This is a genomic window from Enterobacter sp. 2VL, from assembly GCF_005503595.1.
Taxonomy (GTDB): Bacteria; Pseudomonadota; Gammaproteobacteria; order Enterobacterales; family Enterobacteriaceae; genus Enterobacter; species Enterobacter cancerogenus.
Genome location: NZ_SCNE01000003.1, coordinates 1 through 461373, shown reverse-complemented (window position 1 = coordinate 461373; position 461373 = coordinate 1). Strand labels below are relative to the sequence as shown.

General features: G+C 56.0%; 406 protein-coding genes, 12 tRNA genes, 1 pseudogene, 1 riboswitch and 1 other annotated feature (1 of these 421 only partly in view). Of the genes and pseudogenes, 247 read left to right on the top strand and 172 right to left on the bottom strand.

What is annotated here, in order from left to right; all coding sequences use genetic code 11:
• The 3 genes from ppk1 to purM all read right to left on the bottom strand — a co-directional run.
• Positions 1-1041 carry the 5' portion of a polyphosphate kinase 1 gene (ppk1, locus tag FFS28_RS10375; RefSeq protein WP_102890388.1) on the bottom strand. 1020 nt of this gene lie to the left of the window's left edge, so the window shows 1041 of its 2061 coding nt (coding positions 1-1041); the start codon lies at positions 1039-1041; the stop codon falls past the left edge of the window.
• A 204-nt stretch (positions 1042-1245) separates the two neighbouring features.
• Positions 1246-1887, bottom strand: coding sequence for a phosphoribosylglycinamide formyltransferase (gene purN / locus FFS28_RS10370; RefSeq protein ID WP_137849487.1), 642 nt, complete (start codon positions 1885-1887; stop codon positions 1246-1248).
• Positions 1884-2921, bottom strand: coding sequence for a phosphoribosylformylglycinamidine cyclo-ligase (purM, locus tag FFS28_RS10365; RefSeq protein ID WP_006176646.1), 1038 nt, complete (start codon positions 2919-2921; stop codon positions 1884-1886). Before purM ends, purN begins: the two co-directional genes overlap by 4 nt.
• A 266-nt stretch (positions 2922-3187) precedes the next feature.
• On the opposite strand from purM, the gene FFS28_RS10360 reads away from it, so the two are divergent.
• The 4 genes from FFS28_RS10360 (at position 3188) to FFS28_RS10345 (ending at position 7632) form a co-directional block, all read left to right on the top strand.
• Entirely contained in the window at positions 3188-4618 is a 1431-nt protein-coding gene (locus FFS28_RS10360) for a 6-phospho-beta-glucosidase (RefSeq protein WP_042320399.1), read from the top strand.
• 216 nt (positions 4619-4834) lie between these two features.
• Complete coding sequence (upp, locus tag FFS28_RS10355) at positions 4835-5461, top strand: uracil phosphoribosyltransferase (RefSeq protein ID WP_006176643.1); 627 nt, start codon at positions 4835-4837, stop codon at positions 5459-5461.
• Positions 5462-5545: 84 nt separating this feature from the next.
• On the top strand, positions 5546-6835 hold the full coding sequence (gene uraA / locus FFS28_RS10350) for a uracil permease (protein ID WP_006176642.1): 1290 nt from the start codon (positions 5546-5548) through the stop codon (positions 6833-6835).
• Positions 6836-6930: 95 nt separating this feature from the next.
• Complete coding sequence (locus tag FFS28_RS10345; protein WP_212743972.1) at positions 6931-7632, top strand: DnaA inactivator Hda; 702 nt, start codon at positions 6931-6933, stop codon at positions 7630-7632.
• Between the two features lie 37 nt (positions 7633-7669).
• On the opposite strand, the gene FFS28_RS10340 is transcribed toward FFS28_RS10345, so the two are convergent.
• Genes FFS28_RS10340 through celB form a run of 3 tightly spaced genes read right to left on the bottom strand, consistent with a single transcriptional unit; the run spans position 7670 to position 11370 of the window.
• Positions 7670-9091 carry a leucyl aminopeptidase family protein gene (locus tag FFS28_RS10340; protein ID WP_137849486.1) on the bottom strand — a complete coding sequence of 474 codons (1422 nt, stop codon included), beginning with the start codon at positions 9089-9091 and terminating at the stop codon, positions 7670-7672.
• 2 nt (positions 9092-9093) lie between these two features.
• A complete protein-coding gene (locus FFS28_RS10335) occupies positions 9094-10047 on the bottom strand; it encodes a glycosylasparaginase (protein WP_137849485.1) in 954 nt (317 codons plus the stop codon).
• A gap of 3 nt (positions 10048-10050) precedes the next feature.
• Positions 10051-11370 carry a PTS cellobiose transporter subunit IIC gene (gene celB, locus FFS28_RS10330; protein WP_137849484.1) on the bottom strand — a complete coding sequence of 440 codons (1320 nt, stop codon included), beginning with the start codon at positions 11368-11370 and terminating at the stop codon, positions 10051-10053.
• Positions 11371-11517: 147 nt separating this feature from the next.
• Between celB and FFS28_RS10325 the strand changes: the two genes are divergently transcribed.
• Entirely contained in the window at positions 11518-12336 is an 819-nt protein-coding gene (locus FFS28_RS10325) for a helix-turn-helix domain-containing protein (RefSeq protein ID WP_137849483.1), read from the top strand.
• On the opposite strand, the gene arsC is transcribed toward FFS28_RS10325, so the two are convergent.
• A complete protein-coding gene (gene arsC, locus FFS28_RS10320) occupies positions 12333-12689 on the bottom strand; it encodes an arsenate reductase (glutaredoxin) (protein ID WP_137849482.1) in 357 nt (118 codons plus the stop codon). The two genes, FFS28_RS10325 and arsC, sit on opposite strands and share 4 nt — an antisense overlap.
• Positions 12690-12707: 18 nt before the next feature.
• A complete protein-coding gene (bepA, locus tag FFS28_RS10315; protein ID WP_137849481.1) occupies positions 12708-14171 on the bottom strand; it encodes a beta-barrel assembly-enhancing protease in 1464 nt (487 codons plus the stop codon).
• A 220-nt stretch (positions 14172-14391) separates the two neighbouring features.
• On the opposite strand from bepA, the gene FFS28_RS10310 reads away from it, so the two are divergent.
• Complete coding sequence (locus FFS28_RS10310; RefSeq protein WP_006176634.1) at positions 14392-15456, top strand: AI-2E family transporter; 1065 nt, start codon at positions 14392-14394, stop codon at positions 15454-15456.
• Positions 15457-15540: 84 nt separating this feature from the next.
• Here the strand turns inward: FFS28_RS10310 and bcp are convergent, their stop codons facing one another.
• Both bcp and FFS28_RS10300 read right to left on the bottom strand, forming a co-directional pair.
• A complete protein-coding gene (gene bcp, locus FFS28_RS10305; protein ID WP_101737180.1) occupies positions 15541-16011 on the bottom strand; it encodes a thioredoxin-dependent thiol peroxidase in 471 nt (156 codons plus the stop codon).
• On the bottom strand, positions 16011-16580 hold the full coding sequence (locus FFS28_RS10300) for a glycine cleavage system transcriptional repressor (RefSeq protein WP_042320389.1): 570 nt from the start codon (positions 16578-16580) through the stop codon (positions 16011-16013). Before FFS28_RS10300 ends, bcp begins: the two co-directional genes overlap by 1 nt.
• 145 nt (positions 16581-16725) lie before the next feature.
• Here FFS28_RS10300 and dapA point away from each other — a divergent pair, with 145 nt between their 5' ends.
• The 6 genes from dapA (at position 16726) to ypfH (ending at position 23211) form a co-directional block, all read left to right on the top strand.
• Positions 16726-17604 (top strand): 4-hydroxy-tetrahydrodipicolinate synthase, encoded by an 879-nt coding sequence (gene dapA / locus FFS28_RS10295; RefSeq protein ID WP_058610283.1) that lies wholly within the window; start codon positions 16726-16728, stop codon positions 17602-17604.
• Between the two features lie 16 nt (positions 17605-17620).
• The gene (gene bamC, locus FFS28_RS10290) at positions 17621-18655 is read left to right on the top strand and encodes an outer membrane protein assembly factor BamC (RefSeq protein WP_137849480.1); all 1035 of its coding nucleotides are present in this window, start codon (positions 17621-17623) and stop codon (positions 18653-18655) included.
• Between the two features lie 109 nt (positions 18656-18764).
• Entirely contained in the window at positions 18765-19478 is a 714-nt protein-coding gene (gene purC, locus FFS28_RS10285; protein WP_042320387.1) for a phosphoribosylaminoimidazolesuccinocarboxamide synthase, read from the top strand.
• A gap of 121 nt (positions 19479-19599) precedes the next feature.
• Positions 19600-20469, top strand: coding sequence for a KPN_02809 family neutral zinc metallopeptidase (ypfJ, locus tag FFS28_RS10280; protein ID WP_042320385.1), 870 nt, complete (start codon positions 19600-19602; stop codon positions 20467-20469).
• Entirely contained in the window at positions 20469-22442 is a 1974-nt protein-coding gene (locus FFS28_RS10275) for a tRNA(Met) cytidine acetyltransferase TmcA (protein ID WP_137849479.1), read from the top strand. Before ypfJ ends, FFS28_RS10275 begins: the two co-directional genes overlap by 1 nt.
• Positions 22443-22515: 73 nt before the next feature.
• The gene (gene ypfH, locus FFS28_RS10270; protein ID WP_137849478.1) at positions 22516-23211 is read left to right on the top strand and encodes an esterase; all 696 of its coding nucleotides are present in this window, start codon (positions 22516-22518) and stop codon (positions 23209-23211) included.
• Between the two features lie 39 nt (positions 23212-23250).
• Here the strand turns inward: ypfH and FFS28_RS10265 are convergent, their stop codons facing one another.
• The 3 genes from FFS28_RS10265 to FFS28_RS10255 are packed head-to-tail and all read right to left on the bottom strand — an operon-like array spanning position 23251 to position 24961.
• Positions 23251-23448, bottom strand: a complete 198-nt coding sequence (locus tag FFS28_RS10265; RefSeq protein WP_000383991.1) for a YpfN family protein — start codon at positions 23446-23448, stop codon at positions 23251-23253.
• A 25-nt stretch (positions 23449-23473) separates the two neighbouring features.
• Positions 23474-24601: a succinyl-diaminopimelate desuccinylase gene (dapE, locus tag FFS28_RS10260; protein WP_042320379.1), complete on the bottom strand. Its 1128-nt coding sequence runs from the start codon at positions 24599-24601 to the stop codon at positions 23474-23476.
• A gap of 3 nt (positions 24602-24604) precedes the next feature.
• Complete coding sequence (locus tag FFS28_RS10255; protein WP_102890396.1) at positions 24605-24961, bottom strand: ArsC family reductase; 357 nt, start codon at positions 24959-24961, stop codon at positions 24605-24607.
• Positions 24962-25348: 387 nt separating this feature from the next.
• Here FFS28_RS10255 and ypfM point away from each other — a divergent pair, with 387 nt between their 5' ends.
• Complete coding sequence (ypfM, locus tag FFS28_RS10250) at positions 25349-25408, top strand: protein YpfM (protein WP_100780840.1); 60 nt, start codon at positions 25349-25351, stop codon at positions 25406-25408.
• Between the two features lie 119 nt (positions 25409-25527).
• On the opposite strand, the gene acrD is transcribed toward ypfM, so the two are convergent.
• Positions 25528-28641 (bottom strand): multidrug efflux RND transporter permease AcrD, encoded by a 3114-nt coding sequence (gene acrD / locus FFS28_RS10245; protein ID WP_137849477.1) that lies wholly within the window; start codon positions 28639-28641, stop codon positions 25528-25530.
• Between the two features lie 201 nt (positions 28642-28842).
• Positions 28843-30528 (bottom strand): nitrate/nitrite two-component system sensor histidine kinase NarQ, encoded by a 1686-nt coding sequence (gene narQ / locus FFS28_RS10240; protein WP_137849476.1) that lies wholly within the window; start codon positions 30526-30528, stop codon positions 28843-28845.
• A gap of 280 nt (positions 30529-30808) precedes the next feature.
• Here narQ and nudK point away from each other — a divergent pair, with 280 nt between their 5' ends.
• Positions 30809-31405: a GDP-mannose pyrophosphatase NudK gene (gene nudK, locus FFS28_RS10235; RefSeq protein WP_137849475.1), complete on the top strand. Its 597-nt coding sequence runs from the start codon at positions 30809-30811 to the stop codon at positions 31403-31405.
• 103 nt (positions 31406-31508) lie between these two features.
• Entirely contained in the window at positions 31509-32546 is a 1038-nt protein-coding gene (locus FFS28_RS10230) for a DUF1176 domain-containing protein (RefSeq protein WP_137849474.1), read from the top strand.
• A 97-nt stretch (positions 32547-32643) separates the two neighbouring features.
• Here the strand turns inward: FFS28_RS10230 and tkt are convergent, their stop codons facing one another.
• Positions 32644-34632, bottom strand: a complete 1989-nt coding sequence (gene tkt, locus FFS28_RS10225; RefSeq protein WP_137849473.1) for a transketolase — start codon at positions 34630-34632, stop codon at positions 32644-32646.
• 19 nt (positions 34633-34651) lie between these two features.
• Positions 34652-35602: a transaldolase gene (gene tal, locus FFS28_RS10220; protein ID WP_006176617.1), complete on the bottom strand. Its 951-nt coding sequence runs from the start codon at positions 35600-35602 to the stop codon at positions 34652-34654.
• Between the two features lie 290 nt (positions 35603-35892).
• Between tal and maeB the strand changes: the two genes are divergently transcribed.
• Entirely contained in the window at positions 35893-38172 is a 2280-nt protein-coding gene (gene maeB, locus FFS28_RS10215; RefSeq protein WP_006176616.1) for an NADP-dependent oxaloacetate-decarboxylating malate dehydrogenase, read from the top strand.
• A gap of 69 nt (positions 38173-38241) precedes the next feature.
• Here maeB and hemF read toward each other — a convergent pair whose 3' ends face one another.
• Both hemF and amiA read right to left on the bottom strand, forming a co-directional pair.
• Positions 38242-39141: an oxygen-dependent coproporphyrinogen oxidase gene (gene hemF / locus FFS28_RS10210; protein ID WP_137849472.1), complete on the bottom strand. Its 900-nt coding sequence runs from the start codon at positions 39139-39141 to the stop codon at positions 38242-38244.
• Positions 39141-40016 carry an N-acetylmuramoyl-L-alanine amidase AmiA gene (amiA, locus tag FFS28_RS10205; RefSeq protein ID WP_137849471.1) on the bottom strand — a complete coding sequence of 292 codons (876 nt, stop codon included), beginning with the start codon at positions 40014-40016 and terminating at the stop codon, positions 39141-39143. Before amiA ends, hemF begins: the two co-directional genes overlap by 1 nt.
• A 212-nt stretch (positions 40017-40228) precedes the next feature.
• Between amiA and FFS28_RS10200 the strand changes: the two genes are divergently transcribed.
• The 10 genes from FFS28_RS10200 (at position 40229) to pdxK (ending at position 48568) form a co-directional block, all read left to right on the top strand.
• Positions 40229-40654, top strand: coding sequence for a GNAT family acetyltransferase (locus FFS28_RS10200; protein WP_006176613.1), 426 nt, complete (start codon positions 40229-40231; stop codon positions 40652-40654).
• Positions 40641-41090: a DUF2919 domain-containing protein gene (locus FFS28_RS10195; RefSeq protein WP_006176612.1), complete on the top strand. Its 450-nt coding sequence runs from the start codon at positions 40641-40643 to the stop codon at positions 41088-41090. The genes FFS28_RS10200 and FFS28_RS10195 overlap by 14 nt, the downstream gene beginning before the upstream one ends.
• A 62-nt stretch (positions 41091-41152) precedes the next feature.
• The gene (locus tag FFS28_RS10190) at positions 41153-41728 is read left to right on the top strand and encodes an RpoE-regulated lipoprotein (protein WP_137849470.1); all 576 of its coding nucleotides are present in this window, start codon (positions 41153-41155) and stop codon (positions 41726-41728) included.
• 92 nt (positions 41729-41820) lie between these two features.
• Complete coding sequence (locus tag FFS28_RS10185) at positions 41821-42720, top strand: Dyp-type peroxidase (protein WP_137849469.1); 900 nt, start codon at positions 41821-41823, stop codon at positions 42718-42720.
• Between the two features lie 175 nt (positions 42721-42895).
• Entirely contained in the window at positions 42896-43909 is a 1014-nt protein-coding gene (locus FFS28_RS10180) for a sulfate ABC transporter substrate-binding protein (protein WP_137849468.1), read from the top strand.
• Positions 43909-44742 carry a sulfate/thiosulfate ABC transporter permease CysT gene (cysT, locus tag FFS28_RS10175; RefSeq protein WP_006176608.1) on the top strand — a complete coding sequence of 278 codons (834 nt, stop codon included), beginning with the start codon at positions 43909-43911 and terminating at the stop codon, positions 44740-44742. Before FFS28_RS10180 ends, cysT begins: the two co-directional genes overlap by 1 nt.
• Positions 44742-45617 (top strand): sulfate/thiosulfate ABC transporter permease CysW, encoded by an 876-nt coding sequence (cysW, locus tag FFS28_RS10170; RefSeq protein WP_006176607.1) that lies wholly within the window; start codon positions 44742-44744, stop codon positions 45615-45617. The genes cysT and cysW overlap by 1 nt, the downstream gene beginning before the upstream one ends.
• Positions 45607-46701 carry a sulfate/thiosulfate ABC transporter ATP-binding protein CysA gene (cysA, locus tag FFS28_RS10165; RefSeq protein WP_088207973.1) on the top strand — a complete coding sequence of 365 codons (1095 nt, stop codon included), beginning with the start codon at positions 45607-45609 and terminating at the stop codon, positions 46699-46701. The genes cysW and cysA overlap by 11 nt, the downstream gene beginning before the upstream one ends.
• Positions 46702-46814: 113 nt before the next feature.
• Entirely contained in the window at positions 46815-47726 is a 912-nt protein-coding gene (cysM, locus tag FFS28_RS10160; RefSeq protein WP_006176605.1) for a cysteine synthase CysM, read from the top strand.
• 5 nt (positions 47727-47731) lie between these two features.
• Positions 47732-48568 carry a pyridoxine/pyridoxal/pyridoxamine kinase gene (gene pdxK / locus FFS28_RS10155; RefSeq protein ID WP_137849467.1) on the top strand — a complete coding sequence of 279 codons (837 nt, stop codon included), beginning with the start codon at positions 47732-47734 and terminating at the stop codon, positions 48566-48568.
• A gap of 44 nt (positions 48569-48612) precedes the next feature.
• On the opposite strand, the gene crr is transcribed toward pdxK, so the two are convergent.
• From crr to cysZ, 5 genes are all read right to left on the bottom strand, one after another.
• On the bottom strand, positions 48613-49122 hold the full coding sequence (gene crr / locus FFS28_RS10150) for a PTS glucose transporter subunit IIA (RefSeq protein ID WP_003861316.1): 510 nt from the start codon (positions 49120-49122) through the stop codon (positions 48613-48615).
• Positions 49123-49161: 39 nt separating this feature from the next.
• Entirely contained in the window at positions 49162-50889 is a 1728-nt protein-coding gene (gene ptsI, locus FFS28_RS10145; RefSeq protein WP_006176603.1) for a phosphoenolpyruvate-protein phosphotransferase PtsI, read from the bottom strand.
• Positions 50890-50933: 44 nt separating this feature from the next.
• Positions 50934-51191 carry a phosphocarrier protein Hpr gene (gene ptsH / locus FFS28_RS10140; RefSeq protein WP_000487600.1) on the bottom strand — a complete coding sequence of 86 codons (258 nt, stop codon included), beginning with the start codon at positions 51189-51191 and terminating at the stop codon, positions 50934-50936.
• Between the two features lie 317 nt (positions 51192-51508).
• The gene (cysK, locus tag FFS28_RS10135; RefSeq protein ID WP_006176601.1) at positions 51509-52480 is read right to left on the bottom strand and encodes a cysteine synthase A; all 972 of its coding nucleotides are present in this window, start codon (positions 52478-52480) and stop codon (positions 51509-51511) included.
• A 163-nt stretch (positions 52481-52643) separates the two neighbouring features.
• The gene (gene cysZ, locus FFS28_RS10130; protein ID WP_042320621.1) at positions 52644-53405 is read right to left on the bottom strand and encodes a sulfate transporter CysZ; all 762 of its coding nucleotides are present in this window, start codon (positions 53403-53405) and stop codon (positions 52644-52646) included.
• Positions 53406-53635: 230 nt separating this feature from the next.
• On the opposite strand from cysZ, the gene zipA reads away from it, so the two are divergent.
• The 3 genes from zipA to FFS28_RS10115 all read left to right on the top strand — a co-directional run bounded on the left by zipA (position 53636) and on the right by FFS28_RS10115 (position 56933).
• Positions 53636-54631: a cell division protein ZipA gene (gene zipA, locus FFS28_RS10125; protein WP_137849466.1), complete on the top strand. Its 996-nt coding sequence runs from the start codon at positions 53636-53638 to the stop codon at positions 54629-54631.
• Positions 54632-54700: 69 nt separating this feature from the next.
• Positions 54701-56716 carry an NAD-dependent DNA ligase LigA gene (gene ligA / locus FFS28_RS10120; protein ID WP_137849465.1) on the top strand — a complete coding sequence of 672 codons (2016 nt, stop codon included), beginning with the start codon at positions 54701-54703 and terminating at the stop codon, positions 56714-56716.
• Position 56717: 1 nt separating this feature from the next.
• The gene (locus FFS28_RS10115; protein ID WP_137849464.1) at positions 56718-56933 is read left to right on the top strand and encodes a DUF3820 family protein; all 216 of its coding nucleotides are present in this window, start codon (positions 56718-56720) and stop codon (positions 56931-56933) included.
• Here the strand turns inward: FFS28_RS10115 and FFS28_RS10110 are convergent.
• Positions 56930-57925, bottom strand: a complete 996-nt coding sequence (locus FFS28_RS10110; protein WP_137849463.1) for a bile acid:sodium symporter family protein — start codon at positions 57923-57925, stop codon at positions 56930-56932. The genes FFS28_RS10115 and FFS28_RS10110 overlap by 4 nt on opposite strands.
• Positions 57926-58014: 89 nt before the next feature.
• Here FFS28_RS10110 and FFS28_RS10105 point away from each other — a divergent pair, with 89 nt between their 5' ends.
• Complete coding sequence (locus tag FFS28_RS10105; RefSeq protein WP_137849462.1) at positions 58015-58956, top strand: LysR family transcriptional regulator; 942 nt, start codon at positions 58015-58017, stop codon at positions 58954-58956.
• Here FFS28_RS10105 and FFS28_RS10100 read toward each other — a convergent pair.
• The 5 genes from FFS28_RS10100 to FFS28_RS10080 all read right to left on the bottom strand — a co-directional run bounded on the left by FFS28_RS10100 (position 58947) and on the right by FFS28_RS10080 (position 59855).
• The gene (locus FFS28_RS10100; RefSeq protein ID WP_137849461.1) at positions 58947-59291 is read right to left on the bottom strand and encodes a FlxA-like family protein; all 345 of its coding nucleotides are present in this window, start codon (positions 59289-59291) and stop codon (positions 58947-58949) included. The genes FFS28_RS10105 and FFS28_RS10100 overlap by 10 nt on opposite strands.
• Before the next feature lie 186 nt (positions 59292-59477).
• Positions 59478-59553, bottom strand: a tRNA-Lys gene (locus FFS28_RS10095).
• A gap of 4 nt (positions 59554-59557) precedes the next feature.
• Positions 59558-59633, bottom strand: a tRNA-Val gene (locus tag FFS28_RS10090).
• A gap of 29 nt (positions 59634-59662) precedes the next feature.
• Positions 59663-59738: transfer RNA gene (locus FFS28_RS10085), tRNA-Val, on the bottom strand.
• A 41-nt stretch (positions 59739-59779) separates the two neighbouring features.
• Positions 59780-59855 (bottom strand) — tRNA-Val (locus FFS28_RS10080).
• Positions 59856-60114: 259 nt separating this feature from the next.
• Here FFS28_RS10080 and gltX point away from each other — a divergent pair.
• Positions 60115-61530, top strand: coding sequence for a glutamate--tRNA ligase (gltX, locus tag FFS28_RS10075; RefSeq protein WP_137849460.1), 1416 nt, complete (start codon positions 60115-60117; stop codon positions 61528-61530).
• Positions 61531-61581: 51 nt separating this feature from the next.
• Here gltX and FFS28_RS10070 read toward each other — a convergent pair whose 3' ends face one another.
• Together FFS28_RS10070 and FFS28_RS10065 are read right to left on the bottom strand one after the other, a co-directional pair.
• Positions 61582-61968 carry a YfeC-like transcriptional regulator gene (locus FFS28_RS10070; protein ID WP_006176591.1) on the bottom strand — a complete coding sequence of 129 codons (387 nt, stop codon included), beginning with the start codon at positions 61966-61968 and terminating at the stop codon, positions 61582-61584.
• 1 nt (position 61969) lies between these two features.
• Complete coding sequence (locus tag FFS28_RS10065) at positions 61970-62332, bottom strand: YfeC-like transcriptional regulator (RefSeq protein ID WP_006176590.1); 363 nt, start codon at positions 62330-62332, stop codon at positions 61970-61972.
• Between the two features lie 217 nt (positions 62333-62549).
• On the opposite strand from FFS28_RS10065, the gene FFS28_RS10060 reads away from it, so the two are divergent.
• From FFS28_RS10060 to FFS28_RS10050, 3 genes are all read left to right on the top strand, one after another.
• A tRNA-Ala gene (locus tag FFS28_RS10060) sits at positions 62550-62625 on the top strand.
• A 41-nt stretch (positions 62626-62666) separates the two neighbouring features.
• Positions 62667-62742, top strand: a tRNA-Ala gene (locus FFS28_RS10055).
• 212 nt (positions 62743-62954) lie between these two features.
• A complete protein-coding gene (locus FFS28_RS10050) occupies positions 62955-65144 on the top strand; it encodes a sensor domain-containing phosphodiesterase (protein ID WP_137849459.1) in 2190 nt (729 codons plus the stop codon).
• Between the two features lie 47 nt (positions 65145-65191).
• Here the strand turns inward: FFS28_RS10050 and FFS28_RS10045 are convergent, their stop codons facing one another.
• Positions 65192-66379: a NupC/NupG family nucleoside CNT transporter gene (locus FFS28_RS10045; RefSeq protein WP_137849458.1), complete on the bottom strand. Its 1188-nt coding sequence runs from the start codon at positions 66377-66379 to the stop codon at positions 65192-65194.
• Between the two features lie 345 nt (positions 66380-66724).
• Here FFS28_RS10045 and FFS28_RS10040 point away from each other — a divergent pair, with 345 nt between their 5' ends.
• Positions 66725-67963, top strand: coding sequence for an Nramp family divalent metal transporter (locus FFS28_RS10040; RefSeq protein ID WP_006176587.1), 1239 nt, complete (start codon positions 66725-66727; stop codon positions 67961-67963).
• Positions 67964-68010: 47 nt separating this feature from the next.
• Here FFS28_RS10040 and ypeC read toward each other — a convergent pair whose 3' ends face one another.
• The gene (gene ypeC / locus FFS28_RS10035) at positions 68011-68352 is read right to left on the bottom strand and encodes a DUF2502 domain-containing protein YpeC (RefSeq protein WP_006176586.1); all 342 of its coding nucleotides are present in this window, start codon (positions 68350-68352) and stop codon (positions 68011-68013) included.
• Between the two features lie 125 nt (positions 68353-68477).
• Positions 68478-69476, bottom strand: coding sequence for an L-glyceraldehyde 3-phosphate reductase (gene mgrA / locus FFS28_RS10025; protein WP_137849457.1), 999 nt, complete (start codon positions 69474-69476; stop codon positions 68478-68480).
• A 183-nt stretch (positions 69477-69659) separates the two neighbouring features.
• On the opposite strand from mgrA, the gene ipdC reads away from it, so the two are divergent.
• A complete protein-coding gene (gene ipdC, locus FFS28_RS10020) occupies positions 69660-71318 on the top strand; it encodes an indolepyruvate decarboxylase (RefSeq protein WP_137849456.1) in 1659 nt (552 codons plus the stop codon).
• Here ipdC and FFS28_RS10015 read toward each other — a convergent pair whose 3' ends face one another.
• Positions 71319-72554, bottom strand: coding sequence for an ion channel protein (locus FFS28_RS10015; protein ID WP_042320362.1), 1236 nt, complete (start codon positions 72552-72554; stop codon positions 71319-71321).
• Between the two features lie 205 nt (positions 72555-72759).
• On the opposite strand from FFS28_RS10015, the gene glk reads away from it, so the two are divergent.
• Entirely contained in the window at positions 72760-73725 is a 966-nt protein-coding gene (glk, locus tag FFS28_RS10010) for a glucokinase (RefSeq protein ID WP_137849455.1), read from the top strand.
• Positions 73726-73762: 37 nt separating this feature from the next.
• Here the strand turns inward: glk and FFS28_RS10005 are convergent, their stop codons facing one another.
• A complete protein-coding gene (locus FFS28_RS10005; protein ID WP_058610263.1) occupies positions 73763-74497 on the bottom strand; it encodes a LytR/AlgR family response regulator transcription factor in 735 nt (244 codons plus the stop codon).
• Positions 74498-74510: 13 nt separating this feature from the next.
• Positions 74511-76208 (bottom strand): sensor histidine kinase, encoded by a 1698-nt coding sequence (locus tag FFS28_RS10000; protein WP_137849454.1) that lies wholly within the window; start codon positions 76206-76208, stop codon positions 74511-74513.
• A 384-nt stretch (positions 76209-76592) separates the two neighbouring features.
• Here FFS28_RS10000 and alaC point away from each other — a divergent pair, with 384 nt between their 5' ends.
• Positions 76593-77816: an alanine transaminase gene (gene alaC, locus FFS28_RS09995; RefSeq protein WP_006176577.1), complete on the top strand. Its 1224-nt coding sequence runs from the start codon at positions 76593-76595 to the stop codon at positions 77814-77816.
• 56 nt (positions 77817-77872) lie between these two features.
• On the opposite strand, the gene ypdK is transcribed toward alaC, so the two are convergent.
• Positions 77873-77944 (bottom strand): membrane protein YpdK, encoded by a 72-nt coding sequence (gene ypdK / locus FFS28_RS09990; protein ID WP_099458937.1) that lies wholly within the window; start codon positions 77942-77944, stop codon positions 77873-77875.
• Positions 77945-78301: 357 nt separating this feature from the next.
• A complete protein-coding gene (lpxP, locus tag FFS28_RS09985) occupies positions 78302-79219 on the bottom strand; it encodes a kdo(2)-lipid IV(A) palmitoleoyltransferase (protein WP_042320354.1) in 918 nt (305 codons plus the stop codon).
• Positions 79220-79594: 375 nt separating this feature from the next.
• Between lpxP and FFS28_RS09980 the strand changes: the two genes are divergently transcribed.
• Positions 79595-80278: an ECs1377 family protein gene (locus FFS28_RS09980; RefSeq protein ID WP_137849534.1), complete on the top strand. Its 684-nt coding sequence runs from the start codon at positions 79595-79597 to the stop codon at positions 80276-80278.
• Here the strand turns inward: FFS28_RS09980 and FFS28_RS09975 are convergent.
• Positions 80241-80312, bottom strand: a tRNA-Arg gene (locus FFS28_RS09975). The two genes, FFS28_RS09980 and FFS28_RS09975, sit on opposite strands and share 38 nt — an antisense overlap.
• A gap of 75 nt (positions 80313-80387) precedes the next feature.
• Complete coding sequence (locus FFS28_RS09970) at positions 80388-81317, bottom strand: formate/nitrite transporter family protein (protein ID WP_137849453.1); 930 nt, start codon at positions 81315-81317, stop codon at positions 80388-80390.
• A 316-nt stretch (positions 81318-81633) separates the two neighbouring features.
• Between FFS28_RS09970 and mlaA the strand changes: the two genes are divergently transcribed.
• Positions 81634-82386, top strand: coding sequence for a phospholipid-binding lipoprotein MlaA (gene mlaA, locus FFS28_RS09965; protein ID WP_137849452.1), 753 nt, complete (start codon positions 81634-81636; stop codon positions 82384-82386).
• 45 nt (positions 82387-82431) lie between these two features.
• Here the strand turns inward: mlaA and fadL are convergent, their stop codons facing one another.
• Positions 82432-83766 (bottom strand): long-chain fatty acid transporter FadL, encoded by a 1335-nt coding sequence (fadL, locus tag FFS28_RS09960; protein WP_006176572.1) that lies wholly within the window; start codon positions 83764-83766, stop codon positions 82432-82434.
• Positions 83767-84132: 366 nt separating this feature from the next.
• Here fadL and FFS28_RS09955 point away from each other — a divergent pair, with 366 nt between their 5' ends.
• The 4 genes from FFS28_RS09955 (at position 84133) to sixA (ending at position 88776) form a co-directional block, all read left to right on the top strand.
• Positions 84133-84417, top strand: a complete 285-nt coding sequence (locus FFS28_RS09955) for a YfcZ/YiiS family protein (protein ID WP_137849451.1) — start codon at positions 84133-84135, stop codon at positions 84415-84417.
• A gap of 206 nt (positions 84418-84623) precedes the next feature.
• Positions 84624-85934 carry an acetyl-CoA C-acyltransferase FadI gene (gene fadI / locus FFS28_RS09950; protein WP_006176569.1) on the top strand — a complete coding sequence of 437 codons (1311 nt, stop codon included), beginning with the start codon at positions 84624-84626 and terminating at the stop codon, positions 85932-85934.
• Positions 85934-88081: a fatty acid oxidation complex subunit alpha FadJ gene (gene fadJ / locus FFS28_RS09945; protein WP_137849450.1), complete on the top strand. Its 2148-nt coding sequence runs from the start codon at positions 85934-85936 to the stop codon at positions 88079-88081. Before fadI ends, fadJ begins: the two co-directional genes overlap by 1 nt.
• Before the next feature lie 209 nt (positions 88082-88290).
• A complete protein-coding gene (sixA, locus tag FFS28_RS09940) occupies positions 88291-88776 on the top strand; it encodes a phosphohistidine phosphatase SixA (protein WP_006176567.1) in 486 nt (161 codons plus the stop codon).
• A 48-nt stretch (positions 88777-88824) separates the two neighbouring features.
• On the opposite strand, the gene smrB is transcribed toward sixA, so the two are convergent.
• On the bottom strand, positions 88825-89376 hold the full coding sequence (smrB, locus tag FFS28_RS09935; RefSeq protein WP_006176566.1) for an endonuclease SmrB: 552 nt from the start codon (positions 89374-89376) through the stop codon (positions 88825-88827).
• 145 nt (positions 89377-89521) lie between these two features.
• Between smrB and prmB the strand changes: the two genes are divergently transcribed.
• Genes prmB through FFS28_RS09905 form a run of 6 tightly spaced genes read left to right on the top strand, consistent with a single transcriptional unit; the run spans position 89522 to position 94076 of the window.
• Positions 89522-90454, top strand: coding sequence for a 50S ribosomal protein L3 N(5)-glutamine methyltransferase (prmB, locus tag FFS28_RS09930; protein ID WP_006176565.1), 933 nt, complete (start codon positions 89522-89524; stop codon positions 90452-90454).
• 60 nt (positions 90455-90514) lie between these two features.
• Entirely contained in the window at positions 90515-91600 is a 1086-nt protein-coding gene (aroC, locus tag FFS28_RS09925) for a chorismate synthase (RefSeq protein ID WP_058609895.1), read from the top strand.
• Between the two features lie 2 nt (positions 91601-91602).
• The gene (gene mepA / locus FFS28_RS09920) at positions 91603-92427 is read left to right on the top strand and encodes a penicillin-insensitive murein endopeptidase (RefSeq protein WP_088207988.1); all 825 of its coding nucleotides are present in this window, start codon (positions 91603-91605) and stop codon (positions 92425-92427) included.
• Positions 92427-93236 (top strand): sulfite exporter TauE/SafE family protein, encoded by an 810-nt coding sequence (locus FFS28_RS09915; protein WP_137849449.1) that lies wholly within the window; start codon positions 92427-92429, stop codon positions 93234-93236. Before mepA ends, FFS28_RS09915 begins: the two co-directional genes overlap by 1 nt.
• Positions 93236-93781, top strand: coding sequence for an elongation factor P hydroxylase (locus FFS28_RS09910; RefSeq protein ID WP_088207989.1), 546 nt, complete (start codon positions 93236-93238; stop codon positions 93779-93781). Before FFS28_RS09915 ends, FFS28_RS09910 begins: the two co-directional genes overlap by 1 nt.
• A 13-nt stretch (positions 93782-93794) precedes the next feature.
• A complete protein-coding gene (locus FFS28_RS09905; protein WP_006176560.1) occupies positions 93795-94076 on the top strand; it encodes a YfcL family protein in 282 nt (93 codons plus the stop codon).
• A gap of 97 nt (positions 94077-94173) precedes the next feature.
• Here FFS28_RS09905 and mnmC read toward each other — a convergent pair whose 3' ends face one another.
• Positions 94174-96174 (bottom strand): bifunctional tRNA (5-methylaminomethyl-2-thiouridine)(34)-methyltransferase MnmC2/FAD-dependent 5-carboxymethylaminomethyl-2-thiouridine(34) oxidoreductase MnmC1, encoded by a 2001-nt coding sequence (mnmC, locus tag FFS28_RS09900; RefSeq protein ID WP_137849448.1) that lies wholly within the window; start codon positions 96172-96174, stop codon positions 94174-94176.
• Positions 96175-96332: 158 nt separating this feature from the next.
• On the opposite strand from mnmC, the gene fabB reads away from it, so the two are divergent.
• Complete coding sequence (gene fabB / locus FFS28_RS09895) at positions 96333-97550, top strand: beta-ketoacyl-ACP synthase I (protein WP_137849447.1); 1218 nt, start codon at positions 96333-96335, stop codon at positions 97548-97550.
• 205 nt (positions 97551-97755) lie between these two features.
• Positions 97756-98934 carry an MFS transporter gene (locus tag FFS28_RS09890; RefSeq protein WP_137849446.1) on the top strand — a complete coding sequence of 393 codons (1179 nt, stop codon included), beginning with the start codon at positions 97756-97758 and terminating at the stop codon, positions 98932-98934.
• Positions 98935-99019: 85 nt separating this feature from the next.
• Here the strand turns inward: FFS28_RS09890 and flk are convergent, their stop codons facing one another.
• Positions 99020-100024: a flagella biosynthesis regulator Flk gene (gene flk, locus FFS28_RS09885; protein WP_137849445.1), complete on the bottom strand. Its 1005-nt coding sequence runs from the start codon at positions 100022-100024 to the stop codon at positions 99020-99022.
• 112 nt (positions 100025-100136) lie between these two features.
• On the opposite strand from flk, the gene pdxB reads away from it, so the two are divergent.
• The 15 genes from pdxB to hisP all read left to right on the top strand — a co-directional run bounded on the left by pdxB (position 100137) and on the right by hisP (position 114245).
• Positions 100137-101273, top strand: a complete 1137-nt coding sequence (pdxB, locus tag FFS28_RS09880; RefSeq protein ID WP_088207992.1) for a 4-phosphoerythronate dehydrogenase PdxB — start codon at positions 100137-100139, stop codon at positions 101271-101273.
• A gap of 67 nt (positions 101274-101340) precedes the next feature.
• Complete coding sequence (locus FFS28_RS09875; RefSeq protein ID WP_137849444.1) at positions 101341-102354, top strand: aspartate-semialdehyde dehydrogenase; 1014 nt, start codon at positions 101341-101343, stop codon at positions 102352-102354.
• Positions 102354-103166 carry a tRNA pseudouridine(38-40) synthase TruA gene (truA, locus tag FFS28_RS09870; protein ID WP_137849443.1) on the top strand — a complete coding sequence of 271 codons (813 nt, stop codon included), beginning with the start codon at positions 102354-102356 and terminating at the stop codon, positions 103164-103166. Before FFS28_RS09875 ends, truA begins: the two co-directional genes overlap by 1 nt.
• Before the next feature lie 28 nt (positions 103167-103194).
• On the top strand, positions 103195-103854 hold the full coding sequence (locus FFS28_RS09865) for a DedA family protein (RefSeq protein WP_006176551.1): 660 nt from the start codon (positions 103195-103197) through the stop codon (positions 103852-103854).
• 154 nt (positions 103855-104008) lie between these two features.
• Positions 104009-104914, top strand: a complete 906-nt coding sequence (accD, locus tag FFS28_RS09860; RefSeq protein ID WP_006176550.1) for an acetyl-CoA carboxylase, carboxyltransferase subunit beta — start codon at positions 104009-104011, stop codon at positions 104912-104914.
• Between the two features lie 70 nt (positions 104915-104984).
• Positions 104985-106253 (top strand): bifunctional tetrahydrofolate synthase/dihydrofolate synthase, encoded by a 1269-nt coding sequence (gene folC, locus FFS28_RS09855; protein ID WP_137849442.1) that lies wholly within the window; start codon positions 104985-104987, stop codon positions 106251-106253.
• Positions 106243-106938, top strand: coding sequence for a cell division protein DedD (gene dedD / locus FFS28_RS09850; protein ID WP_137849441.1), 696 nt, complete (start codon positions 106243-106245; stop codon positions 106936-106938). The genes folC and dedD overlap by 11 nt, the downstream gene beginning before the upstream one ends.
• Positions 106939-107191: 253 nt before the next feature.
• The gene (gene cvpA, locus FFS28_RS09845; protein ID WP_000262116.1) at positions 107192-107680 is read left to right on the top strand and encodes a colicin V production protein; all 489 of its coding nucleotides are present in this window, start codon (positions 107192-107194) and stop codon (positions 107678-107680) included.
• Positions 107681-107716: 36 nt separating this feature from the next.
• Positions 107717-109234, top strand: a complete 1518-nt coding sequence (gene purF / locus FFS28_RS09840) for an amidophosphoribosyltransferase (RefSeq protein ID WP_137849440.1) — start codon at positions 107717-107719, stop codon at positions 109232-109234.
• 89 nt (positions 109235-109323) lie between these two features.
• Positions 109324-109893: a UbiX family flavin prenyltransferase gene (locus tag FFS28_RS09835; protein ID WP_058609885.1), complete on the top strand. Its 570-nt coding sequence runs from the start codon at positions 109324-109326 to the stop codon at positions 109891-109893.
• Between the two features lie 290 nt (positions 109894-110183).
• On the top strand, positions 110184-110966 hold the full coding sequence (gene argT, locus FFS28_RS09830) for a lysine/arginine/ornithine ABC transporter substrate-binding protein ArgT (RefSeq protein WP_006176545.1): 783 nt from the start codon (positions 110184-110186) through the stop codon (positions 110964-110966).
• A 226-nt stretch (positions 110967-111192) separates the two neighbouring features.
• Positions 111193-111975 carry a histidine ABC transporter substrate-binding protein HisJ gene (hisJ, locus tag FFS28_RS09825; protein ID WP_006176544.1) on the top strand — a complete coding sequence of 261 codons (783 nt, stop codon included), beginning with the start codon at positions 111193-111195 and terminating at the stop codon, positions 111973-111975.
• 88 nt (positions 111976-112063) lie between these two features.
• The gene (locus FFS28_RS09820) at positions 112064-112750 is read left to right on the top strand and encodes a histidine ABC transporter permease HisQ (protein ID WP_006176543.1); all 687 of its coding nucleotides are present in this window, start codon (positions 112064-112066) and stop codon (positions 112748-112750) included.
• Positions 112747-113463, top strand: coding sequence for an ABC transporter permease (locus FFS28_RS09815; protein WP_006176542.1), 717 nt, complete (start codon positions 112747-112749; stop codon positions 113461-113463). The genes FFS28_RS09820 and FFS28_RS09815 overlap by 4 nt, the downstream gene beginning before the upstream one ends.
• A gap of 8 nt (positions 113464-113471) precedes the next feature.
• Positions 113472-114245, top strand: coding sequence for a histidine ABC transporter ATP-binding protein HisP (hisP, locus tag FFS28_RS09810; RefSeq protein ID WP_042320620.1), 774 nt, complete (start codon positions 113472-113474; stop codon positions 114243-114245).
• A gap of 107 nt (positions 114246-114352) precedes the next feature.
• Here the strand turns inward: hisP and FFS28_RS09805 are convergent, their stop codons facing one another.
• The 4 genes from FFS28_RS09805 to yfcG all read right to left on the bottom strand — a co-directional run bounded on the left by FFS28_RS09805 (position 114353) and on the right by yfcG (position 116886).
• Complete coding sequence (locus tag FFS28_RS09805; RefSeq protein WP_137849439.1) at positions 114353-114862, bottom strand: GNAT family N-acetyltransferase; 510 nt, start codon at positions 114860-114862, stop codon at positions 114353-114355.
• Positions 114863-114905: 43 nt separating this feature from the next.
• The gene (locus tag FFS28_RS09800; protein WP_137849438.1) at positions 114906-115799 is read right to left on the bottom strand and encodes a TIGR01777 family oxidoreductase; all 894 of its coding nucleotides are present in this window, start codon (positions 115797-115799) and stop codon (positions 114906-114908) included.
• Positions 115800-115812: 13 nt separating this feature from the next.
• A complete protein-coding gene (folX, locus tag FFS28_RS09795) occupies positions 115813-116181 on the bottom strand; it encodes a dihydroneopterin triphosphate 2'-epimerase (RefSeq protein ID WP_006176538.1) in 369 nt (122 codons plus the stop codon).
• Positions 116182-116256: 75 nt separating this feature from the next.
• Positions 116257-116886, bottom strand: a complete 630-nt coding sequence (gene yfcG / locus FFS28_RS09790) for a GSH-dependent disulfide bond oxidoreductase (protein ID WP_137849437.1) — start codon at positions 116884-116886, stop codon at positions 116257-116259.
• 138 nt (positions 116887-117024) lie between these two features.
• On the opposite strand from yfcG, the gene yfcF reads away from it, so the two are divergent.
• Genes yfcF through yfcD form a run of 3 tightly spaced genes read left to right on the top strand, consistent with a single transcriptional unit; the run spans position 117025 to position 118888 of the window.
• Positions 117025-117669, top strand: a complete 645-nt coding sequence (gene yfcF / locus FFS28_RS09785; protein WP_042320328.1) for a glutathione transferase — start codon at positions 117025-117027, stop codon at positions 117667-117669.
• 57 nt (positions 117670-117726) lie between these two features.
• Complete coding sequence (gene yfcE, locus FFS28_RS09780) at positions 117727-118278, top strand: phosphodiesterase (RefSeq protein ID WP_137849436.1); 552 nt, start codon at positions 117727-117729, stop codon at positions 118276-118278.
• 55 nt (positions 118279-118333) lie between these two features.
• Entirely contained in the window at positions 118334-118888 is a 555-nt protein-coding gene (gene yfcD, locus FFS28_RS09775; RefSeq protein ID WP_006176534.1) for an NUDIX hydrolase YfcD, read from the top strand.
• A gap of 3 nt (positions 118889-118891) precedes the next feature.
• Here yfcD and FFS28_RS09770 read toward each other — a convergent pair whose 3' ends face one another.
• Entirely contained in the window at positions 118892-119911 is a 1020-nt protein-coding gene (locus FFS28_RS09770) for a LacI family DNA-binding transcriptional regulator (RefSeq protein ID WP_042320326.1), read from the bottom strand.
• 237 nt (positions 119912-120148) lie between these two features.
• Here FFS28_RS09770 and FFS28_RS09765 point away from each other — a divergent pair, with 237 nt between their 5' ends.
• The 5 genes from FFS28_RS09765 (at position 120149) to FFS28_RS09745 (ending at position 124131) form a co-directional block, all read left to right on the top strand.
• On the top strand, positions 120149-120592 hold the full coding sequence (locus FFS28_RS09765) for a PTS sugar transporter subunit IIA (protein ID WP_137849435.1): 444 nt from the start codon (positions 120149-120151) through the stop codon (positions 120590-120592).
• An 80-nt stretch (positions 120593-120672) separates the two neighbouring features.
• The gene (locus tag FFS28_RS09760) at positions 120673-120945 is read left to right on the top strand and encodes a PTS sugar transporter subunit IIB (protein ID WP_006176530.1); all 273 of its coding nucleotides are present in this window, start codon (positions 120673-120675) and stop codon (positions 120943-120945) included.
• Positions 120946-120966: 21 nt separating this feature from the next.
• A complete protein-coding gene (locus tag FFS28_RS09755; RefSeq protein ID WP_006176529.1) occupies positions 120967-122358 on the top strand; it encodes a PTS ascorbate transporter subunit IIC in 1392 nt (463 codons plus the stop codon).
• Positions 122355-123185, top strand: a complete 831-nt coding sequence (locus FFS28_RS09750; protein WP_137849434.1) for a transketolase — start codon at positions 122355-122357, stop codon at positions 123183-123185. Before FFS28_RS09755 ends, FFS28_RS09750 begins: the two co-directional genes overlap by 4 nt.
• On the top strand, positions 123178-124131 hold the full coding sequence (locus tag FFS28_RS09745) for a transketolase family protein (protein WP_137849433.1): 954 nt from the start codon (positions 123178-123180) through the stop codon (positions 124129-124131). The genes FFS28_RS09750 and FFS28_RS09745 overlap by 8 nt, the downstream gene beginning before the upstream one ends.
• Positions 124132-124245: 114 nt before the next feature.
• Here FFS28_RS09745 and pta read toward each other — a convergent pair whose 3' ends face one another.
• Positions 124246-126390, bottom strand: a complete 2145-nt coding sequence (gene pta / locus FFS28_RS09740) for a phosphate acetyltransferase (RefSeq protein WP_137849432.1) — start codon at positions 126388-126390, stop codon at positions 124246-124248.
• 76 nt (positions 126391-126466) lie between these two features.
• On the bottom strand, positions 126467-127669 hold the full coding sequence (ackA, locus tag FFS28_RS09735) for an acetate kinase (protein WP_006176525.1): 1203 nt from the start codon (positions 127667-127669) through the stop codon (positions 126467-126469).
• A 337-nt stretch (positions 127670-128006) separates the two neighbouring features.
• On the opposite strand from ackA, the gene yfbV reads away from it, so the two are divergent.
• The 4 genes from yfbV to FFS28_RS09715 all read left to right on the top strand — a co-directional run bounded on the left by yfbV (position 128007) and on the right by FFS28_RS09715 (position 131629).
• Complete coding sequence (gene yfbV, locus FFS28_RS09730) at positions 128007-128462, top strand: terminus macrodomain insulation protein YfbV (protein WP_006176523.1); 456 nt, start codon at positions 128007-128009, stop codon at positions 128460-128462.
• Positions 128463-128553: 91 nt separating this feature from the next.
• The gene (locus FFS28_RS09725) at positions 128554-129048 is read left to right on the top strand and encodes a YfbU family protein (protein ID WP_006176522.1); all 495 of its coding nucleotides are present in this window, start codon (positions 128554-128556) and stop codon (positions 129046-129048) included.
• A gap of 11 nt (positions 129049-129059) precedes the next feature.
• Positions 129060-129719 (top strand): sugar phosphatase, encoded by a 660-nt coding sequence (locus FFS28_RS09720; protein ID WP_102890421.1) that lies wholly within the window; start codon positions 129060-129062, stop codon positions 129717-129719.
• Positions 129720-129796: 77 nt separating this feature from the next.
• Entirely contained in the window at positions 129797-131629 is a 1833-nt protein-coding gene (locus FFS28_RS09715) for an SLC13 family permease (protein WP_088208006.1), read from the top strand.
• Positions 131630-131694: 65 nt separating this feature from the next.
• Here the strand turns inward: FFS28_RS09715 and yfbR are convergent, their stop codons facing one another.
• A complete protein-coding gene (gene yfbR, locus FFS28_RS09710; protein WP_137849431.1) occupies positions 131695-132294 on the bottom strand; it encodes a 5'-deoxynucleotidase in 600 nt (199 codons plus the stop codon).
• Positions 132295-132411: 117 nt separating this feature from the next.
• Positions 132412-133626 (bottom strand): alanine transaminase AlaA, encoded by a 1215-nt coding sequence (alaA, locus tag FFS28_RS09705; RefSeq protein WP_006176518.1) that lies wholly within the window; start codon positions 133624-133626, stop codon positions 132412-132414.
• A gap of 946 nt (positions 133627-134572) precedes the next feature.
• Between alaA and lrhA the strand changes: the two genes are divergently transcribed.
• From lrhA to nuoN, 14 genes are all read left to right on the top strand, one after another.
• On the top strand, positions 134573-135511 hold the full coding sequence (lrhA, locus tag FFS28_RS09700) for a transcriptional regulator LrhA (protein WP_042320321.1): 939 nt from the start codon (positions 134573-134575) through the stop codon (positions 135509-135511).
• A gap of 631 nt (positions 135512-136142) precedes the next feature.
• Entirely contained in the window at positions 136143-136583 is a 441-nt protein-coding gene (nuoA, locus tag FFS28_RS09695) for an NADH-quinone oxidoreductase subunit NuoA (protein ID WP_006176516.1), read from the top strand.
• A 15-nt stretch (positions 136584-136598) separates the two neighbouring features.
• Positions 136599-137273, top strand: coding sequence for an NADH-quinone oxidoreductase subunit NuoB (gene nuoB / locus FFS28_RS09690; protein ID WP_006176515.1), 675 nt, complete (start codon positions 136599-136601; stop codon positions 137271-137273).
• A gap of 89 nt (positions 137274-137362) precedes the next feature.
• Positions 137363-139165 carry an NADH-quinone oxidoreductase subunit C/D gene (gene nuoC / locus FFS28_RS09685; protein ID WP_137849430.1) on the top strand — a complete coding sequence of 601 codons (1803 nt, stop codon included), beginning with the start codon at positions 137363-137365 and terminating at the stop codon, positions 139163-139165.
• 2 nt (positions 139166-139167) lie between these two features.
• Positions 139168-139668, top strand: a complete 501-nt coding sequence (nuoE, locus tag FFS28_RS09680) for an NADH-quinone oxidoreductase subunit NuoE (protein WP_006176513.1) — start codon at positions 139168-139170, stop codon at positions 139666-139668.
• On the top strand, positions 139668-141005 hold the full coding sequence (gene nuoF / locus FFS28_RS09675) for an NADH-quinone oxidoreductase subunit NuoF (protein ID WP_006176512.1): 1338 nt from the start codon (positions 139668-139670) through the stop codon (positions 141003-141005). Before nuoE ends, nuoF begins: the two co-directional genes overlap by 1 nt.
• A gap of 54 nt (positions 141006-141059) precedes the next feature.
• Positions 141060-143783, top strand: a complete 2724-nt coding sequence (gene nuoG / locus FFS28_RS09670) for an NADH-quinone oxidoreductase subunit NuoG (protein WP_137272295.1) — start codon at positions 141060-141062, stop codon at positions 143781-143783.
• Positions 143780-144757, top strand: a complete 978-nt coding sequence (gene nuoH / locus FFS28_RS09665; protein ID WP_006176509.1) for an NADH-quinone oxidoreductase subunit NuoH — start codon at positions 143780-143782, stop codon at positions 144755-144757. Before nuoG ends, nuoH begins: the two co-directional genes overlap by 4 nt.
• A 13-nt stretch (positions 144758-144770) precedes the next feature.
• A complete protein-coding gene (gene nuoI / locus FFS28_RS09660; protein WP_003861491.1) occupies positions 144771-145313 on the top strand; it encodes an NADH-quinone oxidoreductase subunit NuoI in 543 nt (180 codons plus the stop codon).
• A gap of 10 nt (positions 145314-145323) precedes the next feature.
• The gene (gene nuoJ, locus FFS28_RS09655) at positions 145324-145878 is read left to right on the top strand and encodes an NADH-quinone oxidoreductase subunit J (protein ID WP_006176507.1); all 555 of its coding nucleotides are present in this window, start codon (positions 145324-145326) and stop codon (positions 145876-145878) included.
• On the top strand, positions 145875-146177 hold the full coding sequence (gene nuoK / locus FFS28_RS09650; protein ID WP_006176506.1) for an NADH-quinone oxidoreductase subunit NuoK: 303 nt from the start codon (positions 145875-145877) through the stop codon (positions 146175-146177). Before nuoJ ends, nuoK begins: the two co-directional genes overlap by 4 nt.
• Positions 146174-148015, top strand: a complete 1842-nt coding sequence (gene nuoL / locus FFS28_RS09645) for an NADH-quinone oxidoreductase subunit L (RefSeq protein ID WP_006176505.1) — start codon at positions 146174-146176, stop codon at positions 148013-148015. Before nuoK ends, nuoL begins: the two co-directional genes overlap by 4 nt.
• A gap of 176 nt (positions 148016-148191) precedes the next feature.
• On the top strand, positions 148192-149721 hold the full coding sequence (gene nuoM, locus FFS28_RS09640; RefSeq protein WP_006176504.1) for an NADH-quinone oxidoreductase subunit M: 1530 nt from the start codon (positions 148192-148194) through the stop codon (positions 149719-149721).
• A 6-nt stretch (positions 149722-149727) separates the two neighbouring features.
• On the top strand, positions 149728-151185 hold the full coding sequence (nuoN, locus tag FFS28_RS09635) for an NADH-quinone oxidoreductase subunit NuoN (RefSeq protein ID WP_088208009.1): 1458 nt from the start codon (positions 149728-149730) through the stop codon (positions 151183-151185).
• A gap of 99 nt (positions 151186-151284) precedes the next feature.
• Here the strand turns inward: nuoN and FFS28_RS09630 are convergent, their stop codons facing one another.
• Together FFS28_RS09630 and rbn are read right to left on the bottom strand one after the other, a co-directional pair.
• The gene (locus tag FFS28_RS09630; protein ID WP_006176501.1) at positions 151285-152289 is read right to left on the bottom strand and encodes a chemotaxis protein; all 1005 of its coding nucleotides are present in this window, start codon (positions 152287-152289) and stop codon (positions 151285-151287) included.
• 64 nt (positions 152290-152353) lie between these two features.
• On the bottom strand, positions 152354-153271 hold the full coding sequence (gene rbn, locus FFS28_RS09625) for a ribonuclease BN (protein WP_137849429.1): 918 nt from the start codon (positions 153269-153271) through the stop codon (positions 152354-152356).
• A 72-nt stretch (positions 153272-153343) separates the two neighbouring features.
• Between rbn and FFS28_RS09620 the strand changes: the two genes are divergently transcribed.
• The 8 genes from FFS28_RS09620 to menE all read left to right on the top strand — a co-directional run bounded on the left by FFS28_RS09620 (position 153344) and on the right by menE (position 161256).
• Positions 153344-153805, top strand: coding sequence for a GNAT family N-acetyltransferase (locus FFS28_RS09620; RefSeq protein ID WP_137849428.1), 462 nt, complete (start codon positions 153344-153346; stop codon positions 153803-153805).
• Positions 153806-153858: 53 nt separating this feature from the next.
• Positions 153859-154164 carry a stress response protein ElaB gene (elaB, locus tag FFS28_RS09615; RefSeq protein WP_042320308.1) on the top strand — a complete coding sequence of 102 codons (306 nt, stop codon included), beginning with the start codon at positions 153859-153861 and terminating at the stop codon, positions 154162-154164.
• 96 nt (positions 154165-154260) lie between these two features.
• Positions 154261-155547, top strand: coding sequence for an isochorismate synthase MenF (gene menF / locus FFS28_RS09610; protein ID WP_502704967.1), 1287 nt, complete (start codon positions 154261-154263; stop codon positions 155545-155547).
• A gap of 88 nt (positions 155548-155635) precedes the next feature.
• Positions 155636-157306 carry a 2-succinyl-5-enolpyruvyl-6-hydroxy-3-cyclohexene-1-carboxylic-acid synthase gene (gene menD / locus FFS28_RS09605; protein ID WP_137849426.1) on the top strand — a complete coding sequence of 557 codons (1671 nt, stop codon included), beginning with the start codon at positions 155636-155638 and terminating at the stop codon, positions 157304-157306.
• Positions 157303-158079, top strand: a complete 777-nt coding sequence (gene menH, locus FFS28_RS09600; RefSeq protein ID WP_137849425.1) for a 2-succinyl-6-hydroxy-2,4-cyclohexadiene-1-carboxylate synthase — start codon at positions 157303-157305, stop codon at positions 158077-158079. Before menD ends, menH begins: the two co-directional genes overlap by 4 nt.
• Entirely contained in the window at positions 158076-158933 is an 858-nt protein-coding gene (gene menB / locus FFS28_RS09595) for a 1,4-dihydroxy-2-naphthoyl-CoA synthase (RefSeq protein ID WP_006176492.1), read from the top strand. The genes menH and menB overlap by 4 nt, the downstream gene beginning before the upstream one ends.
• The gene (gene menC / locus FFS28_RS09590; protein ID WP_137849424.1) at positions 158933-159898 is read left to right on the top strand and encodes an o-succinylbenzoate synthase; all 966 of its coding nucleotides are present in this window, start codon (positions 158933-158935) and stop codon (positions 159896-159898) included. Before menB ends, menC begins: the two co-directional genes overlap by 1 nt.
• Complete coding sequence (menE, locus tag FFS28_RS09585; RefSeq protein WP_137849423.1) at positions 159895-161256, top strand: o-succinylbenzoate--CoA ligase; 1362 nt, start codon at positions 159895-159897, stop codon at positions 161254-161256. The genes menC and menE overlap by 4 nt, the downstream gene beginning before the upstream one ends.
• Here the strand turns inward: menE and FFS28_RS09580 are convergent, their stop codons facing one another.
• From FFS28_RS09580 to FFS28_RS09570, 3 genes are read right to left on the bottom strand one after another with little or no spacing between them, the layout of a single operon-like run.
• Positions 161257-162771: a tripartite tricarboxylate transporter permease gene (locus FFS28_RS09580; protein WP_137849422.1), complete on the bottom strand. Its 1515-nt coding sequence runs from the start codon at positions 162769-162771 to the stop codon at positions 161257-161259.
• 11 nt (positions 162772-162782) lie between these two features.
• A complete protein-coding gene (locus FFS28_RS09575) occupies positions 162783-163214 on the bottom strand; it encodes a tripartite tricarboxylate transporter TctB family protein (protein WP_137849421.1) in 432 nt (143 codons plus the stop codon).
• Positions 163215-163225: 11 nt separating this feature from the next.
• The gene (locus FFS28_RS09570; protein ID WP_137849420.1) at positions 163226-164206 is read right to left on the bottom strand and encodes a Bug family tripartite tricarboxylate transporter substrate binding protein; all 981 of its coding nucleotides are present in this window, start codon (positions 164204-164206) and stop codon (positions 163226-163228) included.
• A gap of 152 nt (positions 164207-164358) precedes the next feature.
• Here FFS28_RS09570 and tctD point away from each other — a divergent pair, with 152 nt between their 5' ends.
• From tctD to FFS28_RS09550, 4 genes are all read left to right on the top strand, one after another.
• Positions 164359-165033, top strand: coding sequence for a transcriptional regulator TctD (gene tctD, locus FFS28_RS09565; RefSeq protein ID WP_101737233.1), 675 nt, complete (start codon positions 164359-164361; stop codon positions 165031-165033).
• Positions 165020-166429, top strand: a complete 1410-nt coding sequence (locus tag FFS28_RS09560) for a sensor histidine kinase (protein WP_137849419.1) — start codon at positions 165020-165022, stop codon at positions 166427-166429. The genes tctD and FFS28_RS09560 overlap by 14 nt, the downstream gene beginning before the upstream one ends.
• Positions 166430-166556: 127 nt before the next feature.
• Complete coding sequence (locus FFS28_RS09555; protein WP_042320303.1) at positions 166557-167096, top strand: YfaZ family outer membrane protein; 540 nt, start codon at positions 166557-166559, stop codon at positions 167094-167096.
• Positions 167097-167190: 94 nt separating this feature from the next.
• Positions 167191-168390 (top strand): nicotinamide mononucleotide deamidase-related protein YfaY, encoded by a 1200-nt coding sequence (locus FFS28_RS09550; protein WP_137849418.1) that lies wholly within the window; start codon positions 167191-167193, stop codon positions 168388-168390.
• 33 nt (positions 168391-168423) lie between these two features.
• Here the strand turns inward: FFS28_RS09550 and glpC are convergent, their stop codons facing one another.
• Genes glpC through glpA form a run of 3 tightly spaced genes read right to left on the bottom strand, consistent with a single transcriptional unit; the run spans position 168424 to position 172446 of the window.
• Positions 168424-169614 carry an anaerobic glycerol-3-phosphate dehydrogenase subunit GlpC gene (gene glpC / locus FFS28_RS09545; protein WP_137849417.1) on the bottom strand — a complete coding sequence of 397 codons (1191 nt, stop codon included), beginning with the start codon at positions 169612-169614 and terminating at the stop codon, positions 168424-168426.
• Positions 169611-170828, bottom strand: coding sequence for a glycerol-3-phosphate dehydrogenase subunit GlpB (gene glpB, locus FFS28_RS09540; RefSeq protein ID WP_137849416.1), 1218 nt, complete (start codon positions 170826-170828; stop codon positions 169611-169613). Before glpB ends, glpC begins: the two co-directional genes overlap by 4 nt.
• Positions 170818-172446 (bottom strand): anaerobic glycerol-3-phosphate dehydrogenase subunit A, encoded by a 1629-nt coding sequence (glpA, locus tag FFS28_RS09535; protein ID WP_137849415.1) that lies wholly within the window; start codon positions 172444-172446, stop codon positions 170818-170820. Before glpA ends, glpB begins: the two co-directional genes overlap by 11 nt.
• A 251-nt stretch (positions 172447-172697) precedes the next feature.
• On the opposite strand from glpA, the gene glpT reads away from it, so the two are divergent.
• From glpT to FFS28_RS09515, 4 genes are all read left to right on the top strand, one after another.
• Positions 172698-174050, top strand: coding sequence for a glycerol-3-phosphate transporter (glpT, locus tag FFS28_RS09530; RefSeq protein ID WP_137849414.1), 1353 nt, complete (start codon positions 172698-172700; stop codon positions 174048-174050).
• 11 nt (positions 174051-174061) lie between these two features.
• Positions 174062-175123, top strand: coding sequence for a glycerophosphodiester phosphodiesterase (gene glpQ / locus FFS28_RS09525; protein WP_006176477.1), 1062 nt, complete (start codon positions 174062-174064; stop codon positions 175121-175123).
• A 165-nt stretch (positions 175124-175288) separates the two neighbouring features.
• The gene (locus FFS28_RS09520; RefSeq protein WP_137849413.1) at positions 175289-176830 is read left to right on the top strand and encodes a GMC family oxidoreductase; all 1542 of its coding nucleotides are present in this window, start codon (positions 175289-175291) and stop codon (positions 176828-176830) included.
• Between the two features lie 29 nt (positions 176831-176859).
• Entirely contained in the window at positions 176860-177786 is a 927-nt protein-coding gene (locus FFS28_RS09515) for a LysR family transcriptional regulator (RefSeq protein ID WP_101737240.1), read from the top strand.
• A gap of 33 nt (positions 177787-177819) precedes the next feature.
• On the opposite strand, the gene yfaE is transcribed toward FFS28_RS09515, so the two are convergent.
• The 4 genes from yfaE to ubiG form a co-directional block, all read right to left on the bottom strand.
• Positions 177820-178074 carry a class I ribonucleotide reductase maintenance protein YfaE gene (yfaE, locus tag FFS28_RS09510; protein ID WP_042320298.1) on the bottom strand — a complete coding sequence of 85 codons (255 nt, stop codon included), beginning with the start codon at positions 178072-178074 and terminating at the stop codon, positions 177820-177822.
• Positions 178074-179204 carry a class Ia ribonucleoside-diphosphate reductase subunit beta gene (nrdB, locus tag FFS28_RS09505; protein ID WP_137849412.1) on the bottom strand — a complete coding sequence of 377 codons (1131 nt, stop codon included), beginning with the start codon at positions 179202-179204 and terminating at the stop codon, positions 178074-178076. The genes yfaE and nrdB overlap by 1 nt, the downstream gene beginning before the upstream one ends.
• A gap of 100 nt (positions 179205-179304) precedes the next feature.
• On the bottom strand, positions 179305-181590 hold the full coding sequence (nrdA, locus tag FFS28_RS09500) for a class 1a ribonucleoside-diphosphate reductase subunit alpha (RefSeq protein WP_006176472.1): 2286 nt from the start codon (positions 181588-181590) through the stop codon (positions 179305-179307).
• 332 nt (positions 181591-181922) lie between these two features.
• Positions 181923-182651: a bifunctional 2-polyprenyl-6-hydroxyphenol methylase/3-demethylubiquinol 3-O-methyltransferase UbiG gene (ubiG, locus tag FFS28_RS09495; protein ID WP_006176471.1), complete on the bottom strand. Its 729-nt coding sequence runs from the start codon at positions 182649-182651 to the stop codon at positions 181923-181925.
• A 146-nt stretch (positions 182652-182797) separates the two neighbouring features.
• Here ubiG and gyrA point away from each other — a divergent pair, with 146 nt between their 5' ends.
• Positions 182798-185434, top strand: coding sequence for a DNA topoisomerase (ATP-hydrolyzing) subunit A (gene gyrA / locus FFS28_RS09490; RefSeq protein ID WP_088208022.1), 2637 nt, complete (start codon positions 182798-182800; stop codon positions 185432-185434).
• 140 nt (positions 185435-185574) lie between these two features.
• Positions 185575-188421, top strand: a complete 2847-nt coding sequence (rcsC, locus tag FFS28_RS09485; protein ID WP_006176469.1) for a two-component system sensor histidine kinase RcsC — start codon at positions 185575-185577, stop codon at positions 188419-188421.
• A gap of 111 nt (positions 188422-188532) precedes the next feature.
• On the opposite strand, the gene rcsB is transcribed toward rcsC, so the two are convergent.
• The gene (gene rcsB / locus FFS28_RS09480; protein ID WP_006176468.1) at positions 188533-189183 is read right to left on the bottom strand and encodes a response regulator transcription factor RcsB; all 651 of its coding nucleotides are present in this window, start codon (positions 189181-189183) and stop codon (positions 188533-188535) included.
• Positions 189184-189199: 16 nt separating this feature from the next.
• Positions 189200-191875 carry a phosphotransferase RcsD gene (rcsD, locus tag FFS28_RS09475; protein WP_137849411.1) on the bottom strand — a complete coding sequence of 892 codons (2676 nt, stop codon included), beginning with the start codon at positions 191873-191875 and terminating at the stop codon, positions 189200-189202.
• Positions 191876-192617: 742 nt separating this feature from the next.
• Between rcsD and FFS28_RS09470 the strand changes: the two genes are divergently transcribed.
• The 6 genes from FFS28_RS09470 (at position 192618) to mgtE (ending at position 200016) form a co-directional block, all read left to right on the top strand.
• Complete coding sequence (locus tag FFS28_RS09470; protein ID WP_058609847.1) at positions 192618-193724, top strand: porin OmpC; 1107 nt, start codon at positions 192618-192620, stop codon at positions 193722-193724.
• 115 nt (positions 193725-193839) lie between these two features.
• Positions 193840-194895, top strand: a complete 1056-nt coding sequence (gene apbE / locus FFS28_RS09465; protein ID WP_137849410.1) for an FAD:protein FMN transferase ApbE — start codon at positions 193840-193842, stop codon at positions 194893-194895.
• A gap of 72 nt (positions 194896-194967) precedes the next feature.
• A complete protein-coding gene (ada, locus tag FFS28_RS09460; protein WP_137849409.1) occupies positions 194968-196023 on the top strand; it encodes a bifunctional DNA-binding transcriptional regulator/O6-methylguanine-DNA methyltransferase Ada in 1056 nt (351 codons plus the stop codon).
• Positions 196023-196673: a DNA oxidative demethylase AlkB gene (alkB, locus tag FFS28_RS09455; RefSeq protein WP_137849408.1), complete on the top strand. Its 651-nt coding sequence runs from the start codon at positions 196023-196025 to the stop codon at positions 196671-196673. Before ada ends, alkB begins: the two co-directional genes overlap by 1 nt.
• A 76-nt stretch (positions 196674-196749) precedes the next feature.
• Positions 196750-198393 carry a multidrug ABC transporter permease/ATP-binding protein gene (locus FFS28_RS09450; protein WP_006176461.1) on the top strand — a complete coding sequence of 548 codons (1644 nt, stop codon included), beginning with the start codon at positions 196750-196752 and terminating at the stop codon, positions 198391-198393.
• Positions 198394-198579: 186 nt separating this feature from the next.
• Positions 198580-200016, top strand: coding sequence for a magnesium transporter (gene mgtE / locus FFS28_RS09445; RefSeq protein WP_006176459.1), 1437 nt, complete (start codon positions 198580-198582; stop codon positions 200014-200016).
• Here the strand turns inward: mgtE and FFS28_RS09440 are convergent.
• Entirely contained in the window at positions 199979-201265 is a 1287-nt protein-coding gene (locus FFS28_RS09440) for a SulP family inorganic anion transporter (RefSeq protein WP_137849533.1), read from the bottom strand. The genes mgtE and FFS28_RS09440 overlap by 38 nt on opposite strands.
• Before the next feature lie 186 nt (positions 201266-201451).
• Between FFS28_RS09440 and mqo the strand changes: the two genes are divergently transcribed.
• Positions 201452-203101 carry a malate dehydrogenase (quinone) gene (gene mqo, locus FFS28_RS09435; protein ID WP_101737247.1) on the top strand — a complete coding sequence of 550 codons (1650 nt, stop codon included), beginning with the start codon at positions 201452-201454 and terminating at the stop codon, positions 203099-203101.
• Positions 203102-203193: 92 nt separating this feature from the next.
• On the opposite strand, the gene eco is transcribed toward mqo, so the two are convergent.
• Complete coding sequence (eco, locus tag FFS28_RS09430) at positions 203194-203697, bottom strand: serine protease inhibitor ecotin (RefSeq protein WP_006176455.1); 504 nt, start codon at positions 203695-203697, stop codon at positions 203194-203196.
• A gap of 215 nt (positions 203698-203912) precedes the next feature.
• On the opposite strand from eco, the gene FFS28_RS09425 reads away from it, so the two are divergent.
• Entirely contained in the window at positions 203913-204173 is a 261-nt protein-coding gene (locus FFS28_RS09425) for a DUF2534 family protein (protein ID WP_042320288.1), read from the top strand.
• A 55-nt stretch (positions 204174-204228) separates the two neighbouring features.
• Here the strand turns inward: FFS28_RS09425 and FFS28_RS09420 are convergent.
• From FFS28_RS09420 to FFS28_RS09410, 3 genes are all read right to left on the bottom strand, one after another.
• Positions 204229-204305 (bottom strand) — tRNA-Pro (locus FFS28_RS09420).
• A 72-nt stretch (positions 204306-204377) separates the two neighbouring features.
• Positions 204378-206138, bottom strand: coding sequence for an LPS biosynthesis-modulating metalloenzyme YejM (gene yejM / locus FFS28_RS09415; RefSeq protein WP_137849407.1), 1761 nt, complete (start codon positions 206136-206138; stop codon positions 204378-204380).
• Positions 206139-206157: 19 nt separating this feature from the next.
• The gene (locus FFS28_RS09410; RefSeq protein ID WP_001135586.1) at positions 206158-206385 is read right to left on the bottom strand and encodes a YejL family protein; all 228 of its coding nucleotides are present in this window, start codon (positions 206383-206385) and stop codon (positions 206158-206160) included.
• 157 nt (positions 206386-206542) lie between these two features.
• Here FFS28_RS09410 and yejK point away from each other — a divergent pair, with 157 nt between their 5' ends.
• On the top strand, positions 206543-207550 hold the full coding sequence (gene yejK, locus FFS28_RS09405; protein ID WP_137849406.1) for a nucleoid-associated protein YejK: 1008 nt from the start codon (positions 206543-206545) through the stop codon (positions 207548-207550).
• 51 nt (positions 207551-207601) lie between these two features.
• Here yejK and rplY read toward each other — a convergent pair whose 3' ends face one another.
• Positions 207602-207886: a 50S ribosomal protein L25 gene (gene rplY, locus FFS28_RS09400; protein WP_006176451.1), complete on the bottom strand. Its 285-nt coding sequence runs from the start codon at positions 207884-207886 to the stop codon at positions 207602-207604.
• A 125-nt stretch (positions 207887-208011) separates the two neighbouring features.
• Positions 208012-209772, bottom strand: coding sequence for a DNA repair helicase RadD (gene radD, locus FFS28_RS09395; protein ID WP_137849405.1), 1761 nt, complete (start codon positions 209770-209772; stop codon positions 208012-208014).
• 151 nt (positions 209773-209923) lie between these two features.
• On the opposite strand from radD, the gene rsuA reads away from it, so the two are divergent.
• The 3 genes from rsuA to FFS28_RS09380 all read left to right on the top strand — a co-directional run bounded on the left by rsuA (position 209924) and on the right by FFS28_RS09380 (position 212467).
• Positions 209924-210631 (top strand): 16S rRNA pseudouridine(516) synthase RsuA, encoded by a 708-nt coding sequence (gene rsuA, locus FFS28_RS09390; protein WP_137849404.1) that lies wholly within the window; start codon positions 209924-209926, stop codon positions 210629-210631.
• Positions 210632-210646: 15 nt separating this feature from the next.
• A complete protein-coding gene (locus FFS28_RS09385) occupies positions 210647-211843 on the top strand; it encodes a Bcr/CflA family multidrug efflux MFS transporter (protein WP_137849403.1) in 1197 nt (398 codons plus the stop codon).
• Between the two features lie 279 nt (positions 211844-212122).
• Positions 212123-212467 (top strand): YejG family protein, encoded by a 345-nt coding sequence (locus FFS28_RS09380; RefSeq protein WP_042320285.1) that lies wholly within the window; start codon positions 212123-212125, stop codon positions 212465-212467.
• A 3-nt stretch (positions 212468-212470) separates the two neighbouring features.
• Here the strand turns inward: FFS28_RS09380 and yejF are convergent, their stop codons facing one another.
• The 9 genes from yejF to FFS28_RS09335 all read right to left on the bottom strand — a co-directional run bounded on the left by yejF (position 212471) and on the right by FFS28_RS09335 (position 224061).
• Positions 212471-214060 carry a microcin C ABC transporter ATP-binding protein YejF gene (yejF, locus tag FFS28_RS09375; RefSeq protein WP_137849402.1) on the bottom strand — a complete coding sequence of 530 codons (1590 nt, stop codon included), beginning with the start codon at positions 214058-214060 and terminating at the stop codon, positions 212471-212473.
• 1 nt (position 214061) lies between these two features.
• Entirely contained in the window at positions 214062-215087 is a 1026-nt protein-coding gene (locus FFS28_RS09370; protein WP_006176445.1) for an ABC transporter permease, read from the bottom strand.
• A complete protein-coding gene (locus FFS28_RS09365; RefSeq protein ID WP_006176444.1) occupies positions 215087-216181 on the bottom strand; it encodes a microcin C ABC transporter permease YejB in 1095 nt (364 codons plus the stop codon). The genes FFS28_RS09370 and FFS28_RS09365 overlap by 1 nt, the downstream gene beginning before the upstream one ends.
• A gap of 9 nt (positions 216182-216190) precedes the next feature.
• Positions 216191-217996: an extracellular solute-binding protein gene (locus FFS28_RS09360; protein WP_137849401.1), complete on the bottom strand. Its 1806-nt coding sequence runs from the start codon at positions 217994-217996 to the stop codon at positions 216191-216193.
• A 73-nt stretch (positions 217997-218069) separates the two neighbouring features.
• Positions 218070-219626, bottom strand: coding sequence for a cyclic di-3',5'-guanosine monophosphate phosphodiesterase PdeN (pdeN, locus tag FFS28_RS09355; RefSeq protein WP_137849400.1), 1557 nt, complete (start codon positions 219624-219626; stop codon positions 218070-218072).
• A gap of 127 nt (positions 219627-219753) precedes the next feature.
• Positions 219754-220323 carry a bifunctional murein DD-endopeptidase/murein LD-carboxypeptidase gene (mepS, locus tag FFS28_RS09350; protein ID WP_006176441.1) on the bottom strand — a complete coding sequence of 190 codons (570 nt, stop codon included), beginning with the start codon at positions 220321-220323 and terminating at the stop codon, positions 219754-219756.
• A gap of 411 nt (positions 220324-220734) precedes the next feature.
• On the bottom strand, positions 220735-221451 hold the full coding sequence (locus tag FFS28_RS09345) for a phosphatase PAP2 family protein (RefSeq protein ID WP_137849399.1): 717 nt from the start codon (positions 221449-221451) through the stop codon (positions 220735-220737).
• A gap of 33 nt (positions 221452-221484) precedes the next feature.
• Positions 221485-222471, bottom strand: coding sequence for a CobW family GTP-binding protein (locus tag FFS28_RS09340; RefSeq protein ID WP_006176438.1), 987 nt, complete (start codon positions 222469-222471; stop codon positions 221485-221487).
• Positions 222472-222594: 123 nt separating this feature from the next.
• Positions 222595-224061, bottom strand: a complete 1467-nt coding sequence (locus FFS28_RS09335; RefSeq protein WP_137849398.1) for a mannitol dehydrogenase family protein — start codon at positions 224059-224061, stop codon at positions 222595-222597.
• A 206-nt stretch (positions 224062-224267) separates the two neighbouring features.
• On the opposite strand from FFS28_RS09335, the gene uxuA reads away from it, so the two are divergent.
• Positions 224268-225458, top strand: coding sequence for a mannonate dehydratase (gene uxuA / locus FFS28_RS09330; RefSeq protein ID WP_137849397.1), 1191 nt, complete (start codon positions 224268-224270; stop codon positions 225456-225458).
• Positions 225459-225575: 117 nt separating this feature from the next.
• On the opposite strand, the gene yeiP is transcribed toward uxuA, so the two are convergent.
• Entirely contained in the window at positions 225576-226148 is a 573-nt protein-coding gene (yeiP, locus tag FFS28_RS09325) for an elongation factor P-like protein YeiP (protein WP_006176435.1), read from the bottom strand.
• Positions 226149-226311: 163 nt separating this feature from the next.
• On the opposite strand from yeiP, the gene FFS28_RS09320 reads away from it, so the two are divergent.
• Complete coding sequence (locus tag FFS28_RS09320; RefSeq protein WP_042320278.1) at positions 226312-226566, top strand: YkgJ family cysteine cluster protein; 255 nt, start codon at positions 226312-226314, stop codon at positions 226564-226566.
• Here FFS28_RS09320 and setB read toward each other — a convergent pair.
• Positions 226563-227744, bottom strand: coding sequence for a sugar efflux transporter SetB (gene setB / locus FFS28_RS09315; RefSeq protein ID WP_006176433.1), 1182 nt, complete (start codon positions 227742-227744; stop codon positions 226563-226565). The two genes, FFS28_RS09320 and setB, sit on opposite strands and share 4 nt — an antisense overlap.
• Positions 227745-228097: 353 nt before the next feature.
• Here setB and fruB point away from each other — a divergent pair, with 353 nt between their 5' ends.
• From fruB to fruA, 3 genes are read left to right on the top strand one after another with little or no spacing between them, the layout of a single operon-like run.
• A complete protein-coding gene (gene fruB, locus FFS28_RS09305) occupies positions 228098-229228 on the top strand; it encodes a fused PTS fructose transporter subunit IIA/HPr protein (protein WP_137849396.1) in 1131 nt (376 codons plus the stop codon).
• Positions 229228-230166, top strand: coding sequence for a 1-phosphofructokinase (fruK, locus tag FFS28_RS09300; RefSeq protein WP_006176431.1), 939 nt, complete (start codon positions 229228-229230; stop codon positions 230164-230166). Before fruB ends, fruK begins: the two co-directional genes overlap by 1 nt.
• A gap of 16 nt (positions 230167-230182) precedes the next feature.
• Positions 230183-231868: a PTS fructose transporter subunit IIBC gene (fruA, locus tag FFS28_RS09295; protein ID WP_137849395.1), complete on the top strand. Its 1686-nt coding sequence runs from the start codon at positions 230183-230185 to the stop codon at positions 231866-231868.
• 46 nt (positions 231869-231914) lie between these two features.
• On the opposite strand, the gene nfo is transcribed toward fruA, so the two are convergent.
• Both nfo and FFS28_RS09285 read right to left on the bottom strand, forming a co-directional pair.
• Positions 231915-232772 (bottom strand): deoxyribonuclease IV, encoded by an 858-nt coding sequence (gene nfo, locus FFS28_RS09290; protein ID WP_088208082.1) that lies wholly within the window; start codon positions 232770-232772, stop codon positions 231915-231917.
• Positions 232773-232836: 64 nt separating this feature from the next.
• Positions 232837-233883 (bottom strand): YeiH family protein, encoded by a 1047-nt coding sequence (locus FFS28_RS09285; RefSeq protein ID WP_137849394.1) that lies wholly within the window; start codon positions 233881-233883, stop codon positions 232837-232839.
• Positions 233884-233980: 97 nt separating this feature from the next.
• Between FFS28_RS09285 and yieE the strand changes: the two genes are divergently transcribed.
• From yieE to cirA, 3 genes are all read left to right on the top strand, one after another.
• Complete coding sequence (gene yieE, locus FFS28_RS09280; protein WP_006176427.1) at positions 233981-234847, top strand: DNA-binding transcriptional regulator YeiE; 867 nt, start codon at positions 233981-233983, stop codon at positions 234845-234847.
• Positions 234848-235027: 180 nt separating this feature from the next.
• The gene (locus FFS28_RS09275) at positions 235028-236497 is read left to right on the top strand and encodes an amino acid permease (RefSeq protein WP_137849393.1); all 1470 of its coding nucleotides are present in this window, start codon (positions 235028-235030) and stop codon (positions 236495-236497) included.
• A 227-nt stretch (positions 236498-236724) separates the two neighbouring features.
• Positions 236725-238695, top strand: a complete 1971-nt coding sequence (gene cirA, locus FFS28_RS09270; protein WP_137849392.1) for a catecholate siderophore receptor CirA — start codon at positions 236725-236727, stop codon at positions 238693-238695.
• Between the two features lie 101 nt (positions 238696-238796).
• Here cirA and fghA read toward each other — a convergent pair whose 3' ends face one another.
• Positions 238797-239624, bottom strand: a complete 828-nt coding sequence (gene fghA, locus FFS28_RS09260; protein ID WP_137849391.1) for an S-formylglutathione hydrolase — start codon at positions 239622-239624, stop codon at positions 238797-238799.
• A 137-nt stretch (positions 239625-239761) separates the two neighbouring features.
• Between fghA and FFS28_RS09255 the strand changes: the two genes are divergently transcribed.
• From FFS28_RS09255 to mglC, 7 genes are all read left to right on the top strand, one after another.
• Positions 239762-240910, top strand: coding sequence for a YbfB/YjiJ family MFS transporter (locus tag FFS28_RS09255; RefSeq protein WP_102890471.1), 1149 nt, complete (start codon positions 239762-239764; stop codon positions 240908-240910).
• 103 nt (positions 240911-241013) lie between these two features.
• Positions 241014-241682, top strand: coding sequence for a GTP cyclohydrolase I FolE (gene folE, locus FFS28_RS09250; RefSeq protein ID WP_042320272.1), 669 nt, complete (start codon positions 241014-241016; stop codon positions 241680-241682).
• Between the two features lie 18 nt (positions 241683-241700).
• Complete coding sequence (yeiB, locus tag FFS28_RS09245; protein ID WP_006176421.1) at positions 241701-242858, top strand: DUF418 domain-containing protein YeiB; 1158 nt, start codon at positions 241701-241703, stop codon at positions 242856-242858.
• Positions 242859-243013: 155 nt separating this feature from the next.
• The gene (gene galS / locus FFS28_RS09240; protein WP_137849390.1) at positions 243014-244036 is read left to right on the top strand and encodes an HTH-type transcriptional regulator GalS; all 1023 of its coding nucleotides are present in this window, start codon (positions 243014-243016) and stop codon (positions 244034-244036) included.
• Positions 244037-244331: 295 nt separating this feature from the next.
• A complete protein-coding gene (gene mglB, locus FFS28_RS09235) occupies positions 244332-245330 on the top strand; it encodes a galactose/glucose ABC transporter substrate-binding protein MglB (RefSeq protein ID WP_137849389.1) in 999 nt (332 codons plus the stop codon).
• Positions 245331-245409: 79 nt separating this feature from the next.
• Positions 245410-246930, top strand: coding sequence for a galactose/methyl galactoside ABC transporter ATP-binding protein MglA (mglA, locus tag FFS28_RS09230; RefSeq protein ID WP_042320270.1), 1521 nt, complete (start codon positions 245410-245412; stop codon positions 246928-246930).
• Between the two features lie 15 nt (positions 246931-246945).
• Entirely contained in the window at positions 246946-247956 is a 1011-nt protein-coding gene (mglC, locus tag FFS28_RS09225; RefSeq protein ID WP_006176417.1) for a galactose/methyl galactoside ABC transporter permease MglC, read from the top strand.
• Positions 247957-248061: 105 nt separating this feature from the next.
• Here the strand turns inward: mglC and sanA are convergent, their stop codons facing one another.
• The 4 genes from sanA to FFS28_RS09205 all read right to left on the bottom strand — a co-directional run bounded on the left by sanA (position 248062) and on the right by FFS28_RS09205 (position 251007).
• The gene (gene sanA, locus FFS28_RS09220) at positions 248062-248775 is read right to left on the bottom strand and encodes an outer membrane permeability protein SanA (RefSeq protein ID WP_006176416.1); all 714 of its coding nucleotides are present in this window, start codon (positions 248773-248775) and stop codon (positions 248062-248064) included.
• A 127-nt stretch (positions 248776-248902) separates the two neighbouring features.
• Entirely contained in the window at positions 248903-249787 is an 885-nt protein-coding gene (gene cdd, locus FFS28_RS09215) for a cytidine deaminase (protein ID WP_102890473.1), read from the bottom strand.
• Between the two features lie 129 nt (positions 249788-249916).
• Positions 249917-250612, bottom strand: a complete 696-nt coding sequence (locus tag FFS28_RS09210; protein WP_058609826.1) for a CidB/LrgB family autolysis modulator — start codon at positions 250610-250612, stop codon at positions 249917-249919.
• Entirely contained in the window at positions 250609-251007 is a 399-nt protein-coding gene (locus FFS28_RS09205; protein ID WP_006176413.1) for a CidA/LrgA family protein, read from the bottom strand. Before FFS28_RS09205 ends, FFS28_RS09210 begins: the two co-directional genes overlap by 4 nt.
• A 201-nt stretch (positions 251008-251208) precedes the next feature.
• Here FFS28_RS09205 and map point away from each other — a divergent pair, with 201 nt between their 5' ends.
• The 6 genes from map to FFS28_RS09175 all read left to right on the top strand — a co-directional run bounded on the left by map (position 251209) and on the right by FFS28_RS09175 (position 259038).
• Positions 251209-251988 (top strand): type I methionyl aminopeptidase, encoded by a 780-nt coding sequence (gene map / locus FFS28_RS09200; RefSeq protein ID WP_006176412.1) that lies wholly within the window; start codon positions 251209-251211, stop codon positions 251986-251988.
• A gap of 66 nt (positions 251989-252054) precedes the next feature.
• Positions 252055-252987 carry a tRNA dihydrouridine(16) synthase DusC gene (gene dusC, locus FFS28_RS09195; protein WP_088208092.1) on the top strand — a complete coding sequence of 311 codons (933 nt, stop codon included), beginning with the start codon at positions 252055-252057 and terminating at the stop codon, positions 252985-252987.
• Positions 252988-253353: 366 nt separating this feature from the next.
• Complete coding sequence (locus FFS28_RS09190; protein WP_249357433.1) at positions 253354-254643, top strand: carbohydrate porin; 1290 nt, start codon at positions 253354-253356, stop codon at positions 254641-254643.
• Between the two features lie 165 nt (positions 254644-254808).
• Complete coding sequence (licT, locus tag FFS28_RS09185; RefSeq protein WP_006176409.1) at positions 254809-255642, top strand: BglG family transcription antiterminator LicT; 834 nt, start codon at positions 254809-254811, stop codon at positions 255640-255642.
• A gap of 135 nt (positions 255643-255777) precedes the next feature.
• Positions 255778-257631: a PTS beta-glucoside transporter subunit IIABC gene (gene bglF / locus FFS28_RS09180; RefSeq protein WP_137849387.1), complete on the top strand. Its 1854-nt coding sequence runs from the start codon at positions 255778-255780 to the stop codon at positions 257629-257631.
• A 12-nt stretch (positions 257632-257643) separates the two neighbouring features.
• Positions 257644-259038, top strand: a complete 1395-nt coding sequence (locus FFS28_RS09175; RefSeq protein ID WP_137849386.1) for a glycoside hydrolase family 1 protein — start codon at positions 257644-257646, stop codon at positions 259036-259038.
• 40 nt (positions 259039-259078) lie between these two features.
• Here the strand turns inward: FFS28_RS09175 and yohP are convergent, their stop codons facing one another.
• Entirely contained in the window at positions 259079-259162 is an 84-nt protein-coding gene (yohP, locus tag FFS28_RS21965; protein WP_015572324.1) for a small membrane protein YohP, read from the bottom strand.
• Positions 259163-259369: 207 nt separating this feature from the next.
• Between yohP and mdtQ the strand changes: the two genes are divergently transcribed.
• Both mdtQ and FFS28_RS09160 read left to right on the top strand, forming a co-directional pair.
• Positions 259370-260788: a multidrug resistance outer membrane protein MdtQ gene (mdtQ, locus tag FFS28_RS09165; protein ID WP_137849385.1), complete on the top strand. Its 1419-nt coding sequence runs from the start codon at positions 259370-259372 to the stop codon at positions 260786-260788.
• 50 nt (positions 260789-260838) lie between these two features.
• Entirely contained in the window at positions 260839-261603 is a 765-nt protein-coding gene (locus tag FFS28_RS09160) for an SDR family oxidoreductase (protein WP_137849384.1), read from the top strand.
• A gap of 81 nt (positions 261604-261684) precedes the next feature.
• On the opposite strand, the gene FFS28_RS09155 is transcribed toward FFS28_RS09160, so the two are convergent.
• The gene (locus tag FFS28_RS09155) at positions 261685-262254 is read right to left on the bottom strand and encodes a DedA family protein (RefSeq protein WP_006176403.1); all 570 of its coding nucleotides are present in this window, start codon (positions 262252-262254) and stop codon (positions 261685-261687) included.
• 157 nt (positions 262255-262411) lie between these two features.
• Between FFS28_RS09155 and FFS28_RS09150 the strand changes: the two genes are divergently transcribed.
• Positions 262412-262999, top strand: a complete 588-nt coding sequence (locus tag FFS28_RS09150; RefSeq protein WP_006176402.1) for a Yip1 family protein — start codon at positions 262412-262414, stop codon at positions 262997-262999.
• A 167-nt stretch (positions 263000-263166) separates the two neighbouring features.
• Complete coding sequence (pbpG, locus tag FFS28_RS09145; RefSeq protein ID WP_006176400.1) at positions 263167-264087, top strand: D-alanyl-D-alanine endopeptidase; 921 nt, start codon at positions 263167-263169, stop codon at positions 264085-264087.
• 97 nt (positions 264088-264184) lie between these two features.
• Here the strand turns inward: pbpG and FFS28_RS09140 are convergent, their stop codons facing one another.
• Positions 264185-264739 (bottom strand): GNAT family N-acetyltransferase, encoded by a 555-nt coding sequence (locus FFS28_RS09140; protein WP_042320259.1) that lies wholly within the window; start codon positions 264737-264739, stop codon positions 264185-264187.
• A gap of 112 nt (positions 264740-264851) precedes the next feature.
• Entirely contained in the window at positions 264852-266600 is a 1749-nt protein-coding gene (gene dld, locus FFS28_RS09135) for a D-lactate dehydrogenase (protein WP_137849383.1), read from the bottom strand.
• A gap of 189 nt (positions 266601-266789) precedes the next feature.
• Between dld and bglX the strand changes: the two genes are divergently transcribed.
• The 5 genes from bglX to FFS28_RS09110 all read left to right on the top strand — a co-directional run bounded on the left by bglX (position 266790) and on the right by FFS28_RS09110 (position 272986).
• On the top strand, positions 266790-269087 hold the full coding sequence (gene bglX / locus FFS28_RS09130; protein ID WP_088208101.1) for a beta-glucosidase BglX: 2298 nt from the start codon (positions 266790-266792) through the stop codon (positions 269085-269087).
• Between the two features lie 147 nt (positions 269088-269234).
• Positions 269235-270152, top strand: coding sequence for a glycine betaine ABC transporter substrate-binding protein OsmF (gene osmF / locus FFS28_RS09125; RefSeq protein WP_058609815.1), 918 nt, complete (start codon positions 269235-269237; stop codon positions 270150-270152).
• 12 nt (positions 270153-270164) lie between these two features.
• Positions 270165-271322 carry an ABC transporter permease gene (locus FFS28_RS09120; RefSeq protein ID WP_137849382.1) on the top strand — a complete coding sequence of 386 codons (1158 nt, stop codon included), beginning with the start codon at positions 270165-270167 and terminating at the stop codon, positions 271320-271322.
• Positions 271315-272265, top strand: a complete 951-nt coding sequence (locus FFS28_RS09115; protein WP_137849381.1) for an ABC transporter ATP-binding protein — start codon at positions 271315-271317, stop codon at positions 272263-272265. Before FFS28_RS09120 ends, FFS28_RS09115 begins: the two co-directional genes overlap by 8 nt.
• Positions 272249-272986 carry an ABC transporter permease gene (locus tag FFS28_RS09110; RefSeq protein WP_137849380.1) on the top strand — a complete coding sequence of 246 codons (738 nt, stop codon included), beginning with the start codon at positions 272249-272251 and terminating at the stop codon, positions 272984-272986. Before FFS28_RS09115 ends, FFS28_RS09110 begins: the two co-directional genes overlap by 17 nt.
• Here the strand turns inward: FFS28_RS09110 and FFS28_RS09105 are convergent.
• Together FFS28_RS09105 and mlrA are read right to left on the bottom strand one after the other, a co-directional pair.
• Positions 272961-273074: a protein YohO gene (locus FFS28_RS09105; RefSeq protein WP_071599713.1), complete on the bottom strand. Its 114-nt coding sequence runs from the start codon at positions 273072-273074 to the stop codon at positions 272961-272963. The genes FFS28_RS09110 and FFS28_RS09105 overlap by 26 nt on opposite strands.
• A 69-nt stretch (positions 273075-273143) precedes the next feature.
• Positions 273144-273884 carry an HTH-type transcriptional regulator MlrA gene (gene mlrA / locus FFS28_RS09100; protein WP_006176391.1) on the bottom strand — a complete coding sequence of 247 codons (741 nt, stop codon included), beginning with the start codon at positions 273882-273884 and terminating at the stop codon, positions 273144-273146.
• 217 nt (positions 273885-274101) lie between these two features.
• On the opposite strand from mlrA, the gene FFS28_RS09095 reads away from it, so the two are divergent.
• The 3 genes from FFS28_RS09095 to FFS28_RS09085 are packed head-to-tail and all read left to right on the top strand — an operon-like array spanning position 274102 to position 277018.
• Positions 274102-275787, top strand: coding sequence for a sensor histidine kinase (locus tag FFS28_RS09095; RefSeq protein WP_137849379.1), 1686 nt, complete (start codon positions 274102-274104; stop codon positions 275785-275787).
• A complete protein-coding gene (btsR, locus tag FFS28_RS09090; RefSeq protein WP_006176389.1) occupies positions 275781-276500 on the top strand; it encodes a two-component system response regulator BtsR in 720 nt (239 codons plus the stop codon). The genes FFS28_RS09095 and btsR overlap by 7 nt, the downstream gene beginning before the upstream one ends.
• Before the next feature lie 47 nt (positions 276501-276547).
• On the top strand, positions 276548-277018 hold the full coding sequence (locus tag FFS28_RS09085; protein WP_006176388.1) for a YehS family protein: 471 nt from the start codon (positions 276548-276550) through the stop codon (positions 277016-277018).
• Positions 277019-277117: 99 nt separating this feature from the next.
• On the opposite strand, the gene metG is transcribed toward FFS28_RS09085, so the two are convergent.
• The gene (metG, locus tag FFS28_RS09080; RefSeq protein WP_137849378.1) at positions 277118-279151 is read right to left on the bottom strand and encodes a methionine--tRNA ligase; all 2034 of its coding nucleotides are present in this window, start codon (positions 279149-279151) and stop codon (positions 277118-277120) included.
• Between the two features lie 136 nt (positions 279152-279287).
• On the opposite strand from metG, the gene apbC reads away from it, so the two are divergent.
• Entirely contained in the window at positions 279288-280397 is a 1110-nt protein-coding gene (gene apbC / locus FFS28_RS09075; protein WP_137849377.1) for an iron-sulfur cluster carrier protein ApbC, read from the top strand.
• A 91-nt stretch (positions 280398-280488) separates the two neighbouring features.
• Here the strand turns inward: apbC and FFS28_RS09070 are convergent, their stop codons facing one another.
• Together FFS28_RS09070 and FFS28_RS09065 are read right to left on the bottom strand one after the other, a co-directional pair.
• Positions 280489-280968, bottom strand: coding sequence for a GNAT family N-acetyltransferase (locus FFS28_RS09070; protein WP_137849376.1), 480 nt, complete (start codon positions 280966-280968; stop codon positions 280489-280491).
• Positions 280919-281251: an RcnB family protein gene (locus FFS28_RS09065; protein WP_006176384.1), complete on the bottom strand. Its 333-nt coding sequence runs from the start codon at positions 281249-281251 to the stop codon at positions 280919-280921. Before FFS28_RS09065 ends, FFS28_RS09070 begins: the two co-directional genes overlap by 50 nt.
• A gap of 467 nt (positions 281252-281718) precedes the next feature.
• On the opposite strand from FFS28_RS09065, the gene FFS28_RS09060 reads away from it, so the two are divergent.
• Genes FFS28_RS09060 through FFS28_RS09050 form a run of 3 tightly spaced genes read left to right on the top strand, consistent with a single transcriptional unit; the run spans position 281719 to position 285502 of the window.
• Positions 281719-282855, top strand: coding sequence for a polysaccharide export protein (locus FFS28_RS09060; protein WP_137849375.1), 1137 nt, complete (start codon positions 281719-281721; stop codon positions 282853-282855).
• The gene (locus FFS28_RS09055) at positions 282855-283304 is read left to right on the top strand and encodes an arsenate reductase/protein-tyrosine-phosphatase family protein (protein ID WP_137849374.1); all 450 of its coding nucleotides are present in this window, start codon (positions 282855-282857) and stop codon (positions 283302-283304) included. Before FFS28_RS09060 ends, FFS28_RS09055 begins: the two co-directional genes overlap by 1 nt.
• The gene (locus tag FFS28_RS09050) at positions 283304-285502 is read left to right on the top strand and encodes a polysaccharide biosynthesis tyrosine autokinase (protein WP_137849373.1); all 2199 of its coding nucleotides are present in this window, start codon (positions 283304-283306) and stop codon (positions 285500-285502) included. The genes FFS28_RS09055 and FFS28_RS09050 overlap by 1 nt, the downstream gene beginning before the upstream one ends.
• On the opposite strand, the gene FFS28_RS09045 is transcribed toward FFS28_RS09050, so the two are convergent.
• Both FFS28_RS09045 and FFS28_RS09040 read right to left on the bottom strand, forming a co-directional pair.
• Positions 285499-286842, bottom strand: a complete 1344-nt coding sequence (locus tag FFS28_RS09045) for an NCS2 family permease (protein WP_137849372.1) — start codon at positions 286840-286842, stop codon at positions 285499-285501. The two genes, FFS28_RS09050 and FFS28_RS09045, sit on opposite strands and share 4 nt — an antisense overlap.
• A 20-nt stretch (positions 286843-286862) precedes the next feature.
• Positions 286863-288641 (bottom strand): adenine deaminase, encoded by a 1779-nt coding sequence (locus tag FFS28_RS09040; protein ID WP_137849371.1) that lies wholly within the window; start codon positions 288639-288641, stop codon positions 286863-286865.
• A gap of 123 nt (positions 288642-288764) precedes the next feature.
• Between FFS28_RS09040 and FFS28_RS09035 the strand changes: the two genes are divergently transcribed.
• On the top strand, positions 288765-289685 hold the full coding sequence (locus tag FFS28_RS09035; protein ID WP_171007398.1) for a LysR family transcriptional regulator: 921 nt from the start codon (positions 288765-288767) through the stop codon (positions 289683-289685).
• A gap of 76 nt (positions 289686-289761) precedes the next feature.
• On the top strand, positions 289762-290277 hold the full coding sequence (locus FFS28_RS09030; RefSeq protein ID WP_058609808.1) for a protein disulfide oxidoreductase: 516 nt from the start codon (positions 289762-289764) through the stop codon (positions 290275-290277).
• Positions 290278-290313: 36 nt separating this feature from the next.
• Here FFS28_RS09030 and FFS28_RS09025 read toward each other — a convergent pair whose 3' ends face one another.
• The 3 genes from FFS28_RS09025 to FFS28_RS09015 all read right to left on the bottom strand — a co-directional run bounded on the left by FFS28_RS09025 (position 290314) and on the right by FFS28_RS09015 (position 293926).
• Complete coding sequence (locus tag FFS28_RS09025) at positions 290314-291780, bottom strand: pyridoxal phosphate-dependent decarboxylase family protein (RefSeq protein WP_137849370.1); 1467 nt, start codon at positions 291778-291780, stop codon at positions 290314-290316.
• Between the two features lie 18 nt (positions 291781-291798).
• On the bottom strand, positions 291799-293175 hold the full coding sequence (locus FFS28_RS09020) for a diaminobutyrate--2-oxoglutarate transaminase (protein WP_006176373.1): 1377 nt from the start codon (positions 293173-293175) through the stop codon (positions 291799-291801).
• 313 nt (positions 293176-293488) lie between these two features.
• Positions 293489-293926 (bottom strand): hypothetical protein, encoded by a 438-nt coding sequence (locus FFS28_RS09015; protein WP_137849369.1) that lies wholly within the window; start codon positions 293924-293926, stop codon positions 293489-293491.
• 767 nt (positions 293927-294693) lie between these two features.
• Positions 294694-294790: riboswitch (TPP riboswitch) on the top strand.
• A 35-nt stretch (positions 294791-294825) separates the two neighbouring features.
• Here FFS28_RS09015 and thiM point away from each other — a divergent pair.
• Genes thiM through FFS28_RS08995 form a run of 3 tightly spaced genes read left to right on the top strand, consistent with a single transcriptional unit; the run spans position 294826 to position 297182 of the window.
• Positions 294826-295596, top strand: coding sequence for a hydroxyethylthiazole kinase (gene thiM, locus FFS28_RS09005; RefSeq protein WP_137849367.1), 771 nt, complete (start codon positions 294826-294828; stop codon positions 295594-295596).
• Positions 295593-296393, top strand: coding sequence for a bifunctional hydroxymethylpyrimidine kinase/phosphomethylpyrimidine kinase (gene thiD / locus FFS28_RS09000; protein ID WP_137849366.1), 801 nt, complete (start codon positions 295593-295595; stop codon positions 296391-296393). The genes thiM and thiD overlap by 4 nt, the downstream gene beginning before the upstream one ends.
• Positions 296394-296435: 42 nt before the next feature.
• Complete coding sequence (locus FFS28_RS08995) at positions 296436-297182, top strand: GntR family transcriptional regulator (RefSeq protein ID WP_137849365.1); 747 nt, start codon at positions 296436-296438, stop codon at positions 297180-297182.
• On the opposite strand, the gene FFS28_RS08990 is transcribed toward FFS28_RS08995, so the two are convergent.
• Genes FFS28_RS08990 through FFS28_RS08980 form a run of 3 tightly spaced genes read right to left on the bottom strand, consistent with a single transcriptional unit; the run spans position 297156 to position 300384 of the window.
• Positions 297156-298109, bottom strand: coding sequence for a PfkB family carbohydrate kinase (locus FFS28_RS08990; protein WP_137849364.1), 954 nt, complete (start codon positions 298107-298109; stop codon positions 297156-297158). The genes FFS28_RS08995 and FFS28_RS08990 overlap by 27 nt on opposite strands.
• Complete coding sequence (locus FFS28_RS08985; RefSeq protein ID WP_137849363.1) at positions 298106-299110, bottom strand: ADP-ribosylglycohydrolase family protein; 1005 nt, start codon at positions 299108-299110, stop codon at positions 298106-298108. Before FFS28_RS08985 ends, FFS28_RS08990 begins: the two co-directional genes overlap by 4 nt.
• Complete coding sequence (locus FFS28_RS08980; RefSeq protein WP_006176350.1) at positions 299107-300384, bottom strand: nucleoside permease; 1278 nt, start codon at positions 300382-300384, stop codon at positions 299107-299109. Before FFS28_RS08980 ends, FFS28_RS08985 begins: the two co-directional genes overlap by 4 nt.
• Positions 300385-300635: 251 nt before the next feature.
• On the opposite strand from FFS28_RS08980, the gene fbaB reads away from it, so the two are divergent.
• The 7 genes from fbaB to FFS28_RS08945 all read left to right on the top strand — a co-directional run bounded on the left by fbaB (position 300636) and on the right by FFS28_RS08945 (position 308347).
• Positions 300636-301688, top strand: coding sequence for a class I fructose-bisphosphate aldolase (fbaB, locus tag FFS28_RS08975; RefSeq protein ID WP_006176348.1), 1053 nt, complete (start codon positions 300636-300638; stop codon positions 301686-301688).
• 303 nt (positions 301689-301991) lie between these two features.
• On the top strand, positions 301992-303146 hold the full coding sequence (locus FFS28_RS08970; RefSeq protein ID WP_137849362.1) for a mandelate racemase family protein: 1155 nt from the start codon (positions 301992-301994) through the stop codon (positions 303144-303146).
• A 33-nt stretch (positions 303147-303179) separates the two neighbouring features.
• Entirely contained in the window at positions 303180-304796 is a 1617-nt protein-coding gene (locus tag FFS28_RS08965; RefSeq protein WP_137849361.1) for an ABC transporter substrate-binding protein, read from the top strand.
• Complete coding sequence (locus tag FFS28_RS08960; protein ID WP_137849360.1) at positions 304793-305830, top strand: ABC transporter permease; 1038 nt, start codon at positions 304793-304795, stop codon at positions 305828-305830. The genes FFS28_RS08965 and FFS28_RS08960 overlap by 4 nt, the downstream gene beginning before the upstream one ends.
• Entirely contained in the window at positions 305827-306732 is a 906-nt protein-coding gene (locus FFS28_RS08955) for an ABC transporter permease (RefSeq protein WP_137849359.1), read from the top strand. Before FFS28_RS08960 ends, FFS28_RS08955 begins: the two co-directional genes overlap by 4 nt.
• Complete coding sequence (locus tag FFS28_RS08950) at positions 306704-307564, top strand: ABC transporter ATP-binding protein (protein WP_137849358.1); 861 nt, start codon at positions 306704-306706, stop codon at positions 307562-307564. Before FFS28_RS08955 ends, FFS28_RS08950 begins: the two co-directional genes overlap by 29 nt.
• A gap of 9 nt (positions 307565-307573) precedes the next feature.
• A complete protein-coding gene (locus FFS28_RS08945) occupies positions 307574-308347 on the top strand; it encodes an ABC transporter ATP-binding protein (protein ID WP_137849357.1) in 774 nt (257 codons plus the stop codon).
• A gap of 95 nt (positions 308348-308442) precedes the next feature.
• Here FFS28_RS08945 and yegS read toward each other — a convergent pair whose 3' ends face one another.
• A complete protein-coding gene (gene yegS / locus FFS28_RS08940) occupies positions 308443-309342 on the bottom strand; it encodes a lipid kinase YegS (protein ID WP_137849356.1) in 900 nt (299 codons plus the stop codon).
• Positions 309343-309766: 424 nt separating this feature from the next.
• Here yegS and FFS28_RS08935 point away from each other — a divergent pair, with 424 nt between their 5' ends.
• Together FFS28_RS08935 and FFS28_RS08930 are read left to right on the top strand one after the other, a co-directional pair.
• The gene (locus tag FFS28_RS08935) at positions 309767-310579 is read left to right on the top strand and encodes an RNase A-like domain-containing protein (protein WP_137849355.1); all 813 of its coding nucleotides are present in this window, start codon (positions 309767-309769) and stop codon (positions 310577-310579) included.
• A 7-nt stretch (positions 310580-310586) separates the two neighbouring features.
• Positions 310587-310925, top strand: a complete 339-nt coding sequence (locus FFS28_RS08930; RefSeq protein WP_137849354.1) for a contact-dependent growth inhibition system immunity protein — start codon at positions 310587-310589, stop codon at positions 310923-310925.
• 256 nt (positions 310926-311181) lie between these two features.
• Here the strand turns inward: FFS28_RS08930 and trhP are convergent, their stop codons facing one another.
• From trhP to yegD, 8 genes are all read right to left on the bottom strand, one after another.
• A complete protein-coding gene (gene trhP, locus FFS28_RS08925; protein ID WP_137849353.1) occupies positions 311182-312543 on the bottom strand; it encodes a prephenate-dependent tRNA uridine(34) hydroxylase TrhP in 1362 nt (453 codons plus the stop codon).
• A gap of 207 nt (positions 312544-312750) precedes the next feature.
• The gene (baeR, locus tag FFS28_RS08920) at positions 312751-313473 is read right to left on the bottom strand and encodes an envelope stress response regulator BaeR (protein ID WP_137849352.1); all 723 of its coding nucleotides are present in this window, start codon (positions 313471-313473) and stop codon (positions 312751-312753) included.
• Positions 313470-314873 (bottom strand): envelope stress sensor histidine kinase BaeS, encoded by a 1404-nt coding sequence (gene baeS / locus FFS28_RS08915; RefSeq protein WP_006176338.1) that lies wholly within the window; start codon positions 314871-314873, stop codon positions 313470-313472. Before baeS ends, baeR begins: the two co-directional genes overlap by 4 nt.
• Positions 314870-316285, bottom strand: a complete 1416-nt coding sequence (locus FFS28_RS08910) for an MFS transporter (RefSeq protein ID WP_137849351.1) — start codon at positions 316283-316285, stop codon at positions 314870-314872. Before FFS28_RS08910 ends, baeS begins: the two co-directional genes overlap by 4 nt.
• A complete protein-coding gene (gene mdtC, locus FFS28_RS08905; RefSeq protein ID WP_137849350.1) occupies positions 316286-319363 on the bottom strand; it encodes a multidrug efflux RND transporter permease subunit MdtC in 3078 nt (1025 codons plus the stop codon). It abuts the gene before it with no gap.
• Positions 319364-322486, bottom strand: a complete 3123-nt coding sequence (locus FFS28_RS08900; protein WP_058609795.1) for an MdtB/MuxB family multidrug efflux RND transporter permease subunit — start codon at positions 322484-322486, stop codon at positions 319364-319366. It lies immediately after the preceding gene.
• Positions 322486-323730, bottom strand: a complete 1245-nt coding sequence (locus FFS28_RS08895; protein ID WP_137849349.1) for an MdtA/MuxA family multidrug efflux RND transporter periplasmic adaptor subunit — start codon at positions 323728-323730, stop codon at positions 322486-322488. The genes FFS28_RS08900 and FFS28_RS08895 overlap by 1 nt, the downstream gene beginning before the upstream one ends.
• 187 nt (positions 323731-323917) lie before the next feature.
• Positions 323918-325270 (bottom strand): molecular chaperone, encoded by a 1353-nt coding sequence (yegD, locus tag FFS28_RS08890; RefSeq protein ID WP_137849348.1) that lies wholly within the window; start codon positions 325268-325270, stop codon positions 323918-323920.
• Between the two features lie 131 nt (positions 325271-325401).
• On the opposite strand from yegD, the gene alkA reads away from it, so the two are divergent.
• Positions 325402-326274 (top strand): DNA-3-methyladenine glycosylase 2, encoded by an 873-nt coding sequence (gene alkA, locus FFS28_RS08885; protein ID WP_137849347.1) that lies wholly within the window; start codon positions 325402-325404, stop codon positions 326272-326274.
• Here the strand turns inward: alkA and FFS28_RS08880 are convergent.
• A complete protein-coding gene (locus FFS28_RS08880; protein WP_137849346.1) occupies positions 326239-329568 on the bottom strand; it encodes a diguanylate cyclase in 3330 nt (1109 codons plus the stop codon). The genes alkA and FFS28_RS08880 overlap by 36 nt on opposite strands.
• A 342-nt stretch (positions 329569-329910) precedes the next feature.
• On the opposite strand from FFS28_RS08880, the gene udk reads away from it, so the two are divergent.
• The 3 genes from udk (at position 329911) to asmA (ending at position 333097) form a co-directional block, all read left to right on the top strand.
• Positions 329911-330552: a uridine kinase gene (gene udk / locus FFS28_RS08875; protein ID WP_006176324.1), complete on the top strand. Its 642-nt coding sequence runs from the start codon at positions 329911-329913 to the stop codon at positions 330550-330552.
• Between the two features lie 90 nt (positions 330553-330642).
• Positions 330643-331224: a dCTP deaminase gene (dcd, locus tag FFS28_RS08870; protein ID WP_006176323.1), complete on the top strand. Its 582-nt coding sequence runs from the start codon at positions 330643-330645 to the stop codon at positions 331222-331224.
• A 22-nt stretch (positions 331225-331246) separates the two neighbouring features.
• Positions 331247-333097 carry an outer membrane assembly protein AsmA gene (asmA, locus tag FFS28_RS08865; protein WP_137849345.1) on the top strand — a complete coding sequence of 617 codons (1851 nt, stop codon included), beginning with the start codon at positions 331247-331249 and terminating at the stop codon, positions 333095-333097.
• A gap of 90 nt (positions 333098-333187) precedes the next feature.
• Here asmA and FFS28_RS08860 read toward each other — a convergent pair whose 3' ends face one another.
• Positions 333188-334771, bottom strand: a complete 1584-nt coding sequence (locus FFS28_RS08860; protein WP_006176320.1) for a TerC family protein — start codon at positions 334769-334771, stop codon at positions 333188-333190.
• A 694-nt stretch (positions 334772-335465) separates the two neighbouring features.
• Here FFS28_RS08860 and FFS28_RS08855 point away from each other — a divergent pair.
• The 38 genes from FFS28_RS08855 to ugd all read left to right on the top strand — a co-directional run bounded on the left by FFS28_RS08855 (position 335466) and on the right by ugd (position 378548).
• Positions 335466-336605 (top strand): polysaccharide export protein, encoded by a 1140-nt coding sequence (locus tag FFS28_RS08855; RefSeq protein WP_006176318.1) that lies wholly within the window; start codon positions 335466-335468, stop codon positions 336603-336605.
• A gap of 6 nt (positions 336606-336611) precedes the next feature.
• Complete coding sequence (wzb, locus tag FFS28_RS08850) at positions 336612-337055, top strand: low molecular weight protein-tyrosine-phosphatase Wzb (RefSeq protein WP_006176317.1); 444 nt, start codon at positions 336612-336614, stop codon at positions 337053-337055.
• A gap of 2 nt (positions 337056-337057) precedes the next feature.
• Positions 337058-339220 (top strand): tyrosine-protein kinase Wzc, encoded by a 2163-nt coding sequence (wzc, locus tag FFS28_RS08845; protein ID WP_006176316.1) that lies wholly within the window; start codon positions 337058-337060, stop codon positions 339218-339220.
• Between the two features lie 106 nt (positions 339221-339326).
• Positions 339327-340169, top strand: coding sequence for a colanic acid biosynthesis glycosyltransferase WcaA (wcaA, locus tag FFS28_RS08840; protein ID WP_006176315.1), 843 nt, complete (start codon positions 339327-339329; stop codon positions 340167-340169).
• Positions 340169-340660, top strand: a complete 492-nt coding sequence (gene wcaB / locus FFS28_RS08835; protein WP_042320603.1) for a colanic acid biosynthesis acetyltransferase WcaB — start codon at positions 340169-340171, stop codon at positions 340658-340660. The genes wcaA and wcaB overlap by 1 nt, the downstream gene beginning before the upstream one ends.
• Entirely contained in the window at positions 340657-341874 is a 1218-nt protein-coding gene (gene wcaC / locus FFS28_RS08830) for a colanic acid biosynthesis glycosyltransferase WcaC (protein ID WP_137849344.1), read from the top strand. Before wcaB ends, wcaC begins: the two co-directional genes overlap by 4 nt.
• On the top strand, positions 341849-343069 hold the full coding sequence (gene wcaD, locus FFS28_RS08825; protein WP_088208129.1) for a colanic acid polymerase WcaD: 1221 nt from the start codon (positions 341849-341851) through the stop codon (positions 343067-343069). Before wcaC ends, wcaD begins: the two co-directional genes overlap by 26 nt.
• A 16-nt stretch (positions 343070-343085) precedes the next feature.
• Positions 343086-343832: a colanic acid biosynthesis glycosyltransferase WcaE gene (gene wcaE / locus FFS28_RS08820; RefSeq protein WP_137849343.1), complete on the top strand. Its 747-nt coding sequence runs from the start codon at positions 343086-343088 to the stop codon at positions 343830-343832.
• Between the two features lie 16 nt (positions 343833-343848).
• The gene (gene wcaF, locus FFS28_RS08815) at positions 343849-344403 is read left to right on the top strand and encodes a colanic acid biosynthesis acetyltransferase WcaF (protein ID WP_137849342.1); all 555 of its coding nucleotides are present in this window, start codon (positions 343849-343851) and stop codon (positions 344401-344403) included.
• Positions 344404-344424: 21 nt separating this feature from the next.
• Entirely contained in the window at positions 344425-345546 is a 1122-nt protein-coding gene (gene gmd, locus FFS28_RS08810; protein ID WP_088208132.1) for a GDP-mannose 4,6-dehydratase, read from the top strand.
• Positions 345547-345548: 2 nt separating this feature from the next.
• Positions 345549-346514, top strand: a complete 966-nt coding sequence (gene fcl / locus FFS28_RS08805) for a GDP-L-fucose synthase (protein ID WP_137849341.1) — start codon at positions 345549-345551, stop codon at positions 346512-346514.
• A 2-nt stretch (positions 346515-346516) separates the two neighbouring features.
• The gene (locus tag FFS28_RS08800) at positions 346517-346996 is read left to right on the top strand and encodes a GDP-mannose mannosyl hydrolase (RefSeq protein WP_137849340.1); all 480 of its coding nucleotides are present in this window, start codon (positions 346517-346519) and stop codon (positions 346994-346996) included.
• On the top strand, positions 346993-348216 hold the full coding sequence (wcaI, locus tag FFS28_RS08795; RefSeq protein WP_058609782.1) for a colanic acid biosynthesis fucosyltransferase WcaI: 1224 nt from the start codon (positions 346993-346995) through the stop codon (positions 348214-348216). The genes FFS28_RS08800 and wcaI overlap by 4 nt, the downstream gene beginning before the upstream one ends.
• A gap of 3 nt (positions 348217-348219) precedes the next feature.
• The gene (gene cpsB, locus FFS28_RS08790) at positions 348220-349656 is read left to right on the top strand and encodes a mannose-1-phosphate guanyltransferase (protein WP_137849339.1); all 1437 of its coding nucleotides are present in this window, start codon (positions 348220-348222) and stop codon (positions 349654-349656) included.
• A 110-nt stretch (positions 349657-349766) separates the two neighbouring features.
• Positions 349767-351137 carry a colanic acid biosynthesis phosphomannomutase CpsG gene (cpsG, locus tag FFS28_RS08785; RefSeq protein WP_088208133.1) on the top strand — a complete coding sequence of 457 codons (1371 nt, stop codon included), beginning with the start codon at positions 349767-349769 and terminating at the stop codon, positions 351135-351137.
• An 82-nt stretch (positions 351138-351219) separates the two neighbouring features.
• Complete coding sequence (gene wcaJ, locus FFS28_RS08780; protein WP_137849338.1) at positions 351220-352614, top strand: undecaprenyl-phosphate glucose phosphotransferase; 1395 nt, start codon at positions 351220-351222, stop codon at positions 352612-352614.
• Position 352615: 1 nt separating this feature from the next.
• Entirely contained in the window at positions 352616-354094 is a 1479-nt protein-coding gene (wzxC, locus tag FFS28_RS08775) for a colanic acid undecaprenyl disphosphate flippase WzxC (RefSeq protein WP_137849337.1), read from the top strand.
• A gap of 15 nt (positions 354095-354109) precedes the next feature.
• Complete coding sequence (gene wcaK / locus FFS28_RS08770; protein WP_137849336.1) at positions 354110-355390, top strand: colanic acid biosynthesis pyruvyl transferase WcaK; 1281 nt, start codon at positions 354110-354112, stop codon at positions 355388-355390.
• Positions 355387-356607, top strand: a complete 1221-nt coding sequence (gene wcaL / locus FFS28_RS08765; RefSeq protein WP_102890509.1) for a colanic acid biosynthesis glycosyltransferase WcaL — start codon at positions 355387-355389, stop codon at positions 356605-356607. Before wcaK ends, wcaL begins: the two co-directional genes overlap by 4 nt.
• 12 nt (positions 356608-356619) lie before the next feature.
• Positions 356620-358011: a colanic acid biosynthesis protein WcaM gene (gene wcaM / locus FFS28_RS08760; RefSeq protein WP_137849335.1), complete on the top strand. Its 1392-nt coding sequence runs from the start codon at positions 356620-356622 to the stop codon at positions 358009-358011.
• 175 nt (positions 358012-358186) lie between these two features.
• Complete coding sequence (gene galF, locus FFS28_RS08755; RefSeq protein ID WP_137849334.1) at positions 358187-359083, top strand: GalU regulator GalF; 897 nt, start codon at positions 358187-358189, stop codon at positions 359081-359083.
• Between the two features lie 351 nt (positions 359084-359434).
• Positions 359435-360520 (top strand): dTDP-glucose 4,6-dehydratase, encoded by a 1086-nt coding sequence (rfbB, locus tag FFS28_RS08750; RefSeq protein ID WP_137849333.1) that lies wholly within the window; start codon positions 359435-359437, stop codon positions 360518-360520.
• Positions 360520-361419 carry a dTDP-4-dehydrorhamnose reductase gene (gene rfbD / locus FFS28_RS08745; RefSeq protein ID WP_137849332.1) on the top strand — a complete coding sequence of 300 codons (900 nt, stop codon included), beginning with the start codon at positions 360520-360522 and terminating at the stop codon, positions 361417-361419. Before rfbB ends, rfbD begins: the two co-directional genes overlap by 1 nt.
• 51 nt (positions 361420-361470) lie before the next feature.
• On the top strand, positions 361471-362349 hold the full coding sequence (gene rfbA / locus FFS28_RS08740) for a glucose-1-phosphate thymidylyltransferase RfbA (RefSeq protein WP_137849331.1): 879 nt from the start codon (positions 361471-361473) through the stop codon (positions 362347-362349).
• Between the two features lie 2 nt (positions 362350-362351).
• The gene (rfbC, locus tag FFS28_RS08735; RefSeq protein ID WP_137849330.1) at positions 362352-362900 is read left to right on the top strand and encodes a dTDP-4-dehydrorhamnose 3,5-epimerase; all 549 of its coding nucleotides are present in this window, start codon (positions 362352-362354) and stop codon (positions 362898-362900) included.
• Positions 362901-362947: 47 nt separating this feature from the next.
• Complete coding sequence (pseB, locus tag FFS28_RS08730; RefSeq protein WP_137849329.1) at positions 362948-363946, top strand: UDP-N-acetylglucosamine 4,6-dehydratase (inverting); 999 nt, start codon at positions 362948-362950, stop codon at positions 363944-363946.
• Positions 363946-365097: a UDP-4-amino-4,6-dideoxy-N-acetyl-beta-L-altrosamine transaminase gene (pseC, locus tag FFS28_RS08725; protein WP_137849328.1), complete on the top strand. Its 1152-nt coding sequence runs from the start codon at positions 363946-363948 to the stop codon at positions 365095-365097. The genes pseB and pseC overlap by 1 nt, the downstream gene beginning before the upstream one ends.
• Entirely contained in the window at positions 365098-365808 is a 711-nt protein-coding gene (pseF, locus tag FFS28_RS08720) for a pseudaminic acid cytidylyltransferase (protein ID WP_137849327.1), read from the top strand.
• Positions 365786-367318 (top strand): UDP-2,4-diacetamido-2,4,6-trideoxy-beta-L-altropyranose hydrolase, encoded by a 1533-nt coding sequence (gene pseG / locus FFS28_RS08715; protein WP_137849326.1) that lies wholly within the window; start codon positions 365786-365788, stop codon positions 367316-367318. Before pseF ends, pseG begins: the two co-directional genes overlap by 23 nt.
• Complete coding sequence (gene pseI / locus FFS28_RS08710; RefSeq protein ID WP_137849325.1) at positions 367318-368367, top strand: pseudaminic acid synthase; 1050 nt, start codon at positions 367318-367320, stop codon at positions 368365-368367. Before pseG ends, pseI begins: the two co-directional genes overlap by 1 nt.
• Before the next feature lie 19 nt (positions 368368-368386).
• Positions 368387-369544, top strand: coding sequence for a hypothetical protein (locus FFS28_RS08705; protein ID WP_137849324.1), 1158 nt, complete (start codon positions 368387-368389; stop codon positions 369542-369544).
• Complete coding sequence (locus tag FFS28_RS08700) at positions 369541-370947, top strand: DUF6418 domain-containing protein (protein WP_137849323.1); 1407 nt, start codon at positions 369541-369543, stop codon at positions 370945-370947. The genes FFS28_RS08705 and FFS28_RS08700 overlap by 4 nt, the downstream gene beginning before the upstream one ends.
• Positions 370892-372004 carry a glycosyltransferase WbsX family protein gene (locus FFS28_RS08695; protein WP_137849322.1) on the top strand — a complete coding sequence of 371 codons (1113 nt, stop codon included), beginning with the start codon at positions 370892-370894 and terminating at the stop codon, positions 372002-372004. Before FFS28_RS08700 ends, FFS28_RS08695 begins: the two co-directional genes overlap by 56 nt.
• A gap of 2 nt (positions 372005-372006) precedes the next feature.
• Positions 372007-373230, top strand: coding sequence for a lipopolysaccharide biosynthesis protein (locus tag FFS28_RS08690; RefSeq protein ID WP_137849321.1), 1224 nt, complete (start codon positions 372007-372009; stop codon positions 373228-373230).
• Entirely contained in the window at positions 373223-374164 is a 942-nt protein-coding gene (locus FFS28_RS08685) for a glycosyltransferase family 2 protein (protein ID WP_137849320.1), read from the top strand. Before FFS28_RS08690 ends, FFS28_RS08685 begins: the two co-directional genes overlap by 8 nt.
• Positions 374165-374217: 53 nt before the next feature.
• Positions 374218-375597 carry an undecaprenyl-phosphate galactose phosphotransferase WbaP gene (gene wbaP / locus FFS28_RS08680; protein ID WP_502704966.1) on the top strand — a complete coding sequence of 460 codons (1380 nt, stop codon included), beginning with the start codon at positions 374218-374220 and terminating at the stop codon, positions 375595-375597.
• A gap of 150 nt (positions 375598-375747) precedes the next feature.
• Positions 375748-377154: an NADP-dependent phosphogluconate dehydrogenase gene (gnd, locus tag FFS28_RS08675; protein WP_137849319.1), complete on the top strand. Its 1407-nt coding sequence runs from the start codon at positions 375748-375750 to the stop codon at positions 377152-377154.
• 227 nt (positions 377155-377381) lie between these two features.
• Positions 377382-378548, top strand: coding sequence for a UDP-glucose 6-dehydrogenase (ugd, locus tag FFS28_RS08670; protein WP_137849318.1), 1167 nt, complete (start codon positions 377382-377384; stop codon positions 378546-378548).
• 52 nt (positions 378549-378600) lie between these two features.
• On the opposite strand, the gene FFS28_RS08665 is transcribed toward ugd, so the two are convergent.
• On the bottom strand, positions 378601-379605 hold the full coding sequence (locus FFS28_RS08665; RefSeq protein WP_137849317.1) for an NAD-dependent epimerase: 1005 nt from the start codon (positions 379603-379605) through the stop codon (positions 378601-378603).
• A gap of 190 nt (positions 379606-379795) precedes the next feature.
• On the opposite strand from FFS28_RS08665, the gene wzzB reads away from it, so the two are divergent.
• Entirely contained in the window at positions 379796-380776 is a 981-nt protein-coding gene (gene wzzB, locus FFS28_RS08660) for an LPS O-antigen chain length determinant protein WzzB (RefSeq protein WP_137849316.1), read from the top strand.
• A gap of 39 nt (positions 380777-380815) precedes the next feature.
• Here wzzB and hisIE read toward each other — a convergent pair whose 3' ends face one another.
• The 9 genes from hisIE to hisL all read right to left on the bottom strand — a co-directional run bounded on the left by hisIE (position 380816) and on the right by hisL (position 388019).
• On the bottom strand, positions 380816-381427 hold the full coding sequence (hisIE, locus tag FFS28_RS08655) for a bifunctional phosphoribosyl-AMP cyclohydrolase/phosphoribosyl-ATP diphosphatase HisIE (RefSeq protein ID WP_137849315.1): 612 nt from the start codon (positions 381425-381427) through the stop codon (positions 380816-380818).
• On the bottom strand, positions 381421-382197 hold the full coding sequence (hisF, locus tag FFS28_RS08650; protein ID WP_058610111.1) for an imidazole glycerol phosphate synthase subunit HisF: 777 nt from the start codon (positions 382195-382197) through the stop codon (positions 381421-381423). Before hisF ends, hisIE begins: the two co-directional genes overlap by 7 nt.
• Positions 382179-382916: a 1-(5-phosphoribosyl)-5-[(5-phosphoribosylamino)methylideneamino]imidazole-4-carboxamide isomerase gene (hisA, locus tag FFS28_RS08645; protein WP_137849314.1), complete on the bottom strand. Its 738-nt coding sequence runs from the start codon at positions 382914-382916 to the stop codon at positions 382179-382181. The genes hisF and hisA overlap by 19 nt, the downstream gene beginning before the upstream one ends.
• Complete coding sequence (hisH, locus tag FFS28_RS08640; RefSeq protein WP_088208157.1) at positions 382916-383506, bottom strand: imidazole glycerol phosphate synthase subunit HisH; 591 nt, start codon at positions 383504-383506, stop codon at positions 382916-382918. Before hisH ends, hisA begins: the two co-directional genes overlap by 1 nt.
• The gene (gene hisB, locus FFS28_RS08635; RefSeq protein WP_137849313.1) at positions 383506-384573 is read right to left on the bottom strand and encodes a bifunctional histidinol-phosphatase/imidazoleglycerol-phosphate dehydratase HisB; all 1068 of its coding nucleotides are present in this window, start codon (positions 384571-384573) and stop codon (positions 383506-383508) included. The genes hisH and hisB overlap by 1 nt, the downstream gene beginning before the upstream one ends.
• Positions 384570-385631, bottom strand: a complete 1062-nt coding sequence (gene hisC / locus FFS28_RS08630; protein ID WP_137849312.1) for a histidinol-phosphate transaminase — start codon at positions 385629-385631, stop codon at positions 384570-384572. Before hisC ends, hisB begins: the two co-directional genes overlap by 4 nt.
• Complete coding sequence (hisD, locus tag FFS28_RS08625; protein ID WP_137849311.1) at positions 385628-386932, bottom strand: histidinol dehydrogenase; 1305 nt, start codon at positions 386930-386932, stop codon at positions 385628-385630. The genes hisC and hisD overlap by 4 nt, the downstream gene beginning before the upstream one ends.
• A gap of 5 nt (positions 386933-386937) precedes the next feature.
• Positions 386938-387837: an ATP phosphoribosyltransferase gene (hisG, locus tag FFS28_RS08620; protein ID WP_006176273.1), complete on the bottom strand. Its 900-nt coding sequence runs from the start codon at positions 387835-387837 to the stop codon at positions 386938-386940.
• 35 nt (positions 387838-387872) lie between these two features.
• Positions 387873-387996, bottom strand: a sequence feature (His leader region).
• Positions 387972-388019: a his operon leader peptide gene (gene hisL, locus FFS28_RS08615; RefSeq protein ID WP_001375657.1), complete on the bottom strand. Its 48-nt coding sequence runs from the start codon at positions 388017-388019 to the stop codon at positions 387972-387974. (Overlaps the previous feature by 25 nt.)
• Positions 388020-388194: 175 nt before the next feature.
• Between hisL and FFS28_RS08610 the strand changes: the two genes are divergently transcribed.
• The 4 genes from FFS28_RS08610 (at position 388195) to plaP (ending at position 391621) form a co-directional block, all read left to right on the top strand.
• Entirely contained in the window at positions 388195-389019 is an 825-nt protein-coding gene (locus FFS28_RS08610; RefSeq protein WP_137849310.1) for an SDR family oxidoreductase, read from the top strand.
• Between the two features lie 41 nt (positions 389020-389060).
• Positions 389061-389972 carry a LysR family transcriptional regulator gene (locus tag FFS28_RS08605; protein ID WP_058610118.1) on the top strand — a complete coding sequence of 304 codons (912 nt, stop codon included), beginning with the start codon at positions 389061-389063 and terminating at the stop codon, positions 389970-389972.
• 238 nt (positions 389973-390210) lie between these two features.
• Positions 390211-390273: a membrane protein YoeI gene (yoeI, locus tag FFS28_RS21960; protein ID WP_127463541.1), complete on the top strand. Its 63-nt coding sequence runs from the start codon at positions 390211-390213 to the stop codon at positions 390271-390273.
• Complete coding sequence (plaP, locus tag FFS28_RS08595) at positions 390263-391621, top strand: putrescine/proton symporter PlaP (protein ID WP_137849309.1); 1359 nt, start codon at positions 390263-390265, stop codon at positions 391619-391621. Before yoeI ends, plaP begins: the two co-directional genes overlap by 11 nt.
• Before the next feature lie 61 nt (positions 391622-391682).
• On the opposite strand, the gene sbcB is transcribed toward plaP, so the two are convergent.
• Entirely contained in the window at positions 391683-393119 is a 1437-nt protein-coding gene (sbcB, locus tag FFS28_RS08590) for an exodeoxyribonuclease I (protein WP_502704965.1), read from the bottom strand.
• 197 nt (positions 393120-393316) lie between these two features.
• Here sbcB and dacD point away from each other — a divergent pair, with 197 nt between their 5' ends.
• The 4 genes from dacD (at position 393317) to FFS28_RS08570 (ending at position 396730) form a co-directional block, all read left to right on the top strand.
• Entirely contained in the window at positions 393317-394483 is a 1167-nt protein-coding gene (gene dacD / locus FFS28_RS08585) for a serine-type D-Ala-D-Ala carboxypeptidase DacD (protein ID WP_137849307.1), read from the top strand.
• Positions 394484-394613: 130 nt separating this feature from the next.
• Complete coding sequence (gene sbmC / locus FFS28_RS08580; protein ID WP_137849306.1) at positions 394614-395087, top strand: DNA gyrase inhibitor SbmC; 474 nt, start codon at positions 394614-394616, stop codon at positions 395085-395087.
• Positions 395088-395178: 91 nt separating this feature from the next.
• The gene (locus FFS28_RS08575) at positions 395179-396237 is read left to right on the top strand and encodes an FUSC family protein (protein ID WP_137849305.1); all 1059 of its coding nucleotides are present in this window, start codon (positions 395179-395181) and stop codon (positions 396235-396237) included.
• Positions 396238-396394: 157 nt separating this feature from the next.
• Entirely contained in the window at positions 396395-396730 is a 336-nt protein-coding gene (locus tag FFS28_RS08570) for a DUF496 family protein (protein ID WP_006176265.1), read from the top strand.
• Positions 396731-396885: 155 nt separating this feature from the next.
• Here the strand turns inward: FFS28_RS08570 and FFS28_RS08565 are convergent.
• Positions 396886-396961 (bottom strand) — tRNA-Asn (locus FFS28_RS08565).
• A 162-nt stretch (positions 396962-397123) separates the two neighbouring features.
• On the opposite strand from FFS28_RS08565, the pseudogene emmdR reads away from it, so the two are divergent.
• Positions 397124-398631 (top strand): annotated as a pseudogene (gene emmdR, locus FFS28_RS08560) (multidrug efflux MATE transporter EmmdR).
• A gap of 80 nt (positions 398632-398711) precedes the next feature.
• Positions 398712-398787, top strand: a tRNA-Asn gene (locus tag FFS28_RS08555).
• A 94-nt stretch (positions 398788-398881) separates the two neighbouring features.
• Here the strand turns inward: FFS28_RS08555 and FFS28_RS08550 are convergent.
• The 3 genes from FFS28_RS08550 to shiA all read right to left on the bottom strand — a co-directional run bounded on the left by FFS28_RS08550 (position 398882) and on the right by shiA (position 403544).
• A complete protein-coding gene (locus tag FFS28_RS08550) occupies positions 398882-400654 on the bottom strand; it encodes an aminopeptidase P family protein (RefSeq protein WP_137849304.1) in 1773 nt (590 codons plus the stop codon).
• Positions 400655-400672: 18 nt separating this feature from the next.
• Positions 400673-402127 carry an AMP nucleosidase gene (locus FFS28_RS08545; RefSeq protein ID WP_137849303.1) on the bottom strand — a complete coding sequence of 485 codons (1455 nt, stop codon included), beginning with the start codon at positions 402125-402127 and terminating at the stop codon, positions 400673-400675.
• 100 nt (positions 402128-402227) lie between these two features.
• Positions 402228-403544, bottom strand: coding sequence for a shikimate transporter (gene shiA, locus FFS28_RS08540; protein WP_101737364.1), 1317 nt, complete (start codon positions 403542-403544; stop codon positions 402228-402230).
• Between the two features lie 253 nt (positions 403545-403797).
• Between shiA and pagP the strand changes: the two genes are divergently transcribed.
• Positions 403798-404373, top strand: coding sequence for a lipid IV(A) palmitoyltransferase PagP (gene pagP, locus FFS28_RS08535; protein WP_137849302.1), 576 nt, complete (start codon positions 403798-403800; stop codon positions 404371-404373).
• Here the strand turns inward: pagP and FFS28_RS08530 are convergent.
• From FFS28_RS08530 to FFS28_RS08520, 3 genes are read right to left on the bottom strand one after another with little or no spacing between them, the layout of a single operon-like run.
• Complete coding sequence (locus FFS28_RS08530; RefSeq protein ID WP_171007400.1) at positions 404370-405293, bottom strand: acyltransferase; 924 nt, start codon at positions 405291-405293, stop codon at positions 404370-404372. The genes pagP and FFS28_RS08530 overlap by 4 nt on opposite strands.
• A gap of 41 nt (positions 405294-405334) precedes the next feature.
• Positions 405335-408394: an efflux RND transporter permease subunit gene (locus FFS28_RS08525; protein WP_137849300.1), complete on the bottom strand. Its 3060-nt coding sequence runs from the start codon at positions 408392-408394 to the stop codon at positions 405335-405337.
• Complete coding sequence (locus FFS28_RS08520) at positions 408394-409479, bottom strand: efflux RND transporter periplasmic adaptor subunit (protein ID WP_171007397.1); 1086 nt, start codon at positions 409477-409479, stop codon at positions 408394-408396. Before FFS28_RS08520 ends, FFS28_RS08525 begins: the two co-directional genes overlap by 1 nt.
• 561 nt (positions 409480-410040) lie before the next feature.
• On the opposite strand from FFS28_RS08520, the gene FFS28_RS08515 reads away from it, so the two are divergent.
• Positions 410041-412728 carry a cation-transporting P-type ATPase gene (locus tag FFS28_RS08515; protein WP_137849299.1) on the top strand — a complete coding sequence of 896 codons (2688 nt, stop codon included), beginning with the start codon at positions 410041-410043 and terminating at the stop codon, positions 412726-412728.
• Positions 412729-412830: 102 nt separating this feature from the next.
• A complete protein-coding gene (gene ldtA, locus FFS28_RS08510) occupies positions 412831-413745 on the top strand; it encodes a L,D-transpeptidase (RefSeq protein WP_137849298.1) in 915 nt (304 codons plus the stop codon).
• Positions 413746-413856: 111 nt separating this feature from the next.
• Here the strand turns inward: ldtA and FFS28_RS08505 are convergent.
• Positions 413857-413932, bottom strand: a tRNA-Asn gene (locus tag FFS28_RS08505).
• Positions 413933-414253: 321 nt separating this feature from the next.
• On the opposite strand from FFS28_RS08505, the gene nac reads away from it, so the two are divergent.
• Both nac and cbl read left to right on the top strand, forming a co-directional pair.
• Positions 414254-415171 (top strand): nitrogen assimilation transcriptional regulator NAC, encoded by a 918-nt coding sequence (nac, locus tag FFS28_RS08500; protein ID WP_058610132.1) that lies wholly within the window; start codon positions 414254-414256, stop codon positions 415169-415171.
• A 96-nt stretch (positions 415172-415267) separates the two neighbouring features.
• Complete coding sequence (gene cbl / locus FFS28_RS08495) at positions 415268-416218, top strand: HTH-type transcriptional regulator Cbl (RefSeq protein WP_088208172.1); 951 nt, start codon at positions 415268-415270, stop codon at positions 416216-416218.
• 53 nt (positions 416219-416271) lie between these two features.
• Here cbl and FFS28_RS08490 read toward each other — a convergent pair.
• Positions 416272-416347 (bottom strand) — tRNA-Asn (locus tag FFS28_RS08490).
• A gap of 100 nt (positions 416348-416447) precedes the next feature.
• Complete coding sequence (mtfA, locus tag FFS28_RS08485) at positions 416448-417245, bottom strand: DgsA anti-repressor MtfA (protein WP_006176245.1); 798 nt, start codon at positions 417243-417245, stop codon at positions 416448-416450.
• A 309-nt stretch (positions 417246-417554) separates the two neighbouring features.
• On the opposite strand from mtfA, the gene psrA reads away from it, so the two are divergent.
• Entirely contained in the window at positions 417555-418454 is a 900-nt protein-coding gene (psrA, locus tag FFS28_RS08480; RefSeq protein ID WP_137849297.1) for an L-proline-binding transcription factor PsrA, read from the top strand.
• Here the strand turns inward: psrA and FFS28_RS08475 are convergent.
• From FFS28_RS08475 to FFS28_RS08465, 3 genes are all read right to left on the bottom strand, one after another.
• Positions 418429-419217 (bottom strand): substrate-binding domain-containing protein, encoded by a 789-nt coding sequence (locus FFS28_RS08475; protein WP_137849296.1) that lies wholly within the window; start codon positions 419215-419217, stop codon positions 418429-418431. The genes psrA and FFS28_RS08475 overlap by 26 nt on opposite strands.
• Positions 419214-420527 (bottom strand): MFS transporter, encoded by a 1314-nt coding sequence (locus FFS28_RS08470; protein WP_137849295.1) that lies wholly within the window; start codon positions 420525-420527, stop codon positions 419214-419216. Before FFS28_RS08470 ends, FFS28_RS08475 begins: the two co-directional genes overlap by 4 nt.
• A 285-nt stretch (positions 420528-420812) precedes the next feature.
• Entirely contained in the window at positions 420813-422111 is a 1299-nt protein-coding gene (locus tag FFS28_RS08465) for a serine hydrolase domain-containing protein (RefSeq protein WP_006176240.1), read from the bottom strand.
• Positions 422112-422217: 106 nt separating this feature from the next.
• Between FFS28_RS08465 and FFS28_RS08460 the strand changes: the two genes are divergently transcribed.
• The gene (locus FFS28_RS08460; protein WP_137849294.1) at positions 422218-423120 is read left to right on the top strand and encodes a LysR family transcriptional regulator; all 903 of its coding nucleotides are present in this window, start codon (positions 422218-422220) and stop codon (positions 423118-423120) included.
• Between the two features lie 24 nt (positions 423121-423144).
• Here the strand turns inward: FFS28_RS08460 and fumA are convergent, their stop codons facing one another.
• Positions 423145-424794 carry a class I fumarate hydratase FumA gene (fumA, locus tag FFS28_RS08455; protein ID WP_137849293.1) on the bottom strand — a complete coding sequence of 550 codons (1650 nt, stop codon included), beginning with the start codon at positions 424792-424794 and terminating at the stop codon, positions 423145-423147.
• Positions 424795-424907: 113 nt separating this feature from the next.
• A complete protein-coding gene (locus tag FFS28_RS08450; RefSeq protein WP_072208862.1) occupies positions 424908-426416 on the bottom strand; it encodes an anion permease in 1509 nt (502 codons plus the stop codon).
• Positions 426417-427023: 607 nt separating this feature from the next.
• On the opposite strand from FFS28_RS08450, the gene FFS28_RS08445 reads away from it, so the two are divergent.
• Together FFS28_RS08445 and FFS28_RS08440 are read left to right on the top strand one after the other, a co-directional pair.
• Positions 427024-429804: a flavocytochrome c gene (locus tag FFS28_RS08445; protein ID WP_137849292.1), complete on the top strand. Its 2781-nt coding sequence runs from the start codon at positions 427024-427026 to the stop codon at positions 429802-429804.
• A gap of 93 nt (positions 429805-429897) precedes the next feature.
• Positions 429898-430860 carry an FAD:protein FMN transferase gene (locus FFS28_RS08440; RefSeq protein WP_137849291.1) on the top strand — a complete coding sequence of 321 codons (963 nt, stop codon included), beginning with the start codon at positions 429898-429900 and terminating at the stop codon, positions 430858-430860.
• On the opposite strand, the gene dcuR is transcribed toward FFS28_RS08440, so the two are convergent.
• Positions 430841-431560, bottom strand: a complete 720-nt coding sequence (gene dcuR, locus FFS28_RS08435; RefSeq protein WP_102890543.1) for a two-component system response regulator DcuR — start codon at positions 431558-431560, stop codon at positions 430841-430843. The two genes, FFS28_RS08440 and dcuR, sit on opposite strands and share 20 nt — an antisense overlap.
• Positions 431557-433173, bottom strand: coding sequence for a sensor histidine kinase (locus tag FFS28_RS08430; protein WP_137849290.1), 1617 nt, complete (start codon positions 433171-433173; stop codon positions 431557-431559). The genes dcuR and FFS28_RS08430 overlap by 4 nt, the downstream gene beginning before the upstream one ends.
• Before the next feature lie 163 nt (positions 433174-433336).
• On the opposite strand from FFS28_RS08430, the gene FFS28_RS08425 reads away from it, so the two are divergent.
• Complete coding sequence (locus FFS28_RS08425) at positions 433337-434200, top strand: N-acetylmuramic acid 6-phosphate etherase (RefSeq protein WP_137849289.1); 864 nt, start codon at positions 433337-433339, stop codon at positions 434198-434200.
• A 41-nt stretch (positions 434201-434241) separates the two neighbouring features.
• Here FFS28_RS08425 and ompC read toward each other — a convergent pair whose 3' ends face one another.
• Positions 434242-435381 carry a porin OmpC gene (gene ompC, locus FFS28_RS08420; protein ID WP_137849288.1) on the bottom strand — a complete coding sequence of 380 codons (1140 nt, stop codon included), beginning with the start codon at positions 435379-435381 and terminating at the stop codon, positions 434242-434244.
• Positions 435382-435747: 366 nt separating this feature from the next.
• Here ompC and FFS28_RS08415 point away from each other — a divergent pair, with 366 nt between their 5' ends.
• Genes FFS28_RS08415 through FFS28_RS08405 form a run of 3 tightly spaced genes read left to right on the top strand, consistent with a single transcriptional unit; the run spans position 435748 to position 438410 of the window.
• Entirely contained in the window at positions 435748-436443 is a 696-nt protein-coding gene (locus tag FFS28_RS08415) for a phosphohydrolase (protein ID WP_137849287.1), read from the top strand.
• A gap of 49 nt (positions 436444-436492) precedes the next feature.
• Complete coding sequence (locus FFS28_RS08410; protein ID WP_006176229.1) at positions 436493-437926, top strand: DNA cytosine methyltransferase; 1434 nt, start codon at positions 436493-436495, stop codon at positions 437924-437926.
• Entirely contained in the window at positions 437907-438410 is a 504-nt protein-coding gene (locus FFS28_RS08405) for a very short patch repair endonuclease (protein WP_137849286.1), read from the top strand. The genes FFS28_RS08410 and FFS28_RS08405 overlap by 20 nt, the downstream gene beginning before the upstream one ends.
• Here the strand turns inward: FFS28_RS08405 and yedA are convergent.
• Entirely contained in the window at positions 438370-439284 is a 915-nt protein-coding gene (gene yedA / locus FFS28_RS08400) for a drug/metabolite exporter YedA (RefSeq protein WP_137849285.1), read from the bottom strand. The genes FFS28_RS08405 and yedA overlap by 41 nt on opposite strands.
• Before the next feature lie 178 nt (positions 439285-439462).
• On the opposite strand from yedA, the gene FFS28_RS08395 reads away from it, so the two are divergent.
• From FFS28_RS08395 to dgcQ, 3 genes are all read left to right on the top strand, one after another.
• Complete coding sequence (locus FFS28_RS08395; protein ID WP_137849284.1) at positions 439463-440374, top strand: DUF808 domain-containing protein; 912 nt, start codon at positions 439463-439465, stop codon at positions 440372-440374.
• A 77-nt stretch (positions 440375-440451) separates the two neighbouring features.
• Positions 440452-440634: a YodC family protein gene (locus tag FFS28_RS08390; RefSeq protein WP_042320149.1), complete on the top strand. Its 183-nt coding sequence runs from the start codon at positions 440452-440454 to the stop codon at positions 440632-440634.
• A 78-nt stretch (positions 440635-440712) separates the two neighbouring features.
• A complete protein-coding gene (gene dgcQ / locus FFS28_RS08385; protein ID WP_137849283.1) occupies positions 440713-442413 on the top strand; it encodes a cellulose biosynthesis regulator diguanylate cyclase DgcQ in 1701 nt (566 codons plus the stop codon).
• Here dgcQ and FFS28_RS08380 read toward each other — a convergent pair.
• Entirely contained in the window at positions 442398-443198 is an 801-nt protein-coding gene (locus FFS28_RS08380; protein WP_137849282.1) for a mannosyl-3-phosphoglycerate phosphatase-related protein, read from the bottom strand. The two genes, dgcQ and FFS28_RS08380, sit on opposite strands and share 16 nt — an antisense overlap.
• 300 nt (positions 443199-443498) lie before the next feature.
• Complete coding sequence (gene yodD, locus FFS28_RS08375) at positions 443499-443726, bottom strand: YodD family peroxide/acid resistance protein (RefSeq protein ID WP_042320145.1); 228 nt, start codon at positions 443724-443726, stop codon at positions 443499-443501.
• 129 nt (positions 443727-443855) lie between these two features.
• Between yodD and dsrB the strand changes: the two genes are divergently transcribed.
• Complete coding sequence (gene dsrB / locus FFS28_RS21695; RefSeq protein ID WP_003859583.1) at positions 443856-444044, top strand: protein DsrB; 189 nt, start codon at positions 443856-443858, stop codon at positions 444042-444044.
• A gap of 99 nt (positions 444045-444143) precedes the next feature.
• Here the strand turns inward: dsrB and rcsA are convergent, their stop codons facing one another.
• The 14 genes from rcsA to fliF form a co-directional block, all read right to left on the bottom strand.
• Positions 444144-444767 carry a transcriptional regulator RcsA gene (gene rcsA / locus FFS28_RS08365; RefSeq protein ID WP_006176221.1) on the bottom strand — a complete coding sequence of 208 codons (624 nt, stop codon included), beginning with the start codon at positions 444765-444767 and terminating at the stop codon, positions 444144-444146.
• Positions 444768-445063: 296 nt separating this feature from the next.
• Positions 445064-445849 carry a flagellar biosynthetic protein FliR gene (gene fliR / locus FFS28_RS08360; RefSeq protein ID WP_006176220.1) on the bottom strand — a complete coding sequence of 262 codons (786 nt, stop codon included), beginning with the start codon at positions 445847-445849 and terminating at the stop codon, positions 445064-445066.
• A 7-nt stretch (positions 445850-445856) separates the two neighbouring features.
• A complete protein-coding gene (gene fliQ, locus FFS28_RS08355) occupies positions 445857-446126 on the bottom strand; it encodes a flagellar biosynthesis protein FliQ (RefSeq protein WP_006176219.1) in 270 nt (89 codons plus the stop codon).
• Between the two features lie 10 nt (positions 446127-446136).
• The gene (gene fliP, locus FFS28_RS08350) at positions 446137-446874 is read right to left on the bottom strand and encodes a flagellar type III secretion system pore protein FliP (RefSeq protein WP_137849281.1); all 738 of its coding nucleotides are present in this window, start codon (positions 446872-446874) and stop codon (positions 446137-446139) included.
• The gene (gene fliO / locus FFS28_RS08345) at positions 446874-447248 is read right to left on the bottom strand and encodes a flagellar biosynthetic protein FliO (RefSeq protein WP_137849280.1); all 375 of its coding nucleotides are present in this window, start codon (positions 447246-447248) and stop codon (positions 446874-446876) included. The genes fliP and fliO overlap by 1 nt, the downstream gene beginning before the upstream one ends.
• Positions 447249-447250: 2 nt before the next feature.
• Positions 447251-447664, bottom strand: coding sequence for a flagellar motor switch protein FliN (gene fliN / locus FFS28_RS08340; RefSeq protein WP_006176216.1), 414 nt, complete (start codon positions 447662-447664; stop codon positions 447251-447253).
• Positions 447661-448665 carry a flagellar motor switch protein FliM gene (fliM, locus tag FFS28_RS08335; protein WP_006176215.1) on the bottom strand — a complete coding sequence of 335 codons (1005 nt, stop codon included), beginning with the start codon at positions 448663-448665 and terminating at the stop codon, positions 447661-447663. The genes fliN and fliM overlap by 4 nt, the downstream gene beginning before the upstream one ends.
• Before the next feature lie 4 nt (positions 448666-448669).
• Entirely contained in the window at positions 448670-449140 is a 471-nt protein-coding gene (gene fliL / locus FFS28_RS08330; RefSeq protein ID WP_006176214.1) for a flagellar basal body-associated protein FliL, read from the bottom strand.
• A 106-nt stretch (positions 449141-449246) separates the two neighbouring features.
• Positions 449247-450473 carry a flagellar hook length control protein FliK gene (gene fliK / locus FFS28_RS08325; RefSeq protein WP_137849279.1) on the bottom strand — a complete coding sequence of 409 codons (1227 nt, stop codon included), beginning with the start codon at positions 450471-450473 and terminating at the stop codon, positions 449247-449249.
• Positions 450470-450913 carry a flagellar export protein FliJ gene (gene fliJ / locus FFS28_RS08320; protein ID WP_006176212.1) on the bottom strand — a complete coding sequence of 148 codons (444 nt, stop codon included), beginning with the start codon at positions 450911-450913 and terminating at the stop codon, positions 450470-450472. The genes fliK and fliJ overlap by 4 nt, the downstream gene beginning before the upstream one ends.
• Positions 450914-450934: 21 nt before the next feature.
• Entirely contained in the window at positions 450935-452305 is a 1371-nt protein-coding gene (fliI, locus tag FFS28_RS08315) for a flagellar protein export ATPase FliI (RefSeq protein WP_006176211.1), read from the bottom strand.
• Positions 452305-453012: a flagellar assembly protein FliH gene (gene fliH / locus FFS28_RS08310; RefSeq protein WP_058610153.1), complete on the bottom strand. Its 708-nt coding sequence runs from the start codon at positions 453010-453012 to the stop codon at positions 452305-452307. The genes fliI and fliH overlap by 1 nt, the downstream gene beginning before the upstream one ends.
• Complete coding sequence (gene fliG / locus FFS28_RS08305) at positions 453005-454003, bottom strand: flagellar motor switch protein FliG (protein ID WP_006176209.1); 999 nt, start codon at positions 454001-454003, stop codon at positions 453005-453007. The genes fliH and fliG overlap by 8 nt, the downstream gene beginning before the upstream one ends.
• Entirely contained in the window at positions 453996-455675 is a 1680-nt protein-coding gene (gene fliF / locus FFS28_RS08300; protein WP_058610154.1) for a flagellar basal-body MS-ring/collar protein FliF, read from the bottom strand. The genes fliG and fliF overlap by 8 nt, the downstream gene beginning before the upstream one ends.
• 228 nt (positions 455676-455903) lie before the next feature.
• Between fliF and fliE the strand changes: the two genes are divergently transcribed.
• Together fliE and yedD are read left to right on the top strand one after the other, a co-directional pair.
• Positions 455904-456218: a flagellar hook-basal body complex protein FliE gene (fliE, locus tag FFS28_RS08295; RefSeq protein ID WP_006176207.1), complete on the top strand. Its 315-nt coding sequence runs from the start codon at positions 455904-455906 to the stop codon at positions 456216-456218.
• A 75-nt stretch (positions 456219-456293) separates the two neighbouring features.
• The gene (gene yedD / locus FFS28_RS08290; RefSeq protein WP_137849278.1) at positions 456294-456707 is read left to right on the top strand and encodes a lipoprotein YedD; all 414 of its coding nucleotides are present in this window, start codon (positions 456294-456296) and stop codon (positions 456705-456707) included.
• A gap of 82 nt (positions 456708-456789) precedes the next feature.
• Here the strand turns inward: yedD and amyA are convergent, their stop codons facing one another.
• The 4 genes from amyA to fliD all read right to left on the bottom strand — a co-directional run bounded on the left by amyA (position 456790) and on the right by fliD (position 460575).
• The gene (amyA, locus tag FFS28_RS08285; protein WP_137849277.1) at positions 456790-458277 is read right to left on the bottom strand and encodes an alpha-amylase; all 1488 of its coding nucleotides are present in this window, start codon (positions 458275-458277) and stop codon (positions 456790-456792) included.
• Positions 458278-458380: 103 nt separating this feature from the next.
• A complete protein-coding gene (gene fliT / locus FFS28_RS08280; protein WP_137849276.1) occupies positions 458381-458740 on the bottom strand; it encodes a flagella biosynthesis regulatory protein FliT in 360 nt (119 codons plus the stop codon).
• Complete coding sequence (gene fliS, locus FFS28_RS08275; protein ID WP_137849275.1) at positions 458740-459150, bottom strand: flagellar export chaperone FliS; 411 nt, start codon at positions 459148-459150, stop codon at positions 458740-458742. The genes fliT and fliS overlap by 1 nt, the downstream gene beginning before the upstream one ends.
• Positions 459151-459174: 24 nt before the next feature.
• Complete coding sequence (gene fliD / locus FFS28_RS08270; RefSeq protein ID WP_137849274.1) at positions 459175-460575, bottom strand: flagellar filament capping protein FliD; 1401 nt, start codon at positions 460573-460575, stop codon at positions 459175-459177.
• A 238-nt stretch (positions 460576-460813) separates the two neighbouring features.
• Between fliD and FFS28_RS08265 the strand changes: the two genes are divergently transcribed.
• Positions 460814-461373: flagellin N-terminal helical domain-containing protein (locus FFS28_RS08265; RefSeq protein WP_502704964.1), on the top strand; the 560-nt coding region annotated here is incomplete at its 3' end.

The window sequence follows — 461373 nt, the reverse complement described above, 5'->3', positions numbered from 1 at the left end:
GGTGTGGTACGGATAGTACAGCAGCACGTCGCGCTCGCGAATGGCGTCAAACCCGTTGCGGAACTTATCGAACCAGATGTGGCGCAGGCGGGGCAGCGGTTTATTCACCAGATTGGCCTTGCCGACGTTCGGGAAGCCAATAAAGTCTTTAAAGTTGTGATAACGCCCGCCGGGGATAATGGAGTCGTAGCGGGAGATGGTCAGCTTATCGCGCAGCATTTCGACCATCGCGTCCGGCATATCGCGCTGATAGACAAAGCGCACCGGCTCGGCCGTCAGACGCTGCTTCAGGCTTGAAGACATCAGCTCCATCAGGCTGGCTTCCATCTCGTGCACCAGGTCATATTCGGCGTCACGGGTCATCTTCATCGAGTAGGCGTTTAACGCATCGTAATCGAAGAAGCCTTTGAAGATATCATCCAGACAGTAGCGCAGGATGTTGTCCAGCAGGATCATTGGCTTGCGGCGGCGCGGGGTTTCCGGCGGCAGGTTGACAAAGCGCGGCACTTTGTCGGACGGAATTTCCAGCAGCGCGTAGCTGATGTTGTCGCCACGAATGATCTCCACCGCCAGATAGGTGTAATCGTCTTTCAGGAACTGCACCAGATCCGTTTCGCGGTTGATCAGGATCGGGGTGATGTGCTGGCGTAGATAATGTTTGAAATAGTGACGAAGCCAGCTCTGCTGGTTGACGGAAAGCTGGCGTTCGTTGATCAGGAAAATTTGATTGCGGGCCATTTCCAGCAGCAGCTCGTTGTAAAGGCCATCAAATTCCTGATCGGCTTTCATCACGCGAGACTGTATTTTGCCAAGCAGATGGCGCGAGTGCGAGTTTAAACCCTGTTCTTCACTGATGATGATGCGGCGTTTAAGCTCGGCAAAGCGGACTTTATAAAATTCATCCAGGTTATTGGAATAAATACCCAGGAAACGCATACGCTCAATCAGTGGGTTACTTTTATCCGCCGCTTCCTGAAGCACGCGCTCGTTGAAGGCTAACCAACTCAGCTCTTTCTCAATGTATAACTTTTCCTGACCCATTACAGCTCACACTCCAGTTCATTCACAGGACGTGGTAAATCCGTCTCGTCCTTATTATGGCGAGCATTTCCACGATATGTCCAACAGTGCCAGAAAAGTATGACAGTTATTTTTTTTGTTGGGGATTTTAGAGGGTTGGAGAAGGGAGTATCGGGTAATGCACTCTGTAGGTCGGGTAAGCGTAGCGCCACCCGACATAACAAACTACTCTTCTGCCGCATAGCCCTGCGGGGGCAACTTCACGCCGTCCAGCCAGGCGGCGCCGTCGCGCATCACCAGACGCCCGTCGACAAACCAGCTTCCCACCAGCGGGTAGATGGCGTGCTCCTGCGTCTGCACGCGTTCGGTCACATCATCTTCGTTATCGCCCTCAAAGACCGGGACCTTCGCCTGCAGGATCACCGGGCCGCCGTCCAGCTCGTCGGTGACGAAGTGCACGGACGTGCCATGCTCCTCATCGCCGTTCTCCAGCACCTGACGGTGGGTGTGTAAACCGGGATATTTCGGCAGCAGGGAAGGGTGAATATTGAGCAGACGCCCGGCGTAGTGCGAAACAAACGCCGGGCTCAGAATGCGCATGTAACCAGCCAGCACCACGACATCTGGCGCGTAGGCGTCAATTTCCTGCACCAGTTCGCGGTCGAAGGCTTCCCGCCCGGAAAACTGGCTGGCTTCCAGCGCATGCGCGGGAATATTCGCTTCCCGCGCCCGCTCAAGGCCGAATGCGTCGGCCTTGTTGCTGAATACTGCCCGAATGGTGCCATTGATTTTCTTCTGTTTGCAGGCATCAATTATCGCCTGCAAATTGCTTCCGTTACCGGAAATGAGCACCACAATGTTTTTCATTCAATGACCACACGCTGTTCGGAATCGGATGCTTTGATAATACCGATTTTCCACGCGTTTTCACCTTTCTCATTCAGCAGCTTAACCGCGTTATCCGCTTCGCTTGCAGGCAGGGCGATAACCATCCCCACGCCACAGTTAAAGGTGCGGTACATTTCATGAGAACTGACGTTGCCTGCGGTCTGTAGCCAGTTAAACACGGACGGCCACTGCCAGGAGGATTCGTCGATCACCGCCTGGGTATTATCCGGCAATACGCGCGGAATGTTTTCCCAGAAACCGCCGCCGGTCAGGTGGGCGATGGCGTGAACGTCTACGTTCTCAATAAGTTCCAGCACGTTTTTCACGTAGATGCGGGTCGGAGCCAGCAGGTGATCGGCCAGCGGTTTGCCGTCAACCTCGGTGGTCAGCGGGTCACAACCGCTCACTTCGAGGATTTTACGCACCAGGGAGTAGCCGTTAGAGTGCGGGCCGCTGGAGGCCAGCGCTACCAGCACATCGCCGTCAGCCACTTTGCTGCCGTCGATAATTTCTGATTTTTCTACCACGCCGACGCAGAAGCCTGCGACGTCATAATCTTCGCCGTGATACATCCCTGGCATTTCGGCGGTTTCGCCACCCACCAGCGCGCAGCCTGACTGCAGGCAGCCTTCGGCAATCCCGTTAATTACGCTGGCTGCGGTGTCCACGTCCAGCTTGCCGGTGGCATAGTAGTCGAGGAAGAACAGCGGCTCTGCGCCCTGTACCACCAGGTCGTTAACGCACATCGCCACCAGATCGATACCGATCGTGTCGTGACGCTTAAGATCCATCGCCAGGCGCAGTTTTGTGCCCACGCCATCCGTACCCGAGACCAGAACAGGTTCACGATATTTTTGCGGCAGCGCGCACAGTGCGCCGAATCCACCCAGTCCACCCATCACTTCAGGGCGGCGGGTTTTTTTCACCACACCTTTGATTCGGTCAACCAGCGCATTACCTGCGTCAATATCAACACCGGCATCTTTGTAGCTGAGAGAAGTTTTGTTGGTCACGGCTCAAGTCCCCACGCGATTGCATAGCTAGTAAGAAAAATCGGCGCAATTCTAACAGTCCAGGCAAACGTTTGCGAGCCTATTCTCGGCGCGAGGATCTTTTTTTCCCTGCGGCCCGCCAGCAGCGTCAAACTTGACTCTGTTCACGAAAATGAAACCGGTTTCGGTTAACTGCTTGCAACCCGTTACCCCTTTGCACATCATCAGAGTGAAACCGGTTTCTGTAATTGTTTTTGCAGAAGATAACGCAGAATGAGGGAAAGAGAATGCCAGGATTTAAAGAAGGTTTTCTGTGGGGTGGTGCCGTGGCGGCACACCAGCTTGAGGGCGGCTGGAAAGAGGGCGGTAAAGGGGTCAGCGTCGCTGACGTCATGACCGCAGGCGCGCACGGTGTCCCGCGTGAAATCACCAACGGCGTCCTGCAGGGGAAGAACTACCCTAACCATGAAGCCATCGATTTCTACCATCGCTATAAAGAAGACATCAAACTCTTTGCCGAGATGGGATTTAAATGCTTCCGTACCTCTATCGCCTGGACGCGCATCTTCCCGAAAGGGGACGAGCTGGAGCCAAACGAGGCGGGCCTGAAATTCTACGACGACCTGTTCGACGAGTGCCTGAAGTACGGCATCGAACCGGTTATCACCCTTTCTCACTTCGAGATGCCTTTCCACCTGGTCACCGAATACGGCGGCTGGCGCAACCGTAAGCTAATCGACTTCTTTGTCCGCTTCGCGAAGGTCGTTTTCGAGCGTTATCAGCATAAAGTGAAGTACTGGATGACCTTTAACGAGATCAACAACCAGGCAAACTTCCACGAGGATTTTGCGCCGTTTACCAACTCCGGGCTGAAGTATGAGCCGGGCGAAGACCGCGAGCCGGTCATGTTCCAGGCCGCCCACTACGAGCTGGTGGCGAGTGCCCTGGCGGTGAAAGCCGGACGCGAGATTAACCCGTCGCTGCACATCGGCTGCATGATTGCGATGTGCCCGATCTATCCGCTGACCTGCGCGCCGGACGATATGATGATGGCGATGAACGCCATGCATCGTCGTTACTGGTTCACCGATGTGCATGTGCGCGGCGCGTACCCGCAGCACCTGCTCAACTATTTTGCACGTCGTGGCTTCGCGCTGGATATCACTGAGGAAGACAACATCGCGCTCAAACAGGGCTGCGTGGATTACATCGGTTTCAGCTATTACATGTCCTTCGCGACCAAGGCGACGGCAGACAACCCACAGCTGGATTACGACGAGAGCAAAAGCCTGGTCTCCAACCCGTACGTGCAGAAATCTGACTGGGGCTGGCAAATTGACCCGGTGGGCCTGCGCTACTCCCTGAACTGGTTCTGGGATCACTATCAGCTGCCGCTGTTTATTGTTGAGAACGGCTTTGGCGCAATCGACGTGCAGGAGAGCGACGGCACGGTAAACGACCAGTACCGCATCGATTATCTGGCCGCGCACATCAGCGAGATGAAAAAAGCGGTGGTGGAAGATGGCGTTGATCTGATGGGCTATACCCCATGGGGCTGTATCGACCTGGTTTCTGCCGGTACCGGCGAGATGAAAAAACGCTACGGCTTTATCTTTGTTGATAAAGATAATGAAGGGAACGGCACGCTGAACCGCAGCAAGAAAAAATCGTTCGACTGGTATAAGCAGGTGATTGCCAGCAACGGCGATAACCTGTAACAGCCGGGTGGCGCTAACGCTTACCCGACCTACACTACACGTAGGCCCGCGTAAGCGTAGCGCCACCGGGCAGCACCTCGCACTAAAGCCGGAGCTTGCCTCCGGCTTTTTTGTTTTTGATTGATATATGTCAAGCAAGATGGGTATGGCACAATCCGAAAAAAGCGGTATAATCCCGCGATTTTTTTGCGGATGCCGCCTCAGAGGAGAAAGAGAATGAAGATTGTGGAAGTGAAACACCCGCTCGTTAAACACAAGTTGGGCCTGATGCGTGAGCATGACATCAGCACGAAGCGTTTTCGCGAACTGGCTTCTGAAGTGGGCAGCCTGCTGACCTACGAAGCGACCTCTGACCTGGAAACGGAAAAAGTGACCATCGAAGGCTGGAACGGTCCGGTACAGGTTGAGCAAATCAAAGGCAAAAAAATTACCGTTGTGCCGATCCTGCGTGCCGGTCTGGGCATGATGGAAGGTGTGCTGGAGCACGTCCCAAGCGCGCGTATCAGCGTAGTGGGTGTCTACCGCGATGAAGAGACGCTGGAGCCGGTTCCGTACTTCCAGAAGCTGGTCTCTAACATTGACGAGCGTATGGCGCTGGTGGTTGACCCTATGCTGGCGACCGGCGGTTCTATGATCGCCACCATCGACCTGCTGAAAAAAGCAGGCTGCAGCAGCATTAAGGTGCTGGTACTGGTTGCCGCGCCGGAAGGTATCGCGGCGCTGGAAAAAGCGCACCCGGATGTTGAGCTGTACACCGCCTCAATCGACCAGGGGCTTAACGAGCACGGGTACATCATCCCGGGGCTTGGTGATGCCGGCGACAAAATCTTTGGTACCAAATAATCGAATAACGATAAAAAAGCCGACTTTGATAGTCGGCTTTTTTTTGAATAAAAACACCCACAACACTGTTCAGAGGAAAACACTATGACGCGCCGTACTATCGGGGTGAGTGAAAGACCGCCGCTTTTACAGACTATCCCGCTTAGTTTGCAGCATCTGTTCGCCATGTTTGGCGCAACCGTGCTGGTGCCTATGATTTTTCATATTAACCCGGCCACCGTGCTGCTTTTCAACGGCGTGGGAACGCTGCTGTATCTCTTCATCTGTAAGGGGAAGATCCCGGCGTATCTGGGGTCGAGCTTTGCCTTTATCTCCCCGGTGCTGCTGCTGTTGCCGTTGGGCTATGAGGTGGCGCTCGGCGGTTTTATCATGTGCGGCGTGCTGTTCTGTCTGGTCTCTTTCATCGTCAAGAAAGCCGGTACGGGCTGGCTGGATGTGATGTTCCCGCCTGCGGCGATGGGCGCAATCGTTGCCGTCATCGGCCTTGAGCTGGCGCGAGTGGCGGCAAACATGGCGGGGCTGCTGCCTGCCGACGGCCAGTCACCGAACTCGAAAGCCATTATCATCTCGCTGGTGACGCTGGGCGTTACGGTGTTTGGCTCCGTGTTGTTCCGCGGTTTTCTGGCGATTATCCCGATCCTGATTGGCGTGCTGGCAGGCTACGCGCTCTCCTTCGCCATGGGTATCGTCAATACCGACCTGATTGCTAACGCGCACTGGTTCGCACTGCCTACCTTCTATACCCCACGCTTCGAATGGTTTGCGATTTTGACGATTCTGCCAGCCGCGCTGGTGGTTATTGCGGAACACGTAGGTCACCTGGTGGTCACGGCGAACATCGTGAAGCGCGACCTGATCCGCGACCCGGGTCTGCACCGGTCGATGTTTGCCAACGGTCTCTCGACCATTATCTCCGGCTTCTTCGGCTCAACGCCGAACACCACCTACGGCGAGAATATCGGCGTAATGGCCATCACGCGCGTCTACAGTACGTGGGTTATTGGCGGTGCCGCAATCATTGCGATTCTGCTCTCCTGCGTGGGCAAACTGGCGGCGTCGATTCAGGCCATCCCGGAGCCGGTGATGGGCGGCGTTTCTCTGCTGCTGTACGGGGTGATCGGTGCGTCCGGTATTCGCGTGCTGATTGAATCCAAAGTGGACTACAACAAAGCGCAAAACCTGATCCTCACCTCCGTGATCCTGATTATTGGCGTGAGCGGCGCGACGGTACACATTGGTGCGGCAGAGCTGAAAGGCATGGCGCTGGCGACCATCGTCGGGATTGCCCTGAGCCTGATCTTCAAGCTGATCTCCATCGTTCGTCCGGAAGAAGAGGTCCTGGATGCGGATGAGGGCGAGAAAACCTCTCATTGATCGTTAAACCGGGTGGGCGATCCGCCCGGTTCTCTCCTTGCGGGTTCCGTGATAAACTCGTTGCCGATTTTATGTGATATCTGGTTGAGGTATTTCTGAACGGACCGGCACAGCTCTCTCTGCCACTCTATCTCCCTGACGACGAAACTTTCGCGAGTTTCTGGCCGGGTGATAACCCCTCTTTACTGGCTGCACTGCAAAATGTGCTGCGTCAGGATCACAGCGGATACATCTATATCTGGTCACGCGAAGGCGCGGGGCGCAGCCATCTGTTGCACGCCGCCTGTGCGGAGCTTTCTGCGCGAGGTGATGCAGTAGGCTATGTGCCGCTGGATAAACGCACCTGGTTTGTGCCTGAAGTGCTGGAGGGAATGGAACATCTCTCGTTAGTCTGCATCGATAATATCGAGTGCGTGGCGGGGGATGAGCCGTGGGAAATGGCGATCTTCAATCTTTATAACCGCATACTCGAGTCGGGCAAAACCCGGCTGCTGATCACCGGCGACAGGCCGCCGCGCCAGCTTAACCTGGGGCTGCCGGATCTGGCATCCCGCCTGGACTGGGGGCAAATCTACAAGCTGCAGCCGCTGTCTGATGAAGATAAACTTCAGGCGCTACAGCTCCGTTCACGGCTGCGCGGCTTTGAGCTGCCGGAAGATGTCGGTCGCTTCCTCCTGAAGCGACTCGATCGTGAGATGCGCACTCTTTTCGATACCCTGGATCAGCTTGATCGCGCCTCTATTACCGCCCAGCGTAAGCTGACCATTCCGTTTGTGAAAGATATTCTCAAGCTTTGAGTTTTTTGCCGGCCCGGTAAGCGCAGCGCCACCGGGCTTAAAGATCCTCCATCAGGTGCTCTACCAGCAGCGGAATCGGTCTTCCCGACGCCACGCTCCGTCCGCCCTCACGCCATAACGCCGTTCCGCTGATATCCAGATGTGCCCACGGAATGGTCGGCGGGCAGAAGTGGTGCAGCAGCCAGGCCGCCGAGGCGCTGATCGCCGCGTTGTTGGTCGGCGTATTGCAGAGATCGGCTATCGCGCTGTCGGTCTGCTTTTTCAGCCTCGCGTCCAGCGGCAGCGACCAGACTTCGTCTGCGCACCGTTTTCCCGCCTGAGTCAGTGCTTCGCGCAGCGGTTCATCCTGGGTCATCAGCCCGCTCAGTTCATAGCCGAGCGCCTTCACCACCGCGCCCGTTAAGGTCGCCATATCGATGATGTAGCGCGTCTGCGGATGACGCTGGCTTGCCCAGGCAATGGCGTCCGCCAGTACCAGCCGGCCTTCGGCATCGGTGTTGTTGATTTCAACCGTCATGCCGTTACAGGCGCGGGCCACGCTGCCTGGCTGCATAGCGTTCGGCCCGATGGCGTTTTCTGCCAGCGCCAGCACGCCCATCATGCGTACGGGCAGCGCCAGTTCGGCGGCGGTGAGCATCAGGCCGAGCACGTTTGCCGCCCCGCACATGTCATACTTCATGGTGTACATGCCCGCGCCTTCCTTCAGCCACAGGCCACCCGTATCGAATGTAACGCCTTTGCCCACATAGCAGCGCACCGGGCCTTCCGACGCGCCCTCATAGTGGATGGCAAGCAGGCGCGGCGGGCAGGTCGCGCCTTTGCCGACGGCATGCAGCAGCCCCAGACCCTGCTCAACGATCGCGTTTTCATCAAGCACTTCACAGCGCAGCGCGGGGAAGGCGGCGCACAGCCGCTGCGCCTCTTCGACGACAAATTGCGGTGTACAACGATCGGCTGGCATATCCGCCAGCCGCCGGGCGGCGACCATACCGCGGGCAATCGCCTGCTGCTCGCGGAAAATCACCTCCAGCTTTTCCTGCTGTTGCGCCAGACACAGCGCGGTAATGTGGCGAACCCGCACCGCCGTGTCGTCCGTTTTCTTCAGGTGCAGGTCGGCAAGCGTGTGCGCCTGGTTAAAGAGAAAACGCAGCACCTGGGCCAGGACAACCTCGTCGATATCCGTGACGTCCAGCACCACATCGGCGCTGGCGGGCGAGGCCAGCAGCGGCCTGAGCGCGGTCAGCAAGCCTTCGGTCAGGCTGTCGTGCCAGAGCGCGTCCGGTAAAAGGGTGATGCGGGCAAACGGGGCGCAGCCAAATCGCGTATCCGCAACAGTCTTTTGCGCCTGCATATCGGCTATCAGCGCGGTATCCGGTAGCCACGTGCTGGCGCTTCGGGCAATCAGATGGCTGCGCGATGTCGCGCTTTCAGGTGTGGTAATAAGACCCCAGGTTATCATCGTTAGTCCTCAATCGGCGCGCGAATGCGCTCGGCGTAGGCCTGCATCCACGCCTCGTCTACGGCCTGATAATGCGTTTTTTCGCGCAGGCGTTCGGTGCGAAATACGGTCAGCGGCTGATGGGCGGTGGCGACCACAAACGAGAAGGTTTTGATGTTGGTCGCCGCGCCGAATTCCCCTTTGTTGTTCATACACACCACCGAAAGATCTCCCACACGGCCAAAGCGCGACATCAGCTTGTCTTCCAGTTCAAACACCACCGAGTCTGCCGCCTGCTGCGGCGTCATGCCCTGCGCCATGCGGCGAACAATTTCGTAGCTGGTGCAGCCTTTCATCAGGTCTTCGCCCACGCCCGTGGCGGTGGCGGCACCGGTTTCGCTGTCGCAGTAAAAACCCGAGCCGATAATGGGGGAGTCGCCCAGGCGGCCGCGCTTTTTCATAAACAGGCCGCTGGTGGAGGTGGCCACGCTCATCGATCCCTGCTTATCGAGGCCGATAATCCCGACGGTGTCGTGCCCGTCGTACGGGCTGAGACCTTTATCCAGCGTTTCACGGCAGCGCTTGCGGTAATGCTGCATTGCGCGGTCCGTGAGCATGGTTTTGTCGCTAAAGCCCTGGCTCAGCGCCCACTCGCGCGCGCCCTGGCCGACCAGCAGGCTGTTATAGCGCTGGCGGCTAAGCGCATGGGCCACGCGCACCGGGTTGGCAATATCCACCAGATTGCCCACGGCACCGAAAGCCAGCGTGTCGCCATCCATGTAGGCCGCGTCGAGTTCCACCTCGCCGTTTTCGGTTGGCAGGCCCCCGTAACCCACGGATTTATAAAACGGGAAGTCCTCGACATTGGCGACGGCATCTACCACTGCGTCGGCGACCGGTTTTCCCGCAGCCAGCGCAGATGCAGACTCCGTTACGCCCTCAAGCGCCATGCGCCAGGTTGCAATAATTCCCCACATGCTTTACTCCTGTTTTGCAAGGGTGGTGTCGGTTTGCGTAGCCGTGGTCAGTTCCGCTGCGCGGTACTGTTTGTCCACGATTCGCATGAAAGGCAGGTACAGCATGGCGCCAATCAGCAGGTTGATGAGCTGCATCACGCTGCCGCTCAGATGGCCGGTAACGATAAAACCGCTGATGACCGGGGGGAGGGTCCAGGGGATAAACACCCCAGTGGTGACGGCCACCGCGCCAATTTTCATCGCGACATACTGCACGGTGACCAGCACCAGCGGCACCAGGTTGAACGGGATGAGCATGATCGGGTTCATGATTACCGGCAGGCCAAACAGGATCGGTTCGTTGATGTTGAACACCGATGCCCCCGCGCCTAAGCGCGCTACTTCACGCATGTTTTTACTGCGGGCGAAAATCAGCATCGCAATCACCAGCGATAGCGTGGCACCCGCGCCGCCCATCCAGATCATGTCAAAAAACTGTTCGGTGATAATGTGCGGCGGCGTTGCCCCGGCCTGAATGGCGGCGATATTGTCGGTCTGGTTCTCCATCCATAGCGGGCGGATAATGCCGTTGATCATCGAACCGGAGTTAATCCCCACCGACCACAGGATCGTGATGCTGAATACCGTCATCAGCGCGCCGAAATAGGAGGTGCCGTAGTGGCGAACCGGCGTGGCAACCACCTCATAGATGAACTGGTGAATGGTGTTGTAGTGGGTGTTTTCGAAGATGATGCGGATAACCAGCACCAGGATCATCACCAGCAGGGCAGGGATCAGCGCGGCGAAAGACTCCTGCACCGCAGGCGGCACGCCGTCCGGCATTTTGATGACCAGCTTTTTGCGCTTCAGCCAGCAGAACAGCTCCGTCCACAGCAGCGAGCCAATCATCGCCACGAACAGCCCTTTACTGCCAATCCACTCCACTGGCATAACGGTGATCCCGCCGTTTTCCGCCACCTTGATAAACGGCGTGAGGATCAGAAATGCCACCAGCGCCAGAATCCCGCAGGAGATGCGATCTTCGCCGTAATGTTCCGCCAGGCGAAACGCCACGAGGAAGCTGATAAACAGCGACATGGTCGAAAACACCGCGTTAAACGGGATCTCGATAATGGCGCTCCAGCTTTCGCCGAAGGCCCGGGACATAAAGTGTTGATAGGCCTGATTCGGAAAGGATGAGATAACCAGCAGGATGGAGCCGACGATGATAAACGGCATAAACGAAACGTAGGCCCCGCGTATGGCACCGAGATGACGCTGCTGTGCCGTTTTGGCTGCCAGCGGCATCAGTTTTGCTTCAAGAAATCCCAGAACATTGTTCATTGTGAACTCCGTACAAGATTGAGTGGCGTTGTTTATGTTATGTCTGGTGATTATCAGTGAATCGCGGCGATCGAAAGGTGAAATCGGTCACAAAGCATTCGCTGACATACTATAAATCTCACAAGATTGGTTTAATGGAATGTTGCGATGGAAATTAAACTGCACGCCAATGCCACGACCACCCCACGGGTTCGCCGCTACCTCCAGCAGTCGACGAAAAGCGACAGAGAGTTGGCGCAGGAGCTGGGGATTTCGGTTACCACCGTCAGGCGCTGGCGCAATCGCGAGCAGGTTGCCGATAACCATACAACGCCAAAAGTGGTACACAAAGCATTGAGACAGGAGCAGGTTGCGCTGGTGAATGTGCTGCGCGATGCCACCGGTGCTCCGCTCGATGAGCTACTGCTGCTGGTGAATGAGGGGCTGGGGATTGCCGTTTCGCGGGCGACGTTAAACCGCTATCTCGGGTCTGCCAGACAAAAGGGCGCGGCGCTGCAGGGCAAAAAGGCCCTGAAGGCAGGCATCATGCCGGATAAGCTTATGCTTCATCATCAGCCGCTGTCGCTGCATATGGACGATGGCGGTGAGCAGCATCTGCTGTGGGCGCGCGAACCGGTGAGCGGCTGGTGTCATGCCCGGCTCTATGCGGGACTTTCGCCCCAACTGCTCGCTCACTGGACGCAGGCGCTGCTGGCGGCATGCCCGGCCGATATCCAATGTGTTGAGACTTTTGGTTTTGACGTGTCGCTGCCCGGGCAGGAGGTTACCGTAAAAGCGCATGCGCAAACACGCAGTGCCTTTCAGGTTACGGTGCCGTTACGTGAGATTATTCCACGCGTGAGCGTCGAGCCAGCCGGAGAGTTACTCATTCAGCTGTGCGCGTTTTACAACCAGAGGAAAGCGCAGAAAAGGTTGGGGGACTGCACGCCGCAGGCGTTTCTTGAAGCGCTGCGGCGTAAGGATTAGAGGATCTCAAGCACCTGTTCCGGCGGGCGTCCGATACGCGCCTTGCCGTTTGCCACGACGAGGGGGCGTTCGATCAGCTTCGGATTGTCCACCATCGCCTGGACAAGCTCATCTTCAGAGAGACGGGTGTTATCCAGACCGAGTGATTTATACAGATCGTCTTTCTGACGCATCAGTTCGCGCGCGCTGCCCATATCCAGCATGCGCAGCAGCTGGCGGATCGTCTGCGCGTCCGGCGGTGTATCCAGATACAATACGATCTCCGGGTCAACGCCGTTAGACTTCAGCAGGCTGAGAGTATCGCGGCTCTTGGAGCAGCGGGGATTGTGGTAGATTTTTACCGCGTCTGTCATAACGTGCATTCTCCTTTGTTACATCTTTTCGTACGGCTTGAAGCGCTGCTGCAATCCGCGCAGCTGATCGATACGCGCATCGTAGCGCGCCTGCTGCAGGCTGCCGAGCTTAACCTGCGAACTGGCGCTGCTGAGCATTGAAATGGCCTGATCGAGACGGCCCACCAGCGCAAAGCCTTCGGCGCGTGCCGCCAGCTCCTGATCGCGGTTGCCGAGCTGCGCTTCCGCTTGCGCCAGCAGATCCCAGCCGTTTTGATCGTCTTTGTTATTAAAGGTGTAGCGGTTCAGGATCGCCGCCGCCTCGCGGGCCTGCCCACCCTGTAAGTAAGCGTTCGCCAGGTTAAGCTGCAGTACCGGGTTGGTCCCCACCTCTTTCGCCCCTTTCAGACGGTTAATGGCATCGGTCGCTTTTTTCTGTCCCAGATCGATATCGGTCGCAAGGTCGAGGTACCACGGGTTATTGGGGTCGGCGGCCAGCAGTGGCTGGAGGGCTTTACGCGCCTCATCGTACTTGCTGGCTTCCATCGCCTGCAGCGCCTGACCGTACCGGGCCGCATTTTTCTCGCGCACATTGCCTTTTGCCAGGGCATCCAGCAGGTCGCTGGTGAGCTGGTTACGCCCGGAGTTGTACATCCCCAGGGTTCTGACCTTCGCCATGTAGAAATCCTGCGAAGACTGCACAACCACCGGGCGCATCTGGTTGGCGCGGTTGCGCGCATCCGACAGGCGGCTTTCCGGCAGCGGGTGCGTCAGCAAAATTTCGGGTGGACGCGACGAGTAGCGCGCCTGGTCGAGCAGTTTCTCCAGGAAGCTCGGCATCGCCTGCGGGTCAAAGCCCGCGCGCTGCAGCACCTGAATACCGATGCGGTCCGCTTCCTGTTCGTTTTGCTGGGTAAAGCTGATCATGCCCTGACGCGTGCCCGCCAGGGTGCCGGTCAGGGCGGCCATCCCCGCCTGCGGGCTGGCCATCGCCAGCAGGATGGAGCCGAGCGCGCCCACCCAGGTGAGCGGGGCGTTGCGCTTCTGGTCTTCCATCGCGCGGGCCAGGTGGCGCTGGGTGACGTGCGAAATTTCGTGCGCCATGACCGAAGCCAGCTGGCTTTCGTTATCTGAGTAGCGGAATAACGCCGAATGCAGCACCACGTTGCCCCCGAAGAAGGCAAAGGCGTTGATTTCGTCGTTATTGATCAAATAGAAGTGGAAGGGGGTCTTCACCGAGTTGGCGTGCGCGACGAGGCGCATCCCCAGGCCGTTAATGTATTGCACCAGCAGCGGATCGTTGATCAACGGCGCGCTGCCGCGCAGCTGGCGGACATAGTAATCACCCATTTGCATCTCCTGACCGATGGAGAGCGTGCTTCCTGCGGTGGTGCCCATATCCGGCAAGGTATCGGCCGAGTCAGCGAAAGCAGGCGCTGCCTGAACCACCGTCAGCGCGGCGATAAGTGTCGCAACCAGTGTTTTTCTCAACTGCCTGAACATAACCACTGTCCTGTATGTTGGATGTGCTAATTTGACCGATGAAGCGGTATATCGTTCATCTCCACTGCCATGCGAGTGTAGCCGTGTTAAGGCATGAAGAAAATCCCATTCCTCAGGCTTTTGCGAATGATTACAGTGATACAAAAAGGAAAGTCTTTTTTGTGACAGTTAGATACAATTCACCGTCTCAGTCCCGCCATCCGATTCAGGGAAGGGTTGTATGCTCGAAATGTTAATGCAGTGGTACCGGCGTCGGTTCAGTGACCCGGAGGCCATCGCTTTGCTGGTTATTCTGGTTGCGGGATTCGGCATCCTGTTCTTCTTTAGCGGCCTGCTGGCGCCTTTGCTGGTGGCGATAGTTCTGGCGTATCTGCTGGAGTGGCCGACGGCCCGTCTGGAAAATATCGGTTGTTCCCGCCGCTGGGCGACCAGCATCGTGCTGGTGCTGTTCGTTGGCATTCTGCTGTTAATGGCGTTTGTGGTGATGCCGGTTGCCTGGCAGCAGGGGATCTATCTTATCCGCGATATGCCCGGCATGCTCAACAAGCTCTCTGATTTTGCCGCTACGCTGCCGCGCCGCTATCCCGCGCTGATGGACGCCGGGATTATCGACGCGATGGCAGAAAACATGCGCGCCCGCATCATGACGATGGGCGATTCGGTAGTGAAATACTCTCTGGCTTCGCTGGTGGGGCTGCTGACGCTGGCGGTCTATCTGGTGCTGGTGCCGCTGATGGTCTTCTTCCTGGTGAAAGATAAAGAGCAGATGCTGAACGCCGTGCGCCGGGTTCTGCCGCGCAACCGCGGTCTGGCCGGGCAGGTCTGGGAGGAGATGAACCAGCAGATCACCAACTATATTCGCGGCAAAGTACTGGAGATGATTGTGGTCGGCGTCGCGACCTGGATTGGCTTCGTGATTTTTGGCCTCAATTATTCATTGCTGCTGGCGGTGCTGGTGGGCTTCTCGGTGCTCATTCCCTATATCGGTGCCTTTGTCGTGACAATCCCGGTGGTGGGCGTGGCGCTGTTCCAGTTTGGTCTGGGGACCGAGTTCTGGAGCTGTTTCGCGGTGTATCTGATTATTCAGGGGCTGGACGGCAACCTGCTGGTGCCGGTGCTGTTCTCTGAAGCGGTGAATCTGCACCCGCTGGTCATCATTCTTTCGGTGGTGATCTTCGGTGGGCTGTGGGGATTCTGGGGCGTGTTCTTTGCGATTCCGCTGGCGACGCTGATTAAAGCAGTGGTTCACGCATGGCCGGATGTACCGGCGGTGGAAGAGAAGTAGATTTTGCCGGGTGGCGGCTTCACCTTACCCGACCTGCACGCGAATGTAGGCCGGGTAGGCGCAGTGCCACCCGGCACAAAAGTATCACGCGCTCGCTTTCAGCCAGTTCAACACCACGTCATGGTGGTTGCTGGTTTTGAAATCATCGAACACATGCTCAACTTTCCCGTCAGCATCAATCAGGAAGCTGATGCGGTGAATACCGTCGTAGGTTTTGCCCATAAAAGACTTCTCGCCCCAGACGCCAAACTGTTCGCAGACCTGGTGGTCCTCGTCGGAAAGCAGCGTAAAGTTCAGCAGCTCTTTTTCCGCAAACCGTGACAGCTTTTCGGGCTTATCGGTGCTGATACCCAGCACTTCTACACCGGCTTTTTTCAGGTCATCCATGTTGTCGCGCAAACCACAGGCCTGTACGGTACAGCCCGGGGTCATGGCTTTCGGGTAGAAATAGACCAGAACACGCTGTCCCTGGAAGTCGGTTAAATTTACTTGCTCGCCGTCTTGATCCGGCAAGCTAAATTTCGGTGCGATATCACCGGCTTTCAGTGGGTTCATTACTCGACTCCGTCTTGTTCATGCTGAGAATAATTAACGACGCTTATACTGCCCTGCGCGCGTAATTCTGTACAGAGGGCTTTGAAGGCTTGCTCAATATTTGAGGCATCCTGCGAGGCAGGACTGTGCGCCGTGATTTGAATAAACAGTGTGGGGGTCTCGCTATTGTCTCCCGGCTGTATGCGGGAAACCAGCTCGGCAATATTCATCTGATGGCTGTCAAACAGCGCGGTGAAACGCTCAATCAAATGCGGAGAATCAGGAACTTCAACCTGTACCCAGACGGTGGAAGGCAGCGCCGGGCGTGGGCGCGCGGTGGTACGCTTCATGACGATCAGCAGATCCAGCTCCGCGCCTTTCAGGGGCAGGGTGGATTCAATAAGCGTAATGGCGTTCCATGTCCCGGACAGCAGCATAATAAACGTGAACTCTTCGCCAAGCATAGCCAGGCGGCTGTCTTCGATATTACAGCCGCAGCTGCTTACGTGGCGGGTGATGGTGTTCACAATACCCGGCCTGTCAGCACCCAGCGCAGTGATAACCAGGTAATGTTGTGATGAGGTTGTCAAACCTGTTCTTCCTTTGCTTGGTTAAGTCTTCCTAAGGAAAGCATAAAAAAAACATGCATACAACCGCCTGAGAGCCTCAGGTCGCTTGCTTTTATTACAGTTCCAAACGTAACATTGAGGCTCTTGTTCGCACAGAGGATGGCCCATGTTCACGGGAAGTATTGTCGCGCTTGTTACACCGATGGATGAAAAAGGTAATGTCTGCCGGTCAAGCATGAAGAAGCTGATTGATTACCATGTCGCCAACGGAACCTCGGCGATCGTTTCGGTAGGGACTACCGGTGAATCTGCCACGTTGAGCCACGAAGAGCACGGCGATGTGGTGATGCTGACCCTTGAGCTGGCTGACGGACGCATTCCCGTCATCGCGGGAACGGGTGCGAATGCCACCGCAGAAGCTATCAGCCTGACTCAACGTTTCAACGACAGCGGCATTGTCGGCTGTCTGACGGTTACCCCTTACTACAACCGTCCTACCCAGGAAGGTTTGTTCCAGCATTTCAAAGCCATCGCTGAACATACTGACTTGCCACAAATTCTGTATAATGTGCCGTCCCGCACCGGTTGCGATATGCTGCCGGAAACCGTTGGTCGCCTCTCGAAAGTAAAAAATATTATCGGGATTAAAGAGGCAACGGGGAACTTAAGCCGCGTTCATCAGATCAAAGAGCTGGTTTCAGACGACTTTATCCTGTTGAGTGGTGATGACGCGAGCGCGCTGGACTTTATGCAGCTCGGAGGCCATGGCGTGATTTCCGTAACGGCAAACGTTGCGGCGCGCGATATGGCGGAAATGTGCAAGCTGGCGGCGGCCGGTCATTTTGATGACGCTCGCGTGATTAATCAGCGTCTGATGCCGTTGCACAATAAATTATTTGTCGAACCCAATCCGATCCCAGTGAAATGGGCCTGTAAGGAGTTGGGACTTGTAGCAACCGACACGCTGCGTCTGCCAATGACACCGATTACCGACCACGGTCGCGATATCGTTGCTGGCGCGCTCAAGCATGCTGGTTTGCTGTAAAGTTTAGGGAGATTTGATGGCTTATTCAGTACAGAAGTCGCGCCTGGCGAAGGTTGCGAGTGTTTCGCTTGTGATGCTGCTCGCTGCCTGTAGTTCAGACTCGCGCTACAAGCGCCAGGTGAGCGGTGATGAATCCTATCTGGATGCGACACCGCTTGCTGAACTTCACGCACCTGCTGGCATGATCCTGCCGATTCAAAACGGTGATTACAATATTCCCGTGACCAACGGTAGCGGTCAGGTAGGTAAAGCGCTTGATATTCGTCCACCGGCACAGCCTCTGGCGCTGGTGAGCGGCGCGCGTACCCAGTTTACCGGTGATACCGCATCGCTGTTGGTTGAAAGCGGTCGCAACAGCACCCTGTGGCCGCAGGTGGTGAGCGTGATTCAGGCGAAGAATTACACCATCGACAAACGTGACGACGCCAGCCAGACGTTAACCACCGACTGGATTAACTGGAACCGTCTGGATGAAGATCAGCAGTACCGTGGTCGTTATCAAGTCTCCGTTAAGCCTCAGGGTTATCAGCAGGCGGTCACCGTTAAGCTGCTGAACCTGGAGCAGGCGGGTAAAGCGGTGGCCGATCCGGCTTCCATGCAGCGCTACAGCACCGAAATGCTGAACGTGATTGCCGCCGGGCTGGATAAAAACGCGACGGATGCGGCTAACGCAGCGCGGAGCAGTAACGGGATCACCTTCGACGTGCAGAGCGCCGCTGATGAGACCGGTCTGCCAATGCTGGTCGTTCGTGCGCCATTTAACCAGACCTGGCAGCGTCTGCCAGCGACGCTGGAAAAAATGGGCATGAAGGTTTCTGACAGCACGCGTTCAACGGGTAGTATGACGGCAACCTACAAACCGCTGTCCGATAGCGCATGGCAGGAGCTGGGCGCACGCGATCCACAGCTGGCCTCCGGCGATTATAAAATTCAGGTCGGTGACCTCGATAACCGTAGTAGCCTGCAGTTTATCGATCCGAAAGGCCACACGCTGACCCAGTCGCAGAACGATGCGCTGGTCGCGGTCTTCCAGGCTGCATTCAGCAAATAAAAATGAGGGCTGGTTAATCCAGCCCTTTTTATTTTCGTGCTACGCAAACGTGTGCGTGGCATAATATTCCCAGTTTTGAACTCAAATTATCACACCAGGAGTAATGAAGATGCAGAAGCAAGCTGAGTTGTATCGTGGCAAAGCGAAGACCGTATACAGCACGGAAAACCCCGATCTGTTGGTGCTCGAGTTCCGCAATGATACGTCAGCAGGGGATGGCGCGCGCATTGAGCAGTTCGATCGTAAAGGCATGGTGAACAACAAGTTCAACCACTTCATTATGACCAAACTGGCCGAAGCGGGTATTCCGACCCAGATGGAAGCGTTGTTGTCCGATACGGAATGTCTGGTGAAGAAACTCGATATGGTCCCGGTGGAATGCGTGGTGCGTAACCGCGCCGCTGGCTCTCTGGTGAAGCGTCTTGGCATTGAAGAAGGTATCGAGCTGAATCCTCCGCTGTTCGATCTGTTCCTGAAAAACGATGCCATGCACGATCCGATGGTTAACGAATCCTACTGCGAAACCTTTGGCTGGGTCAGTAAAGAGAACCTGGCGCGTATGCAGGAGCTGACCTACAAAGCCAACGACGTGCTGAAAAAGCTGTTCGACGACGCGGGCCTGATCCTCGTTGATTTCAAGCTGGAGTTCGGTCTGTTCAAAGGCGAAGTGGTGCTGGGCGATGAGTTCTCCCCGGACGGCAGCCGCCTGTGGGACAAAGAGACGCTGGATAAAATGGATAAAGACCGTTTCCGTCAGAGCCTGGGTGGCCTGATTGAAGCCTACGAAGCGGTTGCTCACCGTTTAGGCGTTAAGCTCGACTGATCCCCACTGTTGCCAAAGGATGTTTGCATCCTTTGGCGTCTTACCTTTGTTTCCTATGGTAATCTTGCCATTAACCGCCTACGATCATAGCTATGAATAATAGGATATTTTCGAGGTGTTTATGCGCTGGCAAGGGCGTCGTGAAAGTGACAATGTAGAAGACAGGCGCAGCAGTAGCGGCGGCGGCCCGTCTATGGGCGGTCCTGGCTTCCGGTTACCCAGTGGAAAGGGCGGGATTATTCTGCTGATTGTGGTGCTGGTTGCGGGCTATTACGGTGTCGATTTAACCGGGATGTTAACCGGAGAACCTCTTCAGCAGCAGCAACAATCGTCGCGCTCCATCAGCCCGAATGAAGATGAGGCGGCGAAATTTACCTCCGTGATCCTCGCCACGACCGAAGACACCTGGAGTCAGCAGTTCGAGAAGATGGGGAAAACCTATCAGCCGCCGAAACTGGTGATGTACCGCGGTGCGACGCGTACCGGCTGCGGTACCGGGCAGTCGGTGATGGGCCCGTTCTACTGTCCGGCTGACAGTACCGTCTATATCGATCTCTCTTTTTACGACGACATGAAACGCAAGCTCGGCGCTGACGGCGATTTTGCCCAGGGCTACGTAATTGCGCATGAAGTCGGACACCACGTACAGAAGCTGCTCGGTATCGAACCTAAAGTGCGCCAGATGCAGCAGAATGCCTCTCAGACGGAAGTGAATCACCTTTCGGTGCGCATGGAGCTGCAGGCAGACTGCTTTGCCGGCGTGTGGGGCAACAGCATGCAGAAGCAGGGCGTGCTCGAAGCGGGGGACCTGGAAGAGGCGCTGAACGCGGCTGAAGCCATTGGCGACGATCGTCTGCAGCAGCAGAGCCAGGGCCGCGTGGTGCCGGACAGCTTTACGCATGGAACCTCTGAACAGCGTTACACCTGGTTCAAGCGGGGTTTCGACAGTGGCGACCCGGCGCAGTGTGATACCTTCGGTAAAGCCATGTAATGCTGGCGTTTGAAAATCTGATAACCCTGCTCGGGCGCAAAGGCCATCGTCGGCTGGTGGTGCTCAGCGGGGAGCCGCAGTGGGCGCTTGCGCAGGCAGTCGCCCTGCGCGATACCCTGCCCGGCGACTGGCCGTGGCTTGATGAACATCCCTCAAAGGCCATGAGTGGGCTGCTGGGGCGCGAATTTCTGCATGCCGTCTTTGATGCCCGCGTTGGGTTTGACGTCTCTGCTTTTGCCGCGCTTGCCGGAACGCTGCGCGCCGGAAGCCTGCTGGTGCTGCTGGTTCCGCCCCTGTCCCGGTGGGCTGATACGCCGGACGCGGATTCCGTACGCTGGAGTGACCGACCCGACCCGATCGCCACCCCGCACTTCGTTCACCATTTTTGCCGGATAATCGCCGCCGATCCCGACGCGATTATCTGGCAGCAAGAAAAGGCGTTATCCCTTCCATCCTTCCCTGACGTGCCTGACTGGCAGCCCGCTTGTGGCGAGCCGCAGCGCGAGCAGGCCGCTATTATGGCAGCGCTGCTGGCGATGGAACCTGGCGTTGCGGCCATCACCGCCCCGCGCGGGCGCGGGAAATCGGCCCTCGCGGGGATGTTGCTTACGCGTGTGGCGGGCTGCGCTATCGTCACCGCGCCGGCAAAAGGCGCGACCGACGTGATCGCGCGCTTCGCCGGAGAGCGCTTTCACTTCATGGCTCCGGACGCCATCCTGGCAAGCGACGTGCAGGCGGACTGGCTGATCGTTGACGAGGCGGCTGCCATCCCCGGCCCGCTGCTTGAACAGCTGGTCAACCGTTTCCCACGGGTTGTGCTAACCACGACGGTGCAGGGCTATGAAGGCACCGGCAGGGGCTTTTTGCTTAAATTCTGCGCACGGTTTAGCGCGTTGCAGCGTTACACGCTTTCCAGCCCGATCCGCTGGGCGGCCGGGTGTCCGCTTGAGCGGGTTGTTGATAGCGCCCTGTTGTTTGACGATGCGCTTATCGACCAGCGTCCCGCAGGCGACGTGGCCTTAGGCTCGCTTGAACCGCAGGACTGGGAGCGTCATCCGGCGCGCGTGGCGGGCATTTACGAGCTGCTGTGTGCCGCACACTACCGTACGTCGCCGCTCGATTTACGCCGAATGATGGATGCCCCTGGCCAGCATTTTGCCATCGCGCAAGCGGGCAGCGCTATTGTCGGGGCGCTCTGGCTGGTGGAGGAGGGCGGGTTATCCCCTGAATTGAGCCGCGCGGTGTGGGCGGGATATCGCCGTCCACGCGGAAATCTTGTGGCCCAGTCTCTGGCGGCGCACGGCGGGTCGCCGCTAGCCGCAACGCTTAACGGGCGACGCGTGACCCGCATAGCCGTGCATCCCCATCGTCAGCGGGAGGGGATCGGCCAGGCGCTGATCCGCACTGCCGGGGGGCAGGATTACCTCTCCGTCAGTTTTGGCTATACCGACGAGCTGTGGCGCTTCTGGCGGCAGTGCGGCTTTATGCTGGTGCGCATGGGTAGCCACCGGGAGGCCAGCAGCGGCTGCTACACGGCGATGGCGATGCGACCGCTAACTGAGCCAGGGCACCGGCTGTGCGAACAGGAACACCAACGACTGTGCCGCGATGCGCGCGTTCTTTCGGCGTGGAATGAAGAAAAGATCCCCGTGCCCGATCGCTGGGAGGCTACCCTTAACAGTGATGACTGGCTGGAGCTGGCAGGGTTTGCCTTTGCTCATCGCCCGTTTTCGACCTCGGTGGCGGCCTTAACGCGTCTGCTGCTCGCGGTGGATGCGCCGCTGGCGGCGCTGCGCGGAAAAATTGAGGCACGAAAAGAGGAGGCCGCACTCAGCGCCGAACTCTCTCTTTCCGGGCGTAAAGCATTGCTGGCGCGCCTGCGTAGTGACGCCGCCCTGGCGCTGGAAACGCTCGATCGCGCGCGCTGTCAGCAACTGAGAGAGCGCGTTTTGCAATGGCAATTTTTTCAATGACTTCTTCAGTAAAGTGGCATGGTCATTACCCCCGAGAGGCGTAAAATCCTGCTTATCAATTAAGGAGCTCGCCATGAAACATGACCATTTTGTTGTTCAAAGCCCGGACAAACCGGCTAAACAGTTACTGCTGCTGTTTCATGGCGTTGGCGATAATGCCGTCAACATGGGGCAGATTGGCAACTGGTTCGCACCGATATTCCCGGACGCGCTGATTATCAGCATTGGTGGCGTGGAGCCATGCGGCCCGGATGGCCGGCAGTGGTTCTCCGTGCAGGGCGTGACCGAAGAGAACCGTCAGGCGCGCATTGATGCCGTGATGCCTGCTTTTATCGAAATCGTGCGCTACTGGCAGCAGCAGAGCGGCGTGGGGGCTAACGCCACCGCGCTGATAGGCTTCTCACAGGGGTCGATTATGTCGCTTGAGAGCGTGAAGGCGCAGCCGGGTCTGGTTTCGCGCGTCATTGCTTTTAACGGACGCTTTGCGACGTTGCCGCAGCGGGCCACTACGCACACTACCATTCACCTGATCCACGGTGGTGAAGACAGGGTAATCGATCTGGCTCACGCGGTGGCTGCCCAGGAGGCGCTCATTCGTGAAGGCGGGGATGTCACGCTGGATATCGTCGAGGATCTGGGGCATGCGATTGACGATCGTAGCATGCAGTTTGCGCTCGACCATTTGCGTTACACCGTGCCGAAGCACTACTTCGACGAAGCGCTCAGCGGCGCTAAGCCGAATGATGATGATATTGTCGAGTTTATGTAATTATTTCCCCTCTCCCTTACAGGGTGAGGGGAATGACAATTACTTCTTCTGGTCTTTCTTCGGCCAGTCGTCTTCATCGTCCCACTTGTCGTTAAAGTCACGATGCGGCGGGAGATCCGGTTTGTTGGCGAGGAATTTTTTGTGATCAACGCGCTTCAGATCTTTAATCACGTTAAGCAGCACGCCCACTAAAAACACCAGCACCAGGATCCACCAGTACTTTGAAAGCCAATCCATTCGCTATTCCTTCTCAGAGCAACCGTCAGGCGACGAGTTGCTCCATAATACGTTGATACATACGGGCCAGCAGTTGTAAATCTGCCGCGTTGACGCACTCATTGATTTTATGAATGGTCGCGTTAACTGGACCCAGTTCGACTACCTGCGCCCCCATGCGGGCAATAAAGCGTCCGTCGGAGGTGCCGCCCGTTGTCAGCAGCTGTGGCTTAATTTCATTATAGTGCGCGATGGCATTCACCACCGCATCCACCAGTTTACCGCGCTGCGTCAGGAACGGCTGGCCGGACAGCCACCAGTCCACGGTATAGCGCAATTCATACTTCTCCAGCAGCGCCATCACGCGCGCTTTGATCATTTCGTCGGTCAGTTCAGTGCTGAAGCGGAAGTTGAACTGCACGAAACAATCGCCCGGGATGACGTTGTTACTGCCCGTCCCGGCCTTGATGTTTGCTATCTGCATACTGGTCGGTGGGAAGTATTCGTTGCCTTTGTCCCACTCAATACCCACCAGCTCATTGAGCATCGGGGCCGCACGGTGAACCGGGTTATCGGCGAGATGCGGATAGGCCACGTGCCCCTGCACGCCGTGGATCGTCAGGTTACAGGTCAGCGACCCGCGACGCCCGTTTTTTACCACATCGCCGACGACCTCGGTACTGGACGGTTCGCCCACCAGGCAGTAGTCCAGGCGTTCGTTGCGCGCCATCAGCGCCTCAACCACTTTAACCGTGCCATTGTGCGCGCTGGCTTCTTCATCGGAGGTGATCAGAAACGCGAGACGGTTTTTATGGTCTGGATGCTGCGCCACGAAGCGCTCGGCCGCCACGACCATGGCCGCCAGCGAACCTTTCATGTCCGCCGCACCGCGGCCAAATAGCATGCCGTCGCGGATAGTCGGCTCGAACGGCGGGTTGATCCAGCGGTCTGCGTCGCCCGCAGGAACCACATCGGTATGCCCGGCAAACGCCAGCGTTTCGCCTTCGCCGCGCCATGCCCAGAAGTTCTGCGTGTCGCCGAAGTCCATCGTTTCAACGGTAAACCCGATGGCCCGCAGGCGTTCAATCATTAATGCCTGACAACCTGCATCGTCCGGGCTTAGGGAAGGACGGCGAATAAGCTGCTGAGTCAGCTCAATGACCGGGCATGACATAGACTACACCTCAACAAAAAAGTCTGAATATAAGGTTTCACTGAAACCCAGCAGCATAGGCTGACCTGGCTTGCAGAGCAATGGGCGTTTGATAATTGCTGGCATTTCAAGCATCAGACTGGCCGCGCTGTCGGCGTCGGTGATGCTGGCTCGCAGTGATTCATCAAGTTTTCGCCAGGTGGTACCGCGGGTGTTCAGCAGCGCTTCCCACCCCAGCTCGTTGATGGCGGTATGCAGAAATTCTGCATCAAGGCCATCGGCGCGGTAGTCATGGAAGCGGTACTCAATGTTCCTGGCTTCCAGCCAGCGGCGGGCTTTTTTGATGGTGTCGCAGTTTTTAATGCCGTACATCACAACCATGTTGAATCCTTTTGCTCTAATGATGATGAAATGTTCAATTATTTCGAAGATATATCCTTAAGTGAAATATAGCACGCTTAGTAAATCGCTTAATTCGTTATTCTTCATAATTCAACGTACATCTGTATGCTGAATATTATTTCATCATTTAAGCATAGTTGTCCATTCACTCGAAATAGTGAACGGCGTGACTACATTAATAAAAATTCACCGGTTCGCTGAGTTATTTCTAAATATTGCTGCACGTCACATAAAATTTACTCGCCCCGGCGCATAGTTACCCTGAACACCGGGTATGCGCGGGATGCTATCGCAGTGATTGGCTAAATTATCTTCACAATGATGATGGTTTTTCGTAGAATACGCATAATAATAAGAGAGGTTGTTATGATTGAACGTGAACTGGGGAACTGGAAAGACTTTATCGAAGACATGCTTCGTAAATGATATTCAGTAAGAATTGCAAGAGCACTTAAATAAGTAAAATAACCATAGTGTGAATCTATCACACAGTAAAAAGGCGGCTAACCAAGCCGCCTTTTTTATACCCGTCACGCGTTGCCCGCTTATTCAGGGCGTTCCTTCAGCGGGAAACGGCGACGGACCAGCACAAAGAACAGCGGGACGAAATAGATAGCCAGGATCGTCGCCGAAATCATACCGCCCATGACGCCAGTCCCTACCGCGTGCTGGCTGCTGGAGCCAGCCCCTGAACTGGTCGCCATTGGCAGCACGCCAAAGACAAACGCCAGAGAGGTCATCAGGATCGGTCGCAGACGCTGGCGGCAGGCGTGGAGCGTGGCGGCCATCAGGTCGTGCCCCTTAGCGTTCATCTCGTTGGCAAACTCGACGATCAGAATGGCGTTTTTCGCCGACAGGCCAATCACGGTGAGCAGCCCGACCTGGAAGTAAACGTCATTCTCCAGGCCGCGCATCCAGGTGGCGAGCAGGGCGCCAATCACCCCTAGCGGCACCACCAGCATGACCGAGAACGGCACCGACCAGCTTTCATACAGGGCGGCAAGACAGAGGAACACCACCAGCAGCGACAGCGCGTACAGGGCAGGTGCCTGCGCACCGGAGAGGCGCTCCTGGTAAGACATGGCCGTCCACTCAAGGCCAAAACCGGCCGGCAGCTGCTGCACCAGTTTTTCCATAACGTCCATCGCCGTACCGGTACTCACCCCCGGCGCCGCTTCGCCGACAATTTCCAGAGCCGAGTAGCCGTTGTAACGTTCCAGACGAGGCGAACCGGTTTCCCAGCGGGAGGTAGCAAACGCCGAGAACGGCACCATACCGCCCGCGTTATTCCGCACGTACCAGCGGTTGATATCATCTGGCAGCATGCGGTATTTGGCGGCTGACTGGACGTAGACCTTTTTCACACGGCCGCGATCCATAAAGTCGTTCACATAGCTCGAGCCCCAGGCGGTTTGCAGCGTATCGTTGATATCGTCGATAGAGACGCCAAGCGCCTGCGCTTTACGCTGATCGATATCCACCTGCAGCTGCGGGCTGTCATCCAGGCCATTGTGACGAACGCGCGTGAGCTGCGGATCTTTGCCAGCCAGATCCAGAAGCTTATCGCGGGCAGCCATGAGCGCGTCGTGCCCGGCGCCGGCGTGATCCTGCAGCTCCATATCAAACCCTGCCGAGCTACCCATTCCGCTGATGGCGGGAGGGCTGCTGGCGAAGACGCGCGCCTCTTTGATGTGGCTAAACGCCTTCGTGGCCCGCTCAATAATGGCAAAGGAGGAGCCGGTTTTGCTGTCGCGCTGTTCCCAGTCTTTCAGACGTATGAACATACGCGCCACGTTCTGCCCGTTACCGCCTGGGCCGGAACCCACGGTGGAGAAGACGGAAACCACGTTATCCTTCTCCTGGGTGTGGAAGTAATTCTCCACCTTTTGCACCACTTTCAGCGTCTGCTGCTGGGTCGAGCCGCTCGGGAGCTGGACCGAGGTGATAAACATCCCTCTGTCTTCCAGCGGCAGGAAGGAGGTGGGCAAACGCAGGAACAGGAAAACCATGCCGCCCAGCAGCAGGACATACACCACCATCCAGCGCACGCTGCGGTGGAGGACCTTCCCCACGCCCGCTTCATAGCGCGCTGCGTTGCGGTTAAACATGCGGTTAAACCAGCCGAAAAAGCCTTTCTGGCCGTGTTGTTCACCTTTATGCAGCGGCTTAAGAAGGGTACAGCAGAGGGCAGGGGTGAGGATCATCGCCACCAGCACCGACAGCACCATGGCAGAGACGATGGTGATAGAGAACTGGCGGTAAATCGCGCCGGTGGTGCCGCCAAAGAAGGCCATCGGGATAAACACCGCCGACAGCACCATCGCGATGCCTACCAGCGCGCCCTGAATCTGCCCCATCGATTTGCGCGTTGCCTGGCGCGGCGAAAGCCCTTCCTCGCTCATGATGCGCTCAACGTTCTCCACCACCACGATGGCATCATCCACCAGCAGGCCGATGGCCAGCACCATGGCGAACATGGTCAGCGTGTTGATACTGTATCCGAAGGCGTAGAGCACCGCGAAGGTGCCGAGCAGGACCACTGGCACGGCAATGGTGGGGATAAGCGTGGCGCGGAAGTTCTGTAAGAACAGGTACATCACCAGGAACACCAGCGCGATGGCTTCGAGGAGGGTTTTCACCACGTCCTCAATGGACGCCTTCACAAATGAGGTGGTCTCGTAGGCGACTTTGTACTCCAGGCCGTGCGGGAAGAAGTGCGACAGTTCGTCCAGGCGGTTGAGTACGAGTTCAGCGGTCGCCATCTCGTTAGCGCCTGAAGCCAGTTTTACCCCCAGACCTGACGCCTGATTACCGTTAAAGCGGCTCAGGTAATCATATTTCTCCGCCCCCATTTCAACCGTGGCAACATCGCCCAGGCGCACTTCAGAACCGTCCTGATTGACCCGCAGGGTGATATTGCGGAACTGCTCCGGCGTTTGCAGCAGCGACTGCGAGTTAATGGTGGCATTCAGCGCCTGGTTATCCACCGACGGCGTGCCGCCGAGCTGGCCCACCGCGATTTGCGCATTCTGGGATTCGATGGCGTCGGTGACATCTTTAGCGGTCATCTGGACGCTGGTTAACTTATTCGGGTCAAGCCAGATGCGCATCGAGTACTGCGAACCGTAGGCGTCGATATCCCCCACGCCGTTAATACGGCTCAGCGGATCCTGAATATTACTGGCGACGTAGTCGGCAATATCCTGCTTATCCATCGAGCCGTCGGTGGAGACAAAGGCTATGGTCAAAATGTTGGTGTCACCGGTTTTACGCACGGTCACGCCCTGGTTCTGCACGGCCTGAGGCAGCTTGCGCAGGGCCGACTGGAGTTGGTTTTGCACCTGCTGCACCGCTTCGTCCGGGTCGGTACCCGCCGTAAAGCTGAGCGTCACGGTTGCCTGACCGGTGGCGCTACTCTGGGAAGACATATACATCAGGTTGTCGAGGCCGGTCATGTTCTGCTCGATAACCTGCGTCACGGTATTCTCAAGCGTCTGCGCCGAGGCACCGGGATAGTTAGCCGTGATGCGCACGTTAGGCGGTGCCAGTTCGGGATATTGCTCAACGGGAAGCGACGTAATCGCCAGGACACCTGTCAGACACAACAGGATGGCAAGTACCCAGGCAAAAATGGGGCGATCGATGAAAAAATTCGCCATGAAAAAGTGACCTCGTTTTGCTGCACGTCATTATTGTAAATTGCCCGCATCACTGTAGCGGCAAGAGCAGAGCCAAACGTGGAGAAATAAAGGAGATATTGTAAATTATCATGCGCGTTTACGCCGCGCCCCCACGCGGGCGCGACGGAAAGTATCATGCATCTTCAGGACGAGGCGTTGGCATAACGCATGACTTTACCGTTATTTACCCGCAGGTGTACTGAACCTTACGCTGACCTGCGTCCCGCCATTTGGCGGCTGAGAGAAGCTCAGCGTGCCCCCAAGCCGCCCTGCGCGTTCGCGCATGATATTCAGGCCGTAGTGCCCCGGTGGTTCGCTGGCCTCCCCAATACCGATGCCGTTGTCGCGGATCGTCACCGTGTGGGTGCCATCCGCAGCGGTAATGCAGCTTACGGTGATCTCGCTCGCTTCGGCGTGCTTGATGGCATTCAGCACCGCCTCGCGCACAATTTGCAGCAGGTGAACCTGCTTCTGGGCATCCAGCGCCAGCGAAGAGAGGCGGCAGTCGAGCGTCAGCTTCGCCTGGGTCTGGCTTTGTAGGCCGTCGAGCGACTCCTGCAGCGCGGCGGGGAGGTTGGCATGGTTCAGCGTCAGGCGGAAGGTGGTGAGCAGCTCACGCAGCTGCTGCCAGGCGTTGTTGAGCTCGCGGGAAAAGTCGGCAATGATGGTCTGCGCGGGCGCGTTTTCCTCCGGCACAGCATGTTTGAGCAGCGTAAGCTGGATCCGCAGGTAAGAAAGCACCTGCGCCAGCGAGTCATGCAGTTCGCGGGCGATGGTCGCGCGCTCTTCCATCAGCAGCAGCTGCTGAAAGTGCTTTTGCCCCTGATTGAAGTAAAGCCCACGCCCCAGCATCGTTGCGACGCTTTTCATCAGGGGCAGGGACACGTTCGCGGTGTCGCTCTGCCAGCGGAGTTCGCCATACAGCGTGTCCTGCATCAGCACCGGCAGGCTCTGCATCTGGACGGTGTCGGACTCGGTGCCCTCCGCCAGCCGCCAGTCGTCGCTGGTGCGAAGCTCCAGATAATTCATCTGCGTGTAGTCATGCACAATCTGCAAAATATGCCTGAAGCAGTGGCTGTCTATTTGCCCGGTGTTGAGCGCCTGAGAGCAGGTGAAGAGCATTTCCAGCTGCTGATGCGCTTCGTTCAGGTGCCGGGTCTTTTCGGCGACGGAGTGCTCAAGCGAGCGATACAGCGTGTGCAGTTCGCCTGACATATGGTTGAAGGCGCGGGAGAGCTGGCCCAGCTCGTTGGGCAGATGGGTGTCGGGAGCCGGGGTATCAAACGCGCGTTGCTCGATGCGCTCGCTTGCCGCCACCAGGTTTTTGAGCGGCAGAACGACCTGACGCCGGATCCGCCGCAGGGTCGTCATCGCCAGCAGCAAAATGCCGAGGCCGCCTGCCAGTGACATCAGGATAACCAGCTGAATTTTATGCTCGGTATAGTGCTGAAGCGCCAGCACAAAGGCATCAATACGGCCCACAAAATCTTCAATGTGGCTCTGGTACCACGCGGTGTCCCCGCTGGCGATGCGTTTGTCCATCTCCTGCCAGGCGAGATGTAACTGCTGATAACGCTGCTTCACGTCGTCCGGCACGTACCAGCGGCTGAGTTTTTGCAGCGCGGGCGCGCTGAGGGTCTGTTGCCACACCGCCCGGTGTTCCGCCAGCGAAGGGCTGGTGCGCTGCATCTCGTAGCCCAGCCGGTAGCTCTGCATGCGTAGCGACCCGGCGATATTGATCGCCTCGGCGTCGCGCTGGCTGCTGGCAAGCGTCAGCAGCGCAATGGCGCTGGTGAGCACGGACAGCATAATAATCGAAAAGAAAGCCCGAGCCAGGCTTCGGGAGACGGGGCGTTTAACGGTCACAAAACGGCTTCCTGAAAAAATTAATCTGCCACAGGGGCACTGGACATCGCCCGGCTTCCGGGGATGTGAACCCTGTCCGGAAGCCCCGCTGTGGGTAGAACGATTTTTTATATAAAGAGTAGGGGTATTGTTTACACGAAATTAGCGGCTGCGTCTGCTCGCCGACGCGGTGATTTTGCAACGGCGCGGCGTAAAACGCTCAAAACACACGCGTGTCGACGGGCGACAAAGCGGATTTCGCGGCGTAGTATACCCACACTCATTTAGCCGTGGAGCCTGTATGACCCTGAAAATAGACGTTATCAAAGACAAAATCCTCTCTGAAAATTACTTTGTCCTGCGTAACATCACCTACGATTTAACGCGTAAAAACGGCAAGGTGATCCGCCATAAACGCGAGGTCTACGATCGTGGCAACGGCGCAACTATTCTGCTCTATAACCGCGAAAAACAGAGCGTGGTGCTGATCCGCCAGTTTCGCGTCGCGACGTGGGTGAACGGCAACCCGGACGGGCGGCTGATTGAAACCTGTGCAGGCCTGCTGGACGACGATGAGCCGGAAGTCTGTATTCGCAAAGAGGCGATTGAAGAGACAGGCTTCGAGGTGGGCGAGGTTAAAAAGGTCTTTGAGCTGTTTATGTCGCCGGGCGGCGTGACGGAGATCGTTCATTTCTTTATCGCCGAATACCACGACGCGCAGCGGGTCAACCCGGGCGGCGGCGTGGAAGATGAAGATATCGACGTGCTGGAGCTCCCCTTTACAGAAGCCCTTAACATGGTGAAAAACGGTGAGATCAGGGACGGTAAGGCGGTGATATTGTTACAATATTTACAAACATCCGGCCTCATGACCCCCTCTTTCGAACGTCAGGAGTGAGGCTTTCGGATAAATCTATCCGATAAATCTGATTGAGCAAGCCCGGTTGTGCCACGAAGATACCGCCCAGTTTTGCGTTTTCGTTTCCGGGGTTGTGCCATTCATGCGCCTTTTCTTTCTGTTCCTTCTTTGCGTATTGTCCGCGCCGCTGGTGTGGGCTGCGCCTGCTCAGCAGTCCTTCTCCGACTGGCAGGTCACCTGCAATAACCAGAATTTTTGCGTGGCGCGCAATACCGGCGAGCATCATGGACTGGTCATGACGCTGAGCCGCAGCGCCGGGGCCAAAACCGATGCCACGCTGCGCATCGATCTCGGCGGGTTTTCCTCGCCTTCGGTGAAAGAGCCAGACATCGCGCCGCGATTACTGCTCGACAACGCGCCGGTGAAGCTTGACCCGCAGCGCTGGCAGCTTACGCCCTGGCACCTGAAAACCGACGATGCGGCGACCATCTCTGCCTTTTTAAAGCATATACAGGAAGGGCATACGCTGACGCTGCGCGGCGGCAGGCAGATTGCCTCACTGGACGGCCTTAAAGCCGCGCTGCTGTTTATCGACGCTCAGCAAAAGCGTGTCGGCAGCGAAACCGCCTGGATTAAAAAAGGGGACGATCCGCCTCTGAGCGTTCCTCCTGCGCCAGCCCTCAAAAAGGTGGCGACAGTCAATCCGACGCCCACGCCGCTTACTCACGCTGAACTAAACGATCTGCTGGACTATGGCACCTGGCGGATGAATAACAGCCAGTGCTCGCTGGATCCCAGCCGTCGCGAGGTCCGCGTCACGGCGTTAACGGATGACAAAGCGCTGCTGATCGTCAGCTGTGAAGCGGGGGCGTACAACACCGTCGATCTGGCATGGCTGGTGTCACGCAAAAAGCCGTTCGCGGCCCGTACCGTCAGGCTGCGGCTGCCGTTTACCCCGTCAAGCGAGAGCAGTGAGATGGAGCTGATGAATGCCAGCTTCGATGAGAAAAACCGGGAGTTAACGACCCTCGCATTAGGACGCGGTATCGGGGATTGCGGCATCCAGACGCGCTGGCGTTTTGACGGCCAGCGCTTTCGCCTGGTGCGCTATGCGGAAGAGCCAAGCTGCGATGGCTGGAATGGGCCAGATGCCTGGCCCACGCTGTGGATCACGCGGTAGTTTTTTGGCCGTATGGCGCTGTCGCTTACCCGGCCTGCAAAGCCACCACATCGTAGGCCGGGTAAGGCGTAGCCGCCACCCGGCAACGAAAACCGCACTACAGCACGCTTAGCGCCTTCTCGACCACGTTCTCGACGGTAAAGCCGAAATACGGGAACAGCTTGTCGGCCGGGGCCGATTCGCCGTAGCCGCGCATCCCGACAATCGCGCCTTTCAGCCCGACATACTTGTACCAGTAGTCGGCGATCCCCGCTTCCACCGCCACGCGTGCCGCAACGTTTGAAGGCAGGACCGATTCACGGTAAGCCTCATCCTGTGCGTTGAAAATATCGGTAGAGGGCAGGGAGACCACGCGCACCGCGTGACCTTCGGCGGTCAGCTTCTCCGCTGCCTTAACGGTGATTTCAATCTCAGAACCGGTAGCAATCAAAATCACGTCCGGCTTGCCGCCGCTGTCTTTCAGAATGTAGCCGCCGCGAGCGATATTTTTCACCTGCTCCGGCGTACGCTCAATCTGCGCCAGATTCTGACGCGACAGGATCAGCGCCGTCGGCCCGTTGTGGCGTTCAACCGCCAGCTTCCAGCCGACCGCGGCCTCTACCTGATCGCACGGACGCCAGGTGCTGAAGTTTGGCGTCAGGCGCAGGCTCGCCAGCTGTTCAACTGCCTGGTGCGTCGGCCCGTCTTCCCCCAGACCGATGGAGTCGTGGGTATAGACCATGATCTGCCGCGCCTTCATCAGCGCCGCCATACGCGCCGCGTTGCGGGCATATTCAACAAACATCAGGAAGGTGGCGGTATAAGGCACAAAGCCGCCGTGATGGGCGATACCGTTGGCAATGGCCGTCATCCCGAATTCACGCACGCCGTAGTGAATGTAGTTCCCGGCCACGTCCTCCTTCAGGGATTTAGAGCCAGACCAGATGGTCAGGTTACTTGGTGCCAGGTCCGCCGAGCCGCCGAGCAGTTCCGGCAGGATTGGGCCGATGGCATTGAGAGTGTTTTGCGATGCCTTACGGGTGGCAATTTTCGCCGGATTGGACTGCAACTCTTCAATCAGCGCCTGGGTTTTCGCTTCCCAGTCCTCCGGCAGACCCCCGCTCATGCGGCGGGAAAACTCGGCGGCCAGCGCCGGGTACGCCTTTTTGTAGGCGGCGAACTTCTCGTTCCAGGCGTGCTGCGCGTGTTCACCCGCTTCACGCGCGTCCCAGGCTTTGTAGATCTCTTTTGGGATCTCGAACGCCGGGTATTTCCAGCCCAGTTTCTGACGGGTCAGCGCCACCTCTTCTTCGCCCAGCGCCGCGCCGTGCGACTCTTCCTTGCCCGCTTTGTTCGGTGAGCCGAAGCCGATGGTGGTCCGGCAGATAATCAGGGACGGTTTGTCCTTCACGCTCTGCGCTTCCTGAATCGCTTTTTTCACCGCCTCAGGATCGTGACCGTCGATTTCGTGCACCACGTGCCAGTGGTAGGCCTCGAAGCGTTTGGCCGTGTCGTCGGTAAACCAGCCTTCGGTTTCCCCGTCAATCGAGATACCGTTGTGATCGTAGAAGCCAATCAGCTTACCCAGCCCCAGCGTGCCCGCCAGCGAGCAGACCTCGTGTGAAATCCCCTCCATCAGACAGCCATCGCCCATAAACACATAGGTGTAGTGGTCAACGATGTCATGGCCTGGCTGGTTAAACTGCGCGCCCAGCGTGCGCTCGGCAATCGCCAGACCGACGGCGTTCGCCAGACCCTGACCGAGCGGCCCGGTGGTGGTCTCAACGCCCGGCGTATAACCAATCTCCGGGTGGCCCGGCGTTTTCGAATGCAGCTGGCGGAAGTTTTTGATCTCCTCAAGCGGCAGATCGTAGCCGGAGAGGTGCAGCAGGCTATAGAGCAGCATGGAGGCATGGCCGTTTGAGAGAATAAAACGGTCACGATCGTACCAGGTGGGATCGGTCGGGTTGTGCTTCAGGAAGTCGTTCCACAGCACTTCGGCAATATCTGCCATGCCCATCGGGGCGCCAGGGTGGCCGGAATTGGCTTTCTGCACGGCATCCATGCTGAGGGCGCGAATGGCATTGGCGAGCTCTTTACGGGACATAGTTCACTCCATGGCAAGGTTAAAGTTTGGCGGCAAGAAGATCTTCAAGTTTGCGCTGGTCGACGGCGAACAGGCGAATGCCTTCCGCCAGTTTATCGACGGCCATTGCGTCCTGGTTGTGCTCCCAGCGGAACTCCGCCTCCGTCATCGCTTTCGGTTTTGGCAGCACGGTTGAGGTCGGCACCAGTTTACGGATCACCGTCTCGTCGCTCTGCTGCAGTTTTTTCAGCAGGTCAGGAGAGATAGTCAGGCGGTCACAGCCTGCCAGGGCGAGGATCTGCTCGGTGCGGCGGAAGCTGGCCCCCATCACGATGGTCTCGTAGCGGTGCTGTTTGTAATAGTCATAGATATTGCGGACCGACTTCACGCCGGGGTCTTCTTCCACCACATACGGGTCCATCGGCTGTTTTGCCTGATACCAGTCGTAGATACGCCCGACGAACGGTGAGACAAGGAACACGCCCGCCTCGGCGCAGGCACGTGCCTGAGCAAAGGAGAACAGCAGCGTCAGGTTGCAGTGGATCCCCTCTTTTTCCAGCACCTCGGCGGCGCGAATGCCTTCCCAGGTTGAAGCGAGCTTGATCAGAATGCGCGATTTATCAATTCCCTGCTCCTGATAAAGCTCTACCAGGCGGCGGGCTTTGTTGATGCTTTTTTCCTGGTCGAAGGAAAGGCGGGCGTCCACTTCGGTCGACACGCGTCCCGGTATGCTTTTCAGAATTTCCGCACCGATATTGACCGCCAGCTTGTCGCTGGCTTCGGCGACCTGCTGCTCCTGGGTTTTCCCGCGCTGTTTGCCATAGGCGATGGCGTCATCAATCAGATGACTGAAATGTTCAAGCCCTGCCGCTTTGAGCAGCAGCGAGGGGTTGGTGGTCGCATCTTCCGGCTGATAGCTGCGGATAGACTCGATATCGCCGCTGTCCGCGACTACGGTGGTGAATTGTTTGATGCCGTCTAGCTGGTTCATAAATAATTACTCCTTGGAAATAAAAGAGTTAGTCGAGTGTGTTTGTTCACACTTCTGCGAAAATCATGATCGACTTAACAAAAAAGCATAGCAGACGGGGGAGGCATTGCTTTCTGAGACGGGTAACATCACTGTTATAAATTGATAACAATTTTTGCTCTGCAATGGTGAGAGTTTGGCAGCCTTCAAAGTTTAGTCGGCCACCTGCGGCGATACTATGCGGCACTCCAGGGTGTGCATCAGGATCGTAAACATCACCCTTTTTGATCGATACGTGAAGGAATAACAAGATGGATGATCAGTTAAAACAAAGTGCTCTCGATTTTCATGAATTCCCGGTTCCGGGCAAAATCCAGGTTTCCCCTACCAAGCCGCTGGCGACCCAGCGCGATCTGGCGCTGGCCTACTCGCCGGGCGTTGCCGCGCCGTGTCTTGAAATTGAAAAAGACCCGCTGGCAGCCTACAAATACACCGCGCGCGGTAATCTGGTGGCGGTAATCTCCAACGGCACGGCGGTACTGGGATTAGGCAATATCGGTGCGCTGGCGGGTAAGCCGGTGATGGAAGGGAAGGGCGTACTGTTCAAGAAATTTGCCGGTATCGACGTGTTTGATATCGAAGTGGACGAGCTGGACCCGGACAAATTCATCAACGTGGTGGCAGCCCTGGAGCCCACATTCGGCGGCATCAACCTGGAAGATATCAAAGCGCCGGAATGTTTCTATATCGAGCAAAAGCTGCGCGAGCGCATGAACATTCCCGTGTTCCACGATGACCAGCACGGCACGGCGATTATCAGCACCGCGGCCATTCTGAACGGCCTGCGGGTGGTGGAAAAAAATCTGTCTGACGTGCGCATGGTGGTCTCGGGGGCGGGCGCGGCGGCGATTGCCTGTATGAACCTGCTGGTGGCGCTTGGGATGCAGAAACACAACATTGTGGTCTGCGACTCCAAAGGCGTGATCTATAAAGACCGCGAGCCAAATATGGCGGAAACCAAAGCGGCGTACGCGGTGGACGATGACGGAAAACGGACCCTGGACGACGTGATCGACGGCGCGGATATCTTCCTTGGCTGCTCCGGACCGAAAGTCCTGACTCAGGAGATGGTACAGAAGATGGCGCGCGCGCCGATGATCCTGGCGCTGGCGAACCCGGAGCCGGAAATCCTGCCGCCGCTGGCGAAAGCGGTGCGTGAAGACGCCATTATCTGTACCGGTCGCTCGGACTACCCAAACCAGGTGAACAACGTGCTGTGCTTCCCGTTCATCTTCCGCGGCGCGCTGGACGTGGGTGCGACGGCAATCAACGAAGAGATGAAGCTGGCCGCTGTTCACGCCATCGCCGAGCTGGCCCACGCCGAGCAGAGCGAAGTGGTTGCCTCAGCCTATGGCGATCAGGATCTGAGCTTTGGCCCGGACTACATCATTCCTAAACCGTTCGACCCGCGTTTGATTGTCAAAATCGCGCCAGCGGTAGCCAAAGCGGCGATGGACTCCGGCGTGGCGACGCGTCCGATTCAGGATTTCGATGCCTACGTCGATAAGCTCACCGAGTTTGTTTACAAAACCAACCTGTTCATGAAGCCGATCTTCTCCCAGGCGCGCGCCGACGCGAAGCGCGTGGTGCTGGCGGAAGGGGAGGAGGCGCGCGTGCTGCACGCGACGCAGGAGCTGATCACCTTAGGGCTGGCGAAACCGATCCTGATTGGCCGTCCGAGCGTAATCGAGATGCGTATCCAGAAGCTGGGGCTACAGATTAAGCCGGGCGTGGACTTTGAGATCGTTAACAACGAATCCGATCCGCGTTTCAAAGAGTACTGGAACGAATACTACGCGATCATGAAACGTCGCGGGATCACCCAGGAGCAGGCGCAGAAAGCCGTGATCAGCAACACCACGGTGATCGGCGCGATCATGGTTCAGCGTGGCGAAGCGGATGCGCTGATCTGCGGCACCGTAGGTGATTACCACGAGCATTTCAGCGTGGTGCAGGAGATCTTCGGCTATCGCGACGGGGTGCATACCGCCGGGGCAATGAACGCGCTGCTGCTGCCAAGCGGGAACACCTTTATTGCGGATACCTACGTCAACGACGATCCGACGCCGGAGCAGCTGGCGGAAATCACCGTGATGGCGGCGGAAACCGTGCGCCGGTTTGGTATCGAGCCGAAAGTTGCGCTGCTCTCTCATTCGAACTTTGGTTCCTCGAAATCTGCGGCGGCCTGCAAAATGCGCGAGACGCTGGAGCGGGTGCGCGAGCGTGCGCCGGAGCTGATGATCGACGGTGAGATGCACGGCGATGCCGCGCTGGTGGAGAGCATTCGCAACGAACGGATGCCGGACAGCCCGCTGAAAGGCTCGGCTAACGTGCTGATCATGCCGAACGTCGAAGCGGCGCGGATCAGCTACAACCTGCTGCGCGTGTCCAGCTCTGAAGGGGTCACCGTAGGACCGGTGCTGATGGGCATCTCGAAGCCGGTGCATGTGTTAACACCGATTGCCTCTGTGCGTCGGATTGTGAACATGGTGGCGCTGGCGGTGGTTGAAGCGCAGACGCAGCCGCTGTAAGGGCGTGGTGTCGGGTGGCGCATTCGCCTACCCGACCTACGGATTATGCAGGCCGGGCAAGCGCCGGCATTAAACCCAGTCCCGAACCCGAATAAACGCTTTCAGGGCAGCCTCAGGGCTGCCTTCTTTCGGATCAAAGTTGTACTCCCAGCGCACCAGCGGCGGCATCGACATCAGGATCGACTCCGTGCGCCCGCCGGTTTGCAGGCCAAACAGCGTACCGCGATCCCACACCAGGTTGAACTCCACGTAGCGCCCGCGTCGATAGAGCTGGAACTCCCGTTCGCGCACGCCGTAATCGGTGTTTTTGCGCCGCTCGACGATGGGCAGGTAGGCGTCGGTAAAGCCCTGGCCTACCGCCTGCATAAAGCGAAACGCGGTGTCAAAATCCGGCGTGTTGAGATCGTCAAAGAACAGCCCGCCAATGCCGCGCTGCTCATCGCGGTGCTTGAGATAGAAATAGTCGTCGCACCACTTTTTGTAGTTCGGGTAAACGTCTTCGCCAAACGGCAGGCACAGGTCGCGCGCGGTGGTGTGCCAGTGCACGGCGTCCTCTTCAAAGCCGTAGTAGGGCGTAAGATCGAACCCGCCGCCAAACCACCAGACCGGATCGGCCCCCGGTTTTTCCGCAATGAAAAAACGCACGTTGGCGTGGCTGGTCGGCACAAAGGGATTATGCGGATGCACCACCAGCGATACGCCCATCGCCTCGAAGCTACGGCCCGCCAGCTCCGGGCGGTGCGCGGTTGCGGAGGCGGGCATGGCATCGCCATGAACGTGGGAAAAGTTTACGCCGGCCTGCTCAAAGACGCCGCCGTTACGCAGCACGCGGCTTCGGCCACCGCCGCCCGCGTCGCGCTGCCAGCTATCTTCCTGGAATTCACCGCCGTCTTCGGCGGCCAGTTTCTGGCAAATCTCATCCTGCAGCTGCATCAGGAAGGATTTCACCCGCTGTGCATTGGGTTTCATTAACGTTTCCTGGAGTGCGCTTTTTGATTATCAAACCAGTTGAAATAACTGATGATCCCGGAGGCAATGGCATTGGCGATCTTCTGGCGAAACGCCGTAGTACCGAGCAGTCGCTCCTCTTCCGGGTTGGTGATAAACGAGGTTTCAACCAGCACCGAGGGGATCGACGGCGATTTCAGCACCACAAACGCCGCCTGCTCGGTGCCTTTACTGTGCAACCGATGCACGGGCTTAATCTTTTTCAGGATATGCGAGCCGAGCGTCAGGCTGTTTTTAATGGTGTCCGTCTGAACAAGGTCAAACAGCACCTGCTGGAGCAGGTGATCTTTGTCGGTCGCTTTCTTCCCGGCCACTTCGTCCGCCCGGTTTTCACGGTCGGAGAGGTATTTAGCCATTGCGCTACTGGCCCCACGGTTAGAGAGGGCAAACACCGATGCGCCCGCCGCGGATGGGTTGGTAAAGCCGTCGGCGTGAATCGACATAAACAGATCGGCGCCGTGCTGATGGGCGATTTCAACGCGGTCGTACAGGGGAATAAAGGTGTCGCCGGTGCGCGTCAGACGCGCGTCAATGCCGTTGTTGCGTAAAATCGATCGCACATTTTTTGCAATCGCCAGCACGACGTGTTTTTCTTTCGAACCGTTTCTTCCAATGGCGCCGGTATCAATGCCCCCATGACCCGGATCCAGCATAACCAGGCGTCGTGCGCCCGCTTTTTTAGCTTTTGGCTTGCTGTGCCCGTTGTGGGTTTTTAGCGTGCTCTCGTCTTTTGCCTGAGCCTGCTTTGCGATGCCCGTTAACGTTAAGGCCGCCAGCCCCGCTTTGAGAACCTGACGACGCGATGTGAGTGCTTTTAATGGTTTGAATGTGCTCATGCGGCCTGAATAGTAAAAATTGGGGTCCTGGTGTTATATCGTATCGCGTTTGGCGTTACGACAGTCCTTATTGAGAATTGTTTTACTTTTCATTTCAATACGTGACAAAGTGACATTATGCCAAATTTTGGCGAGATTTTCCCCGCATATTGGCTAAACGGGGCGTTCGGGCGATAATTACTGTTTTTAAACCCAAAAAGGCGGTTAATACCATGGAGATACGCGTTTTTCGCCAGGAAGATTTCGAAGAGGTGATTACCCTTTGGGAGCGCTGCGATTTGCTGCGTCCGTGGAACGATCCGGAAATGGATATCGAACGTAAGGTCAATCACGATGTCAGCCTGTTCCTGATTGCGGAAGTGAACGGCGAGGTGGTCGGTACGGTGATGGGCGGTTACGACGGACATCGCGGCTCGGCCTATTATCTGGGCGTTCATCCGGAATACCGCGCGCGCGGCATTGCTAACGCGCTGCTTAATCGTCTGGAAAAGAAACTGATTGCCCGCGGCTGTCCGAAGATCCAGATCATGGTGCGGGAAGACAACGACGTGGTGCTGGGCATGTATGAGCGTCTGGGCTATGAGCATGCCGACGTGCTGAGTTTAGGTAAGCGTTTGATCGAAGATGAAGAGTATTGAGTTTCACCCTGCCGATTACGACACCCAGGGTCGTCTTCGTTTGCCCTTCCTGTTCTGGTGCGTGCTGCTGTTACAGGCACGCACCTGGGTACTGTTTGTGATGGCCGGCGCGTCGCGCGGGCAGGGCGACACGCTGCTGAATCTGTTCTACCCCGACCACGACGCGTTCTGGCTCGGACTGCTGCCTGGTGTGCCTGCGGTGCTGGCGTTTCTGTGCAGCGGACGGCGGCAGGTTATCCCGCGCGTCTGGAGCGCGCTGCGCGGGCTGTTGATCCTTGCGCAGGTGGTGCTGCTGGGCTGGCAGCCGTGGCTCTGGCTTAACGGCGAGCCGCTGTCGGGCATCGGGGTTGCGCTGGTGGTGGCGGACATCGTCGCGCTGCTGTGGCTGCTGACCAACCCGCGTCTGCGCGCCTGTTTTACCCCCGAGAAAGATTAAGCGGCACTTTTTGCCGATGCCGCACTCCAACAAGCGTTGATTGACTAAGAAAGGACGTTTTAATGAAATCGCTGCGTTTACTTTTATGCGCTCTGCCGCTGGCGTTAACCGGCTGCTCAACGCTCTCCTCCGTTAACTGGTCTGCAGCCTATCCGTGGAACTGGTTTGGCTCTTCAACGGAAGTCACCGAGCAGGGCGTGGGTAACATCACCGCCGCCACCGCGCTGAACCAGGACGCCATTCAGGACGCGCTGGGCAGCGACTACCGCCTGCGCAGCGGTATGAAAACCGAAAACGGCACCATCGTGCGTTATTTTGAAGCCCTGAAGGATGACAAACTGGCGCTGGTGATCAACGGCGATAACGGCACCGTTAATCGCGTGGCGGTGATGGACGAGGACATTCCGACGGCGAGCGGCGTCAAGGTCGGCACGCCGTTTGGCGATCTTTATCAAAAAGCCTTTGGCCACTGCACCAGCGTGCCGTCGGACGACCGCGTCGCGGTAGAGTGTAAGGCGGAGGGCAGCCTGCACATCAGCTATCTCTTCACCGGCGAGTGGAGCGGCCCGGAAGGGTTAATGCCGTCTGACGACACGCTGAAAACCTGGAAAGTGAGCAAGATTATCTGGAAGCAGTAATTTGCGCCTGAACAAACCGCCTCGCTGAAATCCAGGTATAATAGCCGCCATCAATGCCACGCTACCGTGGCATCTTTTTTTCAGGAGGAGCGATGTCTCAGGTTCAGAGTGGCATTTTGCCAGAACATTGCCGCGCGGCGATTTGGATTGAAGCCAACGTCAACGGGGATGTGGATGCCCTGCGTGCGGCCAGCAAGATTTTTATCGATAAACTGGCGACGTTTCAGGCGACATTCCCGGATGCCCACCTTGGCGCGGTTGTCGCGTTTGGCAATAACGTCTGGCGCCAGCTGAGCGGCGGCGAAGGGGCGCAAGAGCTGAAAGATTTCATCCCTTACGGCAAAGGCCTGGCCCCGGCAACCCAGTACGACGTGCTGATCCATATCCTTTCCCTGCGTCATGACCTGAACTTTTCCGTGGCCCAGGCGGCGCTGGAGGCCTTTGGCGACAGCATCAAGGTGCAGGAAGAGGTGCACGGTTTCCGCTGGGTGGAAGAGCGCGATTTGAGCGGCTTCGTTGACGGAACCGAAAACCCGGCGGGTGAAGAGACGCGTCGCGAAGTGGCGGTGATCAAAGACGGCGTGGACGCGGGCGGCAGCTACGTGTTCGTCCAGCGCTGGGAACATAACCTCAAGCAGCTTAACCGCATGAGCGTGCACGATCAGGAGATGATGATCGGCCGCACCAGGGACGCCAACGAAGAGATCGACGGCGACGTCCGGCCTGTGACCTCGCACCTGACCCGCGTTGACCTCAAGGAAGACGGCAAAGGGCTGAAGATTGTGCGCCAGAGCCTGCCGTACGGCACCGCCAGCGGCACGCACGGCCTTTACTTCTGCGCCTACTGCGCGCGCCTGTATAACATTGAACAGCAACTGCTGAGCATGTTCGGCGACACCGACGGCAAGCGCGACGCCATGCTGCGCTTCACCAAACCGGTGACCGGCGGCTACTACTTTGCGCCGTCCGTAGAGCGACTGCTCGCGCTGTAAACTGCTCCCCATACCCAGGCCGGGTAAGCGTTAGTGCCACCCGGCAATTTTCCCCGCAGCCTTATTCTCTTTTCTGCTTCTAAATCACCAAACGGTATATAAAACCGTTACTCCTTTCGTCCTCGTTATAAATATTATGACCATAAGATAGTCATCTCATTTATAAGGGTGCGCAATGGCCGCTTCTGTACTGAAAAAAGGTTCCCTGGCGCTGGCAGGTTTACTGCTGGTGGCACAGGCGCAGGCAACCGAGTTGCTGAACAGCTCGTATGATGTCTCCCGCGAGCTGTTTGCCGCCCTTAACCCGCCGTTTGAGCAGCAGTGGGCCAAAGACAACAACGGCGACAAGCTGACCATTAAGCAGTCTCATGCCGGTTCGTCCAAGCAGGCGCTGGCGATCCTGCAGGGGCTGAAAGCGGACGTGGTGACGTATAACCAGGTAACGGATGTGCAGATCCTGCACGACAAGGGCAAGCTGATCCCGGCGGACTGGCAGAGCCGCCTGCCGAACAACAGTTCGCCGTTCTACTCCACCATGGGCTTCCTGGTGCGCAAGGGCAACCCGAAAAATATCCACGACTGGAACGATCTCGTGCGCTCCGACGTGAAGCTTGTCTTCCCGAACCCAAAAACCTCCGGTAACGCGCGCTACACCTATCTGGCCGCGTGGGGCGCGGCGGACAAGGCGGACGGCAACGACAAAGCCAAAACCGAGCAGTTCATGACCCAGTTCCTGAAAAACGTCGAAGTGTTTGATACCGGCGGACGCGGAGCCACCACCACCTTCGCCGAGCGCGGCCTGGGTGACGTGCTGATCAGCTTCGAATCGGAAGTGAACAACATCCGCAAACAGTACGAGGCGCAGGGCTTCGAGGTGGTCATCCCGAAAACCAACATCCTGGCCGAGTTCCCGGTGGCGTGGGTGGATAAAAACGTGAAGGCCAACGGCACCGAGAAGGCGGCGAAGGCTTACCTGAACTATCTGTACAGCCCGCAGGCGCAGACCATCATTACTGATTATTACTACCGCGTGAATAACCCGGACGTGATGAACACGCTGAAGGATAAATTCCCGCAGACCGAGTTGTTCCGCGTGGAAGATCATTTTGGCACGTGGCCTGAGGTGATGAAGACGCACTTTGTCAGTGGCGGAGAGTTAGACAAACTGCTGGCGGCGGGGCGTAAGTAATGTTTGCAGGATCAACAAGACGCGTGCTGCCGGGCTTTACCCTGAGCCTCGGGACCAGCCTGCTGTTCGTCTGCCTGATTTTGCTGTTGCCGCTCAGCGCGCTGGTCATGCAGCTCGCCCAGATGAGCTGGGCGCAGTACTGGGAGGTCATTACCAACCCGCAGGTGGTGGCGGCCTATAAAGTCACGCTGCTGTCGGCGTTTGTGGCCTCCATTTTTAACGGCGTGTTCGGCCTGCTGATGGCGTGGATCTTAACCCGCTACCGTTTCCCGGGCCGTACGCTGCTGGATGCGCTGATGGACCTGCCGTTTGCGCTTCCGACCGCGGTTGCAGGCTTAACGCTGGCGTCGCTGTTCTCCGTCAACGGGTTTTACGGCGAGTGGCTGGCGAAGTTTGATATCAAAGTGACCTATACCTGGCTTGGTATCGCAGTGGCGATGGCCTTTACCAGCATCCCGTTCGTGGTGCGTACCGTTCAGCCGGTGCTGGAAGAGTTAGGCCCGGAGTATGAAGAGGCGGCAGAAACGTTGGGTGCCACGCGCTGGCAGAGTTTTCGCAAGGTGGTGCTGCCGGAGCTGTCTCCGGCGCTGCTGGCGGGCGTGGCGCTGTCGTTTACCCGCAGCCTCGGCGAGTTCGGCGCGGTGATTTTCATCGCCGGGAATATCGCGTGGAAAACGGAAGTGACCTCGCTGATGATTTTTGTGCGTTTGCAGGAGTTTGATTATCCGGCGGCCAGTGCGATTGCCTCGGTGATCCTCGCCGCGTCGCTGCTGCTGCTGTTCTCGATTAACACTCTGCAAAGTCGCTTTGGTCGACGCGTGGTAGGTCACTGATGGCGGAAGTTACTCAATTGAAGCGCTATGACGCGCCCCGTATCAACTGGGGTAAATGGTTTCTGATTGGCACGGGCGTGCTGGTGTCGGCGTTTATTCTCGTCGTGCCGATGGTCTACATCTTTGTACAGGCGTTCAGCAAAGGGCTGATGCCTGCGCTGGAAAACCTGGCGAACCCGGATATGCTCCACGCCATCTGGCTGACCGTGCTGATTGCGCTGATCACCGTGCCGGTGAACCTGGTGTTCGGCACGCTGCTGGCCTGGCTGGTGACGCGCTTTAACTTCCCAGGCCGTCAGCTTTTGCTGACCCTGCTGGATATCCCCTTTGCGGTTTCGCCGGTGGTGGCGGGCCTGGTTTACCTGCTGTTCTACGGTTCCAACGGCCCGCTGGGCGGCTGGCTGGACGAGCATAACCTGCAAATCATGTTCGCCTGGCCGGGCATGGTGCTGGTGACGGTTTTTGTCACCTGTCCGTTTGTGGTGCGCGAGCTGGTTCCGGTGATGTTAAGTCAGGGCAGCCATGAAGACGAAGCGGCGGTGCTGCTGGGCGCCTCCGGCTGGCAGATGTTCCGTCGCGTCACGCTGCCGAATATCCGCTGGGCACTGCTCTATGGCGTGGTGCTGACCAACGCCCGCGCGATTGGTGAATTTGGTGCGGTGTCGGTGGTGTCCGGCTCGATCCGCGGCGAAACCCTGTCGCTGCCGTTACAGATTGAATTACTGGAACAGGACTACAACACCGTCGGTTCCTTTACTGCCGCAGCGTTGCTGACGCTGATGGCGATTTTGACCCTGTTTTTGAAGAGTGTGGTGCAGTGGCGTTTAGAGAATCAGGAAAAACGTCAGCATCAGGAGGGAAATCATGAGCATTGAGATTGCCAATATTAAGAAGTCTTTTGGTCGCACCCAGGTGCTGAATGATATCTCGCTGGATATCCCTTCCGGACAAATGGTCGCGCTGCTGGGGCCGTCTGGCTCCGGTAAAACCACGCTGCTGCGTATCATCGCCGGGCTTGAGCACCAGACCAGCGGACACATCCGCTTCCACGGTACCGACGTGAGCCGCCTGCATGCCCGCGACCGTAAGGTGGGCTTTGTGTTCCAGCACTACGCGCTGTTCCGCCACATGACCGTATTCGACAACATCGCCTTTGGCCTGACCGTGCTGCCGCGTCGCGAGCGTCCCAGTGCGGCAGCCATCAAAGCGAAAGTGACCAAACTGCTGGAGATGGTGCAGCTCGCTCATCTGGCGGACCGTTTTCCCGCCCAGCTTTCCGGCGGTCAGAAACAGCGTGTCGCCCTGGCGCGCGCGCTGGCCGTTGAGCCGCAGATCCTGCTGCTGGACGAACCGTTCGGCGCGCTGGACGCGCAGGTGCGAAAAGAGCTACGCCGCTGGCTGCGTCAGCTGCACGAAGAGCTTAAGTTTACCAGCGTCTTCGTGACCCACGATCAGGAAGAGGCGATGGAAGTCGCGGACCGCGTGGTGGTGATGAGCCAGGGGAACATTGAGCAGGTAGACGAGCCGGAACAACTCTGGCGCGAGCCGTCCACCCGCTTCGTGCTCGAATTCATGGGGGAAGTGAACCGCCTGCAGGGCACCATTCGCGGCGGCCAGTTCCACGTCGGCGCGCACCGCTGGCCGCTGGGCTACACCTCCGCCCATCAGGGGCCGGTGGATCTGTTCCTGCGTCCGTGGGAAGTGGACGTCAGCCGTCGTACCAGCCTGGATTCACCGCTGCCGGTGCAGGTTCTTGAGGCTAGCCCTAAAGGGCACTACACCCAACTGGTGGTACAACCGCTGGGCTGGTACACCGAGCCGCTGACCGTGGTGATGCGTGATGACGTGCCGCCGCACCGGGGTGAACGCCTGTTTGTGGGCCTGCAGCATGCCCGTATTTATCATGGCAACGAGCGTATTGAGACGCGCGAGGATATTGCTCTGGCGGAGTCGGCCTGATAGGTTAGGATTACGTAGTTTTGCCGGGTGGCGCTGCGCTTACCCGGTCTACAATATGACGTCTGTAGGCCCGGATCGCTGCACGCCACCGGGCTTTTTATTGGACAGCGATCATGAATACATTAGAACACACCATCGGCAATACCCCTCTGGTCAAACTACAGCGCCTGGGGCCTGACAATGGCAGCGAAATCTGGGTCAAACTTGAAGGCAATAACCCCGCTGGGTCGGTAAAAGATCGGGCGGCGCTGTCGATGATAGTCGAGGCCGAAAAACGCGGTGAAATTAAGCCCGGCGACGTATTGATTGAGGCAACCAGCGGCAACACGGGCATTGCGCTGGCGATGATTGCCGCGCTCAAAGGCTACCGGATGAAGCTTTTAATGCCGGACAACATGAGCCAGGAGCGCCGTGCGGCAATGCGTGCCTACGGCGCAGAGCTGATTCTGGTCACCAAAGAGCAGGGGATGGAAGGGGCGCGCGACCTGGCGTTAGAGATGGCCGGGCGCGGCGAAGGCAAGCTGCTCGACCAGTTCAACAATCCCGATAACCCGTACGCTCACTACACCACCACCGGGCCAGAAATCTGGCAACAAACCGGAGGGCGCATCAGCCACTTTGTCTCCAGCATGGGCACAACCGGCACCATTACCGGCGTGTCGCGTTTTCTGCGCGAGCAGGAAAAAGCGGTCACCATCGTCGGCCTGCAGCCGGAAGAGGGAAGCAGCATCCCCGGCATTCGCCGCTGGCCTGCAGAGTACATGCCGGGCATTTTTAATGCGCAGCTGGTGGACCTGGTGCTGGATATTCACCAGCGTGAGGCGGAGAATACCATGCGTGAGCTGGCCGTGCGTGAAGGTATCTTCTGCGGCGTCAGTTCGGGTGGCGCGGTAGCCGGTGCGATCCGGGTAGCGCAGGACAATCCGGGCGCGGTGGTGGTGGCAATAATCTGCGATCGCGGGGATCGTTATCTTTCTACCGGCGTCTTTGGTGAAGAGAGTTATTCGCAGGGGGCGGGGATTTAAGCGTCATGGAGATGATTTTATTCCGGGATAAAACCCGGGCGCAGCAAACCGACATTGTTGCCGTGCAGTCGCAGGTGGTTTACGGCAGCGTGGGTAACAGCATTGCGGTGCCGAATATCAGGACCCATCAACTGAACGTTACGGCGGTGCCAACGGTGCTGTTCAGCAATACACCCCATTACGATACGTTTTACGGCGGGGTGATCCCGGACGAGTGGTTTAGCGGCTATCTGAAGGCGCTGGAAGAGCGCGAGATTTTGCGCGAGCTTAAAGCCGTGACCACGGGCTATATGGGTAGCGCCAGCCAGATTGCGCTGCTGTCTCACTGGCTGAAAGCGATTAAGGTTCAGCATCCCGACCTGCTGGTGCTGGTTGACCCGGTTATCGGGGACATCGACAGCGGCATGTACGTGAAGCCCGATATCCCGGAAGCCTACCGTCAGCACCTGCTGCCGCTGGCGCAGGGGATTACGCCTAACGTCTTTGAACTCGAGGTGCTCAGCGGCAAACCGTGCCGCACACCTGAAAGCGCCATCGCGGCGGCTCAGGAGTTGCTCTCAGACACGCTGAAATGGGTAGCCATCACCAGCGCGCCCGTTGCTGACGCCCCGGAAAACATCCATGTGGTGCTGGTCACCCGGGAAGGCGTTACCGTGAGCGCGCACCCGCGCGTGAAGACGGACCTGAAAGGCACCGGCGATCTTTTCTGCTCTGAGCTGGTGAGCGGTATCGTTGAAGGAAAGAGCGTTGCAGAGGCGATTCGCACGGCGGGGGACCGCGTCACCGAGGTGATGATGTTCACGCATGAAAAAGGCTATGACGAGCTTATTCTTCCTGCATAAACAAAAATGGCGCCCGAAGGCGCCATTTTTCTGTGCGGCAAGAATTACTTCTTGATGCGGATAACCGGGGTTTCACCCACGGTCACGCTGCCAGACAGTTTGATCAGTTCTTTGATTTCATCCATGTTGGAGATAACAACCGGCGTCAGGGTAGACTTGGCTTTTTCTTCCAGCAGTGGCAGATCGAATTCAATCACCGGGTCGCCAACTTTAACGCGCTGGCCTTCTTCTGCGATACGTTTGAAGCCTTCGCCTTTCAGTTCAACGGTGTCGATACCGAAGTGAACGAACAGTTCGATACCGCTATCAGATTCGATAGAGAACGCATGGTTGGTTTCAAAAATTTTACCGATGGTGCCGTCAACTGGAGCAACCATTTTGTTGCCAGTTGGTTTGATAGCAATGCCATCACCAACGATTTTCTCAGCAAACACTACATCCGGCACGTCTTCGATGTTGACGATCTCGCCGGAGAGCGGAGCAACAATCTCAATAGTTCCGGAGTCTTTCTTGTCATCAGAAACCAGAGATTTCAGTTTATCGAACAAACCCATGATCTTCTCCTAAGCAGTAATTGGGCCGCATCTCGTGGATTAGCAGATTGTTTTTTCTTCAATGAACTTGTTAACCAGCGTCATTAACTCGTCCGTTGTCGGTTGAGCAAGAGCCTGCTCTGCTAATACCTTCGCATCTTCGAAGTTCGTGTTACGGATAATCTTCTTAATGCGAGGGATGGAAATGGCGCTCATAGAGAATTCGTCCAGACCCATACCCAGCAACAGAAGTGTAGCACGTTCGTCGCCTGCAAGCTCACCGCACATGCCAGTCCATTTACCTTCTGCATGAGAAGCATCAATAACTTGCTTAATAAGCGTCAGTACGGACGGTGACATTGGCTGGTAGAGATGTGAAATCATATCATTACCACGGTCAACTGCCAGGGTGTACTGCGTTAAATCATTGGTACCGATACTAAAGAAATCAACTTCTTTGGCTAAATGACGCGCAATGGTCGCCGCCGCTGGTGTTTCTACCATCACGCCGATCTCGATTGACTCGTCAAAGGCTTTGCCTTCGTCGCGCAGCTCCTGTTTGTAGATTTCGATCTCTTTTTTCAGTGCACGCACTTCTTCAACAGAGATGATCATCGGGAACATAATGCGCAGCTTACCGAACGCAGAGGCACGCAGGATAGCGCGAACCTGGTCACGCAGGATCTCTTTACGATCCATGGCGATACGAACCGCACGCCAGCCCAGGAACGGGTTCTCTTCTTTCGGGAAGTTCATGTACGGCAGCTCTTTGTCGCCACCGATGTCCATGGTACGTACGATAACCGCCTGAGAGCCACAGGCTTCAGCCACCGCTTTGTAAGCAGCGAACTGCTCTTCTTCGGTTGGCAGTGCGTCGCGGTCCATGAACAGGAATTCAGTACGATACAGACCGACACCTTCCGCGCCGTTGCGCTCAGCGCCGTCGACGTCGCGGACGGTACCGATGTTAGCGCACACTTCAACCTGATGACCGTCCAGCGTAATGGCTGGCAGATCTTTCAGCTTAGCGAGTTCCGCTTTCTCGGTAGCAACCTGCTCCTGAACGGTGCGCAGCTGCTCGATCACGTCGTTAGTTGGGTTGACGTAAACCACATTGTTTACGGCATCCAGAATCAGATAGTCGTCGTTTTTCACCTGAGAGGTGACGCTACCGGTACCCACGATGGCAGGCAGTTCCAGAGAACGCGCCATGATAGAGGTGTGGGAGGTACGTCCACCCGCATCGGTGATGAAACCCAGCACCTTGTTCAGGTTCAGCTGTGCGGTTTCAGACGGGGTCAGATCGGCGGCAACCAGGATAACTTCGTCCTGAATCGCGCTCAGATCGATAATGGCCAGACCCAGGATGTTGCGCAGCAGGCGCTTACCGATGTCACGTACGTCCGCCGCACGCTCTTTCAGGTATTCATCATCCAGTTCTTCCAGGGCAGTTGCCTGACCTTCGATAACTTCATGCGCAGCTGCATCAGCCGTCATGCCTTTATCTTTAATCAGGGCTATGATTTCCTGCTCCAGCTCCTCATCTTCGAGCAGCATGATGTGCCCTTCGAAGATAGCTTCTTTTTCTTCACCGAAAGTTTCACCAGCTTTAGTTTTGATCGCTTCCAGTTGCGCAGATGCCTTGGCACGACCGCTCAGAAAACGTTCAACTTCCTGATCAACCTTGTCGGCAGAAATTTTTTTCCGGTCGATGACGATCTCGTCTTCTTTCAGCAGCAGTGCTTTGCCGAAAGCGATACCCGGGGATGCTAAAATGCCTGAAATCATAACCCTACCTTACTTGTGACTGATATATAAAAGAACCCGTAAACTTACTCGAGCTCAGCCATCAGTTTTACCAGATGCTCAACTGCTTTCTGCTCATCTTCGCCTTCTGCGGAGATGGTCACAACGGTACCCTGAGTCAGGCCCAGAGTTTGCAGTTTGAACAGGCTTTTTGCGCTGGCGCTTTTGCCGTTGGAAGTCACAGTGATTTCAGAAGTGAAGCCTTTCGCTTCTTTAACAAACTGAGCAGCAGGGCGGGTATGCAGACCGTTCGGAGCGGTAATGGTAACTTCTTGCTGGAACATTGTATTTCCCCAACTTATAGGTTTAGTGTTGTGGAACTAAAGTCTAGCCTGGCGACTTAACTTTAGCCTGTATTGTTAGCGCTGACGTTTCTACCGTCATTAAACATTATGCAGTGAAAGCAAGACTTGAACCAAATCATAAAATCGATTCAGCAAGGCGATTTCGTTGAATGATTAATTTCGCGCTTCAAAATAATTGCTGGTTTAAATACCAGACCAGACGGGGTGAATCAATGCCAGGAGGGGTAAAACTTTGAAGCAGACCACAAAAAAGCACCCGAAAAGGTGCTTTTTTACGCGTTTTTAACATGCTGGCATTACTGTTGCAGCTCTTTTTCAGTAAAGAGATCGGCGAACAGGGCAGTACTTAAGTAACGCTCACCCGAGGAAGGCAGGATAACCACAATATTCTTATTGGTAAAGGTTTCATCTTCCTGAAGCTTGAGCGCCGCCGCGACGGCCGCACCTGAAGAGATACCGGCCAGAATGCCTTCTTCGTCCATCAGACGACGCGCGGTGGAGATCGCCTCTTCGTTAGTAATAGCGACAACCTTGTCGATCAGCTTCAGATCCAGGTTACCCGGAATGAAGCCCGCGCCAATGCCCTGGATTTTATGCGGGCCTGGTTTCAGCTCTTCACCCGCCAGCGCCTGAGCAATCACCGGGGAGTCGGTTGGCTCCACGGCCACGGTGATCAGATCTTTTTTGCCTTTGGTGCCTTTAATATAGCGCGATACGCCCGTCAGGGTGCCGCCGGTACCCACGCCGGAGATGAATACATCAACCTGGCCGTCGGTATCTTCCCAGATTTCCGGGCCGGTGGTTTTCTCGTGAATTTCCGGGTTTGCCGGATTGCTGAACTGCTGCAGCAGCAGGTATTTGGCCGGGTCGCTCGCCACAATCTCTTCGGCTTTCTGGATGGCCCCTTTCATGCCTTTTGCGCCTTCGGTCAGCACCAGGTTTGCACCCAGCGCTTTCAGCAGCTTGCGACGTTCAATACTCATGGTTTCAGGCATGGTCAGCGTCAGCTTATAGCCGCGCGCGGCAGCCACGTAGGCCAGAGCAATACCGGTGTTGCCGCTGGTAGGCTCAACCAGCTCAACGCCAGGCTTCAGCACGCCACGTTTTTCGGCATCCCAAATCATGTTTGCACCGATACGGCATTTCACGCTGAAGCTCGGGTTACGAGATTCGACCTTCGCCAGGATGCGTCCATTACCGATACGGTTCAGTCGAACCAGGGGCGTATGACCGATAGTCAGCGAGTTGTCTTCATAAATCTTACTCATGGCCTGTCCTTAACTGTATGAAATTGGGATACCGACCCAGCATACCTGTAGTACAGGTAGGGGGAAGTAAGGAATTCGCATATCTATATGCTGCAAGGAAATAATGGGGATCAGTATGGAATAAGGGAGAGCATGAGCTACTCCCTCTTTACACATTTTTGCATTATTTCCATAACGCGTGCTTAGCACGGTAGCAGTCCACCCACATTGCGGTGGCACCGCACACAGCGACCGGCATGATGAACAGATTCAGGAACGGGATCATGGTGAACAGGCTGGTCAACGCGCCGAACTGCATGTTGGCCACCTTCTGCGTTCGCAGGGCGGTGCGCATCTCTTTGAACGGCACCTTATGGTTATCGAAGGGGTAGTCGCAGTACTGGATGGCGAGCATCCACGCGCTGAACAGGAACCACAGCACCGGGGCCACCGTCTGCCCGATGCCCGGCACGAAATAGAGAATGAGCAGGACAATCGCGCGCGGCAGGTACCATGCAAACTTTTGCCACTCGCGCTTCATGATGCGCGGCACATCTTTCATGATGCCCAGTACGCCCGTGTCCGGCGGTGTCGCACCGGTCAGTCGCGCTTCCAGCTGTTCCGCCAGCAGGCCGTTAAACGGCGCGGCGATCCAGTTGGCAATCGTTGAGAAGAAATAGCCAAACACCAGCAGCACGGACACAACCGCAACCGGCCACAGCAGGTAGTTCAGCCACTGTAGCCAGTCCGGCACGTAGCTCATCAGCGAGGGGATCCAGCTTTCCAGCTTCGTGAACAGCCACCAGAACGCGCCGCCCATCAGCAGGATGTTGATCAGCAGTGGCAGAATAACAAAGCGGCGAATACCCGGCAGGGAGACCAGTTTCCAGCCCTGAGAGAAATACCACACGCCGCTGCGGGGCGTAGAAGACGATGTTGAAACCATAACCAGGCTGTACTCCTTTTTACACAACCAGTGAAATTGCCCGCCTATATTATCCAGTTGCGGGCCAATGACCAGTTCGGAAATGTTCGAAAAAACAGCAAAAAGCACGTTTTAGCGCATCTTTATGCTGTGAATGCTCTGCATACACTTGCACTTGACGTAAACGGCAAATACTCTTAGTGAGTAAATGTTTGCCGTGGTGGCAAGGTGTTAGAACAACAGAGAATATAATGATGCAGGATTTGCGTCTGATATTAATCATTGTTGGCGCGATCGCCATAATCGCTTTACTGGTCCATGGTTTCTGGACCAGCCGTAAAGAGCGCTCTTCTATGTTTCGCGATCGCCCACTGAAGCGCATGAAGTCCAGTCGTGAAGACGATGACGGTGAAGACGACATCGTAGGAAGCGACGACGACGGCGTGGGTGAAGTTCGTGTTCATCGGGTCAATACTGCGCCCGGCGTAGCGCATGGGGAGCATGACGCCCCTCGTCCTGCGCAGCACCAGTATCAACCGCCGTATGCCCCTGCCCAGCCGCGCCAGCCCGCGCAGCCGCCTGTTCAGGAGCCGGTGCGTCAACCGCAACAGCCTGTTCAGCAGCAGCCTGCCGCGCCACAACCGGTGCAGCAGCAACCTGTTCACCAGCCTGTGCAGCAACCGGTACAACAACCGGTACAACAACCGCAGCCGCAGCCGATGCAACAGCCGCAACCGCAGCCTGAACCCGTGCAGCCCGCTCCGGCACCGCTCGTTGAGCCAGAGCCGGTTGTTGAGCCAGAGCCGGTCGTTGAAAAACCGCAGCGCAAGGAAACGGTCATCATCATGAACGTGGCCGCGCATCACGGTAGCCACCTCAACGGTGACGTGTTGCTCAACAGCATTCAACAGGCAGGCTTCAAGTTTGGCGATATGAACATCTTCCATCGCCACCTAAGCCCGGACGGCAGCGGCCCGGCGCTGTTTAGCCTCGCCAATATGGTGAATCCTGGCACCTTTGATCCTGAAATGACTGGGGATTTCGTGACGCCGGGGATCACCATCTTTATGCAGGTGCCTTCCTACGGTGACGAGCTGCAAAACTTTAAGCTGATGCTGCAGTCTGCCCAGCACATTGCCGACGAAGTGGGCGGTGTGGTGCTTGACGATCAGCGTCGGATGATGACGCCGCAAAAACTGCGCGAGTATCAGGACCGCATCCGCGACGTTAAGGAAGCGAACGCATAATACACGCGCTCACTTCACCACCTCCTCAACCCCCGCATGTCGGGGGTTTTTTCTCATTGATGGTGCGATATGGACTCAATCGAACAACAACTCACTGAACTGCGAACCACGCTTCGCCATCATGAATATCTCTATCACGTTATGGACGCGCCGGAAGTGCCGGATGCGGAGTATGACCGCCTGATGCGTGAGCTGCGTGAATTAGAAGCGCAGCATCCCGAGCTCATTACCCCGGACTCCCCAACGCAGCGCGTCGGTGCAGAGCCGCTGGGTGCATTCAGTCAGGTGCGTCATGAAGTGCCTATGCTGTCGCTGGATAACGTCTTTGATGAAGAGAGTTTTCTGGCATTCAACAAGCGCGTGCAGGATCGGCTTAAAAGCAGCGATGCGCTGAGCTGGTGCTGCGAGCTAAAGCTGGACGGCCTGGCCGTCAGCATTCTGTATGAAAACGGCATACTGGTGCGCGCGGCGACCCGCGGCGACGGCACCACGGGTGAGGATATCACCACGAACGTTCGTACTATTCGCGCCATCCCGCTGAAGCTGCACGGCGATAACATTCCTGCGCGTCTTGAAGTGCGCGGGGAAGTGTTCCTGCCACAGGCGGGCTTTGAAAAGATTAACGAAGAGGCGCGTCGGACCGGCGGCAAAGTGTTTGCTAACCCGCGTAATGCGGCGGCGGGCTCCTTACGCCAGCTTGATCCGCGTATCACCGCGAAGCGACCGCTGACGTTCTTCTGCTACGGTGTGGGCATTCTGGAGGGCGGTGAACTGCCTGATACGCATCTGGGCCGTTTGCTGCAGTTCAAGGCCTGGGGGCTGCCGGTAAGCAACCGCGTGCAGCTCTGTGATTCCCCTGAGGCCGTGCTGGCGTTCTACCACAAGGTGGAAGAAGATCGTCCGACCCTGGGCTTTGACATCGACGGCGTGGTGATTAAGGTCAATTCGCTGGCGTTACAGGAGCAGTTAGGCTTTGTCGCACGCGCGCCGCGTTGGGCGGTGGCCTTTAAATTCCCGGCGCAGGAGCAGATGACCTTTGTTCGCGACGTGGAGTTTCAGGTCGGGCGCACCGGGGCGATCACGCCGGTGGCGCGTCTTGAGCCGGTGCAGGTGGCTGGCGTGCTCGTCAGCAATGCGACGCTGCACAATGCCGATGAAATTGCGCGCCTGGGGCTGCGCATTGGCGACAAGGTGGTGATTCGCCGTGCGGGTGATGTGATCCCGCAGGTGGTGAACGTCGTGGAGTCAGAGCGCCCGGACGAGACCCGTGCAATTGAGTTCCCTTCACATTGTCCGGTATGCGGTTCGGACGTTGAACGCGTTGAAGGTGAGGCCGTAACGCGCTGCACCGGCGGCTTGATCTGCGGGGCCCAGCGCAAAGAGTCGCTGAAGCACTTCGTTTCACGCCGCGCCATGGACGTCGACGGCATGGGCGACAAAATCATCGATCAGTTGGTGGAAAAAGAGTACGTCCATACGCCAGCCGATCTGTTTAAGCTGACGGCGGGTAAACTGACCGGTCTTGATCGCATGGGGCCGAAGTCGGCGCAAAATGTGGTGAACGCCCTCGAAACCGCCAAAAAGACGACCTTTGCCCGTTTCCTTTATGCGCTGGGTATTCGTGAAGTGGGCGAAGCTACGGCCGCTGGTCTGGCCGCGTATTTCGGTACCCTGGAGGCGCTGGAGAAAGCCAGTATCGACGAACTGCAAAAAGTCCCGGACGTTGGAATTGTGGTCGCGACGCATGTCTTTAACTTCTTTGCTGAAGAGAGCAACCGCGAGGTTATCGGCAAGCTGCTGGCCGAAGGGATCAGCTGGCCTGCGCCGGTTGTGGTGAATGCCGAGGAAATAGACAGCCCGTTCGCCGGTAAAACGGTGGTCCTGACAGGGAGCCTGAGCCAGCTTTCACGTGATGATGCGAAAGCGCGTCTGGTGGCGTTGGGCGCAAAAGTGGCGGGCAGCGTATCGAAGAAAACCGACATGGTGATCGCCGGGGAAGCCGCCGGTTCGAAGCTTGCTAAAGCGCAGGAGCTGGGCATTGAGGTAATCGACGAGGCGGAAATGCTGCGCCTGTTGGGAGAATAACGTGGAGAAAGAGCAGCTTATCGACATCGCCAACACGGAGATGCCGTTCGGCAAGTATAAAGGCCGCAGGCTAATTGATTTGCCGGAAGAGTATTTGCTGTGGTTTGCCCGTGAGGACGAGTTTCCCGCCGGACGGCTGGGCGAACTTATGGCTATTACGTTACTGGTTAAAACCGAGGGGCTGACACAGCTGGTTCAGCCCCTGAAACGCCCTTAAGCTTTCGCGGCGCGGGTCTCTTCCTGCGCCTGCTTTTCTGTCTGACGCTTGTAGCGACGCGCCAGCACCGCGCAGACCATCAGCTGGATCTGATGGAAAATCATCAGTGGCAGCACCATCATCCCTATCATCGAAGTTGGAAAAAGAATGTTGGCCATCGGGATACCGTTCGCCAGGCTCTTTTTCGATCCGCAGAAGACAATGGTAATTTCATCGGCTTTGTTGAAGCCGCATTTGCGTGCCACAAACACGTTCACTGCAATGACTATCGCCAGCAGAACAATGCTTACCACCACGATGAAGAGCAGCGAGCCAGCACCGACTTTATGCCAGATGCCATTGACCACGGCTTCACTGAAGGCGGAGTAGACCACCAGCAGGATTGACGTCTGATCGGTTTTTGAAATCCACTTTTTGTGCTTCGTAACGAAGTTCGCCGTCCACGGACGGGATAGGTGCCCAAGCACAAACGGCAGGAGCAGCTGCAGACAGATCTTCCCGACCTGCTCCAGGTTACCTTCCGCGCCATGCATGTTCATCAGCAGCCCGACCAGCAGCGGCGAGACAAAAATGCCCAACAGGCTGGAGGCGGAAGCCGAACACACCGCCGCCGCAACGTTACCACCTGCCAGCGACGTAAACGCAATTGCGGACTGCACGGTAGCGGGCAAAATGCACAGATACAGGAAGCCGGTATAGAGCGCCGGGTCGACGTTAACCGGTGCCCACCAGGCAAAAAGGACGCCGAGAACGGGGAAGAGAATGAAGGTGCTGCACATCACCCACAGGTGCAATCGCCAGTGGCTGCCGCCTGCGATGATCGCTTCACGCGACAGTTTTGCACCGTGCATAAAGAACAGCAGGGCGATGGCCGCCGTGGTCAGCCCTTCAAAAAAGGGAACGAATCCGCCGCGTGCCGGAAAGAACGAGGCCAGCAGAACGGTGACGATGAGGGTAAGCGTAAAAGGATCAAGGATACGAAAGAGTTTCATAATGACTCCTGAATGCAGATATGGCTATTGTGCTTTTTTCGATTTGAGAAATAAAATTGATTTATTGCATCCATATATGAATAAAACAGATGAATTACTCACTCCGCCAGCTACGCATTTTTGTCACCGTTGCCCATGCCCGAAGTTTTAGCCGGGCAGGGGAGATGATTGGGTTGAGCCAGTCCGCCGTTAGCCACAGCGTTAAAGAGCTGGAAAACCAGACCGGCGTGAAGCTGCTCGACCGCACCACGCGCGAAGTCGTGCTTACCGAGGCCGGGCTACAGCTGGCGACGCGGCTGGAACGGCTACTGGATGAATTGAACAGCACATTGCGGGATGTGGGGCGGCTCGGACAGCAGCTTTCGGGTACCGTGCGGGTGGCGGCGAGCCAGACCATCTCTGCTCACCTCATTCCGCAATGTATTGCCGAGAGCAACCGCCGCTACCCGGACATAGATTTTGTTCTTCACGACCGTCCACAGCAGTGGGTGCTTGAGAGCATACGTCAGGGGGAGGTGGATTTCGGTATCGTTATCGATCCGGGGCAGGTGAGCGATCTGGAGACGGAGATTGTGCTTTCAGAGCCTTTCCTGCTGCTGTGCCGCGACGACGATCCGCTGGCTCTGCTGCCGCACGTTGACTGGATGGCGCTGCAGGGCGCGAACCTGGTTTTGCAGGATTACGCCTCGGGAAGCCGTCCGCTGATTGATGCTGCGCTTATTGCGCAGGGCGTGCAGGCGGAGATTGTGCAGGAGATTGGGCACCCTGCCACGCTGTTTCCGATGGTGGAGGCGGGAATTGGCATCAGCGTGCTACCGGCGCTGGCCTTGCCCCTGCCGCAGGGTAGCCGTCTGACGGTGAAGCGACTGGTTCCCTGTATTGAACGTCAACTGATGCTGGTGCGTCGTAAAAACCGCTCGTTGTCGGGCGCGGCACAGGCTGTCTGGGAAGGGGTGCGCATTCAGGCCCGGAAGCTAACCGAGGCTCGCACGCGCGACCCGCTGTTCCACGCGCCGGAACGTCAGATATAGATGTCAATCTGACGATCGTCTGAAGGAATATTTACCCCTTCAACGCGGGCCTGCTTCTGCTCATGTTTTTGCTGCGCCTCTTCGGCCTGCTGACGCTGAAGTTGCGCCAGCTGTGTCTGCAAAAGCTTAATCTGCGACTGAATGATATCCTGCTGTTTTTTCTTATCTTCTACACTGCCGCTGCCGTTAGGGATATCTTTTAACTGCTGCGTCAGTTTGACGATTTTTGCTGTGATACGGCTAATCTGAGCTGCGATATCGTTACTGCTTGAGTTGCCGCTTCCGCCGCTGCTGCTGGTTTGCAGAGAGGGAGTTGATGTCTGAATGGTTGTCATGCTTTTTCCTCGCGCCATAAAACAGAGATATCGGCAAAAAAAGGATTAGCTTGAGGGAAATTGCTATACGGCGTAGAGGGTTAGGGGAGCGCTGATTGCCTCACTGCGTTCGGCTTAACCTGCTGCAGGTTCGAATCATTAAAATCGCAGATAGCAAAAAGGCGCCTTTAGGGCGCCTTTTTACATTGGTGGGTCGTGCAGGATTCGAACCTGCGACCAATTGATTAAAAGTCAACTGCTCTACCAACTGAGCTAACGACCCGAAATGGTGGGCGATGACGGGCTCGAACCGCCGACCCCCTCCGTGTAAAGGAGATGCTCTACCAACTGAGCTAATCGCCCATTTCGGAACTGCTGCGATAAGGTGAGAATGGTGGGCGATGACGGGCTCGAACCGCCGACCCCCTCCGTGTAAAGGAGATGCTCTACCAACTGAGCTAATCGCCCAATCTCAATTCTTATCTACACTGCGAGCCTACCGAAGTAGATGGTGGGTGATGACGGGCTCGAACCGCCGACCCCCTCCGTGTAAAGGAGATGCTCTACCAACTGAGCTAATCACCCCCGCTGTGTGGAGTCGCATTATAGGGAGAGTTGAAAATGAGTCAACGCCTTTTCTAAAGTTTTTATTCGTTCGTCGTAAATTTAAACAAAGCGATCGCAAAATGGGCTGTGGAGCTTGAATTCTAAACAAAAACAGTAAACTCGAGCCTGATGCAGGGATCGACATTGAGGAATCGCCCTACAGTGATAGAATATTGCCCATTGTTTTTTCCCCCGGGATTCGCCGGATGCCGGCACCTTTATAACGTAAGGCCAATTCATGAAAATCAAAACCCGCTTCGCGCCAAGCCCGACAGGCTATCTGCACGTCGGTGGCGCACGTACCGCGCTCTATTCCTGGCTTTTTGCACGCCATAACAAGGGCGAGTTCGTACTGCGTATTGAAGACACCGATCTCGAACGCTCCACGCCGGAAGCAATTGAAGCCATTATGGATGGGATGAACTGGCTGAATCTGGAGTGGGATGAAGGCCCGTATTTCCAGACCAAACGTTTTGACCGTTATAACGCGGTCATCGACGAGATGCTCGTGGCGGGCACGGCCTATAAATGCTACTGCTCCAAAGAACGTCTGGATGCGCTGCGCGAAGAGCAGATGGCCAATGGCGAAAAACCACGTTATGACGGCCGCTGCCGTCACGACCATAGCGAACACGCTGCCGACGAGCCGTGCGTGGTGCGTTTTGCTAACCCGCAGGACGGCTCTGTTATCTTTGATGACCAGATCCGCGGGCCGATTGAATTCAGCAACCAGGAGCTGGACGACCTGATCATCCGCCGTACGGATGGCTCCCCGACCTATAACTTCTGCGTTGTGGTTGACGACTGGGATATGGAAATCACCCATGTTATTCGTGGTGAAGACCATATCAACAACACTCCACGCCAGATCAACATCCTCAAAGCGCTGAATGCCCCTGTGCCTGTGTATGCGCACGTCTCCATGATTAACGGTGATGACGGTAAAAAGCTCTCCAAACGCCATGGCGCGGTGAGCGTTATGCAGTACCGCGATGATGGCTATCTGCCAGAAGCGCTGCTGAACTATCTGGTGCGTCTGGGCTGGGCAAGTGGTGACCAGGAGATCTTCAGCCGTGAAGAGATGATCGAGCTGTTCTCGCTTAACTCCGTGAGCAAGTCTGCCAGCGCGTTCAACACGGACAAACTGCTGTGGCTGAACCATCACTACATCAACACCATGCCGCCAGAATATGTGGCAACGTACCTGCAGTGGCATATTGAGCAGGCGAACATCGATACCCGTACCGGCCCTGAGCTGGCGGATCTGGTCAAGCTGCTGGGCGAGCGCTGCAAAACCCTCAAAGAGATCGCGGAAAGCTGCCGCTATTTCTATGAAGAGTTTGACGAGTTCGATGCCGACGCGGCGAAGAAACACCTGCGCCCGGTCGCTCGTCAGCCGCTGGAAGTGGTACGTGACAAACTGGCTGCCATCACCGACTGGACGGCTGAGAATATCCATCACGCAATTCAGGCAACCGCCGATGAGCTGGAAGTCGGCATGGGTAAAGTCGGTATGCCACTGCGCGTTGCGGTAACCGGTGCGGGCCAGTCTCCTGCGCTGGATGTCACCGTCCACGCTATCGGTAAATCACGCAGCGTCGCGCGTATTAACAAAGCGCTGGGCTTTATTGCAGAGCGTGAAAGCCAGCAGTAATTGAGCTTTGGCTAAAAAAACGGCAGTTTACACTGCCGTTTTTTATGCCTGCTATTCAGCGATGCCCAGTCGCGCAAGAAAACCATGAATGCCTTCGCGAGCCAGCAAAACGTGCAAACGTTCCTGCTCGTCCTGCGTCATATTTTCCAGCGAATCGATTATTTGCGGGAGCAGGCCCGACGTGGGCGGTTGACCGTATAACGTGGGCGCTTCTGCCAGCTGGTACATCGTCTGACGGTTACGCACGGCGGGAAGGCTCATGATATGCCCCTTCACGCGACCATCAATATGTATAAGCCGCGCTCTGCCGCCTTTCACGCCGTTGATACCTTCCGTTTTCCAGCCTTTCTGGCGTATCCAGCGGTTCACGGTTTGTCTTGCGACCCCCAGGCTATCAGCCAGCTCTTCCGTGGTCATTTTACTGCGTATTCTTTTCATATCAGTTCTGGTCGCGTATCCCTAAACGTTGCAACAATCCGGTAATCCCTTCCCGCAGTAACAGAGATGTCATCTGCTTTTGCTCATCCGGCGTCATTTCATTCGCCAGCGTCAGAAGTAAAGTGCGAAGCGCGCCGTCCTGGCCGCCGCTTTCCGGCATTTCAGCGGTGTCTGGAGCCTTACGTGCGCTGCGGATAAATTCCCGCACTCTCTCATTCACATGTACCAGACGCGCCTTACCGCCCTGAACTCCTGGTTTTGGCGATGTAATCCAACCCTCTTTACGAACCCATTTATTGATGGTCTGTCGGCTATAGCCAGTGAGCAAGGCCAATTCTTCTGGCGTCATTCGTTCCTTGATCATGCAATTTCCTGAGTATTCGTGTGGTTACTTAGTGGTTCATCTTATAGCACCGTTTTACGTGAAAACGTGACAGGCTTAACTACTGGCTGCGAGCAGGCTCGCAAAACGGTTCATTTGACTGATTTTTCGGCGGTTGAAAGTTAAAGGCTTATTTTGCCGTTGACACTCAGCAGCGGAATTCATATTATGCCGCCCGTCAACATGACAGCTTTACGACGGGGCTATAGCTCAGCTGGGAGAGCGCCTGCATGGCATGCAGGAGGTCAGCGGTTCGATCCCGCTTAGCTCCACCAAACTCTGAACCCAACAGAGTGCGGTAGGTAAAGTAACATGTGGGGCTATAGCTCAGCTGGGAGAGCGCTTGCATGGCATGCAAGAGGTCAGCGGTTCGATCCCGCTTAGCTCCACCAAAATTTGAACCCTCGTCGAAAGACGGGGGTTTTTTTATGCGTCTGTAACAGCTTTACGATCCTTTTGTTGCCATCCACGCGGCTTTCTATACACCAGCTAAATCTAAATCAATAAAGTTAACGGTTTATAGCGTTCAACTTGATTCGTACAATTAATAAACCTATTATCCGAATGGTCAATACGAAGAAATGTAAATAGATAGCCAAAATTAATGAAAAGAAAAACTGACAATAATGTAAAGATAGCAATGCTTGCCCTGGCATTGTGTCTGATTACCGTCCCTTTTTCCCGCTATATTTCTCCTCGGGCGGTTGTTAACGGCTACGAGGTTTATTTGGCCTGGTTGCCGTTGAGCGTAATGCTGGCCGCCGTTTTATTATTTGGCCGACGGGCGGTTATTCCGGTTCTGATAAGCATTATTGTAACAAATATTTATAATCTTCACTTAAACGCGCTTCAGCACGTTATCTTATTATTTTGTCAGACTTTTCCCGTGTTTGCGGCGTGCGGTCTGCTACGTCTGGCGATCGGGCGCCGCTGGCGGCACAGCGTGCCAAATAAATATATTGGCATGCGTATTTTTTGGCTCGGCTTTATGGTACCAGTCGGGATTAAACTCCTGATGTATCTTGCAGGCTATTTATTTGATTTCCCTGTAGCGGTCTCCACTTTCTTCGGAGAAGGCTCCGCTATTTATAACATCATTGATATTCAAAGCCTGATTTGTGCAGCGCTGATATTTACCATGATGTTCTATTACCCATTAAGAATGATAATGAATCCCGGCTACGCCAGGGTGTTCTGGCGTCGAAGCGTAAAGCCGTTTCTTTTCAGTAAAAAGCCGTTATTTATCATCGTCTGGTTAACGCTGTTAGTTCTCTTTATCGCAATTTTATGTGCGCCCTTTGAGTCGCCGATTATTGCTGGCTACCTGATGCCGATCGTCTTTATCCTCTTCACGCTGGGGATACGCCGTCTGAGCTATGCGCTGATCTCCTTGCTATGGGCTGTATCAGCCCTGATGCTGCTGACCTACAATTACAACTTTTTGAATGGCGTAGAAACGGGCTACTCGCTCTCCTTTATCTTGTCGGTGCTGATCTCATTTGCTATCTGCCTGCTCTATATGTCGAAGATCTACCGTCGCAGTGAGTGGATGAAGCAGGGCTGGCAGGAAAGGGCGCTCACCGATCCGTTGACCGGGTTACCAAACATCCGCGCGCTGGAAGACTACCTGCAGGACCACCCCGACGCCAAAGTCTGTTGTCTGCGGATGGACAACCTGGAGTTCCTCAGCCGCCATTACGGCATACTGATGCGGGTACATTGCAAACGATCGGTCACCGCCACCCTTCAGCCTTATTTGCAACATGAGGAAAAGCTCTTTCAGCTACCCGGTAGCGAGCTGGTTGTAGTGTTGCTTGGGCCGGAACCGTCCGAGCGGCTCCAGTACATGGTGGATCACCTGAACAGCCGGAAGATTATCTGGAACAAAACGGCGCTGGAAATCGAGTTCGGTGCAGCGTGGGGCGAAGTGGAAGGCGGTGAGCATTTGCACCCTATGCTGGGCCAGCTGAGCTGGCTTGCAGAACAATCCTGCGCAACCCACCGCGTTCTGGGGCTGACCAACAGCCTGGAGACCGTCTCGGGCCAGACAACGGATCGGGTGTTGATGCTGGGCCGTATTAAGCGGGCGCTCGAAGAGGGTGGCCTTCGTCTGTACGCGCAGCCCATCCAGAACGCGCAGGGGAAGGGGTATTACGAGATTTTGACCCGTATAGAGAGCGAGGGCGAAATCATCACACCTGACCGCTTTATCCCGCTTGTTGCCCAGTTTAACCTGAGCCATCGGTTTGATATGAGCGTGGTTGAAAGCCTTCTGGAATGGCTTAAGAACCACCCGGAACCACACGCCGAAACGCGTTTCTCCGTCAACCTGATGCCGCTGACGCTGATGCAAAAAGAGGCGGCGAGCGAGATTATTCAGCTCTTTGAGCGCTATTTTGTCAGCCCAAATGCAGTGGTCATCGAAATAACCGAAGAGCAGGCCTTCTCTAATTCCGGCGCGAGCATTAAAAATATCCAGACGCTTCGGGAGTATGGCTTCCGCATAGCAATCGATGATTTTGGCACGGGATACGCCAACTACGAGCGCCTCAAACGCCTGCAGGCTGACATCATTAAGATTGATGGCTGCTTCGTCAAAGATATCTGTAGTGACAGCATGGACGCGATGATCGTCCAGTCAATATGCAATCTGGCGAAGACGAAATCGCTCTGCGTGGTGGCTGAATATGTAGAGACACCGGAGCAGCGAGAGATGCTGCTGCGCTTCGGGGTGGATTATCTGCAGGGGTATCTTATCGGCAAACCCGCGCCGCTAAGCGAACTGCAGGCATAAAAAAACCGGGAGCCACAAGGCTCCCGGTTTTTATTTCACGGTATGGGTTACAGGACCAGCGCCGCGATAGAGGCGGAGAGCACGCTGACCAGCGTCGAACCGTACACCAGCTTCAGACCAAAGCGAGAAACCACGTTGCCCTGTTCTTCGTTCAGACCTTTAATCGCACCGGCGATAATACCGATGGATGAGAAGTTGGCGAAAGAAACCAGGAACACAGAGAGGATGCCTTCTGCGCGCGGCGAGAGCGTGCTGGCAATTTTCTGCAGATCCATCATTGCAACAAATTCGTTAGACACCAGCTTGGTGGCCATGATACTGCCGACCTGCAGCGCTTCGTGAGCCGGAACACCCATTACCCAGGCAACAGGGTAGAAGATATAGCCCAGAATGCCCTGGAAGGAGATACCGAGCACCGCCGCGAACAGGGCGTTCAGGGCAGAAATCAAGGCGATAAAGCCGATCAGCATTGCCGCAACGATAATCGCAACCTTAAAGCCCGCCAGAATGTATTCACCCAGCATTTCGAAGAAGCTCTGACCTTCATGCAGATTTGCCATCTGCAGGTTCTCTTCGCCCTCTTCAACACGGTATGGGTTGATCAGAGACAGAACGATAAAGGTGCTGAACATGTTCAGAACCAGTGCCGCAACAACGTATTTTGGCTCCAGCATGGTCATGTATGCGCCAACAATCGACATGGAAACGGTAGACATCGCCGTTGCAGCCATGGTGTACATACGATTGCGGGACATTTTGCCGAGGATGTCTTTATACGCGATAAAGTTCTCAGACTGACCGAGGATCAGGGAGCTTACGGCGTTGAAAGATTCCAGTTTGCCCATACCGTTCACTTTTGACAGCACGGTACCGATAGCGCGGATAACAACAGGCAACACGCGGATGTGCTGCAAAATACCAATCAGCGCAGAGATAAAGACGATAGGGCACAGCACTTTCAGGAAGAAGAACGCCAGGCCTTGATCGTTCATATTACCGAAGACGAAATTGGTCCCTTCGTTGGCAAACCCGAGCAGTTTTTCAAACATTTCGGAAAAGCCTTTGACGAAGCCGAGTCCCACGTTGGAGTTCAGGAAGAACCACGCGAGTAAAACTTCAATAACCAGAAGCTGAACAACAAAGCGGATGCGGATTTCTTTGCGGTCATGGCTGACCAGCAACGCAAGCGCAGTAACGACAACGAGTGCCAGGACAAAATGAAGGACGCGGTCCATATTTGCTCCAAATATGAGGCAGGTTTAATTTCCGTGCACATTCTATGTAACAAGCGCAAAGAAAACGAGATCAAGGCCACACTATAGTTACATCCTGTGACGAGTCTCAAAAATAGTGATCAACAATACATTTTTGTTATGTTAGGTAAATGAGTGAAAAGTTAAGTTTGTGTGCTACGCTTCACAAATGACTGCGCATTTTCACAATCTGTGATGTCGCACCACCTGCCCACCTATTGTTCTTAGCTATCAATGAAATCATTTTTAACCACCTAAATGGTCTTGATAATCATTCTCATTTTGATAGCATAAAACATAGCAAAGGCTATATTTCCAGAGGCAGACATGACAAACAGTCGCGTAGAGGGTAGCAGTGGCAGAGCAGCACGCAAGTTGCGGTTCGCGTTAATGGGACCTGCGTTCATTGCTGCTATTGGCTATATCGATCCGGGTAATTTTGCGACCAACATTCAGGCCGGGGCCAGCTTCGGCTATAAACTGCTGTGGGTGGTAGTCTGGGCCAACTTCATGGCGATGCTGATCCAGATGCTTTCGGCAAAGCTGGGTATTGCCACAGGTAAAAACCTGGCGGAGCAGATCCGCGACCACTATCCGCGTCCGGCGGTGTGGCTGTACTGGATCCAGGCGGAAATTATCGCCATGGCGACCGATCTCGCCGAATTTATCGGGGCGGCTATCGGCTTCAAGCTGATTTTAGGCGTGTCGCTGCTGCAGGGTGCCGTGCTGACCGGGATTGCGACGTTCCTGATTTTGATGCTGCAGCGTCGCGGGCAAAAACCGCTCGAAAAGGTGATTGGTGGTCTGCTGCTGTTTGTGGCTGCAGCCTATATTGTTGAGCTGGTATTTTCTCAGCCGAATCTGGTGCAGCTCGGTAAAGGGATGGCGATCCCGAGCCTGCCTAATACCGAAGCCGTATTCCTGGCGGCAGGGGTGCTGGGCGCAACCATCATGCCGCACGTTATCTATCTCCACTCTTCATTAACCCAGGATTTGCACGGCGGAACGCGTAAAGACCGCTACTCCGCCACTAAATGGGACGTGGCGATCGCCATGACCATTGCCGGATTTGTGAACCTGGCGATGATGGCAACCGCAGCTGCCGCTTTCCATTTTAATGGGCATACGGGCGTCGCCGATCTTGATCAGGCCTATCTGACCCTCGAACCCTTACTTAGCCACGCCGCGGCGACCATCTTCGGGCTTAGCCTGGTGGCTGCCGGCCTCTCCTCAACCGTGGTGGGTACGCTGGCCGGGCAGGTGGTAATGCAGGGCTTTGTGCGCTTTCATATTCCGCTCTGGGTACGTCGCGCGGTCACAATGCTGCCATCCTTCATCGTCATTCTGATGGGGCTGGATCCCACCCGTATTCTGGTGATGAGTCAGGTCTTACTGAGCTTTGGTATCGCGCTGGCGCTGGTGCCGCTGCTGATATTTACCAGTGACAAATCGCTGATGGGGGAGTTAGTGAACACCACGCTGGTGAAAAGAGCGGGGTGGGCCATCGTCGTGGTGGTGGTGGCGCTCAACCTGTGGCTGCTGGCAGGAACGGCATTAGGGTTATAAATAAAAAAAAGCAAAAAGAAAAAGGAGCCGCGAGGCTCCTTTGTTCATTAATGATGATGGCCGTGACCATGGCCTCTGCCGTGACCTCTGCCACCGCGATGGTCGTCGCGATCGCGCCAGCCTTCACGGTAGCCGCGTTCATAGGCTTTGCGCTTGTCCCAGCCGCGGTGATAGCCATTGTCGTGTCTCCACCAGCGGTTTTTACGCCATTCATAATGGTGGTGCCAGTAATCGCGGTCGCGCCAGCCACCGCCGTCCCAGTAGTTACCGTAATTATCACGATCGCCAATTTGTAATTTTACGGATGGCAACAGGGTGATTTCGCCCGCGTTAGCAACCAGCGGTGCAGCAGCCAGTAAAACGGCAGCCAGAATCAGTGACCTGAACATACTTTTCTCCTTCACGATCGGGGCCTTGTGTGGCCTGTTAACGCAATATTACGAGTTGGTAAAGACTCGTATCATCGCCTCAACTCCGAATTCGTCAACGAGAGCACGAAATGCTAAAAACGGGTTTATTCTGACCCGCTAAGGATCGCGTCAATTTTCGCCAGTTCCTCTGTCGAGAAATGCCGATTCTCGAGCATGCTTGCTGCGTCATCAATTTGCGCCGTTTTACTGGCACCAATCAGCACAGACGTCACGGCATCGTGGCGCAGGATCCAGGCCAGTGCCATCTGCGACAGCTTCTGGTTCCGGCTTTCGGCCAATGCATTCAGCTTGCGGACTTTAACCAGCTTTTCCTCGGTCAACTGATCGGGGTTGAGGAACTTGCTGCCGCTGGCGGCTCGCGAGTCTTCAGGAATGCCGTTCAAATAGCGATTGGTCAGTTGGCCGCCCGCCAGCGGGGAGAAAGGAATACATCCCACGCCTTTCTCGTTCAGTACGTCCAGCAAACCCGCCTCAGGCGCGCGCTCGAACATGGAGTATTTCGGCTGGTGGATGAGACAGGGTGTGCCGAGATCCTCCAGGATCGTTATCGCCTGACGCGCCAGTTCGGCAGGGTAGTTGGATAATCCGACGTACAGCGCTTTGCCCTGACGCACGAGATGGTAGAGCGCTTTCATCGTCTCTGTTAACGGCGTTTCAGGATCCGGACGGTGGTGATAAAAGATGTCGACATACTCCAGCCCCATACGCTTCAGGCTTTGGTCCAGGCTCGAAATCAGGTATTTGCGTGAACCCCAGTCGCCGTAAGGGCCGTCCCACATGGTGTAGCCCGCTTTTGTAGAGATGATCAGTTCATCGCGCCACGGCAGGAAATCCTCCTGCAAAATGCGCCCGAAGTTGCGTTCTGCAGAGCCTGGTGGTGGGCCGTAGTTATTGGCAAGGTCAAAATGCGTAATGCCCAGATCGAAGGCGCGCTGTAAAAGTTGACGGCTGGTTTCGAGTAGCGTGGCGTCACCGAAGTTATGCCAGAGGCCCAGGGAGATAGCGGGCAGCTTGAGACCACTGCGTCCACAACGGCGATACTGCATTGACTGATAACGATTTTTGTCCGGCTGATAACCCATTTCATCACCTCAGGCGTTGAAAAGAAAAATGTGTGTATACGTTTACACTAACTCAACGGAAAGGGAAAGAACGCCGTATTTTTTGTAAAGCAATCTTTCCATGGCCTACTTATTGGCGTTTCTGGACAGTCATCGCGCTTCTCTAATACTCAGAGGGAGGTCAACGTCAGAAGGACACCTGTTATGACAACCCCATACTGCGTCGCTGATTACCTGCTGGACCGTCTTACAGATTGCGGTGCCGATCATCTGTTTGGCGTGCCGGGCGACTACAACCTGCAGTTTCTCGATCACGTAATAGACAGCCCGGACATCTGCTGGGTGGGCTGTGCCAATGAACTGAATGCCTCTTACGCCGCCGACGGCTATGCCCGCTGCAAAGGCTTTGCCGCACTGCTGACGACATTTGGCGTGGGGGAATTAAGCGCCATGAACGGCATCGCGGGCAGCTTTGCCGAACATGTGCCGGTATTGCATATCGTAGGGGCGCCGGGCATGGCGTCACAGCAGCGCGGTGAGTTATTGCACCACACGCTGGGCGACGGGGAGTTTCGCCATTTCTATCACATGAGCGAACCGATCACTGTGGCGCAGGCGATCCTGACCGAACAAAATGCCTGCTATGAAATTGACCGCGTCCTCACGACGATGCTTCGCGAGCGCCGTCCGGGCTATCTGATGTTGCCCGCCGATGTGGCCAAAAAAGCCGCGACGCCACCTGTAAACGCTCTCACGCTGCGCGCTACCGAGGGAGATGATGCGTGCCTGCAGGCGTTTCGCGACGCCGCGCAACAGCGCCTGGCCGCCACCAGGCGCACCGCGCTGCTGGCCGATTTTTTAGTGCTTCGCCACGGGCTAAAACAGGCGCTGCAAAAATGGGTAAACGAGGTGCCGATGGCGCACGCCACCATGCTGATGGGCAAAGGCATTTTCGATGAGCGCCAGGCCGGTTTTTACGGTACTTACAGCGGTTCGGCGAGTGCTGCAGCGGTGAAAGAGGCGATTGAGGGGGCGGATACGGTGTTGTGCATCGGGACCCGGTTTACCGACACCCTGACCGCCGGGTTTACCCATCAGCTCACGCCGGCGCAGACGATAGAAGTGCAGCCACATGCTTCACGGGTGGGCGACGTCTGGTATACCGGCATTACCATGCAGCAGGCGATTGAAACCCTGACGCAACTGTGCAAACAGCATGTGCATCACGCCCGGATCTCCGTTGACGCGCACCGTGATGCCCATTCCGTGCAGACAGGCTCGCTCACCCAGGAGAACTTCTGGAGCACGCTGCAAACCTTTATCCGCCCTGGCGATATTATACTTGCCGACCAGGGTACGTCGGCCTTCGGTGCCATCGATCTCCGGCTGCCGGCGGACGTGAACTTTATCGTCCAGCCGCTGTGGGGGTCTATTGGTTATACGCTGGCGGCGGCCTTCGGGGCGCAAACGGCGTGCCCGAACCGCCGGGTGATCGTGCTGACCGGGGACGGCGCAGCGCAGCTGACTATTCAGGAGCTGGGGTCAATGCTGCGTGATAAACAGCATCCCATCGTGCTGGTGCTCAATAACGAAGGATACACAGTGGAGAGGGCGATCCACGGGCCAGAGCAACGCTATAACGATATCGCGCTATGGAACTGGACGCAGATCCCGCAGGCGCTCAGCCTGGATCCCCAGGCGGAGTGCTGGCGCGTCAGTGAGGCGGAACAGCTGGCGGAGGTGCTGGACAAAGTGGCGCACCACGAGCGCCTGGCCCTGATTGAGGTGATGCTCCCCAAAGCCGATATCCCGCCGCTGCTGGCCGCTCTTACCAAAGCGCTGGAGGCGCGAAACAGCGCCTGATCACTTATCGTTACGCCAGGCCATTAACATCGGTTTGCCCGCCAGCAGGAGCCAGGCGGGCAACATCACGATGCAGAGCAGCGGGAGTAAGGTGGTGTCCGGCACGACCACGGCGGCCATAAACAGGCTTAGCCAGGCATCACGTGTGACCACCAGCACCAGCCCCAGAATAGAGCAGGAGACGGTAATGGCTGCCGGTACGGCATCCACGTGCTCATGCAACATCAGCCCCAGCGCCACCCCGACAAACACCGCCGGGAAAATACGGCCTCCGCGAAAACCGCATGCTGCCGCCACCACCAGCGCTGCCAGCTTAATCAGCGCGAAAAGCAGATAATCCGAGACGCTAAACACCTGACTAAACGCCAGTTGCTGCATCTCGTCCAGCCCTTTAAACAGGGTTACCGGCCCGCCTATCGCCCCTAAAACCCCCAGAATGAGACCGCCGACGCCCAGAATCAAAACCGGATGCTTAAGTTTGTGCATCAGACGATGCAGGCGCGGCAGACACCACACCGCGACCATGCCCAGCGCAATGGCGATAGCAACCACGATTGCGCCGCTGAAGATATCGGCAAGCTGCATTTGGCCATAGTGAGGCAGCGAAAGGGAAAAATGGGGATGGAAAAACAGGCTGGTGGTGAGAGCGCCCGCTGCGGCGGCCATCAGCGGTGCAAACAGCTTATCCCACAGCGGAACATCGTTATTGCTGCTGAGCGTCTGAGAGAAGATCAGCGCGGCGGCAACGGGGGTGCCAAACAGCGCGCCAATGGTGCCTGCGGAGGCCAGGATCGTCCAGTCCAGGGCATCAACGCGCGGAAAAATACGCGACCCGAGAAACACCGCCAGAGCGATATTCACCGCCATGATCGGGTGTTCCGGGCCGAGGCTCACGCCTCCCGCCAGGCCCAGGATCAGCGCGATGATGAGCCCCGGCAGGGCCGACGGGTTAACCGGTGCCCCGATCAGCGGTTCCAGCGCCGGATCCGGCCCGGCGTGGCCTGGGCTAAAGCGGATCACCAGCCCCACGGCAATACCGGTAAGCGTCAGCATGGCGATAATCCACGCAGGGGAATCAATGTTCATCCCCAGGCTGGTCGGCAACGCTGTCCACAGCATCGTCTGCAGTACCGCGGCGACTTTCATGACGACGATAAGCACCAGGCTTGACGCTATGCCAATAATCAGCGCCGGGATGGCCAATAACAGCATGGTTCTGGCTCGCGGGTGGAGCATGATAATTTCCTTGTACAAAACGGCCTAACGTGACTTTGCGTATTCAGCATTGTGGCAATAGTGTAAAAGGTGCTGAAACGGTAAAGTTATTCTGTGACGAAGATCGATTATCCTGGGGCATTCATCTTCTGGTCGTTGTTGTTATGACGCCTTGAATTTACAGTGTCCCAAAGATTTATTCTGACTTTAGCGGAGCAGTAGAAGAATGACAAAGTATGCTTTAGTGGGTGATGTGGGCGGCACCAACGCACGGCTGGCATTGTGCGATATCAATACCGGTGAAATAACGCAAGCGAAAACCTATTCAGGGCTGGATTATCCAAGCCTGGAAGCCGTTGTGCGCGTCTACCTGGACGAGCATAACGTTCAGGTTAAAGATGGCTGCATTGCCATTGCCTGCCCGATTACCGGTGACTGGGTGGCGATGACCAACCACACGTGGGCATTCTCTATTGCCGAAATGCAAAAAAACCTCGGTTTTGCACATCTGGAAATCATCAATGACTTCACCGCCGTGTCCATGGCGATCCCGATGCTGAAGCCAGACCACCTGATACAGTTTGGCGGCACCGCGCCCGTTGAAGGCAAACCAATCGCCGTTTACGGGGCGGGCACCGGGCTGGGGGTGGCTCACCTGGTGCATGTGGATAAACGTTGGGTCAGCCTGCCGGGCGAAGGCGGTCACGTGGATTTCGCGCCTAACAGTGAAGAAGAGGGAATTATCCTTGAAGAGCTGCGGGCGGAAATTGGGCACGTCTCAGCAGAGCGCGTGCTCTCCGGGCCAGGCCTCGTGAATTTGTACCGTGCGATTGTGAAATCCGACGGTCGGCTGCCGGAAAACCTTAAACCGAAAGATGTCACTGAACGCGCGTTAGCAGACAGCTGCACCGACTGTCGTCGCGCGCTGTCGCTGTTCTGCGTGATCATGGGACGGTTCGGCGGAAACCTGGCGCTGAATCTCAACACCTTCGGCGGCGTTTATATCGCGGGCGGGATCGTCCCGCGCTTCCTCGACTTCTTTAAAGCGTCCGGTTTCCGTGGCGGGTTTGAAGATAAAGGACGTTTCAGAAGCTACATTCAGGACATTCCGGTTTACCTGATTGTGCACGATAACCCGGGTCTGCTCGGCTCTGGCGCGCATTTGCGTCAGGTACTCGGTCAGATCCTCTGACATGTTAAGCCCTCTTCACCCGAAGAGGGCTTTTTCGTTACAGATGCATTAACTGGCGAAACTCTTTTACCCTGCTGCGGCTTACCGGCACCTGAAAATCCAGATCCTTCAGGCGCAAAATATAGGTGTTGTTGAACCAAGGTTCGATCTCGCGGATCTTACTTAAATTCACGCAAAACGACCGGTGGCAGCGGAAGAAGTGCGACGCAGGCAGTTTGCTGCAAAACTCGGTGATATTCATCGCCATCACGTACGATTCGCGCCGCGTATAAACAAACGTCATTTTCTCATGCGCTTCGGCGTAATAAATATCATTGATGGGGGTTACGATGATCCGCTCATCCTTGACCAGGTTAATGGTGTCATTTTCGCGCGCGGCAGGGCTGGCGCTGACCGGCGCGGCCTGCTGCTGTTGCCAGGCCGATTCCAGCTTTTGCAGCATGCTCACAATCCGTGATTCCTGATACGGCTTAAGGATGTAATCAAAAGCCTCAAGTTCAAAGGCTTCAACCGCATGCTCTTTCCACGCGGTGACAAACACGATAAACGGCTTATGGGCGAACTGATTGATATTTTGCGCCAGCAGTACGCCGTCCAGGGAGGGAATGTTGATATCAAGAAACAGGGCGTCGACGCGGTTGTGCTGCAGGAATTTCAGCACGTCCAGGCCATCGTCAAACGTTCCCACGATCTCCATCTGGCTGTGGGTTTTAATCAGCCAGCTCAGCTCCTGCTGAGCCAGAATTTCATCTTCCACGATGATGACTTTCATGTATTACTCCGGCCTATGGCAGCAGTGAAGAGGGCGCATGAACGGCCGAGCGTTCATTCGGGACGTAAAAGGCGATTTCAGTGCCTGGCTCCAGGCGGCGGATATGCAAGCCATCGCCATACAGCAGCTTGACGCGGTGATGCACGTTCAGTAACCCGATTTTGTTCCCCGGCATTTCATTGGACTCCACGCGCTCAATCACCTGCGCATCAATGCCGTGGCCGGTATCACGCACCGCAATGCGTACCCGATTGCCGCTTTCCGTCACGCTGATGGTCACTACCCCTTTGCCTTTACAGGGCTGAATACCGTGAACGATCGCGTTTTCGACCAGCGGCTGGATCAGCAGGCTCGGGATCACGCAGTTCACCTCTTCATCAATATCGTAAATGACCGTGAGTTTGTCACCAAAGCGCGCCTGCTCGATCGTGATATAGTCTTTAATCTGATACAGCTCTTTTTTGATGTCGATCTGCTCGTCGTCTTTCAGCTCAATGTTGTAGCGAAGATAGCGCGACAGATTGAAGATCAACTGACGCGCGGTGTCCGGATTAAGCCGAATGGAAGAGGAGATGGCATTCAGGGCGTTAAACAGGAAATGGGGATTTATTTTACTTTGCAGCGCGCGAAGCTCTGCCTTATTTGCCATCTCACGAAGCTGCTCCGCGCGGGAAACTTCGAGCTGCGTGGAGATAATCTGCGACAGCCCGATAGCCATCTCCTGGAGGTAGGAGGTTATCTGGTGGGCGTGGCAGTAATAAATTTTCAGCGTACCGGTGACCACCCCTTTTTCCCAAAGCGGGATCACAAGCATGGAGTGAATTTCGGGCGTTCTGTGAGCCTCATCATTGTTTTTAATGATGATTTTCCCGTAGTTGATCGCTTTTCTCGTGGTCGGGCTAATGGTGTCGTCATTGTCATGATAGTTATCTTCACCCACGCCAACGTAGGCCAACACGCGGTCGATGTTGGTGATGGCGACGGCATCGGCGTGTATATCACGCCGAATGATATCGCATACCTGGCGTAACGATTCGGCGTTTACATGGCGGAACAGCGGCAGCGTTTTGTTGGCAATATCCAGCGCAAGCTTGGCCTGACGGGCCGCGAGCGCCTCTTTTTCCCCTTCGACACTTTGTACCAGCAGCACGATAAAGCCGATGCAGACGCTACCGAGGATCATCGGAATACCGATTTTTGACACAATATCAAGACCCAGCGCCACGGTCGGTGCCCAGGCGACAACCAGGATCATCGTCAGGGTTTCGCACACCATGCCCGCGATGATCCCAACGCGCCAGTGCTGTTTTTTCGGCACGCGTCGGTTAATCAGGCCTGACAGTATCCCGGCAATAATGCTGGTAATAAAGCAGGGAACGGCCGTCACGCCACCGATATCAATCAGGTAGCGGTGCGTGCCTGCAATGATGCCGGTAATCACGCCTACCCATGGGCCGAACAGGATCCCGCCCGACATCACGGCGATGATTCGCACGTTGACCAATGATCCCTCTACCGGGACGCCGGACCAGGTGCTGAACAGGGCGAACATCGAGAAAATAGCCGTAACGCCCAGCAGCTCCTTAGGCGAGTGTGCAGACTTGTGCAAAAGCTCGCGAAAAAGGCGAATGCGAATGAGAAAGAACAGGCAGATCAGCATTAATGCCGCGCGGTCAAAAACCGCCAGGAGCATGTTGAATATTTCGTGCACGGGTTAACCACGGAAAGGGGAAAGCGCTATGATAAAAAACCTGCGACTCAATGACCAGCTATCCGTCCGGTTTATCAAATGAGGAAAAACCATAATTTACAAAGGGGATTGTTGTCAGGTGCCTGAAAAATCCTGCGCTCTCAGGTGGCGACAGGTATAACGTAAATTTATTGATATCATGATGTTAAACGAAAGATATCACGCAATGTTTTCCGCAGTCTGGCTTCCGCTTTTCGCAAATCCCTACTTCCGGTTTTAAATCAGAACGTATTTTTTATTTTCCCTCTCGACAGCCGCTTTTTATTCAGGTTATTTTCTAAGCTCGCCACATCGGTGGCAGCGTCGCTCGGACGGTCTGGGCGCTCACGTTAATCTGAGGAATATATGGCTGACTCCAGTCCTGAACGCCGTTTCACGCGTATCGATCGTCTTCCCCCTTATGTCTTTAATATCACTGCTGAACTGAAAATGGCTGCGCGTCGGCGCGGCGAAGACATTATCGATTTCAGCATGGGTAACCCTGATGGCCCAACGCCTGCGCACATCGTCGAGAAACTCTGTACGGTCGCCCAGCGTCCCGACACGCATGGCTACTCGACTTCGCGTGGTATTCCCCGACTGCGCCGCGCGATCTCGCGCTGGTATCAGGAACGCTACAGCGTCGAGATCGACCCTGAGAGCGAAGCGATTGTCACCATTGGTTCAAAAGAGGGGCTGGCGCATTTGATGCTGGCCACGCTGGATCACGGCGACACCGTCCTGGTGCCGAATCCCAGCTACCCCATTCATATCTATGGTGCCGTTATTGCTGGCGCGCAGGTGCGCTCTGTGCCGCTGGTGGAAGGGGTGGATTTCTTTAACGAGCTGGAACGCGCCATTCGGGAAAGCTACCCGAAACCGAAGATGATGATTCTGGGCTTCCCGTCTAACCCGACGGCGCAGTGCGTTGAGCTGGAGTTCTTCGAGAAAGTGGTCGCCCTGGCAAAACGTTACGATGTGCTGGTGGTTCACGACTTAGCCTATGCCGATATCGTCTATGACGGCTGGAAAGCGCCTTCCATTATGCAGGTGCCAGGCGCGCGTGATGTCGCGGTGGAGTTCTTTACGCTGTCGAAAAGCTACAACATGGCCGGCTGGCGCATTGGCTTTATGGTGGGCAATAAAACGCTGGTGAGTGCGCTGGCGCGGATTAAGAGCTATCACGACTACGGCACGTTCACACCGTTGCAGGTAGCCGCGATTGCGGCGCTGGAAGGCGACCAGCAGTGTGTCCAGGATATTGCTGCGCAGTATAAGCGCCGTCGCGACGTGCTGGTCAAAGGGTTGCACGAGGCGGGCTGGATGGTCGAGATGCCTAAAGCCTCAATGTACGTCTGGGCTAAAATCCCTGAACCTTACGCGGCGATGGGCTCGCTGGAGTTTGCTAAGAAGCTTCTGCAGGATGCGAAGGTCTGCGTCTCACCGGGGATTGGCTTCGGTGATTATGGCGATACCCATGTGCGCTTTGCCCTGATTGAAAACAGCGACCGTATTCGCCAGGCGGTGAGGGGCATCAAGAGTATGTTCCGGGCGGACGGGCTACTCGTGTCGAGAAACACAGCCGAGTAACCAGGCTGAAAAGTAAAAAAGGCGCCCTGGGCGCCTTTTTTTATGCATGTGCTCGACTAGATCATCAGGGCAAAGGTTCCGGCCCAAACCAATACAATCACCGAAATGCCCATAAAGAAATATTTCACGTTTCATCGCTCCGCGTATCTTTTGGTACGCATTAACAAACAGAGTCCACTTGAGTATAGAGAGTGGAAATCGCACTTAAACGGAAATAAGAATTATCCCGTTACGCCGCCGACTTCCGCTCAGAATTCTGTACATTCCCATCAACAGACGGCGCTAATGTACGCCTAAATATGGGGGGTGACAAGTGAGATTTTTTTAAATACTTTCCGTGACTTACAAGTGTCGTGGAACGGCGACAGTATGATTTCGGTGAGAAATAAATTCGTATTGAGCGACGCACACTAAACCGATAACGCATCGTCATTACAGGGAATTAACAGGTTAATTTCTCTACAAAACTAACCTGTTAACCGGACTCAGATATAGAGTGAGCTTTCACCGAGCGGGCGCGTTTTGAAACGACGGTGCATCCACAGGTATTGCTCAGGCGCACGCATGATCTCTGTCTCGATGATTTTGTTGATGAACGCAGCGGCTTCGCACTCGTTTTCAGGGTAGTTCGCCATTTCCGGAGAGATATGCAGGCGATAGCCTGACTTATCCGCTTTTCTCACCATCGTTACCGTCAACATGGCGGCGCTGGAGAGGCGTGAAATCACAAAGGTGCCGTTGGTCGTCGCGACGTCTTTAACCGCGAAGAAAGGTGCAAAGCTACTGCCTTTACGCCCGTAATCCTGATCGGGCGCGAACCAGACGGCTTCCCCTTTTTTCAGCGCGCTGACCATGCCACGCAGGTTGTTGCGGCTGATCATCGCCTTATTGGAACGCATACGCCCCCGCGTCTGCACCCATTCCATCAGGGCGCTGTTGTGCGGACGATAGGTTGCCATCATCGGCTGACAAAGACCCATGACGCGGCCACCCAGCTCAAGCGACATAAAATGAACGCCAACGACCATAACGCCACGGTTTTGCAACTGCGCGCGTTTCAGGTTTTCAAGACCCTCAACGTCAAACCATTTACGGACGCGTTCATCAGGCCAGAACCAGGCCATGCCGGTTTCAAGCAATGCCATGCCGATGGATTTGAAGTTTTCAGCAATCAGCTTTTCATGCTCTTGTGCATTGTATTGCGGAAAGCAAAGCTCGAGGTTTTTACGAGCAATGGATTCACGGCGTTTAAGGAAATGGCGCGATGCGCTTCCGAGCTTTGAGCCCAGGAAACGAATGACGGGATAAGGGAGCTGAACCAGCAGCCAAAGAACGCCAAGGCCAAACCATGTAAACCAGTAACGCGGGTGCAAAAACGCGCGTTTGAAATTGGATTGAGACAAAATAGTGGAACCTATGTAAAGCCTGTGAAAGTAGCGCCAATTCGCGATACCACGTGCCAATTAGACCGTAGAACTTGGGCAGGGTTGCAGGCTTTACCGAACTTTACGGCGTTGCCTGGCCAGTGCTGACGTTGGGTGGGCGGCATAATGTAGCACCGTTATACGCTATGTGCTATGAAACGTTTTTGATTAAAAAAGCGGCGCTTCGTGAGCCGATTGATTTCGCTGGCTTTTAATCACAAACGGAAACCATTTTACCGCGTTATTTCAGAATGCTGCATCTCATTTTTAACTTTCGCCAGCATCTTCCGATCGTTAACCACTGCTGATAAAGTCAGAATTATCCGCAACATATTTTACCAGCAGAGGCGAAAGGTGAGCGCGCGCATCGACTATCAAATCGAAAAATACCGTTTTTCAGAAGCGAATGAACCGCCTCGCCTGAAACAGCAATGGTCAGATGTCCTTAACGAGTGTCAGGCGAACAGGCTGGGCGCAGAAGAACGCTTACGTTTTGCGCTCCTGAATGTCGATTATGTCACCAGCTTTGAGCTTCCTTTTCGCCTGCTGCTGATCCGCACGCCGCAACTAATAGCCGCCGTGCGAAATGAACTGCAGGTCAATCAGAAGAACGTCACCTTCAACGGCAAACGATTCGGCTGCGTCTGGAGCATCAAAAGCGATATCGCCACCCTACCCGATGAATTTCAGTATCACCTGACCACCCGCATCCGACGAATCGACGCAACGGGCAGCACGGAGGCGGCCTACCGGCATATTGCTCAGCAGGTCAAACTGCCGCGTGAACGGCTTAAGCTGGCGCTGGAGAGCGGGCTTGAAGTCACCGCTCTGGACGGACTTTTCTGGTTCGGCATTCAGCGGATTGCCGCTGACATTCAGAGACTAAGGAAAGCAGGGATGAGGATAGTCACATCAGAAAGGGACGTTTTCGATACGCTCACCGACACAACGCGACGCATTCCTGTGTACCAGGCGGTGATGAGCGGAGGCGAATCTGAAGTGTCCCCTGCAGGAATCGAACCTGCAACTAGCCCTTAGGAGGGGCTCGTTATATCCATTTAACTAAGGGGACGAGGCGGCACGAGTATAACGTTATTTACACTTTGCGTTAAGCGCATTGCCGCCTGACTGCTTAAAGAGTCGCCACTCAGGCCGGTTTTTTTGCCGATTTGTCCTTATTTTCCTTCGCCTTGCGCTCAGCCTTGCGTTTGTTGGACATGTCGTTACGGATCTGCGCATGGCTCAGCAGGGCAAAGATAAAGGTGCCGCCACAGATGTTTCCGGCAAGGGTAGGGAGCGCAAACGGCCAGAAGAAATCGGTCCAGTGCAGGGTGCCATTGAACACCAGATAAAGGATTTCCACAGTACCGACCACGATATGCGTGGTGTCCGCCAGCGCGATAAGCCATGTCATCAGAATGATTACCACAATTTTAGCGCTGCCTGCCGACGGGAACATCCAGACCATGGTCGCCACGATCCACCCGGAAATGATGGCATTCGAGAACATCTCTAACGGCGTGTTTTTCATGACGTCCATGCCGATTTTGACGAAGGCGTCGCGCGTGGGTTCATCGAAAATAGGCATATATTCGAATGCCCAGGCGGCGATGCCGGTGCCGATGATATTACCCAGCAACACCACGCTCCACAGGCGCATCAGTAAGCCGAAATTACTCAGGGTAGGGTTTTGCATCACCGGTAAAACGGCGGTGACGGTGTTCTCGGTAAACAGCTGCTGACGCGCCATAATCACGATGACAAAACCGAAGGTATAACCGAGGTTTTCGACTAAAAATCCGCCGGGCACGCCCTCGAGCTGAACGTGGAAAATCCCTTTAGCCAGCAGAGAAGCCCCCATCGACAGACCGGCGGCGATGGCTGACCAGAGCAGCGCCATGGCGTCGCGCTCCATCTCTTTTTCGCCGTCCTGACGAATATGCTCGTGGATCGCCATCGCGCGCGAGGGAAGGCGATCCTCGTCAATCTCTATCTCCTCACCGCGATCTTTTTCCTCACTTTCAATCTCATGCTCCTCATGACTTTCGCCTATTTTTTCTTCACCAATGTCTTTCATAACCGCTCCTTGAGGAAAACCTTTTCTTTTAAGCGTAGCGGCATTTAACAAAAACCCCGTGGGGATGCTCTTAAATTGCCGGAAATGACAACAAAGGTGATACTCCTCCTGTAAAGACAGGATAAAATTGCCAGCGAAACGAATTGTGAAAGACAGGCTATGCTGAGATCAGAGTCACGCTAACGCCTGCCCGTACGTGTGCTCGTAGACATCGGGAAACGTGCTGTTACAATCATTTGCACGTTTTCATGCGGAGCGCCACCTGCTCCGTTACGGATGGCAATCAACGATAGCCATATTGAACAGGGAGATATTTATGAAACTTCGGCTGTCGGCGCTTGCGCTGGGCGCAACGATGCTTGTGGGCTGCGCCAGCTCTGGCGAGCAAACGGGACGCTCCGATCCTTTCGAAGGATTTAACCGCTCAATGTATAACTTCAACTACAACGTGCTGGACCCGTACGTGGTTCGCCCTGTAGCGGTAGCATGGCGCGATTATGTTCCCCAACCTGCGCGTAACGGGCTCAGTAACTTCACCAGCAACCTGGAAGAACCCGCGGTGATGGCGAACTACTTCCTGCAAGGGGATCCGTATCAGGGGATGGTGCATTTCACCCGTTTCTTCCTGAACACCCTGCTGGGGATGGGCGGCTTCATTGATGTGGCAGGCATGGCTAACCAGAAGCTGCAGCGTGAACAGCCGCACCGCTTCGGTAGCACGCTGGGGCACTATGGCGTAGGGTACGGCCCGTATGTCCATCTGCCGTTCTATGGCAGTTTCACCGTGCGTGATGATGGCGGCGATATGGTGGATACGCTCTATCCGGTGCTGTCATGGCTGACCTGGCCGCTGTCGATTGGTAAATGGACGGTTGAAGGCGTCGAAACGCGTGCGCAGCTGCTGGATTCAGACGGATTGCTCCGTCAGTCCTCTGACCCGTACATCATGGTGCGTGAGGCCTACTTCCAGAATCACGACTTTATTGCCAATGGCGGCAAGCTGAAGCCGGAAGACAATCCAAACGCGAAAGCCATCGAGAACGAGCTAAAAGATATCGACTCGGAATAAATAAAAAAGGTGAGCAATGCTCACCTTTTTTTGATCTGCGCGCGATTAGAACGCGTAGTTGAAGTTCATGCCGTACAGCCAGGCTTTACCTTCAGAAGAGAACTCATACGGGCCTTCCTGGAACGACACTTTCTGACCGTGCATATAAGAGACGCCCGCATCGATAGAGGCATCTTTGTTAAAGGCATAGGTCGCACCGGCGCTCAGCCAGAAGCGGTCCTGGTCCGGGATGGAGATAGAGCGCTTATCCGCTGGTACCGGGCTGTCATCGAAGGCAATACCGGTACGGAATGTCCAGTTGTCATCCATATAGTAGGTGGTCCCCAGCGCGATACGGTACGCGTCACGGAAGCTTTCATCTTTATAGAAGAGGGTATCGCCGTTGCTGTTGGTGGCCTTAAGTTCCTGGAACTGGCTCCAGCTGGTGTAGGTCAGGCTATAGTGAACGGCCCACTGCGGTGCCACTTTGTTATAACCCGACAGTTCCCACATTTCAGGTAAATGCAGGCTCAGAGAACCGCCCGTGGTGCGGCCATCGGTGCCCATTGGCAGACCGAAGCTGCCGAGGATCTGGTTATAAGCGGAAGGCAGGCTGCTCTTGTAGTCGCCATCAAAGTCAATTTTCACTTCAGAGCGGTAGGTAAAGCCGTAACGGTTATCCTTGTCGATTTCGTACAGGATACCGGCGTTCCAGCCAAAGCCCCACTCATCACCCTTCAGGTGCGCAATCTGGGTATCTGCAGGCAGTCCCGCAACCTGCTGTGCAAGGCCAGGGATGGGCGGCAGAACGCCTGAGCCTGCCACGATCTGACCGAGGTCACCCGCGTAACGTTCGATTTTCGCTCTGGCGTATACCGCATCAAAGCCAACGCCGAAGCTCCAGTGGTTGTTCAGACGGTATGCACCGCTCAGGTTCAGGTTGAGCGTTTCGAGGTCGGTTTTACCACCGTAAGCACCGGCCGCGTAGTTGTTATTAAACTCGGTCGCTAAACCGTAGTTTGAGGTAACGGATGCACCCCAGCCGAATTGATCGTTGATAGGCGCGACGAAGTGCAGGTTAGGTACCCATGCGGTAGGCGCGATGTTATCAGAGTTCAGGCTGGCACCCGTAGGCGAGGTCCCGGTGATATCCACACCCGGATCGACAAAAATAGCGCCTGCGGAGAACATTGGGCGATCAAACATCATGATCAGCGCCGGGTTGCGGCTGGCATTGCCTGCGTCATCGGCAATTGCACCTTCCCCGGAATACGCACGGCCAAGGCCAGAGGAAGAAAATTCGTTTAACTGGAAGCCCGCTGACCAGGCGGACGTTGAGACGATTGCCACTGCAACTGCTAACGCAGTCTTTTTAAACAGGGTTTTCTGGCTCATGACCATAACCTCATTGAGTTATTTTTATTCAATATTTGTTACATACCGTAACAGGAGCGCGAAGTGTAGGGTCTGAGGTACCGCAGACAAATCAGACCAGTGGCGAGAGTATAGGTCTGACCAGCTAGAGTGTTGCAAGTATGTTTATTAATATTTTCAAACATGTTTCTAGAAACGAGATCTGGTTGGCAAAAATGTGACCATAGGGCGTCGTCCGAAAAGGTGATTTTTGTTTTAGATCATTTTTTAGTGTGATATCGGTCACTTATCTCATTTTGCCTCATTAACGGCTGGAGAGAGGCTGCGCCGGGGCGTAAAATATCCTCAACGTGTTTATCTCGCGTCTTACGCGAATACAGAGGAAATTGAGCTATGAGTAAATGCAGTGCTGATGAAACCCCGGTTTGCTGCTGTATGGATGTTGGAACCATCATGGACAACACCGATTGCACCGCGTCTTACAGTCGTGTGTTCAGCAACCGTGCCGAAGCGGAAGAAACCCTGGCCGCGCTGAGCCAGCGTGCGCGCGAGGTGGAATCCGATCCGTGCGAAATTAAGTCCACCTTTACTGAAGTGGATGGCGGCGTGCAGCTGGACATCGATTTTGTTTTCGCCTGCGAAGCCGAAACCCTGATTTTCCAGCTGGGTCTGCGTTAATTCCACCAGTCTGCGGCCTTCTTTTACCTGAGAGGGCAAAAACCGCAACAATGCCTCTGCTCAACAGGGGCATTTTCTTTTTCTTCTCTGTGTATTAGCTCGCACTTTTTCGTTTCCCCGATTGGCTCAATGTAAAAAAATGGTTAAGACTGTTATCAGGTCAGACCACTTTGCGCGTCAGCATAAAAATTTTACAGGGGAGTGTTATGAGTCAGGCATTACCGCTTATCACCCGACACGGTGACCGCATCGCCATTGTCAGCGGGTTACGCACGCCGTTTGCGCGCCAGGCAACCGCATTTCACGGAGTACCGGCAGTCGATCTGGGGAAAATGGTAGTGGGTGAAATGCTGGCTCGCAGCGAAATACCCCCCGAGGTCATTGAACAGTTGGTTTTCGGCCAGGTCGTTCAGATGCCGGAAGCGCCCAATATCGCGCGCGAAATCGTTCTTGGAACGGGCATGAACGTGCATACCGATGCCTACAGCGTCAGCCGCGCCTGTGCGACCAGCTTCCAGGCGGTCGCCAACGTCGCGGAAAGCCTGATGGCGGGCACCATTCGAGCCGGGATTGCCGGCGGCGCGGATTCATCTTCAGTCCTGCCGATTGGCGTGAGTAAAAAGCTGGCGCGGATCCTGGTAGATGCCAACAAGGCGCGCACTGCCGGACAGAAACTCAAACTTTTCTCGCGTTTACGGTTACGTGATCTCATGCCGGTTCCCCCCGCCGTAGCGGAGTATTCCACCGGGCTGCGCATGGGCGACACCGCCGAACAGATGGCGAAAACCTACGGCATCACGCGTGAGCAACAGGATGCGCTGGCGCACCGCTCGCACCAGCTCGCCGCAAAAGCCTGGGCAGAAGGCAAGCTGGCCGATGAGGTCATGGCGGCCTATACGCCACCTTACCGCGAGCCGCTGGTGGAAGATAACAACATCCGTGGGGCCTCGACGTTGGCGGATTACGCAAAATTACGCCCGGCGTTTGATCGCAAGCACGGCACCGTCACGGCCGCCAACAGTACGCCCCTAACTGACGGTGCTGCGGCGGTGATTCTGATGACGGAGTCCCGCGCCAAAGAGCTGGGACTTACCCCGTTGGGATATTTACGCAGCTATGCGTTCACGGCCATCGATGTCTGGCAGGACATGCTGCTAGGCCCCGCCTGGTCAACGCCGCTGGCGCTGGAACGCGCCGGGCTGTCGCTCTCTGATTTAACCCTGATCGATATGCACGAAGCCTTTGCAGCCCAAACCCTGGCAAATCTCCAGTTGCTGGCAAGCGAACGTTTTGCCCGCGATGTGCTTGGCCGCACGCATGCGACCGGCGAGGTGGATCAGAGCAAGTTTAACGTTCTCGGCGGCTCCATCGCCTACGGCCATCCGTTTGCGGCGACGGGCGCGCGAATGATCACGCAAACGTTACATGAGCTACGCCGCCGTGGCGGTGGGTTTGGTCTGGTGACCGCCTGCGCGGCGGGCGGTCTGGGTGCGGCAATGGTTCTGGAGGCGGAATAATGGACACGACATCTGCATTTAATCTGGTTGTACGCCTCGATAACGTCGCTGTCATCACCATCGATGTGCCTGATGAAAAGATGAATACCCTGAAGGCAGAGTTTGGCGTTCAGGTGCGCGAGATGCTAAAGCACGTTCGCGAGAACAAAGCCCTGCGCGGCCTGGTTTTTATCTCGGCCAAGCCGGATAATTTTATCGCCGGAGCGGATATCAACATGATTGCCCGCGCGCAAAGCGCTCAGGAAGCCGAAGCTCTGGCGCGTCAGGGGCAGCAGGTGATGGCAGAAATTCATGCGCTGCCGATCCCCGTCATTGCGGCGATCCACGGCGCGTGCCTGGGCGGCGGGCTGGAGCTGGCGTTAGCCTGTCATAGCCGCATTTGTACCGACGATGCGAAAACCGTGCTGGGCCTGCCTGAAGTGCAACTTGGGCTGCTGCCAGGCTCCGGCGGAACGCAGCGCCTGCCGCGTCTGGTGGGGGTAAGCACCGCGCTGGAGATGATCCTCACCGGGAAACAGCTTCGCGCCCGCCAGGCGCTGAAAGCCGGCCTGGTGGATGAGGTGGTCCCGCAGGCAATCTTGCTCGAGGCCGCCGTTGAACGCGCGCTAAAAGGACGACAGGCAAAACGTCCCCTGCCGGTGCGCGAGCGCATTCTGGCCGGGCCGCTGGGGCGTGCGGTGCTGTTCAAACTGGCAGGCAAGAAAACCGAGCAAAAAACACGAGGTAATTATCCGGCGGCGAAGCGGATCCTGGAGGTGATTGAAACCGGGTTATCGCAAGGTGCCAGCAGCGGTTATGCCGTCGAAGCAAAAGCCTTTGGCGAGCTGGCGATGACGCCGCAATCTCAGGCGCTGCGCAATATTTTCTTTGCCAGCACGGAGGTAAAAAAAGATCCCGGTAGCGATGCGGCACCCGCGCCGCTGCAGGCGGTTGGCGTGCTGGGGGGCGGGCTGATGGGGGGCGGCATTGCGTTTGTCACCGCCAGTAAAGGCAAATTGCCCGTACGTATCAAAGACATCAATGCGAAGGGGATAAACCACGCGCTGCAGTACAGCTGGCAGAACCTTGATCGCAAGGTCAAACGCCGCCATATCAAGGCGAGCGAGCGGGATAAAACCCTGGCGATGATTACGGGCACCACGGACTACAGCGGCTTCAGGCATCGCGATCTGGTGATTGAGGCCGTGTTTGAAGACCTGGCGCTCAAACAGCAAATGGTTGCGGATGTCGAGGCGCACTGTGCGCCGCACACCATTTTTGCGTCGAACACCTCATCCATCCCGATTGGGGAGATTGCGGCCAACGCCGCACGTCCTGAGCAGGTGATTGGGCTGCACTTCTTTAGCCCTGTCGAAAAAATGCCGCTGGTGGAAGTCATCCCGCACACCAACACCAGCCCGCAAACGGTCGCTACGGTGGTGAAGCTGGCGAAAAAGCAGGGTAAAACGCCCATTGTGGTAGCGGATAAAGCGGGCTTCTACGTCAACCGTATCCTGGCACCGTATATCAATGAAGCGATGCGGCTGCTGACGGAGGGTGAAAAGATCGAACACGTCGACGAGGCGCTGGTTACCTTTGGCTTCCCCGTTGGTCCAATCCAACTTTTGGATGAGGTAGGAATCGACACCGGCACTAAAATTATACCTGTACTGGAAGCCGCTTACGGCGATCGGTTTAGCCCGCCTGCAAACATTGTTTCTGCAATTTTGAAGGACGATCGCAAAGGCAGAAAAAATGAACGCGGTTTCTATCTTTACGCTGCAAAAGGGCGTAAAAGCAAGAAACAGGTCGACCCTTCAGTTTATGGGCTCATTACGACCACAGGGCAGGGAAGACTGTCGGCGGCTCAGTGTGCTGAACGCTGCGTCATGATGATGCTTAACGAGGCGGCGCGCTGCTTCGGTGAGCAGGTTGTCAAAAGCGCACGCGATGGCGACATCGGTGCCGTATTTGGTATAGGTTTCCCGCCCTTCCTTGGCGGCCCGTTCCGGTACATGGATACCCTCGGTGCGGGTGAAGTAGTTGCAATTCTGCAACGTCTTGCCTCGCAGTATGGTCCGCGCTTTACACCGTGTGACGAATTATTGCAGATGGCGGAGCGGGGCCAGACATTTTGGCCTGCAAGAGAAACTGTCCTCGTAAGTTGAGGTCAAAGAAGGGTAAATCCTGTGGTGAATGAACCTGTTCTGGCGAAGTTGTAAACAGAGATTGACTATACTTACGCCAATGAGGTAAAAAACGGCGTTTCATTCACCGAATGGATCAGGCACAATGCCCGGCCATCGGGTTTTCTACCTCAAAGATGTTAGCGCAGGTAGTTAACGCTGGTGATCCTGGTTAACAAAAGCGGTGCAATATGCAAGTTTTTATCATGCGTCACGGCGACGCGGCACTCGATGCCGCCAGTGACTCAGTACGTCCTTTGACTCTCTGTGGCTGCGACGAATCTCGTCAGATGGCTACCTGGCTTAAAGGTCAAAAAGTGGATATCGAACGCGTTCTGGTAAGTCCGTTCCTGCGCGCAGAACAGACGCTGGGGGTGGTGGGGGAGTGTATGAACCTGCCGTCTGAGGTGGATGTGTTGCCCGAGCTTACCCCGTGCGGCGATGTTGGGCTGGTCAGTGCCTACCTTCAGGCGCTGTGCAACGAAGGTGTCGCGTCCGCGCTGGTGATCTCCCACCTGCCGCTGGTCGGCTACCTGGTCTCTGAGTTGTGCCCGGGCGAAACGCCGCCAATGTTCACGACCTCCGCTATTGCCAACGTCACTCTCGACGAAACGGGCAAAGGGGTGTTTAACTGGCAAATGAGTCCATGCAATCTGAAGATGGCAAAAGCTATCTGATGTGACGTGCGATGAGGCGGGGCGCAGCATGCGACGCCCGCCTGACCGTCAGGGCAGCTCCGGTGGCTGCCACTCCTCTACTTCAATCAACACCAGTAATGCTGCATCTCCGCCATACTCTTTCGGTGCCTGGTGAAAAGCCATTACGTGTGGATGTTGAGCCAGCCAAAGCGGCGTTTGTTGCTTCAGGATATGTTTCCCGTGTCCATGCATCACGCATGCGCAGAAAACGTGTTCCCGGCGGCAGGCGGCGATCAACGCCCCGAGTTCCTGCTTCGCCTGCATCTGCGTTAAGCCATGTAAATCCAGAAACAGCTCCGGCGAATAATCCCCGCGACGTAACTTTTTCAGCTCAAAGTGGCTGACGTCTTCACGCACGTACTTCACCGCGCCCTGTGTGTTCAGTAGCGGCTGAAATTCGTCTGAAAAATAGTGGCTGTTATCCGCCTGCTCCTGGAGAAGACGTTTGACCGGAACTTCAGTGACTTTTTTGCGCAGAGGGCGATGGACAATGGTGTCCTGTCTGATTTGACGCGTCCCGGTCATAAGCTGCCGGAAGAGCGTCTGATCCTCCTCGCTGAGCGATGTTTTCTTTTTCATTGGTCCGTCTCATCTCTGATTTCCCACAGTGTACCTGACTAAACGCATTTTTTAACCTCAAGCGGTACGCGTCATTGCTGATTTATCGCCGTCTTCATGGCAAACTAGCCGCCGAAAATTATGCGAGCATGCCCTGGAGGAAAGAGTGGATAAAATTTTTGTCGATGAAGCAGTAAACGAGCTGCATACCATACAGGACATGTTGCGCTGGTCGGTTAGCCGCTTCAGCGCCGCCAATATCTGGTACGGTCACGGCACCGATAACCCGTGGGATGAGGCGGTTCAGCTGGTGCTGCCGTCTCTCTACCTGCCGCTGGATATTCCTGAAGACATGCGTACCGCACGCCTGACCTCCAGCGAAAAGCACCGCATCGTTGAACGCGTGATCCGCCGCGTGAACGAGCGTATTCCGGTAGCCTATCTGACCAACAAAGCCTGGTTCTGTGGTCACGAGTTCTTTGTCGATGAGCGCGTGCTGGTGCCGCGCTCCCCCATTGGCGAGCTGATCAACAACCACTTTGAAGGGCTGATCCAACACCAGCCGCAGCACATTCTGGATATGTGTACCGGCAGCGGCTGCATCGCAATCGCCTGCGCCTATGCCTTCCCGGAGGCGGAAGTAGACGCTGTCGATATCTCCACCGACGCGCTGGCCGTGACCGAGCACAACATTGAAGAGCACGGTCTGATCCATCACGTCACGCCAATCCGCTCTGACCTGTTCCGCGACCTGCCAACCCTGCAGTACGATCTTATCGTCACCAATCCCCCTTACGTGGATGCGGAAGACATGTCCGATCTGCCAAACGAATATCGCCACGAGCCGGAACTCGGCCTGGCGTCAGGTTCTGACGGCCTGAAACTGACGCGTCGCATTCTGGCCTGCGCGCCGGATTACCTGACCGACGACGGCGTTCTGATTTGTGAAGTGGGCAACAGCATGGTACATCTGATAGAGCAGTACCCGGATGTGCCGTTCACCTGGCTTGAGTTCGATAACGGCGGTGACGGCGTCTTTATGCTGACCAAAGCGCAGCTTCTCGACGCGCGCGAATACTTCAGCATTTACAAAGATTAATCCAGCGGGCTTCGGCCCGTTTCACAACGCTCACACACAAATAACGACATCGGAGCCGTGATGGCAGGAAACAGTATTGGACAATTATTCCGCGTGACGACCTTTGGTGAGTCACACGGGCTGGCACTTGGCTGCATTGTTGACGGCGTTCCGCCCGGCATTGAGCTGACCGAAGCCGATTTACAGCACGACCTTGACCGCCGTCGTCCGGGAACCTCTCGCTACACCACGCAGCGTCGCGAGCCTGATAGCGTCAAAATCCTCTCCGGCGTTTTCGAAGGCCGCACCACCGGCACCAGCATTGGCCTGCTGATTGAAAATACCGATCAGCGCTCCCAGGATTACGGCGCCATCAAGGACGTCTTCCGTCCGGGTCACGCTGACTACACCTACGAGCAAAAATATGGCTTTCGCGACTATCGCGGCGGCGGACGCTCTTCAGCACGTGAAACCGCGATGCGCGTCGCGGCAGGGGCCATCGCCAAAAAATACCTGCAGCAGAAATTTGGCATCGTGATCCGTGGCTGTCTGACCCAGATGGGTGACATTCCGCTGGCTATCAACGACTGGGCGCTGGTTGAGCAAAACCCGTTCTTCTGCGCCGATGCCGATAAGCTGGATGCGCTGGATGAGCTGATGCGCGGCCTGAAAAAAGAGGGCGACTCCATTGGGGCGAAAGTTACCGTTGTAGCCGACGGCGTGCCGCCAGGCTGGGGCGAGCCGGTATTTGACCGCCTGGACGCTGACATCGCCCACGCGCTGATGAGCATTAACGCCGTGAAAGGCGTGGAAATCGGCGACGGTTTTGACGTGGTTCAGCTGCGCGGCAGCCAGAATCGCGACGAAATCACCGCACAGGGCTTTCAGAGCAACCACGCGGGGGGCATCCTCGGCGGGATCAGCAGCGGCCAGCAGATTGTCGCCAACATTGCGCTGAAGCCAACCTCGAGTATTACGGTGCCAGGCCATACGATTAACCGCTCTGGCGAAGAAGTTGAGATGATCACTAAAGGACGTCACGATCCTTGCGTGGGGATCCGCGCCGTGCCGATCGCCGAAGCGATGCTGGCGATCGTGCTGATGGATCACTTCCTGCGCCAGCGCGCGCAGAATGCGGATGTGACGACCACACTACCACGCTGGTAAACATGAAAAAAACCGTTGTTGCTCTGCTGGCGCTGCTCGCCAGCGGAGCTAGTCTGGCCGCCACGCCGTGGCAAAAAATCACCCATCCGGTGGCGGGAAGCGCACAGTCGATTGGGGCGTTCTCCAACGGCTGTATCGTGGGGGCGCAGGAACTGCCCTTGCAATCCGATACGTATCAGGTGATGCGTACCGATCAGCGCCGCTACTTTGGTCACCCGGATCTGGTGCTGTTTATCCAGCGTCTGGGAAGTCAGGTGCATAACCTGGGGCTGGGGACGATGCTGATTGGCGATATGGGCATGCCTGCCGGGGGGCGCTTCAACGGCGGGCACGCCAGCCACCAGACCGGACTGGACGTTGATATCTTCCTGCAGCTGCCAAAAACGCGCTGGAGTTCGGCGCAACTGCTGAAGCCGCAGGCGCTGGATCTGGTCGCGCGCGATGGCAAAAGCGTGGTCCCCTCGCTCTGGACGCGCGACGTCTCCAGCATGATCAAGCTGGCGGCGGAAGATAACGACGTGACGCGAATTTTTGTGAACCCGGCCATCAAGCAGCAGCTCTGCCTGGATGCGGGGACGGATCGCGACTGGCTGCGCAAAGTGCGCCCGTGGTTCCAGCATCGTGCGCATATGCACGTTCGTCTGCGCTGCCCGGCGAACAGCCTGGAATGTGAAGATCAGCCGCTGCCGCCGCCTGGCGATGGCTGTGGTTACGAACTGCAAAGCTGGTTCGAGCCAGCTAAGCCTGGAACCTCTAAGCCTGAGAAGAAGACACCGCCTCCGCTGCCGCCTTCCTGCCAGGCGCTACTGGATGAGCATGTACTTTAATGGATAACTTCGTCGATCTGTTTATGGTGTCACCGCTGCTGCTGGTGGTGCTCTTTTTTGTGGCGATGCTGGCCGGTTTTATCGATGCCCTGGCGGGCGGCGGTGGGTTATTAACGGTGCCCGCGCTGCTGGCGGCGGGAATGAGCCCGGCGCAGGCGCTGGCGACCAATAAACTGCAGGCCTGCGGCGGGTCGCTCTCCGCCTCGCTCTATTTTATTCGCCGCAAAGTGGTCAACCTTGCGGATCAAAAGCTCAATATTGCGATGACCTTTATTGGCTCAACCGCAGGTGCACTGCTGGTGCAGCACGTTCAGTCTGACATCTTGCGCCAGATCCTGCCGATTCTGGTTATCTGCATTGGCCTCTATTTTTTGCTGATGCCAAAATTAGGCGAAGAAGACCGCCAGCGTCGGCTGCATGGCATGCCGTTTGCGCTGATTGCCGGCGGCTGCGTAGGGTTTTATGACGGTTTCTTCGGGCCGGGGGCCGGCTCTTTTTACGCGCTGGCGTTTGTTACGCTCGCGGGCTTTAACCTGGCAAAATCCACAGCGCATGCAAAGGTCTTAAACGCCACCTCTAACGTCGGCGGCCTGCTGCTGTTTATTATCGGCGGCAAGGTGATTTGGGCGACCGGTTTTGTGATGATGGTAGGGCAGTTTTTAGGCGCGCGCGCAGGCTCGCGTCTGGTATTAAGCAAAGGGCAGAAGCTCATTCGTCCGATGATCGTGATTGTATCCGCGGTGATGAGCGCCAAACTTCTTTATGACAGCCACGGACAGGAGATCCTCCACTGGTTGGGGATGAACTAATGAACAGTACGCATAATTACGAACAGCTGATCGAGATTTTCGATGGCTGCTTTGCTGAAGATTTTAATACCCGTCTGATTAAAGGCGACGACGAACCGATCTATCTTCCTGCTGATGCTGAGATTCCGTATAACCGGATTGTGTTCGCGCACGGCTTTTATGCCAGCGGGTTGCATGAAATTTCCCACTGGTGCATTGCGGGAAAAGCGCGCCGCGAGCTGGTGGACTTTGGTTACTGGTACTGCCCGGACGGGCGCGACGCCGCAACGCAGGGCAAGTTTGAAGATGTGGAAGTCAAACCCCAGGCGTTCGACTGGCTGTTTTGCGTCGCGGCAGGTTACCCGTTTAACGTCAGCTGTGACAACCTCGAAGGTGACTTCGAACCAGACCGTATTGTGTTCCAGCGCCGCGTTCACGCGCAGGTGATGGACTACCTTGAAAACGGCATTCCGGAACGTCCGGCGCGCTTTATCAAGGCTTTACAGAATTATTACCACACGCCGGAGATCACGGCGGACTGCTTCCCGTGGCCGGAAGATATTTAACAGAGGAAAGAAGATGATCGCAGAATTTGAATCACGCATTCTGGCGTTAATTGATGACATGGTGGAACACGCCAGCGATGATGAGCTGTTCGCCAGCGGTTATCTGCGTGGTCACCTGACGCTGGCCGTTGCCGAGCTGGAAGCTGGGGACGATCACTCCGCCGAGGCGGTGCATGATGAAGTCACCCGCAGCCTGGAGAAAGCGATTCAGGCCGGGGAACTCTCCCCACGCGATCAGTCTCTGGTATTAGGCATGTGGGACAATTTGTTCCAGAAAGCCAGCCTGACATCATAAGTTAGCGTTCGGATAGGCAGGCCGGGCAAGCATATGCGCCGCCCGGCGTGAAAACGGCTCTTCTGCCTGATGCCCGGTGGCGCTGCGCTTACCGGGCCTACGATTTGACCATTTTCCCCTTCAGCAGTTTGCGCACCCATAACCGGTTCGGGTTCAGCCCTGCCAGCGTTGTTCTGTCCAGCGGCAGTGGCTCATCGCTCATTTGCGCAGCCAGCACTTCAGCCAGCAGCGGGGCAGAACATAATCCCCGCGACCCCAGCCCGCCCAGCATGAAGAGTTCCGGATACACCGGCGCGCGTGCCGCCGAATCGCGGTTGTCCGCAAGATCCTGATAAACCTCAAGCGTTGCGTCATAGTCCGGCACGTTCCCGGCCATCGGCAGGTGATCGCGCGTCGCGCAGCGTACGCCGCAGCGTGCATCACCCGCGCTGACGTCAACCTCTTTTGCCCACGTTGCCTGTGGGAAGCAGTCGATCAGCCGCTGACGATTTTGCTGCTGATCCTCTTCGCTGTAGTGCATGTCGGTTTGACCGCGATGGTAGCTGGCCCCGATACAGTGCTGCCCGTTAGACGGGTTTTGTGGGGTCAGATAGCCGTCGTAACAGAGCACGTGACGCAGTTTAGCCAGCTCCGCCGTCGCGGGGATGTGGCTCACCTGTCCCCCGACCGGATAGACCGGCAGCGTTTCCGTCTGCACAAACTGGCTGATGTGATGGCCGTTAGCCAGCACTACGCTGGCATGCTGCGCCTGCTTGCCATCGTCAAAACGCACCTCCCAGTGCGTATTCCGGCTGAGCGACTCAACCTTATGGCCGTAATGCACCGTCAGGCCGCGTGACTGCGCGAGGGACAGCGCCGCTGCGGTCAGTTCGGCAGGGCACAGCCAGCCCCCGGACGGGTAGTGGATACCGTCACAGCCTGTCTCAATGCCAGCTTCGTCGGCAATGCGCTGCGCGTCTATCGCGTGGGCGATCGCATCCGGCAGGCCCAGCGACAGCATTTGCGTGATTTTTTGCTGGCTCTTTTCATCCCAGCCGAGTTGCGTGACGCCGCACCAGTCGTGGTCGAACGCCACGGGAAGCAGGTCATACAGGCGACGGGCAAAGGTGAACGCCGCCGGGAAAAACCGGAACAGTGCCGGATCGTGCGAACTCAGCAGGGGATAGAGTGCGCCCTGACGGTTGCCGGATGCCCCCGCCGCGGGCGCGCTGTCAGCGCAGTAGAGCGTCACCTGCCAGCCGCGATGGAGCAACGCGAGCGAAAGCAGGGCGCTGGCAATGCCGCCGCCGATGATGGCGGCTTCGCGCGATGCGCTGGGGCTGCGGGCAAACCACGGCGTCTGTGCGGGAAACGTCAGTGTGTGTTCCATCTCGCCGACCAGCATGTCGCGCTTGCGGCCAAACCCTTTGGTTTTGCGCATGGTGAAACCCGCTTCCTGCAAGCCACGGCGGACAAAACCGGCGGAGGTGAAGGTGGCAAGCGTTGCCCCGGGGCGGGCCAGCCGCGCCATGGCGGAAAACAGATGCGGCGTCCACATATCCGGGTTTTTGGCTGGAGCAAAACCGTCCAGGAACCAGGCGTCTACCTGCTGATTCATCGAGTCATCGAGGCTATCGGTAAGCGTATTGATATCCCCCAGCCATAAGTCGAGGGTAACGCGCCCACCGTCCAGCAGCAGACGATGGCATCCGCCAATTGCCGGTGGCCACTGGGCCTGAAGCTGTTCTGCCCACGGCGCGAGTTCCGGCCAGTGCTGATGCGCCAGGGCAAGATCGCCTGCGGTAAGCGGAAATTTTTCGAAACTGATGAAATGTAATCTTTGGAGCGTAGCCTCTGGGTGGGCGGCGCGGAAACGATCAAAGGCCTGCCAGAGCGTCAGGAAGTTGAGCCCGGTACCAAACCCGCTCTCTGCCACCACAAAAAGATTACGCGGGTGACGCGGAAAACGGCTGCTGAGATGATTTCCTTCGAGGAAAACATAACGGGTTTCTTCAAGTCCGTTATCATTAGAAAAATAGACGTCACCAAAATCTCGGGAAACAGGTGTACCCTCAGCGTTAAATTCGAGGTTGGCGGGTTGTATAGCGTTTTGTTTCACGTAAGTTACTCGTCTGACAGGCAGTGGCACGATCTTAACGATGTGTGTCCATTGGTGCAAATTTCCGCAGAAATTGGCTGATCGGACTTGTTCGGCGTACAAGTGTACGCTATTGTGCGACTCGAAACTTATTATAGTGCGACTGACAGAGGTATTGAATGAAACGTGCAGTGATTACTGGCCTGGGCATCGTTTCCAGCATCGGTAATAACCAGCAGGAAGTCCTGGCATCTCTGCGTGAAGGACGCTCCGGGATCACTTTCTCTGAAGAGTTTAAAGATTCGGGAATGCGTAGCCACGTATGGGGTAACGTCAAACTGGACACCACCGGTTTGATTGACCGTAAAGTGGTTCGTTTCATGAACGATGCCTCTATCTACGCCTATCTGTCCATGCAGGAAGCGATTGCTGATGCTGGTCTGAGCGAAGACGTTTACCAGAACAACCCGCGCGTTGGCCTGATCGCCGGCTCCGGCGGTTCGTCTAAAGCTCAGGTGTTCGGTGCCGATGCCATGCGTAGTCCACGTGGGCTGAAAGCGGTGGGTCCTTACGTTGTGACCAAAGCGATGGGCTCAGCGGTTTCCGCCTGCCTCGCAACGCCGTTCAAAATCCACGGCGTGAACTACTCCATCAGCTCCGCCTGTGCGACCTCCGCACACTGTATCGGTAACGCGGTTGAGCAGATCCAGCTGGGTAAACAGGATATCGTGTTTGCAGGTGGCGGCGAAGAGCTGGGCTGGGAAATGGCCTGCGAATTCGACGCGATGGGCGCACTGTCCACCAAATATAACGAAACCCCGGAAAAAGCGTCTCGTACCTACGACGCGCACCGTGACGGTTTCGTTATCGCTGGCGGCGGCGGTATGGTTGTGGTTGAGGAGCTGGAACACGCTCTGGCACGTGGTGCCCACATCTATGCTGAAATCGTTGGCTACGGCGCAACGTCCGACGGCGCAGACATGGTTGCACCATCCGGTGAAGGCGCGGTGCGCTGCATGAAGATGGCGATGCACGGCGTTGATACGCCAATTGACTACCTGAACTCCCACGGTACCTCCACCCCGGTTGGTGACGTGAAAGAGCTCGGTGCAATCCGTGAAGTGTTCGCTGATAAGAGCCCGGCGATCTCTGCGACCAAAGCCATGACCGGTCACTCTCTGGGTGCTGCAGGCGTGCAGGAAGCTATCTACTCCCTGCTGATGCTGGAGCACGGCTTTATTGCGCCAAGCATTAACGTTGAAGTGCTGGACGAACAGGCTGAAGGCCTGAACATCGTGACTAAGCCAACCGATGCGACGCTGACAACCGTTATGTCCAACAGCTTCGGCTTCGGCGGTACTAACGCCACGCTTGTGATGCGTAAGCTGAAAGACTGAGTTTGACGCAGCGGTAAAAAGGAGCCTACAGGCTCCTTTTTTTATGCATTGACAAGCAGTTGAACGGGCAGGCAAAATCCACACCTCAACATTATCCTCACGATAATGCGTAAGCGTTTAACGTCAACCAACGCACCTTAATCCTGATAATCAGGTAGAGGGGGCGTGGCATTTCCCCGCCTTACTCTTCATTCTGGAGTAAAGCATGACTGCAGCAACCCAAACAGAAACATCCTCTTCAGCGAACGTCTCGCTGTTTCGTATCGCATTTGCGGTATTCCTGACCTACATGACCGTTGGCCTGCCGCTGCCGGTGATCCCGCTGTTTGTTCACCAGGAGCTGGGCTATGGCAACACCATGGTCGGCATCGCCGTGGGTATTCAGTTTTTAGCGACAGTACTCACCCGTGGCTACGCCGGACGCCTGGCCGACCAGCATGGCGCAAAGCGCTCGGCGCTGCAGGGGATGTTTGCCTGCGCCCTGGCGGGCGGTGCCTGGCTACTGGCGGCGCTTCTGCCGGTGGAACCGACGTACAAATTTGCGCTGCTGGTCGTCGGGCGTTTGATTCTGGGCTTTGGCGAAAGCCAGCTGCTGACCGGCACCCTGACCTGGGGGATGGGGCTGGTTGGCCCTGCGCGTTCGGGTAAAGTGATGTCCTGGAATGGCATGGCCATTTACGGCGCACTTGCCGCAGGCGCACCGTTGGGCCTGCTGATCCACAGTCAGTTTGGTTTTGCCGCGCTGGCGGCCACCACTATGGCGCTGCCGCTGTTAGCCTGGGCGTTTAACGGTTCGGTGCGCAAAGTGCCGGCGCATAAAGGTGAACGTCCCTCCCTGTGGAGCGTGGTGGGGCAAATCTGGCAGCCGGGCCTTGGGCTGGCGCTGCAGGGCGTAGGGTTCGCCGTGATCGGCACGTTTGTTTCACTGTACTTTATGAGCCGCGGCTGGGCGATGGCGGGCTTTACCCTCACCGCATTTGGCGGCGCGTTTGTCCTGATGCGTGTGCTGTTTGGCTGGATGCCGGATCGCTTCGGCGGCGTGAAGGTCGCCGTGGCGTCGCTGGTGATCGAGACTGTCGGTCTGGTGCTGCTCTGGCAGGCACCCACCGCGTCCGTTGCGTTACTGGGGGCCGCGTTAACCGGTTGCGGCTGTTCGCTGATCTTCCCGGCGCTGGGCGTTGAAGTCGTGAAACGCGTTGCGCCGCAGGTACGCGGCACGGCGCTCGGCGGCTACGCGGCGTTTCAGGATATCTCTTATGGCGTGACCGGGCCGCTGGCGGGGCTGTTAGCCACGTCGTTTGGCTATCCGTCGGTGTTCCTGGCGGGGGCAATTTCGGCAGTTGTCGGGATTGTGGTGACACTCCTGGCATTTCGTCGGGAGTAAGTTTTGCCCGGTGGCGCTGCGCTAACCCGGCCTGCAATGTCTGCCATTACAGGCCGGGTAAGGCGAAACCGCCACCCGGTGGGGATTACACGACGAGCCAGAAAAGCGCCAGCGCAATCATCAACGCGACAAACATCAGCCCGGGGCGGGCAGAGAGATGTTTAAACGTGTCCACCACCGGGGCAAACAGCGGGCTGAAAATGGGCTGGATATTGCGCGCTTCCGGTACGCCGCTTTCGCGCTCGGCGCGGCGCGTGAATACCTGATTAAGTAAATCCTGAACCTGCGCGGTCGTCAGCACCGTCTGCGGCGTGGCCTGCCAGGTTTGCTGGGCGTAATCGCGAAGCGCTTCAAACTCGCGCGGCTCAAGCGGCTGTTTCAGTGCCGCCTGCAGCGTGTGCAGCGTCGGGGTCGCCTGGGTACTGAGCGTCTGGCGCGCCTGCAGCCAGGTCACCAGGTTGGTAAACTGCTTAGCCGGGATCAGCTCGCCGGTTTTGACACCCGATAACTCCAGCATCGATTGCCAGATAAGCTTCGTGGGTTCACCGGTGGCAGCGGCAAGCCGGGCCACCATCTGCTTCAGGGTGTTATGTTCCGCTGGCTGCAACGGGCGCTCGGTGGCTGGGCGCTGTTGCGGTTGCGGAATGGAAAGCTGATTGTTCTGCAGCAGCGTAAGAACCGTTTTCAACTGGTCTGGCGTGAGCTGACTCAGCGCGGTTTGACCGAACTGTTGACGAATAAAATCACTCACCGCCTGGCGGTTATTGCCCTGGCCCAGCAGCTCGGTTAACTGCGAGACCGTCTGGCGGGTGGCGTGATTCTGCTGCGCAACCGTAATACGCTGATTCAGGTTCTGCTCGGCAGCCGGAAAATGGCGCGATTGCAGCGGCGCATCGTTCCTGACGCCTAAATCATGCTTAACCCCTGCCCACACTTCAGCGTTCTGCTGTGAGGTCAGCGCGATCAGACGCGTAATCAAACGCTCCAGCACGGTGCGCTGTTGCGTTGAGAGCGGCTGTTCGCCTGCGACATTGGGCATTGCGGGGCCTTCACCCGGAGGGCGAGGCGGCGAACCTGAAATGGGCTGCATCGTCAAAATCCTTAAAGTCAAAACTCTGCCTAAACCGGGCAGACATATATGCCCGGCGGCGAGATTATGGCACACTTGGCAGGTTTTCTTCCTCTCAAACAGGTACTCAGACGTGAAAATCCTCGTTGATGAAAATATGCCTTACGCCCGTGAGCTGTTCAGCCGCCTGGGTGATGTTAAGGCTGTTCCTGGTCGCCCGATCCCGGTAAACGAGCTGGAGGATGCCGACGCCCTGATGGTGCGCTCGGTAACCAAAGTAAATGAGGCGTTGCTTGCCGGCAAAGCGATTAAATTTGTCGGGACGGCAACGGCCGGCACCGATCATGTGGATGACGCATGGCTCAACCAGGCGGGCATTGGCTTTTCCGCCGCGCCCGGCTGTAACGCCATCGCCGTGGTGGAATACGTCTTCTCCTCACTGCTGATGCTGGCAGAGCGCGACGGCTTCGCGTTGAAAGACCGTACCGTCGGCATTGTCGGCGTGGGCAACGTCGGGGGGCGCCTGCAAAAACGCCTCGAAGCCTTAGGCATTCGGACCCTGCTGTGTGACCCGCCTCGTAAGGATAATGGCGATGAAGGGGATTTCCGCACGCTGGACGAGCTGGTTGAGGCCTGCGACGTCATCACCTTCCACACGCCGCTCTTTAAAACGGGGCCGTATACCTCTCTGCACCTGGCGGACGAGGCGCTGATCCGCCGTCTCAAGCCTGGCACTATTCTGATTAACGCCTGCCGTGGTCCGGTGGTTGATAACGCCGCGCTGCTGAAATGTCTGGAAGAGGGGCAGGATCTGAGCGTGGTGCTGGATGTCTGGGAGCCTGAGCCAGACCTGAACGTCAGTCTGCTGAATAAATCAGACGTTGCCACCGCGCATATCGCGGGCTATACCCTTGAAGGTAAAGCGCGGGGTACCACTCAGGTCTTTGAGGCCTACAGCGCCTTTATCGGCCATCCGCAGCAGGTTGCACTGGATACTTTGCTGCCCGCGCCCGAGTTTGGGCGTATTACCCTCCACGGCCCGCTTGATGAGCCAACGCTGAAAAGGCTGGTGCATTTGGTGTATGATGTGCGCCGCGATGACGCGCTGCTGCGTAAGGTGGCAGGGATCCCGGGTGAATTTGACGCGCTGCGTAAAAATTATGTTGAGCGTCGCGAATGGTCTTCCCTGTATGTGATTTGCGATGATGCTTCAGCGGCGACGCTGCTGCACGCACTGGGTTTTAACGCGGTTCATCACCCGGCGCGTTAATGTCTTCTTCATGCTCCCTGTTGGATGCTCTGACAGGGACGCTTTTTTATTTCTGGAGTAAACCACCATGTCTGAAGGCTGGAACATTGCCATTTTGGGTGCCACTGGCGCCGTGGGCGAAGCCCTGCTCGAAACCCTTGCTGAGCGTCAGTTCCCGGTGGGCGATATTTACGCGCTGGCGCGTACTGAGAGCGCGGGCGAACATCTGCGTTATAACGGTAAATCCGTGAGGGTCCAGGACGCCGCTGAGTTCGACTGGACGCAGGCGCAGCTGGCATTTTTCGCCGCAGGTGCCGAAGCCACCGCATCCTACATTGAAGACGCCACTAACGCGGGCTGCCTGGTGATTGATCTGAGCGGTCTGTTCTCACTGGAGCCAGACGTCCCACTGGTGGTGCCGGACGTGAACCCGTTTGTCCTGGCTGACTACCGTAACCGCAACGTTATTGCGGTACCGAACAGCCTCACCAGCCAACTGCTGACCGCCCTTAAGCCGTTAATTGACGACGGTGGTCTGTCGCGTATCAACGTGACCAGCCTGCTGTCAGCCTCTGCTAACGGCAAGAAAGCGGTCGATGCGCTGGCCGGGCAGAGCGCGAAACTGCTTAACGGTGTTCCGATTGACGAAGACGACTATTTTGGCCGCCAACTGGCGTTCAACATGCTGCCACTGTTGCCGGATCGTGAAGGTAGCGTGCGTGATGAGCGTCGTATCGTCGATGAAGTGCGCAAAATCCTGCAGGATGACGGCCTGATGATCTCCGCCAGCTGTGTTCAGTCGCCGGTATTCTATGGCCATGCGCAGATGGTGGGCTTTGAGGCGCTGCGTCCGCTGGCGGCCGAAGAGGCGCGCGATGCGTTTGGCCGCGGTGAAGACATCGTCCTCTCGGAAGAGAGCGAATTCCCGACGCAGGTGGGTGATGCAACCGGAAGCGCGCATCTTTCAGTCGGCTGCGTGCGCAATGATTACGGCATGCCGGAGCAGGTTCAGTTCTGGTCGGTGGCGGATAACGTCCGTTTTGGCGGTGCGCTGATGGCGGTCAAAATCGCTGAGAAACTGGTGCAGGAGTATCTGTACTGATGTCAGAAGTGGAACACAAGCCGGTCCATAGAATTGCCCTCGGCATTGAGTACGATGGCAGTAAATACTATGGCTGGCAGCGTCAGAACGAAGTGCGCAGCGTGCAGGAAAAGCTGGAAAAAGCGCTTTCTCAGGTGGCGAACGAACCGATTAACGTTCTTTGCGCAGGGCGGACGGACGCCGGTGTCCACGGCACGGGGCAGGTGGTTCATTTTGAAACCACCGCCGTGCGTAAAGATGCCGCCTGGACCCTGGGCGTGAATGCGAATCTGCCTGGAGACATCGCGGTGCGTTGGGTCAAAAATGTGCCCGATGATTTTCATGCGCGTTTCAGCGCCACGGCGCGTCGTTACCGCTATGTCATCTACAATCAGCGTCTGCGTCCGGCTGTGCTCTGCCAGGGCGTGACGCATTTCTATGAACCGCTCGATGCAGAACGCATGCAGCGCGCGGCGCAGTGTCTGATTGGCGAAAATGACTTTACGTCGTTCCGTGCGGTGCAGTGCCAGTCCCGCACGCCGTGGCGTAACGTGATGCACATAAACGTCAGTCGTTATGGCGCGTATGTGGTGGTGGATATCAAAGCGAATGCCTTTGTACATCATATGGTGCGGAATATTGTGGGCAGCCTGATGGAAGTGGGTGCCGGACACCAGCCGGAGAGCTGGATTGCTGAGCTGCTGGCAGCGAAGGACAGAACGCTTGCGGCAGCAACGGCGAAAGCGGAAGGGCTGTATCTGGTTTCGGTGGATTATCCGGACCGGTTCGATCTTCCAAAACCGCCAATGGGTCCGCTGTTTTTAGCGGACTAATCAACGGTGCTATTAAGGCTTAGACAATATGGACGTAATACGTTTTCTGATTGATTTCATTCTGCATATTGATGTTCACCTGGCTGAACTGGTCGCCCAGTACGGCATTTGGGTGTATGCCATTCTGTTTTTAATCCTCTTTTGCGAAACCGGGCTGGTGGTTACCCCGTTTTTGCCGGGAGATTCGCTGCTGTTCGTGGCCGGTGCGCTCTCTGCGCTGCCCACCAACGATCTGAATGTGCATCTGATGGTGATACTGATGATTATTGCCGCCATTGTCGGCGATGCGGTCAACTACACCATTGGGCGGGTGTTCGGTGAACGATTGTTCAGCAATCCGGATTCGAAAATATTCCGCCGCAGCTATCTGGATAAAACCCATGCGTTCTATGAACGTCATGGCGGTAAAACCATTATCCTTGCGCGTTTTGTGCCTATTGTGCGTACATTTGCACCCTTTGTGGCGGGAATGGGACATATGTCCTATCGTCACTTTGCAATGTACAACGTGGCGGGGGCGCTGCTGTGGGTCCTGTTGTTTACCTACGCGGGCTATCTGTTTGGCGATCTGCCGGTGGTTCAGGAAAACCTTAAGTTACTGATTGTAGCGATTATTGTGCTTTCCGTCCTGCCTGGTGTTATCGAAATTATTCGCCATAAGCGCGCGGCGGCAAAACAAGCGAAGTAACAGCACTCTGGCGGTTCGACCACTTTTTTATCCAAAGTTTCGGGCTGTTATGTTTTAATGTGCAACATTCATGGTCTGTTGGAGGCAAAAATGGCATTATTCGCCTCTTACAGCAAAACTGGCATACGACCAGGTTCAGGCAGAAAGGTTATCAATGAGCTGGATTGAACGAATTAAAAGCAACATTACCCCAACGCGCAAAGCGAGCATTCCTGAAGGGGTATGGACGAAGTGTGATAGCTGCGGCCAGGTTCTGTATCGCGCAGAGCTGGAACGCAATCTCGAGGTGTGTCCGAAGTGTGACCACCACATGCGTATGTCGGCGCGTAACCGCCTGCATAGCCTGCTGGACGAAGGTTCCTTAGTTGAACTGGGCAGCGAACTTGAGCCAAAAGATGTGCTGAAGTTCCGCGATTCCAAAAAATACAAAGATCGTCTGGCCTCTGCACAAAAAGAGACCGGCGAGAAAGACGCGCTGATCGTCATGAAAGGCACCCTGCACGAGATGCCGGTTGTCGCCGCCGCGTTTGAGTTCGCCTTTATGGGTGGCTCAATGGGCTCCGTGGTCGGTGCGCGTTTCGTACGTGCCGTTGAGCAGGCGCTGGAAGACAACTGTCCGCTGATCTGCTTCTCCGCCTCCGGTGGCGCGCGTATGCAGGAAGCGCTGATGTCCCTGATGCAGATGGCGAAAACCTCTGCGGCGCTGGCGAAAATGCAGGAGCGCGGTCTGCCGTATATCTCCGTGCTGACCGACCCAACCATGGGTGGCGTCTCAGCCAGCTTCGCGATGCTGGGTGATTTGAACATCGCCGAGCCGAAAGCGCTGATCGGGTTTGCCGGTCCTCGCGTTATCGAACAGACCGTACGTGAAAAGCTGCCGCCGGGCTTCCAGCGCAGTGAGTTCCTCATCGAAAAAGGCGCTATCGACATGATCGTCCGCCGCCCGGAAATGCGCCTGAAACTGGCCAGCATCCTGGCGAAGCTGATGAATCTGCCAACGCCTAACCCGGATGAACCGCGTGAAGGTGTGGTTGTACCGGATCAGGTACCCGAGGCCTGATAACTGAAAAGGGCAGGGCCGGTTGGCGCTGCCCTTTTGCTTTCTAAACTGTTAATGACAACCGGGCATCATGGAAAATAAACGCATTCCCCAAGCCACGTCGCCCCTGGTCGCGTGGCTTTCTTATCTGGAAAATCTGCACGGTAAAACCATCGATATGGGGCTTGAGCGCGTAAGCCAGGTTGCCGCGCGTCTCAATGTGCTGAAACCCGCACCTTTCGTGTTTACCGTTGCCGGAACGAACGGTAAAGGTACCACCTGCCGTACGCTGGAATCCGTGCTGATGGCCGCCGGTTATAAGGTCGGTGTTTACAGCTCCCCGCATCTTGTGCGCTATACCGAGCGCGTGCGGGTGCAAAACACCGAGCTGCCGGAATCGGCCCATACGGCGTCGTTTGCTGAAATCGAAGCCGCGCGCGGTGAGACCTCATTAACCTATTTCGAATACGGTACCCTTTCGGCGCTGTGGCTGTTTAAACAGGCGCAGCTGGACGTGGTGATTCTGGAAGTGGGCCTTGGCGGGCGGCTTGATGCCACCAACATGGTGGATGCCGACGTTTCCGTGGTGACCAGCATCGCGCTGGACCATGTTGACTGGCTGGGGCCGGATCGCGAAAGCATTGGGCGCGAGAAAGCGGGCATTTTCCGCGCCGGTAAGCCTGCCGTTGTCGGTGAACCGGATATGCCGCACACCATTGCCGATGTGGCGAAAGAGAAGGGGGCCACGTTGCTTCGCCGCGACGTGGACTGGCAGTACAGTGTTGAGGATAACGGCTGGTGCTACCGCGATTCACAGGGCGCGCTGGATAACCTGCCGCTGCCGCAGGTGCCACAGCCTAACGCGGCTACCGCGCTGGCGGCACTGCGCGCAAGCGGGCTGGCAGTGAGCGAGCAGGCGATCCGCGACGGCATCAAAAATGCCATCCTGCCCGGGCGTTTCCAGATCGTCAGCGAATCGCCACGTCTGATTCTGGACGTGGCGCATAATCCGCACGCGGCGGCCTATCTCGCAGGACGTCTCAAATCGTTACCAAAAACCGGGCAGGTCCGGGCGGTTATCGGTATGCTTCATGATAAAGATATTGGCGGCACGCTGGCCTGCATGGAGAGTGTGGTCGATAGCTGGTATTGTGCTCCTCTGGAAGGGCCGCGAGGCGCCACCGCTGAACAGCTGATGGCGCATCTTGGCGAAGGCAAAGCCTACGCAAGCGTAGTGGAGGCCTGGTATGCCGCGATGGCGGATGCGAAACCAGAAGATACCGTGCTGGTGTGTGGCTCGTTCCACACGGTGGCACATGTCATGGAAGTGATGGACGCGGGGAGAACCGGTGGCGAGTAAGTTTCAGAACCGTCTGACAGGAACCATTGTGTTGGTCGCGCTCGGGGTGATTATCCTCCCGGGGCTGCTTGACGGGCAGAAAAAGCATTATCAGGATGAGTTTGCGGCGATCCCGCTGGTGCCAAAACCAGGCGATCGCGATGAGCCGGATATGCTGCCTGCGGCGACGCAGGCGCTGCCTGCTCAGCCGCCGGAAGGCGCTGCCGAAGAGGTGCGTGCGGGCGATGCGGCAGCCCCGTCGCTGGATCCGTCTCGCCTGGCGGCAAACAGCAATACCGATATCGATCCTGTGCCGGTTGAACAGCCGAAACCGGTAGTAAAACCGAAACCGGTAGAGAAACCGCAGCCTAAACCGCAGCGTGACCAGACCAACGATCGGCTTGCCGCTGCGTCAGAAACACCGCCGTCGGCAAAACCTGCCCAGCAAGAGCCAGCCCCTGTGGGTAAAGCGTACGTTGTGCAGCTCGGCGCGCTGAAAAATGCCGATAAGGTTAATGAGGTAGTGAGTAAGCTGCGCGGCGCGGGATATCGTGTTTACACTTCACCTTCCACGCCGGTACAGGGTAAAATTACCCGTATCCTCGTCGGACCGGATGCGTCGAAAGATAAGCTCAAAGGGTCGCTCGGCGAGCTGAAGCAGATTTCCGGTCTGAGTGGTGTGGTGATGAACTACAGCGCGAACTGATAAGATCTTTCCCCTCACCCTGACCCTCTCTCCAGAGGGGCGAGGGGAGGGTTTGCTCCCTCTTCCTTGAGGGAGAGAGCCGGGGGGAGGGGCAACAGACGTCCACAGCGACGTCAAAAGGACCGTGGCGTTGAGCTTTTTTTCAGCGCCTTTTTTATTTACGCGGGGAAAGGAAATCCCTACGCAAACGTTTTCTTTTTCTGTTAGAATTCGCCCCGAACTGGATGACAGGGCGTTAAATCGTGGGACATATATGGTCTGGATTGATTACGCCATCATTGCGGTGATTGGTTTTTCCTGTCTGGTTAGCCTGATCCGTGGCTTTGTTCGTGAAGCGTTATCGCTGGTGACATGGGGTTGTGCTTTCTTTGTTGCCAGTCATTACTACACTTACCTGTCTGTCTGGTTCACGGGCTTTGAAGATGAACTGGTCCGAAACGGAATCGCCATCGCGGTGCTGTTTATCGCGACGCTGATTGTCGGCGCTATCGTCAATTACGTGATAGGTCAGCTGGTCGAGAAAACCGGTCTGTCAGGAACGGACAGGGTACTCGGGATCTGTTTTGGGGCGTTACGAGGCGTGCTGATTGTGGCCGCGATACTGTTCTTCCTGGATACCTTTACCGGGTTCTCAAAAAGCGAAGACTGGCAAAAATCGCAGCTCATTCCGGAGTTCAGCTTCATCATCAGATGGTTCTTTGACTATCTGCAAAGCTCGTCGAGTTTCTTGCCCAGAGCCTGACTGGCTCTGAGATGTGGCTTAACGAGGAAAAGACGAATGTGCGGTATTGTCGGTATCGCCGGTTTCATGCCGGTTAACCAGTCTATTTATGACGCATTATCGGTGCTTCAGCACCGTGGTCAGGATGCTGCGGGTATCATCACCATTGATGCACACAACTGCTTCCGTTTACGTAAGGCAAACGGCCTGGTAAACGATGTGTTTGAAGCCCGCCATATGCAGCGCCTGCAAGGTAATATGGGGATTGGTCACGTTCGTTATCCTACTGCTGGCAGCTCCAGCGCCTCTGAGGCTCAGCCTTTTTACGTCAACTCACCCTACGGCATCACGCTTGCCCACAATGGCAACCTGACCAATGCCCACGAGCTGCGTAAAAAGCTGTTCGAAGAAAAACGTCGCCACATTAACACCACTTCTGATTCTGAAATCCTGCTCAATATCTTTGCCAGCGAGCTGGATAACTTCCGTCACTATCCGCTGGAAGCCGATAACATTTTTGCCGCCGTGGCCGCGACCAACCGCCTGATCCGCGGCGCGTACGCCTGCGTGGCGATGATTATCGGTCACGGTATGGTGGCCTTCCGCGATCCAAACGGCATTCGCCCACTGGTGCTCGGCAAACGCGATCTCGGCGATGGTCGTACCGAATACATGGTCGCCTCCGAAAGCGTGGCGCTTGATACCCTGGGCTTTGAGTTCCTGCGCGACGTCGCGCCGGGCGAAGCGGTGTACATCACCGAGAAGGGGCAGCTGTTTACCCGCCAGTGTGCCGACAACCCGGTCAGCAACCCGTGCCTGTTCGAATACGTCTACTTCGCGCGTCCGGACTCGTTCATCGACAAGATTTCCGTGTACAGCGCCCGCGTGAACATGGGAACCAAACTGGGTGAAAAGATTGCCCGCGAGTGGGACGATCTGGATATCGACGTGGTTATCCCCATCCCGGAAACCTCCTGCGATATCGCGCTGGAAATCGCCCGTATTCTGGACAAGCCGTACCGTCAGGGTTTTGTGAAAAACCGCTACGTTGGCCGCACCTTCATCATGCCGGGCCAGCATCTGCGCCGTAAATCCGTGCGCCGTAAGCTGAACGCCAACCGCGCCGAGTTCCGTGACAAGAACGTCCTGCTGGTGGATGACTCTATCGTGCGGGGCACGACGTCTGAGCAGATTATCGAGATGGCGCGTGAAGCCGGGGCGAAGAAAGTGTATCTGGCCTCTGCGGCACCGGAAATTCGCTTCCCGAACGTGTACGGCATTGATATGCCAACCGCCAACGAGCTGATCGCCCATGGCCGCGAAGTGGATGAAATCCGTCAGATCATCGGAGCCGACGGCCTGATTTTCCAGGATCTCAACGATCTGATCGACGCGGTACGTGCCGAGAATCCGGATATTCAGCAGTTCGAATGCTCGGTGTTTAACGGTATCTACGTAACCAAAGACGTTGATCAGCAATATCTCGACTACCTTGATTCGCTGCGTAACGACGACGCGAAAGCCGTCCAGCTGCAAAACGATCTCGAAAGCTTAGAGATGCACAACGAAGGCTAACGCCTGAGCAGGTGAGGGCGGGTGCCCTCACTTGCAACTCCCTGTAAAATCCTGCACAGTCAGCCCTGAATTCAGCAAGGGCAAAAATCATGAAACGACTCATTATCGGGCTTAGCGGTGCCAGCGGTGCCATTTACGGCGTGCGCCTGTTGCAGGTGCTGCGTGACGTACCTGAAGTAGAAACGCATCTGGTGATGAGCCAGGCGGCGCGTCAGACCCTGTCGCTTGAAACCGACCTCTCCCTGCGTGACGTACAGTCGCTGGCTGATGTCGTGCATGATGCCCGCGATATTGCCGCCAGCATCTCCTCTGGCTCGTTTAAAACGGCGGGCATGGTGATCCTGCCGTGTTCCATCAAAACCCTCTCGGGCATTGTGAACAGTTATACCGACACGCTCGTCACCCGCGCAGCCGACGTTGTGCTGAAAGAGCGCCGTCCGCTGGTGCTGTGCGTGCGTGAAACGCCTTTGCACCTGGGCCACCTGCGGTTAATGACCGCGGCTGCGGAACTGGGTGCGGTGATCATGCCTCCGGTCCCGGCGTTCTATCATCGGCCTAAAAACCTTGACGATGTGATTAACCAGACGGTCAACCGCGTGCTGGATCAGTTTGACATTGACCTGCCTGAAGATCTCTTTACCCGCTGGCAGGGCGCGTGAGTCGCTGCACCGCCTGAGTGCATGAGAAGACAAGTTGCCCTGTTTCAGGGCAAAACTGCAACCGCGATCATATCCTCGACATTTAATTCGTTTTTTCCCTTTTTCTCTCTGCGGTTCGTTCGGCAGACCTGCTATCTTTCACCATTAAGGCAATATCGCAACGTTTTATTAACATATTTAACGTCGAAAAATTGACCCGACGTCAAAATGGCATAAGACCTGCAAGAGAAGCCCTGCACGACAACACACAACACAACCATAATAAAATCACGGTACTTGAGGGTAAATGTATGAAGAAGACGGTTCTGGCTCTGTCTTTGCTGGTGGGATTAAGCGCTGCTGCGAGCAGCTACGCAGCGCTTCCACAGACGGTACGTATCGGTACGGACGCCACCTACGCGCCATTCTCTTCGAAGGATGCGAAAGGTGAATTTGTCGGTTTTGATATCGACCTGGGAAATGAGATGTGCAAACGCATGCAGGTGAAATGCACATGGGTGGGCAGCGACTTCGACGCATTGATCCCGTCGCTGAAAGCCAAGAAAATCGACGCCATTATCTCTTCACTCTCCATTACCGAGAAACGTCAGCAGGAGATTGCTTTCTCCGAGAAGCTCTATGCGGCGGATTCTCGTCTGATTGCAGCCAAAGGCTCGCCGATCCAGCCGACGATCGACTCGCTGAAAGGCAAGCACGTGGGTGTGCTTCAGGGCTCGACGCAGGAAGGGTATGCCAATGCCAACTGGCGCGAGAAGGGCGTGGACGTGGTGCCTTATCAGAACCAGGATCTGATTTACTCGGATCTGACTGCCGGGCGTCTGGACGCTGCGTTCCAGGATGAAGTCGCTGCAAGCGAAGGCTTCCTGAAACAGCCTGCGGGCAAAGAGTACGCCTTTGCTGGCCCCTCGGTTAAAGATAAAAAATACTTTGGTGACGGGACCGGTATCGGCCTGCGTAAAGACGACACCGAGCTGAAAGCCGCCTTTGATAAAGCGTTTACCGAACTGCGCAAAGACGGCACCTACGACAAGCTGGCGAAGAAGTATTTCGACTTCAACGTATACGGTGATTAAGACGGACGGTGATGCCCCGAAACGGTGCGCTTCGGGGCGCGAATGAGCCAATATGGTGCAGTTCGTGCACCATATTGGTTCGGCTCGTGCATAGTTAAGCACTAATAATGCAAAAAATACCGCCCGAAAGGCATTAATCTTTGCCTGACAGAGGGGATTAATGGCACATTAACGGCACCCCGTCGTCGTAAAAATCCCGTATGAAGACAGTCTGTTGAGGATAGATATGAAAAAACTGGTGTTGTCCCTTTCTCTGGTGCTGGCCTTTTCCAGCGCTACCGCGGCATTCGCAGCGATCCCGCAAAAAATTCGTATCGGTACCGATCCAACCTATGCCCCCTTCGAATCGAAGAATGCGAAGGGTGAACTGGTCGGTTTTGACATCGATCTGGCGAATGAGCTGTGCAAACGCATCAAAGCGCAATGTACCTACGTTGAGAACCCGCTGGATGCGCTGATCCCATCGCTGAAAGCGAAAAAAATCGACGTTATCATGTCTTCTCTCTCCATCACCGAAAAACGCCAGCAGGAGATTGCCTTTACGGACAAGCTGTATGCGGCAGATTCCCGACTGGTGGTGGCGAAATCCTCTGATATCCAGCCAACCCTTGACTCCCTGAAAGGCAAGCGCGTCGGCGTTCTGCAGGGCACGACGCAGGAAACCTACGGCAATGAGCACTGGGCACCGAAAGGGATTGAAATTGTCTCCTATCAGGGCCAGGAAAACATCTACGCTGACCTGACGGCAGGCCGTATCGACGCGGCGTTCCAGGATGAAGTCGCGGCGAGCGAAGGCTTCCTGAAGCAGCCGGTGGGTAAAGACTATAAGTTCGGCGGTCCGTCTATTAAGGACGAAAAACTCTTTGGCGTCGGCACCGGTATGGGCCTGCGCAAAGAAGACAACGAACTGCGTGAAGCGCTGAACAAAGCGTTCGCGGAAATGCGTGCTGACGGCACGTACGACAAACTGGCCAAAAAATACTTCGATTTTAATGTTTACGGCGGCTAATCGCTCCGTCAAATAACGTGCGGCCCCTCCCCGTGTGGGAGGGGAAAAGACACGGTTTCACCACTCACGACACGACAGGGCAGGCGGTATGCTGTACGGATTTTCTGGCGTTATTTTACAGGGCGCGCTTGTCACCCTGGAGCTGGCTCTTAGCTCCGTGGTACTCGCCGTGCTGATAGGACTGGCGGGGGCGGGAGCAAAGCTGTCGGCAAATAAACCGCTCGCGCTGATTTTTGAAGGCTATACCACGCTGATTCGCGGCGTGCCTGATCTGGTCCTGATGCTGCTGATTTTTTACGGTCTGCAGATTGCGCTGAACGGCGTCACGGATGCCATCGGCATGGACCAGATTGATATTGACCCGATGGTGGCCGGTATCATTACTCTCGGTTTTATCTACGGGGCGTACTTCACCGAAACCTTCCGTGGCGCGTACATGGCAGTGCCGAAGGGCCATATCGAAGCGGCGACCGCATTCGGTTTCACCTCCTCACAGACGTTTCGCCGGATCATGTTCCCGGCCATGATGCGCTATGCGCTTCCGGGCATCGGTAACAACTGGCAGGTTATCCTCAAAGCCACGGCGCTGGTTTCCCTGCTCGGCCTGGAAGATGTCGTGAAAGCGACCCAGCTGGCGGGCAAGAGCACCTGGGAACCCTTCTATTTTGCCGTCGTCTGCGGTGTGATCTATCTGGTCTTTACGACCGCCTCCAACGGCGTGCTGCTTCTGCTTGAACGTCGCTACTCCGTGGGTGTGAAGAGGGCTGACCTGTGATTGAGATTATTCAGGAATACTGGAAAGCGCTGCTGTGGACGGATGGCTACCGTTTTACCGGCGTGGCGATTACGCTGTGGCTGCTGATCTCCTCGGTGGTGATGGGCGGCATTCTGGCCATTTTTCTCGCCATTGGCCGCGTGTCGAACAATAAATACATCCGCTTCCCGATCTGGCTGTTCACCTACGTGTTCCGCGGTACGCCGCTGTATGTGCAACTGCTGGTGTTCTATTCAGGCATGTATACGCTGGAGATAGTGAAAGGCACCGAGATGCTGAACGCCTTCTTTCGCAGCGGTTTGAACTGTACGGTGCTGGCGTTAACGCTGAATACCTGCGCTTACACCACCGAGATCTTCGCTGGCGCCATCCGCTCCGTACCCTACGGTGAAATTGAGGCGGCGCGCGCGTACGGCTTTTCGTCGGTTAAGCTTTACCGCTGCATCATTCTGCCGTCGGCGCTGCGCATTGCGCTGCCTGCCTACAGCAACGAAGTGATTTTGATGCTGCACTCAACCGCGCTGGCCTTCACCGCAACGGTCCCGGACCTGCTGAAGATTGCCCGTGATATTAACTCCGCGACCTATCAGCCCTTTACCGCCTTCGGGATTGCAGCGGTGCTCTATTTAATTATTTCATACGTCCTGATTAGCCTGTTCCGCAAGGCGGAAAAACGCTGGCTGCAGCATATAAAACCTTCTTCGACGCACTGAGAATGATGATGGCTGAGAACAAATTAAACGTAATTGATTTGCACAAACGCTACGGCGAACACGAAGTGCTGAAAGGGGTATCGCTGCAGGCTGATGCAGGCGACGTGATCAGTATTATCGGCTCATCCGGTTCCGGTAAAAGTACTTTCCTGCGCTGCATTAACTTCCTCGAAAAACCGAGTGAAGGCCAGATTGTGGTGAGCGGACAGAACATTAATCTGGTCCGTGACAAAGACGGCCAGCTGAAGGTGGCGGATAAAAACCAGCTGCGGCTGCTGCGCACGCGCCTGACCATGGTATTTCAGCATTTCAATCTCTGGAGCCACATGACGGTGCTGGAGAATGTGATGGAGGCGCCGATCCAGGTGCTGGGGTTGAGCAAGCAGGAAGCGCGCGAGCGGGCGGTGAAATATCTGGCGAAAGTGGGTATTGATGAACGCCAGCAGATCAAATACCCGGTGCATCTCTCCGGCGGCCAGCAGCAGCGTGTCTCTATCGCCCGCGCGCTGGCAATGGAGCCCGAGGTGCTGCTGTTCGACGAACCCACCTCGGCGCTTGACCCTGAACTCGTTGGCGAAGTGCTGCGCATCATGCAGAAACTGGCCGAAGAGGGTAAAACGATGGTGGTGGTGACGCACGAGATGGGCTTTGCCCGTAACGTCTCGAACCACGTCATTTTCCTGCATCAGGGGAAAATTGAGGAGCAGGGACACCCGGACGAGGTGTTAGCGAACCCACAAAGCCCGCGCTTGCAGCAATTTTTGAAAGGATCGTTGAAGTAGTTTTTGCCTTTCTCCCTCTCCCCGTGGGTGAGGGCATCAGGCCGCAGCGCAGTCAGTCGCCCGGTGGCGCTTCGCTTACCGGGCCTGATAAATCGGGCCCACGATACTCAAACCGCACCGCGCTCCAGCCGATATCCCCAGTCGTCATACCGCACGCCGTCAATCTCGTATGCCTTCTCAAGCACCTGCGTGCGCACAAACCCGGCTTTCTCCAGCACCCGTACCGACCCGGTGTTATCTGCCAGCACCCAGGCGTTAATCGCCTTCACGCCCGTCTTGTTAAACGCATAATCACACACCGCGCGCAGCGCTTCGCTGGCAATGCCTTTCCCCTGTGCGGCGGGGACGACGGTATAGCCGATGTCCGCTTCTTCACGGTTTTCAGGGCTAATTTGCAGGCCAATGTCGCCGAGCGGGGTGTCGTCGTCATGCAGACGAATGACAAACACATGCCCCGCCGTTAGACGCGCGGCAAAGACGCGTCGTGTCTCTTTTTCCGGTGCGATAGCGGCCATATAGCGCATAACGGAGCGGTCTTCACGCAGGCTGCGGAAGAATGCCCAGTCAGAGGGTTCGAAAGGAGTGAGTGAAAGTCGGGAGGTTGTGATGGTTGCCATTATTACGCCCGGTCAGCTGAACAGGCGTATAAATGTAACATATTCACCGCACCACATCCCCCAGTGCCTCTTCCAGATCATGCCAGCGGAACGTAAACCCGGACGCTTCCAGCCGTTTTGGCAGTGCGCGCTGACCACCCAGCACCAGCACCGACGATTCGCCCATCAACAGCCGAATTGCGGTGGCAGGGGCGCGCAGCACCGCCGGACGATGCAGGGCATGTCCCAGCGCGTGCGCAAACTGCTCGTTACGAACCGGGTATGGCGAGACCATGTTAAACGGCCCGCGCAGGTCGTTATCCAGCAGCCAGATAATGCCGTTGACCATATCGTCGATATGGATCCAGGCGAGATACTGACGGCCATTGCCGATGGGGCCACCGAGACCGAGCTTAAAGGGAGGGACCATTTTGCCCAGAATGCCGCCTTTCGGGGCCAGGACGACGCCAGTGCGCAGCAGACAGACGCGGGTTTTATCGCTCTGCGCGCCGCAGGCGATCTGCTCCCAGCGTGCGCAAAGTTTGTGGGTAAATTCGTTGTGTGGCGGCTCCTCTTCGGTGACCACCACTTCGCCGAGATCGCCATAATAACCTGCCGCCGAGCCGGAAATCAGCACCGACGGCGGCGTGTCGCTATTGCGGAAAAGCTCGACCAGCTTTTCGGTAATGTTCCACCGGCTGTGGCACAACCGCTGTTTCTGCTCCTGAGTCCAGCGCTTGTCGGCGATAGGCTCACCCGCGAGGTTAATGACGGCGTCAAAGCCGTCCAGATTCTGCTTATCCGCCAGCCCTTTCCAGACCTCAACGCCGCTACCCAGCGCCTGACGCGCTTTCTCCGGGCTGCGCGTCACCACGGTAATTTCGTGATGCAACGCCTGCAGGCGCGGGATGAGATGACGACCAATCAGGCCGGTACCGCCGGTCAGCAGAATCTTCATATAACCTCCAGGTTTACGCGTCGCGTCGCCAGCCTAGCGTCATCGAGACGGAGTCGGCGTAGCGCAGAGCGTGAAGTTTATCGATCTCGACTTCAGCATAAGTGACCCAGTGATGTTCGCGTGCGATATCGAGCACATCCTGAGTTAATTTTTCCAGCAGGAAGAAACGGTTGTTTTCAACGTACTGGATGATCTCTTTGGTAATGGTGCGATAGTTCAGCGCATCATTAATATCTTCACTGGCGCGCGCCTTGTCCGCCGGGTAATGGATGGTCACGTTGACCACGATATCCTGACGGTTGACGATCTCTTCCTCTTTAATACCGATGAACGTGCGTAAGCGTAGATTTTTTATACGAATAATAGCGTCTTGCTGCGACATTGCAGGTCTTCTCCGTGTCAGTCATGCCTCCCCATCATACATGAGAGCCTGACCCGCACCCAACCGGGCACAGGCCTAAATCTGCTGGATCTTTTGCATCGCGCGCTCGGTCGCAGGGCGAGTCCGGATGCGCTCGAACCAGTTATTGACGGCCGGGTAAGAGGCTAAATCGATGCGGTGGCGCACATGGGTATTCACCCACGGCCAGCAGGCGATATCGGCAATGCTGTAGTGATCGCCCCCGAGCCACGGTGATTTCTCCAGCCGACGGTTAAGCACGCCGTAGAGCCGCTGCGTTTCCACCTGATAGCGCTCAATAGCGTAAGGGAGCGGCTGCGGGGCATAGGCGGTGAAATGGTGATTTTGCCCAAGCATCGGCCCCAGGCCGCTCGTCTGCCAGAAAAGCCATTGCAGCGTATGGTGGCGCTCGCGCAGTTCCCCACTCAGCAACTGGCCGGTTTTCTCCGCCAGATAAAGCAAAATCTCGCCGGATTCAAACAGGCTCAGCGGCCGCCCTCCGTCAGCGGGCAGGTTATCGATAATGGCCGGGATTTTATTGTTTGGCGAAATCGCCAGAAAAACGGGCCGGAACTGATCGCCCTTGCTGATATCCACGCGGATGATCCGGTAATCGAGTTCGGCCTCTTCGAGAAAAAGGGTGATTTTATGGCCGTTAGGGGTGGGCGCATAATAGAGATCTATCATTCTTAACTCCTGTCATTGCAAACCGTAATGCCATAAAAGGAGTATAGGTGCATGTTGAAAATCGTGAGTTTTCATCAAGTGACAGCGAAGCAAAGAGATTATATGTTGAGTGAAAACCGATCAGCCGATGAGGATGTTATGAACCAGCCCGTAATCACATTGTGGTCCGATGCGAATTTCTTTTCACCCTATGTTCTGAGCGCTTACGTGGCGCTGGCCGAAAAAGGGCTCTCTTTTACCCTTAAAACCGTTGATCTGGACGGCGGTGAGCATCTTAAACCGCAGTGGCAGGGGTACGCACAAACGCGACGCGTACCGATGCTGGACATCGACGGCTTCACGCTGAGCGAATCCTCGGCGATCGATGAGTATCTCGAAGATCGCTTTGCACCACCGGAATGGGAACGCATTTATCCACACGATCTGCAAAAACGGGCCCGTGCCCGCCAGATCCAGGCCTGGCTGCGCAGCGATCTGGTGCCAGTTCGCGTCGAACGTTCAACCGACGTGGTGTTTGCCGGCGTGAAAAAGCCCACGCTCAGTGAAGAGGGGCTGCTCAGCGCGCAAAAGCTGATCGATACGGCATCGTCACTGCTGGCTCACGGTAATCCAAATCTCTTTGGCGAATGGTGCATCGCCGACACCGATCTTGCCCTGATGCTCAATCGCCTGATCCTTAACGGCGATGCCGTGCCGCAGCTGCTGGTGGATTATGCGGCGTTCCAGTGGCAGCGGGCGTCAGTGCAGCGTTTTGTGGCACTCTCCGCTAAGCGCGCGGGCTGATAAGCCCTGACGCATAAGGTATGATAGGGGCAGTTTTATTTTCCTGAGGAATGACTGATGAAACTCATGTTTGCGTCGGATATCCATGGATCGCTGCCCGCGACCGAGCGTGTTCTTTCTCTGTTCGCCCAAAGCGGGGCGCAGTGGCTCATCATTCTGGGCGACGTGTTAAATCACGGCCCGCGAAACGCGCTGCCGGAAGGCTATGCCCCGGCGCAGGTCGCTGAAAAGCTTAATGCCTGTGCGTCGCGCATTATCGCCGTGCGCGGCAACTGCGACAGCGAAGTGGACCAGATGCTGCTGCACTTTCCCCTCACCGCGCCCTGGCAGCAGGTGCTGCTGGAAAAATGCCGTCTGTTTTTAACCCACGGACACCTTTTTGGCCCGGATGCGCTTCCCGCGCTGGCGGCTGGCGATGTCCTGGTTTACGGCCATACTCATATTCCAGTCGCGGAAAAACGTGGCGAGATTTATCACTTTAACCCCGGTTCGGTTAGCATCCCAAAAGGGGAATACCCTGCAAGCTATGGCATGCTGGATGAGAATTCATTACGCGTAATCGCACTTAATGATCAGCAAGTTATTGCGCAGGTAGAGATTAATCCGTAAGTTACACCTCAACTGCAAACGCGCCGAAAGAGCGCTTAGACGAGAAGGTTTCCCGATGGTGGAGCAGAGTCATTTGGCAAGTACAGAATGGGTTGACATTGTCAGCGAAGAAAATGAAGTGATCGCGCAGGCCAGCCGCGCACAAATGCGTGCGGAGCGTCTGCGTCACCGTGCGACGTATATCGTGGTGCATGATGGAATGGGCAAAATTCTGGTCCAGCGCCGCACGGACACCAAAGATTTTCTACCCGGTATGCTGGATGCCACCGCGGGCGGCGTGGTACAGGCAGATGAAGTGCTGCTGGATTCTGCGCGCCGTGAAGCGGAAGAAGAGTTAGGGATCGCTGGCGTGCCGTTTGCCGAGCACGGTCAGTTCTATTTCGAAGACGAACATTGCCGCGTCTGGGGCGGGCTGTTCAGCTGCGTTTCCCACGGGCCGTTCGCGCTGCAGGAAGAAGAGGTGAGCGAGGTCAGCTGGATGACGCCAGAAGAGATCACCGCACGCTGTGACGAGTTCACGCCCGATTCGTTAAAAGCGCTGGCGCTGTGGATGACCCGCAACGCCAAAAATGAATCCACCCGACCGGAAAAAGAAGAAGAGGCTGAATAAGCCTTAACAACTCTCCCGCAGACACAGACTGGACGCGATGGGTTTATGCTCGCGCCAGTCTCCGTCATTCAGACGTTCCAGCAAGGCTTTCCCCGCTTCCACGCCAATTTTCCGATGCGGTACCGCCATGGTTGTCAGCGGCGGCTGACAGACGCGGCTGACGTCGCTATCCCCAAAGCCTACTACGGCCAAATCATCCGGTACTTTGATGCGACGACGCTGACACTCGTAGAGCGCACCGCAGGCCAGCTCGTCCGACACGCAGACCAGCGCATCCAGCTCCGGCCACGCCAACAGAAATTCCGGCAGCTGCGCCGCTCCCGTGGAAAAGACGGGCGGCATGGCGGCGTTAATCACCCGGTTGGGCGACATATGATGGCGAAGCATGGCCTTGTACCAGCCCTGCAGGTGCTGCTGGAAAATCCACTGCTCCTGGTTAGCGCACAGCAGGCCGATATTCTGGTAACCGCGCTGGATCACCGTTTCGGTCAGCTCATACATCGCGGCGACGTTATCAATCCCGATATTCATATCAATGGGATCGGCGCGCATGGCCCCCATCTCCATTACCGGAATCGAGGCATTTTTCAGCCAGTGGCGCACGGTGTCGCTATGCTCGACGCTCAGTAAAATCGCCGCGGCAATGTTCGACGCCAGCAGCGTTTCCAGCAATTTTTCTTCCTGCTCAAGCCGGTGCTGAGATTCCGCCAGCATGATTTGATATCCGGCAGGCTGCAGCACCTGCTGTAGCCCGGCGAACATTTCCGAGCAGCCTGCTTCGGAAAGATTTGGAACGACCATCGCAATCGTCCATGACGAGGCCGATGCCAGCGCGCTGGCAGCGAGATTGGGCATATAACCCAGTTCCTGCACAGCGGCTTCAATTTTTTCACGCAGTTTATCGGAAACTTGCTCCGGCGTGCGGAGCGCACGGGACACGGTCATTGTGCCTACACCGGCAAGCTGTGCGACATCGGCAAGTGTCACTTTACCAGTACTGCGCCGTTTTCGGGTTAGAGACATACACCTTCCTGCTGACCAGACGCGTTCTTATTGTCATCCTTCGCTTCACGTGAAACGCAGTATACGCCTTAAATCCCTTTTTTTGCTGTGATTTAACCCGATGATTACAATTTGATAGCGCTATCACACTTCTGCATGTTCGTCGTTGGTAGCGCTATCTTTGTGACCGCGATCGCAGCGAATAGCGCAGGCGTTGAATAAAGTTTGCTCATCTTTTGGGGTATGGCGGGAGGAGAAATGCTCAAAACGTGGCTAAACGAGACAACCATCACGTTCAGGGATAGCGTCGACAGCTGGTCGCAGGCGCTGGCGCTGTGCGCGCAACCGCTGCTGGAGCAGCAGGTGATTTCGCCAGCATACGTGACGGCCATCATCGAGCAGCATCACGCCTTAGGGCCGTACTATGTGCTGGCACCAGGACTGGCGATGCCGCATGCGCGGCCAGAGGAAGGGGCTAACGGGCTGGGGCTGTCATTATTAAAGCTGAATCAGGGCGTCTCATTCGGCGCGGGAGAATTCGACCCGGTTGATGTGATAGTGATGCTGGCGGCACCGGACAAAAATAGCCATATCGACGCACTCTCCGCGCTGGCTGAATTATTTTCCAGCGAGGATGACATGGCCAAATTACACCGGGCGAATACGCTGGAGGAGATAAAAATTATCGTCGACCGCTTCTGATTTACTGATTTCATCCGATTCTTCACAACATTACGCACCAGCGTGATGGGGCGTACTCTACACCAAAAAAGGGGCTAACAATGAAAATCATGGCTATTTGCGGTTCTGGCCTGGGCAGCAGTTTCATGGTCGAAATGAATATTAAAAAAGTCCTTAAAAAACTGGAGATCGACGCGGAGGTAGAGCACTCCGATCTCTCTTCCGCTACGCCGGGGGCGGCCGATCTCTTTGTGATGGCAAAGGATATCGCGGCCAGCGCCAGCGTGCCGGAAAGCCAGCTGGTGGTGATCAACAACATCATCGATATCAACGAACTCGAAGCGCAACTGCGCGCCTGGTTCGACAGACAATAATCCTGATTAGGCGAGGTGGATATGTTTATCCTTGAAACGCTGAATTTCGTTGTTGATATTTTAAAAGTCCCTTCTGTGCTGGTGGGATTAATTGCGTTAATTGGTCTGGTTGCGCAGAAAAAAGCCTTTTCTGACGTCGTCAAAGGGACAATTAAAACCATTCTGGGTTTTATTGTGCTGGGCGGTGGGGCCACCGTGCTGGTGGGATCGCTAAATCCTCTAGGCGGGATGTTTGAGCACGCCTTTACCATTCAGGGCATTATTCCAAACAATGAAGCGATTGTTTCTATTGCGCTGGAAAAATACGGTGCCTCTACCGCGCTGATTATGGCCTTCGGGATGGTGGCAAATATTATTGTTGCCCGCTTTACCCGTCTGAAATACATCTTCCTGACCGGACACCACACTTTCTATATGGCGTGCATGATTGGCGTGATCCTGACGGTGGCGGGCTTCGAGGGCGTGGGGCTGGTCTTTACCGGCTCGTTGATCCTCGGCCTGGTCATGGCCTTCTTCCCGGCGATCGCCCAGCGTTATATGAAGCGGATTACCGGTACCGATGATATCGCGTTCGGCCACTTCGGCACGCTGGGATATGTGTTGTCCGGCTGGATTGGCAGCCGCTTCGGCAAAGGCTCGCGCTCGACGGAAGAGATGAACCTGCCGAAAAACCTCAGCTTCCTGCGCGACAGTTCGATCTCCATCTCGCTGACCATGATGATTATCTACCTGATCATGGCGGTAAGCGCCGGTCGTGAGTACGTTGAGGGCACCTTCAGCGGCGGCCAGAACTATCTGGTCTACGCCATTATTATGGCGATCACCTTCGCTGCCGGGGTATTTATCATCCTGCAGGGCGTGCGTCTGATTCTGGCGGAAATCGTGCCGGCCTTTACCGGCTTCTCCGAAAAACTGGTGCCTAATGCGCGCCCCGCGCTGGACTGTCCGGTGGTTTACCCCTATGCGCCCAACGCGGTACTGATTGGTTTTCTGTTTAGCTTCCTCGGCGGCCTGGTCGGGTTGTTCATCTGCGGCCAGTTCAGCTGGGTGCTGATCCTGCCGGGCGTGGTGCCGCACTTCTTCACCGGCGCAACCGCAGGCGTGTTTGGTAACGCCACGGGCGGGCGTCGCGGAGCGATGATCGGCGCGTTTGCCAACGGTCTGCTGATCACTTTCCTGCCGGTGCTGCTGTTGCCAGTGCTGGGCGCTATCGGCTTTGCCAACACCACCTTCTCCGACGCTGATTTCGGCGCGGTTGGCATTGTGCTGGGCAATCTGGCGCGCTTCCTGTCGCCGCTTGCCATCACCGGACTTGTGGTTGCGTTGTTTGCTCTGCTGGTGGCGTACAACGTGTTCGCTAAAAACAAAACCGCGGGCGAGAGCGCGCAGGAAAATACCGGAGCTAAATCATGAATGTGAAAGAAGTCACCCAACTGGCGCGTGATATCCGCCTCGAAACCCTGAAGGCGCTGACGCAGCTCGGTTTTGGGCACTACGGCGGCAGCATGTCGGTCGTCGAAACGCTGGCCGTGCTGTACGGCGCAGTGATGAAGATCGACCCGGCCGACCCGGACTGGCCCGAGCGCGACTATTTTGTGCTGTCAAAAGGCCATGCTGGCCCGGCGCTGTATAGCACTCTGGCGATTAAGGGCTACTTCCCGATAGAAGAGCTGAGCACGCTGAACCACAACGGGACGCGTTTGCCCAGCCACCCGGACCGCCTGAAAACGCGCGGCGTCGATGCCACCACCGGCTCGCTGGGGCAGGGGATCTCCATTGCTGGCGGCATGGCGCTGTCGCACAAGCTGGCGGGCAGGCCAAACCGGGTCTTCTGCATTGTTGGCGATGGTGAACTCAATGAAGGCCAGTGCTGGGAGGCGTTCCAGTTTATTGCCCACCATCGCCTGAACAACCTGACGATATTTGTGGACTGGAACAAGCAGCAGCTTGACGGTGAGCTGGATGAAATCATCTGCGCGTTTGACCTTGAAGGCAAATTCCGCGCCTTCGGGTATGACGTGGTGACGGTGAAAGGCGACGACATCCCGACGCTGCTGGAGGTTACATCACTAGTGCCGGAGGCCAATGCGCGCCCGCGGGTGGTGATCCTCGACAGCATTAAAGGGCAGGGGGTGCCGTATCTTGAGCAGCTCGGCAATTCGCACCACCTGCGTTTAACAGAGGAGAGCAAAGCGGCGCTTAACGAGACGATCCGCCAACTGGAGGCTTCACATGATTAAGATTGCACCCGCAGGACAGAAAGATGCCATCGAGATGCGCAAAGTCTACGCCGGTTTTGTAGCCAAACAGATCGAAGCCGGAAGCGAGATCATCGCGCTGGAAGCCGACCTGATGAGCTCCATGGCGATGGACGGCGTGGCGCGCGATTATCCCCGGCATGTGATCAACTGCGGCATTATGGAGGCGAACGTGATCGGGACGGCCGCCGGGCTGTCGCTGACCGGGCGCAAGCCGTTCGTCCATACGTTTACCGCCTTCGCCAGCCGTCGCTGCTTCGACCAGCTGTTTATGTCCCTGGACTACCAGCGCAACAACGTGAAGGTTATCGCCTCGGACGCGGGCGTGACCGCCTGTCACAACGGCGGCACGCACATGTCGTTTGAGGATATGGGCATCGTGCGTGGTCTGGCCCATTCGGTGGTGCTGGAGGTGACCGACGCGGTGATGTTTGAGGATGTGCTGCGCCAGCTTATCGACCTTGAGGGGTTCTACTGGGTGCGCACCATTCGCAAGCAGGCACCGAGCGTGTATGCCCCGGGGTCAACCTTTACCCTTGGCAAAGGCAACGTGCTGCGAGAGGGGAGCGATATTACGCTGATCGCCAACGGCATTATGGTTGCAGAAGCGCTGGAGGCGGCGCGCCAGCTGGAGCAGGAGGGCGTGAGCGCGGCGGTGATAGACATGTTCACCCTCAAGCCCATCGACCGGATGCTGGTGAAAAACTACGCCGAAAAAACCGGGCGCATCGTGACCTGTGAAAACCACAGTATTCATAACGGGCTGGGATCGGCGGTGGCCGAAGTGCTGGTGGAAACCTGCCCGGTACCGATGCGGCGGGTGGGGGTGAAGGAGCGTTACGGCCAGGTGGGGACGCAGGACTTTCTGCAGAAGGAGTATGGCCTGACGGCGCATGACATTGTGTCGGCGGCGCGAGAGTTGCTGTAAATAAAAAAGGCGACCGTGAGGTCGCCTTTTTGTTGCCCGGTGGCGCTGGCGCTTACCGGGCCTACGGTCCTGTAGGCCCGGTAAGCGCCAGCGCCATCCGGCAAGACCTTAAGCTTACTGCTGCTGCTGCGAAGACTGAATCGCCGTCAGCGCGATGGTGTAGACGATATCGTCTACCAGCGCACCACGGGAGAGGTCGTTCACAGGCTTGCGCATGCCTTGCAGCATCGGCCCGATGGAGATCAGGTCTGCAGAACGCTGTACCGCTTTGTAGGTGGTGTTACCGGTGTTCAGATCCGGGAAGATGAACACGGTAGCGCGACCTGCAACCGGCGAGTTCGGTGCTTTGGATTTCGCCACGTCAGCCATCACGGCCGCATCGTACTGCAGCGGGCCGTCGATCATCAGGTCAGGACGTTTTTCCTGCGCCAGACGGGTGGCTTCACGCACTTTCTCTACGTCGCTACCTGCACCAGAGGTGCCGGTGGAGTAGGAGAGCATCGCAACGCGTGGTTCGATACCGAAGGCAATCGCGGAGTCTGCGGACTGGATAGCGATTTCTGCCAGCTGCTCTGCGGTTGGGTCCGGGTTGATCGCACAGTCGCCGTAAACATAAACCTGTTCAGGCAGCAGCATGAAGAACACGGAAGAGACCAGAGAGCTGCCTGGCGCGGTTTTGATCAGCTGCAGCGGTGGACGGATGGTGTTCGCGGTGGTGTGAACAGCACCGGAAACCAGACCGTCAACTTCATCCTGCTCAAGCATCAGCGTACCCAGCACCACGTTGTCTTCCAGCTGCTCGCGCGCAACGGCTTCGGTCATGCCTTTGCTCTTACGCAGCTCAACCAGACGGGCAACGTAGCTTTCGCGAACCACTTCCGGGTCAACGATTTCGATGCCAGCACCCAGCTCAACGCCCTGAGACGCCGCAACGCGGTTGATTTCGTCCGGGTTACCCAGCAGCACACAGGTCGCGATGCCGCGTTCAGCACAGATAGCAGCTGCTTTCACGGTACGTGGTTCGTCGCCTTCTGGCAGAACCACGCGTTTGCCTGCTTTGCGTGCCAGCTCGGTCAGCTGGTAGCGGAAGGCTGGCGGAGACAGACGACGGCTGCGCTCGGAGGTCGCGGTCAGGGATTCGATCCAGTCTGCGTTGATGTAGCTTGCGACGTATTCCTGAACTTTCTCGATGCGCTCGTGGTCATCAACCGGCACTTCGAGGTTGAAGCTCTGCAGGCTCAGGGAGGTCTGCCAGGTGTTGGTGTTGACCATAAATACCGGCAGGCCAGTAGCAAATGCGCGTTCGCACAGCTTGCTCACGCGTGGGTCCATTTCGTATGCACCGGTCAGCAGGATAGCGCCAATTTCAACGCCGTTCATCGCGGCCAGACAGGCTGCAACCAGCACGTCAGGACGGTCTGCAGAGGTCACCAGCAGGGAACCTGCACGGAAGTGTTCCAGCATGTGCGGAATGCTACGCGCACAGAAGGTCACGGACTTCACGCGGCGGGTATTGATGTCGCCTTCGTTAATCACGGTCGCGTTCAGGTGACGCGCCATGTCGATTGCACGGGTCGCAATCAGATCAAAGCTCCACGGCACCACGCCCAGCACCGGAAGCGGGCTGGAGTTCTGCAGCGCAGTCGGATCAACTTTAACCACTTTCGCTTTGGAGGAGTCGTCGAAGATCTCGGACAGGTCAGGGCGAGTACGGCCCTGCTCATCAACCGGGGCGTTCAGTTTGTTAACGATAACGCCGGTGATGTTGCTGTTTTTTGCGCCGCCGAAGCTGCTGCGTGTCAGTTCGATACGCTCTTTCAGCTGTTCCTGGGTGTCGGTGCCCTGAGACATCACGAAGACGATCTCAGCGTTCAGCGTTTTGGCAATTTCGAAGTTCAGCGACTGGGCAAACTGGTGTTTGCGGGTCGGGACCAGGCCTTCAACCAGCACCACTTCAGCGTCCTGCGCGTTCGCGTGGTAGTTGGCGATGATCTCTTCCATCAGCACGTCTTTCTGGTTGCTGGAGAGCAGAGACTCAACGTGGCTCATCTTCAGCGGTTCAGCCGCTGGAAGATTGGAGTTTTTACGCACGATGGAGGTGGTCTGGTCTGGCGCATCGCCACCGGCACGAGGCTGGGCGATAGGTTTAAAGACGCTCAGACGAACGCCTTTGCGTTCCATAGCACGGATCACGCCAAGGCTGACGCTGGTCAGGCCGACGCTGGTTCCGGTAGGGATCAGCATAATAGTACGGGACACGGTTTATCCTCTTTCGTTACCGCCGACGTTTGGCGGGCTACAAAACAGCACCGCCAGCATGGCTGGCGGTGTGGAATCAGGCAGTCAGGCGATGCGCGTCTTGCGCAATGACCAGCTCTTCGTTAGTTGGGATAACGATAGCAGGACGGGTACCTTCTTTGTTGATGAAGCCAGACTTACCGAAGCGGGCAGCCAGGTTACGCTCGTGATCAACTTCGAAGCCCAGAACGCCCAGTTTACCCAGGGACAGTTCACGCACCATTGCCGCGTTTTCACCGATACCACCGGTGAAGATAACCGCGTCCAGACGACCGTCCATCAGCGCAGTGTAGGAGCCGATGTATTTCGCCAGACGGTGGCAGTAAACGTCCATTGCACGTTTAGCGTCTTCTTTCGCATCGTAGTTGTCTTCAACGTAACGGCAGTCGCTGGTGACTTCGGTCAGACCCAGCAGGCCAGACTCTTTGGTCAGCATTTTGTTGATTTGATCAACGCTCATGCCCAGGTTGTCGTGCAGGAAGAAGATGATTGCCGGGTCGATGTCACCGGTACGGGTACCCATCACCAGACCTTCCAGCGGGGTCAGACCCATAGAGGTATCAACACATTCACCGTTGCGGATAGCCGAAACGGAACCACCGTTACCCAGGTGGCAGGTGATGATGTTCAGCTCTTCAACCGGCTTGTTCAGGACTTTCGCGGCTTCCTGCGTCACATAGTAGTGGCTGGTACCGTGGAAGCCGTAGCGACGTACGCCGTGCTCTTTATACAGGTTGTACGGCAGGGCGTAGAGGTAAGACTCTTCCGGCATGGTCTGATGGAACGCGGTGTCGAACACGGCAACGTTCTTGTCTTTCAGATTCGGGAAGGATTTCAGCGCTTCAGTGATACCGATCAGGTGAGCAGGGTTGTGCAGTGGCGCAAACGGCGCAGCATCTTTGATACCCTGGATCACGGTGTCATCAATGATCACGGATTTGGTGTATTTTTCGCCGCCGTGGACGATACGGTGACCAATCGCGGTCAGCTGAGCAGACAGTTCTGGTTTTTGTGCCAGAATAGTGTTAACGATAAAGTTCAGCGCTTCACTGTGAGCGGCGCCTGCACCTAAAGCCGCTTCTTGTTTGTTGCCGTCCATCTTCCACTTGATACGTGCTTCAGGCAGATGGAAACATTCGGACAAACCAGAGAGGTATTCTTCACCGTTCAGCGCATCGATGATGGCAAATTTGAGGGAAGAACTACCGCAGTTCAGAACCAGTACTAACTTACTCGACATGGAAGTACCTATTATTAATACGTGGCTAAAAAAACGTCAGTGAGTCTAAAAGCGTAACGCATGCTGACCCAGACATTTATGATTAACATCATGCCAAACGAACATTCTGGCATGACGGAAGAAATACATATGATTTTATGCCATTTTGAACATTTTTCAGGCAATGGCATAATATGCGATAATTTGACGAGTTAATGTTTCTCGTCTAAGGCCGCATCAGGCTGGCACAGAATACCTGATACTGGGTAGCGATGACAAAATATTTTGAACGTTGTCATAGCCTGTTGTGGTTTTGCACAAAAATTTTAATTTTTATACGTGAAGTTGAGGTAAAGCCATGTCGACACCCGAAATCCCATCCGTGAACTTCTTCAGTCTGTTTCGCCGGGGGCAGCATTACGCAAAGACGTGGCCAATGGAAAAGCGCCTTGCGCCAATGTTTATTGAGAATCGTACAATCCGCGCCACGCGCTACGCGATTCGCTTTATGCCGCCCGTCGCCATCTTTACCCTGTGCTGGCAAATTGCGCTCGGCGGCCAGCTCGGTCCGGCCGTTGCCACGGCGCTTTTCGCGCTGAGTCTGCCGATGCAGGGGCTGTGGTGGCTCGGTAAACGATCCATTACGCCGCTCCCGCCTACAATTTTACACTGGTTTTATGAAGTCCGTGGAAAACTTGAAGAGGCCGGGCAGGCGCTGGCACCCGTCGAAGGCAAGCCAGATTATCAGGCGCTGGCCGATACCCTTAAGCGGGCTTTCAAACAACTTGATAAAACATTCCTCGATGACTTGTGATTGATCATCGAAACGACGACGAAAAGAAGGCACAGTGACAAACGTTACCGTGTCTTTTTTTTCAAGTGCCATGCGCTACAGGAGTCGAAAGATGGAAATGACCCATGCTCAACGTCTGATTTTGTCTAACCAGTACAAGATGATGACTATGCTTGATCCCGACAACGCTGAGCGCTACAGCCGCTTACAGACCATCGTCGAACGCGGGTTTGGCCTGCAGATGCGCGAGCTGGACCGCGAGTTCGGCGAGCTAAAAGAAGAAACCTGCCGCCTCGTGATCGACATTATGGAGATGTATCACGCGCTGCATGTTTCCTGGACCAACCTGAAAGACCGTGAGTCCATCGACGAGCGCCGCGTGACCTTTCTCGGGTTCGATGCCGCGACGGAAGCGCGCTATCTCAGCTATGTACGCTTTATGGTGAATACCGAAGGGCGTTACACCCATTTTGATGCGGGTACGCATGGCTTTAACGCCCAGACCCCGATGTGGGATAAATATCAACGTATGCTGAGCGTATGGCACTCCTGCCCGCGCCAGTACCATTTGAGCAGCAACGAAATTCAACAAATCATTAATGCCTGACGGAGGTGCGTGTGCAGTGTAAAGGTTTTCTGTTTGATCTGGACGGTACGCTGGTAGATTCGCTGCCGGTAGTGGAGCGTTCATGGTGCCACTGGGCCGACAGGCACGGTATCGACCATCAGGACGTGCTGAATTTCATCCATGGCAAACAGGCCATTACCTCATTGCGGCACTTCCTGGCCGGGCGTTCTGAGGAAGAGATCCAGGCGGAATTTCGCTACCTCGAACAGATCGAAGCCAACGACACGGACGGGATCACCGCCTTGCCCGGCGCGCGCGAGCTACTTGAACACCTCAACGAAGCGCAGATCCCCTGGGCGATTGTGACCTCAGGCTCGGTTCCCGTTGCCCACGCGCGTCATCAGGCCGCGGGCCTGCCGAGGCCGGAGGTCTTTATTACGGCTGAACGCGTAAAGCGCGGCAAGCCTGAACCGGATGCCTTTTTACTCGGCGCTGAAATGCTGGGCCTTGCGCCAGCCGAGTGCGTGGTGGTGGAAGATGCAGCCGCGGGCGTTTTAGCCGGGCTGAATGCCGGAAGCCACGTTATCGCCGTTAACGTACCGGCGGGCTCCCCCCGACTGGACGAGGCGGATTATGTGGTTAACTCCCTGGCCGCGTTAAACGTCGCGAAGGCACCGGATGGAAGTGTAACCGTCTCGCTGAAAATGTAATCCTATGATTTAGCCCCGCATTGTCGGGGCTTTTTTTATGGCAAAATCGCGTCTTCTTCCACTGACAAGGATATGTTGTGAACGGTGAACTGATTTGGGTGCTCAGCCTGCTCTTAATCGCCATCATTCTCTTTGCGACAGGCAAGGTGCGCATGGATGCCGTCGCCCTGTTTGTGATTGTCGCCTTTGTACTGAGCGGCACGCTCACGCTGTCTGAGGCGTTCTCCGGCTTTAGCGATCCCAACGTTATTCTGATTGCTGCCCTGTTTATCATCGGCGATGGCCTGGTGCGCACCGGCGTGGCGACCATCATGGGCGCCTGGCTGGTAAAGGTGGCGGGCAGTAGCGAAACCAAAATGCTGATCTACCTGATGGTGACGGTGGCCGGGCTGGGCGCGTTCATGAGCTCAACGGGCGTGGTCGCCATTTTTATTCCGGTCGTGCTCAGCGTATCGATGCGGATGCAGACCTCGCCGTCGCGCCTGATGATGCCCCTGAGCTTTGCCGGGCTGATCAGCGGCATGATGACGCTGGTGGCCACGCCGCCGAACCTGGTCGTTAACAGTGAACTGCTCCGCGAAGGGTTGCAGGGGTTCAGTTTTTTCAGCGTCACCCCGCTTGGGCTGGTGATCCTGGTGCTGGGCGTCGTCTATATGCTGCTGACGCGCTTTGCCCTCAAAGGGGAGAAGCACGACAAAAGCAAAGAGAGCTGGAAACGGCGGACGTTTCGCGACCTGATCAAAGAGTACCGTTTAACCGGACGCGCACGTCGCCTGGCTATTCGTCCCGGTTCACCGCTGATCGGCCAACGGCTTGACGATCTCAAGCTGCGCGAACGCTACGGGGCAAACGTCATCGGCGTTGAGCGCTGGCGGCGCTTTCGCCGGGTGATCGTCAACGTCAACGGGGTATCGGAATTCCGCGCGCGTGACGTGCTGCTTATTGATATGTCCACGGCTGACGTCGACCTGCGAGAGTTCTGCAGCGAACAGCTGCTGGAACCGATGGTCCTGCGTGGGGAATACTTCTCCGATCAGGCGCTGGACGTGGGGATGGCAGAAGTCTCCTTGATTCCGGAATCGGAACTGCTGGGTAAAACGGTACGCGAGATGGGATTCCGCACCCGCTACGGGCTTAACGTGGTGGGCCTCAAGCGCGATGGCGTGGCGATGGAAGGCGCGGTGGTGGACGAGCCTATCCTGCTGGGGGATATCTTCCTGGTGGTCGGTAACTGGAAGCTGATTAGCCAGCTCGGTCAGATGGGGCGTGATTTCGTGGTGCTGAATATGCCCGTCGAGGAGAGCGATGCCTCTCCCGCCCACAGCCAGGCCCCGCACGCCATCTTTTGCCTGGTGCTGATGGTAGCCTTGATGCTCACCGATGAAATTCCCAACCCGGTGGCGGCGATTATTGCCTGCCTGCTGATGGGGAAATTTCGCTGTATTGATGCCGAAAGTGCCTATAAAGCCATTCACTGGCCGAGCATAATCCTGATTGTCGGAATGATGCCGTTTGCCTTAGCGCTGCAAAAAACGGGCGGAGTGGATTTGGTTGTCAAAGGGCTGATGGACATTGGCGGAGGTTATAGCCCGTATATGATGCTGGTTTGCCTGTTTGTGATGTGTGCATCGATAGGGTTGTTTATCTCTAACACGGCGACCGCGGTGCTGATGGCGCCGATTGCGCTGGCGATGGCGAAGTCTATGGGCGTCTCCCCCTATCCGTTTGCCATGATGGTGGCGATGGCCGCCTCGGCTGCGTTTATGACGCCCGTTTCATCACCGGTTAACACGCTGGTGCTGGGGCCAGGGAACTATACATTTAGCGATTTCGTGAAGCTTGGGGTGCCATTCACCGTGCTGGTGATGGTGGTATGCGTGGTGTTGATCCCGGTCCTGTTCCCGTTTTAAGCGTGGGGCCAGAAACGTAGGCCGGGTAAGGCGAAGCCGCTACCCGGCAAAAAACAGGCGAAACGTCAGAGGGGGGAATCCTGACTGATTTCATCCAGGGAGAGATGGAAGCTCGGTACGAACACCTGCATAAAGTAATCCATCTCTTCGCTGCGGCGGGATTCCAGGGTTTTTTCCAGACGCGTTTTCGCCAGTAAAAACTCATTATTGCCAGCCGACAGCTCTTCCAGACATTTCAGATAAGCGCACAGCGCATCAGCCTGCTTCACCAGCGACGTCTCTTCTTCGGTGTACTGGTGTTCGTCGATCAGCGGCTCAAAGATATCGCGCAGCTCTTCCGGCACCATCTCGATCAGCTTTTGCTGGGCGATCTTCTCAATGGCTTTATATTCCTGGGCAATCTGCGAGTTGAAATATTTCACCGGCGTAGGCAGATCCCCGGTCAGGACTTCTGACGCGTCGTGATAAATCGCCAGCAGGGCGATACGTTCCGCATTCACGCGTCCGTTGAACTTACGATTCTTAATGGCCGCCAGCGCATGAGCGACCATCGCCACCTGCAGGCTATGCTCGGACACATTCTCGGTGCGCACGTTGCGCATCAGCGGCCAGCGGTTGATGAGTTTCAGGCGGGAGAGGTGGGCAAAGAAATGACTCTGACTCATAGGTTACCTTTTGTCTTCACTGCGACAGGCTTCATTGTGGGGGGAGGGGAGGCAAGATGCAAATTTGCGGATTGTGTCTGCCGGGTCAGCATCGCGCCACCCGGCAGACAGACTACATTACTGATGATAGCCGGAGAGGAATCGCCCGAAGCGGCTGATCGCCATTTCAAGATCGTCTTCGCGCGGCAGCGTCACGATACGGACGTGATCCGGCCACGGCCAGTTAAACGCGGTACCCTGTACCAGCAGTACCTTCTCCTGTAACAGGAAATCGAGCACCATTTTCTGGTCGTCGTGAATATTAAAGCGCTTCGCGTCGATTTTCGGGAACATGTAGAGCGCGCCGTTAGGCTTCACGCAGGAGACGCCGGGAATATCATTAATCAGCTCCCAGGCGCGGTTACGCTGTTCGTACAGACGGCCACCGGGGGCAATGAATTCACTGATGCTCTGGTAACCTCCCAGCGCCGTCTGGATCGCATGCTGCGCCGGAACGTTGGCGCACAGGCGCATTGACGCCAGCATCTCCAGCCCTTCGATATAGCCTTTCGCGTGTTTCTTCGGCCCGTTAAGCACCATCCAGCCCTGACGGAAACCGGCCACGCGGTAGGTTTTTGACAGACCGTTAAAGGTAACGGTGAGCAAATCCGGTGCCAGCGCGGCGATAGAGTGATGCTGTGCGGCGTCGTAAAGAATTTTGTCGTAGATTTCGTCGGCAAAAATAATCAGGTTGTGCTGGCGGGCGATCTCAACGATCTCCATCAGCAGCTCTCTGGAATAGACGGCACCCGTCGGGTTATTTGGGTTGATAATCACGATACCGCGGGTGCGCGGCGTGATTTTGGCGCGGATATCGTCAAGGTCCGGGAACCAGTCAGACGATTCATCGCACAGGTAATGCACCGCTTTGCCGCTGGACAGAGAGACAGCCGCCGTCCACAGCGGGTAATCCGGTGCCGGTACCAGCATTTCGTCTCCGCTGTTCAGCAGCGCCTGCATCGCCTGGACGATCAGCTCAGAAACGCCGTTACCAATATAGATGTCTTCAACGGTCACATCACGCATGCCGCGCGCCTGATAATGCTGCATGATGGCTTTACGTGCAGAGTAGAGTCCTTTTGAATCGCAGTAACCTTGTGCCGTAGGCAGGTTGCGGATCACATCAACCAGGATCTCATCCGGCGCTTCAAAACCAAACGGCGCTGGGTTGCCAATGTTGAGTTTGAGAACCTTGTTACCTTCCTCTTCAAGGCGTTTCGCCTCTTTAAGAACCGGGCCTCGAATGTCATAACAGACGTTATCTAGCTTGCTGGATTTTTCGATAGGGGACATGAACCTTTAACCTTTTCGCTATTATTGCCACTCCCTGCCGTGGAAGTCAGCACGGAACAATGTACTCCCCCCTCGCTGCGTTTTGAAGGGTATACAGCAGAAGATTTTGTGCAGAGGCGAATTTTGCTTTAAATTTATATTGCTGCCATGGATTGTTTTACGGTGGTTATCATCTCGTTTTCAATGCATTAAAAGGATTAATGTGCTGATTAAAGGCAAATTAATTGAATTTTATTCTGTTAAAAATGAGGTGATTTTCCCACAGGCGTGAACAGGCGGGGGCCGTTGCTCCAGGTGACCTTTCGTAAAACCTGAATGTTAACATAAGGGTTGTACTAATATGCCTGATGGGCTAAAAGTTACTCGTGTGAATTAAATGTTAAGTGTTATTAATGTATGGCCTTAATCGAAATTAAACTTTATTTATTATTATCGACGAAAATGCAACTTCATTAATTTTAATAAAATTACAGTAGCGGTTTTTCAACGCAGTTTAATCTCCAGCTTTACAATAAGACTTATAAATATAGTGGATTTGAGTTAAGATGTCTTACGGGAAAGCAGATGACAGATAAGCTTGTTACGTCCATCTGAACCCGCTGTTCTAAATTAATCGATTGTTATTGTTAAAGTTATCTCTGGCTGGATTGTGAGGATCACATCCTGTCACGTTGACAGCGCTGCGATAAAGATGGCAGAAATATGTTTTCCCTTTAAAGGGATTTACCTACATCTGCAAACATCTAAATAACCTGAACGTTTTAGAGAATAAAAATAACGTCATGAAACCTTGTTTCTGACTGTTGGTTTAACGCAGCACAATAACTGTCTGTCAGGCAGTCTGCCGGGCCGGGATGCGAGGGAAACCTTCAGAGGGAATTGCTTAACTTTTACACACAGCTTCAACCCGGGCAGCTCCGCACGAGCAACCTGAAAGTGAATAGATATGATAAATGCAAATCGTCCGATAATGAATCTCGACCTCGATCTGCTGAGAACGTTTGTTGCGGTCGCCGATCTCAACACTTTTGCAGCAGCTGCTGCCGCAGTTTGCCGAACCCAGTCTGCCGTAAGCCAACAGATGCAGAGGCTGGAGCAGCTGGTGGGTAAAGAACTCTTTGCGCGTCATGGGCGCAATAAGCTCTTAACCGAACACGGTATACAGCTACTGGGTTATGCCAGAAAAATACTTCGCTTTAATGATGAAGCATGTATGTCGTTAATGTTTAGCAACCTTCAGGGGGTGCTAACGTTAGGTGCATCTGATGAGTCAGCGGATACCATATTACCGTTTCTTCTCAACCGAATTAGTTCGGTTTATCCGAAGCTTGCGTTAGATGTCAGCGTAAAACGCAATGCGTTTATGGTTGAGATGTTGAAAGAGAACGAAGTGGACCTGGTCGTCACCACCCATCGTCCAGGGGCGTTTGATTGCCTGACGCTTCGCACATCGCCCACGCACTGGTATTGTGCGGCGGAATATGTGCTGCAAAAAGGCGAGGCCATTCCTCTGGTGTTACTGGATGATCCAAGCCCGTTCCGCGATATGGTGCTTTCTGCGCTTAATGAAGCCAATATTCCGTGGCGTCTGGCCTACGTTGCTTCAACGTTGCCCGCCGTTCGCGCCGCCGTGAAAGCCGGGCTGGGCGTGACGGCCCGACCGGTAGAGATGATGAGCCCGGATCTGCGAGTATTGGGGAGAAGTGATGGCCTGCCTGTATTGCCAGATACGGAGTATATGCTGTGCCATAACGCTTCCAGCAACAACGAGCTGGCGAAAGTGGTGTTTGACGCGATGGAAAACTACCACAATCCGTGGCAGTTCGAGCATGTTACTCCAGAAGGGGGGGATAACTCCCTGATCGCTGAGGGGGATTTTGAGTGATCAACCACTCAAAATTCTCGTAACAAAATGTAAGTGTAAAAAAAGACCACTCGCGCGGTTTTCGCGTTGAGTGGTTTTTTTTCGTCAGTTATACCCACTTTCATAGAATGGGATTAAGAAATAACCATTAATTATCATTGCGATAAATGGTTTTGGTTGATCTTCGAACGATTTCAGTTCTCTCCTGCTTCATCTCCCCTCCATGTTAAAAAAACAGGAAATATGTTGCTGTTTTTTTGATTGAATTAACAAAAGCGTGTCTCAGATCAAGAAAATACTCCTCTTTGGGGGGAGGAATCGTTGGCAAATCCTGTCAAAATAGGAGGGTTATTTTTTTTACTTCCAAAACGGACACGATTCAACAGCATGCATTTGACGTATAGTCATGTACCCACCAGGGTTAAAGGGCATGAAATGTTAATGAGAATCGCTCGATGTAATTTACTGTGAAGAAACCTTTGTTAAAGTTGACAAAAGGTTATAGAAAGGAGTAAAAAACCCCATCATTTTGCTGTCTATGTCTCATTTCTGACAGTTAGTGTAAGGTTATTTTGTTCCTCCCCATGAATCGATGTGATACCCATCTGCCAGCAAGAGCAGTCTCACAGGTATCACTTTTGATGAGTAAGCAATGAGTATGTCAACATCCACAGAAGTCATCGCTCATCACTGGGCATTCGCAATCTTTCTTATTGTAGCCATTGGCCTGTGCTGCCTGATGTTAGTCGGCGGCTGGTTCCTGGGCGGTCGCGCCCGCGCAAGGCACAAAAACACGCCTTTTGAATCAGGTATTGATTCTGTAGGCACCGCTCGCTTACGCCTGTCTGCCAAGTTCTATCTGGTAGCCATGTTCTTCGTCATCTTCGACGTGGAAGCGCTTTACCTTTTCGCATGGTCAACATCCATACGCGAAAGTGGTTGGGTGGGCTTTGTCGAGGCCGCAATTTTCATTTTAGTGCTACTGGCCGGTCTGGTTTATCTGGTGCGTATTGGCGCGCTTGACTGGACGCCTGCGCGTTCACGTCGTGAACACATCAACCCGGAAAACAGTATCTCTAATCGTCAGCAGTAACAGCGAGGCAACAAGATGGATTATACGCTCACCCGCATAGATCCTAACGGTGAGAATGACCGTTACCCCCTGCAGAAACAGGAGATCGTAACAGACCCCCTGGAGCAAGAAGTCAATAAAAGCGTGTACATGGGCAAGCTCGAACATGCCATGCACGATATGGTCAACTGGGGTCGTAAGAACTCCATTTGGCCTTATAACTTTGGCCTTTCTTGCTGCTACGTTGAAATGGTGACGTCATTCACTGCGGTGCATGACGTTGCGCGTTTTGGGGCAGAGGTACTCCGTGCTTCTCCACGTCAGGCTGACCTGATGGTGGTGGCGGGCACCTGCTTCACCAAAATGGCGCCGGTTATTCAACGTCTGTATGACCAGATGCTTGAGCCAAAATGGGTTATCTCCATGGGCGCATGTGCAAACTCTGGCGGTATGTACGACATTTATTCTGTTGTGCAGGGCGTTGATAAGTTCATTCCTGTGGATGTGTACATCCCGGGCTGCCCGCCGCGTCCGGAAGCTTACATGCAGGCGCTGATGCTGCTGCAGGAGTCTATCGGTAAAGAACGTCGCCCGCTCTCGTGGGTGGTTGGCGATCAGGGCGTGTACCGCGCCAATATGCCGTCTGAGCGCGAGCGTAAACGCGGTGAACGTATTGCAGTAACCAACCTGCGTACGCCTGACGAAATTTAATTTGCGCCTGTGGGCCTGGAGAAAACCTTCGCATATCACTACTCAAATAGCGCGAAGCCAGGCTTAACAGTCACCACGGACCATTTGCAATGGTGAACAATATGACCGACTTAACCGCGCAAGAAGCCGCCTGGCAGACAAGGGATCATCTTGATGACCCCGTCATTGGCGAACTGCGCAACCGTTTTGGGCCGGATGCCTTTACTGTTCAGGCCACCCGCACTGGCGTACCTGTCGTTTGGGTGAAGCGTGAACAATTACTGGAAGTGGTCGATTTCCTTAAGAAATTGCCAAAACCATACGTCATGCTGTTTGACTTACACGGCATGGATGAACGTCTGCGTACGCACCGCCAGGGTCTCCCTGCTGCGGATTTTTCCGTTTTCTACCACCTGATCTCAATAGACCGCAACACGGATATCATGCTCAAGGTGGCATTGTCTGAAAACGACATGCATCTGCCGACGATCACCAAACTTTTCGCGAACGCCAACTGGTACGAGCGTGAGACCTGGGAAATGTTCGGCATGACCTTTGACGGCCACCCGCACCTGACGCGCATCATGATGCCGCAGACCTGGACCGGCCACCCGCTGCGTAAAGACTACCCGGCGCGCGCAACTGAATTCGACCCGTTTGAGCTGACCAAAGCCAAGCAGGATCTGGAGATGGAAGCGCTGACCTTCAAGCCGGAAGACTGGGGTATGAAGCGCGGTACCGACAACGAGGACTTCATGTTCCTCAACCTCGGTCCAAACCACCCGTCTGCGCACGGTGCATTTCGTATTATTCTTCAGCTTGATGGCGAAGAGATTGTCGACTGCGTCCCGGATATCGGCTATCACCACCGTGGTGCTGAGAAGATGGGCGAGCGTCAGTCCTGGCACAGCTACATTCCGTACACCGACCGTATCGAGTACCTCGGCGGCTGCGTGAACGAAATGCCATACGTGCTGGCCGTTGAGAAACTGGCAGGCATCACCACGCCGGACCGCGTTAACGTGATCCGCGTCATGCTGTCAGAACTGTTCCGTATTAACAGCCACCTGCTGTACATCTCCACGTTCATTCAGGACGTTGGCGCAATGACCCCGGTCTTCTTCGCCTTTACCGATCGTCAGAAAATCTACGATCTGGTGGAAGCGATTACCGGTTTCCGTATGCACCCGGCCTGGTTCCGCATCGGCGGCGTGGCGCACGATCTGCCGCGCGGTTGGGACCGTCTTCTGCGCGAGTTCCTGGAGTGGATGCCGAAGCGTCTGGATTCTTACGAGAAAGCCGCGCTGCGCAACTCCATCCTCAAGGGCCGTTCACAGGGTGTCGCCGCTTACGGCGCGAAAGAAGCGCTGGAGTGGGGTACCACGGGTGCAGGTCTGCGTGCAGCAGGTATTGATTTCGACGTGCGTAAAGCCCGTCCATACTCTGGCTATGAGAACTTCGACTTTGAAGTACCGGTTGGCGGCGGGGTTTCCGACTGCTACACCCGCGTCATGCTGAAAGTGGAAGAGCTGCGCCAGAGCCTGCGCATTCTCCAGCAGTGCCTCGATAACATGCCGGAAGGCCCGTTCAAGGCGGATCACCCGCTGACCACGCCGCCACCGAAAGAGCGCACGCTGCAACATATCGAAACCCTGATCACCCACTTCCTGCAGGTTTCCTGGGGTCCGGTCATGCCGGCGCAAGAATCCTTCCAGATGGTTGAAGCGACCAAGGGTATTAACAGTTACTACCTGACCAGTGACGGCAGCACCATGAGCTACCGTACCCGCGTGCGTACGCCAAGCTTTGCGCACCTGCAGCAAATCCCGGCAGCCATTCGCGGCAGTCTGGTCTCCGACCTGATTGTGTATCTGGGTAGTATCGATTTTGTTATGTCAGATGTGGACCGCTAATTATGCACGAGAATCAACAACCACAAACCGAGGCTTTTGAGCTGAGTGAAGCAGAGCGTGCCGCCATTGAGCACGAGATGCACCACTACGAAGACCCGCGTGCGGCGTCCATTGAAGCGCTGAAAATCGTACAGAAACAGCGTGGCTGGGTGCCGGATGGCGCGATCTACGAGATCGCAAAAGTGCTGGGTATCCCGGCCAGTGATGTCGAAGGCGTCGCGACGTTCTACAGCCAGATCTTCCGTCAGCCGGTAGGCCGTCACGTGATCCGCTACTGCGACAGCGTGGTCTGCCACATTACGGGTTACCAGGGTATTCAGGCCGCCATTGAGAAGAAACTCAATATCAAGCCAGGCCAGACCACGTTCGACGGGCGCTTTACCCTGCTGCCAACCTGCTGCCTGGGTAACTGCGACAAGGGGCCGACCATGATGATTGATGAGGACACTCACAGCCATCTGACGCCGGAAGCGATTCCTGACCTGCTGGAGCAGTATAAATAATGAAAAATATTATTCTGACTCCCGAAACCCATCCGCTGACCTGGCGTCTTCGCGACGACAAGCAGCCGGTGTGGCTGGAAGAGTATCAGGCGAAGAACGGCTATGCTGGCGCGCGCAAGGCGCTCGGCGGTATGGCACCGGATGAGATCGTCAATGCGGTTAAAGACGCCGGCCTGAAAGGGCGCGGCGGCGCGGGCTTCTCCACCGGTCTGAAGTGGAGCCTGATGCCAAAAGACGAATCCATGAACATCCGTTACCTGCTGTGTAACGCCGATGAAATGGAGCCGGGCACCTATAAAGACCGCCTGCTGATGGAGCAGCTGCCGCACCTGCTGGTGGAAGGCATGCTGATCTCCGCGTTTGCGCTGAAAGCCTACCGTGGCTACATCTTCCTGCGTGGCGAATATATCGAAGCGGCAGAAAACCTGCGTCGCGCGATTGCCGAAGCGACCGAAGCCGGCCTGCTCGGTAAAAACATTCTGGGCACCGGTTTTGACTTCGAACTGTTTGTGCACACCGGCGCAGGGCGTTATATCTGCGGTGAAGAGACCGCGCTGATTAACTCCCTGGAAGGCCGCCGTGCGAACCCGCGTTCCAAGCCACCGTTCCCGGCCAGCTCCGGCGTGTGGGGTAAACCGACCTGCGTTAACAACGTCGAAACCCTGTGTAACGTCCCGGCGATCCTTGCCAACGGCGTGGAGTGGTATCAGGGCATCTCTTCAAGCAAAGATGCCGGCACCAAGCTGATGGGCTTCTCCGGGCGCGTGAAGAATCCTGGCGTCTGGGAACTGCCGTTTGGTACCACCGCGCGTGAAATTCTTGAAGACTACGCGGGCGGCATGCGTGATGGCCTGAAGTTCAAAGCCTGGCAGCCGGGCGGGGCAGGAACAGACTTCCTGACCGAGGCCCACCTTGACCTGCCGATGGAATTCGAAAGCATTGGTAAAGCAGGCAGCCGTCTGGGTACGGCGCTGGCGATGGCCGTCGATCACGAAATCGGCATGGTTCCGCTGGTGCGTAACCTGGAAGAGTTCTTTGCCCGTGAGTCCTGCGGCTGGTGTACACCGTGCCGTGATGGTCTGCCGTGGAGCGTGAAGATCCTTCGCGCCCTCGAGCGTGGCGAAGGCCAGCCTGGCGATATCGAGACACTTGAGCAACTGTGTCGATTCCTGGGCCCAGGCAAAACCTTCTGCGCCCACGCACCGGGTGCGGTCGAGCCACTGCAAAGCGCGATTAAATATTTCCGCGAAGAATTCGAAGCAGGCATCAAGCAGCCGTTCAGTAATACCCATGCCATCAATGGGATTCAGCCGAACCTGCTAAAAGCACGCTGGTAAAGACAGAATTTTGATTAACGCTCGAAGTAATTCGAGCCAACTGGAAGCATGCTAATGGCTACGATTCATGTAGACGGCAAAGAATACGAAGTCAACGGGGCGGACAACCTGCTAGAAGCTTGTCTGTCTCTTGGCCTCGATATTCCGTACTTTTGCTGGCATCCGGCGCTGGGCAGCGTCGGTGCTTGCCGCCAGTGTGCGGTGAAGCAATATCAGAACGCGGAAGACACGCGTGGTCGCCTGGTGATGTCCTGTATGACGCCAGCCACCGAAGGCACCTTTATTTCGATTGATGACGAAGAAGCCAAACAGTTCCGCGAAAGCGTGGTGGAGTGGTTGATGACCAACCACCCGCACGACTGTCCGGTTTGTGAAGAGGGCGGTAACTGCCACCTTCAGGATATGACCGTAATGACCGGTCACAGCTTCCGTCGCTATCGCTTTACCAAGCGTACCCACCGTAACCAGGATCTGGGGCCGTTCATTTCTCACGAAATGAACCGCTGCATCGCCTGCTACCGCTGCGTGCGTTACTACAAAGACTATGCAGACGGTCAGGATCTGGGCGTGTATGGCGCGCATGACAACGTCTACTTCGGTCGTCCGGAAGATGGCGTTCTGGAAAGCGAATTCTCCGGTAACCTGGTAGAAATCTGCCCGACCGGCGTATTCACCGACAAAACGCACTCCGAGCGCTACAACCGTAAATGGGACATGCAGTTTGCGCCAAGCATCTGCCAGCAGTGCTCCCTGGGTTGTAACACCAGCCCGGGTGAACGTTATGGCGAACTGCGTCGTATCGAAAACCGTTACAACGGTACCGTTAACCACTACTTCCTCTGCGACCGCGGTCGTTTCGGCTATGGCTATGTAAACCTGAAAGACCGTCCACGTCAGCCGGTTCAGCGCCGTGGCGATGACCTGATCACCCTGAACGCCGAGCAGGCGATGCAGGGCGCTGCGGATATTCTGCGTCAGTCGAAGAAAGTGATCGGTATTGGCTCCCCGCGTGCCAGCATCGAGAGCAACTTTGCGCTGCGCGAACTGGTTGGAGCAGAAAACTTCTACACCGGTATCGCCCAGGGCGAGCAGGAACGTCTGCAGCTGGTGCTGAAAGTGCTGCGTGAAGGCGGTATTCATACTCCTGCGCTGCGCGAAATCGAATCTTATGATGCGGTGCTTGTGCTGGGTGAAGATCTGACCCAGACCGGCGCGCGTGCAGCTCTGGCGGTTCGTCAGGCGGTGAAAGGTAAAGCGCGCGAAATGGCAGCGGCCCAGAAAGTGGCTGACTGGCAGATTGCGGCGATCCTGAACATCGGTCAGCGCGCGAAGCATCCGCTGTTTGTAACCAACGTCGACAACACCCGTCTGGACGACATCGCCGCGTGGACCTACTGCGCACCGGTGGAAGATCAGGCGCGTCTTGGCTTCGCGATTGCTCACGCGCTGGATAACAGCTCGCCGGCGGTTGAACTGGATCGCGACCTGCAAAACAAGGTTGACGTGATTGTTCAGGCCCTGGCTGGCGCGAAGAAACCGCTGATTATTTCCGGTACCAACGCCGGCAGCGCCGAGATCGTTCAGGCGGCAGCGAACGTTGCTAAAGCCCTGAAAGGCCGCGGCGCGGACGTTGGGATCACCATGATTGCCCGTGCGGTGAACAGCATCGGTCTGGGTATGATTGGCGGCGGCTCGCTGGAAGAAGCGTTAAGCGAACTGGAATCCGGTTCTGCTGACGCCGTTGTGGTGCTGGAAAACGACCTGCATCGCCACGCCTCAGCCGCTCGCGTTGACGCAGCGCTCTCTAAAGCGCCGCTGGTGATGGTCATTGACCATCAGCGCACCGCCATTATGGACAAAGCGCACCTGGTGCTCTCTGCGGCAAGCTTTGCCGAAAGCGACGGTACGGTCATCAACAACGAAGGCCGCGCACAGCGCTTCTTCCAGGTGTATGACCCGGCGTACTACGACAGCAATACGCTGATGCTGGAAAGCTGGCGCTGGCTGCACTCCCTGCACAGCACCGTGCAGAGCCGTGAAGTGGACTGGACGCAGCTCGACCACGTTATCGATGCGGTGGTAGAAAAACTGCCTCAGCTGGCGGGCATCAAAGATGCAGCTCCTGACGCAAGCTTCCGCATTCGCGGCCAGAAACTGGCGCGTGAGCCGCACCGCTACAGCGGTCGTACCGCGATGCGTGCCAACATCAGCGTGCATGAACCTCGTCAGCCGCAGGATAAAGACACGATGTTCGCCTTCTCCATGGAAGGGAACAACCAGCCGTCTGCGCCACGCTCTCAGGTTCCGTTTGCATGGGCACCGGGCTGGAACTCCCCGCAGGCATGGAACAAGTTCCAGGCTGAAGTAGGCGGTTCTCTGCGCCACGGCGACCCGGGCGTGCGTCTGATTGAAGCCTCCGAAACCGGTCTGGATTTCTTCACTACCGTTCCGGAACGTTTCCAGGCTCAGGAAGGCAACTGGCGTATTGCGCCGTACTACCATCTGTTTGGTAGCGACGAAATGTCCCAGCGCTCTCCGGTCTTCCAGACCCGTATGCCGCAACCGTACATCAAGCTCAACCCGGCGGATGCCGCGAAGCTTGGCGTTAACGCGGGTGCGAACATCGCCTTTAGCTACGACGGCCAGACGATCAGCCTGCCGCTGATCATCTCTGAAGGTCTGTCCGCGGGGCAGGTGGGTCTGCCGATGGGAATGCCTGGCATCGCGCCGGTACTGGCGGGTGCGCGACTTGATAACCTGCAGGAGGCAAAAGCATGAGTTGGTTAACGCCGGATCTTATCGACATCCTGCTGAGCATTCTGAAAGCGGTTGTGATTCTGCTGGTGGTGGTCACCTGCGGTGCGTTCATGAGCTTTGGTGAACGTCGTCTGCTCGGTCTGTTCCAGAACCGTTACGGACCGAACCGCGTGGGCTGGGGTGGTTCACTCCAGCTGGTCGCGGACATGATCAAGATGTTCTTCAAAGAGGACTGGATCCCGCGCTTCTCGGATCGCGTGATCTTCACTCTGGCACCGATGATCGCCTTTACCTCGCTGCTGCTGGCGTTTGCTATCGTTCCCGTCAGCCCGACCTGGGTTGTGGCTGACCTGAACATCGGCATCCTGTTCTTCCTGATGATGGCAGGCCTCGCGGTCTACGCGGTGCTGTTCGCCGGCTGGTCCAGTAACAACAAATACTCGCTGCTGGGTGCGATGCGTGCTTCCGCGCAGACGCTGAGCTACGAAGTGTTCCTGGGTCTCTCCCTGATGGGCGTGGTGGCGCAGGCCGGTTCATTCAACATGACCGACATCGTCAACAACCAGGCCGACATCTGGAACGTTATCCCGCAGTTCTTTGGTTTTGTTACCTTTGCTATCGCGGGCGTGGCGGTGTGTCACCGTCACCCGTTTGACCAGCCAGAAGCCGAACAGGAACTGGCCGACGGTTACCACATTGAATATTCCGGCATGAAGTTCGGTCTGTTCTTCGTGGGCGAGTACATCGGTATCGTCACCATTTCCGCGTTGATGGTAACGCTGTTCTTTGGTGGCTGGCATGGCCCGTTCTTACCGCCGTTCATCTGGTTCGCGCTGAAAACCGCGTTCTTCATGATGATGTTCATTTTGATTCGTGCGTCCTTACCGCGTCCGCGTTATGACCAGGTAATGTCCTTCGGCTGGAAAGTGTGCCTGCCGCTGACGCTCGTCAACTTGTTGGTAACGGCGGCTGTCATTCTCTGGCAGCAGCCATAAGGGGCTATAGACCATGACCTTAAAAGAATTACTGGTAGGCTTCGGCACCCAGGTACGCAGTATCTGGATGATCGGCCTGCACGCGTTTGCCAAACGCGAAACCCGGATGTACCCGGAAGAGCCGGTATATCTGCCGCCGCGCTACCGTGGCCGTATCGTGCTGACGCGCGATCCGGACGGTTCGGAGCGCTGCGTTGCCTGTAACCTGTGTGCGGTAGCCTGTCCGGTAGGCTGTATCTCTCTGCAGAAAGCAGAGACGGTAGACGGCCGCTGGTACCCTGAGTTTTTCCGCATCAACTTCTCACGCTGCATCTTCTGCGGTCTGTGTGAAGAAGCGTGCCCAACCACGGCGATTCAGCTGACTCCAGATTTCGAACTGGGTGAGTACAAGCGTCAGGATCTGGTGTACGAGAAAGAGGATCTGCTGATTTCCGGTCCGGGCAAATACCCGGAATATAACTTCTACCGGATGGCGGGTATGGCAATCGACGGCAAAGATAAGGGCGAAGCAGAGAACGAAGCTAAGCCTATCGACGTCAAGAGCCTGTTACCGTAAGGAGAGGGCAATGGAATTCGCTTTTTATATCTGTGGCCTTATCGCCATCCTGGCTACGCTACGAGTGATTACGCACACCAACCCGGTGCATGCGCTGCTGTATTTAATCATCTCGCTGCTGGCCATTTCCGGGGTGTTCTTTGCGCTGGGCGCGCATTTCGCCGGTGCACTGGAAATCATCGTCTACGCCGGGGCCATCATGGTGCTGTTCGTCTTCGTGGTGATGATGCTGAACCTGGGCGGCTCCGAAATTGAGCAGGAACGTCAGTGGTTAAAACCGCAGGTGTGGATTGGCCCGGCAATTTTGTCGGCCATCATGCTGGTGGTAATTGTTTACGCTATTTTGGGCGTGAACGATCAGGGCATCGACGGCACGCCGATCAGCGCCAAGGCCGTGGGTATTGCCCTGTTTGGCCCGTACGTTCTGGCGGTTGAACTGGCGTCAATGCTGCTGCTGGCGGGCCTGGTTGTTGCTTTCCACGTTGGCCGCGAAGAGCGTGTCGGCGAGGTGCTGAGCAACCGCACTGATGACCGCGCGAAAAGAAAAACGGAGGAGCGCGCATGATCCCCTTAACACATGGACTGATCCTCGCTGCGATTTTGTTCGTCCTGGGCTTAACCGGTCTGGTTATCCGCCGCAATCTGCTGTTTATGCTGATTGGGCTGGAAATCATGATTAACGCTTCGGCGCTGGCCTTTGTGGTCGCCGGGAGCTACTGGGGCCAGGCCGATGGTCAGGTGATGTACATTCTCGCCATCAGCCTCGCGGCTGCCGAAGCGAGTATTGGCCTGGCGCTGTTGCTGCAGCTCCATCGTCGCCGCCAGAACCTGAACATCGATTCAGTAAGTGAGTTGCGTGGATGAACATGCTTGCCTTAACCATTATTTTTCCGCTGATCGGCTTCGTGCTGCTGGCGTTTTCTCGTGGCCGCTGGTCTGAGAATCTGTCTGCAACCGTGGGCATCGGCTCTATCGGTTTGTCTGCGCTGGTGACAGCCTATGCGGGCATCGATTTCTTCAACAACGGACGTCAGGCTTTTAGCGTTCCACTGTGGACCTGGATGTCGGTCGGTGATTTCAACATCGGCTTTAATCTGGTGCTGGACGGACTGTCGCTGACCATGCTCTCTGTGGTCACCGGCGTGGGCTTCCTGATCCACATGTTCGCCTCCTGGTATATGCGCGGTGAAGAGGGTTACTCCCGCTTCTTCGCCTACACCAACCTGTTTATCGCCAGCATGGTTGTTCTGGTGCTGGCCGATAACCTGCTGCTGATGTATCTCGGCTGGGAAGGCGTGGGTCTGTGCTCTTATCTGCTGATCGGTTTCTACTACACCGATCCGAAGAATGGCGCAGCGGCCATGAAAGCGTTCGTCGTGACCCGTGTGGGTGACGTCTTCCTCGCCTTCGCGCTGTTCATTCTTTACAACGAACTGGGCACGCTGAACTTCCGCGAAATGGTGGAACTGGCACCGGCACACTTCGCTGCAGGCAACGACATGCTGTGGTGGGCAACGCTGATGCTGCTGGGCGGCGCCGTGGGTAAATCCGCGCAGCTTCCTCTGCAAACGTGGCTGGCCGACGCGATGGCGGGTCCAACCCCTGTCTCCGCGCTGATCCACGCCGCGACCATGGTGACCGCAGGTGTTTACCTGATTGCGCGTACCCATGGCCTGTTCCTGATGACGCCGGAAATTCTGCATCTGGTGGGTATTGTTGGTGCGGTAACGCTGGTGCTGGCAGGCTTTGCCGCGCTGGTGCAGACCGACATCAAACGCGTTCTCGCGTATTCCACCATGAGCCAGATTGGCTACATGTTCCTGGCGCTGGGCGTGCAGGCGTGGGACGCGGCCATTTTCCACCTGATGACCCACGCGTTCTTTAAAGCGCTGCTGTTCCTGTCATCCGGTTCGGTGATTCTGGCCTGCCACCACGAGCAAAACATCTTCAAGATGGGCGGACTGCGTAAGTCCATCCCGCTGGTTTACGCTTGCTTCCTGGTGGGCGGGGCGGCGCTGGCGGCACTGCCGCTGATCACCGCGGGCTTCTTCAGTAAGGACGAAATCCTTGCGGGTGCCATGGCGAATGGACATATCAATCTGATGGTTGCGGGTCTGGTCGGTGCGTTTATGACCTCCCTGTATACCTTCCGTATGATTTTCATCGTATTCCACGGTAAAGAACAAATTCACGCACACGCAGGGAAGGGGATTACCCACCACCTGCCGCTGATTGTATTGCTGGTACTCTCCACCTTCGTTGGCGCGATGATTGTGCCACCGCTGCAGGGCGTACTGCCGGCAACAACCGAGCTTGAGCACGGTCGCGTACTGACGCTTGAAATCACCTCCGGTGTGGTCGCCATTGCGGGCATCCTGATTGCTGCATGGCTGTGGCTGGGTAAACGTACGCTGGTGACTGCCGTTGCCAACAGTGCGCCAGGCCGTCTGCTGGGTACCTGGTGGTACAACGCGTGGGGCTTCGACTGGCTGTACGACATGATTTTCGTCAAGCCGTTCCTTGGCATTGCGTGGCTGCTGAAGCGCGACCCGATGAACAGCATGATGAATATCCCGGCGATCCTCTCCCGCTTTGCAGGTAAAGGCCTGCTGTACAGCGAGAACGGTTACCTGCGCTGGTATGTGGCGTCCATGAGCATCGGTGCGGTTGTCGTGCTGGCGCTGCTGATGGTGTTGCGTTGATTGTGATTTGAGATTGCGGTTTTGCCCGGTGGCGCTGCGCTTACCGGGCCTACGAGACCGTAGGTCGGGTAAGCGTTAGCACCACCGGGCTAAAAGAACCCGCACTCAACCGTGAATGTAGTCGAATTCGTTGAAAATCGGTCCTTTAGGGACTTTAACAAGGAATAAAAATCGCCATGTTACTACCCTGGCTAATATTAATTCCCTTCATCGGCGGCTTCCTGTGCTGGCAGACTGAACGCTTTGGCGTGAAGATGCCGCGCTGGATCGCGCTGATCACCATGGGATTAACGCTCGCGCTTGGTCTGCAACTCTGGTTGCAGGGTGGCTACTCTCTGACCCAGTCTGCAGGCATTCCGCAGTGGCAGTCTGAGTTTATCCTCCCGTGGATCCCACGTTTCGGTATCACCATCCACCTGGCGATTGACGGTCTGTCGCTGCTGATGGTGGTGCTGACCGGCCTGCTCGGCGTTCTGGCGGTACTCTGCTCCTGGCGAGAAATCGAAAAATACCAGGGCTTCTTCCACCTGAACCTGATGTGGATCCTGGGCGGCGTGATCGGCGTGTTCCTGGCCATCGACATGTTCCTGTTCTTCTTCTTCTGGGAGATGATGCTGGTGCCGATGTACTTCCTGATCGCGCTGTGGGGCCATAAGGCGTCCGACGGTAAAACGCGTATCACGGCGGCAACCAAGTTCTTCATCTACACCCAGGCGAGTGGTCTGGTGATGTTGATTGCGATCCTGGCGCTGGTGTTTGTGCATTACAAGGCGACCGGCGTCTGGACCTTCAACTACGAAGATCTGCTGAACACCCCAATGTCTCACGGTATTGAATACCTGCTGATGCTGGGCTTCTTCATCGCCTTTGCGGTGAAAATGCCGGTGGTTCCTCTGCACGGCTGGCTGCCGGATGCGCACTCTCAGGCGCCAACGGCGGGTTCCGTTGACCTCGCGGGTATCTTGCTGAAAACCGCGGCCTACGGTCTGCTGCGCTTCGCGCTGCCGCTGTTCCCGAACGCTTCCGCAGAGTTCGCGCCGATTGCCATGTGGCTGGGTGTGATTGGTATCTTCTACGGTGCCTGGATGGCCTTCACGCAGTACGACATCAAGCGTCTGATTGCTTACACCTCCGTTTCCCACATGGGCTTCGTGCTGATTGCTATCTACACCGGCAGCCAGCTGGCGTACCAGGGCGCGGTGATTCAGATGATTGCGCACGGTCTGTCCGCAGCCGGTCTCTTCATCCTGTGTGGTCAGCTGTATGAGCGTCTGCACACCCGCGACATGCGCATGATGGGCGGCCTGTGGGGCAAGATGAAATGGCTGCCAGCGCTCTCCATGTTCTTCGCAGTGGCGACGCTGGGTATGCCGGGTACCGGTAACTTCGTCGGCGAATTTATGATTCTGTTCGGCAGCTTCAAGGTGGTTCCGGTGATTACCGTGATCTCTACCTTTGGTCTGGTGTTCGCTTCCGTCTACTCACTGGCGATGCTGCATCGCGCCTACTTCGGTAAAGCGAAGAGCGAAATTGCTGCACAACAACTGCCGGGGATGTCGCTGCGTGAGCTGTTCATCATCCTGTTGCTGGTCGTACTGCTGGTGCTGCTGGGCTTCTATCCGCAGCCGATTCTGGATACCTCGCACTCCGCGATGGGTAACATCCAGCAGTGGTTTGTTAATTCTGCTTCTACTACAAGGCCGTAATTCGCCATGACAATAACTCCACAACAACTGATCGCGCTGCTACCGCTGCTGATCGTCGGATTGACGGTGGTGGTTGTGATGCTCTCCATTGCGTGGCGACGCAATCACTTCCTGAATGCGACCCTGTCCGTTCTGGGTCTGAACGCTGCGTTAGTGTCCCTCTGGTTTGTTGGCCAGGCGGGCGCGATGGATGTCACGCCGCTGATGCGCGTTGACGGCTATGCCATGCTGTATACCGGTTTGGTTCTGCTGGCGAGCCTGGCAACCTGCACCTTTGCGTACCCGTGGCTTGAAGGTTACAACGACAATAAAGAAGAGTTTTACCTGCTGGTACTGATTGCCTCGCTTGGCGGCATTCTGCTGGCGAATGCGAACCACCTGGCCGCGCTGTTCCTCGGTATTGAGCTGATCTCTCTGCCGCTGTTTGGCCTGATTGGTTACGCCTTCCGCCAGAAACGCTCGCTGGAAGCGGCGATCAAGTACACGATCCTGTCCGCTGCCGCGTCGTCGTTCCTGCTGTTCGGTATCGCGCTGCTGTACGCACAGACGGGTAACCTCTCCTTCCTGGCTATCGGCAAGAGCCTTGGCGACGGTATGCTGCACGAGCCGCTGCTGCTGGCGGGTCTGGGCATGATGATCGTTGGCCTTGGCTTTAAGCTCTCTCTGGTTCCGTTCCACCTGTGGACGCCAGACGTTTACCAGGGTGCTCCGGCACCGGTATCGACCTTCCTGGCGACGGCGAGCAAAATCGCTATCTTCGGTGTGGTCATGCGTCTGTTCCTTTACGCGCCGGTGGGTGATAGCGAAGCGGTTCGCGTGGTGCTGGGCATTATCGCGTTCGTCTCCATCATCTTCGGTAACCTGATGGCGCTGAGCCAGACCAACATCAAGCGTCTGCTGGGCTACTCATCTATTTCCCATCTGGGTTATCTGCTGGTGGCGCTGATTGCGCTGCAGAGCGGTGAAATGTCGATGGAAACCGTGGGCGTGTATCTGGCCGGTTATCTGTTCAGCAGCCTCGGCGCGTTCGGCGTGGTGAGCCTGATGTCCAGCCCGTACCGTGGCCCGGATGCCGACTCACTGTTCTCCTACCGTGGTCTGTTCTGGCACCGTCCGATTCTGTCTGCGGTGATGACGGTGATGATGCTGTCCCTGGCGGGTATCCCAATGACCCTGGGCTTTATCGGTAAGTTCTACGTCCTGGCTGTCGGTGTGCAGGCTGGCCTGTGGTGGCTGACCGCCGGTGTGGTTATCGGTTCTGCGATTGGTCTGTACTACTACCTGCGCGTTGCCGTGAGCCTCTACCTGAGCGCGCCTCAGCAGCTCAACCGCGATGCGCCGTCTAACTGGCAGTACAGCGCGGGCGGTATCGTGGTGCTCATCTCCGCGCTGCTGGTGCTCATCTTCGGTATCTATCCGCAGCCACTGATTGATATCGTGCAGCATGCGATGCCGCTGATGTAAAAACAAAAACCCGCCTCGGCGGGTTTTTTTATTGCCCAGCGGCGCTACGCTTGCAGAGCCTACGGGTTTTGTAGGTCGGGTAAGCGTAGCGCCACCCGACTAAGCCAGCTGCTTACGACTAATCAACGGCCCGTCAATTTTCTTCATCGAGCGGTCCAGCACCTCTTCAATTACCGACGACAGCTCGTTCAGCTCGAACTTCGCCACGTAGCCGTCGGCTTTCACCTTGCGGATATGGTCTTCATTGGCATTGCCCGAAAGCGATGAGTGGATCACCACCGGAATATCCTTTAGTACTGGGTCAGACTTAATCTTGCGCGTCAGCGTAAAACCGTCCATCTCAGGCATTTCGAGGTCCGTCAGCACCAGCGCAATCTTATCGGTGATCGGCACACCCTCAGCCTGAGCCTGCGCGGCCAGCACGCCGATCTTCTCCCACGCGTCTTTACCGGTAATATGCAGTTGCGCAGGGATCTGCATTGCCTGCAGACCTTTCTCCAGCATCGAACGCGCCACTTTGGAATCTTCCGCGACAATCGCAACGGACCCTGGCTTGATGTTGAATTGGGTGGTTTTCAGGTCGGTAGCGTGCAGATCGTGGTTCGCCGGGGTGATGTCATACAGGATCTGCTCAACGTCCAGCACCATCGCCAGGTCGTTGGTGTCGGTCTTTTCGTCCAGGCACGCAATACTGGTGATGTAACGCCCGCTGACGGCGGTTTCAGCCGCGTGAACCTGCTTCCAGTCCAGACGCATAATGTTCTCAACGGATTCCACGGCAAACGCCTGAACGCTGCGGGCATATTCGGTGATCAGCAGAATGTTCAGCCCGGTTGTCGGCTTACAGCCAGCCACGGCGGCGAGGTCGATGACCGGGATCACCTGATCGCGAATGTTCACCATTCCCATCAGCGGCGACTTCATTCCCGCAGGTTTGGTGAACTCCGGCATCGGCACGATCTCACGCAGCTTAAAAACGTTAATGCCGAACAGCTCGGATTTGTTTTCGTTCAGCGAGGTGCCGAGCCGAAACAGCAGCAGTTCAAAACGGTTCGACAGCGTAAGATTCGCCCTGTCATCAATATCTTTCTGGAAATTATCCATTGTACCCTCAAGTAAAATGCTGACCTTTTAATCGTTATCGGCATCCTGAGGGAAAAATGAAGGACTAAACGCTGAACTGTGTAAAATCTTCGGCCAGTTCACAGTGTGCGAACGCATCCCGGCACTCCGCCAGCAGCCGCTCGCAGCCGTGGGCATCGTAGCGGGAGCTGACGTGCGTGATGATTAACTTCCCGACACCCGCATCACGGGCAAGCTGCGCGGCCTGACGCGTGGAGCTGTGACCGCGGCTGTTGGCCTTCTCCTCCATTGCCGCTTCGAGGGTAGCTTCATGCACCATCACGTCCACGCCCTGAGCCAGCTGTAGGGCGGAAGGGCAGGGGGCCGTGTCGCCAAAGATGGCCAGTTTTTTGCCCGGCAGAGGAGCCGAGAGATAGTGCTGCCCGTTGACGATGCGGCCATCGTCCAGCGTGACGGTTTCGCCTTGCTTCAGGCGCTGGAACAGTGGCCCTGGCTTCACGCCGTCTGCCAGCAGCGCAGCCGCATTGAGCGCGCCGGGCTTATCATGCTCTTCGATACGGTAGCCGTAGCACGTAATGGGATGGTTAAGCGCTGTGGCAGTGACTTTATATACCCCATCATCAAAGATTAACCCTTCGGCAATCTCAACGATCTCAAGCGGATAATCCGTCCAGGAGCCGCTCAGACGCAGGGCGGTGTCAACGAATACACGAACCCCTGCGGGGCCGTAAATCGTTAACGGGCTGGCGATCCCCGCCATCGACCGGCTGCACAGCAGGCCGGGCAGGCCAAACAGATGGTCGCCATGCAGGTGGGTGATAAAAATCTTATCCAGCTTTCCCGGGTGATAAGGGGTGTGCAGCAGCTGATGCTGAGTCCCTTCTCCACAGTCAAACAGCCACAGCCCGCCGCGCGTAGGATGCTGCAAATCCAGCAGGATGGCCGTCACGTTTCGCGAGCGGGTTGGCACGCCAGCGGACGTCCCCAGAAAAATCAGTTCCATAACGCAGTCAGACCCTTTGCCGAACGGTAAAGTGTTTAGTATAACGTGATGAACCCCAGGAAGGAGAATGACATGATCCAGTGGCAAGATTTACACCATAGCGAGCTGACCGTTACGGCACTTTATGCCCTGCTCAAACTGCGCTGCGAAGTATTTGTGGTAGAACAAACCTGCCCGTATCAGGACATCGACGGCGATGATCTGGTGGGCGAAAACCGTCACATCCTTGGCTGGAAAGATAACGTCCTGGTGGCGTATGCGAGGATTCTGAAAAGCGAAGACGATTTTGAGCCGGTGGTGATTGGCCGGGTGATTGTCAGCAGCCACGCGCGGGGCGAAAAACTGGGCTATCAGCTGATGGAAAAAACGCTCGAGGCCTGTCAAAAACAGTGGCCGGACAAGGCGTTATACCTTGGCGCACAGGCGCACCTCCAGCCATTCTATGCGCATTTTGGTTTTACCCCCGTGACGGAGGTGTACGACGAAGACGGCATTCCCCATATCGGTATGGCGCGGGAAGCGAAGCAGGCGTAATCGTCAGTCATTAGCTATAGTTAGCGAACTGGTGTACTAACATGGAGATAAATATGTCATATCAATCCCTGGATACCCGCATTGACGACGACCTGGCGTTACTGAGCGAAACGCTGGAAGAGGTGTTACGTTCATCGGGCGACCCTGCCGATCAAAAATACATCGAGCTGAAAGCGCGCGCTGAACAGGCGCTGCACGAGGTTAAAAACCGCGTCAGCCATGCCTCAGACAATTACTACTACCGTGCGAAAAAAGCGGTCTACCGTGCCGATGATTACGTGCATGAAAAACCGTGGCAAGGCATTGGCGTCGGGGCGGCGGCAGGCCTGGTGCTTGGGCTGCTTCTGGCACGTCGTTAATCGCGTGTAACCACTCCCTATACGTGGGTACTGCACTTTATCGCCAGTACCCCGTATAATGTGAGGTTTTAGTAGGGAGAGGTTCGCGTGCATTCGATGTCCATCGCGCTGGAGCGCCTGCGCAGCCAGCTTGCGCAAGCGTTACCCGCTACACCCGGTTTACGTCATTTTGACGTCTCTTTCCCGTTAAACGATGCCTTTGATCCTCTCGCCTGGCTGGGCGTGCAGGTGTGCTATCCGCAATTTTACTGGCAGCAGCGAAACGGCGACGAGGAGCTTTCCGCGCTCGGTGCCGTCATCCACTTCCCTTCTCTGGCTTCTGCCTCACAGTTTTTGCACAACCATCCTCAGCAGGCCGATACCCGGATCTGCGGCCTAAACGCCTTCAATCCTGAGCAGGGATCGTTATTTTTACCGCGCCTGCTCTGGCGACGACATGCCGGGGTTGCTACCCTGCGCCTGCAGCTGTGGAGTGATACCTCGCTTCATGACGATGCCCGTACCGCGCTGGCGTTTTTAGATGCCCTGCGTGAGGCCAGACCGATCTCTCCGCTGTCGGTTCAGGTTCTGCATGAAACCCACCACCCGCAAAAGCCCGAGTGGTTACGTCTGGTGCAACAGGCCACCGATGCCATTGCCCAGGGCGATTTCGAAAAAGTTGTGCTCGCGCGGGCTACCGATTTGCAGTTTAACCGGGCGATTTCCGCCGTCGCGTTGATGGCAGCGAGCCGGGCGGTGAACTTACGTTGCTACCATTTTTGCATGGTGTTTGATGCCCACAACGCCTTTATCGGCTCCACGCCGGAGCGGTTATGGCGGCGGCGCGGCGCGCTGCTGCGTACCGAAGCGCTGGCGGGAACGGTCGCAGGCCATCCTGACGATCGCCAGGCGCAACGCCTGGGCGAATGGTTATTGAACGATGATAAAAACCAGCGCGAAAACATGCTGGTGGTCGAAGATATCTGTCAGCGGTTACAGCATCACACCCGGACGCTCGAGGTCCTGCCCGCGCAGGTGGTTCGCTTGCGTAAAGTCCAGCATTTGCGTCGATGCATCTGGACCGAGCTGAAACAGGCGGACGATGAACGGTGTCTGCATGTACTACAGCCGACGGCGGCAGTCGCCGGCCTGCCGCGCCAGCTGGCGCGTGAGTTTATCGATAATAACGAACCCTTCGACAGAGAGTGGTATGCCGGGTCAGCGGGCTTTTTATCGCCCGAACGCAGCGAGTTCTGCGTGGCGCTACGCTCTGCGCGGATCCACGATGACACCCTGCGCCTGTACGCCGGTGCGGGTATTGTCAGCGGGTCGGACCCGGAGCAGGAGTGGCAGGAGATCGAAAATAAAGCTGCCGGACTGCGATCTTTGCTCCTAAGGGATTAATACTGATTCTCGCAATCCCGATTCATATCAAAATTACAACTTTCTCTATTATTTATACTGTGTCGCATTATTGATACCGGACAATCTCATGTCAGTAAGTTCTTTCAACCGACGCTGGGCGACGGTGATCCTTGAAGCCCTGACCCGCCATGGCGTCAGGCATGTGTGCATTGCACCTGGCTCTCGTTCCACTCCGCTGACCCTTGCGGCGGCAGAGAACCGGGCCTTTATTCACCATACCCATTTTGATGAACGTGGTCTGGGGCATCTGGCGCTGGGCCTGGCGAAAGTCAGCAAAGAGCCTGTCGCGGTGATTGTGACCTCCGGTACGGCGGTGGCGAACCTCTACCCGGCGATTATTGAGGCCGGGCTGACGGGCGAAAAGCTGATCCTGCTCACCGCCGACCGTCCTCCTGAGCTTATTGACTGCGGTGCAAATCAGGCGATTCGTCAGCCGAATATCTTTGCGACCCATCCGTCAGAGACCCTGTCTTTACCGCGCCCGACGCAGGATATTCCGGCAGCCTGGCTGGTCTCGACCATTGACCATGCAATGGGATCGCTGCGCAGCGGCGCGTTGCACATCAACTGCCCGTTTGCCGAGCCGCTGTATGGCGAAATGAACGAAACGGGGCGGGTCTGGCAGCAGCAGCTTGGCGAGTGGTGGGAAAGCGAAAAACCCTGGCTGCGCGAACACACGCATCTGGAAAGCGCCAGACAGCGTGACTGGTTTTTCTGGCAGCAGAAGCGCGGCGTGGTGGTTGCCGGGCGCATGAGCGCCGCCGAGGGAAAACTGGTTGCCGACTGGGCGAAGACGCTCGGCTGGCCGCTGATTGGCGACGTGCTTTCCCAGACTGGCCAGCCGCTGCCCTGTGCCGATCTCTGGCTGGGGAACGCCAAAGCGGTGACCGAACTGGCGCAGGCGGATATCGTGGTGCAGATTGGCTCCAGCCTGACCGGTAAACGGCTCTTGCAGTGGCAGGCGACCTGCAAGCCGGAAGAGTACTGGCTGGTGGACCCGCTGGAAGGGCGGCTCGACCCGGCGCACCATCGTGGTCGCCGTCTGGTCTGCGAGATTGACGCCTGGCTTGAGCAGCATCCTGCTGAAAAACGCAAACCCTGGGCAACGGCAATCCCGGACCTTGCCCGCCAGGCGTGGGAACTTACCCAGGCGCAGTGCGAAAGGTTTGGCGAGGCGGAACTGGCGCACCGGATCCGTCAGTATCTGCCGGAGCAGGGGCAGCTGTTTGTCGGCAACAGTCTGGTGGTGCGTCTGATTGATGCCTTATCTCAGCTGCCTGCCGGCTACCCGGTGTACAGTAACCGGGGGGCCAGCGGAATTGACGGGCTGATCTCGACTGCGGCAGGCGTGCAGCGCGCCAGTGCAAAATCCACGCTTGCGATTGTTGGCGATCTTTCCGCCCTGTACGACCTCAACGCGCTGGCGCTGCTGCGTCAGGCTTCCGCGCCGTTTGTGCTGATTGTGGTGAATAACAACGGCGGACAAATTTTCTCTCTGCTTCCTACTCCGCAGAGCGAGCGCGAGCGTTTCTACCTGATGCCGCAGAACGTGCAGTTCGAGCATGCGGCAGCGATGTTCAGCCTCACGTACCATCGCCCGGAAAGCTGGGCCGATCTGGACGCGGCGTTGAGCACGGCCTGGCGTCAGCCTGGCGCTACGCTGATTGAGCTGGTGGTTAACGACTCTGACGGCGCCCAGCGGCTGCAAAATCTGCTGGCGCAGGTGAGCCAGCTGTGATCCTCGCGGGCGAGCAAAGGGCCGGGAAACCAGGTTACCCCTGGCTGGTCTTTTTGCACGGTTTTTCCGGCGATGCCCGCGAGTGGCGGGCGGTTGGGGAGCAGCTCGGCGACTACCCGCAGCTGTACCTTGACCTGCCGGGGCACGGCGGCTCTACCGGTATCTCCGTTTCGGGCTTTGATGAGGTCAGCCAGTTGCTGACCACAACGCTAATTAGTTACAACATACTCTCTTACTGGCTGGTGGGGTACTCCCTCGGCGGCCGCATTGCGATGTTTCACGCCTGCCAGCAGCCAACAGGGCTGCGTGGCGTTGTGGTCGAAGGGGGCCATCCGGGGCTGCAGGATGCGCACGCGCGCGACGCCCGGTTGGATTCCGATCGCCGCTGGGCGAAGCGTCTGCGCACGGAACCGCTCGGCACGGTTTTCGCCGACTGGTATCAACAGCCGGTGTTCGCCTCACTCACGCAGGCGCAGCGCAGCGAGCTGATAACCCTGCGCAGCCAGAACAGCGGCGCGGCTCTGGCGGATATGCTCGAGGCGACCTCGCTCGCCGTACAGCCCGACCTCCGTTCTGCGCTCGCGGCAAACCCCGTGCCTTTTTACTATCTCTATGGTGAACGTGATGAAAAATTTGGTGGCATCGCCGCCGAACTGAACGCCGTTCGCCATGCTATCCCTCATGCCGGACACAACGCCCATCGGGAAAATCCCGCTGCGGTGGCTGCGACTCTGGCGCAGATTCTGCGTCTTCCAACAAAGGACACACTATGATCTATCCTGATGAAAACATGCTCTACGCACCGGTTGAATGGCAAGACTGCTCCGAAGGCTATACCGACATTCGTTATCACAAATCGGCTGATGGGATTGCCAAAATCACCATCAACCGCCCGCAGGTGCGCAACGCGTTTCGCCCGCTGACCGTAAAAGAGATGATTCAGGCGCTGGCGGATGCACGCTATGACGACAATATCGGCGTCATCGTCCTGACCGGTGAAGGCGACAAAGCCTTCTGCTCCGGCGGTGACCAGAAAGTGCGTGGCGATTACGGCGGATACCAGGATGATGCCGGTACGCACCACCTGAACGTGCTCGATTTCCAGCGCCAGATCCGCACCTGTCCAAAACCGGTTGTTGCCATGGTCGCGGGCTACTCCATCGGCGGCGGTCACGTGCTGCACATGATGTGCGACCTGACCATTGCCGCTGAAAACGCCATCTTCGGCCAGACCGGCCCGAAAGTCGGCTCGTTCGACGGCGGCTGGGGCGCGTCCTACATGGCTCGCATTGTCGGTCAGAAAAAAGCGCGCGAAATCTGGTTCCTGTGCCGTCAGTATAACGCTCAGGAAGCGCTGGACATGGGCCTGGTGAATACCGTGGTACCTGTCGCCGATCTCGAAAAAGAGACCGTCCGCTGGTGTCGCGAAATGCTGCAAAACAGCCCAATGGCGCTGCGCTGCCTGAAGGCGGCACTCAATGCCGACTGCGACGGCCAGGCGGGTCTGCAGGAACTGGCGGGTAACGCCACCATGCTGTTCTACATGACCGAAGAGGGTCAGGAAGGACGCAACGCGTTTAACGAAAAACGTCAGCCAGACTTCAGCAAATACAAACGGAACCCGTAATGCGTCGCGCGCAGGTTTACCGCTGGCAGATACCCATGGACGCGGGCGTGGTGCTGCGTGAACGGCGGTTAAAAACCCGTGACGGGCTGTTCGTGCATCTCCGTCAGGGCGAGCGCGAAGGGTGGGGCGAGGTTTCGCCCCTTCCGGGCTTTAGCCAGGAGTCGCTGGAGGAGGCGCAGGCTGCAGTGCTTGCCTGGGCGCGCGAATGGCGCGAGGGGGCCGAACCGGCACTGCCGGACATCCCCTCCGCTGCCTTCGGCGTAAGCTGCGCGCTGGCCGAGCTTGAGGGCTGCTTGCCCAACGCGGCGAACTATCGCGCCGCGCCGCTCTGCACCGGCGATCCGGACGAGCTGTTTGCGCTGCTCTCCGCCATGCCGGACGAAAAAGTGGCGAAAATCAAGGTCGGGCTGTACGAAGCGGTGCGCGACGGAATGGTGGCGAACCTGCTGCTTGAAGCGATCCCCGATTTGCATCTGCGTCTGGACGCCAACCGCGCCTGGACGCCGCTCAAGGCTCAGCAGTTTGCGAAGTATGTTAATCCCGCATACCGCAACCGTATCGCCTTCCTTGAAGAGCCCTGCAAAACCCGCGATGACTCCCGCGCCTTTGCCCGTGAAACGGGCATTGCGATTGCGTGGGATGAAAGCCTGCGCGAGGCGGATTTTGCGTTCATCGCCGAGCCTGGCGTGAGCGCGGTGGTGATCAAACCCACGCTCACCGGTAGCCTGGAGAAAGTGCGCGAGCAGGTCGCGGCGGCCCATGCCTTAGGGCTGACGGCGGTGATCAGTTCGTCCATTGAATCCAGCCTCGGGCTGACCCAACTGGCGCGCCTCGCCGCGTGGTTAACGCCCGACACCCTCCCGGGTCTCGACACGCTGAACCTGATGCAGGCGCAGCTGATCCGCACGTGGCCGGACAGTGCCCTGCCGTGCCTTGGGGTCGAGGCGCTGGAGCCATTGTTATGATGTTTACTGACTGGCCGTGGCGACACTGGCGCGCGCAGCGTGCGGATAAACCCGCGCTGCGGTTAAACGACGACGCGCTGAGCTGGCAGCAGCTGTGCGAGCGGGTGGACAGGCTGGCGACAGGCTTCCACCGTCAGGGGCTGAGTGAGGGCGACGGCGTGATGCTGCTCGCCCATAACCATCCTCAAACGCTGCTGGCGTGGCTGGCACTGTTGCAGTGCGGCGCGCGTATTCTTCCGGTCAATCCTCAGCTTCCGCGCCCTCTGCTTGACGTCCTGCTCCCGCAGATGACGCTGCGCTTCGCGCTGCTGCTTGACGGCACGTTTGACGGGCTTTCGCGGCTCGCGCTGGATGACCAACCCGGTGATTATGCCGCCCCGTGGCAGCCGGAGCGTCTGGCGTCGATGACGCTCACCTCCGGCTCTACCGGCTTACCCAAGGCGGCGGTACACACCTGTGCGGCGCATCTTGCCAGCGCGGCAGGCGTGTTGTCGCTGATGCCTTACAGCGATGACGACGACTGGCTGCTCTCCCTGCCGCTGTTTCACGTCTCCGGCCAGGGGATTTTGTGGCGCTGGCTACAGGCCGGGGCGCGTCTTACGGTGCGTGAGAAGCAGCCGCTGGAGCAGGCGCTACAGGGCTGCACCCACGCCTCGCTGGTGCCAACACAGCTGTGGCGACTGCTTAATGGTGAGTGCCGCATCGCACTGAAAGCCGTGCTGCTTGGCGGGGCGGAAATCCCCGTTGAACTGACTGCGCGCGCGCGTGAGCAGGGGATTCGGACCTTCTGCGGCTACGGACTGACCGAGTTCGCCTCCACCGTCTGCGCCAAAGAGGCCGACGGCGCGCCGGAAGTGGGCAGCGCGCTGCCGGGCAGAGACGTACAGGTGGTGAACGGTGAAGTCTGGATCAGGGCGCAAAGCATGGCGGCGGGCTACTGGCGAGACGGCGCACTCTTACCGCTGGTCAACGAGCAGGGCTGGTTTGCCACCCGCGATCGCGGTGAGTGGCATAACGGTCGCCTGACCATTCTGGGCCGCATGGACAATCTCTTTTTCAGTGGGGGAGAGGGGATCCAGCCGGAATCGCTGGAGCGCGTCATCGTCACCCATCCGCAGGTAAACCAGGTGTTTATCGTCCCGCTGGACGACGCTGAGTTTGGGCAGCGCCCGGTCGCGGTGGTGGAATGTGAGCCGGGCACGGACATCACGGAATTACCGGAGTGGGTTCAGGGTAAGCTGGCGCGCTTTGAGCAGCCGGTCCACTGGCTGGCGCTGCCGCCAGAGCTGAAAAATGGCGGGATAAAGATCTCCCGCCAGGCGTTAAAACAGTGGGTCAATGCCCTGCTAAGAGGGTAATCAGCCGATATCCGGCTGCGGTTTGTGCTGGCGGCGACGAATCCAGCGCAGCACCGGTGGCACGACAATCACCATAATCGCCAGCGCCAGCAGGACTTTCGTCACGCTACTCTCCCACAGAATGGCCATGTTGCCGTTGCTGATGGAGAGGGCGCGGCGCAGGTTCTGCTCCAGCATTTCACCTAATACAAACCCCAGGATCAGCGGCGACATCGGGAAATGCATCTTGCGCAAGATGTAGCCCAGCACCCCAAGCAGCACCATCAGGACCAGATCAAAGGTTGTGCTGTGCACCGCATACACCCCAACCGCAGAGACGGCGGCGATAGCAGGAACCAGGAACCACAGGGGAATGGTCAGCATACGCGTGAACAGGCCGATCAGCGGGATGTTCATCACCAGCAGCATCACGTTGGCGATCAGCAGGGCGGCAATCAGACCCCAGACGATATCCGGCTGTTCGGTAAACATTGCCGGACCCGGTGTGATGTTGTAGAGCGTCAATGCGCCCATCATCACCGCCGTGGTGCCGGAGCCGGGTACGCCGAGGGTCAGCATCGGGATAAACGAGCCGCAGGCCGAGGCGTTATTCGCCGCCTCTGGCGCGGCCACGCCACGGATATCGCCTTTGCCAAAGCTGTCGCTGTTACCGCTCAGCTTTTTCTCGGTCATGTAGGTGATGGCGCTGGCGATGGTGGCCCCTGCGCCGGGCAGAACGCCGACGAAAAAGCCGATCACCGACGAACGTAAGGTGGCACCCACACACTGCGCCCCCTCTTTGGCATTAAAGAGCATACGTCCGGTCTTACGGACCAGCGTCTGCCCGCTGCTGGTATGTTCCAGCATCAGTAAGATTTCCGATACAGAGAACAGCCCAATCACAACGACGATAAACTGCACGCCGTCAGACAGGTGAACGCTGTCGAAGGTAAAGCGATAAACCCCGGTGTTGGCATCCACGCCGACGGTGGCTAACCCTAAGCCAATCAGCGCGGACAAAAACGACTTCAGTGGATTTTGCGCCATCATGCTGCCAAGGCAGGCGATGGCAAACACCATCAGTGCAAAATATTCGGCCGGACCAAACGCCAGCGACCACTCGGCCAGCGCCGGCGCGAACAGAATGATGCCGCCAATGGCGATCAGGGAGCCAAAGAACGAACTGACGGCAGAAATCGAGAGCGCCACGCCGCCGCGTCCCTGTTGCGCCATCGGGTAGCCATCCAGCGCGGTCATAATGGCGGCGGCATCGCCGGGCACGTTAAGCAGTATCGACGAAATGCGCCCGCCGTACTCGCAGCCAATATAGACCGTCGCCAGCAGGATCAGCGCCGACTCCGCGGGCAGATGCAGGGCAAAGGCCAGCGGTAACAGAATCGCCACGCCGTTGATGGGGCCAAGGCCGGGCAGCAGGCCGACAATGGTCCCGACGAAACAGCCGATCAGGGCGATCACCAGGTTTTCCGGGGTCATCGCTACCGCGAACCCCTGAGAGAGATAGATCCAGGTATCCATAGCGTGCTCCGTTAGTTAAACCATGCGCCGAGGGGCAGCGTCACGTCCAGCAGGCGGTCGAAGGCGTACCAGAGTAAAATGCCCAGTACGATCCCGGAGATCCCCGCCGCAGGCAGCGAGGCGTTAAATAGCATGCCAATCACCATTGTCAGAATGGCGGTGGCAATCGGGAAGCCGAGCCATTCAAAGCCCCAGGCGTACATCAGCAGGACAATCACCATGACCAGCAGCCGTTGCAGGGTGCGGCGTGGCGGCCACTCCACGGTGTCCGGGTGGCGCAGCAGCAGGGCCACCGAGCAGAGCAGCATCAGGCCGACAATGCCCACGGGAAAGGGGCGCGGCCCCACGGGTTCATAGCTGTATTCGCTGTGGATCTGCCAGGCGACGAACATCCCGCCAATGCAGAGCAGCAGCCAAATTCCGGCAAAAATACGATCGCTCATAGCGCCTCCGGTTATTTCGCCAGACCAAAGGCTTTCGCCTGCTCGCGGTAGTCATTCACCTGCTTTTTAACGTATTCGTCCAGCGGCTTACCGTTCAGATTGAACTCAAACAGCCCGCGCAGATCGCGCTGCTTTTTGAACTCGTCGGTTTGCTGGAGCTTCGCGAAGGTCTCCACCCACCACTGGTATTCGACGTCGGTCACTTTCGGCCCGACGAAGAAGCCGCGAATGATCGGCCAGACCAGGTTATAACCCTGCTCTTTGGCGGTAGGGACGTTTGCCAGCTGGCCCGGCAGACGGTTTTCTGAGAACACCGCCAGCACGCGAATTTTGTCCCCGCTCAGGTAGGGCACCATTTCGCTGAGATCGCCCGATACCGCCTGGACGTGGTTACCCATCAGCGCCGTCACCGGCTCACCACCGCCTTCAAACGCCACGTAGCGCATCTTGTGTGGATCGACTTTCGCCTGCTGCGCCAGCAGAGCGGCTTTCATCCAGTCCTGACTGCCGATAGAGGCCCCCGCACCAATCACTACGCTGTTGGGGTCTTTTTCCATGGCGGCCAGCAAATCGTTCAGGGATTTCCACGGAGAGTCTGCGCGTACGGCAATCATGCCGTAATCGGTGCCCACGGTGGCGAGCCAGCGCACGTCATTCACGTCATACCGGCCAAATTTTCCTTGTGCCAGGTTAAGCAGGGAGCCGCCGGAGAAGGCCACCACGGTACCCGCTTCGGCAGGGCGCTGCGCGACAATCGCGTTATAGGCCACCGCGCCTACGCCGCCGGGCATGTAGGTGACGCGCATCGGTTTTTCGATGGCCTTCGTCTCCAGCAGGCTGACCTGAATCAGCTTGCAGGTCAGATCAAAGCCGCCGCCGGGTTTGGCCGGGGCGATACATTCGGTGCGGGAGGGCGCGTCCTGCGCCTGGACAACAGAGGCACTCAACATCAATACGCTTGCAGCAAGGGTGGAAAGTAATTGTTTTTTCATCGTTTATCCTCACGCCGGAGAACCGGGAGTACGGGTACGGGTGTCTTTTTTCTGATTATGTGAACCACCTTGTAGCGGTTCCGTTGCGTGATTGTTAAAACAATAATCTTTCATTTCCCTTTCACTGCGGCACCAACTTTACAGGATGTGATATGCGTCTCTTACTGGCGGAAGATAATCGTGAGCTGGCTCACTGGCTGGAGAAAGCGCTGGTACAGAACGGTTTTGCCGTGGACTGCGTCAACGACGGACGCGCGGCGGATCACCTTCTGCAGGGCGAAAACTACGCTGTCGCTATTCTTGATATCGGCATGCCCGGATTCGACGGGCTGGAGGTGGTCCATCGTCTGAGAAAACGCGGGCAGACGCTGCCGGTGCTGTTTCTAACCGCGCGCAGCAACGTGGCAGACAGGGTCAAAGGGCTGAATGCCGGGGCGGATGACTATCTGCCGAAGCCGTTCGAGCTGGAAGAGCTTGATGCGCGCCTGCGCGCGCTGCTGCGTCGAAGTGAAGGGCGGACCCAGGAGCGTCAGCGTCTGGGGGAGCTTGAATACGATGATGAAGGCTTTTTCCTGCTGCGCGATGAACCCCTCTCCCTGACGCCGCGCGAACTCTCTTTACTGAAGGTGCTGATGCACCGCCGGACTCGCCCCGTCTCCCGACAGCAATTGTTCGACCAGGTGTTTAGCCTGAACGATGACGTCAGTCCCGAGAGCATCGACCTTTATGTTCATCGCCTGCGTAAGAAACTGACCGGCAGCGGCGTGCGGATCACCACGCTCAGAGGGCTGGGCTACGTGCTGGAGTGCGGCGATGAAGTGGCTTAAGCCGCAGTCGCTTTACCTGCAACTTTTGCTCTTTCTGGGTTTACCGCTGCTGCTGTTATGGGGGTTGTCAGCCTTCAACAGCTACGTCAGCGCGCTACAGGCGGCGACGCAGGCCTATGACCGCACGCTGTTATCCTCGGCGCGCACGGTGTCGGAGCGGCTGGAGGTACACAACGGTAAGCTCCAGGTGAACGTCCCCTGGGTGGTGCTCGACAGCTTCGAGCTGAACATGAACGATCGCCTTTACTACAAGGTGGTCGATCCCGACGGTCGGGTGATCTCCGGCTATGACGATCTGCCGAAAATGCCCCCCTCCACGTCGCGCACCCGGCTCTATCCCGCGCTGGCCTGGTTTTACCATACCGAATATCGCGGGCAGGCGATCCGCGTGGCGAAGCTGCTCCAGCCCGTAAACGAAGACAATGTGGTGGGGATGGCGGAGATCTACGTCGCCGAAACCCTCCAGTCCCGGCGCTATCTGGCGACTCAGCTTCTGTTCTCATCACTCGTGTCTCAGGGGCTGTTGGTGCTGCTGACGCTGGTTTTAACCGCCTGGCTGCTGCGCCGCGTACTGCGCCCGATGCGTCAACTCTCGTCGCTGATGGTCCGTCGTGAGCCCGGGTTGCTGGCCCCGCTGCCGGAGCTGTTGCCCTGGTCTGAAACGCGCCTGCTGATCGTGGCGTTTAACCGTTACATCGACCGGCTTCGCGGCGTGCTGTCGCGCCAGGCGCGTTTCAATGCCGATGCCTCTCATCAGCTCAAAACGCCGCTGGCAGTGCTGAAAACCCAGGTTTCCGTTGCCCTGACGCGCAACGATCCGGAGCTGTGGCAGGAGAGCTTGCGGGCGATGAACGTCACCCTGGATAACACCATCGTGCTGACCGAACGGCTGTTACAGCTTTCGGTGGTGAAGCGAAAAGAGCAGGGGGAACGGCAGTTTGCCCCGGTCGATTTGGTGCAGGTGGTGCAAAACTGCTGTTTCTCCCGGCTGGCGCAGGCGCGCAGTAAGGCTATCGATCTGGGTTATGACGGCGTTCAGCAGCCGGTAATGATTGAGGGCGATGACGTGCTGCTGGGCGAACTTTGCGCCAACCTGCTGGAGAACGCGATCAAATACACGCCCGAGCACGGGATCGTGACGGTGTACCTGCGCACGGACAACGGCGCGGTTGAGCTGAGCGTGGAGGACAGCGGGCCGGGGATTGCCGACGATCTCATCCCGCAGGCGTTGCTGCCGTTTCACCGGCTGGATAACGTGGGCGACGCCGCCGGGTCCGGTATTGGCCTGGCGCTGGCAAATGATATTGCCCGCCTGCACCGTAGCCATCTTCAGCTAACGCGCAGCGAAAATCTGGGCGGGCTGAGCGTAAAAATGCGCTTTTTATTGATGGTGTAAATACCGAAATTATCAAATCGTTACAAACTAATTGCCTGACGCACGCAGAGTGCTTGATCCCAAAGACACGCAGGTTAAAATCTCGCGGTTTTGGGACATCTCTAATTATTACGTGCGGGACATGACAATGAAAAAAGTGGCATTTTTGGGCGCAGGCCTGATGTTTGTTTCAGTTGCGGCAAACGCAATTTCCTTTAACGGCTCAGCGGGTCAGGATTACACCCACCTGGGCTTTGGCCTGGGGACGGAAACCTCTGGCCTGGCGATGACGGGCGGCTGGACGCATAACGACGATGACGGCGATGCGGCAAGCCTCGGCCTTGGCCTTAACGTTCCGCTGGGGCCATTCCTGGCAACCGTGGGCGGTAAAGGTATCTACACCAACCCGAACGACGGTGACGAAGGATACGCGGCGGCCGTTGGCGGCGGACTGCAGTGGAAAATTGGCGACAGCTTCGGCCTGTTCGGCGAGTACTACTACTCTCCGGATTCGCTCTCCAGCGGTATCGACAGCTATCAGGAAGCTAACGCCGGTGCGCGCTGGACCATCATGCGTCCTGTCACCATCGAAGCAGGTTACCGCTATCTGAACCTGGCCGGTAAAGACGGCAACCGCGACAACGCGCTGGCCGACGGCCCGTACGTGGGCGTGAGCGCAGGCTTCTAATTCCCCCGGCGCGGCGGCCTGCCGCGCCAGTTTATCGCTTCCCCCCTCTCCCAATTGCGCTATAGTGTTTTGACTATTAAAGCGGGAGAACACAATGATTAACGTGGAGATGTTATCCACCGGCGATGAAGTGCTGCATGGTCAAATCATCGATACTAATGCGGCCTGGCTCGCCGATTTATTCTTTGAGCAGGGATTACCGTTAACGCGCCGCAATACGGTAGGCGACAACCTTGAGTCGCTGGTGAACATTCTGCGCGAACGCAGCGAGCACGCTGACGTGCTGATTGTGAACGGTGGCCTTGGCCCAACCGGCGACGATCTTAGCGCGCTGGCCGCCGCCACGGCGAAAGGCGAAGGGCTGGTCCTCCACGAAGCGTGGCTGGCGCAGATGGAGCGCTTTTTCTCCGAGCGCGGTCGCGTCATGGCCCCCAGCAACCGCAAGCAGGCCGAAATCCCCGCCAGCGCCGAGCTGGTGGATAACCCCGTCGGTACCGCCTGTGGCTTTGCCGTTAAGCTTAACCGCTGCCTGATGTTCTTCACGCCGGGCGTGCCGTCTGAATTTAAAGTGATGGTCGAGCAGCAAATCCTGCCGCGCCTGCGCGCGCGTTTCACCCTGCCTGAGCCGCCGCTGTGTCTGCGTCTGACCACCTTTGGCCGCTCTGAAAGCGATCTTGCCCAGAGCCTCGACAGCCTGCCGCTGCCGCCGGGCGTCTCGATGGGCTACCGCTCTTCTATGCCGATTATCGAGCTGAAGCTGACCGGCCCGGCGACGCAAAAGGAGGCCATGCTGGCGCTATGGCCTGAGGTGCAGCGCGTGGCGGGAGAGAGCCTGATCTTTGAGGGAACGGAAGGGCTGCCTGCGCAGATTGCCCGTACCCTGAAGTCGCGTCAGCTAAGCGTTACGCTGAGCGAACAGTTCACCGGCGGGCTTCTGGCGCTGCAGCTTTCACGGGCGGATGCGCCGCTTCTGGCCAGTGAAGTGGTGCCGTTCCAGCAGGAAACGCTGGCGCAGACCGCGCGCTGGGCGTCGGAGCGCAGGGTTAAACATTTCGCCGGGCTGGCGCTGGCCGTCGGCGGCGTGGAGGGCGAGCACCTTAATTTTGCCCTCGCGACGCCGGAAGGAACCCATGCGCTGCAGGTAAAAATGAGTATCTCCCGCCACAGCCAGGCGGTGCGTCAGGAGGTGTGTGCCATGATGGCGCTCAACATGCTGCGACGCTGGCTGAACGGCAAACCGGTCGCCAGCGAGCATGGCTGGATCAATGTGGTTGATTCCCTGTTTGTTGAGTAACGAATGTGCCGGGGCAAACCGCCCCGGCATCGCTTAGCCCAGCGCGTTTGCCAGCAGGGTGATGGGATGTTCGCAGCGTTTGCTGGTGGACATTTCAATCTGCCATTTGCAGGTTTCGCAGTCGGTCACTACCAGGTCGGCTCCGCTCTCCTCTATCTGCCTGAACAGCGGCGCGCCAATCGCCTGCGACGTGTCGTAGTTTTCACGCTTAAATCCGTAGGTGCCCGCTATCCCGCAGCAGCGCGAATCCAGCACCGTCAGCTCCAGCCCCGGGATCAGCCGCAGCAGCTCCAGGGTATACAGCGACCAGCCCATTTTTTCCATATGACACGGCGTGTGATACACCACCTTCAGCGGCAGGGTGCCCAGCGGTAAGGTCTTCCCGCTGTCCAGCATGCGCCACAAAAACCGCGTTGCCAGTTCAATATGGTCGCGCAGATCGGTGTTATCCACGCCCAGCAGGTGAGGGTACTCGTCGCGCAGGGTGAAGGTGCAGGTAGACGAGGTGGCAAGAACCGGCATGCCTTTCCCGACGATCGCGTCGCGCAGGGAGGTGACGTTGCTGCGGGCCTGCCTGCGCGCTTTATCCGTAAAGCCGTTGGCAATCAGCGGCACGCCGCAGCATTTTTCCTTGCTGAGGAGCTGCACACCTGTGCCCATCGCGTTCAGCACTTTCAGCAGGTCTTTTCCCAACTGCGGGTGGTTGTAATTCACGTAGCAGCCGTGGAAGAACGCCACCTGATCGGCAAAGCGGGCCTGCTCTGCCGCCACCGATTTGTACCAGCGACGGAAGGTGCCGTGGGAGTATTTCGGCAGGCTGCGGTGGTGGTCAATTTTCAGCGTTGCGTCGAGCAGCCGGCGTACCGGTTTCAGGGAGGTGGCGGCATTCACCAGCGGCGCGAAGGGCGTGGAAACGCTGCCCATCAGGTCAGTATGGCTGAGGATCGCATCGCGCAGCGTCGGTTTTTGCGTGCTGTACTGCGTCCGGGCGCGCTGGATGATGTCGCCGATTTTGACGTCTGACGGACAGGCCACCTCGCAGCGCTTGCAGTTGATGCAGTATTTCAGCGCATCATCATAGAGTGCGGCGTCTTTCAGACGCAGGCGCTCGCCGTCAGGCCCGGCCTGTTTTGGGCCAGGATAACGCGGGTTCACGCCGCTGACCGGGCAGACCGTGGTGCACACCGTGCATTTTATGCAGCTTTCGAAACGGCTATCGCTCATTGTTCTGCCTCCGTGCGTTGAATAATCTGCTCTGCGGCATGAAGCGCCGTGATCGCACACACGCCGCCGCCGCAGCCCTGGGCAATCGGATCGTAGCCGCCCAGAATCGAGCCGATGGCGTAGAGACCGTTAAGCGACCGGCCGTTGAGCTGCGGGTGCAGGTGGTTATCGACAATCACGCCAAACTGCTGCCAGGGCTGCGGCGTAAAGAAATCACTCTGATACCAGTCCGAACGGGAGGCGCTCTGCCGGACATCCAGCCCCAGAATGGCTTCGCGGATCCCCTCGCGGGTACTCAGTAAGCCGTTACTGAAGAAGCTGCCGCTGGCCAGTACCACGGCGTGTGCGCGCAGCGGAATGTCGCCGTGGTTTCGCGTCCACACCTCGCTGAGGTCGCTATCAGACAGCGTGATCTTTTTCACCTCGTCACCCGCCATCCACACGCCGCTCTGGGCAATAAATTTTTGCTTAAGCTGTGTGTGCAGCCGAATACCCGGTACGGAAGGGGGAAGGGTCGGCAGCAAGCCGAGCGTGCACGGCAGACGGTCCGACAGCCAGCGCCAGAGTTGATTGTCGGTGAGGCCAAAGCACGCAGGCATCAACAGGGCGTCACACTGTTCAGCGAGCGGCCTGAGCGCGCCATACAGCAGCGGCCAGTTATTGTCGTTATCCAGCAGTCGCGCGATATTCACTGCCCGAAACTCGCTGGGGTTTTCGCGCAGCACGTCCAGTTCGGGAAGGTCTATCTCCGCCGCCGTCGCGTTAATGCCGCGATGACAGAGCGAGGCCGCCGCCAGGTGCGGCTGAAAATCAAGAAAACCGCCAATCCCTACCACCATTACGCGTTCTGCGCTGAACGGGGCGACAGGAACTTCTTCCGGGCTGAGCCACGCGGAACGCAGGGTGCCGAGCGGCGTCACGCGCTGGTGATTTTTCTCAGCGCTGCCCTGCATCCGCGCGCCACAGGCGCTCAGCAGCCTTTCGGTTTCCTGCGCCAGGCGGGCAATGTTGTGCTCGCCGATCAGGCTGTAGGGATGCTCAGGCGCAAGTGCGCCGCGACAGGCATCGTCGAGGAGATCCAGCGATCCGGAAGAAAAATGCAAAGCGCTCTGCCCGCGGGTAATGATGGCGCAGCGCAGACCACGTTGCGTGAGCGTGATCCCGCACAGCAGCCCTGCCAGCCCGCCGCCGACAATAACGGTATTAAATTTCATTATGTGGCTCCTTCTCCAGGCCGCAAAGTCCCTGATAAACCCAGCGGGTAAACTCGCTTTCGCGCAGGGCATCGCCCCAGGCAACGGGCTGAATGCCTTTCCAGCGTTCATTGAGGAAATCGCTGAGCTGGGTCAGGGACTGCGTTGAGGTGGTGGCGTGAAAGCGTTGCAGCAGCCCGGCGGCGCGACAGGCGCAAAGCTCGCCCTGACAGGTACCCATGCCGACGCGCGTGCGGCGGCGAAGATCGAGCAGCGTATTGACCGTCAGATTCTCGACGGCATATTGCACCTCGCCTGCGGTCACCGCTTCGCACTCGCACACCAGGCTGCGGCTAAGCCGCCCCTCGCCAAGCCACTGCGGGGTTCTGTCGCCGTGGCGATAAACGGCGGAGCCGCGCAGCGGAGCGGGCAGAGAGATGATTTTCTGCAGCGTTTTCTCGGTGGACTGACGCGATCCGGGCAGGGGCTGTTCTGCCGTGACGCATGGCGTTGTGTTACCGAGTTTGCGGCAGACCGCATCCGTGGCCCACTCCGCCATCAGGCGGTAGGTCATGAGCTTGCCGCCGGTAATAGTGATAAAGCCCTCCATGCCGTCACGTTGGGCATGATCGAGCAGGACGATCCCCCGGCTGACGTTGCGCCCGCTTGGGTCGTTATCGCTGGCGACCAGCGGCCGCACACCCGCATAGGCGCGCAGAATGCGGGTTTGCGCCATCACCGGAGCCAGTTTCTCGCCTTCGCGCAGAAGGATATCCACCTCTTCGGCCGTCACCCGGTTAACGTCAATCTCGCTGTAATCGACGTGGGTGGAGGTGGTGCCGATAAGCGAAATGGTGTCGCCCGGCACCAGAATATCGGCGTCGGAAGGCTTACGACAGCGGTTGATGACGTGGTTGTTGATGCGATGGTCGAGGATCAGCAGCGAACCTTTCGCCGGGAACATGCGGATGGATAAGTCGGCGTATTCCGCGATGCGTTGCCCCCAGATCCCCGCCGCATTAATAACCACGGTGGCATACAGTTCGCTGCGCTCGTTATACTGCGGGTCGAACACCCGCACGCCGCGCACAGTGTTGCCTTCGCGGATAAGCCCGGTGACTTCATGCCCGGTCAGAATGCGCGCGCCGTGTTCCCGGGCGTCCAGCATATTTGCGGCGGTCAGGCGAAACGGATCGACCGTGCCGTCGGGGACTTTCACCGCGCCGGTGAGGGCCGGGTTGACAGACGGCTCCAGCCGACGCGCCAGCGCCGGGTCGATGGCGTCGGCCTGGATCCCTGCGGCTGTGCAGGCGGAAATAAAGGTTTGCTGAAACGCGAGATCGTCTTCGGGAAGGGTAATGAACAGTCCGTTGGTCGGCTCGATGCAGTGGCGGGCGATGCGTTTCAGGATCTGGTTTTCCGCAATACACTCCCGCGCCGACTCACCGTCGGTCACCGCGTACCGCGCGCCGCTGTGCAGCAGGCCGTGGTTGCGGCCTGTGGCACCTGTCGCAATATCATGGCGCTCCAGCAGGGTTACGCTCAGGCCACGCAGGGCACAGTCGCGGGCGATGCCGGCCCCGGTTGCGCCGCCGCCAATGATTATCACATCGCTGTAGCGAGGATCGAAAACCGTCATTGTCTTCCCTCTATGTTCGTTTTTTTATCATTTAGCCACACTGAAAATGTGGTTTGTTTGATTTCGAACATAAACGCGCGTTATTCGAAAGTGAAACGTGATTCCATGCGCTTTTTTGCGCATTCTGTCATATTTCTGTAACAATCTGTGCGTTGATTCACAGTAACAATCACCGTGATTTCTTAACATCGCCGCCTCTGGAATCGGGTGCGAGGCACCTTCTCATTCATTACAAGGCCACGGAGGCTGTCATGCTCAGTATCTTTAAACCTGCGCCGCATCGGGCGCGTCTGCCAGAGGCAGAGATAGATCCGCTTTACCGCCGTCTGCGTTGGCAAATCTTCCTGGGGATTTTCTTCGGGTACGCGGCGTATTATCTGGTACGTAAAAACTTCGCGCTCGCCATGCCGTATCTGGTGGAGCAGGGGTTTTCGCGCGGTGATTTAGGGTTTGCGCTCTCGGGGATCTCTATCGCCTACGGGTTTTCCAAATTCATTATGGGGTCGGTGTCGGATCGCTCGAATCCGCGCGTGTTCCTGCCAGCCGGTTTGATTCTGGCGGCTGCGGTGATGTTGTTTATGGGCTTTGTGCCGTGGGCGACGTCCAGCATTGCGATTATGTTTGTGCTGCTGTTCCTCTGCGGCTGGTTCCAGGGGATGGGCTGGCCGCCGTGCGGACGTACCATGGTGCACTGGTGGTCGCAGAAAGAGCGTGGCGGAATTGTGTCGGTCTGGAACTGCGCGCATAACGTGGGCGGCGGCATTCCTCCGCTGCTGTTCCTGCTCGGGATGGCATGGTTCAACGACTGGAAAGCCGCCCTTTACATGCCGGCTTTTGGTGCGATCGTAGTGGCGATTATCGCCTTCGCCCTGATGCGCGATACGCCGCAGTCCTGCGGCCTGCCGCCAATTGAAGAGTACAAAAACGATTATCCGGACGACTACAGCGAACAGCATGAAGAGGAGCTGACGGCCAAACAGATCTTCATGAAGTACGTGCTGCCCAACAAACTGCTGTGGTACATCGCGGTAGCCAACGTTTTCGTTTACCTGCTGCGTTACGGCATCCTCGACTGGTCGCCAACCTACCTGAAAGAGGTGAAACACTTCGCGCTGGATAAATCGTCCTGGGCCTACTTCCTGTATGAATACGCGGGTATCCCGGGCACGCTGATTTGTGGCTGGATGTCGGACAAGGTCTTCCGCGGCAACCGTGGTGCTACGGGTGTGTTCTTTATGACCCTGGTGACCATCGCCACCGTCGTTTACTGGCTTAACCCGCCGGGCAACCCGGGCGTGGACATGGCCTGTATGATTGTGATCGGCTTTCTGATCTACGGTCCGGTGATGCTGATTGGCCTGCATGCCCTTGAGCTGGCACCGAAAAAAGCGGCAGGGACGGCGGCAGGCTTTACCGGCCTGTTTGGTTATCTGGGTGGCTCGGTCGCCGCAAGCGCCATTGTCGGCTATACCGTTGACTTCTTCGGCTGGGATGGCGGCTTCATGGTCATGATTGGCGGTAGCGTACTGGCGGTACTGCTGCTGATTGTTGTCATGATTGGTGAAAAACGTCATCACGCCGAAATACAGTCACGTCGTCAATAAGGAGCATTACGATGAAACTGACTCAACTCGCTACCGGCCTGCTGCTGGCCGGTGTCATGACAGGCTCGGCGCTGGCGGCAGATAAGATTGTCATTGCTCATCGTGGCGCCAGCGGCTATCTGCCTGAGCATACGCTGCCCGCGAAAGCGATGGCTTACGCGCAGGGGGCGGATTACCTTGAGCAGGATCTGGTGATGACCAGGGACGACCATCTGGTCGTCCTGCATGACCACTATCTTGACCGCGTCACCGATGTCGCCGACCGTTTTCCCGACCGTGCCCGCAAGGACGGCCGTTATTACGCCATCGACTTCACGCTTGCCGAGATCCGCTCGCTGAAATTTACCGAAGGCTTCGAGATTGAAAACGGCAAGAAGGTGCAGGTCTATCCGGGGCGTTTCCCGATGGGCAAGTCCGACTTCCGCATTCATACCTTTGAAGAGGAAATCGAGTTTGTTCAGGGGCTGAACCACTCTACCGGTAAAAACATAGGTATCTACCCGGAGATCAAAGCGCCGTGGTTCCATCATCAGGAAGGGAAGGACATTGCGGCAAAAACGCTGGATGTGCTGAAGCAGTACGGCTACACCAGCAAGAAGGATAAGGTCTACCTCCAGTGCTTTGATGCGGCGGAACTCAAGCGCATCAAAACCGAGCTGGAACCGAAGCGGGGGATGGATCTCAACCTGGTGCAGCTGATTGCCTATACCGACTGGAATGAAACGCAGGAGAAGCAGCCGGACGGCAAGTGGGTTAACTACAACTACGACTGGATGTTTAAGCCGGGCGCGATGAAGCAGATTGCGCAGTACGCCGACGGCATCGGGCCGGATTACCACATGCTGGTGGCGGAAGGCTCCACGCCGGGGCACATCACCTTCACGGCGATGGTGAAAGAGGCGCACGCCAGCAAGATGCAGGTGCATCCTTACACGGTACGTGCAGACCAGTTGCCGGACTATGCGACGGATGTGAATCAGCTTTATGACGTGCTGTATAACCAGGCGGGCGTCGACGGGTTGTTTACGGATTTCCCGGATAAAGCAGTGCAGTTCCTGCGAACGTCTCAGTAACGCGTTGCACTGACATGGACCCGCTTCGGCGGGTCTTTTTTTGTTCATTTTTTATGAACGCCGGTTCGCGTTTGGCGCTCTGTTCAGCGCGGTTGGCCTCACATATTCTCCTTTTATACTCCGGCGTGGCTGTTTTCTGCCGGTAGCGCGACAGAGGAGAAAGAGATGAGTGCAACGACAGCCGGTATCAACGATGTTTGGGACGTGATTGTGGTCGGGGGTGGTTCAGGCGGTGCGGTGGTGGCTGCAAGGTTAAGTGAAAATCCGGACCGGCGCGTGCTGCTGCTGGAAGCGGGGCCGGCCTTTGCGCCAGATGAGTATCCCCCCGAGCTGTCGATGAGCCACAGCGTGGGCGGTGGCGACTATGTCTGGGAGCGGGGCACGGCGACCGGAACCGATCACACCGCAGAGCATCTCCGCGCAAGGGTATTGGGCGGCGGATCGGCGATCAATGCCGGGGCCTTCGTCAGGGCCCCCAGGTCTGATTTCGATCGCTGGGTAAAGCGCGGCCTGACGGACTGGTCTTTCGATAAGGTCTTACCCTGGTTCAAGGCGCTGGAGAGCGCCGATTATGGCGACGATGACTGGCACGGGCGTAACGGACCTGTACCGGTCAGGCTGCCGACGCTGGCATCGTTGAGCCCTGCCAGCCAGGCGTTTTATCACGCCTGCCGTGCACATGGTTTTGCGGAAATTGCAGACGTGAACGGGCCGCATCAGCACGGTATTGCCCTCTATCCGCTCAATGTCGTGAACGGCGTCAGGCAGAATACCGGCATGGTTTATCTCAATGCGCAGGTTCGCGCCAGGCCTAACCTGGAAATCGCAGGCATGGCGGTGGTCGACAAAGTTCTGTTGAATAAAGGCCGGGTCGAGGGTGTGCAACTGGCCGAGGGCAACCGCCTGTTTGCCGACACGGTGTTCCTGTGCGCTGGCGCGGCGGGAACGCCCGCTATACTGCTCCGCTCGGGCGTGGGGCCAGGGAGTGATTTGCGCCAGCTTGATATTCCCGTCTGCCAGGATTTACCTGTAGGGCTAAATCTGCAGGAGCAGCCGGTGAACGGTATTATGCTCGGCACGCTGCCGCCGCAGAGCGACAGCCCACCCATCGGTGCGACGCTCTGGACCCGCTCCACCCTGGCGGAACCCGGTGAGCTGGATATTTACATCAGTAATAACCATTTCGTTGATCCGGCGCTGTTTCCGCAAGGGTCAGGCTTTCAGCTGTTTTATACCGTTTCACGCCCCTGGTCGCGCGGGACGCTGACGCTCACCAGCCGTAACCCGCTGCTGAAGCCGAACATCGATCTCAATCTGCTGGACGATGAGCGGGACGTCGCGCGTATGCTGGAGGCGTTGGAACTGTCGCGCGAGCTGGTGGAGGAAACACCGTTGCGCGAGCTGGTCACCGGGGAATTTCCCGGTGTGAAGGGCGGCAAACTGGCGGTCACGAAGTCGCAAAAGGTGAAAGAGCAGTACGCTACGGTCAAGAGCAATCTTCACCTCTCCGCCACGGCACCGATGGGGCTGGAGAGCGATCCGCAGGCCGTTGTGGATCAGCAGGGCCGGGTGTTAGGTACCCAGGGACTTTATGTTGCCGATGCGTCAATTTTCCCGGACGTGCCCTCTCAGGCCACCAACCCGGATGTGATCATGGCTGCAGAATATATCGCCAGCCGTTTCGCCGCCTCCGCCAGTGGGCCATAGTAAAAGGACGTGCCCGAACGGAATACCTGATGAACAAATTCGTGGAGATGAGCACCTTTGTCGCGGTGGTGGACGCGCTGAGCGTTGTCGGCGCGTCGCAAAAGCTGGGGACAACGAAATCGGTGGTTAGCCAGCGTATCAAGGGGCTGGAGAAGCGCCTGGGTGTAAGCCTGCTGGAGCGCGGGCCGAGCCTGAGTCTCACGGAACAGGGGCTGTTGTTCTATCGCGAATGCGTGCGTATTCTGGATGAGGTAAGCCTTGCGGAAGAGGCGGTGACGCCAGGGCGAACCGACGTCTGTGGCAGGCTGCGAATGACCACTTCTCACACCTTTATGTGTACGCACCTGTCACCCATTCTGGCCGATTTCGCCGCGCGCTATCCGCAGATCGCGCTGGATATCGTCACTGAAGATCGGCATATCAATATGCATCAGCCCGGCTTTGACGTGGCGATCCGCCTTGGCACACTGCCGGATTCCACCCTGATTGCCCGGCATCTGGCGCGTAACCTGACCTATTTATGCGCCAGCCCGGCCTATCTCCAGCGCTGCGGCACGCCGCTGCATCCAGAGGAACTGGCGCACCACGACGGGCTACTGTACAGCCACCGCGCGCCGGGCGGGGTCTGGCAGCTTGTTCATCAGGGGGAGGTTCAGCCATGGCGCGTCCGCAGTCGTCTGCGTTCGGATAACGCCTTCAGCCTGCTGGCAGCTGCAAAGGCCGGATTGGGTATTATGGTGCTGCCGCTTTTTTTAGGCGCAGAGGCTGTTGAAAAAGGGGAACTGCAGGTGATACTGCCCGAGTGGCGTCCGGATGGTGGGAATATCGTTGCCCTGTATCGCAAAACGCGTCGGGATTCACCGGTGATACAGGCTTTAGTGAACTGCATTGGAGAACATCTGGGCGCGGAGCCAGAATGGGAAAGACGATTGCGCCTGAATGGACAACTGCCCTGATGCCCGCTCCCACAGGAAGAGGGCACAGGGACGTTACATCTCGATCTCAATATCGCCTTTTGCCCGGCAGCAGCAGGGCAAAATTTCCCCTTCGCTGATAAAGGCCAGCGGTTCGGTCAACCAGTCCACCTGGCCTGCGACCAGGCGACAGCGGCACGAGCCGCAATAGCCTTCCCGACACTGATACTCAACCTCAACCTGGTGGGCCTCAAGGGCGACCAACAGGGAAGGGTGCTCTTCCCGACACAGGACTTCTGTGCCGGTAAGGCGTAGCGTCACCCGGCTCATCAGAGCTGGAAGTCGCTCAGGTCGTCGGTGTTGACTTCAGAATCAATCTGACCGACCAGGTAAGAGCTGACTTCCACTTCCTGAGGCGCGACCTGCACGTTATCGGACACCAGCCAGGTGTTGATCCACGGGATAGGGTTTGAGCGCGTCTGGAACGGCAGATCAAGACCGACCGCCTGCATACGGATGTTGGTGATGTACTCAACGTACTGGCACAGGATGTCCTTGTTCAGACCAATCATGGAGCCGTCGCGGAACAGGTAATCTGCCCACTCTTTCTCCTGCTGTGCGGCCAGCACGAACAGGTCGTAGCACTCCTGTTTGCACTCTTCGGCGATGGTCGCCATTTCCGGGTCGTCCGTACCGCTGCGCAGCAGGTTCAGCATGTGCTGGGTCCCGGTCAGGTGCAGGGCTTCGTCACGGGCAATCAGACGAATAATTTTGGCGTTGCCTTCCATCAGCTTGCGCTCGGCAAAGGCGAAGGAGCAGGCGAAGCTGACGTAGAAGCGGATCGCTTCCAGCGCGTTAACGCTCATCAGGCACAGATAGAGCTGCTTTTTCAGCGCGCGCAGGTTCACGGTGACGGTTCTGCCGTTCACGTTGTGGGTGCCTTCGCCCAGCAGATGCCAGTAGCTGGTCATCTCAATCAGCTCGTCGTAATAGTGCGCGATGCCTTCGGCACGTTTCTGGATCTGCTCGTTGGTGACGATATCGTCAAACACCACCGCCGGATCGTTCACGATATTGCGGATGATATGGGTGTACGAACGGGAGTGGATCGTCTCGGAGAACGCCCAGGTCTCAACCCAGGTTTCCAGCTCCGGAATGGAGATCAGCGGCAGCAGCGCCACGTTCGGGCTACGCCCCTGAATGGAGTCCAGCAGCGTCTGATACTTCAGGTTGCTGAGGAAGATATGCTTTTCGTGTTCCGGCAGGGCCTGGAAATCGATACGGTCGCGAGAGACGTCAACTTCTTCCGGGCGCCAGAAAAAGGAGAGTTGCTTTTCAATCAGCTTTTCGAAGATGTCATATTTTTGCTGATCGTAGCGTGCCACGTTGACCGGCTGGCCGAAGAACATGGGCTCTTTGAGCTGGTCGTTTTTCGTCTGTGAAAAGGTGGTATATGCCATTGCGGTGAGTCCTGTTGAGATTTTATTGCCCGGCGGCACTGCGTTTGCCGGGCCTACAAAACCGTAGGCCGGGTAAGCGTAGCGCCACCCGGCGAAGTGCTTAGATCTTACATGCGCCGCTTTCGCAGCCATCGTCCTGAATTGACGGCACCATATCGTCCTGCGCGTCTTCTGCACCGTCACGGGTGTTGTGATAGTACAGGGTCTTCACGCCAAATTTATAGGCGGTGAGCAGGTCTTTCAGCAGTTGCTGCATCGGAACCTTGCCAGACGGGAAGCGCGTCGGGTCATAGTTGGTATTCGCAGAGATCGACTGGTCGATAAACTTCTGCATGATACCCACCAGCTGCAGGTAACCGTCGTTGTTCGGCATCTCCCACAGCAGTTCGTAGTTGTTGCCCAGCGTCTCGTAATCCGGTACGACCTGGCGCAGCACGCCGTCTTTCGACGCTTTGATGCTGACGTGGCCGCGCGGTGGCTCGATGCCGTTGGTGGCGTTAGAGATCTGCGAAGAGGTCTCGGACGGCATCAGGGCAGAGAGCGTGGAGTTACGCAGGCCGTGAGTCTTGATGGACTCGCGCAGGCCTTCCCAGTCCAGGTGCAGCGGTTCGCTGACGATCCCGTCCAGATCTTTCTTATAAGTGTCGATCGGCAGAATGCCTTTCGCATAGGTGGTTTCGTTGAACCACGGGCACGCGCCTTGCTCTTTTGCCAGCTCGTTGGAGGCTTTCATCAGGTAATACTGAATAGCTTCAAACGTCTGGTGCGTCAGGTTGTTGGCGCTGCCGTCGGAGTAACGCTTACCGTTTTTCGCCAGCCAGTAGGCGAAGTTAATCACGCCAATCCCCAGGGTACGACGACCCATCGCGCCGCGTTTGGCTGCCGGAATTGGGTAGTCCTGATAGTCGAGCAGGGCGTCGAGTGCGCGAACCGCCAGCACCGCCAGCTCTTCCAGCTCGTCCAGGCTCTTAATTGCGCCCAGGTTGAAGGCAGACAGCGTACACAGCGCGATTTCACCGTTCTCATCGTTCACGTCATTGAGCGGTTTGGTCGGCAGGGCGATCTCCAGACACAGGTTGGACTGGCGCACCGGCGCAACAACCGGATCGAACGGGCTGTGGGTGTTGCAGTGGTCAACGTTCTGGATGTAGATACGGCCAGTAGAGGCACGTTCCTGCATCATCAGCGAGAACAGGTCGACGGCCTTCACGCGCTGCTTGCGAATGCTCTCGTCTTTTTCATATTTGGTGTACAGACGCTCGAACTCGTCCTGATCGGCAAAGAACGCGTCGTACAGGCCCGGTACATCGGACGGGCTGAACAGGGTAATATCTTCACCTTTCAGCAGACGGGTGTACATCAGCTTGTTGATCTGCACGCCGTAGTCCATGTGGCGCACGCGGTTGCCTTCCACGCCACGGTTGTTTTTCAGCACCAGCAGGCTTTCCACTTCCAGGTGCCACATCGGGTAGAACAGAGTGGCTGCCCCGCCGCGAACGCCGCCCTGAGAGCAGGATTTCACCGCGGTCTGGAAATGCTTATAGAACGGGATACAGCCGGTGTGGAACGCTTCACCACCGCGAATCGGGCTACCCAGCGCACGGATACGACCCGCGTTGATGCCGATACCGGCGCGCTGGGAGACGTATTTTACGATTGCGCTGGAGGTGGCGTTGATGGAATCCAGGCTGTCACCGCACTCGATCAGCACGCAGGAGCTGAACTGGCGGGTTGGCGTACGTACGCCGGACATGATTGGCGTTGGCAGCGAAATCTTGAACGTCGAGACCGCATCGTAAAAACGCTTCACGTATTCCAGACGGGTGTCACGCGGGTAGTTAGAGAACAGGCAGGCGGCCACCAGAATGTAGAGGAACTGGGCGCTCTCATAGATTTCACCGGTCACACGGTTCTGAACCAGGTATTTGCCTTCGAGCTGCTTCACCGCCGCGTAGGAGAAGTTCATGTCGCGCCAGTGATCGATAAACCCGTTCATCTGCTCGAACTCTTCTTCCGTATAGTCTTCCAGCAGATGCGTATCGTATTTGCCCAGTTCAACCATTTTTACGACGTGATCGTACAGCTTCGGCGGCTCAAACTGGCCGTAGGCTTTTTTACGCAGATGGAAAATGGCCAGACGTGCTGCAAGGTACTGATAGTCCGGTGCGTCGCGGGAGATGAGATCTGCCGCTGCTTTAATAATGGTTTCGTGGATATCAGACGTTTTGATGCCGTCGTAGAACTGGATGTGTGAGCGCAGTTCAACCTGGGAGATAGATACGTTATTCAGCCCTTCTGCTGCCCAGTCGAGAACTCGATGGATTTTGTCCAGATTGATACGCTCGGTAGTACCGTCGCGCTTTGTCACCAGCAGACTCTGATTCATGTGGGTTTTACCTGTCCGTGAAATAAAAAAATATCCCCCGCTTATCCACAGGACTCTGTGGATAAATACTACATATAGGGGTTTTACGATAAGATTAACGCAAGATGGTGAGTATTCTAGTAGCGAATCATTTCAGTACAAGAGTTGATTTTGAGGTTAAATTGAGGTTGTGAAAGGGTAAAAAAGCCTAAGTCCTCGTATCGTAAGGCCTGGACGACATGTCAATATTTCAGAAAAAAAATCTAAAATTTGATCGAGTGCTGATTTCTTCAACGAGTGGTCAAAATTGCGCAACGAATGTCGCGCAATCTTTATAAGAAGTTCGTATGACGTTAGCTATTTTTTGCCGTAGTGTGCAACATGTAGTTAACATCCACACCCGGGGCGAGTTTGAACTTGTCGGTTAACGGGTTGTAGTGCAGGCCGGTAATGTGCTGCTCCTTGAGCCACGTCTGGTCCACCCAGCCCAGCAGTTCAGCAGGCTTGATGAACTTCTTCACGTCGTGCGTGCCTTTCGGCACCATCCGCAGGACATACTCCGCGCCGACCACGGCCATCAGCCAGGCCTTGCCGTTACGGTTGATGGTGGAAAAGAACACCTGGCCGCCCGGTTTCACCAGCTTTGCACAGGCATTGACGACCGACTGCGGATCGGGAACGTGCTCCAGCATCTCCATGCAGGTCACCACGTCGTACTGGTGCGCATGTTCTGCCGCGTGCGCTTCTACCGTTTCCTGCACATATTCCACCTGCACGCCCGATTCCAGCGCGTGCAGACGCGCCACCTGCAGTGGCTCAAAGCCCATATCAAGGCCGGTCACGGTGGCCCCTTCACGCGCCATGCTTTCTGCCAGGATCCCGCCGCCGCAGCCGACGTCGAGCACCTTTTTACCGAACAGACCGCCGGAACGCTCCGCGATATAGCCCAGACGCAGCGGGTTGATGCGATGCAGAGGTTTAAACTCACCTTCGAGATCCCACCAGCGGGACGCCACGGCTTCAAATTTGGCAATCTCTTCGTGGTCAACGTTGTGAGCTACCGGGGATTTTTCGGCATTCATGGGCGCTTTTACTCCTTATTTAGCAAGACAAAGGAGTATATCAGGCAATCCCCGTGAATAAAGCGTATTGCTTTACCTCAATCACCGTGGCTGTGTTATAATTTGCGACCTTTGAATCCGGGATACAGTAGAGGGATAGCGGTTAGATGAGCGACCTTGCGAGAGAAATTACACCGGTTAACATCGAGGAAGAGCTGAAGAGCTCCTATCTGGACTATGCGATGTCGGTCATTGTTGGCCGTGCGCTGCCGGACGTCCGCGATGGCCTGAAGCCGGTACACCGTCGCGTACTATACGCCATGAACGTATTGGGCAATGACTGGAATAAAGCCTATAAAAAATCTGCCCGTGTCGTGGGTGATGTCATCGGTAAATATCACCCGCATGGTGATACCGCCGTTTATGACACCATCGTTCGTATGGCGCAGCCATTCTCCTTGCGTTACATGCTGGTAGATGGTCAGGGTAACTTTGGTTCTGTTGACGGCGACTCCGCGGCGGCGATGCGTTATACGGAAATCCGTATGTCGAAAATCGCTCACGAGCTGATGGCCGACCTGGAAAAAGAGACCGTTGATTTCGTCGATAACTACGACGGCACTGAGCGAATCCCAGATGTTATGCCAACCAAGATCCCGAACCTGTTAGTTAACGGGTCATCCGGTATCGCAGTGGGCATGGCAACCAATATTCCGCCACACAACATCACGGAAGTGATTAACGGCTGCCTGGCCTATATCGATGATGAAGAGATCAGCATTGAAGGGCTGATGGAACACATCCCGGGGCCAGACTTCCCGACCGCAGCGATCATCAACGGTCGTCGCGGTATTGAAGAAGCGTACCGTACCGGTCGCGGCAAGATTTACATCCGTGCCCGCGCCGAAGTGGAAGCCGACGCCAAAACGGGCCGTGAAACCATCATTGTTCACGAGATCCCGTATCAGGTGAACAAGGCGCGTTTGATTGAAAAAATCGCCGAGCTGGTAAAAGAAAAACGCGTTGAAGGCATCAGCGCGCTGCGTGACGAGTCTGATAAAGACGGGATGCGCATCGTGATTGAAATCAAACGCGACGCGGTGGGTGAAGTGGTGCTGAACAACCTCTACTCCCAGACTCAGTTGCAGGTCTCCTTCGGTATCAACATGGTTGCACTGCACCATGGTCAGCCGAAGATCATGAACCTGAAAGAGATCCTGAGCGCGTTTGTGCGTCACCGTCGTGAAGTGGTGACCCGCCGTACGATCTTCGAACTGCGTAAAGCCCGCGACCGTGCGCACATCCTTGAAGCACTGGCCGTCGCGCTGGCAAACATCGACCCGATTATCGAGCTGATCCGCCGCGCACCAACCCCTGCTGAAGCGAAAGCCGCGTTAGTGGCACAGCCATGGGCGCTGGGCAACGTGTCTGCGATGCTGGAGCGTGCCGGTGATGACGCCGCGCGTCCTGAATGGCTGGAACCAGAATTCGGCGTGCGTGACGGTCAGTACTACCTGACTGAACAGCAGGCCCAGGCGATTCTGGATCTGCGTCTGCAGAAACTGACCGGCCTTGAGCATGAAAAACTGCTCGACGAGTACAAAGAACTGCTGGAACAGATTGCTGAGCTGCTGCATATCCTGGGCAGCGCCGATCGCCTGATGGAAGTGATCCGCGAAGAGCTGGAGCTGGTCCGCGACCAGTTTGGCGACGAGCGCCGCACCGAAATCACCGCGAACAGCTCTGATATCAACATCGAAGACCTGATCAACCGCGAAGACGTGGTGGTCACCCTGTCTCACCAGGGCTATGTGAAGTATCAGCCGCTCACCGACTACGAAGCACAGCGTCGTGGTGGTAAAGGCAAATCTGCCGCACGTATTAAAGAAGAAGACTTTATCGACCGCCTGCTGGTGGCCAACACCCATGACACCATCCTCTGCTTCTCAAGCCGGGGTCGTCTGTACTGGATGAAAGTGTATCAGCTGCCGGAAGCGAGCCGCGGCGCGCGTGGTCGTCCGATCGTCAACCTGCTGCCGCTGGAAGCGAACGAACGTATCACCGCGATCCTGCCGGTGCGCGAGTACGAAGAGGGCGTTAACGTCTTTATGGCGACCGCCAGCGGTACCGTGAAGAAAACGGCGCTGACCGAGTTCAGCCGTCCGCGTTCTGCCGGTATCATCGCCGTCAACCTCAACGAAGGCGACGAACTGATTGGCGTGGATCTGACCTCCGGTTCTGACGAAGTGATGCTGTTCTCTGCCGCCGGTAAAGTGGTGCGCTTTAAAGAGAACGCGGTGCGCGCAATGGGTCGTACCGCGACCGGCGTTCGCGGGATCAAACTGGCGGGTGAAGACGCCGTGGTTTCCCTGATCGTTCCACGTGGCGAAGGCGCAATCCTGACCGTCACGCAGAACGGTTACGGTAAGCGTACGGCAGAAAGCGAATATCCGACCAAGTCTCGTGGCACGCAGGGCGTTATCTCCATCAAAGTGACCGAGCGTAACGGTTCCGTTGTGGGCGCGGTGCAGGTAGACGATGCTGACCAGATCATGATGATCACCGATGCCGGTACGCTGGTGCGTACACGCGTGTCTGAGATCAGCGTGGTAGGGCGTAACACCCAGGGTGTTATCCTTATCCGTACTGCGGAAGATGAAAACGTGGTGGGTCTGCAGCGCGTTGCTGAGCCAGTTGATGACGAAGAGCTTGACTCTATCGACGGTACCGTAGCGGAAGGCGATGATGACATCGCGCCGGAAGCCGAGTCCGACGATGATGCTGCGGATGACGCAGACGAGTAATCATCACCTGATGTGAAGAAAAGGGCCGGTTTCCGGCCCTTTTGTTTTACAGTTGCAGATAACTGAACGTTGCGGCATGGCGCGTTTACCGCTACCTTAACCACATTCTTTTTTGACCCCGATGGCGGAGCCTCGCCCCTTTGAAATACCTTGTCTCCTTTCGTACTACGCTGAAAGTCTCTCGTTATCTGTTTCGGGCGCTGGCACTGTTGCTGTGGCTGCTGGTGGCGCTGATCTCGGTCTTTTATATTGTTAACGCGCTTAACCAGAAAGAAGCTGAAATTCGCCAGGAGTTCAGTATCAGCTCCGATCAGGCCCAGCGTTACATTCAGCGAACGTCGGATGTAATGAAGGAGCTGAAATACATTGCTGAAAATCGCCTGACGGCGGAAAACGGCATCATGGCTATCCGTGGACGCAAAGATAAAACGGAAGTGCCCAATTTCGAGCCACTGTTCCCGGACTCAGACTGCTCCGCGATGGGTAACACCTGGCGCGGTTCGCTCGAATCTCTTGCCTGGTTTATGCGCTACTGGCGCGATAATTTTTCCGCCGCCTACGATCTGAACCGCGTGTTCCTTATCGGCAGCGAAAATCTCTGCATGGCCGACTTTGGCCTGCGTGATATGCCCGTCGAACGGGATGATGCGCTGAAAAGCCTGCATGAACGAATCGTTAAGTACCGCAATGCGCCACAGGAAGAGCGCGGCAATAATATCTTCTGGATAAGCCAGGGGCCGCGCATGGGCGTCGGCTATTTCTATGCCCTTACCCCTGTTTACCTGGCTAACCGCCTACAGGCGCTGCTGGGAACGGAACAAACCATCCGTATGGAAAACTTCTTCACGCCGGGCAGCCTGCCGATGGGCGTGACCATTCTGGATGAAAACGGCCATACGCTGATTTCGCTGACCGGGCCGGAGAGCCGCTTAAAAATCGATCCGCACTGGATGCAGGAGCGCTCGTGGTTTGGCTACACCTCGGGCTTCCGCGAGCTGGTGCTCAAGAAAAGTTTACCGCCGTCCTCGCTCAGCATCGTCTACTCGGTGCCTGTTGATATGGTGCTTGAGCGGATCCGTATCCTGATCCTCAATGCCATTCTGCTGAATGTGCTGGTCGGCGTCGCGCTGTTCATGCTGGCGCGGATGTACGAGCGCCGGATATTTATCCCTGCCGAGAGTGATGCCCAGCGTCTGGAAGAGCACGAGCAGTTCAACCGCAAGATTGTCGCCTCTGCGCCGGTGGGGATCTGTATTCTGCGCACCCAGGATGGCACCAACATCCTCAGCAATGAGCTGGCACATAACTACCTCAACATGCTGACCCACGAAGACCGGCAGCGGCTGACGCAGATCATCTGCGGTCAGCAGGTTAACTTTGTCGACGTGCTGACCAGCACCCACACTAACCTGCAGATCAGCTTTGTGCATTCGCGCTACCGTAATGAAAACGTGGCGATCTGCGTGCTGGTGGATGTCTCTGCGCGCGTGAAAATGGAAGAGTCGTTGCAGGAGATGGCGCAGGCTGCGGAGCAGGCCAGCCAGTCGAAGTCGATGTTCCTTGCCACCGTCAGCCACGAGCTGCGCACGCCGCTTTACGGCATTATCGGTAACCTCGATCTGTTGCAGACCAAGGAGTTACCGAAAGGGGTCGACAGGCTGGTTACGGCCATGAACAACTCCTCAAGTCTGCTGTTGAAAATCATCAGCGACATTCTCGACTTCTCGAAAATTGAGTCCGAACAGCTCAAAATCGAGCCGCGGGAGTTCTCCCCGCGTGAGGTGATGAATCACATCAGCGCGAACTACATGCCGCTGGTGGTGCGTAAACAGCTGGGGCTGTACTGCTTTATTGAGCCTGACGTGCCGCTGACGCTGCATGGCGACCCGATGCGCCTGCAGCAGGTCATCTCGAACCTGCTCAGCAACGCGATTAAATTCACCGACACGGGCTGTATTGTGCTGCACGTCTGCCTCGTTGGCGACTATTTGACCATTCGCGTGCGCGATACGGGCGTCGGGATCCCGGCGAAAGAAGTAGTGCGCCTGTTTGATCCCTTCTTCCAGGTGGGGACCGGAGTACAGCGCAACTTCCAGGGCACCGGGCTGGGGCTGGCGATTTGCGAAAAACTGATCAGCATGATGGACGGCGATATCTCCGTGGATACCGAGCCGGGCATGGGGAGCCAGTTTACCATTCGTATTCCGCTCTACTCGGCGCAGTACCCGGCCAAACCGATGCTGGACGGCCTGAGCGGTAAACGCTGCTGGCTGGCCGTCAATAACGCATCGCTGAACGAATACCTCAGATCCTTGTTAAGCAGTAACGGCATCGAGGTGTCTCTCTACGAAGGGCAAACCCCGGATGCGGACGACATGCTGATTGCGGATGACCCGCCGGAGCAGCCGTGGCAGGGCAGGGGCGCGGTGATCTTCTGCCGACGTCATATCGGCATACCCGTTGAGCGCGCGCCCGGCGAGTGGGTGCACAGCGTGGCTACGCCGCACGAGCTGTTAGCCTTGCTGGCGCGCATTTACAGCATCCAGCTGGACGACGGGGATAACGCATCGGCGCTGCCTTCTCCTGAGTCGCTGGCCTCGCTGAATGACGACATGATGATCCTGGTGGTGGACGACCATCCGATTAACCGTCGCCTGCTGGCTGACCAACTCGGCTCGCTGGGGTATCAGTGCAAAACGGCGAACGATGGCGTCGATGCGCTTAACGTTCTCAGCAAAAACCATATTGATATCGTGCTGAGCGACGTGAACATGCCGAATATGGACGGGTATCGCCTGACGCAGCGCATTCGTCAGCTTGGCCTGACGCTGCCAGTGGTAGGCGTGACGGCAAACGCCCTGGCGGAAGAGAAACAGCGCTGTCTTGAGTCGGGTATGGACAGCTGCCTGTCAAAACCGGTGACGCTGGACGTGCTGAAGCAGACGTTGTCGGTGTATGCGGACAGGGTCAGGAAAACGAGAGTATAAAAAAAGGCCCGTAAGGGCCTTTTTATTTGCCCGGCGGCGCTGCGCTTGCGCGGGCTTACGGGTTCTGTGTGCCGGATAAACGCGAGCGCCACCCGGCACAGGCAGCGGAGATCAATCCTTGTCCGACGCGCTCAGCGTAACGGAAGAGAGATAGTTCAGCAGGGCGATATCGTTATCCACACCCAGCTTCATCATCGCGGATTTTTTCTGGCTACTGATGGTTTTAATGCTGCGGTTCAGCTTCTTGGCAATCTCGGTGACCAGGAAACCTTCAGCGAACAGACGCAGAACTTCACTCTCTTTCGGTGACAGGCGTTTGTCACCGTAGCCACCCGCGCTGATTTTCTCCAGCAGACGGGAGACGCTCTCAGGGGTGAACTTCTTGCCTTTCTGCAGCGCGGCGAGCGCTTTCGGCAGGTCGGTAGGCGCACCTTGCTTCAGCACAATCCCTTCAATATCCAGATCCAACACCGCGCTCAGGATAGCCGGGTTGTTGTTCATGGTCAGAACGATAATGGAGATGTCAGGGAAGTGACGTTTAATATATTTGATGAGCGTAATCCCATCACCGTATTTGTCCCCAGGCATGGAGAGATCGGTGATGAGGACGTGTGCATCAAGCTTTGGGAGGTTATTGATCAGTGCTGTAGAGTCTTCAAATTCACCGACTACATTCACCCACTCGATCTGTTCAAGCGATTTGCGAATACCGAACAGTACAATCGGATGGTCATCGGCAATAATTACGTTCATATTGTTCATGTATAAGGCTACCTTGCTACAGCAAGCTTTTGACGTAGGCGTCAATGTCGCTGATATAATTTTCAATGCCAGAGGCATCTTTCTCACGAATTAGATGTTCCAGCGTTTCACATAACTGCTTGCCGGGAACCAGATTAAGCATGGCAAACACGCCTTTAAGCCGGTGTGCCGTCTGCGCCAGCGCTGCAAAATCATTCGCAGCGGACTCAGTATACAACCGCTTAACATCATCTGGTACTGTATCAACAAACAGTGAATAGTATCCGCTGGCATGGAGTTCGGCATTTTCATCACCGCCCAACGGGGACTCCAGGATATCTTCCTGCGCCAGCTGCTCCTCGATCAGTTGTAGTACAGCCTCCTGCATCGCATTGCTCATGTTAAAGTTGACGCGCATCTGCCCAGGGCCGATTTTTCGCACGCCTGGCTCATCATCGCTTAAAAGCAAGCCGGAGGCAGTAAGATTAGACGGATTATCAGTTAAAAACAGATCAAATTCTTGACTCGCGAGCCGTTCATCCGGGGTGATACAGCTTGCGCCCCAGTTTTCCAACTGGCGAACCACGATATTGCGGATCTCGTTTGAGGTCACATCGACCATCACCACCACATCATCCAGCAGGCGTTCTTCATCTTCTTCCTGCGGGTTGGCGGTCATTTTTACGTGCAATGAATAGCGCGTGCCGAGAGTTTCACGCGCCTTGATGTTCAGGTGCCCACCCAGCTTGCGCGCCAGCTGATCGCACAGCCAGAAGGTGAGGGCATTTGCCTTGCCGTAGCGGTCGCCCTGCGTATCGTTAAGGAACGGGAAGTGCAGATTATCAATTTCACTCACGGTGACGCCTTCGCCGGTGTCGAGGATACGGAAGGTCAGACGATCGTCCGTTGACTCGTCGGTGCTGACCTCCAGGGTGATCTTGCCGATCTGCGTGGTGGTCACCGCGTACTGGATAAGCATCAGCAGGATCCGGCGCAGGGCTTCGCGATCGCCGTGGCGCTTATCGTTAGCCGGTAAGTGGTTGTTGATGAGCAGTTGCAGACCCTTGCGCTTAATCACGGGCAGCACGTCAGGCACCACTTCATCAATCAGATCCTGAATAGAGAACAGGGACGGATTGCTTTTCCAGCTATCGCTTTCCAGCATGTTCGCAAGCTGAATTTCATCTACCAGCTGCACCAGCGAGTCAGCCTGGCCTGCGAGCTGATGGCTTTCAGGCGTGCTCAGTTCGGCAGCCTTCGCGGCAAGCGTTTTTAACGGTTGCTTGAAGGCCTCGCCAATGTTTTGCATGAACGCGGCGCGCCCCTGCTGGTTTTTTTCATACAGCCTCTGCGCCTGCTTCAGCTTTTTATTCACCAGCACTTCGCGATCCTGATCGCGAATAACAAAAATCTGCGTGCGCGATGCCACCTGGCTGCGGAACTGGCGGATCTCGTAGAGTTCATTATTAATGGTGGCCTGGATCACCCCCTGATGCTGATCCGCCATGGTGGTAATGTTCTGCAGGTTCAGATGTGGCAGCAGGTGGTCGGCAATCTTGTTACTCATTACCGTGCGGTTAGCCTCCTGGTCGTGAACCAGCACACCCAGCGGCAGCACGGAGACAATCTCTTCATTAAGGGCGCGCAATATGCGTAGCTCGTTACTTGTTCCAACGGAGACGGAAGAGGATTCCCCCTTCTGGCGGCCCGGCTGGAAACGGAAGGTGCTGTAGCCAAACAGCGCCAGCGCCAGCAGGCCAATGTTCAGGAGCAGCGGCAGCAGGATATTTTGCAGGGTGTCGAGCAGCAGCGTGCCGAAAGGAACCTGCCATACCAGACGCATGCCGGTTGAGTTCAGCGAGGAGGAAATTTCAATCTTCGAACCGTTAAAGGAGATCGAGACGCTCTCTGCCCCTTCTTTATCCGGCGGCGTGCGCATGTTTTGCGTGCTGTTGTCAGGATCCAGACGGAAGCTGTCCAGCGGCATATCCGGCGGGATCAGGTCATTAATGGGTAAGTCGAAGGCTACCACCGTCGCCAGATGCCCTGGCTGGTTAAAGGTGGTGCGCAAGGTAAAGTAATGCCCGTTTTGCCAGGCCAGCCGACGCAGGGAGGAGAAACTTTCGCGCTCGTCCAGGGCGTTAGCCTGCTGGAGCATTTCCGCCCGGCGGGAATCGACGATGCTGCCAACGGTAGTCTCTTTAAAGCCCGAGGAGAGATCTTTAAGCGGCAACGTCGAGACCAGAATCATGCTGTTGTCCTGGCCGTTCAGGTAATACATAGACCACGGCACGGTCTCCGCACCCCAGAGGGTATCAAGATAGCTTGAAATGCGCTGGGTCATCTCCAGCGTGGCGCTGTCGTGCGAGCCGAAAATCAGGGCTTCTGTTTTACGCTGTGGTTTTTCGAGGTAATAAACGTCCTGCTTAAGACGCGTTTCCTGTAGTCCTTCACCGGACGATGTGGCCGGGGCGGCGGCAATATTGTCGTAAATCTGCCACGTGGCGTAGCGCCAGGTATCGATTCGTTTATGGATGGCGTGGGTGATATCGACGACCTGATAGCTTTTGTCCTTAAGCCAGGTATTCACCGCGCTTTGAATCATCACCCCCATCGTGACTAACAGCACAATGATCAACAGAAGAAAGAAACGGGTGATGCTCCCGGGAAGAAGGGAAAATTTGCTCGGGGCGGTAGTTTCAGTCTGACTCATTGATATGTTTAACCCGTGGTGGCTGCGCTTTAAGGGGATAGGGCAGTATAAAGGGTAATAACCGAATTTCCAGCGTCGTCATCGGTGAAGCAGGGACTTTTTATTGCCTGAATACCCTCATCGCATAAAGCTTAAAAGATGTACAACACCATGCTGAGTGTACAAATAAGTGGCGATACGAGGGCGAAAATAGCACTAATAAACAAGAAATTAAAAATTCATGCCAGAATGCATATTTTAGAGGGGGGAATAATCGATTTAGTTAATAGTCGTTATAATTTCACGCGGGTAGCACAAGAAAATTATATTTACGTAAAGATAAGTAAAAAAAAACCGAATGCGTTGCATCCGGTCTAATCAGGGATAAACAGACATTCAAAGCTGAATGACGGTAATAAATAAAGTTAATGATGATAGCGAGAGTTATTTTAGTGAGGTTGTACGATTTTGTTTTGTCTTTCAGTGCTGTAAAGATTTTTGGTATAAGGTATTGATATTATTAATGATAATTTAAAGCTTGATTATACGTGCTCTATTTTTTCACTGTTTGTGCTTTGTAAAAGTTCCTCTTTATTTACAAATGGAAACATCTTTATGGAACAATGAAACATCTTCAAAGTTTTAGTATCATATTCCCATTGGATTATTCTGTAATTTTAAGGAGAATGAATCCGCCGACTGATTAAGAGGGTTGATCAGTAAGCAGTGGCAATAATAAGGCATATAACAGAGGGTTAATAAAATGAAAGTTAAAGTTCTTTCCCTCCTGGTACCAGCTCTGCTGGTAGCAGGCGCAGCAAATGCGGCTGAAATTTATAACAAAGACGGCAACAAATTAGATCTGTACGGCAAAGTAGATGGTCTGCACTATTTCTCTGATGACAAGAGCGCTGACGGCGACCAGACCTACATGCGTCTTGGCTTCAAAGGCGAAACTCAGGTTAACGACCAGCTGACCGGTTACGGCCAGTGGGAATACCAGATTCAGGGTAACACCGATGAAAGCGACAACCAGTCCTGGACGCGTGTGGCGTTCGCGGGTCTGAAATTCGCTGACGCGGGTTCTTTCGATTACGGTCGTAACTACGGCGTAATCTACGACGTGACCTCCTGGACCGACGTTCTGCCAGAGTTTGGCGGCGACACCTACGGCGCAGACAACTTCATGCAATCCCGTGCCAACGGCGTAGCAACCTACCGTAACCAGGACTTCTTCGGTCTGGTTGATGGCCTGAACTTTGCTCTGCAGTATCAGGGTAAAAACGGCAGCGTAAGCGGTGAAAACGATGCGGGTCGTAGCACCCTGAAACAGAACGGCGACGGTTACGGCGCGTCCCTGTCCTACAACCTGGGTGAAGGCTTCAGCATCGGCGGTGCGATGTCCTCTTCCAAACGTACCTCTGACCAGAACAACACCGCAGCACTGGGTGATGGCGATCGCGCAGAAGTGTACACCGGTGGTCTGAAATACGACGCCAACAACATCTACCTGGCCGCGCAGTACTCTCAGACCTATAACGCAACCCGTTTCGGTAATTCCCAGAGCACCAGCGACATCTACGGTTTTGCGAACAAAGCGCAGAACTTCGAAGTGGTTGCTCAGTACCAGTTCGACTTCGGCCTGCGTCCATCCGTGGCGTACCTGCAGTCTAAAGGCAAAGACATCGAAGGTTACGGCGATCAGGATCTGCTGAAATATGTTGATGTTGGCGCGACTTACTACTTCAACAAAAACATGTCTACCTACGTTGATTACAAAATCAACCTCGTTGACGAAAACGAATTCACCCGTCAGGCGGGTATCGGTACTGATGATATCGTAGCGCTGGGTCTGGTTTACCAGTTCTAATCGCGTTTCAGTACGTTGAAGGGGCCTTTTGGCCCCTTTTTTCATGCAATGATTGGGGTCTTACAAATGCCCCCTTTTGGTGTACTCTTGCCGCCCTGGCATGAGGATAATAAGAATGGACATGACTTTTTTACGCGCCAGCTTTCTGGCTACGCTTTTACTTCTGACAGCATGCGACTCATCAACGCCCCCGGCAAAAACCACCGCGCCAGCGCCAACGGTTCTGGATGGTAAAACCATGGGCACCGTCTGGCGCGTCAGCGTGATGAACCTCGACAACACGCGCGCCGACGAACTCCGCGAAAAAATCCAGTCGCAGCTGGATGCTGACGATCAGCTGCTGTCGACCTGGAAAAATGACTCCGCGCTGATGCGCTTCAATCTTTCCAGAAGCACCTCGCTGTGGCCGGTCAGTGAGGCGATGGCCGACATCGTGACCGAAGCAATGCGCGTGGGATACAAAACCAACGGCGCGATGGATGTCACCGTCGGGCCGCTGGTGAACCTCTGGGGCTTTGGCCCCACTAAACAGCCTGACACCACCCCCGACCAGGCGGCGATTGATGACGCCCGCGCCCGCACGGGGTTACAGCATCTGACGACGATCTATCAGTACGGTCAGCAGTATCTTCAGAAAGATATTCCCGATCTGTTTGTCGACCTTTCGACGGTAGGCGAGGGCTATGCAGCGGACCATCTTGCTAAGCTGATGGCGCAGGAAGGGATTTCACGGTATCTGGTTTCAGTGGGCGGTGCGCTGGTCAGCCGGGGCATGAACGCCAGCGGTAAACCGTGGCGGGTGGCTATCCAAAAGCCAACCGACCAGCAGAACGCGGTTCAGGCGATTGTGGATATCAACGGTCACGGCATCAGCACCTCCGGCAGCTACCGCAACTACTATGAACTTGACGGTAAACGGATTTCGCATGTGATCGACCCGCAGACGGGACGCCCAATTACGCATAACCTGGTCTCGGTCACGGTTATCGCCCCGACGGCGCTGGAGGCGGACGCCTGGGACACCGGGCTGATGGTGCTGGGTACCGAAAAAGCAAAAGAGGTAGTGCGTCAGGAAGGGCTGGCCGTTTACATGATCACCAAAGAGGCGGATGGATTCAAAACCTGGCATTCACCGCAGTTCGACAGCTTTCTGGTTAAGGAACAAAATTAAAAAGCAAGGTTGCGGGTTTTTCTTCGCTGGCGCGCGGGCAAGGTAGGGGTATGCTTGTAAGAGGAGCCGATGATGAAAAACCTGACCATGACCGATGATGAGCGCTGGCAGGCCGTGCTGGCCCGCGATCCGCTCGCCGATAACCAGTTTGTCTTTGCGGTACAGACGACCGGCATTTTCTGCCGTCCTTCCTGCCGCGCCCGCCACGCGCTGCGCCAGAATGTTCGTTTTTATCCCGATGCAAAACGCGCTGCGCAGGCTGGCTTTCGTCCCTGCAAGCGCTGCATGCCGGACAAACCCGACCCGCAGGCGCATAAGCTGCAAAAAATTGAGCTGGCCTGCCGTCTGCTCGAGCAGGATCCGGCCCTGAGTCTGGAGGCGCTGGCCCGGCAGGTTGCCGTCAGCCCGTTCCATTTCCATCGTCTGTTTAAATCCGTGACCGGCATGACGCCGAAGGCCTGGCAGCAGGCCGCGCGGGCGCAGCGCCTGCGTACTGCGCTTGCTCAGGGCGAGAACATTACCGATACCGTACTGAACGCCGGTTTTCCGGACAGCAGCAGCTACTACCGCAAAGCCGATGGTGCACTGGGAATGACGGCAAAACAGTATCGCAGGGGGGATATCGCGGTGCGCTATACCCTCGTTGACTGTTCCCTGGGCCGCTGCCTGGTGGCGGAAAGCGAGCGCGGGATCTGCGCGATACTGCTGGGGGATAATGACGCGGCACTTGAAGAGGAGCTGCGAACGCTGTTTTCCAACGCGGCGCGCGAGCCTATGCAGGGCGAGTTTGCTCAGCGCATTCATCAGGTTATCGCCAGTATCGACAGCCACAGGATACCGCTGGCGCTGCCGCTGGATATTCGCGGCACGGCCTTCCAGCAGCAGGTCTGGCAGGCGTTACGCGCCATTCCGGCCGGTGAAACGCTAAGCTATCAGCAGGTGGCGAAGGCCATTGGCAAACCCAATGCCGTGCGTGCCGTGGCGGGAGCCTGCGCGGCGAATACGCTGGCGATTGTGATCCCTTGTCACCGCGTGGTGCGTAACGACGGGGCTCTGTCGGGCTATCGCTGGGGAACCGCCCGCAAGACGCTATTATTACAACGTGAGGCAAAAAAGCTGGAGGGCTAATGCTCGATCTTTTTGCGGAGGCTGAACCCTGGCAGGAGCCGCTGGCTCCCGGGGCGGTGATCCTGCGACGCTTTGCGCTTACGCGCGCGAAGGCGCTGCTCGACGGCATCAACGACGTGGCGGCCATCTCGCCGTTTCGCCACATGGTGACGCCCGGCGGCTACACCATGTCTGTCGCGATGACCAACTGCGGGCCGCTGGGCTGGGCAACCAATGCCCGCGGCTATTTATACGCCCCGGAAGACCCGGTCACCGGCCACCCCTGGCCGCCCGTGCCTGCGGCTTTTGAGGCTCTGTGCCACGAGGCAGCCATCGAAGCGGGGTATCCCGAATTTCAGCCCGACGCCTGTCTGATAAACCGCTACGCCGTCGGAGCAAAGCTGTCGTTGCACCAGGATAAGGATGAGCCGGACCTGCGCGCACCCATTGTTTCCGTCTCCTTAGGGCTACCTGCCGTGTTTCAGTTTGGCGGGTTAAAACGCAGCGATCCCCTGAAACGCCTGATGCTGGAGCATGGCGACGTGGTGGTCTGGGGCCGGGAATCCCGCCTGTATTACCACGGTATTCAGCCTCTTAAGCCTGGCGTTCATCCTATGACGGGGGAATACCGTTACAACCTGACCTTCCGGCAGGCAGCGTACAGCGAATAAAAATAAGAATTATTCTTGATGTAGGCGCAAGGCAGTTTACACTGCTGGCTGTTTTTTATTGTCCGGATTGCTCTGCATGCAACTACTTCTTCTTGTCTGGCGTCAGTATCGCTGGCCTTTTATTGCGGTAATGGCCCTAAGCCTTGCCAGCGCCGCGTTGGGGATTGGCCTGATTGCTTTCATCAACGTGCGTTTGATTGAAATGGTCGACACTTCACTCTCCGTTTTGCCGGAATTCCTGGGATTACTGCTGCTACTGATGGCGGTGACGCTTGGCTCACAGCTGGCCCTGACCGCGCTTGGCCACCATTTCGTTTTCCGTCTGCGAAGCGAATTCATCAAACGGATCATGGATACCCACGTTGAGCGCATTGAGCAGCTTGGCAGCGCCTCTCTGCTGGCAGGGCTGACCAGCGACGTACGTGCCATCACCATTGCGTTTGTGCGTCTGCCGGAACTGGTGCAGGGGATCATTCTGACCTTTGGCTCGGCGGCCTATCTGGCCTGGCTTTCCACCAAAATGCTGGCCGTGACCGCGCTGTGGATCGTCATTACCATCTGGGGCGGCTTCCTGCTGGTATCGCGCGTCTATAAACACATGGCGGTGCTGCGCGAAACCGAAGATAAGCTCTATAACGATTACCAGACGGTACTGGAAGGGCGCAAGGAGCTGACGCTGAACCGCGAGCGTGCCGAGCATATCTTTAACCACCTGTATACGCCCGATGCGCGCGAATACCGGCACCATATTATCCGGGCCGATACCTTCCATCTTAGCGCGGTGAACTGGTCGAACATTATGATGCTGGGGGCGATTGGCCTGGTGTTCTGGATGGCAAATAGCCTGGGCTGGGCCGATACCAACGTGGCGGCAACCTACTCGCTGACGCTGTTGTTCCTGCGCACGCCGCTGCTTTCCGCTGTCGGCGCGCTGCCCACGCTGCTGAGTGCTCAGGTGGCGTTTAACAAACTTAAAAAATTCGACCTCGCGCCGTTCAAAGCCGAGTTCCCGCGCCCGCAGGCCTTCCCGCACTGGCAAACGCTGGAACTGCGCGACGTCACCTTCCGCTATCAGGACAACGCGTTTTCCGTCGGGCCGGTAAACCTGACGATTCACCGCGGCGAGCTGCTGTTCCTGATTGGCGGCAACGGCAGCGGAAAATCGACGCTGGCGATGCTGCTGACCGGGCTGTACCAGCCGCAGTCAGGCGAAATTTTGCTTGATGGCAAAGCGCTGAACGCAGAAAAGCCGGAGGATTACCGCAAGCTCTTCTCAGCGGTATTCACCGACGTCTGGCTGTTCGACCACCTGCTGGGGCCGGAAGGGCAGCAGGCGGACCCTGCGCTGGTGGACAAATGGCTTGCGCACCTGCAAATGTCGCACAAGCTGGAATTGCAGGACGGCAAGATCCTCAACCTGAAGCTCTCCAAGGGGCAGAAAAAGCGCGTGGCGCTGCTGCTGGCGCTGGCTGAAGAGCGCGACATCATCCTGCTGGACGAGTGGGCAGCCGATCAGGACCCGCACTTCCGCCGTGAGTTTTATCAGGTGCTTCTGCCGCTGATGCAGGAGATGGGCAAGACCATTTTTGCCATCAGCCATGACGATCACTACTTCATCCATGCCGATCGTCTGCTGGAGATGCGCGACGGGAAGCTCAGCGAGCTGACCGGCGAAGAGCGCGACGCGGCTTCACGTGATGCGGTGGCCCGTACGGCCTGAGTGCGATTGTGCCGGGTGGTGGCTTCGCCTCACCCGGCATGTTTACGCCCGTGCGAAGGTAGCAACGCCGGGCACACTGTTTTACACGATATGCCGCTTTTTTCTCCATCCCGCCGCGTTGTTTATTCTTATTTACATATCCCCGCGCTATGCTTAATGCCATCTCATTTCATGGATTTATGATTGATGTCGGTATTAAGCAAAAACAGCGCCAGGGTGCGCGATCAGGAACGTGCGCGTCTTATCTGGCTTCTCACGACCGATAAAGCGGTTACGTCTGCTTTACTGGGTAAACTGACCCTGGCTGAGCAATATGATGTCGGTACGTTATCCGACGATATTGCTGAGGTAGGAGCGCTGGTTGCTCACTTACCCCCGCCCGACCTGGCGGACACCCTTGAAGCACTCCCTTCGGAAGAACGCCATGCCCTGTGGCGGCTGGTACAGGATCACGAGCGTGGTCAGGTCCTGCTTGAGGCGTCCGAAAACGTCTGGGATGACCTCATCGATGAGATGAGCGACAAGGCTATTCTGGATGCCCTGCAAACGCTCGACATCGACGAGCAGATTTACCTGGTTCAGCACCTGCCGCGAAACCTGACCGGGCGACTGCTGGCGTCCCTGCCGGCGGAAGAGCGCGCGCGGGTGCGTCAGGTGATGCACTACGAAAAAAACAGCGTCGGCGCGATCATGGAGTTTGGCGTCATCATGGTGCGCCCGGATGTGACCCTCGGGACGGTGCAGCGCTATCTGCGTCGACTGGGCGATATGCCGGACAACACCGATAAGCTGTTTGTCACCTCACGGGATAAAACCCTGCTCGGCGAGCTGGAGCTGAAAACTATTCTGCTCAACAGCACCCAGCGGCGGGTGAGTGAGGTGATGGAGAACGAACCGATGGTCTTCTCGCCGGAAGATGACGCGGAAAAAGCCGCGCGTACCTTCGAGCGTGACAACCTCGTGAGTGCGGCAGTGGTGGATTCAGTGGGTAAGCTGATGGGGCGTCTCACCATCGACGAGATCGTCGACGTGGTCTACGAAGAGACCGATAACGATTTGCGTGCCCTCGGGGGGATCAGCGCCGAAGATGACGTTCACGCCTCCGTCGGCAAGGCTGTAAAAACGCGCTGGGCGTGGCTGGCCATCAACCTCTGTACCGCGTTCATCGCCTCGCGCGTGATTGACGGCTTTGAACATACCATTTCACAACTGGTGGCGCTGGCCTCGCTGATGCCCATTGTTGCAGGGATCGGCGGCAACACCGGTAATCAGACCATCACCATGATCGTCCGCGCGCTGGCGCTGGAAAACATTCAGCCCGGCAACTTCGCCTTTCTGATTTTCAGGGAGATGGGGGTGGCGCTGATCAACGGCCTGGTGTGGGGCGGGATTATGGGGGGCATCACCTGGTGGCTGTACGATGATATGGCGCTCGGCGGGGTGATGATGCTGGCAATGGTGTTAAACCTGCTGGTGGCCTCAATGATGGGGGTCATTATTCCGCTGACGATGACCAAGCTCAAGCGCGACCCCGCAGTGGGGTCGAGCGTGATGATCACTGCCATTACCGATACCGGCGGTTTCTTTATTTTTCTTGGGCTGGCGACGATTTTTCTTCTGTAACCCGAGGCGTGCGCTTAAGTCGGGCGGGCAGGATAACCATCATCACAATCCCGCCCAGCACGCCAATCGCCAGATTACCGGTGTAGACCGTTGCCGCCACGGTGACCAGCATCACGACCGTTTCGGCAATCGGGGCGTGTTTTAACGTCGCAGGCTGAATACTATGCCAGCTGAAGGTTTTAATGGCCACGATGGCCATGATCCCGGCCAGAACGGCCATCGGTATTTTCGCCATCACCTCGCTGAGCGCGGTGACCAGCACCAGCAGCACAATGCCCGCCGCAACGGTTGAAATGCGGCTGCGGCCTTTGCCCATCTCAACGTTGACGATGGTTTGTCCAATCATCGCACAGCCTGCAATACCGCCATACAGCCCGGCCATGATGTTGCCCACGCCCAGCCCGATGCTTTCCCGGCGCTTGCTTGACGGGGTGACGGTCAGTTCATCCACAAGCTTCGCCGTCAGCAGCGACTCCAGCAGTCCAACAAAGGCAATACTCAGCGCGCACGGCCAGATAATGGACAGCGTGTGCAGATTCAGCGGAACAAGCAGTTGCGTCAGCCCCGGCAAGCCGCCGCTCATAGAGCCTTCATCGCCGACGGTGGGCAGGATCTGCCCGCTGGTGACGGTGAAAAGGGTTAACACCACGATGGCGATCAGCGGCGAGGGGACGCTTTTGATGTAGCGCGGAACCCACAGCACAATCAGCAGCGTCAGGACAAACAGGCCGAAAATCAGCGGACTTTTGCTCCAGAAGTGCGGCACCTGGGCGAAGAAAATCAAAATGCCGAGGGCGTTTACAAACCCGGTCATCACCGACTGGGGGATAAAGCGCATTAACCGCGCCATGCCCAGCACGCCAAACAGGATCTGGATAGCCCCGGCCATCAGGACCGCAGGCAGGATGTACTGCACGCCGTGCTGATGCACCATCGGACCAATCACCAGCGCAACGGAGCCTGCGGCAGCCGTCACCATGGCCGGGCGACCACCGAGCACGGACAGGGCCAGACAGAGAACCACAGAGGCGACCAGGCTCACTTTCGGGTCTACGCCCGCGACGACGGAAAACGAGATGACCTCGGGGATCAGCGCCAGCGCGGTAATAACGCCCGCCAGCGTTTCGCGCATCAGACTCGATGGCGATCGAAGTACGTTTGCAACGTGATTTTCTTGGGAGATGGGTAATGACATAACAATTCGCAGGTTAGGGCAGGCTTCCGTGCGCGCGATCACAAAGTGCAGCATAGTAGCCATAAAAATCGGCCATTGCCAGCGGCACGCGCAATCCCCTACAAACAATCCATCATTAAATTTCACAATTACAATAATTTCGTAACCTTTAAACAATATTTAAAAGTTGCTACCGTTCCCGCGCAGCTTTTTCACCTGCAATTTCCACGCATCACGTACTATTCAACGAAGGCATAAATTATGAAAAAAATGACTGCCATGCTCTTTTCTCTGGCTGTGGGGCTGAATACCGTCTCCCTGGCGGCGAAAGCCGACACGCCTGAAGAGCAGGAAACGGACGTCCTTTTAATTGGTGGCGGCATCATGAGCGCTACGCTGGGCACCTATCTCCACGAACTCCAGCCGGACTGGTCGATGACCATGGTCGAGCGCCTTGATGGCGTGGCGAAGGAGAGCTCTAACGGCTGGAACAACGCCGGTACCGGGCATTCGGCACTCATGGAACTGAACTACACGCCGCAGAAAAAGGACGGTTCCATTAGTATCGAGAAGGCGGTAGAGATCAACGAAGCGTTCCAGATCTCTCGTCAGTTCTGGTCTCACCAGGTTAACAGCGGCGTGCTGCAAAACCCGCACTCCTTTATCAACACCGTTCCGCACATGAGCTTCGTGTGGGGCGACCAGAACGTGAACTTCCTGCGCGCGCGCTACGCTGCCCTGCAGCAGAGCACCCTGTTCCGCGGCATGAAATACTCTGAAGATCACGCCCAAATTAAAGAGTGGGCACCGCTGGTAATGGAAGGTCGTGACCCGAACCAGAAAGTCGCGGCGACCCGTACCGAAATTGGTACCGACGTGAACTACGGTGAGATCACCCGTCAGCTGGTTGGCTCCCTGCAGAAGAAAAACAACTTCACGCTGCAGCTTAACACCGAAGTACGCGGCTTCAAGCGCAACGCGGATAACAGCTGGAGCGTGACCGTTGCCGATCTGAAAAACAACGAAGCCGAGCACGTCATTAAAGCGAAGTTCGTCTTTATTGGTGCAGGCGGGGCAGCGCTGAAGCTGCTGCAGGAGACCGGTATTCCTGAAGCGGATGGCTATGCGGGCTTCCCGGTAGGCGGCCAGTTCCTGGTATCTGAAAACCCTGAAGTGGTAAACCGTCACCTGGCGAAAGTGTACGGCCAGGCCTCTGTCGGCGCGCCGCCGATGTCCGTTCCGCACATCGATACCCGTATGCTTGACGGCAAGCGCGTGGTGCTGTTCGGGCCGTTCGCAACCTTCTCGACCAAGTTCCTGAAAAATGGTTCGCTGTGGGATCTGCTGAGCGCGACCACCACCTCTAACGTGAAGCCTATGATCGACGTCGGTCTGGATAACTTCGACCTGGTGAAATACCTAATTAGCCAGGTGATGCTCTCTGACGAAGAACGCTTCGAGGCGCTGAAAGAGTACTATCCGCAGGCGAAAAAAGAGGACTGGCGTCTGTGGCAGGCGGGCCAGCGCGTGCAGATCATCAAACGCGATCCTAAAGAGGGCGGGGTACTGCGTCTGGGTACCGAAGTGGTGAGCGATAAAGACGGGACGATTGCTGCCCTGCTGGGTGCATCACCGGGCGCGTCCACCGCGGCACCGATCATGCTGCACCTGATGGAAAAAGTGTTTAAAGATAAAGTCGCCAGCCCGGAATGGCAGGCGAAGCTGAAAACCATCATTCCATCTTACGGCACGAAGCTGAACGGTAACGTTGAGGCGACGGAACAAGAGCTGGAATACACCAGCCGCGTGCTGCAGTTGCAGTACATCAAGCCGCAGGCCGCCGACGCGGCACCTAAGGCAGAGCTGAAACCTCAGCCGGAAAACAAACCGGTCGCGGATATCGCACTGTAATATAAAAAAGCCGGGTGGCGCTAACGCTTACCCGGCTTACGTTCGGTGCTGTGTTGCAGGTCGGGTAAGGCGAAGCCGTCACCCGAATTTTTTCAACGAATTACCGCTTGCCCAACGTTCTCATCCGCCTTCCAGATGCGATACTTCACATCCACATTTTCAGGCGTGTATACCACGATAGGCAGCTTGCTGTTGTAGCGCAGCAGACTGTTGTCACCCAGATACGCGGTCACAAATTTCTTCTCTTTTTTGCCGTCCGGGCAGGCCATCATAGTGGAGACCGGAGAAGTCACTTTATCAAAGACGTAGTAGTCGTAACCCCAGCCTTCCAGGGTTTTGCTCTCCAGCTTGCCGCCCAGACGGTGGTGGTTACAGTCCACTTCCAGCGTCTGACCAATCAGCAACTCAACTTTGAAGTTGGCTTCATTTTCCTGGGCCGGAACCTGAATAACCTGACGCTTCATCCCCTTTTCCGCTTGCGGATAAGGGGCTACTTTTTCCAGAGGCTGATCGTTTTTGGTGTCGGTGGCGAATGCGCTGGTGCTGACGCAGGCTGCAGCCAGCAGGGCGATGGCAAATTTAGGTGCGTTTTTCACAGTTATCCCTTTATGTCTATGTCAAAACGTTCGCTGCCAGATTAGCATAATTCAAATGAATGATTGGAGTGATTTACTTACATTTTCATTATGTATGGATGAATACACTGCCTGATGGCGATGTCACTGGTCTTTCGTGCTGGTGTGGAGTCGAGGGGGAGATCGTGTTATTTTAAGCGTTAAAAATGTTATTCATCTGTAAAGGGAAGAGAAAGATGGTTCGTGCAAAACTGAAAACAGCTGAAGGCCGCAAGTTTTTACTGGCATTACTGGTTGTGTTTTTGATTGCCGCTGCGTGCGTTGGCCGGGCAACCATTGTGGGCGTGATCGAGCAGTACAATATTCCGCTCTCCGCCTGGACCACCAGCATGTATGTGCTGCAGTCGGCGATGATCTTTGTCTACAGTCTGGTCTTCACCGTTCTGCTCGCCATTCCGCTGGGGATCTTCTTCCTCGGGGAGCGCGACAAGCACTAAGCCTGAGCGTCAGCCATAAAAAAACCCGCCATAAGGCGGGTTTTTTGTATTTGATTGGTCGGCACGAGAGGATTTGAACCTCCGACCCCCGACACCCCATGACGGTGCGCTACCAGGCTGCGCTACGTGCCGACGCATAAAAGGAATACTACTCGAATCCTTTTTGAATGCAAGGGGAGACCACGCTAACTGGTTTATAATTAATCAGTTAGCGATGAAGCGTTTCTCATCCGTCAGCACCTGCAGCAGCAGGCTGAGCTGCGGCTTCTGATCCTTGAGCTTCTCACCCTGAAGATTATACGTCTGGTAGCTGCCGTTGCTGTTCAGCACCAGCGTCAGCGCCGGCGTCGTTACCGCCAGGGTGTTGCCGCCAGCTGCCGTGACCCAGTCATGTCGGCGCGTGGCGCTGAAGAGATCCTGTCCCTGCGAATATTCATTTGCTGGCGTACTGACGTGCAGCAGACGCTGCATAAGCGTGGTCATGACGTCTTTATGATCGGTCAGCATCGTGACGCGCTGAGCAGGGGTGCCCGGCCAGTGAATGACCAGCGGGACGTGCAGGTTAGGACGAGACCAGTCCATATTTTTAGTCTCATCGCCCAGCGGCACGCCGTGACCCGCAGTAATAATTACGACCGTATTGTCGAGCTTGCCAGAGTCGCGAAGTGCCTTCAGCACGCGCGCAATTTGCGCATCGACATCATCCGCAGCACGGCTGTAGCGGCGAGCAAAGCCTTTTTGATTGCTGTCATCAAGCGTGGTGCCGTTAAAGGCAACCCACGAGAACCAGCGGTTATCTTCCTGAGCATAGCGCTGCAGCCAGTTAACCCACTGGTTGGCGGTCTGCTCATCGGACTGGCTACGCGGTGCAGGCAGGGAGAAATCAGACAGCAACGCCTGGCGATACAGCGCGCTGTTAAAGCCGTCTGAGGCAAATAAGCCTAACTGATATCCCTGCTGATTCAGCCCGGTGATCAGCGCCGCCGGAATACGTGCGGCCAGCACACCGTCCATATAGCCTGGGGAAATGCCGTAAAACAGGCCGAAGATCCCCGCGTCGGTGGTGTTACCAGAGCTCATATGCTGCGTAAAGGTGATGTTCTGTCCGGCGAAGTCGGCCAGCGCCGGCATCTGTTTCTCGTAACGGGAATAGTTCAGACCGTCCACGGTGATCAGCAGGACGTTCTGGCCGCGACCCATATCGCGGTAGCGCAGATCGCTCAGCGGATACTGCACGCTGACCGCTTCCGGATTACCTTGCTCAACCAGACGACGTTGATACTCCTGAGCATCCAGCAGGCCGTGCTTCTCAAGGAAGCGACGCGCGGTCATCGGGTAGGAGAGCGGCAGGTTGGCGCGCTGCATGGTAATCGGGCGATAGAAGTTCGCATCTGCCCAGATATACATGATGTGCGAGCTGATAAAAGAGATGAAAAACAGCGCCGCGACCGGCTTCGCATAATGGCGACGTCGCGTCAGGCTGCGGAGTTTTTGCCAACTCCAGGTGGCGAAGAGCATCTCAATCAGGAGAATAATGGGCACGCTGATAAACATCAGCTGCCAGTCACGTGCGGTCTCGTTTTGGTCAGGGTTAATGACCAGCTCCCAGACGATGGGGTTGAGATGCAGGTGGAAACGGGTAAAGACTTCACTGTCGATAAGCAACAGCGTCATGCCCGCTGTCGCGAGGATCGCGGACAGGAAGCGCATCAGACGCTGCGACATGACGACAAACGTCAGGGGAAACAGGATCAGCAGATAGGTAGCGAACACCAAAAAGCTAAAGTGACCGACAACGCTTATCCAGGAGTAGACACGCCCGGTTAAGGTAGTGGGCCAGTCCGCGACAAAAAGATAACGACAGCCAATCACCATCGCCAACAGGATGTTGAACAGGGCAAACCAGTGCCCCCAGCTAACCATCTGGGAGACTTTTTCACGGTAGCGCTGACGATTCGTCACCATAAACTGTTGTTCGTTTCCCTTAGTGGGCCTGGTCGTCGCTAACAGATGACTGCAGTGCCTGGGCGAAAGATTTGGCGATCGCCTGACGCTGAGCCGGAGCAACGCTGGTATTGATAAGGTTGGTGACCATATTTCCCAGTACCATCAGGGAGAGATCGGTCGGCGTTTTGTGTTTTTCCAGTACGTTGACCAGCTCACTGAGCAATTGTTCAACGTGTTCATCACTGTAGCGGGAATGTTGTGGCATAAATCAAAATCAGTCTGTTGATAAGAGGGCAACATATTACCGTAGCAACAGCTTTTTTTCCCCTTTTTTATCTTCTGTTGCACACATGCGTTGGTGGTTGTTGCACACATGCGTTGGTGGTGGTTGAATACCGCCCGGTCTAAAAGGAGAGTTTATCATGAGTCTGGAAATCAACCAGATTGCCTTGCACCAGCTTATCAAGCGTGATGAGCAAACCCTTGAGGTGGTGCTGCGCGATTCGTTACTTGAACCAACGCCTACCGTTGTAGAGATGATGGCGGAGTTACACCGCGTCTACAGCGCAAAAAATAAAGCCTATGGCCTGTTCAGCGAAGAGAGCGAACTGGCTGATAGCCTGCGCCTGCAGCGTCAGGGCGAAGAAGATTTCCTGGCGTTCAGCCGCGCGGCAACCGGTCGTTTGCGTGATGAACTGGCGAAATACCCGTTTGCTGACGGCGGTATCGTGCTGTTCTGCCACTACCGTTACCTGGCGGTGGAGTATTTACTGGTCACGGTGCTGAACAACTTAAGCAGCATGCGCGTCAATGAGCAACTGGACATCAGCTCCACGCACTATCTCGATATCAATCATGCGGATATCGTCGCGCGTATCGATTTGACCGAATGGGAAACCAACCCGGAATCCACCCGTTATCTGACCTTCCTGAAAGGCCGCGTGGGCCGCAAGGTGGCCGATTTCTTCATGGACTTCCTCGGCGCGAGCGAAGGGCTGAACGCGAAAGCGCAGAACAAAGGTCTGCTGCAGGCGGTGGATGACTTCACCTCAGAAGCGCAGCTCGACAAATCCGAGCGCCAGAACGTGCGTCAGCAGGTTTACAGCTACTGTAACGAACAGCTTCAGGCGGGTGAGGAGATTGAACTGGAGTCGCTCTCTAAAGAGCTGGCGGGCGTCAGCGAAGTGAGCTTCCAGGAGTTTACCGCCGAAAAAGGCTATGAGCTTGAAGAGAGCTTCCCGGCGGATCGCAGCACGCTGCGTCAGCTGACGAAATTTGCCGGCAGCGGTGGCGGCTTAACCATCAACTTTGATGCCATGCTGCTGGGGGAACGTATCTTCTGGGATCCGGCGACCGATACGCTGACCATCAAAGGCACACCGCCGAACCTGCGCGATCAGCTGCAGCGCCGCACCGCGGGCGGTAAATAACGGCCATAAAAAAACCCCGCAGAAGCGGGGTTTTTCTCGACGAGTTTGCGATTACGCGCGAACGAAGTCGATGTGAGACAGTTTTGGCTTGAACGGGTGACGCTGAACAGCCTGAACTTTCACTTTTTCTTCTTTACCGCCAACAACGATGGTCAGAACTTCGCTGTAGAATTCAGCTTTAGTCTGCATGTTCCATACTTTGTCGTGATCCAGTTCGATTGCAACTGGAGCAGCTTCGCCACCGTAAACGATAGCCGGGAACTTGTTAGCGTTACGCAGGCGGCGGCTCGCACCCTTACCCTGCACGTTACGTACTTCTGCTTCGATAGTGAACATAGATTTCTCTCTGTATTTAAAACCCTACTACAGGCGACCCAGCAGCAGGTGAGTGTTCTGCCTCACGGATGTGAAGCGGGCGGCATTTTATACTCAAACGCCCCGCACATCAACGAAAAGTCCCGTCAGCCGCGTAATTCATTTGCCCGGCGAAAGCGGCCCTCGTAGTCAAAGACCTTTTCACGCACCTGCCAGTACTGGCCTTTTTGACGGGCAACCACGAAATCGGGATGGCGCAGAAACGCCTGCTGATGCACGATATCGGCAACCGTTATCCAGCGCAGGGGCACCCCCGGCGTGCGGGTATGCGGGCGGATAAACAGCTGCTCAAACGCCATTCGCTGGGCAGGCGTGTGTAACCTGAACCGCTCGCTGACGTCTGCGCCGTCCTCATCGTAATAGGTAATTTTTAACCATTCGCCTTTTTCGTCCGCCCCCGGCTGCAGCGCCATGCCGGAACAGCGGAGAACCAGCGCGTCTTTCAGCTTCAGCGCGGCTTTGAGCATGTCGTCCGGGTCGACCAGCACCGTGTCGCATTCCCGGCAGCGACGGGCGGCAATATCGTTTTCCGCGTTGCACTGCGGGCAGTTTTTAAAGCGGAAGCGGAAATCACACTGTTCGCGATGGCCGTCGTCATCTTCAAACCAGCCCTGGCAGCGCCGGCCAAAATGTTCAATCAGCGTGCCGTCAGCGGTGGTTTTGCCCCAGAAGGTGTTAGCGAATCCGCAGGCGGGACAAAAGACCTGAACCGGCACGTTGTCACTTTTGCCTTTCGGCGCGCCCACTTCCGGAGCGTAGAGATCGTGTGGGTTCCCGGCGTAGTCCAGGATCAGGCAGTCGGTTTTCCCCGGCGCCAGGCGCAGCCCGCGCCCGACGATCTGCTGATACAGGCTGACCGATTCGGTCGGGCGCAAAATGGCGATCAGGTCGACGTGCGGGGCATCAAAGCCGGTGGTCAGCACGGATACGTTGACCAGATAGCGGAACTGCTGCGCCTTGAAAGCCTCAATCAGCGCGTCACGCTCCGGGCCGGGGGTATCGCCGGTAATGAGCGCGGCATCGTCAGCGGGCAGCAGGCCGGTGATCTCTTTCGCGTGCTCGACGGTGGCGGCGAAAATCATTACCCCTTTGCGTGTCCGGGCGAACTCTTCAATCTGGCTGATGATATGCGGCGTGATCCGCTGCTGCTTTTTCAGCTCATGATTGAGGTCCGCTTCGCTGAACAATCCGTTGCTCTGCGCCTGGAGTCGGCTGAAGTCGTACTGCACCACGGGCATATCCAGCCGCTCGGGTGGCGTCAGATAGCCATGCTTAATCATGTACCGCAGCGGAAGCTCGTAGATGCAGTCGCTGAAAAGCGCTTTTTCGTCCCCGCGCACCATGCCGTGATAGTGGAAACGGTAGATCCAGCCTTTGCCCAGGCGAAAGGGGGTCGCGGTCAGCCCGAGCAGGCGAATCTGCGGGTTTACCGTTTTCAGATGCGTCAGGATCTGCTGATACTGGCTGTCGTCGTCATCGCTGATGCGGTGGCACTCGTCGACGATCAGCAGTGAAAACTCGCTGCGAAACTGCTCCAGGTTACGGGCAACCGACTGCACGCTACCAAACACCACTTTACCGTGGCTCTCTTTGCGTTTCAGCCCGGCGGCGAAGATGTCGGCGTCCAGCCCGAGCGCACAATATTTGGCGTGGTTCTGCGCCACCAGTTCTTTGACGTGCGCCAGCACCAGCACGCGCCCGCGCGCCAGACGTGCCAGCTCGGCAATCACCAGGCTTTTGCCCGCGCCGGTGGGGAGCACAATGGCCGCGGGCGTTGTGTGTTTTCGAAACCAGGCCAGGGTGGCGTCAACGGCTTCCTGCTGATAGGGGCGGAGTGTGAAAGTCATGAGGTCTCGGTTTAGTTATTTCGCATAGAGTATGCCACGAAACTTTTTCCCTTGAGTGGCGCAACCAGACCATTATACTGAACCGTTCTTGACTGCTTCTTTTTCGGGCGCGTTGTCCGACTTCCAGCACCATTAAGGCTAAAAAGATTTCATGCGACTTGATAAGTTTATCGCTCAGCAACTCGGCGTAAGCCGCGCTATTGCAGGGCGCGAGATACGCGCCAGCCGCGTTACCGTGGATGGCGACATTGTGAAAGATACGGCGTTCAAACTCCAGCCTGAACATCAGGTAGAGTATGACGGTAACACGCTTACCCAGCAGAACGGCCCGCGCTACTTCATGCTCCACAAGCCGGAAGGCTACGTCTGCTCAACGGACGACCCCGATCACCCGACGGTGCTCTATTTTCTGGATGAGCCGGTCGCGCACAAGCTGCACGCCGCCGGTCGTCTGGATATCGACACCACCGGTCTGGTACTGATGACCGATGACGGCCAGTGGTCGCACCGCATTACCTCTCCGCGCCACCACTGCGAGAAGACCTACCTGGTTACGCTGGAGTCGCCGGTGGCGGACGATACGGCAGAACACTTTGCGAAAGGCGTTCAACTGCACAATGAAAAAGATCTCACCCGACCGGCAGTGCTGGAGGTTATCACCCCGACGGAAGTCCGTCTGACCATCAGCGAAGGGCGCTACCACCAGGTGAAACGGATGTTTGCCGCCGTGGGCAACCGGGTGGTGGGTCTGCATCGCGAGCGCATTGGCGCCATTGAACTCGATCCGGAACTTGCGCCAGGCGAATACCGCCCGCTGACGGAAGAAGAGATCGCCAGCGTAGGCGTACCTTCGCGTTAATTTCAGGAGAACCCTGTGACCACCAGGCCACACTCGTCTTTCAAAATCGTCTTCATTCTTGGCCTGCTGGCCATGCTGATGCCGCTGTCTATCGATATGTATCTCCCCGCGCTGCCAGTGATTTCCGAGCAGTTTGGCGTACCGGCGGGCAGCGCCCAGATGACGCTCAGCACCTATATTCTCGGTTTTGCTATCGGTCAGCTGCTGTACGGACCGCTGGCAGACAGCCTCGGGCGTAAACCGGTTATCCTTGGCGGGACGTTAATCTTTGCTGGTGCAGCGGTGGCCTGTGCCCTGGCGCAGACAATCGATCACCTGATCGTCATGCGCTTTTTCCACGGCCTGGCGGCGGCTGCGGCAAGCGTGGTGATTAACGCCCTGATGCGTGATATCTACCCGAAAGAAGAGTTCTCCCGCATGATGTCGTTTGTCATGCTGGTGACCACCATTGCGCCGCTGGTTGCGCCGATGGTGGGCGGCGCGGTGCTGGTGTGGTTCAACTGGCATGCGATTTTCTGGATCCTGGCCATTGCCGCGCTGCTGGCGTCGGCGATGATTTTCTTCTTTATTGATGAAACGCTGCCCGTTGAGCGTCGGCAGAAGTTCCACATCCGTACCACGCTCGGGAACTTCGCTTCGCTGTTCCGCCACAAGCGCGTGCTCAGCTACATGCTGGCAAGCGGCTTCAGCTTCGCCGGAATGTTCTCGTTCCTGAGCGCCGGGCCGTTTGTCTACATTGAGCTGAACCACGTCTCCCCGCAGCACTTTGGCTATTACTTCGCGCTGAACATCGTGTTCCTGTTTGTGATGACTATCATTAACAGCCGCTTCGTACGGCGCGTTGGGGCGTTGAATATGTTCCGCGCCGGGCTGTGGATCCAGTTTGTGATGGCGATATGGCTGGTGGTGAGTGCCTTCTTTGGCGTCGGTTTCTGGGCGCTGGTGATAGGGGTTGCGGCGTTTGTCGGCTGTGTGTCGATGATCTCCTCCAATGCGATGGCGGTGATCCTCGACGAGTTTCCCCATATGGCGGGGACGGCATCGTCGCTGGCGGGGACCTTCCGCTTCGGCATCGGCGCGATTGTGGGGGCCCTGCTTTCGCTGGCGACCTTTAACACGGCCTGGCCGATGCTCTGGGCGATCGCTTTCTGCGCTACAAGCTCGGTTCTTTTTTACCTGTACGCCAGCCGGTCGCGAAAAGTCGCGAACTAGCGCACAAATAAGGCCCAACTCGGGCCTTTTTTTTGACACATGTCAACCAAACCCCCGTTCGTTTACCCTCTGTTTGTTTCTTTTATGTAAAATCTATTTGTGTAAAAAGTCACATCATTGTATTTAAAAAGGTTGAGTTAGATCGCAGAAACGGGTACATATAGCCCCGACGCGAGGCTGCCACTCCTATAAAAAGCACTGAACAGTGCAGGTTAGCGATGATGTGTTACTATAAATGTAAATAAATTGTGAAGTAAATTTTGCTTCCGGGGAACGAACGTGAATACATTACAACTCTCCATTGTCCATCGCTTGCCCCAGAGCTATCGCTGGTCGGCGGGTTTTGCAGGTTCAAAAGTTGAACCGATTCCGCAAAGTGGTAAAGAGTGCGAGAATTGTCTGGTTGCGCTTAAGCTGCTAAGCCCGAGCGATGAAAACGCATGGCCGGTAATGGAACGTCTTAGCCAGGCGTTGACGGATATCGAAGTGGTCAGCTCCGTGCTGGAGTGCGAAGGCGAGCCTTGCCTGTTCGTCAACAGTCAGGACGAATTTGCCGCCACTTGTCGTCTGAAAAACTTTGGCGTGGCGATTGCCGAGCCTTTCTCTGGTCACTATCCCTTCTAAGCGCTAGTCTGCCTGCAGCAGCTGGCGCGTATAGTTTTGCGTTGGCGCGGCGAAAATGCGTTGGCACTCCCCCTGCTCGACAACCTCTCCCTGACGAAGCACAATCACCTGATGGCACAGCGCCCGCACCACCTGTAAATCATGACTGATGAAGATATAGGCAAGGCGGTGCTTTTCCTGCAAGTCTTTTAGCAGCGCCAGGATCTGCGCCTGCACCGTTCTGTCGAGTGAAGACGTTGGCTCATCAAGAATGATCAGCTCCGGTTTTAAGATAAGCGCGCGGGCTATCGCAATGCGCTGGCGCTGTCCGCCGGAAAATTCAGACGGGTAGCGATGCCGCGTGTCAGGATCCAGGCCTACCTCCACCATCACGCGCATCACGTCGTCTTCGCGCTGCCGGGTCGTCAGTTCAGGGCGATGAACGCGCAGCCCCTCTTCGATGATTTGCAACACGCTCAGGCGTGGGTTGAGCGACGAGTTCGGATCCTGAAAAACAACCTGCATACGCGGACGCACGGGAAGCATCTGGCGACGGTTCCAGTCGTGCAGTGGCATACCGTCGAAAATAATATCCCCCCGTGAGGCAATTAAGCGCAGCAGCGCCAGGCCGGTGGTGCTTTTACCCGAGCCTGACTCGCCAACCAGCCCGAGCGATTCCCCCGGTCGCAGCGAAAAACTGACGTTTTTTAGCACGATTGTATGGTCAACGACGCGCCGCAGTATGCCTTTGCGCACCGGAAACGAGACGGCGAGATCCTTCACCTGCAGTAACGGCACGCTGTCTGCGCTCAGGGGAACCGGGTCGCCTGACGGTTCGCTATCCAGCAGGCGCTGCGTATACGGGTGCTGTGGAGCACTGAGCAGGGCGGCGGCGCGGTTTTGCTCAACGCAGCGTCCGTTTTGCATAACGGCCACGCTGTCCGCCAGCTTTTTCACAATGCTCAGGTTGTGGGTGATAAACAGCAGGCTCATGTTCAGCTCGTCACGCAGCTCGCGCAGCAGGTGCAGGATCTGCGCCTGCACCGTGACGTCAAGAGCGGTTGTCGGCTCATCGGCAATCAGCAGTTCCGGGCGGGTGAGCAGGGCCATGGCGATCATCACGCGCTGGCGCTCACCGCCGGAGAGCTGGTGGGGATAATCGCTTAGCCGTTTGGCCGCGTGACGTATGCCGGTACGCTCAAGGCAGTCCAGGATCTCTCCTCGCGCCGCCTCTTTACGCATGCCCCGGTGCAGGGACAGCACTTCATAAAGCTGTTTTTCCAGGGTGTGCAGCGGGTTGAGCGACACCATCGGTTCCTGAAAAATCATGGCAATTTTATTGCCGCGGATCCCGCGCAGGGTCTGCTCATCGGCGTGCAGCAGCGAGCTGCCGTGAAACAGAATATCGCCCTGCGGATAACTGACCGGCGGGGATGGGAGCAGGCGCAGCACCGAGAGCGCCGAAACGCTCTTGCCGGAACCGGACTCGCCCACCAGCGCCAGGGTTTCACCGCGCTGGATCTGCAAAGACAAATCCGTGACCACCGTGCGCGTTTCGCCCTGCCTGGAAAACGCAATCGACAGGTGATCAATACTCAGAAGAGGCTGCGTCATCTTATACCGCCTTGTTAGGATCAAACGCGTCGCGCACGGCTTCGCCAATGAAGATCAGCAGCGAGAGCAATATAGCCACCGAGAGGAAGGCGGTGATGCCCAGCCACGGCGCCTGAAGATTATTCTTGCCCTGCAGCAGCAGTTCGCCGAGCGATGGGGAGCCGGGCGGTAACCCGAACCCGAGAAAATCAAGCGAGGTCAGGGTGGTAATGGAGCTGCACAAAATAAACGGCAGGAAGGTGAGGGTCGCCACCACGGCGTTGGGCAGCATATGGCGGAAGATGATCCCGCTGTCGCTCACGCCCAGAACCTGGGCGGCGCGGATGTAGTCGTAATTGCGGGTTCGCAGAAACTCCGCGCGCACCACGCCCACCAGCGCCATCCAGCCAAACAGAACGGTGATCCCCAGCAGCCACCAGAAGTTTGGCTGGACCACGCTTGAAAGCAGAATAATTAAAAACAGGGTCGGCATGCCGGACCAGACCTCAATGATACGCTGGCCCCAGAGATCGACCTTGCCCCCGTAATAGCCCTGAATGGCGCCCGCCACGACGCCCATGACGCTGGAAAACAGCGTCAGCATCAGCCCAAAGAGGATCGAGATCCGCGTGCCATAGAGGATGCGCGCCAGCACATCACCGCCGTTGGCATCGGTGCCCAGCCAGTTTTGCCGGGAGGGTGGAGAAGGGAAGGGGGTCTGGGTGGCGTAATTGATGCTGTTTGCGCCAAAGCGAATCGGTGCCCACAGCGCCCAGCCGTGCTGCTCGATATGCTGACGCAGCCAGGGATCCTGATATTGCGCCGGTGTGGCAAAGGGCCCGCCAAAATCGCTTTCGCTGTAGTTAGCCAGCACGGGCACGTACCAGCGGTCGTTGAAGTGCACCAGCAAGGGTTTATCGTTGGCAATCAGCTCCGAACACATGCTCAACGCGAACAGCACGGCGAAGATCCACAATGACCAATAGCCGCGGCGGTTATGACGAAAGCGCGCCCAGCGGGCCTGATTAACGGGGCTTAAGTGCGGCATCAGCGGCCCTCAAAGTCGATGCGGGGATCGACCAGCGTATAGCTGATATCGCTAATGATATTCAGCAGCAGGCCAATCAGGGTGAAGATGTAGAGTGTGCCAAACATCACCGGATAATCGCGAGAGACGGTCGCTTCGTAGCCCAGCAGCCCCAGGCCATTCAGGGAGAACATCACCTCTATCAGCAGCGAACCGGTAAAAAACATGCTGATGAAGGTGGCCGGAAAGCCTGCAATCACCAGCAGCATGGCGTTGCGGAAAACGTGTTTCCACATGATCTGCTTTTCACCGACGCCCTTGGCGCGCGCGGTGACCACGTACTGTTTGCGGATCTCATCGAGAAACGCATTTTTGGTCAGCATCGTCAGCGCCGCAAAGCCGCCAATCACCGTCGCCAGCACCGGCAAAGTGATATGCCAGAAATAGTCGGTGATTTTTTTATACCACGGCAGGGTGCTGAAGTCGGCTGACACCAGCCCGCGAAGCGGAAAGATATCGAAGTAACTGCCGCCAGCGAAAAAGACAATCAGCAGCACGGCAAACAAAAACGCCGGGATCGCATAGCCCACAATGATGAACGTGCTGCTCCAGATATCAAAGCGGCTGCCGTTGTGGACCGCTTTACGGATCCCCAGCGGAATCGACACCAGGTAGATGATCAGCGTCCCCCACAGACCCAGCGTGACCGACACCGGCAGGCTCTGCTTAATCAGGGTCAGGACCGAGGCGCTGCGAAACAGGCTGTCGCCAAAATCAAAACGTACGTAGTTCCAGAGCATGGTGAAATAACGCTCGTGCAGCGGCTTATCAAAGCCGTAGCGCTGGGTGATCTCGGCGATCACCTCCGGATCCAGCCCGCGCCCGCCCCGGTAATGGCTGTCGCTGATATTACCCACGCCGGTTCTTGCATGGCTTGCGCCTAAACCTTCACCGCCGCCGCCCGGTATCGCGCCGCTGTTGCCAAATTCCACCGCCGCGATCGCTTGATCCACCGGGCCGCCGGGCGCAATTTGCACGATAAAAAAGTTGATGGTGATGATGGCCCACAGCGTTGGAATAACCAGCAGCAGACGACGGATCAGATAAGCACCCATGGTTATTCCTTAGCGCCGCTCGGCAGGGAGCTTCGCGGCCTTATTCACGTCATACCACCAGGTATCAAAACCCAGTGAATAAATGGGGCGCACGGACGGCAGGGAGAATTTATCCCAGCGGGCCGTACGATCTTCACCCATGTACCACATCGGCAGCATGTAATAGTTCCAGGTTAACACCCGGTCAAGCGCCCGGCCCAGGGGCAGCAGTTTGTCTTTATCGCCCTGTGCCGCAATAATTTTGGCGATGAGGGCATCGATGGCCGGGCTTTTCACCCCTGGCGCGTTATAGCTCGAGTCAATATAGCTCGAGGCCCAGGCGATCTGCAGGTCGCTGCTCGGCCAGGGCTGAGCGGACCACAGGCGCTGCATCATATCGTAATCACGGCTGCGCATGCGGTTGGTGATCTGCGCATTATCCACCTGACGAATATTCAGGGTCACGCCCAGGCGTTCAAGGTTCTGTTTAAACGGCATCACCCACTGGTTATCAGCACCCGAGGAGAGCAGCAGCTCAAAGCTCAGCGGTTTCCCGGTTTTTTCGTTGATCCGCTTTTGATTTTTAAGCGGCCAGCCCGCCGCATCCAGCAACCGGCTGGCCTTCAGGAGGTTATCGCGATCGAAGCCATTGCCGTCCGACACCGGCGGGGTAAAGACGGAGGTAAACACCTCGGGAGGCAGTTCAGCTTTCAGCGGGGCCAGCAGGACCAGCTCGTCCGCATTGGGATAATCGCGGGCGGCATATTCCGTATTCTGGAAATAACTGTTGGCGCGGCTGTAGGCACCGTAAAAGAGCGCTTTGTTCATCCATTCAAAATCAAACGCCAGGGTTATCGCCTCGCGGACCCGTCGGTCGGCAAAGACCGGGCGCTGGATATTAAATGCCAGCCAGCGCGTGTCCTGGGCAGACTCATTTTTGTGTTCGTCTTTGACGATGTACTTTTTAGCGAAGTTCTTGCCGATGTAGCGGGTCGCCCAGTTCTTGGCGCTGCTCTCAAGGCGTAAATCAAAGGCACCGGCTTTGAACGCCTCAAACGCGACGTTATCGTCCAGGTAGTAATCGTAGCGGATGGTATCGAAGTTCCAGCGCCCGCGGTTGACGGGCAGATCGGCGGCCCAGTAGTCTTTGACGCGGGAATAGACCAGATACTGACCCATCCGCCAGGCGGTAATGCGGTAGGGGCCACCCGCCAGCGGAGGCACGGAGAGCGGATCGCTGAGCTTATGGTTCTTCCAGAAGGATTCCGGCATCACCGGCAGGGAGAACAGGCTCAGCATGTTCTCTTTATTCGGCTCGCTCAGTTCGATACGCACGGTAAGCGGTGCGATGGCCTTAATGGTGGTGCCTTTATATACCAGGCGAAACTGCGGCACGCCCTCGGTCATAAACTTATGGAACGTGAAGGCGATGTCGCTGGCTTTTACCGGCGTGCCGTCATGAAAGCGTGCGCGGGGGTTAATCGACACTTCAGCCCAGGCAAAATCATCTGCATAACGGACATTGTCCGCCACCAGAGGATAGTAGCTGCCCGGTTCGTCGTCGGAGGTAACAAAAAGGGTATCGTAGAGCGATTCGGTGCGCGCAGCCGCCACGCCGCGCAGCGCGTAGCGGTTAAAGTTATCGAAGGTGCCGGTGGCGGAAAGGGTGACGTTTCCCCCTTTTGGCGCGGCGGGGTTGACGTAATCAAAGTGGGTGAAGTTAACGGCATATTTCGGCTCGCCGATGACGGCAAACGCGCTGCTCTCTTTGATTGTCTGTGCCTGAGCGGGCAGGCACAGGAATGCCACTAGCATCAGTATTACGCGCATCACCATCGGCCGCGGTCCCTCTTTGTATCGAATGGCTCAGATAAGCTGAATAATAAGTGACGCCGACGCGATTGTGAAATTATTCGCGGGGTTGCGGCTTATCCGGCGTCCACTGGCTGAATTGCTCCAGCGGCATCGGACGGCTAATCCAGTAGCCCTGCAGGAAGTTCACTCCGTGCTCCCGCAGCCAGGCCGCCTGCTCGGGGGTTTCCACACCTTCCGCGACGGTGGACATGTTTAACCGCCTCGCCAGCGTCAGCACCGCATCAAGCACGGGGGAGGTCACGGTTTCTGTCCCAATGGCGTTAACAAAGCCGCGGTCGATTTTGATATAGTCCATGGTGAAACGCTCAAGGTAGATAAGCGCGCTGTGCCCGGTCCCGAAGTCGTCGATGGCTATCTCAAACCCTTCGTTGTGCAGCCACTCAAACAGCGTATTGGCCTGATGATGGTTGATCATATCGCGCTCGGTAATCTCCAGTACGGTCTGGAAATGATGTGGAGGCAGCAGGCTGGTAAAGGTACGCATATCGTCTTTAAAGCTGTCGGCGTGCAGGTGCCCTGGCGCGATGTTGATCCCGAGCTTCGCGCCGGGCGGTAAAAGCGTTTGTAAAACCGGCGCATCGCGAATAATCAGGTCGAAAAGATGCAGCGTCAGCGGGACGATCAGCTTCTGGGCTTCGGCAAAGTTGATAAAGGCGTCAGGCGGGATTTCGCCCATGGTGGGGTGCTTCCAGCGCATCAGCACCTCTACGCCGCGCATTTTAAGCTCTTTCGCATCCACCACCGGTTGATAGACCACGTAGAACTGACCTGCCTTGATGGCGGTTAAAATCTCTTTACCCGGGTTCTGGCGAATGGTCAGGATGTAGAAGTTAAGGGAGCCTCCCGCAATCCCGCAGACCAGGCCGAAAAACAGGGCGAAGAGCATTTCATCCGTGGTCCAGGCTTGCGCATACATTTTGATGGTGATCGGCACGGCCTTAAGCGTGGCGGTGCGGGCCGGATGTTGATTCAGGTCGTGCGCGTTGACCAGGTTCGGGGACATGGTGGATAACGCTTTATCGCCAATGACGACGGCAATCCCCGTGAATGCGTCCTGACGTGAGGTGTAGAGCAGGTAGGGGGCCAGGTTGAGGTTCACCGAGGTAAACACGCCGCCGTCTTTCACCAGCGGATTTCGATGCCAGATGGCGATCGCCGGCTTGTTGGGGAGCATGGGCGTCCCTGGCAAAAGGGCCATATCGATCTGCTTAGTGATATTCAGGTCAGGAATGAGTTCCTGCATGGGGACCTGCATAGGCCCGGTTGCGGATGAGCAAAACGCATTGCTGTCCCGGACCAGCAAAAAGGCGCGTACGTTGATACTAAAGGCCGCGCGCGAGGTCAGCTCGCCGCTCACATCATGGCAGTTGCTCAGCGTGAGCGGCTGAAGCACATCGATAGCGGTTTTCAGCTCGCCGAAATACCCCTCCATGTACACGCTCAGGTCTGAAATTAAGGTATCAAACTTGGCCTGTCGCTTCTGATAGCTCCAGAAAAACTGTATCGAACCCATAAGAAGGGCGATGAAAAGGCCTGTCAGGATACTGAGGATCGCTATTTTGCGATTGCTGAAAAAGTAGCGGGTAAACATAGACGTCGTGCTTCCTGAATGGCCGCTGAATGTGTTCAGTGTAACGGGCAAAAAAAAACACTGCCGAAGCAGTGCCTTTCTTTATCGTATCGCCAGCCAAGGGATAACTCACGATACAACAGTTATATTAACTGCGGGTCAAAACTCGGCGCGCTTCGTTGTAGCGCTTCTTCCAGTATGGCTCGTTCATGCTGGAGATGGTCACACCGCTGCTGGTGGAGGCATGAACAAACTGATCGTTACCGATATAAATGCCCACATGTCGGCCGGTCGATCCTGCTTTGAACAGGACTAAATCACCGGTACGCAGTTTGGTGCGTGAAATCGACTTGCCCATCACCTGCTGTTCATAGGTTGAACGCGGGAGGTCTAACCCAAATTGCTCGCGGAAGGTACGCTGTACGAAACCGGAACAATCAATGCCTTTCTTGGTGCTGCCGCCCAGACGATAACGCACGCCTTTCCAGTCAGCATACTGGTCCATAATACGGGACTTCACGTCCAGATTACGTACCATATTTTCAAATTCATCCTGAGAGGCTTGCAGTGAAGAGGAATCTTCCATTCCCACAACACGCGTCTCAGGATGCATATTCTTCGCGGTGTTCGTTGTGCTACATGCTGAAAGCAGTACCGCCACTGCAATCGCCGGGATCCCCCGCAAGATATATCTCAAAATCGGTTGAGATTTGACCATGTTGTTTATTATCCCTTGAAGTCCTTAACGAAAAAATCGTTATAAAAAATGCCAAACGTGACGAGACTAATTACCTGCGCACAATCAGACAATTCTTTATGGCCAAATCTGTGGCTCAGCGCACAAATTTATTCACCACAGTAATAATTATCTTTGTGGGGCAAAACGAGTCTGAGATTACCCGATTGCAAGGGCTATTGCGAGCAAAAATACCCTTTTTTTTATAAGAAAAAGTGATACAGAAAGTGAATAACCGCAATAGCGCAAAATGCCGTCAATGTTGCTGCTTAAATGCGCAATTCATTCATTTCTAACATGAATATGATGACGATAATATGACAGCCAGACAGGCGAAAGGGGGAGACGCATCAGGGATCCCAAACGATCCCTGATGGATGATGATAATTTAGGTTAGGTATTTGTTTTAATTTTGTTGCTATTTCCGGGCAGGTAACGATCGAAAAGCGCAATTAAACGGTCGCTTAAGGGGGTCATTAAGCACCATGGCACCCCAATGAGCACCGCCGTCAGGGAGCCAACGGCAATATCGGTAAACCAGTGCGCACCAATCATAACGCGCGGGAAGGCAAATATCACGACGATGGCCAGAGCAATGGCAAAGGCTTTTTTACCGAAATAACGCAGCATGAAGGCGGAGAAAATAAGCAGCATCATGCCGTGATCGCCAGGGAAACTGTCTTTCGACGCGTCTTTTGTCGAAATATGCAGCAATTCACTCACACGGTAAATATTCGGGAACGAAAGGGAGGGGCTTGCGCGTTTAACCGGCATCAGATGCTGCGCCAGCTGGTTGATCACCACCGCCGTCAGCAGCATCACCAGACCCATCATTATGATACGACGACGCCCTGTTTTGTCCTCTTTCAGCCAGAAGGAGAGCATTAAACAGCCCATCGCCAGCAGCGAGCAACCGTCAAAGGCACGGTTATTGGTAATCGCTACCAGCCATAAAAACGCCTTACTTTTTACCAGTTCCTGATTAAAGAAATGGAAAATGCTGGAATCCAGCGGGAACCACAGGCCGTGGTTCACCGGAAGATACCAGGATAAAAAGAGCGCCAGCCCGGCGGCGTTCAGCAGTAATATCTGGGGGTATCGAGTCGTCATAGTCTTCAGCATAGTGTTAAAACTGGGGCAACGTTAGCCACCCGAACTTAAACGAAGCTTCAACAGACTGGACTGGAGTGCGTTCCAGTCGGTGTTAACCGCACTAATTAACTCTATTCGGCTATCCGGCGGCGCGACGTTCTGCGTTTCGATAAAGAAGTCCTCACCCTGGCGGTTTATCCGCACCAGGCCGTCCTGCGTGCGCATCACCCCTTTTACACGCTCAACCGGGGCCAGCCTGGCCCACTCAAGGATGCCGATGGTGTCAAACTGCGTGTCGGCGTCAAAAATCCATCCGCAGGCCTGATGCCCCTGACCGCTGTTCAGGTTACGCCGCCAGCGCTGATGCTCAGGCAGGCTTAACGCCGCCAGGCCATGCTTCACGCCATGATGATGCGCATGCTCGGGGCTGGATGGCAGTTCTGTCTGATTCAGGCGAGGAAGATCGAGCAGCGCGCCATCAATGTTTCCCTGCGTGGTCTCGACACGCTGGCGTCCGCCGCCCGCGTGTTGCCACCAGGCCGCCAGTGCCGCCTGGCTCTCGGGCGTGCTGCGGTCGGATTTATTCGCCACAATGATATCTGCCGAGGCGAGCTGGTCGCGGAAGTTCTCATTGCTCAGCGTTTTTTCATCGAGCAGCTGGCGCGGGTCGAGCAGGCAAAGCGTGGCGCGCAGATCGATCCAGGGTTCATAAACCGGTGCGGTCAGTAAATCGAGAATTTGCTTCGGATGGCCCAGCCCCGTGGGTTCAATCAGCAGACGGTCGGGTTTGCCCTGACGGAGCAGCGTGTTCAGCCCCACCTGCATCGGCAGACCATTCACACAGCACATGCAGCCGCCGGGGATCTCCTTGATCATCGCACCGCTGTTGGCCAGCAGCGCGCCGTCGATACCGACTTCGCCAAATTCGTTAACCAGCACGGCCCATTTTTCGGCCGGATCTTTATTTGCCAGCAAATGCAGAATGGAGGTGGTTTTGCCGCTACCGAGGAAGCCGGTGATGAGGTTGGTTTTGGTCACGTGTGCTCCGAGAGATAATCGTAATGCTAAACCGATAATCTATCATCCTGGCGAAAAAAACGGACATTGAGAAGGGGAGGCGCGAACGGAGAGGCACCCCGTTCGCGTTAAACGCAATAATCGCTAAATATTTAACGTTTCGATAACGGCCCGGCGCGCGCCATCGCGGACGAGGCGCTGGTAGGCCTGAACGATTGCGTCCACGAACGCCGGCGTTTGCGGCAGGTCGTGGCCGAAGATCTCGTTTAGCCCCAGCAGGGCGGTGACGCGATCGGCTTCGCTGCTGGTGCTCACAATGCCACGGATTTTCTCGCTAAGCGGATCGCGAACGTCGATTGCGTTTCCCTGGTCATCCGTGCCGCTGACGTAGCGCATCCAGCCTGCCACGCCCAGCGCCAGCAGAGGCCACGCAGTGTGACGTTCAAGATGCACCCGAATGCCGTCGAGCATCCGCTGCGGCAATTTCTGGCTGCCGTCCATCGCAATCTGCCAGGTCCGGTGCTGAAGCGCCGGGTTGGCAAAACGGTCGATCAGGCTGTCGGCATAGGCGGTGAGGTCAACATCCGTAATGCGCAGGGTAGGGGCCTGCTCGTCCAGCATCAACCGGCGCGCGGCTTCACGGAAGTGCTCATCCACCATGCATTCATTAATATGCGCATAGCCCGCCAGGTAGCCAAGGTAGGCCAGAAACGAGTGGCTACCGTTCAGCATCCGCAGTTTCATTTGCTCCCAGGGCAAAACGTCCTGCACCATCTGCACGCCTGCGACCTCCCACTCTGGCCGTCCGGCGACAAAGTTATCTTCAACCACCCACTGGATAAATGGCTCACAGCTGATGGCGCAGGGATCGTCCACGCCAAGGGCCTGGGTGATTTCGGCCAGAGAGGCCTCGGTGGCGGCCGGAACAATCCGGTCGACCATGGTGCCCGGGAAGTTGACGTGCGCATCAATCCAGGCGGCAAGCTCAGGGGAGCGTTTTTGCGCCATCCCGAGCACGGCGTTTTTCACCACATGTCCGTTATCCGGGATGTTATCGCATGAGAGAACGGTAAACGGCTGCAACCCCCGTTCGCGGCGGCGATGCAGCGCTTCGACCAGAATACCCGGCGCGGAATGTGGTTCAGACGGATTTTCAAGGTCATGGACAATGCGGGCGTTTTGCGTATCCAGCCTGCCTGTAGCCGGGTCGAGGCAATAGCCTTTTTCAGTGATGGTGAGGGAAACAATCGCCACCTGGGGTTCGCAAAATTTTTCAATGATTGCCGCCAGCGAGTCGAGTTTTGCATTCAGACATTCATGCACCGCACCGACGATAATCGGCTGATTCCCGTCAGGCCCTTTCTCCAGCACGGTAAACAGATGGTCCTGGGCGCGCAGCTGGCTCATCAGCACGTCGCCGCTGAACAGGCTGATCTCGCAAATCCCCCAGTCACCCCCCTTTGCGTTCAGTACCCGGTCTGTTAACAATGCCTGATGCGCGCGATGAAACGCACCAAAGCCAAAATGGACGATGCGCGAGCGCAGTGACTGACGGTCGTAATGCGGCTGTTGAACACGGGAAGGAAGCGCGGTGGAGGCAATTGTCTTCATGAAATACACACCTGATTAACCATTAATTAACAATGCCAGTGTAAAGTTATATGACAACAAAGAGAATTGGTAAGCCGTAAATATCGCGATTATGTGAGTTTGATCAATCAATGCCGTGGGCTATATTGACCCACATGATTAAACATGTATGGTAGTCGTCAACACAGTCATTCATATTGGTATAACAACTTTAAGGGGGTGGGACGATGGAACAAACCTGGCGTTGGTACGGACCGAACGATCCGGTTTCGCTTGATGATGTGCGTCAGGCAGGCGCGACGGGCGTCGTGACGGCACTGCACCACATTCCCAACGGCCAGGTGTGGCCGGTTGACCAAATCAAACAGCGTCAGGCGCTGCTGGCGGAAAAGGGCTTAACCTGGTCTGTGGTCGAAAGCATCCCGGTGCACGAAGAGATCAAAACCCGTTCCGGCGAGTGCGACACCTGGATTGCCAACTATCAGCAGAGCATCCGTAACCTCGCCGCCTGCGGGATTGACACCGTTTGCTATAACTTTATGCCTATTCTGGACTGGACGCGTACCGATCTGGAATACCAGATGGCAGACGGCTCTAAAGCGCTGCGCTTTGACCAGATTGCCTTTGCGGCCTTTGAGCTGCACATTCTGAAACGTTCTGGTGCTGAAGCGGATTACACCGCCGAAGAGCAGCAGCAGGCGAAGCAGTGGTTTGATGCCGCCAGCGAAGCCGATATCGAAAAGCTGACGCGCAATATCATTGCCGGTCTGCCGGGGGCAGAAGAGGGGTACACCCTGGATCAGTTCCGCGCGCGTCTGGCCGAGTACGGCAATATCGATAAAAACCAGCTGCGCGACAACATGGCCCACTTCCTGCGCGCCATTGTCCCGGTCGCAGAAGAGGTGAAAGTGCGTCTGGCTATCCATCCTGACGATCCTCCGCGTCCCATCCTCGGCCTGCCGCGTATTGTCTCGACGATCGAGGATATGCAGTGGCTGAAAGAGACGGTCGACAGCATCTATAACGGCTTTACCATGTGCACCGGCTCCTACGGCGTGCGCGCGGATAACGACCTGGTGCAGATGATCGAGACCTTTGGCGATCGGATCCACTTCACCCACCTTCGCGCTACCTGCCGGGAAGAGAACCCAAAAACCTTCCACGAAGCGGCGCACCTGGGCGGCGACGTGAATATGGTGGCGGTGGTGGATGCAATCCTGGCGCAGGAAGTTCGCCGTAAGCAGGCGGGCGATGTACGTCCGATTCCGTTCCGTCCGGATCACGGGCATCAGATGCTGGATGATTTACGCAAGAAAACAAACCCGGGCTACTCGGCGATTGGTCGCCTGAAAGGGATGGCGGAAGTGCGCGGCGTTGAGCTGGCGCTGAAGATGACGAAGTATCAGGAGCTGCTGTAAGCTCTGTTGCCCGGAGGCGCTACCGCTTACCGGGCCTACAAAAAACCGGCCTGAGAGCCGGTTTTTGAGTTTTTGCAGGTCGGGTAAGGCGAAGCCGTCACCCGACAAATGCGGCAATCAGTCAGCACGACCCATATAGCGTTTTTCTTCGATATGGATGCGGATTTTCTCGCCTGCTGAGAGGTACTCAGGCACCTGAACAACCAGACCGGTCGTCAGCGTTGCCGGTTTGTTACGGGCGCTCGCGGACGCGCCTTTAATACCCGGTGCCGTATCGACAATTTCCAGATCGACGGTTTGCGGCAGTTCCAGCGCCAGCAGCACGCCATCCCAGGTCAGCACCTGCATGTCCGGCATCCCACCTTCAGGAATGAACAGCAGCTCTTCTTCGATCTGATCTTTGGTGAAGATATACGGCGTATAGTCTTCTTTATCCATGAACACGTATTCGTTGCCGTCGATATAGGAGAAATCAACGTAGCGACGGGTCAGGGTCACGGTATCCACGATATCGTCGCCTTTGAAGCGCTCTTCAACCTTCAGGCCGGTACGCACGTCGGCGAAACGCATCTTATACAGCGTTGCAGCACCGCGGGCGCTCGGGGCCTGAATATCGATATCTTTCACAATCAGCAGTTTGCCGTTGTAATTCAGTACCATACCTTTCTTAATTTCGTTCGCTCTTGGCATTGCAGTAATCCTGTTTACGGGAGGTAAAAAATATCGCGCCAAATTACTCGCGCGCGGCCTTTCAGGCAAGAGGAATTCGTGGCTTTTGCTATCAATACACAAAAGGTGTTACTGTGCGCCCGATGCCCGACTGCGCGGGCATTTCTACCCACAGAGAGCCTTTATGGATTGTCGTCCGGACTGTGGCGCGTGCTGTACCGCACCGTCCATCTCAAGCCCCATACCCGGCATGCCGCAGGGCAAGCCGGCAAACACGCGCTGCGTTCAGCTCTCTGAATCCAATCTGTGCATGATCTTTAGTTCGCCTTTGCGCCCGAAGGTGTGCGCCGGGCTTCAGCCCAGCGCCGGAATGTGCGGCAGCACGCGCGAACAGGCCATGACCTGGCTGCTTGAGCTGGAGAGCCTCACCGCACCCTAAACGTCTTTAATGCGCGTCAGACACCCGATGGTCACGACGCACATCACCAGCGCAATCCAGAACACCGTGTGATAATTCCAGATTTCCGCCACGATCCCGGCCATGGAGCCGGCAATAATCCAGCCCACGCGGGTGGTATTAGTATAAAGGGTGGTGGCTGCGCCTGCCTGTCCAGGCATCAGATCCTGGAAGTAGAGCATCCCGATGCCCGCCAGGATCCCGATGTAAATCGCGTTCAGCAGCTGTAACGCCAGCAGCAGCGCCGGGCTATGCACCGTCAGCATGCCGATATAGAACAGCAGCCCGGCGACGGCCGCAATACGCATCAAAAAGCGCTTTCCGAAGCGCTTCGCGTAATAACCGGCGATGAGCATGGTCGGGATCTCCAGACCTGCCGCGGTACCCATCATAATGCCCGCCAGTTTCTCCGGCAGGTGCAGCTCGTCAATAATAAACAGCGGCATATTAATAATGTAGAGACTGTTGGTTCCCCACATCAGCATACAAATGATGAATAACAGCAACGCGTCACGACGATTGCGGCGCGGCGCTTCCAGCACGCCGGTCGTGACTTTTGGTTCTTTGCGCATCGACGGCAGGAAAAACCATACCATTGCGCCGCACACCACAAACGCCACGGCGGCGCTCAGGTACATCACCGTAAAACCAAAACCCATCGCCAGCGCATACGCCAGCGGCGGGCCAATCACCCATGCCAGGGAGACCTGGGCACGCAGAATGGAGCTGAACATGACCGCTTCGCGCCCGGTGCGATCGGCGTGCTCGCGGGCAAGGGCGAACATCTGCGGGTTGGCGGTGGAGCCAAAGCTGCTCAGGAATACGCCGACAAACAGCAGAATGAAGTAGTTTCGGTTCCAGGCGAACAGCACGCAGGCGAACACGCCCAGCAGGCAGCAGAACACAATCAGGCTTTTGCGATCGCCTTTACGGTCAGAGCGGCCGGCAAGAAACTGGCTGACGAGGATCCCGATAATGGCGCTGCCGGTAAAGAAGAAGCCAACCATCGCCGGGCGGGCATGAACCTCGTTCGTTAAAAACAGGCTCAGCGTGGGCGTTTGTAATGCCCCCGCGATACCGGTGAGGAAAGCGACAATCAGAAACGCCGTTGACGTCAAATCAAAGGGCTTTGGTGAGGCGGCAGCGGGGGTGTTATGCATGTTTTATAATCAGAGAATGACAAAACCGCGGAGTTTACGCCGCCCGTTATAAAATAAACAGTGGGTGCCGTCAATTTCGCCACAAAAAATCAAAATAGCATTTCATTTTAGTCGTTCAGCTGAAGCTGCTGACGCCGTTTGCTGAACGTCAGCAAAAAGGCTCGCTGCAACAGAAATGTGCGGCATCTCTAAATTCTGTTATACGAAATGTAACTTTTCTTGCAACATTCTCGAGAAAAAGGCAAGAATTCTTGAAACGTTTCAGCGCTATCTTGTTTGAACTGACGGAGCAGGTTAGCGCATTTTTTCTCATTAAGGCTGAAACGATTCAAGTTCAGCAGGAGAGGAGAACCATGTTCCAGTTATCTGTTCAGGATATTCACCCGGGCGAACAGGCCGGGAATAAAGAAGAGGCCATTCGCCAGATTGCCGCCGCGCTCGTACAGGCAGGCAACGTTGCGGAAGGCTACGTTGATGGCATGCTGGCGCGCGAGCAGCAGACGTCTACCTTCCTCGGCAACGGCATTGCCATTCCGCACGGTACAACGGACACCCGCGACCAGGTACTGAAAACCGGCGTTCAGGTCTATCAGTTCCCGCAGGGCGTCGTCTGGGGTGACGGCCAGGTGGCTTATGTCGCCATCGGTATCGCCGCGAGCAGTGATGAACACCTGGGCTTGCTGCGTCAGCTGACGCACGTGTTAAGCGATGACGCCGTTGCTGAACAGCTGAAATCTGTTACCACCGCCGAAGAGCTGCGCGCCCTGCTGATGGGTGAAAAACAGAGCGAAGCGCTGAAGCTGGACAACGAAACGCTGACCCTGGACGTTGCCACAAGCGATCTGGTGACGCTGCAGGCGCTGAACGCCGGTCGCCTGAAAGAGGCCGGTGCCGCTGATGCTGCCTTCGTGACGCGCGTCATTAACGACAAACCGCTGAATCTCGGTCAGGGCATCTGGCTGAACGACAGTGCTGAAGGCAACCTGCGCAGCGCGATTGCCGTTAGCCGCGCGGCCACCGCTTTCGAGGTAGAAGGTGAACGTGCTGCGATGCTCGTCACCGTCGCCATGGCTGATGAACAGCCGGTTTCCGTGCTGAAACGCCTGGGCGATCTGCTCCTGAACAATAAAGCTGAAAAACTGCTGAACGCTGATGCCGCCACCGTGCTGGCGCTGCTGACCAGCGACGACGTGCCGACGGATGACGTGCTGAGCGCTGAGTTTGTGGTACGTAATGAACACGGCCTGCATGCCCGCCCGGGCACCATGCTGGTGAATACGGTGAAACAGTTCGATAGTGACATCACCGTGACCAACCTCGACGGTTCAGGTAAACCGGCGAATGGCCGCAGCCTGATGAAAGTTGTCGCGCTGGGCGTGAAGAAAGGCCACCGCCTGCGTTTCACCGCGCAGGGTGCGGATGCTGAACAGGCGCTGAAAGCGATTGGCGACGCCATCGCGGCAGGTCTGGGGGAGGGCGCATAATGAGCAGACGTGTTGCTACGATTACCCTCAACCCGGCTTACGATCTGGTGGGCTTCTGCCCGGAAATCGAGCGCGGCGAAGTTAACCTCGTCCGCACAACGGGCCTGCATGCAGCAGGGAAAGGCATTAACGTCGCGAAGGTTCTTAAGGATCTGGGCATCGACGTCACCGTGGGCGGTTTCCTCGGCAAAGACAACCAGGACGGTTTTCAGCAGTTGTTCAGCGAGTTGGGCATTGCGAACCGTTTCCAGGTCGTTCAGGGTCGTACCCGCATCAACGTTAAGCTGACGGAAAAAGACGGTGAAGTGACCGATCTGAACTTCTCCGGCTTCGAGGTTACGCCATCGGACTGGGAACGTTTCGTTAACGATTCGCTGACCTGGCTCGGCCAGTTTGACATGGTCTGCGTCAGCGGCAGCCTGCCGTCAGGCGTCAGCCCGGAAGCCTTCACCGACTGGATGACGCGCCTGCGCAGCCAGTGTCCGTGCATTATCTTCGACAGCAGCCGTGACGCCCTGGTAGCCGGCCTCAAGGCCTCGCCATGGCTGGTGAAACCTAACCGCCGCGAGCTGGAGATCTGGGCAGGCCGCAAGCTGCCAGAATTAAAAGATGTGATTGAAGCTGCCCATGCCCTGCGCGAGCAAGGTATTGCGCACGTGGTGATCTCTCTCGGTGCGGAAGGCGCACTGTGGGTGAACGCCTCGGGCGAATGGATCGCCAAACCACCGTCGGTTGAGGTTGTCAGCACCGTCGGCGCAGGGGATTCGATGGTTGGCGGCCTGATTTACGGCCTGCTGATGCGTGAATCCAGCGAGCATACGTTACGTCTTGCCACCGCCGTTGCCGCCCTGGCCGTCAGCCAGAGCAACGTCGGCATTACCGATCGTACCCAGTTGGCCGCGATGATGGCGCGCGTTGACTTAAAACCTTTTAACTAACAGCAGGAGAGGAATAATGAAAACGCTGCTGATTATTGACTCCGGACTCGGACAGGCTCGCGCCTATATGGCGAAGACGCTGCTGGGCGCGGCGGCTCACAAAGCACATCTGGATATTATCGACAACCCGGGCGATGCCGAACTGGCGATTGTGCTGGGCGACAGCATCCCGGCGGACAGCGCGCTGAACGGCAAAAAAGTATGGCTGGGCGATATCAATCGCGCGGTGGCGCATCCTGAGCTGTTCCTGAGCGAGGCCAAAGGCCACGCAACGGTGTACAGCGCACCTGTTGCTGAAGCGCCGGTTGCGGCGTCCGGCCCGAAACGTATTGTTGCCGTGACGGCCTGCCCGACGGGCGTGGCGCACACCTTTATGGCGGCTGAAGCCATTGAAACCGAAGCGAAAAAACGCGGCTGGTGGGTGAAGGTTGAAACGCGCGGTTCCGTTGGCGCGGGTAACCCTATCACGGCGGAAGAGGTAGCTGAGGCGGATCTGGTGATCGTCGCGGCGGATATCGAAGTGGATCTGGCGAAGTTCGCCGGTAAGCCGATGTACCGTACCTCGACCGGCCTGGCGCTGAAAAAGACCGCTCAGGAGTTTGATAAAGCGCTGGCGGAAGCTAAGCCGTATCAGGCAACCGGCGCGGCGAAAACCGCTACAGAAGGGAAAAAAGAGTCTGCGGGCGCGTATCGCCACCTGCTGACCGGCGTCTCTTACATGCTGCCGATGGTTGTTGCGGGCGGTCTGTGTATTGCGCTTTCCTTTGCGTTTGGTATAGAAGCGTTTAAGGAACAGGGCACCCTGGCCGCAGCGCTGATGCAGATTGGTGGCGGCTCAGCCTTCGCGCTGATGGTGCCGGTACTGGCAGGCTTTATTGCCTTCTCCATTGCTGACCGTCCGGGTCTGACCCCGGGTCTTATCGGCGGTATGCTCGCCGTGAGCACCGGTTCCGGCTTTATCGGCGGTATCATTGCGGGCTTCCTGGCGGGTTACGTCGCGAAGCTTATCAGCTCGAAGCTGAAATTGCCGCAGAGCATGGAAGCGCTGAAACCGATCCTGATCATCCCGCTGCTCTCCAGCTTGGTGGTCGGTCTGGCAATGATTTACCTGATTGGTAAACCGGTTTCGGGCATTCTGGAATGGCTGACCCACTGGCTGCAAACCATGGGGACGACGAACGCCGTTCTGCTGGGAGCACTCCTCGGTGGCATGATGTGTTTCGACATGGGCGGCCCGGTGAACAAAGCGGCCTATGCCTTTGGCGTTGGCCTGCTGAGTACCCAGACCTACGCGCCAATGGCGGCGATCATGGCGGCAGGTATGGTGCCACCGCTGGCGCTTGGACTGGCGACAATCATCGCGCGTCGTAAGTTCGACAAAGCACAGCAGGAAGGCGGTAAAGCTGCCCTGGTGCTGGGCCTGTGCTTCATCACCGAAGGGGCGATTCCGTTCGCCGCGCGTGATCCATTCCGCGTACTGCCTTGCTGCATCGTCGGTGGCGCAGTGACCGGCGCTATCTCAATGGCGGTGGGTGCGAAGCTGATGGCACCGCACGGCGGTCTGTTCGTGCTGCTGATCCCTGGCGCAATCACCCCGGTGCTGGGCTATCTGCTGGCGATCGTCGCCGGTACGCTGGTGGCGGGTTTCTCTTACGCCGTGCTGAAACGCCCGGAAGCTGAAGCCGTCGCCAAAGTGGCATAAGCAGTAAGATGAAAAAAAGCCGGGTTGCATGAGCACCCGGCTTTTTTTATGCCGCCTGTTCGGCGGTTTGCTGCGCTTTCAGCCAGGCAATCTCTTCGACCCAGATATCGGGATTGATGGTTTCCAGCACCATCGGGATCCCGTCGAAGCGCGGGTCCTGCATGATAAAGCGGAACGCATCGTGACCGATGTTCCCTTCGCCCAGGCTGTGGTGACGGTCCACCCGGCTGCCGAAGGCGCTTTTGGCATCGTTTAGGTGCATGCCGCGCAGGTACTGAAAGCCGACGATGCGCTCGAACTCATCGAAGGTGTGCTGACACGCCTCGGTGGTACGCAGATCGTAACCCGCCGCAAAGGCGTGGCAGGTATCGATGCACACGCCCACGCGGGTTTTGTCTTCCACGCCGTCGATAATCGCTGCCAGATGTTCAAACTTAAAGCCAAGGTTGCTGCCCTGACCGGCGGTGTTTTCAATCACCGCCGTCACGCCCTGCGTCTTGTCCAGCGTAATGTTGATGGATTCAGCGATGCGCGCCAGACAAGCGTCTTCATCAATTTGCTTCAGATGGCTACCCGGATGGAAATTCAGCAGCGTCAGCCCGAGCTGTTCGCAGCGCTGAACTTCATCGAGGAAGGCTTCTCGGGATTTTTCCAGCGCCTCTTCAACCGGATGGCCGAGGTTAATGAGGTAGCTGTCGTGGGGAAGGATCTGGCCCGGCCCGAAGTGATATTTCTCGCAGGCGGCTTTGAACTCATCAATCATTTCGGTGGTCAGCGGTGCGGCACGCCACTGGCGCTGGTTCTTGGTGAACAGGGCGAAAGCGGTCGCCTCGATTTCTGCGGCGCGAATGGCGGCATTCGCCAGGCCGCCTGCAGCGCTAACGTGCGCTCCAACATATTTCATAAGGGAATTCCTGTTAACCCGAAATGCGTATGATAACGGGTTAACAGGGGAAAGATGTAGTGGTTTATGCCATCAGGCTGTGTACCGCGAGGTTAATCGCGCCACCGCCAACAATCAGCCAGATGAACAGCACCAGCGCCATCAGCAGCGGTTTTGCCCCGGCTTTTTTCAGCGCGCTGACGTGGGTGGTAACCCCCAGCGCCGCCATCGCCATTGCCAGCAGCACGGTATCGAGCGTCACCAGCATATCCACCACGGCTTTTGGCAGCAGATGGAACGAGTTAAAGATCGCCACCACGATGAACAGGATCGCAAACCACGGGATCGTGATTTTACTCTTCTGGTTGCCATCAGCGGGCGCCAGCTGTTTAACGCGTGCGGCCAGGAAAATCAGGAACGGAGCCAGCATCATCACGCGCAGCATTTTGGCGATCACCGCAGCGTTTTCCGCATCCGGGTTAATGGCGTGACCCGCCGCGACAACCTGCGCCACTTCATGCATGGTCGAGCCGATGTAGATACCGTAAGTTTCAGGGCTAAACCAGTGCACCAGCAGCGGATACATGGCCGGGTAAAGGAAAATCGCCAGGGTACCGAAGATCACGACCGTTGCCACCGCGACGGTGACTTTACTGGCCTCTGCTTTCACCACCGGCTCCGTTGCCAGCACCGCTGCTGCGCCGCAGATGCTGCTGCCTGCGCCAATCAGCCAGCTGGTTTGCTTATCCAGCCCGAAGATCTTCTGGCCGATAAAGCACGCCAGCAAGAAGGTGCTGCTCAGCGTCAGGGCATCAATGACGATGCCGCTCACGCCCACGTCCGCAATCTGGGAAAACGTGAGGCGAAAGCCGTAGAGAATAATCCCGAGCCGCAGAAGATGCTGCTTGGCGAAAATAACCCCACCGTCGCAGGATTTCCAGATGTGCGGGTAAACGGTATTCCCGACGACCATGCCAATTAAAATGGCCAGCGTTAAGGCGCTGAAGCCTGCGCCCGCCACCGCCGGAATGCTGCCGCCCCAGAGCGCCACGCCGGTAATGACGGCGCTGAGCGCAAGACCCGGCACGAAGTGCCACAATGTACGATGATGCTGTAAGGTGATTTCTGACATAACCTTCTCCTTTGTCTGGCTAAAGGTTACGGCGCTCTGGCTTAAAAATAAAATTGATTATATATTTATAATCAATCTTTATAAGTGGTAAGCAACCATGCACATTACTTTGCGTCAGCTGGAAGTGTTTGCGGAAGTGCTGAAAAGCGGCTCGACGACACAGGCGTCGCAAATGCTGTCGCTTTCGCAGTCTGCCGTCAGCGCTGCGTTAACCGATCTCGAAGGGCAGCTGGGCGTTCAGCTTTTCGACAGGGTAGGGAAGCGGCTGGTGGTGAACGAACACGGTCGGCTTTTATATCCGCGCGCGCTGGCGCTGCTGGAGCAGGCGACGGAAATCGAACAGCTGTTCCGCGAGGACAACGGCGCGATCCGCGTTTACGCCAGCAGCACCATCGGCAACTACATTCTACCCGAGGTCATTGCCCGCTACCGCCGCGACTTCCCGGCCTTGCCGCTGGAGATGAGCGTCGGCAACAGTCAGGACGTGATCAATGCGGTAATCGATTTTCGCGTGGACATTGGTCTTATCGAAGGGCCGTGCCACAACGTCGACATTATTGCTGAACCCTGGCTGGAGGATGAGCTGGTGGTGTTCGCTTCGCCAGCCTCGTCGTTATTACAGGGCGAGGTAACGCTCGAGCGCCTGGCGCAGGCCCAGTGGATCCTGCGTGAGCAGGGGTCCGGCACGCGCGAAATCGTGGATTACCTGCTGCTCTCCCATCTGCCACAGTTTCAGCTGGGGATGGAGCTGGGAAATTCCGAAGCCATTAAACATGCGGTGCGTCACGGGCTGGGCATCAGCTGTCTTTCGCGGCGGGTGATTGCTGAACAGCTTGAGGCGGGTACGCTGGTTGAAATCCCTGTTCCGCTGCCAAAACTGGTGCGCACGCTGTGGTGCATCCATCATCGTCAGAAACACCTTTCCAGTTCGTTGCAGCGTTTTTTACGCTACTGCGAGATGTAACCCTCCCCGGTGGCGCTTCGCTGACCGGGGCCAGGCGCGCTTTTCAGCCCCTGTTTTTATGCTTTACTTATAATCCTGGCCGCGTCATGAAGCTCTCTTATAACTGGGGATTTCTGCCGGAAGGAACGCGGATCGTCTGCTACAATCGCGCCTCATTTAATAAATGGACAGCATTTTCACATGGTTTCAGAAAATAAAACCACAGAAGCGCCCGCGCTACGTCGCGAACTCAAGGCGCGTCACCTGACGATGATCGCCATTGGCGGCTCCATTGGTACAGGTCTTTTCGTTGCCTCTGGCGCAACGATTTCGGCAGCAGGCCCGGGCGGGGCACTCTTCTCTTATATCCTGATTGGCCTGATGGTGTACTTCCTGATGACCAGTCTGGGCGAACTGGCCGCTTACATGCCGGTCTCGGGTTCCTTCTCCACTTACGGGCAAAAGTATGTTGAAGAAGGCTTCGGCTTCGCGCTGGGCTGGAACTACTGGTACAACTGGGCGGTAACCATCGCCGTTGACCTGGTGGCATCACAGCTGGTGATGACCTGGTGGTTCCCGGACACGCCCGGCTGGATCTGGAGTGCGTTGTTCCTTGCGGTGATTTTCCTGCTGAACTACATCTCCGTTCGCGGCTTCGGTGAAGCGGAATACTGGTTCTCTCTGATCAAAGTGACGACCGTCATCATCTTTATCGTCGTCGGTGTGGCGATGATCGTCGGCATTTTCAAAGGGGCAGAGCCGGCGGGCTGGAGCAACTGGACCATAGGCGACGCGCCGTTTGCCGGGGGCTTCTCGGCGATGATTGGCGTGGCGATGATCGTCGGCTTCTCCTTCCAGGGAACCGAGCTTATCGGCATCGCGGCTGGTGAATCTGAAGATCCGGAGAAGAACATTCCGCGCGCGGTGCGCCAGGTGTTCTGGCGTATCCTGCTGTTCTATGTGTTCGCCATTCTGATTATCAGCCTGATCATTCCTTATACCGATCCGAGCCTGCTGCGTAATGACGTGAAAGACATCAGCGTTAGCCCGTTCACCCTGGTCTTCCAGCATGCTGGCCTGCTCTCGGCGGCAGCGGTGATGAACGCCGTTATCCTGACCGCCGTGCTCTCTGCGGGTAACTCCGGGATGTACGCCTCTACCCGTATGCTCTACACCCTGGCCTGCGACGGTAAAGCGCCACGTATTTTCGCCAGACTCTCTCGCGGCGGCGTACCGCGTAACGCGCTGTACGCAACCACGGTAATCGCGGGCCTTTGCTTCCTGACCTCGATGTTCGGTAACCAGACCGTTTACCTGTGGCTGCTCAACACCTCGGGTATGACCGGCTTTATCGCCTGGCTGGGGATTGCCATCAGCCACTACCGTTTCCGCCGTGGTTACGTGATGCAGGGGCACGACATCAATGACCTGCCGTACCGCTCAGGGTTCTTCCCGCTGGGGCCGATTTTTGCCTTTGTTCTGTGCCTGATCATTACGCTTGGCCAGAACTATGAGGCGTTCCTGTCTGACACCATCGACTGGGGCGGCGTGATGGCGACCTACATCGGCATTCCGCTGTTCCTGGCGATCTGGTTTGGTTACAAACTGGTGAAAGGCACACGTTTCGTTCGCTATAGCGAAATGGATTTCCCGGAACGATTCAAAAAATAACCGCAGTTCCTCTCTTTCAGCCCGCTCACTCGAGCGGGCTTTTTTATCTCCACAGTATGCAGAACGGATATAATTTTTAACAATTAAATTGATAATAGTTATCGTTTGCTTTATCGTTATCAAAAATTATAACGTGCCAGCCGACCCGCCACAGACGTGGGCGGCATGATGGGCATTGCGAGCAATAATTCATTGATTTAGTTGTGTTCACCTCATGGAGATATGGAATGTTTAGGTTGAATCCCATCGTCAGGGGAGGCCTTTGTGCGTCCGCTATGTCCCTGGCACTGCCTGTTGTAGCGGCGGAATCCGGCGACACGCTGGTTGTCACGGCCTCGGCTACTGAGCAAAACCTGAAGGATGCGCCCGCCAGTATCAGCGTGATAACCCAGGAAGATTTGAAGCGTAAGCCGGTTCAGAACCTGAAAGATGTGTTACAGGATGTGCCGGGCGTGCAGCTCACTAACGAAGGGGATAACCGTAAAGGCGTCAGCATTCGTGGGCTGGACAGCAGCTATACGCTGATCCTGATCGACGGTAAGCGCGTGAGTTCGCGTAACGCGGTGTTCCGCCATAACGATTTCGACCTGAACTGGGTGCCTGTAGATGCCATTGAGCGTATCGAAGTGGTGCGCGGGCCGATGTCCTCGCTTTACGGGTCAGATGCGCTGGGCGGCGTGGTCAACATCATTACCAAAAAGATCGGCCAGAAATGGACCGGTACCCTCAGTGCGGATTCAACCATTCAGGAACATCGCGATCGCGGTGATACCTATAACGGCCAGTTCTATACCAGCGGTCCACTGGTGGACGGTGTGCTGGGGCTGAAAGCCTACGGCAGCCTGTCCAAACGCGAAAAAGACGACCAGCAATCATCTTCTACCTCTTCCACCGGTGAAACCCCGCGTATTGAAGGGTTCACCAGCCGCGATGCCAACGTCGAGTTCGCCTGGACGCCAACGGAGAACCACGACTTCACCGCGGGCTACGGCTTCGACCGCCAGGATCGCGATTCCGACTCCCTCGATAAAAACCGTCTCGAGCGCCAGAACTACTCCCTGAGCCACAATGGCCGCTGGGGCGTGGGCAATAGCGAGCTGAAAGTGTATGGCGAGAAGGTGGATAACAAAAATCCCGGCAACGCAAATGCGATTACCTCCGAGAGCAACGCTGTTGACGGTAAATATGTGCTGCCGTTGGGTGAAATCAACCAGTTGCTGACCTTTGGCGGCGAGTGGCGTCACGATAAGCTGAAAGATCCGGTCAACCTCACGGGCGGCTCCAGCAGCAATACCTCGGCAAGCCAGTACGCGCTCTTCCTGGAAGACGAGTGGCGCATCTTTGAGCCGCTGGCGCTGACCACCGGTATTCGTATGGATGACCACGAAACCTACGGCGACCACTGGAGCCCGCGTGCCTATCTGGTCTATAACGCAACGGATACGGTAACGGTGAAAGGGGGCTGGGCCACCGCGTTTAAAGCGCCGTCTCTGCTGCAGCTTAGCCCGGACTGGATCACCGGCTCGTGCCGCGGGGCGTGTGAGATTGTCGGTAACCCGGATCTGAAGCCTGAGACCAGCGAAAGTTTCGAACTCGGTCTCTACTATAGCGGGGAAGAGGGCTGGTTAGAGGGTGTGCAGGCGAGCATCACCACCTTCCAGAACGACGTAGACGATCGTATCAGTATCAGCCGTACGGCTAACGTCGATCAGGCGCAAAGCTACCCGAACTATGTTGGTCTGAACGCCGATGGCGAGCCTATTTTCCGCTATTACAACGTTAACAAGGCGCGCATCCGGGGTGTGGAAACTGAACTGAAATTCCCGGTGGCGGAAGACTGGAAAGTCACGCTGAACTACACCTATAACGATGGCCGCGATATCAGCAATGGCGGCAACAAACCGCTGTCCGAACTGCCGTTCCATACGGCAAACGGAACCGTTGGCTGGAAAGCCACGCAGGACTGGGCGTTTTACGTACAGGGCAACTATACCGGCGAGAAACGCGCCTTAACCAGCGGTGCCGCGACGCCGGGTGGCTATGTCGTGTGGAACACGGGTGCGTCATGGCAGGCAACGAAAGCCGTTAAGCTGCGCGCGGGCGTGCAGAACCTGCTGGATAAAGACCTCAGCCGTGACGATTACAGCTACACGGAAGATGGTCGTCGCTACTTTGTGGGCGTGGATTATAAGTTCTGATGTCGCTTTAATGCCGGGTGGCGGCTGCGCCTTACCCGGCCTACATTCGAGGGATTTGTAGGCCCGGTAAGCGAAGCGCCACCGGGCAACAAAGGGCGCACTTATCCCATTAAATGCGCCGCATGGAAGCGGAGATGATCCTCAATAAAGGACGCCATAAAGTAATAGCTGTGATCGTACCCCGGCTGAATGCGCAGGGTCAGCGGCCAGTTTTTCTGACGTGCGGCCTCTGCCAGCAGCGCAGGCTGCAGCTGACCGGCGAGGAACTGATCCGCATCGCCCTGGTCGACGAGCGTGGGGATCGCATCCGCCGAATCGCTCGCCAGCATCAGCGCACAGCTGTCCCATTCCTGCCATTGTTCAGCGTCCTCACCCAGGTAGTGCGTAAAGGCTTTTTGCCCCCACGGCACCTGAGAAGGGTTCACAATCGGCGCAAATGCCGACACGCTGGTGTATTTCCCCGGATTTTTCAGCGCCATGATCAGCGCGCCGTGGCCGCCCATCGAGTGACCGCTAATTGCACAACGCTCGCTCACCGCAAACTCTGCCTGAATCAACGCGGGCAGTTCATCGCGGATGTAATCGTACATGCGGTAATGGTTCGCCCAGGGCTGTTGGGTCGCATTGAGGTAGAAGCCTGCGCCTTTGCCTAAATCGTAGCCGGCATCGTCGGTAACCTCGTCACCGCGCGGGCTGGTGTCCGGCATGACCAGTGCAATACCCAGCTCAGCGGCGACCCGCTGCGCCCCGGCTTTGGTGGTGAAGTTTTCGTCGTTGCAGGTCAGGCCTGACAGCCAGAACAGAACGGGGGGATTTTCCGTCGGTGGCAGAAAAATGCTGAACGTCATAGCACAGTTCAGAACGGTGGAGTCGTGCCGCCAGCGCTGCTGTCGACCTTCAAAACAACGGTGCTCTTCGAGCAGTTCCATGCAGGGCTCCTTATACGAAAAACGATTCATCAAACTCATAATACAGAGTTTTCATTGACCTGTGAGTAACTTTCACTTCCGCTTCACGGCGGGATACTGCATCATAAATTTACTTTTCTTTAACAACTGGAGTGATCATGGCGCTGCGTATCGCGCTCAGCGGATTTGTGGTTCTGGTGGTTGCCATGGGCATCGGGCGGTTTGCCTTTACGCCTCAGGTGCCGCTGATGATTGCCGCCGGGCAACTCACGCTGACCAGCGCGGGGCTGGTGGCGGCGATGAACTACCTGGGCTATCTGGTAGGGGCCTGGGATGCCATGCGCGCCCATCGCTTCGTGGAAACGCGTCTCTGGTTGGGCATGGCCGGCGCGGTTGCGCTGACGCTCCTTTCCGCCGCCGCGGATAATGCGCTCGTCCACGGACTGCTGCGCTTTGTTATCGGCTGCATGAGCGGCTGGTCAATGGTGCTGATTGCCGCCTGGACCAACGAGCGTCTGGGCCAGTTGGGTAAGCCGGGCCTGAGCGCGGCGGTCTTCGCCGGGCCGGGGGCGGGTATCGCGCTGAGCGGACTGCTGGCGGTCTATATTCAGGCGAAGGGGCTGTCGGCAGGGGCGGCCTGGCAAATCTATGGCGTGCTGGCGCTGGTGCTTATCGCGCTGGTGGCGCGGTATCTGCCGCGTGCGGGTCAACTCCATCGACCCGGCACGGCGCCTGAGCCACTCACGTTGACCACGGATTTGAAACGGCTGGTCTGGAGCTACAGCCTGGCGGGATTCGGTTACATCCTGCCAGCGACCTTTCTCTCGCAAATGGCGGCCGTGCGATTCCCCGGCAGCGTCTTCGCGCAGTTTGTCTGGCCGCTGTTTGGTGCTGCCGCCGTGCTGGGCATTGCGCTCAGTATCGCCCTGCGTCATCTCTCCACCTCGAACCGCAGGCTGGCCATCGTCCTGTGGCTGCAGGGCGCAGGCGTGCTGGCGGCCTGGCTGTTACCCGGACTTAGCGGGCTGCTGATGGGCGGATTGCTGGTGGGCGGCGGCTTCCTGTGTGCGGTTCAGCTTTCCTTACTCTATGGACGCGAGCTGGCGCCGAACCATACGCGCTATATGGCGGGGCTGCTGACCACGGGCTATGCAATCGGTCAATTGATTGGCCCGGTCACCTCCGCTATTTCCACCTGGCTGACCCATCAGCTGGAGCCTGCTCTGGGGCTGGCCGGGGTCGCCTTGTTCATTGGCGGTGCGCTGGTGTGGAACCGTCAGGCCGAAAGGCAGCGGCAATTGCAATAATTATCATCGTGAATACTGGATTATGTGCGTCACCTCACGCACAATGAGCGCACACTTTTGCCACAACGAGGGCAGAAGGAAGACACACCTGCAGGAGAAAAAAATGTCATCACTCAGTAAAGAAGCTGCCCTGGTCCATGAAGCCCTGGTTGCGCGCGGTCTTGAAACGCCACTGCGCCCGCCGGTTCAGGAGCTGGATAATGAAACCCGCAAGCGTCTGATTTCCGGGCACATGACCGAGATCATGCAACTGCTGAATCTCGACCTGAGCGACGACAGTCTGATGGAGACGCCGCACCGCATCGCGAAGATGTACGTCGACGAGATTTTCTCCGGCCTCGATTACGCCAATTTCCCTAAAATCACCGTCATCGAAAATAAGATGAAGGTTGATGAAATGGTGACGGTGCGCGACATCACCCTGACCAGCACCTGCGAGCACCACTTCGTAACCATCGACGGCAAGGCGACCGTGGCGTACATCCCGAAAGACACGGTGATTGGTCTGTCCAAGATTAACCGCATCGTGCAGTTCTTCTCCCAGCGCCCGCAGGTGCAGGAGCGTCTGACGCAGCAGATCCTTACCGCGCTGCAGACTCTGCTGGGCACCAACAACGTGGCCGTCTCTATCGACGCGGTGCATTACTGCGTTAAGGCGCGCGGCGTGCGTGACGCCACCAGCGCGACCACCACCACCTCGCTCGGTGGCCTGTTTAAATCCAGCCAGAATACCCGCCAGGAGTTTCTGCGCGCCGTGCGTCACCACAACTAATCAGGCAGGGCAGGAACCATGGAGCGAAACGTCACGCTCGATTTTGTTCGCGGCGTCGCCATTCTCGGTATCCTGCTGCTCAATATTAACGCCTTCGGTTTGCCGAAGGCGGCCTACCTCAATCCGGCCTGGTATGGCGAGATCGCTCGCAGCGATGCCTGGACCTGGGCGGTGCTCGATCTCTTCGCCCAGGTCAAATTCCTGACGCTGTTTGCCCTGCTGTTTGGCGCGGGCCTTCAGCTGTTGCTCAGGCGCGGCACGCGCTGGATCCAGGCGCGCCTGACGCTGCTGGTTATACTCGGCTTTATCCATGGGTTGTTCTTTTGGGACGGCGATATTCTGCTGGCGTACGGGCTGGTGGGGCTAATCTGCTGGCGCTTGATTCGCGATGCGCCCAGCGTAAAAAGCCTGTTTAACACCGGCGTGATGCTGTACGTCATGGGGCTGGGCGTGCTGGTGCTGCTCGGTCTTATTTCGGGCGATTCAACCAACCGCGCGTGGATCCCGGACGCGGCTCACCTTCAGTACGAGCAGTTCTGGAAGCTTAAAGGCGGCACCGAGGCGATAAGCAATCGCGCGGATATGTTGGGCGACAATCTCATTGCGCTGGGCGCACAGTACGGCTGGCAGCTGGCGGGAATGATGCTGATGGGCGCGTCGCTGATGCGCACCGGCTGGCTGAAAGGCGAATTCAGCCCACGTCATTATCGTCTGACAGGGGCAGGGCTGGTGCTGCTTGGCCTGCTGATCAATCTCCCGGCGGTCGTGATGCAGTGGCATCTGTCGTGGAACTACCGCTGGTGTGCCTTCCTGCTTCAGGCTCCACGTGAGCTGAGCGCGCCGTTTCAGACCATCGGCTATGCGGCGCTGATCTACGGTTTCTGGCCACAGCTTAGCCGGCTGTGGATCGTCAGCGCCGTGGCCTGCGTAGGCCGCATGGCGCTCAGCAACTACCTCCTTCAGACGCTGATTTGCACCACGCTGTTCTATCGATTTGGCCTGTTTATGAAATTCGACCGGTTGACGCTCCTGGCATTCGTTATCCCGGTCTGGGCCGTGAACCTGGCGTTTTCCGTTATCTGGCTGCGCTATTTCCGCCAGGGACCGCTGGAGTGGGTATGGCGTCAATTAACCGCACTTGCGTCGGGTGTATCATTGAGTAATACAACCAGATAACGATCTGGATCACAATCATTAACAAAACGGATGTAAGCGTTTTCATCTGTGTGACCTTCTTCACGTAGTCCCCTTCCGCTCGCTGCCAGAATAGCCTCCTTGCTAAACACAGGGGGTGTCTGTGAGTTGCTGCAATCCTTTGAAGGATGGTGAACATGATCACCATTCGTGACGTTGCCCGTCTGGCGGGCGTTTCCGTAGCGACCGTCTCTCGCGTGCTGAACAACAGTGCGCTGGTCAGCCCTGAAACGCGTGAAGCCGTTGTAAAAGCCGTCACCCAACTGGGGTACCGACCCAATGCCAATGCTCAGGCGCTCGCGACCCAGGTCAGCGACACCATTGGCGTGGTGGTGATGGATGTGTCAGATGCTTTTTTTGGTGCACTGGTCAAAGCGGTGGACGTTGTCGCGCAGCAGCATCAGAAGTACGTGCTGATTGGCAACAGCTATCACGAGGCGGAAAAAGAGCGCTATGCCATTGAGGTGCTGATCCGCCAGCGCTGTAACGCCTTAATCGTGCACTCAAAAGCGCTCAGCGATGAGGAGCTGGCCGGGTTTATGGAGCAGATCCCCGGCATGGTGCTGATCAACCGGATTGTCTCTGGCTATGCCCATCGCTGCGTCGGGCTGGATAACGTCAGCGGCGCAATGATGGCGACGCGGATGCTGATAAACAACGGCCATCAGCGCGTCGGTTACCTTGCTTCCAGCCATCACATTGAAGATGACGATATGCGTCGGGAAGGGTGGCAAAACGCGCTGAAAGAGCAGGGCATTGTCCCGCTGGACAGCTGGATCGGCACGGGTACGCCGGACATGCAGGGAGGCGAGGCCGCGATGGTCGAGCTGCTGGGACGAAATCTTCAGCTCTCTGCCGTCTTTGCCTATAACGACAGCATGGCGGCGGGGGCGCTGACCGCCCTGAAGGACAACGGTATTGCGGTGCCGCAGCATTTATCGCTGATAGGATTTGATGATATTCCCATCGCGCGTTACACCGACCCGCAGTTGACTACGGTTCGCTACCCCATTGCCTCCATGGCAAAACTGGCGACGGAGCTGGCGTTACAGGGCGCAGCAGGCATGCTTGATGCGGGTGCAACCCACTGTTTCATGCCGACTTTAGTGCGTCGTCATTCGGTATCCATTCGGCAAATTGTGGCTCCGATCACTAACTGATTACACAGAGTGATGTAACCGTTTTCAATCTGTGAGTAAATTCACAGTATCTTAACAAGCCGCTGACTATGATGTCAGCGTTTTAGGGGCTGAAACGCTATGTAACGGTGATTATTCACTTTGACCATAGCAAACGTGCCGTAAACATCTAAAAAAACGCATTTCTGGAGCCTTACCGATCACGGAAGAGAGAAAGTTTATCAGTGAACTTCGGCTGCCAGTAACGTTTATTTAACATCTGCCCGCCGACCGTTATTCACAAGAACTACCCTGCATAAAAAAAACCGGAGATACCATGAATAAGAAGGTGTTGACTCTGTCTGCTGTAATGGCAAGCATGCTTTTTGGTGCAGCTGCACACGCTGCGGATACCCGTATTGGCGTGACCATTTATAAATACGACGACAACTTCATGTCTGTTGTGCGTAAAGCAATTGAAAAAGATGCCAAGGCAGCGCCAGATGTTCAGCTGCTGATGAATGATTCCCAGAACGACCAGTCCAAACAGAACGATCAGATTGACGTGCTGCTGGCAAAAGGCGTGAAAGCGCTGGCAATCAACCTGGTTGACCCGGCTGCAGCAGGCACGGTAATTGAGAAAGCGCGCGGCCAGAACGTGCCAATCGTCTTCTTCAACAAAGAACCTTCCCGTAAAGCGCTGGACAGCTATGACAAAGCGTTTTACGTCGGGACTGACTCCAAAGAGTCCGGTATTATCCAGGGCGACCTGATTGCTAAACACTGGGCGGCAAACCCGAACTGGGATCTGAACAAAGACAGTCAGATTCAGTTCGTTCTGCTGAAAGGCGAACCGGGCCACCCGGATGCTGAAGCACGTACCACCTACGTTATCAAAGAGCTGAACGACAAAGGTCTGAAAACCCAGCAGCTGGCGTTAGATACCGCCATGTGGGACACCGCTCAGGCGAAAGATAAGATGGACGCGTGGCTCTCTGGTCCGAACGCCAACAAAATCGAAGTGGTTATCGCCAACAACGATGCGATGGCAATGGGCGCGGTAGAAGCGCTGAAAGCACACAACAAATCTTCCATTCCGGTGTTCGGCGTGGATGCTCTGCCAGAAGCGCTGGCGCTGGTGAAATCTGGCGCGATGGCCGGTACCGTGCTGAACGATGCCAACAACCAGGCGAAAGCCACCTTCGATCTGGCGAAAAACCTGGCCGACGGTAAAGGTGCCGCTGATGGTACCAACTGGAAAATTGAAAACAAAATCGTTCGCGTACCTTACGTGGGCGTAGACCAGTCCAACCTGGCTGAGTTTCTCGGTAAATAAGTGAGTTAACCTGTCTCCACTGGGCGCAATTCGTTGCGCCCATTTATAACGCGCTATGCGAGGCCAACAAGGTATAATTATGGTCAGCACAACTACTCAGTCGTCCGGTGAATACCTGTTGGAAATGAGCGGTATCAACAAGTCATTTCCCGGCGTTAAGGCACTCGATAACGTTAATTTAAAAGTGCGTCCTCACTCTATTCATGCCCTGATGGGGGAGAACGGTGCGGGTAAATCAACGTTATTAAAATGTCTTTTTGGGATCTATCAAAAAGATTCTGGCAGCATTCTTTTTCAGGGGAAAGAGATCGATTTCCATTCGGCGAAAGAGGCGCTGGAAAACGGTATCTCAATGGTTCACCAGGAACTGAACCTGGTACTGCAACGGTCGGTAATGGATAATATGTGGCTGGGCCGCTATCCCACCAAAGGTGTATTTGTCGATCAGGATAAAATGTATCGCGACACCAAAGCCATATTCGACGAGCTGGATATTGATATCGATCCGCGCGCCCGCGTGGGAACATTATCCGTTTCCCAGATGCAGATGATCGAAATTGCGAAAGCATTCTCCTATGACGCCAAAATCGTCATTATGGACGAACCCACTTCTTCCTTAACGGAAAAAGAGGTTAACCACCTTTTTACCATTATTCGTAAGTTGAAAGACCGCGGCTGCGGTATTGTCTATATCTCGCATAAAATGGAAGAGATCTTCCAACTGTGCGACGAAATTACCATCCTGCGCGACGGCCAGTGGATTGCCACCCAGCCGCTGGAAGGGCTGGACATGGACAAAATCATCGCCATGATGGTGGGCCGCTCCCTGAACCAGCGCTTCCCGGACAAAGAGAACACGCCGGGCGAAGTGATCCTTGAGGTGCGTAACCTCACCTCGCTGCGCCAGCCGTCGATTCGTGACGTGTCGTTCGATCTGCATAAAGGCGAAATTCTGGGGATCGCGGGCCTGGTCGGCGCCAAGCGCACCGATATTGTGGAAACGCTGTTTGGTATTCGCGAAAAATCCGGCGGCACTATTACGCTGCACGGCAAAAAAATTAATAACCACAACGCCAACGAAGCTATTAATCACGGCTTTGCGCTGGTGACGGAAGAGCGTCGCTCAACCGGCATTTATGCTTATCTGGATATTAATTTTAACTCGCTGATCTCCAATATCCGTAACTACAAAAGTAAAATCGGTCTGCTGGATAATTCCCGCATGAAAAGCGATACCCAGTGGGTTATTGACTCCATGCGCGTGAAAACGCCGGGCCACCGTACGCAAATCGGTTCGCTTTCCGGTGGTAACCAGCAGAAGGTGATTATTGGTCGTTGGTTATTGACTCAGCCAGAAATTCTGATGCTGGACGAACCCACCCGCGGTATCGATGTGGGTGCAAAGTTTGAGATTTATCAGCTGATCGCTGAGCTGGCGAAAAAGAATAAAGGGATCATTATTATTTCTTCCGAAATGCCGGAATTGTTAGGGATCACAGATCGTATTCTGGTTATGAGCAATGGTCTCGTTGCCGGAATTGTTGACACCAAAACGACAACGCAAAACGAAATTTTACGTCTTGCGTCTTTGCACCTTTAAGATCAGGGGCTCCTCATGAGTGCGTTAAATAAAAAAAGTTTTCTCACTTACCTGAAAGAAGGCGGTATTTACGTTGTTCTTTTAGTCTTGCTGGCCATTATTATTTTCCAGGACCCTACGTTCTTAAGTCTGCTGAACTTGAGTAACATTCTGACCCAGTCTTCCGTGCGTATTATCATCGCGCTGGGCGTGGCGGGGCTTATCGTCACCCAGGGGACAGACCTGTCGGCAGGGCGTCAGGTGGGCCTGGCGGCGGTTATCGCGGCAACGCTGCTGCAGTCGATGGAAAACGCCAACAAGGTCTTCCCGGAAATGGCAACCATGCCGATTTTCGTGGTGATCCTGATTGTCTGCGCCATCGGGGCAATCATCGGCCTGATTAACGGTATCATCATCGCTTACCTGAACGTGACGCCGTTTATCACCACCCTGGGTACGATGATCATCGTTTACGGTATCAACTCCCTTTATTACGACTTTGTTGGCGCTTCCCCCATTTCGGGCTTCGACAGCGGCTTCTCGACCTTCACGCAAGGGTTTATTGCGATGGGCAGCTTCCGCCTGTCGTACATCACCTTCTATGCGCTGATTGCGGTGGCCTTCGTCTGGGTGCTGTGGAACAAAACGCGCTTCGGTAAGAACATCTTCGCCATCGGCGGGAACCCGGAAGCGGCGAAAGTTTCTGGCGTGAACGTGGCGCTGAACCTGCTGATGATCTATGCCCTGTCCGGCGTGTTCTACGCGTTTGGCGGGATGCTGGAAGCGGGGCGTATCGGCTCTGCCACCAACAACCTCGGCTTTATGTATGAGCTGGATGCGATTGCGGCCTGCGTGGTCGGCGGCGTCTCCTTCAGCGGCGGTGTCGGTACCGTCATCGGCGTGGTAACCGGTGTGATCATCTTCACCGTGATCAACTACGGTCTGACCTATATCGGCGTGAACCCTTACTGGCAGTACATTATCAAGGGCGCGATTATCATCTTCGCGGTAGCGCTGGACTCCCTGAAATACGCGCGTAAGAAATAAGAGAAGTGATGTGAAAAAGCCCGCTCATGTAGCGGGCTTTTTTTTACCGGGCCTACAAAATCGTGATGGCAGGTCGGGTAAGGCGAAGCCGCCACCCGACGGGGTTTAGCGTTTCTTCTGCAACTCCAGCAGCTGCTCCGGTCGTACTGCCGGGTATCCCTGCGCATCTTCCGGCACTTCATGCATCGTTGGGATCGGCACCAGCGGGCCTAAAAAGCGCGGTTCGCGTTTAAAGATGTAGAGGTCAGCCAGAGCACCGAAGCGAGCGCCAAACTCACGCACGCGCACGCTGAGCATATCTTTTGGCGACGGTACGGCGTAGCACTGGGCCTGAATGCCCATATGCAACGCGATAAACAGCGCACGCTCGCAGTGGAAGCGCTGGGTGATGATGATGAAGTCGTTGGTGTCGAAGACTTTGCGGGTGCGCACAATGGAGTCCAGCGTGCGGAAGCCGGCATAATCGAGCACGATATCCGCCGGGTCAACGCCGCCGGCAATCAGATCCTTACGCATCGTCACCGGTTCGTTATAGCTTTGCTGGGCGTTATCCCCGCTCAGCAGCAGGTAGTTCACCTTGCCGCTGTTATAGGCGTTCAGCGCACCCTGAATACGGTAACGGTAATACTGGTTAATAACCCCGGTGCGATAGTACTTGGCCGTGCCGAGCACCACGCCGACCTGGCGATAGGGGAGATCCTGCAAATCGTCAAAGATGTAGGGGGCGGTTTTCCAGCTCATCCAGCGGTCAAGGCCAAGCACGACCAACAGCAGTATGCCGACCAGGACAGACAGGCTGTAAAAAACGCGCTTTAACATGAAGATGGCTCGTACCGAAGGTGAAATTTAACTCAGGCTACTTTACCCGCCTGGTTAGCGCAAGAAACGGTGAATCAACTGAGGGGTTTTTCAGCAAACGGGCGGGCTTTTCTGCCCGCCGTCAACATTACGCCAACAGTACGCGGTCGATTGTCGAGCAGCCGAGCGCCTTCAGGGTGGCGGCGGTAGCGTCCCACTGGATCAGCGGCGCATCGGCTTTTTCTGCGAGGATCGCGCGCTGGATGTCCGGGTAGTCGTAGCCGTTGAGGCTCAGGAGGTTGAGCGCGCCCTGCAACGGCGGCAGCGTCGGGTTAAACGCGGCGTTCTCTGCGTAGCTGCCGGTGAAGATGCGCCCGTCACGACACTGAAGCGCCACGCCGCTTGGCGATGTGCTGTAAGGGGTGTGGCTCATGTTAGCAGCGGCAATCGCCGCTTCGCTCAGCTCATCACCGGAGAGGGCGAAACCGTGGTTCTGCGCGTCCATCAGCAGCGTTTTGATCTCCAGATCTTTCGGGCCAAACGCATCTGGCAGGTAATCGCCCAGCGTATGCGGCTCACGGCCCGGCAGATTGATGCGCAGCTCAAGCCCGCTGTTCAGCTCGTTCATAAACTGACGGCAGTGGCCGCAGGGGGTGTAGTTGACGGTGATCGCGCGCAGGCCCTTTTCACCGCGCAGCCAGGCGTGGCTGATGGCGCTCTGTTCAGCGTGAACGGTTTGCTGCATGGTGGCCCCGAGGAACTCCATGTTCCCGCCGAAGTACCAGACGCCGCTGACGCCGCGCGCGATGGCGCCAACGTTGAAGTGGGAGAGGTCGGCGCGGGCGCAGGCGGCAGCCAGCGGCAGCAGTGCAAAAGCCAGTTCGTCTTCGTCCAGTCCCGTGGCTTGTTTAAGCGTCGTGACCTGCTCCGCCGTCAGCAGGGCGGGGAAATGCGTATCCGCCAGAACCGGGGCCAGGGCTGATTGCAAATTCTCTGCAAGCTGGGCGAAAGCTGTTTGAAAACGTGGGTGCATGGCGTTGCCTCATCAAGGTTAATGGATCGGTAGTGTACGGAGCCGATGGGCCTTAATATGTGATCCACTTCTCATAATGTATGCAACTTATGAAATCAAAATGAAATTTGCGCGACGCATCGCAAAATTTTAGCCCACCACGGCCAGGATCACCGGGAAGAGGAACGGGGCAATCAGCGAGGTCATGATCCCGCAGATGACCAGCGCCAGGGAGCTGAATGCGCCCTCCTGATAATCCATTTCGGCACAGCGCGCGGTACCCAGCGCGTGTGAGGCGGTACCCATCGCCAGACCCCGCGCGGCTTTAGTATGAATTTTCATCACATTAAGCAGGGTGTGGCCAAACACCGCCCCCAGGATACCCACGAAGATCACGCACATGGCACTGATGGCCGGGATCCCACCGATGCTGCCGCCCACGGCCATGGCAATCGGCGTGGTGACGGATTTAGGCATAATGGAGGCGGCAATCTCGGGCGATGCGCCCATCAGCAGCGCTACCGATGTGCCGGTGATCATCGCCACCAGGCTGCCCAAAAAACAGATGGTAATGATGGATTTCCAGCGGGCGCGGATCTGGTGCAGCTGTTCATATAAAGGAAACGCCAGCGCCACGACGGCAGGCTGCAGCAAATCGTTTAATATTTTGCTCCCGGCGAAGTAGCGTTCGTAAGGAATGCCGGTGAGCATCAGGAAAGGAATAATCACCACCATCGCCACCAGCAGCGGGTTAAGCAGCGGCATCTTAAAACGTGCGGCCAGTTTACGCGCGGCGAAGAAGACCACCAGGGTTAACGGCAGCGACCACCAGATATTGGCTATCATTGTTTGGTTCCTTTTTGCCCGACCACTTTACGTTCGCCGTGTACCAGATGCGAACTCCAGCTCACCACCAGCAATACCACCAGCGTACTGACCGCGCAGGAGACCACAATCGGGCCGAACTGCGCTTTGAGCAAATCGAAATACTGCATCACCCCCACGCCGATAGGCACGAACAGCAGCGCCATATAGCGGATAAGGACGAAGCAACCGGGATTGACCCACTTCGCGGGCAGCACCTGCAGCGCCAGCAGCACAAACAGGATCAGCATGCCGATAATGCTGCCGGGGATCGTGATGGGCAGCAGCGAGGCGATAAAGATCCCGGCATAGAGACAGGCGTAAATCAGGACGAATGCGCGCAGATATTGCCAGACAGTATTCAATGATTTGCTCATGGTAAAAGTCCTTGAAGAAACGCATTCATCATACAATTAAACCCAGAAGTGTGCCACGGATCACATCATGAAATTTGAGAATACCAGACATTCCAAAAGGGAACGTTGGGCATTTCACCAAATGGACAGCAGCCCGTTTGCATGCCAGTATTAGTTTCATTTATGAATCAAACGATTAACAGGCTGCGCAGGAGACGATCTATGCCGTCAATCATCATTAAAACCGCCGATGAGCTCGTCAGACAGCGCCACGCCGGGGAACTGTTAGCCTCCGTCTTTACCATGTTAGACGGATTTATCGCGCCCGGCGTGACCACCATGGCGATAAACAACCGTGTTGAGGCGTTTATCGTCGATACGCTTCAGGCCCGCCCGGCCAGTAAAGGGCAGTATGATTTCCCGTATGTGCTTAACACCTCCGTCAACGAGGTGGTCTGCCACGGCATTCCTAAAGAGTCTGAACATCTGAAGTCCGGTTCAATTGTGAACGTTGATATCACCCTTGAAAAAGAGGGCCTGATTGCCGATTCCAGCAAAATGTATCTGATTGGCGATGTTTCACCGCTGGCGCGTCGGCTGGTGAAAAAAACCTACGAAGCGATGTGGAAAGGGATCAAGGCGGTGAAGCCCGGCGCGACGCTCGGGGATATCGGCCACGCTATTCAGTCGCACGTTGAAAGCAACGGCTACAGCGTGGTGCGTGAGTACTGCGGCCACGGTATCGGCAAAGAGATGCACGAGGAGCCGCAGGTGCTGCATTACGGCAAACCTGGCGAAGGTGCGGTGCTGAAAGAGGGGATGGTGTTTACTATCGAGCCGATGGTCAACCAGGGCGACAGCCGCATCAAGACTAAAAAAGATGGCTGGACGGTGGTGACGCGCGATAAAAAATTGTCGGCGCAGTGGGAGCATACCATTGCGGTTACCGCAGACGGATTTGAGGTGCTCACCCTGCGTCCTGAAGAAACGATCCCGGATTAACCTCCGGGCTTCCCACTGACCCTGCGAGCAGATACCATAGCGCGTCTTTTTTCACAGGTACTCTGCATGCGTGTTTTACTGGCCCCAATGGAAGGCGTGCTCGATTCTCTCGTGCGCGAACTTCTGACCGAGGTGAACGATTACGATCTCTGCGTGACGGAGTTTTTACGCGTGGTCGATATGCTGTTGCCGGTAAAATCTTTTCACCGACTCTGCCCTGAGTTGCACAACCAGAGCCGGACCTCCTCCGGTACGCTGGTGCGCATCCAGCTGTTGGGCCAGTATCCCGAATGGCTGGCAGAAAACGCCGCCCGTGCCGTAGAGCTGGGCTCTTACGGCGTCGATCTCAACTGTGGCTGCCCGTCGAAAATGGTCAACGGCAGCGGCGGTGGGGCGACGCTGTTAAAAGATCCTGAGCTTATCTATCGCGGCGCAAAAGCCATGCGTGAAGCCGTGCCGTCGCATCTGCCGGTAACGGTTAAAGTGCGCCTGGGCTGGGACAGCGGCGCGCGCCAGTTTGAAATCGCCGATGCGGTACAGCAGGCCGGGGCAACCGAGCTGGTGGTGCATGGCCGTACCAAAGAGGATGGTTACAAAGCGGAGCGCATCAACTGGCAGGCCATCGGTGAGATCCGCCAGCGGCTCACCATACCGGTTATCGCTAACGGTGAAATCTGGGATTACGAGAGCGCCCAGGCCTGCCTGAAAGCGACGGGCTGTGACGCGGTGATGATTGGCCGCGGAGCGCTGAACGTGCCGAACCTTAGCCGGGTGGTGAAATATAACGCGCCGCGGATGCCCTGGGCCGACGTCGTGGCGCTGCTGCAAAAATATAGCCGCCTGGAAAAGCAGGGTGACACCGGTTTATATCACGTCGCACGCATCAAGCAGTGGCTTAGCTATTTGCGTAAAGAATACGATGAGGCGCTGGGATTATTTCAGGAGATCCGTACGCTGCAAACGTCGGCGGATATCGCGCGGGTAATTCAGTCAAAATAATAAGCGTTAATTTGCTCACAATTTTATAAATAAGAAAACATCGAAGGTTTTCAACGTGGCGCGACGGTGTTAAGGTGCCACTGTTTTCAACGCAGGATTGTTACTGGTTAACAGGCAAAACCTAAGCGTTCCGCAGCATACGCCGCTGTGGAACGCTTAGGTTTTTTTTTGCCTGTCATTTACGCAGGAGAAAAACCTGGCTTAACGCTATTCAAAGAAATTAATAAACAGATCGCGACAGGAAATTAAAAAATTTCCTGCGACCGGTTACGCACTAATACTCTTTCACAGGTGGTTATGATGGAATATAGAATTATTCCCTGTAAGCTGTGCGCGCTCGCCATATTGACGTTTTCCTCGTTGTCGATGGCGCAGGAATGGAACGGGACCGTATTAGGCTTCGAGGCCCCACCGGATCCGATTCTCGGTGACATGCTCGGAATACGAAAGATCCTTAACGATAACGGGTTTACCTATAATCTGGGTTATCTGAATGAAATTGCCTCGAACGGCGGGGGTGGCTACAACCATGATACCCATGTGGCCTATATCGATCAGTTTGCGCTGACCTTCAACCAGGACCTGGCGCGATGGACCGGCATACCGGACGCGCGGATCGAAGGCAATATCGTTAACCGCAACCACAATGACGATCTCACCACTAAACGCCTGCAGGACCCGCGGGTAAACTTTAACGATCTGACCCAGGAAAGCTGGGGTGGACAGTCGATTACGCGCCTGGGCTGGCTGACCTTCGCCAGAAGCTTTGACGATCGGCGTCTTACCTGGCGGGTGGGGATGATGAACAAGGTACAGACCTTCGATCAGATCATCCCGTGTGACTTCCAGATGCTTTCCCAGTGCGGCGGAAAATCGGCCAACTCGCTCACCTGGAACAACTGGAACGTGCATACATGGGGCACCACGCTGGAGTATAAATTGACGCCTACCGTCACGTTGAAAGGCGGCGTGATGGAGCAAAATCCCAATGCAGCAAGCCGCAGTCATGCCTGGAGTTGGTCAACGAAGGGCAGCAAAGGAGTATTACTGCCGGTCGAGATCGACGCCCGTCCGCTGATTAACGGTCTGCCGGGCGCGTACAATTTGGGCGTGGTGTTTACCAATGCATCGCAAACCGATCTTTATCGCGGGAAATCCGGCGGGGCGGGTGCGGCCGACCCGGACGGATATGATCATCACAACCGGACGTGGTTTATGTACGCCGGTCTGAACCAGCAACTCACGCAGCATCACGACGATCCAAACCGCGGGTTAAGTACCTCTGTCAGCATGAGCCTGGCCGATCAACGCAGCAACTATATGCATCAGGTCTATGCCGCCTCGCTGCGCTATCGTGGGCTGTTTGATGCCCGTCCGGAAGACTGGATAGGCTTTGGTTTGACCTGGATAGACATGAGCAATCAGTACGCGCGTAACCAGCGTGAGATGAATGCCCTGAACGGCGTCGCGGACTATAACGACCCGGCGTATCATCCGGTCCCCGGCCATTCCCTCAACGGTGAGTTTTACTATCGTTTCCGTCCCGTTGCCTGGCTTGAGCTTCAGCCGGGTATTCAGTACTGGCACCATCCGGGCGGCGTTTCACGTACTCAGGATGCATGGGTCACCGAGCTCAAAACCGTGGTGACCTTCTGATATCGCCCTGACAAGCACGATCTGCATCACGTTTTTACGCGTGACAGATTGAGGCTACGAATGAAACTGATAGAGTGCCAGAACTGGATTGTTACTGCTTAGGCAGGCAAAACCTGATTTTCTGGCTTCTGCCGGAGGTCAGGTTTTTTTGTTTCTGGGGTTCCGATGAAAATCGCCAAGATTCTGAATAATAATGTGGTGGTTGTTCTGGATGAGCGCGGGCGCGAACAGGTGGTGATGGGGCGCGGGCTGGCCTTTCAGAAGCGCATGGGTGACGCGCTGGATACCGCGCTGATTGAAAAAGTCTTTGCTCTGCAAAGCGACGAGCTGGTACGGCGTTTGGGGGAGTTGCTGAACCAGATCCCGCTGGAAGTTATGACCACCTGCGACCGCATCATTGGGCTGGCGGCGCAGCGGCTGGGCAAATTGCAGGACAGTTTGTATATCACCCTGACGGACCACTGCTTCTTTGCGATTGAGCGTCAGAAAAAAGGGCTGGCAATCAAAAACGTGCTGCTGTGGGACATCAGGCGGCTGTATCCAAAGGAGTTCGAACTGGGGCAGGAGGCAAGGGCCATTATTGCCAAACGCCTTAACGTTGAGCTGGCGGAGGATGAGGCCGGGTTTATCGCCCTGCACCTGGTCACCGCGCAGCTGAACAGTGAAATGCCGGAAGTGATGCACGTCACCCGGGTCATGCAGGAGATCCTGCAACTGGTGAAGTATCAGCTGCAACTGGAGTATGACGAGGAGTCGTTGAGCTATCAGCGCTTTGTCACCCATCTGAAATTTTTTGCCCAGCGGATGCTGACCCGCACCGTGGTGCAAGATGATGACGTTACGCTGCATACGGCGGTGAAGGACAACTACGCGAAAGCGTGGAAATGCGCCGAGAAAATCGCCCAGCATCTGAACAAAAGCTATCAGCGAGCGCTGACAACCGAAGAAATTATGTTCCTCGCTATTCACATTGAGCGGGTGAGAAAAGAGGGGCGTTAAGCCTCAACGCTGGATTGTTACTGCATCATGCAGGCAAAACCTGAGTGCGGCCTTCGACAGGAGGACGCCTCGGGTTTTTTTATTTTTATACTCAGTCAACAGGTGCCTGCGGGCATCGGATGTAAGGAAATTGCGATGGAATACCAGGCATTAGCAAAGGATATTCTCAGCCACGTTGGCGGAAAAGAGAACATCGTCAGTCTTGTTCACTGCGCTACCCGGCTTCGCTTCAAACTGAAAGATAATCAAAAAGCGGATGCCGACGGGCTGAAGAAAAATCCGGGCGTCATTATGGTGGTTGAAAGCGGCGGACAGTTTCAGGTGGTGATTGGCAATCACGTTCACACAGTCTGGCAGGCGGTGCGCGATGCCGCAGGGCTAACGGATGATGCCCCCGTGGTGGACGACAAGGGTGATAAAGGTCATTTACTGGGGCGCCTGATAGATATCGTCTCTGGCATTTTCACCCCTTTTATCGGCATTCTGGCGGCCTCCGGTATCCTGAAAGGACTGCTGGCGCTGGCGCTGGTGTGCGGCTGGCTCAGTGTGGAAAGCGGGACCTATAAAATCTGGTTCGCCGCGAGCGACGCGCTGTTCTTCTTCTTCCCGCTGGTGCTGGGCTACACCGCCGGGAAAAAGTTTGGCGGCAACCCGTTTATCACCATGGTGATCGGCGGGGCGCTGACCCATCCGATGATGATTGCCGCATTTGTCGCCAGCCAGCAGTCGGGCGCGGTTGCCCAGACGTTTCTCGGCCTTCCGGTCACCTGGTTTAACTACAGTTCGTCGGTGATCCCCATTATTCTCGCGGCGTGGGTAAGCTGCTGGCTGGAAAAGCGGAGCACGGCGCTTTTGCCTCCGTCGATGAAAAACTTTTTTGCGCCGCTGATCTGTTTAGCCGTCACCGTACCGCTGACGTTTCTGGTGATCGGCCCTCTCGCCACCTGGCTGAGCCAGCTGCTGGCGAACGGTTATCAGTGGATCTATGTGCTGGCTCCGTGGCTGGCGGGCGCGGCAATGGGCGCGCTGTGGCAGGTTTGCGTGATTTTCGGCCTGCACTGGGGGCTGGTGCCGCTGATGATCAATAACCTGGCGGTGCTGGGCCATGACTCGATGCTGCCAATGCTGCTTCCCGCCGTCTTTGGTCAGGTGGGCGCGGCGCTGGGGATCTTCCTGCGTACCCGCGATGCGCGCCAGAAAATGCTGGCCGGCTCCTCCGTCACGGCAGGGATTTTTGGGATCACCGAACCGGCTGTGTATGGCCTTAACCTGCCGCTGCGCCGCCCGTTTATCTTTGGCTGCGTGGCGGGTGCGATCGGCGGGGCGATTGTCGGCTTTAGCGATACGCACGTTTACTCGTTCGGCTTTGCCAATATCTTTACCATCGCACAAATGATCCCTCCGGACGGCGTAAACGCCACGCTGTGGGGCGGCATTATCGGCACGGTGGTCGCCCTGGTGCTGAGCTGTGGCCTGACGCTGGTGGCGGGCATGCCGGGGCACACAACCTCAGAGGTCGCGGCGTCAGCGGGTGAAAACGAGGTGCTCTCTCCGATGACCGGCACCGTGCTGGCGCTTGATCAGGTGCCGGATACGACCTTTGCCAGCGGCCTGCTGGGCAGCGGTGCGGCAATTATTCCCGCCACTAATCAGGTCGTTGCGCCGTTTGCCGGCGAGGTGGCCTCTCTCTTTCAGACCAAACATGCTATCGGCCTGCTTAGCAAAAGCGGTATTGAGGTGTTGATCCACGTCGGGATCGACACCGTGAAGCTCGACGGCAGACCGTTCACCGCCCATGTGAAGGTGGGCGACAGCGTGCAGCCGGGCGACCTGCTGCTGGAATTTGACCGTCAGGCGATTATTGACGCCGGATATGACCTGACGACCCCGATTATTATCAGTAACAGCGATGAGTATCGCGACGTGGTGACCGTGGCGGCAACGTCCGTAACCGCCGGTGCGCCATTGCTCAGCGTAAGCCATCAATAACAGGAGAACGTGATGAAGACTTTCCCGGATGATTTTTTATGGGGCGGCGCGCTGGCCGCGAATCAGGTAGAGGGGGCTTATCGGGAAGATGGCAAAGGGCTGTCTACCTCTGACGTGCAGCCGCAGGGCGTGTTTGGCCCGGTGGTGGAGCGCGTGGCGGGTGACAGCGGCATCAAGGACGTCGCCATCGATTTCTACCATCGCTACCCGGAAGACATCAAACTGTTTGCCGAAATGGGCTTTAGCTGCCTGCGCGTGTCCATTGCCTGGACGCGGATCTTCCCGAACGGTGACGAGCAGCAGCCAAACGAGGCGGGGCTGGCGTACTATGACAGGCTATTTAACGAGCTGGCCGCGCACGACATCACCCCGCTGGTAACGCTGTCGCACTACGAAATGCCGTGGGGGCTGGTTAAGCAGTACGGCGGCTGGGGCAATCGCAAGACGATCGGCTTCTTTGAACATTACGCTCGCACCGTATTTGCGCGCTATGGGGAGAAGGTCAAGCTGTGGCTGACCTTCAATGAAATCAACATGTCGCTGCATGCGCCGATGACCGGCGTCGGCCTGCCGGAGTCCAGCAGTAAAGGCGAAGTGTATCAGGCGATCCACCATCAGCTGGTGGCGAGTGCCCTGGCGGTAAAAGCCTGTCACGACATCATTCCGGACGCCAGAATTGGCAACATGCTGCTGGGCGGTTTGATGTACCCGCTGACCTGCAAACCGGAAGACGTGCTTGAAGCCTTGCAGGAGAACCGTGCCTGGCAGTTCTTCGGCGATGTGCAGTGCCGCGGTGCCTATCCGGGGTATATGCTGCGTTTCTTCCGTGACAACGGTATTGAAATAGCGATAACCGATGCTGACCGCGAGGCGCTGAAATCGACCGTTGATTTTATCTCGTTCAGTTACTACATGACGGGCTGTGTCACCACCGATGAGGCGTTGAACCAGCAGGCGCGCGGCAATATTCTGAGCATGGTGCCAAACCCGCACCTGGCAAGCTCCGAGTGGGGCTGGCAGATTGACTCTGTCGGCCTGCGTACGCTGCTGAACGTGCTGTGGGATCGCTATCAAAAGCCGCTGTTTATCGTGGAGAATGGCCTCGGCGCGAAGGATAAACCGGACGCCAGCGGCGTGGTACAGGATGATTACCGCATCAGCTACCTGAACGATCATCTGGTCCAGGTGCGCGAAGCCCTTGACGATGGCGTGGAGGTGATGGGGTATACCAACTGGGGACCCATCGATCTGGTCAGCGCATCGAAAGCGGAACTGTCCAAACGCTACGGCTTTATTTACGTTGATCGCGATGACAGCGGAGAAGGTACGCTGGCGCGAAGCCGCAAGAAAAGTTTCTACTGGTATAAAGAGGTGATTGCCACCCAAGGCGGCTCCCTCAAGGACTGATTGAAAAAGTGTTTGCCCGGCAACTCGCCGGGCAAACGCGTCAGAAAATCATCTTGAATACACCGGTGACCACCAGCAGCCCAATCAGAAATATAATTAAAATAACCCACAATAGTATTTTCATTCGCTTCTCCTGCGCATGTTTGTTTGTTCCCGGTAAGTGTAGCAGTCAATTTATAAGCGTGATGAATGCATCCATATAATTAATTACTAAGGGAAATAATTTTCTGATTATGAAAATGTATGACAAAGTGCGGATTGCCACGCGTTACTAAAAAAAGGGACGGTTTCAAGCGTAATTTGCGCCTTTATTTTTTGAGTGCATAACGTCATGAAGCGTTCTCTTATTCTTTCTCTTAATACCTCTCTGATTTTATTCCTGACCGCGTGTGCCCCGCAGCATCCCACAGTGACGGGGATAACTGCGCAACCGGTCGCCTCTACCGTTAACGCCCACCTGTCCCGTATCGACTGGCCAAAAAGCGAATGGTGGAAAGACTTCAACGATCCGCAGCTTAACGAACTGATTGCCAAAGCCTTGCAGGACGCGCCGGATATGCAGATTGCCCGGCAGCGAATCACTCTGGCCGAGGCGCAGGCTAAAGCCACGATGGCCGCCGACGGCCCGCAAATCGATTTTTCAGCCGATGCCGAGCGGCAAAAAATGTCGGCAGAAGGGCTGATGGGGCCGTTTGCCTTAACTGACCCGGCAGCGGGCACTACCGGGCCATGGTATACCAACGGCACCTTTGGCCTGACGGCGGGCTGGGATCTGGATTTGTGGGGGAAAAACCGCGCGCAGGTCGAGTCCCGTATCGGCAGGGTCAATGCCCAAAAAGCCGAACTGGAACAGACCCGCCAGCTTCTTGCCAGCAGCGTGGCGCGGCTCTACTGGGCGTGGCAAACCCAGTCTGCGGTCGCCGGGGTGCTTACCCGGATCAAGCATGAGCAGGAGAATATCATTGGGGCCGACGTGGAGTTATATCAGCACGGGATCACTTCCTCTGTGGAGGGGATAGAAACCGATATCAACGCCAGCAAAACCGATGAACACATAGCCGATGTGAACGGCAAAATGAGAACGATTGAGGCCCGGCTGGAAGCCTTGACCCATACTACGTCGCTGAAACTCACGCCTCATGCGCTGCCCGCTGTTGAAGCGTCACTGCCGACCACGCTGGGCTACGAACTCCTGGCCCGCCGGCCCGATCTGCAAGAGGCCCGCTGGTATATCGAAGCCTCCATGAGCGAGGTCGACGCCGCCAAAGCCGCTTTTTATCCGGATGTGAACGTCATGGCGTTTCTGCAACAGGATGCCCTTCACCTGAGCGATCTGTTCCGCTCGTCGGCGCAGCAGATGGGCGTGACGGCCGGGCTGACGTTACCGATTTTTGACAGCGGCAGGCTGAACGCCAGCCTGGATATCGCTCAGGCCCAAAATAATCTTTCGGTGGCGAACTACAACAAAGCCGTGGTGGAGGCCGTCAATCAGGTGGCGCGCACCGCCAGCGAAGTGGAAACCCTGACGGCGAAAAACCAGCATCAGCAGAAGGTTGAAAAAGAGGCGGCGCGCGTGGTGTCACTGGCGCAGGCGCGCTTCAGGGCGGGGATCGTGGCAGGCTCGCGCGTCAGCGAAGCCAGCATTCCGGCGCTGAAGGAGCGTATCGCCGGGTTGACGCTTCAGGGCGAGTACGTCGACGCCACGCTGCAGCTGACGTCTGCCCTGGGCGGCGGATATCGCCACGGCTAAATCCGGGCGTTATCTATACTTACCTCTCTGCACATTTTCAGGAGGTGAGTATGACCCGAGTTGCAATTGTCACCGCTTCAGATTCCGGGATAGGTAAAACCACGGCGCTGATGCTGGCTGAAAGAGGCTTTGATATCGGCGTAACCTGGCACTCCGACGAGAAAGGCGCGCTCGAAACCTGCCGTGAGGTGGAGGCGCTCGGACAGCGGGCGGAAGCCATCCATCTGGATTTGAGTACGCTCCCGGAAGGGGCAAAGGCGATTGAAACGCTTATCGCGCGTTTTGGGCGGCTGGACGTGCTGGTCAACAACGCTGGTGCGATGACCAAGGCGCCGTTTCTCGAGATGAAATATGAGGACTGGCGGGGCATTTTCACCGTGGACGTTGACGGGGCGTTTCTCTGTTCGCAGATCGCCGCCCGCCAGATGGTGAAGCAGGGGGAGGGCGGAAGGATCGTGAACATCACTTCGGTGCATGAGCATACGCCTTTACCCGATGCCAGCGCCTACACGGCGGCAAAACACGCCCTGGGCGGGCTAACCAAGTCGATGGCGCTGGAGCTGGTGGGCCACAACATTCTGGTGAATGCCGTGGCCCCCGGCGCTATCGCCACCCCGATGAACGACATGGACGACAGCGAGGTGAAGGCGGGTTCGATGCCGGCTATCCCGCTGGCGAGACCGGGGCACACCAAAGAGATTGCCAGCCTGGTGGCGTGGCTTTGCGACAATGATGCCAGCTATACCACGGGGCAATCGTTTATTGTCGACGGCGGATTTATGCTGGCGAATCCGCAGTTTAAACCTGCGGAGTAGGTTTTCCCTCACCCTGACCCTCTCCCAAATGGAGAGGGAACGTGATACCCGAGGGGGCGGGGGTAAGGGCATCAGGCCGCACTACTCCTCCCGCTTTTTCTCACGGTGCTTCAGCCACAGCCTCACCGCAATCACTGCCACGACCACCAGAATCAGCCACGCCCAGTGTTTGAGATGCTGATCGAGGTTATGCAGCCACGGGCCAATCACTTCGCCACCCGCGTAGCCGAGAGTGGTAAAGATCAGCGCCCAGGCGATCGCGCCAAGGATATTCAGCGGCAGGAAAATTTTAGGGGGTAACCGGCTGGCCCCGATCAGTATCGGCCCGATGATGCGGAATCCGTACATAAAGCGGGTGCCAATGACGAAAAGATAGGGATGGCGCTGGATAAGCCTCTGCGCCCGGTTGATTTTCTTGCGGTGCTTCGAAAACCGCCTGAGCAGCGTTGGCCCAAAGCGTAACCCGAGGAAGTAGAGAAGCTGGTCGCCTATCATGCCGCCCAGCGCCACGGCGGCGACAACCAGCGGAAATTTCAGCAATCCCTGATGTGCCGCAACACCCCCTAACAGGGTGATGGTTTCGCCTTCTGCCACGCTTCCGACAACCAGCGCAGCGTATCCATAGTGTTCAATCAGACCATTAATATCCATTAAGTAAGCGTAGTCTCCCTCAGCGTGCCTGCATTAATCATATACCCCATGAATAAATAACGCGGCAATCAAGGCAAATTTCCTGCTGTACATAAAATAATCGACAGCCTGCATTATACTTAGGCTATCGCTGACGGGCCGACAACAAGGGGGCGCTATGAACCATGTATGGGGACTCTTCTCCCATCCCGATCGTGAAATGCACGTAATCAGAAGCGAGAACGAAACGGTTGCGCATCATTACACGCACCATGTACTGCTGATGGCGGCGGTGCCGGTGATCTGCGCGTTTATTGGTACGACTCAAATCGGCTGGAACTTTGGTGATGGCACCGTGGTCCAGCTCTCCTGGTTCACCGGGCTGGGGCTTGCGGTGCTGTTCTATGGCCTGATGCTGGCCGGTGTTGCCATCATGGGACGCGTCATCTACTGGATGGCACGCAACTACCCGCAGCGTCCATCGCTGGCGAACTGCATGATTTTCGCCGGATACGTCGCGACGCCGCTATTCTTAAGCGGTATTGTTGCGCTCTATCCGCTGGTCTGGCTGTGCGCGCTGGTCGGTACGGTCGCACTCTTTTATACCGGCTATTTGCTGTACCTGGGTATTCCCACCTTCCTGAATATCAATAAAGAAGAGGGCCTGAGCTTCTCCAGCTCAACGCTCGCCATTGGCGTACTGGTCCTGGAGGCGTTACTGGCGCTGACGGTGATTCTTTGGGGCTATGGTTACCGTCTCTTCTAGGCGTATTGCATTGCTGGCGTAAATGCCAGCAATGCAGCATCTGTTCACGATTAACTGCTGGCGACAACGCACAGTGCCCGCTATGATGCCGAAGCCAGCCTGCATTTACCCATCCATGCAGGCGGTGTACGTCATTACGTGCGTGAATAATTACCAGAAGTCTCACCATGTTAAAATTCCGAGTCTCTTTACTTAGCCTGGCGCTGTTGCTGGGAGCGTCTGTTGCCGCACCGGTGATGGCCAAAACGCCCGCGGTAACCACCGCTGCGCAACCGCAAATTGCGTCCGGCAGCGCGATGATCGTGGATCTGAACACCAACAAGGTGATTTACGCCAGCCATCCGGACCTGGTGCGCCCGATCGCCTCGATAACCAAATTAATGACCGCGATGGTGGTGCTTGATGCACGACTGCCGCTGGATGAAAAGCTGAAGGTGGATATCAGCCACACGCCGGAGATGAAAGGGATCTACTCTCGCGTGCGTCTGAACAGTGAGATCAGCCGTAAAAATATGCTGCTGCTGGCGCTGATGTCCTCTGAGAACCGTGCGGCGGCGAGCCTGGCGCATCATTATCCGGGCGGCTATGACGCGTTTATTCGTGCCATGAATGCCAAAGCCAAATCGCTGGGGATGACCAACACCCGCTTTGTGGAGCCTACGGGCCTGTCGATTCATAACGTCTCGACGGCGCGGGATTTGACGAAGCTGCTGGTCGCCAGCAAACGCTATCCGCTGCTCGGCCAGCTCAGCACCACGCGTGAAGATATGGCGACGTTCTCGAACCCTCCGTACACGCTGCCGTTCCGCAACACCAACCATCTGGTGTATCGCGATAACTGGAATATCCAGTTAACCAAAACGGGCTTTACCAACGCGGCGGGACACTGCCTGGTGATGCGCACCGTGTTCAACGGCAAACCGGTGGCGCTGGTGGTGATGGATGCGTTCGGGAAATACACCCACTTCGCGGATGCCAGCCGCCTGCGTACCTGGATTGAGACCGGGAAAGTGCAGCCGGTGCCGGCTTCAGCGCTGGCGTATAAGAAGCAGAAAGCAGAGCAGATGGCGACCGCGCAGAACGATTGAGCCGTTTGTGAGCGCCGGGTGGCGGCTTCGCCTTACCCGGCCTACAAGGGCGTCGCATGCAGGCCCGGTAATCGAAGCCGCCCAGGGCAACAGCGACTTACTCCGGCAGCGTCCAGTCCCCGTCGTTAAGCGGGCGCTGCATAATCAGCGTATCCCGCCAGTCCCCTTTCTTGTAGCCCACGCTTCGCAGCTGGCCGACGACTTCAAAGCCGTGCTTTTTATGTAAACGCAGCGACCCGGCATTGTTATTCCCGTCACCGACAACCGCAATCATCTGTCGCCATGGACCCTTTTCACAGCGCGCAATCAGCGCATCCATCAGCGCCGATCCAAAACCGCGTCCGGTGGTGCTGGCGTCAACGTAAATCGATTCTTCAAGCGTGAAACGGTAGGCGGGGCGGGGGCGGTAGTAGGTCGCATAGCAATAGCCCACCACAATCCCACGATAGAGCACAACCAGCCATGGCAGACCCTTGTCGGCAACGTTTTGCATGCGCTGACGCATTTCATCGACGGTGGGGGGAACCTCTTCAAACGACGCGCGGCCGTGAAGGACATGCCATGCATAGATGGCCGAAATGGCATGCGCATCGTCAGGAAGGGCGTCGCGCACGTCGACTTCAGTTTCAGACAAAATATCAACAGCCGACATGATGTGCCTGCTCCTCAACATGGAAAGCCAGAGAAACGTTTCTCTGGCGTCAGGCACCTACTCTAGTACGTTTGAGGACTGCTTAACAATCTCTTAAATTTGGCTGTAGGAACTAATCAGAGGCTTGCGTATTGTGCGGCTCCGCGTCGGCCGACTCTTTCCAGTATTTATTCCGCGTAGTCTTACCAATGCCGGGATTCATACTGTTTGTAGGGTCATTTTCGCGATAAAACCGTTTAAGCGTCTCGGGCGCTTCGTATAAATGCCCAACGTTATGTTCCGCCGGATATTGTGCCCCGCGGGCGCGCAGCAGCGTCAGCATCTGCTCTTTCAGGGCGTGTGCATCGACCCCTTTCTTGACGATGTAATCCTGATGGAAGACGTAACACATAAAGTGACCGTAGTAGAGCTTGTGCACCAGCTTGCTGTCGAACTCCGGCGGCAGGTGTTCAAACCATTCGGTATCGTTACGCCGCAGGGCGATGTCCAGCGCCAGAATATCCTCCACCTCGTCGGAATGAACCGCCTGATAGCGAATGGCCGCGCCCGCCGCCGCGAAGCGGTGCAGGAAGGCTTTGCTGCCTTCTTCCGGCGTACAGGCAAAGAAATCCCCGTCGGCGGTTTTGAAGAACTCGGTCAGCCAGGTCTGCGCTTCGGCAATGCCATCGCCGGCCATCTTCAGCAGCAGATGATGTTCGTACTTGTCGCGCCAGGTTTTCATTCTTTCAGGTAAATGCGCCGGGAAGACGTTGCCGAGTTTCTGCATGAAGCGGTCGGTAAAGTGCGGCTTAAACAGCGGCACTTTTTCCAGCATTGCGTCGGTGCGGCCCTTCATCGTAAAGAAGAACGGCATTTTGTCGGTACCGAGCTTGTCGATCATCAGGAAGGTGTCTTTACCGTAACGCTCGGCGATGTCGTAGATATCGCGGTGCATATACTCGCCTGCCACCGGCAGATGGGTAAAGTTGCCAAGAATGTGGCGGCGGATCTCGGTCAGTACGCCAGGCTCATTGGTGCCGATGTAGAACACCTGCTGGTTTTTTTCAGCCGGGAAAGTGTCCAGGCGCACGGCGAAGACGGCAAGCTTGCCCGCGCAGCCGGAGGATTCAAACAGGCGATCCGGGTCAGCGTTATAGCGCGCCGGGGTCTGGGCTTCAATGTCGCGCACGCGGGTTACGTAGTCATGGTCGTGAGCATGACGTCCGTCGTGCTGAACGTCTTCATCCCGCACGCGATCGTCGTCGAGCTTGCTGAGAATTTGCTCCGGCGTCACGCCCAGATCGATCCCCAGATGGTTCACCAGCGTCAGTTTGCCGTTCTCGTCGATACGGGCGAAAAGGGACATTTCGGTGTAAGCCGGGCCGCGCTGCACCAGCGAGCCGCCGGAGTTGTTGCAGATCCCGCCCACCACGGAGGCGCCAATGCAGGAGGAGCCGATCACCGAATGCGGTTCGCGTCCCAACGGCTTGAGCGCTTTTTCCAGGGAATACAGGGTGGTGCCGGGGAAGGCAAGCACCTGTTCGCCTTTATCCAGCAGGTGCAGTTTGTCGAGACGCAGCGTGCTGATAATCACGATGTCGCGATCGTAATCATTGCCGTTCGGCGTTGAGCCTTCCGTCAGACCGGTATTGGCGGCCTGCATCAGAATAATTTTGTCGGCGGTGACGCAGGCGCTCAGTACACGCCACAGTTCCAGCAGCGTGCCGGGGAAGACCACCGCCAGGGCGTCGCCCTGTCCGGAACGAAAGCCCTTGCGGTAGCGCGCGGTTTTGGCCGGGTCGGTAAGCAGGTGAGAGGAGCCAACCAGGCGCGACAGTTCGTTAATAAATGCGGTGTTATCGTGAGATCGAACAGAAGACATCTTCCACTCCTTGTGGTGGGGCAAATTTCTCGCTGTAAAGCATAGCGCGATTAATCGTCAAGCGGTCTACTATTCATGAGAAAAATCAGAGAATAACCCTGCACGGATCAAAGGGTTTATGGCACACTGCGCTTTTCGCACGGGCTGGCCGAGGGCTGCCGGCGGTTATTGATGAGAGAGTAAAACGACATGAAATGGCTATGTTCGGTAGGTGTCGCCGTTAGCCTGGCGCTGCAACCTGCGCTGGCAGACGATTTGTTTGGTAATCATCCGCTCACGCCTGAAGCCCGTGATGCATTTGTCACCGAGCTGCTCAAGAAGATGACGGTCGATGAGAAAATTGGCCAGCTGCGTCTGATCAGCGTCGGCCCGGATAACCCGAAAGAGGCTATCCGCGACATGATCAAGGAGAGCCAGGTCGGGGCCATTTTTAACACCGTTACCCGCCAGGATATCCGCAAAATGCAGGATCAGGTGATGGAACTCAGCCGCCTGAAAATCCCTCTCTTTTTCGCCTATGACGTGCTGCACGGCCAGCGCACCGTCTTCCCAATCAGCCTCGGCTTAGCCTCCTCCTTTAACCTCGACGCGGTAAAAACCGTCGGGCGTATTTCCGCCTATGAAGCGGCGGACGACGGCCTGAACATGACCTGGGCACCGATGGTCGACGTCTCCCGCGATCCGCGCTGGGGCCGCGCGTCGGAAGGCTTCGGTGAAGACACCTACTTAACCGCCACGATGGGGAAAACCATGGTGGAAGCGATGCAGGGCAAAAGCCCGGCGGACCGCTACTCGGTAATGACCAGCGTCAAACACTTCGCGGCCTACGGCGCGGTGGAAGGCGGGAAAGAGTACAACACCGTGGACATGAGCCCGCAGCGCCTGTTCAACGACTATATGCCGCCGTATAAAGCGGGGCTGGATGCGGGCAGCGGCGCGGTGATGGTGGCGCTGAACTCCCTGAACGGCACGCCTGCAACCTCCGACGCCTGGCTGCTGAAAGACGTGTTGCGTGACCAGTGGGGCTTTAAGGGCATCACCGTCTCGGATCACGGCGCGATTAAAGAGCTGATTAAACACGGCACGGCCGCCGATCCGGAAGATGCGGTACGCGTGGCGCTCAAGTCCGGCATCAACATGAGCATGAGCGACGAGTATTACAGCAAATACCTGCCGGGGCTGGTGAAAAGCGGCAAAGTGACGATGGCCGAGCTGGACGACGCCACCCGCCACGTGCTGAACGTCAAATATGACATGGGGCTGTTTAACGATCCGTACAGCCACCTCGGGCCGAAAGACTCTGACCCGGCGGACACCAACGCCGAAAGCCGTCTGCACCGCAAAGAAGCGCGCGAAGTGGCGCGTGAAAGCCTGGTGCTGCTGAAAAACCGCCTCGACACGCTGCCGCTGAAGAAATCCGGCACCATTGCCGTGGTCGGCCCGCTGGCCGACAGCAAGCGCGACGTGATGGGCAGCTGGTCCGCCGCGGGCGTGGCCGATCAGTCCGTAACCGTGCTGACCGGCATTAAGAGCGCCGTTGGGGATAATGCGAAAGTGGTGTACGCCAAAGGGGCGAACGTCACCAACGATAAAGATATCGTCACCTTCCTCAATCAGTATGAAGAAGCCGTGAAGGTCGATCCGCGTACGCCGAAGGAGATGATCGACGAAGCGGTTAACGCCGCGAAGCAGTCCGACGTGGTGGTGGCCGTGGTGGGTGAAGCGCAGGGGATGGCGCACGAAGCCTCCAGCCGTACCGACATTACGATTCCGCAGAGCCAGCGCGATCTGATCGCCGCCCTGAAAGCGACCGGTAAGCCGCTGGTACTGGTGCTGATGAACGGTCGTCCGCTGGCGCTGGTGAAAGAAGATCAGCAGGCTGATGCGATTCTCGAAACCTGGTTTGCCGGGACCGAAGGCGGTAACGCCATCGCCGACGTGCTGTTTGGCGATTACAACCCGTCCGGCAAGCTGCCAATGTCCTTCCCGCGCTCCGTCGGGCAGATCCCGGTGTACTACAGCCACCTTAATACTGGCCGTCCGTATAACGCCGATAAGCCGAATAAGTACACCTCTCGTTACTTCGACGAAGCCAACGGCCCGCTGTATCCGTTTGGCTATGGCCTGAGCTACACCACTTTCACGGTGTCTGACGTGAAAATGTCGGCTCCGACCATGACCCGTGACGGCAGCGTCACCGCCAGCGTGGACGTGACCAACAGCGGCAAGCGTGACGGCGCAACGGTGATCCAGATGTACGTTCAGGACGTTACCGCGTCCATGAGCCGTCCGGTGAAGCAGCTGCGTGGTTTTGAGAAGGTGGATCTCAAGCCTGGTGAGACCAAAACGGTGAGTTTCCCGATTGACGTCAACGCGCTGAAGTTCTGGAACCAGCAGATGAAATACGATGCTGAACCGGGCAAGTTCAACGTCTTTATCGGCGTAGATTCCGCCCGCGTGAATAAAGGCGAGTTCGAGCTGCAGTAACCCTTCCTTTCTCTGACATCCCCCGCAGGCCGGGGGATGTATCTTACCTTATGCTAAAAAGGCATTTTGACGGTTAAATCCGCCGTTTTAAGCTACGCTTTTCTCTCAAGCCTCTGAAAAAGGCGATAAAAAAATGAGGACAGCGGAATGACGAAGACAAAGGGGATTTTAGGCGCGGCGGCATTACTGGCGGCGCTGAGCCTGCCATTGCAGGCCGCCGAGCCGGTGAAGGTTGGCTCAAAGATCGATACCGAAGGGGCGCTGCTCGGCAATATCATCTTGCAGGTGCTTGAGAGCCATGGCGTGAAAACCGTCAATAAAGTGCAGCTTGGTACCACGCCGGTGGTGCGCGGCGCGATCGTCTCGGGCGAGCTGGATATCTATCCTGAATACACCGGTAACGGCGCTTTCTTCTTTAAAGATGAAAACGACGCGGCATGGAAAAACGCCAAAGCCGGTTATGAGAAGGTCAAAAAGCTGGATGCGGAACAGAACAAACTGGTCTGGCTGACGCCTGCACCAGCTAACAACACCTGGACCATTGCGGTGCGCAAAGATGTTGCTGAGAAAGGCAAGCTGACGTCGCTTGAGGATCTGAGCCGTTATCTGAAAGAGAAGGGCGACATCAAGCTTGCCGCCTCTGCGGAGTTCATCGAACGCCCTGACGCGCTTCCAGCCTTTGAAAAAGCCTACGATTTTAAACTCGACCAGTCGCAACTCCTCTCCCTGGCGGGCGGCGATACCGCGGTGACCATTAAGGCGGCCGCGCAGCAGACCTCCGGCGTGAATGCGGCGATGGCCTACGGCACCGACGGCCCGGTGGCCGCGCTGGGCCTGCAAACCTTAACCGATCCAAAAGGCGTCCAGCCGATTTATGCCCCGGCACCGGTAGTGCGAGAGGCGGTCCTCAAAGCCTATCCGCAGATTGGCGACTGGCTTAAGCCGGTCTTTGAAAAGCTGGATGAAAAAACGCTGCAGCAGCTCAATGCCAACATTGCCGTTGAAGGACTGGATGCCAAAAAAGTGGCTGCCGACTTCCTGAAACAACAAGGGCTTGTGAAGTAACAGGGAAAGGCTGTGCCAATAAAATGTCATAACCGCGTACTGCTGCTGTTGGTAATTGTCGCCCTCGCCGCCGTCGCGTTACCCTTTGTGAACGTTGCGCCCAATCGCCTGGTCTCGGGCGAAGGGCGCGCGATCTGGACTATCTGGTCATTTACGCCAGCGCTGCTTGCCGCCGCGCTGGTTGTGCTGATCGCCTTATCCCTGTGGTCATCGCGTTTATCCCTCTGGCTGTCACTCGTGCTTTGTGAAGCGCTGTTTATTGCGCTGTTCTGGAGCGCGGGGCTGGCGGCGACGCAGATGACCTCGCTTGAAAGCCCCCTTGCGCGAACGTCGATAGGCAGCGGTCTGTGGCTGTGGCTGGCGCTGTGCCTGCTGGCCTGCAGCGATGCGATCCGCCGCCTGATGCCGATGTCCGCCTGGCGCTGGCTGCTTAACGCCCAGCTCTGGTGTATCCCGCTGGTGCTGCTGTTCAGTGGCGAGCTGATCGACCTGTCGTTATTAAAAGAGTATGCCAATCGTCAGGAGGTATTTGACGATGCGCTCGCGCAGCACCTGACCATCCTGTTCGGTACGCTGGTGCCGGCCCTGCTGGTGGGCGTACCGCTGGGCATGTGGTGCTATCGCCATCCCTCGCGCCAGGGTGGGGTGTTTACCGTGCTTAACGTTATCCAGACCATCCCGTCCGTTGCGTTGTTCGGCCTGCTGATCGCGCCGCTGGCGGGGCTGGTGAAATCCTTTCCAGCGCTTGGCTCGTTGGGCATCGCGGGAACCGGGCTTACGCCTGCGTTGATTGCCCTGGTGCTGTATGCGCTGCTGCCGCTGGTCCGTGGCGTCGTGGCGGGGCTGGGGCAGGTCTCGTCTGACGTGCTGGAGAGCGCGCAGGCGATGGGCATGAGCGCTCGCCAGTGTTTCTGGAAAATCCAGCTGCCGCTTGCGCTTCCTTTGCTGGTGCGCAGCCTGCGGGTGGTGACGGTGCAAACCGTGGGCATGGCGGTGATTGCCGCGCTGATTGGTGCGGGCGGCTTCGGTGCGCTGGTATTCCAGGGGCTGCTCAGCAGCGCGCTGGATTTAGTGCTGCTCGGGGTGATCCCCACCATCGCGCTGGCGGTCGTGCTTGATGCGCTGTTTGCCTTGTGGCTCGCGTTGCTCAGGAGAAGAGCCAATGATTGAATTTAACGATGTCAGTAAAACCTTTGAGGGCCGTCCGGCGGCAAGCCATCTGAACCTGAATTTTTCCGAGGGCGCATTTTCCGTGCTGATCGGCACCTCAGGGTCAGGTAAATCCACCACCCTGAAGATGATCAACCGCCTGGTCGAGCACGACAGCGGGCAGATCCGCTTTGCCGGAGAAGAGATTCGCAGCCTGCCGGTGCTGGAGTTGCGCCGTCGCATGGGGTACGCCATACAGTCCATCGGCCTGTTTCCGCACTGGACGGTGGCGCAAAATATCGCCACGGTGCTACAGCTGGAAAAATGGAGTCGGCGCAGCATCGACGAGCGCGTGGATGAGCTGATGGCCCTGTTAGGGCTGGAGCCTGCGCTGCGCGACCGTTATCCGCACCAGCTTTCCGGCGGGCAGCAGCAGCGGGTCGGGGTGGCGCGCGCGCTGGCCGCCAACCCGCAGGTACTACTGATGGATGAACCTTTCGGCGCGCTCGATCCTGTTACGCGCGCGGCCCTGCAGGCAGAGATGACGCGCATCCACCGCATTCTTGGGCGCACCATCGTTCTCGTGACCCACGATATCGATGAAGCGCTGCGGCTGGCCGACCATCTGGTGTTGATGGACAACGGCGAAGTGATCCAGCAGGGGACGCCGCTGGCGCTGTTGAGCCATCCGACCAATGATTTTGTCCGCGAGTTTTTTGGCCGCAGCGAGCTGGGCGTCAGGCTGCTCTCCCTGCGCACGGTGGGCGAGTACATGCGGCGGGGCGATGCGTCGCCTGGCGGCGAACCGCTTCAGGAACAGATGAGCCTGCGCGATGCGCTTTCGGCCTTCGTGGCGCGCCAGTGCGAGGCGCTGCCGGTCTGTGATGCGCAGGGGACACTCTGTGGCGCGCTGCATTTCCGCGATCTGCTGGTGGGGGAGGTGGTGCGTGAAGTGGATGCGTGATCCGCTGCTCTGGCTGGTGGGACTTTTTCTGGTCTTGCTGTGGGCCATGCCGTACAGCGCCGGGCTGTTTAGTACCCTGTTTCCCGGCCTGCCGCGTCCGGTTTATCAGCAGGAGAGCTTTATCAATCTTGCGCTGGCGCATGCCTGGCTGGTGATCCTCTCAAGCGTCGTGGCGATTGTGATTGGCGTGGGGGCCGGGATTGCGGTAACGCGCCCATCCGGCAAGGAGTTTCGTCCTCTGGTGGAGACGATAGCCGCTATTGGACAAACTTTTCCGCCGGTCGCGGTGCTGGCCATTGCGGTGCCGGTGATGGGCTTTGGTCAGGTGCCAGCGATTGTCGCGCTGATCCTGTACGGCGTCTTGCCCATTCTTCAGGGCACGCTGGCGGGGATTGCCTCGGTTCCGGGGTCGGTGCTGAGCGTGGCGGAAGGGATGGGGATGAGCGCTTGGCAGCGGCTTGGCAAGGTTGAGTTGCCGCTTGCGGCACCGGTGATCGTGGCGGGGATCCGCACGTCGGTGATTATCAACATTGGCACCGCGACCATCGCCTCAACGGTGGGGGCTAATACGCTCGGAACGCCGATTATTATCGGCTTAAGCGGGTTTAATACGGCCTATATCATTCAGGGTGCACTGCTCGTCGCGCTGGCGGCTATTGTCGTCGATCGCCTGTTTGAGCGCCTGGCCGTTTATCTCAGCCGACACCGCCGCGTACAATAAATGAGTAACCCGCCAGCATCACGCCGCCGATACCGCTGAGGGCCATCAGCACGAAAAGTGTTATTACGGCCAGTTTAGTTGCCTTCATCATCTGCTCCTGTTGTTAACGGAACAATTATACGGTGAAGCGCAGCTGTTAATGAACCATTAAATGTCGTTAAGGCTCATTCGGACCAAGCGGGTAAACGGGGTAGCCATGCTCACGCCACTCCGTGAGCAGCTGCTGCTGCGAGGCGGTTGGCACTTCGCCGCACCACACCAGCAGGGTTTGTCCGTCGAAAAGGTCGGGGCGAAGCTGGGGGAGGGAATGTGCCAGTACGTCCACACGCCAGCCCCGCTGGGTGGCGATCCACGCTTCCAGCCATAGCCGGGTGGTATCGTGAACGTTCCAGCCGACAACCAGCGCATCTTTTCCGCCCTTGTTTCTGGCCGATGCAAGAAAGACGGCGATGTAGTTGATGAGTACCCCGTCCAGCATGCTGAGCAGCGCCTGCAGGGTGGTTTGCTGACACTGCAGCCGTCGACGCAGCGGGATGAAAAGGTGGGTGATCAAGGTCCGGGCGGGATAATCGCGCCCCTGCTCTTTAATCCAGGCACGCAGGCGCTGAAGGTTGCCCGCCTGCAGAAGCCGCAGCAGCGTTTCCTGATGCTCGCGCCAGAGATGCTGGGTGTCCGGGTCGTCCTGGCTGAGCAGATCTTTGACTTTGCCCACCTGCACGCCATTGTCGATCCAGCCTTTAATCTCGCGAATGCGGTCGATGTCTGCCTCATTGAACAGACGATGACCGCCGTCGGTTCGCTGCGGTTTCAGTAATCCATAACGTCGCTGCCACGCGCGCAGCGTGACGGGATTGATATCACAAAGGAGTGCCACTTCACCTATCGTGTAAAGCGCCATAGTTGCCCCCGGCTTGCGCGTTCCCAGCTTAACTGTAGACCCAGTTTGGCGAACCAGGAAGAATTGTCGTTTTTTTGAACGAATAATGCCCGTTATGGGTGATATTCGGCAAAAGGTGTGACAGCGAACACGAAATGCGGCTTTTTTGGAATACTTCAAAGAAAGTTTACCGCCATCAGTGTATGTTACGCGTTTTTGAAATGTGCGGTCCCTGCGTATGTACGAGTTCAATCTGGTGCTGCTGCTGCTTCAGCAGATGTGTGTGTTTCTTGTCATCGCCTGGCTGATGAGTAAAACGCGCCTGTTCATCCCGCTGATGCAAGTGACCGTTCGTCTCCCGCACAAGCTGCTTTGCTACGTCACCTTCTCCATTTTTTGCATCATGGGCACCTATTTCGGGCTGCACATTGAAGACTCCATTGCCAACACGCGCGCCATCGGCGCGGTCATGGGCGGTCTGCTCGGTGGTCCGGTCGTGGGCGGGCTGGTTGGGTTAACCGGCGGATTGCATCGCTACTCAATGGGCGGCATGACGGCGCTAAGCTGCATGATCTCGACCATTGTTGAAGGGCTGCTCGGTGGCCTGGTGCACAGCTACATGATCAAACGCGGACGCCCGGATAAAGTCTTTAGCCCGATCACCGCCGGGGCGATTACCTTCGTGGCGGAGATGGCGCAGATGGCGATTATTTTGCTGATCGCCCGGCCCTACGAAGACGCGCTGCATCTGGTGAGCAGCATTGCCGCACCGATGATGGTGACCAACACCGTCGGGGCCGCGCTGTTTATGCGTATTCTGCTCGACAAGCGCGCGATGTTTGAGAAATACACTTCGGCCTTCTCCGCAACGGCGTTAAAAGTCGCCGCGTCGACCGAAGGGATCCTGCGCCAGGGCTTTAACGAAGAAAACAGCATGAAGGTGGCGCAGGTTCTTTATCAGGAACTGGATATCGGCGCGGTCGCGATTACCGACCGTGAACGGCTATTGGCCTTTACCGGCACCGGGGACGACCACCATCTGCCGGGCAGACCGATCTCTTCCGCGTACACCCTGCGCGCCATCGAGACCGGTGAAGTGGTCTACGCCGACGGCAACGAAGTGCCGTACCGCTGCTCCCTGCATCCGCAGTGCAAGCTCGGCTCTACGCTGGTCATTCCGCTGCGCGGTGAAAACCAGCGTGTGATGGGCACCATCAAGCTTTATGAAGCGAAGAACCGCCTGTTCAGCTCGATCAACCGCACGCTGGGGGAGGGGATCGCCCAGCTGCTGTCGGCCCAGATTCTGGCAGGACAGTATGAACGGCAAAAAGCGCTGCTGACGCAGTCAGAGATCAAGCTTCTGCATGCTCAGGTCAACCCGCATTTCCTGTTTAACGCGCTCAACACGCTGAAGGCGGTCATTCGCCGTGACAGCGATCAGGCGGCCCAACTGGTGCAATTTCTGTCGACGTTTTTCCGCAAGAACCTCAAGCGTCCGTCGGAGATTGTCACCCTGGCGGATGAAGTCGAGCATGTTAACGCCTATCTGCAAATTGAGCAGGCGCGTTTTCAGTCGCGACTGCAGGTGTCGCTGTCGGTGCCGGATGAGCTGGCGTACCAGCACCTTCCGGCCTTTACCCTGCAGCCTATCGTCGAGAATGCCATCAAGCACGGCACGTCGCAGCTGTTGGGGATTGGCGAGATCACGATTTCTGCCTGCCGGTTTAATCACCATCTGGTGCTGGATATTGAAGATAACGCCGGGCTTTATGCGCCAACCGCATCAGGCGGTTTGGGCATGAGCCTGGTGGATAAACGCCTGCGTGCGCATTTTGGTGACGACTGCGGGATCACCGTCGCCTGCGAGCCAGACCACTTTACCCGCATTACCTTACGACTGCCGCTGGAGGAAAACGCATGCTGAGAGTGCTGATTGTGGATGATGAGCCGCTCGCACGGGAAAACCTGGGCGTTCTGTTGCAGGAGCACAGTGATATTGAGGTGGTAGGAGAGTGTGCCAACGCCATCGAGGCGATTGGCGCGGTGCACAAGTTGCGCCCGGACGTGCTGTTTCTCGACATCCAGATGCCGCGCATCAGCGGCCTGGAGATGGTGGGGATGCTCGATCCCCAGCACCGTCCCTATATCGTGTTTTTGACGGCCTTTGATGAATATGCCGTGAAAGCCTTTGAAGAACATGCGTTTGATTATCTGCTAAAGCCGATCGAGGAGAAGCGTCTGGAAAAGACGCTGACCCGCCTGCGCCAGGAGCGTGGCGTGCAGGATGTGACCCTGCTGCCGGAGAACCAGCAGCCGCTGAAGTTCATCCCCTGCACCGGACACAGCCGAATTTATCTGCTGCAAATGGATGACGTCGCCTTTGTCAGCAGCCGGCTGAGCGGCGTGTACGTCACCAGCGCCGAGGGCAACGAAGGGTTCACCGAACTGACGCTGCGCACGCTGGAGAGCCGCACCCCGCTGATCCGCTGTCACAGACAGTATCTGGTTAATATGGCGCATCTCAAGGAGATCCGTCTTGAGGATAACGGCCAGGCCGAGCTGGTGCTGCGGGCCGGACAAACGGTTCCCGTCAGTCGTCGCTACCTGAAAAGTTTGAAAGAAGCGATTGGCCTGTAAAACTGGTACACTGCGCGCCATTGCAACATCGAAAGTTAAAGGCACTCATGATTAGTAATGACATTCTTCGTAGCCTGCGCTACACCCTGAAAGCAAACAATAACGACATGGTGCGCATTCTTGCGCTGTCCGATATGGAAGCCACGTCGGCAGGTTTCGATACCTGGATGACCAAAGAAGATGAAGAGGGTTTTGTTCGCTGCCCGGACATTATTCTGTCTGGCTTCCTGAACGGCCTGATTTACGACAAGCGCGGCAAAGATGAGTCTGCACCCGAGCTGGCGCTGGAGCGCCGCGTGAATAACAACACCGTGCTGAAAAAACTGCGTATCGCCTTCTCACTGAAAACTGACGATATTGTGGCGATTATGACCGAGCAAAAATACCGCGTATCGGTGCCGGAAGTGACCGCCATGATGCGCGCACCGGATCATAAAAACTACCGCGAGTGCGGCGACCAGTTTCTGCGTAACTTCCTGCGCGGGCTGACCCACCGGGTGCATCACCCGAAAGCGTGATTTTAGCCGGGTGGCGGCCTGATGCCCTTACCCCGACCCTCTCCCAGAGGGAGAAAACACGTTGCAAAAAAAAGCCGGAGATCAACTCCGGCTTTTTTGTTATTTCACCTGCTGACCCGGCTTCGCGCCTTCGTCAGGGCTTAACAGGAAGATATCTTTCCCGCCAGGACCTGCCGCCATCACCATCCCTTCAGAGATGCCGAAGCGCATTTTGCGCGGCGCAAGGTTCGCAACCATCACCGTCTGGCGACCAATCAGCACCTGCGGATCGGGATAGGCAGAACGGATGCCGGAGAAGACGTTACGCTTCTCGCCACCCAGATCCAGCGTCAGGCGCAGCAGCTTGTCAGAGCCTTCGACGAATTCCGCGTTTTCAATCAGCGCCACGCGCAGGTCGACTTTGGCGAAATCATCAAAGGTAATAGTCTCCTGAATCGGATCGTCTGCCAGCGGGCCGGTTACCGGCGCAGCGGCAGCCTTCACCTCTTCTTTGGAGGCCTCGACCAGCGCGTCAACCTGCTTCATTTCGATGCGGTTATACAGCGCCTTGAAGGTGTTGACCTTGTGGCCGAGCAGCGGTTGCTGGATGGCATCCCAGGTCAGCTCGGTGTTCAGGAATGCTTCAGCACGCGCAGAGAGCTGCGGCAGAACCGGCTTGAGCCAGGTCATCAGCACGCGGAACATATTCAGGCCCATGGTGCAGATAGCCTGAAGGTCCGCATCGCGGCCTTCCTGCTTAGCGACAACCCACGGTGCCTGCTCGTCAACGTAGCGGTTAGCCACGTCAGCCAGCGCCATGATTTCACGAATCGCTTTACCGAATTCACGGCTTTCCCAGGCGTCGCCAATCGCAGCGGCGGCGTCGGTGAAGGTTCTGTACAGCTCAGGATCGGCCAGTTCGGCAGACAGCACGCCGTCAAAACGCTTGGCGATAAAGCCCGCATTACGGGAGGCCAGGTTCACCACCTTGTTGACGATGTCCGCGTTAACGCGCTGGACGAAATCTTCGAGGTTCAGGTCGATATCGTCGATGCGAGAAGAGAGCTTCGCGGTGTAGTAGTAGCGCAGGCTGTCCGCGTCGAAGTGGTTCAGCCAGGTGCTGGCTTTAATAAAGGTGCCGCGGGATTTAGACATCTTCGCGCCGTTCACCGTCACATAGCCGTGGACGAACAGGTTGGTTGGCTTGCGGAAGTTGCTGCCTTCCAGCATCGCTGGCCAGAACAGGCTGTGGAAGTAAACGATATCTTTGCCGATGAAGTGGTACAGCTCGGCGTCGGAATCTTTCTTCCAGTATTCGTCAAAGCTGGTGGTGTCGCCGCGTTTGTCGCACAGGTTCTTGAACGAGCCCATGTAGCCGATTGGCGCATCCAGCCAGACGTAGAAATATTTGCCCGGCGCGTTCGGGATTTCGAAGCCGAAGTAAGGTGCATCGCGGGAGATATCCCACTGCTGTAGACCGGATTCGAACCACTCCTGCATTTTATTGGCGACCTGCTCCTGCAGCGCACCGCTGCGGGTCCACGCCTGCAGCATTTCGCTAAACGACGGCAGATCGAAGAAGAAGTGCTCAGAGTCGCGCATGACAGGCGTTGCGCCGGACACCACGGATTTCGGCTCGATAAGCTCGGTCGGGCTGTAGGTCGCGCCGCACACTTCGCAGTTATCGCCGTACTGATCCGGGGATTTACATTTCGGGCAGGTGCCTTTGACGAAACGGTCCGGCAGGAACATGCCTTTTTCCGGATCGTAAAGCTGAGAAATGGTGCGGTTTTTGATAAAACCGTTCTCTTTCAGTCGGGTGTAGATAAGCTCAGACAGCTCGCGGTTCTCGTCGCTGTGCGTCGAGTGGTAGTTGTCATAGCTGATGTCAAAACCGGCGAAATCCGTCTGGTGCTCCTGACTCATTTCACCGATCATCTGCTCCGGGCTGATGCCGAGCTGCTGCGCTTTCAGCATGATCGGCGTGCCGTGGGCGTCGTCTGCACAGATGAAGTTGACCTCGTTGCCGCGCATTCGCTGGTAACGGACCCAGACATCAGCCTGGATATGCTCCAGCATGTGGCCGAGGTGGATTGAGCCGTTGGCGTACGGCAGTGCGCACGTTACCAGAATTTTTTTCGCGACTTGAGTCATAGTAGTCATTACTTCTTTTAACTGTGAAAAGGGTTTTTGATATTACCAAAAGGGGCATTATTAAGTAAGCACAAACCACGGCCTTTCAGGTAAACTTGTCATCTAAGGTCTTATTCACAAGAACAAAGGAGTCGGGATGAGTTCTCAATCCCAGGCCAAATCACCGGAAGCCTTACGAGCAATGGTCGCCGGGACGCTGGCTAATTTTCAGCATCCAACCCTGAAGCACAATCTCACCATGCTGAAAGCGCTTCACCACGTCGCATGGCTGGACGACACGCTGCATATTGAACTGCAGATGCCGTTCGTCTGGACCAGCGCATTTGATGTCCTCAAAGAGCAAACCAGTTCCGAACTGCTGCGCATCACCGGTGCAAAAGCGATTGACTGGAAGCTGAGCCACAGCATCGCCACGCTTAAGCGCGTGAAAAACCAGCCGGGCATTAACGGCGTCAAAAATATCATTGCCGTCAGCTCTGGTAAGGGCGGGGTAGGTAAGTCCTCCACCGCGGTCAACCTGGCGCTGGCGCTGGCTGCCGAAGGGGCGAAAGTCGGTATTCTGGATGCGGATATTTACGGTCCGTCCATCCCGGCTATGCTGGGCGCAGAAAACCAGCGTCCAACCTCGCCGGACGGCACCCACATGGCACCGATTATGGCGCACGGTCTGGCAACCAACTCTATCGGTTATCTGGTTACAGACGATAACGCGATGGTCTGGCGTGGCCCGATGGCCAGCAAAGCGCTGCTGCAAATGCTGCAGGAAACGATGTGGCCGGATCTGGATTACCTGGTGCTGGATATGCCGCCGGGCACCGGTGATATTCAACTGACGCTGGCGCAGAACATTCCCGTGACGGGGGCAGTGGTTGTGACCACGCCGCAGGATATTGCCCTGATCGACGCCAAAAAAGGCATCGTGATGTTCGAGAAAGTTGACGTGCCGGTGCTGGGCATTGTCGAGAACATGAGCATGCATATCTGCAGCAACTGCGGGCATCATGAGCCTATTTTCGGCACCGGTGGTGCAGAGAAACTGGCCGCGCAGTATCACACTCAGTTGTTGGGTCAGATGCCGCTGCACATTACCCTGCGTGAAGATCTGGATAGCGGAAAACCGACGGTGGTGAGCCGTCCGGACAGTGAATTTACCGAGATGTATCGTCAACTGGCGGGGCGCGTTGCAGCGCAACTCTACTGGCAGGGCGAAATCATTCCCAGCGAAATCGCCTTCCGCGCGGTGTAATTCTTCTGCGTTGAGTGCCGGGTGATGGCTTCGCCTTACCCGGCCTGTGACATACGGTTTGGTAAGTCAGGTACGCGAATCGCCACCTGACTTAACCAGGCCGATAGTGCATCAAATAATACTCGCCTTCTGGCGAATCTCCCGTCGCCTCGATGTGCCAGGCGTGACGCTGGTAAAACGCAACCGCCCGTTCATTCTTGACCAGACACTTCAGTGCGCCAGTGCTGGTGAAGGTCTGTTGCACCTGCTCCAGCAATACGCTGCCAACCCCAAGTCCCTGATACTCCGGGCCGACGAACAGGTTGTGCAGGAAGTTATCGTTAGGCCAGACGGAAGCAAACCCCACGCGATGCCCGTTTTGCACCGCCACCCAGATCTGCTCGTCGCGGGTGGCCGCGTCAAAATCTTCCAGCTGCCAGTCTTCACTGTTCAGCCAGGGCCAGGCCTCGCGCCGGGCATGAAGAAACAGCGTGCGCAGGAAAGGACGATCGCTTTCCTGCCACGGACGGACGAAAACGGGATTAGCGGTGATAGAAGATATCGCCGTTGTACGCTTTGTAGATCTTGCCATCGGCATCGCCAATCAGGACGTAATTCTCGCCCATGTAAGTCCAGTGTGTGCCAGCATCCGGCGCCGGAAGGTTACGGAGCTGATACTGCTTGATCGTGTATTCTGGCGTTTGATACATCGCAGGTGCCGTATCGCCAATTTTGAACTTTGTGAAATCGGCAATGAACTCTTGCTCTTCATAGGCCTTGATGCCAGAAGGCGCAGACGCTGTTTGCGGGGCCGCGGACGCTGCACCCGCCAGAGACATCATTACACCCAGAAGCAGCCATTTATGCTTAGCCATTTTTTCTCCAGTTATACCGTTACTGATACTCACAGCCTGCTGTTGCGTTGACAGTGTGGCAGATAGCCTATTTTAAGTACCCCAGCAGAGGTTGTTCGAAAAAAAATGTAACAAAAATGGACGGTTTTGTGTAGGGCAAAAGGTTAATGATATATTTTTCGTGAATATAAAAACCTCAGACTAATTCATTGCTGTGATATTTTTTTTAATTAATTCTGAAAATGCATGCCAGATATAATTTTATAATAAATATGGCATGCATTTTATCAAAAGAAGTTTTAAGCTAATAAAAGCAGAGCCGTTTAAACATTGCTCGCGGATTTTTGGTAGCAATGTTAATTCTGCTCACCATTCGATGACGCATGCTTTATCTGTTTTATTTAATTCAGTTTTTAATAAAAAAGTGGTGACATCAGTATGTTGCCGTATGCGCGTCCGTCGCGTTCATGAATAAAAAATTTATACAAATGAAAAGCACAACAACATTCTCTGTAATTTTCTTAACAATATCTCAATTAACGGGTTGCGTATTTTCTCCAGGGCAGAATCTCAGCACGACCGGAAAAAATATTGTCGCATCTTCGGATGAAACTAATTTAGATAAACGCATAGACGTCTATCCTCTAACACCTTCAATTATCGAAAAACTCCGTCCTGCGGAATCGAAATCTCAGCCGAATCCTAAACTGGATGAGCAGATCAAAAACTGGGAATACCGCATCGGAGCGGGTGACATTTTGACCGTCACCGTGTGGGACCACCCTGAACTCACCACCCCGGCGGGGCAGTACCGCAGCGCAAGCGACGCCGGTAACTGGGTGAATGCGGACGGTACGCTTTTCTATCCTTACGTCGGCAAGCTCAACGTGCTGGGAAAAACCGTGGCAGAGGTGCGCGAAGCGATTACCCGCAAGCTGGATAGCGTCATTGAAAGCCCGCAGGTCGATGTCAGCGTGGCCGCGTTCCGGTCGCAAAAAGCGTATGTCACCGGCGAAGTGGCTAAATCCGGCCAGCAGCCCATCACCAACATTCCCTTGACGGTGATGGATGCGGTCAACGCGGCGGGCGGGCTGTCTGTCGATGCGGACTGGCGAAACGTGGTGCTCACCCACAACGGCGAGGACTCACGCCTCTCGCTCTACGCGCTGATGCAAAAAGGCGACCTGACGCAGAATAAACTGCTTCATCCCGGCGACATTCTTTTTATTCCGCGCAACGACTCCCTGAAAGTGTTCGTGATGGGCGAAGTTGTTAAGCAAAGCACCCTCAAAATGGATCGCAGCGGCATGACGCTTGCCGAAGCGCTGAGCAATGCAGGCGGCCTGAATCAGGATATGGCGGATGCCACGGGGATCTTTGTCATTCGTTCCGTTGCGAAGAAAGGCCAGCAGGACAAAATTGCCAGCATCTACCAGCTGAATGCACAGGATGCGTCTGCCATGGTGTTAGGCACGGAATTCCAGCTTGAACCCTATGACATTGTCTACGTCACGACCGCGCCGCTGTCGCGCTGGAACCGCGTGATAAGCCAGCTTGTTCCGACGATCAGCGGCGTTCACGACCTGACCGAAACGGTGCGTTACATCAGATCGTGGCCGCAATAATGTTTAATTCAATATTAGTGGTTTGCACCGGCAACATTTGCCGTTCACCCATTGGGGAGCGGCTGTTGCGCCAGCAGTTACCCGGCAAGCAGATCTCCTCTGCTGGCGTGTGGGGGATGGAAGGATCGCCGGCGGACGAAGGCGCGCAGTATGTGGCATTACGTCATGGGATCTCTCTTGACGACCACAGATCGCGCAAGCTAACGCCAGGCCTGATGCAAAAAGCCGATCTGATTCTGGTGATGGAGCCGGAACATCTTCACTTTATTTCCGCCATTGCGCCTGAAATTCGCGGGAAATCGCTGCTGTTTGGGCAATGGCTGGAATCGCAAAGCATTCCCGACCCGTACCGTAAAAGCTATGCAGCATTTGAATATGTTTTCGAGCAGTTAGGAAAAGCCAGCCGGGAGTGGGCTCGCCGTTTGGGTCAAAAAGGAATAACGCATTAATGACGTCTTACAGCACAGACAACTATGGTGCAGCCGCACCTCAAGCCAGTGAAGTTGATTTCGTACGACTGCTCGGCGAAGCGATCGATCATCGCGTCAAGATCGTCTGCATCACGCTCCTGTTTACCCTTTTGGCAGGCGCGTGGGCGTTCTTTACCACGCCGGTCTACCAGGCGGATGCGCTGGTACAGATTGAATCAAAACAGGAAAACGGGCTGCTTAAAAACTTAGGCCAGCTTGATTCTGGTCTGTTACCGGATGCCACGCCGGAAATATTGCTGCTCAAGTCGCGCATGATCCTTGGTGAAACGGTGGAAAATCTCGGGCTGACCCAGCAGGTTCATCAGCGCGTCTACCCGGTGATCGGGCGTTTATGGGAGCGCATTCAGGGACGCAAGCCGGGCGATATTCAGCTCGGCTGGCTGCAGATCCCCCATCAAGACGGTAAACCCCAGACGCTGGTGCTCACCGTACAGGCGCAGGGGCAGTATTCTCTGGATGGCGACAATTTCCACGCGCAAGGCGCAGTTGGCAAGCCGCTTGCGAAAGCGGGCGTCTATCTTCATGTCCAGTCGATTGACGCAGAGGTGGGGACCGAGTTCACGCTGAAAACACTCACGAAGCTTGAGGCGATCAACGCGTTAAGCAAAAGCTTTACGGTCAAAGAAATGGCCAAGCAGAGCGGCATGCTGGCGTTAACGTTGACCGGCAAAGATCCGCAGAAAATTACGAAGGTGCTCAACGGCATCACCAGCAATTTTCTGAAGCAGAATATTGCGCGTCAGGAAGCTCAGGACACCCGCAGTCTGGCGTTTTTGGAGCGCCAGCTGCCTAAAATCAGCGGCGAGCTGGATGAGGCCGAAGAACGGCTTAATGCGTATCGTAAACAGCGGGATTCCGTCGACCTGACGCTGGAAGCGAAGTCGATTCTCGATCAGGTGGTCAACGTTGAAAATCAACTTAACGAACTGACCTTCCGCGAGGCGGAGATCTCGCAGCTGTTTAAGAAAGATCACCCGACCTATCGCGCGCTGCGGGAAAAGCGGCAGACCCTGGAGAACGAACGCAGTCGGCTTAACCACCGCGTCTCAACCATGCCCACCACGCAGCAGGAGATCTTGCGTCTGAGCCGTGACGTTGAATCCGGTCGCACCATCTATCTCCAGCTGCTGACGCGCCAGCAGGAGCTGAATATCTCGCGTTCCAGCGCGATTGGTAACGTGCGTATCATCGATCAGGCTGAAACCCAGCCTGAGCCGATCAAACCTAAAAAAGCCCTGATTATCATTCTCGGGTTTGTGGCGGGGCTGGCCCTTTCACTGGGCTACGTCATTGCCAGCGTGGCGTTAAAACGCGGCATTATGAGTTCGGAACAGCTGGAGCCGCTGGGCGTTCCGGTTCTGGCCACGCTCCCGCGCTCGGTTTGGCTCTGGAAGAAAACGCACCTTCGCAGTAAAAGTTTGTTTGCCTCACGCTGGCGGCACACCACCTCGAACGTGCCGTTTTTGCCGGTAGACCGTCCCGCAGACAGCTACGTCGAAGCGGTGAGGGGCCTGCGTACCAGCCTGTACTTTACGATGATGGACGCTGCAAACCGCATTGTGATGTTCTCTGGCCCGACTCAGGACTGCGGGAAAACCCTGGTCAGTACTTCACTGTCGGCCATTGCCGCCCAGTCGGGACAAAAGGTGCTTTTTATCGATGCGGATATGCGTGAGGGCTACGTTCATAAAATCTTTGACCTGAATAACGACTGCGGGCTGTCGAGCGTGCTTGAAGGAAAATGCGACGGCGTGCAGGCGATTCAGCGGTTCGAGAAAGCGGGCATCGACGTGATGACCAGCGGACCTACGCCGACCCATCCGGCGGAGCTACTGATGAATGAACGCTTCAGAGCGCTGATGGCATGGGCCAACGAGCGCTACGATTTGGTCGTGCTTGATACGCCGCCGGTGCTGGCCGTTACCGACGCTTCCCTGGCTGCGCAAACGGCGGGAATTACACTTCTGGTCTCCCGTTATGCCAAAACCAGCGTGAAAGAGATCGAGAACAGCTTAAAACGCCTGCAGCAATCTGGCGTGGGCGTCAGCGGTATTATTCTGAACGATATTATTAAATCCGCTGCGCTGTATTACAGCGAGGGGTATAGCCAGTATGACTACGGCTACACCCCGAAGCGTAAACAGCGCAAAGGTTAGTGCTTCACCAGCGTCGCAAAGTAGTACACCAGGGGAATGGCGAGGATCCACAGACCAACGGGGATTTCACGCCATTTCCCGGCAATTGCTTTAATCACGATGTAAAACAGCAATCCTCCCGCAATGCCTGTGCCGAAGCTGTTGGCAATCAGCGTGATCATCACCATCATCAGCACCGGCAGGCCGTCGGTGAAATTCGCCAAATCCACTTTTCTCAGCCCGCTAAACATGTTCAGGCCAATCAGAATCAGCGCTGGCGCGGTGGCTTCTTTCGGGATCATCAGCGCTACCGGGGTAAAGAGCAGCATCAACAGGAACATCACGGCGGCAGCCAGTGCCGTCATGCCGGTTTTGCCCCCGGCTTCGGCAGCCGCTGAAGATTCAATCAGCGCGGTCGCCGCAGGAATGCCAACCCACGGGCCAATCGCAGCGGCAATCGAATCCACCATAAACGGACGGTTAATGTGGGGCATGTTGCCTTCCTCGTCCAGCAGACCCGCTTCACCGCCTACCGCCAGCGTGGTCCCCATGGTGGAGAAAAATTCCGATGCGAAGAAGACGAACAGGAAAGGCAGAAAGGCAATGTTGAGTGCACCCAGCATATCGATATGCCCCAACACCGGGGTCAGCGAGTGGGGGAGATCGAGAAAACGCGCGGGCAATTTTGTTACGCCAGCCGGGATGCCAATCAGCGTGGCAAACAGAATTGCCCACAGGATCGCCCCCGGTATACGACGCGCCTGAAGGGCGATAGCCAGAAACAGGCCCGCCAGGGCGACCAGCGCGGCCGGAGCGAGAAAATCCCCCAGCATCAGCGCATTGGTTTTGGCGTTCGCCAGCACCAGCCCGGCGTTGCGGAACCCCAGCACGGCGACGAACAGCCCGATGGAGGCCGTCAGCCCGAGCTTGATTGACTGGGGAACGGAGCGGGTCACCACTTCACGCAGGCCAAAACGCGTCAGCAGGAAAAACAGGATCCCTGACCAGCAGGCGATACCCAGGCCAATTTGCCAGCCAATGCCTTCGCTTCCCGCCAGGGTCACGCCGACCAGCACGGAACCACCAATACCTGGCCCGACGATAAACGGCAGATTGGCATAGAAAGCCATCAGCAACGTGCCCGCGACGAAGACCAGAATGGTGCCGGTTGTGGCAGCCCCCTTGTCCATACCGCCCACGGCCAGCAGCCCCGGTATCACCACCAGCAGATAGGCAGCGGCCAGAAAACCGGTGATCCCCGCCAGACACTCGGTGCGCACGGTACTGCCCCGCGCCCGCAGTGCAAAACGTCGTTCAAGCCAGCTCCCTGGTGCTGGCGAATTAACGGTGTTGTCGGCCATTATCCGGCTCTCCTTCGCAATTATGATGTAATGTCCGGGGTTTCCCGGTAAGAAATCAGCGGATCGACAATTTCGCGTGTCGATCCATCCGTCAATCCAAGATCGGTCAGATGCGGCCCGGCGTTACAGGCGAGACAGGTTCCCTCTATCGCCTTAAAGACGCGGTAGGGCGGCTCCCAGTCGGCAATCAGGCTGCTGCGATCGCGCAGCGCCTTGAAATGGCGGGCCAGCTCATCAGCAGGCAGTTCAGAGAGCATCCCCGCAATCGGCATGGCGACATGGGCAATCACCTGGCCATGCTGGGCCAGCGCCATTCCGCCGCCGCTTTGGATAAGCGCGCGGGCGGCCAGGGCCATCTCTTCGGGATCGCGCCCCAGGACCACCAGGTTATGCGAGTCGTGAGAATAGCTGGTGGCAATGGCGCCGCGTAGTTCTCCCCAGCCTTCCAGCAGAGCCATCTGCGGTTTTGCCGCGTGCCGCGCGTGGCGATGCTGAACCCAAATCAAACTGAAACCACTCGGGATCTGCACCCGCCCGTTGCGCACCTGAGCCTCGGTTTCTCCCCAGCGGGTGAATCGCGCGCCGCTGATATGGCGCAACCGGGCAACGCCTTGGTGGGCGTTTGCGATACGTATCTGGAAATCATCGACGCCTGGCGCGGGCAGCTGCACCGTATCGCGCGGGAGCGTCAGGGGGGTATCGGGCAGAGAAGTCAGCATCTTCCCGTTGCGGGCGATCTCTTTTCCGGCAACATAGACCTGGCGAGCCGTGAGCTTTTGCAGCGAATCAAAGACGACCAGATCCGCGCGGCGCCCGGCGGCAATCAGCCCCAGATCGTTGCGCTGCAGGCGAATGGCCGCGTTCAGCGTGGCGAAGCGCAGCGCGTCCGTTGCCGCTAAACCGTGCCCGATGAGCAGGTTCAGCAGCGCGATAATGCCGCCTTTCTCCAGCAGGATGTCCGGCGGCACATCGTCGGTACAGACCGTGATCTGCGAGGAGAGATGCGGCAACGTTTTCAGGGCGTTAACAATATCGGGCAGCAGATAAGGGTGGGAGCCACGAATTTCCAGCGTCAGCCCGGCGCGCAATTTCTCCAGCGCGTCGTCTGCGGAGGTCAGCTCATGGTCTGAGGTCACACCCGCGGCCAGATAAGCCTGTAGATCGGCACCGCTAAGCCCGCGCGCATGGCCCTCAATGAGCTTGCCGCTCTCCAGCCCCGCCTGCATGATCTCCAGCATGCGCGGGCTGCCGTTGAGCACACCATGCATATCCATCACTTCCGCCACGCCGCGCACGTCCGGCCAGCTCAGCAGCGTTTGCATTTCCTGTCCGACAAAATCGGCCCCGGACATCTCGAGGCCCGGCGTGGAGGGCACGCTCGACGGCGCGGCGACCATCACCTGCAGGGGTAAATTCCGGCTGGCCTCAATGGCAAAACGGACGCCTTCAATACCCAGCACGTTCGCCAGTTCATGCGGATCCCAAAATACCGCCGTGGTGCCCTGCGCCAGCACGATTTCGGCGTAGCGGGCGGGCAGCAGATGCGAGCTTTCCAGGTGGACGTGCGTGTCCATCAGCCCCGGCGATACGTACTGGTTGTTCAGAACCTGTATCTCATGCGCGTCGGTACGGCTGCCCCGGGGATGCACGCTGGCGATCAGTTCGCCAACGATGCCAATATCCGCCTCGCGGATCTCGCCCGTGGCCATATCAATAATGCGCGCGTGGGTGAGCAGCAGATCAAAGGGCGTTTCGCCTCGCGCGGCCTGAACGGCGCGGCGTCGGGTTTCGGAAGTCATGCAATTAACGGTTCCAGCTTTAAAACAATGACGCTACTCTATGCACGCGGCAAACGTTTGCCCAGCTGATAAAATTTATCGCCCGATAACGGCGGGTTATTCTGTGACGTGTAGACAAAGATAATGATGATGGAACCCTGGCAGCGCTTGCCCGCGCTTTCGCTTCGACAGCTACAGTATTTTGTGACGCTGGCGCAGCTGCGTCATTTTACCGACACCGCTAACAAGCTGGCAATCAGCCAGCCGGCGCTGAGCAGCGCGCTGCGGCAAATCGAGACGGTGCTGGGCGGCAAACTGGTGAACCGCACGGCCTCGGCGGTCACGCTGACGGAGCTTGGCGCTGCCATTCTGCCACACGCCCAGCGGGTGCTCAGCGTGGCGCAACTCGCGTTCGATGATATGCAGCACATCGTGCAGGCCGGGGGCGACGGCACCGTGCGCATTGGGCTGATCCCCTCCGTGAGTTCGCTGCTGTTTCCCCGCCTTCCGCAGATCCTCGCCCAGGCTTTTCCCCGTCTGAGGGTGGAGTTTCTCGATCAAACTAACGATGAGCTGGTCGCCCAACTGCTAAAAGGGCAGATCGATTTTGGCGTGGGTGCTATCGATAATACGGTGCCCGACCGGCTGGACCTCTTTCCGCTTCAGGACGATCCTTTTGTGGCGGTGTTCCACCGCGACGACCCGCTGGCCGCGTCGGCACACATACCCTGGAAGCAGCTGGCCGGGCGCGATATCGCCGTCTTTTCGAAAGGCAATATTCAGCGGCTGGTGGCGGCGCTGGCAGAAAGCCATCGTCTGTCCCTGCAGACGCGCTACCAGGTCGACTACATCGAAACCCTGTATGGTCTGGTGCGTTCCCGGCTGGCCCTGGCGATTTTACCGCAGCTGTATACCACCCATCTGCAGGACCCGCAGCTTTGCGTGGTGCACCTGCAACAGCCCGCGCTGGCCCGCACGGTGGCGCTGATGCGGGCACCTCAGACGCTCCCGCCGTTTATCGAATCCTGCTTTACCCTGATGGTCGACACCCTGCGGACATCCTGACCTCTATGCGACACTTCTTTACAGCGAGGCGGGGCGATGCTCGCTAAGATAACCCTCGTCAATAGATGAGGGTACAATGGATAACCGTAAAGTGAGTAAACTGCGCCGCTGGGTGCGGGAAGGGTGTGTTTTAATCCTGCTGGTTATGGTCGTGATGTGGGGCGTGGATCAGTTCCGCAAACCGACGTTGCCTGCCAGCTTCAGCGCGACACCCATGCAAAGCATCGACGGCAAAACGTACGATATTGCCGCGCTCAGCCAGGACCGGCCGCTGCTGATTTACGTCTGGGCGACTTGGTGCAGCATCTGCAGGTTCACTACCCCGTCCGTCAGCGCTCTGGCAGAAGAGGGCGGCAACGTCGTGAGCATTGCGCTCCGCTCCGGTGATGATGCCAAACTGCACCGCTGGGTAGAGAAGAAACAACTCGCCATGCCGGTCATCAACGATGCCAACGGCGCGCTGTCGCAGGAATGGCAGGTGAGCGTCACGCCGACGCTGGTGATTGTGTCGAAAGGCAAAGTGGTGAGTACCACAACGGGCTGGACAAGCTACTGGGGAATGAAGGTCAGACTCTGGTGGGCGGGAATATAAAAATAACCCCTCTCCCTGACGAGAGAGGGGCTGAGATTACTTCGCCAGAACTTCCTGAGCGGTACGCTCAACCAGCGACAGCAGGACTTTCACATCTTCCAGCGTCACGGTTGGGTTCAGCAGGGTCAGCTTCAGGCAGGTGATGCCGTTATGCTCGGTCACGCCGACGTTCGCGCGGCCTGACTCCAGCAGCGCGTCGCCAATTTTCTGGTTCAGCAGGGCGATGCCCGCGTCGTCCATCTGCGTCTCTGGGCGGAAGCGGAACAGCACGCTTGCCAGCTGTGGCTGCATCACCAGTTCCAGAGCAGACTGCGCTTTCACGTAGTCCGCAACCTGCTGCGCCAGCGTCACACCGTGATCGATAATCGCCGCATACTGCTCCTGACCCAGCGCTTCCAGGCTCATCCACAGCTTCAGCGCGTCGAAACGACGGGTTGTCTGCAGAGACTTGGACACCAGGTTTGGCACGCCTGCTTCTTCATCGAACTCAGAGTTCAGGTAGGCCGCCTGATAGCGCATCAGCTCATAGTGACGCGCTTCTTTCAGTAGGAACGCGCCGCAGCTGATGGTCTGGAAGAACTGCTTGTGGAAGTCCAGGGTAACGGAATCCACCAGCTCAATACCGTCCAGGTAGTGACGATACTGCTCGGACATCAGCAGCGCGCCGCCCCAGGCCGCATCAACGTGCACCCAGATGTTCTGCTTCGCCGCCAGTTCAGCAATCGCACGCAGCGGATCGATAGCACCGGCATCGGTGGTACCTGCCGTCGCAACAATCGCCAGGATCTGTTCGCCGTTGGCATTGCACTGCTCGATTTTCGCCGCCAGATCGTTGAGATCCATACGCGAGAATTCGTCCGTTTTCACCTGGAGCACGGACTGATAGCCGAGGCCCATCAGCGCCATGTTTTTCTGCACGGAGAAGTGCGCGTTTTCGGAGCACAGCACGCGAATTTTATGCAGATCGCCGACCAGACCGTTCTGCTGAACGGAGTGGCCCTGACGCGCGAAGAAAGCGTCGCGCGCCAGCATCAGGCCCATCAGGTTGCTCTGGGTACCGCCGCTGGTGAAGACACCCGCGTCGCCAGCCTGATAACCCACGCGGGTACGCAGCCATTCGATCAGCTTGATCTCAATAATGGTTGCGGACGGGCTTTGATCCCAGGAGTCCATGCTCTGGTTGGTGGCGTTGATCAGCACTTCCGCCGCCTGGCTTACCACCAGGCTTGGGCAGTGCAGGTGCGCCACGCACTGCGGGTGATGAACGGACAAACTGTCTTTCAGGAAGAACTCCACGGCGCGTTCAATCGCCGCGTCGTTGCCCAGCCCTTTCGGGTTGAAATCCAGCTGAATACGGTCGCGCAGCTCCGCGACCGTTTTGCCCTGATACATCTCAGGCTGTTTAAGCCACTGCATCACAGCCTGAGTGCTTTGTTCAATCGCCTGCTTGTAAGCATCAATGCTCTGCGCAGAGGAGAACAAAATTGGGTTTGAATCAGACATCGTAATCAACAACTCCGGTTACGCCGGGCGAACGCCCGCAGCAAGCAGCGCCTGCTCGAATTTATCCAGGAACACTTTCAGCTCTTCATCGCTGATCAGCAGTGACGGCAGCAGACGCAGCACGACGCCGTTACGGCCACCGCGCTCCAGAATCAGGCCCGCTTCGAAGCACTTCTTCTGGATCAGCGCTGACAGCTCGCCGTCGCCAGGGAAGCAGCCCATGTGGTCAGCGGCTTCGTCTGGCTTGACGATCTCAATACCGATCATCATGCCCAGACCGCGAACGTGGCCGATCACCGGATAGCGTTTCGCCATCTCTTTCAGCTGGCCTTTCAGCCATTCGCCCTGTGCAGCCACTTTGTCTGCAATGTTCTGGTCTTTCAGGATTTTCAGCGTCGTCAGACCGGTTGCCATCGCCAGCTGGTTGCCGCGGAACGTGCCGGTGTGGTGGCCTGGCGCCCATGCATCGAACTGCTTTTTGATACCCAGCACAGCCAGTGGCAGACCGCCGCCAACCGCTTTGGACATCACGATGATGTCTGGCTCAATGCCCGCGTGCTCGAAGGCGAAGAATTTACCGGTACGGGCAAAACCTGCCTGCACTTCGTCGAGGATCAGCAGAATGCCGTGTTCCTGAGTCACTTTACGGATGCGCTGCAGCCACTCAGCCGGAGCCGGGTTCACGCCGCCTTCACCCTGAACGGCTTCAAGGATCACCGCCGCAGGTTTACGCACGCCGCTTTCAACGTCGTTAATCAGGTTGTCGAAGTAGTAGGTCAGCGCTTTCACGCCCGCTTCACCACCGATACCCAGCGGGCAGCGGTACTGATGCGGATAAGGCATGAACTGCACTTCCGGCATCATGCCGTCTACGGCTTCTTTCGGAGACAGGTTGCCGGTCACGGACAGCGCGCCGTGGGTCATGCCGTGGTAACCACCCGAGAAGCTGATGATCCCGCTACGGCCGGTGACTTTTTTCGCCAGCTTCAGCGCCGCTTCAACGGCGTCAGCACCGGACGGGCCGGTAAACTGCAGGCAGTATTCTTTGCCCTGACCTGGCAGCAGGGAGAGCAGGTATTCTGAAAACGCGTCTTTCAACGGCGTAGTCAGATCCAGGGTATGTAACGGCAAGCCGCTGGTAATGACATTTTGGATGCTTTTCAGCACATCAGGATGATTGTGACCAAGCGCAAGGGTGCCCGCGCCAGCTAAACAATCAAGGTATTCTTTATTATCTGCATCGGTGATCCACACGCCTTCTGCTTTAGTGATCGCTAAAGGCAGCTTGCGCGGATAACTGCGGACGTTAGATTCGAACTCGGCCTGACGGGCCAGATAGGTTTCGTTGCTTTTAGGGGCATCTGCGGTGTCAATACGGACTTTATCCGTCATCATATCTCTCCTACAACCGCGGCTTCGTTATGCGCCACGATTGAATAAATAGTTTTAAAAAATAGATGGGGCCTGAAAAAACGCCGCCAATATAGAGCCTTTTGACACGTGGCTCAATCGATAATTTGCTTACCGTTTTGTTACATGGCGAACAGGGCGGGTTTTATCCCAAATTTAACCCACCAGACGGTGGTTTTTATTCAGGCAGAACAAGGGGTTTCACGTGTTTGTTGAGGACTGCAAATGTACGTCAAAGAGTGTTACAAATCGTGCCTTTTTTTAAGGGATAAGGAGGCTTTACGCCTCCTTTAACCGGTTATTGTTGCGTCACCTGTAAAACGCCGTGCTCGCGACCGGTCGTTTTATTCCAGGACGCATCCGTAATACCATTGTCATCAAGCACAATCGATATAACGTACCCCGCGCCGTGGATTTCATAGAAATGGGCGTTCAGACGCTTAACGGTCGCCTTTTTGCCATTGACCGTCGCACTAAAAAAGCCGTTTGAAATGGTGGCGTTAAGCCCGTTTGCCGAGAAAGAAGCTTCCCGCATCGGGTCGTGAATTTGTGCTGCCTTATCGGGCGGCGCCGCGTTTTCCGCTTTGCTTTTGTTAATATCGCACGAGCCATCGCTGGCGCTTATTTCAGTACATCCCGAGCGTTCTAACTGAGCGCGATACTGCGCGTTGATGGCGTAAGCCGGCGCGGTGGCGACGGAGAACAGCAATGCGATAAGGGCTAATTTCGTTTTCATATTCCTGCCTCAAGGATGTTTTGTATGTTCAGGATGCGTCTCTGTCGCCCGGGCCGCGTTTGCATAAGCCGCGGAAAGGGACGCATTGGTAATGCTTTGTTGCCTTTGTTGCTCAGAGAGATAACATGTATCGTAGCTCACCCCTTTCGCGGTGCAATTCGCGATCCGCTGTTCAGGCGAGGCACATCCCGCAAGCATGGCCGTGCTTATGACTATCATCATCAACTTCTTCATGTTATTGCCTTATAACCTACACAGATAATAAGAAACGTACATCACGCCAATCCAGATCCCGAGAGTAATAAGCATCAGGTAGAGGGCGGCAGAGAGAAATATATATTTAGACATGTTAGTGACTGTTTTCGTTATTATTGCTAACGAACTAAAGGTTAATATAATCGTGTATATACGAACCCGCACATGGGGTTTCATAAAAGTGAAAAAGATAACTGGGATGAACTATCCAGTAAGGTGACGTTTAAAACTTTGATTAAGATCACGTTAAGCACGAATTGCAACAGTGAGAGTGAGTGGAAAATATTAATGTAAACATTAACTTATGTGTTTTTATAGCGTTCTGAAGATAAGTCGTTGATTGCACATGCGTTAACTGGAGTAATGTTTTCAAGGTTATTATGAAGCGGTGCAATCGCACAGTCTCAGGTTATTATTTCGAATGAAACTCACTGTGTATTAAGTGAAAATGCCTCTCTTAAAAATCAAAAAAAACAGATTAAACAAAGGGCGCTAATTCGTTATACTGGTGTCTCTTTGACTCGGGGTGCCCTTCCACGTGAAGGCTGAGAAATACCCGTATTACCTGATCTGGATAATGCCAGCGTAGGGAAGTCAGATGCCTTCCCGGTCATCGCTTCTTCACGCAAGGCAGGAGCGAAACCATGCAGCCTGACCTGCTCGATTTACACGTTTTACATCAATTCCGCACCCGTTCCCCGCTCACGCACTGTATGACCAACGACGTCGTGCAGACCTTTACCGCCAACGTGCTACTGGCGCTGGGCGCATCGCCCGCCATGGTGATTGAAGCGGAAGAGGCTGAACAGTTTGCCGCGCTTGCTGATGCACTGCTGATTAACGTCGGCACGCTCACTTCACCGCGCGCGCAGTCGATGCGCCGCGCCATTGAGCGCGCCGTGGCGGCAGGAAAGCCCTGGACGCTTGACCCGGTTGCTGTAGGCGCGCTGGCGTTCCGCAGCCGTTTTTGCCATCAAATCCTCACCCTTAGCCCTGCCGCTATTCGTGGCAATGCCTCGGAAATCCTCGCGTTGGCCGGGATGAGCGCGGGCGGACGCGGGGTGGACACCACCGATACCGCCGCCAGCGCGGTACCTGCTGCAAAGGCACTGGCACGGCAAACCAATGCGATAGTGGTGGTGACGGGAGAGGTGGATTACATCACCGACGGGCAGCGTACCCGCACGGTGGCCGGGGGCGATCCGCTGATGACCCGGGTAGTGGGCACCGGCTGCGCGCTCTCGGCGGTGGTTGCGGCCAGCTGTTCGCTTCCCGGCGACAGGCTGGATAACGTCACGGCCGCCTGCGGATTTATGAAGCGTGCCGGCACGCTTGCCGCGTCGCAAAGCCGTGGTCCGGGCAGTTTTGCCAGCGCCTTCCTCGACGCGCTGTACACGCTGGAGGTGCAGGCATGAAACGCATCAACGCACTGACTATCGCAGGCACAGATCCGAGCGGCGGCGCGGGGATCCAGGCCGATTTGAAAACCTTCTCGGCGCTTGGGGCGTACGGCTGCTCCGTCATTACCGCGCTGGTGGCGCAAAACACGCGCGGCGTGCAGTCGGTCTATCGCATTGAGCCGGATTTTGTCGCGGCGCAGCTCGATTCCGTTTTCAGCGACGTGCGCATTGATACCACAAAAATCGGCATGCTGGCCGAGACCGATATCGTTGAAGCGGTGGCGGAACGGCTTAACCGCTACCAGGTGCAAAACGTGGTGCTTGATACCGTGATGCTGGCCAAAAGCGGCGATCCGCTGCTTTCCGCGTCGGCCGTTGAGACGCTGCGTAAAAAGCTCCTGCCGCAGGTGGCGCTGATCACACCGAATCTGCCGGAAGCCGCCGCGCTGCTGAACGCGTGTCACGCGCAAAACGAGCGAGAGATGAAAGAGCAGGGGGCCGCGCTGCTGGCGATGGGCTGCGGTGCGGTGCTGATGAAAGGCGGACATCTGGACGATGCACAAAGCCCGGACTGGCTGTTCACGCGGGACGGCGCGCAACGTTTTACCGCCCCGCGCGTGCAGACCAAAAACACCCACGGGACGGGCTGTACGCTCTCTGCCGCGCTGGCGGCGCTGCGTCCGCGCCATGCGAACTGGGCCGATACGGTGCAGGAGGCCAAAGTCTGGCTCTCACACGCGCTGGCAAAAGCCGATTCTCTGGAAGTGGGTCACGGTATTGGCCCTGTTCACCATTTTCATGCATGGTGGTAAGCCGTATACTGACAGAATACACCTCGCCTGAGAAAAACAGAGATGGAACAAGCGCATACCCGGTTGATCGCCCAACTCAATGAACGGATCGCCGCGCCCGATAATACGCCGCTGTACCTGAAATTTGCCGAAACGGTCAAAAACGCAGTACGCAGCGGCGTGCTGGCACACGGGAATATCCTGCCGGGCGAACGTGACCTGAGCCAGCTGACCGGGGTGTCACGCATCACCGTGCGTAAAGCGATGCAGGCGCTGGAGGAGGAGGGCGTGGTCACGCGCGCCCGCGGCTACGGCACGCAAATCAACAATATCTTCGAATATTCGCTCAAGGAAGCGCGCGGGTTTTCTCAGCAGGTGGTGCTACGCGGTCAAAAGCCTAACACCCTGTGGGTCAACAAGCGGGTGGTGACCTGCCCGGAAGAGGTGGCTAACCATCTTTCCCTTCCGCCGGACAGCCAGGTTTTTTTGCTCAAACGCATCCGCTATGTGGATGACGATGCGGTGTCGATTGAGGAATCCTGGGTGCCGGTCGGGCTGATCCCCGATCCCGATGCCATCGGTGTTTCGCTGTACGACTATTTCCGCAGCCAGAATATCTTCCCCCAGCGCACCCGCTCTCGCGTCAGCGCGCGGATGCCGGACGCTGAATTCCAGACTCACATTAAGATGGACGAAAAAATACCGGTGCTGGTGATCAAGCAAGTTGCGCTTGACCAACAGCACCGGCCGATTGAGTACAGTATTAGCTACTGTCGCAGCGATTTATACGTCTTTGTATGCGAGGAGTAGCGCCTCTCGCGTGGGGGCACAGTCGCCGCCGCGGTGGCTGACCACCCACGCGGCGACCGCATTTCCCAGCCGCACCGCATCCGCCAGACTCCAGCCCGCCGCCAGGCCGGCAAGCGTGCCGCCCGCGTGGCTGTCGCCCGCGCCAATGGTGTCCACCACCGTTGCTGAAAACGCTGGCACGTAGCCCGAGGCGTCGCCGTCGTACCAGGCCGCACCGTCTTTATCGTGCCGTACGATCAATGGCGCGGCGAAACGCTGCTGCCACTGCGCGCCGAGGGTGTCGACATGCATACCCGCTCGTTCAGCGGCAATATCCGCCTCCTGGCGATTAAGCGACACAATCGGTTTGCAGGCCATGATCCGCGCCATCAGCGCGTCGGGGATATCGGCAATGCGCGGGCCGAAGTCGATAAACGCGGTGACGTCCCGCAGCCCTTCCAGCCAGCGCGTCAGCCGTTCACCGCTCGGCGACGCCAGCTGATACCCGGACAACGAGACCAGGCTCCCTGGCGGCACGTTCAGCGCATCCAGCCAGCTCTGCTGCCACTGGTTTTCCACGCCGCTAAATGACATGAACGTGCGTTCGCCGTCGGGCTCGACCAGCGCCAGGCACCAGCCGTTATCGCCGGATTCGGCCTCGATGGCGCTGTGCAGATCCTGCTTCGCCATGGCGTTACGAATGATATCCGCCCACACGCCGTGCCCAACGGGCAGGGCATTTTGCGTCTCGATCCCAAGGCGTTTCAGGGCAATGGCGATGTTCAGCGCACAGCCGCCAATGTTTACTCCCTGCTGCTTTAGCTCGATATCACACCCGCGCCACGGCAGGGCGTAGGCATCGGCGATGACATCAATGACCGCCGCGCCCAGCACCGTTACCGGACGCGTGGTCGTAAGCGTGGCAAGGCTGTGGGCAAATGAACTCATACGCCCTCCCTTTGCTCCCGGTAGTGCAGCAGTTTTTCGCAGTAGTAGCCGAAATCAAGCTGGTTAATGGCGTCTAGCTCGGCCTTAAGCGCCGGGTCAATCGCCTGCACGCCGTGAAGCGCGCCGCAGATTGCCGTTGCCATCGCACCGATGGTGTCCGTGTCACCGCCCAGATTGGCGCACAGGATCGCGCAGCGGTTCGGGTCGGTTCCGGCCAGTTCAACCATCGCGATAGCCGCAGGTACGGACTCAATGGTGCTGGTTCCCGCCCCGATAAGCTGATAAATCTGCTCGCTGGCGGACTCTGTCCCGTTTGCGTTGCGCACGGTTTTAAGCGCCAGCTCAATGCGGGCCGCAAGCGAAGCGCTAAAGGTGGTGGATTTCGCCTCCTGCGCCGCGCGTGCGATCCCCGGCAGGGCATCGACGATGTTCTGCCAGGACTCACCGTCGATGGCGCGCGTAATCGCCCAGGCAATCACGACCGCGCCGGCAACGGCCAGATCGGATTTATGCGTTGGGCTGGAGGCCAGCGCCACCTGCTCAACAAAATGCGCCAGACGCGTGGCGGGAAGCAGGCAGCCCAGCGGGGAAGCGCGCATCGCCGCACCGTTGGTGACGCCGTTGTTCTCCAGCTCGCTGACCGGCTTGCCGTCGCGGATGGCGTTAAGGGCAATTTTGGAGGTTGGCCCTAACACGTTCTTATTAAAGGCATCGAAGTCCAGCGCCCAACGCAGAATATGCTTGCCGATAACGTCGGCGTTGATCTCCCCCTCGCACTCGATAATGGCGTCGGCCAGGCACAGCGCCATTGACGTATCGTCGGTGAATTCGGCGCGGTTGAAATAGCAGGCCGCATTATTTTCTGCCGGGCCGGGTAAGAAGTGGTCAATCCAGCCGAAGTGCGCTTTGACGCGCTTTCGTGGCCACAGCTCCGACGGCATGCCCATCGCATCCCCTAACGCCTGCCCGTAAAGAGCACCGAGAATACGTTCTCGTTTCATTTAACTTCCCCTCGTGTCAGCGCGGTATCGCCATCAACCACCTCAATTGCGGTGATCTCTTTATCCGATTCGCGGAAAAACAGCATAAACAGCACGGCGATCACGGCAATCATGATCCCGCCAAACGTCCACATTCCGGCCCAGTTGAAGGTCAAGCCATTCACCGGCTCTTTATATGCGAACATTTTTTCCATCATCACGCCGCCCAGGCGGTAACCCAGCAGGCTACCAAAGCCCTGACAGCACAGCGTAATCAGGCCCTGCGCCGCGGTGCGCATGTGCGCGGGCGCTTTTTTGTCCACGTAGATGTACGCGGTCACGTAATAGAAGTCGTAGCTCACCCCGTGCAGCAGAATGCCGAGGAACAGCAGGGCATAGGTGAAGTACTGTTCCGCGCCGCCGTAAACAAAGAAGCCATAGCGGATGGCGGCGGTGATCAGGCCCAGTAACAAGACCTTCTTAATACCAAAGCGTTTGGTGAAGAACGGCAGGGCCAGCATAAAGAAGATTTCGGAGAACTGGCCGAGCGTCATCCAGCCGGTGGCGTTTTTCATACCCACTTCGGTGAGATAGCCGTTGGCGAAGATGTAGTAGAAGGCCAGCGGCATGGCGAACAGGAACGAACAGATAAAGAACACCAGGAAGTTTTTATCGCGCAGCAGGATCAGCGCGTCCAGCCCCAGCATCACTTTGACATCCAGCTTGCCGGTACTTTTCGGCGGGGTGTTTGGCAGGAACAGCGCGAACACGCCGAGCAGCGCGGAGCTGGCTGCGGTCATCAGCAGCGGAATATTGGTATCCGAAATATCGTTGTAGCCCAGCATCTGCGGCAGGAAACCGCACGCCAGCCCGGAGGCGATCCAGCCGATGGTGCCCATCACGCGGATGCGCGGGAAATCGGCTTCGACATCATCCACGTTGGCAAAGGCGATGCTGTTGGTCAGCGCAATGGTCGGCATGTAGGTTAATGAGTAGGCCAGCAGCAGTGGGAAGAAGGTGCTGAACTGGGTTTGCTGTGCAGCGAAGTACATCAGCACCGCCCCGGCGAACATCAGCACTGCCAGCACTTTCTGGGCGGCAAAGAAACGGTCGGTGAGCGAGCCGACGAGGATCGGCGAGACGATCGCGGCGATGGCGGTACAGGCGTAAGACCAGCCAATTTCCCCCGCGGTAAAACCGCTTTTGCTGAGCCATAGCCACAGTGGCACAAACCATGCGCCCCAGATAAACCATTCAACAAACATCATGAATGACAGTTGGACTTTCGTTTTCATTGTTTAATCCTGCATGTCAGAGAGGGTACGCCTTTAACATACCATCTAATAATACCTTTTAAATACCTTTAAGGCGATTGTTTGATCGGTGTAACAAAATTGTTGTAACCGAAACGAGCCAGCAGATTGTGCTTAAAAAAGTTGCAGATGGTGGAAAATCTGTTAAGTCGGTACCAGGCTTAGTCTGCCCACAACACGGTGGGACTGGATAACACATGCCGACATCACGTCGGACTTACGGGAGCATCACTATGACTGATATTGCGCAGTTGCTTGGCAAAGACGCCGACAGCCTTTTACAGCATCGTTGTATGACCATTCCAGCCGACCAGCTTTACCTGCCTGGTCACGACTACGTAGATCGCGTAATGGTGGACAACAACCGTCCACCGGCGGTACTGCGAAATATGCAGACGCTCTACAACACCGGACGACTGGCCGGCACAGGTTACCTCTCTATTTTACCTGTAGATCAGGGTGTTGAGCACTCCGCAGGGGCATCCTTTGCGGCTAACCCGCTTTACTTCGACCCAAAAAACATTGTTGAGCTGGCGATTGAAGCCGGCTGTAACTGCGTGGCCTCCACCTATGGCGTGCTGGCCTCGGTGTCGCGCCGCTATGCGCACCGCATTCCGTTCCTCGTTAAACTCAACCACAACGAAACCCTGAGCTACCCGACGGAATACGACCAGACGCTCTACGCGAGCGTTGAGCAGGCGTTCAACATGGGCGCGGTCGCGGTCGGCGCGACCATCTACTTCGGCTCCGAACAGTCGCGTCGCCAGATTGAAGAGATTTCTGCGGCGTTTGAACGCGCGCATGAGCTGGGTATGGTCACGGTGCTGTGGGCCTATCTGCGTAACAACGCGTTCAAAAAAGACGGGGTGGATTACCATGTTTCCGCCGACCTCACCGGCCAGGCGAATCATCTGGCGGCCACCATCGGCGCGGATATCGTCAAGCAGAAGATGGCTGAGAATAACGGCGGCTACAAGGCGGTGAACTATGGTTACACCGACGACCGCGTGTACAGCAAGCTGACCAGCGAAAACCCGATCGATCTGGTGCGCTACCAGCTGGCGAACTGCTACATGGGTCGCGCCGGGCTGATTAACTCCGGCGGTGCGGCGGGCGGTGATACCGACCTCACTGACGCGGTGCGTACGGCGGTGATCAACAAACGCGCGGGCGGCATGGGGCTGATCCTTGGTCGTAAGGCCTTCAAGAAAACCATGGCCGACGGCGTGAAACTGATCAATGCGGTACAGGATGTCTATCTGGATAGCAAAGTGACGATCGCGTAACGTTTTGCCCCTCACCCTGACCCTCTCCCGGTGGGAGAGGGAATAGTATCTCCTTCCCCTTTGGGGTGAAGGGAAACCAAAACCCTATTTCATTTCACCCAAACACCCATCCCGATCCACCTCACATTTCCCCTTTCTTTTGTGAAAAGTGTCACTCCTTGCCGTGCATATGCACAAAAAATGGCCGAAGCTTAGCGGAATTTGTCTAAGGCAGCGGACGAATTTTGCGCTTAAAGTTAGTTTTCGAAACAGCTTTTCAAAATAAGAAGCCACTCCGATCCTCTGTAGCGTTAAGGACTGTTCATGAAAATAGAATCTGTAAACGTCACCGTATTCCGGTATCCGACGCGGCGCGTTTCCGACAGCGCCGGGCATTCCCACCCTGGCCCGGAAAGCGCGGCCAAGATGGCGATGCTGACCATTACGGCAGACGATGGCACTCAGGGCTATTCGTTCGCGCCGCCGGAAGTGGTGCGCCCCTTTGTGGTCAACACATTCTTTCGCAAGGTGCTGGTAGGGCAGGACGCATTTAACCGCGAGCGCATCTGGCAGGACCTGGTGCACTGGCAGCGCGGCAGCGCCCATCAACTGACCGAGCGCGCGCTCTCGTTCGTCGAGCAGGCGCTGTGGGATCTGGCAGGCCGCAAGCTCAACATGCCGGTCTGGAAACTGCTCGGCGGCTACCGCGACACGGTCCCGGCTTACGGCAGCACCATGTGCGGCGACGATCTGCCGGGCGGGCTGTCCACGCCGGACGAGTACGCCCGCTTTGCTGAGAAGCTGGTGGCGCGAGGCTATAAGGCCATCAAGCTGCACACCTGGATGCCGCCGGTCTCCTTCGCGCCCAACCCTAAAATGGACATCAAAGCCTGCGCCGCCGTGCGTGAAGCGGTCGGGCCGGATATCGACCTGATGATCGACGGCTATCACTGGTACAGCCGTACCGACGCGCTGTGGATTGGCAAAGAGCTGGAAAAACTCGGCTTTGCCTGGTTTGAGGAGCCAATGGAAGAGGAGAGCATGTCGTCCTACGCCTGGCTGGCGGAAAACCTGTCGATTCCGATTATCGGCCCGGAAAGCCTCGGCGGAAAACACCACAGCCGCGCGGACTGGGTCAAGGCCGGGGCGTGCGACATCCTGCGCGCAGGGGCTAACGGTGTGGGGGGCATCTCCCCGACGCTGAAGGTGGCGAACCTGGCGGAATCCTTCGGCATGGACTGCGAAGTGCACGGCAACGGGGCGGCGAGCCTGGCGGTGATCGGCGCGATCAAAAACTGCCGCTGGTACGAGCGCGGCCTGCTACATCCGTTCCTCGATTACGACGAACCGGCGACGTACCTCAACAGCCTGATCGATCCGATGGACGAACACGGCATGGTCAGCCTGCCGACGCGCCCGGGACTGGGCGAAGACATTAATTTTGCATATATCGAAGCCAATACCGTCAGCCACGACTGACAGATAAAAACGTACCCTACAGGCGATATATACATGAAACGATCTCCCTTAGCCGGGGCGTGCCTTGTCGCGCTCGCGCTGATGACGGGGAGCGGGGCGGTGCAGGCGACAACGCCGCCCGACCAGCTCATCATCGGCATGAATATGAACAACCTGCTCACCCTCGATCCGGCGGCCATGACCGGTAACGAAGTGGTAGGTATCGTGGTCAATCTTTACGACTCGCTGGTGGAGCTTGATCCGAATGAACTCACCCATGTCAGACCCGCGCTGGCGACGTCCTGGGATATTGCCCCGGACGGTAAAACCCTGACCTTTCACCTGCGCGACGACGTAACATTTCACTCCGGCAATCCGCTGACGGCGAAGGATGTGGTCTGGTCGATGCGCCGACTGCTGCACCTGAACCTCGCGCAGGCCTCGGTGTGGAAATCTTACGGATTTTCTAAGAAAAACATCGACAGCCACATCAGCGCCCCCGATGCGTATACCGTGCAGATCGTCCTGCCGAAGCCCAACGATCCGCAGCTGGTGATTTACTCGCTGGGGGCGCTGGGCAACCTCGGCGTGCTCGACAGCAAAACGGTGCAGCAGCACGCGGTGAACAACGACTGGGGGAACCGCTGGCTGACCACCAACGAGGCCGGTTCCGGCCCGTTTATGCTGGACACCTGGCAGGCGAAGGACGTGCTGCGGATGCAGCGCAACCCACACTACTGGCGCGGCGAGCCAAAGATGAGCCGCGTGGTGCTACGCCATTTCCAGGAGTCGCAAACCCTGCGCCTGATGATTGAGAAGGGCGATCTGGATATCGCCAACAACATGGCGGTGTCGGACATCAACGCCCTGCGTAGCGATCCGCAGCTGACCGTGGAAGCCGTACAGAAGGGCACCGTTTACTACGTGGCGATGAGCATGAAAGAGCCACACTTCGCCAACCCTAAAGTGCGCGAAGCAGTGCGCTATCTGATTGATTATCAAGGCATCAATAACGCGCTGATGCCGGGTTACGGCGTGCTGCACCAGCGCCCGATCAAAGCCGGCATGCCCTCTACGTTGCCGGATCCGGGCTACAGGCTCGATATCCCACGCGCCAAAAAGCTGCTGGCGGAGGCGGGCTACCCGGAGGGGTTTGATACCACCCTGCGCGTGCTGGCCGACCAGCCGTTCCTCAACATCGCCATTGCCGTCCAGTCCACGCTGATGCAGGCGGGGATCAACGCCAAAATTATCACCGGCACCGGGAACCAGATCTACGGCGCGATGCGCGAACGCAGGTTCGACATGCTCGTCGGGCGCGGTGGTAGCGGGGTTGAGCCGCATCCGCACTCCAGCCTGCGCGCGCTGGTCTATAACCCGGATAACAGCGACGAGGCGCGGCTGACCAACTTCCAGGGCTGGCGCACCAGCTTCTACGACAAACCGCTCAACGCGATGATCGATAAGGCCCTGCTGGAGCGCGACCCGAAAAAACAGGTAGCCGACTATCAGCAGATACAGGTGCGCTACGACGAACTGATCCCGGCGATGGTCCCCCTGTCGCAAATGGTGGATTCGGTGGTGGTACGCAACGAGGTAAAAAACTTTCAGTCGCACCCGTCGGCCACCACCTTCCTGCGCGACGTCTACAAAACCGGAGGTGAAAAATGAGCGTGGCGATCCTCTCTCCCGGCTCCCGGACCCGGCGATTTTCAAAGCGCTTAACGCAGGTGCTGGTGACGCTGTTTGGCCTGCTGCTGCTGACCTTTTTCATCGGCCGCGTGATGCCCGTCGACCCGGTGCTGGCTATTGTTGGTCCGGATGCCGATCACAGTACCTATCAGCAGGTGTATCACCAGTTGGGGTTCGATCAATCCCTGCTGACGCAGTTTGGTATCTACCTCAATAACCTGCTGCACGGCGATCTGGGTAATGCGCTGCTGACGGGGAAGCCGGTCACCGACGACATTTTGCGCGTCTTCCCGGCAACGCTGGAGCTGGCGACCATGGCGATTATTGTCGGCGCGGGCCTGGGCATTCCGCTGGGCGTGCTGGCGGCGGCGCGGCGCAACAGTCTCTCCGATTACGTGGTGCGCATTATCAGCCTCGCAGGTTATTCCACGCCGATCTTCTGGGTCGGAATGATGGGGCTGCTGCTGTTCTACGCCTGGCTTGGCTGGGTGGGCGGGGCAGGGCGTCTGGATCTTGGGCTGGAAGGTTTAGTGCCGCGCCGCACAGGGCTGATGACCGTCGATGCGCTGCTGGCGGGCAACGGCGCGGTGTTCTGGAACGCCGTTAACCATCTGGTGCTGCCGGCTTCGCTGCTCGGCTTCCACTCTCTGGCCTACATCAGCCGCATGACCCGCAGCTTTATGCTGGCGCAGTTGTCCCAGGAGTTCATCATCACCGCGCGGGTGAAGGGCTTAACCGAGCGTCAGGTGATCTGGAATCACGCGTTTCGCAATATCCTCGTGCAGTTGCTGACGGTGGTCGCGCTGGCCTACGGCGCGCTGCTGGAAGGGGCGGTGCTGATTGAGACCGTCTTCTCCTGGCCGGGGTTTGGTTCGTATCTCACCGGCAGCCTGCTGCTCGGGGATATGAACGCGGTGATGGGCTGCGTGCTGCTGGTGGGGGTCATCTTCGTGATGCTGAACCTGCTCTCAGACATGCTGTATCAACTCTTTGACCCGAGGACGAAATCATGACCGTTTCTCTGGATTCGCCGCTGGGGACCGGGCCATCCGAACGCCGCCAGCGTATTAAGCGCACGCTGGATCGCGCCGTGGGCTTCGTCGGCAAGATGGCACGTAACCCGCTAACCGCTGTCGGCGGCGGCATCATCCTGCTGCTGTTGATTGTCGCTGCCTTCGCGCCGCTGATTGCACCCTATAACCCGCTGGTGCAGGACCTGAACAACGCGCTGGCGGCACCGAATGCGCAGCACTGGTTCGGCACCGACGAGTTTGGCCGGGACATCTTCAGCCGCCTGGTGTACGGCTCGCGCATCACGCTCTATATCGTGCTGCTGGTTTCCGTCACCGTCGGCCCGCTGGGGCTGCTGCTGGGCGTGACCGCAGGCTACTTCGGCGGCAGGGTGGACGCGGTGCTGATGCGCGTCACCGATATCTTTATCTCCTTCCCGAGCCTGGTGCTGGCGCTGGCATTTGTCGCGGCGCTCGGGCCGGGGCTGGAGCACGTCGTCATCGCCATCACGCTCACCGCCTGGCCGCCAATTGCCCGACTGGCGCGCGCCGAAACGCTCTCCCTGCGCCAGGCCGATTTTATCTCCGCTGTGCGGCTTCAGGGTGCTTCCCCGGTGCGTGTGCTGTGGCGTCACATCGTGCCGCTGTGCCTGCCGTCGGTGATTATCCGCATCACCATGAACATGGCGGGGATCATCCTGACCGCAGCCGGACTGGGCTTTCTCGGGCTCGGCGCACAGCCGCCGGAGCCGGAGTGGGGGGCGATGATCTCCAGTGGCCGTACCTACATGATGGAGTGCTGGTGGGTGGTCACAATTCCGGGGCTGGCAATCCTGATTAACAGCCTGGCGTTTAACTTCTTAGGAGATGGCCTACGTGACATCCTCGATCCTCGCAGCGAATAGTCCGCTGCTCGACGTGCGCGATCTCCACGTCGATTTTATCAACGGCGGCGCGGTCACTCACGCGGTGCGCGGCGTCTCATTCCAGCTTGGACGCGAAAAACTGGCGATTGTCGGTGAATCCGGTTCCGGCAAATCGACGGTTGGCCGCGCGCTGTTGCGCCTGCATCCGGCCAAAGCACGCATCCGCGCCGAGCGGATGCAGTTTGGTGATGTTGATTTACGCACCGTCAGCGAGGCCCAGATGCGCGCCATTCGCGGCAAGCGTATCTCGATGATCATGCAGGACCCGAAATACTCGCTTAATCCGGTGGTGTGCGTGGGGGATCAGATTGCCGAAGCCTGGCTCACCCACCATCCGGGGCGCAAGGCCGAAGCCAGAGCCAACGTGCTGAAGATGCTTGACGTGGTGCGTATTCGTCAGCCGGAGCGGGTCTATCGCCTGTATCCGCACGAGATTTCCGGCGGGCAGGGGCAGCGCATTATGATTGCGATGATGCTAATTGCTGAGCCGGAGCTGGTGATTGCCGACGAACCCACCTCGGCGCTGGACGTATCGGTGCGTTTGCAGGTGCTCGGCCTGCTGGACGATCTGGTGCAGTCCCGCGGTCTCGGGCTGATTTTCATCAGCCACGACATCAACCTGGTGCGCAGCTTCTGTGACCGGGTGCTGGTGATGTACGCAGGGCGGGTGGTCGAGTCTATTGCCGCAAAGGATCTGCATAACGCGCAACACCCCTACACGCAGGGCCTCATTAGCGCGCTGCCGGACATTCACCATCGCCGTCCGACGCTGCCGGTGCTGCAGCGTCAGGCCAGCTGGCTTACCGACTAAGGAGCAGAGATGATCGAGATTAATCACCTCAACCTGGCCTTCGGCGAGGGCGAGAAACGCAATCAGGTGCTGGATGACGTCACTATCAGCGTGAAAGAGGGCGAGATTTACGGTCTGGTAGGGGAGTCCGGCTCCGGCAAAACGACGGTCCTGAAATGCCTGGCCGGGCTGTTCACCCACTGGGAGGGCGAGCTGGCGATTAACGGTACACCGCTGGAAAAACGTCTCACTCAGGAACGCTGCCGACGGGTGCAGATGGTGTTTCAGGATCCGTACGGCTCGCTCCATCCTCGCCACACCATTGGCGATATTCTGGAGGAGCCTTTGCAGATCCACGGCATCAAAGACTGGGATCGGCGCATCCATACCCTGCTGGATAAAGTCGGGCTGAACCGGGCGTTTCGCGACCGCTACCCGCACCAGCTCTCCGGCGGGCAGCGCCAGCGCGTGGCGATTGCCCGGGCGTTGATTCTGGAGCCGCAGGTGCTGCTGCTTGATGAACCCACCTCGGCGCTGGACGTGTCGGTGCAGGCGGAAATTCTCAACCTGCTGGCGGAATTGCAGCGGGAATCAAACCTGACCTACCTGATGGTGAGCCACGATCTGGGCGTGATTGCCCATCTGTGTCAGAAGGTCGCGGTGATGCAGTACGGTAAAATCCTCGAAAGCCTGACGGTGGACGAACTCGTCGCCGGGAACGTGAAAACCGACTATACACGAATGCTGATTCACGCCAGCCAGCAGTATTCCCGCGAAATGGCGCGGGAGGTGGCGGTGTATTAGGTGTGTGCGGTCTGGTGCCCTCACCCCGGCCTTCTCCCACAGTGAGAGCGAGAATTGTAGGCCGGGTAAGGCGTAGCCGCCACCCGGCAAAAACATCAGCGCAACAGCACGCAGTCCGGCGGCAACCGGCACTGCAGCGCGCCCGGGACAACTTCGATGCGGAACCGGTCGCCGCTCAACGGCTCGCCATCAAGGTTGAAGGTCATACCGTTTGGGGCGACCACCTCAAACCACGCGGATTTTCCGGCGATAATATTCGGGCTTTCTGCTGGCTGGGTCAGGGTGGTAAACAGCGCGGGTAGCAGCCCGTCGCCGGTGAAGATCCGCAGCTGTAGCTGCCCATCGTTAATCAACGCCTCCGGGCAGAGTTGCTGTCCGCCGCCCGCCTGGCGACCGTTGCCGATGCCGATCACCAGCGCATCGCCCTGCCAGTGGAAATTCTCACCGCTGATTTCACAGCTGTCCGGCTTAAGGGTGTCCATACGCATCAGGCCGTGAATCAAATAGGAGACGCCGCCGAGTGCGGCCTTCAGCTTTTCCGGCGTTTCGCTGGTGATGCGCGTGCCGAATCCGCCGGTAGCCATATTGATAAAGCAGGTCTGATCGTTCACCTGTGCAATGTCGACGGCGGTGGCTTTACCGAGGATCGCCAGCTGTAGCGCTTTCATAAAATCCTCGGGGATGCCGGCGCTGGTGGCAAAATCGTTGGCGGTGCCAAGGGGCAGAATGCCCATCACCGGGCGGTCCGCCGGGTTGAGGTCGATCAGCGCCCCGGCGATTTCGTTGATGGTACCGTCGCCGCCGCCGGAAATAATCGTATCAACGCCGAGGCGTCTCCCTTCGTCGATATAGCGCGCCGCGTCGCCTTTTTCCCACGTCACCCGGACGTGAATAGATGCGCCGTCTTCACGCAGTTCGTCGATCGCCTGACGCAGCAAATCATTGCCTGCACTTTTACCATTAAGAATCAATAAACTGTCTGGATAGGTTGCCATCCACGTTGCTCCCTTTTCTTGGTCTACCAAGAGTGTATCTCAGGGAGGGGAAAAGCGGGTAAGAACAGGACGAAAGGCAAAAAAATAAGGATAAAACTAAGGCTACCGAGGTTACGCAGAGGCGTTAAACCACGTTGGCCCATGCGTGTACTTTGGGCGGGAGGGTTATGGCGGCAGGAGGCGATATCAGTCATCCGCAATTTAAGGTATCAAGCCCGGCCAAAATTCCGAAATTCCCGGATAATATCTCACAGGCACAGACCCAATAAACGTAATGCTACCGGGGCTAAAACGTGTTTGATGGGCAGGCGGCGTTCAACAACGAGCAATACGCGCGAGGCGTAAGCTGAGGAATCATTATTGACCGTGCACCTAATGGATAATAACCTCGGTTTTAACTGCTTAATGATAAAAGGGAGTTTATATGCAAACCCAGGATGGGCTTACCGTTACGATATCTCCGGTACAGATGGCCGCTATATTACGTGGTAAAACTGTCAGCGAAGGAGAAACAATGAGTAACCGTTTATGGGGCGGTCTGGGCGTTGTAAGCGGCGTTGTAGAAATGTTTGGTGCAGGCGTTTTGTGCGTGGTTCCTGAACCCACAATGTTATCTAAAGCAGGATGTGTTGTTGTTGGCTCTCATAGTCTCGATACCCTAACGGCGTCATTTAAGCAGGTGATTACGGGCAGACAGGCTGCTACAGCAACCGCTCAACTGGCAGAGTTTGCAGCTACCGGATTGGGTGCAAGTCCGGATGTTGCCTATAAAGTCGGTGTTACAGTTGATCTCGCTGTTCCGTTTGCGTTCGCAAGTGCAGCCGGTGCCGCTAGAGTTGGCTCAGTGTATTCTGGCCGTATTCGTTTGCTGGCGCATGAAGGCGGTACGTTCGGGCATACAATTGCGCGGCATATTGGTCAATCTCCAGAGCAAATGATTACACGACTCACAACAACGAGACTTTCTCGGGTGAGTAGCTTTAATAGTATAAAACAAGCAGAGTTATTGATATCAGAAGTTCTTTCAGTAAAACGTGGTCAATTAACCGGCGCATTAAAATATATGCAGCCCGAAGCTAAATTACCTCTGGAGCATAGCTTTCCTTACCCGGTTGGAAGGTATATTGATAGAGGATCTACGGAAGTCAAAAAAGCGTATACTGTTCGGGTGATAATTAAAGCCAGACGCTATGGTGATAAAACCTACTTCATTTTGACAGCATATCCGGCACCATAAGGTACTTATGAATACTGATTCCAGCAAACCATGTGAATTTGATACATTAGTTGTTGTTTACTTCGGGCAAGATTGCGATCTTATTGTTGAAGATTGTGATTTCAATAAGCTTCTTGACGAGTACTTGACTACTTCCACAGAATTTAATTTACGGATGCTTCTTGCTAATATTATCGAAATAGAAAATCAATCTGATGGGTATGAAGTGCTTATTGCTCGTTACAAGGGTGAGTTTGCTCCAGACCTTTGGAATATGACAGCGCAGGAATGGCTCGGTACTGTTAAAGCCCGACTGATAAGCTACATGACAGCCAAAGGTTACTCAACAGAGTTGTCGCATTTCTAGACTCCAACTGACCAGCACTACGCACTCTGATCCAGACCGAGCGGTCGTGAAACCGGCGTCAAACAATGTCCGGTGGTTTGACGCAAAAAAATAAGCCCGCGTAAGGGAGATTACGCAGGCTAAGGAGGTGGTTCCTGGTACAGCTAGCATTTATGGGTTATGTTTTTCAGCGGGGGGGATAATACCCGTAACGAGCGAAGCGGTATGTGATCCGTTTCTAAGAATTATCCCAGCGTGAAAAAATTTCCCTAATCAACTATTTTGCGTGCGGATTGCGAGTGTTTTCACCGTCAAAGTTGCGCATCAGCAGCGCAAACTCCAGCTCCACCTCTTCCGGAACCGGCAGCCATACGGTATGACCGTCGCCCGGTGCGACCTCAATCGCCTCGCCTTTGCCGTTTTCCAGATGCTCCAGCGTGAAGTTCATGTTGCCCTGCGGGGTCATCAGCTCCAGGCTGTCGCCTTTGGTGAATTTATTTTTCACCGCGACGGCTGCCAGCGGGCCTTTACGCTCGCCGGTGAAATCGCCGACAAACTGCTGGCGTTCAGAAATGGAGTAGCCGTGCTCGTAGTTCTGATAGTCGTCATGGGTGTGACGGCGCAGGAAACCTTCGGTGTACCCACGATGCGCCAGGCCTTCCAGCGTTTCCAGCAGGGTGGTGTCGAATGGTTTACCGGCTGCTGCATCATCGATCGCCTTGCGATAAACCTGTGCGGTGCGTGCGCAGTAGTAATAAGACTTGGTGCGACCCTCGATTTTCAGCGAATGCACGCCCATCTGGGTTAAACGCTCGACGTGCGCGATGGCGCGCAGATCTTTGGAGTTCATGATGTAGGTGCCGTGCTCGTCTTCAAAGGCAGTCATGTACTCGCCCGGACGTTTAGCCTCTTCAATCATAAACACGCTGTCGGTCGGCGCGCCGATGCCGAGCGTCGGCTCCACGTTAGTCACCGGGATTGGTTCGTGCTTGTGCACGATGTTACCGATGTCGTCCTCTTTGCCTTCCTGAACGTTGTACTCCCAGCGGCAGGCGTTGGTGCAGGTGCCCTGGTTAGGATCGCGTTTGTTGATATACCCCGAGAGCATGCAGCGGCCGGAGTAGGCCATGCACAGCGCGCCGTGGACGAAGATCTCAATTTCCATGTCCGGCACCTGAGTGCGGATCTCTTCAATCTCTTCGAGGGACAGTTCACGAGACAGAATGACGCGGGTCAGCCCCATCTGTTTCCAGAATTTCACCGTCGCCCAGTTAACGGCGTTAGCCTGAACGGAGAGGTGAATGTCCATTTCCGGGAAGTTCTCCCGAACCAGCATGATTAAACCCGGGTCCGACATGATCAGCGCGTCCGGCCCCATTTCCACCACCGGCTTCAGGTCACGGATGAACGTTTTCAGCTTGGCGTTGTGCGGCGCGATATTGACCACCACGTAGAATTTTTTGCCCAGGGCATGCGCTTCGTTGATGCCGAGCTGCAGGTTCTCGTGGTTGAATTCGTTGTTGCGCACGCGCAGCGAGTAGCGCGGCTGGCCCGCGTAAACGGCATCGGCACCATAGGCAAAGGCGTAACGCATATTTTGCAGCGTTCCCGCCGGGGAAAGGAGTTCCGGTTTAAACATGTGTGTTCTCATTCTGATGACAGGTCAGATCCGCGAGCACCAGGTGACGCGGTAGGGGGAGTTCCCATACTTTAAGGGCGGGCATTGTAGCGCTGCGGGGCGGGGAGGTAAAGCTTTGCACCTCACCCTAACCCTCTCCCCAAAGGGGCGAGGGGACTCAAACACCCTCTCCCCTTTGGGGAGAGGGCAGGGTGAGGGGGGGGTTATTTAGGCAATCCTGCACGCATCCGCTTCCCAGCGATACCCGACACCGTACACCGCGCGGATAAACGACTGGTCAGCGTCGAGCGCTTCCAGCTTGCGGCGCAGGTTTTTGATATGGCTGTCGATGGTGCGGTCGGTCACCACGCGGTAATCATCGTACAGGTGGTTCAACAGCTGTTCGCGGGAGAAAACCTTCCCCGGCTCGTGAGAGAGGGTTTTCAGCAGGCGAAACTCGGCAGGGGTAAGGTCCAGAAGCTTGCTGCGCCAGCTGGCCTGGAAACGGCTTTCGTCGACAATCAGCGGGCTTTCGGCGTCCAGCACCTGCAGCTCGCGCTGCGGCCTGCAGCGGCGCAGGATAGTTTTCACGCGGGCAACCACTTCGCGTGGACTGTAGGGTTTGCAGATGTAATCGTCAGCGCCAATTTCGAGACCCAGCAGGCGGTCGATCTCTTCGATTTTAGCGGTCACCATAACGATGGGCACGTCTGAAAAGCGGCGGATTTCCCGGCACAGGGTCAGGCCGTCGGTGCCCGGCAACATCAGGTCCAGCAGGATCAGGTCCGGCGGAGTCTGGCGCACATAGGGGAGCACCTGGTCGCCATGATTAATCAGCGTGGGGGCATAGCCTGCGGCGCGTAAATAATCGATAAGCAGTTGCCCGAGCTTAGGCTCGTCTTCCACGATAAGAATGCGCGGTGTGTTTTCGTCAATCGGTAATTCGGTCATGCTTCTCTCGATAAATCCCGTTCCAGAGGTAACTCTACTGTAATGCTAACCCCGCCAAATGGCGAATGGGCGGCGCGGATCGTGCCGTTGTGGGCTTCGACGATGTTAACGCAGATCGCCAGCCCCAGCCCGGAGCCGCCGCTGGCGCGGTTGCGCGAGCCTTCGGTGCGGTAAAAGCGCTCGAATAATTTTTCCAGCTGCGCGTCCTGCACGCCGGGGGCGGAATCGGCAAAGGTCAGGGCGAAGCGCCCGTTCTCTTGTTTGCCGGAGATAAGTAGCCCGCCACCGCTGTCGGTATAGCGCAGGCTGTTTTCCAGCAGGTTATTGAACAACTGCATCAGGCGGTCGGGGTCGCCAAATACCACGGCGCTGTCCGGCAGCGAGAGGTCAATTTTCAGGTTGCGGCTGGCAAAGCGTTCCCGGAACGCGCCGCTGACCACTTCAAGAATGTTAATCACGTCCACTGGCGCTTTCTGGTAGGCCAGCGCGCCCTCGTCGGACATTGAGAGCTGGTGCAGGTCGTCCACCAGCTTGGTGAGCGTCCCGACCTCGGCCTGTAATGACGCCACCGATTCAGGCGTAAACTGGCGCACGCCGTCCTGAATCGCCTCCAGCTCGCCGCGCAGCACCGCCAGCGGGGTGCGCAGTTCGTGGGAAATGTCGGCCATAAAATCGCGGCGCATCTGCTGGTTTTTCTCCAGCGTGCTGGCGAGCTGGTTGAAGTCCTGCGCCAGCTTGCCCAGCTCATCCTGGCTGCGGGTATCCACGCGGGTGGAGAAATCCCCGGCGGCCAGCTTGTGGGTGCCTTCTACCAGACGTTTTACCGGCGCAAGCAGGCCGCGCGCCAGCGGGAAGGTGGCAAGTGCGGCCAGCAGGGTGGAGAGGGCGACAATCAGCCAGCTGGTCTGGCGCTGCTGGCGGTCAAAGTTGATATCCGTGTTGCGCGTCAGACGCTCGACCGGGGAGGCGATGACCCAGCCGACGGTCTCATTGTTAACCCTGATGGCGCGCTTTGAGCCGTCGGGTGGAACCGGCGCGCGCGGGCCAACCAGCACGCGCATCTCCTGGTCAATCACCCAGAACTGGGTGCGCCAGCCGTGCGGCGGCATGCCGGGGCCGGGGCGGTCGTCATCGTTATCGTGCTCCAGCGAACGCAGGATCTGAAACACGAAGCGGTCGTTATTGCGCAGAAAACGCCAGTTCCCGTGCAGGGCGTACTGCTCGCCAAGCGCATCGCCTAAGCCCTGCAGGCGTTGCTCGTTGCCGTGCTTGATGTAGTCGATAAAGCCGCGCTCGAAGCTGACCCGCACCGCCCAGTGCATGGTGATCAGCAGAACGATACAGGTGGCAAAAATCGCGACAAACAGCTTGCCGGTGATACCCGGACGCCAGAATTTCATGATGCACTCCTTTTGCCGCGTCGGATCACGACATTCTTACGGGTATCGTTCGGGACTCTGGCGAAGATAAAGGCGGGCAGGGCGATAATCACCGCCATGCTGAGATAGGTATATAAAAACACCTGATGCGCGCTCGGGGTGTCGACGCTGAGATGCTGCTGGCCGTACATGCCGAGCAGGATGCCCGCCATGGTCACGCCCACGCTCATCGAAAGCTGCATAATCATCGACAGCAGGCTGTTACCGCTGCTTGCCAGCTCGTCCGGCAGGTCTTTCAGCGTCAGGGTATTCATCGACGAGAAGCGCACGGAGTTAATGATGCCCTGGCAGAACAGCACCAGCGGCAGCGCGTAATACCAGCCCATCAGCGCCACGGCCATAAACAGCAGGCTTACCAGCGCCAGCCCAAGCGTGGCGGCGACCAACACCCGGCGGTAGCCGAAGCGGTTGACCACCTGCACCACGATGCGCTTCATGCCCATGCTGCCGAGCACCATCGGGATCATCATCAGGCCCGCGTGGAACGGCGAAAAGCCCAGGCCGATCTGTAAAAAGACCGGCGTCATAAACGGCAGCATGCCGCTGCCGATGCGCCCGGCGAAGCTGCCGAACAGGCCAAGGCGGTAGGTGGGGTTTTTAAACAGATGAAGGCTAAACAGCGCTTTGTCGTTCCCTCTGGCATGCCACAGATACCACAGAATGGCGGTGATGCCGAGGGCGACCAGTATCCCCAGGGTCAGAGAGGAGATCCCCAGCCCTTTCTGCCCGTCGAGCGCCAGCGTCAGCGTGGCCATCCCGGCGGCCAGCAGGATAAAGCCGAAGACGTCGAAGCGCCGGGTCTGCATGGTGTAGTTCGGCATCAGCATCAGGGTGGCGATCGCCCCCACGATGCCGACCGGCAGGTTGATCAAGAAGATCCAGTGCCACGAGGCGTACTCCACCAGAATCCCGCCCAGCGCCGGGCCGAGCAGCGGCCCCACCTGGCCGGGGAGCGTCACGAAGGTCATCGCCGCCATATACTGCTCGCGCGGGACTATTTTCATTACCGTTAGTCGCCCCACGGGTACCATCATCGCGCCGCCAACGCCCTGTAAGACGCGGGCCATAATAAGCTGATCGAGCGTGTTCGCCTGGGCGCAAAACAGCGATCCCACGGTAAACAGCACGATGGCGGTGAAAAAGATATTCCTCACCCCGACTTTATCCGCCAGCCAGCCGCTGGCGGGGAGCATTACCGCCACCGTCAGCACATAGGAGACGATCACCATATGCATGTGCAGCGGGCTTTCCCCCAGGCTTTTCGCCATGGAGGGGAGGGCGGTATTCACGATGGTGGTGTCCAGCGACTGCATGAAGAAGCCGAACGCCACTATCCATAGCTGCCAGCGAACCTGACGGGGAAGATCGGTCATTTACTCGGTCACCGTTGTTCTGTTTTTACGTGAAAAACGCAGTCGCAGACGGTCGAAGAACAGATAGACCACTGGCGTGGTGTAGAGCGTCAACAACTGGCTCATCACCAGCCCGCCAACAATGGTGATCCCCAGCGGCTGGCGCAGCTCGGACCCGTCGCCACCGGAAATAACCAGCGGCAGCGCGCCAAACAGCGCCGCCAGCGTGGTCATCATGATCGGGCGAAAACGCAGCAGGCAGGCCTGGAATATGGCCTCTTCCGGCGTCAGGTTGCCGTTGCGCTGGGCGTCCAGCGCGAAGTCGACCATCATGATCGCGTTTTTCTTCACAATGCCTATTAATAGCATGATACCAATCAGCGCGATGAGGCTGAATGGCGCGCCGAACAATTCCAGCGCCAGCAGTGCCCCCACGCCCGCCGACGGTAACGTCGAGAGGATGGTCAGCGGATGGACGTAGCTCTCATACAACACGCCGAGCACGATATAGACCGTCGCAATCGCCGCGAGGATCAGGATCACCTGCGAGTTCATCGTGTCCTGGAATACCTGCGCGGTACCGGCAAAGCTGCCGCGCACCGTAGAGGGCACGCCAAGCTGGATCATGGTGCGGTTAATGGCGTCGCTCGCTTCAGACAGCGACGAGCCGGTCGGCAGGTTGAAGGAGACCGTCGATGCCGCCGACAGCCCCTGATGGTTCACCGACAGCGGCGCGTTCGCGGGCTGCCAGCTGGCAAAGTAGGAGAGCGGGATCGCCTTGCCTTCACTGTTAATCACAAACATTTTGTCCAGTGCGCTGATGTCCTGGGTGTAGCGCGGATCGACCTCCATCACCACCTTGTACTGGTTCATCGGCTGGTAGATGGTGGAGATTTCACGCTGACCAAAGGCGTTGTTCAGCAGGCTGTTGGCCGCCGCCACGTCAATCCCCAGCCGCGACATGGTTTCGCGATCGTAGGTCAGGTTCATCTCCGCGCCGTTGTTTTGGCTGTCGGAGTTCACGTCGGCCAGCTGCGGCAGAGCGGCCAGGGCCTTGCGGATCTTCGGCTCCCATTCGCGCAGCGCGGCTAAATCATCCGAGAGCAGGGTGTACTGATAGCTGGCGTTGGCCTGACGTCCGCCGACGCGGATATCCTGAACGGCCATCAAAAACAGGTTTGCGCCCGGCTCTTTGGCGAGCTTGACCCGCAGACGGTCGATCACCTGCTGCGCGGTTTCGTTACGCTCATCCCGCGATTTCAGGGTGATAAACATCATCCCGCTGTTCACGCGCGACCCGCCGGTAAAACCGGTGACGTTATCCACGGCTTTGTCTTCACGAATAATCTTCATAAAGTCCTGCAGCTTGCCGCGCATCGCCTGGAAGGAGATGCTCTGGTCGGCCTGAATACCGCCCATCAGCACCCCGGTATCCTGTTCCGGGAAGAAGGTTTTCGGGATGGAGATATACATCCAGACGTTCAGCGCGATGGTGCCCACCAGCACCAGCCCGACGATGCGGGTGTGGTTCAGCACCCATTTCAGCGATTTGCCGTAGCCTTCCTGCATCGCCATCAGCACGCGGCCAAAGCCCTTGCGGCGCGGCTGGGTGTGCGGTTTGCTGCGTTTGAGCATCCAGCCGCACATCATCGGCGTGAGGGTGAGTGAGATCACCAGCGAGATACCAATCGCGACGGAAAGCGTGACGGCAAATTCGCGCAGCAGGCGGCCAGGAAGCCCGCCCATCAGCAGCAGCGGCAGGAATACCGCCACCAGCGACAGGCTCATGGAGAGCACCGTAAAGCCGACCTCGCGCGTGCCCTGCAGCGCCGCCTGCAGCGGCTTCATGCCCGCTTCGAGGTGGCGTGAAATGTTTTCCAGCACCACTATCGCATCATCCACCACGAAGCCGGTGGCGATGGTCAACGCCATCAGCGACAGGTTGTTGAGGCTGAAGCCACACAGGTACATGGCAGCAAAGGTGCCGATCAGCGACACCGGTACGGCAACGGCCGGGATCAGCGTCGCGCGGCCCGAGCGCAGGAACAGGAAGACCACCAGGATCACCAGCGCGACGGAGATGATCAGCGTCTGCTCAACCTCTTCAAGCGAGGCGCGGATCGTCGGGGAGCGATCCTGGGCAATCTGCAGGTCTATCGCCGCCGGAATGGTCTCCTGCAACTCCGGCAGTCGCGCGCGAATGCTGTTCACCGTTTGGATAATGTTGGCTTCCGGCAGCTTGCGGATCATCAGCAGAATCGCCGGTTTGGCATTGGTCATCCCGGCGTTGCGCACGTCCTGCACCGAATCGGTCACGCTGGCGACATCGCTCAGACGCACCGCCGCGCCGTTGTTGTAGTGAATAATCAGCGGCTGGTATTCTGCGGCGGTTTTAAGTTCATCGTTTGTCTGGATCTGCCAGCGGTGGCTGCTGTCTTCAATCGCCCCCTGCGGTTTGCGCACGTTTGCGTTGCTGATGGCGGAACGCACGTCGTCCAGCGACACGCCCTGGTTGAACAGCGCCTGCGGGTTGAGCCCTACGCGCACGGCGGGCAGGGAGCTACCGCCCACGTCGACGTCGCCCACGCCGTCGATCTGGGCGATGGTCTGCGCCAGTTGGGTAGAGGCAAAGTCATACAGCTCGCCCTGGGAATAGGTGTCCGAGGTGAGCGTTAAGATCATGATTGGCGCGTCGGACGGGTTGGCTTTGCGATAGGTCGGCCTGCTCGGCATACCGCTCGGCAGCAGGCTCTGGGCGGCGTTGATCGCTGCCTGCACGTCGCGCGCTGCGCCGTTGATATCCCGGTCGAAGTTGAACTCAAGGATAATGCGCGTGCTGCCCAGCGAACTGCTGGAGGTCATTTCGTTGACCCCCGCAATGCGCCCGAGTGACCGCTCCAGCGGCGTGGCGACCGACGAGGCCATGGTTTCCGGAGACGCACCGGGCAGCGAGGCGCTGACCATGATCACCGGGAAGTCCACCTGCGGCAGCGGGGCTACCGGCAACAGCCGGAAGCCGAGTACGCCGCACAGGGTGATGGCGAGCGAAATCAATATCGTCGCCACCGGGCGGTAAATGAAGAGCGCGAAAAACTTCACTTACGCCTCCTCTTCACGTTTCGGGAAGCGGCTTTTGGTCCACAGGGCCAGACGGTCAAACAGCAGGTAAATCACCGGCGTGGTAAACAGCGTCAGCACCTGGCTGACCAGCAGACCGCCGACCATACCGATCCCTAAAGGACGCCGCAGTTCGGCCCCAACGCCGGTACTCAGCATCAGCGGCAGCGCGCCTAACAGGGCGGCGAGGGTGGTCATCAGGATCGGACGAAAACGCAGCAGACAGGCCTGGAAGATCGCATCGCGCGGCGACATTCCCTGTTCGCGCTCGGCGGCAAGGGCGAAGTCGATCATCATGATGGCGTTTTTCTTGACGATACCGATGAGCAGAATGATGCCGATAATCGCAATCACGTCCAGCTCGCTGCCCGCCAGCATCAGCGCTAACAGCGCCCCGACGCCCGCCGTCGGCAGGGTGGAGAGGATGGTGATCGGGTGAATAAAGCTTTCATACAGTACGCCCAGCACGATATACATCGCCACCACGGCGGCCACGATCAGCCAGATGGTGCTGCCCAGCGCCGCCTGGAACGCCAGCGTACTCCCCTGGAACTGGGTCTGTATATCCGTTGGGAAGCCGAGGTTTTTTTCGGCGTTTTGGATCGCTTCCACCGCCTCGCCCAGCGAGTATCCGTCCGGGACGTTAAACGAAATGGTGGTCGACGGGAACTGATCCAGATGGTTGATGGTCAGCGGGGTGTGGCGCTCCTCCACGCTGGCAATGGCGCTGAGCGGCACGATGCCGCCGTCCTTACTGGTCAGGCGTACGGTGTCAAGCGCGGCAAGCCCGGGCGTGTTCCCGGTGTTGTGCTCCAGCACCACGCGGTACTGGTTCGCCTGCGTATAAATAGTGGAGATCAGGCGCTGGCCAAAGGCGTTGTACAGCGCGTTATCCACGTCCGCCATGGAAATACCCAGACGGCTGGCGGTGTCACGGTTAACGTTAACGTAGGCCGCCAGCCCTTTATCCTGCCAGTCGCTGCTGACATCGGAGAGCTGCGGGAGGCCGCGCAGGGTATCAACCAGCTGCGGCACCCAGGTGCTGAGCGCCTCCAGGCTGGTGGTCTGCAGGGTAAACTGATACTGAGTGCGGCTCACCTGGGTATCAATGGTTAAATCCTGAATCGGCTGCAGGTAGAGTTCGATGCCCGGCACCTTCGCCACCGCGTTTTGCAGGCGCTGGATCACCGTGTTGACGCGATCGTCGCGGTCATCAAGCGGTTTGAGGTTGATCTGCAGACGCGCGCTGTTCAGCGACGGGTTAGTGCCGTCGACGCCCACGTAGGCGGTGAGGCTTTCCACCGCCGGATCTTTCATGATGATCTCCGATACCTGCTGCTGGCGCTGTGCCATGTTGGCGAACGAAACGGTCTGCGGGGCCTGTAACGTGCCCTGGATAATGCCGTTGTCCTGAATCGGGAAGAAGCCTTTCGGGATGAAAATCCACAGCATCACGCTGAGCGCCAGCGTACCCAGGGCAACCCCAAGCGTCGCCCACGGGTGGTTCAGCACCTTCGCCAGCACGTGGCCGTAGGCGGCGATGATGCGCTCGAACATCCGCTCAGAGGCGCGCGAGAAACGGTTTTGCTTGCGCAGGGACTCCACGCTCAGCATGCGGGCACACATCATCGGGGTCAGCGTCAGCGACACCACGGCGGAGATCAGGATCGCCACCGCCAGGGTGACGGCAAACTCCCGGAACAGCCGTCCGACGATATCGCCCATAAACAGCAGCGGGATCAGCACCGCAATCAGCGAGAAGGTGAGGGAAATAATGGTAAAGCCGATCTCGCCCGCCCCCTTCAGCGCGGCGGCGAGCGGCTTCTCGCCTTTCTCGATGTAACGCGAAATGTTCTCGATCACCACGATGGCGTCATCCACCACGAAACCGGTGGCGATGGTCAGGGCCATCAGCGTCAGGTTGTTGATCGAGAAATCAAGGAACACCATCACCGCAAAGGTTCCGACCAGCGAGAGTGGTACGGCGACGGCGGGAATAATGGTGGCCGGCACGTTGCGCAGGAACAGGTAGATAATCATTACCACCAGCGCAATCGCCAGCATCAGCTCGAACTGGGTGTCGGTAACGGAGGCGCGAATGTTGGTGGTGCGGTCGGAAAGCACCTTCACGCTGACCGATTTCGGCAGGCTTTCAATCAGCTGCGGCAGCATGGCACGAATGCTGTCGGCGGTCTCGATGATGTTCGCACCTGGCTGACGCTGAACGTTCATGACGATCGCCTGCTGCTTGTTGGCCCACGCGCCAAGCCAGCTGTTTTCCGCGCCTTGTTCTACGGTCGCCACGTCGCCGAGGCGAATTGGCGCGCCGTTCTGGTAGGCGACAATCAGCTGGCGATACTCATCGGCTGACTGCATCTGATCGTTGGCCGAAAGCGTGACCGCGCGGGTTGGCCCGTCCAGCGAGCCTTTGGCCGAGTTGACGTTGGCGCTGGTGATGGCGGTACGAATGGTTTCGCTGGTTAACCCCAGCGCGGCAATGGCCTGCGCGTTAAGCTTCACGCGCACGGCAGGACGTTGTCCGCCCGCCAGGGTCACCAGACCGACGCCCGTTACCTGTGAAATCTTCTGCGCCACGCGGGTTTCAACCATATCTTCCACCTGCGTCATCGGCATGGCGGAGGAGGTAACGGCCAGCGTCATGATTGGCGGATCGGCCGGGTTGACCTTGCTGTAGACCGGCGGATTAGGCAGGTCAGACGGCAGCAGATTGGTGGCGGCGTTGATCGCGGCCTGCACCTCCTGCTCGGCGACGTCCAGCGAGAGCGTCAGCTGGAACTGCAGCGTCACTACCGATGCCCCACCAGAGCTTTGCGAGGACATCTGCTTCAGGCCAGACATCTGCCCAAACTGGCGCTCCAGCGGCGCGGTAATGGCCGACGTCACCACGTCCGGGCTGGCGCCAGGGTAGAGCGTGACCACCTGAATCGTAGGGTAATCCACTTCCGGCAGCGCCGACACGGGCAGAAAGCGATAGCCAATTATCCCGGCTAGCAAAATGGCCACCATCAACAGCGTGGTGGCGACGGGGCGCATAATAAACAGGCGTGATGGCCCACCTGTCGCGCTCGGTGGCATGACCTGCATCAGGCGCTGGCTCCCTGTTTAGCGTGCTCGCGTTTCGCCGGCTGTTCGCTGCTGCTCGCGCCATGCGCCTCGACCACTTCGACGCGCGCCCCTTCGGTGAGACGGTCGATGCCGTCGGTTACCACCCGATCGCCTGCGGATAGCCCGGCGCTAATCACCACCGTCTGGCTATCCTGAATCCCGGTTTTCACCAGATGCTTGCTGACCTGGTTGTCATCGTTAAGCACCCAGACGAAGTTGCCTTCGTTACCCATCTGCAGCGCTGCCGTTGGGATCACCACCGCGTTTTCTTCGGTAGAGACCAGCATGCGCGCATTAACGAACTGATTCGGGAAAAGCGCATCATCCTGATTGCTAAAGCGTGCTTTCAGCTTGATGGTACCGGTGGTGGTATCAATCTGGTTATCGAGGCTCAGCAGAGCTCCTTCGCTGAGTTTCTGTTTGTTGGTGCGGTCCCAGGCTTCAACCACCAGCCCTTTACCGGCTTTTTGCGCCTGCACCACGGTGGCGATGTCGCTCTCCGGCAGGGTAAAGACTAAATCGATGGGGTGAGTCTGGGTAATGACCACGATGCCCGTGGTATCACCGCTGGAGATCTGGTTGCCGATATCAACCTGCTTCAGGCCGACGCGTCCGTCAATCGGCGCGGTAATGCGGCTCCAGTCGAGCTGCAGTTGGGCGCTGGCGACCGCTGCTTCGTCTGCTTTGATCGTGCCTCGGGTTTCGCTGACCAGCGACTGCTGAGTGTCCAGCTCCTGACGCGACACCAGGTTGGTTTTCACCAGCTGCTGATAGCGGGCGAGATCGCGCTGGGCATTGGCTAAGGTGGCTTTGTCTTTGGCAAGCTGCCCCTGCGCCTGAGCGAGCGAGACTTTGAACTGGCTTGGGTCGATCTCTGCCAGTAAATCACCGGCCTTAACCTGCTGGCCTTCCTGGAAGTGAAGCGCCATCAGCTGCCCCTCGACCCGGCTGCGCACGGTGACGGTATTGGCTGCAGTAATGGTGCCAAGCCCGGTGAGATAACGCGGAACGGCTTTGTTGACGGCGGTCGCTGCCTGCACGGGGGCCAGCGCCGCGCCGCGCATACCGTGGCGGCCACCGCCCGCCGCGCGCGGAGATGAGCTGCTCGCCCCCGAGGATGCAGGGGACTTCGCGGATTGACTGTGCCAGTACCAGGCGGCGGCAAGGACCACCACAATGATGCCAGCGGCGATAGCCCAGCGGGATTTGTTACTGCCTTTCATCGTTTTACGTTCTCATCCTGAAACACTTCGGGGAATGATACTAGTTTAGTCAGGCTACCCGGCAGAAAAATGGAGGAAATGTGGAACACTGTCTGGAATTGTCTGAATGGCGGGAGAGGGAGTCGATCCTTTTTCTCCCTCTCCCGCTGGGAGAGGGCCGGGGTGAGGGCACCAGGCCACACCCGTGTCAGCTAAACATCACCTGCGCCCAGCGCGCCAGCCCTGCGGTTACGGAGCCAAAATCATCGCCACCGGCAATAGGTATGCCCGGCAGTTGTTCCGCCAGCGCTTTCTTAATCAGCGGCGAACGGGCGCTACCCCCGGTTAAATAAATCACGTCCGGTTGCTCTCTGCCATTATCCAGCGCCAGCTGCACCTGTTCGAGGATGCGCTGCAGCGGCTGCGACAGGGCCGTTTCAAGCCCTTCCTGCGAGATACTCGTTGCCAGTTCGTCGCTGATAAACGGCAGGGTGACCGCATGTTCCGGGCGATCTGAGAGCGCAATTTTGCTCTCTTCGGCGGTGCGCACCACGCGGTAGCTCAGGCGCTGACGCCAGACCTTGTGGAGCAGCGCGACTTTGTCGGCATCCTGCGCATCGCGTATCAGATCGTTGAGAAAACGACCGTTTGCGGTGCTGTAAAAATCACTCTGCGCAGGCACATCGTTGATCGCAATGGCGTTCCACCACGGCAGAACCGGCAGGGCGATCCCTTTTTCGGTTTGTCCGCCCATGCCCAGCAGCGGCATCAGGCTCTTGAAGGCGAGGGCAATATCCAGATCGTTACCGCCCACGCGGCAGCCGCTGTGCCCCAGCAGGCTGTTTTCACGATCGCGACGCTGATGCCACTGCGGCCCCATCAGCAGCAGCGAGCAGTCCGTCGTTCCGCCGCCGATATCCACCACCAGCACACGTTTTTCTGCGGTCAACGTGGCTTCAAAATCCAGTCCCGCCGCTACCGGCTCGTACTGGAACACCACGTCGCGAAAACCTGCACGGTGCGCCGCGCGCGCCAGAATACCCTGCGCCTGCTGGTTGGCCTCATCGCCCCCCAGACCCTGGAAGTTTATCGGACGGCCAATCACCGCCTGGTCGATGGTTTCCGTGACCTGCGTTTGCGCCTGATTGCGGATGTGCAGCATCATGGCGCAGACCAGATCCTCAAACAACGCGACCTGCTGCGGCTTCAGGCCGCTGGCCCCGAGGAATGACTTCGGTGATTTAACGAAGTAAACCTCCTCCGGATCCTCAATGTACTGCCCGAGCGACGACAGGCCGAACTGCACGCTGGCAGGCGTAACGTCGATGTCCTCTTCGCGGTTATAGCTCACGGCGCGGCGCAGCAGAGCCTGCGTTTCCGCCGCGGTGGCCGGAACCTGGTGATGGCGGAAAAGCCATTCGCTTACCGCTTCACGGGTTGGCGCGCAGAGCATTGACGGCAGCAGCGTGCTCTCTTTTTCCATTTTCAGGAGCTGTGGTTGCCCGTTGTGCATCACCGCAACCGAGCAGTTTGCCGTACCGTAATCGAATCCAATAAACACGTAGAAATCCCCATGCCGGTGAGAAGGGGCGAGACTTTAACGAAATGTCTCTTCCGCGACAACTGGAATATGAAAGCAAGGCGAAACAAGGCCTTTCGGTTTATGCTGAGGAGAACATGACAGGAGCAACGATGTTTACCTTGAACTGGCAACCCCCCTACGACTGGCAGTGGATGTTTGGCTTTCTGGGCGCGCGTGCCGTGACGGGCGTGGAAACCGTGACCGAGGACGACTACGAACGCAGTTTTGCCTGTGACGGGCACCAGGGCATTTTTCGCGTCACACCTGACCTTGCCGCCCACACCCTCAACGTCACGCTCAGCCCGGGCCTGATGCCGGTGGCGGCAGGCTGCCTGGACCGCATCGCACGGCTGTTCGATCTTGACTGCGATCCGCAGCAGATTGCCCGGACGCTCGGCGAGTTGGGTGCTGCGCGGCCCGGGCTGCGTTTACCTGGCGCAATGGATGCTTACGAGCAGGGCGTGCGGGCGATCCTCGGGCAACTGGTGAGCGTGGCGATGGCAGCGAAACTTACCGGACGGGTGGTGGCGCTGTACGGTGAGGCGGTTGAAGATGCGCCGGATTATCTCTGTTTCCCCACCCCGCAGGCGCTGGCCGCTGCCGATCCGCTGGCATTGAAAGCGCTCGGGATGCCGGTAAAAAGGGCGGAATCGTTAATTCATCTCGCCCGGTCGGTGGTGGACGGTGACTTTCCTCTCGTTCCACCGGTGGACATCGACGCGGGCATGAAAGCGTTGCAGCAGCGGCCCGGCATTGGCCGCTGGACGGCAAACTATTTAGCGCTGCGGGGATGGCAGGCCAAAGATGTGTTTTTGCCGGATGATTATCTGATTAAACAGCGCTTCGCTGGCATGACGCCCGCGCAAATCCGCCGTTACGCCGAACGCTGGCAGCCGTGGCGCTCCTATGCGCTGTTGCACATCTGGTATACCGACGGCTGGACGCCCTCAGTTGATGGCGAAATAGCTGGTGTTGAGCAGTAGTTCCAGCGGCTGCGGTTCGCCGATGGTGTCGCCATAGATAAAGTCGATGCCGATGCCCGAGAGGGTATCCATCATGATTGGCTGGTTGCAGGGGCCTGCCAGGGTTTTCATTCCCAGCCGCTGGGCGTGGCCCTGAATGATGGTCACCATCATTTCATCCATCAGGTTTCCGTGAACGTTTGACACCACGTCCGGGTCGAGCATCAAATAGTCGGCCATGTTAGCGCTGAGATGGCTAAAGAGGCTCATGTCGCGCCCCACCTGGCTTAACACCACCCGGCAACCTGCGTGTCGCAGTTTTTGCAGACCCTGCTGCAGGTTCTCATCCGTATTGCGCAGCACCTCTGCGGAGATAATCAGGTGCAGCAGGCGGCCCGGGAATGGGCCTTTCTCCAGCAGTTCAATCAGCTCGTCTACCAGGGTGACGCTGGATAACCCGGCTTGCGAAAGCGGTAGCGCAACCCCCATCCCTTTGGCCGCTACCTGGGCAGCGTACGCGCGGAAGAACTCGCTGAAGATACGCCGGTCGAGGGCGTGAAGCAGCTCAGGCTCGGCGAGACCAGAACGGAACGCCTGCTCCTCCTGTACTTCACCCTGGCTGGTCCACAGGCGCAGCGAGATGAGCCAGAAGTTGCTGCTCTCCGGTATGCGCGGGGAGGCGACGCTGCGGGCAATCATCAGCAGGTGATTGTCCTTGATCATATGCCACTGCTCATCGAGCGACATCATGCTGCGCGCGCTGTGGATCCGCTCCTGCTGCGGTTCGTAAACCGTCACCACCCCACGCCCGCTGTTTTTAGAGGCATAGCAGGCGATATCGGCCTGGGACATCACCTCTGCCGCCTGATGGTTGGTCTCATCAATCAGGGTAATGCCCGCGCTGGCGCCGATACGGTGCAGGCGGCCTTCCCACATAAAGTGATAGTTATTGATGGCGTGGATCAGCCGCCCGGTAATGTAGCGAGCGCTTTCGATATTGCAGTCCGGCAGCAGCAGACCAAACTCATCGCCCCCCAGACGGGCAAGAACGTCGCTGGAGCGAAGCATGGTCAGCATCAATGATGACAGCTCACGAAGCAGGGCGTCGCCCGCGGCATGGCCTGCGGTATCGTTGACGGCTTTGAAACGGTCAAGATCGATGAAAATCAGGGCATGGCGCTGGCGCGTCTCCTGCACGGTCTGGATCAGGCGCTTAAGATGGGTTTCGAAACTGACGCGGTTAGCCAGATGCGTGAGCGCGTCATGGGAGGCGCTGTAGCTTAGCTGGCGCAGCATTTTGCGTGATTCGGTCACATCCTGGATAACCAGCACCGAGCCGATGGCCTGCCCGTCCAGCGTGCTGAGCGGCGTGATGCTGTAGTGGATATCGAAGCTGCCGCCGTTGCGGCAGTTGAGTACCACGTCCTGCTCGATATCGGAACGGGACATATCGCCGCTGTGGATATTTTCCATCAGCGGTCCTTTCTCACCGAAGGTGATGTGCAACACGTTCAGAATTGGCTGCCCGATGGCCTCGGACTGCGGCCAGCCGCTCATCTTCTCGGCCACCGGGTTCATAAAGGTCACGTTCATGTCGACGTCGGTGCAGAGCACCGCCTCGCCGATGGAGTCGAGCGTAATGTGCAGACGCTCTTTTTCCTGGAACAGCGCCTCGTTAAGCTGTTTGACCTCGGTCATGTCCATGTTAATGCCGAGCAGACGTTCCACTTCACCCTGCTTGTTCAGCACCCGGTTGGCCAGGGAACGAATATGTCGCACCCCCTCTTTTACTCGGATGCGGAATTCGAGCTTAAACGGCATGCGCGCGGTCAGGGAGTCGCGGATCACCTGTTCCGCATGCTCGCGGTCTTCAGGCACAATCGACGCATTCCACAGCTGCCAGGTGGGCTTGATGTGCGAGGGGATCTCATACAGCTCAAACATCCGCTTATCCCAGCTGATGACGTCCGGCTGCAAATCCCATTCCCAGATCCCAATCCCCCCCGCTTCGTTCGCCAGGGTAATGCGCTCCATCAGGCGCTTATTGACCCATTCGGTATGCTTGAGATCGTTAATGTCTTCAATCTGGGCGATAAAGTAGAGCGGGGTGCCGTCGGCGTGGCGTACGACGGAGACGGCAAGCAGCGCCCAGACCACTTCCCCGTCGCGAGTGTAGTAACGCTTCTCGAGGCTGTAGGTGTTGATATCCCCGTTGACCAGCTGATCGAGCTGTTCGATATCAGAGTGTAAATCTTCCGGCCAGGTAAGCTGCTGGAAGGTCAGCGACTGAAGCTCCGTCTGGCTGTAGCCGAGAAAGTTGCACAGCGCCTTGTTGGCCTGTAGCCACTGGCCGTCGATGCCCACCAGCGCCATACCGATGGCGGAGTACTCCATTGCATTGCGAAAACGTTCTTCGCTCTCGGTAATGTGCTTGCGCTCGGCGCGGAAGGCATACATCACCATTGTCATCACGTTGGCGGGCAATAGCATCATCAAAAACGGCAGCCACGGCGCGTTGAGCATGGCGCTGGCGTTCTGCGTCGCAATTGGAGTCGGGTTTTGCGCCATCATCAGGGAGACCATCATGACGGTGACCAGGAACACCAGAAACGCTTCCACGCGCGGCAGGCGGACCGCGCTCCACATCAGCAGGACAATTACGCAGGTAAAAGGCCACGGCAGCCAGTTCATGGCGGCCCAGCTCAGAACCAGCGTCACCGCCATGGTGACCAGGGTTTCCAGCAGCAGCTGCGGGTTGCGGTGGCGCAGGAGATAGTGCGGTTTGAACAGCAGCCCTAACGGCACCAGCGCCAGCGCGCCGATTGATTCGGAAACCACCCAGACCAGAAAATTACGCAGCGGCTCTGGCCCCGGTGCCAGAAAATGAATTAACACGCCCCCTGTCAGCGGCGGGATCAGGGCGCTGCCAATCGCCAGACGCACCCAGTCATTCAAGTTTTGTAGCGGGTTATACCACGGCAGCAGCTTACGCAGCAGCAGTGCGCCGATGCAGGCCTCAATAATATTGACGGAGGTATAAATGAAGCTAACGGATCCCCACGAAAAGAGCATCCATGAGGCCAGGACATTCCCGAATGAACAGGCGAGGGCAATACCCGGCCACATCTTCCCGGCATGACGATAAAACGCCACCGTCATAATAGAGGTAGGGAACCATAACGGCGCGAGCAGGGTGCCGAAACGGGTGAGTTCCAGGGAAAATAGGGTAAAAATAAACGTGACCAGACCCAGACAGACAAGTCGCAGTAAAGGATGTTGGGTGGTAATCAAAACCCGCTGGTATTGTTTATTCATTACCGCTTTATCCCGAGACGCCAGGTCGCCAGGAGCGATGTCCGGACGCGAGAAATTAAGAATTTGGTTTATGCTAGTACAAACAATTTACAATTCATATGCTGACTGCTCAGATTTTGACATCATAGACTTATTAAATAGTTACTCGCCAAAAAATTCCCGTTAAACGACCAAAAAGTGGTCATTTAAATTTCACTCAGGGAGAAAAAGCGACTTTGGAGGCTCTCTCGCATTACCTGCGGTTTCGACTGGTATCACGCCTGCGAAATCCCTATAATTGCCGCGTTTGACGCTCCGGCGTCGTCCTTCCTTAACATCCAGGTTAATCAGGTCGCTAAATTTATGACTGATAAGTCTCATCAGTGCGTCATTATAGGCATCGCCGGCGCATCGGCTTCAGGTAAAAGTCTTATTGCCAGTACGCTGTATCGCGAACTGCGTGAACAGGTTGGTGATGAGCATATCGGCGTCATTCCCGAAGATTGCTATTACAAAGATCAATCCCATCTGTCGATGGAAGAGCGCGTAAAGACTAACTACGACCACCCTAATGCCATGGATCACAGCCTGCTGTTCCAGCACTTAGAAGCGCTGAAAAGCGGCAAGGCTATTGAATTGCCTGTTTACAGCTACGTAGAACATACCCGCTTAAAAGAGACCGTTCGCATTGAGCCGAAGAAGGTCATCATCCTTGAAGGGATCCTGCTGTTAACGGACGCGCGGCTGCGCGAGTCGATGAACTTCTCTATTTTTGTCGATACCCCGCTGGACATCTGCCTGATGCGCCGCATTAAGCGTGACGTCAACGAGCGCGGGCGTTCTATGGACTCCGTGATGGCACAGTATCAGAAAACCGTGCGTCCGATGTTCCTGCAGTTTATCGACCCATCCAAGCAATACGCCGATATTATCGTGCCTCGTGGCGGTAAAAACCGTATTGCCATTGATATCTTAAAAGCGAAAATCAGTCAGTTTTTTGAATAAGCCGCGCGAATTGTGTACCGTTCAGAGATAACCTGGTTTGCCCTGAGCCGATAACGCCTCAGGGTACGATGCACGAAAGGAGAAAGTGCCATGCGTCTTTGTGACCGCGATATAGAAGCCTGGCTGGATGAAGGCCGCCTGTCTATCACCCCGCGTCCGCCGGTTGAGCGCATTAACGGCGTGACGGTCGATGTGCGTCTGGGGAATAAGTTTCGCACCTTCAGCGGCCATACGGCGCCGTTTATCGACCTGAGCGGGCCGAAAGACGAGGTGAGCGCGGCGCTGGACCGCGTGATGAGCGACGAAATCGTCCTCGACGAGGGTGAGGCGTTTTATCTGCATCCGGGTGAACTGGCGTTGGCCGTGACGTTTGAATCAGTCACGCTGCCTGCCGATCTGGTGGGCTGGCTCGATGGCCGCTCCTCGCTGGCGCGTCTGGGTTTGATGGTGCACGTAACGGCGCACCGCATCGATCCGGGCTGGTCAGGCCGTATTGTGCTGGAGTTCTTCAATGCGGGTAAACTCCCGCTCGCGCTGCGTCCGGGCATGATGATCGGTGCGCTGAGCTTTGAACCGCTGACAGGCCCGGCGGATCGTCCTTATAATCGCCGTCAGGATGCAAAATATCGCGACCAGCAGGGTGCGGTTGCCAGTCGTATCGATAAAGACTGATTGTTAGACCATTGAGGATGCCATGAGAAGAGTTCTGACAACGCTGATGATTTTGCTGGTGGTTCTGGTTGCTGGCCTTTCGGCGTTGGTACTGCTGGTTAACCCGAATGACTTCCGTGCCTATATGGTGCGTCAGGTCGAAGCGCGCAGTGGTTACGAACTTAAGCTGGACGGGCCGCTGCGCTGGCACGTCTGGCCACAGTTGAGCATTCTCTCCGGGCGCATGTCGCTGACTGCGCCAGGGGCATCCCAGCCGCTGGTGGCGGCCGACAACATGCGTCTTGATGTCTCGCTGATCCCGCTTTTCTCCCATCAGCTTCAGGTTGATCGGGTGATGCTGAAAGGGGCGGTGATCCAGCTTACGCCGCAAAGCGAAGCGGTACGCCAGCCGGACGCGCCGGTTGCCCCGCACGAAAATACCTTGCCCGACGTGCCGTCCGATGCCGGCTGGTCGTTTGACATCGCCAACCTGAAAATTGCCGACAGCGTGCTGGTTTTCCAGCATGAAGACGATGAGCAGGTTACCGTGCGCAACATCAACCTGACGATGGAGCAGGACGCGAACCACATTGCGACCATGGCGTTTTCCGGGCGTATCAACCGCGACCAGCGCGATCTGACGTTGTCGATGGATGCCAACGTAAACGCGTCTGACTATCCGCACCAGTTGACTGCCGATATCCGCCAACTGAACTGGCAGCTCACCGGTGCAGATCTGCCGACCAAAGGCATTGCCGGCCAGGGGACCTTGCAGGCCATCTGGCAGGAAGAACACAAACAGCTGCAGCTCAATAACCTTAATCTGCAGGCCAATGACAGCAGCATGAAAGGGCAGGCGAGCGTGACCCTGACCGAGGAGCCGAAATGGGTTCTGGATTTGCAGTTCGACACGCTGAATCTTGAAAACCTGCTTCCGCCGCAGCCTACCAGCACGGCTGACGCCGGTGCGGCACAAAACGGTCAGAGCCAGGCGATGAAGCCACGGCCAGTGATTTCATCTAATCTCGATCAGCCTGACTATAACGGCCTGCGCGGTTTTACCGCCGATATTCTGCTAAAAGCCAACCGGCTGCGCTGGCGCGGCATTGAGTTTACCGACGTCACTAGCCAGATGTTCAACCACAATGGATTGCTGGTCATCTCCGAGCTGGGCGGCAAGATGGGGGCAGGGCATGTGTCGCTGCCGGGTACGCTGGATGTGCGTAAAGACACGGCCAGCGCCGCGTTCCAGCCGCGCCTGGATAATGTCGAAATCGGCACCATTCTGAACGCCTTTAACTACCCAATTTCGCTGACCGGACAGATGTCGCTGGCGGGGGATTTCGCCGGCACGAAAATTGACGCCGACGCGTTCCGCCATAACTGGCAGGGCCAGGCGCACGTTGAGCTGAAAGACACCCGCATGGAAGGCCTCAACTTCCAGCAGCTGGTCCAGCAGGCGGTTGAGCGCAGCAGCAACGTTAAGGCGAATGAAAACTACGACAGCGCGACACGTCTCGATAACTTCACCAGCGATTTGACCCTGGATAACGGGCAGCTGTCGCTGAATGAGATGCAGGGCACCTCGTCGATGCTGGCGCTCACCGGTGAGGGCAAGATGGATCTGGTGAAAGAGACGGCTGACACCCGATTTAACGTCCGCGTGCTTTCCGGCTGGGAAGGCGAGGGTGAACTGATTGATTTCCTCAAAGCGACGCCAGTCCCGCTGCACGTCTATGGAAAATGGCAGGCGCTGAATTACAGCCTGCAGGTTGATCAAATTCTGCGTAAGCACCTTCAGGATGAAGCTAAACGTCGGCTGAACGACTGGGCGGATCGCAACAAGGATTCGCAAAACGGTAAGGACGTGAAAAAGCTGTTAGATAAGCTTTGAGAGTGTTAGTGCCGGGTGGCGGCTACGCCTTACCCGGCCTGTAAAATCCGTAAATCGCAGGCCGGGTAAGCGAAGCGCTACCCGGCTTTTTTATACCTCAAAATCCAGCTCATCCTCGCTACGTAGCGGTATCAGCTGCACCTTCTGCACGCGATGGCTTTCAACCTGAAGCGTTTTGATCAAGTAATCTCCTACCTGCACCTCTTCGCCTGGCGTCGGAATGCGCTGGAGATACTCCATTAACAATCCTGCAATGGTGTGGTATTCACGCTTCTCATCCAGCGGCAGCGGAACAAACTGCACCAGGTCCTCAAGCGGCATATGGCCGTTTGCCGTCCAGGTGCCGTCGGCATTCTTCTGGATATCGTGGCGCGCATCGATTTCATCCACTTCGTTAGGCAGATTGCCAGCGATCGTTTCCATCACGTCGCTCAGCGTCACTAAACCTTCGACGGACCCAAACTCATCCACCACGAAGGCAAAGTGAGTGCGCGCGTTGCGGAACTGCTCAAGGGCGGACAGTAACGGCAGCGCCTCCGGGAACACCAGCGGCTGGCGGACCAGCACACGCAGGTTGAGCGGCTCGCCGTGCAGTTGCTGTTGCAGCAGGTCGATGATGTGTACCACGCCGAGCAGTTCTTCTTCCTCGTCGCCCCCGGTCACCACCACGCGGGTGTGCTGGTTTTTATCCAGCAGGGCGCGGATCTGCTCTTCCGGGGCCGTCAGGTCGACATGTTCGATGTCGTGACGGGAGGTCATGATGCTGCTGACCGATCGCTGGTTAAGGTTCAGCACGCGCTCAATCATGCGCCGTTCCTGCGGGTTAAAGATCTGCCCGTCGCTGTGGTCGGCAAGCAGCGCGGCGGACTCGGCGTCCAGTTCAGCATCCTCTTTTCGTCCGCTGAGCAGGCGCATCACCGTATCGGCGGTGCGCTGACGCAGGGTCTGATTAGCGGAGAGAAAGCGGCGACGGTTGAAAATCGCCAGCTGGTTAAGGGATTCGATCATCACCGAGAACCCGATCGCGGCGTACAGATACCCCTTCGGAATATGGAAGCCAAAGCCGTCGGCCACCAGGCTAAAGCCGATCATAAGCAGGAAGCTCAGGCAGAGAATAACGATGGTCGGGTGGCTGTTCACAAAGCGGGTCAGCGCCTTGCTGGCCATGATCATCAGCGTAATAGCAATGATTACCGCGGCCATCATCACCGCGAGGTGGTCTACCATGCCGACGGCGGTAATGACCGAGTCCAGCGAGAAGACGGCATCCAGCACCACGATTTGCGCCACCACCGGCCAGAATTTTGCCCCGCGACGCTGGGTCGGGTTGTCATGGTCTTTCCCTTCGAGCCGCTCGTTAAGCTCGACGGTGGCTTTGAACAGCAGGAACAGCCCGCCGAACAGCATGATCAGATCGCGGGCGCTGAAGCTCAGGCCGTAAACCGTAAACAGCGGCGTGGTGAGAGTGACCAGCCAGGAGATGGAGGCCAGCAGCAGCAAACGCATCACCATCGCCAGCACCAGCCCCGTGACGCGCGCACGGTCGCGCTGCGAAGGCGGTAATTTTTCGGCAAGGATGGCGATAAAGACCAGATTATCAATACCGAGCACTAATTCGATGACGACCAGCGTAACCAGCCCGGCCCAGATTGACGGATCGGCAATCCATTCCATAGTAATAGTAATACCTTCTGTTATATGACTAATGTCACATTGCGATCATGGATAAAGCTGACCAAAAATGCAATGGCAGGCTGAGATTTCTCTTAATCGATAACCAAAAAAATGAACAACATGCGGGAGGGTGTAAATAAGTGTAGTGCGGGGTTTTGATTATAGGAGACGTTATTTCGGATATATCGCACTGAGTGGTTTTATTCGATATTTTGTCAATATAAAGAAATTCCTAAAACCTTAAAAATTTGCTCTTAATATTAATCTTAAAAACTGTTATTCAGACGGTTGTCTCCTTGCCTGCTATTAGGTTAGCTGCAACAATTCTCCCAGCATCAAATGTTAAAACTTCTTGCTGCTATTTTTGTTTCGGTATTCAGGGAATGGAAATGTTTATCCGTCATAGGTTTTTCATGGCCGATGTATTTTCCCTGAAGCCATGTCCAAGAGGGTGTCTATCCATAACATATTGTTTAGTCAGTGGATTGGTAACTGAAAGCCAAGGGCGGTAGCGTGCCTGAAGGCGTGTAAAACAGCCTCAATTATTCTGTCAATAGCCAATGGATGAATACGGTTTTTTTAGGACAGATGCCAGTTATATTTCAAATTGATTAACTGCATTCTGAATGCCAAAACGACCCGCGCTTATTTAATTTGCACAGGATAATTACTCTGCCAAAGTGATAAATAATCAATGATGAAATCCAAAATGAAATTGATGCCATTATTGGTGTCTGTGACCTTGATGAGTGGTTGCACGGTCTTTCCCGGCAGCAATATGTCCACATCGGGCAAGGATGTGATTAAACAACAGGATGCCGATTTCGATCTCGACAAAATGGTCAATGTTTATCCCCTGACCCCGCGTCTGGTCGAACAATTACGTCCGCGTCCGAATGTTGCCCAGCCGAATATGTCTCTGGACCAGGAAATCGCCAATTATGAGTATCGCGTGGGGCCGGGTGACGTGATTAGCGTTACCGTCTGGGATCACCCTGAACTCACCACCCCGGCGGGCCAGTACCGCAGCTCAAGCGATACCGGGAACTGGGTCCAGTCCGATGGCACCATGTTCTATCCGTACATTGGCAAAGTGCATGTTGTCGGCAAAACGCTTGCCGAGATCCGTAGTGATATTACCAGCCGCTTAGCGCAGTACATTGCTGACCCGCAGGTGGACGTTAATATCGCCGCATTCCGCTCGCAGAAAGCCTACATTTCCGGCCAGGTGAACAAATCCGGCCAGCAGGCCATCACCAACGTACCGCTTACCGTTCTGGATGCCATCAATGCCGCGGGCGGCTTAACCGATGGCGCCGACTGGCGCAACGTCGTGCTGACCCACGAAGGCAAAGAGCAGCGCATTTCGCTGCAGGCGCTGATGCAAAACGGCGACCTGACCCAGAACCGCCTGCTTTATCCAGGCGATATTCTGTACGTGCCGCGTAACGACGATCTGAAAGTCTTCGTCATGGGTGAAGTGAAGAAACAGAGCACCCTCAAAATGGACTTCAGCGGCATGACCCTGACCGAAGCGCTGGGCAATGCGGAAGGCATCGATCTGACCTCCTCCAACGCCAGCGGCATCTTCGTGATCCGTCCGCTGAAGGGCGAGGGCAGCGCGAAAGGCAAGATTGCCAATATCTACCAGCTGGATATGTCCGATGCGACATCGCTGGTCATGGCCACCGAGTTCCGCCTCCAGCCATACGATGTGGTCTATGTCACCACAGCGCCGGTTGCCCGCTGGAACCGTCTGATCAACCAGTTGCTGCCAACCATCAGTGGCGTTCGCTACATGACGGATACGGCGCGCGACATTCACACCTGGTAATCCGCGATGTTTAACAAAATTTTAGTGGTGTGTGTGGGGAACATTTGCCGTTCCCCCACGGCTGAACGCCTGCTGAAACAGTATCAGCCTGATCTCACGGTGGAGTCCGCAGGGCTGGGTGCGCTGGTCGGTAAAGGGGCCGACGAACGTGCCACCCACGTTGCCCTGGATCATAACCTCTCCCTCGACGGGCATATCGCCCGTCAGGTCACGGGCCGGATGTGCCGCGAGTATGACCTGATCCTCGCGATGGAAAAACGCCATATTCATGCGCTGTGCGACATCGCCCCGGAGATGCGCGGCAAGGTGATGCTGTTTGGTCACTGGGACAATGAACGCGAGATCCCCGATCCGTATCGCAAGAGCCGTGAGGCATTTGAGGCGGTGTACACCTTACTTGACCAGTCTGCCCGTCAGTGGGCGCAGGCACTGAAAGCTCAGCAGGGATAACAATGACAGAAAAAACAAAAACGTCTGCCGCCCCGATCTCGGGCAGTGATGAAATTGATATTGGTCGTCTTGTCGGCACCGTGGTTGAAGCGAAGTGGTGGGTGCTCGGCATCACCGCCGTGTTCGCCGTTGGGGCGTTTATCTATACGCTGTTTGCGACGCCAATCTACAGCGCCGACGCGCTGGTCCAGATTGAACAGAATACCGGCAACTCGCTGGTACAGGACATCGGCTCCGCGCTGGCAAATAAGCCACCCGCGTCGGATGCGGAAATTCAGCTGATCCAGTCGCGTCTTGTACTCGGCAAAACGGTGCACGATTTGGGGCTGGATATTTCGGTCACTAAAAACACCTTCCCGGTGTTTGGCGCGGGCTGGGATCGCCTGATGGGCCGCAGCAATGATACGGTGAAAGTCACCGACTTTGTGCTGCCGAAAGGGGCCGGAGATCAAACCTTCACCCTGGAGGTTCTCGGGCCAAACCAGTATCAGCTTACCAGTGACGCCGGTTTTAGCGCGCGCGGTGAAGTCGGGAAGATGCTCTCCAAAGACGGCGTTAGCATGATGGTCAGCGCCATTCACGCGCAGGAAGGTGGTGAGTTCACGGTCACCAAATTCTCCACGCTCGGGATGATCAATAACCTGCAAAACAACCTGACCGTGACCGAAAACGGCAAGGACACCGGCGTTCTGAGCATGACATTTACTGGTGAAGATAAAGATCAGATCCGCGACATCCTCAACAGCATCACCCGCAACTACCTTGAGCAGAACGTTGAGCGCAAGTCGGCGGAAGCGGCAAAAAGTCTGGCTTTCCTCGCTAAACAGCTGCCGGAAGTGCGTTCGCGCCTGGATGACGCCGAGAACAAGCTGAACGCTTATCGTCAGGATAAAGACTCTGTCGACCTGCCGCTGGAAGCGAAATCGGTGCTGGATTCGATGGTTAACATCGACGCGCAGCTCAACGAGCTGACCTTCAAAGAGGCGGAAATCTCCAAGCTGTATACCAAACGCCACCCGGCCTACCGCACGCTGCTGGAAAAACGCCGCACCCTGGAAGACGAGAAGGCGAAGCTGAATAACCGCGTCACCGCAATGCCAAAAACCCAGCAGGAGATTGTGCGTCTGACCCGCGACGTGGAATCTGGCCAGCAGGTGTACATGCAACTGCTGAATAAACAGCAGGAGCTGAAGATCACCGAAGCCAGTACCGTTGGCGACGTGCGCATCGTTGACCCGGCCATCACGCAGCCTGGCGTGCTGAAGCCGAAGAAGGCGCTGATTATTCTCGGCAGCATTATTCTCGGCCTGATGCTCTCTATCGTGGGCGTGCTGCTGCGCTCCCTGTTCAACCGCGGTATCGAAAGCCCGCAGGTGCTGGAAGAAAATGGCATCAGCGTTTACGCCAGCATCCCGCTCTCTGAGTGGCAGAAATCGCGCGACAGCGTGAAAACCGTCAAGGGCGTGAAGCGTTACAAGCAGAGCCAGCTGTTGGCCGTGGGTAACCCGACCGACCTCGCGATTGAAGCCGTGCGCAGCCTGCGTACCAGCCTTCACTTCGCCATGATGCAGGCCAAAAACAACGTCCTGATGATGACCGGGGTCAGCCCGTCGATTGGTAAGACGTTCGTCTGTGCCAACCTCGCGGCAGTGGTGAGCCAGACCAATAAACGCGTGCTGCTGATCGACTGCGATATGCGTAAGGGCTACACCCACGAGCTGTTGGGGACCAACAACGTCAACGGTCTGTCTGAAATCCTGCTCGGCAAAGGGGAGATCGCCGATAGCGCGAAACCGACCTCGATTCCGAAGTTTGACCTGATCCCACGCGGCCAGGTACCGCCTAACCCGTCTGAACTGCTGATGAGCGAGCGCTTTACCCAGCTTATCGAGTGGGCGAGCAAGCACTACGACCTGGTGCTGATCGATACCCCGCCAATCCTCGCCGTGACCGATGCCGCAGTGGTGGGTCGCCATGCGGGGACCACGCTGATGGTGGCGCGCTACGCGGTGAACACGCTTAAGGAAGTGGAAACCAGCCTGAGCCGCTTCGAGCAGAACGGCATTGAGGTGAAAGGGGTGATCCTCAACTCCATCTTCCGCCGCGCGACCGGGTATCAGGATTACGGCTATTACGAGTACGAATATAAGTCTGACAGTAAATAACCAGTTTCCCTCACCCTGACCCTCTCCCTGAGGGAGAGGGAATGTTATCCCCCTCTTCTTTGGGAGAGGGCGGGGGTGAGGGCATCGAATTTATCCGGGGAAGACCATGACCACACAACGCCCTTTGATTTCTATCTATATGCCGACATGGAATCGTCAGCAGCTGGCGATCCGCGCGATTAAATCGGTCCTGCGTCAGGATTACGATAACTGGGAACTGATCATCGTCGATGACTGTTCCTCCTCGTTTGAGCAACTGCAAAAATTTGTTGAAGACCTGAATGACCCGCGCGTGATGTACACGCATAACCCCATCAATTCCGGGGCGTGTGCGGTGCGTAATCAGGCGATTATGCAGGCGAAAGGGCAGTATCTGACCGGGATCGACGATGATGACGAATGGACGCCAAACCGTCTGTCGATCTTCCTGTCGCACAAAGCGCAGCTGGTGACGCACGCGTTCCTGTATGCCAACGACTATGTTTGCCAGGGCGAAGTTTATTCGCAGCCGGCGAGCCTGCCGCTGTACCCGAAATCACCGTACTCCCGTCGCCTGTTTTACAAGCGCAACATTATCGGTAATCAGGTGTTTACCTGGGCACAACGCTTTAAAGCCTGTCTGTTTGATACCGAACTGAAGGCCGCACAGGACTACGACATTTTCCTGCGGATGGTGGTGGAGTACGGCGAGCCGTGGAAGGTGGAAGAGGCCACGCAGATCCTGCACATCAATCATGGCGAGATGCAAATCACCTCGTCGCCAAAGAAATTCTCGGGCTATTTCCACTTTTACCGCAAGCACAAAGAAAAATTCGACCGTGCCAGCCGTAAGTATCAGCTTTTTACCCTCTACCAGATCCGCAACAAGCGCATGAACTGGCGCACGCTGCTCACCCTGCTTTCCGTACGTAACGGCAAGCGTCTGGCCGATGGACTTCGGGGGAAATAATGTTTCTGGAAGATTGCCGCGCAAACGGCTGGAGCCTGCGCCCGTGCTGCATGGTGCTGGCCTACCGCATCGCGCATTTTTGCTCGGTGTGGCGCAAAAAAAATGTGCTCAACAATCTTTGGGCGGCACCGGTGCTGGTGCTGTACCGCATCATCACTGAATGTTTCTTCGGCTATGAAATTCAGGCTGCGGCCACCATTGGCCGTCGCTTTACCATTCATCATGGCTATGCGGTGGTGATCAATAAGTTCGTGGTGGCAGGAGATGATTTCACCATCCGTCACGCGGTCACTATTGGCAATCGCGGGCCGGAAAGCCTGGCCTGCCCGGTCATCGGCAATAACGTCGAGCTGGGCGCTAACGTGGTGATGATTGGTGATATTACCGTGGGCAATAACGTCACCATTGGTGCCGGTAGCGTGGTGCTGGACAGCATCCCGGACAACGCGCTGGTGGTCGGTGAGAAAGCCCGCGTGAAGGTGATCAAATGAATATTTTGCAATTTAACGTGCGCCTGGCGGAAGGCGGCGCGGCAGGCGTGGCGCTGGATCTGCACCAGCGCGCGCTGGAAAAAGGACTACAGTCCCGTTTCGTCTACGGTTACGGCAAGGGCGGCAAGAAAAGCGTCAGCCACGATAACTATCCGCACGTTCTGAAGCAGACGCCGCGCCTGACGTCGGTGGCGAACATTGCGCTGTTCCGCTTGTTTAACCGCGATCTGTTTGGCAATCTGAATAATCTCTATCGCACCGTGACCCGTACTTCCGGGCCTGTTGTTCTGCATTTTCACGTCCTGCACAGTTACTGGCTGAACCTGGAAGAGGTGGTAGCGTTTTGTGAAAACGTGCAGGCCCACAAGCCGGACACGCGATTCGTCTGGACGTTGCACGATCACTGGAGCGTGACCGGGCGCTGCGCGTTTACCGACGGCTGCGAAGGCTGGAAAACCGACTGCCAGAAATGCCCGACCCTGAGTAACTATCCGCCGGTTAAAGTGGATCGCGCGCACCAGTTGGTTGAGGGCAAGCGCCAGCTGTTCCGCGCCATGCTTTCGCTCGGCTGCACCTTTATCTCGCCAAGCCAGCACGTCGCGGATGCGTTTAACAGCCTGTACGGGGCAGGGCAGTGCAAGATCGTCAACAACGGGATCGACGTGGCAACGGAAGAGATCCTGGCCGAACTGACGCCGGTTGCCGTAACGGCAGGTCAGCCGAAAATCGCCGTGGTGGCGCACGATCTGCGTTACGACGGCAAAACCAACCAGCAGCTGGTGCGTGACATTATGGCGCTGGGGAACAAGATTGAGCTGCACACCTTCGGCAAGTTCTCCCCGTTTGAGGGGCCGAATGTGATTAACCACGGGTTTGAAACCGACAAACGCAAACTGATGAGTGCGCTCAACGGTATGGACGCCCTGGTGTTTAGCTCCCGCGTGGACAACTACCCGCTGATCCTGTGCGAAGCGCTCTCTATCGGCGTGCCGGTGATTGCCACCCACAGCGACGCCGCGCGGGAAGTGCTGGATAAATCGGGCGGAAAGACCTTTGCAGAGAGTGAGGTTCTGCCTCTGGTGCAGCTGCCGAAGGCGGAGATTGCGCAGGCCGTTTTTGGCACTGACCTGGAATCGTTCCGCAACCGCAGCCGCAAGGCCTACAGTGGACAACAGATGCTGGAGGAGTATGTCTCGTTCTATCAGAATCTGTAGTTATCTGCTGCTGCCGCTGATCTACCTGCTGGTCAACGTTAAGATTGCCCAGCTGGGAGAGAGCTTCCCGATCACTATCGTCACCTTCTTGCCGGTCCTGCTTTTGCTCTACGTTGAGAAAATCAGCCTCAAGAAACTGATGATTGCGCTGGGGCTGGGGTTTGGCTTAACGGCCTTTAACTACCTGTTTGGTCAGTCACTGGATGCCAGCAAATACGTCACCTCTACCATGCTGTTTGTGTATATCGTCATTATTATTGGCATGGTGTGGAGTATTCGCTTTAAAACTATTTCTCCGCACAATTATAGGAAAATCCTCAGGTTCTTTTATATTGTCGTCGGGCTGGTTGTTATGCTTGCGGCCATGGAGATGGCGCAAATTATTTTGACCGGCGGCAGTAGCCTGATGGAGATAATTTCGAAATATCTCATTTACAGTAACAGCTATGTACTGAACTTTATTAAGTTTGGTGGTAAACGTACCACCGCCCTCTATTTTGAACCCGCGTTTTTTGCTCTGGCATTAATCTCAATTTGGCTCAGCATTAAACAGTTCGGTATCAAAACCCCTAAGACCGATGCTATGATTCTTGCAGGAATCGTTCTGTCCGGATCGTTCTCAGGGGTAATGACATTTATCCTGTTTTACCTGCTGGAGTGGGCGTTCCAGTATCTGAACAAAGAAGCGATTAAGAAAAAGCTGCCGCTGGCGATAATCTCCCTGACGGTATTTCTGGTGGGCGTAATATTTGCGTTTCCGTACATCTCCGAACGTCTTGGTGATTTGGGAACCGAAGGCTCGTCGTCCTATTATCGCATCATTGGTCCGCTGGTGATGGTGGGGTATTCATTAACCCACATTGATGGCGTAGTAAGATTCGGCTCACTTTACGAATATGTTGCATCATTCGGAATCTTTAACGGTGCGGACGTCGGAAAAACAATAGACAATGGCCTGTATCTGTTAATTATTTATTTTTCCTGGTTCGCCGTACTGTTGACGCTGTGGTATCTGTTTAAAGTTTTCAAAATGATGATCAACGCGTTTGGTGATAACCAGAACTTTCGCGTACAGCTTTATCTTTTTACGCCAGTGTCGCTGTTTTTTACGGGGTCAATATTTAGCCCGGAATATGCATTCTTGATTGTCTGTCCGTTTATTTTGCGCAAGGCGCTTAATATTACGCGCGTATGACGAAATGAGGTGATTTATGTTTCTTAGTGTGGTTACCGTCGCCTTTCGCAACTACGAAGGCGTGGTAAAAACCTGGCGCTCGCTGCGCAACCTGGCGCGCGATCCGAGTATCACCTTTGAGTGGATCGTGGTCGACGGCGGCTCGAACGACGGCACGGCGGAGTTTCTGGAAAAACTCAACGGTGAGTTCAACTTACGTTACATCAGCGAGAAAGATAAAGGCATCTACGACGCCATGAACAAGGGGATCGCCATGGCGCAAGGGCGCTATGCCATCTTCCTCAATTCCGGCGATACCTTCCACGATGATGTGGCGCTGTTTGCCCGTCAGCTGGCGCGTCAGAAAGAGGACGCGATGTTTATCGGCGATGCGCTGCTCGATTTCGGTGACGGTAATACGGTACTGCGTAGCGCAAAACCGGGCTGGTATATCTATCACAGCCTGCCCGCCAGCCATCAGGCCATTTTCTACCCGGTCAGCGGGCTGAAAAAACAGCCTTATGATTTGCAGTATAAAGTGTCATCAGATTATGCCCTGACGGCCAGTTTGTATAAAGCCGGTTATCCGTTTCGTCGAATTAAAGGGCTGGTGTCCGAATTTTCGATGGGGGGGGTGTCAACGTCTAATAATCTGGAACTATGCCAGGACGCGAAAAACGTTCAGCGCAAAATATTACGCGTGCCGGGCTTCTGGGCAGAATTGTCTTATTTCTTCCGTCTTAAAACGACGGGTAAAGCTAAAGCCTTATATAACAAAGCCTGAAATATAAGGAAACGTAATGCAGGAACTTAACGGATTCTCCGTGCCGAAAGGTTTTCGGGGCGGGAACGGTATTAAGGTGCAGTTGTGGTGGGCGGTTCAGGCAACGTTATTTGCCTGGTCTCCGCAAATACTGTACCGCTGGCGAGCATTTTTATTGCGCCTGTTTGGTGCAAAAATCGGAAAAAACGTAGTCATTCGTCCATCGGTAAAAATTACGTACCCCTGGAAATTAACGCTTGGGGATTATGCCTGGGTCGGGGATGACGCGGTGCTATATACCCTTGGCGATATTACGATTGGTGCCAACTCGGTGATTTCACAGAAATGTTATTTGTGCAGCGGCAGCCATGATTTTATGAGCCCGCATTTTGATATTACCGCCACGCCTGTTGTGATTGGCGAAAAATGCTGGCTGGCAACGGACGTTTTTGTTGCACCCGGTGTTTCTGTTGGCGACGGCACGGTTATTGGTGCCCGCAGCAGCGTTTTTAAATCGCTACCGGCAAATAAAATTTGCCGTGGCAATCCCGCAGTGGTGATACGCGAACGCGTTGAAACTGAAAAACTTTGATAAGTACAGAGGAATATAAACATGTCTAAAGTCGCTCTCATCACCGGCGTTACCGGACAGGATGGTTCTTACCTGGCAGAATTGCTGCTGGAAAAAGGTTATGAAGTTCACGGTATTAAACGTCGTGCATCGTCTTTCAACACCGAGCGTGTGGACCATATCTATCAGGATCCCCATGCCGCGAACCCGAAATTCCACCTGCACTACGGCGACCTGACCGATACCTCCAACCTGACCCGCATCCTGCAGGAAGTGCAGCCGGATGAAGTGTATAACCTGGGCGCGATGAGCCACGTCGCCGTTTCTTTCGAATCCCCGGAATACACCGCTGACGTTGATGCCATGGGGACCCTGCGTCTGCTGGAAGCGATTCGCTTCCTCGGTCTTGAGAAGAAAACCCGCTTCTATCAGGCGTCCACCTCTGAGCTGTACGGCCTGGTGCAGGAGATCCCACAGAAAGAGACCACGCCGTTCTACCCTCGCTCACCGTATGCGGTAGCAAAACTGTACGCCTACTGGATCACCGTGAACTACCGTGAATCCTACGGCATGTACGCCTGTAACGGCATTCTGTTCAACCACGAATCCCCGCGCCGCGGCGAGACCTTCGTAACCCGCAAAATCACCCGCGCGATCGCCAACATCGCTCAGGGCCTGGAGTCTTGCCTGCACCTCGGCAACATGGATTCCCTGCGTGACTGGGGCCATGCGAAGGACTACGTAAAAATGCAGTGGATGATGCTACAGCAGGACAAGCCAGAAGACTTCGTGATTGCGACCGGCGTGCAGTACTCCGTACGTCAGTTCGTGGAAATGGCCGCGGCACAACTGGGCATCAAACTGCGCTTTGAAGGCACCGGCGTGGAAGAGAAGGGCATTGTGGTCTCCGTGACCGGCCATGACGCACCGGGCGTGAAACCGGGCGACGTGATTGTCCAGGTTGACCCGCGTTACTTCCGTCCTGCGGAAGTGGAAACCCTGCTCGGCGACCCAACCAAAGCGCACGAAACCCTGGGCTGGAAACCAGAAACCACGCTGCAGGAGATGGTCTCAGAGATGGTGGCTAAAGATCTTGAAGCGGCGAAAAAACACTCTCTGCTGAAGTCCCATGGCTACGAGGTTGCCATCGCGCTGGAGTCCTGAGAATGACCAAACAACGTATTTTTGTCGCCGGTCATCGCGGAATGGTGGGTTCCGCGATTGTCCGACAGCTTGAACAGCGCGGCGACGTCGAGGTGATTGTCCGCACACGCGACGAGCTGAACCTGCTCGACAGCCGCGCAGTGCAGGCGTTCTTTGAGAACGAACGCATTGACCAGGTGTATCTGGCGGCGGCAAAGGTGGGCGGTATCGTCGCCAACAACACCTACCCGGCGGATTTCATCTACGAAAACATGATGATTGAGAGCAACATCATTCACGCGGCGCACCTGCACAACGTGAACAAGCTTTTGTTCCTTGGTTCATCCTGTATTTACCCGAAAATGGCAAAGCAGCCGATCGCCGAGAGCGAACTGCTGCAGGGGACGCTGGAAGCGACCAACGAGCCGTACGCGATTGCCAAAATTGCCGGGATTAAGCTGTGTGAGTCCTACAACCGTCAGCACAACCGCGACTATCGCTCGGTGATGCCGACCAACCTGTACGGGCCGCACGATAACTTCCACCCGAGCAACTCGCACGTGATCCCGGCGCTGCTGCGCCGCTTCCACGAGGCTACCGCCGAGAATGCACCGGATGTGGTGGTGTGGGGGAGCGGCACGCCGATGCGTGAGTTTCTGCACGTGGACGACATGGCTGCGGCCAGCATTCACGTTATGGAGCTGGATCGCGAAGTCTGGCAGGAAAACACCGAGCCAATGCTGTCGCACATCAACGTTGGCACCGGCGTGGACTGCACGATCCGCGAGCTGGCGCAGACCATCGCGCAGGTGGTGGGCTACAGAGGCCGCGTGGTGTTTGACGCCACTAAACCGGACGGTACGCCGCGCAAGCTGCTCGACGTGACCCGCCTGCATCAGCTGGGCTGGTATCACGAGGTGTCACTGGAGCAGGGGCTGGCAAGCACCTACCAGTGGTTCCTTGAAAATCAGCACCGCTTCCGGGGGTAACCATGTTTTTGAGTCAGGAAGATTTTGCCACGATCGTTCGTTCCACACCGCTCATCTCAATGGATTTGATTGTGGAGAACGAACGCGGCGAGTTCTTGCTGGGGAAACGAACCAATCGTCCTGCACAGGGCTTCTGGTTCGTGCCCGGCGGGCGCGTGCAGAAGGATGAGCGGCTTACCGATGCGTTTGAACGTCTCACTCTGGCGGAACTGGGCCTGCAACTGCCGATGGCATCGGGCCAGTTTTACGGGCTCTGGCAGCACTTCTATGACGATAATTTTTCCGGTAGCGACTTCACCACGCACTACATCGTGCTGGGGTTCCGCCTGAAAGTGAGTGAGGCAGACCTGCGTCTGCCTGATTCTCAACATGACGACTACCGCTGGCAAACGCCAGAGGCGCTGCTTGCCAGTGACAATGTGCACGACAACAGTCGTGCCTATTTTCTGGCAGATCGTCAGGCCGGAGTGCCGGGCTTATGAGAATCCTTGTTTACGGAATCAACTACTCCCCGGAGCTGACCGGCATCGGGAAATATACCGGTGAAATGGTGGAGTGGATGGCGAGCCAGGGCCACGAGGTGCGGGTCATTACCGCACCGCCGTACTACCCGGAGTGGAAGGTAGGCGAGCGTTACTCGGGCTGGCGCTATCGCCGCGAACAGGGGGCCGCCACCGTCTGGCGCTGCCCGCTGTACGTGCCGAAGCAGCCGTCAACCCTGAAACGCTTGCTCCATCTCGGCAGCTTTGCCCTGAGCAGTTTCTTCCCGCTGATGGCGCAGCGTCGCTGGAAGCCGGATCGCATTATCGGCGTGGTGCCGACGCTGTTTTGCACGCCGGGCATGCGCCTGCTGGGGAAACTCTCCGGCGCACGCACCCTGCTGCACATACAGGATTATGAAGTCGATGCGATGCTCGGTCTGGGCATGGCCGGTAAAGGCAAGGGTGGCCGTGTTGCCAGACTCGCCAGCGCCTTTGAGCGCAGCGGCCTGCATAACGTGGATTACGTGTCGACCATCTCGCGCTCAATGATGAACAAAGCGCAGGAGAAGGGCGTCGCGCAGGAGAAAGTGATCTTTTTCCCGAACTGGTCCGAAGTGGCGCGCTTTCGTGACGTAACGGAAAGTGATGCCCGGGCGTTACGCACTCAGCTCGGTTTGCCTGATGACCAAAAAATCATTCTTTATTCAGGCAACATCGGTGAAAAGCAGGGGCTGGAAAGCGTTATCGAGGCGGCGCATCAGTTAAGCAAACATTCATGGATGTTTGTGATTGTCGGGCAGGGTGGCGGTAAAGCGCGCCTGGAAAAAATGGCAAGCGAACGCGGCCTGACCAATGTGAAATTTTTCCCGCTTCAGTCTTACGAGGCCTTGCCTGCGTTGCTGAAGATGGGCGACTGCCATCTGGTGGTGCAAAAGCGCGGCGCGGCGGATGCGGTATTGCCGTCGAAGCTCACCAACATTCTGGCGGTCGGCGGCAACGCGGTCATCACCGCCGAGCCGGAGACCGAGTTAGGCCAGCTGTGCGAGAACTATCCGGGGATCGCCGTTTGCGTCGAGCCGGAGTCGGTGTCCGCCCTGGTCGCTGGCATTGAGCACGCGCTTGCCATGCCAAAAGTCAACACGGTGGCACGTGAATATGCCGAACGCACGCTCGAAAAAGAGAACGTGCTGAGCCAATTTATTGCAGATATACGGGGATAAATCATGAGTCAAAGCAAACTGTTTCCGGTCGTGATGGCTGGTGGCTCTGGTAGCCGGTTGTGGCCGCTGTCCCGCGTGCTCTATCCAAAACAGTTCCTCTGCCTGAAAGGGGAGCTCACCATGCTGCAAACGACGGTCAACCGTCTGCAGGGCGTGGAGTGTGAAAGCCCGGTGGTGATCTGCAACGAGCAGCACCGCTTTATCGTTGCCGAGCAGCTGCGCCAGCTGAACAAACTCACAGAAAATATCATTCTGGAGCCTGCCGGACGTAATACCGCACCCGCTATCGCCCTGGCGGCGCTGGCGGCTAAACGCAGCAGCCCGGAATGTGACCCGCTGATGCTGGTCCTGGCCGCTGATCACGTCATTCAGCAGGAAGAGACGTTCCGCGACGCGGTACGGGCCGCCATTCCTTACGCCGAGAGCGGCAAGCTGGTGACCTTTGGCATCGTTCCGGATCTGCCGGAAACCGGTTATGGCTACATCCGCCGCGGCACGGTCACGGCTGGCGAAGGTGACAGCGTGGCGTTCGATGTGGCGCAGTTCGTTGAAAAACCCAATCTTGAAACCGCGCAGGCCTACGTAGCCAGCGGGGAATATTACTGGAACAGCGGCATGTTCCTGTTCCGCGCCGGGCGTTATCTGGAAGAGCTGGAAAAGTATCGCCCGGATATCTTACGCGCCTGCGAAAAAGCCATGGCCGTGGTTGACCCGGATCTTGATTTCATCCGTGTCGATGAAGCCTCTTTCCTCGCCTGTCCTGAAGAGTCCATCGACTACGCGGTGATGGAACGCACGGCGGATGCCGTAGTCGTGCCAATGGATGCCGGCTGGAGCGACGTCGGCTCCTGGTCCTCTCTGTGGGAGATCAGCGCCCATACGCCGGAGGGAAACGTTCATCACGGTGACGTGATCAGTCACAAAACCGAAAACAGCTACGTTTACGCCGAGTCCGGCCTGGTCACCACGGTGGGGGTAAAGGATCTGGTGGTCGTTCAGACCAAAGACGCGGTGCTGATCGCTGACCGTAACGCGGTGCAGGACGTGAAGAAAGTGGTCGAGCAGATTAAGGCCGACGGTCGTCACGAGCATCATATCCACCGTGAAGTGTACCGTCCGTGGGGCAAATATGACTCCATCGACGCGGGCGAACGCTATCAGGTGAAGCGTATTACCGTGAAGCCGGGCGAAGGACTGTCGGTGCAGATGCACCACCACCGCGCCGAGCACTGGGTGGTGGTGGCGGGTACTGCCAAAGTCACCATCGACGGTGAAATCAAGCTGCTGGGTGAGAACGAGTCTATTTACATCCCCCTGGGGGCGACCCACTGCCTGGAAAACCCGGGAAAAATTCCGCTCGACTTAATTGAAGTGCGCTCCGGTTCCTATCTGGAAGAGGACGACATCGTGCGCTTCCAGGACCGTTACGGACGGGTATAGCGCCTTTGCACCTCGCCCGGTGGCGCTGCGCTAACCGGGCCTACGAATGAAAAAAATAAATTTGGCCATTACGTGGTCAGGGCCAACTGTTGCCTGAAAAAGGGGTCATCATGGAAAAATTAACCTGTTTTAAAGCCTACGATATTCGCGGCAAGCTGGGCGAAGAGCTGAATGAAGACATTGCGTGGCGCATTGGCCGTGCATATGGCGAATATTTAAAGCCCCAAACAATCGTGCTGGGCGGCGACGTGCGCCTGACCAGCGAATCCCTCAAGCTGGCGCTGGCGAAAGGGCTGCAGGACGCGGGCGTAGACGTGCTGGATATCGGCCTTTCCGGCACCGAAGAGATCTATTTTGCCACTTTCCACCTGGGCGTGGACGGCGGTATCGAAGTGACCGCCAGCCATAACCCGATGGACTACAACGGCATGAAGCTGGTGCGCAAGGGTGCGCGTCCGATCAGCGGTGATACCGGCCTGCGCGACGTGCAGCGCCTGGCGGAAGCGAACGACTTCCCGCCGGTGGATGAAGCGAAACGCGGCAGCTATCAGCAGATCACCCTGCAAAAAGAGTATATCGACCACCTGCTGGGCTACATCAACGTGGCGAACCTCAAGCCGCTGAAGCTGGTGATTAACTCCGGTAACGGCGCGGCGGGTCCGGTTATTGATGCGCTGGAAGCGCGCTTTAAGGCGCTGAACGTGCCGGTGACCTTCATCAAGGTGCATAACACCCCGGACGGCACCTTCCCGAACGGTATTCCGAACCCGCTGCTGCCCGAGTGCCGGGACGACACCCGCAACGCGGTGATTGAGCACGGCGCGGATATGGGCATTGCCTTTGACGGCGATTTTGACCGCTGCTTCCTGTTCGATGAAAAGGGCCAGTTTATCGAAGGCTATTACATTGTTGGCCTGCTGGCGGAAGCCTTCCTTGAGAAGAACCCGGGGGCCAGGATCATTCACGATCCGCGTCTCTCCTGGAACACCGTCGACGTGGTAAGCGCGGCGGGCGGCGAGCCGGTGATGTCCAAAACCGGTCATGCGTTCATTAAGGAGCGCATGCGCGAAGAAGACGCCATCTACGGCGGCGAAATGAGCGCACATCACTATTTCCGCGATTTTGCCTACTGCGATAGCGGGATGATCCCGTGGCTGCTGGTAACCGAGCTGCTGTGCCTGAAAGGGCAAACGCTGGGCGAACTGGTGCGTGACCGCATGGCCGCCTTCCCGGCAAGCGGGGAAATCAACAGCACGCTGGCGCAGCCTGCCGAGGCCATTGCCCGCGTGGAACATCACTTTGCGATCCATGCCCTTGAAATCGACCGCACCGACGGGATCAGCATGTCGTTCCCGCAGTGGCGTTTCAACTTGCGCTCCTCCAACACCGAACCGGTGGTGCGTCTGAACGTGGAATCACGGGCCGATACGGCGCTGATGGAAGCGCGAACGAAGGACATTCTGGCGCTGTTGAATCAGTAAATCCTGGCCCCTCACCCCGGCCCTCTCCCCACAGGGGAGAGGGTTAGGGTGAGAGGGAAGGTTGTGAACTAAAGGAACAACGATGACGAATCTAAAAAAGCGCGACCGAGCGAGAACGAATGCATCGTTAATCTCTATGGTGCAGCGATTTTCTGATATCACCATCATGGTCGGCGGATTGTGGGTGGTGTGTCAGATCAGCGGGCAGTCGTTCTTATATATGCATCTGCTGATGGCCCTGATCGCGCTGGTGGTGTTCCAGATGATCGGCGGAATGACCGATTTTTATCGCTCGTGGCGCGGTGTGAAAATAACCACCGAGCTGATGCTTCTCCTGCAAAACTGGACCCTGAGCCTGATCTTCAGCGCCGGGCTGGTGGCTTTCAGCCAGGATTTCGATAACCGTCTGGTGACCTATCTGGCCTGGTATCTGCTGACCAGCGTAGGCATGGTGGTGTGCCGATCCTTGATCCGCTTTGGCGCAGGTTGGCTGCGTAACCGGGGCTATAACACCCGCTATGTGGCCGTTGCCGGGGATTTACCGGTAGGTCAGGTGCTGCTTAACTCCTTCCGCAAAGAGCCGTGGTTAGGCTTCGAGGTGGTCGGGATCTATCACGATGCTAAGCCGGGCGGTGTATCGTCGGACTGGGCGGGAAACTACGAACAGCTGGTCGAGGACGCAAAAGCCGGCAAGATCCATAACGTCTACATCGCCATGCAGATGAAAGATGAATCCTGCATCAAAACGCTGGTGCGTGACCTGGCGGACACCACCTGTTCGGTAATCCTCATTCCGGACGTCTTTACCTTTAACATTCTCCACTCCCGTATTGAAGAAGTGAACGGCGTTCCGGTGGTTCCGCTGTACGACACGCCGCTGTCCGGTATTAACCGCGTGCTGAAACGCCTGGAAGATATCGTGCTCTCGTCGCTGATTTTGCTGCTGATTTCCCCGGTGCTGTGCTGTATTGCGCTGGCCGTAAAGATCAGCTCGCCCGGCCCGGTTATCTTCCGCCAGACCCGCTACGGCATGGACGGTAAGCCGATTATGGTGTGGAAATTCCGCTCCATGAAGGTGATGGAAAACGACAGCGTGGTAACGCAGGCGACGCAGAACGATCCGCGCGTGACCCGCGTGGGCAACTTCCTGCGCCGGACCTCGCTGGACGAACTGCCGCAGTTTATCAACGTCTTTACCGGCGGCATGTCGATCGTGGGGCCTCGTCCGCACGCCGTCGCCCACAATGAGCAGTACCGCACCCTGATCGAAGGCTATATGCTGCGCCACAAAGTGAAGCCAGGTATTACCGGCTGGGCGCAAATCAACGGCTGGCGCGGCGAGACCGACACGCTGGAAAAAATGGAAAAACGCATTGAGTTCGATCTGGAGTACATCCGCGAGTGGAGCGTCTGGTTCGATATCAAGATTGTCTTTCTGACTATCTTCAAAGGTTTCGTGAACAAAGCGGCGTACTAAGATGAGCTTACGAGAAAAAACCATCAGTGGCGCCAAGTGGTCGGCAATGGCGACCATCGTCATCATTGGCCTTGGGCTGGTGCAGATGACGGTGCTGGCGCGCATTATCGATAATCACCAGTTCGGTCTTCTGACCGTGTCGCTGGTGATTATCGCCCTCGCCGATACGCTGTCTGACTTTGGTATTGCCAACTCGATTATCCAGCGCAAGGAGATTAGCCATCTGGAGCTGACCACGCTCTACTGGCTGAACGTTGGGCTTGGGATCGTCGTGTTTGTGCTGGTATTCCTGCTGAGCGACACCATCGCCCGCGTGCTGCATAACCCAGACCTGGCACCGCTGATGCGCACGCTCTCCTTTGCGTTTGTGCTGATCCCCCATGGGCAGCAGTTTCGCGCGCTGATGCAAAAGGAGCTGGAGTTCAACAAAATCGGCATGATCGAAACCAGTGCCGTGCTGGCGGGCTTCACCTTTACCGTGGTCAGCGCCCATTTCTGGCCGCTGGCGATGACCGCTATTCTGGGCTATCTGGTCAATTCTGCCGTGCGTACGCTGCTGTTTGGCTACTTTGGCCGCAAAATTTATCGCCCGGGGCTGCACTTCTCGCTGGCGTCGGTCTCCTCCAACCTGCGCTTTGGTGCATGGCTGACCGCCGACAGTATCATTAACTACGTCAATACCAATCTCTCCACGCTGGTGCTGGCGCGTATTCTCGGCGCAAGCGTCGCAGGGGGATACAACCTGGCGTACAACGTCGCGGTTGTTCCGCCGATGAAGCTGAACCCGATTATCACCCGCGTGCTGTTCCCGGCGTTCGCCAAAATCCAGGACGACACGGAGAAGCTGCGCGTCAACTTCTACAAGCTGCTCTCCTTGGTCGGCATTATCAACTTCCCGGTGCTGCTGGGGCTGATGGTGGTCTCCAGCAACTTCGTCCCGCTGGTGTTTGGCGAGAAGTGGGTCAGCATTGTGCCGATCCTGCAGCTGCTTTGCGTGGTCGGGCTGTTGCGCTCGGTGGGGAACCCGATTGGTTCGCTGCTGATGGCGAAAGCCCGCGTTGATATCAGCTTCAAATTCAACGTCTTCAAAACCTTTCTGTTTATTCCGGCGATCGTTGTCGGCGGCCACATGGCCGGCGCCCTCGGCGTGACGCTCGGCTTCCTGCTGGTGCAAATCATCAATACCGTGCTGAGCTACTTCGTGATGATTAAGCCGGTGCTCGGCTCAAGCTACCGCCAGTACATCCTGAGCCTGTGGCTGCCGTTTTACCTCTCATTGCCGACCCTTGTCGTGAGCTACGGGCTGGGCGTGATGCTCAACGGGCAGCTGCCGCTCGCCGCGCTGCTGGCCGTGCAGGTGGCGGCGGGCGCGCTGGCGTTCGGGGTGATGATTGTGCTGTCGCGTAATGCGCTGGTGGTTGAGATGAAACGTCAGTTTTGCCGTAACGAAAAAATGAAAACGCTGCTTCGCGCAGGCTAATTTTAAGAGGCCATTATGAAATTACTTATTCTTGGCAACCATACCTGCGGCAACCGTGGCGACAGCGCCATTCTGCGCGGTTTACTGGATGCGATTAACACCCTTGAGCCTGAGACGGAAGTCGACGTGATGAGCCGTTATCCGGTCAGCTCCTCCTGGCTTTTAAACCGCCCGGTGATGGGCGATCCGCTGTACAGCCAGATGAAACAACATAATAACGCCGCGGGCGTGATGGGCCGCGTGAAGAAAGTGCTGCGCCGTCGCTATCAGCATCAGGTGTTGCTCTCCCGCGTGACCGATACCGGCAAGCTGCGCAATATTGCCATCGCGCAGGGCTTTACCGATTTTGTCCGTCTGCTGTCGGGCTATGACGCCATTATTCAGGTGGGCGGATCGTTCTTTGTCGACCTGTACGGTGTGCCGCAATTCGAACACGCGCTCTGCACCTTTATGGCGAGAAAGCCGCTGTTCATGATTGGCCACAGCGTGGGGCCATTCCAGGATCCGCAGTTTAACCAGCTGGCGAACTACGTGTTTGGCCACTGCGACGCGCTGATCCTGCGTGAATCGGTGAGCCTCGATATGATGAAGCGCAGCGAAATTGATACCACAAAAGTCGAACACGGCGTGGATACCGCCTGGCTGGTGGACCATCAGGACGCCACTTTCCAGGCAAGCTATGCCGTGCAGCACTGGCTGGATGTGACCGCGAAACAGAAAACCGTTGCCATTACCCTGCGCGAGCTGGCGCCGTTTGATAAACGTCTTGGCACCACCCAGGCGGCGTATGAGAAAGCCTTCGCCGAGGTGGTTAACCGGGTGCTCGACAGCGGGTATCAGGTGCTGGCGCTCTCAACCTGTACCGGTATCGACAGCTATAACAAAGACGACCGCATGGTGGCCCTGAACCTGCGTGGGCTGGTCAATGACCCTTCGCGTTACCATGTGGTGATGGATGAGCTGAACGACCTGGAGATGGGCAAGATCCTCTCTGCCTGTGACCTGACCGTGGGCACCCGTCTGCACTCGGCGATTATCTCCATGAACTTCGGTACGCCCGCTATCGCGATTAACTACGAGCACAAATCTGCCGGCATTATGCAGCAGCTCGGCATGCCCGAAATGGCGGTCGATATTCGTCATCTGCTGGACAGCTCCCTCGGGGCCATGGTCGGTGACACGCTGGGACAGTTGCCTGCTATCAATGAACGGCTGGCTGCGGCGGTGAAAGCCGAGCGCGAGAAAGGGATTGGGATGGTGAAATCGGTGCTCGACCGCGTCGGGGAGGGGAAATGAAGGTTGGTTTCTTCTTACTGAAATTTCCTTTGTCGTCTGAAACCTTTGTGCTGAACCAGATCACCGCGTTTATCGATATGGGATATGACGTGGAGATTGTCGCCCTGCAAAAGGGCGACACGCAGAACACCCATGCGGCGTATACCCAGTATGGGCTGGAGGCGAAAACCCGCTGGCTGCAGGATGAACCAAGCGGGCGGATGAAGAAGCTGCGCTACCGTGCAGGCCAGACGCTGCGGGGGCTCCACCGCGCGTCAACGTGGCGGGCGCTGAACGTGTCACGCTACGGGGCCGAATCCCGCAATTTGATCCTCTCGGCTATTTGCGGGCAAACGGCGCAGCCGTATCGTGCCGATGTGTTTATCGCCCACTTCGGCCCGGCGGGCGTGACCGCCGCGAAACTGCGTGAGCTTGGCGTGATTGAGGGCAAGATCGCCACCATCTTCCACGGAATCGACATCTCGAGTCGCGAGGTGCTCAACCACTATACGCCTGAATATCAGCAGCTTTTCCGCCGGGGCGACATGATGCTGCCCATCAGCGAGCTGTGGGCCGGACGGCTCAAAACCATGGGCTGCCCGAGCGAAAAAATCACCGTATCACGGATGGGCGTGGACATGGCGCGATTCACACAGCGTCCGGTAAAAGCGCCGGGTACACCCTTGCAGATTATCTCCGTGGCTCGTCTGACCGAGAAGAAGGGGCTGCATGTGGCTATCGAAGCCTGTCGTCAGCTCAAAGCGCGCGGCGTGGACTTCCATTACCGCATCCTGGGAATTGGGCCGTGGGAGCGCCGTTTACGCACGCTAATCGAACAGTATCAGCTGGAAGGTTATGTCGAGATGCCGGGCTTTAAGCCGAGCCACGAGGTGAAGGCCATGCTCGATGAGGCGGACGTGTTCCTGCTGCCTTCGGTGACAGGAGCGGACGGCGACATGGAAGGGATCCCGGTGGCGCTGATGGAGGCGATGGCGGTGGGCATTCCCGTCGTGTCTACGTTGCACAGCGGTATTCCCGAGTTGATTACGTCGGAGCATTCCGGCTGGCTGGTGCCTGAAAACAATGCCTTAGCGCTGGCCGATCGTCTCGCCGCCTTTTGCGATATTGACCCGCAGGATCTGGTGTCGATATTGCGCAATGCGCGCGGAAAAGTGGAAGCCGAATTTAACCAGCAGGCGATCAATCGCCAGTTAGCAAGCCTGCTGCAAACGTTGTAACGCCGAGGTTGTATGCTGAAAAAGATTACCCGACGCCACTTTGTTTCATCTTTATCGCTTCTGGCCGCTGCGCCGCTGCTCTCGTCCCGACCGGCGCAGGCAGCGGGCGGGTCGACGGTCAGTATCGATCGCTACAATCATAACGACTGGATTGCGGCCTTTAAGCAGGCATTTAGCGAAGCCGATACCGTTGTGGTGCCCGCCGGGCTCACCTGCGAAAACATCAATACCGGCATTTTTATTCCGGACGGTAAAACGCTGCTCGTTCGCGGCGCGCTGAAAGGTAACGGACGCGGGCGGTTTGTCCTCCAGGAACGCTGTAAAGTTATCGGTGAGGGAAAAGGGCGCACCCACAACATCACCCTGGACGTTCGCGGGTCCGACTGCGTGATTAAGGGCCTGGCGATGAGCGGCTTCGGGCCGGTCACGCAGATTTATATTGGCGGAAAGAAACCGCGCGTGATGCGCAATCTGCTGATTGATGGCCTCAGCGTGAGCCAGGCCAATTACGCCATTCTGCGCCAGGGGTTTCATAACCAGGTTGACGGCGCGCGGATTATCAATTGTCAATTCAGCCATTTGCAGGGTGATGCAATCGAGTGGAACGTGGCGATTAACGACCGCAATATCCTGATTTCCGACCACGTGATTGACACGATTAACTGCACCAACGGCAAGACGAACTGGGGTATCGGCATTGGCCTTGCCGGGAGCACCTATGACAATGACTACCCTGAAAAGCAAACGGTGAAGAACTTCGTTGTCGCCAATATTACGGGCAGCAACTGTCGGCAATTAGTCCACGTCGAAAACGGCAAACACTTCATTATCCGTAATGTAAAAGCCACCAATATCACACCGGATTTCAGTAAGAAGGCGGGGATTGATAATGCCACGGTAGCTATTTATGGCTGTGATAATTTCATCATTGATAACATCGATATGGTCAATAGTGCCGGAATGTTAATCGGGTACGGGGTGATCAAGGGGGATTATTTGTCGATCCCGCAGAACTTCAAGCTTAACGATATTCGCCTGGATAATCGCCAGCTTGCGTATAAACTGCGCGGAATACAGATTTCATCGGGTAATGCAACCTCCTTTGTTGCCATCACTAACCTCAACCTCAAGCGTGCTACACTTGAACTGCACAACAAGCCTCAGCATCTCTTCCTGCGCAATATCAACGTCATGCAGGAGGCAGCCACTGGCCCGGCGCTGAAGATGAATTTTGACCTGCGCAAAGATGTGCGCGGGAAATTCATGGCCAAAGATGAGACCTTGCTCTCGCTGGCAAACATCAAGGCCGTGAATGAAAAAGGGCAGAGCTCGGTGGATATTGATCGGGTCGACCAACAAACGGTGAATACAGAACGGCTGAATTTTGCGCTGCCTCACAGATAAGCACATTTGGCAATTTTACGACTATTCCTGGTAGATAAGCGTTTACTATTCAGATTACAACTACTGTAATTTGTGGTGCGGTGGCGTAACATTCTATGAGATTTACGGCAAATCATACTGGCGAAAACAGGTTTAAAAGCTATAATTCGTCAACCATTTTAAGGTGGAAGGTATAATGATTAATTTGAAAGCAGTCATTCCGGTAGCGGGTCTGGGCATGCATATGCTGCCAGCCACAAAGGCAATTCCAAAAGAGATGCTGCCGATTGTCGACAAGCCGATGATTCAGTACATCGTCGACGAGATTGTGGCTGCAGGGATCAAAGAAATCGTCCTGGTCACGCATTCCTCCAAGAATGCCGTTGAAAACCACTTCGACACCTCCTACGAACTCGAAGCGTTGCTTGAGCAGCGCGTCAAACGCCAGCTGCTGGCCGAAGTGCAGTCTATCTGTCCTCCTGGCGTAACTATCATGAACGTGCGTCAGGCACAGCCGCTGGGTCTGGGCCACTCAATTCTGTGCGCACGCCCGGTGGTGGGTGATAATCCATTTATCGTTGTGCTGCCCGATATCATCATTGACAATGCCTCTGCCGATCCGCTGCGTTACAATCTGGCGGCGATGGTTGCACGCTTCAATGAAACGGGTCGCAGCCAGGTTCTGGCGAAACGCATGAATGGCGATCTGTCCGAGTACTCTGTTATCCAGACAAAAGAAGCGCTGGAGACGGAAGGGCAGGTGAGCCGCATCGTCGAGTTCATTGAGAAGCCGGATCAGCCGCAGACGCTGGACTCCGATCTGATGGCAGTAGGCCGCTATGTGCTGAATGCAGATATCTGGGCCGAGCTGGAAAAAACCGAGCCGGGTGCCTGGGACCGTATCCAGTTGACCGATGCGATTGCTGAGCTGGCGAAGAAGCAGTCAGTTGATGCCATGCTGATGACGGGCGACAGCTATGACTGCGGTAAGAAAATGGGGTACATGCAGGCGTTTGTGAAGTATGGCCTGCGTAACCTGAAGGAAGGTCAGAAGTTCAGAAGCCGGATTGAGAAGTTGCTGGCTAACGACTAAGTTCTCACCACGCTTTGAATAAGCGGCAGTCCGCATTATGGTTGTTGTTACATAACCAGAATGAGGGTTGCCGTTTTTTGTTATTAACTCCTGTAATAACATGGAGTTATCTGATTGTGTTTTGCTCTGATTTGTAACGATTTGTGCTTGTTTCTGATGCCATTTAGGACGACAATTAACGCCAGTTTCGGTCTGTAAACAGACCATCACATTTCATTTCATGAAGCATTGCTCAGTGCACTGGTAGCTGTTAAGCCAGGGGCGGTAGCGTGCTTATTTGTTGACTCAGTGATATTTACTGAGCGCCTACACATCAATATCTCGCCATATCCAACAGACGGAATAGTTAACGTGAAAATTCTTGTTACGGGCGGGGCCGGTTTTATCGGCTCAGCCGTTGTACGACATATTATTAATAATACCCAGGATGAAGTCGTCAACGTGGATAAATTGACGTATGCCGGTAACCTGGAATCGCTTTCTGACGTTAGCGGTCATGCTCGTTACGCATTTGAACACGCTGATATTTGCGACAAAACGGCGATGGATCGCATTTTTGCCGAACATAAACCGGATGCGGTGATGCATCTGGCAGCAGAAAGCCATGTTGATCGCTCAATCACTGGCCCTGCAGCGTTTGTTGAAACGAATATCGTCGGCACTTATGTGCTGCTGGAGGCGGCTCGCGCTTACTGGTCAAAACTAGATGAAGAAGCCAAAAACGCGTTTCGTTTCCACCATATTTCAACCGATGAAGTCTACGGTGATTTACCGCACCCGGACGAACATCCGTCATCAGCCGAGCTGCCGTTGTTCACCGAAACCACAGCCTATGCGCCAAGCAGCCCATATTCTGCGTCTAAAGCCTCAAGCGATCATCTCGTGCGCGCATGGCTACGTACCTACGGTTTCCCGACAATAGTCACTAACTGCTCAAATAACTATGGTCCTTACCACTTCCCGGAGAAGCTGATCCCGCTGGTGATCCTGAACGCGTTAGACGGTAAAGCGTTACCAATCTATGGCAAAGGCGATCAGATCCGTGACTGGCTCTATGTGGAAGACCACGCGCGTGCGTTATATACCGTTGTCACTCGGGGTAAACCGGGCGAAACGTACAATATTGGTGGCCATAACGAAAAGCAAAACCTGGATGTCGTACATACCATTTGCGATCTGCTGGATGAAATCGTGCCGAAAGAAGGGTCCTATCGCGACCAGATCACCTATGTTGCAGACCGCCCAGGCCATGACCGCCGCTATGCAATTGATGCGCATAAAATCAGCGTTGAGCTAGGCTGGAAACCTGAAGAGACATTTGAAAGCGGTATTCGTAAGACCGTGAAATGGTATCTGGATAATCAGGAATGGGTCAACAACGTAAAAAGCGGTGCCTATAAAACCTGGATCGAACAGAATTATGGAGAGCGTCAATAATGAATATTCTTCTGTTCGGGAAAACAGGGCAGGTGGGCTGGGAACTCCAGCGCGCACTGGCACCGCTGGGCGATTTGATAGCGCTCGATGTGCATTCAATCGATTACTGTGGCGATTTCAGCAATCCAGAGGGGATTGCTGAAACAGTGCGCGCGATTAAGCCTGACGTCATCGTCAACGCAGCGGCGCATACAGCAGTGGATAAAGCCGAATCTGAACAGGAATTCGCGCAGCTGCTCAACGCAACCAGCGTCGAGGCTATTGCCAAAGAAGCGGCAAAAATTGGTGCATGGGTGATCCATTATTCGACGGATTATGTCTTTCCTGGAGATGGCGAAACGCCATGGCGTGAAACGGATGCGACAGCACCTCTTAATGTGTACGGCCAGACCAAGCTTGATGGCGAAAAAGCGCTACAGGAACATTGCATTAAGCACCTGATTTTCCGTACAAGTTGGGTATATGCGGGCAAAGGTAATAACTTTGCAAAAACCATGCTTCGCCTGGCAAAAGAGCGGAAAGAGCTCTCGGTGATCAATGATCAAGTGGGTGCACCAACGGGTGCCGAATTACTGGCAGACTGCACCGCGCATGCTATTCGCGTGGCGTTGGTCAAGCCGGAAGTGGCGGGACTCTATCATCTGGTTGCCTCTGATACCACTACATGGTACGACTATGCGGCACTGGTGTTCGATGAAGCGAGAAAGGCCGGAATTGAACTGGCAATTGAAAAACTTAATGCCGTTCCAACAACTGCGTATCCTACGCCTGCGCGTCGTCCGCAGAATTCGCGCTTGAACACTGAAAAATTCCAGAAAAACTTTGGTCTGGTGTTGCCTGGCTGGGATGTTGGCGTGAAGCGTATGCTCGCTGAACTGTTTACCGTTCAATCAATTTAATCAATATAAAATGCCCGAACGCGGGCATTGCGTGTTTAAAGAGAATGTATAATGACTACGCGTAAAGGTATTATTCTTGCTGGGGGATCCGGCACCCGTCTGTATCCTGTGACCATGGCGGTGAGCAAGCAGTTACTGCCCATTTACGATAAACCGATGATTTACTACCCGCTGTCGACACTCATGCTGGCAGGGATTAAAGATATCCTGATCATTAGTACTCCGCAGGATACGCCGCGCTTTGAACAACTGCTGGGCGACGGTAGTCAGTGGGGCTTAAATCTGCAATACAAAGTGCAGCCAAGCCCGGACGGACTGGCTCAGGCATTTATCATCGGTGAAGAGTTTATTGGTGAAGACAGCTGCGCATTGGTGCTGGGCGATAACATTTTTTACGGTCATGACCTGCCTAAGCAACTTGAAGATGCGCTGAATAAAGGTGATGGTGCAACGGTATTCGCTTATCACGTTAACGACCCTGAACGTTATGGTGTCGTGGAATTTGATAAGAATGGTACGGCTATCAGTCTGGAGGAGAAGCCGCTGGAGCCTAAGAGTAATTATGCCGTTACGGGTCTCTATTTCTACGGTAACGATGTTGTCCAGATGGCTAAGAATCTTAAGCCGTCTGCACGCGGTGAGCTAGAAATCACTGACATTAACCGTATTTATCTTGAGCAGGGTCGTCTGTCTGTTGCCATGATGGGGCGTGGTTATGCATGGCTAGATACTGGAACGCATCAGAGTTTAATTGAAGCGAGTAATTTTATCGCGACAATCGAAGAGCGCCAAGGCCTGAAAGTTGCTTGCCCAGAAGAGATTGCTTATCGCAAAGGTTTTATCACAGCTGAACAGGTAAAAAAATTGGCAGAGCCGCTAACAAAGAATGCCTATGGCCAGTATTTGCTTAGAATTGTTAAAGGTTACTAACAGTGAACATAATTAAAACGAGTATTCCTGATGTGTTGATTTTCGAGCCAAAGGTTTTTGGCGATGAGCGTGGCTTTTTTATGGAAAGCTTCAATCAACAGGTCTTTGAATCCGCCGTTGGGCGTGAGGTTAAGTTTGTACAAGACAACCATTCTAAATCATCCAAAGGTGTTTTACGCGGTTTGCACTATCAACTCAGTCCCCATGCTCAGGGAAAACTAGTTCGATGTGTCACTGGCGAAGTTTATGATGTCGCAGTTGATATTCGTAAGAGTTCTGCAACATTTGGGAAATGGGTTGGAGTCCACTTATCTGAACAAAACAAGCGCCAATTATGGATACCTGAAGGCTTTGCGCATGGTTTTCTTGTTCTAAGCGAAACCGCCGAATTTTTATATAAGACAACGAACTACTATGCTCCTGAATTTGATCGTGGTATTAGATGGAATGATTCCACACTAGGTATTGATTGGCCAGGCGAGGGTGATTTCAATCTTTCTTCTAAAGATCAAGTTCAACCTCTGTGGAATGATGTAGAATTTTTTGCGTAATTTTATTGTTGGCAAGTCGCCTAACAAATTTGAATAGAGTAAATATCATGTTTAATGACAAAGTAATTCTTGTTACTGGTGGTACAGGTTCTTTTGGCAATAAATTTGTTCGTATGACGCTTGAAAAATATAATCCGAAAAAGATTATTATTTATTCTCGTGATGAAATGAAGCAATGGGAAATGGCTAAACATTTCAAAGATGAAAGCCGTATTCGCTTCTTCATTGGGGATGTGCGCGATAAAGATCGCCTGTACCGTGCGCTGGATGGCGTTGATTTTGTGGTACACGCGGCCGCAACTAAAATCGTGCCAACAGCAGAATACAACCCTTTCGAATGTGTAAAAACCAATATCAATGGTGCAATGAACGTTATCGATGCCTGTATCGACAAAGGTATTGAGCGCGTTGTTGCACTATCTACTGACAAAGCTAGCAGCCCTGCGAACCTTTATGGTGCGACAAAACTGGCCTCCGACAAGCTTTTTGTCGCCGGTAACTCTTATTCTGGTGCCACCAAAACCCGCTTTGCCGTGGTACGCTATGGCAATGTGATGGGTTCTCGTGGTTCTGTTATCCCATTCTTCCTGTCCATCAAAGACAAGGGCGAACTGCCAATCACCGATGACCGCATGACCCGCTTTATGATCACCCTTGAGCAGGGCGTTGAGCTGGTATGGCATGCCTTTAACGACATGGAAGGCGGCGAGATCTACGTTAAGAAAATCCCTTCAATGAAGGTAACGGATGTCGCAACAGCCGTTGCGCCAGATGCTGCTCAGAAAGTGATTGGTATTCGTCCTGGTGAGAAATTGCATGAACAGATGATCAGTGCAGAAGATGCGCATTATACCTATGAGTATCCAGAACACTTTAAAATCCTTCCTGCCATCCATAACTGGTGCGACTCTCCAGAACGTATTAAAGATGGCAAGCGCGTTCCAGAAGGCTTCGTTTACGAGAGTGATAGCAATGCAGAATGGATGAGCATTGAAGAGCTTCGTCAATGGATTGATGATAATCGCGATAAAGTAGGCAATATCTAATGAAATTTATCCCCTACGGAAGGCAGGATATCTCTGATGAAGATATCAATGCAGTAGTGAGCGTACTGAAGTCTGATTTCTTGACTCAGGGGCCATGTGTTCCACAGTTTGAGCAGGCAATCGCTGACTATGTCGGCGTTAAACATGCAGTGGCGGTTAACAGCGCGACTTCTGCACTTCATATTGCATGCCTGGCGCTGGGGCTGAAAAAAGGCGACTGGCTTTGGACTTCGCCTAACACCTTCGTGGCTTCGGCAAACTGTGCGCTCTATTGCGATGCAAATGTAAGCTTTGTTGATATCGACCCACAGACTTACAACATGAGCGTTACCGCGCTGAAAACCAAACTCATTGCTGCGAAAGCTGAAGGCACATTGCCTAAAATTGTTGTACCGGTAGCGTTTGCTGGACAGTCATGCGATATGGAAGCGATCCATCAGCTTTCGAAAGAGTATGGTTTTGCTATTATAGAAGATGCGTCCCATGCCATCGGCGGCAACTACCAGAGTGCCAAAATTGGCAACTCTCGTTTTGCTGATATCACCATTCTGAGTTTCCACCCAGTTAAGATCATCACCACGGCGGAAGGCGGAATGGCGCTGACGAATAATGATTCGCTGGCTGAAAGTATGCAGCTTTTCCGCAGTCATGGCATTACGCGTGACGAAGATAAAATGACCAAAGCGTCAGAAGGTGGTTGGTACTACCAGCAGGTTGATCTTGGTTTGAACTACCGCATGACTGAACTGCAGGCAGCACTGGGTGTGACCCAACTTAAGCGTATCGACGGTTTTGTGGCGCGTCGCCATGAACTCGCAAAACGTTATCATACTGCGTTTGATGGCATTCCCGTGTCGACACCTCTGCAATCAGAGAGTTGTTACAGTGCATTGCATCTTTACCCGTTAACGGTAAACGATCCTGCCATGCGCAAGCCATTGTTTGATTACATGCGTGACAAAGGTATCGGTGTTAACGTTCATTATATCCCCGTTCACACTCAACCGTATTATGAGCAATTAGGGCATAAAGCAGGAGATTACCCGGTCGCGGAGGACTATTACGCGCGTGCGATTAGCATCCCTATGTACTCCACGTTAACTGATGAAGAGCAGGAGTACGTCATCCAGTGCATTCGGGAGTTCTTTTAAATGAATGTGGCAATCATTCCTGCGCGTGGTGGCAGTAAGCGTATTCCACGCAAAAACATTAAAGAATTTTGTGGGAAACCAATGATTGCCTGGTCCATTGAAGCCGCTCAAAAGAGCGGCGTCTTTGACCGAGTCATTGTATCAACTGATGATAAAGAGATAGCGGAAGTTGCGCATGAATATGGTGCAGAAGTGCCATTTATTCGTCCAGAAGAGCTTTCGAATGATTTTGCTGGTACCATTCCTGTTATTCGCCATGCCACTGAATGGCTCATAAGCAGCGGTTATGAGGTAGATTTTGTATGCTGTATCTACGCTACTGCGCCCTTTATTCGTGCTGAGGATATTGTTCGCGGGCTAGTAACCCTCGGTGAACAACAAGGCGATTACGCATTTACCGTTACCAGATTCCCTTATCCTATCCAACGGGCACTGAAAGTCAGCAACGAACAGCGTATAAGTATGTTCTCACCAGAAATGTTCAATGTTCGTTCTCAAGATCTTGAAGAGTCCTGGCACGATGCAGGTCAATTTTACTGGGGAACATCATTTGCATGGTTGAATGAAAAGCCGATTTTTAGCGCAGACTCTTATTCGATCGAACTTCCGCGTGAACGAGTCCAGGATATTGATACACCTGAAGACTGGCGTGTAGCAGAGTGGTTGTTTAAAACCATGGAGTTTAAAAATGAACGTGTATCTGCGGGCTGACTCATCTCTTTCGATAGGCTCAGGGCATATAATCCGATGCCTGAACTTGGCAAAGGCACTAAAAAAAGCAGGCGCGCAGTGCACATTCGTATCTAAAAACCATCACGGAAATATTTTAGAAAAAATCATACAGGAAAAATTTCCTTTAAAAGTAATTACCGCATTAGACAAACCTGACGTTTATGTTCGGGATGAAAAATCATGGCTCGATGGTAACCAGTGCGATGATGCTGAGCAGTTTGTTAGTTTAGTAGCAGAGAATTGCCGTTCTCCGAATATTATCGTCGTAGACCATTATTCGCTTGATCGAGAATGGGAAGCGATTGTAAAAGCACGGTTTCCTGAAGCTTATTTAGTAGTTATAGATGATCTGTGCAATCGGCCACATTGCGGTGATTTAATTATTGATCAAACATATCAGCGTAACGCAAGAGATTATGTAAAATTCAATGAAAATAATGGCAAGGTTTTGGCTGGCACCAATTTTGCTTTAATTAGCCCTATATTCTCGCAGTTAAGAGATCAATCAATTTCCAGAAAAGCTGGCATTAAAAAGCCCAAAAAACTTATGCTAACAATGGGCGGTGTCGATGCACAAAACATTGCGGGGAAAATGCTGGAATGTTTAGAACATCTCGATTTTGAAAACATTGAAAAAATATCTGTCATTTTAGGTGCTGCTTGTCCGCATGGCGAAGAGATCGCTATGCTTGCCAGTAAATCAAAATACTGTGTTGAAGTCCTGTTCAATGTTTCTAATATGGCTGAATTAATGTTAGAACATGACTTTGCTATAGGCGCATTAGGGGGGACTACATGGGAACGCTGCGTAATGGGGTTGCCAGCAGTGAATGTTGTTATTGCGGATAATCAAAGAACTATAGCCAATAATTTGGCAGAGGCAGGGGCAATTATAATGAATGCTGAAAAATTCAACGCCTCTGATCTCGGCACAGCCTTAACACATTTGGTCACTCATTATCATGTACAGCGACTCCTTGCTATGAATATATGTGATGGTCAAGGTCTTTTCAGGGTTACTCAGGAAATGATACTTATTCCGGCAAAAGATGGAATCAATGTATTTCTTCGTCAAGCGACATGTGATGATATTGACTTTGTATATCAGCTTCAATGTGAACCAAAGACACGGCAGTTTGCGCGCAACCCTGAGATTCCTGAATATGAAAAGCACGTTAAATGGATGCAGCGTAAGTTAGCGGCTAGTGATTCTTTCTTTTACATCATTGAACACATTGCAGCATGTGGCGTCATTCGATTGGATCCTGTTGAACATGTCGAGGCTAGATATGAACTATCTATCTTTTTAACCTCAGCAAGTCATGGCAAAGGCATTGCGAGAGCAGCTATCAAGCGAACGTTAATGCTGCATAATGATATTTCGATACTGGCTACCGTTTTGCCAGAGAATAATGCATCACATCAGTTATTTGAGCGTCTTGGTTTTTTTAAAATGTCTCCCAGCGAATATATTAGCGAGAAAAAATAATGAACGAGTTTATTACAATTGATGGTCGTCGAATTGGAAAGGACTATCCTCCTTATATTATAGCTGAACTATCAGCGAACCATAATGGTGATATCGACCGCGCCTTCAAAATTATGGAAGAAGCGAAAACTGCGGGTGCTAATGCAATCAAATTGCAAACTTACCGTGCAGATACCATTACTATTGATTGTGATACAGAAGATTTTCAGATTCATGGCGGATTATGGAATGGACAGACGCTTTTCAATTTATATAAAGGAGCACAAATGCCATGGGAATGGCACAAGCCTTTATTTGAAAAAGCAAAAGAGCTTGGGATTACTATTTTTAGCAGCCCATTCGATTTTACAGCAGTCGATCTGCTTGAAGAGTTAGGCGCACCGGCATATAAAATTGCTTCTTTCGAGGCTATAGATTTACCATTAATCAAATATGTTGCCAAAACTGGTAAGCCAATGATTATCTCAACCGGTATGGCTGATGAGCAGGAGATTCAGGAAGCGATTAATGCCGCACGCGAAGGCGGGTGTAAGGAACTTGTCGTTTTACATTGTGTTAGCGGCTATCCGGCACCAGCTGAAGACTACAACCTTGCAACGATTCCAGATATGGCTGAACGTTTCGGTGTAATTACTGGATTGTCGGATCATACAATTGATAACACAACGGCAATAGCATCGGTTGTGCTTGGTGCAAATGTGATTGAAAAACACGTTACATTGGATCGCAATGGCGGTGGGCCAGATGATAGTTTTTCACTTGAACCTGCAGAGCTGTTTGCATTATGTCGTGATGCAAAAACGGCCTGGCAGGCTTTAGGCAGTGTAAACTATGCACGGAAAGAGAGTGAAAAAGGAAATGTAAAGTTCCGGCGTTCACTTTATGTTGTTAAAGACATTAAAGCCGGGGACGTCTTCACCCCAGATAATATAAAGAGTATCCGACCTGGCTTTGGTGTCCCGCCGAAGCACTACGAAGAATTTATTGGAAAAACTTCACTCTGCGATATTAAAATGGGTGAACCGCTTAAGTTTGCATATATTAGATAGCTGAGAAGGGAGTTTAAGATTGAACACCGATGATGTTTATGAGTATGTTGAAAAAAGAAATAATAAAGATGTAAATTTCAAAAGCAATATTGCTCAGCTATATAAAAATAATGCAAAATGGATTGTCCCCTTTTATGATGTTTTAGTAAAGTCCATTTTTTTTTGGCTCATACCTAAAGGTAACAAAAAATATTTTTTCTTAGGAACTCGCTTTGCTAATTTGATTACAGCATTGCCAAAAAATGAAATTTGCATCATCGGTGGTCCCAAACAGTTACTTTTTTGTCTTAAAAATAACATTAGCTATCTTCCAAACGGAACCTTCTGGAATGTTTTAAGTATTGGTTTTGAAAGAGATATTCATGCGCAACTAACAATGCTTTCATCAAAAATGAAGCACAATTTTATGAAAGTAATCGACCGCTCAGCGCAGCCACTAATTATTGTCGAAAACGACTCCCTACCACTTCAGAGGGTATTTTGTAACATTGCTAGCGCGGTTAACATCAAAACAGTATGTATACAACATGGATTATTTCAATCTAAAACTGACGCTGAAACAATTGATGGTTGGATATGCGATTACTTCGTTTGTTATGATAATAATCAGAAAAATGTAGTTACCGGGTTAGGTCTTGATTCAACCAAAGTCGTTATAGGTGGTTTTTATGAGCCTATAAAAAAAATAACTAACATTGAGTACTCTAACCCAATAAGAGTTTGCTTTCTTGGTCAACCGTGGTTCAAATATGGGGAAAAATACAAACAAAAATATTTGGCTATTATAGAACTGCTATCATCACAGTTAAGCAAGGATGCTATACTTTATAATTTCAAGGCCCATCCTTGGGAAACAGATGCTCCATATCTTCAAAATATGAAAAATATTTATCATGGAAATATGGAAGATGCAATTAGAGATCATGATGTATTTCTATCGCTCACCTCAACTGCGTTACTTGAAGTAACTATGTCAGGCAAGGTTAGTATTCAAATATATGATCCACAATTTAATTGTGATAATTTTGAAATGCTCGGCTATGCATATACTATTCAAAGCGAGGATCTCGAAAAATTATTACTTCCAACAATCAATAATCCGCCATTTAGTTTAGAAATGCCAGGTTTTGATAATTTAGTGTACCAGATTGAAGAGCTTTCAAAGGTGAATATGTGAAATCATCTCTTGGAATAAATTTATATCCGATTGCAACATTATTTATTTCTCTTACGGCGGTTATTGCAGTTTCCATTTTTCCAGAGTTATATCTAATTTCAGGATTCTTTAGCGTCTTATTGTTTATTTTGTTTTGCAAGCATCTGTATCAGAAGCAACAATATTTTTTCTTTTTGCTTATGCCATTTATATTTCCACATTTCACAGCAATAGTTTCGAATATATCGCTTGAAACGGGAGCGTTTATAGAGGAGTTACAAGTTACCTCATATGCAACGGGAGGGGTAACCAGATTAGTTTTTTATTTATTATCCTTTTTTGTTATTGGGATGTTTTCATTTGGTATTATAAACAAATATAGAATAAATCGTTTTAGTTTTACGCTGAAAGGTGATTATTTTCTTTTGGAAAAACAATTAATTTTACTTTTTTCAATGTCAATATTCGCAGTACTCACGGTGAGTGCTTTGCTTTGGGGAAGTCCCTTACTTAAAGGAGTGCAGCGATTTGACTATTGGGCATTACATCCATATCCAGGCATTAGAAATTTTTTATACCAAGGCTACTTACTTTCTTTCATTTTAGGTGTTTATATAACAAGGTTAAAATTAAATGGAAGAAATAATTACAAATCCTATATATTGGTCGTGGCACTTTTTTGTGTTTTCAATGTTATTTATGGTGAAAAATTCACCGGCGTTTTTTTAACTTTAATGTATTTCTTTGTCGGGTTGTTTGGGGCCTTAGTGATTTATAAAAAAGTAAAAATCATTAATACCAAAACAGTTCTGTTTTTATTATTGCTGATGTTGATTTTGTATGGCTTGATATATTATCAATACAAATATATACATCAGTTGCCTGGGAGTATATTCTCATTCATTGAAAGTCGTGTGCTCAATTTACAAGGTGAAGTATGGTGGGCGATAGATGAACTTAATCCATCCGGGAATGGTATTGCTTATTTGTACACCTATAACCAAAATTGCAAATTAACGGGAGGGCTGTACTCATTAATGTACCAAATAGCTCCTGTAAGCCTCGTTGACTCTTATTGTGAGCGAGGCATTACGTTTACAATGGGTTACCCTGCAATATTAATTTCCTCTGTGGGTTATATTAGTGGATACTTTTTGAATTTAATGTTCGCGGTTTTAATTGGTGTAACATTATTTTTAATAAAGAAATCAATTGAATATCCCAATATCATTTCGCTTTTCTTATCAGCGAAAGTATTATTAATAGAAACCCATGCATTCAACATGGGAAACATTTACAATGTCGTCGATATCAAATTCTTCATATATTTCTTGTTATTATTAATATTTTCTGAACTAAGGTTGAAAAATGCACAAGTTAGTAGCCATGTATTTACCTCAATTCCATCCAGTAAAACGGAATAATGAATGGTGGGGGGAAGGGTTTACTGAGTGGCGTAATGTTGTCAAGGCAAGACCTCGTTTCAAAGGTCATCATCAACCGCAGCTTCCGGCAGATTTGGGGTATTACGATTTACGTCTTGCTGCTACAAGAAATAAACAAGCCGAAATGGCAAGAGAATATGGTATCCATGGTTTCTGCTACTATCATTATTGGTTTAATGGGGAGCTGTTGTTAGAGCAACCAGTTGAAGATATGTTAACTACTGGTGCGCCTGATTTTCCATTCTGCTTATGTTGGGCGAATGAAAACTGGACTCGCGCCTGGGATGGGATGGAGCGAGAAGTTTTGATTAAACAAGATTACACTGATGCTGATGCATCAGCCCATATGAAATATCTTGCGCCATACTTTTTAGATCGTCGTCATATTTTGGTCGAAGGAAAACCTGTTTTCTTAATTTACCGTGTTGATAATATCCCTGAGCCAAAAAACTATATCGAACGCCTTAGAAAATATGCGAGTGAAAATGGCGTAGCAGAACTGCACCTTGTTGCTGTTAAAAATGGATTTGTTGAACTGAACGATGAAGCAATTCTCTCCCTTGGTTTCGATGCGATTATGGATTTCCAGCCAAATCGTAATGATTTTCCAAAGGAAAATAAGTCTTCATCTCAGTTTATTGTTGATACCGCCCGTAAAATTCTACCAACAACAATTTACCAAGCGCTGAAAGGTAGTGTTTCGGCCGTTAACCGTATTGATTATAAGCAACTTGTTGCAGAGAAAGTGGCGCAAGAATGGCCAGTAAATTACGTTAAATACCCTGCGGTGTTTCCATCATGGGATAATACTGCTCGAAGAAAAACCCCGACTGTCATCCAAAATAATGATCCAGAAGACTTCCGGAAGTGGCTTGATTATGCGATTAAGTCCACATCTGCCTACGATCATGATAAACAATTTATCTTTATTAACGCCTGGAACGAATGGGCTGAAGGATGTCATCTTGAACCGGATGAAGTCATGGGTAAATCTTTCCTCGAAGTCACTCGTTCTGTTATTCTTGCTAAAAATTAATTGTGAAACTTTATAATTTACTCATTCGCGGAGCAACTTTGGCAAGTCGCTTCGTTTTGGTAATTTTTATTGCTAAGTTCCTCTCAACAGAGGAACTTGGTGCGTATTCATTATTTTCTGCTTCGATTACGTACGCACTTTTTTTTGTCGGTATGGATTTTTATACCTTTTCCTCCCGAGAAATATTGTCAGTTGATAAACCATTGTGGTATGGAATTATAAAAAATCAATACATTTTCTATTTTATTTTCTACCTCATTGCTTTTCCATTGATATATAGTTTCTTTTATTTAGGTTTTCTTCCAAAACAATTTATTATTTGGTTTTATCTGATCCTTATTGCCGAGCATTTAGCGCAAGAATCAATGCGATTACTTGTAGTTTTGAATAGGGCCTTTTTGGCAAATGTGGCTCTTTTTATCCGCTCGGGAGTTTGGGTTTACGCTGCAGTATTAGTAATGTTCCTTAATACTGATAAGCGGGAGATAAATGTAATACTAATATTGTGGCTTTTGGGTTCCTGTGTATCGATTTTGCTGGTAGTACCTGAGCTTCTCCGTTTGCGCAAAATTACTGCCGAGGATACTAGCGTTGATTTTGCCTGGATGCGGAAAGGGGTAAAGATCGCTGCCCCCTTACTTATAGGCACACTTGCCCTCCGCTCCATTTATTTGGTTGATAGATATTCTCTAAGTTATTTTAGTAATTTATCAATAGTAGGCATCTATTCTTTTTATTCAAGCTTTGCTAGTGCATTACTTGCTTTTGTTGATGCTGTAGTAGTAATGCAAATATATCCTAAAATAGTAAGTTCAGTGAAAAATAAAGATTTTGAAGGATTGGCTCATTTTAGAAAAAAATTTATAAGAGCTGTTTCTTTTTTAAGTTTAACGCTAGTGGTTGTTTTACCTGTTGGAGTATATGCACTGTTATTATGGATGAAAAAAACCGAATATATTGAATACATGCCATTACTGGCTGCGCTGATGTTAAGTAGCATTATTTATAGTTATGCCTTACTACCTCACTATGAATTATATGCATATAATGAAGATAAAAAAATAATTATATCATCAGTATTTGCTGCATTGGTGGGCGTAATTACTATGCCAATAGGTGCGTATTTCTTTGGTGTATACGGTGTAGCTATTGGGCAAGTCTTAGCTGTAATGTTTCTGTATATTTATAAAATACTACTTTTAAAAAAGAGAAAGCTATATGCATAAAAATCTCTGTGTAGTGATTCCAACTTGCAATGGCGGTAAAGTATGGGAGGAGGCAGCATTCCAGCTCTCGCATCTTAAAAGCCAGTCAGTATCCGTTGTGACAATTGATTCGGAATCCACTGATGCAACAAGAATCATATCCGAGAAATATGGTTTCATTATACTGGATGTCAAGCGTTCGGAATTTAATCATGGTGGAACGAGAAATATAGCCGCTCGTTATTGTATTGAAAAACTTGATGCGGAAATTATTGTGTTTTTAACGCAAGATGCGATCTTGCAATCACCAAAGGACGCGATTGAAATAATTCTGGAAAAATTTTTTGACAATCCTAAGCTTTCTGCACTATACGGAAAGCAATTGCCACATGATGATGCTAATTATATTGCAAAGCATGCTCGCTATTATAATTATAAAGATAAACCATATATAGCATCTTCAAAAAACTATAAGGAAATGGGTTTGAAAGCTGTTTTCTTATCGAATTCTTTCTCAGCATATAATTCAAAAATTTTTGTTCTGCTTGGCGGTTTTCCTGAAAACACTATTCTATGTGAGGATATGTATTACGCCGCGAAATCTATCCAGAACAATTACTCGATTGGATATTGTCCTGAGATTGTTGCCAAACACTCTCATAATTATACACCATTAGATGAATTCAAAAGATATTTTGATATTGGGGTGTTTCATACTTGTGAAAATTGGATTGGCAACACTTTTGGAGGTGCTGGCGGTGAGGGGAAAAAATTCCTTTTGTCAGAGTTCTTATTTTTAATGAAGCATAATCCTTTTTACATAATCCCAGCTGAAATTAATAATTTCATGAAAATAATTGGTTATAAACTTGGGAAGAATTATCAGAAATTATCACTTTCGAAACGCAAAGCTTTTAGCATGCACAAAGCTTATTGGAAATCGGAGATTAAGTGAACAGGAACATAGCGTCATTACGCACTTTCTTCTACTCAAAGTGCACTGTAGCCTTGGTTGATTTGATAACTTTAATATTACCTTTCTTCTTGGCATTAGGGTTACTTGATCTTTTTACAGGAAATTTGCCTCGTTTCATACCACAAAGTGAGTTTGATGACCGTGTAATTACCCATATTTCACTGTCTGTAATTTGTGTTAGCTGGTTTTGGATAAGATTAAGGCATTACTCGTATAGAAAACCGTTTTGGTTTGAATTGAAAGAGTTATTACGCACGTTGGTTATCTTTGCTGTAATTGAACTTTCAGTCATTGCTTTTTCTAAGTGGCAATCATCACGTTATCTTTGGGTTTTAACCTGGATGTTCGCGATGATGATGGTACCTGTTGGTCGCGCTTTGTCACGGAGAATACTTGATCGTCTCGGTTGCTGGAAAAAAACCACCGTCATTATCGGTTCAGGGAAAAATGCATTTGAGGCATGCCTGGCTCTTCGTAGCGAAGAAAGCATGGGATTCGATGTAAGGTATATGTTTGATGTTTCTGCCAGATATAATGATCAACTACAAAATATAACTTATATCAATGATGAATCATGGCTGCTTAGTTCTTTCAGCGGTAAAGTTGTTCAGTTCGTTATCGCGGTTGAATCTCATGAATCTGATGTGAGAGATTATTGGCTTAAAACTTTATCGAAGCATGGTTTTCGACATGTATCTGTTATCCCTACCACGCGAGGGTTGCCGTTATATGGAACTGATATGGCATTTTTATTCAGTCATGAAGTCATGATTTTCCGTGTAAATAACAATCTGGCAAAAAGGACATCGCGCTTCGTTAAGCGAACATTCGATATAATATGTTCTTTCTTAATAATACTCGTAAGTTCGCCATTATTGATCTATCTATACTATAAGGTTACGCGAGATGGTGGTCCAGCAATATATGGGCATATGCGTGTAGGTCGTCATGGAAAATTATTTCCCTGTTACAAATTCCGTTCAATGGTGCTGAACTCTCAGGAAGTATTAGAAGAATTACTAGCATCAGATTCCTCAGCGCGTGAAGAATGGAATCGTGATTTTAAATTGAAAAATGATCCGCGAATCACTTCTGTAGGTAAGTTTATACGTAAGACTAGTCTGGACGAGTTGCCACAACTTTTCAATGTCTTGAAAGGACAAATGAGTTTGGTTGGCCCACGTCCAATTATATCTGAAGAGTTGGCTCGTTATGATGATAATGTTGATTATTATTTAATGGCAAAACCGGGCATGACAGGTTTATGGCAGGTGAGCGGTCGAAATGATGTTGATTACGATACGCGTGTCTACTTTGATTCCTGGTATGTTAAAAATTGGTCGCTATGGAATGACATTGCTATTCTATTCAAAACTGTGAAAGTTGTCCTTCATCGTGACGGCGCATATTAATGCACCAATAACCGATTTTTGAACGTATAAAGTTCATTCTACAGAAGACATCTATTGCTACCTTTAGGTCGCTGACCTGGGTTAACATGTTCTTCACTTTACCCGCCGACTCTGTTACGGCGGGGTATTCACACCTGACAGGAGTATGTAATGTCCAAGCAACAGATCGGCGTTGTCGGTATGGCAGTGATGGGGCGCAACCTGGCGCTCAACATCGAAAGCCGTGGTTATACCGTCTCCGTTTTCAACCGCTCCCGTGAAAAAACCGAAGAAGTGATTGCCGAGAACCCAGGCAAGAAACTGGTTCCTTTCTATACGGTTAAAGAGTTTGTTGAGTCTCTCGAAACGCCACGTCGTATCCTGTTAATGGTGAAAGCGGGCGCGGGTACCGATGCTGCTATCGATTCATTGAAACCGTATCTGGATAAAGGCGACATCATTATTGATGGTGGCAATACTTTCTACCATGACACTATCCGTCGTAACCGTGAATTGTCAGCTGAAGGGTTCAACTTCATCGGTACCGGTGTGTCCGGTGGTGAAGAGGGTGCCCTGAAAGGCCCATCTATCATGCCTGGCGGTCAGAAAGAAGCGTATGAGCTGGTCGCACCAATCCTGACTAAAATTGCTGCTGTTGCTGAAGACGGCGAGCCGTGTGTAACTTATATCGGTGCTGATGGTGCTGGCCACTATGTGAAGATGGTTCACAATGGCATCGAATACGGCGACATGCAACTGATCGCGGAAGCTTACTCCCTGCTAAAAGGCGGCCTGAATCTCTCCAATGAAGAGCTGGCTGAGACCTTCACCGATTGGAATAAAGGCGAGCTGAACAGCTACCTGATCGACATCACCAAAGATATCTTCACTAAGAAAGATGAAGAAGGTAAATACCTGGTCGATGTGATTCTGGATGAAGCTGCTAACAAAGGTACCGGTAAGTGGACCAGCCAGAGCTCGCTGGATCTGGGCGAGCCACTGTCCCTGATCACCGAGTCCGTCTTCGCGCGTTACATCTCTTCTCTGAAAGAGCAGCGCGTTGCAGCATCTAAAGTGCTGTCTGGCCCGCAGGCGAAACCCGCCGGTGATAAAGCCGAGTTCGTTGAGAAAGTCCGTCGTGCGTTGTATCTCGGTAAAATCGTCTCTTATGCACAGGGCTTCTCGCAGCTGCGCGCCGCTTCTGACGAAAACAATTGGGATCTTAACTACGGCGAAATCGCGAAGATCTTCCGCGCTGGCTGCATCATTCGCGCCCAGTTCCTGCAGAAAATCACCGATGCCTATTCTGAAAATGCGGGGATCGCGAACCTGCTGTTGGCGCCGTACTTCAAGAAAATTGCCGACGAATACCAGCAGGCGCTGCGTGACGTGGTTGCTTATGCCGTGCAGAACGGCATTCCGGTTCCAACCTTCTCTGCCGCTGTAGCATATTACGATAGCTATCGTGCAGCCGTACTGCCTGCGAACCTGATTCAGGCGCAGCGCGACTATTTCGGCGCGCACACCTATAAGCGCACTGATAAAGAAGGTGTGTTCCACACCGAATGGCTGGATTAATTTAATCTACTCGATGCCATCAGAACCCGGAGAAAAGCTCCGGGTTTTTTTTGCTCTAAAAAAGTTGATTGTTATTCGAAGTAGTCTGAATGTCGCCCCGTTAACAGGCAATACTCCTGCTTCGCCTTGACAGTTCTGTCGGCCTGGAGGTACAAAGCCCAACAGTTATGTTTATCGCGATGGTCATTTGACCATCAGTACAGTTAACTTACGGAAGTCATTAGCGAATGAAAATAACAATCTCCGGTACAGGCTATGTTGGTTTATCGAACGGTATTCTGATTGCGCAGAACCACGAAGTGGTAGCGCTTGATATCGTCCAGTCTAAAGTGGACATGCTTAATCAGAAGAAGTCCCCGATTGTTGATACAGAGATTCAGGACTACCTGGCGAATAAACCGCTGAACTTCCGCGCCACCACGGACAAAGAGGATGCCTACCGCGACGCGGATTATGTTATCATCGCGACGCCAACGGATTACGATCCTAAAACGAACTATTTCAACACCTCTACCGTTGAAGCCGTTATCAAAGATGTCATCTCAATCAACCCTAATGCCGTGATGATCATCAAGTCGACCATTCCTGTCGGCTTTACCAAATCTATCAAAGAAGAGTTGGGTATTGATAATGTCTTCTTCTCGCCAGAGTTCCTGCGTGAGGGCAGGGCGTTATACGATAACCTGCACCCCTCCCGTATCGTGATTGGTGAGCGCTCTGAGCGTGCGGAGCGTTTTGCTGCGCTGCTCCAGGAAGGCGCAATTAAAAAGGATATCCCGGTTCTGTTTACGGACTCCACCGAAGCAGAAGCGATTAAGCTGTTCGCGAATACCTATCTGGCTATGCGCGTAGCGTACTTCAACGAGTTAGACAGCTATGCAGAGAGCCTGGGCCTGAACACGCGCCAGATTATCGAAGGCGTGTGCCTTGACCCGCGCATCGGCAACCACTACAACAACCCGTCGTTTGGCTATGGTGGCTACTGCTTGCCAAAAGATACCAAGCAACTGCTGGCTAACTATCAGGCGGTGCCGAACAACCTGATCTCTGCCATCGTTGATGCTAACCGCACGCGTAAAGACTTCATCTCCGATTCGATCCTGGCGCGTCAGCCGAAGACGGTGGGTGTCTATCGTCTGATTATGAAGAGCGGCTCCGATAACTTCCGCGCGTCTTCCATTCAGGGGATCATGAAGCGTATTAAGGCTAAAGGCGTTCAGGTTATTATCTATGAACCTGCGATGCAGGAAGATGAGTTCTTCCACTCACGCGTGATTCGCGATCTGGATGCCTTTAAGAAAGAAGCGGATGTAATTATCTCAAACCGTATGGCGGAAGAGTTGGCGGATGTAGAGGATAAGGTTTATACCCGCGATCTGTTCGGAAGCGACTGAGTTTTACTCTGTTGCCCATAAAAAACCCGGCTATTACGCCGGGTTTTCTGTTTTAAACCTGATAGAAATTTCGGTACCAGTCGACAAAGTGCTTCACCCCATCTTTCACTGAAGTCTGTGGTTTAAAACCAATCACCTCATACAGCGCCTGAGTATCGGCGCTGGTTTCCAGCACGTCACCCGGCTGGATCGGCATCATATTTTTCTCGGCCTCTTTCCCTAGCGCATCTTCCAGCGCGGTAATGTAATCCATGAGTTCAACAGGAGAGCTGTTGCCGATGTTATAGACGCGATACGGTGCAGAGCTGGTTGCTGGCGAACCGCTCTCAACGGTCCATTGCGCATTGGCTTGAGGGATAACGTCCTGCAGGCGGATGATGGCTTCGGCGATATCATCGATATAGGTGAAGTCTCGTTTCATCTTGCCGTAGTTGTAAACATCGATCGGCTTACCTTCGATCATCGCTTTGGTGAACTTGAACAGCGCCATGTCCGGACGCCCCCACGGGCCGTACACAGTAAAGAAGCGCAGGCCGGTCGTTGGCAGGTTGTACAGATGAGAATAGGTATGCGACATCAGCTCATTGGCCTTTTTAGTTGCCGCGTAAAGCGAAACAGGGTGATCCACTGAATCGTCCGTTGAGAAAGGCATCTTACGGTTGAGCCCATAAACGGAGCTGGAAGAGGCATAAAGCAGGTGTTGAACCTTATTGTGTCGACAGCCTTCCAGCACGTTGAGATGACCCACCAGGTTGGCATCCGCATAAGCATGTGGGTTATCCAGCGAGTAGCGAACCCCTGCCTGAGCGGCCAGGTGGAGCACACGGTCAAACTTTTCATCGGCGAAGAGCGCAGCCATGCCTTCACGGTCGGCTAAATCCAGTTTATGGAAAGAGAAATTGTCGGATTTGAGCAGATCCAGACGCGCCAGCTTAAGGTTGGGGTCATAGTAGTCATTCAGGTTATCAATACCTACGACCTGATGGCCAGCATCCAGAAGTCGCTTGCTGACATGCGAACCGATAAAACCTGCTGCGCCCGTTACCAAAAATTTCATATCTTTCCTCGTTAACGCTTCGTTCTTGTTGGTGCACAGGGCACCAGATTGTGACTATGATAACGCGTTGCTGATAAGTTACATAACGCATCTTTACGATATAACTCATCGAATTCCTATAGAAAAATCCGCAGTAACAGATAAACTACGTAAACATAATTTTTTTGCCCTTTTATCTGTTAGGGATTGTATGACGCAAAACAACAATAGCCTGGTCACGCGCAGTACGGACCCGGAGCAAATTGATTTACTTGATTTAGTGCTGCAACTTTGGCGCGGAAAGTGGGTAATCGGGGCATTCATCGCTGTTTTTATCGTTTTAGCTGGCGTATATATCACGGTCGCAAAAGAGAAATGGACCTCATCCGCCATCATTGCCCAGCCTGATGCGGCACAAATCGCCACGTACACTAATGCGTTGAATATTCTTTACGGCGGCGCAGCGCCGTCAATGCTCGATATTCAGACTCGCGCGATCGGTCGTTTCAACTCCTCCTTCTCCGCGTTATCTCAGGCGCTTGAAAATCAGGACCAACCTGAAAAATTGACCATCGAGCCTACGGTAAAAGGACAAACGCTGCCTTTGACGGTAAGCTATGAGGCTGAATCTGCGGAAGCCGCACAAAAGCAGCTTGCCCAGTATATTCAGCAGGTTGACGAGCAGACCGCAAAAGAGCTGACCGTTGACCTTAAAGACAACATCAAGCAGCAGATCACCACCCTGAAAGACTCTCTGGAAAACCAGGAGAAGGTTTCTCAGGAGCAGAAAGATCTGCGCATCAAACAGATTACTGAGGCGCTTAAAAACGCTGAAGCGGCGAAAATTACCACCCCGCAAATTCAGCAAACTCAGGATGTTACTCAGGAAACGATGTTCCTGCTGGGCAGCGAAGCGCTGAAATCCATGATTGATAACGAAGCCTCGCGTCCGCTGGTCTTCTCTGGTGCTTACTACCAGACCAAACAGAACTTGCTGGATATCCAGAACCTCAATGTGAATCCAGACAGCATTCACGTTTATCGCTACGTTATGAAGCCTAACCTGCCCGTCCGTCGCGATAGCCCGAAAAAAGCCATCACCCTGATCCTCGCCGTACTGCTTGGCGGGATTATCGGTTCAGCAGTAGTACTGGGCCGCAACGCGCTGCGAAACTACAAACCAAAAGCCTGATTCACAGGCAAAAAAAAGACCGGGTCTCCCCGGTCTTTCTTATTTATGTCTCTTGCGAAGATTCTCTATCACCGCCGTTAAATCCAGCTCTTGATCCTGTAGTAGGACCAGCAGGTGATACATCAAATCAGACGCCTCGTTGGTCAGCTCTTCCCGGTCATGCACCGTTGCGGCCAGCGCGGTCTCAACGCCTTCTTCGCCCACCTTCTGCGCAATACGCTTGGTTCCGCTGGCGTAAAGCTTCGCCGTGTAGGAACTTTCAGGATCGGCCGTTTTACGCTCGGCGAGCAATTGCTCCAGCTGGTATAAGAACAGCCACTGGTGGCTCGCTTCGCCGAAGCAGCTGCTGGTGCCTTTATGGCAGGTCAGGCCAATCGGGTTTACCAGCACCAGCAGCGTGTCGTTATCGCAGTCCGGCGTGATGCTGACAACATTGAGGAAATGACCGGAGGTTTCCCCTTTGGTCCACAGGCGCTGTTTTGTCCGTGAGAAAAAGGTCACTTTGCCGCTGTCGATGGTTTTCGCCAGCGCGTCCTTGTTCATATAGCCCAGCATCAACACTTCGCCTGATACGGCATGCTGCACAACTACGGGCAGTAAGCCATCCGTTTTTTCCCAGTCCAGCTGTTTCTGTTGTTGTTCTGTTAACATACCCTGATCTCCACGCCCTGAGCTGCCAGGTACGCTTTTAACTCACCAATATTGATAATCTGTTTGTGGAACACGGAGGCAGCCAGCGCGCCGTCGACGTTCGCCACGCGGAAGGCGTCCAGGAAGTGCTCCTGAGTTCCCGCGCCGCCGGAGGCAATCAGCGGGACGTTGCATACCGCACGCACCTTTTTGAGCTGTTCCAGATCGTAGCCGTTACGCACGCCGTCCTGGTTCATCATGTTGAGCACGATCTCGCCCGCGCCACGTCTCTGCACTTCTTCCACCCAGTCCAGCGTTTCCCATTGGGTGATGCGGGTCCGGCTTTCGTCACCTGTGTACTGGTTGACGTGATATTTGCCCGTTGCATCGTCGTACCAGGTGTCGATCCCTACCACAATACACTGCACGCCAAAGCGGTCAGCCAGGCGGGTAATGAGGTCCGGGTCAGCCAGAGCGGGGGAGTTGATTGAAATCTTGTCAGCGCCGAAAGAGAGAATTTTGGCCGCATCGTCCGCGGATTTAATCCCGCCCGCCACGCAGAAGGGAATATCAATCACTTCCGCCACGCGTGCCACCCAGCTTTTGTCGACGACGCGTCCATCGCTGGAGGCGGTGATATCGTAAAAGACCAGTTCGTCTGCGCCTTCTTCGGCGTAGCGTTTTGCCAGCGGCACGATGTCGCCGATGATCTCGTGATTGCGGAACTGCACGCCTTTTACCACCTGGCCGTTACGCACGTCCAGGCAGGGGATTATCCGTTTTGCCAGCATTGAATTGCCTCCGTCACCGTAAACTTACCTTCCAGTAAAGCGCGTCCTACAATCACGCCCTGCACGCCGGTGCTGCGCAGGGCGGCAACGTCACCGATATCACCGATTCCGCCAGAAGACTGGAACGCGACCTGCAGATAACGGGCGCAGACCTCTTCATATAACCCGACGTTGGAGCCAGCCAGCGTCCCGTCGCGGGAAATATCCGTACACAGCACGTGCTTCAGGCCAACAGGGAGATATGTCTCGACCAGCGCCTCCAGCGTTACGCCGGAGTTTTCCTGCCAGCCGCTGACGGCAACCTGTTTAGCGCCTTCTGCATCGATACGCACGTCCAGCGCCAGCACCAGCGCATCCGCGCCAAAGCGGCGGAACCAGCCTTTGACGGTCTCAGGATCTTTCACTGCGGTTGAACCCACCACCACGCGCGCCACGCCCGCGTCCAGCAAGGCCGCAACGTCCTCTTCCGTACGCACGCCGCCGCCAACCTGCACCGGAACAGCCACACCGGCGACCAGTTTCTTGAGCAAGGGTATCTGACGCTTGTCCGGATCTTTTGCGCCGGTCAGATCGACGAGGTGTAAAACTTCAGCCCCCTGGGCCGCATAATCCTGCAGGCGCGGCAGCGGGTCGTTACCGTAGTCGCGCTGCTGGCCGTAATCGCCCTGGTGGAGACGCACAACCGTGCCGTCAATCAAATCTAAAGCGGGAATAATCATCACATCTCCAGGAAGTTTTTCAGCAGCTGCGCGCCTGCAGCGCCGGAGCGCTCCGGATGAAACTGCACGCCAAAGAAGTTATCTTTTTGCACCGCGGCGGTGAACGCCTCGCCGTAGCTGCACTGGGCGATGGTGTACGTATTGACCGGCATGGCGTAGCTGTGCACGAAGTAAAAGTACGCGCCGTCGTCGATACCGCGGAACAGCCGATCGCCCGCTTTTGGATAGACGCGGTTCCAGCCCATGTGCGGCAAGGGCAGACCGTGGTCGGTCATCTTAGGCACATCCTCTTCAATAATGCCCAGCAGGTCGACACCGTTCGACTCATCGCTGCGACGCCCGAGAAGCTGCATACCCAGGCAAATCCCCAGTACCGGCTGAGTACAGGCTTTGATCAGGTCCGCGAGTTCACGTTCGTGGATTTGGTCCATCGCCGCCTGCGCGGTCCCCACGCCCGGCAGGAAAAGTTTGTCTGCGCGTAACACCACTTCAGGATCGCGGCTGACCTGCGGCTCGTAGTCGTGGCGCATAATTGCCGATTTCACCGAGTTCAGGTTGGCGCATCCGGTATCCAGAATCACCACGTTCATTACAACACTCCTTTCGACGAGGGCAGTGCATCGCCGTCAACACGAATGGCCTGGCGCAGCGTGCGGCCAAAGGCTTTGAACAGGCTTTCCACGCGATGATGGTCGTTCTTGCCTTTGGTTTTAAGGTGCAGCGTCAGACCCATGGTGTAGGTGAGCGAGCGGAAGAAGTGCTCAACCATCTCAGTGCTCAGATCGCCGACGCGCTGATAGGTAAAGTCTGCTTTATATTCCAGATGCGGGCGACCGGAGATATCCATCGCACAGCGCGCCAGACATTCGTCCATCGGCAGGACAAAGCCAAAGCGATTAATGCCGCGCTTGTCACCCAGCGCCAGCTTCAGCGCTTCGCCCAGCGCCAGGCCGGTATCTTCCACGGTGTGGTGATCGTCGATGTACAGGTCACCTTTAACGGTGATTTCCATGCGAAAGCCGCCATGGGTCGCAATCTGATCCAGCATATGATCGAAGAAACCTACGCCGGTGTGGATCTTGCTGCCGCCTTCGCGATCGAGCCAGACCTTTACGTCAATCTGGGTTTCTTTGGTGTTGCGTTCCACGTGCGAGTAGCGGTCACGTTGGGTTAACTGCTCGCCAATCGTTGCCCAGTTGAGGCTGGCGCGGTCGTAGCGCAGCCCCGTAATACCCATGTTTTCGGCCAGTGTGATGTCGGTGATGCGGTCGCCGATCACATAGCTGTTGGCCTTATCCAGCGCCTCTTCGGCAAGATAACGTTCAACCAGCTTCACTTTAGGCTTACGGCAGTCGCATTCGTCGGCAGGCAGGTGCGGGCAGATGAGTACTTCATCAAACGCCACGCCCTGCGAGGTCAGTATTTGCATCATCAGGTTATGCGGGCCATCAAAGTCTGCCTTCGGGAAGCTGTCGGTACCCAGACCGTCCTGGTTCGTGATCATCACCAGCTTAAAGCCCGCTTTTTGCAGCCGGAGCAGAACCGGGATGACGTCGGGTTCAAAAGCCAGCTTGTCGAAACGATCGACCTGAAAATCGGCAGGGGGTTCCGAGATAAGGGTCCCGTCTCGATCGATAAAGAGATACTTCTGGCTCATACTGTCTCCGCTTTCAGAGCGTCAATAACGCGCTGGCTCTCTTCACGGGTCCCCACGGTAATACGCAGGCAGCCGCTTAAAGAGGGTTGTTTGTTTTGGTCACGTAAGATAATGCCCTGATCCCATAAAGATTTAAATACGGCACTTGAGGCGGTAAAGCGCACCAGGATGTAATTGGTTTCGGAGTCGAACACCTGTTCTACGCATGGAATAGCCTTCAGGGCCGTCATCAGGTACTGACGCTCTTCAAGGATCTGCGCCACGCGCTCGCGCATAGCGTTGATGCCCTGTGGGGTCAGCGCCTGAGCGGCGATATCCGCCACCGGCGTAGAAAGCGGATAGGGGGCGATGACTTTCAGCAGCAGGTCGATCACCTCTTTGTTGGCCAGCGTAAAGCCGCAGCGCAGGCCCGCCAGGGCGAAGGCTTTCGACAGCGTACGCAGCACCACCAGGTGTGGATACTCTGCAAGCCAGCCGGCCAGCGTCGCCTGTGGGCAAAACTCAATGTAAGCTTCATCGGCCACCACCAGCGCTTTGCCGCGGGTCAACTCAAGCAGGGTGCGGATATCCTGAGGGTTGATAATTTGCCCGGTTGGGTTATTGGGGCTACAAACAAAGACCACCTTCACGCCGTCAAGATTATCGGCGATGCCCTGCAGATCCAGCTGCCAGTCGTCCAGCGCCTGCACGTTGCGGCACGCCACGCCAAAGGTTTCCGCGCTTACGCTGTACATGCCGTAGGTAGGCTGACAAAACATCACCGCATCGTTGCCCGGCTCGCAGAAGGCGCGGATCAGCAGTTCAATCCCTTCATCGGCCCCGCGGCTGACCAGCACCTGCTCGGGCTTGGCGCCCGCATACTGGGCGTAGTTCTCAATCACCGCTTTGGGCTGACACTCCGGGTAGCGGTTCAGCGTCTGCTGAGACAGCTCGAAGGCGACCGCCGTCGGAAATTCGTTGGCGTTTAGCCAGACGTCACCTTTGCCGCCCAGACGGCGCGCGGACTGATAGGGCGTCAGTCGACGGACATTTTCACGGGCTAAATCTTCAATGTTCATGCTTGCTCCTTCAGGGCGGCCACGCGTAGCGTAACGGCGTTTTTGTGGGCGGTCAGGCGCTCGGCGGCAGCCAGCGTCTCAATGGTCGAGGCCAGCGAGGCAAAGCCCTCGCGGGAAAGCTCCTGCACGGTCATACGTTTCTGAAAATCTGCCAGGCCGAGGCTCGAGCAGGTTGCGGTATAGCCGTACGTCGGCAGCACGTGGTTGGTTCCTGATGCATAATCACCCGCGGATTCCGGGGACCAGTCGCCGAGGAAGACCGAGCCGGCGCTGGTAATGCTGTCGACCAGCTCGCGCGCGTTGCGGGTCTGAACGATCAGGTGCTCAGGGCCGTACTGGTTAGAAATGGCAATACACTGTTCAACATCGCGGGCCACAATCAGGCGGCTGGCGGATAACGCCTGGCGGGCCGTTTCGGCGCGGGGCAGATCGGCAAGCTGGCGCTCAACGGCTTCACCCACGCGTTTTGCCATATCGGCATCCGGCGTCAGCAAAATCACCTGCGAATCCGGGCCGTGTTCCGCCTGAGACAACAAGTCAGAGGCAACAAAATCCGGCGTGGCCCCGCTGTCGGCAATCACCAGCACTTCTGATGGACCCGCAGGCATATCAATGGCCGCACCGTCGAAACGCTGGCTCACCTGGCGCTTGGCTTCGGTGACGTACGCATTTCCTGGCCCGAAAATTTTATCGACCCGGGGAACGGATTGCGTACCAAACGCCAGGGCCGAGATGGCCTGCGCACCGCCCACTTTAAACACTTCCTGCACGCCGCAGAGCTTAGCGGCATACAGAATTTCATCGGCAATCGGAGGTGGGGAGCAGAGCACCACTTTCTGACAACCGGCGATACGCGCCGGGGTAGCCAGCATTAATACGGTGGAAAACAGCGGGGCGGAGCCGCCAGGAATATAGAGGCCAACCGAGGCAACCGGACGCGTAACCTGCTGGCAACGAACGCCTGGCAGCGTTTCTACGTCCACCGTCTGCAGTTTTTGCGCGGTGTGGAAGGTGTCGATGTTTTTTACCGCCACCGCCATCGCCTGTTTAATCTCGTCGCCGAGGCGCTTTTCCGCCTCGGCGATTTCCTGTTCGGTCACCTTTAACGCGCCAACCTCGGTTTTGTCGAACTTTGCGCTGTATTCGCGCAGCGCGTCGTCACCACGGGCTTTGACGTTATTGAGGATCTCCGCGACGGTGCGGGTGATACCCTCAGAGGCAGAAATAGCCGGGCGCATCAGTAATTCACTTTGCTGCTCTTCAGTGCAGCTATTCCAGTCGATAATGGTATTAAAGCTCATGGCCGTTACTCCATCATCTTCTCAATAGGCAGTACCAGAATGGAGCTTGCCCCCAGCGCCTTGAGTTTTTCCATGGTTTCCCAGAACAGGGTTTCGCTGCTGACCATGTGCATTGCGACGCGTTGCTGATCCCCCGCCAGCGGCAGAATGGTTGGGCGTTCAGCGCCCGGCAGCAGAGCAATGACTTCATCCAGGCGTTCGGTTGGTGCATGCATCATGATGTATTTTGATTCTCGGGCCTGAATCACTCCCTGAATACGGGTTAACAGGCGGTCGATGAGCTGCTGCTTGGCATCGTCCATCTCGCCGTCACGCTGGATCAAGCAGGCTTTGGAGCGGTAAATCACTTCCACTTCACGCAGGCCGTTTGCTTCAAGGGTTGCGCCGGTAGAGACGAGGTCACAGATGGCGTCTGCCAGGCCCGCACGCGGGGCGACTTCAACGGAGCCATTCAGCAGGCAGGATTTAAACTGCACGCCTTTCTGGTCGAGGTAACGCTTGAGCAGGTGCGGGTAAGAGGTGGCGATACGTTTGCCATTGAGCGCGGCCGGGCCGTCCCAGGCTTCGTCCGCCGGTGTAGCCAGCGACAGGCGGCAACCACCGAAATCGAGGCGGCGGAGCGTGAAATAGCGTGGATCTTCGCCCTGCGCGCGGCGGGTCAGCAGTTCTTCCTCCAGCACGTTTTCACCAATGATACCGAGGTCAACCACGCCATCCATTACCAGCCCGGGAATATCGTCATCACGTACGCGCAGAATATCGATAGGCATATTTTCAGCCAGAGCAATCAGACGCTGGGTGTGTAAATTGATTTTAATTCCGCAGCGGGCCAGCAGTTCGCGTGAATCGTCGCTCAAACGGCCTGATTTTTGAATAGCTATGCGTAAACGTGAGTTATCTAACATTCTTTATTCCTCGTTAACCTGTCCGAATTTGGTCCAAAAAAAAGCCCCCGGAAGAGGATCTTCCGGGGGCTTTTTCTTGCGTTCATGCACCACTGGAAGATCCAAACGTCTTCCAGCACACATCGCCTGAAAGACTAGTCAGGATGATGGTGATGATGGTGTTTAAATTGAACGCGTGTCATGTAATTTCTCTATGAATGCTTATTCATGTGATGTCTTTTAACCTAAACCACTTATACGCTGCTTTGCAAGGGCTTTTTTTAATCATTAATTCATTTCATATTGATGCTATGAATTGTGTGATCAGCGGTGCTGGCGTAGCCTTAATAGAAACGTGAGTAAGCCTGGAGAATGGACATGAAAAAGGTCGCAATTGTCGGTTTAGGGTGGTTGGGAATGCCGCTGGCGATGTCATTAGCCGCGAAAGGCTGGCAGGTGACCGGCAGTAAAACCACTCTGGACGGGGTGGAGGCTGCCAGAATGTGCGGGATAGAGGGCGTCGAGCTGCGCCTTGAACCGGACTTGATCTGTGATACCGATGACCTGGACGCCCTGATGAACGTCGACGCGCTGGTGATCACCTTACCGGCGCGCCGCAGTGGGCCTGGAGAGACCTTTTACCGCCAGGCGGTACAGGAGATTGTCGATAGCGCGCTCGCGCATCATATTCCGCGCATTCTGTTTACCAGCTCGACCTCCGTTTACGGGAACATCGACGGGACGGCGAAGGAGACCACAGAACGTCATCCTGTCACTGCCAGTGGTCAGGTGCTGAAGGAGCTGGAAGACTGGCTGCATAACCTGCCGGGCACCCAGGTCGATATTTTGCGCCTTGCCGGGCTGGTGGGGCCGGGACGTCACCCGGGCCGTTTCTTTGCCGGAAAATCAGCTCCGGACGGGCTGCAGGGCGTCAATCTGGTGCATCTTGATGACGTTATTGGCGCAATCGAACTGTTGTTACAGGCTCCAAAAGGCGGTCACATCTATAATATATGTGCGCCTTCTCATCCGGCGCGTCAGACATTTTATCCGCTCATGGCTCGCCAGCTTGGCCTGGCGCCCCCGGTCTTCAGCAGTGAAGGAGGGGAAGGAAAAGGCAAAATCATTGATGGCAACCGTATCTGCCATGAACTGGGGTTTGAGTATCAGTACCCCGACCCGATGGTTATGCCCATGGAGTAATGCCATCAGCGGGGTTACTCGCACACCGCAAGGGGGCGAACATGAAACCGCTGCTGGATGTTCTCATTATTCTGGACGCGCTGGAAAAAGAGGGGAGCTTCGCTGCGGCGTCAGCGAAGCTCTTTAAAACGCCTTCTGCGCTGAGCTACACCGTTCACAAGCTGGAGAGCGATCTTAATATTCAGATTCTCGACCGCTCCGGTCACCGTGCGCGTTTTACCCGTACGGGGCAAATGCTGCTGGAGAAGGGGCGCGACGTGCTCCATACCGTTCGCGAGCTTGAAAAGCAGGCGATTAAACTGCATCAGGGCTGGGAAAATGAGCTGGTCATTGGCGTTGATGATACCTTTCCGTTTTCTCTTTTGACCCCGCTTATCGAAGCGTTCTATGAACGCCATAGCGTGACGCGGCTGGTATTTATAAACGGCGTGCTGGGCGGCTCCTGGGATGCGTTAACCCAGGGCAGGGCGGATATCATCGTCGGAGCGCTGCATGAACCTCCCCAGCTCAGCGATTTCGGTTTTGCCCGTCTGGGCGTGCTCGACCAGGTGTTTGTCGTCGCACCGCATCACCCGCTGGCGAACGAACCTGACCCCATCAACCGGCGGGTGATTAAAGGATTCCGCGCTATCGTGGTTGGGGACAGCTCCCGTGCAGAGTGCGCTATATCGTCGCAGCTACTGGACGAGCAGGAGGCGATCACCGTATTTGATTTTAAAACCAAGCTCGAGCTGCAAATTAGCGGCCTGGGTTGCGGATACCTCCCGCGCTATCTCGCGCAGCGGTTTATCGAAAGCGGGGCGCTGGTCGAGAAACAGGTTATCGCCCAAAACAGTAATGAGTCGGTGTGGGTTGGCTGGAATGAACAAACCGCCGGGCTGGCGAGCGCCTGGTGGCGGGATGAAATTTTAGCAAATAGTGCTATTGCTGCCGTTTACACTCAGCCTGAGTAAGGTAATTCAAGCAGTTAGTGAAATTATTTTATTGATGGGTTTCTCAATCTATTGCCTTTTGCCTCATGATTAGGGCAAAATGCCGCCGCTGCAAACAAATGAATAATCGACGATATAAAAGGCGTCGGTTATTTTTTTTTGCATGTACGAAACGAAACTAAAAACCAAGAGGCCGGGCTTCGTACCGGATAGATATTTACTAAAATCCGACAGTTGTTGTCGCTGAGGAATACAGAAAATGGGGCAATCATTCGCTTACGCGGCGGGTATCACCGTTAAGGAGACATCCAATGTCGCATAATGCAACTCCAAACACCTCTCGCGTGGAATTACGTAAGACGCTTACGCTATTTCCGGTTGTTATGATGGGCCTTGCCTATATGCAACCAATGACGCTGTTCGATACTTTTGGTATCGTTTCAGGCCTCACAGACGGTCACGTTCCGACGGCTTACGCCTTCGCGCTGATCGCGATCCTGTTTACCGCGCTGAGCTACGGTAAGCTGGTGCGTCGCTATCCGTCTGCCGGTTCCGCCTACACCTATGCCCAGAAATCCATTAGCCCGACCGTTGGCTTTATGGTGGGTTGGTCTTCGCTGCTCGACTATCTGTTCGCACCGATGATCAACATCTTACTGGCAAAAATTTATTTTGAAGCCCTGGTGCCATCGATACCTTCGTGGGTATTCGTGATTGCGCTGGTGGCCTTTATGACCGCTTTCAACCTGCGTAGCATCAAATCTGTTGCCAACTTTAACTCTGTTATCGTGGTGCTGCAGATTGTGCTGATTGCCGTTATTCTCGGTATGGTGATCTATGGCGTCTTCCACGGTGAAGGTGCGGGAACCCTGGCGAGCAGCAAACCGTTCTGGTCTGGTGATGCGCATGTCATACCGATGATTACCGGGGCGACGATCCTGTGCTTCTCCTTTACCGGATTTGACGGCATCAGCAACCTGTCGGAAGAGACGAAAGACGCAGAGCGTGTTATTCCGCGCGCTATCTTCCTGACCGCGCTGATCGGTGGACTGATCTTTATCTTCGCCACCTATTTCCTGCAGCTGTACTTCCCGGATATCTCGCGCTTTAAGGATCCGGATGCGTCTCAGCCGGAAATCATGCTCTACGTGGCGGGTAAAGTATTCCAGGTCGGGGCGCTGATCTTCTCTACCATCACCGTTCTGGCGTCGGGCATGGCTGCACATGCGGGCGTTGCGCGTCTGATGTACGTAATGGGCCGTGACGGCGTGTTCCCGAAAAGCTTCTTTGGCTATGTCCACCCGACATGGCGCACGCCAGCAATGAACATCATTCTGGTTGGGGCTATCGCGCTGTTAGCGATTAACTTCGACCTGGTGATGGCGACGGCGCTGATCAACTTCGGGGCACTGGTGGCGTTTACCTTTGTAAACCTCTCCGTGATTTCGCAGTTCTGGATCCGCGAGAAGCGTAACAAGACGCTGAAAGACCACTTCCAGTACCTGTTCCTGCCAATGTGCGGCGCGCTGACCGTGGGTGCGCTGTGGGTGAACCTGGAAGAGAGCTCAATGGTTCTGGGTCTGATTTGGGCGGCTATTGGTTTAATCTACCTGGCCTGCGTAACCAAAAGCTTCCGTAATCCCGTACCTCAGTACGAAGACGTTGCCTGATACGTAACCCATAAAAAAAACCGGAGACCATCGCCTCCGGTTTTTTTATGCCTGCAATTCCTCAGACAATTTCCTGCACATACTGAAACAGCGCTTTCAACTGCGCCTGTTTTTCAGCATCCCCGTTATAGTGGCTGTACAGCATCTCCAGCTCTTCTGCGTAGCGTTGCAGGAATTCCGGCGTGAAGATATTACGACGATGCTGCAACCAGCGTTCCTGCTCTGCCTCATCCAGCGTGCCAGGGTAATTACGCGCCCGATAGTTAAACATCAGTTTCTCAATGCGCTTGTCAGCGAAGGTAATATCCAGTGCCGGCAGATTACGCGGCTCGGTTTGCAAAACAATGTTCATTGCTGCACGGTCAGCATCGCTGAAGAAGCCGTTATAGAGCTGCGCATCCACGTTTTCAGACGGCACGAACGGCTCTGCCTCGGCAAAGATGGCGACGACTTTCTCGCGCACCTGCGGGTTATCGCGCAGCACTTTCAAATTATCCAGGCAGTGCTGGCGATTAATGCCCAGCCTGTCGGCGTCTTCCGGGCGCAGCGTATTGGCCTGCGCCAGCACCGGGCATTTATTAATATGCACCAGTTTCACCGGAACGGCGGGCACGTCACCCAACGCGTCTTTCGGGGTATACAGCCGTTCGCGCAATGCATCGCTGTCGAGTTCCAGCAGCGGAGAAATATCGCCCGCCAGATCGACCATAATGACCGCATTTCGGTTATCGGGATGCCATGCCAGCGGAGCGACCCAGCTGGTATTCCCCCGCCATGCGCCAAACATGCCGGAAATGTGGACCAGCGGTTTCATCTGCGGCACATCAATCAAGGTGATGAGTTTCTGCTTGCTGCGATGGCTCAGCAGATAGTCAAACAGACGCGGCTGCGCCGTTTTTACCAGCTTAGCCATGGCAATCGTGGCATAGACATCGGCCATGGCGTCGTGGGCATTGCTGTGTTCAATGCCGTTTGCGCGCGTCAGGTGTTCCAGCCTGAAGCTGGTTAATCCTTCTTCATTTTCTGGCCAGGTGATCCCCTCGGGGCGCAGCGCATGGCAGGCACGCATGATATCCAGTAAATCCCAGCGCGAGTTGCGATTCTGCCAGCTCCAGGCGTAGGGATCGTAGAAGTTGCGATAGAAGATATTGCGCGTCACTTCGTCATCGAAACGGATGTTGTTATAGCCCACCACGCAGGTATTCGGAACGGTGAAAAGGGCGTGAATACGGCGAGCAAATTCGGCCTCGTTAACTCCTTTCTCCCGCGCTTCCTGGGGCGTAATGCCGGTCACCATCACCGCGCCAGGCTGTGGCAGGTAGTCATCGGCGGGCTTGCAATAAAAAACCTCCGGCTCGCCGATGATGTTGAAATCCTCATCGGTGCGGATGGCGGCGAACTGCGCCGGGCGGTCAAGCGCCGGGTGCGTGCCGAAGGTTTCGTAATCGTGGAATAAAAAAGTTGGGCGCGCGTCAGAGTCAGACACCAGTGATACCATCCTGTTAAAAATTGACGTCTCTATGGTAAACGATCGCAGGGGAGAGGCCGAATAAAAAGCGCCGTCAGGGATGAAATTTGCGAGCGGGCCTGAGGAAAAATATGCTCTCTGTCACATTTTTTTGCAATTAAGGCAAGTAACGACATCAGAACTCCCGTAAAAAGGTCAACGATTTTTAATGACCTGAGGATATACCGTTGAAACGCCGTCTGTTTATTGCTGTTTCTTTGCTCGCTTCGAGCATTTCATCTGCGCTGGCTGCCGATCCGCTGGATTTTTCGCCGCAGCCTCCCGCCATTCAGGCCGGGTCCTGGGTATTGATGGATTACACCACGGGTCAGATTTTAACGGCAGGCAATGAACACCAGCAGCGCAACCCGGCGAGCCTGACCAAGCTGATGACGGGGTATGTCGTCGATCGCGCCATTGATAGCCATCGCATTACGCCTGATGACATCGTTACCGTGGGCCGTGACGCGTGGGCGAAGGGTAACCCGGTGTTTGACGGCTCCTCGCTGATGTTCCTGAAAGCGGGTGATCGCGTCTCGGTGCGTGACTTAAGCCGCGGGCTGATCGTGGATTCCGGTAACGACGCCTGCGTCGCGCTGGCAGATCACGTCGCGGGCGGTCAGCCGCAGTTCGTGAACATGATGAACGACTACGTGCAAAAGCTAAACCTGCGCGATACTCACTTCGAAACGGTGCATGGGCTGGATGCCCCCGGCCAGCACAGCTCAGCGTACGACCTTGCCGTGCTTTCCCGGGCCATCATTCACGGCGAGCCTGAGTTCTACCATATGTACAGCGAAAAGAGCCTGACCTGGAATGGCATTACCCAGCAGAATCGTAACGGCCTGCTGTGGGATAAAACCATGAACGTCGACGGCCTGAAAACAGGGCATACGTCCGGAGCAGGCTTTAACCTGATCGCCTCGGCGGTGGACGGTCAACGCCGTCTTATTGCGGTCGTCATGGGGGCCGACAGCCCAAAAGGGCGTGAAGATCAGGCGCGCAAATTGCTGCACTGGGGCCAGCAAAATTTCGACACGGTGCAGATCCTGCATAACGGAAAAAAAGTCGGGACCGAGCGCATCTGGTACGGAGATAAAGAGCAGGTGGAGCTGGGAACGGATCAGGATTTCTGGCTGGCCCTGCCGAAGACGGAAGTGCCTAACATCAAGGCCAAATACGTCCTGGACAAAAAAGAGCTGGAGGCTCCGCTCGCGGCCCATCAGCGGGTAGGGGAGATCCAGCTGTACGATCGTGACAAAGTGGTGGCCCACTGGCCATTAGTGACGCTGGAGCCGGTGAATAAAGGCGGATTCTTCTCCCGTTTAGGGGATTACCTGCACCACACGCTTTAACCCCACACCGCACGTCCCCCGAGCAGACTGGCAGGGTTGCGAGTCTGCTCGCATAATAAACACTCCGCATTTGTCGAGAACAGGCCATTTGCTTTACAGTGTATGAATATACAGTGAAACCGGAGGCGGCATGGACTACAGCATCACGCAGCAGCAGAAACGTAAAATCGCGGGCTTTCACTTGGTGGGGCCATGGGAGAAAACCGTTAAGCAGGGCTTTGAGCAGTTAGGCATGTGGGTCGAGGGGCGTCAAATCCAGCCGCTCGAGTGGGTGGCCGTGTACTATGACAATCCGGACGAAGTCCCGGCGGAAAAACTGCGATGCGACACGGCCGTTACGGTGCCGGAGGCGTTCGTCATTCCTGACAACAGTGAAGGGGTGATGCTGACCGAAATCGCCGCCGGGGACTACGCGGTGGCAAGCGCCCGCGTTGAGGAGCATGATTTCGCGACGCCCTGGTACCAGTTCTTCAATTCTCTTTTGCAGGATCGTCACTACCAAATTGCACCCAAACCCTGTTTTGAACGTTACCTGAACGATGGCAACGCGGATGGCTACTGGGACATCGAAATGTATGTCCCAGTAGAGCACAAGGCGGGTTGACCCAGTAAACGCAGGGTTTTTTCAGCCAGGGCGTTTCGCCCGGCTGAAAACACAGTACAATCGCGGTTTGCCGTTTAGCTGGAGAGCGGGTGTGCGTCCCGACAAATCATTAACGCCTTTTGAAATTCGCTTGTACAAACATTACCGCGTGGTGCACGGCCTTCGTATCACGCTGGCGTTTATTCTGACCTTTGTGCTGGTGCGTTTGTTGAATGTTCCGGAAGGGACATGGCCGCTGATTACGCTGGTGGTTATCATGGGGCCTATCTCCTTCTGGGGGAACGTGGTACCACGCGCGTTTGAACGTATTGGCGGCACGGTTCTTGGTTCTGCGCTGGGGCTTATCGCGCTCAAACTGGAGCTGATCTCCTTCCCCGTTATGCTGCTGTGGTGTGCCGCGGCGATGTTTCTTTGCGGCTGGCTGGCGTTGGGGAAAAAACCGTATCAGGCACTGCTGATTGGCATAACCCTTTCGGTGGTTGTTGGTGCGCCGGCAGGTGACATGACGACCGCACTGTGGCGAAGCGGAGATGTCATCCTCGGGTCACTTCTGGCTATGCTGTTTACCGGTATCTGGCCGCAGCGCGCCTTTCTTCACTGGCGTATCCAGATGGCCAACTACGTTACCGCGTTCAACCGGGTTTATCAGGCGGGGTTTTCCCCCAACCTGGTCGAGCGTCCGCGTCTGGAAAAACATCTGCAAAAAATCCTGAATGACGTGGTTAAGATGCGCGGCCTGATTACGCCTGCCAGCAAAGAAACCCATATTCAGAAAGCCATTTTCGAAGCCATCCAGACGGTGAGCCGCAACCTGGTGTGCATGCTCGAACTGCAAATCAATGCCCACTGGGCGTCGCGTCCCAGCCATCTGCTGATGCTCAACGCACACACACTGAGAGAGACGCAGCAGATGACCCAGCAAACGCTGCTCACCATCGCTCATGCGCTTTACGAAGGGAATCCGCAGCCGATTCTGGCGAACAGCGAGCGTCTGAATGAGATCGTGGCCGAGCTGAAGGTGCTGATGAACGAGCGGCAGGGGGACAACGTGGCAGAAACGCCGATTCATGGCTATGTCTGGCTCAGCATGGAACTGGCGCGGCAGCTGGAGTTGCTCTCGCATCTTATCTGCCGGGCACTGCGCAAATAAAAAGCAGCCATCGCCATATGTGATGCCTGCTGCTTCGATTCAGCATCAATTGGGGTTATGATAGTCTTAAACGATATACTCATTGTCATTCGCCGTCGCTGTCTGTTACAACGGTGGCATTAACGAATCCGACTCTCACATTATCAGGGGTGTAAAAATGGAAACTACCAAGCCTTCGTTCCAGGATGTTCTGGAATTCGTCCGCCTGTTCCGCCGCAAAAACAAACTGCAGCGTGAAATCCAGGACGTTGAGAAGAAGATCCGTGACAACCAAAAACGCGTACTGCTGCTGGACAACCTGAGCGACTACATCAAGCCAGGCATGAGCGTGGAAGCCATTCAGGGCATCATCGCCAGCATGAAAAGCGATTACGAAGACCGTGTTGATGACTACATCATCAAAAACGCTGAGATCTCAAAAGAACGTCGTGAGATCTCTAAAAAGCTGAAAGCGATGGGTGAAATGAAAAACCCTGAAGTTAAAAGCGAGTAATCCCTGACAGGTGTTAAAAAGGCTCTCTGGTGACAGAGGGCCTTTTTTATTTCCCCTGTGCATGGGGTGATGCCCGGTGGCACGGCGCTTACCCGACAATGTAACCGAACGCAGAAAAGCAAAAAGCCTGCTTTAAAAGCAGGCTTTTCAGAATGTGGCTCCTCTGACTGGACTCGAACCAGTGACATACGGATTAACAGTCCGCCGTTCTACCGACTGAACTACAGAGGAATCGTTGTGGAGGCACATATTAACGGCGAAAAAACTTTTGTCAAACCTGTTCTTTGCAAACCGCGGTTGATTGCTGATTCTGTCGTCAGTTAGTTGTAAATTCAAACAAATTTTTTATGGAAAATACTTTGCAGGATAGCCTTTTCTGCCTCATCATTTGAAATGGAGTTTCAACTTTCTCGCTAAGGTCCATTTTGAACGTCACCGCCCCCCTACGCCAGGCGATCATGCGTACGCCATGGTATGCAAAACGTAAAAGTTATCGTGTTCTGTTCTGGCGAGAAATCACCCCCCTTGCCGTTCCCATTTTCCTGGAAAATACCTGCGTTCTGCTGATGGGCGTGCTGAGCACCTTCCTGGTGAGCTGGTTAGGCAAAGAGGCGATGGCAGGGGTCGGCCTGGCAGACAGCTTTAATATGGTGGTGATGTCCTTTTTTGCCGCTATCGACCTGGGTACCACGGTTGTCGTGGCCTTCAGCCTCGGCAAGCTCGATCCGAAGCGCGCCCGCGAGGCGGCCCGGCAGTCGCTGATGATCATGACCCTGTTTTCGATAATTCTGGCGGCGGTGATCCACTATTACGGCAAGGAAATTATCGATATCGTCGCAGGCGAGGCGACAAACGAGGTTAAGGAGCTCGCGCTCACCTATCTGGAAATGACGGTCTTAAGCTACCCGGCTGCCGCAATCGCCTTGATCGGCAGCGGTGCGCTGCGCGGGGCGGGCAACACCAAAATTCCGCTGCTGATCAACGGCGGGATGAACATCCTGAATATCATCATCAGTAGCGTACTTATCTACGGAATTTTCTCCTGGGACGGGCTGGGCTTCGTCGGTGCCGGACTGGGGCTGACGATTTCACGCTATATCGGCGCGGCGGCGATCGTTGGCGTGTTGATGACCGGCATTACGCCGTCGCTGCGCCTGACGCTCAAAAGCTATTTTCGTCCGCTCAATTTCGCCATTATCTGGGAAGTGATGGGGATTGGGATCCCGGCCAGCATCGAGTCGGTGCTGTTCAACGGCGGTAAGTTGCTGACCCAGATGTTTGTTGCGGGCATGGGCACCGATGTGATTGCCGGTAACTTTATCGCGTTCTCCATCGCCTCGCTCATTAACCTGCCGGGTAACGCCCTGGGCTCCGCGTCGACCATCATTACCGGGAAACGGCTCGGAAAAGGGCAAATTGCACAGGCGGAACGGCAGCTTCGACACGTTTTTTGGCTCTCTACCATCGGCCTGACGGCGATAGCCTGGGGAACCGCGCCTTTCGCCGGATTAATGGCCTCGTTTTACACCCATGAAAATGATGTCAAAGAGGTCGTGAAGATCCTGATTTGGCTCAACGCCGCGTTTATGCCGATCTGGGCGGCATCCTGGGTGCTGCCCGCCGGGCTGAAAGGCGCACGCGATGCCCGCTTTGCGATGTGGGTCTCGATGCTCGGGATGTGGGGCTGTCGCGTGGTGGCGGGTTACACGCTCGGGATTGTGCTCGGCATGGGCGTGGTCGGCGTCTGGCTGGGGATGTTCCTCGACTGGGCGGTGCGCGGCGCGCTGTTTTACTGGCGGATGGTAAGCGGGCGCTGGTTGTGGAAATACCCGCGCAAAAAAGCAGAGCGTGCTCTCTCAGAGCCTGAAGAACGTCTGACAAATGCACGAAGTGGAGAATAAATCGGCAAACGATCGGAAATCTGCATTCTGCCTTTGACATCATCGGGGAGCATCGATAATATGCGCCCCGTTCACACGATTCCTCTGTAGTTCAGTCGGTAGAACGGCGGACTGTTAATCCGTATGTCACTGGTTCGAGTCCAGTCAGAGGAGCCAAATTTAAAAAGCCTGCTTTTAAAGCAGGCTTTTTGCTTTTCTGCGCTCGGTGACATCGTCGGGTAAGCGTCGCGCCACCGGGCAACAAACCGCGCTAGCGGTTCACCCGAATCGGTGCTGTTGCTTCAAACAGCCACGGTCGTGCATCACTCTCCACGAGCGGGGAAAGCGCCTCCCGAACCTGCTGGTGATACTCATCCAGCCACTCTTTCTCCTGCTCGGTTAACAACTGCAGCTCAACCTGGCTCAGGTCAATCGGGATCAGCGTCAGCGAGGCAAATTGACAGAAACCCGGACGGCTTTCTGTGATTTCCACCTGATTCTCAATGCGTATCCCATGGCTTTCAGCCAGATAGTACCCCGGCTCAATGGTCATAATGTTGCCCGCCACCAGCGGCCACGGATTGACCTTTTTCGCGATACGGTGCGGGTTTTCGTGGATCAACAACTGGTGCCCCACGCCGTGCCCGGTCCCGTGATCGTAATCCAGCCCCATTTCCCACAGCGGACGGCGCGCAAATGCATCCAGCTGGTGCCCGTGGCTGCCGGATGGGAATTGCAGCGTCATCAGCGATAAAAAGCCTCTGAGTACGGCGGTATAGTGCAGGCGCTGTTGCGGCTCCACTTTGCCCCATGCCAGGGTGCGCGTGGCGTCTGTAGTGCCGTTGTGGTACTGACCGCCGGAATCATTCAGATAAAAATGGTTATGGCCAATCGGTTTGTTGCTGGCTTCGCTCGCGTGGTAATGGCACATCGCCGCGTTGCTGGCGGAGGCTGAGATCGTCGCAAAGCTCGGCTCAACAAACCCCGGCTGCTGCTTGCGAAAAGCGAGTTGCTTTGCCTGAACCTCCAGCTCTGTCAGCGGTTGGCCGCACGCGGCGCGCTCAGGCACTTCGCGGCTCAGCCAGGCCAGGAAGTTCACCCACGCCGCACCGTCCTGATGATGGCACTCCCGATATCCCGCCAGCTCAACCGGGTTTTTATGGGCTTTCATCAGGGTGATAGGATCGGTCAGCCAGATAATCTCTCCCTGCGGCTCGATGGCGTAACGCAGGGCGACCGGAGCGGTGTCAGGGTCGACGATCACCCGCTTGCCCTGGGCGAGCTGCTGGCAGCGATCGATAAAGGTATCCTGCGGTGAAACGCTAAACGCGTCACGTACCGGGGCCGGTAATCCGCTGAGCTTAACGTCATCGACAAACCACTCAACCGAGCCGTCACGGCTCAGCAGGGCAAACGACAGCGGAACCGGGCTGGTCGGAATGTCGGAACCGCGGACGTTCAGCAGCCAGGCGATGTTATCCGGCAAGGTCACCGCCAGATAATCGGCCTCGTTGTCGGCAAGAACAGCCGTGACGCGCTGGCGCTTGTCGGCGCTGCTTTCGCCGCTGACCGCCAGCGGCATCTCGCGGATCGGCCCTGCGGGGGCGGCAGGGCGGTCGGTCCAGAGCGTATCGAACGGCGAGCCGCTCAGCGGCACCAGCTCACACGCGGTGGCCGACAGTTGAGTAATGTCTGCGTGGGTCATCAGCATCGCCTCAAACCCGATGCGCGTGCCCGCAGCCACGTTTTCCGCCAGCCACCCGGCCAGCGGTTCGTTGTGCAGGTGGTGGATCTCCACCTCATCCATATTGACCTGAACGCGCGCCTGCACCTGATAACGGCCATCAACGAACAGCAGCGCTCTGTCTTTCATCACCAGCGCCAGCCCGGCGGAGCCGTCGAAGCCCGTCAGCCAGGCCAGCTTTTCATCGTAGGGCGCGCAATATTCGCTTTGCCAGGCATCGGCGCGCGGGACGATCATCCCGTCGAGATGGTTTTCCTGTAGCCACTGCCGCAGGGCAGAGAGCGGAGAGGGTGTGTGCATGGTTTTTCCTTAACGTTCTTAGCGGAACGGCGGTTCGTTGAAAGTGCGCAGCTTACGGGAGTGCAGCTTATCGCCTTCCGCACGCAGCAAATCGATAGCACGGATGCCGATTTGCAAATGCTCCGAAATCGCCCCTTCGTAAAAACGGTTGGCCTGGCCCGGGAGCTTGATTTCACCGTGCAGGGGTTTATCCGAGACGCACAGCAGCGTGCCGTAAGGCACGCGGAAGCGGTATCCCTGCGCGGCAATGGTGGCGCTCTCCATATCGATGGCGACCGCACGGCTCAGGTTAAAACGCAGCGCAGAGGCGGAGTAGCGCAGCTCCCAGTTGCGATCGTCGGTGGTGACCACCGTCCCGGTGCGCAGGCGCTGCTTCACCTCTTCGCCCGGCATGCCGCTCACCTCTTTGGTCGCGTCGTATAGCGCGCGCTGAACCTCGGCAATGCTCGGGATCGGGATATCCGGCGGCAGCACCGCGTCAAGCACGTGGTCGTCACGCAGATACGCATGGGCGAGCACGTAGTCCCCAATCAGCTGGCTTTCACGCAGGCCGCCGCAGTGGCCGATCATCAGCCAGACGTCCGGGCGAAGCACCGCCAGGTGATCGCAGATCGTTTTCGCGTTGGACGGCCCCACGCCAATGTTAATCAGCGTAATGCCCTGGCCGTCAGCCGTGATCAGGTGCCAGGCGGGCATCTGGTGCTTTTTCCACGCCAGGTCTGAAATGGCCTGCTCCGGCGCTTCGGTTTCGGCGGTGATCCAGATACCGCCCGCGCAGGAGAGGGCGATGTACGGGCTGTCGGGGTCGAGGATCTGGCTACAGCCCCAGCGGACAAACTCGTCAACGTAGCGGGTGTAGTTGGTGAACAGCACGAAAGGCTGGAAATGCTCTGCGGGCGTGCCGGTGTAGTGACGCAGGCGCGCCAGCGAGAAATCGACGCGGCGGGCATCGAAATGCGACAGCGGGGAAAACTCGGCGGGGTGATAGATCCCGTCAGCCGTCTCGTCGCCAATCTGAGATAGCTCAGTCGTCGGGAAGTGGCGCGTCAGCCCCGCACTCATGGATCGGTCAAGCGTCAGCTCGGAGCCGTCGATCACGTACGGATAGGGGATCTCATGCCGCGACGGTTCCACCGAAATGTGTGCGCCGTAATCCTGATACAGCAGCGTAAGCTGTTCTTCCAGGTAGGGGCGAAACAGCCCCGGGCGGGTGACGGTTGTGCTGTAACAACCGGCGTGGGTAAAGCGGGCGTAAGCGCGGGTTTTCGGGTTGGAGCTGGCGCTACCGTCCCAGGTCACGGAGATCGATGGATAAACAAAAAGGCCCTCACTTCTGGCCTTTTCGTCGGGCAGTTTGCCGCTTTCAATATAGTCGCTGATGGCGCTGCGCAGCGCGTTAACGGATTGCTCGTACAGCGCGTCGAGTGTGTCCAGCGCCTGAGCCGGGGTCAGGCTGGAGCCCTTATTATGCATGTCTGTCTCCTTGTTCCACAGGTGTGCGGCATTCACCGATAGTATGTCACACGATTGTGAAACAAAAGACAGCCATGCAGTTTAGGACAAACGCTGCCGATTAATGCGGCTTCGGCTCTTTCATCAGCAGTGCGGTGAGGGCCGAGAGCAAGCAGCCTGCCAGCAGATAGAGCGCCACGCTGTGCCAGTTGCCGCCGGAGAAGGTCACCAGCGCGGCGGCTATAAACGGCGTGAATCCGCCGCCCACCACGCTCGCCACCTGATACCCCACGCCAGCGCCGCTGTAGCGATAGCTCGCGCCGAACAGTTCGGTAAACATCGGTTGCTGGACGCACACCACCATGTCGTGAGCAATGTTTGCCAGCATGATGGCGAAGAAGACGATCCAGAAGACGGATTGCGCCTCCAGGGCCATAAAGAACGGCCAGGCGCTAAGGGTGCCAACCAGCGCACCGGTGATGTAGACCCGTCGGCGCCCAAACCTGTCTGCCAGCCAGGCAAAGCAGGGGATAGTCAGACAGCTTATGCCGCCAACCAGCAGGCCGATATTCAGAAACAGCTCGCGCGGCAGGCCGAGGTTTTGCGTCGAATAGTTCAGGGCGAAGGCGGTCACGATATACATCGTCAGTAGCTCGCACAGCCGCAGGGCGATGATCTTCAAAAACGCCCCCGGATGCTGGATCAGCGCCTCCATCACCGGCAGCCGTTTTTTTGCCTCCGGCTTTTCGCGCCGCTGTTGTTCAAACTCGGCGGATTCCTCCATGCCGTTTCGAACCCACAGGGCGGCAATCACCAGCACAATGCTGAAGATGAACGGAATGCGCCAGCCCCAGCTCAGGAACTGCTCGTCGGTGGTGAGCTGGCTAATCAGCGACACCAGCCCGGTGGAAAGCAGCAGGCCGACGCCATACCCCACCTGTACGCCGCTGCTGTAAAAGGCTTTGCGGTTTTTCGGCGCGCTTTCAACGGAGAGCAGCGCCGCGCCGCCCCATTCGCCGCCGACGGCAAAGCCCTGCACCGCGCGAAGCGTCACCAGCAGGACGGGCGCCCACCAGCCGATGGTGGCAAACGACGGCAAAATCCCAATCAGCGCCGTGGCAATGCCCATCATCCACACGGTCAGCATCAGCATGCGTTTGCGCCCCAGACGGTCGCCAAAGTGGCCGAAGATCACGCCGCCGAGCGGGCGAAACAGGAAGCCGACACCAAAGGTTGCAAAGGCGGCGAGCGTGCCCATCGCCGGGCTTATCTGGGGGAAGAACTCGCGGTTAAACACCAGCGCGGCGGTGATGCCATAAAGCAGAAAGTCATACCAGTCGACGACGGCCCCGGCAAAGCTGCCCAGAGCGGCGCGGCGGGCGCGGTTAAGCGAAGGGGTCTCCTCGTCGGGACGATCGGAGATGAGGGTGGAGTCCATAGTTGTCCTGTCTGTACTGATTTTTAATTATTGGTATAAGAAAAGGTCACTCACATTGCGTCCGTCCTGTGACGGAACGTATGAGACTACCGCGACATGAAAGCGGAGAAAACGTTTTTATCTTTCCGGAAGGCTCTGAATAAGCAAATTTCATCTCACCGGGTGCAACATAAATCCGCGCGTTTGGCTGCGGTTAGGAATGGATGGATTACAGTATTACTAACCCTGCGTGAATGATGCTGAGGAATTTACTATGCAACGCCTTTTTCCGGCACTCTGGATGGCCCTGTTTTTAATCGCATTTCCCCTTCGTGCTGAACCCACCGTGTACGGTGAACAACGCATCAGCCGCTGGTGGGATGCCGTGACGGACGATATTTCTCAAACGTGGGAACAGCCAGAACGCTACGATCTCTATCTGCCGTTTCTGAGTTGGCACGCCCGCTTTATGTACGACAAGGAAAAAACCGATAACTATAACGAAATGCCGTGGGGCGGCGGACTGGGTATTTCCCGCTATAACGAGGAGGGCAACTGGAGCGCGCTCTTCGCCATGATGTTTAAAGATTCCCATAACGAGTGGCAACCCGCGATGGGCTATGGCTGGGAGAAGGGTTGGTATCTCGATAACGCCAAAGATTTTCGCCTGGGTCTGGGGGCGGCAGCAGGGATCACCGCGCGAGACGATTTTGCCAACTACGTGCCGCTGCCGTTTATCTTCCCGCTATTCTCGGCGGGCTATAAGCGCGCCACCGTCCAGTTCACCTACATTCCCGGCACCTACAATAACGGTAACGTGCTGTTCGCCTGGCTGCGCCTGGGCTTCTAAAGCGTAATGACCTTTTTCGCCACCGGGTTCGCCAGAACTAGCAGGGAAAAGAGCACGGAGGTGATAAAGGTCAGCACTATCAGCATCAGTTTTGTGCTGAGCGACGTCACAGGTATCAGCGCCGTGAGCAGATGAAAAACGGAATAGTGCAGAATATACACCCCGGTCATCGTTTTGCTGATCGCGGCGAGAATAGCCTCTTTAAATTCGACGTTGCGACGAAAACGCACGCCGTTAGCCGCAATCACCAGCGCGACAATCAGGATATAGATCTGCGAGCCGGTCAGAATAAAAGCGTTTCTGTCCGCTTTGAACAGCGCAAAAAAGAAGTGCCGCTCATAAAACCAGGTGAACAGGTAAATAAACGGGATCGCCACAAGCGCTGCTCTGACCACGTTTCGGCGGGCGATCCACGCGGCGATCTGCGGATCGCAAAACAGTTGCCCCGTCAGATAAAAGAGCAGCCACGTCCACAGGCGATACTGGGGAGAGAGCGAGAAGACATGGATTTGTGGGTACAGCACTGACAGTAAATCGTACCCGTAGGAAAAGACCAGCAGGCCCGCGATAAGGGTGCAAAAAAGCGTCCGACGCTGGCTTAACCACTCTATCACCGGGTGGAAGGTATAGATGACAATGAACGCAAAGACGAACCACGGCTGAATTAAATACCCGCGCTGATAGGGTTCCCACAGGTAATAAAGGGTTACCCAGAATAGAAACACCGTGACCAGACTTTTGATTTTATCCAGCTGCCAGCGGGTGCCGTGCCGGGATTGCCCGTCAAGATAGCCCGCAACCACAAAGAAAAGCGGCGTGGCGATGGTCGAAATAAAGGTCAAAAACCCGAGGATCCAGTGATAGTCATAGTCGTAGCGATCCCAGGTATTGTAGATAGTGAAGAACGTCACCGCCGTCATACACCCCAGCGTTTTAATGATATTCAGTCCTGTGGCATTCATTATTGTTCAGCTTTGTCCTTACGATGGAAACACGCATAAATTACCGGGAGAACCAGCAGCGTCAGGATTGTAGCAAATCCCAGTCCAAACATAATGACAACAGCCATGCTCTGGAAGAAAACATCCAGCAGCAGCGGAGCCAGCCCGAGCACGGTGGTGAAGGCGGTCAACAGAATCGGGCGCAGACGCGAGGTGGCCGCATACATAATGGCCTCATGCTGATTTTTCAGCCCCTTTTGCTGCTCAATCTCTTCAACCAGCACAATGCCGTTGCGGATCAACATCCCGCTCAGGCTCAGCAGGCCAATCAGCGCCATAAAGCCAAACGGGATCCCGGTGATTAAAAAACCGGGGGTGACGCCAATCAGGGCCAGCGGCACGGTCAGCCAGATAGCCACGGCATTTTTCACCGAGCTGAACATCAGCACGGTTATCACAAACATTACCAGGTATCCCAGCGGCAGGGTGGTAAACACCCCTTGCTGTGCTTCGCTGGCGTTCTCCGCGTCTCCGCCCCACTCAATGCTGTAGCCTGCGGGAAGGGGGAGGGCGTCGATTTTCGGCTGCACGCGGGCAAGGATGTCGCCGGACGTTTGCTGGCTCTGCGGGGCCGGATCGGTCTGCACGGTGAGCACGCGCATGCGGTCGCGGCGCAGGATCAGCGGATCTTCCCACTCCAGCGCAAATCCGCTTACCACGTTGTTCAGCGGGATGTACTGCTGCCGGGTCTGGCTCCACACCAGCACATTATTAAGATGATTCGCGTCCTGACGTTCACTCTCCGGTGGCCGGACGATCACCGGCAGCAGGTCGCTGCCTTCCCGGTACAGCCCCGCGCGGCTGCCGGAGAAGTTCATCTCCAGCGCGTTATCGACATCCTGTTTATCCACGCCCAGTTCACGGCCAAGGGCAGGCACATACTGGGGACGGATCACTTTGCTGCGGTTCTGCCAGTCGTTTCTGACGCTGTCGGTGGCCGGGTCGCGGCTGAGAATATCGTCAACCTGGCTGGCAATCAGACGGAGCCTGTCCGGGTCTGGCCCTTTGATGCGCACCTCAATTGCACTGTCGCCGGAGGGACCAAACGCCACGCGTTTCGTGCTGGCATTGACCTGGGGATAGTTTCGCGCGATGTACTCCTCAACGTGACGCGTCAGCGGCGCGATGCTGCGCCGATCGTCCATCCTGACCATGATTTGCGCGTAGTTGCTGTACTGGCGCTGCCCGCTGTAGGTCAGGATGAAACGCATACTCCCCTGACCAATGGTGGAGACGGTGGTTTCCACGCCCGGCTGGTCGTTGAGGGTTTTTTCGATATCGCTGGTCATTTTTTCGGTCCAGTTGATATCGGTACCGTAGGGTAACCAGAGGTCGACAAAGAAAATCGGGGTATTCGACGACGGAAAGAAGTTCTGGCGCACCGAGCCAAACCCCCAGATAGCCGCCGCCAGCAGCGCCGCCATCACGATAAGCGTTGGCGCTTTACGCTGTAACAGGGCGTTGAGCAGGCGCTGGTAAAGCCGGTAAAACGCTTTGTCATAGGGATCGGCCGCCGGCGTTTTTTCCGGCGCGCTGTCGTGTTTGAACAACCACCACGTGATCAGCACCGGCGTGATGGTGAGTGCGGAAAACCAGCTCAGCATCAGCGAAATGAGCAGCACCTGGAACAGCGATTTGCAGTATTCACCGGTAGAGTCCTGCGACAGGCCAATCGGTGCAAAGGCCAGAATGGCGATCACCGTCGCTCCCAGCAGGGGGAGGGCCGAGCGGCGGATAATGTAGTTAATCGCCGTTAACAGCGGGGAGCCCTGCTGCCGGGCGATCAGGACCCCTTCAACAATCACGATGGCGTTATCCACCAGCATGCTGAGGGCGATAATCAGCGCCCCGAGCGAGATACGCTGCAGCTCAATGCCCCACAGGTACATGATAAGCAGGGTGCCCAGCACGTTGAGCGCCAGGGAGAAGGCGATGATAATCCCGCTGCGCACGCCCATAAAAATCAGCAGCACCCCGATGACAATCGCCAGCGCCATCAGGAAGTTCACAATAAACCCGTTAACCGAATGGCCGACTTCCGCCGCCTGATCGTAAAAGAGATCGAGATGGATACCCGCGGGTTTTTCTGCCGACATCCGCTCCAGCTTCGCTTCCAGCGCGTGACCGACGTCAATGACGTTTACGCCCGGGATAAAGGAGACGCCCATGGTGACGGCTTTTCGGCCATTAGCATGGTAAATGCTGGCCGGGGATTCATTCAGCCCGCGCGACAGCGTGGCGATGTCGCGCAGACGCGTCGCGGCTCCCGTGCCGGATGGGGTGACGATCAGGTCGGCCAGTTCGTCGATATTCTCAAACTCACCCGTAGGATGCAGGCGGATGGATTCGGTGCCTGCGGTGATTTCACCGGCGCTGGAAACCACGTTAAGCCGGCTGAGCAGGGCAGAAAGCTGGTTCAGCGTAATGCCGCGCGCCGCCATTTTGGTCAACGAGATATCAATGTTGATCTGCGGGCTAATCACCCCGCCGATGGCGACCTTCCCGACGCCGGGCACCAGCACCAGCTCGCGGCGAAGCTGCTCGGCATACTGCACCAGTTCCGGGTTGCTGAACGCGTCTCCGGAAATGGCAAAGAAGAAGCCGAAGACATCGCCGAAATCATCGTTGACGAACGGAGTCACTACGCCTGGCGGAAACTGCCGCGCGGCGTCACCCACGCGGCGGCGCAGCTCATCCCAGATTTGCGGAAGCTCGCTCGAGTGGTAGCGCGACGCAATATTGACGGTAATTTGGGACAGTCCGTTCGATGAGATTGAGCTGACGTTATCGAGATAGGGGAGTTGCTGAAGCGCATTTTCCAGCGGCAGCGTCACCTCTTCTTCGACCTGCTGGGCCGATGCGCCGGGGTAATGGGTAATCACCACCGCGGTTTTAATGGTGAATGCGGGGTCTTCCAGCCGACCAATGTTCAGCAGGGCGAAAATCCCCCCCACGCCCAGCAGGAGTATCGTCAGCCAGACGCGAATAGGGTTATTGATAAACTGGCGTGAGATATCCATTACAGCCCCCGTTCACGCGTCCAGATGCGTATAGGCTGCCCGGCATGAAGTTCATTTACGCCTGCCGTGACTACACGCTCACCCGCAGAGAGGCCGCTGACGATCGCAACGCCTTCGGTACCGACCTGCCCGACGCTGACCTTTCGGTCTTCCAGATGCAGGTCATCACCTTTGCCCGCCACCACCCAGACGTGCGGCTCGTTGCGCGGGCTGTTGTCCGGGTTAAAGACTGCTTCCACCGGCACCACCAGCACGCTGTCACTCGCCCCGGCGGGCAAATTCGCCAGGTTGACGGTTACCGTTCCGCTCACGCCACCGACGACAGGAAAGTCGGCCGGGCGCGGCATGGTGAGTATCACCTGCCAGGTGAGTGTATTGCTGTCGCTGCTGCCCGAATGTTCTTTATAAACGGCGGTAAATTCCCGGTCAGGGAAGGCGTTAATTTTAACGATGGGCTGATACCGGGCGTTGCGTATATCCAGCGCCTTAAACAGGTTTTCCGGGATGCTAAAGACGACATCCAGCAGATCGCTGCGGGTTAACGTTACAATGGGCTGGCCCGCTGAAACGACCTGATGGTTACGCACGTGGACGCTCGCTACCGTGCCGCTGAACGGGGCGACAAGCGTCATCTGGTTCAGCTCTTCCCGGGCTATCTGGAGCGCGGCATTTGCCGAATCGCGGTTTGCACGCTGAACGTCCATCTCGGCTTTTGAAATCGCCTGACGGCCTGCCAGCGTCTGAAAGCGGTCAAACTGGCGTTGCGCCAGTGTAGCTGCCGCCTGCCTGTCGTTCAGGCGCTGCCGGGCATCGCGGGCATTAAGCCTGGCAAGCTGCTGGCCCTGCTTGATGGTCGCGCCCTGGCGAATGTCCAGGGCTTCTATTTGTCCCGGGCGTTTGAAGGCGAGGTCGGTTGCGTCACCGGATTCAATCCGTGCCGGGAAAACGCGCTGGCGGGCAGTGCCTGCTGCTTTCACCTCGGTAACTTTCACCATGCGGGGCAGCGGCGTATTTTCCTCCGCCTTGCGATCGCAGGCCGCGAGCGTGAAAATCACCCACGGCAATAAAAAGAGGTAGCGGTTCACGGTATTCCCCTAATAAATAATTGTTTTATTTATTCCCTCGCCATAACCGGGGCAACGCTATTCTGCGAAAGTCGACACCACAATATAGGTGAATAAACCGATCGCGGTGCTGGCAATAATGGCGAGCGCAATATAAAAACCAAGACGAATCAGGCTATAACCGAACATTCTCTTCTCCATGGGCCGGGAAAAGGCGATAGCGTCAATGAAACCAACGCAATGGATGCACTCACTGAGCATAGACGCAGATAAAACAAATGTTAAACAACCGATTTCGGTGGGCCGGGCGCGTGTTGAGCCCCGCTGGGCTGAGGAGGTGAATGCGCAAAGCAACATCATGATAATGCATGAAATTAACAATCAAAGGTTAATTCTGATATTCCTGTGCTACGTTTTATACATTCTCTCCTGATTCATATGCTGGCGTTTGGGGTAATAAAACAAACACGGAAGCTTGCTATGTATAACCCTGTCCGAATTTCCCGTGCGTCTGTTTCTTTTATTTATCTGTTAATTGCATGAGTACCAAGGTGATTTCTGAAAGAACCTGAGGAAGGAACAATGAAAACAGAGAAACCTGGCCGTCCGTTTTACCAGCAAAGCGTTGAAGAGGCGCTGGCTGCAAACCATTCCACGGTGGATGGACTGAGCAGTACCGAGGCAGCCGCCCGACTACAGCAATACGGTGAGAACGCCTTACCGCAAAAACCGGGTAAGCCTGCCTGGCTGCGCTTTCTGGCCCATTTCAACGACGTCCTGATTTATGTTCTGCTGGTGGCCGCGCTGCTCAAGCTGATCATGGGCCACTGGGTTGATATGTTCGTGATCCTCGGGGTCGCCATCATTAACGCCCTGATTGGTCATATCCAGGAAAGTAATGCCGAAAAATCGCTGCAAAGCATTCGCAATATGCTCTCCAGTGAAGCCGTGGTAATACGGCAGGGCAACCATGAAACCATCCCCACCACGGCGCTGGTGCCCGGTGATATCGTGGTGATCCGCGCCGGGGATCGCATTCCTGCCGATCTGCGCGTGATTGAGGCCCATAACCTGCGCGTCGAAGAGGCGATTCTCACCGGGGAATCCACCGTTGTTGAAAAGAACACCGACGCGTTGAGCGGCGAGCTGCCGCTCGGCGACCGCTATAACTTGCTTTACTCCGGCACCACCGTGAGCGCCGGCGGCGGAAAAGGGCTGGTGGTCGCGACCGGGGGCGAGACCGAACTCGGTCACATCAACCAGATGATGTCGGACATCGAAAAACACCGCACGCCGCTGATGGTGCAGATGGACAAGCTTGGTAAAACCATCTTTATCACCATCCTGGTGATGATGGTGGTGCTGTTTGTCTTCAGCCTCCTGTTCCGCGATATGCCGGTTTCTGAGCTGGTGCTGTCGTTGATAAGCCTTGCGGTGGCGGCGGTGCCCGAAGGGCTGCCGGCCATTATCTCCATTATCCTTTCGCTTGGCGTACAGGCGATGGCCCGCCGGAAGGCGATTATTCGTAAGCTGCCCACCGTCGAAACGCTGGGCGCAATGACGGTGATCTGCTCGGATAAAACCGGCACCCTGACCATGAACGAAATGACGGTCAAAGCGGTGATCACCGCCGGGACGACCTACCGCGTGGAGGGAGACAGCTACGAGCCGGTAGGCAATATTCATCCGATTGACGACCCAACGCCCGTCACCGTCACCCCTGGCTCGCTGCTGGAGCGCTATCTGCGCACCATCGATCTGTGTAACGACAGCCAGCTGATGAAGGACGAGCAGGGCTTGTGGAAAATCACCGGCGGGCCGACCGAAGGCGCGCTGAAGGTGCTGGCGGCGAAAATACCGCTCCCGGCGCTGGATACGGAAATGCGCAGTAAAATCCCGTTCGATTCGCAATACAAATACATGTCCACGCTGTACCGCCTGGGCGATGAAGAGACGATCCTCATTACCGGTGCGCCAGAGGTGCTGTTCCGCCTCTGCCAGTATCAGCAGACGGAGACCGGGCTGCAGCCGTTCGATCAACCCTACTGGGAAGGGAAGATTGAAGAATACGCCCGTGAGGGGCTGCGCATGGTGGCTGCCGCCTGGAAGCCCGCCGCCGACGGCCAGCGCGAGCTGGATCATGCAGATTTACAGGACGGGGTTATCCTGCTCGGGATTGCCGGCATGATGGATCCCCCGCGGCCGGAAGCGATTACCGCCATTGCCGACTGCCTGCAGGCCGGAATTCGGGTGAAGATGATCACCGGCGATCACCCGCAAACGGCGATGAGCATTGGCCAGATGCTGGGGATCGGCAATGCCGCCAGCGCTATTACAGGACGCGAGCTGGAGGCGATGGACGATCCGCAGCTGAGCGAAGCCGCGCAAAAATACGATATCTTCGCGCGAACCAGCCCGGAAGATAAGTTCCGCCTGGTGCAGGCGCTGCAAAGCCGACAGGAAGTGGTGGGGATGACCGGAGACGGCGTGAACGATGCTCCGGCGCTCAAGCGCGCTGACGTCGGTATCGCCATGGGGATCAAAGGCACCGAGGTGACCAAGGAGGCGGCCGACATGGTGTTAACGGATGATAACTTTGCCACCATCGCCAGAGCGGTGCACGAGGGGCGGCGAGTTTATGACAACCTGAAAAAGACCATTTTGTTCATCATCCCGAGCAACATTGCCCAGGCGTTACTGATCATCATTGCGCTGCTGGCGGGCAACCTGATCCCGTTAACGCCGGTGCTGATCCTGTGGATGAACATGGCGACGTCGGCCACTCTGTCGTTTGGCCTGGCGTTTGAAGCGGGTGAGCGGGACATCATGAACCGGCCACCGCGCAAGTCTAACCTGCACGTTATGGACGGTTTCGCCATCTGGCGCGTGGTGTTTGTCGGGCTGATGATTGCCATCAGCGCCTTCGTGCTGGAGGCCTGGCTGCAGCCGCGCGGCTACTCGCCGGAGTTTATCCGCACCGTGCTACTGCAAATGCTGGTGACCGCGCAGTGGTTCTACATGCTGAACTGCCGCGTAACGGATGGCTTCTCGCTGAGCAAAGGGTTGCTGGCGAACAAGGGGATCTGGATTGTGAGTGCTGTGCTGCTGATCCTCCAGCTGCTGATCATCTATGCGCCGTTTATGCAAATGCTGTTTGGCACCGAAGCGCTGCCGTTCCGCTACTGGTTCATCACTTTCCTGATTGGTTTCGCAATGTTCCTGATCGTTGAAGTGGAAAAACCGCTGACCCGCAGATGGCGCAAAAAGTAAGGCGACATTGAGAAAAGCCTGTATAACAGCAGGCTTTTCTCACGAAATGGCTGGCAGGGGTTATAGTTACTCTGTGCTCAACATCGTAATTATAGGGACATTATGATCCGAACCCGCTTGCTGGCGTTAGCGCTGGTCGCCGTGACCCAAAGTGCATGGGCTGTAACTTATCCGCTTCCGCCTGAGGGCAGCCGCCTGGTTGGTACGCCAATAACCATCACCGTGCCGGAAGGGAACACCCTGCCGCTGGAAGCCTTTGCCGCGCAGTATGGGCAAGGGTTGAGCAACATGCTTGAAGCCAACCCGGGTGTCGATCCCTTTTTGCCTAAAGCAGGAACGCAACTCGTGGTGCCGCAACAGCTGATCCTGCCCTCCACCGTGCGGGAGGGCATTGTGGTGAACGTGGCGGAAATGCGCCTCTACTATTACCCGCCGGGTAGCAATACCGTGGAGGTACTGCCGATCGGGATCGGTCAGGCCGGACGTGAAACCCCGCGTAACTGGGTTACTGCCGTGGAGCGCAAGCAGGATGGGCCAACCTGGACGCCTACGCCAAACACGCGCCGCGAATACGCAAAAGAGGGGAAAACCCTGCCGGCGTTTGTGCCTGCCGGGCCGGATAACCCCATGGGCCTCTACGCCATCTATATTGGCAGGCTATACGCCATTCACGGCACTAACTCGAATTTTGGTATCGGGCTGCGCGTAAGCCAGGGCTGTATTCGTCTGCGAAACGCGGATATCAAATATCTTTTCGATAACGTCCCGGTCGGCACGCGCGTCGAACTTATCGATCGCCCGGTTAAAATGACCACGGAGCCGGACGGCAGCCGCTGGGTGGAAGTCCACGAGCCGCTGTCGCGTAACCGTGCCGAGTTTGAATCGACAAAGAAAGTGCCTCTGCCCATTTCCGCCACGCAGCGGACGCAGCTGATAAACGAGGGGGCGGGCGCTGAACTGGAACGTCGGTCAGGGATGCCGGTTAAGATCGGCAACGGAGGCATTGTCGCCGGGTGACGGCTGCGGTCCAATGAAATTTGTCGGTCGGGTAAGGCGAAGCCGCCACCCGACAATGTAACCGAGCGCAGAAAAGCAAAAAGCCTGCTTTAAAAGCAGGCTTTTGAAATTTGGCTCCTCTGACTGGACTCGAACCAGTGACATACGGATTAACAGTCCGCCGTTCTACCGACTGAACTACAGAGGAATCGTGTGAACGGGGCGCATATTATCGACGTCGGCTGTGGTTGTCAAAGGGTGTATCAGACGATTTTGTTCGTTTGCTGACAAATTCAGCAAAGTGGTGCTTTTGGCAACGCTTTGCACCGTCATTGTGCAGATATACCCCTTATGGGGCAGATCATAAACCGCTGTTTCACTCATAAAGTCGCCAGCGATGATTAGATTTCCTTATTTTCAGGGCATTAGGCATGGATCTACTCCCGGCTCAAAAAGTGGCATTCATATTGCAATACCTGTTCAACACTCGAAGCCGTTAAAGGCACAGTTATTTGTTACAGGGGGCAATATGAATTTCAGACGACTCAAATACTTCGTAAAAATCGTCGATATCGGCAGCCTGACTCAGGCAGCGGAAGTGTTGCATATTGCGCAGCCCGCGCTGAGCCAGCAGGTTGCCACGCTTGAAGGGGAGCTGGATCAACAGCTGCTGATCCGCACCAAGCGCGGCGTGACGCCAACCGAAGCCGGGAAAATTCTTTATACCCATGCCCGCACCATTTTGCGCCAGTGCGAACAGGCGCAGCTGGCGGTCAATAACGTCGGCCAGACGCTGAGCGGCACGGTCTCTATCGGCCTTGCACCGGGGACCGCCGCATCATCCATTACCATGCCGCTGCTGCAGGCGGTGCGTGCCGAGCTGCCCGACGTGCTGGTTTACCTGCACGAGAACAGCGGCTCCGTGCTGAATGACAAACTGCTCAACGGGCAGCTGGACATGGCGGTGTTGTACGACCGCTCGCCCATCGCCGGGATCACCAGCCAGCCGCTGCTGAAAGAAGATCTTTATCTGGTTGGTACGCGCGACTGTCCGGGTCAAAGCGTTGACCTGACGGCGGTCGCCGAGATGAACCTGTTCCTGCCGCGTGATTACAGCGCCGTGCGCGTGCGGGTGGACGAAGCGTTTTCCCTGCGTCGCCTGACGGCCAAAATCATCGGCGAGATCGACTCTATCTCCACGCTGACCGCCGCGATTGCCAGCGGGATGGGGGTCACCGTGCTGCCGGAGTCTGCGGCACGCTCGCTGTGCAGCGCGGCAAACGGCTGGATGGCGCGGATCACCACGCCGTCCATGAGCTTACCGCTGTCGCTCAATATGTCCGCACGCGGCTCGCTCACCCCGCAGGCGCAGGCGGTGAAAGAGATCCTGATGTCGCTGGTAAGCAAACCATCGCTGGAGAACCGCGAGCTGCAGCTGGTCAGCTGATATTCCATAAAAGCATAAGATGCTGGTTTTTATTATTTGTTCTGCAGCCCTGCAGACTCTAACAATAGCGTTATGTCAGACAGGCCGGAGCGAAACGTGAATTTCCAGCAACTTAAAATTATCCGTGAGGCGGCCAGGCGGGACTACAACCTGACCGAGGTCGCCAACATGCTGTATACCTCCCAGTCGGGCGTCAGCCGCCATATTCGCGAGCTGGAAGAAGAGCTGGGTATTGAGATTTTCATACGTCGCGGCAAGCGTCTGCTCGGAATGACGGAGCCGGGAAAAGCGCTGCTGGCCATTGCGGAGCGTATCCTCAACGAAGCCAGCAACGTTCGCCGTCTCGCGGACCTCTTTACCAACGATGCTTCCGGCGTGCTCACCATCGCGACGACCCACACCCAGGCGCGTTACAGCCTGCCGCCGGTCATTAAAGCCTTCCGTGAACTCTTCCCGGATGTGCGGCTGGAGCTGATCCAGGGAACGCCGCAGGAGATAGACGTGCTGTTGCAAAACGGCGGGGCGGATATCGGTATCGCCAGTGAACGCCTCAGTACCGACCCGCTGCTGGTGGCTTTCCCGTGGTTCCGCTGGCACCACAGCCTGCTGCTGCCGGACGATCACCCCCTCAACCAGGTGTCACCGCTTACGCTTGACGATATCGTTAAGTGGCCGCTGATCACCTACCGCCAGGGCATTACCGGGCGTTCACGTATCGATGAAGCCTTTAGCCGCAAGGGGCTGACGCCGGATGTGGTCCTCAGCGCACAGGATTCCGACGTGATTAAAACCTACGTTGAGCTTGGGCTGGGCATTGGTCTGGTGGCGGAACAGTCGGGCGGTGAGCACGAGGAGGGCAATCTTGTGCGGCTTGATACCCGCCACCTGTTCGATGCCAATACTGTATGGCTGGGCCTCAAGCGCGGGCAGCTGCAGCGCAATTACGTATGGCGGTTTATCGAGCTGTGTAATGCCGGGCTGTCGGTGGATGAGATTAAGCGCCACGTGATGGAGCCAGAGGACGTGGCGATTGATTATCAGATTTGAACCGCGAATGCAGAAAAGCAAAAAGCCTGCTTTAAAAGCAGGCTTTTTAAATTTGGCTCCTCTGACTGGACTCGAACCAGTGACATACGGATTAACAGTCCGCCGTTCTACCGACTGAACTACAGAGGAATCGTGTGAACGAGGCGCATGTTAATGGCCTCGCTAAAATGTGTCAACACTAAATTTAAGGTGCTGATTCAAATGATTAATTAAGCTGCAAACTGCTGTTTTAGTGAACGTGCGCGGTGGCATACTCGCCGCTGTCGCCATTCTTACGTAAACGCTGAAGCGGGTCCTGCTGGTAGAACTGGCAAAAACGCTGCCACAACGCCGGGAAGCGGGGTGCGAACAGCTCCGGCGCGCTAAAGAAATATTCCGACAGAACCGCAAAACATTCGGCTGGATCGGTGGCAGCATAGGCGTCGATGCTCGCGGCGCTTTCACCGACAAGATCAATTTCATCCTGAATGTTGTCCATGGCCGCATGCAGATCGTGCTCCCATCCGGCCACTTCGCGTAGCGGGATCAGCGGCACGCCGCTGGCGCGATCGCCGTTGCGGGTATCAAGCTTGTGCGCCACTTCATGGATAATCAGGTTGAAGCCGGAGGCATCAAACGAATCCTGAATATCCAGCCAGTTGAGCACAATAGGCCCCTGTTGCCAGCTTTGCCCGGACTGCACAACGCGCTGGCTGTGCACCAGACCGATGTCATCTTCCCATTCGTCATCCACCACGAACGGAGCAGGGTAGATAAGCACTTCGTGAAAGCCATCCAGCCATTCAATGCCGAGCGCCAAAACGGGCAGGCAGAACAGCAGGGCAATACGCGTGTTTTTGAGGGGATCGAGTTCGAAACCCTGTAACGGAACCAGACGTTTTTGCTGCAGAAAACGGTCCGCCAGTTGAATCAGCACTCGCTGTTCATCCGGCTCGAGGTTAGCCAGAACCGGGATCGCCAGCGCCTCTTCCCATGGCTGTGCCATATTTCGACCAGCGTCATTCGATTTCCAGGGCCACTTAATCATCGCTTTGCTCGCAAACTCGTCACATGAACAAAATTGAAAGGTCAGGCTAACATGCCAAAGAACCCGGCATGAAAGCAACTACAAAACGTTGAGATGTCGGAATGGCAGAAAAGGCCAGCCTCTCTGCCATTATTCAACCACTTATCCCGTTTCCTTTCAGTGACAAAACTCCCAATGATAAAACCCCGCTGAAGACCGGGCCTGAGATAACACGGTGCCCGGAGCGTCAGGTTGAAACGTTAAGGGACTGTTAAAATGTGCGTCTACCCGTCATGATGACCGTCATCAAAACGGAGAAATGTCGATACTATGCCCGTAAATTTTGACCTTAACGATCTTTATGCTTTCAGAGCGTTAGTGGAATACGGCAACTTTCGGGTTGCTGCTGAATCTATCTGTTTGTCCCCGTCAGCACTGAGCCGCAGGATTGAAAAACTGGAGGCGGCGCTGGGAACAAAGCTGTTTGACCGGACCACCCGCCACGTGGCTCTGACGTTGTACGGGCAGAACTTTGCTGAACGTTCAGCGCAGTTGCTTGATAACGTTGAGTCCATGCTGGCTGATATCGATAAAGTGAGCGAAGAGCGCACCGGGCTGGTTACCGTCGCTACGGTACCGTCTGCGGCCTGTTACTTTATGCCGGATGTTATACGTCGCTTTCAGTCCCGCTACCCGCGTGTCCGGATTAAGCTCATCGACAGCAGCGCAGGGAATGTCCTTGACGCTGTTGCCCGTAGCCAGGCGGATTTCGGGATCTGTTTCGCCGGGAGTTTGCCCTCTGAAATAGAGTTTTTCCCGCTGGTGGAAGATAGCTATGTCGCCGCATGCAGGTGCGATCACCCTCTGGCAAAAAAAACGCACCTGACATGGCAGGCGTTTTATGAGCAGGACTATATCATCCTCGACAAAACGTCAGGTAACCGTAACCTGCTCGACCGGTTGTTGGGGGACAGGGTTCCTGCGCGTCCCAGCGTCTGCGAAACGCGCCATGTGACCACGATGCTCGGCATGGTAGAGGCGGGGATCGGCATTGCTGCCGTTCCCGCCATGTCGATGCCAACGTCAGAGCACTCGCTGTTGACGTCTGTCCCGCTCGTGGCGCCGGAAGTGAAACGCACTGTGGGGCTTATCCGACGCCGGGGGCGCATCCAGTCTTACATTGCGGCTGAACTGGAAAAACACATTACTGAGCAGTACCGCGGGACGTGACGGGGCTTAATCCCGTGTCGCGGATCACGGCACTGGACTGTGTCGATGAAAGGTAATTCAGCAGCACTTTCCCTTCGCCAGGATGGTCGGCGTGGCGGGTCACGGCGCCAGCAAAGCGGGTGATGTATTGCAGGTTGTCCGGGAGTTTGCCGATAACCGTAACCCCCGGAACCGGCAACAGTTCGCTGACCTGCTGGAAACCTACCGCGTATTTCCCTTTCGCCACTTCTTCGGCGACGGGGATGCGCTCAACCTTCGTTGCTTTACCCATCACCTCTTTTTCAATCCCCAGCGTTTTGAACAGCTTCTGGCTGACGTATCTGCCGCTGGCACTGTCGGAGTAGGCGATGGATCCGGCCTGAAGCAGCGTGTGGCGAAGTTTCGCCTCATTACCGATATCCGGGACGTCAGCGCCTTTTTTTACCACCATACCGACAGGGGAGTCAGCAAGTTCCGTGCGTGAGCCAGGCTGAGTCAGGTTGTTCTTTTCGAGCGTTGCCAGCGCATCGCCCACCATGATCACCACGTCGGCTTTTTCCCCGCGCGCAAGTCGGTTAGGAATTGCCTGCGGAGTCGTACCCATAGACGGGCCGGGAACGAGCACAATGTTATCTCCGGTCTGGCGTTCATATTCCGGTGCCAGCTTTTCAAGGGCGGCCTTAAAACCGCCTGAGATCATGACCGTCACCTCTTTTGCAGAGGCGCAGAAGCTCAGGGCGGTCATTATCAACGCGCTGGTGGTCAGCCGAGGGATCGGTCTCATGCCGCCCCCTCGGATTTCACGGTATTGTGCAGCGTCACTGCACGACGACGATACAGATAGAGTGTGGCCAGCAGGGCACACACCGCGGCGAAACTCATCCAGTAGCCGGGAGAGGCTTTATCCCCGGTATATTCAATCAGCGCGGTAGACATCACCGGGGTGAATCCCCCAAATACAGCCGTTGCCAGACTGTAGGCCAGAGAGAACCCCGCCACCCGAACTTCAGAAGGCATGATCTCCGTGAGTGCCGGGATCATCGCACCGTTGTAAAGGCCATAGAGGAAAGAGAGCCACAGCAGGACGCTTAGCATCATTGAGAAGCTCGGTGCCTGCGCCAGCAGCGTCAGCGCCGGGTAGCTTGTCGCCAGTGCCAGCAGCGTCATGGCGATAAGCACCGGTTTACGCCCAAAGCGGTCCGACAGCGCACCGCCCACCGGCAGCCAGATAAAGTTAGAAATTGCCACCAGAAGCGTGACCAGCAGGCTGTCCGAGGCGCTGAGCATCAGTACTTTTTTCCCGAAAGTCGGCGCATAAACGGTGATCAGATAAAAGGCCGTAGTGGTCATCGCCACCATCAGCATGCCGGCAATGACCACCTGCCAGTTACCGAGCAGGGTTTTAAAGACCTGATGCATCTCCAGATGATGGCGGCGCGCGCTGAACTCCTCTGTCTCCTCCAGCTTGCGGCGCAGGAAAAAGATAAAGGGTACGATTAAACAGCCGACCAGGAACGGAATACGCCAGCCCCATTCACGAATGGCGCTCTCTGCCATTAGCGCATTCAGGGCAAACCCCATGGCTGCCGCAATCATAATCGCGACCTGCTGGCTGCCGGACTGCCAGCTGGTGTAAAAACCTTTGCGGCCGGGCGTGGCAATTTCAGCCAGATAGACCGACACGCCACCCAGCTCCGCTCCGGCAGAAAACCCCTGCAATAGTCGGCCTGACAGCACCAGTAACGGTGCCCACAAACCTATGCTGTGATAAGACGGAATAAGCACGATCAGGAAGGTTCCCGCCGCCATAATCGACAGGGTCACGATCAATCCTTTTCTGCGTCCAACCTTGTCGATATAGGCACCCAGTACGATTGCCCCGATGGGACGCATTAAAAAACCCGCGCCGAAGACGGCGAACGTCATCATCAGGGAAGCAAATTCACTGCTCGCCGGGAAAAAGGTATGCGCGATGTAGGTCGCATAAAAGCCGAAGAGAAAGAAGTCGAATTGCTCGAGAAAGTTGCCGGACGTAACACGAAATATCGCGCCTGCTTTCGTGCGAAGGGTTGCAGGTGAGGTTGAGGAAAACATGGTTATCTCCAGTTTATTGTTGACGTTTTGCTCGTCTGTTTCTGAAAACTGGATCAACTACCCCAAATTTATAAGCGCAATTAATACAAGGACTGATGCATTTAACGCATCAATGGTGAAGAGCCGATCGGCAGGGATTGTTGTAACAGTAACTTAACAATTAATTGATTTTTTATTCACCAATTTGGGCGCGCCACTGATAATGCTGTTTTGTGACATCGCGCAGAGGCGACATTGGTAGCAAAGAAGACAAAAGCCAGGCGATGCCTGGCTTTTTACCCTGGCTTACCGCAATGCGTTGGCAATCGCACTGAACATCAGGGATGCCTCAAGCGGCTGCGCGCTGAACGACGGTTCCGCCTGCGGCCAGGTTGACCATTGAACGATCACCAGATTCTCCGTTGGGTTCACCATGATCATCTGACCGAAGATCCCCAGCGCCCACAGAGAGCCTTTCAGTGAATCCTGAACCGCAGGGCTGACGTGTTGGGCATTGGCGGGAACCTCATTGTTCCACCACTGGTAGCCGTAAAGACCGTCTGGATGGGCGTCAGATACCGAGCCTTTCGCGTGCGTCCAGTCGGACGAGTGCTGAACCCAGTTGTCCGGCAGGATCTGTTTGCCGTCTGGCAGGGTGCCGTTGTGCAGGATAAACTCCCCGAAGCGACCCCAGTCTTCCAGCGTGGCGTTAAAGCCATGCGCGCCGACGTCGTGCTGGCCCTTACTGTAGGCGTGCCACACGCCGTCGCTCGCCATGCCGTATGGCTGCCAGATGCTTTTCTCGAGGTACGCCGCCAGCGTCATGCCGGTGGCGCGCTCAAGGACATCCCCCAGCAGCCATGCGCCGCCGGATGAGTAAGACCAGTTTTCCCCGGCAGGGTGTTCACGATGTAAACCGGAGACCAGCTTACGCACGCAGTCATAGGTGCCAGGTTTGGCTTCGCACTCGGTGAGCTGGGCGAAATCCGATTTCGGGTTGGTGTAATCCTCGTTCCACGCCACGCCGGAGGTATGGGTGATCAGCTGTTTTAACGTCACGCCGTCCCAGGCGGTGCCTTTTAAATCCGGTTCGTACTGCGTAACAAGATCGTCGAGCGAGTGGATCTTGCCTTCTTTAATCGCCACGCCTACCAGCGCCGAAACGACCGATTTCCCTACAGAACGAGACGTCCAGAGCGTGGAGTCGGTATTGCCTTCACCCAGATACTTCCAGGCCACTTTGCCGTCTTTCAGCACCAGCATACCGCTGACGTTCTGGCGCTTAAGGTAATCCTGAAGATTGTAGGTTTTGCCATTAACCTGATAGCTGGCGTCTTTCAGCGGTTTTTCTGCGGCCAGCAGCGGGGTGGCATTACCGTGACGGAACACGTCGCCCGCGTAGTTGCGGTAGTCATTGCGAAAGCCGACAACGCGATCGCTTTGGCTCCAGGTGAGCATGCTGTGCGTGTCGGGCAGTTTTGCATCAAACGGAGCCGGACAGGTCGCCAGGTCGGTGCCTTCACAGGCCGCCATGGCGACAGGAGAGAGCAGGCTGGTGAAGACAAGGCCCGCGAGCAGTGTGAAATTTAACGATTTATTTTTCATGGTTTTCTCGTATGGGTTAAGAATGCCTTCAGTTTAAGAACCTGCGGCCTATAATAAAAAGCGCGTAATGGGGGAAAATCCCCCGTATTTATGATAAGGATGCAACGTGGCGACGTTACTCTATTCCTTTGCTCAGCTGGAGGCGTTCACCGCCGTGGCGGAGCACGGGAGCCTGATGAAGGCGGCGGGCAAACTGGGTAAAGACCGGACGACCCTGCGCGATCTGATTGATTTTCTCGAAGATGGGCTGGGCTACGCGCTCTTCGAGCGGGAAGGGCGCACGCTGCGGTTAACCCCGGAAGGGGAGCAGCTCCGACGGCAGGCGCACCTGCTGATGCGCCAGGTAAAGGCCTTTGAGGCCTTTGCGAAAGAGGTGCCTGAAAGCGCCACGCAGGAAATTTCCCTCGTCTACGATCCCTTTACGCCCAGGGCGTTTTTGCAGGCACTGATAGACGTGATGGCCGGGCAAAACGTCCGGTTGAGCCTGAAGAGTGCCTCGCGGGACGAGGCCGAGGCGATGCTGGCCAGCGGCCAGGCCGATCTGGGGATCTGCCAGGCGCGCAACCGCAGCGTGGGCAGTGACATGGAGTGGCGCGCACTGGGCGCAATCGATATGGATTTTTATGCCTCGAAGGGGCGTTTTGCGTCGGCCACGCCGCCGCTTTCGCTGCTTGACCTCTCTCTGGTGCCGCAGATCGTGATGCACGACGCCTCTGACGAACCGGTTGCACGTCGCCTGCAAATCTCCGGGCATACGATTTTTACCAACGAGCTGGAGATGCTTCGCGGCCTGCTGGAGCAGGGATGCGGCTGGGGATTTTTGCCGACGCACCTGCAGGCGACGCAGTGGAAAAACGTCAAAAGGCTGCACACCGAAGTGGGCAGCCAGGGAATCAGCCAGACGATGGTCACCATCTGGAAACCGGGCAGCGACAAGCGCGGGACTATCGATCGTACGCTGTCGCTGCTGCCGACGCTGTGGCAAAAAAGCATGCGCCAGGCCGGGTAAGCGCGGCGCTACCCGGCATTATGCTCAGCGCTGTGAACAACCTTTGCACTGTTTGTTCTGGATCTGCTGGAAGAAGTCGTTGCCTTTGTCATCCACAAGGATAAACGCCGGGAAGTTCTCGACCTCAATTTTCCAGATAGCCTCCATACCCAGTTCAGGATACGCCACGCACTCCAGGCTCTTGATGCTGTTTTGCGCCAGCACCGCCGCCGGGCCGCCGATGCTGCCCAGATAGAATCCGCCGTGCTGGTGGCAGGCATCCGTCACCTGCTGGCTGCGGTTGCCTTTTGCGAGCATGATCATGCTCGCACCGTGGGATTGCAGTAAATCCACATACGAGTCCATACGGCCTGCGGTCGTTGGTCCAAGCGAGCCTGACGCGTAGCCTTCCGGCGTTTTGGCCGGGCCCGCGTAGTAGATCGGGTGATCTTTCACGTACTGCGGCAGTTCTTCACCGTTGTCGAGCAGCTCTTTCAGCTTCGCGTGGGCGATGTCGCGCGCCACAATAATGGTGCCGCTCAGCGACAGGCGGGTTGAAACCGGGTGAGCCGAGAGCTGCGCGAGGATCTCAGCCATCGGCTTGTTCAGATCGATGCTGACCACGTCGCCTTCACCCTGCTGGCGCAGCGATTCAGGAATATACTGGCCCGGATTATGTTCCAGCTTCTCGATCCAAATCCCGTCGCGGTTGATTTTCGCCTTGATGTTGCGATCCGCCGAGCAGGAAACGCCCATGCCGATCGGGCAGGATGCGCCGTGGCGCGGCAGGCGGATCACGCGGATATCGTGGGCGAAGTATTTCCCGCCGAACTGCGCGCCGAGGCCGAGGTTCTGGGCTTCCTGAAGCAGTTCCTGTTCAAGCTGCACGTCGCGGAACGCCTGACCGTGCGCGTTCCCTTCGACAGGCAGACCGTCGTAGTAGCGGGTTGAGGCCAGTTTTACGGTTTTCAGCGTACTTTCCGCCGACGTGCCGCCAATCACGAACGCGATGTGGTAAGGCGGGCAGGCCGCCGTACCCAGGGTCCGCATTTTCTCAACCAGGTAGTTTTTCAGCTTTGCCGGGGTAATCAGCGCCTTGGTTTCCTGATAAAGGTAGGTTTTGTTGGCTGAACCGCCGCCTTTCGCCATGCACAGGAATTTATACTCGTCGCCATCGACGCTATACAGATCGATCTGCGCTGGCAGGTTAGTGCCGGTGTTGACCTCCTGATACATATCCAGCGCCGCGTTCTGGGAATAGCGCAGGTTGTCCTCGATGTAGGTGTTGTAAACGCCCTGGCTCAGCGCGGCTTCATCGCCGCCTCCGGTCCACACGCGCTGGCCTTTTTTCCCCATGATGATGGCGGTGCCGGTGTCCTGACAGGTTGGCAGCACGCCTTTGGCCGCGATTTCAGAATTGCGCAGGAACTGCAGGGCGACGTATTTGTCGTTTTCGCTGGCCTCAGGGTCGTTAAGAATGGCCGCGACCTGCCGCTGGTGCGACGGACGCAGCATGAACGCGGCATCGTGGAAGGCGTGTTGCGCCAGCAGCGTAAGCGCCTGCGGCTCAACTTTCAGGATCTCCTGACCCTCAAAGTCGGCCACGGAGACATACTCTTTGGTCAGCAGATAGTATTCGGTGTCGTCGTGAGACAGCGGGAAGGGGTTTTGGTACACAAAGGGCTTATTCGACATACTCAACTCCAAAATCTGTTTTTGACTGATGGCGCTTCGCTTATCAGGCCTACAACATCAAAGCATGATGAGAACGGGTAGGCCCGGTAAGCTTGCGCCACCGGGCATTGTTCTTAGAACATCATGGACATCCACGGATAGCCAATCAGCAGCAGGGCCGCCAGGAAGATGGCGCCGAAGATGGTGCCCAGACGCCAGTAGTCTTTGGTTGGCAGGTAGCCGCTACCGTAGTAAATCGGGCTTGGACCCGTACCGTAAGGGGTAATGATCCCCATCACGCCCAGGGAGGTGACCATCAGCAGGACAAACACTTCCATATTCATGCCCGGGATGGTGGAGGCGATAGTCAGCATTGCAGGCAGCAGCGCCGTGGTGTGCGCGGTGGTGCTGGCAAACAGATAGTGCAGCAGGTAGAACGCCAGCAGCAGAACAATGGTCGCCACGCCCGGTGAAATACCGCTCATCAGCATGCCGCCTTCTTTGCCCAGCCAGCTGATAAAGCCGGTAGAGGAGAGGCCATCTGCCAGCGCCACCAGGGTAGCGAACCAGACGAAGGTGTTCCATGCCGCTTTGTTGCCGGTGATGTCGTTCCACTCCAGCACGCCCGTCCATAGCATCAGGCCGACGATTAACAGAGCCGCCATGGCCGGTTCAATCCACGCCGCCGCGAAGATCCACATCATCAGCGCACAGCAGACGAACACCAGCAGCAGGATTTCGTTGCGCGACAGTTTGCCCAGTTTTTCCAGTTCACGGGTCGCCCACAGCGGCACTTCGTTGTTCACTTTCACTTCTGGCGGGTAGAACCAGTAGGCCAGCAGCGGCATGGTCAGGATCAGCAGGATACCCAGCGGCAGGAAGGCGAGGAACCAGGTCCCCCAGGAGATATCAATACCCACCGTACTTTTCACCAGGGCCAGCGCCAGCAGGTTGGGTGCCAGCGCGGAAAGGAACATGGAACTGGTGATACAGGCCGCAGTAATGGCAACCCACATCAGGTACGAGCCGATCTTGCGCGCGCTCGGGTCGTTTGGTTTTGAACCGTACAGCGGTGGCAGGTTGGCGATAATCGGGTAGATGGTCCCGCCGCTGCGCGCGGTATTGGACGGCGTGAACGGGGCCAGCAGCAGGTCTGCGAAGGTAATGGCGTAACCGAGCGTCAGGCTGCGGCGGCCAAGATACTTAACCAGAATCAGCGCCAGACGGCGGCCAAAGCGGGTTTTGTCGTAGCCCGCGGCGAACATAAAGGCACCGAAAATCAGCCACACGGTAGAGTTGCCAAACCCGCTCACCGCCCACTTAAAGGAGGCACCCGCCAGTTTGAATTTCGGGTCCGCCAGCTGTTCCGGACTGAACAGTACCCACTGGCTGCAGAGCGCAATCGCCACTACGCCAGTCAGGCCAATGACCGCGCCCGGCAGGGGCTCGAAGATTAACCCGACAATCACGCCGACGAAGATGGCGAAGTAGTGCCAGGCATAAGGAGGCAACCCGTCAGGGACGGGAACAAACAGCAGAAGTATGGCGACCACGATCGGCAGCGCCATCATCAGCAGACGTTTTGCCTTTCCGTCAGATGCTTTACTCGCCGCAGGAGGCGTTACAGCAGTTTTTGTATTCATAGTGTCACGTCTTAAGTTGTAAAAAATTCGGCTCAGGGTGAATACACACTTCCGCATTCTTTTCGTGGTTCGCTTTTTTTAGTTATTTAAGGTGCGGTTTGTCTATTCAGTAATAGCGATTTAACGCATTTCTGAATGCGCTAAATTAAAAAATGATGATATTTATATATTGCGCCTTTAGAGTCCAATTCTATTGATCGCGATCAAATAAATAGAATTGAGGGAGTATTTTTAAACTTTTTAAAATAACCACTCCGGCTTATGTGGGTATTATGGTTTTTTGAGAATCGATTTATCATATTGATAACTATATTATGTGTGGTATGGTTTTATATTATTGATTTTAATGTATTTTTATTGATATTGGGGTAATGGTAAGGCCATTTGTAGCTTAACATGTTTTAAATAATTGTGAATGGCTGAAACAATGTTACTAACACCAATGTATTACGAATGTTATTTCAGGGATTAAATAGTTTTTTAACTAACGTAATAGCTTTAGTAACTAAAAAAATCTTTATATTAGTATTATGACATCGGCATAAAAAACGAAATAAAACTACGCCCGATAACGAATTCTTAATTTCTCAAGTTTGGAGTTTTTATTATGAACACTAACGAACGCATGTTGAGTCCTTTCACTTTACCGAATGGTACCGAACTGAAAAACCGTTTGTTAATGGCGCCAATGACCACCTGCACCGGCTATTACGATGGTTCCGTGACCAGCGAGCTGGTGGAGTACTACCGGGCGCGGTCAGGAAGCATCGGCACAATCATCGTTGAGTGCTGTTTTGTCGACGATCTGGGCCTCGCTTTCCCCGGCGCGATTGGTATCGATAACGACGAAAAAATTGCCGGGCTGGCAAAAATTGCGGAGGCCATCAAATCCAAAGGTTCCAAAGCGTTACTGCAGATCTACCACGGCGGCCGCATGGTCGACCCGAAGCTGATTGGTGGCCGCACGCCGGTTGGGCCGAGCGCAGTTGCCGCGCCGCGTGAGGGGGCCGCAACGCCGGTTGCCCTGACCACCGAAGAAGTGGAAGGGATGATCGTTAAGTTTGGCGACGCGGTGCGTCGCGCGATTCAGGCCGGCTTTGACGGCGTCGAGATCCACGGTGCCAACACCTACCTGATTCAACAGTTTTATTCCCCTAACTCTAACCAGCGTGACGACGAGTGGGGCGGTAGCCGCGATAAGCGCGCCAGATTCCCGCTGGCGGTGCTGGACATCACCCATAAAATGGTGCGCCAGTACGCGGACGATGCTTTCATCATTGGCTACCGTTTCTCACCCGAAGAGATGGAAGTGCCCGGGATCTGCTTCGACGACACCCTGTACCTGCTGGAAAAACTGGCGGCGCGCGGCGTGGATTACCTGCACTTCTCCGTCGGCGCAACCCTGCGTCCGTCCATCGTGGATACCCAGGACCCAACGCCGCTTATCGAAAAATATCTCGCGATGCGCTCTGACACCCTGGCTCAGGTGCCGGTGATGGGCGTGGGTGGCGTGGTGAATGCGTCTGACGTCAATGAAGCGCTGGACCACGGCTACGATCTGATTGCCGTAGGCCGTGCGACCATCGCCTACCCGGACTGGACCGACCGCATTGCCGCGGGCGAAAACCTTGAGCTGTTTATGGACAGCACACAGCGTGAAGCGTTGAACATCCCGGAACCGCTGTGGCGTTTCTCGCTGGTCGAAGCCATGATCCGCGACATGAGCATGGGCGAATCCAAATTCAAACCGGGCACGTTTGTTGAGAAAGTCCAGGACGACACTAACGAGCTGGTAATCAACGTTAGCCTTGAGACCGACCGCATTGCCGATATCGAACTGGCCTCCGGCCCGGAGGACAACGTTGAGTTTGTTACCAGCTTTGAAGAGATCCGCACCCGCATCCTTGATGCTAACACCCCGCACGTCGATGCCATTACCGGCGCGACCAGCCAGAGCGAAGCGGTGAAAAAAGCCGTTTCCAAAGCGATGCTGAAATCCAGTAAAGCGCTGGCGGCAGAGGAGGGGGCGGACCCGAACGAAACCAAATCCTTTGATGTTGTTGTGATCGGCAGCGGCGGTGCGGGGCTGGCAGCGGCCATTCAGGCCCACGATGAAGGCGCGAGCGTGCTGATCGTCGAGAAAATGCCGACCATTGGCGGTAATACCATCAAAGCCTCCGCCGGGATGAACGCGGCAGAAACCCGCTTCCAGCGTGTAAAAGGGATCCAGGACAGCAAAGCGCTGTTCTACAAGGAGACCCTGAAAGGCGGCGGCAACAAGAACAACCCGGAACTGCTGCATCGCTTCGTTGAGAACGCGCCTGAGGCCATCGAATGGCTGGCAACGCGCGGTATCATGCTGAACGACATCACTACCACCGGCGGGATGAGCATCGACCGCACCCACCGTCCAAAAGACGGCTCCGCGGTGGGGGGCTATCTGATCAGCGGCCTGGTGCGCAATATCAACAAACGCAATATCGACGTGATGCTCGACACCTCCGTCAGCGACATCCTGTTTGAAAACGGTGAAGTGACCGGCGTACGGCTGACCACCGAAGAGAACGAAACCTTCACCGTCGATGCGAAAAGCGTCATTGTGGCGACCGGTGGCTTTAGCGCCAACAGCCAGATGGTGGTCAAATACCGTCCTGACCTTGACGGGTTTGTGACCACCAACCATAAAGGGGCCACCGGCGGCGGCATCGCCCTGCTGGAACGTATTGGCGCGGGCACCGTGGATATGGGTGAAATTCAGATCCACCCAACCGTTGAGCAGAACACCTCGTACCTGATTTCTGAATCCATTCGCGGTGGCGGGGCGATTCTGGTAAGCCAGCAGGGTAACCGCTTCTTCAACGAAATGGAGACCCGCGATAAAGTCTCCGCGCAGATTATTGCCCTGCCGGAGAAATACGCTTACATCGTCTTTGACGAGCATGTTCGCACCAAAAACAAAGCGGCGGATGAGTATATCGCCAAAGGCTTTGTCACCAGCGCCAGCTCACCTGAGGCGCTGGCCGAGAAGCTGGGAATGGACTGCGAGGCCTTCCTGACGACGCTGGCGCGTTACAACGGCTTTGTCGAAAAACAGCATGACGATGATTTTGGCCGGACCACCGCGCTGCGTGCGCCAATCAACGAAGGGCCGTTCTACGCCATTCAGATTGCACCGGGTGTGCACCACACCATGGGCGGCGTGACCATTAACACCGAAACCTGCGTGCTGGATACTCACCACAACGTGCTGCCGGGAGCGTTTGCCGCGGGTGAAGTGGTCGGCGGGATCCACGGGGGTAACCGTATCGGCGGTAACGCCGTGGCAGATATCATTATTTTTGGTACCCTTGCCGGACATCAGGCGGCGATGCGCGCGAAAAATGCCTAAGGTATCTGTGTTGCAGGCCGGATAAGCGCAGCGCCATCCGGCATTTTCCCCGGCGGCGCGGTGCTTGCCGGGGCGACATCGAGGAGACATGTTATGCCCGACGGCCATCGCGTCTACAGCTATTCCGCCGTTCTGATGGGGTCACCCATCCTCCTGAAACTCTTCTCCCATGACGAAGCGCTCGCCTCCCGCGTTTTTCGCCTGATCCGCCACTATGAAGATCTGTTTACCGTCAACCGCGCTCAGTCAGAGGTGATGGCGATCAATCATGCTGCCGGCCAACATCCGGTTACCGTTAGCCGCCCGGTGTTTGAGCTGATCCGCTGTGCGCGGGCGGCAAGCCTGCTGAAAAACAGCGCGTTCAACCTCGCGATTGGTCCCCTGGTCAAGCGCTGGAAGATCGGCTTTAAGGGCGACAGCGTACCGCCTGCCGATGATATTGCCGCGCTGCTGGCCATCACCCGCCCGCAAGAGGTGGTGCTCGATGAAACTGACTCCAGCGTATTTCTGACCAAAGCCGGAATGGAGATCGACCTGGGAGCCATTGCCAAGGGCTACATTGCCGATCGGGTGCGTGATTATCTGCAAAGAGAGGGCGCTGAACGGGGGTTGATTAACCTCGGCGGCAATATCCAGACGCTCGGCTCGCCGGAGGGGGGCTGGAGCGTGGGGCTGAAAAAACCGTTCAGTACCGATGCACTGATTGGTGCCATTGTGGTGGAGAACCGATCAGTGGTGACTTCAGGAACTTACGAACGCTATTTTGAGCAAAACGGCAAACGCTATCACCACATTCTTGACCCGCGTACCGGCTACCCGCTGGACAACGCGCTGGACAGCGTCACCGTGGTGTCGAAAGATTCCCTGGATGGCGATCTCTGGACCACGCTGTTATACGGGATGGGCGCAGAAAAAGGCTGCGAGGCGCTGCGCGCGCGCCCGGACATTGAGGCCATCTTTGTGACCAAAAGCAAAGAAGTGGTGATCTCGTCGATGCACCACTTCCGCTTCACCTTACTGGATAACGCCTACCGCGTTACTGACAATACTGTTTAAGCAGCCCGATCTGCTCGGGTTGCAGACGGTAGCGATAAACCGGACGCCCGGTCGCACCGTAATGAATACTGGTGAACAGGATGTTGATCTGCGCCAGCCAAATCAGATACTTGCGGCAGGACACGCGGGAAATATTGACCGCGTTGGCCAGATCGTCGGTAGAGAACTCCGTCTCGGGATGTTCGTCAATCCACTGGCAAATGGTGCGCAGCGTTTGCGGCGTCAGCCCCTTCGGCAATTTTTTACTGTCCGCCAGCTCAGGCGCGCCGCCGTGCAGCAGCCTGTCCACATCCGCCTGCTCATAGTACTGATGTGAACCCATCAGGTTGTGCTTCGCCTTCCAGCCGTTCAACGCCTCTTCAAAGCGCGGGAACTGGAACGGTTTGATCAGGTAATCGACCACGCCGTAATGCATGGAGGTCTGAATGGTGGCGGCATCGGACGCGGAAGAGATCATAATCACGTCAATCGGGCGGCCGGACGCGCGGATCACGGGCAGCAGATCCAGGCCGTTATCCTGCTGCATATAGACGTCGAGCAGCACCAGATCGACAGGCTGGTCGGGATTGTTGATGATGGCCTCGGCCTGGTTGAGCGTGGAGGCGACGCCGCAGCAGCTAAACCCGTCAACACGATTGACATACAAACGGTTGAGGTCGGCTACCATGGCGTCATCATCGACAATTAATACATTTATCACGCGATATTCCTCTCGCTATCCCAGGGGATGTGAACAAAAAATTGAGTAAATACGCCCGGCTCAGACTCGACGGTAATGTCACCGCCCAGATTCTGGATCTGCTGGCGTGCAAGGAATAGCCCAACGCCGCGGTTTTCACCTTTCGTTGAGTACCCTTTGGTAAAAACGTCCTCCAGATGGAGGGGATCGATACCGGGACCGTCGTCGCTGACTTCACAGCTTAGCCAGCCGCCCTGATAGTGCAATAAAAGGCCAATCTCGCCCTCTGGCTGATCGTGCATGGCATCCAGCGCGTTTTCAATCAGGTTGCCGAGCACGGTGACCAGCACCGCGGCCTGTTCTTCGTTAGCCGTATCGGGCAGGTGACAGTCTTCGGCCAGCGTCAGGGTAACCCCGGCCTCCTTGGCGCGATTGATTTTGCCAAACAGGAAGCCCGCAATGACCGGTGATTTGATTTTGCGCTGGATCGCGCCGATATCGGTCTGGTAATTATTCGCGGTCTGGAGGATATACTCCTCCAGCTTGTCATAGCGTTTCATGTGCAGCAGGCCCAGGATCACGTGCAGCTTGTTCATAAACTCATGGGTATGGGCGCGCAGGGCGTCCACGTAGTTCACCATGCCGTCGATACGCTGCATGAGCTGGCTGACCTCTGTTTTATCACGGAACGTGCTGATCGCACCGATAACCCGGTTCTGGCTTTTCACCGGCACCATGTTACACAGCAGAAGCCTGCCGTTGCAGCCGATCTCCCGATCCTGACGCGCCACGCCGGTTTTCGCCACCTCGCGCAGGCTTGCCAGCAGCGGTTCGCTGGCATTCTCCGACTGTTGGCCCGACGGCAACAGCAAAATTTCTCGCGCGGCGTGGTTCACCATCGTCACGCGACCATGGGTATCCACCGCGATAACCCCTTCGCGCAGCGACTGAAGCATCGCCTGCCGTTGTTCAAACAGGGCCGAAATTTCATACGGCTCCAGCCCAAACAGGATCCGTTTCAGCACCCGGACCAGGCCCCAGATCGCCAGCGAACTCATTAATATGCTGAACAGGATCGTCCAGACCGCGTTCAGCCTTCCGCGCGTGATCTGATCTTCCACCTTTTTCAGGGAGATCCCCACGATCACCACGCCAATCTGATCGTGCTGGCTATCGTAGACGGGGGTAAACACGCGCAGCGCTTCGGCGAGCGCGCCCCGGTTGACGGAGACGTTCTCTTTCCCCTCCAGCGCGGGTGTCAGATCGTCACCAATAAAATGCAGCCCCAGCAGCGCTTCGTTTGGGTGCGAGTAGCGGATACCGCGCATATCGGTAACAACGGTGAACAGCAGATCGTTGCGCCGGGTAACGGCCTGCGCGATGGGCTGAATAATATTATCCTGAGGCGATGCCATTAAACCGCGCCGGACGTCCGGGCTGTCGGCAAAGGTGCGCGCAATGCCGAGGGCGGTATCTTTGACATCGTCTCGCGTGGCGCGGGTGATTTGCATGGAGTAGAGCGCAAATACCAGCAGCAGAACGGAGCCGATGATGGCACATACCATGAGCGTGACCAGAGTGTAGAGTTTCATCGGACGCCTGCGCGCCGGAGAAAGTTGCTGCAAATCGCTCATTACCGCTCCGCGATGATCGTGAAAGGGGGTAATTATCACCGATGACGGGCATTTCTTAAAGCCGTGTAAATCTGGCCGTTGCGCCGCTTTCGTGACCCTCCTCGCAGGTCATCCATATAAAACACTTTATAGTGTGTGGGAACTCATAATAAGGAGGCTGTTTATGAGCATTATGCTTACCGGTTCGGTCAAGGAAAGACGGCACGCCAGCACGATGAATATCGACCGATTGTCCACGCTGGACATGCTGAACGTCATTCACCAGGATGATGCCCACATCTCACAAGCCATTACTCCCTTTTTACCTCTTATTGCCCGCGTGGTCGATAACGCCGCCGCCACGCTAAGCCATGGCGGACGCCTGGTGATCGTGGGCGCAGGCCCTTCCGGGCGGATAGCGGAACAGACGGCGGCGGAGTATGCGCCGGGTAAACACCCTGTCCTGGCCATCACGGCGGGGGATGAGGCGAACCGCTACGAGCAGGGCGTGGCCGATCTTCAGGCGATCAACTTCGGCGAGCATGACATGATGCTGGCTCTCACCGTCAGCGGCAAAACGCCTTGGGTTTGGGGGGCAATGCGCCACGCCTGGTCTCTGGGGGCTGTTGTCGCGGTTATTACGGGCGACGCCCAAAGCGAAGCGGCGCAGCTGGCAAGCATGGTGATCGCCCCTGAACTGGGTCCGGACGTGGTGGCCGGGTATGGCAATACCAAAGCCGGAATTGCCCAAAAGATGATCCTCAATCAGGTGACGACCGGGCTGGCCGTTCGTACCGGGCGGGTCTACAGCAATCTGCGCGTCGATATCGAGGCGAAAAATACCCGATGGGCGGAGCGGCAAATCGCCATTGTGATGGCGGCGGCGGGCTGCACCCGGGCGGTGGCGAAAGCGGCACTGGAGGGCTGTAACCAGAATTGCAAAACGGCGGTCTTAATGGTGCTGACAGGGCTGGATGCCTGGCAGGCGCACGAGCTGCTGGCGCAAAATAACGGGTTTATCCGGGTGGCGTTGCAGGAAGCGCCATAACAAAAAAAGCCCGCATACGCGGGCTTTATCATTTATCAGGATTAGAACTGATAGGTCATGCCAACGCCAACGATGTCGTCGGTAGAAATGCTGTATGCATTGTACAGGCCTTCGTCTTCATCCAGCAGGTTGATTTTGTAGTCAACATAAGTAGAGAAGTTTTTATTGAAGCTGTAGGTCATGCCCAGGTCAACGTAGTTAACCAGGTCTTTGCTGAAGCCCTGACCATCCAGGTCTTTGCCTTTTGAGTAAACCCACGCCAGAGAAGGACGCAGGCCGAAGTCGAACTGGTACTGAGCTACCGCTTCGAAGTTCTGAGTCTTGTTCGCGATACCGAAATCACCGAATGGCGTCATGTTGCGGGTTTCTGCATACATCATGGCCAGATAGATGCTGTTCGCGTCGTATTTCGCGCCAACGGTCCATGCTTCAGCACGCTCGCCAGCAGCTACACCAACGCTTTCTCTGCTGTTGCCATAACCTACCTGTTTGTTGGTACGGTCGGAAGAAGAGTAGGCCGCGCCCAGGCTCAGGCCTTCGAGATCCCCCGCGAAATCATAAGAGGTAGACATGCCGTAGCCGTCGCCGTTCTGGAAGCGAACGTCGTTGTGGCCATTTTTCGTGCCTTCCTGGTCTTCTTCAGCGTTAGCGCCTTCGTTCGCACCCTGATACTGCAGCGCAAAGTTCAGACCTTCAACCAGACCGAAGAAATCATTGTTGCGGTAGGTTGCAAGGCCGTTGGCACGGCCAACCATGAAGTTGTCGGTCCAGGTGTAGGAATCACCACCGAATACCGGCAGCATATCGGTCCAGGCTTCAACGTCATACACCACGCCATAATTACGGCCATAGTCGAATGAACCGTATTCGCCATATTTCAGGCCAGCGTACGCCAGACGGTTAAAAGATTTATTGGCACCTTCGGTGTCGTTGGCGAAGATCTTATATTCCCACTGGCCGTAACCGGTCAGGTCGTTAGTGATCTGCGTTTCGCCTTTGAAACCCACCTGGATGTAGGTTTCGTCACCGTCATCGCCTGGGTTATCAGAGAAGGTATGACGCGCGTCGACTTTGCCGTACAGGTCAACTTTGTTGCCGTTCTTGTTGTACATTTCAGCCGCGTTTGCTGCGCCTGCCATTAATAAGGCGGGTACCAGAATTGCCAGAACTTTTCTTTTCATTATATATTCCCTTTAAAGATAATTTATATGAATATATGTAATCACTCTCCGCAATTACAGGGTCGATACTATTCTAAGGATTGTTTTTTTGGTTCAAAAATAAATGTAATTAATCTGGTATAAATATTACAAAATATTTCTATTTATCTCTTTATTTTTCATATGAATGCATTGCCTTGCTGTATAAGGCCTAATTATTATTAAGTATTTCTATTTTGTATTATTCGGGATGTTTAATTTTTGATGCTTATATATTCCATACGCCTTCAGGTAATAAATGGATAAGGGGTAATGTGTATCTCGTAAGGGAAGGGTGATGGTTGCAGGGAAAATTGCTATGGTTAGCGTTTAAAAAAGGATAAGACCATGGAACTTGCACCCTGGCAGCGCCGCTTTGAAGCGTGGCTGACCAAAAACCACACGTCGGATGACGCCGCCCATGATATATCGCACTTTCGCCGCGTCTGGATGACGGCTCAAAAACTGATGGCGGGCCAGCCGGTCGATCCGCTGGTGGTCCTCACCGCATGCTATTTTCATGACATTGTCAGCCTGCCGAAAAATCATCCTGAACGCGGTCAGTCGTCGCAGCTGGCGGCACGTAAAACGCGGGACATTCTGCAGCGCGATTTCCCGGACTTCCCGGCGCAGCATTACGCCGCCGTGGAACATGCTATCGAAGCGCACAGCTTTAGCGCCGGGATTGCGCCGCAAAGCCTGGAGGCAAAAATCGTTCAGGATGCTGACCGGCTGGAAGCATTAGGAGCCATTGGCCTGGCGCGCGTCTTTGCGGTCTCCGGCGCGCTGGGCGCGGCACTCTTTAATCCAGAGGACCCTTTCGCCGAAGCCCGAACCTTAGATGACAAAGCCTGGGCGCTCGATCACTTCCAGACCAAGCTGCTCCGTTTACCTGACACAATGCAAACCGCAGCCGGGCGCGAATTCGCGCGGCATAACACCGATTTCCTGATAGATTTTATGGCGAAACTCAGCGCTGAACTGCAGGGTGATTGCCTGGGGCGTGATCGCCAGGTGCAGAACCGCTTCCGTCGCAGTTTGTGATCCTGAACTGTGGTAATCTGTTCCCCGTCTTTATTGTCCGGTTAAAATAATGCAGGAAAATCAATTCGTCACTGAGCCCGCGCCCGAGCGGGTTGAGAAATCAACGGCAGCGGTGCAGGCGTTACTGCGCCAGCTGCTGGATATCTATGATGCAAAAACCCTGGCAAACCAGCTGGAGAACCACGGCGGGAGCCACTGGAGCCCGGCAATCGTTAAAAGACTGCTCATCAGCGACCGGGCAGGCCAGCGCCTGAGCGACGATGAGTTCCGCTACCTGCAAAATTTGCTCCCGCGTCCCTCTGCCGCGCACCCGAACTATGCGTTCCGCTTTATCGATCTCTTTGCGGGCATCGGCGGCATTCGCCACGGTTTTGAAGCGATTGGCGGCCAGTGCGTGTTTACCAGCGAGTGGAATAAACATGCGGTGCGCACCTACAAAGCCAACTGGTATTGCGATCCCGACGAACATCATTTCAATGCGGATATCCGCGACGTCACCCTGAGCCATAAAAGCGGCGTGACCGATGAAGAGGCCGCCCACCATATTCGCCAGGCTATCCCGGCGCACGATGTGCTGCTGGCGGGCTTTCCGTGTCAGCCTTTTTCTTTGGCAGGGGTCTCGAAAAAGAACGCACTGGGGCGCGCCCACGGTTTCGCCTGTGATACTCAGGGAACGCTGTTTTTCGACGTGGTACGCATTATTGACGCCCGCCGCCCGGCTATTTTTGTGCTGGAAAACGTCAAGAATTTGAAAAGCCACGACGGCGGGAAAACCTTCCGCATCATCATGCAAACCCTGGACGAACTGGGCTATGACGTGGCGGATTCGAAGGACATGGGGGCCGACGACCCGAAAATTATCGACGGCAAACATTTCCTGCCGCAGCACCGCGAGCGTATTGTGCTGGTGGGCTTCCGCCGCGATCTCAACCTGATGGGGGATTTCACGCTGCGCAATCTTCCCGCCCTCTATCCGGCTCGTCGTCCCACCATTGCGGACCTGCTGGAACCCGCCGTGGACGCAAAATTTATTCTGACCCCGGTGCTGTGGAAATATTTGTACCGCTATGCCAAAAAACATCAGGCCAAGGGTAACGGCTTTGGTTTTGGCATGGTGAATCCGAACGATCCGCACAGCGTTACCCGGACGTTATCGGCGCGCTATTACAAAGACGGTGCCGAGATCCTTATCGACAGAGGTTGGGATAAAGCGCTGGGTGAAAAAGATTTCGACGATCCGATCAACCAGCAGCACCGCCCGCGTCGCCTGACCCCGCGTGAATGTGCGCGTCTGATGGGGTTTGAAACGCCACAGGGCTACAGTTTCCGCATTCCTGTGTCGGACACCCAGGCCTATCGTCAGTTCGGCAATTCAGTGGTCGTCCCGGCGTTTGCCGCGGTCGCGAAGCTGCTGCTTCCTCGTATTCAGCAGGCCGTTGCGCGACGTCAGAGCGAGGCCGTCAATGACGGATGTTCACAATAAGGCCACCCGCAGTAAAAACATGCGGGCCATCGGCACGCGTGATACCGCCATTGAAAAACGGCTGGCCGGCCTGCTGACCGAGGCTGGCTTCGATTTTCGCGTGCAGGACGCGGCGCTTCCCGGGCGTCCTGATTTCGTTATCGCTGATTACACGTGCATCATTTTTACCCACGGCTGTTTCTGGCATCACCACGACTGCTATCTGTTTAAAGTCCCGGCCACGCGGACTGACTTCTGGCTGGATAAAATCGGCAAGAACGTGTTGCGCGATCGTCGCGATATCGCCGCGCTTATCGCGCAGGGCTGGCGGGTATTGGTGGTCTGGGAGTGTGCGCTGCGCGGCAGGTTAAAGCTGAAGGATGCGGAGCTGAGCGAACGGCTGGAAGAGTGGATCTGCGGCGGCGGTCAGGCCGCGCAGATCGATACCCAGGGGATCAGCCCGCTTACGGTTTCTCCCCCTCACACGCCACGACCACCGGCTTAGCGGGCAGCAGGTATTTGCCCAGCGTCACCAGCACCACGGCAAATACAATCACCCCAAGCGCCAGCCACTCGATGGTGGACAGCGTTTCGCCGCCAAAACCGGTTCCCAGCAGCACCGCAACCACCGGGTTCACATAGGCATAGCTGGTGGCGACGGCGGGGGAGACGTTGCGGATCAGGAACATATATGCGTTGATCGCAATAATGGAGCCGAAAAGCGCCAGATAACCCACGGCAAGGAAGCCCGAAAGCGGCGGCATCGTCGTCAGCTTCTCGCCGGTTAACAGCGAGGCGATAAGCAGCACAATGCCTGCCGCCAGCATCTCAATTGCCCCTGCCATCATCCCGGTCGGCAGCGCAATGCGCGAGCCGTACACGGACCCAAACGCCCAGCTCATCGAGCCGATCAGAATAATCACCGCGCCCCATGGGTTGCCGCTCAGATTGCCGCCGCTGTTCAGCATCACGATCCCGGCAAGCCCAATAGCAATGCCCAGCCACTCCAGCTTGCGGGTACGAATGCCAAACAGGCGGCTGAAGCAGAGCGTAAACAGCGGCACGGTCGCCACAACTACCGCCGCAATGCCGGAGGGCACGTTACGGTGTTCCGCAATGGTGACGAACCCATTGCCCACCGCCAGAAGCAGCAGGCCAATCAGGGCGGCGTTGAGCATTGGGCGCAGCGGTGGAAGTTTGTGGCCGCGCAGCAGCAGAAAGGCCAACAGCAGAACGCCAGCCGACAGGAAACGGACGCCAGCCATCAGCAGCGGTGGCCAGCTTTCGACGCCAATTCGAATCACAAAATAGGTGGAACCCCAGATGATATACAGCGAAAAAAGCGCCCCAATGAGCGGTAATAAGTGCCGGAAACGCATAATCCCTCACGACGAAATAAAAAGTTCGCTCATAGTAAACGCCAAAACTATCCCACAGGCGAGCGCTTTAATTGTGTTATAGATGTGAAATAATTGTTGACTTGAAGTGCCTGTTTCAGGGTTTTCGCTTTTGCTCCATACTATTTACTTAATTACCAAAAAAAGAAGGATAGAAATTTTGGCAGGAAGTAGCTTATTAACATTGCTGGACGATATCGCCACCTTGCTGGATGACATTTCGGTCATGGGAAAACTGGCAGCGAAAAAGACGGCCGGCGTGCTGGGAGATGATTTATCGCTAAATGCCCAGCAGGTCAGTGGGGTCAGGGCGAACCGGGAGCTGCCCGTCGTATGGGGCGTGGCGAAGGGGTCTTTTCTCAACAAGGTTATTCTTGTGCCGCTGGCGCTGTTGATCAGCGCATTTATCCCCTGGGCGATCACGCCGCTGCTGATGATTGGCGGGGCTTTTCTCTGTTTCGAAGGGGCAGAAAAAATTCTGCACTCTTTTGCATCGCGTAAAGAGAACGACACGCCGGAGGTGCGCCAGCAGCGTCTGGAGGCTCTGGCCGCGCAGGATCCGAAAACCTTCGAGCGCGATAAGGTTAAAGGCGCTATCCGTACCGACTTTATTCTGTCGGCGGAAATTGTGGCGATCACCCTCGGGATTGTCTCCGACGCGCCGCTGCTCAATCAGGTGCTTATCCTGTCCGGCATCGCCATCCTGGTGACGGTGGGCGTGTATGGCCTGGTGGGGCTTATCGTTAAGCTGGATGACATTGGCTACTGGCTTGAAGAGAAGTCGAGCGCGGTCGCGAGAGGCATTGGTAAAGGCCTGCTGGTGCTTGCGCCCTGGCTGATGAAAAGCCTGTCCATCGTGGGTACCCTGGCGATGTTCCTCGTCGGCGGCGGGATCGTGGTCCACGGCATTGCGCCGTTGCATCATGCGATCGAGCATTTTGCGTCAGCGCAGGGGGCACTCGTGGCAACCATACTGCCTACGCTGCTTAACCTGGTTATCGGGTTTATCATTGGCGTCGCTGTGGTTCTTGTGGTTAAGATGGTGGGCAAAGTGCGCGGCAACTCGCATTAATTGTTACGCGCGTCAGGATGCAAAAAGGCCGGTCCTCGTCTAAATTGAAACAGTTTCACCCTGATAAGGAGGCGGGTATGGTCTTTTTGGTCAGTGATGAAGTTAAGCCTAAAAATGGCGGCCCACGCATGATTGTCACCGGGTATTCCAGCGGAATGGTGGAGTGTCGATGGCATGATGGTTACGGCATTAAGCGGGAGGCGTTTCGTGAAGACGAGCTTCTCCCCGGTGACCGACGCCAGCAGCGCGATAAGGCTTGATCACGTAACGCCCGGCCTGGCCGGGCGTTTTTACTGGGCTTAATGTAGTAGATAAAGAGTGGCAATCAGGGAGTGTGTGTGCAACGCGATACCTTTGTTGTAAGACGGTCTTTTCTGCACGGGTTACGCACGCGTAGCAATCCAGGCCTGATTGTAAATGTCTGTTTTCTGGTGGTGCTGATCTTTTCTACGCTGCTGACGTGGCGTGAGGTGGTGGTGCTGGAGGAGGCGTATGTCTCAAGCCAGCGAAACCATCTGGACATCGTGGCGAATGCGCTGGACCGGCAGCTGCAGTTTAGCGTGGATAAGCTGCTTTTTTTTCGCAAAAGCATGAACGAGGCTCTGAGTACCCCGCTGGCGTTTGGCGTTCTGCAGGATGCCGTTTCGCGCTTTAACGCACTGCGGACAAAACCCTTCTGGCAGCTGGCCGTCGATAAATCCCGAACCTTGCCCGTGAACGGCGTCTCCGACGTTTTCGTCGAAAAAACCACGTTGCTGAACCGGGATAACGCGTTGCTTAACCATGAAATCTCGGCCGCGCTTGAGGTCGGGTATTTACTGCGCCTGGCCTCCTCTTCGTCCCGCCGGGAAACGCGGGCGATGTACGTTTCCCGCGCCGGATTCTGGCTCGCCACCGACGCACCGGCGAAAACCACCGACGCCATTTCACGTTATTACGCGTTCGTGACCCAGCCGTGGTTCACCGGGCAGTCCGAACGTGAAAACCGCGCGGGCGCAGTGCGCTGGTTTTATGCGTCGACCCCGTCAGCCGTCGATCCACAGTCAACCGTCACCGCCAGCGTACCGGTCTATCACGATCGCTACTGGTATGGCGTCATTGCCCTGGAATTTACCCAGGCAACCCTGCGGCGTTTGCTAATGGAGGCGGTAGATGACCGCACGGAAGGGGAGTATCAGCTGTACGACACCCGCCTTACGCTGATTGCCTCCTCTGAGCTTTCATCAGCCAACGTTAATCAATTCGACGCCGCCGAGCTTGCGCAGATTGCGAAGGCGATTGAGGGCGATACGGAAGGGGGGCTGCGCCTGGGCAGCCGCTATGTGAGCTGGGTCAGGCTGGGACATTTCGACGGCGTAATGCTGCGGGTCCACACGCTTGATGAAGGCGTGCGCGGCGAATTCGGCAGCATCAGTATCGTGCTGGCGCTCCTGTGGGCGTTGTTCAGCGCCATGCTGCTGATCTCCTGGCTGCTTATCCGGCGGATGGTCAGCAACATGTATACCCTCCAGCACTCATTGCAGTGGCAGGCCTGGCATGACCCGCTCACCCGGCTCCACAACCGCGGAGCGCTGTTTGAGCGTGCCAACAGGCTCGCCAGAGAGTGTCAGGCGCAGTCCCGGTCGTTTTCGGTTATCCAGATCGATCTTGACCACTTCAAGAACATCAATGACCGCTTCGGGCATCAGGCCGGGGATAAAGTGCTCTCTCATGCCGCAGGGCTGATTGCGGGCGGGTTGCGGCCCTGCGACGTCGCCGGGCGCGTGGGTGGAGAAGAGTTCTGCGTGGTACTGCCAGGTCTTGCCCTTCCGCAAGCGGCCGCCATTGCCGAGCGCATTCGCTCGCGCATCGACAGCAAAGAGATCCTGTTGAAAAAGAGTACGACGCTGCGCATCAGCGCCTCGTTTGGCGTGAGCTGCGCCCACGAGAAGGGGAACTACAATTTTGATCAGCTGCAGTCAATCGCCGACCTGCGCCTTTACCAGGCGAAACAGCGCGGACGCAATCAGGTGGTGTGGCAGGATCACGACAAGAAGTGATCCAGCCCCTCGCGCCAGCCTTCCGGGCCCGCGTGTTGCGTATGATAAACCCGCTCCGGCGAGTCGTTCACAAGCGTAATGCCCTGGCGGTTGATGCCTTTAATGACCACCGCATAATCAACGTTTTCCAGCAGCGGGGCGTCGTTGGGGCCATCCCCGAGGCCTAACGTCGTGGGTTCGATATTCTCATGCTGGCGGTACTGCTCAACCAGCCAGCGGGCCGCCACGTCTTTACCGCAGCGAACGTCCAGGACGTGCCAGAAGCGTGCCCCCTGCACCAGCTTAAGGCCGTGCTGGGCCAGTTCTTCTTCAAATTGCGCCATCTGTGCGTCGCTGTCGCGCCATATTAAGGTCACGGACGCCTCATGCTTGCAGGCGAGGGTGGCGCGAAGGCGGGTAAGCCCCGTCCATTCGCCAATGGTCTGAACATCCACATCGTCAAACGTCGTGAATTTGTATTGCCTGCTGGCACGTATCCGGGCAAGACACTGCGCAATGTCCTGGTGCGCCATTCCGCTGAGGCTTCGCGAGGTGTCTTCCCAGCGAACGTCAGGCTGAATAACCGCGCCGTTTTCGGCAATCAACGGCAGGCCATCCAGACCCAGCTCTCGCTGGATGTTCGCCATCTCTGCGGCGGTCTTGCTGCTGCACAGAACCACGGGGATTTGACGGTCGCGCAGCGTCTCGAGCCATGGCTTTGCAGGCTGCCAGTCATAGGTGTGAATATCGAGGAGTGTTCCATCCAGATCGGTGATGATGACCAGCGTCTCCTGCAGTGAAATCATAACTACTCCTGATTAAAAGTGGATGGCGCTCTAAGAATTTTCCTAAAAAAATTCTGAAAATGCGTGCGTTGTTTTGGAACCGATCCCGTGCAAGCCACGGAACATGCTAGTTGTACACTCATAACGTAAATGTACAGCCCTGTGATGGCATATTCCGTATGAGAATATATCCTTGTCATGCTAATACGTTAAGGATAGTGTTTCTCCCACATCAGATTTCCTGGTGTAACGAATTTTCAAGTGCTTCTTGCAAAAGCAAGTTTGATCCCGGTCATCCCCATGACCGGGATTTTTTTCGCCCTAGCGGTTCGCTTCCGACACGCTAAAGTCATGAATATCCAGCTCGAAGGCTTCGGCCAGTTCGCGGTAGGTATGGTAATCCCTCCCGTTTACCATCACCCTTTCGGAATCATCCTCTGCACGACGTACTTCGGACTCACTGATCTCATTGATGGCGGCCAGCAGGGCATCGACATCCACTTCGACTTCGCGTTTGATGGTGTCGCTATACTCTTTGTTGGTCTTCATTACGGGGTACCTCATATAAACGTGTCCACGGTTAAGTATAGACCGCACACAAAAACGGCATTCGCATCCGCCAGCGATGTCAGCTTATGCGTTTTGTTCTACACTGGCTCAAAACCACAGGAGGAATGTATGAAGGTCAACGATCGGGTAACCGTCAAAACGGACGGTGGGCCGCGCCGCCCGGGTGTGGTGCTGGCGATAGAGGAGTTCAACGAAGGCACCATGTACCTGGTGTCACTGGAAGACTACCCGCTCGGCATCTGGTTCTTTAATGAACTGGGTCATCCGGATGGCATTTTTGTGGAAACGGCAGAATAACGCGGCGTCGGGCAACGCGCCCGACTTTGCTGCTTCAACGCAAAAATCTCTGGCCAGGCCAGAGATCGAAGGTAGGGTACAGTAAGATGTTGAAAGGGGTTAGCGCATATTGACGAAAATTCCGTTTGTCACATTATCCGTCAGGCGTACGACGTGATAGATCACTTGCTTATTATGCGTTTTAATCTTCCTTTTAATATTTCCCTTATGTGACGAAACGGTTTTGGCTTTGATATTCATCTGGTCTGAGATTTGAATTGTCCCTTGCCCAGCCATCCACATTCTTAACATGCTCGATTCAGTTCTGCTTAATGAAAGCGTGGGTAAGTTAACCGCGCCTACATCTTTTACTTCTTTATTCAAATAGTCACCCAAAATGTCATCCAGCGACTCGGGTTTAATTGACTTTGAACTGATCAATAAATTTTTTCGAACCAACAAATATTCGTCGAAGTGAATATTCGCGATCGCCATAAAAACAATAAACAGAGTCTTAGGATGCTGATTAATGATTAGCTTAATTTTCTGACTGTTGGCTGGATCGTGTATGAAACAGTCCTCATTAATAAACACCACGCCGGGCCTGTGTTGGTCACAAGCGGCTGCAAGGTCGTCAACGGTGTGTGCATCGTTGATGTCTCTCTTTCTTACCCCTCTGCTTGCCAGATACCCGGTTAACCCTAGCCGGGTGTAACTGCATAAATCCATAATGATCGTTGACATGGCATACCCTCACTCAATGCGTAACGATAATTCACCATCTGCCTGAGAGCTCATAAACAGCCATACGGGATGGAAAAAACGTAATAAAACCTGTGAGCATCACAAAGACTTTCAGGCGGACTCACTATCCCGTAAAGTTACGTATAATTTGCCAGGAATCTTCTTAAAGTAAAGTAAATATTAAGTATTGTGAGGTGGTTAGAAACAATTAAACCGCGTCAGATATATCCTGGTAGATGTTTTTCGAGTTTTATTTTAGGAATATCCTCAGAAAGACATTGCGGTTAGGCGGGTTATTACTTTCGTGGCAATTCGCTGACAATATCCGCTAACAGGTTGAATAGTTCGCTGAATAAATGTTCGCAGAACGGAGCGATAAGTGGCATTAGCAATGACATTAATAAAATACCAACGGTCAGGGTCACCGGAAAACCAATCACAAATACGGAGAGCTGCGGGGCCATTCTGTTGAGTAACCCCAGCGAAAGGTTGACGGTTAGCAGCAGGGTGATGATTGGCAGCGCCAGCATCAGCCCGTTAAGGAAGATCAGGCCCGCAGCCCGCGTGAGCGCCAGAAACGCGTTGCTGTTGACGGGATTATCGCCTATCGGCAGCGTGTGAAAGGTGTCGACCAGCATGGAGATCAACCACAGATGGCCGTTGAAGGTGAGGAACAGCAGCATCGCCAGCATATCGATAATGCGCGCCAGCACCGGCATATTCAGATGGGAGCCGGGGTCGATGAAGGTCGCGAAAGAGAGCCCCATCTGCAGGCCAATCAGCTCACCGGCGGTACGCACGGCGGCAAACGCCAGTTGCATGGTAAACCCGACGGCCACGCCAATCATGATCTGCTGCAGCGCCACCCAGACTGCTTTTGCGGAAAAAATCGGGATATCAACCGGCGGCAGCGAAGGGGCAATAATAATGGTGATAATAATGCCCAGCCCGACCTTTACGCGCTTGGGAATGGTGCGTTCGCTGAGGATAGGGGCGGTGGAAATCAGCGCCAGAACGCGCAGCATCGGCCAAAAATAGAGGCCAAGCCACTGCATCCACTGGTCGCTGGTAAAGTGCAGCATCCTGTTATCAGCCGATGATGTAGGGAAGGTTGGTAAACAGGGTGCGCATGTAATCCAGCAGCAGATTCAGCATCCACGGCCCGGCCACGATGATCGCCACAAATACCGCGATGATTTTCGGGATAAAGGACAGCGTCATTTCGTTAATCTGCGTCGCGGCCTGCAGGATACTGATGACCAGACCGGTGACCAGCGCCACCAGCAGCAGCGGCGCGGCTACGGCAATCGCCACGCGCATTGCCTCCGTGCCCATCATCATGACCGATTCTGGCGTCATTGCGCGATCCTCAACTGTAGAAACTTTGCGCGAGGGAACTGACCAGCAGCTGCCAGCCGTCGACCAGGACAAAAAGCATGATTTTGAAGGGCAGGGCAATGGTAGCGGGGGGAACCATCATCATACCCAGCGCCATCAGCACGCTGGCGATCACCAGGTCGATGATCAGGAACGGAATGAAGATCGTAAAGCCAATCTGGAATGCCGTTTTCAGCTCGCTGGTTACGTACGCTGGCAGCAGAATGCGCATCGGAACGGCTTCCGGCCCCTGCAATTCGCCGGTGTTGGCCAGGCGGGCGAACAGCGCCAGATCCGCTTCACGCGTCTGGCGCAGCATAAATTCGCGCAATGGCTGAGCGCCTTTTTCCAGCGCGACCTCCATCGAGATCTTATCTTCGCTGAACGGCTGATAGGCGTCGGTGTAAATTTTATCGATCACCGGCGACATAATGAAAAAGGTCAGGAACAGCGCCAGCCCGAGCAGAACCTGGTTAGGCGGTGCGGACGGCGTGCCGAGGGCGTTTCGCAGCAGACCAAAGACGATGATGATGCGGGTGAAGCTGGTCATCATCAGCAGGATTGCAGGAAGAAACGTCAGCGAGGTGATAAACACCAGCGTCTGCACGGGCAGGGACCAGCTTTGTCCGCCACCCGCCATCGGGGTGGAGATCAGGCCCGGCAGCTGGGCGTAAACGGCAGGGGCAAACAGGCCAAGGCCGGCAAGCGTAAGGGATAACAAACGGCGCATCAGGATCTCCCGGAACGCTTAAGCAAACTCTTCATGATGGACTGAAAATCCGCCGGGGCGTCTGTCGTCACGTCATCTACGACGGGCGCAGGAGGCAGTTTATGGAGCACGTTGATCGTCGTGGCGGTCACGCCAAGAACCAGGCGCGCATCTTCAACGTCAACAATGACCACGCGCTCGCGTGGCCCAAGCGTGGTGCTGGCACTGACCTTCAGACCGCGCCCGGCGGCGGTTTTACCCGCCACGCCAAAGCGCTTTGCCAGCCATGCGGCAATAAGAATAAAGGCAATAATACCGAACAGGGCGCCGCTCACCTGGAGCAGCGGCGAACCCGGTACCGCTGAGGGTTGGGATACTGTTGCCTGGGTTTTCATCGTTAGCGGCTCAGACGACGCATACGTTCGGATGGGGTAATGATGTCGGTAATACGCACGCCGTATTTATCCGCCACGACCACCACTTCCCCCTGGGCAATCAGATAACCGTTGATCAGAATATCCAGCGGCTCACCGGCCAGGCCGTCAAGGGCAACAACCGAACCCTGCGTCAGGCGCAGCAGCTCTTTAATGGTCATCCGGGTGCGTCCCAGCTCCACGGTCAGTTTGACCGGGATATCCATGATCAGGTCGATATCCTGCAGCGTACCGCTGACGTCACCGCCGCCTAACTGCTGGAACACGGCATCCGCCGCGCTTTTGCCCGGGGTGGTTTTTTGCTCGTTCAACGCATCAGCCCACAGATCGTCCAGTGCTCCGCTGTTTTCATCGGACGGATTGTTCATGTCACTCATTTGGGCTGTTCCTCATTCAGCGAATTCAAAATCGGGTTGATCAAGTGCTCAACGCGTAGCGCATACTGGCCGTTTATCGTGCCGTACTGGCTTGTCAGCACGGGTACGCCATCCACATGGGCAATAATGCGGTCGGGTTTGTCTATCGGCAGAACATCGCCGGGTTGTAATTTCAGGATCTGGGATAAGCGCATCGACACGTCGGCGAAGTTAGCCACCAGCTCCAGCTGCGAGTGCTGAACCTGACGCACCAGATTTTCGCGCCAGTTCTGATCTTCATGGCGTGAGTTTTCCAGCGGCGGGTTGACCAGCAGCTCGCGAAGCGGCTCGATCATGCTGAACGGCAGGCAGATATTGAACTCGCCGGTCAGGTTGCCAATTTCCACATGGAACGGGGTATTCACCACGATATCGTTCGGCGAGGTGGTGATGTTGGTGAACTTCACCTGCATCTCGGAACGCACGTACTCCACTTCCAGCGGGTTAATCGCTTTCCACGCGTCGCTGTAGGATTCCAGCGCCAGCTTCAGCATGCGGTTGATTACGCGCTGCTCGGTGTGGGTAAATTCACGACCTTCCACCTTCGTCGGGAAGCGGCCATCTCCGCCAAACAGGTTATCAACCGCGATAAACACCAGGCTTGGCGAAAACACCACCAGACCGGTGCCGCGCAGCGGCTTGAGGTGGATCAGGTTAAGGTTGGTCGGCACCGGCAGGTTGCGGGCAAACTCATGATAGGGCTGAATGCGGATCGCGCCGACGGTGATGTCCGGGCTACGACGCAGCAGGTTGAACAGCCCCATACGGAACTGACGCGCAAAACGTTCGTTGATAATCTCCAGCGCCTGAAGACGCTCGCGCACCACGCGACGCTGGGTATTCGGGTCGTAGGGACGAATGTTATCGTCACCGGCCAGACCCGGCTTTGGCTCATCGTTTTTATCGCTATCGCCGTTAAGCAGCGCGTCGATTTCTGCCTGAGAAAGAATGCTATCGCCCATGTCGTTACCGCAAAATGAAAGCTGTATACAGAACGTCGGTGACTTCCTGCTTAGGTTGACCATGGACCAGCGGTGTCGCCAGCGTCTGCTTAATGGCATCGACCAGCTTTTGCTTGCCGTCATCGGAGGCCAGCGCCGAGGCGTCCTGACGCGAGAACAGCAGCAGCAGGCGGCTGCGCACTTCAGGCAGATAATCGTTGAGACGGGCGCGCGTGGCTTCGTCTTTCAGGCGCAGCGTAATGCCGATGTACAGCACGCGGTCCGCATCGCCCAGGTTCACGGTAAACGTATCCAGCGGGAAGAAGACCGGTGCCGGTGGCGGCGGTGCTTCTGCTTTGGCGGCAGCGCCGGTCGGTTCCTGCTGCATACGCCAGTAACTGTAGCCTGCAGTGGCGCAGGCGGCGAGCGTGATCAACACCAGCAGCGGGATCCAGATGGAACGCTTACTTTTTTTGGTGATAGCGGAGTCAGTCATCTGATACGAGCTTCCTGTTTCGGTACAGCTTAATACGGTGATTATCCCGTGTCCGGCTTAGGTCAAAGCGTGGAAAAGACGGGGATAATCACGTTACCTCTGGCGTTTAGGCGAAGATGTCTACCGCGCCGTTACCGCGCGCGGCGGATTGCAGGGACGCGGGAGCAATAAGCAGGTCGTCACTCTCTTCATTGAAGCCCCCCTGCTGGCCGGAGCGGGAGGCATGCTGTTGCTGCTCAGAGGAAGACTGTTGCTGCCCGGCAAAACTCTCGCTGCTGACGCTGCTCTGGGAAAGCTGAATGCCGTTTTCAGCGAGCTGGGTGCGCAGCATTGGCAGTGCGGCTTCCAGCGCCGCGCGAACGTGGCTGTGCGGCGACACCAGCTGCAGCTGCGCCTGGTTATCATCGAGCTTAAGGGAAATCTGTACCTGACCGAGATCTTCCGGATGGAGACGCAGCTCAGCTGACTGTTGTCCCTGCTTCGTGAACAGCGTGATGTGCTGGCTCAGCGTTTGCTGCCATTCCGGTGTACCGAGCGGCTGGCTCAACACCGGGGCCGTCGCAACGGTTGCCGCAGGCTGTGAAGGCGCAGGGGTACTCACCATCGGCGCAAGCGTGGCGGTTGGCGCGGTGGCGGTAGACGTCGAGGCTGCCGCGATATCCTGTTTCTCCGCTACGCCGTTCGCAACCGGCGCGACGGGCACAGAGGCGTCAGCACCTTGCGCAAGGGGCTGGTATGGCGAGGCGGTTTTGCCCTCATCGCGACCCGGCAGGTCAGCGGTCAACGCGTGTCGCCCGGCAGTGGACGGCGTCAGTGCGGCGGAGGGAAGGGACGCGCGGGCGCTCAGGCCTTCGGCGCTCTTCGGCTGCGCGGCAACCGCCGTCTGCTGGTGCGGCAGCATGGCCATTAACGCGCTAAGCCCGGCCAGCTCCTCGTCAGTGAGCGAGGTTTTCGCCTCTTCTTTCGCTGCCGCCGTGGTTAACGACTTCAGCGCGTCACCGTGGGCCGCAGGCGCAAGACCGGCCACCAGGGTTTGCAGCGCGGTAGAGTGCGGCGCGTCCTCCTCGACCAGGGTCTCCTGGCGGGCGAGAAGGTCGGCAAGTTTTGCCTGTAGCGGGGTGTTATCCCCTTTCGCCGCGGCTTTCGACAGCGTGCTGCCGGCGGCTTTCAGGTCTGCCAGGGTTAGCGGCGCATCTTTGCCCTGACCGCCGGTTTCCGTCAGCGCGCCCGCCAGCAGGGAGAGAAAATCCTGTGCACCCTCGGTGCCTTTCCCCGTCTGCGTGCCGCCTGACAGGTCGCTGTCGGTCATCAGCAGTTGTTGCAGTGTGATCATTCCGGTTTCCTCATTGATGCGCGCTGGGCAAACTCATCCATTTTTTTCTGATCCAGACGGTTCTCCGCCAGGGTCGATGCGGCGATCTGCCGGTCCTGTAAGGTTTGCCAGGCCTGCAGTCGTTGTTTTTTCTCGCGCCAGAAGTTGAGCGCGATGTCGACTTTTTCCGTCCACTGAAAAAGCTGCTGACGATGCTGTTCAATCGCTTTTTCCAGGGTCTGAATAAACTGCTGGTAGTTGATCCAGCGCTGGCTGCCGATGCCCTGCGTCATGTCGGTATTAAGGTTGGTGCGATACTCGTGCTGATAGTCGATTAACATCTTCAACTGTTCTTCAGCCTGCTGACATCCGCGCCGCATTGCGCCAAGCTGCAGTGCGGCATCATCAACTTCTTTTTCAGCCAGATCTTTTAGCGTTGATAACGCGCTGTTTTGCGCCATGACCTTCGCCCTCCACCTGTGTTACACCTGCGGGAAAATCAGCTCCAGAGCCTGAAGCGAGTCTTCCCAGTCGGCGCGTTCAAAAATACCTTGTTGCAGAAACGCCTCCAGCTGTGGCCAGAGGGTAATCGCTTTATCGAGCATCGGATCGCTGCCTTTGGCATACGCCCCGACGCTGACCAGATCGCGGTTACGCTGGAAGCTGGAGAGCAGTTGTTTGAAGTTACGCACGCGGGCGTAGTGCTTCTCGGTTATCAGGGCCGTCATTGCACGGCTGATGGATGCTTCAATATCGATAGCCGGATAGTGCCCGGCTTCGGCGAGACGGCGCGATAACACAATGTGGCCGTCGAGGATCGCGCGCGCGGAGTCAGCAATCGGATCCTGCTGGTCATCGCCTTCGGTCAGCACCGTATAAAACGCGGTAATCGAGCCACCGCCTGTAATTCCGTTCCCCGCGCGTTCAACCAGCGCGGGCAGTTTGGCAAACACCGAGGGCGGATAGCCCTTGGTCGCCGGGGGTTCACCGATGGCCAGCGCGATTTCACGCTGCGCCATGGCATAACGGGTTAAGGAGTCCATGATCAGCAGGACGTGCTGCCCGCGGTCGCGAAAATCTTCCGCAATGCGGGTGGCATACGCGGCACCCTGCATACGCAGCAGCGGGGAGACATCCGCCGGGGCGGCAATCACCACCGAGCGCGCGCGGCCCTCTGCGCCGAGGATGTTCTCGATGAAGTCTTTGACCTCGCGACCACGTTCGCCGATCAGGCCCACCACGATCACGTCGGCCTGGGTATAGCGCGCCATCATGCCGAGCAGGACCGATTTCCCCACGCCGGAACCGGCGAACAGCCCCATACGCTGCCCGCGACCGACGGTCAGCAGGGCGTTGATGGGGCGAACGCCCGTATCGAGTACATGTTCAATGGCGGTACGTTGCAGGGGGTTAAACGGCTGGGTGATCAGCGCGCCGGTTTCCGTGGTATCCGGGGAGGGCAGGCCATCAAGCGGTTTGCCGCCGCCGTCCAGCACGCGGCCCAGCAGCGCCGGGCCAAGCGGCAGCTGTTTGCCGCTCTGTAATCCGTCGCCGCTCATATTTTTGGCGTAAACCCGCGCGCCGGGCAGAATGCCTTCCACCTCTTCAAGCGGCATCAGGAACAGGCGCTGGCCGTTGAAGCCGACCACTTCGCTTTCCACCTCACGCATCTCCGGCCCGTCCTGACGCTCAATCACGCAGGTGGCGCCGAGCGGAAGCTGCAGGCCCGTTGCCTCAAGCACCAGTCCGGTGGCGCGCGTTAAGCGGCCATAGCGACGCACCGAGGGGAGTTGCGTCATCTTTGTCTCGAAGTTATCGAGCGTGTTCAGCCAGCGGGTGAGGCGTGCGGTCATCAGACGACTCCCGGTGCCGCCAGACGGCACAGTTCCTGCCAGCGCGTCGCCACGCTGGCATCCAGATCGCCTTCATCGGCAGAGACTTTGCAGCCCCCGTGATGCAAGGAAGGGTCGCCGCGCAGACGCCAGCCATGCAGGCTGAGGGTCGCGCCGAGGCTCTCTTCAACGCGCTGTAAATCATCGGGGTGTACGCGCAGCTGCGGTTTGCCGCTGAACAATGGCTCCTGCTGGAGCAGACCCTGGATCTGTTTAATCAGCGCCGAGTTATCCACCACCGGCGTCTGGCCAATGACCTGGCGGGCGGCTTCCAGTGCCATCTGCATCAGGCGCGAGGCGATCACGCTGTCCAGCGCGTCCAGGGTGTGCTGGAACTCGCTTACCAGCTGCTGCATCCGGGCATGAAGCGGCGCCTGCTGCTGGCGCGCCTGCTCCTGACCTGCTTCCAGGCCTTTCGCCAGCCCTTCCTGGTAGCCCTGTTCGTGGCCTTTCTGTCGGCCTTCGTTCATGCCCGCGTTAAAACCCTGCTCGTGCGCCTGCATTTGCAGCTGGGCCAGCATTTGCGCCCGCTGCTCTTCTTCGCTCAGTTCCGGGACATCTGCCCCGGCATCATCCTCGTCGGGCGCGGCCATAGCGGGTCTGAACTCCGCCACAGGCGGGGCCAGATCGTCAGGCGTCCAGGGCTTCCACGACAGCTCATTAGACATAGGTGTCGTCTCCGCTGCCGATCACCATCTCGCCGGTCTCTGCCAGACGGCGAACGATAAGCAGGATGGCTTTCTGTTCGTTTTCCACCTGAGACAGACGGACCGGGCCACGGTTGGCCAGATCGTCGCGCAGGATATCGGCTGCACGCTGCGACATGTTGCGCAGGAACTTCTCGCGCAGCGGCTGTTCGGCACCCTTGAGGGCGATAAGCAGCGATTCGGAGTCCACTTCCTGAAGCAGGCGCTGGATGCTGCGATCGTCCACTTCGACCAGGTTTTCGAACAGGAACATCTCGTCGATGATCTTTTGCGCCAGCTCGCCATCGAACTCGCGAACCGCGGTAATGACCGCCTCTTCCTGCTGGGTTTTCATCAGGTTGATGATCTCGGCTGCGGTTCTCACGCCGCCCATTTTGCTGCGCTTGAGGTTCTGACCGTCGAGCAGGTTGTTCAGCACTTCCGTCAGTTCCGCCAGCGCGGCAGGCTGCACGCCGCCGAAGGTGGCGATACGCAGCATCACGTCGTGGCGCAGACGTTCGTCGAACAGCGCCAGAATATCGGCCGCCTGACCCCGTTTGAGGTGTACCAGGATGGTGGCGATAATCTGCGGGTGCTCGTCGCGAATAAGGTCGGCGGCACTCTGCGGCTCCATAAAGTTGAGCGTCTCGATGCCGCTGGCGGTATCGCGGGTTTCAAGAATATCTTCCAGCAGGCTGGCGGCACGCTCTTCGCCAAGCGCTTTAACCAGCACGGAGCGCAAGTAATCGTTGGCGTTGATGTTGAGCGCCGCAAACTGCTCGGCTTCCTGCTCAAACTCCGCCAGCACTTCGGTCAACTGCTTGTTGGAGATCTGACGCACGTTCGCCATCGCGGCGCTGAGGATCTGCACTTCGCGCTGGGAGAGGTGTTTAAACACCTCCGCCGCGCGGTCTTCGCCAATGGTCATCAGCAGGATGACGCTTTTATCGGTGCCCGTAAGCGTATTACTCATGTTCGTTACCCATCCACTGACGGATGACCAGCGCGACGACGCGCGGATCGTTGTCTGACATTTCGCGAATGCGCTGGCTCATCACCTCGGCACCCATACGCTGATTAGCGCGACGCTGCTGGATCTGTTCGTCTTTGCTGAGGCGAACTTCAACGGCTTCTTCCGTATCCTGACGCGTGACCTGCTGCTCTTGCGCGGCCTTCTCGGCTTCTGCACGGCGCTGGAGCTGCGGACGCACGCCCTTACGCCACAGCAGCCAGGCGACAATCAGCACCAGCAGCCAGCGGCCTGCGGACATCAGCTGGTCGATAAACGCCTGCTGTTGCCAGAACGGCAGTTCACCACCGGTTTCATCCACCGAGCTGAATGGCGAGTTCACCACGTTGAGGGTGTCGCCACGCTTCTCTGAATACCCCATGGCTTCACGGGTCAGATCTTCAATCTGCTTCATCTGCTCGGTGGTGAGCGGCAGCGGCTTGCCGTCCGGCAGCGTTTTATAGTTCACCACCACGGCAACCGACAGGCGCTGCACATCGCCCACGTTCAGCTTGGTGTGGCGGATAGTACGGTCGACTTCATAGTTAGTGGTTTCGTTACGGCTGCTGGTGCGCGGGCCTGAACTGGCCGCCGTTGAGGTGGTTTGCGCGTTGTTTTGCTGGCCGTTCTGCTGGTTCGCTGCAGGCGTAGTAATCGGCGCTGCGTTAGCCGGTGCAGGCTGGTTTGAGAGTGCGCCCGGCACGCCGCCAGGGTAAGGTCCGCCGACCTGCTCATTCTCATTCACCTGGCGCGAACGCATCACCGCCTGAGACGGGTTACCGTTCGGGCTGTACTGCTCTTCGGTCTGTTCTTTATTGGCGAAGTCGATCTGCGCGGTGACCTGCGCGTGCACGTTGCTGCTACCCACAACCGGGCCAAGGATCGCTTCGATACGACGCTGGAGGCGGCCTTCGACGTCCGCGGCGTATTTCAGCTGCGCGTCGTTCAGATCGCGACCGGCGCTATTGGACTGGGTCAGCAGGTGGCCGCTCTGATCGACCAGAGTAACGTTACCCGGCGGCAGACCGGCAACCGCGCTGGACACCAGGTGGGTCACGGCGCTGATTTGTCCTTCGTCGAGCGCGCGGCCCGGCTCGAGATTAACGGTCACGGAAGCAGAAGGAGACTTTTGTTCACGCACGAACAGGGACGGTTTCGGCATCGCCAGGTGCACGCGGGCACTCTTGACCGGACCTAAGGTTTCAATGGTGCGGGCCAGTTCGCCTTCCAGCGCGCGCTGGTAGTTCACCTGCTCGCTGAACTGACTGATACCGAATTTTTCCTGGTCCAGCAGTTCAAAACCGACCGCGCCGCCTTTCGGCAGCCCTTGCTGCGCCAGACGCAGACGAAGCTCATGCACCTTATCTGCGGGCACTTCCAGCGCGCCGCCGTTATCAGCAAAGCGATAAGGGATATTCATCTGGGTAAGCTGGGTGACGATGGCACCGCCATCCTGATCGGAAAGGTTACTGTAAAGGGTGCGGTAATCCGGGCTTTTCGCCCATAAGACCATTGCTACCAGTATCGCAATTGCGGCAGCGCCTGCCACGATCAACGGGATTTTAGGGTTCGCGCGAAGGCGGTTCATCCACTCAAGTGATTTATTTTGTGGCGCTGTCGATGCTGCTGCACTCATTGCGCACCTCTTAAATCCTGGTGGTTTACGTTATTCGTGTAGAGAAACAAAACTGACTCCCGGGTCGGCAAACACGACAAAAGTTCCATATTGATGGCACTGCCATTATTTGATGATTCGGGATTTTCTATGCGTCAAATAACCTGGTTTTTTCACGTTATTTACCGCCATTATCTTATTGACAAGCTGTTAGTCTTGACCCCGTAAAAAACCATCCAGGGGAGAGTCATGGCTATTCAGGGCATTGAAGGGGTACTCAGTCAGCTGCAGGCGACGGCGGTGTCGGCACGCAGTCAGAACGTGGCGGAACAACAGCCGGGCATCAGTTTTGCGGGGCAACTGCACGCCGCGCTTGACCGCATCAGCGAGACCCAGACGGCGGCGCGTACCCAGGCCGAGAAATTTAGCCTCGGCGAGCCGGGCGTGGCGCTGAACGATGTGATGACCGATTTGCAAAAAGCATCGGTCTCCCTGCAGATGGGGATCCAGGTACGTAACAAGCTGATCTCGGCCTATCAGGACGTCATGTCGATGCAGGTGTAGCGCCAACGCATCTTACGCTGGCGGCCTCAACGCTTTAATGCCACAATATTTTTTTCTTCGCACGCGGGAAAGATGATGAAAAAAATAGTATTTGCTGGCGCACTGCTGGCGTTGACCGGATGTGTACAGGTCGAGAATTACCAGGACGTGATTAAGCATCCTGCTCCGGCGCAGCTGACGGGGTACTGGCAGTCAAAAGGGCCGCAAAGCAGCATGGTAAGCCCGGAGGCGATTGCCACGCTGGTGGTGACGCAGGAGGGCGATACGCTGGATTGCCGCCAGTGGCAGCGCGTTCTGGCGGTGCCAGGCAAACTGATGCTCCGTTCGGATGACTACTATAACGTGACCCAAAAGCGCGATGTGTATCCGCTTGAGATTGACGATGGCGTGCTGGAGTATGACGGCATGGAGCTTCACCGGGTTGACCGTCCAACGGTCGAGTGCGCTGACTTCCTCAGCAAACATCCGCTGGAGAGTCAGCTTCCTTAGCGTTTTTAGCCGGGTGGCGGCTGCGCCTTACCCGGCCTACCAAACCCTGGCCCGGAAGGTCTTAGCGCCACCTGGCAAGCATTTACAACGCGTCCTCAATCACCCACACGCTGACGCTTCCGCCATTGCAGGTAAAGGTGCCTTCGCCATCCGCTGCGGTAGTCACCGTCTCTTCCCGGTTGCCAAGAAAATCACGCCAGGTTTTGTTGCCGTAGTTCTCGCCAAGGCAGATCGTCTTCTCGCCGTCATCGCCATTGGAAAGGACCACCACGCAGCCGGGGTCGTCTTCGGTTCCACTGCGGCTAAACGCAATGCAGTTGGGGTGATCGAAGAACAGGGTTTGTACCCCGTGCGCAAAACGCTGGCGGGCGAGGATCAACTCGTGAAGCTGTTCAATGACCGGCATCTCAATGTGATACGTCTCGCCGTCACCGCCGGTGTCGTCGTAGGTCGCACCGAACAAATCGGGATAGAACACGCTCGGCACGCCGTTCTCGCGCAGCAGAATAAGCGCATACGCCAGCGGTTTGAACCAGGCTTCTACCGGCGCTTCCAGCGCCTGCAGCGGCTGGGTGTCGTGGTTAGCCACCAGGGTGACGGCGTGGAACGGGTCCGTTTCAACCAGGGTGCCGGTAAAGATCTGGCTCATGTCGTAGTCGCGACCCATGCGCGACGCTTCGTGGAAATTCATCTGCAGCGGGGCGTCGAACAGCATGGTTTTGCCTTCGACCTGATCGATATAGTTCTTCAGCGCGTCGACGTCGTGTGACCAGTATTCTGCCACCACGAACAGCGGTTTTTCCGACACTTCCTGAACGTGTTCAATCCACTCTTTATAGAACCAGGCGGGAATGTGCTTAACCGCATCCAGACGGAAGCCATCGCACTGCGTCTGTTCCATCACCCAGCGTGCCCAGTATTTGATCTCTTCGGTAACGGCACGATTGCGAAAATCGATGTTTTCGCCCATCAGGTAGTCGAAGTTACCCATTTCATTATCGACCTGATCGTTCCAGCCATCGCCGGTGTAATCGTTAACGATTTTAAAGATGCCGTCTTCGTTGGGGTTTTCGATATGGTCAATGCCGCTGAAACATTTATAGTCCCAGACGAACTGCGAATACTGCCCCGCGCGAACGGGGAAGCTGTAGCGGGTCCAGGCCTCACACTCGATGATTTCATCGTCAATCTGCGTGCGATCCTCCTGATTCACGCGCTGCACGCGAACAGTCTCTTTCTCGTCCGCCCCCATTTTGTGGTTAACCACCACGTCCAGCAGCACCGCAATGTCATTGCTTTTCAGGGCGTTGATGGCCTCAAGCAGCTGGGCCTTGTCACCATATTTCGTGGCCACGCTGCCTTTCTGGTCAAACTCGCCAAGGTCGAACAGATCGTACGAGTCGTAACCCACGGAATAGCCGCCGGATGCGCCTTTATACGCCGGGGGCAGCCAGACCATATTGATGCCGATTTCATTCAGATTTGGGGCTAACGCCGTGACCTCGGGCCATAACTCGCCGCCAGTAGGGTAGTACCAGTGAAAACATTGTAACAGGGTGGGGTTTTTCATCGTCCGTGCTCCAGATTGAGAACATAGAGAGTATGGGCGAGGCGGGAGAAAAAGGCGGATGAAATAACAAAATATTATTCATCCGCTTACGGTCATACCCTGTTCAGAGATCGGTAGGGTAAAGAACATTTCCTGATAAACGTCCATAGGTTGCATTCAGATTATGTTGTCTCGATGTCTGTCCAACCAGTGCCCGCAACTCTTCCATGCGCTGTTGCAGTAAGGTTTTTAGCTCCACTTCATTATCGAGGATCTGTCGCAGAATAGGGCGGATCTGTGCCTGCATGGCCGCAGGAATATCGCTGGCATCCTGAAAAAGAGTAAGCTTTTCGACTGCCGTAAGGTAATCAACCTCGTAAGCAATAAGATCGTCCCACCGTCCGGCTTTGGTCAGTGCGAGCATGGTCGTGCTGGTTTTTAACAACTGCTGATAGTGTTGGAGCAACCCGAGATTGACGTCCATTAGTAATTGTCCCGCATGTTTTGAGAATGGGGGCCTATCTCTTTCCAGGCTTCAGCGATGTTGTTCAGCAACTCCACCACTTCATTAATGGCATCGATGTCATTATGGAGGTTGGCCTGTAAAAGACGCCTTGTCATATAGTCGTAAAGACTATCAAGGTTTGCAGTTAAATCGCCGCCAACGTCATGATTAAGACCTGACTGCAAACCGTTGCTGATAATATTGATAGCTTTACTTAAGGCCTGCCCTTTACCGGGAATATCGCCTTGTTCAATCAAAATGGCGGCTTTTTTCATGGCGCTTAATGCGCCATCAAAAAGAAGTACCACCAGTTGATGCGGGCTGGCGCTCAGGACGGCAGATTCAACACCGACCTGGGCGTAAGCCTGAATTCCCGATTTTGTATACATGGTAAAACCTCAATTCATCATTCATTAACTGTTCATGGCATTGAACTGTTGGGTCAGGTAGCTGCCCGTAGAGTCCATCTGCGACACCAGCTGACTCAAACTTGTAAACTGCGTTTTGTAGCGCGCCATGGTGGCGGTAATCTGCGCATTGACGCGATCGTACTCTTCGGACAGGTTTTTCAGCGTCTTGTTAATACCATCGGTGGCGCTTTTAACCGAACCGTCGTTGCCCAACATGGTTTTCAGCAGGTTGCTGGTTTCCGTGGCGAACCCGGTGGTTTTGCCATCTCCCGACAGGAATGAAACCACGTCGGCCGATTTTTCATTCAGCGCTTTGTTGAGTTTGGTACTGTCTACGGTCAGCTTGCCGGTAAGATCCTGAGTGACGCCGAGCTGAGACAGTAATCCCAGGTTGCCGCCCTGTGAGCTGGAAAGCTTTGAACGAAGCTGCGTTTGAATGCTGCGCAACGTGCCATCACCTAACAGGTCACCGTTACTGGTGTCTTGCGTACCGCTGCCCTGATCAACCGAGGTGTACTTCGTCTGATTAGTGATCGTCGTTTGCAGCGAGTTATAAGCATCCACAAACGCCTGGATCGCATCCACCATCGGCTGGTTATCTTTCACCACCGTCAGGGTTTCCGGGTTACCTGTATTCGTTTTAGTCAGGTTAAGCGTCACGCCTTCAGGTGCGTCTGTAATAGTGTTGCTGCTACGGGTGATTTCAATCCCGTTAATTTTCACCACGGCGTCTGACGCTTTAACCTGCTCCGTCATCGCACTGGATGAACCGCTCTCGTCGTAGCTGATGTACTGCGCTAAGGCTGCATCGTCGGTTGAGACGGTCATTTTATTCGTCGTACCGCTGTCGCGTGAGGTCAGCGACAGGTAGTAGCTGTTATCGTCCGCTTTAATGATACTTGCGGTAACGCTGCCCTGTTTGGCGTTAATGGCATCGCGCACGTCAGCCAGGCTGGTTTTATCACTCGCCAGCGTCACGGTCATCGGATCTTTCTGGCCCGGCTGGGAGATCGTGATGGTGCGCGAACTCATGCTGCTGTCGCCGAGATCGGTATCTTTACTCGCCACTTTCGGGCTGAGTAACGATTGCGCCGCGGCAAGCTTGTTTACCTCAACAGAATAGGTTCCTGCTGTCGCGTTATTCGCAAGCGATGCGCTAAACGCAGTATTAGTGCTGGACACTTTTGCCTGAGCAATAGACGACGTATTTTTCAGCGCGTCAGTCGCGGTCTGTAATTTGGTTAATGATGTCTGCACCACGTTCCAGGCCGTCAGCTTTGCTTTATAAGAGGTCTGCTGCGTGGTAATCGGCGTCAGCTTGGTTTGCTCTGCTGTTTGTAAGTTGTCATACAGGGTGCTGAGTCCAAGATTGGTACCTGCGCCGAGCGAACTGATACTTGCCATTTTTTCATCCTTTATTGAGACAATCACTGGATGCACTATCGGCAGAAACGAGAAAAAGATTAGCGTTATTTTTTAAATCTAATGCCGGAATAAAGCGGGGGAATATCGGGCAGTTTGCGTCTTTAAAAAAATGATCTTTTTTTCTAAAGATCGAGAAAGGGGTGTCGATAATCTGATTGACGGTGAGAAAGCCGTAGGCAGATGCCTGATATCGACAACTTTTTCAAAGGAATACACCATGGCTGTTATTAATACTAACACCCTGTCTCTGATGACTCAGAACAACCTGACTAAGTCTCAGTCTTCCCTGGGCACCGCGATTGAGCGTCTGTCCTCCGGCCTGCGTATTAACAGCGCGAAAGATGACGCTGCAGGCCAGGCAATCGCCAACCGTTTCACGTCTAACATCAACGGCCTGACCGTTGCTGCACGTAACGCCAACGACGGTATCTCTCTGGCGCAGACCGCTGAAGGCGCGCTGGGCGAAATCAACAACAACCTGCAGCGTATCCGTGACCTGACCGTTCAGGCGCAGAACAGCTCTAACTCCGCATCTGATATCGACTCCATTCAGGCGGAAGTGAACGAGCGTATGAAGGAAGTTAACCGCGTTACGTCCCAGACCGACTTCAACGGCATCAAAGTGCTGAACACCGGTTCCGGCACCAGCAACTACAGCTTCCAGGTTGGCGCGAAAGATGGTGAAACCATCGGCATCACCCTGAGCGCGAGCGACAGCTTCAACCTGGCGGCTGCTGGCGCGTCCGGCGGTGCACTGAACACCAAAACCATGGCATC

Coding starts and splice junctions, on each gene's coding strand:
- cysM (WP_006176605.1), top strand. CDS start 46,815: ATGAATACATTAGAACACACCATCGGCAATACCCCTCTGGTCAAACTA.
- FFS28_RS09060 (WP_137849375.1), top strand. CDS start 281,719: ATGAAAAGCACAACAACATTCTCTGTAATTTTCTTAACAATATCTCAA.
- yfaE (WP_042320298.1), bottom strand. CDS start 178,074: ATGAGCCGGGTGACGCTACGCCTTACCGGCACAGAAGTCCTGTGTCGG.
- wzb (WP_006176317.1), top strand. CDS start 336,612: ATGTTTAACAAAATTTTAGTGGTGTGTGTGGGGAACATTTGCCGTTCC.
- fliO (WP_137849280.1), bottom strand. CDS start 447,248: ATGAAAACCCAGGCAACAGTATCCCAACCCTCAGCGGTACCGGGTTCG.
- FFS28_RS08445 (WP_137849292.1), top strand. CDS start 427,024: ATGAACACTAACGAACGCATGTTGAGTCCTTTCACTTTACCGAATGGT.
- nuoG (WP_137272295.1), top strand. CDS start 141,060: ATGGCTACGATTCATGTAGACGGCAAAGAATACGAAGTCAACGGGGCG.
- FFS28_RS09800 (WP_137849438.1), bottom strand. CDS start 115,799: ATGAAGATTCTGCTGACCGGCGGTACCGGCCTGATTGGTCGTCATCTC.
- FFS28_RS09890 (WP_137849446.1), top strand. CDS start 97,756: ATGACTGCAGCAACCCAAACAGAAACATCCTCTTCAGCGAACGTCTCG.
- FFS28_RS08930 (WP_137849354.1), top strand. CDS start 310,587: ATGAATACTGATTCCAGCAAACCATGTGAATTTGATACATTAGTTGTT.
- yedA (WP_137849285.1), bottom strand. CDS start 439,284: ATGCGTTTCCGGCACTTATTACCGCTCATTGGGGCGCTTTTTTCGCTG.
- dusC (WP_088208092.1), top strand. CDS start 252,055: ATGCGTGTTTTACTGGCCCCAATGGAAGGCGTGCTCGATTCTCTCGTG.
- bcp (WP_101737180.1), bottom strand. CDS start 16,011: ATGAACCCACTGAAAGCCGGTGATATCGCACCGAAATTTAGCTTGCCG.
- FFS28_RS09210 (WP_058609826.1), bottom strand. CDS start 250,612: ATGATAGCCAATATCTGGTGGTCGCTGCCGTTAACCCTGGTGGTCTTC.
- mlrA (WP_006176391.1), bottom strand. CDS start 273,884: ATGGCGCTTTACACGATAGGTGAAGTGGCACTCCTTTGTGATATCAAT.
- FFS28_RS09570 (WP_137849420.1), bottom strand. CDS start 164,206: ATGAAAAAACAATTACTTTCCACCCTTGCTGCAAGCGTATTGATGTTG.
- FFS28_RS09365 (WP_006176444.1), bottom strand. CDS start 216,181: ATGGGTGCTTATCTGATCCGTCGTCTGCTGCTGGTTATTCCAACGCTG.
- FFS28_RS10180 (WP_137849468.1), top strand. CDS start 42,896: ATGGCCGCTTCTGTACTGAAAAAAGGTTCCCTGGCGCTGGCAGGTTTA.
- alkB (WP_137849408.1), top strand. CDS start 196,023: ATGCTCGATCTTTTTGCGGAGGCTGAACCCTGGCAGGAGCCGCTGGCT.
- pseG (WP_137849326.1), top strand. CDS start 365,786: ATGAACGTGTATCTGCGGGCTGACTCATCTCTTTCGATAGGCTCAGGG.
- fadI (WP_006176569.1), top strand. CDS start 84,624: ATGAGTCAGGCATTACCGCTTATCACCCGACACGGTGACCGCATCGCC.
- fliM (WP_006176215.1), bottom strand. CDS start 448,665: ATGGGCGATAGCATTCTTTCTCAGGCAGAAATCGACGCGCTGCTTAAC.
- accD (WP_006176550.1), top strand. CDS start 104,009: ATGAGCTGGATTGAACGAATTAAAAGCAACATTACCCCAACGCGCAAA.
- nrdB (WP_137849412.1), bottom strand. CDS start 179,204: ATGGCATATACCACCTTTTCACAGACGAAAAACGACCAGCTCAAAGAG.
- fghA (WP_137849391.1), bottom strand. CDS start 239,624: ATGGAACTGCTCGAAGAGCACCGTTGTTTTGAAGGTCGACAGCAGCGC.
- rfbA (WP_137849331.1), top strand. CDS start 361,471: ATGACTACGCGTAAAGGTATTATTCTTGCTGGGGGATCCGGCACCCGT.
- nrdA (WP_006176472.1), bottom strand. CDS start 181,590: ATGAATCAGAGTCTGCTGGTGACAAAGCGCGACGGTACTACCGAGCGT.
- FFS28_RS09055 (WP_137849374.1), top strand. CDS start 282,855: ATGTTTAATTCAATATTAGTGGTTTGCACCGGCAACATTTGCCGTTCA.
- FFS28_RS10040 (WP_006176587.1), top strand. CDS start 66,725: ATGACAAACAGTCGCGTAGAGGGTAGCAGTGGCAGAGCAGCACGCAAG.
- FFS28_RS08545 (WP_137849303.1), bottom strand. CDS start 402,127: ATGCATAATAAGGGCTCCAGCCTGACCCCGGCTCAGGCGCTGGACACA.
- FFS28_RS08970 (WP_137849362.1), top strand. CDS start 301,992: ATGAAAATAGAATCTGTAAACGTCACCGTATTCCGGTATCCGACGCGG.
- FFS28_RS09865 (WP_006176551.1), top strand. CDS start 103,195: ATGGACGTAATACGTTTTCTGATTGATTTCATTCTGCATATTGATGTT.
- wcaB (WP_042320603.1), top strand. CDS start 340,169: ATGTTTCTGGAAGATTGCCGCGCAAACGGCTGGAGCCTGCGCCCGTGC.
- FFS28_RS10265 (WP_000383991.1), bottom strand. CDS start 23,448: ATGGATTGGCTTTCAAAGTACTGGTGGATCCTGGTGCTGGTGTTTTTA.
- nuoJ (WP_006176507.1), top strand. CDS start 145,324: ATGGAATTCGCTTTTTATATCTGTGGCCTTATCGCCATCCTGGCTACG.
- mglB (WP_137849389.1), top strand. CDS start 244,332: ATGAATAAGAAGGTGTTGACTCTGTCTGCTGTAATGGCAAGCATGCTT.
- FFS28_RS08895 (WP_137849349.1), bottom strand. CDS start 323,730: ATGAAAGGCAGTAACAAATCCCGCTGGGCTATCGCCGCTGGCATCATT.
- FFS28_RS10255 (WP_102890396.1), bottom strand. CDS start 24,961: ATGGTTGTGATGTACGGCATTAAAAACTGCGACACCATCAAAAAAGCC.
- wcaE (WP_137849343.1), top strand. CDS start 343,086: ATGTTTCTTAGTGTGGTTACCGTCGCCTTTCGCAACTACGAAGGCGTG.
- pdeN (WP_137849400.1), bottom strand. CDS start 219,626: ATGTTTACCCGCTACTTTTTCAGCAATCGCAAAATAGCGATCCTCAGT.
- FFS28_RS09580 (WP_137849422.1), bottom strand. CDS start 162,771: ATGGATACCTGGATCTATCTCTCTCAGGGGTTCGCGGTAGCGATGACC.
- FFS28_RS08900 (WP_058609795.1), bottom strand. CDS start 322,486: ATGCAGGTCATGCCACCGAGCGCGACAGGTGGGCCATCACGCCTGTTT.
- elaB (WP_042320308.1), top strand. CDS start 153,859: ATGTCATATCAATCCCTGGATACCCGCATTGACGACGACCTGGCGTTA.
- ypfJ (WP_042320385.1), top strand. CDS start 19,600: ATGCGCTGGCAAGGGCGTCGTGAAAGTGACAATGTAGAAGACAGGCGC.
- FFS28_RS09045 (WP_137849372.1), bottom strand. CDS start 286,842: ATGGCCGACAACACCGTTAATTCGCCAGCACCAGGGAGCTGGCTTGAA.
- FFS28_RS09335 (WP_137849398.1), bottom strand. CDS start 224,061: ATGAAGACAATTGCCTCCACCGCGCTTCCTTCCCGTGTTCAACAGCCG.
- FFS28_RS10100 (WP_137849461.1), bottom strand. CDS start 59,291: ATGACAACCATTCAGACATCAACTCCCTCTCTGCAAACCAGCAGCAGC.
- nuoA (WP_006176516.1), top strand. CDS start 136,143: ATGAGTATGTCAACATCCACAGAAGTCATCGCTCATCACTGGGCATTC.
- mlaA (WP_137849452.1), top strand. CDS start 81,634: ATGAAACTTCGGCTGTCGGCGCTTGCGCTGGGCGCAACGATGCTTGTG.
- yejM (WP_137849407.1), bottom strand. CDS start 206,138: ATGGTGACGAATCGTCAGCGCTACCGTGAAAAAGTCTCCCAGATGGTT.
- yodD (WP_042320145.1), bottom strand. CDS start 443,726: ATGAAGACCAACAAAGAGTATAGCGACACCATCAAACGCGAAGTCGAA.
- FFS28_RS09575 (WP_137849421.1), bottom strand. CDS start 163,214: ATGAGCGATCGTATTTTTGCCGGAATTTGGCTGCTGCTCTGCATTGGC.
- apbE (WP_137849410.1), top strand. CDS start 193,840: ATGGACATGACTTTTTTACGCGCCAGCTTTCTGGCTACGCTTTTACTT.
- dcd (WP_006176323.1), top strand. CDS start 330,643: ATGCGTCTTTGTGACCGCGATATAGAAGCCTGGCTGGATGAAGGCCGC.
- FFS28_RS08610 (WP_137849310.1), top strand. CDS start 388,195: ATGAAAAAGGTCGCAATTGTCGGTTTAGGGTGGTTGGGAATGCCGCTG.
- FFS28_RS09320 (WP_042320278.1), top strand. CDS start 226,312: ATGGATTGTCGTCCGGACTGTGGCGCGTGCTGTACCGCACCGTCCATC.
- mglA (WP_042320270.1), top strand. CDS start 245,410: ATGGTCAGCACAACTACTCAGTCGTCCGGTGAATACCTGTTGGAAATG.
- FFS28_RS08665 (WP_137849317.1), bottom strand. CDS start 379,605: ATGAAATTTTTGGTAACGGGCGCAGCAGGTTTTATCGGTTCGCATGTC.
- flk (WP_137849445.1), bottom strand. CDS start 100,024: ATGCAGCCCATTTCAGGTTCGCCGCCTCGCCCTCCGGGTGAAGGCCCC.
- ackA (WP_006176525.1), bottom strand. CDS start 127,669: ATGTCGAGTAAGTTAGTACTGGTTCTGAACTGCGGTAGTTCTTCCCTC.
- FFS28_RS09050 (WP_137849373.1), top strand. CDS start 283,304: ATGACGTCTTACAGCACAGACAACTATGGTGCAGCCGCACCTCAAGCC.
- yohP (WP_015572324.1), bottom strand. CDS start 259,162: ATGAAAATACTATTGTGGGTTATTTTAATTATATTTCTGATTGGGCTG.
- hisIE (WP_137849315.1), bottom strand. CDS start 381,427: ATGTTAACAGAACAACAACAGAAACAGCTGGACTGGGAAAAAACGGAT.
- ipdC (WP_137849456.1), top strand. CDS start 69,660: ATGACAACCCCATACTGCGTCGCTGATTACCTGCTGGACCGTCTTACA.
- nuoC (WP_137849430.1), top strand. CDS start 137,363: ATGGTGAACAATATGACCGACTTAACCGCGCAAGAAGCCGCCTGGCAG.
- upp (WP_006176643.1), top strand. CDS start 4,835: ATGAAGATTGTGGAAGTGAAACACCCGCTCGTTAAACACAAGTTGGGC.
- nuoN (WP_088208009.1), top strand. CDS start 149,728: ATGACAATAACTCCACAACAACTGATCGCGCTGCTACCGCTGCTGATC.
- celB (WP_137849484.1), bottom strand. CDS start 11,370: ATGAACAATGTTCTGGGATTTCTTGAAGCAAAACTGATGCCGCTGGCA.
- fliR (WP_006176220.1), bottom strand. CDS start 445,849: ATGCTGCACTTTACCAGCGACCAGTGGATGCAGTGGCTTGGCCTCTAT.
- pseC (WP_137849328.1), top strand. CDS start 363,946: ATGAAATTTATCCCCTACGGAAGGCAGGATATCTCTGATGAAGATATC.
- sanA (WP_006176416.1), bottom strand. CDS start 248,775: ATGTTAAAGCGCGTTTTTTACAGCCTGTCTGTCCTGGTCGGCATACTG.
- FFS28_RS08995 (WP_137849365.1), top strand. CDS start 296,436: ATGGAACAAGCGCATACCCGGTTGATCGCCCAACTCAATGAACGGATC.
- FFS28_RS08410 (WP_006176229.1), top strand. CDS start 436,493: ATGCAGGAAAATCAATTCGTCACTGAGCCCGCGCCCGAGCGGGTTGAG.
- FFS28_RS09360 (WP_137849401.1), bottom strand. CDS start 217,996: ATGGTGATGCGCGTAATACTGATGCTAGTGGCATTCCTGTGCCTGCCC.
- wzzB (WP_137849316.1), top strand. CDS start 379,796: ATGACGCAAAACAACAATAGCCTGGTCACGCGCAGTACGGACCCGGAG.
- FFS28_RS08430 (WP_137849290.1), bottom strand. CDS start 433,173: ATGAGCGATTTGCAGCAACTTTCTCCGGCGCGCAGGCGTCCGATGAAA.
- tctD (WP_101737233.1), top strand. CDS start 164,359: ATGCGTCTCTTACTGGCGGAAGATAATCGTGAGCTGGCTCACTGGCTG.
- rbn (WP_137849429.1), bottom strand. CDS start 153,271: ATGGAACTGATTTTTCTGGGGACGTCCGCTGGCGTGCCAACCCGCTCG.
- FFS28_RS09175 (WP_137849386.1), top strand. CDS start 257,644: ATGAAGACTTTCCCGGATGATTTTTTATGGGGCGGCGCGCTGGCCGCG.
- bglX (WP_088208101.1), top strand. CDS start 266,790: ATGAAATGGCTATGTTCGGTAGGTGTCGCCGTTAGCCTGGCGCTGCAA.
- fliI (WP_006176211.1), bottom strand. CDS start 452,305: ATGACCGCACGCCTCACCCGCTGGCTGAACACGCTCGATAACTTCGAG.
- cysA (WP_088207973.1), top strand. CDS start 45,607: ATGAGCATTGAGATTGCCAATATTAAGAAGTCTTTTGGTCGCACCCAG.
- FFS28_RS08475 (WP_137849296.1), bottom strand. CDS start 419,217: ATGAGACCGATCCCTCGGCTGACCACCAGCGCGTTGATAATGACCGCC.
- folC (WP_137849442.1), top strand. CDS start 104,985: ATGGAAAATAAACGCATTCCCCAAGCCACGTCGCCCCTGGTCGCGTGG.
- bepA (WP_137849481.1), bottom strand. CDS start 14,171: ATGTTCAGGCAGTTGAGAAAAACACTGGTTGCGACACTTATCGCCGCG.
- FFS28_RS08380 (WP_137849282.1), bottom strand. CDS start 443,198: ATGATTTCACTGCAGGAGACGCTGGTCATCATCACCGATCTGGATGGA.
- FFS28_RS09630 (WP_006176501.1), bottom strand. CDS start 152,289: ATGGATAATTTCCAGAAAGATATTGATGACAGGGCGAATCTTACGCTG.
- lrhA (WP_042320321.1), top strand. CDS start 134,573: ATGATAAATGCAAATCGTCCGATAATGAATCTCGACCTCGATCTGCTG.
- amiA (WP_137849471.1), bottom strand. CDS start 40,016: ATGAGCACATTCAAACCATTAAAAGCACTCACATCGCGTCGTCAGGTT.
- rcsA (WP_006176221.1), bottom strand. CDS start 444,767: ATGTCAACGATCATTATGGATTTATGCAGTTACACCCGGCTAGGGTTA.
- purF (WP_137849440.1), top strand. CDS start 107,717: ATGTGCGGTATTGTCGGTATCGCCGGTTTCATGCCGGTTAACCAGTCT.
- bamC (WP_137849480.1), top strand. CDS start 17,621: ATGGCTTATTCAGTACAGAAGTCGCGCCTGGCGAAGGTTGCGAGTGTT.
- btsR (WP_006176389.1), top strand. CDS start 275,781: ATGCTGAGAGTGCTGATTGTGGATGATGAGCCGCTCGCACGGGAAAAC.
- FFS28_RS09620 (WP_137849428.1), top strand. CDS start 153,344: ATGATCCAGTGGCAAGATTTACACCATAGCGAGCTGACCGTTACGGCA.
- FFS28_RS08450 (WP_072208862.1), bottom strand. CDS start 426,416: ATGAATACAAAAACTGCTGTAACGCCTCCTGCGGCGAGTAAAGCATCT.
- FFS28_RS09915 (WP_137849449.1), top strand. CDS start 92,427: ATGGATAACTTCGTCGATCTGTTTATGGTGTCACCGCTGCTGCTGGTG.
- mqo (WP_101737247.1), top strand. CDS start 201,452: ATGAAAAAAATGACTGCCATGCTCTTTTCTCTGGCTGTGGGGCTGAAT.
- FFS28_RS08935 (WP_137849355.1), top strand. CDS start 309,767: ATGCAAACCCAGGATGGGCTTACCGTTACGATATCTCCGGTACAGATG.
- dapE (WP_042320379.1), bottom strand. CDS start 24,601: ATGTCATGCCCGGTCATTGAGCTGACTCAGCAGCTTATTCGCCGTCCT.
- FFS28_RS10190 (WP_137849470.1), top strand. CDS start 41,153: ATGAAATCGCTGCGTTTACTTTTATGCGCTCTGCCGCTGGCGTTAACC.
- cirA (WP_137849392.1), top strand. CDS start 236,725: ATGTTTAGGTTGAATCCCATCGTCAGGGGAGGCCTTTGTGCGTCCGCT.
- FFS28_RS10200 (WP_006176613.1), top strand. CDS start 40,229: ATGGAGATACGCGTTTTTCGCCAGGAAGATTTCGAAGAGGTGATTACC.
- rfbD (WP_137849332.1), top strand. CDS start 360,520: ATGAATATTCTTCTGTTCGGGAAAACAGGGCAGGTGGGCTGGGAACTC.
- FFS28_RS09205 (WP_006176413.1), bottom strand. CDS start 251,007: ATGAGCAAATCATTGAATACTGTCTGGCAATATCTGCGCGCATTCGTC.
- menD (WP_137849426.1), top strand. CDS start 155,636: ATGTCAGTAAGTTCTTTCAACCGACGCTGGGCGACGGTGATCCTTGAA.
- mdtQ (WP_137849385.1), top strand. CDS start 259,370: ATGAAGCGTTCTCTTATTCTTTCTCTTAATACCTCTCTGATTTTATTC.
- FFS28_RS10065 (WP_006176590.1), bottom strand. CDS start 62,332: ATGATCAAGGAACGAATGACGCCAGAAGAATTGGCCTTGCTCACTGGC.
- ypeC (WP_006176586.1), bottom strand. CDS start 68,352: ATGTTCAGGTCACTGATTCTGGCTGCCGTTTTACTGGCTGCTGCACCG.
- FFS28_RS09160 (WP_137849384.1), top strand. CDS start 260,839: ATGACCCGAGTTGCAATTGTCACCGCTTCAGATTCCGGGATAGGTAAA.
- map (WP_006176412.1), top strand. CDS start 251,209: ATGCCGTCAATCATCATTAAAACCGCCGATGAGCTCGTCAGACAGCGC.
- alaC (WP_006176577.1), top strand. CDS start 76,593: ATGGCTGACTCCAGTCCTGAACGCCGTTTCACGCGTATCGATCGTCTT.
- hisJ (WP_006176544.1), top strand. CDS start 111,193: ATGAAAAAACTGGTGTTGTCCCTTTCTCTGGTGCTGGCCTTTTCCAGC.
- FFS28_RS09555 (WP_042320303.1), top strand. CDS start 166,557: ATGAAAAAAGTGGCATTTTTGGGCGCAGGCCTGATGTTTGTTTCAGTT.
- rsuA (WP_137849404.1), top strand. CDS start 209,924: ATGCGACTTGATAAGTTTATCGCTCAGCAACTCGGCGTAAGCCGCGCT.
- glpC (WP_137849417.1), bottom strand. CDS start 169,614: ATGAGCGATAGCCGTTTCGAAAGCTGCATAAAATGCACGGTGTGCACC.
- FFS28_RS09115 (WP_137849381.1), top strand. CDS start 271,315: ATGATTGAATTTAACGATGTCAGTAAAACCTTTGAGGGCCGTCCGGCG.
- FFS28_RS08605 (WP_058610118.1), top strand. CDS start 389,061: ATGAAACCGCTGCTGGATGTTCTCATTATTCTGGACGCGCTGGAAAAA.
- FFS28_RS09155 (WP_006176403.1), bottom strand. CDS start 262,254: ATGGATATTAATGGTCTGATTGAACACTATGGATACGCTGCGCTGGTT.
- FFS28_RS09105 (WP_071599713.1), bottom strand. CDS start 273,074: ATGAAGGCAACTAAACTGGCCGTAATAACACTTTTCGTGCTGATGGCC.
- FFS28_RS09515 (WP_101737240.1), top strand. CDS start 176,860: ATGAACAAATTCGTGGAGATGAGCACCTTTGTCGCGGTGGTGGACGCG.
- maeB (WP_006176616.1), top strand. CDS start 35,893: ATGGATGATCAGTTAAAACAAAGTGCTCTCGATTTTCATGAATTCCCG.
- folX (WP_006176538.1), bottom strand. CDS start 116,181: ATGTCGCAGCAAGACGCTATTATTCGTATAAAAAATCTACGCTTACGC.
- FFS28_RS09410 (WP_001135586.1), bottom strand. CDS start 206,385: ATGCCACAACATTCCCGCTACAGTGATGAACACGTTGAACAATTGCTC.
- ompC (WP_137849288.1), bottom strand. CDS start 435,381: ATGAAAAGAAAAGTTCTGGCAATTCTGGTACCCGCCTTATTAATGGCA.
- FFS28_RS09040 (WP_137849371.1), bottom strand. CDS start 288,641: ATGACTTCCGAAACCCGACGCCGCGCCGTTCAGGCCGCGCGAGGCGAA.
- wcaD (WP_088208129.1), top strand. CDS start 341,849: ATGTCTCGTTCTATCAGAATCTGTAGTTATCTGCTGCTGCCGCTGATC.
- cvpA (WP_000262116.1), top strand. CDS start 107,192: ATGGTCTGGATTGATTACGCCATCATTGCGGTGATTGGTTTTTCCTGT.
- gyrA (WP_088208022.1), top strand. CDS start 182,798: ATGAGCGACCTTGCGAGAGAAATTACACCGGTTAACATCGAGGAAGAG.
- fcl (WP_137849341.1), top strand. CDS start 345,549: ATGACCAAACAACGTATTTTTGTCGCCGGTCATCGCGGAATGGTGGGT.
- mgtE (WP_006176459.1), top strand. CDS start 198,580: ATGTCGGTATTAAGCAAAAACAGCGCCAGGGTGCGCGATCAGGAACGT.
- psrA (WP_137849297.1), top strand. CDS start 417,555: ATGCCCGTAAATTTTGACCTTAACGATCTTTATGCTTTCAGAGCGTTA.
- FFS28_RS10110 (WP_137849463.1), bottom strand. CDS start 57,925: ATGAAACTCTTTCGTATCCTTGATCCTTTTACGCTTACCCTCATCGTC.
- yfcD (WP_006176534.1), top strand. CDS start 118,334: ATGGTGGAGCAGAGTCATTTGGCAAGTACAGAATGGGTTGACATTGTC.
- wzc (WP_006176316.1), top strand. CDS start 337,058: ATGACAGAAAAAACAAAAACGTCTGCCGCCCCGATCTCGGGCAGTGAT.
- pseB (WP_137849329.1), top strand. CDS start 362,948: ATGTTTAATGACAAAGTAATTCTTGTTACTGGTGGTACAGGTTCTTTT.
- cysW (WP_006176607.1), top strand. CDS start 44,742: ATGGCGGAAGTTACTCAATTGAAGCGCTATGACGCGCCCCGTATCAAC.
- dapA (WP_058610283.1), top strand. CDS start 16,726: ATGTTCACGGGAAGTATTGTCGCGCTTGTTACACCGATGGATGAAAAA.
- sbcB (WP_502704965.1), bottom strand. CDS start 393,119: ATGGTATCACTGGTGTCTGACTCTGACGCGCGCCCAACTTTTTTATTC.
- cpsB (WP_137849339.1), top strand. CDS start 348,220: ATGAGTCAAAGCAAACTGTTTCCGGTCGTGATGGCTGGTGGCTCTGGT.
- wcaF (WP_137849342.1), top strand. CDS start 343,849: ATGCAGGAACTTAACGGATTCTCCGTGCCGAAAGGTTTTCGGGGCGGG.
- FFS28_RS08515 (WP_137849299.1), top strand. CDS start 410,041: ATGAAAACAGAGAAACCTGGCCGTCCGTTTTACCAGCAAAGCGTTGAA.
- wcaI (WP_058609782.1), top strand. CDS start 346,993: ATGAGAATCCTTGTTTACGGAATCAACTACTCCCCGGAGCTGACCGGC.
- FFS28_RS10335 (WP_137849485.1), bottom strand. CDS start 10,047: ATGTGGGGAATTATTGCAACCTGGCGCATGGCGCTTGAGGGCGTAACG.
- hisH (WP_088208157.1), bottom strand. CDS start 383,506: ATGAACGTGGTGATTCTGGATACCGGATGCGCCAACCTGAACTCGGTG.
- FFS28_RS10325 (WP_137849483.1), top strand. CDS start 11,518: ATGGAAATTAAACTGCACGCCAATGCCACGACCACCCCACGGGTTCGC.
- galF (WP_137849334.1), top strand. CDS start 358,187: ATGATTAATTTGAAAGCAGTCATTCCGGTAGCGGGTCTGGGCATGCAT.
- cysZ (WP_042320621.1), bottom strand. CDS start 53,405: ATGGTTTCAACATCGTCTTCTACGCCCCGCAGCGGCGTGTGGTATTTC.
- nuoL (WP_006176505.1), top strand. CDS start 146,174: ATGAACATGCTTGCCTTAACCATTATTTTTCCGCTGATCGGCTTCGTG.
- nuoK (WP_006176506.1), top strand. CDS start 145,875: ATGATCCCCTTAACACATGGACTGATCCTCGCTGCGATTTTGTTCGTC.
- fbaB (WP_006176348.1), top strand. CDS start 300,636: ATGACTGATATTGCGCAGTTGCTTGGCAAAGACGCCGACAGCCTTTTA.
- FFS28_RS10275 (WP_137849479.1), top strand. CDS start 20,469: ATGCTGGCGTTTGAAAATCTGATAACCCTGCTCGGGCGCAAAGGCCAT.
- FFS28_RS10050 (WP_137849459.1), top strand. CDS start 62,955: ATGAAAAGAAAAACTGACAATAATGTAAAGATAGCAATGCTTGCCCTG.
- FFS28_RS09070 (WP_137849376.1), bottom strand. CDS start 280,968: ATGGCAAGATCTACAAAGCGTACAACGGCGATATCTTCTATCACCGCT.
- nuoB (WP_006176515.1), top strand. CDS start 136,599: ATGGATTATACGCTCACCCGCATAGATCCTAACGGTGAGAATGACCGT.
- menE (WP_137849423.1), top strand. CDS start 159,895: ATGATGTTTACTGACTGGCCGTGGCGACACTGGCGCGCGCAGCGTGCG.
- FFS28_RS09285 (WP_137849394.1), bottom strand. CDS start 233,883: ATGTCAGAAATCACCTTACAGCATCATCGTACATTGTGGCACTTCGTG.
- fliQ (WP_006176219.1), bottom strand. CDS start 446,126: ATGACGCCAGAATCGGTCATGATGATGGGCACGGAGGCAATGCGCGTG.
- FFS28_RS10230 (WP_137849474.1), top strand. CDS start 31,509: ATGCGCCTTTTCTTTCTGTTCCTTCTTTGCGTATTGTCCGCGCCGCTG.
- truA (WP_137849443.1), top strand. CDS start 102,354: ATGTCAGAAGTGGAACACAAGCCGGTCCATAGAATTGCCCTCGGCATT.
- nudK (WP_137849475.1), top strand. CDS start 30,809: ATGACCCTGAAAATAGACGTTATCAAAGACAAAATCCTCTCTGAAAAT.
- FFS28_RS09190 (WP_249357433.1), top strand. CDS start 253,354: ATGGCGCAGGAATGGAACGGGACCGTATTAGGCTTCGAGGCCCCACCG.
- nuoI (WP_003861491.1), top strand. CDS start 144,771: ATGACCTTAAAAGAATTACTGGTAGGCTTCGGCACCCAGGTACGCAGT.
- rplY (WP_006176451.1), bottom strand. CDS start 207,886: ATGTTCACTATCGAAGCAGAAGTACGTAACGTGCAGGGTAAGGGTGCG.
- FFS28_RS09425 (WP_042320288.1), top strand. CDS start 203,913: ATGGTTCGTGCAAAACTGAAAACAGCTGAAGGCCGCAAGTTTTTACTG.
- hisP (WP_042320620.1), top strand. CDS start 113,472: ATGGCTGAGAACAAATTAAACGTAATTGATTTGCACAAACGCTACGGC.
- ugd (WP_137849318.1), top strand. CDS start 377,382: ATGAAAATAACAATCTCCGGTACAGGCTATGTTGGTTTATCGAACGGT.
- asmA (WP_137849345.1), top strand. CDS start 331,247: ATGAGAAGAGTTCTGACAACGCTGATGATTTTGCTGGTGGTTCTGGTT.
- purC (WP_042320387.1), top strand. CDS start 18,765: ATGCAGAAGCAAGCTGAGTTGTATCGTGGCAAAGCGAAGACCGTATAC.
- cysK (WP_006176601.1), bottom strand. CDS start 52,480: ATGAGTAAGATTTATGAAGACAACTCGCTGACTATCGGTCATACGCCC.
- fabB (WP_137849447.1), top strand. CDS start 96,333: ATGAAACGTGCAGTGATTACTGGCCTGGGCATCGTTTCCAGCATCGGT.
- FFS28_RS09905 (WP_006176560.1), top strand. CDS start 93,795: ATGATCGCAGAATTTGAATCACGCATTCTGGCGTTAATTGATGACATG.
- FFS28_RS08405 (WP_137849286.1), top strand. CDS start 437,907: ATGACGGATGTTCACAATAAGGCCACCCGCAGTAAAAACATGCGGGCC.
- nuoE (WP_006176513.1), top strand. CDS start 139,168: ATGCACGAGAATCAACAACCACAAACCGAGGCTTTTGAGCTGAGTGAA.
- nuoH (WP_006176509.1), top strand. CDS start 143,780: ATGAGTTGGTTAACGCCGGATCTTATCGACATCCTGCTGAGCATTCTG.
- fadL (WP_006176572.1), bottom strand. CDS start 83,766: ATGGTCATGAGCCAGAAAACCCTGTTTAAAAAGACTGCGTTAGCAGTT.
- mgrA (WP_137849457.1), bottom strand. CDS start 69,476: ATGGGTTATCAGCCGGACAAAAATCGTTATCAGTCAATGCAGTATCGC.
- menC (WP_137849424.1), top strand. CDS start 158,933: ATGCGTCGCGCGCAGGTTTACCGCTGGCAGATACCCATGGACGCGGGC.
- fliT (WP_137849276.1), bottom strand. CDS start 458,740: ATGGACGTCAATCTCGGGTTGCTCCAACACTATCAGCAGTTGTTAAAA.
- FFS28_RS08990 (WP_137849364.1), bottom strand. CDS start 298,109: ATGAGTTCATTTGCCCACAGCCTTGCCACGCTTACGACCACGCGTCCG.
- FFS28_RS09030 (WP_058609808.1), top strand. CDS start 289,762: ATGGATAACCGTAAAGTGAGTAAACTGCGCCGCTGGGTGCGGGAAGGG.
- wzxC (WP_137849337.1), top strand. CDS start 352,616: ATGAGCTTACGAGAAAAAACCATCAGTGGCGCCAAGTGGTCGGCAATG.
- fliG (WP_006176209.1), bottom strand. CDS start 454,003: ATGAGTAATACGCTTACGGGCACCGATAAAAGCGTCATCCTGCTGATG.
- FFS28_RS08470 (WP_137849295.1), bottom strand. CDS start 420,527: ATGTTTTCCTCAACCTCACCTGCAACCCTTCGCACGAAAGCAGGCGCG.
- fruA (WP_137849395.1), top strand. CDS start 230,183: ATGAAAACGCTGCTGATTATTGACTCCGGACTCGGACAGGCTCGCGCC.
- FFS28_RS09835 (WP_058609885.1), top strand. CDS start 109,324: ATGAAACGACTCATTATCGGGCTTAGCGGTGCCAGCGGTGCCATTTAC.
- fliH (WP_058610153.1), bottom strand. CDS start 453,012: ATGTCTAATGAGCTGTCGTGGAAGCCCTGGACGCCTGACGATCTGGCC.
- FFS28_RS09550 (WP_137849418.1), top strand. CDS start 167,191: ATGATTAACGTGGAGATGTTATCCACCGGCGATGAAGTGCTGCATGGT.
- FFS28_RS08965 (WP_137849361.1), top strand. CDS start 303,180: ATGAAACGATCTCCCTTAGCCGGGGCGTGCCTTGTCGCGCTCGCGCTG.
- FFS28_RS08855 (WP_006176318.1), top strand. CDS start 335,466: ATGATGAAATCCAAAATGAAATTGATGCCATTATTGGTGTCTGTGACC.
- FFS28_RS08525 (WP_137849300.1), bottom strand. CDS start 408,394: ATGGATATCTCACGCCAGTTTATCAATAACCCTATTCGCGTCTGGCTG.
- fliK (WP_137849279.1), bottom strand. CDS start 450,473: ATGATCACACTGCAACAACTGCTGATGACCGACAGCGACCTGTCAGGC.
- arsC (WP_137849482.1), bottom strand. CDS start 12,689: ATGACAGACGCGGTAAAAATCTACCACAATCCCCGCTGCTCCAAGAGC.
- ypfH (WP_137849478.1), top strand. CDS start 22,516: ATGAAACATGACCATTTTGTTGTTCAAAGCCCGGACAAACCGGCTAAA.
- hisF (WP_058610111.1), bottom strand. CDS start 382,197: ATGCTGGCAAAACGGATAATCCCCTGCCTGGACGTGCGTAACGGCCAG.
- nuoM (WP_006176504.1), top strand. CDS start 148,192: ATGTTACTACCCTGGCTAATATTAATTCCCTTCATCGGCGGCTTCCTG.
- FFS28_RS09065 (WP_006176384.1), bottom strand. CDS start 281,251: ATGGCTAAGCATAAATGGCTGCTTCTGGGTGTAATGATGTCTCTGGCG.
- osmF (WP_058609815.1), top strand. CDS start 269,235: ATGACGAAGACAAAGGGGATTTTAGGCGCGGCGGCATTACTGGCGGCG.
- nac (WP_058610132.1), top strand. CDS start 414,254: ATGAATTTCAGACGACTCAAATACTTCGTAAAAATCGTCGATATCGGC.
- FFS28_RS08980 (WP_006176350.1), bottom strand. CDS start 300,384: ATGAAAACGAAAGTCCAACTGTCATTCATGATGTTTGTTGAATGGTTT.
- yfcG (WP_137849437.1), bottom strand. CDS start 116,886: ATGATAGATCTCTATTATGCGCCCACCCCTAACGGCCATAAAATCACC.
- FFS28_RS09745 (WP_137849433.1), top strand. CDS start 123,178: ATGATTAAGATTGCACCCGCAGGACAGAAAGATGCCATCGAGATGCGC.
- alaA (WP_006176518.1), bottom strand. CDS start 133,626: ATGTCCCCTATCGAAAAATCCAGCAAGCTAGATAACGTCTGTTATGAC.
- cdd (WP_102890473.1), bottom strand. CDS start 249,787: ATGCACCCACGTTTTCAAACAGCTTTCGCCCAGCTTGCAGAGAATTTG.
- galS (WP_137849390.1), top strand. CDS start 243,014: ATGATCACCATTCGTGACGTTGCCCGTCTGGCGGGCGTTTCCGTAGCG.
- fliS (WP_137849275.1), bottom strand. CDS start 459,150: ATGTATACAAAATCGGGAATTCAGGCTTACGCCCAGGTCGGTGTTGAA.
- apbC (WP_137849377.1), top strand. CDS start 279,288: ATGAGTTCTCAATCCCAGGCCAAATCACCGGAAGCCTTACGAGCAATG.
- mglC (WP_006176417.1), top strand. CDS start 246,946: ATGAGTGCGTTAAATAAAAAAAGTTTTCTCACTTACCTGAAAGAAGGC.
- fliP (WP_137849281.1), bottom strand. CDS start 446,874: ATGCGCCGTTTGTTATCCCTTACGCTTGCCGGCCTTGGCCTGTTTGCC.
- fliD (WP_137849274.1), bottom strand. CDS start 460,575: ATGGCAAGTATCAGTTCGCTCGGCGCAGGTACCAATCTTGGACTCAGC.
- FFS28_RS08530 (WP_171007400.1), bottom strand. CDS start 405,293: ATGACGGCGGTGACGTTCTTCACTATCTACAATACCTGGGATCGCTAC.
- pagP (WP_137849302.1), top strand. CDS start 403,798: ATGCAACGCCTTTTTCCGGCACTCTGGATGGCCCTGTTTTTAATCGCA.
- hisD (WP_137849311.1), bottom strand. CDS start 386,932: ATGAGCTTTAATACCATTATCGACTGGAATAGCTGCACTGAAGAGCAG.
- gltX (WP_137849460.1), top strand. CDS start 60,115: ATGAAAATCAAAACCCGCTTCGCGCCAAGCCCGACAGGCTATCTGCAC.
- rcsB (WP_006176468.1), bottom strand. CDS start 189,183: ATGAACAATATGAACGTAATTATTGCCGATGACCATCCGATTGTACTG.
- acrD (WP_137849477.1), bottom strand. CDS start 28,641: ATGGCGAATTTTTTCATCGATCGCCCCATTTTTGCCTGGGTACTTGCC.
- wcaK (WP_137849336.1), top strand. CDS start 354,110: ATGAAATTACTTATTCTTGGCAACCATACCTGCGGCAACCGTGGCGAC.
- ubiG (WP_006176471.1), bottom strand. CDS start 182,651: ATGAATGCCGAAAAATCCCCGGTAGCTCACAACGTTGACCACGAAGAG.
- FFS28_RS09150 (WP_006176402.1), top strand. CDS start 262,412: ATGAACCATGTATGGGGACTCTTCTCCCATCCCGATCGTGAAATGCAC.
- yfbV (WP_006176523.1), top strand. CDS start 128,007: ATGTCGACACCCGAAATCCCATCCGTGAACTTCTTCAGTCTGTTTCGC.
- amyA (WP_137849277.1), bottom strand. CDS start 458,277: ATGAAAAACCCCACCCTGTTACAATGTTTTCACTGGTACTACCCTACT.
- glk (WP_137849455.1), top strand. CDS start 72,760: ATGACAAAGTATGCTTTAGTGGGTGATGTGGGCGGCACCAACGCACGG.
- FFS28_RS08440 (WP_137849291.1), top strand. CDS start 429,898: ATGCCCGACGGCCATCGCGTCTACAGCTATTCCGCCGTTCTGATGGGG.
- yegS (WP_137849356.1), bottom strand. CDS start 309,342: ATGGCAACCTATCCAGACAGTTTATTGATTCTTAATGGTAAAAGTGCA.
- thiM (WP_137849367.1), top strand. CDS start 294,826: ATGCAGCCTGACCTGCTCGATTTACACGTTTTACATCAATTCCGCACC.
- nuoF (WP_006176512.1), top strand. CDS start 139,668: ATGAAAAATATTATTCTGACTCCCGAAACCCATCCGCTGACCTGGCGT.
- nfo (WP_088208082.1), bottom strand. CDS start 232,772: ATGAAATATGTTGGAGCGCACGTTAGCGCTGCAGGCGGCCTGGCGAAT.
- FFS28_RS10005 (WP_058610263.1), bottom strand. CDS start 74,497: ATGAAAGTCATCATCGTGGAAGATGAAATTCTGGCTCAGCAGGAGCTG.
- dsrB (WP_003859583.1), top strand. CDS start 443,856: ATGAAGGTCAACGATCGGGTAACCGTCAAAACGGACGGTGGGCCGCGC.
- FFS28_RS09140 (WP_042320259.1), bottom strand. CDS start 264,739: ATGTCGGCTGTTGATATTTTGTCTGAAACTGAAGTCGACGTGCGCGAC.
- thiD (WP_137849366.1), top strand. CDS start 295,593: ATGAAACGCATCAACGCACTGACTATCGCAGGCACAGATCCGAGCGGC.
- baeS (WP_006176338.1), bottom strand. CDS start 314,873: ATGAAATTCTGGCGTCCGGGTATCACCGGCAAGCTGTTTGTCGCGATT.
- fliE (WP_006176207.1), top strand. CDS start 455,904: ATGGCTATTCAGGGCATTGAAGGGGTACTCAGTCAGCTGCAGGCGACG.
- FFS28_RS08685 (WP_137849320.1), top strand. CDS start 373,223: ATGCATAAAAATCTCTGTGTAGTGATTCCAACTTGCAATGGCGGTAAA.
- fliF (WP_058610154.1), bottom strand. CDS start 455,675: ATGAGTGCAGCAGCATCGACAGCGCCACAAAATAAATCACTTGAGTGG.
- fadJ (WP_137849450.1), top strand. CDS start 85,934: ATGGACACGACATCTGCATTTAATCTGGTTGTACGCCTCGATAACGTC.
- FFS28_RS10360 (WP_042320399.1), top strand. CDS start 3,188: ATGCCAGGATTTAAAGAAGGTTTTCTGTGGGGTGGTGCCGTGGCGGCA.
- ptsH (WP_000487600.1), bottom strand. CDS start 51,191: ATGTTCCAGCAAGAAGTTACCATTACCGCTCCGAACGGTCTGCATACC.
- yeiB (WP_006176421.1), top strand. CDS start 241,701: ATGGAGCGAAACGTCACGCTCGATTTTGTTCGCGGCGTCGCCATTCTC.
- pseI (WP_137849325.1), top strand. CDS start 367,318: ATGAACGAGTTTATTACAATTGATGGTCGTCGAATTGGAAAGGACTAT.
- trhP (WP_137849353.1), bottom strand. CDS start 312,543: ATGTTTAAACCGGAACTCCTTTCCCCGGCGGGAACGCTGCAAAATATG.
- fruB (WP_137849396.1), top strand. CDS start 228,098: ATGTTCCAGTTATCTGTTCAGGATATTCACCCGGGCGAACAGGCCGGG.
- fliJ (WP_006176212.1), bottom strand. CDS start 450,913: ATGGCGCAAAACAGCGCGTTATCAACGCTAAAAGATCTGGCTGAAAAA.
- FFS28_RS09440 (WP_137849533.1), bottom strand. CDS start 201,265: ATGCTGCACTTTGTGATCGCGCGCACGGAAGCCTGCCCTAACCTGCGA.
- dld (WP_137849383.1), bottom strand. CDS start 266,600: ATGTCTTCTGTTCGATCTCACGATAACACCGCATTTATTAACGAACTG.
- fliL (WP_006176214.1), bottom strand. CDS start 449,140: ATGACTGACTCCGCTATCACCAAAAAAAGTAAGCGTTCCATCTGGATC.
- FFS28_RS09015 (WP_137849369.1), bottom strand. CDS start 293,926: ATGAAAACGAAATTAGCCCTTATCGCATTGCTGTTCTCCGTCGCCACC.
- FFS28_RS10195 (WP_006176612.1), top strand. CDS start 40,641: ATGAAGAGTATTGAGTTTCACCCTGCCGATTACGACACCCAGGGTCGT.
- menF (WP_502704967.1), top strand. CDS start 154,261: ATGTCCATCGCGCTGGAGCGCCTGCGCAGCCAGCTTGCGCAAGCGTTA.
- FFS28_RS08860 (WP_006176320.1), bottom strand. CDS start 334,771: ATGGAATGGATTGCCGATCCGTCAATCTGGGCCGGGCTGGTTACGCTG.
- FFS28_RS09820 (WP_006176543.1), top strand. CDS start 112,064: ATGCTGTACGGATTTTCTGGCGTTATTTTACAGGGCGCGCTTGTCACC.
- alkA (WP_137849347.1), top strand. CDS start 325,402: ATGTTTACCTTGAACTGGCAACCCCCCTACGACTGGCAGTGGATGTTT.
- yfcF (WP_042320328.1), top strand. CDS start 117,025: ATGAACCAGCCCGTAATCACATTGTGGTCCGATGCGAATTTCTTTTCA.
- hisG (WP_006176273.1), bottom strand. CDS start 387,837: ATGTTAGATAACTCACGTTTACGCATAGCTATTCAAAAATCAGGCCGT.
- FFS28_RS10310 (WP_006176634.1), top strand. CDS start 14,392: ATGCTCGAAATGTTAATGCAGTGGTACCGGCGTCGGTTCAGTGACCCG.
- FFS28_RS09095 (WP_137849379.1), top strand. CDS start 274,102: ATGTACGAGTTCAATCTGGTGCTGCTGCTGCTTCAGCAGATGTGTGTG.
- FFS28_RS09035 (WP_171007398.1), top strand. CDS start 288,765: ATGATGATGGAACCCTGGCAGCGCTTGCCCGCGCTTTCGCTTCGACAG.
- FFS28_RS08985 (WP_137849363.1), bottom strand. CDS start 299,110: ATGAAACGAGAACGTATTCTCGGTGCTCTTTACGGGCAGGCGTTAGGG.
- wcaA (WP_006176315.1), top strand. CDS start 339,327: ATGACCACACAACGCCCTTTGATTTCTATCTATATGCCGACATGGAAT.
- hemF (WP_137849472.1), bottom strand. CDS start 39,141: ATGAAACCCAATGCACAGCGGGTGAAATCCTTCCTGATGCAGCTGCAG.
- FFS28_RS09520 (WP_137849413.1), top strand. CDS start 175,289: ATGAGTGCAACGACAGCCGGTATCAACGATGTTTGGGACGTGATTGTG.
- cpsG (WP_088208133.1), top strand. CDS start 349,767: ATGGAAAAATTAACCTGTTTTAAAGCCTACGATATTCGCGGCAAGCTG.
- ada (WP_137849409.1), top strand. CDS start 194,968: ATGAAAAACCTGACCATGACCGATGATGAGCGCTGGCAGGCCGTGCTG.
- FFS28_RS09755 (WP_006176529.1), top strand. CDS start 120,967: ATGTTTATCCTTGAAACGCTGAATTTCGTTGTTGATATTTTAAAAGTC.
- uxuA (WP_137849397.1), top strand. CDS start 224,268: ATGGAACAAACCTGGCGTTGGTACGGACCGAACGATCCGGTTTCGCTT.
- plaP (WP_137849309.1), top strand. CDS start 390,263: ATGTCGCATAATGCAACTCCAAACACCTCTCGCGTGGAATTACGTAAG.
- glpB (WP_137849416.1), bottom strand. CDS start 170,828: ATGAAATTTAATACCGTTATTGTCGGCGGCGGGCTGGCAGGGCTGCTG.
- FFS28_RS08390 (WP_042320149.1), top strand. CDS start 440,452: ATGGTCTTTTTGGTCAGTGATGAAGTTAAGCCTAAAAATGGCGGCCCA.
- argT (WP_006176545.1), top strand. CDS start 110,184: ATGAAGAAGACGGTTCTGGCTCTGTCTTTGCTGGTGGGATTAAGCGCT.
- glpQ (WP_006176477.1), top strand. CDS start 174,062: ATGAAACTGACTCAACTCGCTACCGGCCTGCTGCTGGCCGGTGTCATG.
- yejF (WP_137849402.1), bottom strand. CDS start 214,060: ATGACGCAGCCTCTTCTGAGTATTGATCACCTGTCGATTGCGTTTTCC.
- fumA (WP_137849293.1), bottom strand. CDS start 424,794: ATGTCGAATAAGCCCTTTGTGTACCAAAACCCCTTCCCGCTGTCTCAC.
- tal (WP_006176617.1), bottom strand. CDS start 35,602: ATGAACCAGCTAGACGGCATCAAACAATTCACCACCGTAGTCGCGGAC.
- FFS28_RS08955 (WP_137849359.1), top strand. CDS start 305,827: ATGACCGTTTCTCTGGATTCGCCGCTGGGGACCGGGCCATCCGAACGC.
- FFS28_RS09085 (WP_006176388.1), top strand. CDS start 276,548: ATGATTAGTAATGACATTCTTCGTAGCCTGCGCTACACCCTGAAAGCA.
- wcaJ (WP_137849338.1), top strand. CDS start 351,220: ATGACGAATCTAAAAAAGCGCGACCGAGCGAGAACGAATGCATCGTTA.
- setB (WP_006176433.1), bottom strand. CDS start 227,744: ATGCATAACACCCCCGCTGCCGCCTCACCAAAGCCCTTTGATTTGACG.
- FFS28_RS08570 (WP_006176265.1), top strand. CDS start 396,395: ATGGAAACTACCAAGCCTTCGTTCCAGGATGTTCTGGAATTCGTCCGC.
- sbmC (WP_137849306.1), top strand. CDS start 394,614: ATGGACTACAGCATCACGCAGCAGCAGAAACGTAAAATCGCGGGCTTT.
- metG (WP_137849378.1), bottom strand. CDS start 279,151: ATGACTCAAGTCGCGAAAAAAATTCTGGTAACGTGCGCACTGCCGTAC.
- yedD (WP_137849278.1), top strand. CDS start 456,294: ATGAAAAAAATAGTATTTGCTGGCGCACTGCTGGCGTTGACCGGATGT.
- yfcE (WP_137849436.1), top strand. CDS start 117,727: ATGAAACTCATGTTTGCGTCGGATATCCATGGATCGCTGCCCGCGACC.
- cysT (WP_006176608.1), top strand. CDS start 43,909: ATGTTTGCAGGATCAACAAGACGCGTGCTGCCGGGCTTTACCCTGAGC.
- FFS28_RS09255 (WP_102890471.1), top strand. CDS start 239,762: ATGGCGCTGCGTATCGCGCTCAGCGGATTTGTGGTTCTGGTGGTTGCC.
- shiA (WP_101737364.1), bottom strand. CDS start 403,544: ATGGACTCCACCCTCATCTCCGATCGTCCCGACGAGGAGACCCCTTCG.
- tkt (WP_137849473.1), bottom strand. CDS start 34,632: ATGTCCCGTAAAGAGCTCGCCAATGCCATTCGCGCCCTCAGCATGGAT.
- FFS28_RS09760 (WP_006176530.1), top strand. CDS start 120,673: ATGAAAATCATGGCTATTTGCGGTTCTGGCCTGGGCAGCAGTTTCATG.
- pbpG (WP_006176400.1), top strand. CDS start 263,167: ATGTTAAAATTCCGAGTCTCTTTACTTAGCCTGGCGCTGTTGCTGGGA.
- mepA (WP_088207988.1), top strand. CDS start 91,603: ATGAAAAAAACCGTTGTTGCTCTGCTGGCGCTGCTCGCCAGCGGAGCT.
- mtfA (WP_006176245.1), bottom strand. CDS start 417,245: ATGATTAAGTGGCCCTGGAAATCGAATGACGCTGGTCGAAATATGGCA.
- FFS28_RS09805 (WP_137849439.1), bottom strand. CDS start 114,862: ATGGCAACCATCACAACCTCCCGACTTTCACTCACTCCTTTCGAACCC.
- crr (WP_003861316.1), bottom strand. CDS start 49,122: ATGGGTTTGTTCGATAAACTGAAATCTCTGGTTTCTGATGACAAGAAA.
- ptsI (WP_006176603.1), bottom strand. CDS start 50,889: ATGATTTCAGGCATTTTAGCATCCCCGGGTATCGCTTTCGGCAAAGCA.
- yieE (WP_006176427.1), top strand. CDS start 233,981: ATGCACATTACTTTGCGTCAGCTGGAAGTGTTTGCGGAAGTGCTGAAA.
- FFS28_RS09725 (WP_006176522.1), top strand. CDS start 128,554: ATGGAAATGACCCATGCTCAACGTCTGATTTTGTCTAACCAGTACAAG.
- gmd (WP_088208132.1), top strand. CDS start 344,425: ATGTCTAAAGTCGCTCTCATCACCGGCGTTACCGGACAGGATGGTTCT.
- ligA (WP_137849465.1), top strand. CDS start 54,701: ATGGACTCAATCGAACAACAACTCACTGAACTGCGAACCACGCTTCGC.
- gnd (WP_137849319.1), top strand. CDS start 375,748: ATGTCCAAGCAACAGATCGGCGTTGTCGGTATGGCAGTGATGGGGCGC.
- wcaM (WP_137849335.1), top strand. CDS start 356,620: ATGCTGAAAAAGATTACCCGACGCCACTTTGTTTCATCTTTATCGCTT.
- pdxK (WP_137849467.1), top strand. CDS start 47,732: ATGGAGATGATTTTATTCCGGGATAAAACCCGGGCGCAGCAAACCGAC.
- fliN (WP_006176216.1), bottom strand. CDS start 447,664: ATGAGTGACATGAACAATCCGTCCGATGAAAACAGCGGAGCACTGGAC.
- glpT (WP_137849414.1), top strand. CDS start 172,698: ATGCTCAGTATCTTTAAACCTGCGCCGCATCGGGCGCGTCTGCCAGAG.
- udk (WP_006176324.1), top strand. CDS start 329,911: ATGACTGATAAGTCTCATCAGTGCGTCATTATAGGCATCGCCGGCGCA.
- FFS28_RS08945 (WP_137849357.1), top strand. CDS start 307,574: ATGATCGAGATTAATCACCTCAACCTGGCCTTCGGCGAGGGCGAGAAA.
- baeR (WP_137849352.1), bottom strand. CDS start 313,473: ATGACCGAATTACCGATTGACGAAAACACACCGCGCATTCTTATCGTG.
- pseF (WP_137849327.1), top strand. CDS start 365,098: ATGAATGTGGCAATCATTCCTGCGCGTGGTGGCAGTAAGCGTATTCCA.
- aroC (WP_058609895.1), top strand. CDS start 90,515: ATGGCAGGAAACAGTATTGGACAATTATTCCGCGTGACGACCTTTGGT.
- bglF (WP_137849387.1), top strand. CDS start 255,778: ATGGAATACCAGGCATTAGCAAAGGATATTCTCAGCCACGTTGGCGGA.
- FFS28_RS08425 (WP_137849289.1), top strand. CDS start 433,337: ATGAGCATTATGCTTACCGGTTCGGTCAAGGAAAGACGGCACGCCAGC.
- FFS28_RS08800 (WP_137849340.1), top strand. CDS start 346,517: ATGTTTTTGAGTCAGGAAGATTTTGCCACGATCGTTCGTTCCACACCG.
- hisB (WP_137849313.1), bottom strand. CDS start 384,573: ATGAGCCAGAAGTATCTCTTTATCGATCGAGACGGGACCCTTATCTCG.
- uraA (WP_006176642.1), top strand. CDS start 5,546: ATGACGCGCCGTACTATCGGGGTGAGTGAAAGACCGCCGCTTTTACAG.
- FFS28_RS10045 (WP_137849458.1), bottom strand. CDS start 66,379: ATGGACCGCGTCCTTCATTTTGTCCTGGCACTCGTTGTCGTTACTGCG.
- FFS28_RS08695 (WP_137849322.1), top strand. CDS start 370,892: ATGCACAAGTTAGTAGCCATGTATTTACCTCAATTCCATCCAGTAAAA.
- FFS28_RS08550 (WP_137849304.1), bottom strand. CDS start 400,654: ATGCACACACCCTCTCCGCTCTCTGCCCTGCGGCAGTGGCTACAGGAA.
- FFS28_RS09910 (WP_088207989.1), top strand. CDS start 93,236: ATGAACAGTACGCATAATTACGAACAGCTGATCGAGATTTTCGATGGC.
- fruK (WP_006176431.1), top strand. CDS start 229,228: ATGAGCAGACGTGTTGCTACGATTACCCTCAACCCGGCTTACGATCTG.
- wcaL (WP_102890509.1), top strand. CDS start 355,387: ATGAAGGTTGGTTTCTTCTTACTGAAATTTCCTTTGTCGTCTGAAACC.
- mepS (WP_006176441.1), bottom strand. CDS start 220,323: ATGGTCAAATCTCAACCGATTTTGAGATATATCTTGCGGGGGATCCCG.
- rcsD (WP_137849411.1), bottom strand. CDS start 191,875: ATGAGTCAGACTGAAACTACCGCCCCGAGCAAATTTTCCCTTCTTCCC.
- FFS28_RS09025 (WP_137849370.1), bottom strand. CDS start 291,780: ATGTCTGATTCAAACCCAATTTTGTTCTCCTCTGCGCAGAGCATTGAT.
- smrB (WP_006176566.1), bottom strand. CDS start 89,376: ATGAAAAAGAAAACATCGCTCAGCGAGGAGGATCAGACGCTCTTCCGG.
- FFS28_RS08880 (WP_137849346.1), bottom strand. CDS start 329,568: ATGAATAAACAATACCAGCGGGTTTTGATTACCACCCAACATCCTTTA.
- FFS28_RS09470 (WP_058609847.1), top strand. CDS start 192,618: ATGAAAGTTAAAGTTCTTTCCCTCCTGGTACCAGCTCTGCTGGTAGCA.
- yfbR (WP_137849431.1), bottom strand. CDS start 132,294: ATGAGTCAGAGTCATTTCTTTGCCCACCTCTCCCGCCTGAAACTCATC.
- FFS28_RS09370 (WP_006176445.1), bottom strand. CDS start 215,087: ATGCCGCACTTAAGCCCCGTTAATCAGGCCCGCTGGGCGCGCTTTCGT.
- hisC (WP_137849312.1), bottom strand. CDS start 385,631: ATGAACATTGAAGATTTAGCCCGTGAAAATGTCCGTCGACTGACGCCC.
- hisA (WP_137849314.1), bottom strand. CDS start 382,916: ATGATTATTCCCGCTTTAGATTTGATTGACGGCACGGTTGTGCGTCTC.
- sixA (WP_006176567.1), top strand. CDS start 88,291: ATGCAAGTTTTTATCATGCGTCACGGCGACGCGGCACTCGATGCCGCC.
- folE (WP_042320272.1), top strand. CDS start 241,014: ATGTCATCACTCAGTAAAGAAGCTGCCCTGGTCCATGAAGCCCTGGTT.
- FFS28_RS09770 (WP_042320326.1), bottom strand. CDS start 119,911: ATGTCTCTAACCCGAAAACGGCGCAGTACTGGTAAAGTGACACTTGCC.
- wcaC (WP_137849344.1), top strand. CDS start 340,657: ATGAATATTTTGCAATTTAACGTGCGCCTGGCGGAAGGCGGCGCGGCA.
- FFS28_RS10070 (WP_006176591.1), bottom strand. CDS start 61,968: ATGAAAAGAATACGCAGTAAAATGACCACGGAAGAGCTGGCTGATAGC.
- FFS28_RS09955 (WP_137849451.1), top strand. CDS start 84,133: ATGAGTAAATGCAGTGCTGATGAAACCCCGGTTTGCTGCTGTATGGAT.
- FFS28_RS08910 (WP_137849351.1), bottom strand. CDS start 316,285: ATGACCGATCTTCCCCGTCAGGTTCGCTGGCAGCTATGGATAGTGGCG.
- FFS28_RS09750 (WP_137849434.1), top strand. CDS start 122,355: ATGAATGTGAAAGAAGTCACCCAACTGGCGCGTGATATCCGCCTCGAA.
- FFS28_RS08415 (WP_137849287.1), top strand. CDS start 435,748: ATGGAACTTGCACCCTGGCAGCGCCGCTTTGAAGCGTGGCTGACCAAA.
- glpA (WP_137849415.1), bottom strand. CDS start 172,446: ATGACGGTTTTCGATCCTCGCTACAGCGATGTGATAATCATTGGCGGC.
- FFS28_RS10015 (WP_042320362.1), bottom strand. CDS start 72,554: ATGCTCCACCCGCGAGCCAGAACCATGCTGTTATTGGCCATCCCGGCG.
- FFS28_RS09765 (WP_137849435.1), top strand. CDS start 120,149: ATGCTCAAAACGTGGCTAAACGAGACAACCATCACGTTCAGGGATAGC.
- ldtA (WP_137849298.1), top strand. CDS start 412,831: ATGATCCGAACCCGCTTGCTGGCGTTAGCGCTGGTCGCCGTGACCCAA.
- FFS28_RS09275 (WP_137849393.1), top strand. CDS start 235,028: ATGGTTTCAGAAAATAAAACCACAGAAGCGCCCGCGCTACGTCGCGAA.
- FFS28_RS09345 (WP_137849399.1), bottom strand. CDS start 221,451: ATGACGACTCGATACCCCCAGATATTACTGCTGAACGCCGCCGGGCTG.
- yejK (WP_137849406.1), top strand. CDS start 206,543: ATGAGTCTGGAAATCAACCAGATTGCCTTGCACCAGCTTATCAAGCGT.
- FFS28_RS09450 (WP_006176461.1), top strand. CDS start 196,750: ATGCAACTACTTCTTCTTGTCTGGCGTCAGTATCGCTGGCCTTTTATT.
- zipA (WP_137849466.1), top strand. CDS start 53,636: ATGATGCAGGATTTGCGTCTGATATTAATCATTGTTGGCGCGATCGCC.
- yeiP (WP_006176435.1), bottom strand. CDS start 226,148: ATGCCAAGAGCGAACGAAATTAAGAAAGGTATGGTACTGAATTACAAC.
- purN (WP_137849487.1), bottom strand. CDS start 1,887: ATGAAAAACATTGTGGTGCTCATTTCCGGTAACGGAAGCAATTTGCAG.
- FFS28_RS09970 (WP_137849453.1), bottom strand. CDS start 81,317: ATGAAAGACATTGGTGAAGAAAAAATAGGCGAAAGTCATGAGGAGCAT.
- FFS28_RS08465 (WP_006176240.1), bottom strand. CDS start 422,111: ATGAAAAATAAATCGTTAAATTTCACACTGCTCGCGGGCCTTGTCTTC.
- FFS28_RS10105 (WP_137849462.1), top strand. CDS start 58,015: ATGAATTACTCACTCCGCCAGCTACGCATTTTTGTCACCGTTGCCCAT.
- FFS28_RS09020 (WP_006176373.1), bottom strand. CDS start 293,175: ATGATGACGGATAAAGTCCGTATTGACACCGCAGATGCCCCTAAAAGC.
- FFS28_RS08960 (WP_137849360.1), top strand. CDS start 304,793: ATGAGCGTGGCGATCCTCTCTCCCGGCTCCCGGACCCGGCGATTTTCA.
- FFS28_RS10340 (WP_137849486.1), bottom strand. CDS start 9,091: ATGATAACCTGGGGTCTTATTACCACACCTGAAAGCGCGACATCGCGC.
- FFS28_RS09560 (WP_137849419.1), top strand. CDS start 165,020: ATGAAGTGGCTTAAGCCGCAGTCGCTTTACCTGCAACTTTTGCTCTTT.
- licT (WP_006176409.1), top strand. CDS start 254,809: ATGAAAATCGCCAAGATTCTGAATAATAATGTGGTGGTTGTTCTGGAT.
- FFS28_RS09875 (WP_137849444.1), top strand. CDS start 101,341: ATGTCTGAAGGCTGGAACATTGCCATTTTGGGTGCCACTGGCGCCGTG.
- menB (WP_006176492.1), top strand. CDS start 158,076: ATGATCTATCCTGATGAAAACATGCTCTACGCACCGGTTGAATGGCAA.
- radD (WP_137849405.1), bottom strand. CDS start 209,772: ATGACTTTCACACTCCGCCCCTATCAGCAGGAAGCCGTTGACGCCACC.
- FFS28_RS10185 (WP_137849469.1), top strand. CDS start 41,821: ATGTCTCAGGTTCAGAGTGGCATTTTGCCAGAACATTGCCGCGCGGCG.